Origin of the sequence: Bradyrhizobium sp. Ash2021 (assembly GCF_031202265.1) — a bacterium.
Classification (GTDB): Bacteria; Pseudomonadota; Alphaproteobacteria; order Rhizobiales; family Xanthobacteraceae; genus Bradyrhizobium.
In genome coordinates this window covers 5,463,029-5,916,397 of record NZ_CP100604.1, presented here as the reverse complement: position 1 = coordinate 5,916,397, position 453,369 = coordinate 5,463,029, and the positions used below count along the sequence as shown (strand labels likewise).

At 62.2% G+C, this 453,369-nt stretch carries 440 protein-coding genes, 7 tRNA genes and 17 pseudogenes (1 of these 464 running past the window's edge); 286 read left to right on the top strand and 178 right to left on the bottom strand.

Translation table 11 applies throughout. The annotated features are described in order from the left end of the window. Positions 1-113 precede the first annotated feature (113 nt). Positions 114-1,850 (top strand): ubiquinone-dependent pyruvate dehydrogenase, encoded by a 1,737-nt coding sequence (gene poxB / locus NL528_RS28625; protein ID WP_309177754.1) that lies wholly within the window; start codon positions 114-116, stop codon positions 1,848-1,850. A 21-nt stretch (positions 1,851-1,871) separates the two neighbouring features. Here poxB and NL528_RS28620 read toward each other — a convergent pair whose 3' ends face one another. Beyond that, the gene (locus NL528_RS28620; RefSeq protein ID WP_309177753.1) at positions 1,872-2,426 is read right to left on the bottom strand and encodes a PAS domain-containing protein; all 555 of its coding nucleotides are present in this window, start codon (positions 2,424-2,426) and stop codon (positions 1,872-1,874) included. Positions 2,427-2,879: 453 nt separating this feature from the next. On the opposite strand from NL528_RS28620, the gene NL528_RS28615 reads away from it, so the two are divergent. Together NL528_RS28615 and NL528_RS28610 are read left to right on the top strand one after the other, a co-directional pair. Beyond that, a complete protein-coding gene (locus NL528_RS28615) occupies positions 2,880-3,674 on the top strand; it encodes a rhomboid family intramembrane serine protease (RefSeq protein ID WP_309177752.1) in 795 nt (264 codons plus the stop codon). A 220-nt stretch (positions 3,675-3,894) separates the two neighbouring features. Then, positions 3,895-4,323, top strand: coding sequence for a CBS domain-containing protein (locus NL528_RS28610; protein ID WP_309177751.1), 429 nt, complete (start codon positions 3,895-3,897; stop codon positions 4,321-4,323). Here NL528_RS28610 and NL528_RS28605 read toward each other — a convergent pair whose 3' ends face one another. Further along, on the bottom strand, positions 4,324-5,355 hold the full coding sequence (locus NL528_RS28605) for a patatin-like phospholipase family protein (protein WP_309177750.1): 1,032 nt from the start codon (positions 5,353-5,355) through the stop codon (positions 4,324-4,326). A gap of 231 nt (positions 5,356-5,586) precedes the next feature. Between NL528_RS28605 and NL528_RS28600 the strand changes: the two genes are divergently transcribed. The 4 genes from NL528_RS28600 (at position 5,587) to NL528_RS28585 (ending at position 12,561) form a co-directional block, all read left to right on the top strand. Next, the gene (locus NL528_RS28600; protein WP_309185052.1) at positions 5,587-6,651 is read left to right on the top strand and encodes a hypothetical protein; all 1,065 of its coding nucleotides are present in this window, start codon (positions 5,587-5,589) and stop codon (positions 6,649-6,651) included. A gap of 121 nt (positions 6,652-6,772) precedes the next feature. Beyond that, on the top strand, positions 6,773-9,208 hold the full coding sequence (locus NL528_RS28595) for a DUF4238 domain-containing protein (RefSeq protein WP_309177749.1): 2,436 nt from the start codon (positions 6,773-6,775) through the stop codon (positions 9,206-9,208). A 63-nt stretch (positions 9,209-9,271) separates the two neighbouring features. Continuing rightward, entirely contained in the window at positions 9,272-9,721 is a 450-nt protein-coding gene (locus NL528_RS28590; protein WP_309177748.1) for a hypothetical protein, read from the top strand. A 365-nt stretch (positions 9,722-10,086) separates the two neighbouring features. Beyond that, a complete protein-coding gene (locus NL528_RS28585; RefSeq protein ID WP_309177747.1) occupies positions 10,087-12,561 on the top strand; it encodes an EAL domain-containing protein in 2,475 nt (824 codons plus the stop codon). Between the two features lie 9 nt (positions 12,562-12,570). On the opposite strand, the gene NL528_RS28580 is transcribed toward NL528_RS28585, so the two are convergent. From NL528_RS28580 to thrS, 3 genes are all read right to left on the bottom strand, one after another. Beyond that, positions 12,571-13,134: a nitroreductase gene (locus tag NL528_RS28580; RefSeq protein ID WP_309177746.1), complete on the bottom strand. Its 564-nt coding sequence runs from the start codon at positions 13,132-13,134 to the stop codon at positions 12,571-12,573. 160 nt (positions 13,135-13,294) lie between these two features. Then, on the bottom strand, positions 13,295-13,501 hold the full coding sequence (locus tag NL528_RS28575) for a hypothetical protein (protein ID WP_309177745.1): 207 nt from the start codon (positions 13,499-13,501) through the stop codon (positions 13,295-13,297). Further along, positions 13,501-15,549, bottom strand: coding sequence for a threonine--tRNA ligase (gene thrS / locus NL528_RS28570; protein WP_309177744.1), 2,049 nt, complete (start codon positions 15,547-15,549; stop codon positions 13,501-13,503). Before thrS ends, NL528_RS28575 begins: the two co-directional genes overlap by 1 nt. 346 nt (positions 15,550-15,895) lie before the next feature. Here thrS and NL528_RS28565 point away from each other — a divergent pair, with 346 nt between their 5' ends. After that, entirely contained in the window at positions 15,896-17,239 is a 1,344-nt protein-coding gene (locus tag NL528_RS28565; protein ID WP_309177743.1) for a hypothetical protein, read from the top strand. A gap of 97 nt (positions 17,240-17,336) precedes the next feature. Here NL528_RS28565 and NL528_RS28560 read toward each other — a convergent pair whose 3' ends face one another. Together NL528_RS28560 and NL528_RS28555 are read right to left on the bottom strand one after the other, a co-directional pair. Further along, positions 17,337-17,576: a hypothetical protein gene (locus tag NL528_RS28560; RefSeq protein WP_309177742.1), complete on the bottom strand. Its 240-nt coding sequence runs from the start codon at positions 17,574-17,576 to the stop codon at positions 17,337-17,339. A gap of 43 nt (positions 17,577-17,619) precedes the next feature. Beyond that, on the bottom strand, positions 17,620-19,194 hold the full coding sequence (locus tag NL528_RS28555; RefSeq protein ID WP_309177741.1) for a S8 family serine peptidase: 1,575 nt from the start codon (positions 19,192-19,194) through the stop codon (positions 17,620-17,622). 151 nt (positions 19,195-19,345) lie between these two features. Here NL528_RS28555 and NL528_RS28550 point away from each other — a divergent pair, with 151 nt between their 5' ends. Continuing rightward, positions 19,346-20,515 carry an MFS transporter gene (locus NL528_RS28550; RefSeq protein WP_309177740.1) on the top strand — a complete coding sequence of 390 codons (1,170 nt, stop codon included), beginning with the start codon at positions 19,346-19,348 and terminating at the stop codon, positions 20,513-20,515. Here the strand turns inward: NL528_RS28550 and NL528_RS28545 are convergent. Both NL528_RS28545 and NL528_RS28540 read right to left on the bottom strand, forming a co-directional pair. Further along, complete coding sequence (locus NL528_RS28545) at positions 20,512-20,838, bottom strand: GrlR family regulatory protein (RefSeq protein ID WP_309177739.1); 327 nt, start codon at positions 20,836-20,838, stop codon at positions 20,512-20,514. The genes NL528_RS28550 and NL528_RS28545 overlap by 4 nt on opposite strands. A gap of 164 nt (positions 20,839-21,002) precedes the next feature. Further along, the gene (locus NL528_RS28540) at positions 21,003-22,280 is read right to left on the bottom strand and encodes an alpha/beta hydrolase (protein WP_309177738.1); all 1,278 of its coding nucleotides are present in this window, start codon (positions 22,278-22,280) and stop codon (positions 21,003-21,005) included. Between the two features lie 310 nt (positions 22,281-22,590). Between NL528_RS28540 and NL528_RS28535 the strand changes: the two genes are divergently transcribed. Then, entirely contained in the window at positions 22,591-23,961 is a 1,371-nt protein-coding gene (locus tag NL528_RS28535) for an amino acid permease (RefSeq protein ID WP_309177737.1), read from the top strand. Positions 23,962-24,002: 41 nt separating this feature from the next. Further along, complete coding sequence (locus NL528_RS28530; protein ID WP_309177736.1) at positions 24,003-25,190, top strand: hypothetical protein; 1,188 nt, start codon at positions 24,003-24,005, stop codon at positions 25,188-25,190. Positions 25,191-25,212: 22 nt separating this feature from the next. On the opposite strand, the gene NL528_RS28525 is transcribed toward NL528_RS28530, so the two are convergent. Continuing rightward, positions 25,213-25,380, bottom strand: a complete 168-nt coding sequence (locus NL528_RS28525; protein ID WP_309177735.1) for a hypothetical protein — start codon at positions 25,378-25,380, stop codon at positions 25,213-25,215. Positions 25,381-25,483: 103 nt separating this feature from the next. Then, entirely contained in the window at positions 25,484-25,828 is a 345-nt protein-coding gene (yidD, locus tag NL528_RS28520) for a membrane protein insertion efficiency factor YidD (RefSeq protein ID WP_309177734.1), read from the bottom strand. Positions 25,829-26,076: 248 nt separating this feature from the next. Between yidD and NL528_RS28515 the strand changes: the two genes are divergently transcribed. After that, positions 26,077-26,994, top strand: a complete 918-nt coding sequence (locus tag NL528_RS28515) for a hypothetical protein (RefSeq protein WP_309177733.1) — start codon at positions 26,077-26,079, stop codon at positions 26,992-26,994. Between the two features lie 125 nt (positions 26,995-27,119). Here NL528_RS28515 and NL528_RS28510 read toward each other — a convergent pair whose 3' ends face one another. Continuing rightward, entirely contained in the window at positions 27,120-27,575 is a 456-nt protein-coding gene (locus NL528_RS28510; RefSeq protein ID WP_309177732.1) for an iron-sulfur cluster assembly scaffold protein, read from the bottom strand. A gap of 233 nt (positions 27,576-27,808) precedes the next feature. On the opposite strand from NL528_RS28510, the gene folE reads away from it, so the two are divergent. From folE to NL528_RS28460, 10 genes are all read left to right on the top strand, one after another. Further along, on the top strand, positions 27,809-28,504 hold the full coding sequence (gene folE, locus NL528_RS28505; protein WP_309177731.1) for a GTP cyclohydrolase I FolE: 696 nt from the start codon (positions 27,809-27,811) through the stop codon (positions 28,502-28,504). A gap of 28 nt (positions 28,505-28,532) precedes the next feature. Continuing rightward, positions 28,533-28,955, top strand: a complete 423-nt coding sequence (gene hisI, locus NL528_RS28500; protein WP_309177730.1) for a phosphoribosyl-AMP cyclohydrolase — start codon at positions 28,533-28,535, stop codon at positions 28,953-28,955. A 207-nt stretch (positions 28,956-29,162) separates the two neighbouring features. Then, positions 29,163-29,774, top strand: coding sequence for a c-type cytochrome (locus NL528_RS28495; protein WP_375144079.1), 612 nt, complete (start codon positions 29,163-29,165; stop codon positions 29,772-29,774). Positions 29,775-29,788: 14 nt separating this feature from the next. After that, on the top strand, positions 29,789-31,042 hold the full coding sequence (locus tag NL528_RS28490; protein ID WP_309177728.1) for a cytochrome c: 1,254 nt from the start codon (positions 29,789-29,791) through the stop codon (positions 31,040-31,042). 10 nt (positions 31,043-31,052) lie between these two features. After that, positions 31,053-31,229, top strand: a complete 177-nt coding sequence (locus NL528_RS28485) for a hypothetical protein (RefSeq protein ID WP_171985795.1) — start codon at positions 31,053-31,055, stop codon at positions 31,227-31,229. 2 nt (positions 31,230-31,231) lie between these two features. Continuing rightward, on the top strand, positions 31,232-31,795 hold the full coding sequence (locus NL528_RS28480; RefSeq protein WP_309177727.1) for a cytochrome C oxidase subunit II: 564 nt from the start codon (positions 31,232-31,234) through the stop codon (positions 31,793-31,795). After that, entirely contained in the window at positions 31,785-33,410 is a 1,626-nt protein-coding gene (locus NL528_RS28475) for a b(o/a)3-type cytochrome-c oxidase subunit 1 (protein ID WP_309177726.1), read from the top strand. The genes NL528_RS28480 and NL528_RS28475 overlap by 11 nt, the downstream gene beginning before the upstream one ends. Next, a complete protein-coding gene (locus NL528_RS28470; protein ID WP_309177725.1) occupies positions 33,407-34,198 on the top strand; it encodes a c-type cytochrome in 792 nt (263 codons plus the stop codon). The genes NL528_RS28475 and NL528_RS28470 overlap by 4 nt, the downstream gene beginning before the upstream one ends. A gap of 130 nt (positions 34,199-34,328) precedes the next feature. Further along, positions 34,329-35,363, top strand: coding sequence for a transglycosylase SLT domain-containing protein (locus NL528_RS28465; protein WP_309177724.1), 1,035 nt, complete (start codon positions 34,329-34,331; stop codon positions 35,361-35,363). A 314-nt stretch (positions 35,364-35,677) separates the two neighbouring features. Next, positions 35,678-36,853, top strand: a complete 1,176-nt coding sequence (locus tag NL528_RS28460; RefSeq protein ID WP_309177723.1) for a DUF2336 domain-containing protein — start codon at positions 35,678-35,680, stop codon at positions 36,851-36,853. A gap of 168 nt (positions 36,854-37,021) precedes the next feature. Here the strand turns inward: NL528_RS28460 and NL528_RS28455 are convergent, their stop codons facing one another. From NL528_RS28455 to NL528_RS28445, 3 genes are all read right to left on the bottom strand, one after another. After that, positions 37,022-37,600 carry an Hpt domain-containing protein gene (locus tag NL528_RS28455; protein WP_309177722.1) on the bottom strand — a complete coding sequence of 193 codons (579 nt, stop codon included), beginning with the start codon at positions 37,598-37,600 and terminating at the stop codon, positions 37,022-37,024. A gap of 27 nt (positions 37,601-37,627) precedes the next feature. Further along, the gene (locus NL528_RS28450) at positions 37,628-38,173 is read right to left on the bottom strand and encodes a response regulator (RefSeq protein WP_074275389.1); all 546 of its coding nucleotides are present in this window, start codon (positions 38,171-38,173) and stop codon (positions 37,628-37,630) included. A 116-nt stretch (positions 38,174-38,289) separates the two neighbouring features. Beyond that, the gene (locus NL528_RS28445; protein ID WP_074275390.1) at positions 38,290-39,069 is read right to left on the bottom strand and encodes an NAD kinase; all 780 of its coding nucleotides are present in this window, start codon (positions 39,067-39,069) and stop codon (positions 38,290-38,292) included. Positions 39,070-39,253: 184 nt separating this feature from the next. On the opposite strand from NL528_RS28445, the gene NL528_RS28440 reads away from it, so the two are divergent. Continuing rightward, positions 39,254-40,819 carry a peptidase S10 gene (locus NL528_RS28440; protein WP_309177721.1) on the top strand — a complete coding sequence of 522 codons (1,566 nt, stop codon included), beginning with the start codon at positions 39,254-39,256 and terminating at the stop codon, positions 40,817-40,819. Positions 40,820-41,015: 196 nt separating this feature from the next. On the opposite strand, the gene NL528_RS28435 is transcribed toward NL528_RS28440, so the two are convergent. Further along, the gene (locus tag NL528_RS28435; protein WP_309177720.1) at positions 41,016-41,813 is read right to left on the bottom strand and encodes a substrate-binding domain-containing protein; all 798 of its coding nucleotides are present in this window, start codon (positions 41,811-41,813) and stop codon (positions 41,016-41,018) included. 147 nt (positions 41,814-41,960) lie between these two features. On the opposite strand from NL528_RS28435, the gene NL528_RS28430 reads away from it, so the two are divergent. Next, a complete protein-coding gene (locus NL528_RS28430) occupies positions 41,961-42,710 on the top strand; it encodes a hypothetical protein (RefSeq protein ID WP_309177719.1) in 750 nt (249 codons plus the stop codon). Between the two features lie 108 nt (positions 42,711-42,818). Here the strand turns inward: NL528_RS28430 and NL528_RS28425 are convergent, their stop codons facing one another. Further along, positions 42,819-44,162, bottom strand: coding sequence for an IS5 family transposase (locus NL528_RS28425; protein ID WP_309177718.1), 1,344 nt, complete (start codon positions 44,160-44,162; stop codon positions 42,819-42,821). A gap of 153 nt (positions 44,163-44,315) precedes the next feature. Beyond that, complete coding sequence (locus NL528_RS28420) at positions 44,316-45,194, bottom strand: LysR family transcriptional regulator (RefSeq protein ID WP_309177717.1); 879 nt, start codon at positions 45,192-45,194, stop codon at positions 44,316-44,318. Positions 45,195-45,454: 260 nt separating this feature from the next. Here NL528_RS28420 and NL528_RS28415 point away from each other — a divergent pair, with 260 nt between their 5' ends. The 5 genes from NL528_RS28415 to NL528_RS28395 all read left to right on the top strand — a co-directional run bounded on the left by NL528_RS28415 (position 45,455) and on the right by NL528_RS28395 (position 51,421). Beyond that, positions 45,455-48,637 carry an efflux RND transporter permease subunit gene (locus NL528_RS28415; RefSeq protein ID WP_309177716.1) on the top strand — a complete coding sequence of 1,061 codons (3,183 nt, stop codon included), beginning with the start codon at positions 45,455-45,457 and terminating at the stop codon, positions 48,635-48,637. Positions 48,638-48,651: 14 nt separating this feature from the next. Then, on the top strand, positions 48,652-49,848 hold the full coding sequence (locus NL528_RS28410) for an efflux RND transporter periplasmic adaptor subunit (RefSeq protein WP_309177715.1): 1,197 nt from the start codon (positions 48,652-48,654) through the stop codon (positions 49,846-49,848). Between the two features lie 75 nt (positions 49,849-49,923). Then, a complete protein-coding gene (opgC, locus tag NL528_RS28405) occupies positions 49,924-50,469 on the top strand; it encodes an OpgC domain-containing protein (RefSeq protein ID WP_309177714.1) in 546 nt (181 codons plus the stop codon). Next, the gene (locus NL528_RS28400) at positions 50,466-51,218 is read left to right on the top strand and encodes a hypothetical protein (protein ID WP_309177713.1); all 753 of its coding nucleotides are present in this window, start codon (positions 50,466-50,468) and stop codon (positions 51,216-51,218) included. Before opgC ends, NL528_RS28400 begins: the two co-directional genes overlap by 4 nt. After that, complete coding sequence (locus tag NL528_RS28395; protein ID WP_309177712.1) at positions 51,215-51,421, top strand: hypothetical protein; 207 nt, start codon at positions 51,215-51,217, stop codon at positions 51,419-51,421. The genes NL528_RS28400 and NL528_RS28395 overlap by 4 nt, the downstream gene beginning before the upstream one ends. A gap of 201 nt (positions 51,422-51,622) precedes the next feature. Here the strand turns inward: NL528_RS28395 and NL528_RS28390 are convergent, their stop codons facing one another. After that, complete coding sequence (locus tag NL528_RS28390; RefSeq protein WP_309177711.1) at positions 51,623-52,171, bottom strand: tetratricopeptide repeat protein; 549 nt, start codon at positions 52,169-52,171, stop codon at positions 51,623-51,625. Positions 52,172-52,193: 22 nt separating this feature from the next. After that, positions 52,194-52,736, bottom strand: coding sequence for a tetratricopeptide repeat protein (locus NL528_RS28385; RefSeq protein WP_309177710.1), 543 nt, complete (start codon positions 52,734-52,736; stop codon positions 52,194-52,196). Positions 52,737-53,021: 285 nt separating this feature from the next. Between NL528_RS28385 and NL528_RS28380 the strand changes: the two genes are divergently transcribed. The 4 genes from NL528_RS28380 (at position 53,022) to NL528_RS28365 (ending at position 55,386) form a co-directional block, all read left to right on the top strand. Further along, the gene (locus NL528_RS28380; RefSeq protein ID WP_309177709.1) at positions 53,022-53,339 is read left to right on the top strand and encodes a His-rich protein BRANT; all 318 of its coding nucleotides are present in this window, start codon (positions 53,022-53,024) and stop codon (positions 53,337-53,339) included. A gap of 206 nt (positions 53,340-53,545) precedes the next feature. Continuing rightward, the gene (locus NL528_RS28375; RefSeq protein ID WP_309177708.1) at positions 53,546-53,968 is read left to right on the top strand and encodes a hypothetical protein; all 423 of its coding nucleotides are present in this window, start codon (positions 53,546-53,548) and stop codon (positions 53,966-53,968) included. 265 nt (positions 53,969-54,233) lie between these two features. Then, the gene (locus NL528_RS28370; RefSeq protein ID WP_309177707.1) at positions 54,234-54,950 is read left to right on the top strand and encodes a porin family protein; all 717 of its coding nucleotides are present in this window, start codon (positions 54,234-54,236) and stop codon (positions 54,948-54,950) included. Positions 54,951-55,146: 196 nt separating this feature from the next. Next, positions 55,147-55,386, top strand: coding sequence for a DUF6719 family protein (locus tag NL528_RS28365; protein ID WP_309177706.1), 240 nt, complete (start codon positions 55,147-55,149; stop codon positions 55,384-55,386). Between the two features lie 20 nt (positions 55,387-55,406). On the opposite strand, the gene NL528_RS28360 is transcribed toward NL528_RS28365, so the two are convergent. Beyond that, positions 55,407-55,661 carry a hypothetical protein gene (locus tag NL528_RS28360; protein WP_309177705.1) on the bottom strand — a complete coding sequence of 85 codons (255 nt, stop codon included), beginning with the start codon at positions 55,659-55,661 and terminating at the stop codon, positions 55,407-55,409. 203 nt (positions 55,662-55,864) lie between these two features. Here NL528_RS28360 and NL528_RS28355 point away from each other — a divergent pair, with 203 nt between their 5' ends. The 3 genes from NL528_RS28355 (at position 55,865) to NL528_RS28345 (ending at position 57,305) form a co-directional block, all read left to right on the top strand. Continuing rightward, positions 55,865-55,978, top strand: coding sequence for a glucose transporter (locus tag NL528_RS28355; RefSeq protein WP_309177704.1), 114 nt, complete (start codon positions 55,865-55,867; stop codon positions 55,976-55,978). Between the two features lie 113 nt (positions 55,979-56,091). Next, positions 56,092-56,460: a hypothetical protein gene (locus NL528_RS28350; RefSeq protein ID WP_309177703.1), complete on the top strand. Its 369-nt coding sequence runs from the start codon at positions 56,092-56,094 to the stop codon at positions 56,458-56,460. Next, the gene (locus NL528_RS28345) at positions 56,457-57,305 is read left to right on the top strand and encodes an alpha/beta hydrolase (protein WP_309177702.1); all 849 of its coding nucleotides are present in this window, start codon (positions 56,457-56,459) and stop codon (positions 57,303-57,305) included. Before NL528_RS28350 ends, NL528_RS28345 begins: the two co-directional genes overlap by 4 nt. Positions 57,306-57,332: 27 nt before the next feature. Here NL528_RS28345 and NL528_RS28340 read toward each other — a convergent pair whose 3' ends face one another. The 5 genes from NL528_RS28340 to NL528_RS28320 form a co-directional block, all read right to left on the bottom strand. Beyond that, a complete protein-coding gene (locus NL528_RS28340; RefSeq protein WP_309177701.1) occupies positions 57,333-57,749 on the bottom strand; it encodes a hypothetical protein in 417 nt (138 codons plus the stop codon). A gap of 180 nt (positions 57,750-57,929) precedes the next feature. After that, the gene (locus tag NL528_RS28335; RefSeq protein ID WP_309177700.1) at positions 57,930-59,441 is read right to left on the bottom strand and encodes a diguanylate cyclase; all 1,512 of its coding nucleotides are present in this window, start codon (positions 59,439-59,441) and stop codon (positions 57,930-57,932) included. A 289-nt stretch (positions 59,442-59,730) separates the two neighbouring features. Then, positions 59,731-59,805 (bottom strand) — tRNA-Thr (locus tag NL528_RS28330). A gap of 149 nt (positions 59,806-59,954) precedes the next feature. Further along, positions 59,955-61,144 (bottom strand): IS3 family transposase gene (locus tag NL528_RS28325; RefSeq protein ID WP_375143898.1). Its coding sequence is split into 2 segments (ribosomal slippage): positions 59,955-60,895 and positions 60,895-61,144, totalling 1,191 coding nucleotides; the frame shifts between segments, so codons are not numbered across the junction. Between the two features lie 70 nt (positions 61,145-61,214). After that, the gene (locus NL528_RS28320) at positions 61,215-61,637 is read right to left on the bottom strand and encodes a hypothetical protein (RefSeq protein WP_309177698.1); all 423 of its coding nucleotides are present in this window, start codon (positions 61,635-61,637) and stop codon (positions 61,215-61,217) included. A 120-nt stretch (positions 61,638-61,757) separates the two neighbouring features. Between NL528_RS28320 and NL528_RS28315 the strand changes: the two genes are divergently transcribed. From NL528_RS28315 to NL528_RS28300, 4 genes are all read left to right on the top strand, one after another. Then, the gene (locus NL528_RS28315) at positions 61,758-62,483 is read left to right on the top strand and encodes a dienelactone hydrolase family protein (RefSeq protein WP_309177697.1); all 726 of its coding nucleotides are present in this window, start codon (positions 61,758-61,760) and stop codon (positions 62,481-62,483) included. Between the two features lie 51 nt (positions 62,484-62,534). Continuing rightward, a complete protein-coding gene (locus NL528_RS28310) occupies positions 62,535-63,230 on the top strand; it encodes an urease accessory protein (RefSeq protein WP_309177696.1) in 696 nt (231 codons plus the stop codon). A 173-nt stretch (positions 63,231-63,403) separates the two neighbouring features. Further along, a complete protein-coding gene (locus NL528_RS28305) occupies positions 63,404-63,877 on the top strand; it encodes a hypothetical protein (protein WP_309177695.1) in 474 nt (157 codons plus the stop codon). 75 nt (positions 63,878-63,952) lie between these two features. After that, positions 63,953-64,366 (top strand): hypothetical protein, encoded by a 414-nt coding sequence (locus NL528_RS28300; RefSeq protein ID WP_309177694.1) that lies wholly within the window; start codon positions 63,953-63,955, stop codon positions 64,364-64,366. 76 nt (positions 64,367-64,442) lie between these two features. Here NL528_RS28300 and rlmB read toward each other — a convergent pair whose 3' ends face one another. Beyond that, entirely contained in the window at positions 64,443-65,270 is an 828-nt protein-coding gene (rlmB, locus tag NL528_RS28295) for a 23S rRNA (guanosine(2251)-2'-O)-methyltransferase RlmB (protein WP_074275413.1), read from the bottom strand. Positions 65,271-65,472: 202 nt separating this feature from the next. Between rlmB and NL528_RS28290 the strand changes: the two genes are divergently transcribed. Together NL528_RS28290 and NL528_RS28285 are read left to right on the top strand one after the other, a co-directional pair. Next, positions 65,473-65,558 (top strand) — tRNA-Tyr (locus NL528_RS28290). A gap of 188 nt (positions 65,559-65,746) precedes the next feature. Next, entirely contained in the window at positions 65,747-66,622 is an 876-nt protein-coding gene (locus NL528_RS28285) for a hypothetical protein (protein WP_309177693.1), read from the top strand. Between the two features lie 28 nt (positions 66,623-66,650). Here the strand turns inward: NL528_RS28285 and NL528_RS28280 are convergent, their stop codons facing one another. After that, positions 66,651-67,052 carry a YciI family protein gene (locus NL528_RS28280; RefSeq protein ID WP_309177692.1) on the bottom strand — a complete coding sequence of 134 codons (402 nt, stop codon included), beginning with the start codon at positions 67,050-67,052 and terminating at the stop codon, positions 66,651-66,653. Positions 67,053-67,389: 337 nt separating this feature from the next. On the opposite strand from NL528_RS28280, the gene NL528_RS28275 reads away from it, so the two are divergent. From NL528_RS28275 to NL528_RS28260, 4 genes are all read left to right on the top strand, one after another. Beyond that, positions 67,390-67,578, top strand: coding sequence for a hypothetical protein (locus tag NL528_RS28275; protein ID WP_143205499.1), 189 nt, complete (start codon positions 67,390-67,392; stop codon positions 67,576-67,578). 29 nt (positions 67,579-67,607) lie between these two features. Then, positions 67,608-67,829, top strand: a complete 222-nt coding sequence (locus NL528_RS28270; protein WP_309177691.1) for a hypothetical protein — start codon at positions 67,608-67,610, stop codon at positions 67,827-67,829. Between the two features lie 416 nt (positions 67,830-68,245). Next, positions 68,246-68,319 (top strand) — tRNA-Gly (locus NL528_RS28265). Between the two features lie 194 nt (positions 68,320-68,513). Next, complete coding sequence (locus NL528_RS28260; RefSeq protein ID WP_309177690.1) at positions 68,514-69,185, top strand: hypothetical protein; 672 nt, start codon at positions 68,514-68,516, stop codon at positions 69,183-69,185. Here the strand turns inward: NL528_RS28260 and NL528_RS28255 are convergent. Together NL528_RS28255 and NL528_RS28250 are read right to left on the bottom strand one after the other, a co-directional pair. Then, a pseudogene (locus NL528_RS28255) lies at positions 69,174-70,304 on the bottom strand (flavin-containing monooxygenase); the annotation flags it as partial. The gene NL528_RS28260 and the pseudogene NL528_RS28255 overlap by 12 nt on opposite strands. A 214-nt stretch (positions 70,305-70,518) precedes the next feature. Further along, on the bottom strand, positions 70,519-70,962 hold the full coding sequence (locus NL528_RS28250; protein WP_309177689.1) for a DUF2147 domain-containing protein: 444 nt from the start codon (positions 70,960-70,962) through the stop codon (positions 70,519-70,521). Positions 70,963-71,081: 119 nt separating this feature from the next. Between NL528_RS28250 and NL528_RS28245 the strand changes: the two genes are divergently transcribed. Beyond that, complete coding sequence (locus NL528_RS28245; RefSeq protein ID WP_309177688.1) at positions 71,082-71,699, top strand: TetR/AcrR family transcriptional regulator; 618 nt, start codon at positions 71,082-71,084, stop codon at positions 71,697-71,699. Between the two features lie 101 nt (positions 71,700-71,800). On the opposite strand, the gene NL528_RS28240 is transcribed toward NL528_RS28245, so the two are convergent. After that, positions 71,801-72,697, bottom strand: coding sequence for a DUF2189 domain-containing protein (locus tag NL528_RS28240; protein WP_309177687.1), 897 nt, complete (start codon positions 72,695-72,697; stop codon positions 71,801-71,803). Between the two features lie 556 nt (positions 72,698-73,253). Between NL528_RS28240 and coxB the strand changes: the two genes are divergently transcribed. The 8 genes and pseudogenes from coxB (at position 73,254) to NL528_RS28200 (ending at position 80,146) form a co-directional block, all read left to right on the top strand. Continuing rightward, a complete protein-coding gene (coxB, locus tag NL528_RS28235; protein ID WP_309177686.1) occupies positions 73,254-74,087 on the top strand; it encodes a cytochrome c oxidase subunit II in 834 nt (277 codons plus the stop codon). Between the two features lie 74 nt (positions 74,088-74,161). Beyond that, on the top strand, positions 74,162-75,937 hold the full coding sequence (locus NL528_RS28230; protein ID WP_309177685.1) for a cbb3-type cytochrome c oxidase subunit I: 1,776 nt from the start codon (positions 74,162-74,164) through the stop codon (positions 75,935-75,937). Next, positions 75,934-76,638 carry a cytochrome c oxidase subunit 3 gene (locus tag NL528_RS28225; protein ID WP_309177684.1) on the top strand — a complete coding sequence of 235 codons (705 nt, stop codon included), beginning with the start codon at positions 75,934-75,936 and terminating at the stop codon, positions 76,636-76,638. The genes NL528_RS28230 and NL528_RS28225 overlap by 4 nt, the downstream gene beginning before the upstream one ends. 16 nt (positions 76,639-76,654) lie before the next feature. After that, on the top strand, positions 76,655-77,377 hold the full coding sequence (locus NL528_RS28220; RefSeq protein ID WP_309177683.1) for a heme-copper oxidase subunit III family protein: 723 nt from the start codon (positions 76,655-76,657) through the stop codon (positions 77,375-77,377). A gap of 9 nt (positions 77,378-77,386) precedes the next feature. Beyond that, positions 77,387-77,788 (top strand): cytochrome C oxidase subunit IV family protein, encoded by a 402-nt coding sequence (locus NL528_RS28215; protein ID WP_309177682.1) that lies wholly within the window; start codon positions 77,387-77,389, stop codon positions 77,786-77,788. 33 nt (positions 77,789-77,821) lie between these two features. Next, a complete protein-coding gene (locus tag NL528_RS28210) occupies positions 77,822-78,115 on the top strand; it encodes a GYD domain-containing protein (RefSeq protein ID WP_309177681.1) in 294 nt (97 codons plus the stop codon). A 314-nt stretch (positions 78,116-78,429) separates the two neighbouring features. Then, complete coding sequence (locus tag NL528_RS28205) at positions 78,430-79,656, top strand: CaiB/BaiF CoA-transferase family protein (RefSeq protein ID WP_309177680.1); 1,227 nt, start codon at positions 78,430-78,432, stop codon at positions 79,654-79,656. A 94-nt stretch (positions 79,657-79,750) separates the two neighbouring features. After that, positions 79,751-80,146, top strand: a pseudogene (locus NL528_RS28200) (RidA family protein). Here the strand turns inward: NL528_RS28200 and NL528_RS28195 are convergent. After that, positions 80,145-80,237: pseudogene (locus tag NL528_RS28195) on the bottom strand (transposase); the annotation flags it as partial. The pseudogenes NL528_RS28200 and NL528_RS28195 overlap by 2 nt on opposite strands. Positions 80,238-81,413: 1,176 nt before the next feature. On the opposite strand from NL528_RS28195, the gene NL528_RS28190 reads away from it, so the two are divergent. Next, positions 81,414-82,022, top strand: a complete 609-nt coding sequence (locus NL528_RS28190; protein WP_309177679.1) for a tetratricopeptide repeat protein — start codon at positions 81,414-81,416, stop codon at positions 82,020-82,022. Between the two features lie 214 nt (positions 82,023-82,236). Further along, a complete protein-coding gene (locus tag NL528_RS28185; protein ID WP_309177678.1) occupies positions 82,237-82,629 on the top strand; it encodes a DoxX family protein in 393 nt (130 codons plus the stop codon). Between the two features lie 591 nt (positions 82,630-83,220). Here the strand turns inward: NL528_RS28185 and NL528_RS28180 are convergent. After that, positions 83,221-83,910, bottom strand: a complete 690-nt coding sequence (locus NL528_RS28180) for a TetR/AcrR family transcriptional regulator (protein ID WP_309177677.1) — start codon at positions 83,908-83,910, stop codon at positions 83,221-83,223. Between the two features lie 203 nt (positions 83,911-84,113). Between NL528_RS28180 and NL528_RS28175 the strand changes: the two genes are divergently transcribed. Together NL528_RS28175 and NL528_RS28170 are read left to right on the top strand one after the other, a co-directional pair. Beyond that, positions 84,114-85,346, top strand: a complete 1,233-nt coding sequence (locus NL528_RS28175) for an acyl-CoA dehydrogenase family protein (protein ID WP_074275862.1) — start codon at positions 84,114-84,116, stop codon at positions 85,344-85,346. A 165-nt stretch (positions 85,347-85,511) separates the two neighbouring features. Next, positions 85,512-86,570, top strand: coding sequence for a phosphotransferase family protein (locus NL528_RS28170; RefSeq protein ID WP_309177676.1), 1,059 nt, complete (start codon positions 85,512-85,514; stop codon positions 86,568-86,570). 59 nt (positions 86,571-86,629) lie between these two features. On the opposite strand, the gene NL528_RS28165 is transcribed toward NL528_RS28170, so the two are convergent. The 3 genes and pseudogenes from NL528_RS28165 to NL528_RS28155 all read right to left on the bottom strand — a co-directional run bounded on the left by NL528_RS28165 (position 86,630) and on the right by NL528_RS28155 (position 89,308). Further along, the gene (locus NL528_RS28165) at positions 86,630-87,886 is read right to left on the bottom strand and encodes a hypothetical protein (RefSeq protein ID WP_309177675.1); all 1,257 of its coding nucleotides are present in this window, start codon (positions 87,884-87,886) and stop codon (positions 86,630-86,632) included. 310 nt (positions 87,887-88,196) lie between these two features. After that, a pseudogene (locus tag NL528_RS28160) lies at positions 88,197-88,327 on the bottom strand (oxidoreductase); the annotation flags it as partial. A gap of 42 nt (positions 88,328-88,369) precedes the next feature. Beyond that, the gene (locus NL528_RS28155) at positions 88,370-89,308 is read right to left on the bottom strand and encodes a LysR substrate-binding domain-containing protein (RefSeq protein ID WP_309177674.1); all 939 of its coding nucleotides are present in this window, start codon (positions 89,306-89,308) and stop codon (positions 88,370-88,372) included. Positions 89,309-89,420: 112 nt separating this feature from the next. Between NL528_RS28155 and katG the strand changes: the two genes are divergently transcribed. The 5 genes from katG to NL528_RS28130 all read left to right on the top strand — a co-directional run bounded on the left by katG (position 89,421) and on the right by NL528_RS28130 (position 95,482). Beyond that, positions 89,421-91,598, top strand: coding sequence for a catalase/peroxidase HPI (katG, locus tag NL528_RS28150; RefSeq protein WP_309177673.1), 2,178 nt, complete (start codon positions 89,421-89,423; stop codon positions 91,596-91,598). A gap of 270 nt (positions 91,599-91,868) precedes the next feature. After that, complete coding sequence (locus tag NL528_RS28145) at positions 91,869-92,084, top strand: hypothetical protein (protein ID WP_309177672.1); 216 nt, start codon at positions 91,869-91,871, stop codon at positions 92,082-92,084. Between the two features lie 162 nt (positions 92,085-92,246). Then, a complete protein-coding gene (locus NL528_RS28140) occupies positions 92,247-93,722 on the top strand; it encodes an amidase (RefSeq protein ID WP_309177671.1) in 1,476 nt (491 codons plus the stop codon). A 69-nt stretch (positions 93,723-93,791) separates the two neighbouring features. Beyond that, on the top strand, positions 93,792-94,706 hold the full coding sequence (locus NL528_RS28135) for a PaaI family thioesterase (protein ID WP_309177670.1): 915 nt from the start codon (positions 93,792-93,794) through the stop codon (positions 94,704-94,706). Positions 94,707-94,708: 2 nt separating this feature from the next. Then, a complete protein-coding gene (locus tag NL528_RS28130) occupies positions 94,709-95,482 on the top strand; it encodes a hypothetical protein (protein WP_309177669.1) in 774 nt (257 codons plus the stop codon). Between the two features lie 958 nt (positions 95,483-96,440). Here the strand turns inward: NL528_RS28130 and NL528_RS28125 are convergent. The 5 genes from NL528_RS28125 to NL528_RS28105 all read right to left on the bottom strand — a co-directional run bounded on the left by NL528_RS28125 (position 96,441) and on the right by NL528_RS28105 (position 99,123). Further along, on the bottom strand, positions 96,441-96,788 hold the full coding sequence (locus NL528_RS28125) for a hypothetical protein (protein WP_309177668.1): 348 nt from the start codon (positions 96,786-96,788) through the stop codon (positions 96,441-96,443). A 44-nt stretch (positions 96,789-96,832) separates the two neighbouring features. Continuing rightward, complete coding sequence (locus tag NL528_RS28120; protein ID WP_309177667.1) at positions 96,833-97,204, bottom strand: hypothetical protein; 372 nt, start codon at positions 97,202-97,204, stop codon at positions 96,833-96,835. Positions 97,205-97,528: 324 nt separating this feature from the next. Next, positions 97,529-98,428, bottom strand: coding sequence for a DUF5677 domain-containing protein (locus NL528_RS28115; RefSeq protein WP_309177666.1), 900 nt, complete (start codon positions 98,426-98,428; stop codon positions 97,529-97,531). A 15-nt stretch (positions 98,429-98,443) separates the two neighbouring features. Then, on the bottom strand, positions 98,444-98,755 hold the full coding sequence (locus NL528_RS28110) for a hypothetical protein (protein WP_309177665.1): 312 nt from the start codon (positions 98,753-98,755) through the stop codon (positions 98,444-98,446). A gap of 41 nt (positions 98,756-98,796) precedes the next feature. Next, positions 98,797-99,123: a hypothetical protein gene (locus NL528_RS28105; protein WP_309177664.1), complete on the bottom strand. Its 327-nt coding sequence runs from the start codon at positions 99,121-99,123 to the stop codon at positions 98,797-98,799. A 275-nt stretch (positions 99,124-99,398) separates the two neighbouring features. Here NL528_RS28105 and NL528_RS28100 point away from each other — a divergent pair. The 4 genes and pseudogenes from NL528_RS28100 to NL528_RS28085 all read left to right on the top strand — a co-directional run. After that, positions 99,399-99,715, top strand: a pseudogene (locus tag NL528_RS28100) (hypothetical protein). Positions 99,716-99,787: 72 nt separating this feature from the next. Next, positions 99,788-100,627 carry a hypothetical protein gene (locus tag NL528_RS28095; RefSeq protein ID WP_309177663.1) on the top strand — a complete coding sequence of 280 codons (840 nt, stop codon included), beginning with the start codon at positions 99,788-99,790 and terminating at the stop codon, positions 100,625-100,627. A gap of 125 nt (positions 100,628-100,752) precedes the next feature. Further along, positions 100,753-101,193: a hypothetical protein gene (locus NL528_RS28090; protein WP_309177662.1), complete on the top strand. Its 441-nt coding sequence runs from the start codon at positions 100,753-100,755 to the stop codon at positions 101,191-101,193. A gap of 5 nt (positions 101,194-101,198) precedes the next feature. Further along, positions 101,199-101,642: pseudogene (locus tag NL528_RS28085) on the top strand (SOS response-associated peptidase family protein); the annotation flags it as partial. Between the two features lie 46 nt (positions 101,643-101,688). Here the strand turns inward: NL528_RS28085 and NL528_RS28080 are convergent. Then, complete coding sequence (locus NL528_RS28080) at positions 101,689-101,886, bottom strand: hypothetical protein (protein WP_309177661.1); 198 nt, start codon at positions 101,884-101,886, stop codon at positions 101,689-101,691. 40 nt (positions 101,887-101,926) lie between these two features. Then, positions 101,927-102,175, bottom strand: coding sequence for a hypothetical protein (locus tag NL528_RS28075; RefSeq protein ID WP_309177660.1), 249 nt, complete (start codon positions 102,173-102,175; stop codon positions 101,927-101,929). A 193-nt stretch (positions 102,176-102,368) separates the two neighbouring features. Between NL528_RS28075 and NL528_RS28070 the strand changes: the two genes are divergently transcribed. From NL528_RS28070 to NL528_RS28055, 4 genes and pseudogenes are all read left to right on the top strand, one after another. After that, complete coding sequence (locus tag NL528_RS28070; protein WP_375143897.1) at positions 102,369-102,548, top strand: hypothetical protein; 180 nt, start codon at positions 102,369-102,371, stop codon at positions 102,546-102,548. Between the two features lie 60 nt (positions 102,549-102,608). Further along, positions 102,609-102,953 (top strand): hypothetical protein, encoded by a 345-nt coding sequence (locus NL528_RS28065; protein ID WP_309177659.1) that lies wholly within the window; start codon positions 102,609-102,611, stop codon positions 102,951-102,953. Further along, complete coding sequence (locus NL528_RS28060; protein WP_309177658.1) at positions 102,922-103,278, top strand: hypothetical protein; 357 nt, start codon at positions 102,922-102,924, stop codon at positions 103,276-103,278. Before NL528_RS28065 ends, NL528_RS28060 begins: the two co-directional genes overlap by 32 nt. A 35-nt stretch (positions 103,279-103,313) precedes the next feature. Then, a pseudogene (locus tag NL528_RS28055) lies at positions 103,314-103,418 on the top strand (SOS response-associated peptidase); the annotation flags it as partial. A gap of 165 nt (positions 103,419-103,583) precedes the next feature. Here NL528_RS28055 and NL528_RS28050 read toward each other — a convergent pair. From NL528_RS28050 to NL528_RS28035, 4 genes are all read right to left on the bottom strand, one after another. Beyond that, entirely contained in the window at positions 103,584-104,447 is an 864-nt protein-coding gene (locus NL528_RS28050; RefSeq protein ID WP_309177657.1) for an alpha/beta hydrolase, read from the bottom strand. Positions 104,448-105,090: 643 nt separating this feature from the next. Then, positions 105,091-105,897 carry a hypothetical protein gene (locus NL528_RS28045; protein WP_309177656.1) on the bottom strand — a complete coding sequence of 269 codons (807 nt, stop codon included), beginning with the start codon at positions 105,895-105,897 and terminating at the stop codon, positions 105,091-105,093. Continuing rightward, positions 105,890-106,105 carry a hypothetical protein gene (locus NL528_RS28040; protein WP_309177655.1) on the bottom strand — a complete coding sequence of 72 codons (216 nt, stop codon included), beginning with the start codon at positions 106,103-106,105 and terminating at the stop codon, positions 105,890-105,892. Before NL528_RS28040 ends, NL528_RS28045 begins: the two co-directional genes overlap by 8 nt. Continuing rightward, positions 106,102-107,031: a hypothetical protein gene (locus NL528_RS28035; RefSeq protein ID WP_309177654.1), complete on the bottom strand. Its 930-nt coding sequence runs from the start codon at positions 107,029-107,031 to the stop codon at positions 106,102-106,104. Before NL528_RS28035 ends, NL528_RS28040 begins: the two co-directional genes overlap by 4 nt. 386 nt (positions 107,032-107,417) lie before the next feature. Between NL528_RS28035 and NL528_RS28030 the strand changes: the two genes are divergently transcribed. Continuing rightward, positions 107,418-107,942 (top strand): hypothetical protein, encoded by a 525-nt coding sequence (locus NL528_RS28030; protein ID WP_309177653.1) that lies wholly within the window; start codon positions 107,418-107,420, stop codon positions 107,940-107,942. An 87-nt stretch (positions 107,943-108,029) separates the two neighbouring features. Here NL528_RS28030 and NL528_RS28025 read toward each other — a convergent pair whose 3' ends face one another. From NL528_RS28025 to NL528_RS27990, 8 genes are all read right to left on the bottom strand, one after another. Next, complete coding sequence (locus NL528_RS28025) at positions 108,030-108,491, bottom strand: hypothetical protein (protein WP_309177652.1); 462 nt, start codon at positions 108,489-108,491, stop codon at positions 108,030-108,032. A 301-nt stretch (positions 108,492-108,792) separates the two neighbouring features. Then, positions 108,793-110,148 carry a phage/plasmid primase, P4 family gene (locus NL528_RS28020; protein WP_309177651.1) on the bottom strand — a complete coding sequence of 452 codons (1,356 nt, stop codon included), beginning with the start codon at positions 110,146-110,148 and terminating at the stop codon, positions 108,793-108,795. Then, positions 110,145-110,972 (bottom strand): toprim domain-containing protein, encoded by an 828-nt coding sequence (locus NL528_RS28015; RefSeq protein ID WP_309177650.1) that lies wholly within the window; start codon positions 110,970-110,972, stop codon positions 110,145-110,147. The genes NL528_RS28020 and NL528_RS28015 overlap by 4 nt, the downstream gene beginning before the upstream one ends. Positions 110,973-111,010: 38 nt before the next feature. Next, on the bottom strand, positions 111,011-111,700 hold the full coding sequence (locus NL528_RS28010; RefSeq protein WP_309177649.1) for an MT-A70 family methyltransferase: 690 nt from the start codon (positions 111,698-111,700) through the stop codon (positions 111,011-111,013). Between the two features lie 66 nt (positions 111,701-111,766). Next, positions 111,767-112,003, bottom strand: coding sequence for a hypothetical protein (locus NL528_RS28005; RefSeq protein ID WP_309177648.1), 237 nt, complete (start codon positions 112,001-112,003; stop codon positions 111,767-111,769). A gap of 207 nt (positions 112,004-112,210) precedes the next feature. Then, the gene (locus NL528_RS28000; RefSeq protein ID WP_309177647.1) at positions 112,211-112,816 is read right to left on the bottom strand and encodes a hypothetical protein; all 606 of its coding nucleotides are present in this window, start codon (positions 112,814-112,816) and stop codon (positions 112,211-112,213) included. A gap of 125 nt (positions 112,817-112,941) precedes the next feature. Next, complete coding sequence (locus NL528_RS27995) at positions 112,942-114,198, bottom strand: tyrosine-type recombinase/integrase (protein ID WP_309177646.1); 1,257 nt, start codon at positions 114,196-114,198, stop codon at positions 112,942-112,944. A 445-nt stretch (positions 114,199-114,643) separates the two neighbouring features. Continuing rightward, a complete protein-coding gene (locus NL528_RS27990; protein WP_309177645.1) occupies positions 114,644-115,429 on the bottom strand; it encodes an SDR family oxidoreductase in 786 nt (261 codons plus the stop codon). Positions 115,430-115,586: 157 nt separating this feature from the next. Between NL528_RS27990 and NL528_RS27985 the strand changes: the two genes are divergently transcribed. From NL528_RS27985 to NL528_RS27975, 3 genes are all read left to right on the top strand, one after another. Then, the gene (locus NL528_RS27985) at positions 115,587-116,294 is read left to right on the top strand and encodes a histidine phosphatase family protein (RefSeq protein ID WP_309177644.1); all 708 of its coding nucleotides are present in this window, start codon (positions 115,587-115,589) and stop codon (positions 116,292-116,294) included. Between the two features lie 76 nt (positions 116,295-116,370). Beyond that, positions 116,371-117,138: an SDR family oxidoreductase gene (locus NL528_RS27980; protein WP_309177643.1), complete on the top strand. Its 768-nt coding sequence runs from the start codon at positions 116,371-116,373 to the stop codon at positions 117,136-117,138. A gap of 356 nt (positions 117,139-117,494) precedes the next feature. After that, complete coding sequence (locus tag NL528_RS27975; protein WP_309177642.1) at positions 117,495-119,720, top strand: fused MFS/spermidine synthase; 2,226 nt, start codon at positions 117,495-117,497, stop codon at positions 119,718-119,720. A 70-nt stretch (positions 119,721-119,790) separates the two neighbouring features. Here NL528_RS27975 and NL528_RS27970 read toward each other — a convergent pair whose 3' ends face one another. Then, complete coding sequence (locus NL528_RS27970) at positions 119,791-121,014, bottom strand: serine hydrolase domain-containing protein (RefSeq protein ID WP_309177641.1); 1,224 nt, start codon at positions 121,012-121,014, stop codon at positions 119,791-119,793. A gap of 277 nt (positions 121,015-121,291) precedes the next feature. Here NL528_RS27970 and NL528_RS27965 point away from each other — a divergent pair. Beyond that, positions 121,292-121,367, top strand: a tRNA-Trp gene (locus NL528_RS27965). A gap of 44 nt (positions 121,368-121,411) precedes the next feature. Here the strand turns inward: NL528_RS27965 and NL528_RS27960 are convergent. Then, positions 121,412-121,597, bottom strand: a complete 186-nt coding sequence (locus NL528_RS27960; protein WP_309177640.1) for a hypothetical protein — start codon at positions 121,595-121,597, stop codon at positions 121,412-121,414. An 870-nt stretch (positions 121,598-122,467) separates the two neighbouring features. On the opposite strand from NL528_RS27960, the gene secE reads away from it, so the two are divergent. From secE to rplA, 4 genes are all read left to right on the top strand, one after another. Continuing rightward, entirely contained in the window at positions 122,468-122,659 is a 192-nt protein-coding gene (secE, locus tag NL528_RS27955) for a preprotein translocase subunit SecE (RefSeq protein ID WP_074276023.1), read from the top strand. 20 nt (positions 122,660-122,679) lie between these two features. Further along, a complete protein-coding gene (nusG, locus tag NL528_RS27950) occupies positions 122,680-123,210 on the top strand; it encodes a transcription termination/antitermination protein NusG (RefSeq protein ID WP_074278525.1) in 531 nt (176 codons plus the stop codon). Between the two features lie 130 nt (positions 123,211-123,340). After that, entirely contained in the window at positions 123,341-123,769 is a 429-nt protein-coding gene (rplK, locus tag NL528_RS27945; protein WP_007602986.1) for a 50S ribosomal protein L11, read from the top strand. Positions 123,770-123,775: 6 nt separating this feature from the next. Then, complete coding sequence (rplA, locus tag NL528_RS27940) at positions 123,776-124,468, top strand: 50S ribosomal protein L1 (protein ID WP_309177639.1); 693 nt, start codon at positions 123,776-123,778, stop codon at positions 124,466-124,468. 80 nt (positions 124,469-124,548) lie between these two features. Here the strand turns inward: rplA and NL528_RS27935 are convergent, their stop codons facing one another. Then, on the bottom strand, positions 124,549-125,367 hold the full coding sequence (locus tag NL528_RS27935; protein ID WP_309177638.1) for an intradiol ring-cleavage dioxygenase: 819 nt from the start codon (positions 125,365-125,367) through the stop codon (positions 124,549-124,551). A 144-nt stretch (positions 125,368-125,511) separates the two neighbouring features. On the opposite strand from NL528_RS27935, the gene NL528_RS27930 reads away from it, so the two are divergent. The 7 genes from NL528_RS27930 to NL528_RS27900 all read left to right on the top strand — a co-directional run bounded on the left by NL528_RS27930 (position 125,512) and on the right by NL528_RS27900 (position 141,774). After that, positions 125,512-126,465, top strand: a complete 954-nt coding sequence (locus NL528_RS27930) for a 2-hydroxyacid dehydrogenase (RefSeq protein WP_309177637.1) — start codon at positions 125,512-125,514, stop codon at positions 126,463-126,465. Between the two features lie 1,032 nt (positions 126,466-127,497). Further along, entirely contained in the window at positions 127,498-128,016 is a 519-nt protein-coding gene (gene rplJ / locus NL528_RS27925) for a 50S ribosomal protein L10 (RefSeq protein ID WP_309177636.1), read from the top strand. A 52-nt stretch (positions 128,017-128,068) separates the two neighbouring features. Continuing rightward, positions 128,069-128,440, top strand: a complete 372-nt coding sequence (gene rplL / locus NL528_RS27920; RefSeq protein WP_309177635.1) for a 50S ribosomal protein L7/L12 — start codon at positions 128,069-128,071, stop codon at positions 128,438-128,440. Positions 128,441-128,893: 453 nt separating this feature from the next. Beyond that, positions 128,894-133,012, top strand: a complete 4,119-nt coding sequence (rpoB, locus tag NL528_RS27915) for a DNA-directed RNA polymerase subunit beta (protein WP_309177634.1) — start codon at positions 128,894-128,896, stop codon at positions 133,010-133,012. Between the two features lie 152 nt (positions 133,013-133,164). Continuing rightward, complete coding sequence (gene rpoC, locus NL528_RS27910; protein ID WP_309177633.1) at positions 133,165-137,364, top strand: DNA-directed RNA polymerase subunit beta'; 4,200 nt, start codon at positions 133,165-133,167, stop codon at positions 137,362-137,364. A 184-nt stretch (positions 137,365-137,548) separates the two neighbouring features. Continuing rightward, complete coding sequence (locus NL528_RS27905; RefSeq protein ID WP_309177632.1) at positions 137,549-139,603, top strand: FAD-dependent oxidoreductase; 2,055 nt, start codon at positions 137,549-137,551, stop codon at positions 139,601-139,603. Between the two features lie 128 nt (positions 139,604-139,731). Continuing rightward, positions 139,732-141,774, top strand: coding sequence for an ABC transporter ATP-binding protein (locus NL528_RS27900; RefSeq protein ID WP_309177631.1), 2,043 nt, complete (start codon positions 139,732-139,734; stop codon positions 141,772-141,774). Positions 141,775-141,991: 217 nt separating this feature from the next. Here NL528_RS27900 and NL528_RS27895 read toward each other — a convergent pair whose 3' ends face one another. Then, positions 141,992-143,203, bottom strand: coding sequence for an NAD(P)/FAD-dependent oxidoreductase (locus NL528_RS27895; RefSeq protein WP_309177630.1), 1,212 nt, complete (start codon positions 143,201-143,203; stop codon positions 141,992-141,994). A 250-nt stretch (positions 143,204-143,453) separates the two neighbouring features. On the opposite strand from NL528_RS27895, the gene NL528_RS27890 reads away from it, so the two are divergent. From NL528_RS27890 to NL528_RS27720, 35 genes and pseudogenes are all read left to right on the top strand, one after another. Next, a complete protein-coding gene (locus NL528_RS27890) occupies positions 143,454-144,506 on the top strand; it encodes a GNAT family N-acetyltransferase (protein WP_309177629.1) in 1,053 nt (350 codons plus the stop codon). A gap of 659 nt (positions 144,507-145,165) precedes the next feature. Further along, the gene (gene rpsL, locus NL528_RS27885) at positions 145,166-145,537 is read left to right on the top strand and encodes a 30S ribosomal protein S12 (RefSeq protein WP_057849132.1); all 372 of its coding nucleotides are present in this window, start codon (positions 145,166-145,168) and stop codon (positions 145,535-145,537) included. Between the two features lie 15 nt (positions 145,538-145,552). Beyond that, positions 145,553-146,023, top strand: coding sequence for a 30S ribosomal protein S7 (rpsG, locus tag NL528_RS27880; protein ID WP_074276034.1), 471 nt, complete (start codon positions 145,553-145,555; stop codon positions 146,021-146,023). Between the two features lie 31 nt (positions 146,024-146,054). Continuing rightward, positions 146,055-148,127, top strand: coding sequence for an elongation factor G (fusA, locus tag NL528_RS27875; RefSeq protein ID WP_309177628.1), 2,073 nt, complete (start codon positions 146,055-146,057; stop codon positions 148,125-148,127). A 40-nt stretch (positions 148,128-148,167) separates the two neighbouring features. After that, positions 148,168-149,358 carry an elongation factor Tu gene (gene tuf / locus NL528_RS27870; RefSeq protein WP_309177627.1) on the top strand — a complete coding sequence of 397 codons (1,191 nt, stop codon included), beginning with the start codon at positions 148,168-148,170 and terminating at the stop codon, positions 149,356-149,358. An 89-nt stretch (positions 149,359-149,447) separates the two neighbouring features. Next, entirely contained in the window at positions 149,448-149,756 is a 309-nt protein-coding gene (gene rpsJ / locus NL528_RS27865) for a 30S ribosomal protein S10 (RefSeq protein WP_002712302.1), read from the top strand. 52 nt (positions 149,757-149,808) lie between these two features. Further along, on the top strand, positions 149,809-150,531 hold the full coding sequence (rplC, locus tag NL528_RS27860; protein ID WP_074276037.1) for a 50S ribosomal protein L3: 723 nt from the start codon (positions 149,809-149,811) through the stop codon (positions 150,529-150,531). Between the two features lies 1 nt (position 150,532). Next, complete coding sequence (rplD, locus tag NL528_RS27855) at positions 150,533-151,153, top strand: 50S ribosomal protein L4 (RefSeq protein ID WP_309177626.1); 621 nt, start codon at positions 150,533-150,535, stop codon at positions 151,151-151,153. After that, entirely contained in the window at positions 151,150-151,449 is a 300-nt protein-coding gene (locus NL528_RS27850) for a 50S ribosomal protein L23 (RefSeq protein WP_074276039.1), read from the top strand. The genes rplD and NL528_RS27850 overlap by 4 nt, the downstream gene beginning before the upstream one ends. Before the next feature lie 12 nt (positions 151,450-151,461). Further along, entirely contained in the window at positions 151,462-152,295 is an 834-nt protein-coding gene (gene rplB / locus NL528_RS27845; protein ID WP_074276040.1) for a 50S ribosomal protein L2, read from the top strand. Positions 152,296-152,307: 12 nt separating this feature from the next. After that, complete coding sequence (rpsS, locus tag NL528_RS27840; RefSeq protein WP_027536815.1) at positions 152,308-152,586, top strand: 30S ribosomal protein S19; 279 nt, start codon at positions 152,308-152,310, stop codon at positions 152,584-152,586. 10 nt (positions 152,587-152,596) lie between these two features. After that, positions 152,597-152,983 carry a 50S ribosomal protein L22 gene (gene rplV, locus NL528_RS27835; protein WP_074276041.1) on the top strand — a complete coding sequence of 129 codons (387 nt, stop codon included), beginning with the start codon at positions 152,597-152,599 and terminating at the stop codon, positions 152,981-152,983. 17 nt (positions 152,984-153,000) lie between these two features. Then, positions 153,001-153,699, top strand: coding sequence for a 30S ribosomal protein S3 (gene rpsC, locus NL528_RS27830; RefSeq protein ID WP_074828492.1), 699 nt, complete (start codon positions 153,001-153,003; stop codon positions 153,697-153,699). A 30-nt stretch (positions 153,700-153,729) separates the two neighbouring features. After that, positions 153,730-154,143, top strand: a complete 414-nt coding sequence (gene rplP / locus NL528_RS27825; protein ID WP_074276043.1) for a 50S ribosomal protein L16 — start codon at positions 153,730-153,732, stop codon at positions 154,141-154,143. A 5-nt stretch (positions 154,144-154,148) separates the two neighbouring features. Further along, entirely contained in the window at positions 154,149-154,355 is a 207-nt protein-coding gene (rpmC, locus tag NL528_RS27820; protein ID WP_074276044.1) for a 50S ribosomal protein L29, read from the top strand. 10 nt (positions 154,356-154,365) lie between these two features. Beyond that, positions 154,366-154,614 carry a 30S ribosomal protein S17 gene (gene rpsQ / locus NL528_RS27815; protein WP_009797129.1) on the top strand — a complete coding sequence of 83 codons (249 nt, stop codon included), beginning with the start codon at positions 154,366-154,368 and terminating at the stop codon, positions 154,612-154,614. Positions 154,615-154,698: 84 nt separating this feature from the next. Continuing rightward, positions 154,699-155,067, top strand: coding sequence for a 50S ribosomal protein L14 (gene rplN / locus NL528_RS27810; RefSeq protein ID WP_011473865.1), 369 nt, complete (start codon positions 154,699-154,701; stop codon positions 155,065-155,067). After that, complete coding sequence (rplX, locus tag NL528_RS27805) at positions 155,067-155,381, top strand: 50S ribosomal protein L24 (protein WP_309177625.1); 315 nt, start codon at positions 155,067-155,069, stop codon at positions 155,379-155,381. The genes rplN and rplX overlap by 1 nt, the downstream gene beginning before the upstream one ends. Continuing rightward, positions 155,374-155,931 (top strand): 50S ribosomal protein L5, encoded by a 558-nt coding sequence (rplE, locus tag NL528_RS27800; protein ID WP_309177624.1) that lies wholly within the window; start codon positions 155,374-155,376, stop codon positions 155,929-155,931. Before rplX ends, rplE begins: the two co-directional genes overlap by 8 nt. A 44-nt stretch (positions 155,932-155,975) precedes the next feature. Next, on the top strand, positions 155,976-156,281 hold the full coding sequence (gene rpsN / locus NL528_RS27795) for a 30S ribosomal protein S14 (RefSeq protein WP_074276047.1): 306 nt from the start codon (positions 155,976-155,978) through the stop codon (positions 156,279-156,281). 13 nt (positions 156,282-156,294) lie between these two features. After that, on the top strand, positions 156,295-156,693 hold the full coding sequence (gene rpsH, locus NL528_RS27790) for a 30S ribosomal protein S8 (protein ID WP_074276048.1): 399 nt from the start codon (positions 156,295-156,297) through the stop codon (positions 156,691-156,693). A 13-nt stretch (positions 156,694-156,706) separates the two neighbouring features. Then, entirely contained in the window at positions 156,707-157,240 is a 534-nt protein-coding gene (gene rplF, locus NL528_RS27785; protein WP_309177623.1) for a 50S ribosomal protein L6, read from the top strand. Positions 157,241-157,251: 11 nt separating this feature from the next. Continuing rightward, positions 157,252-157,611 (top strand): 50S ribosomal protein L18, encoded by a 360-nt coding sequence (gene rplR, locus NL528_RS27780; protein ID WP_074276050.1) that lies wholly within the window; start codon positions 157,252-157,254, stop codon positions 157,609-157,611. Between the two features lie 78 nt (positions 157,612-157,689). After that, positions 157,690-158,265, top strand: coding sequence for a 30S ribosomal protein S5 (gene rpsE / locus NL528_RS27775; RefSeq protein ID WP_057902127.1), 576 nt, complete (start codon positions 157,690-157,692; stop codon positions 158,263-158,265). Between the two features lie 38 nt (positions 158,266-158,303). Further along, entirely contained in the window at positions 158,304-158,495 is a 192-nt protein-coding gene (rpmD, locus tag NL528_RS27770; RefSeq protein WP_309177622.1) for a 50S ribosomal protein L30, read from the top strand. 24 nt (positions 158,496-158,519) lie between these two features. Continuing rightward, complete coding sequence (gene rplO, locus NL528_RS27765) at positions 158,520-159,008, top strand: 50S ribosomal protein L15 (protein ID WP_309177621.1); 489 nt, start codon at positions 158,520-158,522, stop codon at positions 159,006-159,008. A gap of 143 nt (positions 159,009-159,151) precedes the next feature. Then, complete coding sequence (gene secY / locus NL528_RS27760) at positions 159,152-160,483, top strand: preprotein translocase subunit SecY (protein WP_074276053.1); 1,332 nt, start codon at positions 159,152-159,154, stop codon at positions 160,481-160,483. A 66-nt stretch (positions 160,484-160,549) separates the two neighbouring features. Further along, positions 160,550-161,389, top strand: a complete 840-nt coding sequence (locus NL528_RS27755; RefSeq protein ID WP_309177620.1) for an adenylate kinase — start codon at positions 160,550-160,552, stop codon at positions 161,387-161,389. A gap of 187 nt (positions 161,390-161,576) precedes the next feature. After that, positions 161,577-161,945: a 30S ribosomal protein S13 gene (gene rpsM / locus NL528_RS27750; protein ID WP_027536799.1), complete on the top strand. Its 369-nt coding sequence runs from the start codon at positions 161,577-161,579 to the stop codon at positions 161,943-161,945. Between the two features lie 130 nt (positions 161,946-162,075). Next, entirely contained in the window at positions 162,076-162,465 is a 390-nt protein-coding gene (gene rpsK / locus NL528_RS27745; RefSeq protein ID WP_006021048.1) for a 30S ribosomal protein S11, read from the top strand. Between the two features lie 116 nt (positions 162,466-162,581). Next, positions 162,582-163,613, top strand: a complete 1,032-nt coding sequence (locus NL528_RS27740) for a DNA-directed RNA polymerase subunit alpha (protein WP_309177619.1) — start codon at positions 162,582-162,584, stop codon at positions 163,611-163,613. 115 nt (positions 163,614-163,728) lie between these two features. Next, entirely contained in the window at positions 163,729-164,145 is a 417-nt protein-coding gene (gene rplQ, locus NL528_RS27735; RefSeq protein ID WP_074276056.1) for a 50S ribosomal protein L17, read from the top strand. Between the two features lie 151 nt (positions 164,146-164,296). Then, positions 164,297-165,091 (top strand): SDR family oxidoreductase, encoded by a 795-nt coding sequence (locus NL528_RS27730; protein ID WP_309177618.1) that lies wholly within the window; start codon positions 164,297-164,299, stop codon positions 165,089-165,091. A gap of 9 nt (positions 165,092-165,100) precedes the next feature. Beyond that, positions 165,101-165,436: a DUF1330 domain-containing protein gene (locus NL528_RS27725; protein WP_309177617.1), complete on the top strand. Its 336-nt coding sequence runs from the start codon at positions 165,101-165,103 to the stop codon at positions 165,434-165,436. A gap of 188 nt (positions 165,437-165,624) precedes the next feature. Continuing rightward, a pseudogene (locus NL528_RS27720) lies at positions 165,625-166,740 on the top strand (integrase core domain-containing protein); the annotation flags it as partial. Between the two features lie 174 nt (positions 166,741-166,914). Here the strand turns inward: NL528_RS27720 and NL528_RS27715 are convergent. Further along, positions 166,915-167,928, bottom strand: coding sequence for a zinc-binding alcohol dehydrogenase family protein (locus tag NL528_RS27715; protein ID WP_309177615.1), 1,014 nt, complete (start codon positions 167,926-167,928; stop codon positions 166,915-166,917). A 134-nt stretch (positions 167,929-168,062) separates the two neighbouring features. Between NL528_RS27715 and NL528_RS27710 the strand changes: the two genes are divergently transcribed. The 3 genes from NL528_RS27710 (at position 168,063) to NL528_RS27700 (ending at position 171,304) form a co-directional block, all read left to right on the top strand. Beyond that, a complete protein-coding gene (locus tag NL528_RS27710) occupies positions 168,063-168,440 on the top strand; it encodes a helix-turn-helix domain-containing protein (RefSeq protein ID WP_309177614.1) in 378 nt (125 codons plus the stop codon). 141 nt (positions 168,441-168,581) lie between these two features. Beyond that, on the top strand, positions 168,582-169,973 hold the full coding sequence (locus tag NL528_RS27705; protein WP_309177613.1) for a DegQ family serine endoprotease: 1,392 nt from the start codon (positions 168,582-168,584) through the stop codon (positions 169,971-169,973). Continuing rightward, positions 169,970-171,304 carry a replication-associated recombination protein A gene (locus NL528_RS27700; RefSeq protein WP_309177612.1) on the top strand — a complete coding sequence of 445 codons (1,335 nt, stop codon included), beginning with the start codon at positions 169,970-169,972 and terminating at the stop codon, positions 171,302-171,304. Before NL528_RS27705 ends, NL528_RS27700 begins: the two co-directional genes overlap by 4 nt. Before the next feature lie 173 nt (positions 171,305-171,477). Here NL528_RS27700 and NL528_RS27695 read toward each other — a convergent pair whose 3' ends face one another. Continuing rightward, a complete protein-coding gene (locus NL528_RS27695) occupies positions 171,478-175,491 on the bottom strand; it encodes a BTAD domain-containing putative transcriptional regulator (RefSeq protein ID WP_309177611.1) in 4,014 nt (1,337 codons plus the stop codon). Between the two features lie 178 nt (positions 175,492-175,669). Between NL528_RS27695 and NL528_RS27690 the strand changes: the two genes are divergently transcribed. The 4 genes from NL528_RS27690 to NL528_RS27675 all read left to right on the top strand — a co-directional run bounded on the left by NL528_RS27690 (position 175,670) and on the right by NL528_RS27675 (position 180,600). Further along, positions 175,670-175,894, top strand: coding sequence for a hypothetical protein (locus NL528_RS27690; protein ID WP_309177610.1), 225 nt, complete (start codon positions 175,670-175,672; stop codon positions 175,892-175,894). A gap of 1,021 nt (positions 175,895-176,915) precedes the next feature. Next, a complete protein-coding gene (locus NL528_RS27685) occupies positions 176,916-177,794 on the top strand; it encodes a sulfite exporter TauE/SafE family protein (protein ID WP_309177609.1) in 879 nt (292 codons plus the stop codon). 227 nt (positions 177,795-178,021) lie between these two features. Beyond that, on the top strand, positions 178,022-179,221 hold the full coding sequence (locus tag NL528_RS27680; RefSeq protein WP_309177608.1) for an RluA family pseudouridine synthase: 1,200 nt from the start codon (positions 178,022-178,024) through the stop codon (positions 179,219-179,221). Between the two features lie 158 nt (positions 179,222-179,379). Further along, a complete protein-coding gene (locus NL528_RS27675) occupies positions 179,380-180,600 on the top strand; it encodes an amidohydrolase family protein (RefSeq protein WP_309177607.1) in 1,221 nt (406 codons plus the stop codon). 20 nt (positions 180,601-180,620) lie between these two features. Here NL528_RS27675 and NL528_RS27670 read toward each other — a convergent pair whose 3' ends face one another. Then, on the bottom strand, positions 180,621-181,064 hold the full coding sequence (locus tag NL528_RS27670; RefSeq protein ID WP_309185051.1) for a hypothetical protein: 444 nt from the start codon (positions 181,062-181,064) through the stop codon (positions 180,621-180,623). Positions 181,065-181,166: 102 nt separating this feature from the next. Between NL528_RS27670 and NL528_RS27665 the strand changes: the two genes are divergently transcribed. The 5 genes from NL528_RS27665 (at position 181,167) to NL528_RS27645 (ending at position 185,880) form a co-directional block, all read left to right on the top strand. After that, complete coding sequence (locus NL528_RS27665) at positions 181,167-181,943, top strand: ATP12 family protein (protein ID WP_309177606.1); 777 nt, start codon at positions 181,167-181,169, stop codon at positions 181,941-181,943. 149 nt (positions 181,944-182,092) lie between these two features. Further along, entirely contained in the window at positions 182,093-183,718 is a 1,626-nt protein-coding gene (locus tag NL528_RS27660; RefSeq protein ID WP_309177605.1) for a flagellar hook-length control protein FliK, read from the top strand. After that, on the top strand, positions 183,715-183,981 hold the full coding sequence (locus NL528_RS27655) for an EscU/YscU/HrcU family type III secretion system export apparatus switch protein (RefSeq protein ID WP_309177604.1): 267 nt from the start codon (positions 183,715-183,717) through the stop codon (positions 183,979-183,981). The genes NL528_RS27660 and NL528_RS27655 overlap by 4 nt, the downstream gene beginning before the upstream one ends. A 241-nt stretch (positions 183,982-184,222) precedes the next feature. Beyond that, entirely contained in the window at positions 184,223-185,041 is an 819-nt protein-coding gene (gene blaOXA / locus NL528_RS27650; protein ID WP_309177603.1) for a class D beta-lactamase, read from the top strand. Between the two features lie 182 nt (positions 185,042-185,223). After that, positions 185,224-185,880: a carboxymuconolactone decarboxylase family protein gene (locus NL528_RS27645; RefSeq protein ID WP_309177602.1), complete on the top strand. Its 657-nt coding sequence runs from the start codon at positions 185,224-185,226 to the stop codon at positions 185,878-185,880. A 191-nt stretch (positions 185,881-186,071) separates the two neighbouring features. On the opposite strand, the gene NL528_RS27640 is transcribed toward NL528_RS27645, so the two are convergent. Together NL528_RS27640 and NL528_RS27635 are read right to left on the bottom strand one after the other, a co-directional pair. Next, positions 186,072-187,073 carry a dienelactone hydrolase family protein gene (locus tag NL528_RS27640; protein WP_375143896.1) on the bottom strand — a complete coding sequence of 334 codons (1,002 nt, stop codon included), beginning with the start codon at positions 187,071-187,073 and terminating at the stop codon, positions 186,072-186,074. A 70-nt stretch (positions 187,074-187,143) separates the two neighbouring features. Then, positions 187,144-187,551 carry a DUF4260 domain-containing protein gene (locus NL528_RS27635; protein ID WP_309177601.1) on the bottom strand — a complete coding sequence of 136 codons (408 nt, stop codon included), beginning with the start codon at positions 187,549-187,551 and terminating at the stop codon, positions 187,144-187,146. A gap of 257 nt (positions 187,552-187,808) precedes the next feature. Between NL528_RS27635 and NL528_RS27630 the strand changes: the two genes are divergently transcribed. Next, on the top strand, positions 187,809-189,341 hold the full coding sequence (locus NL528_RS27630; RefSeq protein ID WP_309185049.1) for an acyl-CoA carboxylase subunit beta: 1,533 nt from the start codon (positions 187,809-187,811) through the stop codon (positions 189,339-189,341). Between the two features lie 891 nt (positions 189,342-190,232). On the opposite strand, the gene NL528_RS27625 is transcribed toward NL528_RS27630, so the two are convergent. The 3 genes from NL528_RS27625 to NL528_RS27615 all read right to left on the bottom strand — a co-directional run bounded on the left by NL528_RS27625 (position 190,233) and on the right by NL528_RS27615 (position 191,539). Further along, on the bottom strand, positions 190,233-190,694 hold the full coding sequence (locus tag NL528_RS27625; protein ID WP_309177600.1) for a VOC family protein: 462 nt from the start codon (positions 190,692-190,694) through the stop codon (positions 190,233-190,235). Positions 190,695-190,832: 138 nt separating this feature from the next. After that, complete coding sequence (locus tag NL528_RS27620) at positions 190,833-191,234, bottom strand: cupin domain-containing protein (protein ID WP_309177599.1); 402 nt, start codon at positions 191,232-191,234, stop codon at positions 190,833-190,835. 95 nt (positions 191,235-191,329) lie between these two features. Then, positions 191,330-191,539, bottom strand: coding sequence for a hypothetical protein (locus NL528_RS27615; protein WP_309177598.1), 210 nt, complete (start codon positions 191,537-191,539; stop codon positions 191,330-191,332). Between the two features lie 518 nt (positions 191,540-192,057). Here NL528_RS27615 and NL528_RS27610 point away from each other — a divergent pair. Both NL528_RS27610 and NL528_RS27605 read left to right on the top strand, forming a co-directional pair. Then, positions 192,058-192,504, top strand: a complete 447-nt coding sequence (locus NL528_RS27610) for a DUF2214 family protein (protein WP_309177597.1) — start codon at positions 192,058-192,060, stop codon at positions 192,502-192,504. A gap of 150 nt (positions 192,505-192,654) precedes the next feature. Beyond that, complete coding sequence (locus tag NL528_RS27605) at positions 192,655-192,972, top strand: hypothetical protein (protein WP_309177596.1); 318 nt, start codon at positions 192,655-192,657, stop codon at positions 192,970-192,972. A gap of 79 nt (positions 192,973-193,051) precedes the next feature. On the opposite strand, the gene NL528_RS27600 is transcribed toward NL528_RS27605, so the two are convergent. Continuing rightward, positions 193,052-194,299, bottom strand: a complete 1,248-nt coding sequence (locus NL528_RS27600) for a glycerophosphodiester phosphodiesterase family protein (protein ID WP_309177595.1) — start codon at positions 194,297-194,299, stop codon at positions 193,052-193,054. 185 nt (positions 194,300-194,484) lie between these two features. Here NL528_RS27600 and NL528_RS27595 point away from each other — a divergent pair, with 185 nt between their 5' ends. Continuing rightward, positions 194,485-194,805: a twin-arginine translocation (Tat) gene (locus NL528_RS27595; protein WP_309177594.1), complete on the top strand. Its 321-nt coding sequence runs from the start codon at positions 194,485-194,487 to the stop codon at positions 194,803-194,805. Between the two features lie 302 nt (positions 194,806-195,107). Here NL528_RS27595 and NL528_RS27590 read toward each other — a convergent pair whose 3' ends face one another. Together NL528_RS27590 and NL528_RS27585 are read right to left on the bottom strand one after the other, a co-directional pair. Beyond that, a complete protein-coding gene (locus NL528_RS27590) occupies positions 195,108-196,112 on the bottom strand; it encodes an alpha/beta hydrolase (RefSeq protein ID WP_309177593.1) in 1,005 nt (334 codons plus the stop codon). Positions 196,113-196,275: 163 nt separating this feature from the next. Continuing rightward, the gene (locus NL528_RS27585) at positions 196,276-196,971 is read right to left on the bottom strand and encodes a metalloregulator ArsR/SmtB family transcription factor (protein WP_309177592.1); all 696 of its coding nucleotides are present in this window, start codon (positions 196,969-196,971) and stop codon (positions 196,276-196,278) included. A gap of 220 nt (positions 196,972-197,191) precedes the next feature. Between NL528_RS27585 and NL528_RS27580 the strand changes: the two genes are divergently transcribed. Genes NL528_RS27580 through NL528_RS27570 form a run of 3 tightly spaced genes read left to right on the top strand, consistent with a single transcriptional unit; the run spans position 197,192 to position 198,749 of the window. Beyond that, entirely contained in the window at positions 197,192-197,500 is a 309-nt protein-coding gene (locus tag NL528_RS27580; protein WP_309177591.1) for an NIPSNAP family protein, read from the top strand. 28 nt (positions 197,501-197,528) lie between these two features. Then, a complete protein-coding gene (locus NL528_RS27575; RefSeq protein ID WP_309177590.1) occupies positions 197,529-197,879 on the top strand; it encodes an antibiotic biosynthesis monooxygenase in 351 nt (116 codons plus the stop codon). A 54-nt stretch (positions 197,880-197,933) separates the two neighbouring features. Next, positions 197,934-198,749, top strand: coding sequence for an isocitrate lyase/phosphoenolpyruvate mutase family protein (locus NL528_RS27570; RefSeq protein WP_309177589.1), 816 nt, complete (start codon positions 197,934-197,936; stop codon positions 198,747-198,749). Between the two features lie 67 nt (positions 198,750-198,816). Here NL528_RS27570 and NL528_RS27565 read toward each other — a convergent pair whose 3' ends face one another. Beyond that, a complete protein-coding gene (locus NL528_RS27565; protein ID WP_309177588.1) occupies positions 198,817-199,245 on the bottom strand; it encodes a hypothetical protein in 429 nt (142 codons plus the stop codon). A 144-nt stretch (positions 199,246-199,389) separates the two neighbouring features. Between NL528_RS27565 and NL528_RS27560 the strand changes: the two genes are divergently transcribed. Continuing rightward, a complete protein-coding gene (locus NL528_RS27560) occupies positions 199,390-200,037 on the top strand; it encodes a trimeric intracellular cation channel family protein (RefSeq protein WP_309177587.1) in 648 nt (215 codons plus the stop codon). Between the two features lie 3 nt (positions 200,038-200,040). Here NL528_RS27560 and NL528_RS27555 read toward each other — a convergent pair whose 3' ends face one another. Next, on the bottom strand, positions 200,041-201,249 hold the full coding sequence (locus NL528_RS27555; RefSeq protein ID WP_309185048.1) for a cytochrome c: 1,209 nt from the start codon (positions 201,247-201,249) through the stop codon (positions 200,041-200,043). Between the two features lie 288 nt (positions 201,250-201,537). Between NL528_RS27555 and NL528_RS27550 the strand changes: the two genes are divergently transcribed. From NL528_RS27550 to NL528_RS27500, 11 genes are all read left to right on the top strand, one after another. After that, a complete protein-coding gene (locus NL528_RS27550; RefSeq protein ID WP_309177586.1) occupies positions 201,538-205,029 on the top strand; it encodes an indolepyruvate ferredoxin oxidoreductase family protein in 3,492 nt (1,163 codons plus the stop codon). 386 nt (positions 205,030-205,415) lie between these two features. After that, positions 205,416-207,860, top strand: coding sequence for an ATP-binding protein (locus NL528_RS27545; protein ID WP_309177585.1), 2,445 nt, complete (start codon positions 205,416-205,418; stop codon positions 207,858-207,860). A gap of 532 nt (positions 207,861-208,392) precedes the next feature. After that, a complete protein-coding gene (locus tag NL528_RS27540; RefSeq protein WP_309177584.1) occupies positions 208,393-208,605 on the top strand; it encodes a DUF2945 domain-containing protein in 213 nt (70 codons plus the stop codon). Continuing rightward, on the top strand, positions 208,605-209,192 hold the full coding sequence (locus tag NL528_RS27535) for a DUF488 domain-containing protein (protein ID WP_309177583.1): 588 nt from the start codon (positions 208,605-208,607) through the stop codon (positions 209,190-209,192). The genes NL528_RS27540 and NL528_RS27535 overlap by 1 nt, the downstream gene beginning before the upstream one ends. 1,045 nt (positions 209,193-210,237) lie before the next feature. Next, on the top strand, positions 210,238-211,386 hold the full coding sequence (locus NL528_RS27530; protein ID WP_309177582.1) for a thiolase domain-containing protein: 1,149 nt from the start codon (positions 210,238-210,240) through the stop codon (positions 211,384-211,386). Further along, positions 211,386-211,775, top strand: coding sequence for an OB-fold domain-containing protein (locus tag NL528_RS27525; protein WP_309185047.1), 390 nt, complete (start codon positions 211,386-211,388; stop codon positions 211,773-211,775). Before NL528_RS27530 ends, NL528_RS27525 begins: the two co-directional genes overlap by 1 nt. Positions 211,776-212,160: 385 nt before the next feature. Then, complete coding sequence (locus NL528_RS27520; protein WP_309177581.1) at positions 212,161-213,021, top strand: MaoC/PaaZ C-terminal domain-containing protein; 861 nt, start codon at positions 212,161-212,163, stop codon at positions 213,019-213,021. Between the two features lie 110 nt (positions 213,022-213,131). Beyond that, on the top strand, positions 213,132-214,010 hold the full coding sequence (locus tag NL528_RS27515) for an SDR family oxidoreductase (protein WP_309177580.1): 879 nt from the start codon (positions 213,132-213,134) through the stop codon (positions 214,008-214,010). Positions 214,011-214,118: 108 nt separating this feature from the next. Beyond that, complete coding sequence (locus NL528_RS27510) at positions 214,119-215,072, top strand: dihydrodipicolinate synthase family protein (protein ID WP_309177579.1); 954 nt, start codon at positions 214,119-214,121, stop codon at positions 215,070-215,072. A 123-nt stretch (positions 215,073-215,195) separates the two neighbouring features. Next, positions 215,196-215,996 carry an NUDIX hydrolase gene (locus NL528_RS27505; RefSeq protein ID WP_309177578.1) on the top strand — a complete coding sequence of 267 codons (801 nt, stop codon included), beginning with the start codon at positions 215,196-215,198 and terminating at the stop codon, positions 215,994-215,996. Positions 215,997-216,078: 82 nt separating this feature from the next. Continuing rightward, positions 216,079-217,002, top strand: coding sequence for an EamA family transporter (locus NL528_RS27500; RefSeq protein ID WP_309177577.1), 924 nt, complete (start codon positions 216,079-216,081; stop codon positions 217,000-217,002). Here the strand turns inward: NL528_RS27500 and NL528_RS27495 are convergent. After that, entirely contained in the window at positions 216,994-217,086 is a 93-nt protein-coding gene (locus NL528_RS27495) for a cytochrome c peroxidase (RefSeq protein ID WP_309185046.1), read from the bottom strand. The two genes, NL528_RS27500 and NL528_RS27495, sit on opposite strands and share 9 nt — an antisense overlap. A gap of 307 nt (positions 217,087-217,393) precedes the next feature. Here NL528_RS27495 and NL528_RS27490 point away from each other — a divergent pair, with 307 nt between their 5' ends. Beyond that, positions 217,394-220,075, top strand: coding sequence for a PAS domain S-box protein (locus NL528_RS27490; RefSeq protein ID WP_309177576.1), 2,682 nt, complete (start codon positions 217,394-217,396; stop codon positions 220,073-220,075). Positions 220,076-220,121: 46 nt separating this feature from the next. Here the strand turns inward: NL528_RS27490 and NL528_RS27485 are convergent. Together NL528_RS27485 and NL528_RS27480 are read right to left on the bottom strand one after the other, a co-directional pair. Beyond that, a protein-coding gene (locus NL528_RS27485) for an IS630 family transposase (RefSeq protein ID WP_309177575.1) occupies positions 220,122-221,061 on the bottom strand; the annotation gives its coding sequence in 2 pieces (ribosomal slippage) (positions 220,122-220,721 and positions 220,723-221,061; 939 coding nt in all). Between the two features lie 265 nt (positions 221,062-221,326). Continuing rightward, on the bottom strand, positions 221,327-221,674 hold the full coding sequence (locus NL528_RS27480; protein WP_309177574.1) for a GrlR family regulatory protein: 348 nt from the start codon (positions 221,672-221,674) through the stop codon (positions 221,327-221,329). 341 nt (positions 221,675-222,015) lie between these two features. On the opposite strand from NL528_RS27480, the gene NL528_RS27475 reads away from it, so the two are divergent. Further along, positions 222,016-222,396 (top strand): hypothetical protein, encoded by a 381-nt coding sequence (locus tag NL528_RS27475; protein ID WP_375144078.1) that lies wholly within the window; start codon positions 222,016-222,018, stop codon positions 222,394-222,396. A 147-nt stretch (positions 222,397-222,543) separates the two neighbouring features. Here NL528_RS27475 and NL528_RS27470 read toward each other — a convergent pair whose 3' ends face one another. Then, a complete protein-coding gene (locus NL528_RS27470; protein WP_309177572.1) occupies positions 222,544-222,921 on the bottom strand; it encodes a VOC family protein in 378 nt (125 codons plus the stop codon). A gap of 296 nt (positions 222,922-223,217) precedes the next feature. Between NL528_RS27470 and NL528_RS27465 the strand changes: the two genes are divergently transcribed. Together NL528_RS27465 and NL528_RS27460 are read left to right on the top strand one after the other, a co-directional pair. Beyond that, positions 223,218-223,823, top strand: coding sequence for a hypothetical protein (locus NL528_RS27465; protein WP_309177571.1), 606 nt, complete (start codon positions 223,218-223,220; stop codon positions 223,821-223,823). Positions 223,824-223,941: 118 nt separating this feature from the next. After that, positions 223,942-224,400 carry a hypothetical protein gene (locus NL528_RS27460; protein WP_309177570.1) on the top strand — a complete coding sequence of 153 codons (459 nt, stop codon included), beginning with the start codon at positions 223,942-223,944 and terminating at the stop codon, positions 224,398-224,400. Between the two features lie 95 nt (positions 224,401-224,495). On the opposite strand, the gene NL528_RS27455 is transcribed toward NL528_RS27460, so the two are convergent. Beyond that, positions 224,496-224,885 carry a hypothetical protein gene (locus NL528_RS27455; protein ID WP_309177569.1) on the bottom strand — a complete coding sequence of 130 codons (390 nt, stop codon included), beginning with the start codon at positions 224,883-224,885 and terminating at the stop codon, positions 224,496-224,498. Positions 224,886-225,498: 613 nt separating this feature from the next. On the opposite strand from NL528_RS27455, the gene NL528_RS27450 reads away from it, so the two are divergent. From NL528_RS27450 to NL528_RS27430, 5 genes are all read left to right on the top strand, one after another. Continuing rightward, complete coding sequence (locus NL528_RS27450) at positions 225,499-226,506, top strand: aminotransferase class I/II-fold pyridoxal phosphate-dependent enzyme (RefSeq protein ID WP_309177568.1); 1,008 nt, start codon at positions 225,499-225,501, stop codon at positions 226,504-226,506. A 241-nt stretch (positions 226,507-226,747) separates the two neighbouring features. Continuing rightward, positions 226,748-227,734, top strand: coding sequence for an alpha/beta fold hydrolase (locus NL528_RS27445; RefSeq protein WP_309185045.1), 987 nt, complete (start codon positions 226,748-226,750; stop codon positions 227,732-227,734). Between the two features lie 352 nt (positions 227,735-228,086). Further along, entirely contained in the window at positions 228,087-228,467 is a 381-nt protein-coding gene (locus tag NL528_RS27440; protein WP_309177567.1) for a hypothetical protein, read from the top strand. A 391-nt stretch (positions 228,468-228,858) separates the two neighbouring features. Then, a complete protein-coding gene (locus NL528_RS27435) occupies positions 228,859-230,079 on the top strand; it encodes an IS701 family transposase (RefSeq protein ID WP_309176641.1) in 1,221 nt (406 codons plus the stop codon). Between the two features lie 1,584 nt (positions 230,080-231,663). Continuing rightward, positions 231,664-233,007: an IS5 family transposase gene (locus tag NL528_RS27430; RefSeq protein WP_309176729.1), complete on the top strand. Its 1,344-nt coding sequence runs from the start codon at positions 231,664-231,666 to the stop codon at positions 233,005-233,007. A 1,305-nt stretch (positions 233,008-234,312) separates the two neighbouring features. On the opposite strand, the gene NL528_RS27425 is transcribed toward NL528_RS27430, so the two are convergent. After that, positions 234,313-234,468 (bottom strand): hypothetical protein, encoded by a 156-nt coding sequence (locus NL528_RS27425; protein WP_309177566.1) that lies wholly within the window; start codon positions 234,466-234,468, stop codon positions 234,313-234,315. Between the two features lie 593 nt (positions 234,469-235,061). On the opposite strand from NL528_RS27425, the gene NL528_RS27420 reads away from it, so the two are divergent. After that, a protein-coding gene (locus tag NL528_RS27420) for an IS3 family transposase (RefSeq protein WP_143206051.1) occupies positions 235,062-236,194 on the top strand; the annotation gives its coding sequence in 2 pieces (ribosomal slippage) (positions 235,062-235,317 and positions 235,317-236,194; 1,134 coding nt in all). Positions 236,195-236,858: 664 nt separating this feature from the next. After that, a protein-coding gene (locus tag NL528_RS27415) for an IS3 family transposase (RefSeq protein WP_143206051.1) occupies positions 236,859-237,991 on the top strand; the annotation gives its coding sequence in 2 pieces (ribosomal slippage) (positions 236,859-237,114 and positions 237,114-237,991; 1,134 coding nt in all). A gap of 334 nt (positions 237,992-238,325) precedes the next feature. Here the strand turns inward: NL528_RS27415 and NL528_RS27410 are convergent. From NL528_RS27410 to NL528_RS27385, 6 genes are all read right to left on the bottom strand, one after another. Next, on the bottom strand, positions 238,326-238,952 hold the full coding sequence (locus NL528_RS27410; RefSeq protein ID WP_309177565.1) for a hypothetical protein: 627 nt from the start codon (positions 238,950-238,952) through the stop codon (positions 238,326-238,328). Between the two features lie 137 nt (positions 238,953-239,089). Further along, on the bottom strand, positions 239,090-239,413 hold the full coding sequence (gene bamE / locus NL528_RS27405) for an outer membrane protein assembly factor BamE (protein WP_309177564.1): 324 nt from the start codon (positions 239,411-239,413) through the stop codon (positions 239,090-239,092). Between the two features lie 207 nt (positions 239,414-239,620). Beyond that, positions 239,621-240,139: a hypothetical protein gene (locus NL528_RS27400; RefSeq protein WP_309177563.1), complete on the bottom strand. Its 519-nt coding sequence runs from the start codon at positions 240,137-240,139 to the stop codon at positions 239,621-239,623. Further along, positions 240,132-240,208, bottom strand: a tRNA-Arg gene (locus NL528_RS27395). Before NL528_RS27395 ends, NL528_RS27400 begins: the two co-directional genes overlap by 8 nt. 114 nt (positions 240,209-240,322) lie before the next feature. Continuing rightward, the gene (locus NL528_RS27390; protein ID WP_171985845.1) at positions 240,323-240,475 is read right to left on the bottom strand and encodes a hypothetical protein; all 153 of its coding nucleotides are present in this window, start codon (positions 240,473-240,475) and stop codon (positions 240,323-240,325) included. Between the two features lie 287 nt (positions 240,476-240,762). Further along, positions 240,763-241,023, bottom strand: coding sequence for a hypothetical protein (locus tag NL528_RS27385; RefSeq protein ID WP_309177562.1), 261 nt, complete (start codon positions 241,021-241,023; stop codon positions 240,763-240,765). A 232-nt stretch (positions 241,024-241,255) separates the two neighbouring features. Here NL528_RS27385 and NL528_RS27380 point away from each other — a divergent pair, with 232 nt between their 5' ends. The 3 genes from NL528_RS27380 to NL528_RS27370 all read left to right on the top strand — a co-directional run bounded on the left by NL528_RS27380 (position 241,256) and on the right by NL528_RS27370 (position 244,298). Next, entirely contained in the window at positions 241,256-241,699 is a 444-nt protein-coding gene (locus tag NL528_RS27380) for a hypothetical protein (RefSeq protein ID WP_074276099.1), read from the top strand. Between the two features lie 852 nt (positions 241,700-242,551). Beyond that, positions 242,552-243,424 carry a DMT family transporter gene (locus NL528_RS27375; protein ID WP_309185044.1) on the top strand — a complete coding sequence of 291 codons (873 nt, stop codon included), beginning with the start codon at positions 242,552-242,554 and terminating at the stop codon, positions 243,422-243,424. 109 nt (positions 243,425-243,533) lie between these two features. Continuing rightward, complete coding sequence (locus tag NL528_RS27370) at positions 243,534-244,298, top strand: hypothetical protein (RefSeq protein WP_309177561.1); 765 nt, start codon at positions 243,534-243,536, stop codon at positions 244,296-244,298. A 135-nt stretch (positions 244,299-244,433) separates the two neighbouring features. Here the strand turns inward: NL528_RS27370 and NL528_RS27365 are convergent, their stop codons facing one another. Beyond that, entirely contained in the window at positions 244,434-244,715 is a 282-nt protein-coding gene (locus NL528_RS27365; RefSeq protein WP_309177560.1) for a hypothetical protein, read from the bottom strand. A gap of 54 nt (positions 244,716-244,769) precedes the next feature. Continuing rightward, positions 244,770-245,534, bottom strand: a pseudogene (locus NL528_RS27360) (FAD-binding domain-containing protein). Here NL528_RS27360 and NL528_RS27355 point away from each other — a divergent pair. Continuing rightward, positions 245,484-245,696 (top strand): hypothetical protein, encoded by a 213-nt coding sequence (locus NL528_RS27355; protein ID WP_309185335.1) that lies wholly within the window; start codon positions 245,484-245,486, stop codon positions 245,694-245,696. The pseudogene NL528_RS27360 and the gene NL528_RS27355 overlap by 51 nt on opposite strands. A 7-nt stretch (positions 245,697-245,703) precedes the next feature. On the opposite strand, the gene NL528_RS27350 is transcribed toward NL528_RS27355, so the two are convergent. Continuing rightward, positions 245,704-246,363, bottom strand: a complete 660-nt coding sequence (locus tag NL528_RS27350) for a peroxiredoxin (protein WP_074276104.1) — start codon at positions 246,361-246,363, stop codon at positions 245,704-245,706. 394 nt (positions 246,364-246,757) lie between these two features. Here NL528_RS27350 and NL528_RS27345 point away from each other — a divergent pair, with 394 nt between their 5' ends. Together NL528_RS27345 and NL528_RS27340 are read left to right on the top strand one after the other, a co-directional pair. Continuing rightward, positions 246,758-247,333 (top strand): hypothetical protein, encoded by a 576-nt coding sequence (locus NL528_RS27345; protein WP_309177559.1) that lies wholly within the window; start codon positions 246,758-246,760, stop codon positions 247,331-247,333. A 251-nt stretch (positions 247,334-247,584) separates the two neighbouring features. Continuing rightward, positions 247,585-247,770, top strand: coding sequence for a hypothetical protein (locus NL528_RS27340; protein WP_309177558.1), 186 nt, complete (start codon positions 247,585-247,587; stop codon positions 247,768-247,770). 175 nt (positions 247,771-247,945) lie between these two features. Here NL528_RS27340 and NL528_RS27335 read toward each other — a convergent pair whose 3' ends face one another. Continuing rightward, positions 247,946-249,784 carry an alkaline phosphatase family protein gene (locus tag NL528_RS27335; protein WP_309177557.1) on the bottom strand — a complete coding sequence of 613 codons (1,839 nt, stop codon included), beginning with the start codon at positions 249,782-249,784 and terminating at the stop codon, positions 247,946-247,948. A 137-nt stretch (positions 249,785-249,921) separates the two neighbouring features. After that, entirely contained in the window at positions 249,922-250,137 is a 216-nt protein-coding gene (locus tag NL528_RS27330; RefSeq protein WP_309177556.1) for a hypothetical protein, read from the bottom strand. A gap of 168 nt (positions 250,138-250,305) precedes the next feature. Between NL528_RS27330 and NL528_RS27325 the strand changes: the two genes are divergently transcribed. Then, entirely contained in the window at positions 250,306-251,130 is an 825-nt protein-coding gene (locus tag NL528_RS27325) for a substrate-binding domain-containing protein (protein WP_309177555.1), read from the top strand. On the opposite strand, the gene NL528_RS27320 is transcribed toward NL528_RS27325, so the two are convergent. After that, positions 251,104-251,802 (bottom strand): ABC transporter permease, encoded by a 699-nt coding sequence (locus NL528_RS27320; protein ID WP_309177554.1) that lies wholly within the window; start codon positions 251,800-251,802, stop codon positions 251,104-251,106. The two genes, NL528_RS27325 and NL528_RS27320, sit on opposite strands and share 27 nt — an antisense overlap. A gap of 292 nt (positions 251,803-252,094) precedes the next feature. Here NL528_RS27320 and NL528_RS27315 point away from each other — a divergent pair, with 292 nt between their 5' ends. The 3 genes from NL528_RS27315 to NL528_RS27305 all read left to right on the top strand — a co-directional run bounded on the left by NL528_RS27315 (position 252,095) and on the right by NL528_RS27305 (position 255,837). Next, positions 252,095-252,622 carry a hypothetical protein gene (locus NL528_RS27315; protein ID WP_309177553.1) on the top strand — a complete coding sequence of 176 codons (528 nt, stop codon included), beginning with the start codon at positions 252,095-252,097 and terminating at the stop codon, positions 252,620-252,622. Positions 252,623-252,714: 92 nt separating this feature from the next. Beyond that, positions 252,715-255,435 (top strand): EAL domain-containing protein, encoded by a 2,721-nt coding sequence (locus NL528_RS27310; RefSeq protein ID WP_309177552.1) that lies wholly within the window; start codon positions 252,715-252,717, stop codon positions 255,433-255,435. A 105-nt stretch (positions 255,436-255,540) separates the two neighbouring features. Further along, positions 255,541-255,837 carry a septal ring lytic transglycosylase RlpA family protein gene (locus NL528_RS27305; RefSeq protein WP_309177551.1) on the top strand — a complete coding sequence of 99 codons (297 nt, stop codon included), beginning with the start codon at positions 255,541-255,543 and terminating at the stop codon, positions 255,835-255,837. An 18-nt stretch (positions 255,838-255,855) separates the two neighbouring features. Here NL528_RS27305 and NL528_RS27300 read toward each other — a convergent pair whose 3' ends face one another. After that, positions 255,856-258,324, bottom strand: a complete 2,469-nt coding sequence (locus NL528_RS27300) for a PAS domain-containing protein (RefSeq protein WP_309177550.1) — start codon at positions 258,322-258,324, stop codon at positions 255,856-255,858. Positions 258,325-258,381: 57 nt separating this feature from the next. Further along, on the bottom strand, positions 258,382-259,146 hold the full coding sequence (locus NL528_RS27295) for a thermonuclease family protein (RefSeq protein WP_309177549.1): 765 nt from the start codon (positions 259,144-259,146) through the stop codon (positions 258,382-258,384). Between the two features lie 439 nt (positions 259,147-259,585). Here NL528_RS27295 and NL528_RS27290 point away from each other — a divergent pair, with 439 nt between their 5' ends. The 5 genes from NL528_RS27290 to NL528_RS27270 all read left to right on the top strand — a co-directional run bounded on the left by NL528_RS27290 (position 259,586) and on the right by NL528_RS27270 (position 264,016). Next, on the top strand, positions 259,586-259,795 hold the full coding sequence (locus NL528_RS27290) for a hypothetical protein (protein WP_309177548.1): 210 nt from the start codon (positions 259,586-259,588) through the stop codon (positions 259,793-259,795). A 146-nt stretch (positions 259,796-259,941) separates the two neighbouring features. After that, the gene (locus NL528_RS27285; RefSeq protein WP_309177547.1) at positions 259,942-261,999 is read left to right on the top strand and encodes an acetyl/propionyl/methylcrotonyl-CoA carboxylase subunit alpha; all 2,058 of its coding nucleotides are present in this window, start codon (positions 259,942-259,944) and stop codon (positions 261,997-261,999) included. A gap of 128 nt (positions 262,000-262,127) precedes the next feature. Then, positions 262,128-262,994, top strand: a complete 867-nt coding sequence (locus tag NL528_RS27280; protein ID WP_309177546.1) for an isocitrate lyase/PEP mutase family protein — start codon at positions 262,128-262,130, stop codon at positions 262,992-262,994. Next, entirely contained in the window at positions 262,995-263,294 is a 300-nt protein-coding gene (locus tag NL528_RS27275) for an acylphosphatase (RefSeq protein ID WP_309177545.1), read from the top strand. It begins immediately after the preceding gene. A 218-nt stretch (positions 263,295-263,512) separates the two neighbouring features. After that, on the top strand, positions 263,513-264,016 hold the full coding sequence (locus NL528_RS27270; protein ID WP_309177544.1) for a DUF892 family protein: 504 nt from the start codon (positions 263,513-263,515) through the stop codon (positions 264,014-264,016). A 61-nt stretch (positions 264,017-264,077) separates the two neighbouring features. On the opposite strand, the gene NL528_RS27265 is transcribed toward NL528_RS27270, so the two are convergent. Beyond that, complete coding sequence (locus tag NL528_RS27265) at positions 264,078-264,527, bottom strand: cupin domain-containing protein (protein WP_309177543.1); 450 nt, start codon at positions 264,525-264,527, stop codon at positions 264,078-264,080. A gap of 32 nt (positions 264,528-264,559) precedes the next feature. Then, on the bottom strand, positions 264,560-265,105 hold the full coding sequence (locus NL528_RS27260; protein WP_309177542.1) for a DUF2380 domain-containing protein: 546 nt from the start codon (positions 265,103-265,105) through the stop codon (positions 264,560-264,562). Between the two features lie 126 nt (positions 265,106-265,231). Between NL528_RS27260 and NL528_RS27255 the strand changes: the two genes are divergently transcribed. From NL528_RS27255 to NL528_RS27245, 3 genes are read left to right on the top strand one after another with little or no spacing between them, the layout of a single operon-like run. Beyond that, positions 265,232-265,789, top strand: coding sequence for a MarR family transcriptional regulator (locus NL528_RS27255; protein WP_309177541.1), 558 nt, complete (start codon positions 265,232-265,234; stop codon positions 265,787-265,789). A gap of 24 nt (positions 265,790-265,813) precedes the next feature. Beyond that, positions 265,814-266,479: a DUF4166 domain-containing protein gene (locus tag NL528_RS27250; protein ID WP_309177540.1), complete on the top strand. Its 666-nt coding sequence runs from the start codon at positions 265,814-265,816 to the stop codon at positions 266,477-266,479. Next, the gene (locus tag NL528_RS27245; protein ID WP_309177539.1) at positions 266,476-267,909 is read left to right on the top strand and encodes a TIGR01777 family oxidoreductase; all 1,434 of its coding nucleotides are present in this window, start codon (positions 266,476-266,478) and stop codon (positions 267,907-267,909) included. The genes NL528_RS27250 and NL528_RS27245 overlap by 4 nt, the downstream gene beginning before the upstream one ends. A gap of 34 nt (positions 267,910-267,943) precedes the next feature. On the opposite strand, the gene NL528_RS27240 is transcribed toward NL528_RS27245, so the two are convergent. Then, on the bottom strand, positions 267,944-269,467 hold the full coding sequence (locus NL528_RS27240) for an ATP-binding protein (RefSeq protein WP_309177538.1): 1,524 nt from the start codon (positions 269,465-269,467) through the stop codon (positions 267,944-267,946). Between the two features lie 95 nt (positions 269,468-269,562). On the opposite strand from NL528_RS27240, the gene NL528_RS27235 reads away from it, so the two are divergent. Further along, a complete protein-coding gene (locus NL528_RS27235; protein ID WP_309177537.1) occupies positions 269,563-269,964 on the top strand; it encodes a class II aldolase/adducin family protein in 402 nt (133 codons plus the stop codon). A gap of 19 nt (positions 269,965-269,983) precedes the next feature. Here NL528_RS27235 and NL528_RS27230 read toward each other — a convergent pair whose 3' ends face one another. After that, positions 269,984-270,838 (bottom strand): LysR family transcriptional regulator, encoded by an 855-nt coding sequence (locus tag NL528_RS27230; RefSeq protein ID WP_309177536.1) that lies wholly within the window; start codon positions 270,836-270,838, stop codon positions 269,984-269,986. Between the two features lie 117 nt (positions 270,839-270,955). On the opposite strand from NL528_RS27230, the gene NL528_RS27225 reads away from it, so the two are divergent. Both NL528_RS27225 and NL528_RS27220 read left to right on the top strand, forming a co-directional pair. After that, complete coding sequence (locus NL528_RS27225; protein WP_309177535.1) at positions 270,956-271,384, top strand: 4-oxalocrotonate tautomerase family protein; 429 nt, start codon at positions 270,956-270,958, stop codon at positions 271,382-271,384. Between the two features lie 152 nt (positions 271,385-271,536). Further along, a complete protein-coding gene (locus NL528_RS27220) occupies positions 271,537-271,890 on the top strand; it encodes a GFA family protein (protein WP_309177534.1) in 354 nt (117 codons plus the stop codon). Here NL528_RS27220 and NL528_RS27215 read toward each other — a convergent pair. Next, a pseudogene (locus tag NL528_RS27215) lies at positions 271,887-272,094 on the bottom strand (transposase); the annotation flags it as partial. The gene NL528_RS27220 and the pseudogene NL528_RS27215 sit on opposite strands and share 4 nt — an antisense overlap. Beyond that, positions 272,092-272,190 (bottom strand): annotated as a pseudogene (locus NL528_RS47230) (IS5/IS1182 family transposase); the annotation flags it as partial. The pseudogenes NL528_RS27215 and NL528_RS47230, both read right to left, overlap by 3 nt. A gap of 230 nt (positions 272,191-272,420) precedes the next feature. On the opposite strand from NL528_RS47230, the gene dapD reads away from it, so the two are divergent. After that, a complete protein-coding gene (dapD, locus tag NL528_RS27210; protein ID WP_309177533.1) occupies positions 272,421-273,392 on the top strand; it encodes a 2,3,4,5-tetrahydropyridine-2,6-dicarboxylate N-succinyltransferase in 972 nt (323 codons plus the stop codon). Positions 273,393-273,838: 446 nt separating this feature from the next. Here dapD and NL528_RS27205 read toward each other — a convergent pair whose 3' ends face one another. Beyond that, positions 273,839-274,264, bottom strand: coding sequence for a hypothetical protein (locus NL528_RS27205; protein ID WP_309177532.1), 426 nt, complete (start codon positions 274,262-274,264; stop codon positions 273,839-273,841). A gap of 132 nt (positions 274,265-274,396) precedes the next feature. Between NL528_RS27205 and NL528_RS27200 the strand changes: the two genes are divergently transcribed. Both NL528_RS27200 and NL528_RS27195 read left to right on the top strand, forming a co-directional pair. Continuing rightward, positions 274,397-275,359 carry a GlxA family transcriptional regulator gene (locus NL528_RS27200; protein WP_309177531.1) on the top strand — a complete coding sequence of 321 codons (963 nt, stop codon included), beginning with the start codon at positions 274,397-274,399 and terminating at the stop codon, positions 275,357-275,359. Between the two features lie 172 nt (positions 275,360-275,531). Continuing rightward, a complete protein-coding gene (locus NL528_RS27195) occupies positions 275,532-276,479 on the top strand; it encodes an IS481 family transposase (protein ID WP_309177530.1) in 948 nt (315 codons plus the stop codon). Here the strand turns inward: NL528_RS27195 and lipB are convergent. Continuing rightward, positions 276,476-277,201: a lipoyl(octanoyl) transferase LipB gene (gene lipB, locus NL528_RS27190; protein WP_309177529.1), complete on the bottom strand. Its 726-nt coding sequence runs from the start codon at positions 277,199-277,201 to the stop codon at positions 276,476-276,478. The two genes, NL528_RS27195 and lipB, sit on opposite strands and share 4 nt — an antisense overlap. A 70-nt stretch (positions 277,202-277,271) precedes the next feature. Between lipB and NL528_RS27185 the strand changes: the two genes are divergently transcribed. From NL528_RS27185 to NL528_RS27175, 3 genes are all read left to right on the top strand, one after another. After that, the gene (locus NL528_RS27185) at positions 277,272-277,514 is read left to right on the top strand and encodes a FliM/FliN family flagellar motor switch protein (protein WP_074276133.1); all 243 of its coding nucleotides are present in this window, start codon (positions 277,272-277,274) and stop codon (positions 277,512-277,514) included. 97 nt (positions 277,515-277,611) lie between these two features. After that, a tRNA-Leu gene (locus NL528_RS27180) sits at positions 277,612-277,696 on the top strand. A gap of 208 nt (positions 277,697-277,904) precedes the next feature. Further along, on the top strand, positions 277,905-278,279 hold the full coding sequence (locus tag NL528_RS27175; protein ID WP_309177528.1) for a hypothetical protein: 375 nt from the start codon (positions 277,905-277,907) through the stop codon (positions 278,277-278,279). A 1-nt stretch (position 278,280) separates the two neighbouring features. Here the strand turns inward: NL528_RS27175 and NL528_RS27170 are convergent, their stop codons facing one another. Then, positions 278,281-279,558: a polysaccharide deacetylase family protein gene (locus NL528_RS27170; protein WP_375143895.1), complete on the bottom strand. Its 1,278-nt coding sequence runs from the start codon at positions 279,556-279,558 to the stop codon at positions 278,281-278,283. A gap of 172 nt (positions 279,559-279,730) precedes the next feature. Continuing rightward, entirely contained in the window at positions 279,731-280,510 is a 780-nt protein-coding gene (locus tag NL528_RS27165) for a polysaccharide deacetylase family protein (protein WP_309177526.1), read from the bottom strand. A 131-nt stretch (positions 280,511-280,641) separates the two neighbouring features. On the opposite strand from NL528_RS27165, the gene mgtE reads away from it, so the two are divergent. The 4 genes from mgtE to NL528_RS27145 all read left to right on the top strand — a co-directional run bounded on the left by mgtE (position 280,642) and on the right by NL528_RS27145 (position 284,600). Beyond that, positions 280,642-282,078, top strand: a complete 1,437-nt coding sequence (mgtE, locus tag NL528_RS27160; protein ID WP_309177525.1) for a magnesium transporter — start codon at positions 280,642-280,644, stop codon at positions 282,076-282,078. 290 nt (positions 282,079-282,368) lie between these two features. Continuing rightward, a complete protein-coding gene (locus NL528_RS27155) occupies positions 282,369-282,683 on the top strand; it encodes a helix-turn-helix domain-containing protein (RefSeq protein ID WP_309177524.1) in 315 nt (104 codons plus the stop codon). Between the two features lie 164 nt (positions 282,684-282,847). Further along, positions 282,848-283,666, top strand: a complete 819-nt coding sequence (locus tag NL528_RS27150; protein ID WP_309177523.1) for an aldo/keto reductase — start codon at positions 282,848-282,850, stop codon at positions 283,664-283,666. Between the two features lie 64 nt (positions 283,667-283,730). Further along, positions 283,731-284,600, top strand: coding sequence for a hypothetical protein (locus tag NL528_RS27145; RefSeq protein ID WP_309177522.1), 870 nt, complete (start codon positions 283,731-283,733; stop codon positions 284,598-284,600). Positions 284,601-284,636: 36 nt separating this feature from the next. Here NL528_RS27145 and NL528_RS27140 read toward each other — a convergent pair whose 3' ends face one another. The 3 genes from NL528_RS27140 to NL528_RS27130 all read right to left on the bottom strand — a co-directional run bounded on the left by NL528_RS27140 (position 284,637) and on the right by NL528_RS27130 (position 285,474). Beyond that, entirely contained in the window at positions 284,637-284,942 is a 306-nt protein-coding gene (locus tag NL528_RS27140) for a hypothetical protein (protein WP_309177521.1), read from the bottom strand. Between the two features lie 72 nt (positions 284,943-285,014). Then, positions 285,015-285,209 carry a hypothetical protein gene (locus NL528_RS27135; protein ID WP_309177520.1) on the bottom strand — a complete coding sequence of 65 codons (195 nt, stop codon included), beginning with the start codon at positions 285,207-285,209 and terminating at the stop codon, positions 285,015-285,017. A 70-nt stretch (positions 285,210-285,279) separates the two neighbouring features. Beyond that, a complete protein-coding gene (locus NL528_RS27130) occupies positions 285,280-285,474 on the bottom strand; it encodes a hypothetical protein (protein ID WP_309177519.1) in 195 nt (64 codons plus the stop codon). 236 nt (positions 285,475-285,710) lie between these two features. Between NL528_RS27130 and NL528_RS27125 the strand changes: the two genes are divergently transcribed. After that, on the top strand, positions 285,711-286,835 hold the full coding sequence (locus NL528_RS27125; protein ID WP_309177518.1) for an OpgC domain-containing protein: 1,125 nt from the start codon (positions 285,711-285,713) through the stop codon (positions 286,833-286,835). Then, positions 286,832-289,630: an adenylate/guanylate cyclase domain-containing protein gene (locus NL528_RS27120; protein ID WP_309177517.1), complete on the top strand. Its 2,799-nt coding sequence runs from the start codon at positions 286,832-286,834 to the stop codon at positions 289,628-289,630. The genes NL528_RS27125 and NL528_RS27120 overlap by 4 nt, the downstream gene beginning before the upstream one ends. 633 nt (positions 289,631-290,263) lie before the next feature. On the opposite strand, the gene NL528_RS27115 is transcribed toward NL528_RS27120, so the two are convergent. Further along, positions 290,264-290,797, bottom strand: a complete 534-nt coding sequence (locus NL528_RS27115) for a hypothetical protein (protein ID WP_309177516.1) — start codon at positions 290,795-290,797, stop codon at positions 290,264-290,266. A 186-nt stretch (positions 290,798-290,983) separates the two neighbouring features. On the opposite strand from NL528_RS27115, the gene NL528_RS27110 reads away from it, so the two are divergent. Further along, positions 290,984-292,402 (top strand): LanC-like protein, encoded by a 1,419-nt coding sequence (locus tag NL528_RS27110; protein ID WP_309177515.1) that lies wholly within the window; start codon positions 290,984-290,986, stop codon positions 292,400-292,402. A 150-nt stretch (positions 292,403-292,552) separates the two neighbouring features. On the opposite strand, the gene NL528_RS27105 is transcribed toward NL528_RS27110, so the two are convergent. Then, positions 292,553-293,221, bottom strand: coding sequence for a hypothetical protein (locus NL528_RS27105; protein ID WP_309177514.1), 669 nt, complete (start codon positions 293,219-293,221; stop codon positions 292,553-292,555). Positions 293,222-293,435: 214 nt separating this feature from the next. On the opposite strand from NL528_RS27105, the gene NL528_RS27100 reads away from it, so the two are divergent. Together NL528_RS27100 and NL528_RS27095 are read left to right on the top strand one after the other, a co-directional pair. Continuing rightward, positions 293,436-293,561 carry a hypothetical protein gene (locus NL528_RS27100; protein WP_309177513.1) on the top strand — a complete coding sequence of 42 codons (126 nt, stop codon included), beginning with the start codon at positions 293,436-293,438 and terminating at the stop codon, positions 293,559-293,561. A 505-nt stretch (positions 293,562-294,066) separates the two neighbouring features. Next, the gene (locus NL528_RS27095) at positions 294,067-294,492 is read left to right on the top strand and encodes a hypothetical protein (RefSeq protein ID WP_309177512.1); all 426 of its coding nucleotides are present in this window, start codon (positions 294,067-294,069) and stop codon (positions 294,490-294,492) included. Between the two features lie 281 nt (positions 294,493-294,773). Here NL528_RS27095 and NL528_RS27090 read toward each other — a convergent pair whose 3' ends face one another. Continuing rightward, positions 294,774-294,956 (bottom strand): hypothetical protein, encoded by a 183-nt coding sequence (locus tag NL528_RS27090; RefSeq protein ID WP_309177511.1) that lies wholly within the window; start codon positions 294,954-294,956, stop codon positions 294,774-294,776. A 666-nt stretch (positions 294,957-295,622) separates the two neighbouring features. Between NL528_RS27090 and NL528_RS27085 the strand changes: the two genes are divergently transcribed. The 4 genes from NL528_RS27085 to NL528_RS27070 all read left to right on the top strand — a co-directional run bounded on the left by NL528_RS27085 (position 295,623) and on the right by NL528_RS27070 (position 300,257). Next, on the top strand, positions 295,623-296,195 hold the full coding sequence (locus tag NL528_RS27085) for a DUF2147 domain-containing protein (RefSeq protein WP_309177510.1): 573 nt from the start codon (positions 295,623-295,625) through the stop codon (positions 296,193-296,195). 339 nt (positions 296,196-296,534) lie between these two features. Continuing rightward, the gene (locus tag NL528_RS27080) at positions 296,535-297,818 is read left to right on the top strand and encodes an IS256 family transposase (protein WP_309176722.1); all 1,284 of its coding nucleotides are present in this window, start codon (positions 296,535-296,537) and stop codon (positions 297,816-297,818) included. A gap of 894 nt (positions 297,819-298,712) precedes the next feature. Then, a complete protein-coding gene (locus NL528_RS27075) occupies positions 298,713-299,309 on the top strand; it encodes a VIT1/CCC1 transporter family protein (RefSeq protein WP_309177509.1) in 597 nt (198 codons plus the stop codon). 87 nt (positions 299,310-299,396) lie between these two features. After that, on the top strand, positions 299,397-300,257 hold the full coding sequence (locus NL528_RS27070) for a TorF family putative porin (RefSeq protein WP_309177508.1): 861 nt from the start codon (positions 299,397-299,399) through the stop codon (positions 300,255-300,257). Positions 300,258-300,393: 136 nt separating this feature from the next. Here the strand turns inward: NL528_RS27070 and NL528_RS27065 are convergent, their stop codons facing one another. After that, complete coding sequence (locus tag NL528_RS27065; protein WP_309177507.1) at positions 300,394-301,812, bottom strand: DUF2252 domain-containing protein; 1,419 nt, start codon at positions 301,810-301,812, stop codon at positions 300,394-300,396. A 136-nt stretch (positions 301,813-301,948) separates the two neighbouring features. Here NL528_RS27065 and NL528_RS27060 point away from each other — a divergent pair, with 136 nt between their 5' ends. Next, positions 301,949-303,667, top strand: a complete 1,719-nt coding sequence (locus NL528_RS27060) for a SulP family inorganic anion transporter (protein ID WP_309177506.1) — start codon at positions 301,949-301,951, stop codon at positions 303,665-303,667. A gap of 24 nt (positions 303,668-303,691) precedes the next feature. Then, the gene (locus tag NL528_RS27055; protein ID WP_309177505.1) at positions 303,692-304,549 is read left to right on the top strand and encodes a carbonic anhydrase; all 858 of its coding nucleotides are present in this window, start codon (positions 303,692-303,694) and stop codon (positions 304,547-304,549) included. 101 nt (positions 304,550-304,650) lie between these two features. Here NL528_RS27055 and NL528_RS27050 read toward each other — a convergent pair whose 3' ends face one another. After that, a complete protein-coding gene (locus NL528_RS27050; protein ID WP_309177504.1) occupies positions 304,651-304,983 on the bottom strand; it encodes a hypothetical protein in 333 nt (110 codons plus the stop codon). A 1,146-nt stretch (positions 304,984-306,129) separates the two neighbouring features. On the opposite strand from NL528_RS27050, the gene NL528_RS27045 reads away from it, so the two are divergent. After that, positions 306,130-307,911 (top strand): adenylate/guanylate cyclase domain-containing protein, encoded by a 1,782-nt coding sequence (locus NL528_RS27045; RefSeq protein ID WP_309177503.1) that lies wholly within the window; start codon positions 306,130-306,132, stop codon positions 307,909-307,911. A gap of 215 nt (positions 307,912-308,126) precedes the next feature. On the opposite strand, the gene NL528_RS27040 is transcribed toward NL528_RS27045, so the two are convergent. The 12 genes and pseudogenes from NL528_RS27040 to NL528_RS26990 all read right to left on the bottom strand — a co-directional run. Further along, complete coding sequence (locus tag NL528_RS27040) at positions 308,127-308,729, bottom strand: glutathione S-transferase N-terminal domain-containing protein (protein ID WP_309177502.1); 603 nt, start codon at positions 308,727-308,729, stop codon at positions 308,127-308,129. Between the two features lie 207 nt (positions 308,730-308,936). Continuing rightward, positions 308,937-309,641 carry a DUF1214 domain-containing protein gene (locus tag NL528_RS27035; protein ID WP_309177501.1) on the bottom strand — a complete coding sequence of 235 codons (705 nt, stop codon included), beginning with the start codon at positions 309,639-309,641 and terminating at the stop codon, positions 308,937-308,939. After that, complete coding sequence (locus NL528_RS27030) at positions 309,605-310,339, bottom strand: DUF1254 domain-containing protein (protein WP_309177500.1); 735 nt, start codon at positions 310,337-310,339, stop codon at positions 309,605-309,607. Before NL528_RS27030 ends, NL528_RS27035 begins: the two co-directional genes overlap by 37 nt. 242 nt (positions 310,340-310,581) lie before the next feature. Continuing rightward, a complete protein-coding gene (locus NL528_RS27025) occupies positions 310,582-311,472 on the bottom strand; it encodes an ABC transporter substrate-binding protein (RefSeq protein WP_309177499.1) in 891 nt (296 codons plus the stop codon). 416 nt (positions 311,473-311,888) lie between these two features. After that, positions 311,889-312,266 (bottom strand): hypothetical protein, encoded by a 378-nt coding sequence (locus NL528_RS27020; RefSeq protein WP_309177498.1) that lies wholly within the window; start codon positions 312,264-312,266, stop codon positions 311,889-311,891. A gap of 52 nt (positions 312,267-312,318) precedes the next feature. Further along, positions 312,319-313,119 (bottom strand): phytochelatin synthase family protein, encoded by an 801-nt coding sequence (locus NL528_RS27015; RefSeq protein WP_309177497.1) that lies wholly within the window; start codon positions 313,117-313,119, stop codon positions 312,319-312,321. A gap of 474 nt (positions 313,120-313,593) precedes the next feature. Continuing rightward, positions 313,594-313,737, bottom strand: coding sequence for a hypothetical protein (locus NL528_RS27010; RefSeq protein WP_309177496.1), 144 nt, complete (start codon positions 313,735-313,737; stop codon positions 313,594-313,596). A 248-nt stretch (positions 313,738-313,985) separates the two neighbouring features. Next, positions 313,986-317,150, bottom strand: a complete 3,165-nt coding sequence (locus tag NL528_RS27005) for an efflux RND transporter permease subunit (protein ID WP_309177495.1) — start codon at positions 317,148-317,150, stop codon at positions 313,986-313,988. Between the two features lie 215 nt (positions 317,151-317,365). Beyond that, the gene (locus NL528_RS27000; RefSeq protein WP_309176837.1) at positions 317,366-318,649 is read right to left on the bottom strand and encodes an IS256 family transposase; all 1,284 of its coding nucleotides are present in this window, start codon (positions 318,647-318,649) and stop codon (positions 317,366-317,368) included. After that, positions 318,622-319,791, bottom strand: a complete 1,170-nt coding sequence (locus NL528_RS26995) for an efflux RND transporter periplasmic adaptor subunit (RefSeq protein ID WP_309177494.1) — start codon at positions 319,789-319,791, stop codon at positions 318,622-318,624. The genes NL528_RS27000 and NL528_RS26995 overlap by 28 nt, the downstream gene beginning before the upstream one ends. 308 nt (positions 319,792-320,099) lie before the next feature. After that, positions 320,100-320,279: pseudogene (locus tag NL528_RS47225) on the bottom strand (hypothetical protein); the annotation flags it as partial. 90 nt (positions 320,280-320,369) lie between these two features. Continuing rightward, positions 320,370-320,704, bottom strand: a pseudogene (locus NL528_RS26990) (transposase); the annotation flags it as partial. A 215-nt stretch (positions 320,705-320,919) separates the two neighbouring features. Here NL528_RS26990 and NL528_RS26985 point away from each other — a divergent pair. Next, positions 320,920-321,291 carry a hypothetical protein gene (locus NL528_RS26985; protein WP_309177493.1) on the top strand — a complete coding sequence of 124 codons (372 nt, stop codon included), beginning with the start codon at positions 320,920-320,922 and terminating at the stop codon, positions 321,289-321,291. 875 nt (positions 321,292-322,166) lie between these two features. On the opposite strand, the gene NL528_RS26980 is transcribed toward NL528_RS26985, so the two are convergent. Then, complete coding sequence (locus tag NL528_RS26980) at positions 322,167-322,844, bottom strand: DUF599 domain-containing protein (RefSeq protein ID WP_309177492.1); 678 nt, start codon at positions 322,842-322,844, stop codon at positions 322,167-322,169. Between the two features lie 131 nt (positions 322,845-322,975). Here NL528_RS26980 and NL528_RS26975 point away from each other — a divergent pair, with 131 nt between their 5' ends. The 5 genes from NL528_RS26975 to NL528_RS26955 all read left to right on the top strand — a co-directional run bounded on the left by NL528_RS26975 (position 322,976) and on the right by NL528_RS26955 (position 326,168). Further along, positions 322,976-323,632, top strand: a complete 657-nt coding sequence (locus tag NL528_RS26975; protein WP_309177491.1) for a glutathione S-transferase family protein — start codon at positions 322,976-322,978, stop codon at positions 323,630-323,632. A 122-nt stretch (positions 323,633-323,754) separates the two neighbouring features. After that, the gene (locus NL528_RS26970) at positions 323,755-324,123 is read left to right on the top strand and encodes a YidB family protein (protein WP_309185043.1); all 369 of its coding nucleotides are present in this window, start codon (positions 323,755-323,757) and stop codon (positions 324,121-324,123) included. A 224-nt stretch (positions 324,124-324,347) separates the two neighbouring features. Then, positions 324,348-324,551 carry a hypothetical protein gene (locus NL528_RS26965; RefSeq protein WP_309177490.1) on the top strand — a complete coding sequence of 68 codons (204 nt, stop codon included), beginning with the start codon at positions 324,348-324,350 and terminating at the stop codon, positions 324,549-324,551. A gap of 152 nt (positions 324,552-324,703) precedes the next feature. Next, positions 324,704-325,687: a hypothetical protein gene (locus NL528_RS26960; RefSeq protein WP_309177489.1), complete on the top strand. Its 984-nt coding sequence runs from the start codon at positions 324,704-324,706 to the stop codon at positions 325,685-325,687. Between the two features lie 40 nt (positions 325,688-325,727). Beyond that, the gene (locus tag NL528_RS26955; protein WP_074276151.1) at positions 325,728-326,168 is read left to right on the top strand and encodes a DUF1489 family protein; all 441 of its coding nucleotides are present in this window, start codon (positions 325,728-325,730) and stop codon (positions 326,166-326,168) included. Between the two features lie 5 nt (positions 326,169-326,173). Here NL528_RS26955 and NL528_RS26950 read toward each other — a convergent pair whose 3' ends face one another. Next, complete coding sequence (locus NL528_RS26950) at positions 326,174-326,938, bottom strand: hypothetical protein (RefSeq protein WP_309177488.1); 765 nt, start codon at positions 326,936-326,938, stop codon at positions 326,174-326,176. A 122-nt stretch (positions 326,939-327,060) separates the two neighbouring features. Continuing rightward, complete coding sequence (gene panC, locus NL528_RS26945; RefSeq protein WP_309177487.1) at positions 327,061-327,912, bottom strand: pantoate--beta-alanine ligase; 852 nt, start codon at positions 327,910-327,912, stop codon at positions 327,061-327,063. 291 nt (positions 327,913-328,203) lie between these two features. On the opposite strand from panC, the gene NL528_RS26940 reads away from it, so the two are divergent. The 3 genes from NL528_RS26940 (at position 328,204) to NL528_RS26930 (ending at position 331,464) form a co-directional block, all read left to right on the top strand. Continuing rightward, positions 328,204-329,127: a division plane positioning ATPase MipZ gene (locus tag NL528_RS26940; protein WP_309177486.1), complete on the top strand. Its 924-nt coding sequence runs from the start codon at positions 328,204-328,206 to the stop codon at positions 329,125-329,127. A gap of 598 nt (positions 329,128-329,725) precedes the next feature. Beyond that, positions 329,726-330,580, top strand: a complete 855-nt coding sequence (locus NL528_RS26935; protein WP_309177485.1) for an alpha/beta fold hydrolase — start codon at positions 329,726-329,728, stop codon at positions 330,578-330,580. Positions 330,581-330,696: 116 nt separating this feature from the next. Then, positions 330,697-331,464 (top strand): VWA domain-containing protein, encoded by a 768-nt coding sequence (locus NL528_RS26930; protein ID WP_309177484.1) that lies wholly within the window; start codon positions 330,697-330,699, stop codon positions 331,462-331,464. Between the two features lie 31 nt (positions 331,465-331,495). Here NL528_RS26930 and NL528_RS26925 read toward each other — a convergent pair whose 3' ends face one another. Next, entirely contained in the window at positions 331,496-331,900 is a 405-nt protein-coding gene (locus NL528_RS26925) for a DUF302 domain-containing protein (RefSeq protein WP_309177483.1), read from the bottom strand. A gap of 199 nt (positions 331,901-332,099) precedes the next feature. Here NL528_RS26925 and NL528_RS26920 point away from each other — a divergent pair, with 199 nt between their 5' ends. Continuing rightward, entirely contained in the window at positions 332,100-332,828 is a 729-nt protein-coding gene (locus tag NL528_RS26920; RefSeq protein WP_309177482.1) for a DnaJ domain-containing protein, read from the top strand. A 264-nt stretch (positions 332,829-333,092) separates the two neighbouring features. On the opposite strand, the gene NL528_RS26915 is transcribed toward NL528_RS26920, so the two are convergent. Continuing rightward, the gene (locus NL528_RS26915) at positions 333,093-334,964 is read right to left on the bottom strand and encodes a serine hydrolase (RefSeq protein WP_309177481.1); all 1,872 of its coding nucleotides are present in this window, start codon (positions 334,962-334,964) and stop codon (positions 333,093-333,095) included. Between the two features lie 413 nt (positions 334,965-335,377). Here NL528_RS26915 and NL528_RS26910 point away from each other — a divergent pair, with 413 nt between their 5' ends. The 3 genes from NL528_RS26910 to clpA all read left to right on the top strand — a co-directional run bounded on the left by NL528_RS26910 (position 335,378) and on the right by clpA (position 339,284). Then, entirely contained in the window at positions 335,378-335,719 is a 342-nt protein-coding gene (locus NL528_RS26910) for a phasin family protein (RefSeq protein ID WP_309177480.1), read from the top strand. A 554-nt stretch (positions 335,720-336,273) separates the two neighbouring features. Next, a complete protein-coding gene (gene clpS, locus NL528_RS26905) occupies positions 336,274-336,606 on the top strand; it encodes an ATP-dependent Clp protease adapter ClpS (protein ID WP_074278547.1) in 333 nt (110 codons plus the stop codon). Positions 336,607-336,863: 257 nt separating this feature from the next. Then, positions 336,864-339,284 carry an ATP-dependent Clp protease ATP-binding subunit ClpA gene (clpA, locus tag NL528_RS26900; RefSeq protein ID WP_309177479.1) on the top strand — a complete coding sequence of 807 codons (2,421 nt, stop codon included), beginning with the start codon at positions 336,864-336,866 and terminating at the stop codon, positions 339,282-339,284. A 91-nt stretch (positions 339,285-339,375) separates the two neighbouring features. Here clpA and NL528_RS26895 read toward each other — a convergent pair whose 3' ends face one another. Further along, a complete protein-coding gene (locus tag NL528_RS26895; RefSeq protein WP_309177478.1) occupies positions 339,376-339,747 on the bottom strand; it encodes a PilZ domain-containing protein in 372 nt (123 codons plus the stop codon). A gap of 413 nt (positions 339,748-340,160) precedes the next feature. On the opposite strand from NL528_RS26895, the gene NL528_RS26890 reads away from it, so the two are divergent. From NL528_RS26890 to tsaA, 5 genes are all read left to right on the top strand, one after another. After that, positions 340,161-341,093: a lytic transglycosylase domain-containing protein gene (locus tag NL528_RS26890; protein WP_375144077.1), complete on the top strand. Its 933-nt coding sequence runs from the start codon at positions 340,161-340,163 to the stop codon at positions 341,091-341,093. Positions 341,094-341,410: 317 nt separating this feature from the next. Continuing rightward, positions 341,411-342,148 (top strand): AzlC family ABC transporter permease, encoded by a 738-nt coding sequence (locus tag NL528_RS26885; protein ID WP_309177476.1) that lies wholly within the window; start codon positions 341,411-341,413, stop codon positions 342,146-342,148. Beyond that, positions 342,145-342,489: an AzlD domain-containing protein gene (locus tag NL528_RS26880; RefSeq protein WP_309177475.1), complete on the top strand. Its 345-nt coding sequence runs from the start codon at positions 342,145-342,147 to the stop codon at positions 342,487-342,489. The genes NL528_RS26885 and NL528_RS26880 overlap by 4 nt, the downstream gene beginning before the upstream one ends. A gap of 59 nt (positions 342,490-342,548) precedes the next feature. After that, on the top strand, positions 342,549-343,520 hold the full coding sequence (locus NL528_RS26875) for a tripartite tricarboxylate transporter substrate binding protein (RefSeq protein WP_309177473.1): 972 nt from the start codon (positions 342,549-342,551) through the stop codon (positions 343,518-343,520). A gap of 4 nt (positions 343,521-343,524) precedes the next feature. Beyond that, complete coding sequence (gene tsaA / locus NL528_RS26870) at positions 343,525-344,016, top strand: tRNA (N6-threonylcarbamoyladenosine(37)-N6)-methyltransferase TrmO (RefSeq protein ID WP_309177472.1); 492 nt, start codon at positions 343,525-343,527, stop codon at positions 344,014-344,016. Between the two features lie 25 nt (positions 344,017-344,041). Here tsaA and NL528_RS26865 read toward each other — a convergent pair whose 3' ends face one another. The 5 genes from NL528_RS26865 to NL528_RS26845 form a co-directional block, all read right to left on the bottom strand. Further along, entirely contained in the window at positions 344,042-346,819 is a 2,778-nt protein-coding gene (locus NL528_RS26865; RefSeq protein ID WP_309177471.1) for a DUF2235 domain-containing protein, read from the bottom strand. A 266-nt stretch (positions 346,820-347,085) separates the two neighbouring features. Then, a complete protein-coding gene (locus NL528_RS26860; RefSeq protein ID WP_309177470.1) occupies positions 347,086-347,508 on the bottom strand; it encodes an HIT family protein in 423 nt (140 codons plus the stop codon). A 152-nt stretch (positions 347,509-347,660) separates the two neighbouring features. Next, positions 347,661-348,908, bottom strand: a complete 1,248-nt coding sequence (locus tag NL528_RS26855; RefSeq protein WP_309177469.1) for a GNAT family N-acetyltransferase — start codon at positions 348,906-348,908, stop codon at positions 347,661-347,663. A gap of 106 nt (positions 348,909-349,014) precedes the next feature. Beyond that, on the bottom strand, positions 349,015-349,767 hold the full coding sequence (locus NL528_RS26850) for a glycerophosphodiester phosphodiesterase (protein WP_309177468.1): 753 nt from the start codon (positions 349,765-349,767) through the stop codon (positions 349,015-349,017). A gap of 11 nt (positions 349,768-349,778) precedes the next feature. Further along, the gene (locus NL528_RS26845) at positions 349,779-350,246 is read right to left on the bottom strand and encodes a RidA family protein (protein ID WP_074276168.1); all 468 of its coding nucleotides are present in this window, start codon (positions 350,244-350,246) and stop codon (positions 349,779-349,781) included. Between the two features lie 251 nt (positions 350,247-350,497). On the opposite strand from NL528_RS26845, the gene NL528_RS26840 reads away from it, so the two are divergent. Continuing rightward, positions 350,498-351,367: a cell envelope integrity EipB family protein gene (locus NL528_RS26840; protein WP_375143894.1), complete on the top strand. Its 870-nt coding sequence runs from the start codon at positions 350,498-350,500 to the stop codon at positions 351,365-351,367. 156 nt (positions 351,368-351,523) lie between these two features. Here the strand turns inward: NL528_RS26840 and NL528_RS26835 are convergent, their stop codons facing one another. Both NL528_RS26835 and NL528_RS26830 read right to left on the bottom strand, forming a co-directional pair. Continuing rightward, positions 351,524-352,843: a DNA polymerase IV gene (locus tag NL528_RS26835; RefSeq protein WP_309177467.1), complete on the bottom strand. Its 1,320-nt coding sequence runs from the start codon at positions 352,841-352,843 to the stop codon at positions 351,524-351,526. Then, a complete protein-coding gene (locus NL528_RS26830; RefSeq protein ID WP_309185040.1) occupies positions 352,822-353,121 on the bottom strand; it encodes a DUF3572 domain-containing protein in 300 nt (99 codons plus the stop codon). Before NL528_RS26830 ends, NL528_RS26835 begins: the two co-directional genes overlap by 22 nt. Positions 353,122-353,353: 232 nt before the next feature. Between NL528_RS26830 and NL528_RS26825 the strand changes: the two genes are divergently transcribed. Both NL528_RS26825 and NL528_RS26820 read left to right on the top strand, forming a co-directional pair. Further along, entirely contained in the window at positions 353,354-353,719 is a 366-nt protein-coding gene (locus NL528_RS26825) for a response regulator (RefSeq protein WP_057845669.1), read from the top strand. A 14-nt stretch (positions 353,720-353,733) separates the two neighbouring features. Further along, entirely contained in the window at positions 353,734-355,107 is a 1,374-nt protein-coding gene (locus tag NL528_RS26820; RefSeq protein ID WP_309177466.1) for a PleD family two-component system response regulator, read from the top strand. A gap of 9 nt (positions 355,108-355,116) precedes the next feature. Here the strand turns inward: NL528_RS26820 and NL528_RS26815 are convergent, their stop codons facing one another. After that, entirely contained in the window at positions 355,117-355,761 is a 645-nt protein-coding gene (locus NL528_RS26815; protein WP_309177465.1) for a TetR/AcrR family transcriptional regulator, read from the bottom strand. Between the two features lie 133 nt (positions 355,762-355,894). On the opposite strand from NL528_RS26815, the gene NL528_RS26810 reads away from it, so the two are divergent. After that, the gene (locus tag NL528_RS26810; protein WP_309177464.1) at positions 355,895-357,127 is read left to right on the top strand and encodes an MFS transporter; all 1,233 of its coding nucleotides are present in this window, start codon (positions 355,895-355,897) and stop codon (positions 357,125-357,127) included. Positions 357,128-357,210: 83 nt separating this feature from the next. Here NL528_RS26810 and rpmG read toward each other — a convergent pair whose 3' ends face one another. From rpmG to topA, 6 genes are all read right to left on the bottom strand, one after another. Next, positions 357,211-357,378, bottom strand: a complete 168-nt coding sequence (gene rpmG / locus NL528_RS26805) for a 50S ribosomal protein L33 (RefSeq protein WP_027537094.1) — start codon at positions 357,376-357,378, stop codon at positions 357,211-357,213. A gap of 136 nt (positions 357,379-357,514) precedes the next feature. Then, entirely contained in the window at positions 357,515-358,840 is a 1,326-nt protein-coding gene (locus NL528_RS26800) for an LLM class flavin-dependent oxidoreductase (RefSeq protein WP_309177463.1), read from the bottom strand. A 223-nt stretch (positions 358,841-359,063) separates the two neighbouring features. Continuing rightward, entirely contained in the window at positions 359,064-359,801 is a 738-nt protein-coding gene (locus tag NL528_RS26795; RefSeq protein WP_309177462.1) for an NUDIX domain-containing protein, read from the bottom strand. A gap of 44 nt (positions 359,802-359,845) precedes the next feature. After that, positions 359,846-360,286 (bottom strand): DUF983 domain-containing protein, encoded by a 441-nt coding sequence (locus NL528_RS26790; RefSeq protein ID WP_309177461.1) that lies wholly within the window; start codon positions 360,284-360,286, stop codon positions 359,846-359,848. Continuing rightward, positions 360,274-362,613 carry a ribonuclease R gene (rnr, locus tag NL528_RS26785; RefSeq protein WP_309177460.1) on the bottom strand — a complete coding sequence of 780 codons (2,340 nt, stop codon included), beginning with the start codon at positions 362,611-362,613 and terminating at the stop codon, positions 360,274-360,276. The genes NL528_RS26790 and rnr overlap by 13 nt, the downstream gene beginning before the upstream one ends. Beyond that, the gene (topA, locus tag NL528_RS26780; protein WP_309177459.1) at positions 362,614-365,373 is read right to left on the bottom strand and encodes a type I DNA topoisomerase; all 2,760 of its coding nucleotides are present in this window, start codon (positions 365,371-365,373) and stop codon (positions 362,614-362,616) included. It abuts the gene before it with no gap. A 327-nt stretch (positions 365,374-365,700) separates the two neighbouring features. Between topA and NL528_RS26775 the strand changes: the two genes are divergently transcribed. Continuing rightward, positions 365,701-365,844 carry a hypothetical protein gene (locus NL528_RS26775; protein WP_309177458.1) on the top strand — a complete coding sequence of 48 codons (144 nt, stop codon included), beginning with the start codon at positions 365,701-365,703 and terminating at the stop codon, positions 365,842-365,844. Between the two features lie 685 nt (positions 365,845-366,529). On the opposite strand, the gene NL528_RS26770 is transcribed toward NL528_RS26775, so the two are convergent. After that, positions 366,530-367,003 carry a helix-turn-helix domain-containing protein gene (locus NL528_RS26770; protein WP_309177457.1) on the bottom strand — a complete coding sequence of 158 codons (474 nt, stop codon included), beginning with the start codon at positions 367,001-367,003 and terminating at the stop codon, positions 366,530-366,532. A gap of 117 nt (positions 367,004-367,120) precedes the next feature. Between NL528_RS26770 and NL528_RS26765 the strand changes: the two genes are divergently transcribed. Then, positions 367,121-367,894 (top strand): SDR family oxidoreductase, encoded by a 774-nt coding sequence (locus NL528_RS26765; protein WP_309177456.1) that lies wholly within the window; start codon positions 367,121-367,123, stop codon positions 367,892-367,894. An 89-nt stretch (positions 367,895-367,983) separates the two neighbouring features. On the opposite strand, the gene NL528_RS26760 is transcribed toward NL528_RS26765, so the two are convergent. Next, on the bottom strand, positions 367,984-368,592 hold the full coding sequence (locus NL528_RS26760) for an NAD(P)H-dependent oxidoreductase (RefSeq protein ID WP_309177455.1): 609 nt from the start codon (positions 368,590-368,592) through the stop codon (positions 367,984-367,986). Positions 368,593-368,711: 119 nt separating this feature from the next. On the opposite strand from NL528_RS26760, the gene NL528_RS26755 reads away from it, so the two are divergent. Then, a complete protein-coding gene (locus NL528_RS26755) occupies positions 368,712-369,110 on the top strand; it encodes a helix-turn-helix domain-containing protein (protein WP_309177454.1) in 399 nt (132 codons plus the stop codon). A gap of 4 nt (positions 369,111-369,114) precedes the next feature. On the opposite strand, the gene NL528_RS26750 is transcribed toward NL528_RS26755, so the two are convergent. Both NL528_RS26750 and NL528_RS26745 read right to left on the bottom strand, forming a co-directional pair. Continuing rightward, positions 369,115-369,336 (bottom strand): hypothetical protein, encoded by a 222-nt coding sequence (locus NL528_RS26750; RefSeq protein ID WP_309185039.1) that lies wholly within the window; start codon positions 369,334-369,336, stop codon positions 369,115-369,117. A gap of 111 nt (positions 369,337-369,447) precedes the next feature. Further along, a pseudogene (locus NL528_RS26745) lies at positions 369,448-370,232 on the bottom strand (DNA-processing protein DprA); the annotation flags it as partial. A gap of 131 nt (positions 370,233-370,363) precedes the next feature. Here NL528_RS26745 and NL528_RS26740 point away from each other — a divergent pair. Continuing rightward, the gene (locus tag NL528_RS26740; protein WP_309177453.1) at positions 370,364-371,605 is read left to right on the top strand and encodes an amidase; all 1,242 of its coding nucleotides are present in this window, start codon (positions 370,364-370,366) and stop codon (positions 371,603-371,605) included. Between the two features lie 112 nt (positions 371,606-371,717). Here the strand turns inward: NL528_RS26740 and plsY are convergent, their stop codons facing one another. The 3 genes from plsY to NL528_RS26725 form a co-directional block, all read right to left on the bottom strand. Then, entirely contained in the window at positions 371,718-372,311 is a 594-nt protein-coding gene (gene plsY / locus NL528_RS26735; RefSeq protein ID WP_309185038.1) for a glycerol-3-phosphate 1-O-acyltransferase PlsY, read from the bottom strand. A gap of 104 nt (positions 372,312-372,415) precedes the next feature. Beyond that, the gene (locus NL528_RS26730) at positions 372,416-373,717 is read right to left on the bottom strand and encodes a dihydroorotase (RefSeq protein WP_309177452.1); all 1,302 of its coding nucleotides are present in this window, start codon (positions 373,715-373,717) and stop codon (positions 372,416-372,418) included. A gap of 1 nt (position 373,718) precedes the next feature. Beyond that, positions 373,719-374,672, bottom strand: coding sequence for an aspartate carbamoyltransferase catalytic subunit (locus NL528_RS26725; RefSeq protein ID WP_309177451.1), 954 nt, complete (start codon positions 374,670-374,672; stop codon positions 373,719-373,721). Between the two features lie 139 nt (positions 374,673-374,811). Between NL528_RS26725 and NL528_RS26720 the strand changes: the two genes are divergently transcribed. The 3 genes from NL528_RS26720 (at position 374,812) to NL528_RS26710 (ending at position 378,194) form a co-directional block, all read left to right on the top strand. Further along, positions 374,812-375,579, top strand: coding sequence for a M15 family metallopeptidase (locus NL528_RS26720; RefSeq protein ID WP_309177450.1), 768 nt, complete (start codon positions 374,812-374,814; stop codon positions 375,577-375,579). A 22-nt stretch (positions 375,580-375,601) separates the two neighbouring features. After that, positions 375,602-377,245, top strand: coding sequence for an acyl-CoA dehydrogenase family protein (locus tag NL528_RS26715; protein ID WP_309177449.1), 1,644 nt, complete (start codon positions 375,602-375,604; stop codon positions 377,243-377,245). A 172-nt stretch (positions 377,246-377,417) separates the two neighbouring features. Then, positions 377,418-378,194: a type II CAAX endopeptidase family protein gene (locus tag NL528_RS26710; RefSeq protein WP_309177448.1), complete on the top strand. Its 777-nt coding sequence runs from the start codon at positions 377,418-377,420 to the stop codon at positions 378,192-378,194. Positions 378,195-378,350: 156 nt separating this feature from the next. On the opposite strand, the gene NL528_RS26705 is transcribed toward NL528_RS26710, so the two are convergent. Genes NL528_RS26705 through NL528_RS26690 form a run of 4 tightly spaced genes read right to left on the bottom strand, consistent with a single transcriptional unit; the run spans position 378,351 to position 381,306 of the window. Continuing rightward, a complete protein-coding gene (locus NL528_RS26705) occupies positions 378,351-379,274 on the bottom strand; it encodes an AEC family transporter (RefSeq protein ID WP_309177446.1) in 924 nt (307 codons plus the stop codon). 2 nt (positions 379,275-379,276) lie between these two features. Continuing rightward, positions 379,277-379,759, bottom strand: coding sequence for a Holliday junction resolvase RuvX (gene ruvX / locus NL528_RS26700; protein WP_309177444.1), 483 nt, complete (start codon positions 379,757-379,759; stop codon positions 379,277-379,279). 58 nt (positions 379,760-379,817) lie between these two features. Beyond that, positions 379,818-380,369 (bottom strand): GNAT family N-acetyltransferase, encoded by a 552-nt coding sequence (locus NL528_RS26695; RefSeq protein ID WP_309177443.1) that lies wholly within the window; start codon positions 380,367-380,369, stop codon positions 379,818-379,820. Positions 380,370-380,415: 46 nt separating this feature from the next. Then, the gene (locus NL528_RS26690) at positions 380,416-381,306 is read right to left on the bottom strand and encodes a LysR substrate-binding domain-containing protein (protein ID WP_309177442.1); all 891 of its coding nucleotides are present in this window, start codon (positions 381,304-381,306) and stop codon (positions 380,416-380,418) included. Between the two features lie 105 nt (positions 381,307-381,411). On the opposite strand from NL528_RS26690, the gene NL528_RS26685 reads away from it, so the two are divergent. The 10 genes from NL528_RS26685 (at position 381,412) to NL528_RS26640 (ending at position 391,286) form a co-directional block, all read left to right on the top strand. Then, positions 381,412-382,392, top strand: coding sequence for a nitronate monooxygenase (locus NL528_RS26685; protein ID WP_309177441.1), 981 nt, complete (start codon positions 381,412-381,414; stop codon positions 382,390-382,392). A gap of 18 nt (positions 382,393-382,410) precedes the next feature. Beyond that, the gene (locus tag NL528_RS26680; protein WP_309177440.1) at positions 382,411-383,487 is read left to right on the top strand and encodes a nitronate monooxygenase family protein; all 1,077 of its coding nucleotides are present in this window, start codon (positions 382,411-382,413) and stop codon (positions 383,485-383,487) included. Between the two features lie 164 nt (positions 383,488-383,651). Further along, positions 383,652-384,584, top strand: coding sequence for an ABC transporter substrate-binding protein (locus tag NL528_RS26675; RefSeq protein WP_309177439.1), 933 nt, complete (start codon positions 383,652-383,654; stop codon positions 384,582-384,584). A gap of 172 nt (positions 384,585-384,756) precedes the next feature. Continuing rightward, a complete protein-coding gene (gatC, locus tag NL528_RS26670) occupies positions 384,757-385,044 on the top strand; it encodes an Asp-tRNA(Asn)/Glu-tRNA(Gln) amidotransferase subunit GatC (RefSeq protein ID WP_309177438.1) in 288 nt (95 codons plus the stop codon). 72 nt (positions 385,045-385,116) lie between these two features. Beyond that, on the top strand, positions 385,117-385,323 hold the full coding sequence (locus NL528_RS26665) for a hypothetical protein (protein ID WP_309177437.1): 207 nt from the start codon (positions 385,117-385,119) through the stop codon (positions 385,321-385,323). Beyond that, positions 385,320-386,792 carry an Asp-tRNA(Asn)/Glu-tRNA(Gln) amidotransferase subunit GatA gene (gatA, locus tag NL528_RS26660; protein ID WP_309177436.1) on the top strand — a complete coding sequence of 491 codons (1,473 nt, stop codon included), beginning with the start codon at positions 385,320-385,322 and terminating at the stop codon, positions 386,790-386,792. Before NL528_RS26665 ends, gatA begins: the two co-directional genes overlap by 4 nt. Beyond that, positions 386,783-387,088 carry a hypothetical protein gene (locus NL528_RS26655; RefSeq protein WP_309177435.1) on the top strand — a complete coding sequence of 102 codons (306 nt, stop codon included), beginning with the start codon at positions 386,783-386,785 and terminating at the stop codon, positions 387,086-387,088. The genes gatA and NL528_RS26655 overlap by 10 nt, the downstream gene beginning before the upstream one ends. Beyond that, the gene (gene gatB / locus NL528_RS26650; RefSeq protein ID WP_309177434.1) at positions 387,085-388,563 is read left to right on the top strand and encodes an Asp-tRNA(Asn)/Glu-tRNA(Gln) amidotransferase subunit GatB; all 1,479 of its coding nucleotides are present in this window, start codon (positions 387,085-387,087) and stop codon (positions 388,561-388,563) included. Before NL528_RS26655 ends, gatB begins: the two co-directional genes overlap by 4 nt. A 1,611-nt stretch (positions 388,564-390,174) precedes the next feature. Continuing rightward, on the top strand, positions 390,175-390,444 hold the full coding sequence (locus NL528_RS26645) for a hypothetical protein (protein ID WP_074276196.1): 270 nt from the start codon (positions 390,175-390,177) through the stop codon (positions 390,442-390,444). 239 nt (positions 390,445-390,683) lie between these two features. Continuing rightward, positions 390,684-391,286 (top strand): hypothetical protein, encoded by a 603-nt coding sequence (locus NL528_RS26640; protein ID WP_309177433.1) that lies wholly within the window; start codon positions 390,684-390,686, stop codon positions 391,284-391,286. 36 nt (positions 391,287-391,322) lie between these two features. On the opposite strand, the pseudogene NL528_RS47220 reads toward NL528_RS26640, so the two are convergent. The 4 genes and pseudogenes from NL528_RS47220 to NL528_RS26625 form a co-directional block, all read right to left on the bottom strand. Beyond that, positions 391,323-391,436, bottom strand: a pseudogene (locus tag NL528_RS47220) (SEC-C metal-binding domain-containing protein); the annotation flags it as partial. A gap of 141 nt (positions 391,437-391,577) precedes the next feature. Beyond that, positions 391,578-392,294: pseudogene (locus tag NL528_RS26635) on the bottom strand (DUF1186 domain-containing protein); the annotation flags it as partial. Between the two features lie 169 nt (positions 392,295-392,463). Next, positions 392,464-392,557, bottom strand: a tRNA-Ser gene (locus tag NL528_RS26630). Then, complete coding sequence (locus tag NL528_RS26625; protein ID WP_309177431.1) at positions 392,519-392,794, bottom strand: hypothetical protein; 276 nt, start codon at positions 392,792-392,794, stop codon at positions 392,519-392,521. The genes NL528_RS26630 and NL528_RS26625 overlap by 39 nt, the downstream gene beginning before the upstream one ends. 677 nt (positions 392,795-393,471) lie before the next feature. Between NL528_RS26625 and NL528_RS26620 the strand changes: the two genes are divergently transcribed. Together NL528_RS26620 and NL528_RS26615 are read left to right on the top strand one after the other, a co-directional pair. Next, positions 393,472-395,055, top strand: coding sequence for a porin (locus tag NL528_RS26620; protein ID WP_309177430.1), 1,584 nt, complete (start codon positions 393,472-393,474; stop codon positions 395,053-395,055). 235 nt (positions 395,056-395,290) lie between these two features. Further along, positions 395,291-395,833: a recombinase family protein gene (locus NL528_RS26615; protein ID WP_309177429.1), complete on the top strand. Its 543-nt coding sequence runs from the start codon at positions 395,291-395,293 to the stop codon at positions 395,831-395,833. 553 nt (positions 395,834-396,386) lie between these two features. Here NL528_RS26615 and NL528_RS26610 read toward each other — a convergent pair. Then, positions 396,387-397,799, bottom strand: a complete 1,413-nt coding sequence (locus tag NL528_RS26610; protein WP_309177428.1) for a hypothetical protein — start codon at positions 397,797-397,799, stop codon at positions 396,387-396,389. A 100-nt stretch (positions 397,800-397,899) separates the two neighbouring features. Then, a complete protein-coding gene (locus tag NL528_RS26605; protein WP_309177427.1) occupies positions 397,900-398,043 on the bottom strand; it encodes a hypothetical protein in 144 nt (47 codons plus the stop codon). 137 nt (positions 398,044-398,180) lie between these two features. Between NL528_RS26605 and NL528_RS26600 the strand changes: the two genes are divergently transcribed. Together NL528_RS26600 and NL528_RS26595 are read left to right on the top strand one after the other, a co-directional pair. Beyond that, entirely contained in the window at positions 398,181-399,464 is a 1,284-nt protein-coding gene (locus tag NL528_RS26600) for an IS256 family transposase (RefSeq protein ID WP_309176722.1), read from the top strand. Between the two features lie 822 nt (positions 399,465-400,286). Next, positions 400,287-401,801: an arylsulfatase gene (locus NL528_RS26595; protein WP_309177425.1), complete on the top strand. Its 1,515-nt coding sequence runs from the start codon at positions 400,287-400,289 to the stop codon at positions 401,799-401,801. A gap of 209 nt (positions 401,802-402,010) precedes the next feature. On the opposite strand, the gene NL528_RS26590 is transcribed toward NL528_RS26595, so the two are convergent. Next, positions 402,011-404,218 carry a lytic transglycosylase domain-containing protein gene (locus NL528_RS26590; protein ID WP_309177424.1) on the bottom strand — a complete coding sequence of 736 codons (2,208 nt, stop codon included), beginning with the start codon at positions 404,216-404,218 and terminating at the stop codon, positions 402,011-402,013. A gap of 281 nt (positions 404,219-404,499) precedes the next feature. Here NL528_RS26590 and dapA point away from each other — a divergent pair, with 281 nt between their 5' ends. The 4 genes from dapA to NL528_RS26570 all read left to right on the top strand — a co-directional run bounded on the left by dapA (position 404,500) and on the right by NL528_RS26570 (position 407,031). Further along, positions 404,500-405,390 carry a 4-hydroxy-tetrahydrodipicolinate synthase gene (dapA, locus tag NL528_RS26585; protein ID WP_309177423.1) on the top strand — a complete coding sequence of 297 codons (891 nt, stop codon included), beginning with the start codon at positions 404,500-404,502 and terminating at the stop codon, positions 405,388-405,390. Between the two features lie 67 nt (positions 405,391-405,457). After that, positions 405,458-405,865: a large conductance mechanosensitive channel protein MscL gene (gene mscL, locus NL528_RS26580; protein ID WP_309177422.1), complete on the top strand. Its 408-nt coding sequence runs from the start codon at positions 405,458-405,460 to the stop codon at positions 405,863-405,865. A gap of 1 nt (position 405,866) precedes the next feature. Then, complete coding sequence (gene smpB, locus NL528_RS26575) at positions 405,867-406,343, top strand: SsrA-binding protein SmpB (protein ID WP_309177421.1); 477 nt, start codon at positions 405,867-405,869, stop codon at positions 406,341-406,343. 106 nt (positions 406,344-406,449) lie between these two features. After that, positions 406,450-407,031, top strand: a complete 582-nt coding sequence (locus NL528_RS26570) for a peroxiredoxin (RefSeq protein WP_309177420.1) — start codon at positions 406,450-406,452, stop codon at positions 407,029-407,031. On the opposite strand, the gene NL528_RS26565 is transcribed toward NL528_RS26570, so the two are convergent. Further along, positions 407,028-407,723 carry a uracil-DNA glycosylase gene (locus NL528_RS26565; protein ID WP_309177419.1) on the bottom strand — a complete coding sequence of 232 codons (696 nt, stop codon included), beginning with the start codon at positions 407,721-407,723 and terminating at the stop codon, positions 407,028-407,030. The genes NL528_RS26570 and NL528_RS26565 overlap by 4 nt on opposite strands. Continuing rightward, positions 407,701-408,330: an NYN domain-containing protein gene (locus NL528_RS26560; RefSeq protein WP_309177418.1), complete on the bottom strand. Its 630-nt coding sequence runs from the start codon at positions 408,328-408,330 to the stop codon at positions 407,701-407,703. Before NL528_RS26560 ends, NL528_RS26565 begins: the two co-directional genes overlap by 23 nt. Before the next feature lie 352 nt (positions 408,331-408,682). Between NL528_RS26560 and rpoZ the strand changes: the two genes are divergently transcribed. The 10 genes from rpoZ to parC all read left to right on the top strand — a co-directional run bounded on the left by rpoZ (position 408,683) and on the right by parC (position 419,296). Continuing rightward, positions 408,683-409,075 carry a DNA-directed RNA polymerase subunit omega gene (gene rpoZ, locus NL528_RS26555; protein WP_074276225.1) on the top strand — a complete coding sequence of 131 codons (393 nt, stop codon included), beginning with the start codon at positions 408,683-408,685 and terminating at the stop codon, positions 409,073-409,075. Between the two features lie 226 nt (positions 409,076-409,301). Further along, positions 409,302-411,599 carry a bifunctional (p)ppGpp synthetase/guanosine-3',5'-bis(diphosphate) 3'-pyrophosphohydrolase gene (locus NL528_RS26550; protein WP_309185037.1) on the top strand — a complete coding sequence of 766 codons (2,298 nt, stop codon included), beginning with the start codon at positions 409,302-409,304 and terminating at the stop codon, positions 411,597-411,599. A 144-nt stretch (positions 411,600-411,743) separates the two neighbouring features. Beyond that, entirely contained in the window at positions 411,744-412,511 is a 768-nt protein-coding gene (locus NL528_RS26545) for a pyridoxine 5'-phosphate synthase (protein WP_309177417.1), read from the top strand. Beyond that, complete coding sequence (acpS, locus tag NL528_RS26540; RefSeq protein WP_074276228.1) at positions 412,508-412,927, top strand: holo-ACP synthase; 420 nt, start codon at positions 412,508-412,510, stop codon at positions 412,925-412,927. Before NL528_RS26545 ends, acpS begins: the two co-directional genes overlap by 4 nt. Before the next feature lie 279 nt (positions 412,928-413,206). Then, complete coding sequence (gene lepB, locus NL528_RS26535) at positions 413,207-413,965, top strand: signal peptidase I (RefSeq protein WP_074276229.1); 759 nt, start codon at positions 413,207-413,209, stop codon at positions 413,963-413,965. After that, positions 413,962-414,780 carry a ribonuclease III gene (gene rnc / locus NL528_RS26530; RefSeq protein ID WP_309177415.1) on the top strand — a complete coding sequence of 273 codons (819 nt, stop codon included), beginning with the start codon at positions 413,962-413,964 and terminating at the stop codon, positions 414,778-414,780. Before lepB ends, rnc begins: the two co-directional genes overlap by 4 nt. Beyond that, positions 414,780-415,703, top strand: a complete 924-nt coding sequence (gene era, locus NL528_RS26525; RefSeq protein ID WP_309177412.1) for a GTPase Era — start codon at positions 414,780-414,782, stop codon at positions 415,701-415,703. Before rnc ends, era begins: the two co-directional genes overlap by 1 nt. Before the next feature lie 32 nt (positions 415,704-415,735). Continuing rightward, positions 415,736-416,116 (top strand): hypothetical protein, encoded by a 381-nt coding sequence (locus NL528_RS26520; RefSeq protein ID WP_309177411.1) that lies wholly within the window; start codon positions 415,736-415,738, stop codon positions 416,114-416,116. Between the two features lie 102 nt (positions 416,117-416,218). Continuing rightward, positions 416,219-416,968: a DNA repair protein RecO gene (recO, locus tag NL528_RS26515; protein WP_309185036.1), complete on the top strand. Its 750-nt coding sequence runs from the start codon at positions 416,219-416,221 to the stop codon at positions 416,966-416,968. Positions 416,969-417,040: 72 nt separating this feature from the next. After that, on the top strand, positions 417,041-419,296 hold the full coding sequence (gene parC, locus NL528_RS26510) for a DNA topoisomerase IV subunit A (RefSeq protein ID WP_309177409.1): 2,256 nt from the start codon (positions 417,041-417,043) through the stop codon (positions 419,294-419,296). 34 nt (positions 419,297-419,330) lie between these two features. Here parC and NL528_RS26505 read toward each other — a convergent pair whose 3' ends face one another. Both NL528_RS26505 and NL528_RS26500 read right to left on the bottom strand, forming a co-directional pair. Further along, on the bottom strand, positions 419,331-420,230 hold the full coding sequence (locus tag NL528_RS26505) for a slipin family protein (RefSeq protein ID WP_309177407.1): 900 nt from the start codon (positions 420,228-420,230) through the stop codon (positions 419,331-419,333). 5 nt (positions 420,231-420,235) lie between these two features. After that, positions 420,236-420,628: a GntR family transcriptional regulator gene (locus NL528_RS26500; RefSeq protein ID WP_309177405.1), complete on the bottom strand. Its 393-nt coding sequence runs from the start codon at positions 420,626-420,628 to the stop codon at positions 420,236-420,238. A gap of 105 nt (positions 420,629-420,733) precedes the next feature. Between NL528_RS26500 and NL528_RS26495 the strand changes: the two genes are divergently transcribed. Then, a complete protein-coding gene (locus tag NL528_RS26495; RefSeq protein ID WP_309177404.1) occupies positions 420,734-422,734 on the top strand; it encodes a PQQ-binding-like beta-propeller repeat protein in 2,001 nt (666 codons plus the stop codon). 96 nt (positions 422,735-422,830) lie between these two features. Continuing rightward, positions 422,831-423,797 (top strand): annotated as a pseudogene (locus tag NL528_RS26490) (cation diffusion facilitator family transporter). Between the two features lie 56 nt (positions 423,798-423,853). Here the strand turns inward: NL528_RS26490 and NL528_RS26485 are convergent. From NL528_RS26485 to NL528_RS26475, 3 genes are all read right to left on the bottom strand, one after another. Then, the gene (locus NL528_RS26485; RefSeq protein WP_309177403.1) at positions 423,854-424,477 is read right to left on the bottom strand and encodes a hypothetical protein; all 624 of its coding nucleotides are present in this window, start codon (positions 424,475-424,477) and stop codon (positions 423,854-423,856) included. Positions 424,478-424,763: 286 nt separating this feature from the next. Then, positions 424,764-426,155, bottom strand: a complete 1,392-nt coding sequence (gene chrA / locus NL528_RS26480) for a chromate efflux transporter (protein ID WP_309177402.1) — start codon at positions 426,153-426,155, stop codon at positions 424,764-424,766. Continuing rightward, a complete protein-coding gene (locus tag NL528_RS26475) occupies positions 426,155-426,973 on the bottom strand; it encodes a chromate resistance protein ChrB domain-containing protein (RefSeq protein ID WP_309177401.1) in 819 nt (272 codons plus the stop codon). Before NL528_RS26475 ends, chrA begins: the two co-directional genes overlap by 1 nt. Positions 426,974-427,345: 372 nt before the next feature. Between NL528_RS26475 and NL528_RS26470 the strand changes: the two genes are divergently transcribed. Next, positions 427,346-427,918: a hypothetical protein gene (locus tag NL528_RS26470; protein WP_309177400.1), complete on the top strand. Its 573-nt coding sequence runs from the start codon at positions 427,346-427,348 to the stop codon at positions 427,916-427,918. A 41-nt stretch (positions 427,919-427,959) separates the two neighbouring features. After that, complete coding sequence (locus NL528_RS26465; RefSeq protein WP_309177399.1) at positions 427,960-429,186, top strand: MFS transporter; 1,227 nt, start codon at positions 427,960-427,962, stop codon at positions 429,184-429,186. Positions 429,187-429,201: 15 nt separating this feature from the next. Here the strand turns inward: NL528_RS26465 and NL528_RS26460 are convergent, their stop codons facing one another. Together NL528_RS26460 and NL528_RS26455 are read right to left on the bottom strand one after the other, a co-directional pair. Then, entirely contained in the window at positions 429,202-430,092 is an 891-nt protein-coding gene (locus tag NL528_RS26460; RefSeq protein ID WP_309177398.1) for a DUF1259 domain-containing protein, read from the bottom strand. 306 nt (positions 430,093-430,398) lie between these two features. Continuing rightward, positions 430,399-431,130, bottom strand: coding sequence for a sulfite exporter TauE/SafE family protein (locus tag NL528_RS26455; RefSeq protein ID WP_309177397.1), 732 nt, complete (start codon positions 431,128-431,130; stop codon positions 430,399-430,401). Positions 431,131-431,306: 176 nt separating this feature from the next. Here NL528_RS26455 and NL528_RS26450 point away from each other — a divergent pair, with 176 nt between their 5' ends. Then, positions 431,307-431,756 (top strand): hypothetical protein, encoded by a 450-nt coding sequence (locus tag NL528_RS26450; RefSeq protein WP_309177396.1) that lies wholly within the window; start codon positions 431,307-431,309, stop codon positions 431,754-431,756. On the opposite strand, the gene NL528_RS26445 is transcribed toward NL528_RS26450, so the two are convergent. After that, positions 431,704-432,555, bottom strand: a complete 852-nt coding sequence (locus NL528_RS26445) for a helix-turn-helix domain-containing protein (protein WP_309177395.1) — start codon at positions 432,553-432,555, stop codon at positions 431,704-431,706. The genes NL528_RS26450 and NL528_RS26445 overlap by 53 nt on opposite strands. A gap of 81 nt (positions 432,556-432,636) precedes the next feature. Between NL528_RS26445 and NL528_RS26440 the strand changes: the two genes are divergently transcribed. Both NL528_RS26440 and NL528_RS26435 read left to right on the top strand, forming a co-directional pair. Next, on the top strand, positions 432,637-433,509 hold the full coding sequence (locus NL528_RS26440; RefSeq protein WP_309177394.1) for a DMT family transporter: 873 nt from the start codon (positions 432,637-432,639) through the stop codon (positions 433,507-433,509). Positions 433,510-433,600: 91 nt separating this feature from the next. Further along, on the top strand, positions 433,601-434,428 hold the full coding sequence (locus NL528_RS26435; protein WP_309185034.1) for an N-acyl homoserine lactonase family protein: 828 nt from the start codon (positions 433,601-433,603) through the stop codon (positions 434,426-434,428). Positions 434,429-434,537: 109 nt separating this feature from the next. On the opposite strand, the gene NL528_RS26430 is transcribed toward NL528_RS26435, so the two are convergent. The 3 genes from NL528_RS26430 to NL528_RS26420 form a co-directional block, all read right to left on the bottom strand. Continuing rightward, positions 434,538-434,720: a hypothetical protein gene (locus NL528_RS26430; RefSeq protein ID WP_309177393.1), complete on the bottom strand. Its 183-nt coding sequence runs from the start codon at positions 434,718-434,720 to the stop codon at positions 434,538-434,540. 93 nt (positions 434,721-434,813) lie between these two features. Next, complete coding sequence (locus tag NL528_RS26425; RefSeq protein WP_309177392.1) at positions 434,814-434,999, bottom strand: hypothetical protein; 186 nt, start codon at positions 434,997-434,999, stop codon at positions 434,814-434,816. A 43-nt stretch (positions 435,000-435,042) separates the two neighbouring features. Continuing rightward, positions 435,043-436,212: an MFS transporter gene (locus NL528_RS26420; RefSeq protein WP_309177391.1), complete on the bottom strand. Its 1,170-nt coding sequence runs from the start codon at positions 436,210-436,212 to the stop codon at positions 435,043-435,045. 77 nt (positions 436,213-436,289) lie between these two features. On the opposite strand from NL528_RS26420, the gene NL528_RS26415 reads away from it, so the two are divergent. The 5 genes from NL528_RS26415 to NL528_RS26395 are packed head-to-tail and all read left to right on the top strand — an operon-like array spanning position 436,290 to position 439,528. Further along, on the top strand, positions 436,290-436,643 hold the full coding sequence (locus tag NL528_RS26415) for a metalloregulator ArsR/SmtB family transcription factor (protein WP_309177390.1): 354 nt from the start codon (positions 436,290-436,292) through the stop codon (positions 436,641-436,643). A gap of 12 nt (positions 436,644-436,655) precedes the next feature. Then, complete coding sequence (locus NL528_RS26410) at positions 436,656-437,117, top strand: ArsI/CadI family heavy metal resistance metalloenzyme (RefSeq protein WP_309177389.1); 462 nt, start codon at positions 436,656-436,658, stop codon at positions 437,115-437,117. Beyond that, positions 437,117-437,815, top strand: a complete 699-nt coding sequence (locus NL528_RS26405; protein ID WP_309177388.1) for an MIP/aquaporin family protein — start codon at positions 437,117-437,119, stop codon at positions 437,813-437,815. Before NL528_RS26410 ends, NL528_RS26405 begins: the two co-directional genes overlap by 1 nt. Continuing rightward, positions 437,812-438,219 (top strand): arsenate reductase (glutaredoxin), encoded by a 408-nt coding sequence (gene arsC, locus NL528_RS26400; protein ID WP_309177387.1) that lies wholly within the window; start codon positions 437,812-437,814, stop codon positions 438,217-438,219. The genes NL528_RS26405 and arsC overlap by 4 nt, the downstream gene beginning before the upstream one ends. Positions 438,220-438,268: 49 nt before the next feature. Then, positions 438,269-439,528: an adenylate/guanylate cyclase domain-containing protein gene (locus NL528_RS26395; RefSeq protein WP_309177386.1), complete on the top strand. Its 1,260-nt coding sequence runs from the start codon at positions 438,269-438,271 to the stop codon at positions 439,526-439,528. Here the strand turns inward: NL528_RS26395 and NL528_RS26390 are convergent. Further along, positions 439,525-440,742, bottom strand: coding sequence for a multidrug effflux MFS transporter (locus tag NL528_RS26390; protein WP_309177385.1), 1,218 nt, complete (start codon positions 440,740-440,742; stop codon positions 439,525-439,527). The two genes, NL528_RS26395 and NL528_RS26390, sit on opposite strands and share 4 nt — an antisense overlap. 191 nt (positions 440,743-440,933) lie before the next feature. After that, positions 440,934-442,178 carry an MFS transporter gene (locus NL528_RS26385; RefSeq protein ID WP_309177384.1) on the bottom strand — a complete coding sequence of 415 codons (1,245 nt, stop codon included), beginning with the start codon at positions 442,176-442,178 and terminating at the stop codon, positions 440,934-440,936. Between the two features lie 163 nt (positions 442,179-442,341). Between NL528_RS26385 and NL528_RS26380 the strand changes: the two genes are divergently transcribed. Continuing rightward, positions 442,342-443,724, top strand: a complete 1,383-nt coding sequence (locus NL528_RS26380) for an Nramp family divalent metal transporter (RefSeq protein WP_309185033.1) — start codon at positions 442,342-442,344, stop codon at positions 443,722-443,724. A 118-nt stretch (positions 443,725-443,842) separates the two neighbouring features. Here the strand turns inward: NL528_RS26380 and NL528_RS26375 are convergent, their stop codons facing one another. The 3 genes from NL528_RS26375 to hemB form a co-directional block, all read right to left on the bottom strand. Beyond that, positions 443,843-444,619: an arginyltransferase gene (locus NL528_RS26375; protein ID WP_309177383.1), complete on the bottom strand. Its 777-nt coding sequence runs from the start codon at positions 444,617-444,619 to the stop codon at positions 443,843-443,845. A gap of 77 nt (positions 444,620-444,696) precedes the next feature. After that, positions 444,697-445,248 carry an RDD family protein gene (locus tag NL528_RS26370; RefSeq protein WP_309177382.1) on the bottom strand — a complete coding sequence of 184 codons (552 nt, stop codon included), beginning with the start codon at positions 445,246-445,248 and terminating at the stop codon, positions 444,697-444,699. Between the two features lie 274 nt (positions 445,249-445,522). Then, a complete protein-coding gene (gene hemB, locus NL528_RS26365; protein WP_309177381.1) occupies positions 445,523-446,584 on the bottom strand; it encodes a porphobilinogen synthase in 1,062 nt (353 codons plus the stop codon). A gap of 197 nt (positions 446,585-446,781) precedes the next feature. On the opposite strand from hemB, the gene NL528_RS26360 reads away from it, so the two are divergent. The 8 genes from NL528_RS26360 to ribD all read left to right on the top strand — a co-directional run. After that, positions 446,782-447,243, top strand: a complete 462-nt coding sequence (locus tag NL528_RS26360; protein ID WP_309177380.1) for a DUF6163 family protein — start codon at positions 446,782-446,784, stop codon at positions 447,241-447,243. 538 nt (positions 447,244-447,781) lie between these two features. After that, complete coding sequence (gene ldtR, locus NL528_RS26355) at positions 447,782-448,297, top strand: transcriptional regulator LdtR (RefSeq protein ID WP_074276258.1); 516 nt, start codon at positions 447,782-447,784, stop codon at positions 448,295-448,297. Between the two features lie 234 nt (positions 448,298-448,531). After that, positions 448,532-448,759 carry a hypothetical protein gene (locus tag NL528_RS26350; RefSeq protein ID WP_309177378.1) on the top strand — a complete coding sequence of 76 codons (228 nt, stop codon included), beginning with the start codon at positions 448,532-448,534 and terminating at the stop codon, positions 448,757-448,759. 18 nt (positions 448,760-448,777) lie between these two features. Beyond that, positions 448,778-448,999 carry a hypothetical protein gene (locus tag NL528_RS26345; RefSeq protein ID WP_309177377.1) on the top strand — a complete coding sequence of 74 codons (222 nt, stop codon included), beginning with the start codon at positions 448,778-448,780 and terminating at the stop codon, positions 448,997-448,999. A 526-nt stretch (positions 449,000-449,525) separates the two neighbouring features. Continuing rightward, the gene (locus tag NL528_RS26340) at positions 449,526-450,152 is read left to right on the top strand and encodes a glutathione S-transferase (protein WP_309177376.1); all 627 of its coding nucleotides are present in this window, start codon (positions 449,526-449,528) and stop codon (positions 450,150-450,152) included. 307 nt (positions 450,153-450,459) lie between these two features. Further along, positions 450,460-451,770, top strand: coding sequence for a serine hydroxymethyltransferase (gene glyA, locus NL528_RS26335; protein ID WP_309177375.1), 1,311 nt, complete (start codon positions 450,460-450,462; stop codon positions 451,768-451,770). A 12-nt stretch (positions 451,771-451,782) separates the two neighbouring features. Then, complete coding sequence (gene nrdR, locus NL528_RS26330) at positions 451,783-452,265, top strand: transcriptional regulator NrdR (protein WP_309177374.1); 483 nt, start codon at positions 451,783-451,785, stop codon at positions 452,263-452,265. Then, positions 452,262-453,369, top strand: the 5' portion of a protein-coding gene (gene ribD / locus NL528_RS26325) for a bifunctional diaminohydroxyphosphoribosylaminopyrimidine deaminase/5-amino-6-(5-phosphoribosylamino)uracil reductase RibD (protein WP_309177373.1). Its footprint extends 44 nt past the window's final position; 1,108 of the gene's 1,152 nt are visible here — the first part of the coding sequence; its start codon is at positions 452,262-452,264; its stop codon lies off the right edge, out of view. Before nrdR ends, ribD begins: the two co-directional genes overlap by 4 nt.

Here is a 453,369-nt window from a genome sequence, read left to right as displayed (position 1 = left end):
CTGTGATCGGGCTACGGACTTGCGCGATTGTATCGCGCCGCACATCATGGACCGTCCTGGCCAATCGGTTCAGTCGCGTTATCCCTGACGCGCGGAAAAATGGATGGGCAATCATGCGGATCGAAAATGTCGCCGACCTCATTGCGGAAACGCTGGTCCAGGCAGGGGTCAAACGCGTCTTTGGCGTGGTCGGTGACAGTCTGAACGGTCTGACCGACGCGTTGCGCAAACGGAAAACGATCGACTGGATCCACGTCCGCCATGAAGAGGTGGCCGCCTTCGCAGCCGCCGGCGAAGCCCAGATCACGGGCCAACTCGCGGTATGTGCGGGCTCGTGCGGTCCGGGTAATCTTCACCTCATCAACGGACTGTTCGACGCTCACCGCAGCCGCACCCCGGTGCTGGCGATCGCCGCGCAGATTCCTTCCGGTGAAATCGGGGGCGGCTACTTCCAGGAGACCCATCCGCAGGAATTGTTTCGGGAATGCAGTCACTACTGCGAACTGGTCTCCGATGCGGCGCAGCTCCCATACGTTCTGGAGAACGCTATTCGTGCCGCTGTCGGGCGGCGTGGCGTCGCGGTTCTCGTCATCCCCGGCGACGTCGCACTGCGGCCGGCGCCCAGGCGTAGCATTTCACCAAATGCCGGACTGCTGCCGGTCGCGCCCGTCGTTCGGCCTGCCGAACCGGAATTGACCGCGTTGGCCGAACTCTTGAACAGTACCAGGCGTATCACACTGTTCTGCGGCCGCGGCTGTGCCGGCGCCCATGACCGCCTGATGCGGCTTGCCGAGACGCTCAAGAGCCCGATGGTGCATGCGCTTGGCGGCAAGGAGCACGTCGAGTTCGATAACCCCTACGATGTCGGCATGACCGGGTTTATCGGCTTCTCGTCCGGCTATGCAGCGATGCACGCCTGCGACGTGTTGCTCATGCTGGGGACGGACTTTCCCTACAAGCAGTTTCTGCCGGCCGACGCGAAAATTGCCCAGATTGATATCCGGCCCGAGAATCTGGGCCGCCGGTGCAGGCTCGATCTCGGCATTGTGGGTGACGTTGGCGCCTCGATCGACGCGCTGCTGCCGAGATTGTCGGCAAAGACCGACACCAAACATCTCGACGACAGCCTCGGCCACTACAAGAAGGCCCGCGCAGGACTGGACGAACTTGCCCGCGGCACGCCCGGCCAAAAGCCGATCCACCCGCAATATCTGGCGCGCCTGTTGAGTGAGCTAGCGTCCGAAGACGCGGTCTTCACCGCCGACGTCGGCACGCCAACCATCTGGGCGGCGCGTTATCTTGTCATGAATGGGCGGCGTCGCCTGGTCGGATCATGGGTTCACGGTTCGATGGCCAACGCCATGGCCCATTCGATCGGCATTCAGGCCTCGCAGCCGGGGCGGCAGGTCATTTCGATGTCGGGCGATGGCGGATTCGCCATGTTAATGGGCGACCTGATCACGCTGACGCAGATGAAGTTGCCCGTGAAGGTCGTGATCTTCAACAATGGCGTCCTGGGTTTTGTGGCGCTGGAGATGAAAGCCGCGGGATTTATCGAGTCCGGTGTTGAATTGCAAAATCCCGATTTCGCGGCCATGGCCCGCGCAATGGGTATTCACGCCGTGCGGGTCGACGATCCAGGAGACCTGCCATCTGCGATCCGCGACGTATTCTCCCACGACGGCCCTGCCGTCCTCGACGTCGTCACAGCGACGCAGGAACTGTCCATGCCGCCGACGATCACCGTGGAACAGATCAAGGGCTTCAGCCTGTGGGTGCTCAAAGCCGTGATGAGTGGCCGCGGCGACGAGGTTTTGGACCTGGCAAAGACCAATCTGTTGTCGCGTTGACGTGGACCGGCGCTCGCGGCGCTAGCTCAGCCCTTCATACACCATGAAGCCGCGGGCGATCGCGAGCTTGCGCAGGGCACGGGGAACCAGTTTTTCCGGCCGGTGCAGATAGCGCCACGAAGTCAGCCTGAAATCCCGCAATTTACCCAGATCGCCTTCGAACGGCGCCAGCGATCCGGTCAGGCTGATCGGCGCATGCGCGCGGTTGTTGAACGGCAGCAGCAGCAATTCCAGATGGGCTGGCCGACCGTCTTCGGAGGTGGCGGTGATGCCGGCGACGGCGGCCAGCATTTCTTCGGCAACGCAGGTGATGATGTCTTCGATCTCGCGCCGGCCGTCTTCCGCAAACAGGCCGGAGAAGCTTCGATCCTTCAGATCGCGGCCGAGCAGGGCGCAGACGCGGGTTCCGGCCACCCGAAAGGGATAGCCGGCGTCGTTATCGTATGAGAGCACGAAGATATCGCCGAGCAGGTCGCGTACCGCGCCGGGCTCGATCTCGCTGCGGTCCGGTGCGCGCGCATTGCTGCGTTTCGCGTCCCAATAGGCAAAGAACTCGCGGCTTGACGGATGTTTCATCGTAATCCTTGCTCCGCGCCTGCCTCGGTGGGACACATCTGTCCCGCTTTCGCGCACGCGCCTTGCCTTGGTTGTTGTGCAGGACAGGCTTTGCAGCGTCCATGCCGCAGCCGCGTTTTGGGGCGACTTTGCGTTGTTAACGTTAAGTTAACTATGAGCTTGGCGATCGCCGTCCGGCGTGAGTAGGGTGGAACGCATCGGGTCGCGCCGGCTTATCTCCAGGTTACCGGCGCGGTTGGTACACAGGTGGCGTCAAACAGTTTGGTCATCGCGCGGGGAGGGGTGGGGATGTGTCCCCGTTCCCTTGGGGCGCGCGAGAAGATCGGCACATCAGGGAGGGCTTTCTCAGAGCCCTCCCTTTTTCTTTGCGATTTGTGCACTTGCACAGTGCGGGCAAAGCCGCCTATCTCAGTCCATTGCTCACCGAGCTACCCGTCTGAGGTCCTGGACCCCTTGGAATCCCAATTCGAATCTCCGCCAGAATTGCCGCCGGACGCCCCGCGCGAGCCGATCCTGACCCTGCCGGGTGCGCTGACCGCCTATGTCGCGCTGCTCGCGGTCGTTCACTTGCGGGTGTTGCTGCCGCCGGAACTCGAGAACTGGACCATCGACGTCTTCGGTTTCATCCCAAAGCGCTACGATTCGACGCTGCTCGACATCACTTTTCCCGGCGGCGCCGGCGCCAAGGTCTGGACCTTCGTCACCTATTCGCTGCTGCACGCCAATCTCACCCATATCGGGTTCAACGTGTTGTGGTTGTTGCCGTTCGGCAGCGCGCTGGCGCGCCGGTTCGGCGCTGTCAGGTTCTTCCTGTTCATGGCGGTGACGGCCGCGGCCGGCGCGCTGGCGCATTTGCTCACCCATGAACATGCGATCGCACCGATGATCGGCGCCTCGGCATCGGTGTCCGGCGCCATGGCGGCCGCCATTCGCTTTGCCTTCGTGCGGGGAAGCTTCCTCTCGTTCAGTCGGGGCGATGCCGACGCCGCGGCAAAAGTACCCGCGCTCTCGCTGGCGCGCGCGTTGCGCAATGGGCGCGTGCTAGGGTTTCTGGCGGTCTGGTTCGGCGTCAACATCATCTTCGGGATCGGATCGATCGCGATCGGCGCCGACGGCGCCAGCGTCGCCTGGCAGGCGCATATCGGCGGATTCCTCGCCGGGCTGATGCTGTTTTCGCTGTTCGATCCGGTGCCGCGCGCAGCAGCGCATGCTGCACATGCGTCGCGGGACGGATCGGGCCGAGTCTGATTGGCAAGTCTGACTGCTGCGTCTGATCGCCGCTTGCGGCGAAAGGCGATTTCATTCATCATCTTCGAAATGTTGTGACGAACACAAAGCCTGCTGCCATGCATGACAGCCGTGCTTGCCTATCGCGCCCCGAAACGAAACCGGCGCGGCGCTGTTGATTGAAGACTCGCGAACAAAGTCGAGCCCTTGAAAGGGCACGAACGGATTCAGGGAGACGACAATGACGGTACGTTCAATTCTCGATACCAAAGGCCATCAGATCCTGAGCGTCGAGCCGGACGTCAAACTCTCGGCTGCCATCAAGACGCTGGGCGAGCGCAAGATCGGCGCGGTACTGGTGATGAGCCAGGGCGGCGTCGAAGGCATCCTGTCGGAGCGCGACATCGTGCGCGTGCTCGGCGAGCGCGGTGCAGCTGTGCTCGAAGAGCCCGTCAGCGCCGTCATGACGCGCAAGGTCGTCAGCTGCCGTCAGTCGGACACGGTTGCCGCGATCATGGAGATGATGACGCTGGGCAAGTTCAGGCATTTGCCGGTCATCGAAGATGGCAGGGTGGTTGGCCTGATTTCGATCGGCGACATCGTCAAATGGCGGGTCAGGGAATTCGAACTCGAGCAGGAAGCGCTGCGCGATTACATCAAGACGGCCTGATTATTCCTTGGTCTTTTCGGCGTCGCGCGGCGACGGCGGCGCCAGGATGTGGATCGCCTCCTGAATCGAATCGATGGCGCGCTCGGCTGCCCGCACGCCGTGGGCGATCAGGTCGTCGGCGCGGTGAAAATCGAACCAGCCGATCTCGCCGACCCGCGGCGAGATCAACAGGTCGGGCGGGTCTCCGGCGAGCCGCGCGCGGGTGATGCGGTCCTGCATGATGTTGAAGGCATCGACCATCACGCTGGAGATGCCGGGCCGGCCGCCGCTGCCGAAGAACTCGCGCTTCATGGTGCGTTCGGCGGAGAAGAATTTTCCAAGGCCGCGTTTCGGCGGCTCGGGTTCGGGCTCCGGTACGACGGAGACGTCGGCCGACGGGCCGTGCGAATAGATCGTCGTGCCATGGGCGAAGATGTCGCTGGAGAGATTGGCGGCAATGACGATTTCCGCGCCAAAGGCGCGCGCCGCCGACACCGGCACCGGATTGACCAATGCGCCGTCGACCAGCCAGCGGTCGCCGACCAGCACCGGCGAGAAGATACCGGGCAACGCATAGGAGGCGCGCAGGCCATCGACGATGCGGCCATGGGTCAGCCAGATCTCGTGGCCGGTGCGCACTTCGGTGGCCACGGCGGCGAATTTCACTGGCAGGTCCTCGATCAGGGCCTGTCCCATCGCCGCCTCGAGCTGGGCGGCCAGCTTAGCGCCGCCGATCAGGCCGGAGCCGTTGAGGCGGATGTCGAGATAGCCGAGGATGTTTCGCGGCTGCAGGCTGCGCGCCCATTGCTCCAGCGTGTCGAGATGCCCGGTGGCATAGGTCCCGCCGACCACGGCGCCGATCGATGTTCCGACCACGATGTCGGGAATGATGCCGTGGGCTACCAAGGTGCGGACGATGCCGATATGGGCGAGCCCGCGCGCGGCGCCGCCGCCCAGCGCCAGCCCGATCACCGGCCGGCGGATACTGCCGAGCCCTACCTTGTCGCGGCCGTCGGAGCCCTTTTGGCCGCGGCCCATCCAGTTATCCAACACCAAAACTCTCCTGCGGCCGACGATACGCGCCGCGACGCGACCCCGCCAGATTCGCCCCCAGGCATTTCCGTATGCATGGTTTATGCCCGGCGAAAGCTGGCCTAGGCAGGGAATGTGACTGGACCACGACGGCTGACTAACATTTGGGCCTTCACGCCGGTTCCAAGGCGGACCTGCCTTAGTCCGGTCTGGAGGCTTGAATTTGCCGCGTTTTCGGTGAAAAGCATGGCCATGACTTCGCGGGGTAACGGTATCGGTGGATACGGGCGGGCCGGACGGCTTTTTCCGGCGCTGGTGCTTGCGACCGCGCTGCTGATTCCGGCTGCCGGCTCAGCCCAGATGTTCAGCGACCGCCCGCCGCCGGTGCCGCCGGCTTCGGTTCCGGATGCGCCGTCGGGTGCGGCGATGAACCTGGCGCCGCCCTCCGGGCCGGCATCGATCCCGAGCCTGCCCGCGCCGTTGACGCAACCGACTATCGTGCAGCCGTCGATCGCCACCGTCCCGCCGGTGGTGCCGCCGCCGGGCGCGCCCACCGCGGGCCAGGCGGTGCTGTCGCTGACGGCGCGTTACGGCAAGGATCTGCCGGTCATCAACAGCGGGCTGGTGTGGCGGGTATTCGCCGACAAGCCCGATGACACCGGCACCTTCAAGTTGATCCGCGAGGAGCGCGGCGCGACGCCGAACATCGTGCTGCCGCCGGGCAACTATGTCGTTCACGTCGCGCTTGGCCTCGTCAGCGCGGTGCGCACCGTGAGCCTGAAGTCGGAGACCGACCGCGAATCCTTCGTGCTGCCGGCCGGCGGACTGCGCATCGAGGGCCGGGTCGGCACGTCGAAGATCCCGCAGAACCAGATTTCGTTCGCGATCTTCAAGGGCAGCCAGTTCGAAACCTCCGAGCGCGGTGCGCTGGTGCCCAACGTCGCGGCCGGCGACGTCGCGCTGCTGCCGGAGGGGACCTACTACATCGTCTCCAACTACGGCGACGCCAATTCCGTGGTGCGTTCGGATATCCGCGTTCAGGCCGGCAAGCTCACCGACGTGATCGTCACCCATCGCGCCGCGGTGATTACGCTGAAACTGGTCAGCGACAAGGGCGGCGAGGCGCTGGCGAACACCGCCTGGTCGGTGATTACGCCGGGCGGCGACGTCATCAAGGAATCGATCGGCGCGTTTCCGCGCGTGGTGTTGTCGGAAGGCGAATACCGCGCCATCGCCAAGAACGAGGGCAAGGTGTTCGAGCGGCCCTTCAACGTCGTCAACGGCGTCGACGGCGAAGTCGAGGTCGTCGCTCGCTGATCGTTTACCTGTGTATCTCGGGCGTTTTGTGTCGCTGCCTTCGCGTTTGGGTAGCAAAACCGGGTATGCATGCGTCGAACATTAGAATTGCGCACGCAGACGCGGGCATTGCACGGCAGCCATGATGTCGAAGACGCGAAACAATCACTATGTCCCGCAATGGTACCAAGAAGGGTTTTTCGAGGTAGGCCAAAATACGCTTGCGTATCTCAACATGAAGCCGCCTCAAAGGGTCCTCAGTGACGGTCGAGTAATTACCGAGAGAGCGTTATTCGAAGCCCCGACGTCGCGCGCTTTTTGTCAACTCGATCTGTATTCAACGTTTTTCGGAACATCCATCAACGATGAGATCGAACGCCATCTATTTGGCAATATCGATGCCAAGGGAGCAAATGCAATCAGGGCATACGCAGGCTCTGATGTCGGCGAGTGGCATCGTCATTTTCAGACGTTGTTTGAGTACATCGATATTCAGAAGACACGCACTCCAAAGGGGGTCGATTGGCTAAAGGCCCAGTATCCCACGCTCACCCAGAATGACTTGATGGCTGAGATGCAGGGTATTCGTATGCTTCACTGCAAGATTTGGGCTGAGGGGGTGCGGGAGATCGTGTCCGCTGAAGATGCCGATGTGAAATTTATAACCAGCGACCATCCCGTCACGATCTACAATCACGCCGCCGGGCCTGATAGTCAGGACTGTGCCTACCCAAATGATCCCGCGATCGCCTTGAAGGCATCTCAGACTATTTTCCCACTGGATCGAAATTTCTGCCTGATTCTAACAAACCTTGAGTACGCACGCGATCCGGCCACCAAGCCCCTCGATAAGCGCACGTTCGCGCGCAACTACAGACAGTCGATGGTTCGGACCGATGCATTTATCCGAACCCGAAAGCTTTCGAGCCAAGAAGTAAATCGGGTCAATTACGTTATAAAACGACGCGCGCGTCGCTTCATTGCAGGCGGTCGCAAAGAATGGCTCTCCCCCGAAAAATATGTTGTTGAGCCTTGGAATGAGTTCCGGACGACTCTGCTCCCGCCCAACGATGGTCTTTGGCACTTCGGCGGCGAGATGTATGCAAAGTTCGAGGACGGGCGTGTCCACTATCAGGACGAGTTTGGCAGAACCGAAAAGGAGCGTGATTTCCTAAAGAAACGCCTGCCTACCGAGCCGTTGAAACCTGGTGATCTCTGCGGTTGCGGATATGGACGGACCTTCGAGGCCTGCTGCATGCTGAAACCCGTTCCACTGCGGCCCGCCTGGAGCGAGCGCAGTATTCGCGAACGAAATATGATGTTGCAGAATGGTATCGTCAATGTACTGGGGCTCGACGGGGATAAAGATTGGACTCAGGTTCGACGTGACCTGACCGACGAACAGATCAGCAAGATTTATCGTTTGTACGAAGGACTGTGGCCACTCGAAACCGACCTGCTCGCATTGCTGCCAAAACCTGACGGGATGGCGCGTGCAATCTACACCGGCTCAATCCATCCCACGACGATCACCGATTTTGCACTCGGAGCGTCACTGTATTTCGGCGAAGTAATAATCGAGCACCCGTTCGTTCATGCCGGGACGCTCGCAGACAAATTCAATCCAGTCAAAAATCCGAGAGCATACCGTGGGGAGTTCTTAAAGGCAGTCGTATTCTTCTTCACCGTCATGCCCTTGGTGGAACTTGGTCTGGTCAACCTGATTCCCGATCCTTGCAGCTTCGATGCCCACTTGCGCGATCAAATGCTTCACATGGCCAAATCTCGAACAGCTGGAACTCGGATCGATCACCGCAACGAGCCCCGCATCGAACGGCTCATGAAGGAGGACACTCAACGCAACATCCTGTCGTTCCCGCGCGAGGTCCTGCGTTCGCAGATATCCCGGGCTATGCCAAATATAGACACAGCGAGGCAGGAAGAGACACTCAACTACATAGAGCAACTGAAGGAAAGCGACCCGTTGGCCGTTCTGCAGAAGGACTCTTTGGCCGGCGGCGAAGGCGGGCAGCTAAGTATGATGAAGCTTGCTCCAAATTTCGAGATTACGATGTATTTGGCTCAGGCAACAGGTGCATCCATCGTCACCGACAGTCCATTTCGTTGGAACGAAATAAGGGGTGCCATCCGTCAGCGAGTGGGAGGGCCTTCACTCGGTCTAGCCGACCTCGCGCGTAGCATCGAACGTTCAGATTTTGCTTTTCCGCAGAGCGTTGCGGATATCGCGTCGTTTGCCCTCGACCAAACCGTCGCCCCTAATCAGGCTTTGATGCGAGACATATTCAAGTATCTGTCAAATCTCGCCAGTCGCGCTCAAAAACCAAACTGGGAGGCGCAACTAGCTGGACGCTTCGCGAGGGCGCACGCGCCGATTCAGGCGGCTATTAGAAAGGCGCGCATTTCGGCAAAGGCGGTTCGAGTTTCTGGTGTTTTTCCGCTTGCGGGCATTCAGGACAACGCCATCAACCGACTTCTGCTGATGTCGAGTTCGGAAAGTCATCTACCCAGTGTGCCCGTGGCATTTTTTCTTAGAGAGAGCAGCGACGCTCGCACCTAAGACTTCAACCATTGCTTGCCTGCGCGGTTAACCTTCGCTGCAGTTTTCCGATCGAGAACTTCGTTGACAGTGCACTTCATTCGCGGCGGCTCAGCCCAAAATACCACCTCAATTTTCTTAAGGCCGAGTTGCAATCGCCAATTGCGTCGGCTCGCACGCAAGCACAATCTCGCGACACGCGTGCGGCAAATCAACCCGACGGGCAAATCACTTCGGATTTTCCGAAACTGTGTCAAGCCCAAGAATCAAAAATATTCCGCTTCCGCCGTCGGGCAAATCAGCGGCATGAATCCGCTCGTCTCACCCGATAAGAGGGGCGGATCGCGAGTCGTCACGAACGCGCGGTGGGATGCGGTGGACGCGAAGCTTGCGGAAGACGAACGCAGGCTGCGCGAACGGCGAAGACGTGTGGTTCTGGCGCCCGAAGCTGGCGTCAAGTTCACGGGAATTTTCTCGCGGGCGACGGTGGCAACAGAGCACGGCTCACCGGGGAGAGCGCGTTATAAGCCGTAAAGCCATTGCGCGGGGGATGCCGGAGTGTTTCCGCTGAACCTGTATGCTCGTGTGCGCCTTTTCGCACAATTTTGCACACGAGACCGCGGGTGCAGCGCGCACCCGGCATTCCCTGCGCCCTCTCGTTCTCGGGAGGGTATCGACGCAAAGCTCGGGCGCATCGCGCCGCGAGATCGCGAAATTGTATCTGAATTTGCTGACTGCCTGTTTGCAGAACCGTCATAGTCTCTAACGCGGACTAACCATCGCGCGACTTTAAACTGTCATAATCGCCGGACCTGCGTACCGCGCCGGCAATCTTCACATACCCTTAAGCCCGACAGATTTGGATGCGGCGCGTTATGCGTTTGCGTTGCGGGGAAGTCATGATAGCGGCGAAGAAATCGTCCGGAAAATTCAATACCGAGATGTTCAGCGATGTCCCGGTTCTGCAACGCAAATGGCAAGCCGCGTTACGCCCGGGCGAGAACCTGCCGCGGTATGAGGACGTGATGCTCGGCAGCCTCGGCCGGCTGGCGGATCATATCGTGCTGCTCAGGGATTATAACGGTGCGCTCGGCGTCTCGCACACCGGCCGTTACGTTCAGCAATGGCTCAACGACGATCGCTGGGACATTCCCCTGAGCGCGCTGCCGCCGGATTGCGCGACCGCGCTCGGCGAAGCCGCGTCAAGCGCGCTTGCCAACGGCCGTCCCTATCTCGCCGCCGCCCATTGCGTGCGCGACGGGCTGGTCAAGACCTACGACGTGCTGGCGATGCCGACGTCTTCGCGCTGGGGCGGCACGCTGATCGGCGCTTACGTCAACGAGCGCGACACGCAGTACAATCTGTTGGATACGATCTTCTCGGCAACCGACGAAGGGGTGTTGTCGCTGGCGGCGCTTCGCGATGCAAGCGGACAGCCGTTCGATTTCCAGATCGTCCATCTCAACCAGGGCGCGTCGCGGCTGCTCAAGCAGCCCTCGACCGAGCTGTTGTGGCGCCGGCTCGGCAGCGGCGGAAACCTGCTGGGATCGCCGGAGGTGATCGAACGGCTGCGCGACATCATCGGCAATGGCTGTGGCGGGCAATTCGAAATCGACAGCGATGATCGCTGTCTGAAATTGGGCGCAACCGCCTTCGGCGACATGCTGTCGCTGACGGTATCCGATGTCACGGCGATCAAGCGGCGCGAAGTCTCGTTCCGGCTGCTGTTCGACAACAACCCGATGCCGATGTGGGTGTTCGATGCCGAGACCACGAAATTCCTCAGCGTCAACGACGCGGCGGTGCAACATTACGGCTATCGCCGCGAGACATTCCTCGGCATGAAGCTGCAGCAGATCTGGCCGGAAGATGAATGGGCATCCCACAGCGAGGCGCTGCGGGAGATCGGCGACGTCTATCATTCCCCCCGCGACTGGCGGCATATCCGGGCGGATGGCAGCGAGGTCCATGTGCTGACCTTCGGACGGCGGGTGGTGTTCGACGGCCGCGACGGCTATCTGGTGGCCGCGGTCGATATCACCGAGCGCCGCAAGGCCGAGGCGCGGATCGCCCATATGGCCCATCATGACGGCCTGACCAATCTGCCGAACCGCGATTTCTATCAGGATCGCCTGCGCCAGGCGCTGGAGCGCAGCCAGCCCGGCAACAAGCGCGTGGCGGTGCTGTGCGTCGATCTCGACCTGTTCAAGAACGTCAACGACAGTTTTGGCCATCCGATCGGCGACCGCCTGCTGAAGCAGGTCGCCGAGCGGCTGAGGTCCGAGGTTCGCGGCGATAATCTGGCGGCCCGGTTGGGCGGCGACGAGTTCGCGATCGTGCTGGCGTCCGACGTCTCGCCGAACGAGGCCAGCGATTTTGCCGACCGGCTGATCGCCGTGCTGAGCGCCAGCTATGACATCGACGGCATCGAGGTCGTCGTCGGCGCCAGCATCGGCATCGCATTGTCGCCGGGCGACGGCGCGACGTCGGAGGAGTTGATGCGCAACGCCGACATGGCGCTGTACCGGGCGAAGTCGGACGGCGGTGGCGTCCATCGCTTCTTCGAGCGCGAGATGGACCGGCAGGCGCAGACGCGCCGCGACATGGAGCGCGATCTGCGCCGGGCCTTTGCCAATGGCGAGTTCGAACTTCACTATCAGCCGCTGGTCGATATCGCAGCCGACCGGATCAGCGGGTTTGAATCGCTGTTGCGCTGGCGCCATCCGGACAACGGCATGGTCTCGCCGGCGGAGTTCATCCCGGTCGCCGAGGACATCGGACTGATCATCCCGCTCGGCGAGTGGGTGCTGCGGCAGGCCTGCTCCGAAGCGATCAAATGGCCTGCCGACGTCAAGGTCGCCGTCAACCTGTCGCCGGTGCAGTTTCGCGGCCGCAATCTGGTTCAGGCGGTGATTTCGGCGTTGGCGCATTCCGGCTTGTCGCCGCGGCGGCTGGAACTGGAAATCACCGAATCGGTATTCCTCGCCGAGACCGAGGCCAACCTCGCGATCCTGCATCAGCTGCGCGAACTCGGCGTCAGCATCTCGATGGACGATTTCGGCACCGGCTATTCCAGCCTGAGCTATCTGCGCAGCTTCCCGTTCGACAAGATCAAGATCGATCGCTCGTTCGTCAAGGATCTGGCGCAGCGCTCCGATTGCGTCGCCATTGTCAGGGCGATTTCCGGCCTTGGCCGCAGCCTGAACATCACCACCCTCGCCGAGGGCGTCGAGACCGTCGATCAGCTGGACTGGCTGCGGGCCGAAGGCTGCAACGAGGTGCAGGGCTTTCTGTTCAGCGCGGCACGGCCGGCGGGCGAGATCGCAGCGTTGCTGGCCGGATTTGGTACGCGGGCGTCGAAGGCGGCCGCGTAAGGCGCTGAATCAAAACCGCGTCACGATATCCGACAGCGCCGGGCGCGGACGGTCTTCGCTCGGCTTGGTCGGCGTGCCGATGTGAATCAGGCCGGCGAGCTTTTCGTCCGCCTTCAATCCGAGCCCGTCGAGCACGTCGCGATCGAACACGAACCAGCCGGTCAGCCAGCATGCGCCGTAGCCGAGCGCGGTCGCCGCTGTAACGATGTTCATCGCGCTGGCGCCCGCCGACAGTTCCTGTTCCCACGGCGGCACTTTTGGATGCGGTTTGGTAAAGCTGACCACGCCGACCACCAGCGGAGCGTCGGTGAGCCGGCGTTTCTCGACCTCGATATCGGCGGCCGGCGCGCCCGGATTTTTTCTGGCGAACACCCTTGCGATGACATCGCCGGCACGGCCACGGGCGTCGCCTTCGAACACGATGAAGCGCCACGGCGTCAGCTTGCCATGATCGGGCACCCGGGCACCGATGGTGAGGATGGTATCGAGTTCGGCAGGCGAGGGACCGGGCGCCGTCATCTCGCGCGGTTTCATCGAGCGGCGGGTTTTGAGAAGTTCGATGGCGTCGGGCATGGGTCTTCCTTGATCGGGCGTCGCAAGGCGGCGCCCCCCGGTATATCGGGTGGAAGGACGACATTGGCAAGCGAGGGAGTCCAGCAGGCTCCTCACGGGGCCGCCGCTGCCGAGTGAGATTGCTCCGGCTGGGCGAATGCGATTGCAGAACTGACGGCGGCTAGGTTTGATGCTGTTTGAATGGCATCCTTGCCGCTCGCTCCAAAAGATCCCTGCCGAGATCCTCCAGAATCTCCCGCGTGGCCAAAAACAGGCTATGGCCCTGATCCGTTTCGATGGCCAGCGCAACCACGGTCGGCTGATTGGGATCGGGGATCAACTGGTAAGCCCTGATCGGATAGGCCGGCAGTTCCTGTTCGTCGGCCATCAGGTCTCCAACCGAACCCGCTTCACGTCCGGCGGCGTCGCTTCCTCGACTAAAGCGGCGATCGCCTCGTCGGTCGGCATCACCTTCTGGCCCTCGCTGCCGAGACGGCGGATGGAAACCGAGTGGCTTTCGGCCTCCTTCTTGCCGACCACCAGCAGCGCCGGGATCTTTGCCAGCGAATGCTCGCGGACCTTGTAGTTGATCTTCTCGTTGCGCAGGTCGATCTCGACGCGCAGCCCGGCGCGTCGCGCGGCGGCGGCAACCACCTTGGCGTATTCGTCGCCTTCGGAGGTGATCGTCGTGACCACGGCCTGCACGGGCGCCAGCCAGAGCGGGAAGTTGCCGGCAAAATGCTCGATCAAAATGCCGATGAAACGCTCCATCGAGCCGCAGATCGCCCGATGCACCATGACCGGGGCTTTCTTCGAGCCGTCGGCGTCGATGTAGAACGCGCCGAACCGTTCCGGCAGGTTGAAGTCGACCTGGGTCGTGCCGCACTGCCAGTCGCGGCCGATGGCGTCACGCAGTACATATTCGAACTTCGGCCCGTAGAACGCGCCTTCGCCGGGATTGATCGCGGTCTTGATGCTTTGATTGTGGCTCTTCGCCGCGATCTCCGAGAGCACGGTGGCCATCACGCGCTCGGCATGGTCCCACATCTCGTCGGTGCCGACGCGCTTCTCCGGCCGGGTCGACAATTTCACCGTGAGTTCGCCCTCGAAGCCGAAATCGGCGTAGGTCGACAGGATCAGATCGTTGATCTTCAGGCACTCGTCGGCGAGTTGCGCCTCGGTGCAGAACACATGCGCGTCGTCTTGGGTAAACCCGCGCACGCGCATCAGCCCGTGCATCGCGCCCGACGGCTCATAGCGATGCACCACGCCGAATTCCGCCAAGCGCAAGGGCAGGTCGCGGTAGCTCTTCAGGCCGTGCTTGAAGATCTGCACATGGCCGGGGCAGTTCATCGGCTTCAACGCAAACCAGCGCTTGTCCTCGGCCTCGTCGCCGGCGGATTGCGCGGCGAACATGTTCTCGCGATACCATTCCCAATGGCCTGAGGTTTCCCACAGCGCCTTGTCGAGAATCTGCGGCGCGTTGACCTCGCTGTAGTCGCCGGTCAGCCGCCGACGCATATAGGCGATCAGCGCCTGGAAGATGGTCCAGCCCTTGGCGTGCCAGAACACCACGCCCGGGCCTTCTTCCTGGAAATGGAACAGGTCGAGCTCGCGGCCGAGCTTTCGGTGGTCGCGCTTCTCGGCTTCCTCGATCTGCTTGAGGTAAAGGTCGAGATCTTCCTGCTTCGCAAACGCGGTGCCGTAGATGCGCGTCAGCATCGGATTGTTGCTGTCGCCGCGCCAATAGGCGCCCGCCACCTTCATCAGCTTGAAGGCGTTGCCGACCTTGCCGGTCGACGTCATGTGCGGGCCGCGGCAGAGATCGAACCAGTCGCCCTGGAAGTAGATCTTGATCGGCTCGTTGCCGGGAATGGCGTCGACCAGTTCGACCTTGAAGGCCTCGCCCTTGTCGCGGAACACCTGCTTTGTCTTTTCGCGATCCCAAACCTCCTTGGTGAAGGGTTTGTCGCGCGCGACGATCTCGCGCATCTTCTTTTCGATCGCAGCAAAATCTTCCGGCGTGAACGGCTCGTTGCGGAAGAAGTCGTAGTAAAAACCGTTCTCGATCACGGGGCCGATGGTGACCTGCGTGCCCGGCCACAAGGATTGCACGGCTTCGGCCAGCACATGCGCCGCGTCATGCCGGATCAGTTCCAGCGCGCGCGCATCGTCGCGGTTGATGAATTCGATTTTGGCATCGTGCGCGATCGGATCGTTGAGATCGGCGACCGCGCCGTTGAGCGCCATCGCCACCGTTCGCTTGGCCAGCGACGGCGAGATGCCCTTGGCGATATCGAAGCCGGTGGTGCCTAACGGGAATTCGCGGGTCGCGCCGTCGGGGAAGGTGATCGCGACTTTCATCTGGGGTTCGGCCGGTTTCAAATTCGCAAGGCCATATTGGAATCCAGATGCGGGGGAACTGCTGTCAGGCATTTTCGTCTCCTTTAGCTCACTCCTGCGAACGAGCGCAGGTAAGCGGGAAGCAGCGGTATAGCAGGGGATTCGGCTCCTGCAATCCGGCAATATCAAGAAAATGGGCGGCCAACGGCGTTGGGTCGAACGCGCCGGCTGCCCCACGCAACCAACGCGGAGATGATACAAAAGGCCGGCACGGCGCTGACATCGGAAATCCCGATGGCGGATCAGACATACGCGACATGCTGTGGCCACGATGCCTCGATGCAACAAATTTCATGCAGCCACTGGTTGCCGTTGCATGGACTTGGTAGCGTCGGCTTGTTAGCCTTTTCGAACCTATTCGATTTCCCCCGGAATTATATTGAACGCGCCATCCTTCATGACCTTCCGCATTTTTCCGGCCGCAGTTCTTTTCCTCGCTTGCGGACCTGCACTGGCTGTTCCCACCGCACAACCGGCGTCCGCCACGGCGCGGCCCGCGCCCACCGCGCGGCCGGCGCCCCGCGTCGCGCCGACGGCGCCGATGACCTTCTATGTCGCCGAGGGCGCGCCGGATGCGTGCGGCCGCGGCTGCGACAGCTGGATCGCGGTCGAGGGACAGGTCGATTCAGGCGCGGCGGCGCGCTTCCGGAAATTCTTCCAGAAAGTCAGGGGCCGCAACCTGCCGATCTATTTCTCCTCGCCCGGCGGCAATCTGGACCAGGCGCTGGCGATGGGCGGCATGCTGCGTGAAAAGCCCGTCACCGCCCGGGTCGCGCGCACGGTGGTGAGGGAGTGCGGCTTCGAGGCGCAGGACAGCGACGTCTGCCTCAAGCTGAAGCAATCCGGCCGCGAACTCCACGGCGAACTCTGGACCCACGGTGCGATGTGCAACTCGGCGTGCCCCTATCTGATATTGGGCGCGACCACGCGCGAGATTGCCCCCGATGCGGTGCTGGCGGTCCATTCGCCGAAAGTGGTGGTGCATTTCAGCGGCCTCGCTGCGCCGACCCGGGAGATGCGCGCCGCCGCGACTGAACGCGGGCACGAGCGCGCCGACCGCATGGTTGCGAGCTATATTGTCAGGATGGGCGTCGATATCGGATTGCTCAGCCTCACAAGCACCGTGAAGTTCGAGGACATTCATGCCCTGACCCGCGAGGAGATCATCCGCTTCGGCATCGACCGGCGCGAACGGGTGGAAACGCCATGGATCTTTGAAAACATCGGCCGCAGCACGGTGCGCAAGGTTGCCACCCAGAAGGACGACGGCGATAAATCCTATCGCCTGTCGCAATGGCGGCTGTTCTGTGTCAGCACCGACCAGTTCGAACTCGATTTCCAGCGTCCGGCAGCCACTTCGACGGCTTTTCCAACGGTCCTGATTTCCAACGGCGGTGCGACCTCGCTGTACTTCAAATCGCCCCCTCTCAAGGTGCAGGGCTTTGAAATCTGGGGCGTGCGCCTGAACAGGGCTTCGCTTCAATCGCTGGCTGATGTGCCGCAATTCGATTTCACCGAAACGTCGCAGACGCCGGACGGGCACCGGCTCGCGCATAGCGCGACATTCTCCAGCGAAGGACTGGCCGGCGCGGTGGAAAGTCTGCTGGCGACCTGTCCGCCGGCAAAGCCCACGGCTCCTTTCACGGCGGTTCCTTTCACGGCAGCTCCCTTCACAGCAACTCCCTTGCAGACCATCGGGGCGCGCGACGCTGCTGCGAAATAGCCTGGAGCTTGATCGGTTCTGATTGAACTAGAACCGAAGCTCCAGATTCTTGTATTGACGCGTTTTCTTTCCGATTTCCACTTCGCTCGAAAACGCTCTATTCGGATGGCGGCTTCAGGACTTTTTCGCGCGTGCTCGGGGGAGGGGTCTTGGTCTCGGCCGTCAGCCTCCACCCCTCCGCGAGCGCTTTGCTGATCGTTTGCTTGGCGCCGGTGACCAGCAGCATATTCGGCTGCTCTTCCACGATCTCGACGCCTTCCGCCCGCAGCCGCGAGGCAACCTTATCCGACGACTCCGAATTGGGGTCGGCGCGGAAGACGACAGTGCGTTCAGCCATGGACAGCGATCCTGTTCTGCCCGCGGACATTCGGGGTCAACTGCTAGGGTGTCGGGAGTCCGAACCCTTCATAGTCACGGCCGAAATTCTCAGGCTTGCAAGCCGCATATAAGACGTCCTTCAGTGCCCGGGAACGGGCGGCCCCGACTTTTTGTTTCAAAGTTGGATCCTTGGCGAGCAAATAGGCCGCAAATCCCGCCACCGCCGGCGACGCCATCGATGTTCCGCTCATCGAACCGTGACCGGTTCCAGGTAGCGTCGATACGATCTCGACCCCGGGGCCCGTGGTGTCGATTTCGGATCCGAAATTGCTGAAATCGGCAATAAAGTCCTTGATTGACGGATTTCCCTTCGGTGGGGCGATACTGCCGGTTCCGATCGCGTTTTTGGGGAACGACCCGACCCGCCCCATGGCGGATACCGCAACGCATTCCGGAAACGCCGCGGGGAAGGACACAGGCTTTCGGTTGTCGTTCCCGGCCGCCACGACGACGACGACACCGGCGTTGAGCGCGCGGTCAATCGCCAAAAGTGTAAGGTCGTCCTTCGGACCGCCGCCGAGGCTCATATTGATGATGTCGCATTTGTCTGCAACGGCCGTATCGATCGCCTTGGCGATGTCGAAATTACTTGCGCCGCCACCGGCATCTGGGAATACACGGTAACTTCGCAAGGTGACGCCAGGCGCTACCCCGCGGAAACCGCTCGTCGATCCTTTGCCGCCGACGATGCCTGCAACATGAGTACCGTGCTCGCCTTCGCTCAGCGCAGGCCGCCAATTCTGGGCCGCCGCGGGATTGCCGCGGGTTTCGTCACCGACGCAATTGAGCCCGCCCGACACATTCTTCAGGTCGGGATGCGTACCATCGACACCGCTATCGACAATCCCGACGGTGACGCCATCACCGGCATTCGCAGGCAATGAACCGTAAAGTTGGGTCAGCAGCAGCGAGGGATCGGTGACGACAATTTTCGCCAGCTTGATTTTCGATATCTGCGCGCCTGTGGTGCCGGTCGTGAAATACCCCCACGAGCCTGCCGGCGCGTAAACATAAACGCGTTCGAGTTTTCGGCTTGGCGAGAGGCCGTTCAGGATTGCGCTTCCGTTTGCGCCCGTCATAGCACTCGCGCCCTGGCGCGACGCGAAATCCGTGAACGCAACGATCTGAGCGCCTTTTATCGCGGCGCCGCTGGAAGCGTCGGTCACCGAGACGGTAAAACTCGCAGAGGCAACGGCCGCTTTCGCTACCTTCATCGCGCGGCCACCGGCCTTTTTCACGGCCTTCTTGGCCTTCTTGGCCGCGGGCTTTGAGGGGCGCTGGTGGATTTTGAAACGTTCCCACTGGCGATGGTAAAATACCTCGGGCACGATTTTCAGTCCGGGGACGCTAAGACGCAGACTTAGTTCGCCTTCCGGCGGCATTTCAACGAGCTTCGGCCCGTTTTCGTGCAGCGAGTCGAGCACCCGCATCTGCGGAGCCGTCACGGCCTCCGGTCGGGGGGCAACCGCGACCATGTTTGCGCTCGGTTTGAAGTTGTCGGCGGTGAGTGACGCGCCCAAATAGCCTTCACTGCTCATAATAATGTAGCGGCGGAGAGTTTGCTTTTTCTGTGGCATCGCGAAGCTCCCAAATTTATACAACCTGAAATAGATTTATTATGCGCCGATAATTTGCGGGACAGCAATAGAAATCGGTTTGCGGCGAATCGTAGCATCGCAGCAGGTTTCGCGCCTTTCATTTCCATGCGCACGACCTACATGCACATGCATGAAGAAACCGCCCGATTTTTTCGCCCGCCGCTTCGCTCCCACCGCTTTGATGCTTGGAAATATCGTCACCGGCTGCTCCGTGCTGGCGCCGGCGGGCATGCTCGTCGAGTTGTCCGGCGATCTAGACGTCAGCATCCGCACCGCGGGTCTGCTTATCACCTTTGGCGCGATCATGCTGTGCGTCGGCTCGCCGGTGACGGCGTGGCTGACCAGCCGGATCGAGCGCCGCAGCCTGCTGACGGCGACGCTTGCGGTGCTCGCGCTCACCAATGCGGCTTCCGCTTTCGCACCCGACTACACGAGCCTGCTGATCATCCGTTTGATCATGCTGGCGGTCGGCGCGCTCTATACGCCGCAGGCGGCCGGGACCGCGGCCCTGATCGTGCCGGTGGAAAGGCGCGGCAGCACCATCGCCTACATCTTTTTTCTCGGCTGGTCGCTGGCAGCCGCGATCGGTCTGCCGCTGATTACGTTGGTCGCCAGCCGCTACGGCTGGCGCACCGTCTATGGCGGCATTGGCGTGATGGGCTGCGTGAGTTTCCTGCTGCTGATCTGGCGTTTGCCGCGCGGTCTGGTCGGCGCACCCGTCGATCTCGAGACCTGGACCGATGTCGGGCGCAACCGGATGATCATGCTCTTGCTGTCGATCACGACGCTGCAGATGTCCGGCCAGTTCGTGGTGTTCACCTTCATGGGACCGCTGCTGGCGAAGCTGACGGGGGCGGGGCCCGACGCCATCGGGCTGGTGTTTGCCTGCTACGGAATCTTCGGCTTCATCGGCATTGCGATCGCAACCCGCATCGTCGATTCCTGGGGAGCCTGGAAGACCTCGGTGCTGTTCACGGTGCTGATGCTGCTGGGCGTGACCGGTTGGGCGCTCAGCGCCGGCATTTATCCGCTGATGGCAGCATCGGTGGCGATCTGGGGGCTGGGCTTTGCGTCCACCAATTCGATGCAGCAGGTGCGGCTGGTCGGCGCCGCGCCCTCACTCGCGTCCGCTTCGGTGTCGCTCAATACGTCGGTGCTCTATGTCGGACAGGCCGTCGGTTCCGCGGTCGGCGGTTTGCTGTACGCACGCGATCTTCTGCATGCCGCGGGTTATGTCGCGGCGGTCTTTGTTGCACTGGCGCTGACGATGGTGATCCTGACCAGGCCGAAACGGGTCTAATCCGAAATCCGCGTCAGCACCGCCTTGAAGGTGACGCCGGGCAATTGCAGCGCGGTGCCTTCGAAGTCGACCATGTCGCCATTGGCGGTTCCCTTCAGCGTCAGCGTGATCATGTCGGTTCCGAACAGCGGCTTGAATGCAGGATCGGGATTGTGGCGTTGCGTCGATATCTTGACGTGAATGCCGTCGCTCTTGTCGGCGTAATTGCCGATGAAGGCGAACGCAGAATTGCCACCCCGAAGCTTGCCGTTGACGGCATAAATCACGCCGCTGCCGGTCCCATGAACAGTATGAAATTCAACCTTGTATAAGCCTTCCTGCAATTTCCGTCCCCAGAAGCTGTCAACTCATGCAATGCAAGCACCGTATGGCGCGGATAGGTGTCGAACAATGCGCGCGGGGCGAAATCGCGCGGCCATCAACATTACATTTTCGATGAGTGGTATGATGAGAAGGCGGGCGCCATATGACGGCGCTGAGCCGCCTTCTATTGGCCCGCAGGCGAGGGCGCGCTTGCGATTCTGGTCAGTGCCGGCGCCATCTTGACCAGCACTTCCTTGACCGGGTTCTCGGTCCAGGCCTGGGTGACGTAATCGCGATGGGTGACGCCATCGCGCGTCTGCACGAACACGACGCTGCCCGGCCGCAACGGGGCATCCATGTTTTCGGTGACGGTGATGCCCTTGTTGCGCAGCATCTCCATCAATTCGCGGTCATGCCGCTTGGTGTAACGGGTGTAGGAACTGACGAAGAAACCGGACCGGTTGTTCTCGATCCAGGAAGCGAACTTGTCCAATTCGCCGTAGACGGCATCGAGCAGGAACACGCCGCGGACGCGGCCCGTGACGCCGCCGACTTCGAGGCTCCAGGCGGTCGGCAGGAACCCGCCGCTATAGCCGACGATGACGATCGGCATGCTGGCGAACGCCTTGGCCGAGGCGGGATCGCCGGTGAGGCGGGCGAGTTGGCCGGCGGATTCATCCATGAAGCGTTTGAAGCCGCCCGGCTGCCAGAACTTGCCGGCGCTGGAATCGGGGGCATCGACTGCGAACTGGGGCGCCAGCAGCACGGCATTGACGCCGGAGTCCGAGATCTGCTGCGGCACCATTTGCCGGTCGCGCACGTCACGCTCCAGCGTCGCGCCATTGCCGTGGAAGAACACCACGATCACGCCGGGCTTGCGGACGTCGAACGTCTCGGGGACGTGCACCAGCACGCGGTTATCGTTGTAGGTCTCGTCCTGCCAGTAGACCCGGCCATTATAGGCGCGGTGGCCGCGGCGATCGCCCTTGCTGATGTTGAGGAACGGCGCCTCGGAGCGCGGATTGTTGCCGAAATAGGGGAATGCGGAGGACTTCATGCTGACCAGCGTGGTCAGCTCCTCACGTTCGGACGGCTTTGGAAGAGTGATCGTCGGCGTCAGCGACGCAACCCTGACCGGTTCGGTTCGTACCGTGCGCTGCGGCGGGGCGAGGGCGACTTGCCGCTGCACCAGGCTTTCGCTGGCGGTCGGGAAGCGATCATTGAACTGCGGCGTCGGGAAGCGGTCGACGAAGCTATCGCCCGACGAAGCCGGCGTGTTGGCGGCCAAGAGGCCGGCGCTGGGCGCCTTGCCGCATTGAACCAGGACGAGCGATAGCGGGACAAAGACAGAGGCAATCGCGACCCAGCGCCATCGCGGGGGCCGGACATGCGACCGCGCGCCCGGTGATGTCACCCGGTTCGCGCGGTCACGTATTTGGAATTTCGGTTTTGCCCCGACCATCCACCCACTGCCCCAAGATCCACCGGCGACCGGCGTATGTCCGCTAGTGTTTAGGCGACGTTAAGCTTCCGGAATAAACTCCCCATCCGGAACCCCCAAAAGAGACCACGCAATCGTGTCGCGATTGTGGGGCTGCCATCGCGTTTTCGCAAACGCCGTAGTGCCACGGTGAACCCCGATATTGTTTTAGGTATTTAGATACCAAAAAACATCTATCGATTTAAATCATTGTTAACGCTGCTTGAATTGAGGGACGCCAGCCTGCACCATGCGCAGGTTCAGGCGTGCGGCGCTGAAGGTACGGTGCGACATGGCGGCATCAGAAACGGGAGGCGCGGCATGGCCCCGCCCGTTGCCCGGCGGCGGCCCGACCGTTTCGGTGCTGGTAGCGGCGGCTATCGTCGTGGCCGACATGGTCGGCGTCGGTGTCTTCACCAGCCTCGGCTTTCAGGTCAAGGACATCCCCTCCGGCTTTTCGATCCTGTTGCTGTGGACCGTCGGCGGCGTGGTCGCGCTGTGCGGGGTGTTTTCCTACGGCGAGCTCGGCGCGATGTTTCCGCGCTCGAGCGGCGAGTATAATTTTCTGAGCCGGGCCTACCATCCGGCGTTCGGCTTCCTGGCGGGCTGGGTGTCGGCGACGGTCGGTTTCGCGGCACCCGTCGCGCTCGCCGCGATGGCCTTCGGGGAATACGGCAAATCGGTCTTTCCCGATGCCCCGCCGCTGGCGCTCGCCATCGGCGTGGTCTGGCTGGTGTCGCTGGTCCAGCTCACCGGCGTCAGGCACTCCAGCACATTTCAGTTGATCGCGACCATCCTCAAGGTGCTGCTGATCGTTGCCTTCCTGGTGGCCGGATTTGTGATCGGCACCCCGCAGCCGGTGTCGTTTGCGCCGTCGTCCGCGTCGCTCTCCCAGATCGTCAGCGCGCCGTTCGCCATCAGCCTGGTGTTCGTGATGTATTCGTTCTCGGGCTGGAATGCTGCGACCTACATCATCGGCGAGATGCAACTGCCGGAGCGAAACCTGCCGCGCGCGATGCTGGCGGGGACGCTGATCGTGCTGATCCTGTACGTCGCGCTCAACGCGGTGTTCCTGCACACCGCGCCGATCGACAAACTGGCCGGCCAGCTCGACGTCGCCCGGATTTCCGGCAGCTACATCTTCGGCGACATCGGCGGCCGCATCGTCAGCGCGATGATCTGCATTGGGTTGATCTCCTCGATCAGCGCGATGATGTGGATCGGGCCGCGGGTCATGATGACCATGGGCGAGGATATTCCGGCGCTGCGTATGTTCGCGCGGCGATCGACGGGCGGCGCGCCGGCCTATGCCATCCTGTTCCAGCTCACGGTTGCGAGCCTGATGCTGTTCACGCGCAGTTTCGAGAAGGTGCTCGATTTCATCCAGTTCGCGCTGCTGTTTTGTTCATTCTTCACGGTGCTTGGCGTGATCAAGCTGCGCATCACGCATCCCGGCCTGAAGCGACCGTACCGCGCCTGGGGATACCCGTTCACCCCTGTGGTTTTCCTGCTCGTGACCGGCTTCATGATGTACTATCTTTTGACGGATCGCCCGCTGCAGTCGGCGCTTGGTATTTTGATCATGATTTCAGGCCTGTTGATTTACGCTATTTTCCGCAAGCGGGAAGCTCTCCCTGCGGCCGCAGTGCCGGGTCGCGAATGAACAGGCTTTGGTCTCGAAGAGGTTTGGCGCTGGCTGCTGCGATGTTGTTCGCGGCAGCCTTGCCCGCGCGCGCTGCCGATACCGTAACCGCCGACGATACCGCGAAATTTCTTGCGGGCATGCAGCCTTCCGCCGACTCGCCGCTGACGCCGTTGACCCGGGATCCTTCCTGGCAGCGGCACGCCAAATTCTTCGATGCGGCTTTCGCGCAGCTCGAACAGCGCCAGCTGTCGAAAATCCGCGCCTGGGCCGATGCCAATCTGGCAGCGCCGAAGCCGACCATGTTCTACATGTTCTCAGGGCCGGACTTCCTCTACGCCGACGCGTTCTATTCCAAGGCGACGACCTATGTGCTGAGCGCGCTCGAGCCGCCGGGCTCGGTGCCCGATCTGACCAGACTGCCGCGCGGCGGCGTTGGTGCTGCGCTCTACAATGTTGAGCGTTCGCTCGGCTCGATCCTGAGCTTTTCCTTCTTCATCACCAAGCAGATGAAGGTCGATCTGCACGCCGGCCAGATCAGCGGCACCCTGCCGATCCTCTATGTGTTCCTGGCGCGCTCGGGCAAGACCATCCGCAGCGTCAGTCCGGTCGCGCTGGACGACAAGGGCATGGCGTATTTCGGCAACGAAAATCCGGGAGCGAATGCGGTGCGTGGTGCGCGCATCATCTTCGCCGGCAGCGATGGCGTGGAACGGACGCTGTATTACTTCTCGACCGACCTTTCCAATACCGGCGTCAGGGCTTCGGGCTTCCTGAAATTCTGCTCGACGCTGGCGCCCGGCAACAGCCTGCTCAAGAGCGCGTCGTATCTTTTGCACTCCGGCAACTTCAGCACCGTGCGCAACTACATCCTCGCCAACAGCGCCACGATCATCCAGGACGATTCCGGAATTCCGCTCGCCTATTACAGCCCGAAGAAATGGCGGTTCTTCCCGTTCGGCCGCTATGCCGGCCCGATCGCCGAATTCGCGGGCAGGTATCAGGAATCCTATGCCGAACTGTTCGAGCGAGCACAGCCGATGGATTTCGGCATCGGCTATCGCTGGCGCTCGCATGAATCGAACCTGTTATTGTCGATCAGATTGCCTGACGACGGTACCGCCGGCCCGGAAGCGACGTCATCGACCGATGAGCCTCCGCCGCCGCGCGCGCCGCGCCCACGAGTGCCTCGTCCGCCGGCGCCGGTCCAGCCGCAGCCCAGAGGCGGCTTCTTCTGGTTCGGGCGTTAAAAGCCTCTCGCGCACAGCGGGTTCACCATCGCACGCTCTGGCTGGGCTCGATGAAGGCCGTTGGGCTCGACGGTTCGGCGTGGCCGCCGAAATAGTGGTAGGCGGCGACGATGATGATCAGGAGCGCGAGCACGGCCAGGAGATCGATCTGTCTGGGGTCATGACCGTGGTGGCTGATTTTCCAGCGCATTGTTGGTGTCCTCCCTGCGGAAGCATCAAATCAATGCGATTGTGGAACCAAAGTTCCCGTGTGGCTGCAATGCGCGCGACGCTTGGAAGCGCCGCAGTAGATTCTACGCCGCGTTGACGCCGCGCCAGCGTCCGTATTTCCACGGCAGGTACCAACGCGCGCCCGGCGGCCGCGCCAGCGGCACGTTGTCGATGCCGGAGGTGCCCCAGGGCTGACAGCGCAATAGCCGCGCCAGTGTCATCCATCCGCCGCCCCACAATCCGAACCGTTCGATCGCCTCGTCGCCGTAGACCGAGCAGGTCGGCAAATGCCGGCAGTTGTATCCGACCAGTGGCGACAGCGTGTGCCGGTAAACCCAGATCAGCGCGCGGCCGGCATTGCGCGGCAGACGCCGAACCGTACCGGCACATTCTATGCATGAAGATGAATGTGAGAACGAATGCTTCATGGGGGTACCCGGTCGGAACCATCTCCGTAACTCTGCGGGGTTCCAACGCTGGGAACCGAACGTTTCGCAGATATTTACGCCACAGTTCAAAATTATCCAAAGGTTTGGGGGCGATGCAGCAAAGGTACTATGGACGGCACAGGTCAGCACGATTACCGTTTCGATAACGCTTCAATGACAGAATCATGTGGCGTTGAAATGGGGCCATTGCCACTGCTCACACTCGAGCCTTGGGGGAAGGAACCAAATTGAGGTTTGTGACGTCGCTTCGCTTTCGCGGCCTGACGCTCCTCGGAGCCGCTGCCCTTTGTATCGCATTGCCCGGCTCCGTCGCGACGCTGGGCAATTCGGCGCAGGCCGGCGTCACCCTCGAAGAACGCAAACTACCGATGCACTTCAAATGGGTCGCGTGCCAGCCGAACTGCAAGGGCTGGGTCTCGGCCGTTGGCATCGTCACCGCGGACAGTCCCAAGGATTTCGAGGATTTCGCGCGCGGCCGCCAGCTTGGCGGCGCCACCATCGTGCTCGATTCCTCAGGCGGTTCGGTCAACGATTCCATTACGCTCGGCCGCAGGTTCCGCGGTCTCGGTGCATCGACGACGGTCGGCGTCAGCGTCGTGAACCAGACGCCGCAGGGCGACCGCCCAAGCGTGGTACCGGAGGCCTATTGCGAGTCGATGTGCGTGTTCCTGCTGTTGTCGGGCAAGACCCGCTACGTGCCTGAAGATGCGCATGTCCGCGTGCACCAGATCTGGATGGGCGACCGCGCCGACGACGCCAAGGCAGCAAGCTATACCGCGCAAGATATGATGATCGTGGAGCGCGATATCGGCCGTCTCGCCAAATACACGTTTGAGATGGGTGGTGCCGGTGACTTGCTGTCGCTCGCGCTGAGCGTGCCGCCCTGGGAAGATTTGCACGAATTGTCGCCGACCGAATTGCGGCTGACCAATATCGTGACCACCGATGCGGTGGCTGACGTGCTGCCGCGGGACACTGCGTCGGTGCCGGTTGCCGAACTGAAATCCAAACCCACGCAGGATCGTTTTGTCAGCAACACGGTCGAAGGCAACGCTTTGCCGCAAGCGACGAAGTCGACCAAGACCGCTGAAGCGACGGTGCCGACCGGCGGTGTGGCCGCGGCCGCGCCGGTCCCGGCCAAGTAACGGAAATTTATCAACGTTGTCATACCGGGATGCGCCTCTTGGCGCAGGCCCGGAATCCATAACCACGATCGTGAGTATGGATTCCGGGCTCGCGCTGTGCGCGCCCCGGAATGACGGCCTGAGTTTTAGCCGTGCGCCGAAGCCGGCTGCTTCGCCTTGGCCTCGATCTGGCCGATCGCATCGACCACGGCGTCGAAGGTCAGCATGGTCGAGGCGTGGCGCGCCTTGTAATCGCGGACCGGCTCGAGCAGGGCGATGTCGGCCCACTTGCCTTGCGGCGGCTTGCCGTTTTCCTTCAGCATCTTGCGCACGGTCTCGCGCAATTCGCGCAGCTCATCCGCCGATGACCCCACGACGTGGCTTGCCATGATCGAGCAGGAAGCCTGTCCCAGCGCGCAGGCCTTCACATCATGGGCGAAGTCGGTGACCACCGGCCCGTCCATCTTGAGGTCGATCTTGACGGTCGAGCCGCACAATTTGGAGTGGGCGGTGGCGCTGGCGTCGGGGTCGGGAAGCCGGCCCAAACGGGGGATATTGCCGGCCAGCTCGATGATGCGCTTGTTGTAAATGTCGTTCAGCATAGATCGGGGTCTCGGGGTCGCGGGCGGAGGCGCCCTTGGCTGCCGGGTTTCACCGTCCTATATATGGACGGCAATGGCGGAAATACAGTCCGGCCATGTCGCCACTGCGGCCTAATTGGAAGCCAATTCCGCTGGTGTGATGCTAGGATAAGGGGATTCAGGCGTTCGGCGGCAAAGCTGCCCCGTCTGCCCGGTGACACTCCGGTCTGAACGACCGGTCGAACGGAGAAGACATGGACGCCTTGATCAAATCTATCCGCCCCAACAAATCTACAGACACCAAAGCGCCGGAAACCCGCCCGGCGGAACTCGATCCTGCCGAATTCCTGGCGGCTGCCGTCCGCGCCGATCAGCCGCGCCCCTCGCGGGCCGAAGCCGAGCAGGCGGTGCAGACGCTGCTTGGCTATATCGGCGAGAACCCCGCGCGCGAGGGTCTGTTGGATACGCCACGGCGCGTGGTCGAGGCCTTCGACGAACTCTATCAGGGCTACCACCAGTGTCCGGCCGAGGTGCTCGACCGCACCTTTGGCGAGACCGCGGGCTATGACGATTTCGTCCTGATCCGCGACATCGAATTCACCTCGCAATGCGAACATCACATGATGCCGTTCTATGGCAGGGCGCATATCGCCTATACGCCGGTCGAGCGGGTGGTGGGATTGTCGAAGCTGGCGCGGCTCACCGATATCTTTGCGCGCCGCCTGCAGACCCAGGAGCACCTGACCGCCCAGATCGCCGCCGCGATCGACGAAGTTCTCAAACCGCGCGGCGTTGCGGTCATGATCGAGGCGGAGCATACCTGCATGTCGGTGCGCGGCGTCGCCAAGCATGGCGCGATGACGTTCACCAGCCGCTTTACCGGCATGTTCCGCGACAATCCGGCGGAGCAGGCGCGTTTCCTGTCCATGGTGCGAGGACCGAACCGGTAACCTCGCCTGAGAATTTGCGAGGCTACCCGTGTCCACATCCGCACATTCCCATGATCGCGAGGAAGGGTTGGAATTCCAGCCCAAATTCGATGCGTCGGGTCTGGTGACCTGCGTGGCCACCGATGCTGCGAGCGGCGACGTGCTGATGGTTGCGCATATGAACGACGAAGCCCTGCGCAAGACGATCGCGAGCGGCGAGGCCTGGTATTTCAGCCGGTCGCGCAAGGGGTTGTGGAGAAAAGGTGAGACTTCAGGTCACACCCAGCGCGTGATCGAGATGCGGATGGATTGCGATCAGGACGCGGTCTGGATTCGTGTCGAGCAGACCGGCGCTGCCTGTCACACCGGACGGCGGTCGTGTTTCTATCGCAAGGTCAACGGCGACGACACACGATTGTCATTTGTCGACGCCGAGCGGCTGTTCGACCCGGAAAAAGTCTATCGCAAATAGAGATAATTGATCTAGATCAATTACGCCACTTCGAACGTGCGCTTCGTTGCCTCCGTCGGCCTGATTTGAGAAAAGTTTAGCCTCGTCATTGAGCTGGGGCGAAAGACGGTGACGCATCGCTTTCTGCCAATTGTGACTTTTCTCACCTTGATCGGGCTTGCCTGGGGGCCTGCGCAATCGCAGACCGCTGAACGCGCGCCTGACACCATGGCGGCACGGGTTCTCGCCTGCGCGTCGTGTCACGGCGCCGCAGGCGAGGGCACCAGCGACGTGTATTTCCCGCGGCTTGCGGGCAAGCCTGCCGGCTACCTCTACAATCAACTGGTGGCGTTCAGGGACGGGCGCCGCAAATACCCGCCGATGAATTATCTGCTGGAGTTTCTGCCCGACGCCTATCTGAAGCAGATCGCCGAACATTTTGCCTCGTTGCGGCCGCCATTTCCGGCGCCCGCGATCCCCACCGTCAGCAACGACATTCTGGCGCGCGGCGAAGCGATTGCCACCCATGGCGATCCGCAGCGCGGCGTTCCGGCCTGCGCCGGTTGCCACGCTCCGACCTTCGGCGGCATGGAGCCGGCGATCCCCGGCTTGCTGGGCTTGCGCGCGAGCTACATCAGCGCGCAGCTCGGCGGCTGGCGCTACGGCACGCGAACCGCCACCGCTCCCGATTGCATGCAGATCGTTGCCGGCCTTCTGACCGAAGACGATGTCAAGGCGGTTGCGGCCTGGCTGTCGTCGCGGCCGGCACCATCGGATCCGTCATTTGCCAAGCGCGGCAGCCTGCCGATGCCGCTGTCGTGCGGCAGCGAGCCGAACTGAGGGAGATCGCGCAGATGCCGAAAACCCTGAAAGCTCTGCTCCCGGTTCTGGCCGCAACCTCCTGGCTATTGTTCGGCGCCGTGCCGGCGACGGCGCAGCAGGATACCGCGCTGATCGCCAAAGGCGAATATCTCGCCCGCGCCGGCGACTGCATCGCCTGTCACACCGCGCGCGAAGGAAAGACCTTTGCCGGCGGCCTGCCGATGAAGACGCCGTTCGGCACGCTTTACACCTCGAACATTACGCCGGATCCGCAGACCGGCATCGGGACGTGGTCGTCCGATCAGTTCTTTCAGATGATGCACAACGGACGTTTTCCGGATGGCGGGCTGGTCTATCCGGCGATGCCGTTCGCCTCCTATACCAAGGTGACGCGCGAAGACAGCGATGCGATCTATGCCTATTTACGCTCGATTACGCCGGTGAAGCAGCCGAACCGGCCGCACGAACTGACGTTTCCGTTCAACAACCGCTCGCTGATCATCGGATGGCGCACGCTGTTCTTCACGGAGGGCGAGTTCAAGCCTGATCCGACCAAATCGGCGGAGTGGAACCGGGGGGCTTACTTGGTCGAAGGCCTCGGCCATTGTGGGATGTGCCATACCGCGATCAACGCGCTCGGCGGCAGTTCGGAGTCGCAGGCGTTTGAGGGCGGTCTGATCCCGATGCAGAACTGGTACGCGCCGTCGCTGACCCAAAACAAGGAAGCCGGCCTCGGCGATTGGACCATCGAGGAGATCACGGACTATCTCCGCAAGGGCGTATCGACCCGCGGCGCGGTGTACGGGCCGATGGCGGAGGTTGTCTACAACAGCACGCAATATCTCAATGACGACGACATCCGCGCGATGGCGGTCTACCTGAAGGGGCTAGCGGAGGGCACCTCGCCGGAGAAGCCGGCGAAGTCGTTGCCGTCGGCCGAAAGCAGCCTGTTGCTCAGCTTGGGCAAGCAAATCTACGACCGCGAATGCGCCAGCTGCCACGGCGCGGTGGGGCTGGGCATGCCGCCGCACTATCCGCCGCTCGCCGGCAACCAGTCGATCCAGATGGTATCCGCAGTCAACGCGATCCGGATGGTGCTCAATGGCGGCTATCCGCCGGGCACGGCGGGCAATCCGATGCCCTACGGCATGCCGCCGTTTGCGCACCGGCTGTCCGACGACGAGGTCGCGGCGGTCGTGACCTATATCAGGACGTCCTGGGGTAATCGCGGCGAGCCCGTTTCGGCGCGGCAGGCCAACGAACTGCGCGCGGCAACCCTGAACTAAAAGGCGTGTCATGATCAATTCATCCTCGACGCAGGCGGCTACACCCGGCTCCGAAGACGAAGCGGTCGAGACCATCGTCCGTGCCGGTCCGGGCGGTGCAGTGGCGGTGGCCGGTGTGGCGACTGCCGTTGTGGTCGCGCTGTGGTTTGCGTTTTATTTGCTGGTCTTCCTGCCGCGGAGCGTCTGACAATGGCTGTTGAGACCGATCACGGCATCGGCGAAGCGGTTGCGGCCCGCATCGAGCGGCGATGGGCGACGCTGTCGATCGTGATCGTCGGTATTCTCGTCGGCATGGCGACCTTCATCGGCATCCATCAGGCGACGATGCCGCAGGGCCGTGTCGAGACTGCCGATCCCAGGACGCTGCATCTGTCCGGCGAATTCATCGAAAGCAATCTCGGCAGCGCGGTCGAGGCCGACGGGTCGGTCACGGTGCGCGCGATCGGGCAGCAATATTCCTTCACGCCGCAATGCGTCGTCGTGCCTGCGGAAACCCCGATCAATCTTCGCGCCACCAGCGCCGATGTGGTTCATGGCTTGCTGATCGAGGGCACCAATATCAACACTATGCTGGTCCCGGGCTATGTTTCGGTGCTGCCGATCCGCTTCAAGGCTGTGGGCGAGCACGTCATGCCGTGCCAGGAATTTTGCGGGATCGGACATCAGGGCATGTGGGGCAAGGTCAAGGTCATGGACAAGACAGAATTTCTCAACATGACGGCGGCGAAGCGGAGGCTGACCTGTGTTGACTAACAAGCGGCTGATTCTTTCGCATTTCTGGCTCGCCTTCATCGTGTTCGGCGTCGCCTTGGTGCTCGGCGCGTGGCAGATGTTCGAGCGCAGCCCCCTCAATGCCTGGCACTTCAATCCGGAGTTTTACTATCGCTCGGTCACCGCGCATGGCTCGGCGATGGGCTACGTGTTTCCGACCCTGATCGCGATGGGATTCGGTTACGCCATCACCGAGGCTTCGCTGGAGAAGCCGCTGGTCGGTCGCCGCTGGGCGTGGGCGGGCTTCTTTCTGGTCGCCGTCGGCGCCGTCGTGGCGATGATCCCGGTTTCGCTGGGCCTCGCGTCCGTGTTGTACACCTTCTATCCGCCGATGGTCGGCAATCCCTTCTACTACATCGGCGTGGTCATGGTCGTGGTCGGCTCATGGATCTGGGTCGCGCTGATGCCGATCAATATGGCGGTCTGGAAGCGAGAGAACCCCGACAAACCGGTGCCGCTGGCGATGTTCGCCAATGTCGCGGGCTCCTATCTCTGGGGCTGGACCGCCGTTGGCGCGGCGCTGGAAATCATCTTCCAGATCTTGCCGGTGGCGCTCGGCCTCAAATCCACCATCGACGCCGGTTTGGCGCGGGTGTTCTTCTCCTGGACGCTGCACGCCATCGTCTATTTCTGGCTGATCCCGACCTACATCGCCTATTACACGATCCTCCCGCGCGCGATCGGCGGAAGGCTTTACAGCGACGCCATGGCGCGGATTTCCTTTATCCTGTTCGTGGTGGTGGCGATGCCGATCGGCGTGCATCATCTGTTTGCCGACCCGCAGGTCGGCGCCGGCTTTAAATTCATGCATTCGGTGTTCACGGGGCTTGTGGCACTGCCGACCTTGCTGACGGTGTTCACCATCTGCGCGTCCGCGGAGATCGCGAGCCGCCTCCGCGGCGGCCGCGGGGCTTTTGGATGGATGAGGGCGCTGCCCTGGCAAAACCCGATCCTGCTGGCGACCGCGCTGTCGCTGGTGATGCTCGGTTTCGGCGGCGCCGGCGGGCTGATCAATATGAGCTATCAACTCGACGCCAGCGTACATAACACCCAATGGATCACCGGGCACTTCCACCTGATCTTCGGTGGCGCCATCGTCATCATGTATTTCGCGATCGCCTACGATCTGTGGCCGCATCTGACCGGCCGCGCGCTGGAAAGTTTTGGCCTGATGCGAACCCAGCTTTGGCTGTGGTTCGCCGGCATGATCGTCACCACGTTCCCGTGGCATTACGTCGGGATTCTCGGCATGCCGCGCCGCATGGCATTCTATGACTATGCCAATCCCGCGATCTCGCCGCAGGCGTTCTCGGTGTCGATGTCGGCGGTCGGCGGATTAATGCTGCTGACGTCAGGCGTCCTGTTTTTGATCGTGTTGATCCGCGGCCAGAGGGCGGCGGCGAGCGACGCGGGCGCCTATCGCTTCAGCGTGCCCTTGCACATGCCGGCGCGGATTCCGGTTGCGCTCAATTCCTTTGGGCTTTGGCTCGCCTTGATGATCGGCCTCACCGTTGTGAACTACGGCTATCCGATCGCGCAATTGATGGTGCTGAACGAAACCAACGTGCCCGCGGTCTATGTCGGAGCCAGCCGATGAGCGAGCAAAAGCTGTTCTCGTTTCGCAATCCCTGGTTCGGGTTCAGCGTCGGCGTCACGGCCGCCATCGCGGTGCTTGCCGCGCTGGCCGGCCTGATCTGGCTGCCGCTGGCGCAGCCCGACCTCAAGCTCAGCGGCATCTGGGACGCGATCTGCAGTGCCGCCGGCGTGCCGCGCGCGTCCTCGCAAGGCAATCCCATCCAACCCGATTTCAAGACCTCCAATGTCGTGATGACGTCGGAGATGCTGACAAGGTCAAATCAGGTCTCAATCGGCCGCGGTGCGACACTGGCGCAACGCTGCGCGATCTGCCACGGGCCGCAGGGCGTCAGCGACGCCAATTCGCCGAACCTCGCGGGGCAGTTTGCCGCGGTGACCTACAAGGAACTGAACGATTTCAAGACCGGCGCACGGGTCAACGTGGTCATGAGTCCTTTCGCTGTGAACATGAGCAACCAGGACATGCTGGATATCGCGGCCTATTACGCCTATTTGCCGCGGGTGCCGTCGAACCAGCTGGATGCAGAGCTTGCGGCGCCGCCGATCGTGGTCACGGGGGCGCCGATGCGTAATATCCCGCCCTGCGGCTCCTGTCATGGCGACATCGACAACAAGGCCGGCAGCCCGTGGCTCGGCGGCCAGTCCGCGGTCTACATCAAGGCGCAGTTGCACGCGTTTGCGTCCGGCACCCGCCGCAACGACATCAGCCAGCAGATGCGCAACATCGCCCGCCAGATGACGGCCGAAGAGATCGACCAGGTGGCCCGCTATTACGAAGCCCAGCCGTAAGGTACCGGGGGAGGCGCGTTCGTTAACCCGCCATTAACCATAATTGTCCCAGGGTGGCGCGGTATTAGGCGCTGATTGCCAGTGCGCACAGGCCGCGCGGTCGTTTCGCGAGGAGCGGGGCACCAAGGACATGTCGGTCGACACAACAAACGCCACGGCTGCGGCAGGTGTCAACCCAACACGTCTCAAGATTGCGGGCTCCATCAAGCAGGCCGCCTCCAGCACCGGTGCCAGCTTCGAATATCTGCTCACCACCGCCAAGATGGAATCCAACTTCAATCCGAAGGCCGGCGCCTCGACCTCGTCGGCGCACGGGCTCTTTCAATTCATCGACCAGACCTGGCTCGGTACGGTCAAGGAAGCCGGCAGCCAGCTTGGCTACGGCAAATATGCCGACGCCATCAGCAAGAACGGCGACGGCAGCTATTCGGTCAGCGATCCCATCGCGCGATCCGCGATCATGAAGCTGCGCGACGATCCCGACGCCGCGTCCTCGATGGCGGGGGTGCTGAGCCAGTCCAACAGTTTTAAGCTGACCGGCAAGATCGGCCGCCGCCCGACCGACGCTGAATTGTATATGGCGCATTTCATGGGCGTCGGCGGCGCCGCAAAACTGATCTCGAACGCCGAGGACAATCCGCAAGCCTCTGCGGCGCGGATGTTTCCCAACGCCGCCGCGGCGAACCGCTCGATCTTCTATGATCGATCAGGGCAGGCGCGCAGCGTCTCGCAAGTCTATTCGGTGCTGAGTTCGCGCTACGCCGGTGCGGCCAATTCCAGGGACACGCGCACGGCGTTTGCCGCGCTCGGCGGCGATCCGCAAAAGGGGATTGCGCTCGCGAGCGCCGTGCCGACGCCCGCGCTGTCGATCGACAGCGCCGCTTATCTTTCGAGCTTTCCGGATTCGCGTGCCGTAACGCCGGTCTCCGCGACATCGCAGACCGCTTCGGCGCAGCCCGATCCGATCTTCCGCTCGCTGTTCCAGGCCGGCGATCGCACCCAGCCGATTTCGCCGGCGGTGCAGGAATTGTGGGGCAACTCGTCGTCACTGACCTCGGTCGCATCGGCGACGCCTGCGTCGTCGCTGTCCGGACAGACGCCCGAGGTTCGCCCGCCGGGCCGGCTCGATCTGTTCAGCGACCGCAGCGGCACGTTCAGCAGTTGATCCCTCATGGTGAGGAGGCGCATCTTCGCGCCGTCTCCGGACGATGCTTCGCATCGCCGAGAGAACCATGAGGCCCCGGTAGCGCCCGCGGCCATCCTTCGAGACGCCGCGCGAGATGCGCGGCTCCTCAGGATGAGGTTCGAGCCAAGTGGCAAGCGCTTCCGCGAGAGGCCGCGGGCTCCCTCCCACCCTTAACAAAACGTCAATAAAACCAGCCGTTTATGGTGAACCCTTTGTTAAGCGTCATGGTTTATTTTGTATGACAGTGGCATCGCGTCACGGTGTCGTTTCGGGTTGCGTAGGCCGGCAGGACCATGATCGTTCGGCAGTTCATCAGTTGGATTCGTACCGCTCCGGCGGGCGAGCGGGCCGAGGCGACGCGGTCGCTGGCGCGGGCCTGGTTGATTTCAGATCTTTCCGAAGACGATCGCGGCGCCGCCGAGGGCGCGCTTCTGATGCTGCTCGACGATCCGTCGCCGCTCGTGCGTCAGGCCATGGCGGAAGTGTTTGCGCGCAACGCCGAGGCGCCGGCCGCCATCGTGCAGGCGCTGTCGCTCGACCAGCCCTCGATTGCGCTGCCAGTGCTCGAATATTCGCCGCTTTTGATCGACGCCGACCTCGTCGACATCGTAGCTACCGGCAATAGCGAGACGCAATGCGCGATCGCCCGCCGCATCAATCTGCCGACATCCGTCAGTGCAGCGATCGCCGAAGTCGGCTCACCGGCCGCAGCACTCGAACTGATCGAAAATGCCTATGCGGAGCTGGCGCCATTCTCCTGGGACCGCATCGTCGAGCGTCACGGCCATCTCGCTGCGATCCGGGAATCGATGCTGGTGCTCGAAGGCCTGCCGGCCGCGACGCGGCTGGCGCTGGTGGCAAAGCTCTCCGACACGCTGGCGCAATTCGTCGTCGCCCGCAACTGGCTGAGCGCCGATCGGGCGGAGCGGGTTGCCGGCGAGGCGCGCGAGCGCTCGACCGTCAACATCGCGGCGCGCTCGCGCGGCGAGGACATGCAGGGCCTGGTGCGGCACCTGCGCGCCTCAGGGCAGTTGACTGCCGGATTGATCCTGCGCGCGCTGTTGTCGGGCAATCTCGAACTGTTCGATGCTTCACTCGCCGAATTATCAGGTCTGCCGCACGCCCGCGTCACCGCACTGCTGCATGACCGCGGCGGCGCCAGCCTGCAGGCGCTGCTGATCCGCGCCGGTTTCCCGGAGTCGACTTTCGCGGCGTTCAGGGTGGCGCTCGAGGTCAGCCACGAAACCGGCTACGTCGACACTGTTGGAGGCGCGGCGCGGTTGCGCCGCCGCATGGTCGAGCGCGTGCTGACCCATTGCGAAACCGACCGGCAGGCCGCCGAGCCGCTATTGATCCTGCTGCGCCGCTTTGCGACGGAATCGGCGAGGGAAGAAGCCCGCATGTTCTGCGACGAGCTGATCGCCGAAGAGGCGATAGCGCCGCCAGAGCACGATCTGATCGCGGCGTAGGCGAAACTCCAGCAACATATCAGCCGTCGTCCCTGCGAAAGCAGGGACCCATAACCACCGCCGCTAATTGCTGGATAAGGTAACCACCACATCGCTTCACGGATAGGCCGCGGCGTATGGGTCCCTGCTTTCGCAGGGACGACGACGTGAAGGAGCGTGAACGCTATCTCACTCCGCCGGAACGATGCTCGGCGCGAGGATGGCTTCGAGGTGCTCGGGACGGTCGCGATTGGCGTGGGTGAGGAATACGTCCGCGATGCCGCGGAGCTGCTTGCTCAGCGCACTCGCCGTCACGGCGGTGTCGAGCTTGGTGCGCTCGCGCACGATGGCCTGAATGGCGTTGATGTGATGCGCGATCAGGTTCGCCGGCACGGCAGCGAGATCGGGAGCATGCTCGATGATGCGGCACAGGCTCTCGGCGGCGGCGCCCGCAGAAGGGAAGCCGAACGTAGCGGCGTCGCCCTTGATGTCGTGGGCGGCGCGAAACAGCTCTTCGCGGGCCTCGTCGGTGAAGCCGTCGCGCAGCACGGCGGCGTGGGCCGCGGAGAGCCGGTCGGCTTCGATCGCCATCCAGTTCTTGAATTCGCCGGACAGGCCGGCCAACGCCTTCTCGGCGCGTCCGACGGGATCGTCGAGATCGCTTTCGGGGACGCGGAGCAATACCTTGCGCAGCGGATTTGGTTGCGTGATCACATGATGATCGGCGAAGCTTTTGACCTGTAGCTTGCCTGGCTGTTCTTTTGCCATGGTGATCTCCTTAACGAAGCTCGCGCGCTAAACGCCGGATCGCGCCTTGTCCAGCAACGACGGCTGCTGCATGACTTCCACCTCGCCACCGATGCGGCGCTCGGGACCGATATAGGCGTTGTTGGTATTGCGCCGGCGGTCCGGACCGAAATAGGTCTTGGTCTTGATGAAGGGCCGCGGATTGGCGACGACGTTGAGGATACGCTGATAAAGCCCCTTGGCCGAGATCGGCTTGGCCAAAAACTCTGTGACGCCGGCGTCGCGCGCCACGGTCACGCGCCGCTTTTCCGAATGCCCGGTCAGCATGATGATCGGCGCGTAGGGGTTACCCTTGGATTCCGGCTGCCGGATCATCTGCGCAAGCTCAAGCCCGTCGAAGATCGGCATCGACCAGTCGGTGATGACGATATCGGGCACGTAATGGCTGTACATTTCGAGCGCGGTGGCGCCGTCCTCGGCCTCATAGGCCTCGCGCGCGCCGAACGAATGCAGCAGCGTCCGCAGGATGCGGCGCATATGCGGATTGTCGTCGCAAATCAGAAATCGCAGCTTGTTGAAGTCGATGCGATACATGGTCCGGCCCCGAAGGGCATACCCGGCCAAACGGTATACCCGGCGTTAACCATATCGCGGCGCGGGTTAACGAATGGTTGCCAAAGGGCTGCCAATAGGGGCCGCGGACGACCAGACTAGTGCCCGAACTGCTCGCGCAAAATGCGTTCTTCGAGGCTGTGGCCGGGGTCGAACAGCATCCGCATCGAGATCGTCTTGTCGGACAGCACCTCGACGCGGCGGACGTCGCGCACCTCGTCATGGTCGGCGACCGCCGCGACCGGGCGCTTCTCCCCCTCGAGCACCTCGATCACCACGAAAGCGGTATTCGGGAGCAGGGCGCCACGCCAGCGCCGCGGCCGGAACGCGCTGATCGGGGTCAAGGCCAGCAGCGCCGCGTTGATCGGCAGGATCGGTCCCTGCGCCGAAAGATTATAGGCGGTCGAGCCGGCCGGCGTCGCCACCAGGATGCCGTCGGCGATCAATTCCGCCATCCGTTCGTGCTCGTCGATCAGGATGCGCAGGCGCGCGGCCTGATAGGTCTGGCGAAACAGCGCGACTTCGTTGATGGCATGATGCAGATGCACCGCGCCATGGGCGTCGGTGGCGCGCATCAACAGCGGGTGGATCAGGGATTCGCGCGCGGCAGCCAGCCTGGTGTGCAGGTCGTGCGTAGTGAATTCGTTCATCAGGAAGCCGACGGTGCCGCGATGCATGCCATAGATCGGCTTGCCCGAGCGCATGTGGGCGTGCAGCGTCTGCAGCATCAGGCCGTCGCCGCCGAGCGCCACCACGACGTCGGAATCGTCGGCGTGGTGATTGCCGTAGAGGCTGGTCAGCTGCGCCAGCGCCGCCTGCGCCTCGGTGCCAGCGCTCGCTACGAAGGCGATCCGGTCATATCGCTTGGGGCGGGTCATGGGGCGGCGTACTCATCTCGCGCGCGGGTACTGGGCGCGCCGCGCTCGTCTATACAGCTTGACCGGGCTTGTCGAGATGGTCCGTGGCCCTTGCGGACGCCGCCAAGCTGTCGCAGTTTTGGGCTACAACCCGCGGCCGGAGCCATCGGCGCCGCCTGATCGCGGGACCCAGGGAGTGAAGTACATGGCTATCGGTTTTGCGGCGCGCATCGGCGTCGCGCTGCTGGCGCTGTCCCTCGCCGCCGGCGCGCGGGCCGACGATGAGCAGGAGACGCCCCAGCCGCAACCCGCGGCGACGCCCACGCCAGCGCCTTCAGGTCAAAAGGGCGGCGCAGGGCGCGGCAATGCCGCCACGCCGCCGCCGGCCGCCGAGCAACATCGCCTGCCGCCGGATTCGACGACAAAACAGACGCTCGCGCTGCCCGGGCGCACGCTGGCCTTCACGGCGACCGCGGGCTCGATCCGCCTGTTCGACGACAAGGGCGAGCCGCAGGCCGATATCGCCTATACGGCCTACCAGCTTGACGGCACCGAGAAGGCCAACCGGCCGGTCACGTTCCTGTTCAATGGCGGGCCCGGCGCGTCCTCGGCCTGGCTGCAGCTCGGCGACGCCGGGCCATGGCGGCTGCCGATCGGCGGCGATGGCGCGGTTGCTTCCGCCTCGCCGGATCTGTTGCCCAACGCCGAGACCTGGCTCGACTTCACCGATCTCGTCTTCATCGATCCCGTGGGCACCGGCTACAGCCGCTTCGTCGCGTCGGGCGAGGATGTGCGCAAGCGGTTCTTCTCCGTCGATGGCGATGTGAACTCGATCGCGCTGGTGATCCGGCGCTGGCTGGAAAAATACGACCGTTTGCGGTCGCCGAAATTCGTCGCCGGCGAAAGCTATGGCGGCATCCGCGGACCCAAAGTGATTCACAACCTGCAGACCCAGCAGGGCGTCGGCGTGCGAGGGCTGATCCTGGTGTCGCCGCTGCTCGACTTCCGCGAATATCAGGGATCGAGCATGCTGCAATATATGACGAGCCTTCCCACCATGGCGGCGGTGGCGCGCGAAGCCAAGGGGCCCGTGACGCGGAACGATCTCGCCGACGTCGAACGCTACGCGCAGGGCGAATTTCTGGTCGACCTCGTCAAGGGACTGGCGGACACCGAGGCCACGACGCGGCTGGCCGACAAGGTGGCGGCCTTGACCGGCATCGACCAGGCGGTGAGCCGCAGGCTTGCCGGGCGTTTCGAGGTCGGCGAATTCCGCCGCGAGTTCGACCGGCGGAACGGCAAGGTGACCGGTCGTTACGATGCGTCGGTCGAAGGCTTCGATCCCTATCCGGATTCGAGCTACTCTCATTTCGGCGATCCCTCGGGCGATCCGCTGCTGGCGCCCCTGACCAGCGCGGCCGTCGATCTCACCACGCGCAAGCTCAACTGGCGGCCGGATGGGTCCTACCAACTGCTCAGCGACACCGTGAACAAGGCCTGGGATTTCGGCCGCGGGCAAAATCCGGCCGAGTCGGTTTCCCAGCTGCGGCAGATTCTGGCGCTCGACCCGAAGATGAAATTGCTGGTCGGGCACGGGCTGTTCGACCTCGCCACACCTTACTTCGCCTCAAAAATCATCCTCGACCAGCTGCCGGCCTTTGCCGGCCCCGTCAGGGCGAAACTCGCTGTCTATCCCGGCGGCCATATGTTCTACTCGCGCGACGGGGCGCGGCAGGCATTTCGGAGCGAGGTCGAGGGGCTGATGAAGTGAAGGGAGGGGACGCGCGTCCTCGTCAGTTCAGCAAAAATGGAACATAATATCTCTGATGATTTCTGCATCGGCTTGGCTGAAAAGCAGACGCGCCTTCACGGTTTGATCCAACATAGGAGTCAATCAAATACTTAAGATGCAAGCGCAATTCATCGATGGTCATCTGGCAACACCGTAACTCGAATCCGATTGCGCATTAGCGTGCCGAGGGCGGCATCAGCCCGGCCTTCGAGATCACGGGCGCGGCCTCGGGCGAGGCGAGGAAGCGGAGCAGGGCGCTGGCCGCCTCGGGCTCCCGGACCGTACTGGTGAGCACGCCGGCGAAAGAAAACATCGGCTGGAGTTCGGCCGGGATCGCCCCGACATAGGTAACTCCAGCGACATGGATCAGCTCGGCGACCTGTTGGAATCCAATCTCCGCCTCGCCACGCGCGACAACGTTTGCCACCGGCTCGCCGGACGGCGGTCCGCGCACCTTTCGGCTCTTGCCCGCGATCTGGTCGGCGATGCCGAGCTTTGGAAACAATGTCGTCGACAGATAGGTGCCGCTGCCGCTGTCCGAATACGCGATCGACTTTGTCGCCAGCAGCGTATTGCGGAAGGCCTCGACCGTGGCGATGTCAGGCTTGGCAGCCCCTTGGCGCACGACCATGCCGACCAGCGAGCGCGCGAGTTCGATCTTGCTGTCGGGGCGCACCGATCCGCGTCGGCCGAGCTCATCCGCAGCGCCGCCATCCAGTATGACGACGTCGGCGGCCTCGCCTCGTGCGAGCCGGGCGGGAATCGCCTCCGGCGAGTCGCCCATCGACGGACCACGCGTCGTGACCAGATGGTGACCGCTGGCGCGCTCGAAAGCCGGGCCGAGCTCCGAATAGGCACCGTGAAAGCCGGCCGAGATCATCACGTGCACCTCGGCGGCAGAGGCTGCCCCGACCGTCAACAGGGCGGCCGCACCGATCAGGGCCAGCAAACGAAAAAGCGAGCTCGGTTTCATTCGGCTCCTCCTGCCACGGTCACGCGCAGGCGTGGACGAATCCAGTGCACTGTCGCCGCAATTGTGATGAAGAGAGGTAGCCGAACGCGGCAACTCGCGCCACAGTCATTGCAAGGCGCGACCTGTCCGCCGCAGCAAAGAGGCGTCATGATCGAGACCGTTGAAGCTGAAGACAGTGGCTACCGTTTCATGCCGGGCGTCAGCCAGTACTCCTGCGGCATCGCAGCACTTGCCGGCTTTACCATCGAGCGGGTGCGCTTCGCCGATCCAGTGCCGCTGAAGGCGGGTTTTGAGCGGATCGCGAAAATCCTCAAAGCGGCCGGGCGTCCGCTGACCTCCTTTGGCGCCTGCGAGTTGCGCTCGCCGGCGCCGTTCACCGAAGAAGGTTTTCGAGCCTTCAACGAGATCTACATCAAGACGCTGATCGAATGGGGTGTCATGAAGGATGGCGTCAATCCGGTGGCGCGCAGCAATGTCTGCCCGAAAATCGATCCACCCGCCGAGCCCTGCTTCCACGCGTTCGCCTACACCGCGCCGGCAGCGGACGCGCCGCAATCCTTCGTCATTGCCGGGAGCGGCGAGTCCGTCGAAGGCAAGGCGAACTACCGCGACCACATCGTCAGCCCCGGCGACACCAGTCCCGCCGGCATGCTGGCAAAAGCAAAATGGGTGCTCGACGAAATGGAGCGCCGCATGGGCGCGTTCGGCGGCACCTGGAAACAGACGACCAGCGTGCAGCTCTATACCGTGCAGGACGTCTATTCGATTCTAGAGAGCGAACTCGGCCGCCGCGGCGTGTTGAGGTGCGGCCTGACCTGGCATTTCAACCAGCCGCCGGTGGTCGGGCTCGACTACGAGATGGACTGCCGCTGCGTTCACATCGAGCGGGTGGTCTAGCGTCTGCGTTCGGTGCAAGGCGGACATTTGGCAATTTGCCCGCTTGTTCAGGTGGTTTTTGTCGGATTGCTGGAGGATTTAAGTAGTCGTCCGTGAAGAACCCTAATTTCAGGCTGGATTGGTCGACGGCGCGGCGAAGAGAGCGGCCAGGATTTGGCGCAACAAAATCCTGAGCCAGCGGATCAGGCGGCGGAAGTTGTAGCCGACGGCGGCGAGGACGGCGTTGTTGGCGTCGCCGCGCCGGAACCAGAGATAGTTGCGGCCCATGCGGTGCTCGGCTTTGAGATGGCCGATGACGGGCTCGACGGCGGACCTGCGGCGGAGTTCGCGCTTGATCTGCGGCGTCACCCCTCGCTTTTGCCCCGAGATGAAGACCCTGAACTTGTAATCGGGCGGCGCATTGTGGCCGCGGTAGCCCTTGTCGGCGAGGATGCGCGCGATGGTGTTGCCGACGAGCGCTTCCATGTCCGGGATCACGGTTTCCAAGGTGTGGCCATCATATGGATTGCCGGGCAGCGCCTTCACATGGGTGACGAACTGGCCGCCCTTGCAGTGCTTGAGGGTGGTGGCAACGCTGACCTTGACGCCGAACTCGTAAGGCCGATGGGCCTTGCCCTTGCCGATGCATTCGACTTCCGGCGCATGCAGGGAATAGACCTTCGGTCCGCGTTGACGTTGCTGCTGCTCGCGCACGCGCCGCGCCAGCAATAGCAGCTGTGCGAACGTCCCTTCGAGCCCGCTGTTGCCCTCGATCTTGCGGCCGATGTCGCGGATGACGCGGCCGAGATAGGTGCGCAGCTTCTTGAGCATCCGGTTGGCACGCTTGAACTGCTTGGCGTGGGCATAGCGCTGATGCTGGATCAGGGCGAACTTGCCCAGGCGCGCATAGGACTGGCGCAAATCTACCCCGTGGCGCTGCGCCAGCCGCACCAGTTTCTCGCGCGCCCGGTTCAGAAGCTTCGCGTCGGTGGGGAACGTCACGTTCTTGGGCTGCACGGTGGTATCGACGATCACCCGTGACAACTCGGACGGCTTGATCGCCTTGGTTCTGGTGGCCACCGACAGGCTCTCCTGCAGCAATGCCTGCAGCCGCTCCTCGCCCATCCGGTTGCGCCAGCGCGTCAGCGACGAGCGATCGAACACCAGCCGGTGCTGGAAGAACTCCTCGCCGCAGAAGAACTGGTAATAGGGGTTCTCGACCCAGCGCTCGCACAGCACCTCGTCGGACAGGTCGTAGGTGTGCTTGAGGATCGCCAGCCCCGCCATCAATCGCGTCGGCAGTGGCGGGCGGCCGGGATCATCCGTGTAGACCGCCCCGAACTCCCGTTCCAGGAACTCCCAATCCACCGTGCGCCCCAGCGCCACCAGCGGATGCTTCAGGTCGATGATCTGATCGAGCCGGGAGCGAAACAGATCCTGCTCTCCCGTCTCCCGCCGTTCCGGTGGTCGCATCTGGTCCCCCGCCAAAACATCCAAAGGCGAGTGAATCACAAATCAAATTTGCAAGGAATCCCCTTCCGCACACCCGATTCCCGGCAAACTCGGTTGCCCCAGCCTGCCATTTCCAGATTCTAAATCAACGACTTGGGAATTCTTCACGGACGACTAAGTAGCACGGAAGTCGTTGGCGACACGGTCGATAACTTCCCGCAGCCACGCATGCGCAGGCTGGTTGTCTAGCCGGCGCAGCCAAATCGTGGCGGCTTCGACCGGTTTGGGCGGGCGCGATAGTTGACGGAAAGCAAGCTGGTGAGACTTTACTAAGCTTTTGGCGACGTTGAGCGGAAGCACCGATACCAGATCCGATGACGCCAGTATCTGCGCCGCTGACAGGAACGGCGCGCGCATGGCTGGCTTCAGGGCAGGCTTTGATTTTCCGAAGCCCGCGCCAATAAAATCAGGTCCAAATTGAGCAGACGAAATTTCCAGTTGGGCGAGAGTTGCCAGCTTCTCCGTCGAGAATTCCGGTTCTCTCGCCGCCGGATGACCCTTGCGATGCACAACGACGAATCGATCCTGCAGCAAGCGCCTGAGAGAAAATCGCTCGCCCTGGACGCCGGGCGGACCGATCGCCAAATGCAGTTCGCTTCGATCGAGCTGTTCGAGAACGTCCAACGTGCCACTGGGCCGGAAATCCAGCCTCACTCCAGGAGCAGTCCTGGCGACATGTGCCGCGATCGGCGCCACCAGAACGATGGCCGCATAATTATCGACAGCAATGCGGAATGTTGCCGTCGCCTTTGACGCATCGAACTGCATCGGTTCCAGCGATTGTTGCAATCCGTCGAGGGCGACCCGGATCGGCGTGGCGAGCTCCTCGGCCCGCGGGGTCGGCGCCATTCCGTTCGGGCTCCGGACGAACAATTCGTCCTTCAACATGTGACGCAGTCGGGTGAGCGCATGGCTCATCGCGGGCTGACTGAGCCCCAGTCGCTGCCCCGCCCGGGTCACCGATCGGTCCCGCATGATGGCGTCGAACACCACCAGCAGATTCAGATCGATCGCGGCCAGCTTGGGCATCGTCTTGGTCAAGCGACTGGAACTCCACCACAATTCAAAACACGCATGTGATGATGAAGAGAATGCATTTTACGAATGCGAAACTCAACCCTAGATTCCGACTTGTCGATTGGAAGATTGCACCTCGCGAGGCCGCGAGAGGGCAGGTGGGTTGCGGGCGCTAAGGCGGTCCTAAGAATCGGCGGCTACCGCGGACAACGCATCGTTTCACCTGGGAGAACGTTATGATCGGAATCGTTCGGCTCGCCTTGCGGCGGCCGTATACATTCGTTGTCATGGCGGTGCTGATCCTGATCTTCGGCACGGCGTCGGCGCTGCGGACGCCGACCGACATCTTCCCGAACATCAACATCCCCGTCATAAGCGTGGTGTTCAGCTACACCGGTCTGCCGGCCGACGATATGGCCGGCCGCATCGTCACGTTCTACGAGCGGTCGCTGCCCAACAGCGTCAACGATATCGAGCATATCGAATCCCAGTCGATCGTGAACTACGGGATCATCAAGATCTTTTTTCAGCCGACCGTGAACATCAATGCCGCGCTGGCGCAGGTCAACGGCATGTCGCAGACCGTGCTGAAGCAGATGCCGCCGGGCATCACGCCGCCGCTGATCCTGAGCTTCAATGCCTCGAGCGTTCCTATTCTGCAACTGGCGCTTTCCAGCGACCAGATGTCCGAGACCCAGATTTTCGACTCGGCGCTGAATTTCATCCGCCCGGCGCTGGCTCCGGTTCCCGGTGCCGCGCTGCCGCTCCCGTTCGGCGGCAAGGTGCGCCAGGTGCAGGCCGACCTCAACCAGCAGGCGCTGCATCAATATGGCGTTTCGGCGAACGACGTCATCAACGCGCTTTCGCTGCAGAACCTGATCACGCCGGTTGGAACACAGAAAATCGGCTCATACGAATACACCGTCAACCTGAACGACTCGCCAAAGGCGGTCGAAGCCTTCAACGACCTCCCGATCAAGACCGTCAATGGCACCGTCATCTATATGCGCGACGTGGCCTATGTGCATGACGGCAGTCCGCCGCAGACCAACGCCGTTCACGTCAACGGCGCCAGCGCCGTGCTGCTGACCATCATGAAGGCCGGCACAAGTTCGACGCTCGACATCATCAATGGCGTCAAGAACCTGCTGCCCTCGGTGTCCAAGACGCTTCCCAGCAGCCTGAAGCTGACGGCAGTCGGCGATCAATCGGTTTTCGTGACCGATGCAGTATCCAGCGTCGTCAGGGAAGGCGTGATCGCGGCGGTGCTGACGGGGATGATGATCCTGCTGTTCCTCGGCAGCTGGCGCTCGACGCTCATCATCACGCTCTCGATTCCGCTGGCGATCCTGGCCGCGCTGACCGGCCTTTCGCTGCTGGGCGAGACCATCAACGTCATGACGCTCGGCGGTCTGGCGCTCGCGGTCGGTATCCTGGTCGACGATGCCACCGTCACCATCGAAAACATCAACTGGCATCTTGAGCAGGGCAAGGAGATCGGGCCCGCGATTCTCGATGGCGCGCACCAGATCGTGGTGCCGGCGACCGTGTCGCTGCTCTGCATTTGCATCGCCTTCGTGCCGATGTTCGGGCTTGGCGGCGTCGCCGGTTACCTGTTCCGGCCGCTTGCCGAGGCGGTGATGCTGGCACTTGCCGCTTCCTATGTGCTGTCGCGCACGCTGGTGCCGACGCTGGCAAACTATCTCCTGCGCAATCAACACGTCCACGGCTCGACTGACGAGGCTGGTCACGCCAACAACCGCAATCCGCTGGCCCGCTTCCAGCGCGGCTTCGAACATGTGTTCGAAAACATCCGCAACGGTTATCAGGGCCTGCTGCAGCTGTGTCTCCGGAACCGGGTCAAGGTGATCGCCGGTTTCCTGGTCTTCAGCGTATTGTCGTTCGGCCTTGCGCCCTATCTCGGCCAGGACTTCTTCCCGACCGTGGACGGCGGCCAGATAAAACTTCATATCCGCGCCCCGACGGGAACGCGGATCGAGGAAACAACGAGCCTGACCGACCGGGTCGGGACCGCGATTCACGGCATCATTCCATCAAACGAGCTCGACGGCATCGTGAGCAATATCGGGCTCACGGTGTCTGGCATCAATATGGCCTACAACAACTCCGGCACCATCGGCGTCGGCGACGCGGACATCCTGATCAGCCTCAAGCCCAATCACGCGCCGACCGACGACTACATCAAGACCATGCGCGAGAAACTGCCGCAGCAGTTTCCGGGTACGAGCTTTGCCTTCCTGCCGGCCGATATCGTCAGCCAGGTGCTGAATTTTGGTGTCCCGGCGCCCATCGATCTCCAGGTCGCCGGCAGGGATCTCGTGGCAAATCGCAAATATGCCAATGCACTGCTGACGAAGGTCAAAGCGATCCCGGGCATCGCCGATGCGCGCATCCAGCAGGCGTTTCAGCAGCCGACCCTCGACGTCAATGTCGACCGTTCGCTGACCTCGCTTGCCGGCCTTACCGAAAAGGACGTCGCCACCGCCATGCTGACGACGCTGTCGGGAAGCTCGCAGTCGGCCCCAACCTATTGGCTGAACCCGGCCAACGGTGTTTCCTACGCGGTCTCGGTTCAGACGCCGCAGCGCGACATCAACACCATGACCGGCCTGCAAAACATCCCGGTGACGTCCGCCACCGCCGCCAACACCCAGCTCCTTGGCGGCCTGGCGCAAGTCCAACGCACCAACAGCAACGCCGTCGTGTCGCACTACAACGTTCAGCCAGTGATCGACATTTTTGCGACCCCGCAGGGACGCGATCTCGGTGCGCTCGCGTCCGACATTCAAAAGGCGATCCACGACACGGCAAAGGATCTGCCCCAGGGCGCGAGCGTCGCGCTGCGGGGCCAGGTGAGCACGATGACTAGCGCCTATCAGCAGCTGTTCGTCGGTCTCGCGGCAGCGATCGTGCTGATCTATTTGCTGATCGTCATCAACTTTCAGTCCTGGGTCGATCCCTTCGTCATCGTGATGGCGCTGCCGACTGCATTGGCCGGCATCGTCTGGATTCTGTTCGGGACCGGAACGACGCTTTCGGTTCCCGCACTCACCGGCGCGATCATGTGCATGGGGGTGGCGACCGCCAACAGCATTCTGGTGATCAGCTTTGCCCGCGATCGGATGGCGGCGGGCGCGAACGCCATGGCGGCGGCATTCGAGGCGGGCGGCTCGCGGTTTCGTCCGGTCCTGATGACGGCGCTCGCGATGGTCATCGGCATGCTGCCGATGGCGATCGAGCCCGGGCAGAACCAGCCACTGGGGCGCGCCGTGATCGGCGGACTGATCTTTGCCACCTGCGCCACGCTGTTCCTGGTGCCCACAATCTTCAGCCTGGTGCACGGCCGGAAGTCTCACGCCGTAAATCAGGCGAACGCTGCAACCTCATCATCGCATTAAGCGGAGAACAAGAAATGTCCTCGGAAGACGTCAAAGCCCCAAGTCGGCGCAGCCTCCTGACGGCCGCCACGGCAGGGGTTCTCCTTGCCAGCGTCGTGGTCGGCTACGGCTTCGTCAACCGTGCGCAGAGCAAGCAGGAAGTGGTCAACTGGACCAACGCGCAGAGTATCCCGACCGTTGCCCTTGCCCAACCGATCCCCGGCAGCTCGCAACAGACGCTGACGCTGCCCGGCAATATCCAGCCCTTCAACCGGGCGGCGATCTTCGCGCGGGTGAACGGCTATGTGAAGAGCTGGGATCACGACATCGGAACGGCGGTAAAGGCCGGGCAGGTCCTGGCCACCATCGACGCTCCGGATCTCGATCAGCAGCTCAGTCAGGCCAAAGCGACATTGGCGAGCGTCAGGGCCAATCATCAAATTGCTTCGCTCACCGCCAACCGGAACAACATCCTGTTGCAAAAGCAGATCGTGGCCCAGCAGCTTGCGGACCAGACCACCGCCGACGAGAAGGCGAAGGAGGCCGTCGTCGACGCCAACCAAGCCAACGTCCGGCAGCTCGAGGCGATGCAGTCGTTCAAGACGCTTTCCGCGCCCTTTGATGGCGTCGTGACCGCCCGAAATGTCGAACTCGGAATGCTGATCAATTCGGGAGGAGGTTCCGGTCAGGCGCTGTTCGAGGTGTCGGACCTGCATCACGTCCGCATTTACGTGCAGGTGCCGCAATCGTTTTCCGCCGGGTTGACCGTGGGAATGAAGGCGACATTCGAAATGCCGCAATATCCGGGCGCGCAATTCGACGCGACACTCTCTCACATCTCCAAGGCCATAAATCCCAGTTCGCACAGCATGCAGGTCGAGCTTCAGGCCGACAATGCAGCCGGAAAATTCTTCGGCGGCAGTTACTGCAATGTGCATTTCGAAATTCCGACGGACGCGAATTTGGTAACAATTCCATCTACGGCGCTTGTGACCGGGAATCAGGGCACACAGGTCGCAACCCTCGACAGCAACAATAAGGTCGTCCTCAGGAGTGTGCAGTTGGGCCGCGATCTCGGTGACAGTGTGGAGGTCACTGCGGGCCTGTCCCGGTCCGATCGGATCGTCAACAATCCTCCGGAGACATTAACGGCAGGAGATACGGTTCACGTGGCCGCTGCTGCGCCGCAGGCCGGCGTAGCCGTATCGTCTTCGAAAACGGTAAGGCAATAAGAGGCACGTTCCATGCGGCTTTGTGCAGATCCTCCTCCCGCAGCACGAGACGTCAGGCTTGACCTGTTTCGCGGCTTGGCGAATTGGGCGATCTTTCTGGATCACATCCCGCACGAGGTGCTGAGCTGGACCACAATCAAGCATTATGGATTCAGCGACGCCGCCGTGTTCTGGCTGGCCATCGCCACCCTTGTCTTCTCTTTCGTCGTGACGATGGCAATTCGCACACCGGATCTCGGTGGTCTTGTTCCGCATTGGATCCTGCAGCCATTCCATCCCAACGATAAGACCTATCTCGCGCCCCACCGTATCGTTCACTTCATTGCTCTCGCTGTCGTCGTCACGCGCTTCCTGCCGGTGGATTCGCCCATTCTGCAATGGCGCTCGCTGGCGCCGCTGATCAAATGCGGCCGGAACTCGCTTCAGGTCTTTTGCACCGGCATCGTGCTGTCGTTTTGCGCTCATGCCGCGATCGAACTAAGCTTGAACTCCCTCTGGGTTCAGATTCTCGTCGGTGCGACAGGAATATTGCTCATGACTGCGATCGCATATTGCTGGACGTGGCCCAAACGGCGGAATCGTATGCTTCCTTCGCATGCGCGACTCGGAGGCATCGCGTGACAAGTAATTTGGCGCTCGTTTGGCCGGCGGTGACGGCCGCGTTCCTGGCCTCGCTGGTCGAGGCGGTCGAGGCTCTGACGATCGTGTTGGCGGTCGCCATCGTTCGCGGCTGGCGGCCGGCCGGACTTGGCGCCCTCGCTGGCCTGCTGTTGCTGGCGCTCATCGTCGTGGCGCTCGGGCCGTTGCTCGATCAGGTGCCACTGCACCTGTTGCAGCTCGCCATTGGCATTCTGCTTCTGCTGTTCGGCATGCGGTGGCTGCGTAAGGCGATTTTGCGCGCGGCCGGCGTCATCCCGCTGCATGATGAAGCGGCGGCGTTCGCGACCGAAACGGCGGAACTGCGCGAGCAGGCGCGCCGCAACGAGGTGCGGCTTGATTGGATCGGGGGACTCACGACCTTCAAGGCGGTCCTTCTCGAAGGGCTTGAAGTCGTTTTTATCGTGATTGCGCTCGGCGCTGGTCGAGGAATGCTCGTTCCCGCAAGCGTCGGCGCCGTGGCCGCATGTCTGGCGGTTGCAGCCGTCGGCTTGATCGTGCATCGGCCGTTGGCGCGGGTTCCGGAAAACACGCTCAAATTCGCGGTCGGCATCATGCTTTCGGCGTTTGGCGTGTTCTGGACCGGCGAAGGTCTCGGCGTGGCCTGGCCGGGCGCGGATTTCGCGATCGTCATATTCGCGGCGATATTTTTGGCTGTCAGCGTCGCGGCCGTTGCACTGGCGCGCCGCCCCAAGGCGGAGGCTCTGTCATGACGGTCCTGACCAACGCGTTGCGCGAACTGGCCGGACTGTTCGTCGATGACGGCGCGCTGGCGCTCGTGATCATAGCCGTCGTCGTCCTCGCCGGCATGGTGGCGACGCTGATCCCGGACGCTCCGTTGGCGGCGGGCGCCATCCTGTTGTTTGGCTGTCTCGCTGCGCTGCTTGCGAGCGTGGCTAGAGCCGCGCGGCGTTGACATCATCGCGCGTGGCGATTGTATCAGAAACCGCAGCCGAGGCGCGGTGCAGGGCTGCGCGCGTATCATCAACGTCATTGCGCGGAGCGTAAGCGACGAAGCAATCCAGTCTGCCTTCGCAGCTCTGGATTGCTTCGCGGAGCCTGTCATCGGGCGCGCATTCGCGCGACCCGTTGGCCCGCAATGACGCCTGGGGTGCAATCAGTAAACCAGCCCGGTGCCCGGCGGCTTCTCCAGCGCGGCGGCGAGCGAGCGATACTCCTCGCTGCTGGTGCCGGCGAGCGCTGCGATCCGGCTTAAGTGATATTGCGCCTGATCGCGGTTGCCCTGCTCGACCTGCCAAAGCCCGTAATACTGCCAGGTCTTGACGTGGTTCGGATCGGCCTTGAGCGCGCGCTCGTACCAGATCTGCGAGACCTTGTAGTCGCCGAGCTTGCGATAGGAGTAGCCGATCAGATTGGCAACGGCGGCGCTGTCGTCATGCCCGAGCGCCTTCAACTGCTCGATTGCGGTGGCGTAGTCGTTGCGATCGTAGATCGTGGCGTAGGCGGTGCGATAGCCCTTCGCGAACGCGGTCTCTTCGATGCCCGGGCGAATTTCGGATCTCTTCGCTTTCTTGCCCTTGGTTGGGGGCGGCGTCGGCGGCGGATCGTTGTCGGGCGCGGCATAGACCGCGGTGACCACGGGGGCTGCCGCCAGCGTCAGCGACAAGATGGCAAGCGTCAAAAGCCTGATCGCGAACTTTTTCATGCGTCTCTCCTGTTGACGTCGTTCAGTAAACCAGACCGGTACCCGGCGGCTTTTCGAGCGCGGCTGCGAGCGAACGATATTCCTCGCTGCCGGTGCCGGCGAGTGCTGCGAGCCGGTTCAGATGATATTGCGCCTGGTCGCGGTTGCCCCGTTCGAGCTGCCACAGGCCGTAATACTGCCACGTCTTGACGTGGTTCGGGTCGGCCTTGAGCGCGCGCTCGTACCAGATCTGCGAGACCTTGTAGTCGCCGAGCTTGCGATAGGAGTAGCCGATCAGATTGGCGACGTCGGCGCGGTCGTCATGTCCCAGCGCCTTCAACTGCTTGATCGCGGCGGCATAATCGTTGCGATCATAGATCGTGGTGTAGGCTGTGCGATAACCGGCCAGGAATTTGGGGTCGTCGATGCCAGAACTCTTGTCGCCCTTCTTCTTCTCTTTCTTGGTGTCGGAGGCCGGCGGCGCCGGATTGTCGCTACCTGCGGCGTAGGCCGAGAGCAGGGGCACGGCGACCAGCGCCACCGTGAACATCGCCAACGTCAAAAGCCTGACCGCAAGCTTGCGCATTCATCTCTCCTGGTTTCTGCGACCGTCGGCGATCCTACACCGAAGCCTGCTTCCTTGAACACCCGGCGGTCCGGAACATTCCCGGCCGCTAGCCGCAATTCAGGTATTTTGCGCGGGGGCAGGTGCTGCCTGTGGAACATGACGAACTTGTCATCGAGATGAACGAAGTCCGTCAACGCGCTTCAGGGTGGGTTCAGCGCGCGCTCACTAAGGTCGTCTGCATGATCAGCGAGCCCGGCCACCCGACCGGCCACCCTCGCGATCCCCTGCAAAGAGGAGACAACCATGTTCAAGACCATTTCCGCAGCGCTGCTCGCCGTTTCCGTTATCGCGGCTCCCGCGCTTGCCGCTACGGCAGACAAGACAACTCCTGCGCCGGTCACGAAAACGACCCAAGCGCCGGTCGCCAAGACCACGACCGCGCCGGTCATCAAGGCCGACCAGTCGAAATCGAAGCTGCTGAACGCGAATGCCAGGATGGGCCGCCATCATCACAAGCACTATGCCCATCATCGCCACCACAAGCACATGGCTGCGTACAAGACCCACGCGTCGCCGAAGGTTGTGACCAAGCACGTTACGTCCCCCGCCAAGCGCGGCTGACACTGTTCCGCTGGCGTGGTTCGATCCACGTTGCCCCGCCGCGCCAGCGGATATCAGGCCCGGCCCGTCCGTCACTGCTTCCCCAGTGACGGCGGGCCGGTACGGCTTTTGCCCCGCTCGAACCTCCCGCCAATAACCCAGAAGCGAATTCCAATTCGGCTCGGGGCGGTTTAAGACAATCCCGGGGGCAGGTGGAAGAATTGCGCTTGGGGACATCAACAAAAATTGCGGCGATTCTGTTGCTGCCGATCGCGCTTGCGGCCTGCGCGGACAGCGAGAGCAGCAGAAGCATCACCTATACCGACGACCGCGGCGTCGCCAACCAGCCTTATCCGAACAACTATAAGCTTGAGATCGTGTCGTTCATGAAGACCTACCTCAACAACCCCGTCGGCGTGCATGAGGCTGCGATGGCCGATCCGGTTCAGCGCGTCGTCGGCGGTCGGCTACGCTATGTCAGTTGCCTGCGCTTCACCCCGCGCGAATCCGACGGCAGCTACCATGAACCGCGCGAGCGCGCCGTGCTCTATGTCGACGGCCGGCTCGACCGCATCATCGAGAACGCTAGCGAGCCCTGCGCCGGCGCGGTCTACGCGCCATTCCCGGCATTGGAACAGATGACGCGGTAGGGGCCGCCCTGGTGTTCGAATCCTTAACCGGCTCCGATCACTTTTCGGCGAGCTTTGAACCTCACCTTCGCCATCTTTGACACACGCTCGGCCGCAAACCGTCTGCTTAACGGGCAAAAAAACCTTCTGTGTCAGGGAACAAACACGCTTTGTTGCCGCGCCGTCACAGCTGGGAACGATCACGGCTCCGGCATTGCCCCAAAGCAACCTAATTGAGGTCACGTTGTTTGGATTGATAGCGCAACGTTGGTAATGGGGAATAGACATGAAGAAGATTTTGCTCGGCGCCGTCGCGCTGGCCGCATTCGCGGGACCGGCTTTTGCGGCTGACATGCCGGCACGCACCTATTCGAAGGCGCCGCCGCCTTATACGGCGCCCGCCGTGATCTATAACTGGACCGGCTTCTACATCGGCGGCCATGTCGGTGGCGCCTTCGCCGGCGACAATACCTTCCAGAGCAGCGACGCGCGCTTCCTCGGCGGCGTGCAGGGCGGCTTCGACTATCAGTTCGCGCCGAACTGGGTGGTGGGCGCCGAAGCGCAATATAGCTGGCTGACCGGCAGCAACAATAACGGGGTGCTCTTCCCCGGCGGTACGCTGGTGACCTCGAAGAACGACCAGCTCGGTTCGGTGACCGGCCGGCTCGGCTACACCTGGGGTCCGGCGCTGGTCTACGCCAAGGGTGGTTACGCCTGGCGCGACAACAGCAATATCGGGGCATCGGTTGCCGGCACGCCTGCGGCCTTCACCACCGATGGCAACCACAAGGACGGCTATACCGTCGGCGCCGGCCTCGAATACATGTTCGCGCCGAACTGGTCGGCCAAGGCCGAGTACCAGTATTACAATTTCGGCAAGACCACCTTCACCTCAGGGCCGGCCGATATTGTCGGCGTCAGCTCCCGGAACGACGAGCACACCGTCAAGGTCGGTGTGAACTACCGGTTCGGCTGGGGTGGCCCGGTTGCCGCCAAATATTGATACCGGTTGGAATCGAGACCAGAAAAGGCCGGCTCAAGCCGGCCTTTTTTGCGTCGATGGTGTCGGGCAAAGCCTTGGGCGTTGAGCAAAGCCTTGCGGCTTTCGCTTCCCAGGCATGCCAAAAATAATTTCTGCAGTGCACGCAACTATTGTCATGATCAGCTATTATGGTCGCGCCGGCTGGTGGACAACGAACATGCGTGCATTTGCGTTAGGACTGATCTTTTCCGCGGTGTCTTTGCCGTGCTTTGCCCAGACCGTGCTGAAATCCGAGCCCCTTATCCTTGCCCCCTATGAGATCGCCTTCGTTCAGGACGCCTCCTGTCCGGTGGGGAAGGTGCTCAAGGTGACCGGCGCGATCAGGGGACTGCACCGGCGCAAGGCCTGCGTTTCGCTGGCGTCGGAACAGGCCTCGCTGGCGACGGCAACGCCGTAAGATTGGCGATCCAAAAAGTCTCACAAACCCCACTGCGGCTCCAGTTGCGCCTCGCGCTCGGCGTCGGCCTTGTTCCTGGCGGGATCCTCATGCGGGTCAGGCCGGCACGACCTGATCTCATAGTCGTTGTCCAGCACCGGCCGGGGTGACGGCTTTTCCTCGTCGGTGGCCACGTCGACCACGAGGCCGCACTTCCTGGCCTGCTTCCAAACATCCGCCTCGGTCGGATACGCCTTGCTCAGCTTGGCGTCGTGACAGAACAGCGCGTAGGGCATGGTTTGCTCCGCTAAAAATCGTCAACGCCGCCGATGCGTGGAGGTTTCGCCCCGGGGCCGCATTGGTAGCCCTTCGCGGGGAATGGGGAGATTTAGTCCGTTTCGGCCCTTTTCCCGGAGTCCCTGAGTCCTTAACGAGTCCTGAATCCAGCGAAAAAGAATCCCCGAGACTCCTGGCCTAGAATCGCCGGATGTTTCCGGCCATGAGAACGATCCCGATCCTCCAGACCTCCTGCGAGCGTGTCCAGCTCACGCTGACCGTCGCGCTGCTGGCGGCCTGCGCGGCTAACGTCGCGCTGGTATGCGCCTGGCTCTAGGGCCGGCCCGGGGCCCGTGTGATTGACCCCACCGCCTATCCACACCCATCATGGGACGTAACGGACGCGATCTGCGAATTGCGGCCGGCTGAAACCAAAGGGGCGGGGACGGGATGATCGAGGTGCTGCAGCAGCGGGTCAACGGCGACGAAGGGCTGGTCCGGCGTGGACGGTATCTGACGACCACATTCCTTCTGGAAGTCGGCCCGACCGCGTGGCTGATCTCGATCTTCGAGGGCCGCGTGGTGTCGGTAACGCGGGGACCGTTCGTGATGCCGTCGTCGGCCTTCACGCTCAGGGCACCCGAAGAGGAATGGGCGAAATTCTGGAGCCGGAGGCCGCCGCTAGGCTCGAATGATCTGATGGCGCTGATCAAGCGGCGCGTGCTCAAGGCCGAAGGCAATCTCCAGATCTTCATGGCCAATCTGCGCTACTTCAAGGAGGCGCTCGCCAAGCTGCGCAGCGAAGGAGCCGCGGCATGAGCGCGACATTCGAGCCGATCACCGGCCGCTACATGCATCTGGACTTGTTCGGCCGGCCGCACCGCATCTATGTCGAGCAGGCCGGCGAGGGCACGCCGCTATTGTGCCTGCACACCGCCGGCAGCGACGGGCGGCAATATCGCGCGCTGATGAACGATGCGCGCATCACGCGCAACCATCGCGTCATCGCCTTCGACATGCCCTGGCATGGCAAATCGTCGCCGCCCGCCGGCTGGCACGACGAGGAGTATCAGCTCACCTCGGCGCAATACACGACCATGATCCTCGAGATCGCGGCCGCGCTCGATCTCGACAAGCCGATCGTGATCGGCTGCTCGATCGGCGGCCGCATCGCGCTGCATCTGGCGCTCGAACATCCCGAACGCTTTCGCGCCATCATCGGCCTGCAGGCCGGCGCGCATGTCGATCCGTATTACGACCTGAATTTCCTGCACCGGCCGGACGTACACGGCGGCGAAGTCGCCGCCGCCATCGTCTCGGGGCTGGTTGGCCCCGATGCGCCCGACAAGGAGCGCTGGGAGACGTTGTGGCATTACATGCAAAGCGGGCCCGGCGTTTTCAAAGGCGATCTCTATTTCTACAAGATCGACGGCGACATCCGCGGCCGGGTCGCGGAGATCGACACCAAACGCTGCCCGCTGTTTCTGCTGTCGGGCGAATACGATTATTCCTGCACGCCGGAAGAAACGCTTGCGGTTGCGCGCAGCATCGCCGGCAGCGAGGTCACCATCATGAAGGGCCTCGGCCACTTCCCGATGAGCGAAAATCCGGAAATGTTTCTAAAACATCTGCTGCCGGTGCTGGAGAAGATCGGCCGAAACTGATGTTGCGCAGCAGTGCCGCAGCCGGCGTTACTTGCCGAGCCGCGGGGTCTCGGAATGCTCGCCGAGGGCGGCGCGGACCTTGGCCATGGTGGCGCTGCAATAGGCCTCGCGCTCGCGGTTGAACTTCTCCTGATGGGCGCGGAAGTTGGCGACCCGCGTCCGTATCTCGGACTGGAAGTCGTCCCGCAGCTCCAGTCGCGCCATCGGGACCGGCCTTGGCAGCTCGGCAACGGGCGCTATCTCGGCAAGGCTCGGCTTGAAATCAGAGGTCGGCGCGGCCGCAAAACTGGGCGCTGGCGCGTCAGAGGGCATGCGGACGTCGACCGGCCCGAAAGCGCCGCGTGTCGCAACAGGCTTGTCGGTAGCCGGCGTCTTGCCGGTCACCGATTGCACGAATGCCATCGTCTGGGCGATCAGGAGATCGCGTTCACGCATCCATTTCATGACGCACCTCAAACCCAACCAGCATTTCAGCAAAGCGCCCTTGGGGAATCAAGCGTATGCCGTGACGTTGCGCGGCTTTGGCATCAATTTTTGCGCGCGAGGTGACAAAAGGGTGACACCGCGCGCCTCCGAAGCGGTTTTGTCCTGCCGACTACCGTCTTCGGATGATGCCCGATCCAGTCATGCCGCCCATTTATTTCGCAACGGCAGGATGGGCGGCGCCGCGATACTGCGGTCGCGTCCGGCGTGCTTGGCTTCATAGAGGGCCAGATCGGCCGATCGTATCAGGTCGTGTGGCGCCAGGCCGGCCTGCGGGGTCATCGCAGCCACGCCCACGCTGACGGTCGGAGACACATCGAGACGTCCTTGCTGTTGCGCACGCAACGACAACACGCTTGCCCGAATCTCCTCGGCAATCCGGAAAGCGCCCTCGACGGTTTCACCGGGCAACAGGACCGCGAATTCCTCGCCGCCATAGCGCGCGCAGAGATCCGACGCGCGCCTGGCGCTGCCCGCGATGCAGGCGGCGATCGAGCCAAGTGCGGTGTCGCCCGCCTGATGGCCATGAGCGTCGTTATAAGCCTTGAAATTATCTGCATCGATCATCAGCAGCGCGATCGCGGTTCTCGCGCGTTGCGCGCGGAGCCACTCGCGGGCAAACACGTCGTCGAACCGCCGGCGATTGCTGAGCCCGGTCAAGCTGTCGGTGCTGGCGAGCAGGGCGAGCTGGCTTTCCGCCGCGGAGCGCCGTTTCAGGGCCGCGACCAGAACCAGGGTCAGCGCGATCACGATCGCGCACAACGCGGCCATCAGCGACCCGATCAGCGACACCTCCTGCCACCAATCCGCATAGATGGTTTCAAGCGAGACGCCCTCGATGATCAACAATGGATGGCTGCCGACCTGCTGAAAGACAAACAGCCGCTCGACGTGGTCGAGAATGGAAACGGTCTTGTAGGAGCCGGCCGGCGAAGTGGGAAACTGCTTGAAAACGGTGGATTTTCGTAAGCTCTGACCGATGGTGTCGATGTCGAACGGCGCCCGCATCAAGATGGTGCCGTCCGCGCTCAGAAGGTTCATCGAATCGTTTTCACCGAGGCGGAGCTTCTTGAACAGGCTGTGAAAGTAGCTGAGGCGCATGCTGCCCGCGACGACCCCGCCAAACGATCCGTCCGCGTTGGAGATGCGCCTGGAGAAGCTGATCAGATATTGCCCGTCATCTGCAACCCAGGGCCGGCTGATGAACAATCCGGAATCAGTGCGATGCGCGTGAACCTGAAAGAAATCGCTGCCCGCAAAATTCTTTTTGGCCGGCACCAGCGAACGGGAGTCCAGCGTAACCGTGCCGCCGGCATCCAATACCAGGATGGAGCCCATATCCTTTGCGGTGGCGGCGCGATCGAACAGAACGACCTGGCGCAATTCCGGCGCGATCTTGTTGATCTCCGGCAGCTTGATTCCATCGACTACCGCCCGCAGCGAAAGATCGTATAGCTCGATGTTTCGATCGATCTCGCTGGCGATGCTCGCAACCAGATTGGCCGCTGCCGTCCGGTTATGCTCGAAATCCCGTTCGCCCATGGTCCAGAGCACGCCGCCGCAGATGGCGGAAAAGCCCAGCGTCACCGCAAGGCCGAGCGCCAGAAGCCGTTTTGTCGGCGCGGATTTTGGTTTTGGAATGCCCCAGCTCATGCGCAGTCTCGAAAATCCCGCGGCGCCCCCGCGCTTTCCTCCGGTCCTATAGATGCCGTCTTGAAGAAGCCGCCGCAGTTTGCGGACAATGCGCGATCGATTGTTATCCGCCTGGTAACCATCGCGCGCGGCGTGGGATGGGTCTGCGCCAGAGCTAGGTGATGTTAAGCCGGGCCTCGAAAAATCGAACAATGCGCCCGACAGTGTCCGCGGTCATCGGATAGCTGTCTGATAAGTCGAAGCCCTGCGCCCGGTCCGGATCCATCGAGGTACCGATGAGGGCAATGGTTGGTGCCGGTTGAGAGGATTGAACTCCCGACCTTCGGTTTACAAAACCGCTGCTCTACCGCTGAGCTAAACCGGCGAATTGAGGGGATCGGCGGCCCGAATATCAGACTTGCCCGCAAAGAGCCAGAACCTCGAAGCCCGCTTCCACCATGCCCGCGCACAAAAAAAGCGGCCCTCGGCCGCCTTTTTCGCCTCAAAGCGCGAAAGTGACCTTGCCCCCAAGTTTTATCCAATCCCGAGTTCGCTCGTGGCGTTTGGGTTGCCCGGTTGGACGGTGGTAGCGACGGGAGCTGGCGCGGAGCCATCGGCATAGCGCAGCGCCAGATCCCGGCGCGGATTGCAGGTGAAGGCGTACTCGGAAGGTGTCTTCCATCCGAGCTGAGAATGGGGGCGTGAGCCGTTGTAGTCGGCGCGCCAGCATCCAAGGGCAACGCGAGCCTGCGCCAGCGAAGAGAACAGCGTTTCGTTTAACAATTCATCCCGTAGCCGGCCGTTAAAGCTCTCGATGAAGGCGTTCTGCATGGGTTTGCCCGGCGCGATGTAATGCCATTCGACGCGGGCTTGGTCCGCCCATGTGAGGATGGCGTTACTGGTAAGCTCGCTGCCATTGTCGCTGACGATCATCTTCGGCTTGCCGCGCTCGATCATCAGCCGATCCAGTTCCCGCGCCACGCGGACCCCGGAGAGCGAGGTGTCGGCCACCAGCGCCAGGCTTTCTCGGGTGCAGTCATCGACGATGGTCAGGATGCGGAAGCGGCGGCAGTCGGTGAGTTGATCCGACACGAAGTCGAGCGACCAGCGTTCGTTGGGCGCCATCGGAACCAGCATCGGCGCCCTGGTTCCGATGGCCCGCTTGCGGCCGCCACGGCGGCGCACCGCCAGCTTCTCCTCACGATAGAGCCGGAACAGCCTCTTGTGGTTGATCACGTAGCCCTCCCGCTTGAGCAGAACATGCAGGCGTCGGTAGCCGAAACGGCGGCGTTCCTGGGCGATCGCCTTCATGCGCTGACGAATGCCGGCATCATCCGCCCGGGTCGTCTGATATCTCATGGTCATGCGGCAGCAGCCGATGGCTTTACACGCCCGCCGTTCGCTCATCCCGTGGGCTTCCACCAGATGAGCGACAGCTTTCCGCTTCCCCGCGGGCGTCACCATTTCTTTCCCAGGAGATCCTTCAGCGCCACATTATCCAGCATGGCGTCAGCCAGAAGCCGCTTCAGCTTCGCGTTCTCGTCCTCCAGCGACCGCAGCCGCTTGGCCTCAGAGACGTCCAGCCCTCCGAATTTGGCCTTCCATTTGTAGATGCTGGCGTCGCTGACGCCATGCTTGCGGCAGAGATCGGCGACCGGGACCCCGGCCTCGTGCTCCTTCAAAATCCCGATGATCTGTTCTTCTGTAAATCGATTGCGCTTCATGCTCTGGTCCTCGTCTTGGGCCAGAGCGAACTTCAAACTGGATTAAGCCCGAGGGGCAAGGTCAAAAGTCCTACTGGCAGAGGTGCCGGCGGCCGTCTTCGCCGCGGAAGTAGGTACCGGGGGTGCAGACAAAACCGTTCTGCCGGGCATAGGCGTCGCTGGCGAGCGGTGCGGTGGCGATGGCTGCCGCGGTGCCGACCGCCCCGCCGACGACGCCGGCTGCGACATCGTCCGGCCAGAAGCCGGTATCTCGTTCGCTCCAGCGGTCGCCATTCCAGCGATTGTAGCTGTCGTTCCAGGTGCCGTTGTGCCGGTAGACACGCCGCTGATAGGCGCCTCGGTAGGGATTGCCCGGTCCGTAATTCTGGCAATTGGCGTTCGGATAGTACTGCGCGCATTTGCCGGGGCTGGTGACCACCTCCTGCGCCATGGCAGGGCTTGCCAGGGCGGAGGTGAGGATCGCGGCGGCGCCGAGAATTCGAAATTTCGTCATGCGGTTTCTCCGGAGTGGGAAGGGTGAGAAGAACGGATGGCGCCGGCCGATGTTCCGATTTCGGGTTGTGTACGCTTCAAACCGGTGTGAAGTTCCGGTTACCGTCGATTTCAAGGACCAATGGATTTCATGCAGACGCGCGACGTCGATTACCGCTGCGAACAAGCCAATTTGCGCGGCTATCTCGCCTGGAATGATAGCGCTGAGCCGCAACCGGGCATCCTGGTGTTTCACGAGGGGCTGGGATTGGGCGATTTCGCCATGGAACGCGCGCGCCGGCTCGCTGGCCTCGGCTATGTCGCGCTCGCCGCCGACATGTTCGGCGAGCGGCGGCAGGCGCGGAACCTGCAGGAAGTCACCACCCTGGTCGGCGGCCTCCGCGCCGAGCCGGAAAAACTCCGCGCCCGCGGCCGTGCGGCGCTGGAAACGCTGGCGGCGTTGCCGCAAGTCGACGCGCGAAGGCTGGGGGCCATCGGATTTTGCTTCGGCGGTTCGGTGGTACTCGAACTCGCGCGCGCGGGCGCCGATCTCAGGGCCGTCGTCAGTTTCCATGGCGTGCTGGCAACGAAAATGCCGGCGGTATCGGGTAAGGTGAGGGCGAGCGTGCTGGTCTTAACCGGCGCGGACGACCCCCTGGCGCCGCCCGATCAGGTCGCCGATTTCGAGAACGAGATGCGCGCAGCCGCCGTGCGGGACTGGCAGGTCATCAGCTACGGCAATACGCTGCATGGTTTCACCAATCCCGCCGCGGACGGATCGATGCTGCGCAGCGCGCTCTACAATGCGCAGGCCGACCGCCGTTCATGGGCGACGATGCAAAGCCTGTTCGATGAAGTGTTGACCTGACAAGTGCTGCGACCTGGTGTTTGATGCGACCTCATAGCGGGCAGGGGGCATATGTTCGGAATTCTTGGGCTTGGGTTTTTGCTGGGCATGCAGCATGCGCTCGAGGCCGATCATATCGCCGCCGTATCCAGCATTGCCGCGCGCCGCACCGACGTCGGTGATATCGTCAAGCACGGGCTGACCTGGGGGCTCGGCCATACGCTGACGCTGTTTGCTTTCACCGGCGCCGCCATCCTGCTCGCTCAGGCAATCCCCGAGGCGATGGCGCGCCCGATGGAGACCGCCGTCGGGGTCATGCTGGTCGGTCTCGGTGCGCATGTGCTGTGGCGGCTCTGGCGCGACCGCGTGCATTTTCACCGGCACGGCCACGGCGACGGCACGGTCCATTTCCACGCCCACAGCCACGCCGGCGAAGCCGCAGCCCATGCGCGCGGCGCTCACACGCATGAGCATGGTTTTCGCTGGCGCACGCTGCTGGTCGGGTTGATGCACGGCATGGCCGGCTCTGCCGCGCTGCTGGTGTTGGCGGTATCGCAGGCCTCCAGTCCCGCGATCGGACTTGGCTACGTCGCGCTGTTCGGGATCGGCTCGATGATCGGCATGGGCGCGCTGTCGACGCTGATCGCGGTGCCGATTGCAGCCTCCGCGCGCTGGCTCACGTTTGCCAATCGAGGCCTGCAAGGCGCGGTCGGCCTTGTCACCATTGCGATCGGCGTCACGACGATCGTCGAAACGGTGTTTACGTAAGCGGATACGCTCGAACGGCCCGGCCGCGTTAACAATTACTGATTGCAATCTCTCGCAATTGAACAGACGCGAATGCTTACGCGTTAGGCTTACCGGCAGTTTGGTCGGACGCTTTAACCCTTGGGTCCGCGCATTGGATTAGGTTGCGGCCAGAGAGGTCGGGACTCCAAGCAATGCGCATTTGCGTGACACTGGCAATTTTGTTGGCGACGACGTCGGCGGCTTTCGCCGGCGGCGGCTTCGACATCGTGATTCCAGGCCGCGCCGGTGTGCCCGTCATCATTAACGGCGTCGATGCATCCTATGCGGTGGTCGAAGGCGAATGGGGCCTTGGCCAAAACTGGCAAGTGCAGCCGACCGTCTACGGTGGCCGCATCATCGATCCGGTTCCGAATGTCGGCCACTATTATCCCAGCGCGGGCCATTTGCCGGGTTACGGCCGTCTGGAGATCGAACCGCCGCCGGGCCGCAGGCTGCCGCAGCCGGCCGAGAGCTATCATCAATCCTGGTCGGCACAATCAGCGCCATTGCCGGCGCAGTCCGATGTGCCGGTCAATCCGCCCGCGATCATCTACGCGCCGCAGGGCGACGGTCTCCTTGGCGCGCCACCGAATGTTCATCCCCGCAAACATCGGGGTATGCCGTAGTAACTTCCCAGGAAGAATTTGAAGAAAGCTTTGAAGAAACCCACGCCGACAAGAAAACACTTACAGGAGAGAGTAATGCGTCAGATGATTTCAGGATTGGTTGCGGCAGCCGCCGTGATGGTTGCTGCGCCCGCAATGGCGTGCGGCTTGAGCCCCTGCGGGCTGCCGGAGGTCTATGTTTCCCCGGCGCCGGCCTACAGCTATTCGGGCTGCAACCCCTGCGGCTGGGCCCATGAGCGGCTCGCCGATCCCGTGTACCAATATTACTACGTCAACCAGGGCCCGACCTATACCGGTCCCGGCAACTGGGCTCCGCAGCCGACCTATCAGGAGAGCGCGATCCCCGGTTACTACCACCCGCATCACCACTATCGTCGGTGGCATCACACCGGCTATTACCACGCGCCGCGCTATCACTACGGCTACGCGCCGCATCACGCCTACGCGCCCTATCACTACGGCCATCACGTGCTGCGCCGCTACTACTGAGCGCTTCGACTGGTCGATAGCGTAGACTAAAATTCTCAGCGCCCGTTCGCGTCACGCGAGCGGGCGTTTCTTTTGTTCAGCCCATCAGGCCGAGCCGGCTGGCGCCGATATAGAGCGCCAGGACGGCCGCGTTCGAGACATTCAGGCTCTTGATTTCGCCGGGCATGTCGAGCCGCGCCACCACGCTGCAGGTTTCGCGCGTCAATTGCCGCAGGCCCTTGCCCTCGGCGCCGAGCACCAGCGCCAGCGGTTGTCGCAGGGCGACGGCGCCCAGATCGTCGCTGCCTTCGCTGTCGAGCCCGACCGTGAGGAATCCGCGGTCGTTCAATTCGTTCAGCGCGCGGGCAAGATTTTGCACCGTGACCAGCGGCACCAGCTCCAGCGCGCCGGACGCGGATTTCGCCAGCACGCCGGTGGCCTCCGGGCTGTGCCGTGCCGTGGTGACGATGGCCTTGACTGCGAACGCCGCGGCCGAGCGCATGATCGCACCGACATTGTGCGGATCGGTGATCTGGTCGAGCACCAGCACGATGCCTTCCTGCGTCAGCTCATCGATGTCGGGCGAGGGCAGGGGATCGGCTTCGGCCAACAGCCCCTGATGCACGGCATCCGGACCGAGCCGCTGGTCGATGGCGTTGGGCCGGACGATTTCCGGCGGCACGCGGGTATCGATATTCTCGTCGGCGAGGCGGCGGGCGGCATTTTCGGTCAGCAGGAGCTTGCGGATCTCGCGCTGCGGATTGGCCAGAGCTGCCACCACCGTGTGCCAGCCATAGAGAATCACCGGCCCGTCCGAACCCCCGCCCCGGTCGCGCCAGGCCGGCCGGCCGGCCGATTTTCGGCCCTTTTCGAAGGGTTTGCCGCCGCCACGGCGGAACGGCGGTTTTCGGTCGCGATCGCTCATGGGTGAGCTTGTGTCACGGGTTCCGGATTATGGCAATTTGGGCATTTGTAGGGGCTATTTAGCATGCGTCATTGGTTGACTTTGCCATGGCCCTTCCCCCATAAACCGGCCGACCGGGAGCCCGCCATCGGCTCACGGTATTAACGTCATCCATGGCCTCATCCGCCGCCAATCGAGCGGTTGGGTTTGCGATGCTGTTAACGGGGGAGTGTCCCGAGTGGCAAAGGGAGCTGACTGTAAATCAGCCGTCTTATGACTTCGAAGGTTCGAGTCCTTCTTCCCCCACCAGCCTACGCTCGCGTGCGAGCGTGGCTGCCGCGCCGGAGCCCACAGGGCGAAGGCGGGCTTTGCTGCGGCGAGCTACGGCTCGGCGAGCCACTGGAAACGTAGCTTGAGCGCAGCGAGAGCGAAGACGGACTGGTGCGGCAACCGCCCGCTTCCAAGCACAAGCAATATCCCTTCATGATCGCGTGCAGATGATCCCGCGCCGTGCCGGAAAATTCCGGGCATCCCTGATCGTTGTATTGCTGCTGCTGCTGGCCTGCATCGTTCCGGTGCTGCTGAACTGCTCGCTACTCTACCAACGCGTTTACGACGACAGGCGCTTTCCGGCGCTGAGCAGATACGCGCTCGAGCCGACGCCCGAGGTGGCGCTGGTCGGCAGTTCGATGATCTCCAGGGTGTACGAGGGATATTTCCAGACCCGATTGCGCAATGTCGCGATCGGGGGCGGTTCTCCCATCACGGGACTTGCGATCATCGCGAGCTATCCGGCGCTGCCGCGGATCATCGTGGTCGAGACCAATATCCTTTCCCGGCCGCTCGATCCCGCGCTGGTCGAAAAGTTCGGCAACAACGACACCGCGCCATTTCGCTGGTTCAGGCCGTATCGCGTCGCCATTTCCTACATTTATCATTGGCTGAAATATAAGTCCGAGAGCGACAATGTTGCGCGGCTGCCGCGACAACCTCCGTCGAGCTACGACATCAAGACCTCGCTCGACGCGACCGAGGTCGAATACGACAGCCACGGCCTCGACCAGCAGATGGCTGCCAACACCGAGGCGCTGCGCGGCCTGGTCGCAAAGCTCGAAAGCAGGGGATGCCGGATCTACTTTGTGGAATTGCCCTATCCGGGGAATCTGAACGATTCGCATTTTGCGCAAACGGCGCGGTCGTTGGCGCACAAGGCGTTTCCCGATCGCGAAAAATGGCCCGAGATCGATTACCATTTGCCTGAACTGCGATGGGTGGACGCCTCGCACATGGACGAGCGGTCCGCGATTATCGTCGCCCGGGAAATCGACGGTTTTCTCGGCCGCCTGACAAAGCCAATGACGAAACCAAATTAAGGGCTGGATGAACCGCCGAGGCCTCCGGTCAGCCCGGATCAGGTTCGGCGGCGGCTTCGGTGACCGGGAAGGGCACGCCGGGAAGATAAAGGAGGAGCGGGCGGATTTCGTAGACCGCTGACGGATTGACGCGGCGCAGGTCGCGGGCGGCCCGGACGGCGGCCTCCTCACCGGCGCAGTCGATGACGTAAAATCCCAGCAACTGCTCCTTTGTCTCGGCAAACGGGCCATCGATCACCGTTCCGGCGCCCGGACCCCGCAGGGTGCGGGCCTTCCCGGTTGTCCCCAGGCGTGCCGCCGGCCCGAGCCGGCCGTCCTGATTGAGCCGGTCATGGACCCCTTGCAGATCGGTCATGAGCGCCGCATCCGCCTCTGGTGTCCAGGACATGACTTCGGCTTCCACGTGATAGGCCAGGATGGCATAGAGCATCGGTACCTCGTTTGGTTCGACCGAAAGCCTGCCCCGCATTTGAAGCGGGGTGGATACCGGTTCGCATGGAGAAAACGCGTCAGAACAACAGCCTGGATGATCGGTTCTGAACCGATCACCTGGCGGGCTTGGTCCAAGGACGTTTGGCGCGGTCAATTCCCGACAGGCCATATTGGAAGATGATTCGGCCGCCGGGCGATCCGGCCGGCGTCCCGGTTGCATGCTGCCACGAAACAATCCGGAAACACGATATATCCGCACGCCCTTGAACGCGCCGCGGGAACTCCACGACTGATGAGCAGAACGCGGGAACTGCGCAGCATTCATGGAGAGGGTCATGCAACGTAAGCCAGCCACGATCATCAGCGATGCCGCCCGGTCGCCCGCTTCGACGCAGGCCGGCGACTGGCATGATACGAGCGGTCATCACCGCTACTACGGTAGCTCCGCCACCAATGGCGGCGAGCAGATCGTCGAAAGCCGGCGCGGCCCGCGCCCGCGATCGGTCAATCTCTGCGGCTTCTGATCGCGCATTCGAAAAACGAGATTTCGGACATGACCGCCGCGACTGCAGGCACGCTCCTGGTTCTGTTCCTGCCGTTTCTGCTTTCGCTGGCCGGGCAAGGCGGGATGGCGAAGATGCTCTGTCTGATGACGAGCGTTCTCGCCTTGCTTCTCAGCGTCAAGGAATACGCTGCCGTCCTGCCCTGGAGCATCGGCATGCTGATCGCAACCGTTTCAGTCTGGGAAAGAATCAGGCAGCGGCGGATGGTGTAGCGAACCGTGCATCGTCATTCCCGGATGGTCCGAAGGATCAGACCTCAGGTGTGCAATTGCACATCGTTGTTCGCGCTTCGCGCGCCCCGGGATGACATCAAACAAAAAAGGCGCGGCAGGATGGCCCGCCGCGCCCCAACTTTTGAACTCGCTGGTCCAGGGCTGAGAGCGCCCCGATGCCAAGCCTCAAATGAGCTTAGCGGGCGATCCCAGCGAGGTGACAGCGCTTGGTAAGAGACACTGGATCACCTCCTTTCGTTGGTTGTGAAGACCTTAGTATAGGCAGCGAATCTGCCGGTGTTAAGGTCCGGAATGGCCGATAATGCTGACGGAACAAGGCCGTTTTGCCATAAGAGCCGGCCCGACCGCAGGGTGGTTGAGGCCGCCCGCATGGCATGTTAGGTGATCCCTCAAGCGCGGGTGTAGCTCAATGGTAGAGCAGCAGCCTTCCAAGCTGAATACGAGGGTTCGATTCCCTTCACCCGCTCCAGCCCTACAACGCGAATATCAATTACGATTCAACGTGTTGCATCGAGCGCGGACTCCGTCAAGAGTCCGAAAAAGCTTTGCGCTCTTTTTTCTCGGGCGCACATAGGGCGCAACTTTTTTCGCAAGTCGTTGAAGTTTCGATAGAGCATCAGATTAAGCGGACGAAATCGCGAAGCATCGCGGCAGGGCTGTGTGATGGGGGCGATTACACTTTTCGATAAGTCATTCATCGAGATGCTCAACATTGATGAAGCGGCAATTTTCGACTGCCTCTACAGTTCTGTTATATGTCCGATATTTTATACGGAGGTTTTGGCTGACCTATCGAAGGAGCCACCTGGCCAGCGTTCGGCCGAACGGATAGTCGGCGACGTCGCGAAGAAGACGCCGATAATGCACGCAACGCCGAATGTGCTTCACACCACGATATGTATGGAAGAGTTGGCCGGCAACACCGTTGAAATGCACCACGTCCCAGTGAGATCCGGTGGGAAGCCAGTCCGAAGGCCAGACGGAACGGTCGGCGTCATCTATGACCAAGCACCAGAAGCAAGGGCGTTTGACCGTTGGCAGCGCGGCCAGTTCAGAGAAATCGAACGCGACTTCGCATTTGGTTGGAGAAAAAAGCTTCTCGAAGCGGATGGCGAACTTGCAGCGAAATTGACCCGCCAGATTCTTGCGATCACGCAAGAGCCGAAGAATCTGACGGAGGCATTGGCAATCGCTAGACAAGTTCTGCAAGGTGAAGGTCAGCGGTTCTTGCTTCTCAAGACGGCATATCTTCTTCTTGGGCTTGATCCGAGGCATTTTCATCGCGTCCAGGCGCGATGGGTTATGGCTGGACGTCCGCCTCTAGCCGAACGTTGAAGCGAAGTTCGGCACGTCCGACAACATCATGCCCTTGTAGCTCAAGGCCGTGCCCGGATTGACGACCCTGCCGTCCACCACAAGCTCCATCCCACCCAACAGCTTCATGACGAGCCCGGTCGCGGTGACGATGATGTCGGCCGCAAGCTCGTCTCCCGAGCGCAGCTTCAGGCCGGTCTCGCTAAAGGTCTCGATCTCATCGGTGACGACAGAGGCTTTGCCTTCCCGGATCGCCCTAAAAAGATCGCCGTCGGGCACAAGGCAGAGCCGCTGATCCCAGGGATCGTAGCGGGGCGTAAAGTGCCGAACGTCGATCCCGGGGCCGAGCTCGGCTTGTGCAAGCTCGATGATGCGTTTCTTCGCGGCTTCCGGCTTCTTGCGCGCGATGTTGTAGAAATACATCTGCAGCAGGATGCTCTTCCAGCGCGCGAGCGTATGCGCGACGCTCTCGGGCAGTTTCGCGTAGAGCCAGTTGGCGATCGCATCCTTTGCCGGGCGCGTCACGATATAGGTCGGCGAGCGCTGCAGCATCGTGACGTGCGCGGCCCTGTCGGCCATCGCCGGCACCAACGTGACGGCGGTGGCGCCGCTGCCGATCACGACGATACGCTTGCCGGCGTAGTCGAGATCCTCCGGCCATTTCTGCGGATGCACGATCTCGCCATTGAAGCACTCCATGCCCGCCCATCCGGGCATGTAGCCGGCGTCGTAGTCGTAATAGCCGCTGCACGTTTGCAGGAAGTTGCAGGTGTAGGTCAGCGTTTTGCCGCCGGGACCCTGGACCTCGAGCGTCCAGCGCGCCTCCGTCGACGACCACGACGCGTGCTTGACCTTGTGGTGATAACGGATCTTGCGGTCGATGCCGTATTCCCGGGCGGTGTCGTTGAGATAATCGAGAATCGAGGGGCCGTCAGCGATAGCCTTCTCGCCGCGCCATGGCCTGAAGCGATAGCCAAGCGTGTGCATGTCGGAATCGGAGCGGACGCCCGGATAGCGGAACAGGTCCCAGGTGCCGCCGATCGCGCCGCGCGCCTCCAGAATGATGAAGGATTTGCGCGGGCAGTCCCGCTGCAGGTGGTAGGCGACCCCGATTCCGGACAAGCCCGCGCCCACGATGATGACGTCGAAGTCGGTTTGGTCGGCCTCGGTTTGGCCGGCCCTCGGCTTGAACGTCGCGACGTTCGATTGCGCGCCGGAAGCGGCTGAATTGGCCGCCGTACGCACGGCCGACAATTCGGCGCCGAAGCTGTTCTCTCGTGCCTGCTCGGGCATTCCTAATATCTCCTTGGTCCGACGGTTATCCGTTGCGCATTCAGGTCTGCTTTGCTCCCGACTAGGGCGCTCTCGTCCAATCCATCGACCTGCAGATCAGTCCACCGGCAATGCAGCCCGAAGTGCTGAGGTTGGAGCCTTGGACGGACAGTTTGCCGGAATAGACAGAGCCGCTATCGGGGCCGATGGCTTTTCCGATCCAGGAGTTCGCGCCGGCAGGCTTCATGTCATAGAACACGCGCTGACCGATCTTGGCCTTTGAAGCGATACCCGGCTTCAGCCATATGATCGTTCCGCACATGGCGTCCCCACAGGAATCAAACCTCACCCGCGCTTCGCCGGTGTCGCGCAGCCAGGTGCCGGACAGCTCGTTTGCGAAACCGGGACTCGCAGCCGATAGGAAGACCGCCGCGAAATAGCTGAGGCGCTTGAGTTTCGTCACATTCCCCAGGGTCGCTGCGCCGCCGCCCGGTGCGAAGAATTGCTCTCGTGTCTGCGCAGGCATCCCTGCAATCTCCCTTGGTCCGACGATCATCCGGTGCATGTGTGGGTCTGTTCTCTTCTTCTGACATGCGCTATTGTCGGAATTAAATCATCTGACAATGCGGCTTGTCAAGTAGGGGAATGGGCAAGATCATGGCGACGGCACGGCAGTACGGAGGGCATTCCGCCGAGGAGCGGCGGTTGGCACGGCGGGAGCGGCTGATCGAAGCGGCGATCCGCGTTTATGGCGCGGTCGGCTATCGCAACGCGACCGTGAAGGCGGTGTGCGAGGCAGCGGAACTCACCGAGCGTTACTTCTACGAGTCGTTCGAAAGCAGCGAAGCGCTGCTGATTGCCGCCTTCGAGACTGTTTCGCATCGCCTGATCGATTGTCTCGACCGAATTCGGGCGGAACACACCGGGGTTGCTGACGAGCGTTGCCACGCGGTGCTGCGGACCTATTTTCAGGTCCTGAAGGACGACCCTGCGGGCGCCCGGCTGTTCGTGCTGGAGATCTCCCGGGTAGGACCGGCCGTCGATGAGGTCGGAGCGGCGTTGCTTCGCGAGTTCGGCGAGTTGTTGTCGCGAACGCTTGCGCCCAACGCAGGCGCGAGGCTGAAGAGGGGGGAGCTGGTCCGCGCCGGCGTGGTCGGTGCGGTGCTGCAGATCGCGAAAGTGTGGATTCGCAGCGGCTATGCGAAGAGCGTGGATGCGGTCGCAAGCGACGCACTGAAGATCTGCTGCGTGCTGGCGCAGTAAAATCAGGAACTCTCCTGATCACGAGCAAGGGGACCGAAGCATGGCACCCCGACGAGAATCATCGGTCGCGCGATCCCGGTCTTCCCATTTCACCGCCCCAGCTAGCGCTCGCGGCTCCACGGGAAAAGGGAGGCCGGGAAATCTGCCGCATAGCGGTGACCTATCGGCGGGCGGGGTTGTTCTTCCGGGGGATTCGGGTCGGGTTCCACCAGCTTCCGATAGAGATGCCAGGTGGCATGACCGAGCACGGGAAGAACGACAGCGAGACCGACGAAGGCCGGTATCGAACCGATCGCCAGCAGCACCGCAACAATCAGGCCCCATACGGCCATCGGAAATGGATTCTCCCTCACGGCCCGCAGCGACGTCCGGATTGCGTCGATTGCGGTCGCATGCCGGTCGAGCATCAACGGAAACGACACGACACTGACGCACAGGGCCACGACGGCGAACAGGAAGCCGACGCCGCAGCCGACGATGATGAGCGACCATCCCTCCGGCGTGGTCAATACACGCGTTGCGAAGTCAGGGATGGTTGCAGCCGGAGCGTGGCCGAAGGTTGCAATGTAGATCGCGTCCGCGGCGGCGATCCAGGTCCCGAACAGAACCAGCAGGAGTATGCCGAGTTCGAGCATGGCGCCGAAAGACGGTGCGCGCAGCACCTGCATCGCATCCCACGCAGCGGGTTCCTCGCCACGCTCGCGGCGGCGGCTGAGCTCGTAGAGGCCGAGCGCGGCAAAAGGACCGATCAGCGTGAAACCGGCGGCCAGCGGAAACAGCAGCGGCAGCACCGAATAACCAACAACCAGTCTGAACAGAACAAGACCGAGAACGGGATAAATCACGCACAGGACAACGGCGTGAGTTGGTATGGCCTTGAAGTCTTCCCAGCCCAGGCGCAGCGCGTCCCTCAAGTCGGAAAGGCCGATTTTGCGAACGACAAAGGCGGTGGAGACGCCGAACACCTGCAGTTTGGGTCTTGCGAATACTGTGGTCATGGCTCCGGTCTCCTTGCTTGTGATCGCAGGGGAACGGAGCGCCCTCAAAACGCGCGCATCCGCCTCGTGCGCGAAAATCGCGATCGAGCCCGGCAAATCAGGTTCAACGAGAAAGAGCTTTGCCGGACGACACTGTCGCGACCGGTACACTGAAGTTAGCGCGATATGCGATAGAAGCAAGATAGCGCTCGCGGTTGGGTGAATTGTGCATCTGCACAAATCGATTTGCTGCATTGCGTCATCGAATGGTGGTGCCGACGGGTGTTCTCCGGCTTGCGTTGCATTCGGGCCAACACACACCGGACAAAGGCGAGGCATACTCCTCTATTGACGCCGGGCTCGACGGGTACCATGTTAAAAACACTGAACGCCCCCAGCTCCGACGAGATGAGCGGTCGTGACGCCGTGTTCTGTGTCATCTTTTGACGTCGCGACCGGTTGAATGGGCGAGGCAAGAGGCACGGCGACGGCAAACCTGAAATCCGCCATCGCGACAGACGTGAGCTTCGCCCTTTGATTCGTATCCGCAGCCTTTAGTGGCAAGGATGAATGAGGGATGGCTGTAGCGATCATACTGCTGCTGGTTGCGGTCGCCTCGGTGCTGTTTCACATTTTCAGCCCATGGTGGTGGACACCGCTTGCCTCGAACTGGGGCTACATCGACGACACCATCACCCTGACCTTCTGGATCACCGGGGCCGTTTTCTCCGCGGTCGTCGTGTTCATGGCCTATTGTGTCTTCCGCTTTCGTCACACGGAGGGAAGGCGGGCAGCCTACAACCCCGAAAACAAGAAGCTCGAATGGTGGCTCAGCATCGGGACTGCGATCGGCGTCGCAGCCATGCTGGCACCCGGGCTGGTTGTCTGGCACCAGTTCGTCACCGTTCCGGCCGATGCGACCGAGGTCGAGGTCATGGGACAGCAGTGGATGTGGAGCTATCGGCTTCCCGGAAAGGACGGCCGGCTCGGGACTTCCGATGCCCGCAATGTCAGTTCCGACAATCCCATGGGGTTGAATCCCGACGATCCCGCCGGAAAAGACGACGTCGTCATTCAAAACGACGATTTGCACCTGCCGATTGGAAAACCGGTGAAGGTGTTGCTCCGCTCAATTGATGTCCTGCATGATTTCTATGTGCCCGAGTTTCGGGCCAAGATGGACATGATACCGGGCTCAGTCACGTATTACTGGTTCACGCCCACCCGCACCGGAACATTCGATGTTCTCTGCGCGGAACTCTGCGGCGCCGCGCATGCGCAGATGCGAAGCAAGGTCGTCGTCGAGGAAGAGAAGGAATATCACGCCTGGCTGGAGAAGCAGCACACGTTCGCCGAACTTTCGGGACAGCGCGACGTCGCGAAAGCGGCCTACAGGACAGGCAGTGAATGAAAATACCGACGAGGAGGCGCCGTCCATCGTGAGGCGAACTCGTCGTTGAACAGAAGACCAGGGAGGGTATTCCAATGGTCGATGTCCCGTTTGACACCGTTGCAGGCGTCCCGCCGGCTGAAGTGGGTGAGGTCGAGCTCTATCATCCGAGAAGCTGGTGGACGAGGTACGTCTTTTCGCAGGACGCCAAGGTTATCGCCATCCAGTATTCGATCACGGCGATGTCCATTGGAATGGTCGCGCTGGTGCTGTCATGGCTGATGCGGCTGCAACTGGGATTTCCCGGCACCTTTTCCTTCATTGATGCCAACCAATACCTGCAGTTCATCACCATGCACGGCATGATCATGGTGATCTACCTGCTCACGGCGTTGTTCCTCGGCGGCTTCGGCAACTACCTCATCCCGCTGATGGTCGGCGCCCGGGACATGGTGTTCCCCTATGTGAACATGCTGAGCTACTGGGTCTACCTGCTTGCGGTCGTGGTGCTGGCCGCGACCTTCTTCGTGCCCGGCGGGCCCACCGGCGCCGGCTGGACGCTGTACCCGCCCCAGGCGATTCTCTCCGGCACCCCCGGGCAGGATTGGGGCATCATCTTCATGCTGGCTTCCCTGATCCTGTTCATCATCGGTTTTACGATGGGCGGGCTCAATTATGTGGTGACGGTGCTGCAGGCGCGCACGCGCGGCATGACGTTGATGCGCTTGCCGTTGACGGTGTGGGGTATTTTCACGGCCACCGTCATGGCGCTGCTGGCCTTCCCGGCGCTGTTCGTCGCCTCGGTGATGCTGCTGCTCGACCGCCTCCTGGGAACCAGCTTCTTCATGCCCACGCTGGTCGAGATGGGCACGCTGACGAAATATGGCGGCGGCAGTCCGATCCTGTTCCAGCACCTGTTCTGGTTCTTCGGCCATCCCGAAGTCTACATCGTCGCGTTGCCGGCCTTCGGCATCATTTCCGATCTGATCAGCGTCCACGCGCGAAAGAACATCTTCGGCTATCGCATGATGGTCTGGGCCATCGTGGCAATCGGCGCGCTCAGCTTCGTCGTATGGGCGCACCACATGTATGTGAGCGGCATGCATCCGTATTTCGGATTCTTCTTCGCCACCACGACGCTGATCATCGCCATCCCGACCGCCATCAAGGTTTACAACTGGGTGCTGACCCTGTGGCGCGGCGACATTCATCTCACCGTCCCGATGCTGTTCGCGCTGGCGTTCATCATCACCTTCGTCAACGGTGGCCTGACCGGGCTGTTTCTCGGCAACGTGGTCGTGGACGTTCCGTTGTCCGACACGATGTTCGTTGTCGCCCACTTCCATATGGTGATGGGTATTGCGCCGATCATGGCCGTGTTCGGCGGAATCTATCATTGGTATCCGAAAGTCACCGGACGGATGCTCAATGAGGCGCTTGGACGATTCCACTTCTGGGTCTCCTTCCTCGGGGCCTATGCGGTCTTCTTCCCCATGCACTATCTCGGTCTGTTGGGCATGCCCCGCCGCTATCACGACATTGGCGAAACGTCCTTCATCCCGGCATCCGCCCATGACCTCAACGCGTTCATGAGCGTGGCGGCCTTGATTGTCGGCTTCGCCCAGCTCGTGTTCCTGTTCAATCTGATCTGGAGCCTGTTCAAGGGAAAAGAGGCCGGCGGCAATCCCTGGGGAGCGGCGTCGCTGGAATGGCAAACTCCGCAGACCCCGCCGGGGCATGGCAACTGGGGCAAGGAGCTCCCGATCGTCTATCGCTGGGCCTACGATTACAGCGTGCCCGGCGTCGCCAGGGATTTCGTGCCGCAAAATGAACCGCCGGCCGGATTGTCGGCGCAGGGGTCCCATCCATGAGCGCCATCATCCTGTTCTTGGCTGGAATAGCGGCGATTGCGGGATGGTGGCTCTCACAGCAACGGCTGACAGCCAAGCCCTGGCTGGAGGAAGGACTGATCGTCGATCTTCGTGAGGAGAGCACGTCGTTCCTGCCGCCGGCGAAAATCGGATTGGGCGTGTTTCTCGCGGTCGTCGGCTCGTTGTTCGCGCTGTTCATCAGCGCTTACTCCATGCGCATGAACATGGTGGACTGGCGGGCGCTGCCGATGCCGCGGCTGCTGTGGTTCAACACGGCCGTCCTGGTCCTGAGCAGTGTGGCGCTGCAAGCGGCACACATGGCCGCGCGCCGGCGCGACATCGACGGCGTCATCGTCGGCCTGTGCGCAGGCGGAGCCTCTGCCGTTACATTCCTGATCGGGCAGCTCCTGGCGTGGCGCGAACTCAGTGCTGCGGGGTATTTCCTCGCGTCCAATCCAGCCAATTCGTTCTTCTACCTGATCACGGCGGTGCACGGCTTGCATCTGATGGGCGGTCTCGTGGCCCTCGGAAGAACGACTGCCAAGGTGTGGCACGGCGTGGCGGTAACCCAGGTGCGCCTGAGCGTGGAACTCTGCGCCATCTACTGGCATTTCCTGCTGTTGGTCTGGCTGGTACTGCTCGGCCTGCTGACGGGCTGGACCGACAATTTCGTCGACATCTGTCGCCAGTTGCTGAGCTAGGGAGGGCTGAGACCCAATGGCAGAGACCGCGCTGACAAACACCGGAACATCGATCACCCGGCCTGAGGGCTGGCGAGGCATCGCCGCCGACTGGTCCTCGGATCAGCGCGCCTTCAAGAATGTTTCCTGGGGGAAGGCCATGATGTGGATCTTCCTCCTCAGCGACACCTTCATCTTCAGCTGTTTTTTGCTGTCGTACATGACGGCGCGTATGTCCACGACCGTGCCGTGGCCCAATCCCAGCGAGGTCTTCGCCCTCACGATCGGGGATAAGAAAATCCCGCTCATCCTGATCGCCATCATGACCTTCATCCTGATCAGCAGCAGCGGGACGATGGCGATGGCCGTCAATTTCGGTTACCGCCGTGATCGCGCCAAGACTGCAGCCTTGATGCTGGCGACGGCGGCATTCGGCGCGACGTTCGTCGGGATGCAGGCGTTCGAATGGACCAAGCTGATCATGGAGGGCGTCCGGCCCTGGGGCAATCCCTGGGGTGCGGCGCAGTTTGGATCAAGCTTTTTCATGATCACCGGCTTCCATGGCACCCACGTGACGATCGGCGTGATTTTCCTGATCGCCATTGCGCGAAAGGTTTTGCGGGGAGACTTCGATGTCGAAAGGCGCGGTTTTTTCACAAGCCGGAAAGGGCATTACGAGATCGTCGAAATCACCGGCCTGTACTGGCACTTCGTCGATCTCGTGTGGGTGTTCATCTTTGCGCTTTTTTATCTCTGGTGAGGTCGCAGCATGACAAACGTCGCGGTACATCTGGAAGCGCAGCAACACTCGCTGCAGGCTCACGCGCATGACGCACTCGCATCAGGAACCACGCACGCAAAGGGCCAGCAGCATCCGATCAAGCTTTATCTCGTGGTCTGGGGATGGTTGTTCGTGCTCAGCACCTGCTCCTATCTCGTCGACTATTTTGGCCTCCATGGCTATCTCCGATGGTCGCTGATCCTGCTGTTCATGGTGTTGAAGGCCGGTCTGATCGTCGCCGTCTTCATGCACATGGCCTGGGAGCGGCTGGCCCTGGCCTACGCGATCCTGCTGCCGCCGGTATTGGTGTTGGTGTTTGTGGCGATCATGGTGTTCGAATCCGACTACACGCATCTCCTCCGGGTCGTATTCTTCGCGCCAACGGCCTAGCCACCATTGCCTCGTACCAGAAGGAGAACGGCCATGACCACCTACGTCATGCTTGCAAATTGGACCGAGCAAGGCATCCTGAAGGCGAAGGACTCGCCACGTCGCCTGGACGCTGCGAAGAAAGCTCTCAAGGATATGAGCGGCGAGTTCAAATCGTTCTACCTGACCATGGGCGACTATGACATGGTCGCGATCTACGAAGCTCCGGACGATGCCGTGGCGGCACGTTTCAACCTGCAACTGGGCATGCTGGGAAACATCCGGACGCGCACGCTGAAGGCGTTTCCCGAAGCGGCTTACCGGGAAATCATCAACTCGCTGGGCTAGTCTGCTCGCTACACGATTGCAGCGAGGATTTGGTCGGGAGGAGGCGTCGCCAGACTAGAGATTGACCGGCGGATATCGGACGCCGGGTAGCTGAGGGGGCCTTGGCTGGCGCCGCGCCGAGTTCCCTTTACGCCCCGTTCATCCTTCCAACCGATGGCAGCCCTTCGGCTCAGTGCGCCCGCAAGCCGCGAGACGGATAGCTGTATGCCGCCAATGCAGGGCTCGGCACCGGAAAATAGTGTATCCGCTGGCATCGAAAAGCGCCGGGTGGTTGATCCCGGACGACTTGGCCAAGAATTCCGGAGGAACGTTTCATGTCGGCTCTGCCACTCCAAGGCATCAAAATTCTCGATCTGACGCGCGTGCTGGCGGGCCCGCTGTCGGCGCAGATGCTGGGGGATCTCGGCGCCGAGGTGATCAAGATCGAACGGCCGGGCGGCGGCGACGATGCGCGCGCCTTCGGCCCGCCTTATCTGGTCGACCCCGAGGGCAAGGAGAAGAACAACAACTCGTTCTATCTGTGCGCCAACCGCAACAAGAAGTCGGTCACCGTCAATATCGCGACGGAAGAAGGCCAGGCGATCATCCGCGAGCTCGCAAAATCCTGCGACGTGATGATGGAGAATTACAAGGTCGGCGATCTCAAGCGCTACAAGCTCGACTACGACACGATCAAGGCCATCAATCCCGGCATCATCTATTGCTCGGTGACCGGCTTCGGCCAGACCGGGCCCTATGCGCCGCGCGCCGGCTACGACGCGATTCTGCAGGCGATGGGCGGGCTGATGAGCGTCACCGGCCATCTCGACGGCGAGCCGGGCGCAGGTCCCATGAAGGTCGGCCCCTCCATCGTCGACTACATGACCGGCATGAACTCTTCGATCGGGATTCTCTCCGCGCTGTATCATCGCGACGCCAATGGCGGCGAGGGGCAACATGTCGACGTCTGCCTGTTCGACACCGTGATCGCCTCGCTGTCGCATTGGGCGCAAATCTATCTCGTCAACGGCAAGACGCCGCCGCGGCGCGGCACCTGGGGCAATGGCGGCATGCCCGCGGGCGTTTTCCGCTGCACCGACGGCGAATTGATGCTGGTCGTCGGTAACGACGGCCAGTACGCGCGCACCTGCGCGGTGCTCGGCAGCCCGGAACTTGCGACTGATCCGCGGTTCGTCAAGAACAACGATCGCGTCGTTCACGGCAAGGAGATCATGGCGCTGTTCGCCGGCCTGTTCCTGAAAAAGCCCGTGGCTTACTGGCTGGACGAACTGGAGAAGGCCGGCGTTCCCTGCGGACCGATCAACGATTTCGCGCAGGTGTTCGCCGACCCGCACGTCCGCGCGCGCGGCATGGAGATCAAGGTCGACCATCCCTTCGAACATGCGCTGTCGCTGATCCGCAATCCCCTGACATTCTCCGGCACCCCGGTGAAGGACTACCGCGCGCCGCCGCTGCTCGGCGCCAACACGAAGGATGTGCTGGCGACGATCGGGTATGACGATGCGAAGGTCGATGCGCTGAAGAAGCAGGGGATCGTCTGACCGCGACCGGAACACTTCGACTACCTTCGAAGCATGATCGAGGCAAATGACATTAGTCTTGCGCCGTCGATCCGCCAACCGAAGGTGCCCCGCGATGAAACGAGAAGCGCTCCGCGTCGAACCGATCTCCTCTTATCTCGACCGGTGAGGGCGGCCGCCGGGATCGCCGGTGACGCGTGCCGGCAACATGATCTTCGTCTCCGGCCTGCCGCCGTTTGATCCCGAGACCGGCGACATCCTGCCGGCGCCGATCGAACGCCAGACCGAACTCGTTCTCGAACAGATGAAGCTTTGCCTCGCTGCCGCCGGCGCGTCGCTCGACAATGTGATGAAGTGCAACGTGTTCAGCACCTCCGCAAAGCACTTCGCCGCCGTCAATGCGGTCTACCGGCGCTATTTCCCGGAAAATCCGCCGGCGCGCATCTTCGTCTGCATCCCGGAATGGACCGGGCCGTTCGACATCGAGATCGATTGCATCGCGATGATCTGATCTGGTCCCAGATCCCAGCCTTCCGCCAGCGCACGAACCGATTGTAGCAGGTCGTGTGGGGTCCATAGTTCTCCGGAAGGTCACGCCAGGGAATTTACTTCCGCTTTCGGCGGCACAGCGGACATGGCCGGGCTTGGTCGCTGCCCGGCCCCGTCGCGAACGACCCACAACGAACTCTAGTCGCCTGCCGAGAAACTACGTGGGCAAACCCTCTTGACCTCTTCCGGGGGAAGCTCTCGATGCTTCAAAGCCCGCCGGTTCACGCTGGCGGGCTTTCGCCAAATCGTTAACCGTCGCACATGAATTTAGCGCATTCGATACGCGTCGAACGCGTGAGCCAGGAAAACGCCGATGCTGAAAAAGATGCAGATTGCGGTAACCGCCTCGGTCATCGCTTTGCCCCCTGGCTTGAGATGCCGGAAAGGGCGGCTCGAAGGAACTGGCGATAAATCGCGTTGAGAATGAGGACCAACATGATCGCATCCCGTTGTTGGATCTGGGATCATGAGAGCACCTGTTCGTTTCTGGGTATCTTCACCGAGCTGGGAAAATGGCTTCGTTGGCTTCGCGCCATGTTTCGTCGCGGGGCCCTTCACGAAGCGGCTTCACGGGATTGCGAGTTCCGCCAGGGGCATTTTCTCTCCACCCGTTCCCATAGGCGCCTGTTCGAACTGCGGCCTGACGTCGGCGCCGCGGCGCCCGCAAGCCTGACAGGTAAACTTAGGTTCCAGATCAGACAGCCGGATATCGTCGGACCAGCGATCGGAGTCGATAGCGACAGAATGGGCGCAACGACAGTCGGCGCAATAATATAATAGTGTAATTTGGGTAGGGGGCGATTCATCGTCGGCACCAGAGGCTAGGCAGCCGGCGGCGCCGGTGACCGGAGCGGGGATGGGAAACGGGGCGTTGGCTACTGGCCCCAAGCTACCGCGCCCATCCTCGCCTCTACCAAAGGGGGGCCTAAATGCGGAGTTTTGATTTTCGGATTGGGAAAATTCTCTGAACTCCAGTGGAGCAAGAGGCGGCTGCGCCAAGCAATTACCTGCTATCCAAGAAAAGGACAGTGTAACTGTCACACCCACCATCATGAGATACTCGGGTTTCACCACGCGCTCCAACGCGGTTTGGGCTGCAACCGCGTTATAGGGATTCCATTTCGAGATTTTGCTGAAACAAGAATCTTCCGAGGGGAATGTTTCAAGCCAAGGGGAGTTAATATGTGCAGCTGGAGGTATCGCCGGAATAAGAGAGCCGGAGGCACGAAATGATCAAATCAGTAATCAGGTTGACGACGTTGGCAACGTTTCTGATGGCGCTAAATGCTCCAGCCTCGTTCACCCCAGCTTTTGGGGCTGGAGGAGGAGGTGGTGGTGGAGGCGGTCCTGACCCGAAGGACCAAGGCTCGTCTTATTACCCCCGTTCGTCTTACCCGCAGCCGTCGGGCACCAAAGCCACCCATAAGGTCAAGAAGACCAGCAAGCAATCTGCCTTCGAAGACCCCGTTTTTGCCAAGGGTTACCGCGAAGCCTATGTGACGATCTATGACCGCAACGACTATGCCGCGGCCATCGAGCAGCTAAAGGCGCTCGGCCATGACGACCATCCGAATGTGGCCAATCTGATCGGCTATTCCTACCGCAAGCTCGGCGACTACAAGCTCGCGCAAGTCTGGTACGAGCGCGCACTGAAATCGGATCCGAACCATGTGCTGACCTGGCAGTATTACGGCCTGTGGCAGATCGAACAGGGTAACCGCGATCAGGCGCAGTACCATCTAAGCCGTATCGCCGCGATTTGCGGCACCGATTGCGCGGAGTATCGGTCGTTGGCGGAGGCACTGGAAAAACCGCCCGGCACTGGTCTCGTTTATTGAGTATAGCTGCAACACCATTCGGTGAGCACGTCGGCCGCTAAGGGCAATGTCTGAGTTTGGCACTTTCCGCTATTCCGACCGTGCTTGAGTATGTCGGTTATTGATAGCAAAGCGAAAGTGCAAAAGACGCGGGTCGAAGGACAACACCTTTACCCGGTGCTGGTTTGAGCCAATACGATGCCCGTTCCGGACGAGAAGTTGGGAGCGACGAGCCATGCACGGCATGAAAGCCTACTTGCCTCCGCTTGCGCGCTTGTTGATGTCTAGCCTATTCATCTGGGACGGCATCTTCCAGCTGCGCGATCCGAGCGGAACGGCAAAGTATTTTGCGAACGTCCACGTACCAATTCCCGATGTGGCGGTTTGGATTTCTATCGTTTTCCATCTTCTCGCTGGATTGGGCATCCTAGTTGGTTTCAAGATTCGGTGGGTGGCTGCAGCGCTCGTCGTTTTTTGCCTAGGCACCGGCTTTGGCGTCCACCTGGCGGCCGGGGACTTCAACAACATGATCCACTTCTATAAGAACTTAGTGATGGCAGGCGGCTTCCTTTACGTGATGACCTACGGCGCGGGTGCCATGAGCATCAACGGTGTGGACGAAGCGTAGTTAGGGCGCTGCTGATAAGCCTCCAAAGCAGGTCAGTGAAGTTAAGCCGTGCCGCTCAGACGGGCTGGATCCACTCCTGAGAAAGCTGAACTTGTCGTCCCCGTGCGATTCGTGACGTCATTTCAACGATCCGGCGCCGTTGCGATTAATGATCGCCCTCTGCGCAATTCATTCTGGCCCCCGCGTCTCGCGGCTGATTCGCCGTTAATGGTTGGTTTAGTTCCCGGCATGATCATTGGGGACCACAAGGGGTCCGATCATGCAATTGCACCAGGCGAATACCTTGGAAGAGATCCGGCCGGCTTCGCCTGCAATTCGTGGCACCGGTATTAAGCGGCGCCGGGCGCTGCGCCGCGGGGAGAGCGAGGTGGCGGCAATCTGCGGTCGCTTGCGCGGACAAGAATGTAACGAGAGGGCAGGCCGCCGACGTCGTTGTATGATTTTTGGGTGACCATCCGGAGGTGAGGAATAGGAGCGCTTCCTCTTTAGCCTTCTGCGCTGAAAGAAGCTTTTCCATGCTCCAAGCCGGGGCAAAGCGGACATTGGTCAAGCCCGCACCAATCAAGTTCGAGTATGAGTACGTGCCCTAGGTTACAGGTCTTGCCGGGTGAGGCGTCCATGCGGCGCCAACGGCTTGGCCGACGCCTTGCTCGTCGCTCCGCCCCCCGTCAGCGCCATCACCGACACCGCGACCACGCGGTCCACGATCGCCTGGACGTCGTTGAGGTCGCACTGGCCTTCCGACAATTTCGTCAGCCGCTCTTTTTCGCGGATGGTGTGGTGCGACATCGCCAGCGCGAAGTGCAGGCCCCAATAGAGTTCGGTGTCGTCGCGGCCCGGCATCGCGCGGCGCATCGCGGCGATGAATTTCCGCAAATGATCGACCTCGCGATTCTTGATGCGGCGGATCGGCGGCACCGATTCGATCGAGGCCCGGATCATGAAGCGTGCCGCGGTCGAGCCTTCGCGGTCGGGCCCGAGGCAGCCGCGCAGGGTCGGCCCGACCAGCGCGTGCATGATGGCGTCGATGCCGGCGCGGCCGCCGCCTTTTTCCTCCGCCGCCTTCAATTCATTGAGCCGCTCGCGGTTGGTGGCGAGGCTGCGGGTGACGAACAGCTCGGCGATCAGTTCGTCCTTGGAGCCGAAATGATAGTTCACCGCGGCGAGGTTGACGTTCGCCTCGGCCACGATGTCGCGCAGCGTCACGTCGCCAAAGCCGCGATCGGCATAGAGCCGTTCGGCGGCGGCAAGAATGGCATTGCGGGTATGATCACTCGCCATGGGTTACCCCCTCGCAGGGAGTTGCAATTCAAACAGTTGTATGAAACTATCGTTTGAAGAGCCGGAAATGTCAATCGCGTTCGTGCGGCGCCGTCATTTTGGCTCACCCGGCTACCGGCCGCCGCAGACGACTATGATCTTGCGGCGGCGGGGTGGCGGGCAGACAGTGCCGCCCAAAGATTTCAAAGGTGAGGGAGCGTCCCATGGACTTCAATATGTCAGACCGCCAGAAAGATTGGCTCAACCGCGTGCAGTCGTTCATGACCAAGCACGTCCGCCCCGCGGTGCCGATCTACAAGCAGCAGGACGAGGAAGGTCCGCGCTGGAAGGTGATCCCGGTTCTGGAAGATCTGAAGAAGAAGGCGAAGGCCGAAGGCCTCTGGAACATGTTCATGCCGCCGTCGGCGCATGAGGACGACGAATTCCGCGGCGCGGGATTGAGCAATCTCGAATACGCGCCGCTGGCCGAGGAAATGGGCCACATCAGCTGGGCATCGGAAGTGTTCAACTGTTCCGCCCCCGATACCGGCAACATGGAAGTGTTCATGCGCTATGCCTCCAAGGAGCAGAAGCGCAAATGGCTGCGCCCGCTGATGGATGGCGAGATCCGTTCCGCCTTCCTGATGACGGAACCCGCGGTTGCTTCCTCGGACGCCACCAATATCGAGACCCGGATCGAGAAAGACGGCGATCATTACGTCATCAACGGCCGCAAATGGTGGTCGTCCGGTGTCGGCGATCCCCGCTGCAAGATCGCGATCCTGATGGGCAAGACCGATCCGAAGGCCGCACGCCACCAGCAGCAGTCGCAGATCCTGGTGCCGCTCGACACTCCCGGCATCAAGGTGGAAAAAATGCTGCCGGTGTTCGGCTACGACGATGCGCCGCATGGCCACGCCCAGGTGCTGCTCGAGAACGTCCGCGTTCCCGCCGAAAACATCCTGCTCGGCGAGGGCAGGGGCTTTGAGATCGCGCAGGGCCGGCTCGGCCCGGGCCGCATCCATCATTGCATGCGTACGATCGGCAAGGCCGAAGAGGCGCTGGAGAAGATGGTGAAGCGGTTGTCGTCGCGCTCGGCGTTCGGCAGGAAGATCGTCGAATATTCGATCTGGGAACAGCGCATTGCCGAAGCCCGCACCGATATCGAGATGAATCGCCTGCTATGCCTCAAGGCCGCCGACATGATGGACAAGGTCGGCAACAAGACCGCGCAGCTCGAGATCGCCATGATCAAGGTCGCCGCACCGAACATGGCGCTGAAGATCATCGACCAGGCAATCCAGGCCTATGGCGGCGCCGGCGTTTCCGACGATGCGGGCCTCGCGCGCGATTATGCCTCCATGCGCACGATGCGGCTGGCGGATGGTCCGGACGAAGTCCATAACCGCGCCATTGCCAGACTTGAACTTCGGAAGTATGCAAACACGTCGCACTAACGCATGATCCGGAAAAGTGGATACCGGTTTTCCGAAAAGATCATGCGCAAACAAAAACGATAGGGCAGGATGACCTTTCGGAGAAAGGTCATCCTGATCTAGCGGGAACGCTTGAGATGGCGCTCCGCAAAGTTAGCCAAGAAGAAATCGCAAGGGAGCGTCATCGTGGCGGACGGCGTCAGGAAAGACGAAGAGTTTTCGGGCACAAGGCCGGTCGAGGAGCGGCATCGCATCGATGAGATGCGCCTCGACGGCTGGCTGAAGGAAAACGTCGAAGGCTATCAGGGTCCATTGACCGTCCTGCAGTTCAAGGGCGGCCAGTCCAACCCGACCTACCGGCTCGATACGCCTGATAGGTCCTACGTGATGCGGCGCCGGCCGTTCGGCAAACTGCTGCCGTCGGCGCACGCGGTCGATCGCGAATTTCGTGTCATCGCCGCCTTGAGCAAGCAGGGCTTTCCGGTCGCCAAGGCCTATGCGCTATGCACCGACGACGGCGTGATCGGTTCCGCCTTCTACATCATGTCGATGGAAGAGGGCCGGGTGTTCTGGGATCCCACGCTGCCGAGCCAGACGCCGGATGATCGTCGAAAGATATTCACCAGCAAGATCGAGACACTCGCGCACCTGCACGTGTTCGATCCGCAGGCGATCGGGCTCGGCGATTTCGGCAAGCCCGGCAATTATTTTGCGCGGCAGGTCGATCGCTGGACCAAGCAGTACCGCGCCTCCGAAACCCAGCACATTCCGGAATTCGAGAAGCTTGCCGAGTGGCTGCCGAAAACCGTGCCGCCGCAGCAACGCGTGTCGATCGTCCATGGCGACTACCGCCTCGACAACATGATTTTCCATGCCAGGGAACCGCGGGTTCAGGCGGTGCTGGACTGGGAATTGTCGACGCTCGGCGATCCCATGGCCGACTTCACCTATCTGTTGATGCAATGGACCATGCCGGGTCTCGCCAATGCCGACCTCAAGGCGCTGAACATTCCGAGCATGGAAGAGGCCGCACAGATCTATTGCAATGTGACCGGCACGGCGGTGCCCGATCTGAACTGGTATTTTTCCTACAATCTGTTCCGCCTTGCCGGAATCACCCAGGGTATCGCGGGCCGGATTCGCGACGGCACCGCCGCCAACGCCAAGGCGCTGGAGTCGGCCAAGCGCACCGTGCCGCTGTCGCAGGCTTCCTGGGAATACGCGCAAAAGGCGGGGGCGAAGTGAGACAACGGCGGTGCGATCCATTCGGGTCGCACCGGGCGTGGGGCTTTGTAGCTGTTCCGTCACGCCGCCTTTGGCCGCTCTCCCGGCGGTGGCCGTTCGGACGAAGCTTTGCGGGAAATGTCGTCCGTTTCGCTGTCTTGATGAAAGCGGTCGTCCAGGCGGCTATTGATGACATCCCAGATCTGACGCAGGCGTCTGACGTGAAGATCGTCTCGAATGTAGGAAACGACTGCGCCAAGCAGGTCCTGCTGGTCCAGTATGCATTCAGTTCCTTTCGCTCCATCCTGCGGTGGCCATTTGGCAGCCGCCACGGCTGCTTGGGGATCTGTACCCAGAAGAATGCGCACAAGCCGTTCGCGTAACCACGCATTCTCTAGGCAGCGCTCCAGATCGAAGATTGTGCGGACATTTATCTCTCGCAAGGCGATGGTTCGAGCAGATCCGACCGCCAGAATAAGTTGAGCCTGCGCGACCCAGTCGATAACCTCATAGAGTCCATACGGTGTTTCCACGAAGATCTGGATAGGGTTTATCGTCGCCAGGTTTTGCACGTCCTCTATTTCGAATTCGCCAAGGCGAAGCTTCATGAAGGGATCGATTCCCAAAATCATGTCGAGAGGCAGTTCCTCTTGAAGTACCTTGCTCGCCGGACTTACGCGTCGCAGGCGAATCCAGGGAAATTTGGCGATCAGTGCGCTCAAGAACATGTCGGGGACAAAGCCGATGACGAAGGCGGCGCCGATCTCCAATTGTGAACCGAGTTGAGCCAGAATGCCGCTCTGCGCAGCGGCGGCGCTCACGAACAGCGCGAGCGTTACGTGCAGAAACGAGACAAAAAATGAAATCGGGGATAGGTCGAAGTTTGCTATTCGCCGAACAAGATATTGTATTGTCCAGACATAGCTGCTCAGGAATGCGTAGGTTACCACACCCTGCCAGCCCTCGGGCCGCGCGTAATAGCTGAGCTTGTCAGCTCCGCGCGGTGAAAATGCGAACTCAAAGCACAAGAACGTCAGTAGGACGTAGACCGCCACGGGAAAGACGTAATACCGGATGGAGTTGGCACTGATCCCGACATCGGCTCGATCTGGATTTGAAGCTGGGTCGTATTTGTATTTTACGAGTTCGAACGATGGCAGAATGATCGGATGGCCGTCGTGCTTCGCAAACTGGAACAACCTTTCAAGATCGACCACTATCTCGTGACGAGCGGCGCGCACATTTAAGCGGCCGACGTACACACCGATTGGGACGAGTAGGCTGAACATGGCTATGGCGAGCCCGCGAAGAATGTCGTCATTGAGAAAATGGGTCATGAGTATTCGCCTTGCTATCGGGACGTCATCGACGTCCTCTCTGCCTTCCCGACGCTCAAAGGTAGGCGTCCGCGGCGTGCAGCTGCGATCTACTCGTAAGCAGCAATCGTGCTTTGATGATTAAACGATTGGTGCCTACACCTCGTGACTGCACACCCATCGTGGGCCGAAGAGCGTCCCGGGCACAATTCCCGGCAAAAAGTCTAGAATTGCAATTCCAGAAATATGTTATCCGATTAGTCAACCACAGATGGACGGAGTACGCAAGCGCCTAACGCCTAAACCGGTTCCCCCGCATACGGCGTCAACGCAGTCCGTGCGGCTGGCCGGGACGCTTCAGCGGATTGAGCCGGCCGATCGTGTCCTGCGTACCGCGCTCCTTGGGCGCGGTCGAACACCGGCTTGGTCATGCCGGCTTTCGATCAGGCCCGGGCACACCGCGGCGCGGGGCTGGTTAGAGAACATCCTCCACCTGATTGCCGCTCACGTCCGCCGATTGCGCGACGACGCTCCCGGGTTGTGCTGCTTGCGCAATGTTTCGGCCGAGAGACGAACCACTTCGGAAATTTCCATGAGCTGTCGGGCCAGCGGACTGGTCTTGCGCCAGATCATGCCGATGGTTCGCGACGGCTGCGGTTTTTTGAAGCGCGTGACCGACACCGACGCCGAGCGGGTCTCCACCGCCACGGCCATTTCCGGGATCAAGGTGACGCCGATGCCGGCGCCGACCATTTGAACGAGGGTGAACAGCGAGCTTGCGTCCAGCACCTCGCGCGGCGGCGTCGACTGCATATTGCAGAACGACAGCGCCTGATCGCGAAAACAGTGTCCCTCTTCGAGCAGAAGCAGCCGCATTTCGCGCAGGCTTTCGCTTGAGGGCGCCGGCGTTCCCTCATCCTCGCCCGGCCGCACCAGCAGAAAGTTTTCCGCAAACAGGGCGACCTCGGTAAACGAAGGTTCGGAAACCGGCAGCGCGACGATGGCGGTGTCCAGCCGGCCCTCCGCGAGTTCCTGTATCAGCTTCGGCGTCACCGTCTCGCGGATGTGAATGTCGAGTTCGGGATGCATCCGGGTCAGGTTCCCGATCATCGTCGGCAGCAGATAGGGGGCAATGGTCGGGATCATGCCGATGCGCAGCCGGCCGTCGAGCCGGTCCCGCGACGCCCGCGCGAAGTCGCCGAGTTCATCGACCGAGCGCAGGATGTCGCGGGCGCGCTGGGCGACCTCTTCGCCGAACTTCGTCAGCCGGACCTGCCGCGCGCCCCGCTCGAGCAGCACGCCGCCGAGCGCTTCCTCGAGTTCCTTGATCTGCATCGACAAGGCCGGCTGCGAGATCGCGGATGCTTCGGCGGCGCGTCCGAAGTGGCAATGACGTGCCAGTACGTCAAAATAACGCAGCTGTTTGAGCGTAATGTGACTCATCAAAATATCTTATTGCAGCGATCATAAGAGTCAACTTTACCTGATCGCTTGCGTTGCGTAGAAACAGGGGAGAGGGTGGAAAGCATCAAGACCACCACCGAAGGAGGCGAATATGGATGACAAGACCAAGTGCCCGTTTCCAGGCGGGCAACCCGCACCGAGCAACCGTGACTGGTGGCCGAAACAACTGGATCTGGGAATCCTCCACCAGCAGTCCAACCTGTCCGATCCGATGGGCGAGGGATTCGACTACGCGAAGGAATTCAAGAGCCTCGACCTCAATGCGGTGATCAAGGACCTGCATGCCCTGATGACGGACTCGCAGGAATGGTGGCCGGCCGATTTCGGCCATTACGGGCCGCTGTTCATCCGCATGGCGTGGCACAGTGCAGGCACCTATCGCATCGGCGACGGCCGCGGCGGCGCCGGAGCCGGCCAGCAGCGTTTTGCGCCGCTCAACAGCTGGCCTGACAACGCCAACCTCGACAAGGCGCGCCGGCTGTTGTGGCCGGTCAAGCAGAAATACGGCAAGAAACTCTCCTGGGCCGACCTCATGATTCTCGCCGGCAACGTCGCGCTGGAATCGATGGGCTTCAAGACCTTCGGTTTCGCCGGTGGCCGCGCCGACGTCTGGGAGCCCGAGCAGGACGTCAACTGGGGTCCCGAAGCCAAGTGGCTGGACGACAAGCGCTATGCCGGCGACCGCGAGCTGCAGGGGCCGCTCGGCGCCGTGCAGATGGGCCTGATCTACGTCAATCCGGAAGGGCCGAACGGCAAGCCGGATCCGCTCGCGGCAGCCCGCGATATCCGCGAGACGTTCGCGCGCATGGCGATGAACGACGAGGAAACCGTCGCGCTGATCGCCGGCGGCCACACCTTCGGCAAAACCCACGGCGCCGGCGATGCGACGCTGGTGGGCCCGGAGCCGGAAGCCGGTGAAATCGAGCAGCAGGGCCTCGGTTGGGCCAGCAAATATGGCTCGGGCAAAGCGGGTGACGCGATCACCTCGGGTATCGAGGTGATCTGGAGCAAGACGCCGACGAAGTGGAGCAACAACTTCTTCGACAATTTGTTCAACTACGAATGGGAACTGACCAAGAGCCCGGCCGGTGCTCATCAGTGGACGCCGAAAAACAGCGCCGGCGCAGGGACCGTGCCGGATGCGCACGACAAGTCGAAGCGTCACGCGCCGTCGATGCTGACCACCGACCTCTCGCTGCGGATCGACCCGGCCTATGAGAAGATCTCGCGGCGCTTCCACGCGCATCCGGATCAGCTCGCCGACGCGTTTGCCCGCGCCTGGTTCAAGCTGACCCACCGCGACATGGGTCCGATCGTGCGTTATCTCGGCCCGCTGGTTCCGAAGGAGGAACTGATCTGGCAGGACCCGATTCCCGCGGTCAACCACGAACTGGTTGGCGAGCAGGACATTGCGGCGCTGAAGGCGAAGATACTGGCATCCGGTCTCTCCGTTTCGGAGCTGGTCTCGACCGCCTGGGCGTCGGCATCGACGTTCCGCGGCTCCGACAAGCGCGGTGGCGCGAACGGCGCACGCATTCGTCTCAGTCCCCAGAAGGACTGGGACGTCAACCAGCCGGCTGAACTTGCGAAGGTGCTTTCGAAGCTCGAAGGCATCCAGAAGGAGTTCAACGCTGGGCAGAAAGGCGACAAAAAAGTCTCGCTCGCCGACCTGATCGTTCTCGGCGGCTGCGCCGCGGTCGAGAAGGCGGCAAAGGACGCAGGATCCGACGTGAAGGTGCCCTTCACGCCGGGCCGCATGGACGCCTCGCAGGAACAGACCGATGCCCATTCGTTTGCTCCGCTCGAGCCGACCGCCGACGGCTTCCGCAATTATTTCCGCGGCAAGCACCCGATGTCGCCGGAAGAGCTGCTGGTGGACCGCGCGCAATTGCTGACGCTGACCGCGCCCGAGATGACGGTTCTCGTCGGCGGTCTGCGTGTGCTCGGCGCCAATACCGGCAAGTCCAAGCACGGCGTCTTCACTACGAAGCCGGGCACGCTGACCAACGACTTCTTTGCCAACCTGCTCGACATGCGCACGCAGTGGCATCCGTCCGCGGGTTCCGAAGGCGTCTACGAGGCCCGCGACCGCAAGACTAACGCGGTCAAGTGGACCGGCACCCGCGCCGACCTGATCTTCGGCTCGCACTCGCAGCTGCGGGCGCTGGCGGAAGTCTATGCCTGCGCGGACTCGAAGGAGAAGTTTGCCAAGGACTTCGTGGCGGCGTGGACCAAGGTGATGAACCTCGATCGCTTCGATCGTGCCTGATTCCGCCGAAACGATCTTCGCGGGCTGCTAGGCCAGCAACAGGAAATCAGGGCGGCGCTTCAAAGCAATTTGAACGCCGCCCTGACGTTATGCCGAAACGGATTATTGCGTGATCCCGTAGACCAGCACGCGTTTCGATGCTGCCAAATGATTTCATGGCCGCCCCTTTCAGCGTGAATATTCAAGTAAGGTTATGTTGAAGCGCGCTTTTCGGAGCGCCGGGCGGTGCGCGTGCTATCGTGGCGGCGCAACGGGAATGGCGGCGGTAGGATGAACGGAAAACTAATTGCGGTCTTCGCGGGTGTGTTCATCGTGGCCGCGTCATGGGTGCCGCTATTGATTGTCGAAGCGTATGATCGCTATGCGATGCCGGTCGGGCTCGGCCTGTTTGCTCTTGCCGGCAGCTTTGTCGGCGGCGTGATCGCCCTGGTCGGGGCAATCAGGCTTGTGATCCACGCCTCACGCGCTTCAAGGACGCGATCCTGATTTGCTCAAATACATTCGCCGTCCCTGCGTGCTGTCGTCGACGAGGTGATTGAGCAGGGCAGCCACTTCCGCTCTTGGCATCAACCGAGAGTGCATGCGCGATTGATTGACTTGCCACGGCACGAAACTAGGGTTGGCGCCGTAGCGAAGGGAATGAATCGCATGAATTTGCCGATGAGCTGGAACGAATGGGCGCAGCACGACGGCGTGGCGCTGGCCGCGCGCGTCAGGAAAGGCGACCTGACGGCAACCGAATTGGCAAGTCAGGCGGACGCAGCGATCGCAAAACTCAATCCGGCGCTGTCGGGAGTGGTCGAAATCTTCGAGGACGCGATCGCCGATCCCGGCGGGGCCGGCGCCAATCTCGCGGGGCCCTTTGCAGGCCTGCCGTTCCTGATGAAGGATCTGGGCCCGACGATGAAGGGGCGTTTGCAGGAAATGGGCTCGCTGCTGACGCGCGGCAATCGCGCCACCGCCGACACTTTCCTGACGGCGAAGATGCGCGAGGCGGGGCTCAACCTGATCGGACGGACCACCACACCGGAGTTCGGCGTTTGCAGTTCGGCGGACAATCCCGCCGTCTACGTGACACGCAACCCGTGGAACACGGACTACACGACATGCGGATCGTCGGCCGGCAGCGCCGCCATGGTCGCGGCCGGCGTCGTACCGATCGCGCATGCCACCGATGGCGGCGGTTCGATCCGCATTCCGGCCGGGGTCAACGGCAACATCGGGCTGAAGGTTTCGCGGGGCGTGTTCTCGCTCGCGCCGCAGCTTTCGGATTTATCGGGGCTGGTATCGATCCAGGGCTGCCAGTCGCGTTCGGTTCGCGATACGGCGGCCTTCGTGGATGCGTGCCGGGGCCCTGCGCCCGGCGAATTCATGCCGTTCTGGACCTCACCGGAGCCTTACCAGGATATGATCAAGCGCGATCCGCGACCGCTCAAGATCGCGCTCTCGCACCAATGGGGCGACTATCGGGCGACACCGCAGATCGCTGCCGAGCTCGAACGGGTAGGGCGGTTCCTCGAAGGGCTTGGCCACCGCGTGGATTACGCGTTGCCGGCGGTCGACTATCCCGCCGCCTTTGACGCCCAGACCACCTGCTACATCAGCAATTTTGCGGTCGTGATCGGCAACATGCTGGCGGCACGCGGGCTGGACAGCCCGCCGGCGCATCTTGTTGAGCCTGTCAACATACGGATATGGGAAGCCGGCCGGCACATTTCGTTTGCCGAGCGGGCGCGCATGCAGGCGGTCTTCAACACCACATCCCGCGGCTTCGGGGCCTTTTTCGAGCAGTGGGACATCATCCTGACGCCGATCACCGCGCTGCCGACGCCGAAGGTCGGCACGACAGAATATTTGACGATCTCGGACAATCCATCGGTGCTGGATTGGTTCGGCAATCTATGGCGCAATTTCGCCTTCACGCCGCTCGCCAATCTGTGCGGGATTCCCGCGATCTCGCTGCCGATGGCGCAACATGAGAACGGCCTGCCGCTTGGCATCCAGGCCCAGGCAAAGCAGGCCAATGACGGGCTGCTGCTGCAGCTCGCGGCGCAGATTGAACGCGCGATCGGCGGCCAATGGAACGCCGGACGGAGGCCCGGGATGCACGTGACGAATGGCTGAATGGCCGTCGCGCCCGATCGCGGGCGCGCCATCTTTTGCTCGCCTCGCAATATGGTCTAGAACGTCGGCATGTCCAAAGCTCCAATATTGAACACGCCGCTGCCGTTTGACGAACTGGCCGAAGCCATTACGCGCCGCCGCTCCGTCTACGGTTACATCAGCGGACTGCGGCTCGACCGCGCCGCTCCGGGAGAGGCCTGGTCGAGCCTGCCGTACCGCCCCGTCTTCGTCGGCGACACCGCGACGGGCGTTCTTCACGGCGGCGTCGTCACCGCCATGCTCGACGAGAGCTGCGGCATGGCCGTCCAGATCGCGCTCGACGGCACGCGCGCGATCGCCACGCTCGACCTGCGCATCGATTACCAGAAGCCGGCAACGCCCGGCCTCGACATCAAGGCGCATTCGGTTTGCTCCCGCGTCACCCGCTCGATCGCCTTCGTGCGCTCGACGGCCTACCAGGAATCCGAGGACGATCCGGTCGCCACCGCAACCGCCTGCTTCATGATCGGCGCCAACCGGACCAACATGCTGACGGACGAGCGGTTGAACGACGGCGCGCCGCCGGCGCTTGAAGCGCCGGCGGATCCGGCCGGCCCGTTCGCCAACAGCCCGTTCGCACGTTGCCTCGGCATCCGCATCGGCGACGATGACACGCTGGTGATGCCGTTCTCGCCAAAGATCATCGGCAACCCGATGCTGCCCGCCATCCACGGCGGCATGACCGGCGCCTTCCTCGAAACCACCGCGATCGTCGGCGTGACGCGCGAACTCGGGGTGGCGCCGCCCAAGCCGATCGGCCTGACGATCAATTATTTGCGCTCCGGCCGGGCGCTTGACAGCTACGCCAGCGTGTCGATCGTCAAGCAGGGCCGGCGCGTCGTCGCTTTCGAGGCGCAGGCCTGGCAGGACGACCGGACCAAGCCGATCGCCTCGGCGTTCGGTCATTTCATGCTGAGACAGATGCCGGGCGCGGATGAGGAATAGGCGTGTTCACGCGCGCGCTCGCCACGGCAAACTTTACGCGATTTTGCGAGCCAATTTTTACCTTCGTGCGCGATGAAGTTGGACCTTCTCCCAAGCCGGCGTCCTGCATGCAACTTCGATCATTCATTTTATCTGTATTGTTCATGATCGCCTTCGGGTTGCCTGCGATCGCACAGTCCGAACGTGCGGCGCTCGTCGATTTCAACAATGGCGACAAGCGTTCAGATGGCACGGTCGCGTGGCGCACCGAACAGGTGAAGACCTCCGATGGCCGTGACGATCTCGCGATCCGCGCAGATGTCGATATCCCCGGCCGCAATTTGAAGCTGACGATGACGCTGCGCCGCAATCTCGATCCGTCCGTACCGGCGAGCCACTTGATCGAGCTGACCTTTACTGTGCCACCGGATTTCATCGATGGCGGCATGGGCGACGCCTTCTTCATGTTCCTGGGGCCGAAAGAAATGTCGGTCGCGGGGGGTGGGCTGTTGGGAAGCTCGTTCAAAACGCGGGTGGACGGGCAGTACGTGGAAGCGTTGTCCGACAAGCCGGACGATATCTGTCGCAACCTGGCTGCCCTGAACGAGAACGCCTGGTTAGCCGTCTATATCAATGGTGCGAAACGCAAACCGGGTGTTTTTCGCCCCGCCGTGTCCGATCAGAGCCTCTGGTTCAGCAAGGGAGAGGCTGGGCAGCGGGTATTTGATGCCGCATTTGCCGCGTGGGAAAAGACATCTGAGGCGGGGGCTAGAAGCACGGTTTGCCATCCAAGCTGATCGCATCGCGGACTTTCGTGCTGGGCGAAATCGGTGAATCCGCCGCCCTTGCAGGACTGCAAATGACGGCGTGACTGCCCGACGGGCTTGTCCGGCAATCGATCGGCCTGCGGCGCAGGAATTTTCGCCGAAAAATCACTTGCGCGTAGAAACTAATTTATCGAACCGGATCAACGTGATTTGCGCTGTCCAGACCTCCCCAGAAAAATTTTCCGCTTGTGCCGTCGGGCAAATCAGTGATTTGACTCCGCCCGTCTCACCCGACAAGAGGGGCGGCTCGCGATCGTCACGAAACGCGCGGTGGGATGCGGTGGACGCGAAAGCTGCGACTGACGAGCGTGGCCGATGCGGACGGCGAAGTCGTGTGGTCCTGACGCCCCGACGCCGGCGTCAAGTCGTGCGGAAGTATCCGCATGGCGACGGTGGCAAGAAAGCCCGGTCGCCGGGGAGAGCGCGAAGTAAGCCGTAAAACCATTGCGCAGGGAATGTTCAGGCACAAAAACTATAGATAAATCAACGCGATGAGGCGGGTGTGTTCACCGTTGTGTCGCGATCTGGTGAAGCGATTGATGTTGCAAAAATATTTTTTCAGCGAGGCCGCTGATGCGTTTCGCGGCCGTGCCGGGTGTCTGGTGCCGGGGACCTCGACCGAACGCATGGGCGCGGCCTAAGGGCGGACTAAACAAGCGTCTGCTTCAATTCCGCAGGCACGTTTACGGCAAACGCTCCCCGCATCGAGGTGGTCAGGCAATCCTGCTTCTCGACTGCCAAAAGATCGTTCGATGGGCAGAGGTGGCGGACGACGCGGGAGCTGAACATAGGCTTCTTGAGATATTCAAGCAGCTGGCCGGACGGTATCCGTTTGGCAACCGCATGCGCTCCGCCAAGAGCCGCCGTTGATGCGTCGGCGCGCTCGCCGCTGATTGGTGCGGCGACGCGCGTCCCCGTGGAGGTGCATCTACTTCGCACACGGAAACTGATCCTGCAAAGCGAAGAGCAATACTGCGCCCGGAGCAAAGTTGCCGACGTTGGGTGTTTTCTTTAGGAAGCTGTCGAGAATGGCAACATACTGAGCATCGACTAGCCCCAGCGTATTAGGCGGACAGAATAGCGGCTGGTGACTGCTGCTGGCGAGGCTGGCATTAGAAACCGAGAACCCATCAGTGATACCTTTTATGTAAACTCGGAGCAGCAGGATATCTCCGCCTTGCTGATATCTCGTAACCATATCCTGCGCGCTTTTGAACTCGTTCGCCTCCGCGTGCGCCCACGTTGGGGCTGCCAAGAGCAGCGCCACTGCTGCCATCAACGTTTTCCTCGTGCACCCGGTCATGGTCAGCCGGCAGTGTCTCAGTTTGAGTTTTTGCATGGGAATACCCGCATATTGACCACTAGTATTCCATAGCCGAACGGAGCTTCTGCTAATTTTGGCGAATCCTCTATCTCGCGTCGTAGCGTTTCGATTATTTGATTGCCCGTCAGCACAAACTTATCGGGAACACAATAAAGGCGCGCTTCGTGGCGCGAGGTGTCTAAATAAGTATTGGCCCACGAAAAGCCGTTCTCGGTCTGAGAAATAAGCATTTCAATGAACCGTCGATTATCAGCAGTGCCATCGTCATAGTCTTTCAAGAGTTGTTTGACCGTCATTTCAGCTTTCGCAATGTTTGGATTGAGCGCTATTGCGATCGCGGTAGCCAAAGCAAACATCCAACGCCCCATATTCGCTCCCTCGTTTTTGGTTTGCAGCTATGGCATGCCTAGCGCCAACCACGCCGTACAAAAAGTGTGTTGTGGAAATGCCCCGCGAAATTCAATCTGAGACACTACCGCTCAGCCCCCATGCTTGACGCTGGGGCATTGAGGGCCTTCTCGGGCACTTGGCAACCGACGGGTGCCGTTATCCCCGGAATTTCCGACGTCGATCAGGCCCTCGCGCTTGCGGAGGCCGCTGGTGCGTCGGCGCGGTCGCCGCTGTGTTGGTCGGCCGACGTCGATCGCGCGCATGGGCGGGGCGGGCTGCGAAGGCTCAATATGCGGCACAGCTTAGATCGCGGGCCACGTCTTGCCTGATAGGTAGGCTTCGTGGGCTTGGTTCACCGAATCGATGCGAGCACCGAGGTCGCGAAGTTGTTCGCGCAGCTGGTCCATCGCAGTCTCACCTCCGATGAACGTCAGAAAATCCCGCACAGCGTAGAGCGCGAGATGACCGAGCGCGAACAAAGGTTGCGGACGCGGACGGCCCCAGTCAAGGTTCGGTGTGAATCCGCCGTTCTCGTCGGCCTCCAGATGGAATTGATACAGGTCATGCCATGAACCGTGCACGTTGTGGGACATGCCGCCAAACATCGCCCGATACGCCTCGCCGAAACCGATGGCTTCCGCCTTCTGACGCAGGTTCTTCCCGCCCCATGGGGTTCTGTCCTTCAGGTCAACATCGTCGAGCGTGAGACCAGCGATCCGCGCCGCTCGCTCGATCGACTTGAGCATGCGTTGCTCAATGTGAAGGATGTCTCCGCCACGGTCTTGGATATTCGCTTGGATTTTGTCGCGCAGGCCGCGCTCGTGCCGTAGAGAGTGGCGGACGAACGAATCGACCAGCTCGGGGGCAAAGTTCGCGATCAGATAGCGAGCATTGACAATGGTCTCAAACGCGAGGCGGCTGAGGATCGTGCTGGTCTCGTAACGCTTTTGTACAATCTGATCGAGGTACGAGGAGAGTAATTTTGACAGCCGGACCATGTTGCCGCCGACGGCGGCCTGATCACGAGTCCATGCTGGTGCCGACCCGAGTGTGCATGCCGCCACGCAGACATAGGACGTCACTTCGCGCAGCAGCTCAGACGCGAGGATCATGAAGTCCCACTCGCGCGTGTAGGCGGCAATCGCGGCTGGGTTCACGGCCACTCGCTCGATGACCGGAAATGGCCCTTCCGATGCGGTCATGAAGTCTATTTCTTTTCAGTCAAGCAGCCAAAAAATCAGGGGAAGCCACAGCAGTGCCGGAAAGACCAGCACGCCAACGACCGTTGCAACGTCCACCGCCTTGTCCAGTTTAGGATTGGCGAGCCACCATAACGATTTTTGCGCAGCCGGCGGCTCTGTAGGATTTTTCACCGAAATCGGAGGCAATAGGTTCGCACGCCAAACAGCAATGCGAAAGCTCATCACATGCCACACTGCCTTCGTGCTGAGATAGGTCCAGTACGCAGCGAACGCACCCAGTGGGACTGTCAGCCACGGACTAGTGCCGCGCGTCACCAGAATCGTCACGAGGGCCACGATTGCGGCACAATAGGCAATCCGCGACCACCTCATAAGGCATGCTGCTTCGTCGTCACGAGAAGTGCTGTGACCATCCCCACCACGATCCAGTACGGGCCGGGGATCAGAACCCCATCCAGCGAGAGGCTAAAGCCGGACCAAAGCATGAGGCCGAACGCGGCGATCACAAGAACCAGAGCAATTGCGCCAATGCCGGCCAGATCAAGCGCCCTATATTTCTTTTCCCGCCGAGCTAGCCACGACCCAAAGAAGGTTGCTGTTCCGAAGAAGCCCAACGCTGACGCCGCCAGCGCGCTAACACCAACCGACAAAGATGACCTGAACATCACCTGCCCAGCGGTCAGGATCGAGATCAAGCAATATACCAGCGTCAATAGCCCCCGCATCGTCGGCCCCCAGTTGCGGCGATGGCTTGCAGAATGGTCGAAGATTGCGTCGGGCGCAACCTTAGAGAGCTGGGGCTATCCCCACATTTCGGAAGCATGGCCCATTTAGGGCCTTGATCGCGCGGCGATGGCCGTGCGGTGACGGTGCTCGACGCATTTGCGTCGCCTCCGTTGTGCCCGGCACGCCATCCACCGCAATCTGTAGCGGCTTGCCTGTCCCGCGCGGCCCGGCGCATCTTCTCGCTATGGGGAGCAAATCACGCGAGACCATTTACGGCGCATCGGTCCGGGCGGCGGCAGAGCGGGCGGCGGAAGCCCGCAAGGATGCCGACCGGCTCGCCGTCGCGGCTTGGAACAAGCGCATGCTCGGCTTCCAGGGACCGGCCCAGCCGTCGCCGACCCTGGGCGACGCGCTCAATGCCGGTTACGGCTATCTCGAAGTCCGCTGCCTGGGCTGCGACACGCACCAGACCGTTGCCCTCGACACACCGGTCAGCGCAGCCATCTGGTCGCGCTGCGACCGACGAAGATTTCAGCCGACGATCCGCCGTCAACCTGGTGACACAAACCAAACCCAACATCTACAGCACCACGGACCAAGAGGCCATTCATCGTGACAACTGGGCCGACACACTTGAACGACGCGCTTCATGGCGAGGCGGAGCGTCTACTGACTGTCGCGAAAATTTGGAAGCTGGGCAACTTCGGATGGCTGAATGCATACGATGCCGACCCCGATCTCATCGGACATGCGCAATGGCAAACAGACCCGCCAATCGACAATCCAATGGTCTTCAATGCGCGTGGGACACACAAAGCCGCGCAACCCGAGCCGCCGGAATGGCTGAGGACCATTGCTATTGCTGGCGCAGACTTCGAAGGATTGATGGAAGCCGCGCGAATGTCGATGGGGCTTTTGTTACTGTCAATCGATGCAGCGAGAGGGAAGGATTTTGTCAACGACGCGTTTTTTGATCTTCACCGCATGAGTGCGCTGATATATCTCGCGACCGCAACGGAACGTCTTCGCGAATTGTTCATTGCCGCCGCGTTCAGGCAGGGACAGGAAGACTATAATAGATCCAAGGACAAGGTTCATGGGGAGCCTCGCAGGAAGTTTTCATCACCCTTCATTGAGGCCGCCGACAAATTCACAAACTGCGGATGTCTGTCTAAACTGATTGCTCTCGCTCCTGACATCGTCAAGATGCGCGACGAAAGGAACATTTTGGTACATGAGATCGCTACTGAGATCGCGCAACGTGAGCGCCAATCCCATGCGCAACAAAGTGGACCACCTCCGCCGACCGTCGAAAACTTCCAAGCGCTTCAATCGATGCGCGCCGCTCTTCGTGAGAGGTTCGCTAGAGAACGCGAAACCGCAATCCAAAATCTGTCCGACCGCTATTCACTCTTGGTGCGTGTCAGCAACGAAATCTTCGAGTTCGAAAACTACGTTCGTCGCCGACCATGAAACGTGCGCCGCCGATCCGGGGGATCGCGAAGCTGGCGCGGTTCGCGGTGCGCGTTGAACCGGAGCAAGATCAATCGAGATGCTGTTCTCCATCGTCAATCGCTTCGACCGGTAGGAAGTCTCTGATGGAAACGACCCGTAAGGTGACGCAAGCTCAAATCGATTTTGGGCGACGGCTTGGTCTTGAGCTTTCGGAAAAATCGATTGGGGTCGCGCATGCACTGATACAGGATGCAATACAGCGGAGCTTCTTTGGCAAAAACGACTTGGGTAGTCCGACCTCAAAGCAAATCGAGCTAGCCATGAAGTTCGGCTTCGATATCCGCCACGAAACGAGGGGCGTTGGCGACGCCGTCATCGCAGACATTATGGACGGTTTGAATTGCCGTGGGATAGTTGAGCAGAGACTAGCGGTGGGTGTTCGAGTTCGAAACAAGCACGATACCCTAAATCGCGAATGGGTCATTTCGTCAATTTCTGCCGATGGTACGGTTTACTTTAAAGGTGGGAATGGTGCTCGCGCATGGGCACGTAGCTTAGTTCGAATAACGACGGGTGAGCAGTAGTTGAAATGTGCAATCTCTATTCGATCACCACAAACCAAGAGGCCATCCGCGCCCTATTCCGCGTGATCAATCGCTACGTCGGCAATCTCGGGCCAATGCCGGGCGTGTTTCCAGACTATCCGGCTCCGGTGATCCGCAACACCGACACCGGCACCGAGATGGTGACGATGCGTTGGGGCATGCCGCCGCCACCCAGGACCGGCGGCCCGCCTGTCACCAACATCCGCAACACCTCGTCGCCGCACTGGCGCGGCTGGCTCAGGCCCGAGAACCGCTGCCTTGTGCCGTTCAACAGCTTCGCCGAATACGCACCGGAGCCCAACCCGGAGACCAAGAAGAAGGACGTGGTGTGGTTCGCGCTCAACGATGAAAGGCCGCTGTTCGCCTTCGCTGGCATCTGGGCCGAATTCAAGGGCGACCGTGGCACAAAGTCGAGGCGGTCCGAAGGCCGGGAGCGGCCTGCGTTCGGGACGCAGGGGTCGAACCGGGGCCGCCTCAGCGGCCCTTGGGAACGTCGATAATAACCCCCGACCCACAATTAACCCCGACGGACAGCATTGGCATTTTGAATGCGCCGTAATCAACTATGATGACACTAGCGCCGCCATCACAAATCAGGCCCCCGCTCACGCGATTGAGTTCATCCTCAGTCAGGGCACGGACTTCCATCGATGTATTGATCGTCGTGGTCATGATCGTACTTCTCCAATTCGGGTTTTGACGGCGACAGCCACTACAGCGAGGGCGGCCCCACCTTACAATCAACAGCGCTGGCCAGGATCGGGATTTTGAATCCGTTGATATTGAGTATGCAGACGCTATAGCCGACCTGACAATCCATACCCCCGCTCACGCGATTGAGTTCATCCGTAGTCAACTCTCGGACTTCAACTGGCATCGATGTGTTGATCGTCGTGGTCATGATCGTACTTCTCCGGTTCGGTTTTGCTTTGCTTTGCTTGGGGGCGATGACATCGCTCATCCCAGGCGCATCAATTTTGCTCTAACGGCCGATTTCGTACTGTGACGGCGATCACATTAGCTGCGGCCCTTCGAGGCGATTGGCGAGTCGGCCGCGCCGAGGCTTCCATAGCCGATGATCGACCGCGAAAAATTCCCGCGACCTGCCGGGACCGCATCTGGTCTACGGCTTTCTCACGACATCGCCGAATGCGGTGGTCGAGCCGATCCATCCGAAGGCGATGCCGGTGATCCTGACCACCGACGAAGAGCGGGACGTTTGGATGCGCGCACCGTGGGACGAGGCGAAGGCGTTGCAGCGGCCGTTGGCGGATGATGGGCTAATGATGGTTAGGCGCGGTCCCGATAAGGAAGACACCGCGCTACTGGCTTAAGGCGGGTAGATTTTCCGGTCAAAACCTTGGTAAGGTTAGGGCTCGGCTGGGGGCCATAAAATGAAAACTCTGAGATCGTTGATTGTCGTCGTGCTATTGCCGAGTGCTGCATTGGCAGCGTTGACGAATACGGAAAGAAAATCTCAGTTTGAGAAGGCAATGGCATCCATCATTGCTGCGACCGCGCCGACCGTGTTCGGTTTTGTTCGAGAAACGCTGATTAAGGACTACATCGCCTGTAAGTCCAACAAGGCGCAAGCGGTCGAGCTTGTGCACGCTTCCTATTTCCGCTCCTGCGAGCATGAAGACGCCTCGGTTGCCGGGGGAACGCGCCCAGGAAGCCTGCCAACTGCGGTACGGCAAGCCGTGTGCCTTGCTCGCGGTGAACGAAGAAATAGCGGCTGAAGGCGAACTGACTTCGAAGGACATGCCACGCTTACATTATGCGGGCAGGTATGACGTTTCGCAAATCCCAATAATCCGTGCGATTACAAGGCGGCGTCCCGATGTGCAAAGCTATGACTTGGCGATGGAGCCGAAGGCGATGGCGATACACCCATGGGGCAAGCTGTTCATATCGGCGGGCGATCCGACTCTAAAGGATGCGCAAGCATCCGCACTGGCGAAATGCAACAGCGATCCCGCTCGAAGCGGGAGGGATGGCGGTTGCTATATTTACGCCGCCAACAATGACGTGGTGATCGGCGAGCGCCGAATGTCGCCGAAATGATTAGTCTTCAAACCATCAATAGCCCAATTTCGTTTCGCGCGCCCTTGGATGAGGCCAAGGCGTTGCAGCGGCCATTGCCGGATGATGCATTGAAGATCGTCATGCGCGGGACTGACAAGGAAGATCGGGCGGCGGCGTGACGCATCGAGAGCCAGCAATGGGGGCGAGCCGACGTCTGGTTTCAGGGGCAAAGCGGAAGTGCCCCGAACCGACGGCGACTTCCGGTTTTGACCCATACCGGAAGTCATAGCCATCTCGTCGAGTGGCCTAAGGGAGAACGCAAGACGCGAGCAGCTATCGCAGAATTATTGAGTTGACCCTTGTGGCAGCGTCATCGAACGGCCACGCTCGGCTGTACGGGCCGCTCTGGGGAACTGTTCAGCGGTGAGCGGCGCGGCGCGGCCCAACAGGTGCTCTAATATGAGTGCGTTCACCTCGGCCGCGCGGTTAATTGGCGACATGTGGTCGGCATAGGGAATCGTGCGGTGCCGAGCAAGAGGAATTGCTTCGGCAAGAAGCCGAGTTATTAGGCGCGACGGCGCGGGCGAGTGCGTGCCGCACAAAATGAGTGTGGGGACGTCGATGTCTGCATAAGCTGTCAGCGGCGTGTTATTATCTTCAATAAGACTCCAGAAGTGATGTGCAACGTGGACGGCGACCTGCGCAAACTGAGCTTTCTTTTCGTCGGACAGGATGTCCCAACTATTGACGCCGCCCCAGTAGGTTATGAAGGTTTTCATGGCCGTTAGGTAATCGCCGCAGATGACTTCGCGGCTGACGGCCTCCGCTACTGCTCGGATCTCATCGATGTATTGGGCGTCCAGTCCCTTCAGAAGGTGAAAGCAGCTCGGCTCGATAAGCGTGAGGGAATGCAAGCGTTCAGGGTGGCTCAATGCAAACTGGAGCGCGACAGCACCACCATAGGAATGGCCGACGAGATGGAAGGGGGCACCATCGGGGCAAACGTCCTGAATGGCTCTCGCTTGCTCCGAAAGGCGCAGCGGACCGGAGCCATGCCAGCGGTGCTGGTTGCCATGACCCCAAAGATCGATCGGCAGGGGTTGGAAGCCGACGAGCTGCTCCGAGAGCGATCTCCATTGCCGCGCGGAGCTTGCCGAGCAGTGAACCAAGACAACGCGCTCACCGCTAGCCGGCTTTTCCATCAGCATCGTGTCCTCCTCTTTGGTTTGGTTGGTTTGGCAGGCGACGATGATGGGCCGAGTGCGCTACAGAAGAATTTCGGTCATCGGGAATAGCGTTACATGTGTAACGAAGTAGCGCGCTGCACGGCCGCAACGCCCTTGATCGACTAGTGGTCGACGCGACTGTCGCGGTCCTGACCGAGCCCTCGAGGCGGGGAAGGACTCATGCTTTGACGGGGCCGTTCGCCCTCACCTGGCCGGAAGTCGCCGCTCGCCAGACCCACGTACTCCAGCGACCGATTCACTACGAAGCAGTATCGATCGAGGAACGGCGCGCACGGCTTGAGGCGGCCGGTCTCGCTCCATGGCGCGTCGAACTTCTTCTTGGACTCGATGATGTCAACCGATCGAATCTCTATGCGACGCCGACGGATACCGTTCGACAACTGACCGGCCACCCGCCGTTAGCATCGAAGAGTGCATCGACCGCAACCGCACAACGTTTTCTTGAGCTCACCGGCCCTCCGATCCGGCCTTCGTAAGGGCGATGGGCGCGCCTACGAGGTCAGGTATCGGCACTTTGCGGACATGCCGACCGCCGCGACGAATGTCGGCTTTCGGAGGCAAAGCGGACTTCGGGCCATTGGCGGGAGGGAAGCTGGCAAACAGCTTATGCGCGCTCGCAATCAGCGGCCCGGAAAGTGGCGGCGTTCTCGATGACGCGCTGCCACTGCCTACGGCGGGCACGCTCAACGGCGACTGACTTGCGCGCCTGCACATCCGAGATGATCTCATCGATCTCCGGCCCCTCCAGCGTGCGCTTCATACGCAACACAATAGACAGCACCATCACGACATCGCCGTAGGGCATCAACAGATCACGTGCGGCGGCACCGCAGAACGCGAGAAACGCCGCAATCGCTTCTTCGCTGTTGCAGATCAACAGGGCCAGTGCGCGAGCCTGCCGGAGATCGTCGGCGGGCGCGGCTGGCTCACCGTCGAGCACCATGCGTTCCGCCGCCTGACCGGCGAGCAACTCAATACATTTGTCATAGACGCTGCCGAAGACATCGGCCACGGGACGACGATCTTCGCCCGCTTGCGGCATCATCGGACGAAGCACGTCCCGAACGTCTGACGCGTCCCCGCGACCTTCGGCGAACGCCTCCGTGTGGCCGATTCCCCAACACAGGCCCTCATATCCACGGGCAGTGTCCGGGTTCACGGTCATGCCGCCGACCTCTTGTCCGAGTAACCGGGACGCGAGAGCATGCCCAGCCTCGTGGGTGGCGATACGTACATCCTGGTCGAACGAGCGGCCGATTGAGGCGAGGAGTTCGTCGTATTCATCGACCTCCACGTCGAGGCCGCTGCCGTTGTCGGTCGTGCCCAGTCCGACGCAGGCAGCGGCCTCCATCCCGGCGCGAGAGGTCGCAGGCTGGGCGTTGCCTTTCTCAGCCGGATTTCCTTTAGACATTACCAAGTACCTTCTTATGGCGGCGGTACATGCGCGCACGGATAGCGGCGACGGCGCTGTCGCCAGGCTGCGGCATGGCGCGGGCGATCATCTCGGCCACGGCGGCCGGGATGCGGTCTTCATGTTTGGGGTCAATGATGACCCAACCATCCACGCGATGTGTGATGCGGTGAGGCTCCCAGCCCGGCGGTGCGGCTTTCCTGCTCACAGGCGCGGCTCCTCAATCGTGAGCATCCGCGCCTCTGCGCTGCGGTCGAGCACGGTGAAGTTGGCTTCGCGCAACACCGGGTCGGGCTCCATGTGCGGCGCACCGGTCGGCTCCTCGGTGGCGTCGAGGTCGATGACATCAGGCGCGTTGGGATTGAAGTCGCTGCCGCGCGCGCCACGAAGCTGGGCGCGGCGCGGATCAGCAACGGACACGGCAACGCCATGGCGCAATGCACGCTGTGCCGTGGTCACCGGCATGACGGCATCTTCGTATTGGCCTACGAACCGCGCACGGCCATCATGGTCGCGATATTTCGCGCTGCGCAACATGAACACGGCCTGCGTCGGCGGCACCGGCTCGACCATCGCAACAGGCGCGGGCTCCGGCTTCGGCGCTGGGATCGGAGCGGCCCCATCGCGGATCGCGGTGACCGTGCCACGCAGCTCCTGCAGAGCGAAAGCGCCAGCGACCTCGACCTGCGATGAAGTGTTGCCAACAAAGCGAGCCATCTCGCCGGCCTCGTAATGATGGTGGACGTGCTCAAGGGCGACGACAAGGCGGCGAGCAGACTCCAGGTAAGGCGACAAAGCCAGCTCGACGGCGTCGAGATCGCGCGCGAGCTGCTCGCTCGCCGTCTTGCGCTCGATAGCGGCGCGCTCGGCGGCGATCCGCTGCGCGGCGTCGGCGATCTGCCCCTGCACCTCGCCGAGGGCATCGGCGTAACCGTCGCGCGTCATAGCGCAGGCGGCGACCGCCGCCTCCAACTTCGCGCGAGCCTTGTCGTCGGCATCGAGATCGGCTTCGAGGTGGTGACGCTGGAGCTTTGCTTTGGCGTCACCGAACGCCGCGTCCGCTGCCGCATGGCGGCTGCTCAAGGTCTCGGCGCGTGCGCGCAACGCCGCGAGTTCGGTTTCGAGTTTTTCCATAGGAGTTTTTTTTCGGAAAAATGGTGCCATGGCACAACGTTACTGACTGCAAAGTGATTTGCGAAGGCTCGACCTGTGGCGTGCGCCAACAGCACGAGCGATTGTTGTGGCGCGCGCCAAAAACGAGGTAGGTCCATGGAGGTAATATGCTGCCCGCTTCTGATGAAATTCTCACCACGCTCTTCTTCCGGCATCGTTTCTGTAGGTGTATCGTTCAGCCGCTTGTTGGAAGCCGCCAGAGGGGACGTGCCGAGGTCCCGGTTGTTTAGCGGCAGCGTCAGAGCCAGCGGCGGGCACTGAGCCTCAAGGAACCAGATTACTTTTGGCGGTTCCTACTGCACTCGATGGATCGTGTGCGCTGGCACACGCGTTTAGAGGAGGTTTCTATGGACAAGCGTTTTATGGTTGCGGTTGCGTGTTCCACGCTCAGCTTGGTCAGCGCAAGCGGATTTGCGCTTGCGGAAACGGTCGGGCGGTATGAATGCAGTGTTATCGGCGCGCCAAGCCAGGAGCCCATCGGCGACCGTGATGGGCATCGGCTCACCAATGTCCAATATTCTTGCCTTGGCGTGGAGGGCCTGCTGAAAGGCGCAGTGTTCACGGGGTCTTCGATCAGTGAGTGGGATGGTTCTCAAGGAACGTATTTGACTGCTGGCGGAATTCACCGGGCCTCGGGGGGATTAGCGGTCAGCCAACTCACCGAGGGTAAAGGGTCCGTTGTTATGAAAGATGGCAAGCCTGCCGGTAACGAGGTCTCCGGAAAAGGGGTGTTCAAGTTCGCTTCCGGCACACTTGCCGCACTCTCAGAGAAGGCCATCAAATTCGAAAGCAAGCCGATAGGCGTTGGTCGATTTAGCCTCGAATATACCGCTGACAGTGAGTCGGGTGCTGTCGGCATGGGCCGGAAATAGCGTCCGCGCGGCGCGGTGATGGCCTCGTCGACCAGCGGATGCTCCCGTGAGGGTTGCGAACCCCTGATCTCAAGACAGGGCACCGCGTTAAGCGGCATCGGGTGGTGCTTCGGAGCAATGGCGGTCCGCACGCTCCGCCAGCTTAAGCGGCTCCTGTGGCCGCGCCCACCCTTCATATTTTCGCGCCCGCTCCTCGGCGCGCTGCCGCACAAGCGGACCGCGACGCTTGTCGATCTTGCCCTGCTCAAGATCGTCGATCAGTTCCGATTTGCCCACCATCCAACGGCCCGCGAACTTGATCCCAAGCGGGCGCTTCGTTCCGGCGGTCAGCTCGCACTGCTTCCGGATTTTTTCGTCGCTGCACTCGGCGATGTCGGCCGCTTGCTCCAAGTTCAACAAATCGCCACGGAGAATGCGAGCGACCACACCGCCTTCGCTTTCACGCTGGCGCACTCGGATGGCTAGATCAGCAGCGTCGGCGGCGAGCCTCGCATGCTCGGCGGCAAGCCGGTCGAGTTCGGCAGCGAGCGATTTCTGATCGTCGGTCATTTGGCCTTCTGTTTGCGGCAATTTTGTTTCATAAATATCAATCCCCTTGAAATATTCTGTCGCTAGTCACCCCAAGGGCGCGAGCGCGACCCGCATATGGCCGACCCGCTGGAAGAACCTTTTCGATTGCCAAGGCGCACTGCCAAGCGGCCAGTCCCCCGCGACCGGCATTCTGGCCGGAGAAACCCTGACGCCACTGACGCCGCTGACGCCATTTTCGGTTTGACGCCACACGCGCGCGCGTAAGCGACTAAACCGGAAAACGCGTCAGCGCCGTCAGTGCCGTCAGCCATCCATCTCCTCATGGATAGCCACCATCGAACGCCGGTTTCGGGCGCAGGCTGATCCCAAAGAACTCCCGAGCTTTCTCACCACGGTAGAACTTGAACCCGGCCGCCGTCAGGTTGTCCTTGAAGGTCGAGTTGGTGCCGGGCTTGTGCCCCGCCGCCTTGGCGTAGTCAGACCATGACTTGAACAGGATGCTGCTGGCTTCTGACCTGTCCATGTTACCGGGCTCGCAGATGCACTCCTCTTGCATCCAATGACGGAAAAGGTCCTGATCGCCGAAATATTCCGCTGTAGCGTCGATCACGCTGGTCGGGCGAATCAGCCCGTTCCGCTGCCAGTCGAGACAGCCATCGATCATCCACTGGAGGATACCCGGTGCTTCCTGCATGAGCGTCTGCTCAAGCTCGCGATCCGGCGCTGCAGGCTTGAGGATGAAGGGCACGATGTTGAACCGGCGTCGAGCGGCTTCATCGACGTTATGTAGGACCGGCTTGTGATTGCCGATCACGATCAGCTTGAACTTCGGCAGATAGGTGAAGAAGTCGCGCCGCATGAAGCGTGCGGTGATGGGATCGCCGCCGGTCAGCGCCTTGATGCGGGCTTCGGCCCATGCCCGACCCTCTTCGGTCTCGCTAGCGGTGACAAGCCGGGCTCCGGCCAGCATCGCCAGATCGGTCGGGTGCTTGTCGCCGGTCGAGGCGGTGAACGTCTCCATCGCCGACGTGACGGAGTAGTCCTTCAAGATCGCGGTGACGGTGTTGAGGAAGACAGACTTGCCGTTGCCACCAGGGCCGTAGACGAAGACCAGAGCGTGCTCGCGCGTGATTCCAGTCAGGCAATAACCGCACCACTGCTGCAAAAACCGAATCAACTCGCCGTCGTTTCCGGTCGTCTCGACCAGAAACCGAAGCCAGCGCGGGCAACCGCTGCTGTCCGGCCTTACCGCAGTAACCTTGGTGATGCCGTCATCGAGCGAGGCAGGACGCAACTCGCCGGAACGCAGATCGACCGTCCCGCCCGGCGTACCGAGCAGCCACGGATCGCGATCCCAATATTCCATGGTGACGGCAACGCGGGGATCGCACTTTGCGAAGCGTTCAACGCCGCCAGCGAAACTGGTAGCTTCGATCTTGTAGCGCTTGCTATCCTTCTGATTCTCCGCGAGCTGCCGGGCCAATTCGCGCGCCCAGTGAAAGGCAAGGTTGGTGTTGTTAATCTCCCAATGGAATCCATTCCAGCGGAACCACTTGCCGTGGGAATGGCAATGCCGGAGCTTGTCCCCATGCAGCTCGATGAACTGCTGGGCGGCGCTGTCCTCGGTGACGATGTCGTTCGGCATCAAACGATGCACCGCGAAGGGTTTATTCATCCGCACGCCTTCCAGCAGTCGTTGAAGTCGTTGCCGATTTTGGGTTCGACGATGTTCACCGGACGCCGCACGTCAAGATACCGGCGCGCGCAGCTCTTGACGTCCCGGCGGCTGGTCGGGTCGTTCTCCTGCAGAATCGTCAGCTCGCGCAGATTCTGCAGCACCGGAAAGCACCGCACGGCACCGCTCGATCCCAACGCCCATGCCGGTGTGAAACCGGCCGCGCGCGCCGCCAGCACCGTCTCTACGCCTTCACCAATCGTCAGCGTCGTTGACGGTTCGGCGTCGAGCTTGATGGCCGCGCCCTTGGCGATGCCAAGCATTTTGCGGTCGATCTTCTCGCCGGTGTAACGGTCGAGGAAGGTGCGATGAATCCCGCACGGCTCGTTGGTCTTGATGTCGCGCAGCAGGCACACCATCGCCGGAAGATATTTTCCGGCCTCATAGCGCAGCCCGGCATGAAAGCGGATCACCGAGTAGGCGGCGCTGTCGGGCAACTGCAGCCCGCGATGCTCGTTCAGATAGCGGGCCGCAAGCGTTCCGCGCGGATCAACGGAATCCGCCCAGATTTTCAGGGCGAACTTCTTCCGGCGCTCCACATCGTCGCCGGTCATATCCGGTGACGGCGCTTTGTCGGAGCGCCAGTCGTCGCTCAGGCCAAGTTTGCTACGCACGTACTCGCGGCAATCCTTCCAGTCGTCGTTAGCGAAGCTATGAACTACGAATCCGCTGGGCGTGATGCGGATAGCCAGCGAGCGATCCTTGGGTGAATGCCCGGGGCCGGGCACGTTGCAGGAATCGCGGCCGGTGACATCGCCGCCCATGATGGCGGCGACCTGGCGAATGCTGAACAGGCGTGCGTTCATGACTGCACTCCCGTCTGCTCACGGCCAGGCATCAGGATCGTGTTCCGCTCGGTGCCGCTGCCGGGCGACGAGAATCGTCCAACCTCGTCACCCCAAGCATCCCAGCCTTCACGCTTTTCGCGAGCGAACACGTCGGCACGCCGCAGGTCCGGCGTCCGCTCCGTGATCATGCGGTAGAACTCATCAGGCTTGCGGCTGTGCTCGCGCGCGACGCCATCAAACAGCGACGGCAGGGTGATCTTGGGCGGCTTACCGACCGTGCCAAGCAGAATCGGCTCGTGCATGGTGCGCGCCCAGAATCCGCAACCCATGCGCACCTTGCCGTTACGCGTCACCTTCCGCCACGCAAGTTCGGTCTTGTAGGTGATTCCCCACGCCTGCATGACCGCGACCGCCTGATCAAGCATCGCGCCGGTCGCCCAAAGCAGAACAACCGCGTGGTCTTTCAACAAGTCGCGGACCGGCAACGCCATGATTTCGGCAAGCGTCATCACGCGATACTGCGCCGACGGCGACTTGCCTTGCCCCGCCGGACTCCACGTCTTGAACGGCCAGGGCGGATCGATCACCACCAGATCGTAACTGTACGCCGCCAGCGGATTGAAGAACCGCGCGGCGGTTTCCGGCTGAGGAAAATTCTCGCCGGGTTGCACGCCCGTGAGCGCGCTAGTATTGCTGACAAACATCTAATGAGATTCCTTGAATGAGATCGGAGAAGGCGGCTGGCGGGCCGCCTTTTCTTTTCCGCGCGGCTAGGCCACGCGCTGAGCGGCCTGCTCGCGCTCGCGACGCCACGCGGCGGCCGCTTCCTTGGAAATCAACACGCGGGTCCCGATGTTGAACGTGCGGGGCATCTGCTTACGGTTCTTGTAGAACAGCGGCACGGAGATGCGGTGGCGCGTGCAAAACTCGCTGATCGTAAAGGCATCAGCGTTGTCCGCTACGTCAGGCAATGCAATTTTGCGGCCGGTGACTTCGGGGCGGGCCATAATTTATCTGCTCCTACTGCTGTGATTGCGGGTAGAAGCCAGTAGAGCGTGGTCGAACTGCTTCGTAGAGTTCTACGATCAGTCTTCTGTCGAACAGTGATAAGGGAAGTGGCCAAATCTCGGCGCGATTTCAGGCTCTTGCGCCAACGCTGAGTCACCTGGGTAGCGGCCTCATGGCGGGATTGATCCGCACGCCCCGCAACCGACTCAAGCGAATCGCCCGCCGCGCCGCCTGCGTATGCCCCGCGCGTTTGCGATTTCCGGTCGGTGGCGGTCGATCATCTTCGCGATGTTGGATGGCCGATATGTCCTGCCGAGGATGGCCTTGAGCGTGAGCGTGAGAAAGTCAATCAACGGTCCATAGGGGGTGCCGGGATCGTCCTTCTTTCTCGAATAGCTCAGCTCCCCGCCTGCCTCGACCCATATCGACATTAACGTCCATTCGAGTCGGTTCTGCATGAAGTCTCTCTGCCCGGCAAATGGCGTAACCCAAGTATCATAGTTGTAAAGCCACTGCTCAGCTCGCTGCTGCCGCAACTTGAGGCCGGGATCGGGAAGGTCGGTATCGTCGAGATTGCTATCCGCCCACGCCTTCTGCTGCTCGCGTGTTTTTAGTAGCGCGTGTTCGACTCTGTCCTTCTCATTTGCCGGCTTCTCCCGAAACGTCTTGAGCCACGCCTCCCTCTCGCCCCGAGCCTCCGAAAATTGTCGCCCAACCTGCTCGATCTCGCCGCGCCAATCGGTGCCGTCAGGCCAGTCGTGGGTCGAACGAATGCCCTGCCATTGCGATTCGGAGAAAGCAGTAAATGTCACGGCACTTGCCACGCGAGCGGAATGGGCCGGCGGAGCGGTGGACGTGCTGTTGCTTGGTCTGTGCTTGGGCATTGCGGGTACCACGAGTGTCGAATCGCCGGCTCACTGGTTATCGATGAGGCCGATCAGCTCGCCAAGGCAATGACGTTATCGGCGACGGCGACCTCCGGCTCCTTATGTTCCAGCAGCGCCTTGCGAGAGATGTCGTCGCTGTGTTCGGTGATGTATTTCGAGTAGGTCCGTTCGATCATCGCAACGCTCGTGTTATGAAGAGATGCAACCAGCCGGATCGGCACGTTTTGCAGCAGCATGCGGACGATGCTGGAATGTCTCAGGCAGTACATCGTCGCGGCTGGATCGGCACCGATGGCGGAGACGACCGTGTCCACTTCGCGATGATAGTTCTGGCCCGGGTTTTTGTCCCACGGGTTGCCGTCGCTTTGCAGCAGCAGCGGCGCATTGTCGGCGCGGCCCTTGGCGGCTGCCTTCAGCCGTGCCGCCAGCTGCACGGTGATCGGCACGCTGTAGCGCTCTTGCTTTTTCACGCTGCGATTCCGGCCGCCGCCTTTACCGCTTCGCGGCATCATCAGCTTCGGCCGCACCGGATGGTCGTGCAGGTCCTCGACACGCAGCCGGACGGCTTGGCTCGGCCTTGTGCCGGTGATCGCCAAGGTATCGCTGAGCAGCCCGAATCCGTCGTCGAGCCCGTAAGCGGTGGCGACGAACGCACGCACCTTGTCGTCGCTCAAGATCACGTTCCGCGCCTCCTGCGCGTCCGGCAAATTCGCGAGTCCGATTTCCCATGCGTCACGATTCTTGATGCGCTGATCGTGCAGCGCGGCCTGCTCCAGTGCGGCGCATAGACAGCGGCCGAGCCGGTTGATCGTGGACGATGCCATGGTGCCGAGCAGGCTGTCGCGGAATTTCTTCAGCTCGGTCGCCGTGAGCACGGCCACCGGCTTCGACAGCAGGGCGCTGGTGAGGTGGACGCGCGGATGGTCGGCATTGTAGGGGTTTGCGTTGCGCGCGATCAGGTCGGCCCTGTAGTCCTTTAGCGCACCATCGACGGTGACCGGCGCGGTGCCGGTGCCGCCATCGTCACCGCGCGCCAGCTGCTTGGCGATGTCCTGCGCTTCGTGGAACGTCAGCACGTTCTTGCCGTCCGAGTCCTCGAAGTCGTCGGCGACCGCGAAGGCTTTGGTCCAATAACCGGAGCTGCCATCGCTGGCCTTGAGCACCCAGCTGCCGTTGGTCACGTTGCGGCGGTACATCAGCGCGATGCCGCGTGCGAGTGACGGGCCGCTGTAGGGCCTGCGGCGAATCCCCATTTTCAGCCGTGCGCTGCGGCTCTCCAGTTTGCTGTCGCGAATCTTGCGTGCCATGAGCTGTCCCCGTTCTCGCGATGTGTCGCAATGCTGTGTGTGGAATGCCGAAGAAGGCTCTGGCATCATATGGACACAATACATGGCGGATCAACGGGTTAGGCGTTCCATACGCTTCTCTAAGATTCTATACGCGTAATTATTTTCCCTTGCGCAGGGAAGGCCGGATGTTCTCCGCTGAACCTGTATGCTCGTGTGCGTGTTCTCTGTGCACATTGCACGCGAGACCGCGGGTGCAGCGCGCACCCGGCTTTCCCTGCGCCCTCTTTCTTTATGGGCGAAACGATTTGCAAAGCCCGGGCGAAACGCGTCGCGGGAATGCGAACGCGTACCTTAAGATTGGAGCGCCGTCATTGCGAGGAGCGAAGCGACGAAGCAATCCATTCTTTCTTTGCGCGGTAGCATGGATTGCTTCGCTTCGCTCGCAATGACGGCCCCCGACCAATTAAACCGGTTTGCCTGCATACGGCATCGACGCCGTGAGCCCGCCGTCGACCGGGATCGCCTGGCCGTTGACGTAGGACGCCTCGTCGCTGGCGAGGAACAATCCCATCGCCGCCAGTTCATGCGGCTGGCCCGCGCGCTTCAGGGGATTGAGCTGGCCGATCTTGTCCTGGGTGCCGCGTTCCTTGGCGCGATCGAACACCGGTTTGGTCATGCCGGTTTCGATCAAGCCCGGGCACACCGCATTGATGCGAATGCCGGTGCCGGACAGCGAATAGGCCGTGGTCTGCACCAGGCTGATGACGCCGGCCTTGCTGGCGCCGTAAGGGTGCCCGCTGGCGCCGGCCTTCAGCCCCGCGACGGACGCGGTGCAGATGATCGAGCCAAACCCCTGTTTGGTCATATGTGGGATCGAATGTTTGATCGCGAGGAAAGGACCGATCAAATTGATACGCAGCACTTCCTGCCAGTGCTCGACGGTTTGTTCGGGGATGGGCACCAGCCCGCCGCTGACGCCGGCATTGGCCCAGATCGCATCGAGCTTGCCATATTTCGACACCGCTTTGTCGATGAAGGCCTTTACGTCGCTTTCCGAACCCGCGTCCGCCATCACTGCTTCCACGATGCCGCCGGCATCGCTGACCAGCTTTGCGGTTTCCTTCACGCTCTCGCTGCGGTCGACCGCAATCAGTTTTGCGCCTTCCTTGGTGAACAACAGCGAAGCGGCGCGCCCGATGCCGCTTCCAGCGCCGGTGATGATGACGGATTTGCCTTCGAGGCGGCCCATGAGGTTCTCCCTTGTAACTTATGCGTGTCGGCGCTTGCCGCTCCACGGAATTTCAAACAAGATTTCAAACGCCCAAGCCACTTGCAACGACAAGTCACTTGAGACGATGTGTGCACTGACGTACAGCCATGGCGAACAGTATGGAAGGGTATTCCCGATGTCCAATCCAGCCAAACCAACCGTCGTCACAACACGGTGGTGGTGGGTGCGCCATGCACCGGTGCGCAACGATGGCGGCAACATCTACGGCCAGTCGGACATCGCCTGCGACACCAGCGATCGCGAGGTGTTCGAGGCGGTCGCGAAGATTCTGCCGCGTAGCGCGGTCTGGTATGCGAGCAACCTGATGCGGACGCATCAGACGGCGGAGGCGATCTGGGCGGCGGGATTTCCAAAGCCTTCGGCGATGCCGCACGTGGCCGCCTTTGCCGAACAGCATCTCGGTGAATGGCAGGGAATGAACCGCGCCGCCTTCATCGCCAGCCGGCCGGTCGGCAGCCATTGGTTCGCTGATATCGACGAACCTGCACCGGGCGGTGAAAGTTTCATGGATCTCTATCATCGCACGCGTGGTGCGATCGAGCGGATCACCATCGAGGAGGCTGGCAAGGACGTGATCGCGGTTGCCCATGGCGGCACCATCAAGGCCGCCGTCGGCCTGGCTCTGGGTGGTCAAGCGGAAAAAGGCCTCGCCTTTGACATCGACAATTGTTCGGTGACGCGGCTCGATCACTTCTCAAGCACTGGCCACAGCAACTGGCGGCTGCCCATGGTGAACCAGCAGCCGTGGATCGCGGATGCCAGGCACGCCGCGATGCATCAGCCGGCCGGGCCGGAAGTCGTGCCGGAGACCAAGCTCGCGTGAGGCGCGCGGTTGTCGAAGGCCATGAACGCTGCGTAAGCTTAAGAGACGAAAATCAAAACCTAATTGGGAGAGAAACATGACCTTGTTCGATATGAAGGGAAAAGTCGCCGTCATCACCGGCTCGACGCGCGGCATCGGCCGCGCCATTGCCGAGCGCATGGCCGAGCACGGCGCCAAGGTTGTGATCTCCTCGCGCAAGCAGGATGTCTGCGATCTCGTGACCAAGGAGATCAACGACAAGTTTGGCAAAGGGACGGCGGTGGCGATCGCCGCGAATATTTCCAGCAAGGAAAACCTGCAAAACCTGGTCAACGAATCCAACCGCGCCTTCGGCAAGATCGACGTGCTGGTCTGCAACGCGGCGTCCAATCCATATTACGGTCCGCTCGGCGGCATTTCCGACGACCAGTTCCGCAAGATTCTCGACAACAATATCGTCGCCAACAACTGGCTGATCTCGATGGTGGTGCCGCAGATGATCGAGCGCAAGGACGGCTCGATCGTCATCGTCTCCTCGATCGGCGGCCTGAAGGGTTCCACGGTGCTCGGCGCCTACGCGATCTCGAAGGCGGCCGACATGCAGCTCGCGCGCAACCTCGCCTGCGAATACGGCAAGCACAATATCCGCGTGAACTGCATCGCGCCCGGCCTGATCAAGACCGATTTTGCCAAGGCGCTGTGGGACAATCCGGAAACCCTCAAAGCCTCCACCGCACGCTCGCCGCTGCTGCGGATCGGCATCCCCGACGAGATCGCAGGGGCTGCGGTATTCATGGGATCGGCGGCCGGCGACTTCATGACCGGCCAGACCATCGTCATCGACGGCGGTGCCACGATCAGTTGACGCGATGGTTGGCCATTCCGGGGCCTATCGAACCCTGCGCGGGACGAAGCGCCCCGGAATCCGCCCAAGTGTCGATTTTCGTTAAGACTAACGGAATGCGGGCTGAACCGCTTCGCCGGCGACACGGCCAGCGCTGGCGCCTGCAACCTTTGATTTCACACGGCGGAGCTTGATTCACCCGTTTTGCGGATGATTGGAATTCGAAAACAGCTTCGCGAAAGGGAAACTGTGGCGCCGCCGAGTCGGTGCTGTTCCGTCAATTGATAAAGATCCTTCCCGGAACATTGTCATTGCCGCGGCAAGTATTGATTCATGAATGCTCTCTAAGGTTGTGGGACGTTTTCCCGGAGTTCCCCATGACAACGCTCGATCTACCCGTCGCCAATGACGGGGCGCGCCTTTCGACATGGGCCAAAATTCTCGGCGCTCTTTTCTTCTTCTCCGGCTTTCCGGCCTTGATCTACCAGCTTACCTGGCAACGCGAGTTGTTTCGCATTTTCGGCGTCAATTCGGAATCGGTGACCATCGTCATCACGGCCTTCATGCTTGGATTGGGACTCGGCAGTCTTGCCGGCGGCTGGGTTTCAAAACGGCGCGGGATCAGTCTGCTGCCCTTGTTGGCGGCGATCGAGATAATGACCGCCGCCTTCGGCATCGTGTCGCTCAGCGTGTTCGAGCAGGTCGGTGCGCTCATCGTCAATTGGCCGCTGCCGGCCATGGCCGCCGTCAACCTGTTGCTCGTCATCGTGCCGACGCTGCTGATGGGCGCGACCTTGCCGATCCTGGTTTCGCACCTGGTTCGTCGCTCCGGGCAAGTCGGCAACGCCGTCGGCCTGCTCTATTACGTCAATACGCTCGGCGCGGCGGCGGCCTGCGTCGTCTGCTGCATCGTGCTGTTCCCGTTCCTTGGCATGCATGGGGCGGTTTTTACCGCCGTCGGCGTCAACGTTGCCGTCGCCATCGGCGCAATGGCGGCGCACGCGCTGCATCCCGATGAACCTCGCGCTGTACCCTCGATGGCAGAAAATGGCGCGCGCGAGGCGATCGTTGCCATGCGACCCGTGTTGCTGCTGGCGGCGCTCGGCGGGTTCATTTCCTTGTCGTATGAAATATTTCTGTTCCGAACCGTCTCCTATGCCTCCGGATCGAGTGCAACGGCATTTGGCCTGACGCTGGCGTGCTTTCTCGCTGGCATCGCAGGCGGGGCACGGAGCGCGGGCAAGGTATGTGAGACGCTCCCGCAGGCCGACGCGATGCGCAAAGCAGCCGACGAACTTGTTTTCGCAAATCTCCTCGGCCTGCTGTTTCTGCCGGCCATGGCGCATTTCGCCTGGCTCGGCAGCGGTGTTTTCGTCATTGCGATGGTGATGGTCTATTTGATCGCCCGCCGATGGGGATCACTGCTGCCGTATCTCGCCCAATTCGGCGTCCGGGCCGACGATCGCGCCGGAATGCAAACGGGGCTGCTTTATTTCGCCAATATCCTCGGCTCCGCGGCCGGCGCTATCCTGACCGGCTTTGTTTTGACGAACTGTCTCACTCTGGTGCAGATCGCCGTGCTGCTGGTGATTGCGGGCACGGCCTGCGCGCTGGCCGTGATCGCGATGCTCGATGTCGCGCGCACGGAGCGGCTGAAGCGCGCGGCGGTCGCTGTCGGCGTGTCGGTTGTTGCCGTGGTCGTGACACCGTTGCTGTCGGAGCGCGTGCTCGAAAACCTGCTGTTCAAGGGCACCGTCGATCACGCCTTTGGCCATGTGGTCGAGAATCGCGGCGGCATCATCACCGTCGACACCGATGGCACCGTATTCGGCAACGGGATGTATGACGGACGCTTCAACACGCGATTACAGGACGATCGAAACGGCATCATCCGGCCCTACGCGTTGAGTTTGTTTCACGCATCTCCGCGCGACGTTCTGATGATCGGGCTGGCGTCGGGTTCGTGGGCGCAGGTGATCGCCAACAATCCCGCGGTGAACTCGCTTACGGTGGTCGAGATCAACCCGGGCTATGTTGACTTGATCGCACAGCAGCCGGAGGTCGCTTCCGTGCTCGGCAACCCGAAAGTCACCATCATCAAGGACGATGGCAGACGCTGGTTGAGCCACCATCCCGAACGGCGCTTCGACGCGATCGTATCGAACACGACCTGGAATTTTCGCGCCAATGCCGCAAACCTGCTATCGACCGAATTTCTCAAGCTCGGGCAGCAGCACCTCAATCCGCACGGAATCATGTTCTACAATACGACCGACTCCGCTCGCGTGCAGCGAACCGCCTGCCTGGCATTTCCTTACGGGGCACGGTTCACCAACCACATGGTCGTTTCGGAAACTCCAATCGACTGGAATTTTAGCCGCTGGCGCCAGACGCTGGAGTCTTACGTCATTGATGGGCACAACGAGTTCGACAGCCAAAGCGCAAGCGACCGCGTACTGCTGGATTCACTGGCAACGGTCGATCAAAGTTCGCAGCACATGATCGAGGGCTGTCCGGAAGTGCTCGCCCGCACGGCGGGTAGCCAATCTATCACGGACGACAACATGGGAACCGAGTGGCGCCACTACCTTGGAATGGAATGAAGGGCGTCTGACGGCAAAGGCGGGCGCATCCCGGGACAGCCCCGCAGGGCCGTCCCGGGAACGATGTCCGTCATTCCACCGCCGCGTACACCAGATCGCGCAGCAGCGAGCGGGTATATTGCCGCTGACCCGGGCCCTGCATCATGAACACCGCGAACAGGTCCTCCTTCGGATCGATCCAGAAGAACGTGCCGGCCATGCCGCTCCAGAAGAATTGACCGAGCGAACCCGGGAACGGCGCAATTCCGGCATGGGTGCGGACCGCAAAACCGAGCCCAAAACCGTGGCCGGGCGGCATCAAGGGAGAGTCAACTTTGACCTCGGGGCCGAGATGATCCGACGCCATCAGCTCCAGCGTCTTGCGGCCAACGATCCTGACGCCGTCGAGGCTGCCGCCATTGAGCAGCATCTGGCTGAACCGCGCATAGTCCATCGTGGTGGAGACCAGTCCGCCACCGCCGGATTCCATCACCGGCTTTTCCAGCATGTTGAAGAGCTGCACCTTATCGCCGGTCCAGGGATCGGTCGGGAACGGCTCGGCGAGACGGCCGGCATTGGCTTCGGCGGTGTGGAACGCGGTCTCCGCCATTTGCAGCGGTGCCAAGATGCGTTCGGCGAGGAACGCACTGAGCGACTTGCCGCTGACGACTTCGATGATGCGGCCGAGGATGTCGGTGGAGCGGCTGTAGTTCCACTCCGCGCCGGGCTGGCACATCAAAGGCAGGCTGGCCACGAAGCTGGCGTGTTCCGCGTTGGTGATCTTGCGGCTGCGCAGCCGCGACTCCTGATACAGCCGCTGCACCAGGCCGTTGCCGGTGTGGTCGTAGGTGATGCCCGAAGTGTGCCGCAGCAGATCCTGAACCGTCATCTGCCGCTTCAGCGGGACGAGTTCGAGTTCGCCGTTGTGTTCGACGCCGACTTTCTGGTTGGCAAATTCCGGGATGAATTTTGCGACCGCGTCGCTGAGCAGAAAATGGCCGTCCTCGATCAGCATCATGATGCCGATCGAGACGATCGGCTTGGTCATCGAGAAGATGCGGAAGATGCTGTCCTTCGCCATCGGCGCTGCGGCCAACGGGCTCTGCTTGCCGATGGCGTCGAACCAGCCGATCTGGCCGCGGCGCGCCACCAGCACGGTCGCGCCGGGCAGGGTGCCCTTGTCGACCTCGCGTTTGAACGCGTCGGAGAGCCGCTGCAAGCGAACGGGGGAGAGCCCGAGCTGCTCCGGCTTGGCGTGCGGCAGCGATGGGGTCTGCGGGGCGGAAGTCTGCCTGGCGGCGGTTTGGGCGTTCATGGTCTCTCCCATTTGCTCTTGTTGTTTGTGGTGAGGATGAAGTTTGGCGCAGAAGTTTTGAATTGAACAGCGTGATTACTGCCGGCGGACCGGCAACCCGGCCGGAATTTGCCGCGCGGCGGCGTTGCATTTCAGTGTCGCCCGCTATGGCGAAAACTATCGCAACTGGCTGTGGTGCAGCCGGTGGTTTGTCGGCGTTCGACCGCTTCGCCCTTGCAATCGGGGTGTGGCTTATGCTTGAAACGGCACGAACCGGCGGCGACGCACGGTTCCCTGCAGGAGTGTAGCTCAATTGGTAGAGCACCGGTCTCCAAAACCGGGGGTCGCAGGTTCGAGCCCTGCCACTCCTGCCAGCAAAATCAAAGACTTGGACGAACTTCCTGCTGCGGGGCCGCAGCTAGCCAAAAAACGCGGCGACGACCGCCATGTCCGATGTTGCGGGGGCGTCGCCGCGCAGATTCGCATCGATCACGCGCCGGCAGGCGTCGACCGTGACGGCGTCGCCAAGGTCGTTCGCGGCGTCAAGAACCGTCCAGGCGGGGTCGACTGGCGGCTTTTCCTGGTCTTCGCCAAGCAGTGCCATGGTTATCTCATTGCCGGTTGATGGGACGAACACGATGCGCGGCAATTTTTAAGAAGCCGATCGCGGTCTTGTTCGGATTTGAGATGCGGCGTTAGCGGCGATTAACCACTCGGGTTCCGGCGGGTCGGAACAGCGCGAAATAACGCTGCTAATCCTCGTCCTCTTGTGGAGGTGGCGGCTGCGGCTTTTGGCGTTTCCGCGGGGCGATCGGCCGCGGCGGCGGATCGTCCTGCGGTGGAAAGAAAACTTCAAAGCAAGCCGGGCTCAGGCGCGGACCGCTGGCCCTCAGACACGCGGCCACGCCGTCGGGGTCCGGCATATAGGCGCCGCAAAGTCGAAAGGCGTCCGGGGTACAGGCTTCGCGCTGTTGCGGGGTACCCTGGGCGAAGACAAAGGCTGGAAGCAAAAGAAGAAACGCGGCAGCTGCGATCCCGCAGCAAATTCGATACGACGCCATTCCGATTTCCCGCTCCTTTGCTGGATCAGCGATGGCGGATGAGGGGATAAATATGCGTCAATAAATGGGCGCAGGTGCGAGGCGCCGGGCCGTGATCGCGATGACTTGATGCCTGCGAATTAGGCTGCAAGGAAAGCGTGCATAAGGCTGCCGACCCGCTTCTGACGCCTGGGGCCGGGGAGGGGGATTATGGCTCGGCGGTCTCCCATACCTTGACCTTTTGCCCAACTGGCAGTAGATAGCCGCCACCTGCTGCCGGCCCGCTCTGCGGATATCCGGCGCGGCTTTAAATTCCCCCGAACAATCGAGCCCGCTTGGCGGCTCATCCTTCGAGAGAGGGCTGGGCCTAATTCGGCTGTTCGAATTTTCTTGAAATCAGACAATCGTCTCACGAAGGACGCGGATACCCAACGATGGCTTTCAGCCCGTTCAAATTCCTGCAGGAAGTGCGCTCGGAGACCAACAAGGTCACCTGGCCGACGCGCCGCGAGACGACGATCACCACGATCATGGTGTTCGTGATGGTTGCGCTGGCTTCGATTTTCTTCTTCGCCTCGGATCAGATCATCCGTTACCTCGTCACCTTCTTGCTGGGTGTCCACTAATGAGCACCGGAACTCAAACGATGGATAAGCGCTGGTATATCGTCCACGCCTATTCGAACTTCGAAAAGAAGGTCGCGGAATCGATCCGCGAGCAGTCGAAGCAGCGCGGGCTTGAGGAACTGTTCGAGCTGGTGCTGGTGCCGACCGAAAAGGTCACCGAAGTGCGCCGCGGCCGCAAGATCGATGCCGAGCGAAAATTCTTCCCGGGCTATGTGCTGGTGAAGATGAAGCTGACCGACGAGGCGTTTCATCTGATCAAGAACACCCCGAAGGTGACCGGTTTCCTCGGCGCCGAAAACAAGCCGATGCCGATCTCGGAAGCCGAGGCGATGCGGATCCTGCACCAGGTGCAGGAAGGCGTCGAGCGTCCGAAGGCGTCGGTGTCGTTCGAGATTGGCGAGAATGTCCGCGTGGCCGATGGGCCGTTCGCGTCGTTCTCCGGGGTGGTCGAGGAAATCGACGAGGCGCGTTCGCGCGTCAAGGTCGCGGTGTCGATCTTCGGTCGCGCCACGCCGGTCGAACTGGAATTCGGTCAGGTCGAGAAGGTCTGATCGTTTTCAAGCGGCAACGCCGCTTGAGGAGTGCCGTGGGAGGAGATGGACGATCGCCAGTCGTCCGTCGAACCGTACCACGGTCCTGTGAAGCTTCCGGAATCCTCCGGAGCAACATGAGGAGTGACGTATGGCAAAGAAAGTGACCGGATACCTGAAATTGCAGGTGCCGGCCGGTGCGGCGAATCCTTCGCCCCCGATCGGTCCCGCGCTTGGTCAGCGCGGTCTCAACATCATGGAATTCTGCAAGGCGTTCAACGCCCAGACGCAGAAGGAAGAAAAGAACACCCCGATTCCGGTGGTGATCACGATCTACGCCGATCGTTCGTTCACCTTCGAGATGAAGACCCCCCCGATGTCCTTCTTCCTCAAGCAGGCCGCCAAAATCCAGTCCGGCTCGAAAGCCCCGGGCCGCGACAAGGCCGGCGCGGTGACCAAGGCGCAGGTGCGCGAGATCGCCGAGAAGAAGATGAAGGATCTCAATTGTGACTCCATCGAGTCGGCCATGAAGATGGTCGAGGGCTCCGCCCGTTCGATGGGTCTTGAAGTTGCGGGGTAACGGGTCATGGCAATCGGAAAACGTTTGAAGAAGGCCCGTGAGGGCGTCGACCGCGAAAAGCTCTATCCGCTCGCGGATGCCATCAAGATGGTCAAGGAGCGCGCCAAGTCGAAGTTCGACGAGACCATCGAGATCGCGATCAATCTCGGCGTCGATCCGCGTCACGCCGACCAGATGGTTCGCGGCGTGGTGACGCTGCCGAACGGCACCGGCCGCACCTTGCGCGTCGGCGTGTTCGCGCGTGGCGCCAAGGCGGATGAAGCCAGGGCCGCAGGTGCCGACGTCGTCGGCGCCGAAGACCTGGTCGAGAAGGTGCAGGGCGGCGCGATCGACTTCGATCGTTGTATCGCCACCCCCGACATGATGCCGCTGGTCGGCCGCCTCGGTAAGGTGCTCGGCCCGCGCGGCATGATGCCGAACCCGAAGATCGGCACCGTGACGATGGACGTCGCCACCGCCGTGAAGGGCGCCAAGGGCGGCTCGGTCGAATTCCGCGTCGAGAAGGCCGGCATCGTGCAGGCCGGTATCGGCAAGGCGTCGTTCACCGAAGAAAAGCTGGTGCAGAACGTCAAGGCGCTCGCGGATGCGGTCGCCAAGGCGAAGCCTGCCGGCGCCAAGGGCACCTACATCCAGCGCGTGGCGGTTTCCTCCACCATGGGCCCGGGCGTGAAGGTCGAGCCGGGCACGCTGCTCGGTTAAGCTTCCAGCGGTAGATTTGACGAATTGGCGGCGAAACAGCGAAAGCTGCTTCGCCGTTTTTCGTTGGCGCGGCTGCGTGTTCAGCTGTTCCTCTGCTTTGCGGGTGCGATGCCCGGCACGATCGCGCGGGGTAGGGCAGGCGTCGGCTTTTCGTCCAGCGCGGTTGCCACGGTCCGGCTGACGCCGACGATCAGCGTCGCCAGATAGTGGTCGGCCTGTTCGCGGATATCGCAAAACCCGCCATGGGTCGTGTCCGACAGCGCGAACTCATCGTTGGTGTTGAAGGTGTTGCGAACCGCCTTGCGGCTGTAGGCGCCGACATTGGCGAAAATGTACTGGCTCAGCGCATCCGGGAAATACATCTGGCCGGTGAGCATGTTCTTGTCGTCGATGAAGATCTTGAAGTGCACATGCACGGTGCGGCCGCCGTACCAGCCGGGATAGACGCTGCGGAAGGCGGCTTCGCCGCGGGCGTCCGCGATCTGGGTGCCGCGCATGAAAGTGCCGCCGGAGGTATCGACATTGTGCCTGTCGCCCTGACCGGGATAGCCGGAGTAATAGCCATCCGCCCGTGTGTGCCAGATATCGACGCGCGCGCCGGAGACCGGTGTGCAATTGGCTGCGTCGAGCACGACAAAGCGCAACCGCAGCGGTACGCCGGGATGGCCTTCGGTGATATCGGCGCGCTGCAGTTTTGGATCGAAGTAGAACGGGCCCGGTATTGCCGCCGGCGTCAGGATGCATGCCGGCGTCAGCGCTGCGGCCGGTGCTGACGGAGTTTGCGCGAACGCCCCGGGGACGGATGCGGCCACTGCGGGCGCGGAGGCGAGCGCTGTGAGCGCCGCACGGCGGCTAAGGGGCGATTTTTCAAACCAGGACGATTTTTCGAAGGAAGACATGGCTGAGCTTCCGGAACTGCATGAGCTCTCGTCGAGGCATGATACACGGACCCGGCACATTGCAGTAAGTTACAAATATTCGCGCGGCACATGCGCCGTTTCGAAGCTCAGGACGCCTCGTCCGCACAGTCTGCAGGAATTGAAATGCCCGAAAAAGTCCTGGTCTATTCGCGTTTCCCCAAGGCGCTGATGCTGCGCATCGGCGAACGCTATGAACTGCTGGATGCCGCCGGCAAACCACCGGCCCAGGTGTTTGGCGCAGATCAGCTCGCGGATATTCGCGCCATGATCACCGCAGGCGGCACGCCGCTCGGCGCTGACATGATGGACATGATGCCGAAACTCGGCGCCATCGTCTGTTACGGCACCGGCTATGACGGCGTCGATCTCGCCGCGGCGGCAAAGCGCAAAATCACGCTCGGCCACAGCCCGGGTGCGAACGCCTCGTCGGTCGCCGATATCGCGGTGACGCTGATGCTGGCGGCGATCCGCCGCTTGCCGGTCGCCGACAATTACGTCAGGAGCGGCGACTGGGCCGCCGCAAAACCGTCGCCGATGATGCGCCCGCAGGCCGGCATGCGCGGCCGCAAGGTCGGCGTCTACGGCATGGGCGAGATCGGCCGCAAGATCGCCGCGCGCGTCGCCTCGTTCGAGACCGAGGTCGGCTATTTCAGCCGCAGCCGGCACGACGTGCCGTATCAGTATTTTCCGAGTCTGGAGGCGCTGACCGAATGGTGCAGCGTGTTGATGATTGCCGTGCGTGCCGGCGGCGACACCCACCACATCGTCAATGCCGATATATTGCGAAAGCTCGGCAAGGACGGCTATGTCGTCAACATCGCGCGCGGCTCCGTGATCGACCAGCCGGCGCTGATCGCGGCGCTGTCGGAGCAGACCATCGCCGGCGCCGGGCTCGACGTCTACGCGAAAGAGCCGCACGCGCCGGACGCGCTGAGCGCGTTTCCGAACGTGGTGCTGTCCCCGCATATCGGCGGCCATACGCTGGAATCGCATGTGGCGATGCAGGACTGCGTGATGGCCAATCTCGCGGCGTATTTTGCCGGGAAGGCGCTTCCCTATGAGGTCCGAGGCGCCTGAATCGCAGCTCTCACAGGTGGCCACCGGGGCTACCGAGCTTGGACAATCCATCCAACAATCCGCCGGAATTTCCGGCCCTAAACAACCCACCCAGGAGCCCGCCGGCGCTCCGGTTGCCCAGCCAGTGTCGGGCGCGAAGATTATCGCAGACGTCAAGGCCGCCAACGACGGTAGGTGTAGCGTGATCGATTTCCCATCCGTACGCGGTGGTCTTGCCGTACTCTGCCCAGCAGATAACCCGACCGTCACAATCGATACGGTCTGAACTATCCTCGAGTGAGCGGGCGGTGTTCCAGGCGACTATTTTGCGTCGCTCGTCCTCTGTTTTGCCAGCCAAGGCAAGCAGCGTTGGGCCAAGAAGGGGGACGTCGTTAGGACCAGTCATTTGTACTCCCGAGCTGAAACAGGATGCTTCCGGTAGTCTGATTCTATGTTCATGGTATGTTCTTTTCGACGCATAGTCCATCGGCCAGTTCGAGCCCGCCACCGGATCGAATTCGGTTTTCCAAACTGGTCTGAATTTTGCTCTTGGCAAACAGGGCGAGACTCGTTAAAGAGCCGCTTCCGGGCGTGCTGGCGGTTGCTGGCAGGTCCGTGCTCGCAATCCGAAAACCCGATACGGTAGGAGATCATTCCTTTCAGGACATCCGCATGGATTGCTCGAAAGGAAGGGAACCCGTCGCTTTGGTGGAATGCAGGCAGGGGTCATCGGCTTAGCCGTTTGGCCTCGATCCTGTCCGAGACTGCAGGCGCCCGCGATTAACCATCGGTTTTTCAACGGCTTAATTCAATGCCTGCATAGACGGGTGAAGACCGGATTTCGCTTTACGTCGCCTTTGGCGGCGGATGGCTTGTTTGGTTCGAACCTCGACACCCCGCGCCATCTGGTTCGGGAGGGCAGGCTTTTCAATGTCGTCGTGCCCGGCGTGTCTTGAGGCTGTTGTCTTGAGGTCAGGTTTTGGGCGGGACGATGGGTGCAACCCGGCGGTCTCGCTCTAAAGCGCGAAGGCCGCCAACCGGAGAGAGCTTGCTGTGGAAAGAGCGGCAAAAAAGGACGCGGTTGAAGCGCTGAACGGGGTCTTCAAGGCCACGAGCGTTGCAGTCGTCGCCCACTATTCCGGCCTCACCGTGGCCCAGATGCAGAAGCTGCGCATGCAGATGAAGCAGGCGGGCGCGACGGTGAAGGTCTCGAAGAACCGTCTCGCCAAAATTGCTCTTGAAGGCACAGACGTCGTTGCCATCGGTTCCCTGCTGAAGGGGCCGACCGTGATCGCGACTTCAAACGATCCGGTAGCGGCGCCGAAGGTTGCCATCGAATTCGCCAAGGCGAACGAACAGTTCGTCATTCTCGGCGGATCGATGGGTAAAACCGTCCTGGATGTTAACGGCGTCAAGGCGCTTGCCGCCCTGCCGTCACTCGATGAACTGCGCGGAAAGATTGTCGGCCTGCTTGTGGCGCCGGCGACCAAGATCGCTCAGCTCTCGACTGCGCCCGCGGCCAAGCTCGCGCGCGTCATCCAGGCCTATGCCTCAAAGAGCGAAGCGGCCTGACCCTTCGCAATTCAAACCTGGTTCGAACCAATACGTTTAAGGAAACTGATCAATGGCTGACCTACAGAAAATCGTCGACGACCTCTCGAGCCTCACCGTGCTCGAAGCTGCCGAGCTCGCAAAGCTCCTGGAAGAAAAGTGGGGCGTGTCCGCCGCTGCTGCCGTGGCCGTTGCCGGTCCCGCTGCCGCCGCTGCTGCTCCGGCTGAAGAAAAGACCGAGTTCACGGTCATGCTCGTCGCCGCCGGCGACAAGAAGATCGAAGTCATCAAGGAAGTCCGCGCCATCACCGGCCTCGGCCTCAAGGAAGCCAAGGACCTCGTCGAAGGCGCGCCCAAGGCTGTCAAAGAGGGCGTGAACAAGGACGAGTCCGAGAAGATCAAGGCCCAGCTCGAAAAGGCTGGCGCCAAGGTTGAGCTGAAGTAACGTAAGTTACTGCAGCGAAATCCCGGGCAAGCGTAGCGAGACCCGGGATCGGCAGAATCGCGTATGAAGGGGTAACCCTGAGTGCGTTAGTACACAAAAATGTGTGGGGATTCGTGGGGTTAACCCTCGAATCTCCACTATTGTCACCCCATATCGGGACGGCAGCAGGAAAACACGGTAGGCGGCGGGGACGGCAGGGTTCCCGGCGTAAGCCGTTGGGAGACAGTCAAATTTCGGGCTTTTTCAGTCCGTGAAGCGAAGAGTTGTGACGGGCGGGTGCAGTCATGCGCCCGCGCGTCGTTTTGCGTTTTGAAGGCGTGGAGAACGGGTTTGGGACTTAATTCCTGAATTTGGGCTTTGTTCCAGCGAAGCGATTCGAAATTCAACCCGGGGGCGATGGCAGTCGCGCTTCGGAAGGTTCGCCCATCAGGGGCGACGAAATGAGAGGCCACGATGGCGCAGCAGACATTCACCGGTCGCAAACGCGTTCGCAAGTTCTTCGGACACATCAAGGAAGTCGCCGAGATGCCGAACCTCATCGAGGTTCAGAAGGCGTCCTATGACCAGTTCCTGATGGTGGACGAGCCGGTCGGCGGGCGGCTGGACGAGGGCCTGCAGGCGGTGTTCCGTTCGGTATTTCCGATCTCGGATTTCTCCGGCACCTCGATGCTGGAATTCGTCCGCTACGAATTCGAGCCGCCGAAATACGACGTCGACGAGTGCCGCCAGCGCGGCATGACCTATGCTGCGCCGCTGAAGGTGACGCTGCGCCTGATCGTGTTCGATATCGATGAGGAAACCGGCGCCAAGTCGGTGAAGGACATCAAGGAGCAGGACGTCTACATGGGCGATATCCCGCTCATGACCATGAACGGCACCTTCGTCGTCAACGGCACCGAGCGCGTCATCGTCTCGCAGATGCACCGTTCGCCCGGCGTGTTCTTCGACCACGACAAGGGCAAGACCCATTCGTCCGGCAAGCTGCTGTTCGCCGCGCGGGTGATTCCGTATCGCGGTTCCTGGCTCGATATCGAATTCGACGCCAAGGACATCGTGTTCGCGCGCATCGATCGCCGCCGCAAGATTCCCGTGACCTCGCTGATGTACGCGCTCGGTCTCGACGGCGAGACGATCCTGTCGACCTTCTACAAGAAGATCAATTACAAGCGGGGCAAGGAAGGCTGGCGCGTGCCGTTCGACGCCACCCGTTTCCGCGGCTACTCGACCATCAACGACCTGATCGACGCCGACACCGGCAAGGTGGTGCTCGAGGCCGGCAAGAAGCTCACGGTGCGCGCAGCGCGCCAGCTGCAGGAAAAGGGCCTCAAGGCGCTGCGTCTGTCGGACGAAGAGCTGGTCGGAAACTACCTCGCCGAAGACCTCGTCAATTCGAAGACCGGTGAAATTTACGCCGAAGCCGGCGAGGAGATCACCGAGAAGTCGCTGAAGGCGCTGAACGAGCAGGGCTACAAGGAACTGCCGCTGCTTGACATCGACCACGTCAATGTCGGCGCCTACATCCGCAACACGCTGCACGCCGACAAGAACATGACGCGTGAAGACGCGCTGTTCGACATCTATCGCGTGATGCGTCCCGGCGAGCCGCCGACCATCGACTCGGCCCAGACCATGTTCCAGTCGCTGTTCTTCGACTCTGAGCGCTACGACCTGTCCGCGGTCGGCCGCGTCAAGATGAACATGCGCCTCGAACTCGATGCGCCCGATACCCACCGCACGCTGCGCAAGGAAGACATCCTCGCGGTCATCAAGACGCTGGTCGATCTGCGCGACGGCAAGGGCGAGATCGACGACATCGACCATCTCGGCAACCGCCGCGTCCGCTCGGTCGGTGAATTGATGGAGAACCAGTACCGCATCGGTCTGTTGCGCATGGAGCGCGCGATCAAGGAGCGCATGTCCAGTGTCGATATCGACACCGTGATGCCGCAGGATTTGATCAACGCCAAGCCGGCGGCAGCCGCGGTGCGCGAATTCTTCGGCTCGTCGCAGCTGTCGCAGTTCATGGACCAGACCAACCCGCTGTCGGAGATTACCCACAAGCGCCGTCTCTCGGCGCTTGGACCGGGCGGTCTGACCCGCGAGCGCGCCGGCTTCGAAGTGCGCGACGTGCATCCGACCCATTACGGCCGTATCTGCCCGATCGAGACGCCGGAAGGCCCGAACATCGGTCTGATCAACTCGCTCGCGACCTTTGCGCGCGTCAACAAATATGGCTTCGTCGAGACGCCCTATCGCAAGGTGAAGGACGGCCGCGTCACCGACGAGGTGGTGTATCTCTCGGCGATGGAAGAGGGCCGTTATCGCGTGGCGCAGGCCAACGTGCCGCTCGACGCCAAGGGCCGCTTCACCGAGGACCTGATCGTCTGCCGTCACGCCGGCGAAGTGCTGCCGATCACGCCCGACAAGGTCGACTACATGGACGTGTCGCCGAAGCAGCTGGTTTCGGTCGCCGCGGCCCTGATCCCGTTCCTCGAGAACGACGACGCCAACCGCGCGCTGATGGGCTCGAACATGCAGCGCCAGGCGGTGCCGCTGGTTCGTGCCGAGGCGCCGTTCGTCGGTACCGGCATGGAAGGCGTGGTTGCCCGCGACTCCGGCGCTGCGATCGCCGCCCGCCGTTCCGGCGTGATCGACCAGATCGACGCCACCCGCGTCGTGATCCGCGCCACCGAAGATCTCGACCCGACCAAGTCGGGCGTCGATATCTACCGGCTGATGAAGTACCAGCGCTCCAACCAGTCGACCTGCATCAACCAGCGTCCGCTGGTGAAGGTCGGCGACATCGTCAAGAAGGGCGACATCATCGCCGACGGTCCGTCGACCGATCTTGGCGAGCTCGCGCTCGGCCGCAACGTGCTGGTCGCGTTCATGCCGTGGAATGGCTACAACTTCGAAGACTCGATCCTGCTCTCGGAAAGAATCGTGAAGGACGACGTCTTCACCTCGATCCACATCGAGGAGTTCGAGGTGATGGCGCGCGATACCAAGCTCGGGCCTGAGGAAATCACCCGCGACATTCCGAACGTTTCGGAAGAAGCGCTGAAGAACCTCGACGAAGCCGGCATTGTCTATATCGGCGCGGAAGTGCGCGCCGGCGACATCCTGGTCGGCAAGATCACGCCGAAGGGCGAAAGCCCGATGACGCCGGAAGAAAAGCTCCTGCGCGCCATCTTCGGCGAAAAGGCCTCCGACGTCCGCGATACCTCGCTGCGCGTGCCTCCGGGCGTGCAGGGCACCATCGTGGAAGTCCGCGTCTTCAACCGGCACGGCGTCGACAAGGACGAGCGCGCGCTGGCGATCGAGCGGGAAGAGATCGAGCGTCTGGCCAAGGACCGCGACGACGAACAGGCGATCCTCGACCGTAACGTCTACGGCCGTCTGGCGGAACTCCTGGAAAACCGCCAGGGCATCGCCGGTCCGAAGGGCTTCAAGAAGGACACCAAGATCACGCGCGCGGTGCTCGACGAGCATCCGCGGTCGCAGTGGTGGATGTTTGCTTCGCCCAACGACAAGCTGATGGCTGAAATCGAGGCGATGCGAAAGCAGTACGACGAATCGAAGAAGGGCCTTGAACAGCGCTTCCTCGACAAGGTCGAGAAGCTGCAGCGTGGCGACGAATTGCCGCCCGGCGTGATGAAGATGGTCAAGGTCTTCGTCGCGGTGAAGCGCAAGATCCAGCCCGGCGACAAGATGGCCGGCCGTCACGGCAACAAGGGCGTGGTGTCCAAAATCGTTCCGATCGAGGACATGCCGTTCCTCGAGGACGGCACCCATGCCGACATCGTGCTCAATCCGCTCGGCGTGCCCTCGCGCATGAACGTCGGCCAGATTCTGGAGACGCATCTTGGCTGGGCCTGCGCGGGCCTCGGCAAGCGCATCGGCCAGACCATCGACGCCTATTATCACAAGCAGGATCTCAAGCCGCTGCGCGAGACCCTGAAGAAGATCTATGGCGACGATGAAACCATCAAATCGCTCAACGACAACGAGTTGGTGGAGCTCGGCCGCAACCTCAGCCACGGCGTGCCGATCGCAACGCCGGTGTTCGACGGCGCCAAGGAAGCCGACATCGAGGAGATGCTGAAGCTCGCGGGCTTCGACGCCTCGGGTCAGTCGACTGTCTATGACGGCCGGACCGGCGACGCCTTCGACCGCAAGGTGACGGTGGGCTACATCTACATGCTCAAGCTGCACCATCTCGTGGACGACAAGATCCACGCGCGTTCGATCGGACCGTACTCGCTCGTTACCCAGCAGCCGCTGGGTGGCAAGGCGCAGTTCGGCGGCCAGCGCTTCGGCGAAATGGAGGTGTGGGCGCTCGAAGCGTACGGCGCCGCCTACACGCTGCAGGAAATGCTGACCGTGAAGTCGGACGACGTCGCCGGCCGTACCAAGGTGTACGAGGCGATCGTGCGCGGCGACGACACGTTCGAGGCGGGTATCCCGGAATCGTTCAACGTGCTGGTCAAGGAAATGCGCTCGCTCGGCCTCAACGTCGATCTGCACAATTCCAAGATAGCGCCGGGGACCACGTCCGAGGCGGCAGAGTAACGCGAAGATTTTGTGCCCGGCTCAAAAGCGCGAAGCCCGTCTTCGCTCAAATGTGCCGGGCATTCGCGCCTTGCTCGGACGTTGAGCGGGGCGCGGTCCAGAAAGAATTTCGAATTTGCTGCCGGTGACGATCGGCACGCGAGGAGAAGACCATGAATCAAGAAATTATGAATCTCTTCAATCCGACGACACCGGCGCAGGTCTTCGACCAGATCCGGATTTCGATCGCGTCTCCGGAGAAGATTCTGTCCTGGTCCTACGGCGAGATCAAGAAGCCGGAGACCATCAATTACCGCACCTTCAAGCCGGAGCGTGACGGCCTGTTCTGCGCGCGCATCTTCGGGCCGATCAAGGACTACGAGTGCCTGTGCGGCAAGTACAAGCGGATGAAGTACAAGGGCATCATCTGCGAAAAGTGCTCGGTCGAAGTGACGCTGTCGCGGGTCCGGCGCGAGCGCATGGGCCATATCGAACTGGCGGCGCCGGTTGCGCACATCTGGTTCCTGAAGTCGCTGCCGTCGCGCATCGGCCTGCTGCTCGACATGACGCTGAAGGATCTCGAGCGGATTCTGTATTTTGAATATTACGTCGTTCTCGAGCCCGGTTTGACCGCGCTCAAGGACCGTCAGCTGTTGTCGGAAGACGAGTACCTGAAGGCGCAGGACGAATACGGCCAGGATTCGTTCACCGCCATGATCGGCGCCGAGGCGATCCGCGAGCTGTTGAAGGGTCTGGAGCTCGAAAAGCTCGAGGTCTCGCTCCGTGCCGAAATGCACGAGACCGAATCCGACATCAAGCACAAGAAGCTCGCCAAGCGCCTGAAGATCGTCGAGGCCTTCCGCTATTCCGGCAACAAGCCGGAGTGGATGATCCTGACCGTGGTGCCGGTGATTCCGCCGGACCTGCGTCCGCTGGTGCCGCTCGACGGCGGCCGCTTTGCGACCTCCGACCTCAACGACCTCTACCGCCGCGTCATCAACCGCAACAACCGCCTGAAGCGGCTGATGGAGCTGCGCGCGCCCGACATCATCATCCGCAACGAAAAGCGCATGCTGCAGGAGGCCGTCGACGCGTTGTTCGACAACGGCCGCCGCGGCCGCGTCATCACCGGCGCCAACAAGCGTCCGCTGAAGTCGCTGGCCGACATGCTCAAGGGCAAGCAGGGCCGCTTCCGGCAGAACCTGCTCGGCAAGCGCGTCGACTATTCCGGCCGTTCGGTGATCGTGGTCGGTCCCGAGCTGCGGCTGCATCAGTGCGGCCTGCCGAAGAAGATGGCGCTCGAACTGTTCAAGCCGTTCATCTATTCGCGGCTCGACGCCAAGGGTCTGTCCACCACGGTGAAGCAGGCCAAGAAGCTGGTCGAAAAAGAGCGTCCAGAGGTCTGGGACATCCTCGACGAGGTGATCCGCGAGCATCCGGTGCTGCTGAACCGCGCGCCGACCCTGCATCGCCTCGGCATTCAGGCGTTCGAGCCGGTGCTGATCGAAGGCAAGGCGATCCAGCTGCATCCGCTGGTTTGCGCGGCGTTCAACGCCGACTTCGACGGCGACCAGATGGCCGTGCACGTTCCGCTGTCGCTGGAAGCGCAGCTGGAAGCGCGCGTGCTGATGATGTCGACCAACAACATTCTGCATCCGGCGAACGGCCAGCCGATCATCGTGCCGTCGCAGGACATCGTGCTCGGCCTGTATTACCTGTCGATCATGCGCGAAGGCCTGCCCGGCGAGGGCAAGATCTTCGGCGACATGGCCGAGCTCGAGCATGCCCTGCATTCGAAGGTCATCCACCTCCACACCAAGATCAAGTTCCGGTGGGAAGGCTCGGACGAGAACGGCAAGCAGGCCAGGCGCTGGATTGAGACCACCGCGGGCCGCGTCATGCTCGGCAACGTGCTGCCGAAATCGTCCAAGATTTCGTACGAAATCATCAACAAGCTGATGACCAAGCGCGAAATCTCCGGCGTGATCGACCAGGTCTATCGGCACTGCGGCCAGAAGGAGACCGTGATCTTCTGCGATCGCATCATGGCGCTCGGCTTCTACAACGCGTTCAAGGCCGGCATCTCGTTCGGCAAGGACGACATGGTCGTGCCGCACAGCAAGTGGAAGATCGTCGATACGACGCGTGCGCTGGCGAAGGATTTCGAGCAGCAGTACAATGACGGTCTGATCACCCATGGCGAGAAGTACAACAAGGTGGTCGACGCCTGGTCGAAGGCGACCGAAGAAATCGCCAAGGAGATGATGAAGGAAATCTCCTCGACCAAGAAGACGCCGAAGGGCGCCGACGCCGACATCAACTCGATCTACATGATGGCGCATTCGGGCGCGCGCGGTTCGCCGGCGCAGATGCGTCAGCTCGCCGGTATGCGCGGCCTGATGGCGAAGCCGTCGGGTGAGATCATCGAAACGCCGATCATTTCCAACTTCAAGGAAGGTCTGTCGGTGCTCGAATACTTCAACTCGACCCACGGCGCCCGCAAGGGCCTCGCGGACACCGCGTTGAAGACCGCGAACTCGGGCTATCTGACCCGTCGTCTGGTCGACGTCGCGCAGGACTGCATCATCACGCAGGACGATTGCGGCACCAAGCTCGGCATCAAGATGCGCGCCATCATCGATGCCGGCACCGTGGTTGCGTCGCTGGCGTCCCGCATTCTCGGCCGCACCGCGGGCGAGGATCTGCGCGATCCCGCGACCAACAAGGTCGTGGTCAAGCGCGGCACGCTGATGGAAGAAATGCATGTCGACGCCATCCAGCAGGCCGGCATCCAGGAAGTGAAGATTCGCTCGGCGCTGACCTGCGAACTCGTCAACGGCATCTGCGGCAAGTGCTACGGCCGCGATCTGGCCCGCGGCACGCCGGTCAACCATGGCGAGGCGGTCGGCGTCATCGCGGCGCAATCGATCGGCGAGCCCGGTACGCAGTTGACGATGCGCACGTTCCACATCGGCGGCGCGGCGCAGATCAACGAACAGTCGTTCGTGGAGTCGAACTTCGACGGCAAGGTGACCATCAAGAACAAGGCCATCGCAAGGAACAGCGAAGGCCACCTGGTCGCGATGGTCCGCAACATGGTGTTTGCGATCACCGATGCCGACGGCACCGAGCGTGCGACCCACCGCATTCAGTACGGCGCGCGCGTGCACGTCGATGAAGGCGATATGGTCAAGCGCGGCCAGCGCATCGCGGAATGGGACCCGTACTCACGGCCGGTTCTCACCGAAGTCGAGGGCACCATCGGGTTCGAGGATCTGGTCGAAGGCCAGTCGATCTCGGAAACGCTCGACGAATCCACCGGTATCGCCAAGCGCGTCGTCATTGACTGGCGTGCGTCGCGGGGCGGGGCGGATCTGCGTCCGGCCATCGTGGTCAAGGGCAAGGACGGCAAGGTGCTGAAGCTCGCACGTGGCGGCGATGCCCGCTACATGCTGTCGGTCGACGCCATTCTGTCGGTCGACGTCGGCGCCAAGGTCAAGTCCGGCGACATCCTGGCGCGTATCTCGACCGAGAGCGCCAAGACCCGCGACATCACCGGCGGTCTGCCGCGGGTGGCCGAACTGTTCGAGGCCCGCAAGCCAAAGGACGCGGCGATCATCGCGGAAATCGCGGGCACCATCCGCTTTGGCCGCGACTACAAGAACAAGCGCCGCATCTCGATTGAGCCGATGGACAAGACCGAGGAGACCCGCGAGTACCTGATCCCGAAAGGCAAGCACATCCATCTGCAGGACGGCGACATCGTCGAAAAGGGCGATTTCATCGTCGAAGGCAATCCGGCGCCGCACGACATCCTGGCGATCAAGGGCATCGAGGAACTCGCAGCCTATCTGGTCAACGAAATCCAGGAGGTCTACCGGCTGCAGGGCGTGCTCATCAACGACAAGCACATCGAAGTGATTGTCCGTCAGATGCTGCAGAAGGTTGAGGTCACCGACCAGGGCGACACCGACATGATCTCGGGCGAGCAGGTCGACAAGATCGAGTTCGACGTGCTGAACGCCAAGGCCAAGGAAGAGGGCAAGAAGATCGCCACGGGAACGCCGGTTCTGCTCGGCATCACCAAGGCGAGCCTGCAGACCCGCTCATTCTTCTCGGCGGCCTCGTTCCAGGAGACCACCCGCGTGCTCACCGAAGCCGCCGTCAACGGCAAGGTGGACCCGCTGGAAGGCCTCAAGGAGAACGTCATTGTCGGCCGGCTGATCCCGGCGGGCACCGGCGCTTCGATGGCCAAGATTCGCGAAGTCGCGGTCAAGCGCGACAAGCTGATTCTAGACGAGCGCGAGAAGCAGGCCGCGATCGTGCCGGCTGCTCCCGAAGTGGAACCGCTGGCGCTGCCGCCGGCGGAATAAGCTGCTCCGGAAGAATACGGTGAATACGAAAAGGCCGGCTTATCGCCGGCCTTTTTGCTGCTTTCTTTCATTGCTGCGATGCAGGAACCTGCTTTGTTCATCTTTCCTTCAGAGTGAAAAGCGCTTTTGCTAGGACGACTTAGACCGGACGCTTCGCAGCGGGGCCGGAGACGACGGAACACACATGCTTGATCTTGCAATCGTAGGCGGCGGCCCCGGGGGGCTGATGAGCGCCTGGTATTTGAAAAAGAAGCTCGGCGACCTCTGCCGTATCACGATCTACGAGGCGTCCGACCGCGTCGGCGGCAAGATCGTCACGCGCAAATTCGATTCCGCGCCCGCGATGTACGAGGCCGGCGTTGCCGAGATCTACGATTACTCGATGACCGGTCCTGATCCGCTGCGCGAACTGATCCAGCATTTCGGTCTGCAGACGATTCCGATGGATGCCGAGCAGGTCCAGTTCGACGGCGAACTCCTGAACGACGTGCCGGGCATGCGCCGCAAATATGGCGCCAGGACCGCGGACGCGATCGAGGCGTTCCGCAAGCGCTGCGCCAACATGGTGTCGCCGATCGAATATTATGAGGGCGTCGGCGCCCACGACAACGAGCATCCCTGGGCCTACATGACCTGCGAGCAATTGCTCGACAAGGAAGTCGACGATCCCATCGCCAAGCGCTTCTTCAAGGTGATGGCGCGTTCCGATCTCGCGACCGAAAGCCACAACACCAACGGGCTGAATGCGCTGAAGAATTTTGTGATGGACGTCGACGGCTATATCGGCCTGTACTCGATCCAGAACGGCAACGAACAGCTGATCGATTGCCTGAAGTCCGAGGTCGAGGCGGACATCCAGCTCAACCACCGGGTTCTCAAGGTCGGCAAGACCGAAGGCGGCCGCTACCAGCTCAACATGATGAACGGCAAGGGGCCGGAGACGCGGGATTTCGATCTCGTCGTGATGTGCCTGCCGCATTCCTGGCTCGCCACCATGCGCTGGGACGGCGAAGAGCTGCGCAAGTCGATGGTCAAGCATGTTGCTTACTTCGACCGGCCGGCGCATTACCTGCGCGTCTCGATCCTGTTCGACGAGCCGTTCTGGGGCGAGAAGATCCCGGGCGCCTGGTTCATGTCGGAAGCGTTCGGCGGCTGCTGCGTCTACAACGAAGGCGCGCGCCACGATGTCGGCAAGCACGGGGTGTTGAACTGGCTGATCGCCGGCTCCGACGCGCTGGCGTTCGCCAATCTGAGTGACCAGGAACTGATCGACGCCGCGCTGAAATCGCTGCCGGCTTCGCTCGGCGATGCCCGTGAGCATTTCGTCGAGGGCAAGACCCATCGCTGGCTGTCGTCGGTGAATGCGCTGCCAGGCGGGTTGCCGGCGCGCGATATCATGACCAATCACCGCCCCGAGCCGAAAGCGCATCCGGGGCTGGTCGTGGTCGGTGACTATCTGTTCGACTCGACGCTGAACGGACTGCTCGACTCCTCCGATGCCGCCACCGACATCATCGTCACCGAGATGATGCGGCTGCGTCGCGCCCGCTCACAGGACGGCAAGCTGCTGTCGGACAAGATCGACCGCGGCTATTTCGAGAATTATCGCGGGCTCGGTCCCTACAGCGAAGTCTGGAGCCAGTTTACCGATCCCGCTTACCTGACGGATTTGATCAAGATCGTCTGGAACCGGGCCAAGGGCTACAAGCTGCTGGTCGCGGGCTCCGCCAGCGGCGAACTGGTCGGGGCGCTGCGTGAACGCGGCATCGATGCATGGGGCATCGAAAACAACCGCGCGATCCACGCCAGGACGCCGAAGGCTTTGAAGAAATTCAACAAGCTCGGCTCGATCGTGGATCTGCCGTTCAAGGACGGCGAATTCGATTTCGTGTTTGAGACCAGCCTGTGCCATGTCGCGGAAAAGCAAGTCGTCCGCGCGGTGCGCGAACTGAACCGCGTGATGAAGACCGGCCTGGTGTTCGGATCGGTGACCTCGGATATGGCGCCGGGGCTGATCGATCGCTACGACCTGTTGCGCGGGGTGAAGAAGCTCGGCACCTGGTGGGAGTGGTCGGAGTTGTTCTTCGGTAACGGATTCGACCTCTCGATGCATCGCCGCGACACCACCGACGCGTTGTGGGCGGCGACGCTCGCCGCCAACAAGGGGCCGGGGCACTGGTACGCGGACTCCGACAGCCTGCGCTATTCGTTCTTTGACAAGGTCGAATCGGACGAGTAATCGACAGCGCTGGCTACGCCAATTGTTTTGCCGAATTCATCCTGATCGCATAGGATCGGCGCGGTAGCGTCATCAGCTACAGCGTTCGATTTTGCGGTCAAGCCGGCCGTGCAGCATCGGTTGGTTTTATGGCGCCAAAGCCTCCTTCTTCGGATGATCGGGATCCTGCTGTCGCGGGTGATCCCGAGCTTGCGAAGAAGTTTGCGACCGGCACCGATTCCGCCGGCGCGGCACCGCCCGGCAAGGCGGCCGCGTCGTCGCCGCCCGATGACGATGACGACGAGGATGACGAAGACGACGAACCGGAGCTCGACGACGATGATGATGACGAGGATCTCGTCGTCTTCACCGCCAAGGAAGCCGCCGGCGCGCTGGCTACGACCTACGGCTTCGTCAAGCCGTTCCTGATCAATTACAAGAAGCTGTTGGCATTCGTCGGTTTCGGCGTCCTGGTCGAGACGCTGTTCAACGTCTTCATGCCGCTGAGCCTGAAATTCCTGATCGACGACGCGCTCGGCGAAGAGGATTTTCAGGCTCTCTACATAATCCTCGGCGTGCTCGCGGTCGCGGGCATCGTCACCTCGATCGTCGCGGTCTGGTACGAGCGGAGGGATGCGCGGCTGGCGGCGTGCGTCATTTCCGACGTGCGAAACCGGCTGTTCGAGCACGTCCAGAATTTGCCGTCGGCCTATTTTGCACGCACCAAGCGCGGCGAGATTCTCTCGCGTTTCTCGATCGACCTCTCGGCCTTCGAGGGCTCGATCAAAAGCTTTGCCAACAGTGCGGCCCTGCCGTTTTTCGAACTGATCGCCGGCATCCTCCTGCTGCTTTTCTTGAACTGGCAGCTCGCGGTGGTGTCGCTGCTGGTGTTTCCGATCACGCTGATCGGCCCGCGGATCCTGACGCCGAAGGCGGTGCAGGCCAATTACGAGCAGAAGCTCAACGAATCCGCGCTGCTCGGCATGGTGCAGGAAAACGTTGCGGCGCAGGCGGTGGTGAAGGCGTTCAGCCTCCAGCGCCGCACGCTCGGCTGGTTCACCATGCGCAACCGGGAGGTGCGCCTGAAAACCACCTCTGCCGGGTTCCTGTCGACCATGGTGGAACGCACCGTCACGATCTCGGTGCTGTTGCTGCACCTCGTGGTGCTGGCGATCGGCGCCTATCTCGCCACCAAGGGCCAGATCACCATCGGTACCTTCGTCACCTTCGAGAGCGCGTTCTGGGAGGTGTCCTACAACATTGCCCACATCATGCATTTCATTCCGGTGTCGATCCAGTCGGCGGCGGCGGTGCGCCACATCCAGGAATTGCTCGACGAGCCGACGCGAGGCGCCGATCGTCCGGGGGCGCCCGATCTGCCGCGCATCACCAACGACATCACCTTCGATCACGTCACCTTCCAGTATGACGGCAGCCAGACGCCGGTGCTCGACAATCTCAGCCTCAAGCTCAATGTCGGAAAAAGCATCGCGATCGTCGGCCCCAGCGGCTCCGGCAAGAGCACGCTGCTCAATCTGATCCTGCGCCTCTACGTGGCGGATGAAGGGCGCGTCAGCATCGACGGCGTCGATATCCGCCGCGTAACCCGCGAATCGCTGCGGCGGAGCATGGCGGTGGTGTTCCAGGAGAACATGCTGTTCAACATGTCGATCCGCGAGAACATCCGGCTCGGCAAGGAAGGCGCCAGCGACGAAGAGGTGGTGGAGGCGGCGCGAAAAGCCGAGATCCATCGCTACATCATGAGCCTGCCGCAGAAATACGACACGCCGGTCGGCGAGCGCGGCGACACGCTGTCGGGCGGCCAGCGCCAGCGCATCGCGATTGCGCGCGCGATCATCCGCAATCCGTCCGTGCTGCTGCTCGATGAAGCAACCTCCGCGCTGGACCAGACCACGGAAGCCGCGATCAATCGCACGCTGTTGAAGGTGGCGAAGGGACGCACCATGATCTGGTCGACCCATCGCCTGACCTCGGTGGTCGATATGGACGAGATCATCGTGATCTCCGGCGGCAAGGCGATCGAGCGCGGCTCGCACGCAAAATTGCTCGCCGCCAACGGCGTCTATCGCAAATTATGGGACGACCAGGGCCATGCGCCGCACAACGCCGCCGGTCAGGCGGACGATGACAGCGACGATGATGACGACGAAGATGATGACGACGAGGAATGAGCGCGGCGCGTCGATGCCGCGCTGAGGCGGCCGTGGGCGCGTCGCACGGCGCCCTTGCTCAGCCAGGCCAGGAAGCGCGCCCAGCGCTGTGCCCGCAAGGCCGCCGCCGATAATCGCAATGTCGGTGTATCTCATGGGAGATCCCGGCCTGGAACCGCCATTGTTGCGCCGCGAAAGGCAAATGAAGCATTACCGTCGCGACGCTCGCGAGACGGGCTCAGGCGAGCTTCCCGTGCTGCGGTTGCCCGGCCGATCCGGCGCTTCGTTGCGGGCCATTCGACCTGGCCAACAGCCGCTTGCGGATGGCGTGTCGTGTTCCCTGGGCCAGCCGAACCATAAAACGGGCCCAGCGTTGCGCGCGCCACGGCAGCCCGTGGTCGGTTGATAGCGAGCGCAGGTGATAGGCTTTGGCGCGGCACCGCGCCTCGCAATCCACCTTTTCGGGATCATCGTAGAACTGTGAAATCTTTTGTGCGTCCATGCCGTCGGTCGAGAGCCAGGCCGGGATGTAGACGTTGCACAGGCGCCCGACGTCGGTGAACACTTTTGTAGTGCCGGTTCCGGCTGCAGGGCAGGAGGTGGCGAAGGCATCGCCGACCAGCACGATGCCGGGCTGCAGATGGCCCTCGGTGACGCAGAGATCGGCCGGCCTGATCTTGACCGGTCCACTCACCTTGAATCCGCCCGTCATGCGCGCAAGGCCGGGCATCATGGCGCGCAGGGTCGCTTCCGGCGCCTGCTTGAATTGCTGGAACCAGGGATCTGTCATGTCGCGATAGACCATGAGATTGGCGCGCATCTTTCCGCCGATCGGAAACAGCGAAAGATAGGCCATCCGCGCGCGCGCCGATTTCGGCCAATAGGTCAGCGCCGGGAATGCGAAAGCTGAACGGCCGGCCGGCTCGACGTCGAAGCCGAGCGTGACCGAATGGCATTGGCTGATGACCTGGCGCTGGATGCCGAGCGTATGGCGAAGGCCGATGTTGAGTCCGTTCGCCAGCACCACCAGCCGCGCCGAGAGTGCGTCGCCGTTCGCGAACTCAATTTTCTGCCGCTCGCCGCTGCTGGCGATGGCGGAGGCCTTGGCGAAAATGGTTTCCACGCTGGGCGGGATTTGCGCACGCACGGTGTTGACGAGCGTGTCGTACATGATGCCGTGCTGGTCGCTGGGTTTCTTGGCAACGACGTAGCCGAAACGTGCTTCCCACACTTCGCCGTCAAGTGTGGTCGCTCGCAAGGTCGGCTCGGCAAGACCGGTCTTGCGCAACAGATCGAGTTGCTCGCCGCCGATCTTCTCGCAGCGCAGTTCGGGCGGGTAGACCGGGTGCGGATCGATCAGGACGGCCGGGATCCCGGCGCGTCCCAGCATCGCTGCCGCCGTTGAGCCGGCGAGACCGCCGCCGATGATTGCGACATCCGTGTAACGCATGCCCGGGCCTTTGATCGATGGCCCTATCTCTGCGCCGCAAGATGCAAACAAAGCTTGAAAGAGATGCCAGGAATAACGCCAAAACCCCGGCGATTTAACCGAAAAGCAATCTCGGAAGAACACGATCCGCCGCGATCGCACGGCGTAGCAGGGCACTCATTCGATGGTTTTGGTAACGATCGATTCACCAAACCTGGCCATCGCCCCGTATTGGGACGATCTGGTCCGGCGCGCGTCGTCGAACGTTTTCATGAATCCGGCCGCTCTGATGGCGGCGTGCGAGACGGGTTTCGCCGACATTCAGATGATGCTGGCCTGGGAGAAGGGCGCCGAGCCGCGCAGGCTGGTCGGCGTCTGGGCGCTTCAGGTGCGCAAGGTCGCGCCGTTCTGGCCGGCGCTTCTGGAGGCGCTGCCGTACAATTACGCCTTCCTGTCCAGTCCCGTGATCGATCCGGCGTTTGTCGAGGAGGTGATCCCGGCGTTCTTCGCGGCGATCAAACAGAATCCGTCGCTGCCGAGGGTGCTCAGCATAAGGTCCTTCGATGCCGAATGTCCGAGCTACCCCGCTATCCTCAAATTGCTGGCCGAGCGCGGCATCGTGCCATTGGTGCTTGCGGAACATGCGCGGCCGTTCGTAACACGGGAGTTCGGTATCAAGCGCTCCGGCTCGACGCGCAAGAAGCTGCGGCAGGACTGGAATCGCCTGACTGCGCTCGGTGCGGTCGAAGTGCTCAACCAGCGAACGCCCGAAGGGGCGGTGGAGGCTTTCGAAACCTTTCTCGCGCTTGAAAAAGCAAGCTGGAAGGGCGCTCAGGGGACGGCGCTGTTGTCCGACCCGGCGGATGCTGCCTTTGTCAGGAACTTGCTGCAGCATCTCGCCGCCCGACAGAACGCGTCGGTGGCGCTGTTGCGCGTCAACGGCGAGGCGGTTGCCGCGCAGGTGCTGATGTATTGCGGCGCCACGGCCTACACCTGGAAGACGGCCTTCGACGCCAACTATGCCAAATATTCACCGGGCGCGCTGCTGATCGATCGCGTGACCGACCAGTTGTTCGCCGGCTCCGATGTTCATGCGATCAACTCCTGTGCCGCGGAAACGAGTTTCATGGCACAGCTTTGGGCTGGACGACGCAACATGGTCGACCTGCTGTTCAACATTGGGCCGGCGAAATCCCTGCATTACCGGATGGAAGTCGCGCGCCACCTTGGATACGAACGCCTGCGGGGCTTGCGTGATCGGTTGCGGGGCCGAATTGGGGCGTCGGGTCCAAAAAAGCCGGACACCGCCACGCGCCAAGCTTAATAATACCCGGGTAATATTAGCGGTTTCGGGATTGATCCAGCCTTTATTGCCGACCACCGCGGTGGCCGGGCCGGTGCCCCTTCGGCCAGGCCGGCCGGCGCGGTCTGACCTGGCGTCGGGGGATTCGCGCCCTACTTGGGAAATGCCGGATATAGCTGCCGATCGAATTTTTGAGGCGTGCTGAATCCCGCTGCGGCAGAGGCCTTTCTGTTATTGTCGTTTCGCCTTGACTTGGCTTCCCGCCGCTTATAAAAGGCCGCTACTTCACGACAGGCGGTGAGCAACGCCAGCGTCGGAACGGAACACCCTTCGGATCCTTCGGGATCAGGACGGGCACCAACCTCGACGAATGCCGCTCAAACGCTGTCGATCATATAGCTAGGCAATGCCAGGGCGATATTAGTTCTCTTGAGCACGTTCTCTTGAGAGTGAACTCGGATGCATGACCTCGATGACGGGCCGAACAGCGAACGCTGACCGGTCCCGGATCGCGGTCCTCTGTGGTGTCGAAGCGCTTTCCGCTCAGTGATGAGTGGTTGGCGCGATTTCGTTTTGCGTGGATGTTTCCGCGCGAGACGGCCGAACGGGACGGCTAGTCCCGAGAAGAATTTGCGAAAACCGTCTTTGGGTTTCGCACGAATTAAAGGGTGAAGGCTGACATGCCGACGATCAACCAGCTGATCGCAAAACCGCGTACGGTTCAGAAGTCGCGCAAGAAGGTGCCGGCGCTGCAGCAGTCGCCGCAGAAGCGCGGTGTTTGCACGCGCGTCTACACCACGACCCCGAAGAAGCCGAACTCGGCGCTTCGTAAGGTCGCCAAGGTGCGCCTGACCAACGGCTTCGAGGTGATCGGCTACATCCCCGGTGAAGGCCATAACCTTCAGGAGCACTCGGTGGTCATGATCCGCGGCGGCCGCGTCAAGGATTTGCCCGGCGTGCGCTACCACATTCTCCGCGGCGTCCTCGATACCCAGGGCGTCAAGAACCGTAAGCAGCGCCGTTCGAAGTACGGCGCGAAGCGTCCGAAGTAATCGGGAACAGACCAGATGTCTCGTCGCCATTCTGCTGAAAAGCGTGAAGTGAACCCGGACCCGAAGTTCGGGAACATCATCATCACGAAGTTCATGAACTCGATCATGTATGACGGCAAGAAGTCTGCCGCCGAAGGCATCGTCTATGGCGCGCTCGCCATGATTGAGGCCAAGACCAAGCAGGGCCCGCTGCCGGTGTTCGAGCAGGCGCTGGAAAACGTGATGCCGACCATCGAGGTGCGTTCGCGCCGCGTCGGCGGCGCCACCTACCAGGTGCCGGTCGAAGTGCGCTCCGTGCGCCGTCAGGCGCTGGGCATTCGCTGGATCATTACGGCTGCGCGCGAGCGCAACGAGAAGACCATGACGGAGCGGCTCTCGGCGGAGTTGCTCGACGCGTCGAACAACCGGGGCAACGCCGTCAAGAAGCGTGAAGACGTGCACCGGATGGCGGAAGCCAACCGCGCCTTCTCGCACTATCGCTGGTAACGGCGAAACTTAGGATTTTAAGGAACAGCCCATGCCCCGCGTTCATGCCATAGAGAACTACCGAAATTTCGGTATCATGGCGCATATCGATGCCGGCAAGACCACGACCACCGAGCGCATCCTCTATTACACCGGCAAGAGCCACAAGATCGGCGAAGTGCACGAAGGTGCCGCGACGATGGACTGGATGGAGCAGGAGCAGGAGCGCGGCATCACCATCACGTCGGCCGCGACCACCGCATTCTGGAGCGGCAAGCGCCTCAACATCATCGACACACCCGGCCACGTCGACTTCACCATCGAAGTCGAGCGTTCGCTGCGCGTGCTCGACGGCGCGGTGTGCGTGCTCGATTCCAACCAGGGTGTTGAGCCGCAGACCGAGACCGTCTGGCGTCAGGGCGACAAGTACCGCGTTCCGCGCATCGTCTTCGCCAACAAGATGGATAAGACCGGCGCCGACTTCTACAAATGCATGCAGGATATTGTCGATCGCCTTGGCGCCAAGCCGATTGCGATCCAGCTTCCGATCGGCTCTGAGAACAACTTCAAGGGCCTGGTCGATCTCGTTCGCATGAAGGGCGTGGTCTGGGAAGAAGAGAAGCTCGACGCCAAGTTCGTAGACATCGATATTCCCGCGGACATGGTCGAGAAGGCCAAGGAATATCGCGAGAAGCTGCTGGAAGCTGCCGTCGAACTCGACGACGAGGTTCTCGCCGCTTACCTCGACGGCAAGGAGCCCGATGAGGCGACCTTGAAACGCATGATTCGCAAGGCCGTGCTGACAGGCGCGTTCTTCCCGGTGCTGTGCGGCTCGGCGTTCAAGAACAAGGGCGTGCAGCCTTTGCTGGACGCGGTCGTGGACTACCTGCCGTCGCCGGTCGACGTGCCCGCCATCAAGGGCCTCGATGAAGACGGTAACGAAGTCGTTCGCCTGCCGAACGACAAGGAGCCGCTGGCTCTGCTGGCGTTCAAGATCATGGACGACCCGTTCGTCGGCACCATCACTTTCTGCCGCATCTATTCCGGCACGCTGATGTCGGGTACCGGCGTCATCAATTCGACGCGCGACCGCAAGGAGCGTATCGGCCGCATGCTGCTGATGCATGCCAACAACCGCGAAGACATCAAGGAAGCCTATGCCGGCGACATCGTCGCTTTGGCAGGCCTGAAGGAAGCCCGCACCGGTGACACGCTGTGCGACCCCGACAAGCCGGTGATCCTCGAAAAGATGGAATTCCCGGAGCCGGTGATCGAAATCGCGATCGAGCCGAAGTCGAAGGCCGACCAGGAAAAGCTCGGCGTCGCCCTGGCGAAGCTCGCTGCGGAAGATCCGTCGTTCCGGGTGTCGACCGATGTGGAGTCCGGCCAGACCATTCTCAAGGGCATGGGCGAACTCCATCTCGACATCAAGGTCGACATCCTGCGCCGTACCTACAAGGTCGACGCCAATATCGGCGCGCCGCAGGTGGCGTTCCGCGAGCGCGTCACCAAGCGCGCCGAGGTCAAGTACACGCACAAGAAGCAGACCGGCGGTACCGGTCAGTTCGCGGAAGTGTCGATCATCGTTGAGCCGAACGAGCCCGGCAAGGGCTATGAATTCGAGTCCAAGGTCGTCGGCGGCGCGGTGCCGAAGGAATACATCCCCGGCGTCGAAAAGGGCCTCAACAGCGTGATGGGTTCGGGCGTCGTTGCCGGCTTCCCGGTGGTGGACGTCAAGGTCCAGCTGGTCGACGGCAAGTATCACGACGTCGACTCCTCGGCGCTGGCCTTCGAAATCGCAGCGCGCGCGGCGTTCCGCGAAGCGCTGACGAAGGGCAAGTCCGTTCTGCTCGAGCCGATCATGAAGGTCGAGGTGGTGACCCCGGAAGACTATACCGGATCGGTCATCGGCGACCTGAATTCGCGGCGCGGCCAGATCCAGGGTCAAGACATGCGCGGCAATGCCAACGTCATCAACGCGATGGTGCCGCTCATGAACATGTTCGGGTACGTGAATAACCTGCGCTCGATGAGCCAGGGACGCGCGACCTTCACCATGCAATTCGATCACTACGCGGAAGCACCCGCGAACGTGTCGGCAGAAGTCCAGAAGAAGTTTGCCTGATTGTCGTTGGTTCAAAGCTAACGACTGAACGGAGAGTCAAATGGCCAAAGCAAAGTTTGAACGTAATAAACCGCACTGCAACATCGGAACCATCGGTCACGTCGACCATGGCAAGACCTCGCTGACCGCAGCGATCACCAAGGTGCTGGCGGAAACCGGCGGTGCGACGTTCACGGCGTACGACCAGATCGACAAGGCGCCGGAAGAAAAGGCGCGCGGCATCACGATCTCGACCGCCCACGTCGAATACGAAACCACGAACCGGCACTACGCCCACGTCGATTGCCCGGGCCACGCCGACTACGTCAAGAACATGATCACCGGTGCGGCGCAGATGGACGGCGCGATCCTGGTGGTGTCGGCCGCCGACGGCCCGATGCCGCAGACCCGCGAGCACATCCTGCTCGCCCGTCAGGTCGGCGTTCCCGCGCTGGTCGTGTTCCTGAACAAGTGCGACATGGTCGACGATCCGGAATTGCTCGAGCTCGTCGAACTCGAGGTTCGCGAACTGCTGTCGAAGTACGAATTCCCCGGCGACACCATTCCGATCGTCAAGGGCTCGGCACTGGCCGCGCTCGAAGACAAGGACAAGGCGCTCGGCCACGACGCGATCCTCGAGTTGATGAAGGCGGTGGACAGCTACATTCCGCAGCCGGAGCGTCCGATCGACCAGCCGTTCCTGATGCCGGTGGAAGACGTGTTCTCGATCTCCGGCCGTGGTACGGTCGTGACCGGTCGTGTCGAGCGCGGCGTCGTCAAGGTCGGCGAGGAAATCGAGATCGTCGGTCTGCGCGCGACGCAGAAGACCATCGTCACCGGCGTCGAAATGTTCCGCAAGCTGCTCGATCAGGGCCAGGCCGGCGACAACATCGGTGCGCTGCTGCGCGGTACCAAGCGTGAGGAAGTCGAGCGCGGCCAGGTGCTGTGCAAGCCGGGTTCGGTCAAGCCGCACACCAAGTTCAAGGCCGAGGCTTACATCCTCACCAAGGAAGAGGGCGGTCGTCACACCCCGTTCTTCACCAACTACCGGCCGCAGTTCTACTTCCGCACCACCGACGTGACCGGCGTCGTGCATCTGCCCGAAGGCACCGAGATGGTGATGCCGGGCGACAACATCGCGATGGAAGTGCACCTGATCGTGCCGATCGCGATGGAAGAAAAGCTCCGTTTCGCGATCCGTGAAGGTGGCCGCACTGTCGGCGCCGGCGTCGTCGCAAGCATCATCGAGTAAGAGTGGACGACAGCGGTAGCGGACAGGATCTTCTGTTCGCTACCACCGCTCGCTATTCGCAATAAGCGACGAAGAAAGAGACAACGGCAATGAACGGCCAAAATATTCGCATCCGGCTCAAGGCGTTCGACCATCGAATTCTCGATACGTCGACCCGCGAGATCGTGAATACGGCGAAACGCACCGGTGCCCAGGTTCGCGGACCCATTCCGCTGCCGACCCGCATCGAGAAGTTCACCGTCAACCGTTCGCCGCACGTCGACAAGAAGAGCCGCGAGCAGTTCGAGATGCGCACTCACAAGCGTCTTCTCGATATTGTCGATCCGACCCCGCAGACCGTCGATGCTTTGATGAAGCTCGATCTGGCCGCAGGTGTCGACGTCGAGATCAAGCTCTAAGATTTTTTGGATCGTCCGAAGTTAGCGGACAGAAAGAACAGGAAGCACGCCGATGCGCTCCGGAGTGATCGCACAAAAGGTCGGGATGACGCGGGTCTTTACGGAGACCGGCGAACATATCCCTGTGACCGTGCTGAAGCTGGGCAATTGCCAGGTGCTGGGACATCGCACGACCGAGAAGAACGGTTACGTCGCGCTGCAGCTCGGTTCCGGTGCCCGCAAGACCGTCTATCTGCCGAAGGCAGAGCGCGGCCAGTTTGCGGTGTCGAAGGTCGAGCCCAAGCGGAAGGTTACCGAGTTTCGCGTGTCGGAAGACGCGCTGATCCCGGTGGGCGCCGAAATTCAGGCGGACCATTTCGTGGTCGGCCAGTTCGTCGACGTCACCGGCACCTCGGTCGGTAAGGGTTTTGCCGGCGGCATGAAGCGCTGGAATTTCGGCGGTCTGCGCGCCACCCACGGCGTCTCGGTGTCGCATCGTTCGATCGGTTCGACCGGCGGACGTCAGGATCCCGGCAAGACCTTCAAGAACAAGAAGATGCCCGGTCACATGGGTGTCGATCGCATCACCACGCTCAATCTGCGTGTGGTGCAGACCGACGTCGAGCGCGGCCTGATCCTCGTCGAAGGCGCCGTTCCCGGCTCCAAGGGCGGATGGATCTCGGTGCGCGACGCCGTCAAGAAGCCGTTGCCGAAGGACGCGCCGAAGCCCGGCAAGTTCAAGGTCGCCGGCGGCGAGCAGGCAGCGCAAGCGCCGGCCGAGCAGGAGGGCGCGTGAGATGGAACTGAAAGTCACGACCCTTGAAGGCAAAGAGGCTGGCTCGGTCCAGCTTTCCGACGAGATTTTCGGCCTGGAGCCGCGCAAGGATATCATCCAGCGCTGCGTCAACTGGCAGCTCGCCAAGCGCCAGGCCGGCACCCACAAGGCGCAGGGTCGCGCCGATGTGTGGCGTACCGGCAAGAAGATGTACAAGCAGAAGGGCACCGGCGGTGCTCGTCACGGTTCGGCCCGCGTGCCGCAGTTCCGTGGCGGTGGCCGTGCGTTCGGTCCCGTCGTGCGCTCGCATGCCTTTGCCCTGCCGAAGAAGGTTCGGGCGCTGGCGCTTCGCCATGCCCTGTCCGCCAAGGCCAAGGACGGCGGCCTGATCGTGATTGAATCGGCGACGCTCGAGGCGGCCAAGACCAAGACCCTGATCGGGCACTTCTCGGGTCTCGGCCTGACCAATGCGCTGATCATCGACGGCGCCGAGCTGCACAACGGCTTCGCCGTTGCGGCGCGCAACATTCCGAACATCGACGTACTGCCGATCCAGGGCATCAACGTCTATGACATTCTGCGTCGCCATAAACTGGTGCTGACCAAGTCGGCGGTGGATGCGTTGGAGGCGCGCTTCAAATGAAGAATATCGATCCGCGCCATTACGACATCATCGTTGCCCCGGTCGTGACTGAAAAGGCAACGGTTGCGTCCGAGCACAACAAGGTCGTGTTCAAGGTCGCCGGCAAGGCGACCAAGCCGCAAATCAAGGAAGCCGTCGAGAAGCTGTTCGACGTCAAGGTGAAGAGCGTGAACACGCTGGTGCGCAAGGGCAAGACCAAGGTGTTCCGCGGCAATTTCGGTTCGCAGTCGGACGTGAAGCGGGCGATCGTGACCCTCGAAGAGGGCCACCGCATCGACGTCACGACCGGACTATAAGGCGATACAGCGATGGCATTGAAAACTTACAATCCTACGACGCCGGGCCAGCGCCAGCTGGTGATGGTCGATCGTTCGGCGCTCTACAAGGGCAAGCCCGTCAAGGCGTTGACCGAGGGCAAGATCAGCAATGGCGGCCGGAACAACACCGGACGCATCACGGTCCGCTTCCGCGGCGGTGGCCACAAGAAGGCCTACCGGATGGTCGATTTCAAGCGCAACAAGGTCGACGTTCCCGCGACCGTTGAGCGGCTGGAATACGATCCGAACCGCACCGCGTTCCTCGCGCTGATCAAGTATTCGGACGGCGAGCAGGCCTATATCCTGGCGCCGCAGCGGCTGGCCGCGGGCGATGTCGTGGTCGCCGGCAACTATGTCGACGTCAAGCCCGGCAATGTGATGCCGCTCGGAAACATGCCGGTCGGCACCATCATTCACAATATCGAGATGAAGATCGGTAAGGGTGGCCAGATCGCGCGTTCCGCCGGCACCTATGCGCAGATCGTCGGCCGCGACCAGGACTACGTCATTCTGCGCCTGAACTCGGGCGAGCAGCGCCTGGTGCACGGCCGTTGCCGCGGCACCATCGGCGCCGTCTCCAACCCCGATCACATGAATATCTCGATCGGCAAGGCCGGCCGCACCCGCTGGCTGGGCTGGCGTCCGCATAACCGCGGCGTCGTCATGAACCCGATCGATCACCCGCACGGCGGCGGCGAAGGCCGCACCTCGGGCGGCCGCCACCCGGTTACGCCGTGGGGCAAGCCGACCAAGGGCAAGAAGACCCGTTCGAATAAGTCGACTAACAGATTCATTCTCTTAAGCCGCCACAAGCGGAAGAAGTAAGGAACGCCGGACATGGTTCGTTCAGTCTGGAAAGGCCCGTTCGTCGAAGGCTCTCTGCTCAAGAAGGCAGATGCCGCGCGTGCGTCCGGCCGTCACGACGTCATCAAGATCTGGAGCCGCCGCTCGACCATCCTGCCGCAGTTCGTCGGCCTGGTCTTCGGCGTCTACAACGGCCAGAAGCATGTGCCGGTATCGGTCAACGAGGAAATGGTGGGTCACAAGTTCGGCGAGTTCTCGCCGACCCGTACCTTCCATGGCCATTCTGGCGACAAGAAAGCCAAGAAGGCTTGAGGAATAAGCGATGAGCAAACCAAAGCGCGAACGTGTCCTCGCGGACAACGAGGCCAAGGCGGTAGCCCGGATGCTACGCGTCAGCCCGCAGAAGCTCAATCTTGTCGCGCAGTTGATTCGCGGCCGGAAGGCTTCGGCGGCGCTCGCCGACCTGCAGTTCTCGCGCAAGCGGATCGCGGTCGACGTCAAGAAGTGCCTGGAATCGGCGATCGCCAACGCCGAAAACAACCACGACCTCGAGGTCGACGATCTGGTCGTCGCCGAGGCCCATGTCGGCAACGGCATCGTGATGAAGCGTTTTGCACCGCGCGGCCGTGGCCGCTCGGGCCGTGTGTTCAAACCGTTCTCGCACCTGACCATCGTGGTTCGTCAGGTCGAGGCCGAGGCTGGCGCTTAAGGGCGCGGGAGAAGACGATGGGTCAAAAGATCAATCCAATCGGACTGCGTCTCGGTATCAACCGGACATGGGATTCCCGTTGGTTCGCCGGCAAGAACGAATACGGCAAGTTGCTGCATGAGGACGTCAAGATCCGCGAGATCCTGCACAAGGAGCTCAAGCAGGCGGCCGTCGCCCGCATCGTGATCGAGCGTCCGCACAAGAAGTGCCGCGTGACGATCCATTCGGCGCGTCCCGGCGTCGTGATCGGCAAGAAGGGCGCCGACATCGACAAGCTGCGCAAGCGGGTTGCCGATATCACCGCTTCCGACGTCGTCATCAACATCGTCGAGATCCGCAAGCCGGAACTGGACGCCACCCTGGTCGCCGAATCGATCGCGCAGCAGCTCGAGCGCCGCGTCGCGTTCCGCCGCGCCATGAAGCGGGCGGTGCAGTCGGCGATGCGTCTTGGTGCCGAAGGCATTCGTATCAACTGCTCGGGCCGTCTCGGCGGCGCCGAAATCGCGCGCATGGAATGGTATCGCGAAGGCCGCGTGCCGCTGCACACGCTGCGCGCCGACATCGATTACGGCGTCGCGACCGCGTTCACCACGTTCGGCACCTGCGGCGTCAAGGTCTGGATCTTCAAGGGCGAAATCCTCGAGCACGATCCGATGGCCCAGGACAAGAAGATGGCTGAAGGCGACAATACCCGGCCGCGCCGCGACGCTGCGTGAGACAATAGAGAAGGTTTGAGGGCGTAAGCCATGATGCAACCAAAGAAAACGAAGTTCCGGAAGGCGCATAAGGGCCGTATCCACGGCGTCGCGACTTCGGGCGCAACGTTGTCGTTCGGTCAGTTCGGCCTGAAGGCGATGGCGCCCGAGCGCCTCACCGCCCGTCAGATCGAAGCCGCGCGCCGCGCGCTGACCCGTCACATGAAGCGCGCCGGCCGCGTCTGGATCCGCATCTTCCCAGACCTGCCGGTGTCGAAGAAGCCCGCCGAAGTCCGCATGGGCTCCGGCAAGGGTACGCCGGAATTGTGGGTGGCGCGGGTCAAGCCGGGCCGTGTGATCTTCGAGATCGACGGCGTGAACGTGCAGACCGCGAAGGAAGCGCTGTCGCTGGCAGCTGCGAAACTGCCGATCAAGACGCGCTTCGTCGCGCGCATCGCGGAGTGATTGATATGGCCGAGATGAAAACCGCCGATATCCGCGCCATGAGCGAGGATCAGAGAGAGGACGCCGTCCTCAACCTGAAGAAGGAACGCTTCAACCTGCGTTTCCAGCGCGCCACCGGGCAGCTGGAGAACACCTCGCGGCTGCGTGAAGCCCGCCGCGATATCGCCCGCATCAAGACCATCGCCGCGCAAGCGCGCGCGAAGAAGAAGTAAGAGGCCGGATATGCCGAAACGTACCCTTCAAGGCGTGGTCGTCAGCGACAAGCAAGCCAAGACGGTGGTGGTGCGCGTCGATCGCCGCTTCACCCATCCGATCTACAAGAAGACGATCCGTCGCTCGAAAAACTATCACGCGCACGACGAGAACAACGAGTTCAAGCCGGGCGACATGGTGTGGATCGAGGAAAGCAAGCCGATCTCGAAGCTGAAGCGCTGGACCGTGGTCCGGGGCGAACAGAAGAAAACGGCCTGACGCTCGTTCGGCCTGGCCGGACGAACTCGGGAAAATTTTTAAGGCGCTAATTCGAGCGCATCAGAAAGAGGACTAGGTGCATCAATGATTCAGATGCAGACCAACCTCGACGTGGCCGACAATTCAGGCGCACGCCGTGTCATGTGCATCAAGGTGCTTGGGGGCTCCAAGCGCCGCTATGCCACCGTGGGTGACGTCATTGTCGTGTCGATCAAGGAAGCGATTCCGCGCGGCAAGGTGAAGAAGGGCGACGTGATGAAGGCCGTCGTGGTGCGAGTCCGCAAGGACATCCGCCGCGCCGACGGCTCGGTCATCCGTTTCGACCGCAACGCCGCCGTGCTGATCAACAACCAGTCGGAGCCGGTCGGCACCCGTATCTTCGGGCCCGTGCCGCGCGAGCTGCGCGCCAAGAACCACATGAAGATCATCTCGCTTGCGCCGGAGGTGCTGTGATGGCTGCCAAGATCCGGAAGGGTGACAAGGTCATCGTGCTGAGCGGCCGCGACAAGGGCCGCACCGGCGAAGTATTCGAGGTGCGTCCCACCGAGAACAAGGCGCTGGTGCGCGGCGTCAACATGGTGAAGCGTCACCAGAAGCAGACCCAGGCCCAGGAAGGCGGCATCGTCTCCAAGGAGGCGCCCATCCACCTGTCCAACGTCGCGTATGTCGGCAAGGACGGCAAACCGACCCGCGTGGGCTTCAAGATTCAGGCTGATGGCAAGAAGGTACGGATTGCCAAGAGCTCGGGAGCAGAGATCGATGGCTGAGACCGCTTATGTGCCGCGCTTGCGCGCGCAGTTCGACAAGGAAATCCGCGGCAAGCTGACCGAACAGTTCGGCTATGCCAATGTCATGCAGGTGCCGCGCCTCGACAAGGTCGTCCTCAACATGGGCGTCGGCGAGGCCGTCAATGACCGCAAAAAGGCCGAGACCGCCGCCGCCGATCTGGCGCTGATCGCCGGCCAGAAGGCGATCGTGACCTATTCGCGCGTCGCGATCGCGACCTTCAAGCTGCGTGAAAACCAGCCGATCGGCTGCAAGGTTACGCTGCGCAAGGCCAGGATGTACGAGTTCATCGACCGCCTGATCAACGTGGCGCTGCCGCGCGTGCGCGACTTCCGCGGCCTCAACCCGAAGAGCTTCGACGGCCGCGGCAACTATTCGCTCGGCATCAAGGAGCACATCATTTTCCCCGAAATCGATTTCGACAAGGCCGGGGAAACATGGGGCATGGACATCACGGTCTGCACCACGGCAGCCACCGACGACGAGGCGCGTGCCTTGTTGACCGCTTTCAATTTCCCGTTCCGGCAGTGAGACGCAGGTAAAGCCTCTCAAACGCGGAAACCCAGGAGCCAAGCATGGCAAAGAAGAGTTCGATCGAGAAGAACAACCGGCGCAAGCGGATGACCAAGAATGCCGCCCCCCAGCGCGCGAAGTTGAAGGCGATCATCGCCGACAAGACCAAGCCGATGGAAGAGCGGTTCGCCGCGACGCTGAAGCTTGCCGAGATGCCGCGCAATTCGTCCGCGACCCGGATCCGCAACCGTTGCGAACTGACCGGCCGTCCGCGCTCGATCTATCGCAAGAACAAGCTTTCCCGCATCGCGCTGCGTGAACTAGGCTCCAAGGGCCTGGTTCCCGGGCTCGTGAAGTCGAGCTGGTAAGGGGGGTCGTCAGATGTCAACGCACGATCCGATCAGCGATCTCATCACCCGCATCCGCAATGCGCAGATGCGTTCCAAGTCCAAGGTCTCGACCCCGGGGTCGAAGATGCGCGCCAGCGTGCTCGAAGTGCTGAAGTCGGAGGGTTATATCCGCGGCTATGCCAGCGTCGAACATTCGTCCGGCCGCAGCGAGCTCGAGATCGAGCTGAAATATTTCGACGGCGAGCCTGTGATTCGCGAGATCGAGCGGGTTTCGAAGCCGGGACGGCGGGTTTACGCCTCGGTGAAGAACCTGCCGCGCGTCAACAACGGTCTCGGCATTTCGGTGTTGTCGACGCCGAAGGGAATCATGGCTGACCACGAAGCGCGCGACGCGAACGTGGGCGGCGAAATTCTCTTCACGGTGTTCTGAGGAAGGATTAGCCATGTCACGAGTTGGCAAACGGCCCGTAACGATCCCGTCCGGTGTGACGGCGACCGTTGAGGGGCAGACGGTGAAGATGAAGGGCCCGAAGGGCCAGCTTCAGTTCGTCGTGCATGACGATGTCGAAGTGAAGTTCGAGAACGGCGCGGTCAAGGTTGCGCCGCGGCTCGAGACCAACCGCGCGCAGGCGATGTACGGCACCGCGCGCGCCCAGGTCGCGAACCTGGTCGAGGGCGTCACCAAGGGTTTTGAGAAGAAGCTCGAAATCACCGGCGTCGGTTACCGCGCCGCCCTGCAGGGCAAGAACCTGCAGCTCGCGCTCGGCTACAGCCACGATGTCGTCTACGCGATCCCGGAAGGCATCACCATCGTGGTGCCGAAGCCGACCGAGATCACCGTCACCGGCAACGATTCCCAGCGCGTCGGCCAGGTTGCGGCCGAGATCCGCGCCTATCGCCCGCCGGAGCCCTACAAGGGCAAGGGCGTGAAGTACGCCAACGAATTCATCTTCCGCAAGGAAGGCAAGAAGAAGTAACGGAGCCGGTCATGTCACTCAAGGTTACAAATGCCCGGCGCAAGCAACGCGTGAGGCTGTCGTTGCGCCGGTCCGCCAATGGACGTCCGCGTCTGTCGGTATTCCGCTCGTCCAAGCACATCTACGCCCAGGTCATCGACGACCTGAAGGGCGAGACGCTGGCTTCGGCGTCGTCGCTGGAGAAGGCGATGCGCGAGAGCGGCAACACGGGCGCCAACATCGATGCGGCCAAGGCCGTCGGCAAGCTGCTGGCGGAACGCGCCGTGAAGAACGGCGTCACCGAAGTGGTGTTCGATCGCGGCGGCTATCTCTATCACGGGCGCGTCAAGGCGCTCGCGGATGCCGCCCGCGAAAGCGGACTGAGCTTCTAAGGCTCGGCTTCTAAAAGAATTTGGTTTTGAACGGACACGAGGAAAGAGGCGTCAGCCTCTCAGAGATTGGAAAACACCATGGCAGGTGAACGCGAACGCGGCGGACGCGAACGTAGCAGGGATCGCGACGAGCGTGACAGCGAGTTCGTCGACAAGCTCGTCCACATCAATCGCGTGGCGAAGGTCGTCAAGGGCGGCAAGCGCTTCGGCTTTGCAGCACTGGTCGTGATCGGCGACCAGAAGGGCCGGGTCGGATTCGGCCACGGCAAGGCGCGCGAAGTTCCCGAGGCGATCCGCAAGGCGACCGAGTCGGCCAAGCGCAATCTGACGCGCGTCGCATTGCGCGAAGGCCGCACGCTGCATCACGATATCGCCGGCCGCCACGGGGCGGGCCGCGTCTATCTGCGCGCAGCACCGGCCGGTACCGGCATCATCGCCGGCGGTCCGATGCGCGCGGTGTTCGAAACGCTCGGCATCCAGGACGTGGTGGCGAAGTCGATCGGCTCGTCGAATCCCTACAACATGGTTCGCGCCACCTTCGACGCGCTGAAGCATCAGGATTCGCCGCGTTCGGTGGCGGCACGCCGCAACATCAAGGTGTCCACGCTGCAGTCGCGCCGCGTCGGCGGCGACGCCGAAGTGGTGGCTGAATAAACAACAGGCGCGTCGCAGCGCTTTTCGGAGTTATAACGATGGCCAATGCCGCAAAGATGATCAAGGTCGAGCAGACCCACAGCGCAATCCGCCGCCACCACTCGCAGCGTGCGACGCTGATCGGCCTCAAGCTCAACAAGATCGGCCGCGTCACCGAATTGCAGGACACGCCTGCGGTTCGCGGCATGATCGCCAAGGTTCAACATCTCGTCCGCGTCGTCGGCGAGTAGTCGTAGAAACAAGGAGACAGGGCGATGAAGCTCAGCGATATCGCCGACAACGCCGGCTCGCGCAAGAAGCGCATGCGCGTCGGCCGTGGCATCGGTTCAGGCAAGGGCAAGCAGGCCGGCCGCGGCGGCAAGGGCCAGACCGCGCGTTCGGGCGTGCGCATCAAGGGGTTCGAAGGTGGCCAGATGCCGCTGCATCGGCGTCTGCCGAAGCGCGGCTTCACCAACATCTTTAAGCTCGATTTTGCCGAGATCAATCTCGACCGGCTGCAGGAGGCGATCGACGCCAAACTGCTCGATGCCGGTTCCACCATCAATGCCGAATCGCTGGTGAAGTCGGGCGCGCTGCGCCGCGCCAAGGATGGCGTGCGGCTGCTCGGCCGGGGTGAACTCAAGGCCAAGCTGACCATCGAGGTTCACGGCGCTTCGAAATCTGCCATTGCCGCGGTCGAAAAGGCCGGCGGCACGGTGAAGATCCTGGCTCCGGCCAAGAAGGACGAAGGCGAGGCTGCGTAACATCTGCGTCATCGCCCGCTGGCCGCGGCTAATCCGCGTACAGAACGATGGACTTATCGTAGCCGAGCACCAAATAATGTCCGGCGTCTGCCGATAGCCCCATCAGGGGCGTCGGCGCGAGGGCGGCGGGAGAAAGCCAAGACATGGTCTCAGCAGCAGAACAACTTGCGGCAAACCTCAATTTCGGCGCTCTGGCCAAAGCCGACGAACTGAAGAAGCGCATCTGGTTCACACTGGGTGCGCTGCTTGTTTATCGGCTCGGCACCTATATCCCGTTGCCCGGGATCGACCCCAATATCTGGGAGCAGGTGTTCAAGTCGCAGGCCGGCGGCATCCTCGGCATGTTCAACATGTTCGCCGGCGGCGGCATCCACCGCATGGCGATCTTCGCCTTGAACATCATGCCGTATATCTCGGCTTCCATCATCATCCAGCTTTTGACCACGGTTTCGCCGCAGCTCGAGGCCCTGAAGAAGGAAGGCGAGGCCGGCCGCAAGACGCTGAACCAGTACACCCGCTATCTGACGGTGATCCTCGCCGCATTCCAGTCATACGGCATCGCCGTCGGCCTCGAGGGCGCCGGTAATGTGGTCAGCGATCCCGGCCTGTTCTTCCGTCTCTCGACCGCGATCACGCTGACCGGCGGCACCATGTTCCTGATGTGGCTCGGCGAGCAGATCACCTCGCGCGGCATCGGCAACGGTATTTCGCTGATCATCCTCTCCGGAATCGTCGCCGAGCTGCCGTCGGCGCTCGCCAACATGCTGGAACTCGGCCGCCAGGGCGCGCTGTCGACCGGGCTGATCCTGGTCGTGATCGTGATGGCGGTCGCCGTGATCGCCTTCATCGTGTTCATGGAGCGCGCGCAGCGCCGGCTTCTGATCCAGTATCCGAAGCGCCAGGTCGGCAACAAGATGTTCGAGGGCCAGTCCTCGCATCTGCCGCTCAAGCTCAACACTTCGGGCGTGATCCCGCCGATCTTCGCGTCCTCGCTGCTGCTGCTGCCAACCACGGTGGCGAATTTCAACGCCGGCAAGGGCCCGGAATGGTTCCAGTGGATCACCACCCAGCTCGGCCACGGCCGTCCGCTGTTCCTGATTCTCTATCTGGCGCTGATCGTGTTCTTTGCGTTCTTCTACACCGCGATCGTGTTCAACCCGACCGAGACCGCGGACAATCTGAAGAAACATGGCGGCTTCATCCCCGGCATCCGTCCGGGCGAACGCACCGCCGAATATATCGACTACGTGCTGTCGCGCATCACGGTGCTCGGCGCGATCTACCTCGCGATCGTCTGTCTGATTCCCGAAATTCTGATTTCCTACGCTTCGGTGCCGTTCTACTTTGGTGGTACCTCGCTGTTGATCGTCGTCAGCGTGACGATGGATACGGTGGCGCAGGTGCAGGGCTATCTGCTCGCCCATCAGTATGAGGGGCTGATCAGGAAATCCAAGCTCAGGGGCCGCCGCCGCTGAACGGCGGCCTGAAACTCAAAACACGGGTGTGCGGTATTCGCTCACCAAGCCGGGGGGCGAGTAGTCATGAGATTGATCCTGTTGGGACCGCCTGGCTCGGGCAAGGGGACCCAGGCGCAGCGCCTTGTCCACAAGCACGGCATCATCCAGCTCTCGACCGGCGAAATGCTGCGCGCCGCGGTTGCCGCGGGTACGCCCGTCGGCTTGCAGGCCAAGGAAATCATGTCCAGCGGCGGGCTGGTGCCCGACGAGGTCGTGGTCGGGATCATTTCCGACCGGCTCGACCTGCCTGACGCCAAGAGGGGGTTCATCCTCGACGGCTTTCCGCGCACGGTGCCGCAGGCAGCCGCGCTCGACGAACTCCTGAAGAAAAAGCATCTCAAACTCGATGCGGTGGTCGAGCTTCGCGTCAACGAAAGCGCGCTGCTGGAGCGGGTCGAAACCCGGGCCGCGGAGACGCGCGCGCGGGGCGAGGAAGTGCGAATCGATGACACCCCGGAGGTGCTGACCACGCGCCTCGCCCAATACCGCGCCCTGACCGAGCCGCTGATTCACTACTATTCCGAAAAGCGGAAGCTGTTGACCGTCGATGGTATGATGACCATCGAACACGTGACCCGGGAAATTAACCGAATCCTCGCTGCGATCGGCGCTGTGGAACCCAAGCCGGTGGCCGCGGCGCCGGCCAAGCGGGCCGCTGGCGCCGCCAAGACTGGGGGCGGAGCAACCGCCAGGAAAGCCGCAAAGACCGCCAAAAAGGCCCGGAAGGCCGGGAAACCGGCCTCCAAGGGGGCTAAAAAGCCCTCCAAGGTCGCCAAGCCTGCCAAGAAGACGGTGAAGAAGGCGGCCAAAAAGGCGGCAAAGAAACCGGCTAAAAAGGTCACGAAAAGGCGAGCTAAGCGATAGCAGCGGTTGACGAAACCGAGTTGAATCCTTTAATAAGCCCCGCATCCAAGTCGGATAGTTTCAGACGATGCCGGGCCCCAAGGAATCTGAGGGGACGGGCGTCGTGTTCGCGTTTGCGGACACCTGCCCGAGAACAGCAAGAACTTAAAGCCCGGTCCGCGAGGGACCGGCGACAGGAGAGAAGTCCGTGGCCCGTATTGCCGGCGTGAATATCCCAACCAACAAGCGCGTCCTGATCGCGCTCCAGTACATCCATGGCATCGGCCAGAAGAACGCGGCCGAGATCATCGAGAAGGTGAAGATCCCCGAGGATCGCCGCGTCAGCCAGCTCAGCGACCAGGAAGTGCTGCAGATCCGCGAAGTGATCGACCGCGACTATCTGGTCGAGGGCGATCTTCGTCGTGAGGTCGGCATCAACATCAAGCGTCTGATGGACCTCGGCTGCTATCGCGGCCTGCGCCATCGCCGCGGCTTGCCGGTGCGCGGTCAGCGCACCCACACCAATGCGCGCACGCGCAAGGGTCCGGCCAAGTCGATCGCCGGCAAGAAGAAGTAATTTTGCGAATAGCGAGTAGGGAGTGGCGAATAGTTCTATTCGCTATTCGCTACTCGCCATTCGCTACTCGCGTTTTAGGTGTAGCCGCTGGCATTACGGCGGCGTTTGAGATCACAGGAAAGGTTTTGGAATGGGCAAGGAAGCCACCCGCGTACGCCGCCGCGAACGCAAGAACATCGCCTCCGGCATCGCGCACGTGAATTCGTCGTTCAACAACACGACCATCACCATCACCGACGCGCAGGGCAACACCATTGCCTGGTCGTCGGCCGGCACGATGGGCTTCAAGGGTTCGCGCAAGTCGACCCCGTATGCGGCCCAGGTCGCAGCCGAAGACGTTTCCAAGAAGGCGCAGGAACACGGCATGCGCACGCTGGAAGTGGAAGTTGCCGGCCCCGGTTCGGGCCGTGAATCGGCGCTTCGCGCGCTGCAGGCGGCGGGCTTCACCGTCACATCGATCCGCGACGTGACCACGATCCCGCACAATGGCTGCCGTCCGCGCAAGCGCCGGCGGGTTTGATATTCGATCGCGGGCGATTTTTCGCCTGCGATTGTTTTTGGAATTTGTAAAGCGCGGACTGATCCGCGATCTCCAACGCCAGTGGCGGGCCATCGAGCGGCCCAAATGACTGGCCCATGGGTGACACAGTGACGATCCAGAAAAATTGGCAAGAACTTATTCGACCGAACAAGTTGCAGATCACGCCTGGCACCGACGCGACCCGGTTCGCGACCGTTGTCGCCGAGCCGCTCGAGCGCGGCTTCGGCCAGACGCTCGGTAACGCGCTGCGCCGCATACTGTTGTCCTCGCTGCAGGGCGCTGCGGTGCAGTCGGTGCACATCGACGGCGTGCTGCACGAGTTCTCCTCGATCGCGGGCGTTCGCGAGGACGTCACCGACATCGTGCTCAACATCAAGGACATCGCGATCAAGATGCAGGGCGAAGGCCCCAAGCGCATGGTCGTGAAGAAGCAGGGCCCGGGCGCCGTCACCGCCGGCGACATCCAGACCGTCGGCGATGTCGTGGTGCTCAATCCCGACCTACAGATCTGCACCCTCGACGAGGGCGCGGAAATCCGCATGGAATTCACCGTCGCTTCCGGCAAGGGCTATGTCGCCGCCGAGCGTAACCGTCCCGAGGACGCGCCGATCGGCCTGATCCCGGTCGACAGCCTGTTCTCCCCGGTCCGCAAGGTCTCCTACAAGGTCGAGAACACCCGCGAGGGCCAGATCCTCGACTACGACAAGCTGACCATGACGATCGAGACCAACGGCGCGATCACGCCGGAAGACGCGGTGGCCTACGCCGCCCGCATCCTGCAGGATCAGCTCAACGTGTTCGTGAACTTCGAAGAGCCGCGCAAGGAAGTGGCGCAGGAGATCATCCCCGATCTCGCGTTCAACCCGGCGTTCCTCAAGAAGGTCGACGAACTCGAACTGTCGGTGCGTTCGGCAAACTGCCTGAAGAACGACAACATCGTCTATATCGGCGACCTCGTGCAGAAGTCGGAAGCGGAAATGCTCCGTACCCCGAACTTCGGCCGCAAGTCGCTGAACGAGATCAAGGAAGTGCTGGCCCAGATGGGTCTGCATCTCGGCATGGAAGTGCCGGGCTGGCCGCCGGAGAATATCGACGAGTTGGCCAAGCGTTTCGAAGATCATTATTGATCGAAGGATAGATGTGGTGGCCATCCCGGCCACTGCCCTGGGCGAACGCAGGCGGCCCACCTGAGCAGATTGTCCGACGAACCGTCGCGACGAAACGAGTATTGAGGAATACAAAATGCGTCACGGCAAGGTTCATCGGAAGCTCAACCGCACCGCCGAGCATCGGCGTGCGATGTTCGCCAACATGTGCGCGGCGCTGATCAAGCACGAGCAGATCGTCACCACGCTGCCGAAGGCCAAGGAATTGCGCCCGATCGTGGAAAAGCTGGTCACGCTCGGCAAGAAGGGCGGCCTCTCGATGCGCCGCCAGGCGATCTCCGAGATGCGCGACAAGGATCAGGTCCGCAAGCTGTTCGACGTACTGGCGACCCGCTACAAGGACCGCCAGGGCGGCTATACCCGCATCATCAAGGCCGGCTTCCGCTACGGCGACAACGCCCCGATGGCCGTGATCGAATTCGTCGACCGCGACGTCGATGCCAAGGGTCTCGACTCCGGTCCGGTGCAGGAAAAGTCCGCCGAAGCGGCGTAAGCCTTTCTCGGATTGGTTTTCAAAAGCGGCGCCTCCGGCGCCGCTTTTTTGTTTCGGGACGACGTTGGAATTGTGCCAGCTATGCCGGCTGGGCAATTGCGGCCGCGTGTGGCGCTTCCGATATCTCCGTCATCACAGATGGAGACGGCACATGAATATCGACCTTTCGGGAAAAACCGCGCTGGTGACGGGCTCGACCTCCGGCATCGGTCACGCGATTGCAAAAGGCCTTGCGGCGACCGGCGCCAGCGTGGTGGTCAACGGACGGACCCAAGCGAAGGTCGATGCCGCGGCGGCGGGACTTGCAAAGGCGGTAGCCGGAGCCAAGGTCCGCGGCATCGCCGCCGATGTTTCGACCGCAGCCGGATGCGCGGCCTTGGTGGCAGCGCTGCCGCAGGTTGACATCCTCATCAACAATGCCGGGATTTTCGAGCCGAAGGGTTTTCTCGACATCCCCGACGAGGACTGGAGCCGCTTCTTCGATGTCAATGTAATGTCCGGCGTGCGGCTGGCGCGCGCCTATCTGCCTCAAATGCTCAAGCGCAATTGGGGCCGCATCGTTTTCATCTCCTCCGAATCCGCGCTGAACATCCCGCAGGAAATGATCCACTACGGCATGACCAAGACCGCGCAACTCGCGGTCTCGCGCGGGCTCGCGGAAATGACCCGCGGCACCGCGGTCACGGTCAATTCGGTATTGCCCGGACCGACGATGTCGGAAGGCGTTGAAACCTTCGTCAAGGATCTGGCAAAGCAAAACGGCCAATCGGTGGAAGAGGCGGCGTCGCAGTTCGTAAAGCAGTTCCGGCTGACCTCGCTGCTGCAGCGCTTTGCCGGCGTGGAAGAGATCGCCAACATGGTGGTCTACATCTCCTCGAAGCAAGCCTCAGCCACCAACGGCGCCGCGCTCCGCGCCGAAGGCGGTATCGTCCAGACCATCGGGTGAGGTTAAGCGATGTCGGCCTATGTGATTTCCGAAGTCGACGTAAAGGACGCCGCGGGCTTTGAGGCCTATCGCACCATCGCCGCCAAATCGATCGCGCAATATGGCGGCCGCTATCTGGTCCGCGGCGGCGCCGCGAACGCGGCCGAAGGTGGCCCGCCGCCGAAGAACATCATCGTCGTCGAATTTCCCTCGATGGAACGCCTGCACGAATGGTACGCCTCGCCGGAATACGCCGAGGCGCTGAAGCACCGGCGAACTGCGCTGGAGCGGCGTTTGATTTTTGTCGAGGGCGTGGCGGCGGCGAACTTCTCCCTCTCCCCGCTTGCGGGGAGAGGGTTGGGGTGAGGGGGACTCACCGCGAATGCTGATGCTAATTGATAGACCTGTACCCCCTCACCCGGATCGCAAGTGCGATCCGACCTCTCCCCGCAAGCGGGGAGAGGTAAAAGCTGGTCCAAACCGGCTACATAGGTAACACAATAGACCGGCGACATGGGTAACAGGTCAAGTGATCGGCAGGGAGGGCCTTGCCGATGGTTTGGATGGAGACCTGTGCGGTGGACGAGCGGATGCGCTTTGTGATTGCGGCGGAGGAGCACGAGGAGTCGTTTGCGGCGGTATGCCGGCGGTTCGGCGTGAGCCGAAGGGTCGGATACAAGTGGCTTGAGCGTTATCAGGAAGCCGGTGTTGAGGGTCTGTGGGACCGCCCACGTGCGCCGCTGCATCATCCCCAGGCGATTGGCGAGGAGATCGCCGAACGCTGCCTTGCGGTGCGGCGGGCGCATCCGAGTTGGGGACCCCGGAAGGTTCTGGCTTTTCTGGAACGTCGGGCGCCGGCGCTCGAATGGCCTGCGGCGAGCACGATCGGAGCCTTGTTCGACCGCCAGGGATTGACGGTAAAGCGGAAGCTGCGCCGCCGCAGCCCGCCCTCGAGCGCACCGTTTGCGGAATGCACGGCAGCCAACGAGGTGTGGTGCATCGACTTCAAGGGCTGGTTCATGACGGGGGACGGCAAATGCTGCGAACCGCTGACGCTGACCGATGCCCATAGCCGGTATCTGCTGCGCTGCCAGGCGATGACGCGTACCGATACCGCGCACGTCTGGCCGGTCGTGGAGGCCGCCTTCCGCGAGTTCGGCCTGCCGCATCGGCTGCGTTCCGACAACGGTCCGCCCTTTGCGTCGCGCGGTGCCGGCGGGCTTTCGCAACTGTCGGTCAAGGTGATCAAGGCGGGCGTGCTGCCGGAGCGGATTGCGCCCGGCAAACCGCAGCAGAATGGCCGCCACGAGCGGATGCATCTGACGCTGTTGCAGGACACCGCCAGTCCACCGGCGCACAGCCTGCGCGAGCAGCTCAAGCGCTTGCGGAACTTCCAGCGCATCTACAACGAACAGCGTCCGCACGAGTCGCTCGACGATGACACGCCGGCCGATCACTATACCTCCTCGCCGCGCCGCTTCGACGGCGTCTTGCGCGAGCCGGAATACGGTGACTGCGAAGTGCGGCGGGTGCGTCATAACGGCGAGATCAAATGGCAGGGCCAAACGATCTACATCAGCGGGGCCTTGATCGGCGAGCCGGTCGGCCTCTGCGAACACGATGCCGCTGGATGGACGGTCTGCTACGGCCCGATCGTGCTCGGCACGATCGCCCACCGCGACGACCGCCTGCGAAAACCCAAACAGGCCTGTGGACTTGTGGACGATGCAAGAGCATCGCCCACAGGGTCCACAGCCACAAAAACAGCAGACCTGAACGAAACGAGAATTGTGTTACCTATGTCGTCGGGCTGAACTGTTACCTATGTCGTCGGTTGCAGAAGCTCACCACCCCTCCAGCACGATTTTGCCGCGCGATTTTCCCGACTCCAGCAGCGCATGCGCGCGCTTGAGGTTCGCCGCGTTGATCGTGCCAAACGTCTGATCCAGCGTGGTGCGCAGCACGCCCTTGTCGATGAGGTCGGCGACGTCGTTCAGCAGCATGTGCTGGCCGATCATGTCTGCGGTCTGGAACGAGGAGCGCGTGAACATGGATTCCCAGTGGATCGAGACCGCCTTGCCCTTGAAGGCGCTGACATTGAATTCCGGGGGATCGTCGATAAGACCGAACTTGCCCTGCGGCGCGATGAAGTCGGCGATTCCCTTATAGTGCTGGTCGGTGTAGGTGAGGCTGGCGACCAGGCCGACCGGCGGCAGTTTCAGTTTTTCGATTTGCTCCTTCATTGGCTTCGCGTGATCGATCACGGCATGGGCGCCGAGATCGAGGCACCATTTTTGCGATTCCGGACGTGTCGCGGTGGCGACCACGGTTAGCCCTGTGAGGCGGCGCGCGAGCTGGATCAGGATCGAGCCGACGCCGCCGGCGCCGCCGGTGATCAAAAGCGTGCGCGGGTCCACGCTCTTGCCCGGCACGGCGCCGAGGCGGTCGAACAGCAATTCCCAGGCGGTGATCGAGGTCAGCGGCAATGCTGCCGCCTGCGCAAACGACAGCGATTTCGGCTTCTTGCCGACGATGCGCTCGTCGACCAGATGAAACTCCGAATTGGTGCCCTGGCGCTGGATCGATCCGGCATAAAACACTTCGTCGCCCGGCTTGAAGAGGCTGACGTCGGGGCCGACGGCATCGACGATCCCGGCGGCGTCATAGCCCAAAATCTTGGTCTCGCCCTCCGGCGGTGCTGCGCGCTTGCGGACCTTGTAGTCGACCGGGTTGGCCGAGATCGCTTTCACGGCGACGCGGATGTCGCGGCCCTTCGGCTCCGGTTTGGCGGTCTCGAAATCGATCAGTGCATCCGCTGCATCGATCGGCAGCGATTTTTTGTATCCGACGGCCTTCATGCCCTGTCTCCATCTGCTGGCGCCTGAAAAGCGCTCTCCGGCTAATTGTCGCGCTGGCGTCAAAATGGCAAGTACTGTAAATTCAGGGATATAGTCCCTATTTGGATACTATTGGAAAACACCCGGAAAATCGCATGAAACGGCGGAATTTTGCCCATCGGCCCGGCTGCGCGGTGGAAGCAACGCTCGACCTGATCGATGGCAAGTGGATGGGCGTCATCCTGTTCCACCTGCAGGCCGGCACCCAGCGCTTTGGGGAGTTGCGGCGGCGGATGCCCGGTATTACCCAGCGCATGCTGACAAAGCAGCTCCGCGCGCTGGAGGACGACGATCTCGTGATCCGCAAGGTCTATGCCGAGGTACCGCCGCGGGTCGAATATACCCTGTCCGAGATCGGCGAGAGCCTGCGGCCGGTGATCGATACGTTGAAGGCCTGGGGCGAAGGCCATCAGGAAAGGCTATCCTGTGCGCCGGTGCCGGCAACCATCAAAGCGCCCGATCGCGCGGCGTAGAGCATGATCCGGAAAAGTGGGCACCGGTTTTCCGAAAAGATCATGCTCAAACAAAGGTAACGGTTTCGCGTCCCGGTTTCTCTTCTCTCGCTGTTGGCTGGCACCTATATCAAAGGCCACGAATTTCAGGATTTTCGCAAGATGTTGATACGCTCTTTGGCTGTGCTGCTGGTTTCCGCCGTGGTCGCAACCCCGGCGCTGGCGCAGGATCGCCGTGTGCCGTCCTCGCCCGCGGAACTGCGAATGTCCTACGCGCCGATCGTGCAGCGCGTGCAGCCCGCGGTGGTCAACGTCTATGCCGCCAAGACCGTGCAGAACCGCAACCCGCTGCTGGACGATCCGATCTTCCGCCGCTTCTTCGGCGTACCCGGCCAGCAGCCGGAACAGATGCAGCGTTCGCTGGGTTCGGGCGTGATGGTCGACGCGTCCGGTCTGGTCGTCACCAACAACCACGTCATTGAAGGCGCGGACCAGGTCAAGGTCTCGCTCGCCGACAAGCGGGAATACGAGGCCGAGATCGTGCTCAAGGACAGCCGCACTGATTTGGCGGTGCTGCGCCTGAAGGACACCAAGGAGAAGTTTCCGACCCTCGACTTCGCCAACTCGGATGAATTGCTGGTCGGCGACGTCGTGCTCGCAATCGGCAATCCCTTCGGTGTCGGCCAGACCGTGACGCACGGCATCATCTCGGCGCTGGCGCGCACCCAGGTCGGCATCACCGACTATCAGTTCTTCATCCAGACCGATGCTGCGATCAATCCCGGCAATTCCGGCGGCGCGCTGGTCGACATGACCGGCAAGCTCGCCGGCATCAACACCGCGATCTATTCGCGCTCCGGCGGCTCGCAGGGCATCGGCTTTGCGATCCCCGCCAACATGGTGCGCGTGGTCGTGGCGTCCGCCAAGAGCGGCGGCAAGGCGGTGAAGCGCCCGTGGCTTGGCGCGCGGCTGCAGGCGGTGACGCCTGAAATCGCCGAGACCCTGGGGCTGAAGCTGCCGAATGGCGCGCTGGTCGCCAATGTCGCGCCGAACAGCCCGGCGTCGCGGGCCGGGCTGAAATTGTCGGATCTGATTGTCGCGATCGACGGCCAGGCGATCGACGATCCCAACGCATTCGACTATCGCTTCGCCACCCGGCCGCTCGGCGGCTCGGCACAGATCGACGTGCAGCGCGGCAGCAAGACCGTCAAGCTGACGGTGGCGCTGGAGACCGCGCCCGACACCAACCGCGATGAAATCGTGCTGACCGCGCGTTCGCCGTTCCAGGGGGCCAAGGTCGCCAACATCTCGCCTGCGGTGGCCGACGAACTGCATCTGGATGGGTCGACCGAAGGCGTCGTGGTGACCGATCTCGCCGACGATGGAACGGCCGCCAATGTCGGCTTCCAGAAGGGCGACATTATCCTGGCGGTGAACAATGAGAAGATCGCCAAAACCAGCGACCTCGACAAGGCTTCGAAGACGTCAGCGAGAGTCTGGCGCATCGTCCTGGTGCGCGGCGGGCAGCAGATCAACGTGACGCTGGGCGGATGAGCCCGAAGCAACCGCGCGAGGCTACCAACCTCTTTGCCGCGGCAGGGATGGAGCAGGACGCCCCGCGTCCGCTGCCCGACCGGTTGCGCCCGCAGGCGCTGGCCGATGTCGTCGGCCAGGATCACATCCTCGGTCCCGACGGCGCGCTGACGCGGATGCTGGAAACGCGCACGCTGGGCTCATTGGTGTTCTGGGGACCGCCCGGCACCGGCAAAACCACGGTGGCGCGGTTGTTGGCGGACGCGACGGAACTACATTTCGAGCAGATTTCGGCGGTGTTTTCCGGCGTGGCCGACCTGAAAAAGGTGTTCGACGCTGCGCGCGCGCGCCGCGAGATGGGCAGGGGCACGCTGCTGTTCGTCGACGAGGTGCACAGATTCAACCGCGCGCAGCAGGATTCTTTTTTGCCTGTGATGGAAGACGGCACCGTGGTGCTGGTCGGCGCCACCACCGAAAATCCGTCGTTCGAGCTCAACGCGGCGTTGTTGTCGCGGGCGCGCGTGCTGGTGTTTCATTCGCTCGATCCCGCCGCGGTCGAAAAACTTTACGCCCATGCCGAGAAGGTCGAGGCACGGAAACTGCCGCTCGATGCCGAGGCGCGCGCCGTGCTGGTGCGGATGGCCGATGGCGACGGCCGTGCTGCGCTAACGCTTGCCGAAGAAGTCTGGCGCGCCGCGCGCAAGGACGAGGTCTTCAACGCCGAACAGTTGCAGGACATCCTGCAGCGCCGCGCGCCGATCTACGACAAATCGGCCGATGGCCATTACAACCTGATCTCGGCGCTGCATAAATCCGTGCGCGGCTCCGATCCGGATGCGGCGCTGTATTATCTGGCGCGCATGATGGATGCCGGCGAGGATCCGCTGTTCCTGGCGCGGCGCGTGGTGCGGATGGCGGTCGAGGATATCGGCCTCGCCGATCCGCAGGCGCTGGTGATCTGCAACGCCGCCAAGGACGCCTATGATTTTCTGGGCCACCCGGAAGGCGAACTCGCGATCGCGCAGGCCGTGATCTATCTCGCCACCGCGCCGAAATCGAACGCCGCCTACATGGCATTCGGTGCCGCGATGCGCGCGGCGAAGGAGGGCGGTTCGCTGCTGCCGCCAAAGCATATCCTCAATTCGCCGACCAAGCTGATGAAGTCGGAAGGCTATGGCGGCGGCTACGAATACGACCACGACGCGCCGGACGCGTTTTCCGGCCAGGAGTATTTCCCGGACGCGCTGGGCCATCAGACCTTCTACGACCCGCCCGACCGCGGCTTTGAGCGCGAGATCCGCCGGCGGCTGGATTACTGGGCGAAGCTGCGGCGGGAGCGGGGGCCGAAATAGCGGCCCAACGGTCCTCCATCGCAGCGGCGCTTGCGACACCAGGGCGGGGACTCGTGGACACGCAGCCAGTGGCGGACTGATGCGAGCCTGATGAAGGCCGGAGTGCCGGCCGCGAGTTTTGTCATATTGGTTCGTGACAAGGGTGAGCTGCTTCAAAAGCCGCGTTGCGACGACTACAGCCGATGAAGCTCCGCCTCTGCCTGCTCCAGCCAGAACGGCATGTCGATGTCGCGGTACATCGTCGTCGCGGTGGCGAGGTGGTCGCGGGCCTGATCCCGTTTGCTCGTGCGCAGGTAGATCTTGCCGAGACCGAGGTGGCAGTAGGCGATGAGGGGGCGCATCCCGAGCCCCTCGGCGACGGCCAGCGCCTGGCGAAAATGAGTCTCGCCGCGCTCGGCATCGAACTGATCGGGGTGGGCAGCGATATCGCCGAGCAGGTGCAACGCATGGGCCGCGAAGCCTGGTTGAGACGAACAGAATTCGAGCGCGCGGTCGCCGAGACGTCTCGCCTCGTCGCGCCGGCCGAGCCGCAGACAAGCGCGCCCCAGCGCGCAATAGAACCAGGCGATATTCGCGATGATACGGCCCGCCGCCAGACGCTCGAGCAGCGGCTCGCTTTCCGTGAGCCGGTTCAGCGCCTCGCTGGTCTCGCCGAGTTCCGCCAGAGGCCAGGCCGAGGAGGCAATCCCCCAGGGAAGGTGGAAAAGGAAGTTTCCGGTGCGGGCCAGCGCGACCCAGCGCTCGATCCGTGAGCGCGCCTGGGCCCAGTCGCCCTTGAGGAGATGGAGCGCGCTCGCGGCGAACAGCGCCATGCTGATGGTAAATGCATGCTGGGTCGGTTCGGCGATGCTGATCGCCTCGGCTTCGTACTTGGCCGCTTCGGCGAATCGGCCCATCTCGGCGAGGCTCATGATCAGACAACCCCGATCCCAGACCGATGGAGGTCCGCCAAGTCCGAAAGTTTCGTGCACCCAATCAGCAGGCAACGCGGCGAGGTTGCCGGTGGCCAGTTCAATCACCCGCTCATACTCACCCCGGGCGTAATGTACCTGCACCAGAAGGCTCGTGGTGACGATGCGAAGTCGCAAGTCATTGAGACGCCCGGCCGCCTCCAACGCGCGGGTACCGGCCGCGAGTGCCTCGCTCAACTCGCCGCGTAACGAGTGGGCGACCGTCGTGAATGCATAGACCCGGCCGCGCCGGCGGTCGTCATTCAGCCGCTCGGCCAGCGCCTCGGCCTCGCGCAGGCACTCCAACAGCCGCGGGCCTCTACCGAGTTCGAGCAGCACCGGACGCAGCTCGAGACGGAGATCGAAGCCTTGCTCCAGCGTGGACTGACTCTCCGGCTGCGTCTCGAGCAGATGCAGCGCCTGCTCGAAGAAGGTGACAGCCTCGCGGCCGGCCGACCGCGCGCTTGCAAGCTGACCCGCCTTGCGCCAATAGCCGATCGCCTCGCTCGCAAGCTTGGCCTCGGTGAAATGGTGCGCGACGAGTTCGGGCAGGCGTTCGACCGTCGCCGGGAACCGCCCGACCAGCACGTTGGCGATGCCCGCATGCAACTGCCGCCGCCGGCTCTTGAGCATCGTTGCGTAGGCGGCATCCTGAACCAGCGCGTGCTTGAACGCGTAGGTCGCCTCCGGCGGCGCTCCCCGCCGGGAGATGAGGCCGGAGGCCGTCAGCCGCTCAAGCGCTGCGTCGAGGTCGGCCGGGGCGGAGGGCGACACCGCGCCAATCAGCTCATGGGAGAACTCCCGTCCGATCGCGGCGCCGATCTGCGCCACATCCTTCACCGAGGCAAGCCGGTCGAGGCGCGCCACCAGCGAGGCCTGCAGCGACGTCGGAATGGCGAGCGGCGGCAGCGGTCCGTCGAGCACGTAGCTGTCCGTCGTCTCACGCAACAGCCCGCTCTCGAGCAGCGTACTGGTCAGCTCCTCGATGAACAGCGGCACGCCATCTGTGTGCGCAAGGACCTGATCGACGACTGCGTCTGGCAGCGCCTTGTCCCTGGTGATGCCGGCAATGATGGCGGCGCTGTCGCGACGGCCGAGGCGGCTCAAGGGCAGCATCGTCACATGCGGCTGGCCGACCCACGTTGGCTGGAGCTCCGGCCGGACCGTCACGACCAGCAGCACCAGCAGGCTCGCGGCGCGAGCAACCATTCGATCGAGCAAATCCTGTGACGTCGGATCAATCCAATGGACGACCTCGAACACGATCAGGACCGGGCTCTGCGCCGCCACACCCTCGAGCTGGTCGAGAATTGCCGTGAGCGTCATCTCTCGCTTCTGCTGGGGGCTGACCGCCAGCGCCGGGTATCGCCCGTTCGTGGGTACCGCCAATAGCTCGGCGATGAGCGCCACGTCGCATGGTAGATTTTTCGCCGTCGGCCCGAGCAGGGCTTCCAGTCTGTCGAGCTTCGCTCCGGCGCTGCTCTCCGGTTCGAATCCCGCGGCCTGCTCGAGCTGCGCAATGAACGGGTAGAGCGGACTGCGCGTATGGTGCGGAGAGCAAGAATAGCGAAGACAAGCTCGCTGCTCGTCCCTGAGCTTGGCCAGCAGGCTTTCAGCGATGCGCGACTTGCCGATGCCGGGCTCGCCGGAGAGCAGCACGACCCGCCCCTCGCCGAGCTTGGCCTGATCCCAACGGCGGAGCAGCAGCTCGATCTCCTCGCGCCGACCAACGAGTGCTGAATGCGCGCTCGCGCGACGCGCCTCGAAGCGGCTGACGCCAGCCGTCTCGCCAAGCACCTGCCACGCTTCGACCGGCTGCGAGAGTCCCTTCACCTCGATGGCACTGAGTGCGCGGCAGTCGAACATCCGCCCTACCAGCCGCTGCGTGCCGCTCGCAATAACGACCTCGCCTGGCAGTGCCACGGCCTGAAGCCGCGCCGCCAGGTTTGGCGTTCCGCCGATTGCAACGCGCTGCCCGGTATCGCTCGCCCCCAACTGCTCGCCAACGACAACCAGCCCCGTGGCGATGCCGACGCTCGCCTGAAGAGGCGTGCTGGAAGGTGCTTCCAGCGTTCGGACCGCATCGAGAATGGCAAGGCCGGCGCGCACAGCCTGTTCTGTGTCATGCTCATCAGCCGTCGGGTAGCCAAAATAGACGAGCACGCCGTCGCCCAGATACTGGGCGACAAATCCATCGAATCGCGACGCCACATCTTCGATCATCTTGTGGAAAGAGGTGATCAGATCACGCATATGTTCGGGGTCAAGACGGGTCGAAAGAGCCATCGAATCGACGATGTTACAGGCCATGATCGTGAGCTGTCGTCGCTCAGAACCGACCGCCGCAGACGCTGTTGCATCGCTCCGCGCTGCGGGGGTCTGGGTGTTTGCCTCGCCCCTCATATTGGCAATGGGTAGCACCGCAACCGACCCTCGGTCGGGTTGTGGCAGCGCGAGCTTGACAGCGGGCGATCCACTCGGCGGCTGCGTGGTGCGAAGCTTGGCGGCGAGTGACCTGGTTGCCGCATCGGGCTCCGTGTTCAGCTCGCGCTTGAGCAGCACAGCGAGGCCCTGGTAGTGCTTGAGCGCTTCGGCCTTGCGTCCGGTGGCGGCCAGCGCCTGTACGATCAAGCGATGGGCGTCCTCGCGCAGGTTGTTGAGCGCGACGGCACGCTGGCCGGCTTTCAGCGCGTGTTCGGCGCGGCCGGCGGCCAACTCCTGCTCACCGAGCCCCACCATGGCGCCGAGAGCGAGCTCAAACAACCTCTCGCGTTCACCCGTGACCCATTCGTTCCAGCTCTCTTCGCTGACGGTAACGTCGTCGATCAGTCGGCCCCGGTAGAGGTCCGTTGCTGCACTCAACGCATCGCGAGTGCCCTCACGGACCAGGGCCTCGAACCGGCTGACATCGCATAGAACGGCCGCCGCATTGAGCGATACAACCTCGCCGTCGCTCTCCAGAGCGTCCTCGCCGAGCACTTTGCGCAGCCGGAACAGGGCCTGGCGCAGGTTCTGCTTGGCCTGGGCGTCGAAGTGGGAGCCCCACAACAGCGCCGACAACCTTTCACGCGGCTGCGGCTGCGGCGCGGTGCAGGCGAGATAGGCCAGCAAGCCCGCAAGCTTTTTGCTCGGCAGGTCGACAACGCCATCCGGCCCGGTCAGCTCGAAGCCTCCCAGCAACGACAGACCAAACTTCGGGGACGGCGCGCCGTCCATTGGCGCGCGCGGGATTTGCAAGATGAAGCCCTTCCTGGAAACTCATTCGAACGACCTAATATGCCTTATCACGACGCTCCGAGCAAAAGTAACGCTTCTGTAACGCCTGACTGACGCCGGCGACGACTTCGACAGGCTCCAATTGGTGTCACGCAACGATGTGCCGGGACATCCCGGTCGCAAAAATCGGAGTACCACCATGCGCGCCTGTACACAGCTTGAATCAGGCGACGATCATCTGCGCCTCGGTGCGATCTTCAGCCTGCCTGCCACGTGGTGGCAGCGAGCCTGTTTCAGGGCAGAGTTGCGCGCGGATCTCGAAGACAAGCCCGATTTTCTCCGCGATATCGGCATCGGCTTGCACGAAGCGAAAGCCGAAGCGTCGCGGTTTTTCTGGCAACCTTTGCTACTGAAGCACCCATAGTCCAAGATCGCAATCCGATTGCTGCGGCGGACGTGGGCTCGACCAAGAGCGTGAGTATCGATGTCTCCGAGATGCACCATAAGATCAAAAATCTTCCGGTGGAGCATTTCCACGACATTTTGCTTGCCAGATTCGCACGGTGCCAACCTTCCAAAAAGCCAATCCTGCATTTTTTCCGAGCCTTGCCAGCAAAATTGACGGTCGTGTGACGCCCGACTAACGCCGGCAAAGACGGTGGCAGGCTTCAGTTGCTGTCACGCGAGCGACGTGCCGGGTGCCAGTCGGGCTTCGGTCCATTGCCATCGCGCACTACCAATCCTGGAGGTTACATGCGAGCCCCTGCAACTGCCGCCATCGCAAGCGTCTTCGCCCGCGTATTTCCTGCATCATCACGTCAAACAGAGGTCCTCAAGCAGTTTGCGCTGCTTTGCGCGGCGGGCCTGTTGGTATCAGTGCTGTGGATGACTTATGGGCTGGATCTCAGTGCCGGGTTCTTCTGAGCCGATCAGCCCCTAGAGGCCGTCTATTACAAATTTTCTGCTGACAACAGCATCGAATTATCAATTTTGCATTGGTGTTCCGAAAATGAGAAACGCTTCGTGCCCTTCGGCTGGACTGACGCCTCTCGCTTCCGATTTTCACGTCGAAAAGCAAGGGCGAAACATTTTCACACTTATCGCATCGGCGCTGCACGCCTCGCGACACCGACAGGCGCGTCGAATCCTGCGCCAATATGGTCATTTGATCGCGGACGCCCAAGTGCGCATCAGTCACGAATTGAGCCAGAACTCCGGAGATCGGAAACCGCCGGTTACTGGCAGGTCGGATCAAGATAAGAGGGCTGTCAGGCCTTCCTCAAGTGAGATGCGTTGGCTTGTTGCCGTGGCAGTCGCATTTCTTCTGATTCACATCGCCGCGGGAATCTGGCTGCGTCCTTCCGCGAACGAGGCCACAACCTCCCCACGTGAGGCAATATCCTCATCCTCGTTGTACGACTAGCAAACCACGAAAATCCAACCGCTTGCGCAATGGCGCGCGCCATTGCGTTTCATCAATTCGATTTCACCACCAGTCCAGTTCATCCGTTGCAGTTCATTGCGCTGCGATTGAATCCAAATTCAAGCGGGCAGAAAACCTCATGCTATGGGATGTTCTTCATACTTCTCCAGGGCCGATTCTGGCCCTCCTGGCCCTATTCCTGGTGGTCGCAGGTCTGATGAAAGGCATCATCGGCGTCGGGATGCCGATCGTAGCCCTTCCACTGCTCGCAATGCTGATCGACGTGCGTGCAGCTGTCATGCTTTTGTCTGTGCCGCTGATCCTGAGCAACATACCTCAGGCCCTTGAGGGCGGAGAAACGGTTGAATGTTTCATGCGCCTTATTCCCGTTCTGCTTGGAATGATGCCAGGCATTCTTGTCGGCGTGATTGTCCTTATGGACGGCGATCCCGCGGTCACAAAAATGATCGCTGGGTCTGTGATCGTCCTGGGGGCGGGGCTTGCGTTGGTTGCACCAAGATTTCGGTTGCGAGAAAGTCTTAAAACTCCTGTTGGTGTAGCCGCAGGTTTTGCAGGCGGCGCGCTTGGCGGTATGGCCGCAATGCCCGGGCCGCTGGTATTTACGTATCTGGTGGCGAAGGGCTTGCGTGGCAAGGAGTTCACCAAGGAAGCGTCGCTCTTCCTTGTCCTTTCGTCCGCGCTGCTGGCGATATTCCTGTCGTCGAGCCGCAGGTTCAGTTGGATCGACTTGGTGATTTCAACTAGCGCCTTGATCCCCGTGGGAATCGGAATGTATCTTGGACAAGGGCTTCGCGATGTGATCCCGGCGGATTTCTTCAAGAGAGCCGTTTTGGTCGTAGTGTTGTTGTCTGGCCTTGGGCTAGCACTCCTCTCAAATTGAACCATGAGCGGGAGACCGCCTTAGGCTCTGCTGCGCCGATGCCGAACCCGCCATCGAACGCCGCCGGCGCGGTCCAGGCCAATTTCGCCGGTGCGATCCGGAATCCCGCATTTTTCTCGGCTTTTGGCCCAACATGGCCGATCCCGAGGCGAATTTGCCCTGATTTCACCGTGACGATTCGCGGCATTTGCGCTACCCAACGGCTTAACTCCGGAGCCAGCGCCATCATGAGCCGTCGCGTCAAAAAGCCTCTCCGCCCGGCGGGCGATCGCCCCAAGGGCGCGCGGCCCTATCGGGGCTCGCAGGCCGAGCGGGCGCCGGCGCATCGCGCGGGCGGCAAGCCACCGGCGCGCTTTGCGGCCTCCGCGCCGCGTGCGCCGAAACCCTTCGTGCCCGAGCCTGAAAAAGTCGTCGCCGAGGCGCCGCCGCTGCCGACCAAGGTGCAGACCGTTGTGGTGACAGCGGACGAGACCAACATGCGCGTCGACCGCTTTCTCGAGGCGCGTTTCCCCGGCCTGTCGTTTTCCCACATCCAGCGTATTGTTCGCAAAGGCGAGCTGCGCGTCAACGGCAAGCGCGCCGACAGCAAGGACCGGCTGGAGGAGGGGCAGAGTGTTCGGATTCCGCCGCTGAAGCTCGATGCGCCGAAGGCCGCGCCCGGCAGCCTGTCCGAAGCCGCGCAAAAAACGCTGCAGGCGCTCAAAGACATGATCCTGTTCGAGGACGCCGATGTCATGGTGCTGAACAAGCCGCAGGGGCTGGCGGTGCAAGGCGGCTCCGGCATCACGCGCAATATCGACGACATGCTGGAAGTAATGCGCGACGCCAAGGGCCAGAAGCCGCGGCTGGTGCACCGGCTCGACAAGGAAACCGCGGGCTGCCTCTTGATCGCGAAAACGCGGTTTGCCGCGACCGCGTTGACCGGCTCGTTCCGTCATCGCTCCGCGCGAAAAATCTACTGGGCGCTGGTCGCGGGGGTGCCGAAGCCGAAGCAAGGCCGCATCTCGACCTATCTCGCCAAGGAAGAGAGCGAGGACGACACCATCATGCGGATCGCCAAGCATGGCGACGAGGGCGCGAGCCACGCCGTGACCTATTACGCGGTCGTCGAGACATCGGCGACCAAGCTCGCCTGGGTGTCGCTGAAGCCGGTCACCGGACGGACCCATCAATTGCGCGCGCATATGGCGCATATCGATCACGCCATCGTCGGCGATCCCAAATATTTCAACAAGGAAAACTGGCAACTGCCGGGCGGCATTTCGAACCGCCTGCATCTCTTGGCGCGCCGGATCGTGATCCCGCATCCGCGCGGCGGCGTGATCGATGCCAGCGCGCCACTGCCGCCGCATATGCTGCAGTCCTGGAACCTGCTCGGACTCGAGGCCGAACGGTTCGATCCGATCGAGAACGCGCCGGAGGAATGACGGTGCATCACGGCGTCAACGCGCCGTGATCCGATATCGTTCGAGACGGAGCAAGAACTGTCAAGGCGAGGCCGCTCCAATCGGCTATCGTTCGGTCCGAACTGCTCCTTTCCTCAATGCTTCGAGCGAGCATCATGCAACATTCAGGGATTTCAGGCTTGATCGGGAATCTGCGCCATGCCGCGCGGTTCCTTTTCCTCCTCGGTGCGGCGGCTTCTTTTGGTGTCGCGGCAAACGCGCAGAACCTCGTTCTCGCGGGCGGCAGCGTCTATAACTCGCCGGATGCTGCCCCGCTCGCGGATGCCGTCGTGGTGACGTCCAACGGCGTCATCACCGCGATCGGCAGCCGCAGTGAGGTGGAAATCCCGAAAGACGCGCAGACCATCGATTGCACGGGAAAGACCGTCGTCGCCGGCTTCTGGAACAGCCACGTCCATTTCACACAGGCCGCATGGCGAAACGCGGCCAGCGCGCCGGTGGCGCCGCTGGAAGAGCACATGCGGGAGATGCTGACCAAATGGGGGTTCACCACCGTGTGGGACCTTGGCTCCGACCCGGACGATTCCCTGCCGCTGCGCCGCCGCATCAACGCGGGTGAAGTCGCGGGTCCCAACATCCGTTTTGCCGGCAACATCTTCCCCAAGGGCGGCCATCCCGTCTATCTGCCTGCCGAAATCCGGCTCCCCGAAGCCGCGACACCCGAGGAAGCCACGCAGATGGCGCGCGGCTTCATGGCAATGGGGATGGACGGTGTGAAGCTGTTCACCGGCGTCTATATGGGCGACAAGCCCGTGGTGAACATGGATGTCGCGATCGCCAGGGCGGCGGTCGATATGGCGCATGCACAAGGCAAGCCGGTGTTCGCCCATCCGCAAAACCGAACCGGACTGGAGACGGTGATTGCAGCAGACGTCGATGTGCTCGCCCACATCGTGCCCGGTGAACGCTACAGCCCCGAGCAACTTGCCCGGTTCAAATCGCAGGGCACCGCGTTGATTCCGACGCTGTCGCTGTTTTCCAGAACGCTCGGCGGTCCGTCGGTGGCTGCCCGGCTGGTCGGGTCCGGCGTCGACCAGCTCAAGGCATTTTCCGACAATGGCGGCGCCGTTCTGTTCGGAACCGACGTCGGCTTCACCGAAATGTATGACACCTCGCTCGAATATGAACTGATGCACCGCGCGCTCTCGGAAAGTCAGGTGCTTGCGTCGCTGACGACGAACCCGGCGCGCTACTTCAAGGCCGCGAACAAGGGCAAGGTCGAGCAGGGATTTGACGCCGATCTCGTGGTGCTCGATGGCGATCCCATCGCCGATGTCGGCAATCTCGCCAAGGTCGCCTACACCATCCGCGCGGGCCATATCATCTATCAGAAGCCGTGAAGCGGAATTGGCCGATCGCTCTACTGCCTGAACTGCGCGAGAAACATCCGCAACGAATCATGCGGGCTCTCGACGTCTGCAATCACCCAGCCGTCGGGGCCGTTGACGACGATGAAGTTCAGCGTGACGGCGCGGCCGTGATTGTCGAAGGCGACGGCAACATAAGTCTTGTCGAATTGCCGGCGCAGGATTGAAATCGAGATCGGGCCGAGTTGCCAGGTCGGGCTCTGCACCAGGAAATCGTAAGGCGCGTCCCGCGGCGCGCTCCACGCGGCGCGCAAGCCCTGGTCGAAGAACTGCCGCGCCGTTTCCGCGTCGCGCGGCAATCCCTTTGAAAGCTCGGATGCGCCATTGCCGTAATAGGCATAGACATTCCGGATCAGGGATTCCGGCGAGCGGAACCCGGCCTGCGCCGGCGCGAGGCCAGCCAGCAGAACCGTGATTGCAGCGAAAATCCGCGCCATTCCGATCAGCTTTATTTGCATCCCGCCCAAACCTATCTATTTCAAGCCTATCTTCTTTACGCCAACCGCTGTCCACCTCGCTCAAAAACGCTATAAGGCCCCATGCGCGAATTATTCGATGAAGTGGCGGGAAAATCCCCGCTCGATCCGCAGGAGGCTGTGCGCCGCACGACGCGTGGGCCGCAGCGCAAGCGCGTTTATACCTCGGCCGGCGTGGCCGAGGCTGATGGCGGCTTTGCGGTCACGCTCGATGGCAAGCCGATCCGCACGCCGTCCGGCCGCCAGGTGGTGGCGCCCACGCGCGAGATTGCGGAGGCGATCGCAGCCGAATGGAATGCGCAAGGCGAGATGATCAATCCCTTGACCATGCCGCTGACGCGCTTTGCCAACAGCGTCGTCGAGGCGGTAGCCGATCGGGTCGACGCGGTTGCGGACGATGTTGCAAAATATCTCGGCACCGATCTGCTGTTCTATCGCGCCGGCCATCCCGAGGCGCTGGTCGCCAAGGAAGCCGCGCATTGGGACCCGATCCTGTTTTGGGCGGCCGATACGCTGGGCGCGCATTTCATCCTCGCCGAAGGCATCGTGCATGTCGCCCAGCCGGAGACGGCGGTGGCGGCGGCGCGGGGGGCTTTCCCTGACGACCCCTGGTCGATCTCGGCGCTGCATGTGGTGACCACCCTGACCGGCTCGGCGCTGCTGGCGCTGGCGCTGGCGCATGGCGTGCGCGACGCCGAACAGGTCTGGGCCGCCGCCCATGTCGATGAGGACTGGAACATCGAGAAATGGGGCATGGACGAGGAGGTGGCGGCCCGCCGGGCCGCCCGTCTGGTCGATTTTCAGGCCGCGGTCCGCATCCTGACTGCCCTGAAGCCCTGAACCCCGGGCGCAAGAACATGCGCCTGTTTCATGATTTGAGTGCGATCGGACGCAAAACCGGTTGCCAGTTTTGCCGATCGCGCGCTGTCGGTTAACGAGAGGTTTACGACGCTGGGGTAGCGTTCCGCCTTCGGGCCGAGACCTCCGCCATGGCGATATCCATCAATCCAGTGCTTCCGGTTATTGCCGTCCAGGAGGTCAGCGCGACCGCGCCCGATCTCGCGCTGCAGGCCGGCAGCGTGGTCAACGCGCAGGTCTTGAAGGTGCTCTCCGCCGATCTGGTGCGGATCGCGATCGCGAGCCTGTCGATCGACGTGCTCACGGAAGTCCCGCTGCAGGAGGGCCAGACCCTGCAGCTCGCGGTATCGCACACCCAGGATGGCGTCCGGCTCGCGGTGGTCGGGCAGGGCGCCGATGCGGCTGGCCTTGCGGGCGACGCGATATCACTTTCGCCTGAGGCGCTGGTCGATGCCGCCGGCAATCCGCCGACGATCACGGCGCCACAAAGGAACGTGCTGACGCCGCTGGAGCGCGCGGTGGTCTCGGCGGCGGCGCAGGGTGCGGCGACCGCGCAGGAAAGCCTGGCGCCGCTGTTTGCAAATCTCGGCGTGGTGACGTCGTCGGGCGGCCTGCCGCCGAAATTGCAGCAGGCGATTGCGCAGGTGCTGGCGCAGCAGACCAGCCTCGATCAAAATCTCGCCGGCAGCGATATCAAGGCGGCGTTTCAGAAGTCCGGACTCTTTCTTGAAGCCTCGCTCGCATCGGGCTCGGTCCCGTCCACCGCCACTGGCGTTCCCGATCTCAAAGCCGCGTTGATCGTGCTGCGGCAAACGCTGCAGGCGGTGCTCGGCACGACGGCCAGCGCACCAACGCCGGCAGCGGTGGCGCCGGCGGTGGACGCGGCGGCGCCGTTGCATGCGGCGGCAACACCCAGCCTTGCGCCTGACGTTGCTTCATCACCATCACCAAGCCCGGATATTGAGGAAATACTTCTGCCGCAGGCGCGGCTGCCGATCGCCGAGGATATCTTTCAATCGGGCAGCCTTGGCCGCAGCGCGCTGGCCGCCGCGCTGGATGCCGGCCCCTCGGCGGGCGCGACCTTGAATCTGCTGCAGGAAGCCTTGCAGGAACTCGGCAACCCCGCCCGATCGTTGGCGACGCCGCGCGATATTCTCGGCGCTGACGTGACCGTTCATACCAACACGCCGCCGCCGCCGTTTCGCGGCGCGCTGCCGACCGCCCAGCCGATTGCTTCGCCGTCGATCGCACCCGGCGCGCCGCTGGCTACAGCCGCGCATCATCTGCTCGGCGATACCGATGCGGCGATCGCGCGGCAAACCCTGTTGCAGGTGGCGTCGCTGCCGGACCGCATCGACCTTTCAAACACCAAAATCGACACCAGCACCCCGCGCTGGAATTTCGAGATTCCGTTCGTGACGCCGCAGGGCACGGCGATGGCACAGTTCGAAATTTCCCGCGACGGCGGCGGCGAGACCGTTGAAGCCGGCAAGCGGGTGTGGCGGGCGCGGTTTTCGCTCGACGTCGAGCCGGCCGGTCCGGTCCATGCGCTGGTATCGCTGGTCGGCGACAAGACCTCGGTGCGGATGTGGGCGGAACGGCCCGCCACCGCGGAGCAATTGCGCGCCGGCGCCGGACAGTTGAGCCAGGCGCTGAGCCGCGCCGAGCTTCGGCCCGGCGAAATCACGATCCGCGCCGGCGTCCCGCCGCAGGCCGCACCGGCCCGCGCCGGGCATTTCCTGGATCGCGCGCTATGAGCGTGGATACCAGAAACCAGCTCGCGGTCGCGCTGCATTACGACAAGACCGGCGCGCCGCGCGTCACCGCCAAGGGCAAGGGCGTCATCGGCGCCAAGATCATCGAACTCGCCAAAGCCCACGACATCCCGATCGAGGAGAACGAGGTTTTGGCGGGCGCGCTGTCCAATGTCGAGATCGGCGATGAAATCCCGGCCGAGCTCTATAAGGCGGTGGCGGAAGTGCTGATTTTTGTGCTGCGGCTGTCGGGCCGGGTTCGCTAGCTCATGGAAGCTTTGGGTTGAATCGCTGCCGGCGTTCGGGTCACCTCGCCCCGCTTGCGGGGAGAGGTCGGATTGCGTAGCAATCCGGGTGAGGGGGACTCTCCACGCACCGTGCTCGCGGAGAGTCCCCCTCACCCCTACCCTCTCCCCGCAAGCGGGGAGAGGGGGAAGTAAATGTCATTGTTTTACCACGATGGCATCCACATCGTTGCCGCGCTCCTCAACCAGTTCGGGTACCCCCGTGATCAATCGCCGCCATGCGCTCGGTCTTCTTGCCGCCGCGACCATCTTGCCTTCGCGCAGCTTTGCCAATGTCTCCTATCAGCGCAGCGAGTTTCGCGAGGATCTGGCAAAACGGTTTTTCGACCTCGGCACCGAAGGCACCTTCGTCGGCTACAAGGTCGACGATTATCTGATCATCGCCAGCGACAAGGTCCGATCCGGCCAGGCGAAGTTGCCGGCCTCGACCTTCAAGATCCCGAATTCGCTGATCGCGCTGGAGACCGGCGTGGTCGCGGATCCCGACAAGGACGTCTTCAAATGGGACGGGGTGACGCGCAGCATCGAGGCCTGGAACAAGGATCACACCATGCGCTCGGCGATCGCGGTCTCCGCGGTGCCGGTCTATCAGGAGATCGCGCGCCGCATCGGCCAGGAGCGCATGCAGAAATATGTCGACCTGTTCGACTACGGCAACCGCGACATCGGCGGCGGCATTGATCAGTTCTGGCTGACCGGCAATCTGCACATCGATCCGATCCAGCAGGTCGATTTCGTCGACCGGCTGCGCCGCGGCGTGTTGCCGGTGTCAAAACGCAGCCAGGATCTGGTGCGCGACATCCTGCCGGTGACGAAAGTCGGCGACGCCACCATCCGTGCCAAGAGCGGCTTGCTCGGCGCGGAGCAGGGCAAGCCGTCACTGGGCTGGCTGGTCGGCTGGGCCGAGAAGGGCTCCGAGCAGACCGTGTTCGCGATGAACATGGACTGCAAGGAGCCGAGCCATATCGCGGCACGGATGACGGTGACGCAGCAATGCCTCGCCGATATCGCTGCGATCTGACGGGCTGACCTGCGTCGCGCCATAGCGTTTTCGAGCGAAGTGGATACCGGTTCGCGTGAAGAAAACGCGTCAAAACAAAAGACCAGAGCCTCGGTTCTGATTTAATCAGAACCGAGGCTCTGGCGCGTGAAGCGCGGCCGGACTACCATCTTCGTGCAACAAAAAAATGCACGGAGGAAATCATGCACCAAGCGTCACTCTGGATGTCGTCGCTCGCCATTGCCGCGGCCGGCGGCTGGTTCGCCGCCACGATGTTTGCAGCGCCCGCGACCGGCAAGGAGCCGCGCTTTCCGCAGCTCACCATGGACCAGCTCAGCGAAGCTCAAAAGCCGCTCGGCGAGCAGATCATGAAGGTGTCCAGCGTCGGCCTCGGCGGACCCTATAACCCGATGATCCGCAGCCCGGTGCTGGGCCAGCGGCTGTACGATCTGTTCTATTATCTGCGCTGGCAGACCTCGGTGCCGACCAAACTCAACGAGTTTGCGATCCTGATCATCGGGCGGCAGTGGACCTCGCAGGTCGAATGGTTCGCGCATGCGCCGCTGGCGGCAAAGGCCGGACTGTCGGCCGACATCATCGCCGAATTGAAAGAGGGCAAGCGGCCGTCGAAAATGGCCGAGGACGAGGCCGTCGTCTACGACTTCGTCACGGAATTGACGACGTCGAAGAAGGTCTCCGACGAAACCTATGCGCGGGCCAAGAAAGTATTCAACGACCAGCAGATCGTCGACCTGACCGCGGTCTCCGGCAATTACGTCATGGTCGCGATGCTGCTGGCGATGGCGGAAGAAACCGTGCCTCCGGGCAAGCAGCCGCCGTTCAAGGTGGGGGAGAAGTAGGGGACGTTGTCATTGCGAGGAGCGAAGCGACGAAGCAATCCATACTTCCTGCGCTGAGGCATGGATTGCTTCGCGGAGCCTGTCATCGGGCGCGCATTCGCGCGACCCGTTGGCTCGCAATGACGATTGACGACTTTTGCGTTCCTGCCTCTCATTCGTCATGCCCGGGCTTGACGTGGAGAGAGCGAGGCCTACTCCAGCTTGAACAGCGCCTGCAGAAAGTCGCTCACGGCCTTGCGCGCTTCCATCGCGGTCGCCGGATTGCCGCCGACATGCGGATTGAGTTCGATGCAGGGATCCTTGTAGGTAAACGGCGCCTGCGTATCGGCATTCATCAGCTGGCCGCCTTCGCCCTCTTTGAGGTGGCAGTTGCGCGCGGTCTGCGCGTTGGTTGACACGGCAACGGTGCTCAGCCCGAGCAGGCCGGAGTCAAAGCCGTGCTGCGAGTCCGGATATTCGGTCAGCACCACGTCGCGCTTGGCCTCCTGCAACCGCGCGACATATCGCTTGCAGCTTGCGACCGGATTATAATCGTCGGGCGTGCCGTGAAAGATCCGGATCGGGCGCGCCGCGACCTCGGTGTCGGTGGCGTAGGTCGTGGAGCAATCCGGATAGAACGGAATATAGCCGGCAAACTGCACGCCGGACCTGTTCCAGAGTTTGTTGAAGCGATCGAGGCTGGCGTAGAGCGCGGCCTGTCCGCCGCGCGAAAATCCCATCAGCACGATGCGATTGGGGTCGACGCGCGGATGTTTGGCGAGAATTTCCAGCGAGCGATAGATATCGATGATCAAATTGAGCCGGCCGAGCAGGGCCTGATTTGGGCCGACCGCGGTCAATCCGCGGCCGGAAAAACCGTCGATCACGAAAGTCGAAATCCCCATCGCATTGAACTGGTGCGCCCACGGTTCGATGGAAGGCCCGACGCCGCTCGAACCGTGCATCATGACAACGACCGGAAGCCTGCCGCTGCCTTGCGCGATGCGGAATTCGCCGGCGACGGTGACCGGTTTGCCGTTGGCGTCGCGGGTCAGGAATTGCTGGTCCGAAATGGTCAGCGACGGAATCGCGTAGATCTCGACCCGGGAGGCGATTTCCTTCGACATCGATTGCGCGTTGGTTTCGATGCAGGTCAGCAAAACACCGGTACAAAAAATCGCGGCCATAACCGCGACGCGCCAGTCTGTCAGCATCGGCTTCCCCCCAAATTTTCTTATCGCGCCTTGTCGATTTTGGGGAAGACTACAAGCTGCCGGGAGCCTGTCAAATCCGGGCGTTGCCGATTCGTCCAAGATGGGTGAAGCCGAATCCGGCATAGTATTTCAGGCCGTAGCCGAGCGCGCGGTCGAATCCGATATGGGCCAGCCAGATCATGGCGATCGACAGCACCAGCGGCGAGGACAGCGCAAAGCCCGTCGTCATCAGCGTCATCGGCGCCATGTAGCTGTGCGCGGTGTTGTAGATCACCGCGCCGGCCTTGGGGCCGGCGAGATAGCCGGCAAAGGACAGATCGGGCGCCAGGAACAGGATGGCGTAGACCCACCACGACCCGTCCCAGACCCCGTACAGCAACGTCATGCCGAGAAACAGCGCCAATCCCTCCAGCCGGAGCAGCGTTCGCACGCCGCCGGATGCGGAGCCTGTGGGTTCTGAAATTGCGGTATCGGACATCGGATTCGGCTCCAGAGCATGATCCGGAAAAAGCCTGCCCCGCACTTGATGCGGGGTGGGAGCCGGTTTTCCGGAAAGATCATGCTCAAACAAAAGATGAGATCATAATCCCATCGGGATCATGATCTGGCCCCCGCATATATCGACCGCAGGGCAGGGTTACCAGATGCCCGAAGGCCGTTTCCCGTGCCGAAATTGCCGTGTTAGAACCCCTGAAATCCAAAGCCAAATCGGTACTCAAGGACGGGCAGGCGCAAATGAAGGATATCCTGGACACCCTCGAAGAACGGCGCGCCGGCGCCAAGCTCGGCGGCGGCGAAAAGCGCATCGAGGCGCAGCACGCCCGCGGCAAATTGACCGCGCGTGAGCGCATCGAGTTGCTGCTCGACAAGGGCTCGTTCGAGGAATTCGACATGTTCGTCGAGCACCGCTCGACCGAATTCGGCATGGACAAGTCAAAAGTGCCGGGCGATGGCGTCGTCACCGGCTGGGGCACCGTCAACGGCCGCAAGACGTTTGTGTTCGCCAAGGATTTTACCGTGTTCGGCGGCTCCCTATCCGAAACCCACGCGCAGAAAATCGTCAAGATCCAGGACATGGCCATGAAGGCGCGGGCGCCGATCATCGGGCTTTACGACGCCGGCGGCGCGCGCATCCAGGAAGGCGTAGCTGCCTTGGCGGGCTATTCCTATGTGTTCCGCCGCAACGTCATTGCCTCCGGCGTGATCCCGCAGATCTCCGTCATCATGGGCCCCTGCGCCGGCGGCGACGTCTATTCGCCGGCGATGACCGACTTCATCTTCATGGTGAAGAACACCAGCTACATGTTCGTCACCGGCCCCGACGTCGTGAAGACCGTCACCAACGAAGTCGTGACCGCGGAAGAACTCGGCGGCGCCTCGGTGCACGCCACGCGCTCCTCGATTGCGGACGGCGCGTTCGAGAACGACGTCGAGACGCTGTTGCAGATGCGCCGGCTGATCGATTTTCTGCCATCGAACAACACCGACGGCGTGCCGGAATGGCCGAGCTTTGACGATATCGGCCGGGTCGACATGTCGCTGGACACGCTGATCCCCGACAATCCGAACAAGCCCTACGACATGAAGGAATTGATCCTGAAAGTCGTCGACGAGGGCGACTTCTTCGAGATCTCCGAGACGTTTGCGAAAAACATCGTCACCGGTTTCGGCCGTATCGCCGGACGCACCGTGGGCTTCGTCGCCAACCAGCCGATGGTGCTGGCGGGCGTGCTCGATAGTGACGCGTCACGGAAAGCCGCGCGCTTCGTCCGCTTCTGCGACGCCTTCAACATTCCGATCGTGACCTTCGTCGACGTGCCGGGCTTCCTGCCCGGCACCGCGCAGGAATATGGCGGCCTGATCAAGCACGGCGCCAAGCTCTTGTTCGCCTATTCGCAATGCACGGTGCCGCTGGTCACCGTCATCACCCGAAAAGCCTATGGCGGCGCGTTCGACGTGATGGCGTCGAAGGAAATCGGCGCCGACATGAACTACGCCTGGCCGACCGCGCAGATCGCCGTGATGGGCGCCAAGGGCGCGGTCGAAATCATCTTTCGTAGCGATATCGGCGACGCAGAAGCGATCACCGCCCGCACCAAGGAATACGAAGACCGTTTTCTGTCACCGTTCATTGCCGCCGAACGCGGCTACATCGACGACGTCATCATGCCGCATTCGACCAGGCGACGAATCGCCCGGGCGCTGGCGATGCTGAAGGACAAGCATGTTGAGATACCGATGAAAAAACACGACAATTTGCCGTTGTGACGGATGGAGACGACCGTGGCAACGTGGCGTCGACGATCCAGATCACGGCAGAGCGCCAATGGATCGTGCGACCTGATATTGGGTGTGGTGACCGCAGTACTTGCGATGGACATATCGTGCTTCGCGCAAGACAGCGAGATGACCGTTACCGCCCGGACGTCTGAAGAGACCGTCATCAACGGCTACGCATATGCCGACACCGATCGAGCTTCCCCAGCTCTTGCTCATGAAGCCGCCCAAATATGGCGTTGTTTGTTACCGTATTGAGGATTTCGAGGTGGCGGGCGACTCGGGCAGGGATCGAGCTTGTATCGGGCGCCGGGTCCGCGGCATCAACGTTTTCTATCTGGCTCGACCCGGTTACAGCGGGCCGGATAGTCTCCGATACGAAGCAATCAACCATCGAGGACGGGAACGAGTGTCTGTTCGTGTCAAGGTCTTGCCCGACCGTTCAAACGCTTCCACTGCATCGGCCAGCGTTGACGGTCCATCGCGCGAGTCGGCGATGTTGGCTGGACCTATCCCTCCGTGCGCTGTGCCGGTGTCCTAGACCTTAGTACGTAGGATGGGTAGAGCGCGTAGGGCGGGTTAGCGAAGCGTAACCCGCCATCTTTTTGTTGGGCGAATATGTAGGATGGGTAGAGCGCAGCGAAACCCATCACCTTCGCAAAACCATAACCCATGGGTTTCGCTGCGCTCTACCCATCCTACAATTTCTGACGCTGCGGCACCCGCCGTTCACTCCTCATCGTCCCTTTGGCGTTGTGAAGGCGCCGCGCCATCGCCGCTTGTCTTGGTATCAGTAGACAGGGCGGGCTACGCTTCCGCCTTTGCTTTCCGAGCTTCGACAGACAAGCTGACCCGCCCCGCATTATTCTACCGCGAGGGGCGCTAGGCCGCCTTGTTTTGCTGCTTCATGAATTCCGTCGCGCGTTTCTTGAGTTCAGCGGGCGAAACGTCCTCGACGTGGGTGCCGATGTGCCAGCGATTGCCGGCCGGGTCCGTCACGCCGCCGCTGCGGTCGCCATAGAACATGTCCGCAGGCTCCATCACCGACGTGCCGCCGGCCTTCAGCGCCATCTGGTAAACCGCATCCACATCGGGCACGTAGACGTGCAGCATGGCCGAAGTGGCCTTTGCGCGCTCGGAAGCATCGGAAATCATCACGACGGAATCGCCGATCTTGAGCTCCGCGTGCATGATCTTGCCGTCGGGCCGCATCATCGGCTCGACCACGAATTGTGCGCCGAATGCATTCTTCATGAATTGGACGATCCTTTCCGCGCCGTCGACGACGAGATAAGGCGTGAGGGTGTGATATCCGTCAGGAACCGGCTTTACTTGAGTTGCCATCATTGTCTCCTTTGGTTTGGATGACCCCTGCAGCAGTACGACCCAACATTCCCCCTTAGTCTTCTGGATTTTCGCGCGGTTGTTTGTAGAAAGTGTGACGGTCCCGTTGCCGCGACGGCGGCCCCGCGGGCGCTCGCGCTAACGCGACACTAATGGAACATAGTCGTATTCGCCCACGCCCTGCAGAACCAGGAAGGTGAGCGATGTCGTGCCGCCGTTGGTCACCAGATGCGGCCGCGTGGGCCTGACGACATAGACTTCGCCGGGCTTCAAATTCACTTCCTCTTTCGGATCCTGCAGGAACAGCCTCATGTGGCCTTCCAGAACGTAAAAAGTATCGGAGACATTGGTGTGGGTGTGCCACGGCACCTTCTGGGTTGCAGAGAGCTGCAACTCCGTAATGCGAAAGCCGGGGCGCGCGGCGTGTTGGGCACGACGCTCGACTTCGTAAAGGTGACTGGCGTCCTTGACTGGCTGCTGCTGGTTCATGACGGCCTCCCTCGGATCATCCGCCCCCATCGCGTGGTGATGGCGCGCCATGATAGCCTTCCTCCGCCATTCACGAAACTGTCAGGCGAGGTCCGCAGGGCGGCGTAGCGCCAGCGTGACCCGCCATCCTTGGCGGCCGATGCCGTTCACTCCTCATGGTCCCTTTGGCGTTGCTCGCCTTCGAGAAGGCGCTGCGCAATTGCTGTTCGTCTTGGTATCAGCGCGGCCTCATCCGCGAGCCGCTGCGCAAGATCAGTGTGGTATTGTTGCACGACGTCGAGCACCGCTTTCCTCGCGAGCGTGCGATGGTACTCGGCAAGGAACCTGTGCATGTCTACGAGCTGTTCATCGGTCATGGGCGTCGCGCCTGGCCGTAACGCCGGAGTATACCGCAACCTGTTGATCTGGAGCCAGCTTTCGACGCGCCCAATCCCGGTAGGCTTCACAAACCCAGCCTCAGCAGGGTGCGGCATTTTCGCCTGCCGTGCCAACTTTGCCGGGGACGTTACCCGCGAATCGACGATTTGCGGGTCAAGGCCTCGGAAAATATTCCTAAATCGGGTCAAGAACTCTCGCCATCGCATCCCCCACGACTCGGGCGCATTGCGCCGCGGGGGCGAAAGCGTGTGTCGTGAGAGCGTCATTGCGAGGAGTGAAGCGACGACTTGTCCGCCGTAGCTCAACGAGCGAAGGCGGAAGCAATCCACCCTTTCTTTACGCCGCGAGATGGATTGCTTCGCGGAGCCTGTCATCGGGCGCGCATTCGCGCGACCCGGTGGCTCGCAATGACGGCCGATAGGCAAATCGCACGCCTTGAATCTGCATCCCCCGCGCCTACAATCCGCGAAAACGGAGCCTCGAGGGAATTCTGGCCATGTCCACGCTGTTCGCCTTCCTCCACCATGTCTGTGCGTTCACGCTGGTGTCGGCGGTCGCGATCGAATTCGCGTTGATCCGCGGGGAGCTGACGCTTTCCTCCGCGCGCCGGCTGCAGGTCACCGACATGGCGCTCGGCATCGCCGCCGGCGCGTTGCTCGTGATCGGCTTGCTGCGGGTGTTCTTCTTCGAGAAGGGCGCGGACTATTATTGGCACAGCCACGCCTTCATCACAAAATTCTCGATCTTCATCGTGATCGGGTTGTTGTCGATCATCCCGACCGTCGAATTTCTGTCATGGCGCAAGGCGATTGGGGAAGGGCAGGTGCCCGCGATCAGTGCGAAAAAGCTGCATCTGGTCACCGCCGTCATTCACGGCGAGCTTCTGAGCATCGTCTTCATCCTGCTCTTTGCCGCAATCATGGCGCGGGGCGGCTGGGTCTAGGGTTGGCGTTGCGCAATGCGTTTGCGCTGTCATTCCGGGGCGCGCGCCAGCGCGAACCCGGAATCTGGAGATTGTACGCGCGAGATTCCGGGTTCATCGCTCCGCGATGCCCCGGAATGACGAGCGAGAATGCGTAACTGGAGAACACCAATGCCCTTAGCTTACTTCGTCGTCCGCGCCACCGTCGCCGATCCCGCCAAACGTCCGGCCTTTGACGCCTGGTATTCCCGCGAGCATTTGCCGGACGCCGTCAAATCGTTCGGCGCGGAAAAGGCATGGCGCGCTTGGAGCCTGACCGACCCCTCGCTGCATCAGGCGACGTACCAGTTCGCCGACCAGGCCTCGCTCGATCGCGCCGTCAACAGCGCGGACATGACGCGGCTGGTGGCCGACTTCAATCGCGACTGGCCGGATGTGACGCGGACGCGGGAGTTGCTGGTGCTCGCGGAGGAGTTTGGAGCGGGGTGAGGACATTTGCGTTTGTCGTCCCGGCGAACGCGGGGACGACGAAGGAATTTTTCGGCGTTCACCTAAACCCATTCGTCCGTCACTTCATTCCCATGCAACTCGCATAGAACGTCGTGGTCGCCGGCCAGTCGGAAAACATGGCGCGGACGCCGACCTGCTTTGCAAGCACGTCGAGCACCGTCAGGATGTCGCCGTCGCGGTCGATCGCGGCCTTGACCGACGAGTGATAGAAGCCGCCGCCCTTGTTCAAGGGGCCGTCGCGCTCCAGCGACCAGCCGATCAGGTCGAGGCCGGCGGCTTTCGCGGCCTTGGCGTATTCGGACGGCACGATTTCCTTTTTGTCGTTCAGCGCCAGCATCACCCAGATCGGCGGCGCCAGGATTTTGACGCCTTGCGCTTTCAGCTCCGCCATCGACGGCTTCCAGGTCTCGGACTTGTTGGGATCGAGGCCGCGCTTCTCGTAGCGATCTTCCAGATACACCGCCTGGGCTGCGAACGCGGGCTCGGTCTTGCCCCAGAACAGGATGTCACCGAGGTTAAAGCTCTGGGCGAACACGTCGCTCGCCGGAATGCCCGCCTGCTTGTAGGCCTGCAGCATCTGGCTGGCGTATTTTTCCTGGGTGTAGTCGCCGTCGAACGGCATCGGCACTTCCGGCGCCTTCAGTTCCGGCGTGAATTTGGCGCCGAGGCTCCTGATCAGCGCGATGCTCTCGTCATGCGTCATCACGGTCCCGGAGTTGCTGTAGAGGTCGGTGCGCCAGCGCGGCGTGCCGTTCAGGTAGTCGGCAATTGTCGTCGCGCCCGGATTGAAGCCGTCCATCTTGGCCGTCAGCGTCTTGAATTCGGCCAGCGTAATGTCGCTGGTGCAGCATTTTGCGGACGCCTTCTTTCCGGTGGCGGGATCGGCCGGGCTGAAACCTTGCGCGCATTTCGCTGATAGCGCCGGCACCGACAGGATGTTGGTGGTGGTATGCAGGTCGCATTGCGAATGTCGGCACACCAGTTGCTTGTCTTTGGTGAAGGTGACGTCGCATTCGATCACGCCGGCGCCCATGCGCGCCGCGGCCATGTACGACTCCCGGCTGTGCTCGGGAAACTGCATTGCCGCGCCGCGATGGCCGAAGGAAAAATCGGTCTTGTGGAACGGCCCGGTGCACTGGCTGAGCTGCGTTTTCAGCGGCCCGTCCTTCATCTTGTCGACGAGATAGAACGGACGGGGGCCGATTTGCGCCTCGCGCGGCAGCGGGATGCTTTGCGCCGCGGCGGTGGCCGTCAAGGCGAGCGCCCAGAACGCGGCGAGAGTGGCGGAACGTCGGCGAAAAAGCATGGTCACCTCGATGTCGGGATGCGCGGATGATATCACCATAGCATCGTGACAGCCTGCTGTGGCGGGCGGCAGCAAGGATGCGAAGCGAGATTCGCGTTTCCTGAATAAACAATTCAGCGAGCGTTCATATCGGAGCGGCGAAAATCCGTTCGCATCACCCGCCATCCCAGGAAGAGGAAGATGTCATGGAACGCCGGGACTTTTTGAAGATTGCTTTAGGCGTCGTTGCGGGCGCTGCGGCGGCGGCCGCCGCCGCCCAGGCCGCGCCGCTGGCGCCGCAGCCGCTGGGCACGGACGGACGGTTTTCCGCCCATCAAGATCCCCATCCTGCCGTCACCAATGAAAGCGAAGTCGATCGTCTCCAGCCGCAGCAAGTGCGCTGGGGTCATCACGGGCATGGCCATCATTGGGGCTGGCACCGCCGCCACTGGGGTTGGCACCACCACAGGCATTGGGGCTGGCACCACCGCTGGCATCGCCATCACTGGCACCGCCGCTACTGGTAAAGGGCGTCCCTATGGTGGATGCCGTCCGATGTATAATTGCCCGCCCGGCTAGCATTCCGGCCCGTTCGGCCGCCACTGCTTCCGGAACGGCTGGTGAGTTCTGCAGGGCAGGGGCCGCGTCGCGGCCCCTGTCTCTTTCAGTCAAACAAAAAACCCCGCGTGAGCGGGGTTCTTGCCTTGCGTCGGATGCGGCGCTCAGAGCGGATTCGATGAGCTGTGCCATCCTCGAAACATGGTCAGGCTAACGGCACTGAACTGAATACGGCATGAACGCGTTGGATCCAAATGCCTGTTCGGCTGCGCTAGCGGGCGGCGAGAAAGCCGAGCAGCAGTTCGTTGTATTTCGCGGGCGCTTCGAGAAACACCAGATGGCCGGTATCCGGGATCACCTCGGCGCGGCCGTTGGGCATTTTCGCCGCGAACGCTTTGGCGAGTTCGGCGTTCTGGCCCATCTTCGCGCGCAGCGCTTCCGGTGCATTGGGCCGGCCCGGCGCGTTGTGATCGTCGGCGCCCATGATGAACAGCGTCGGCTGCGTGATGAGCGGGATTTCGTGCGCCACCGGCTCGCGGTAGATCAGTTGCGCGGAGGCGACGAAGGCGCGCAGCCAGCGCGGATATTCGGCGCTGCCCTTGATGTTGAAGCGCGCATCGATGAACGGCGTCACCTGGTCGGGCGGCAGCTTGAGCGCATAGTTGGTCTCGAGCTGCTTGCGATAGCCGTCGGCCGTGAGCTTGTCCTCGTTCTCCAGGATTTTTTCGGTTGGCGTCGGCGGCACGTAGAGCCGGTAATCCTCCAGCCCGATCGGCGCGGTCAGCACGAGATGGTTGACCCGGTCGGGATAGGCGCGGGCGATGCGGACGCCGAGCATGCCGCCGAGCGAATGCGCGACGATGTCGGCTTTGGCGATCTGCAGATGATCGAGCAGCGTGACGGTGTTGCGCGCCAGCGTGTCGAAATGCAGGTCGCCCATCGGCTTGGAGGATTTGCCGAAACCGATCTGGTCCGGCACCACCACGCGGTAGCCGGCGTCGGTCAGCGTCTTGATCACGGGCGCCCAATAGCTCGACGGGAAATTGCGGCCGTGCAGCAGCACCACGGTGCGCCCGTTCGGCTGCGCCGGTGCTACATCCATATACGCCATCCGCACCTGGTCGCCGTCATTTACCAGCGGCAGCATGCTGACGGGGTAGGGATAGGCGAAGCCTTCGAGCCCGATGCCGTAGGGCTCGCGCTCGGCGGCGCAGGCGGGGGTGAAGGAATAGGCGAGCAGGGCGCCGAACAGCGCTGTGGCGAACAGATATTTCATCGAAAGCTCCGGAAGACAGTTTTTCCGTCATGGCCGGGCTTGTCCCGGCCATCCACGTCTTTGCTTGCCGACATACCGAAAGATGTGGATGCCCGGCACATCTGGCGCGAAGACGCGCTTCGCGCTTTTGGCCGGGCATGGCGACGATCAGGAGTGGCTAACTCTATTCGCCGTTTCCGAACAGCGCTGCAAACCGCTTTTCGCCAGTTCGCGAAAAGTTGACGACGCGGCTGCCCTGTGCGGAGTCGCGCTCGGCCCATTTGAGTTCCGTGAATCGCGACATCATCGCTGCGCCCAGCGTGCCGGCCAGATGATGCCGCCGCTCGCTCCAGTCGAGGCAGGCCTTGCACACCGGACGGCGCGGGTGGGCCAGCGTGTCGGCGTCGATCTGCAAGGCGGTTGCCATGAACCGCTTGCCCTCGCTGGTGAGCTCGATCGCCTGCTTGGTTTCGCGCACCAGCCGCTGCTTCTTCAGGCTGTCGAGCATCTGCACGCCGAGATCGCCGGCCAGATGATCGTAGCAAATCCGCGCCCGCCGCAGCGCCGGATCCTTTGGCCCGGTGCGCACGCGCATATGGCCGGCGCGGGTGGCAAGGCCGGCGAGGCCTTCGAGCACGCCGGCGACGTCGGGGCCGGTGAGGCGGTAATAGCGGTGGCGGCCCTGTTTCTCAGGCTCGATCAGGCCGCCGGCCTCGAGCTTCGCAAGATGCGAGCTTGCGGTCTGCGGCGTGATGCCGGCTTCCTGCGCGAGCTCGCTCGCGGTCAGCGCGCGGCCGGTCATCAGCGCGGTCAGCATGTTGGAACGCGCGGGGTCGCCGACCAGGGAAGCGACCATGGCGATATCGGGGCCAGCTTTCATAGTTCGATGATAGCCGAAGCATTGACGTCAATCAAGCGGATATTCTCGGACTCGAAGCTTGGCTCCGTCATCAGCTTGGCTCCGTCATTGCGAGGAGCGAAGCGACGAAGCAATCCATTCTTTCTTTCCTCGGAACAATGGATTGCTTCGCGGAGCCTGTCATCGGGCGCGCATTCGCGCGACCCGGTGGCTCGCAATGACGGCAAACAAGGAGATTCCCGTGACCATCACCGTTTTCATCCGTTACCAGCTCGATCCGTTCAAGCGCGCGCTGTTCGAGGAATATTCGAAGCGCTGGCTCACCATCATTCCGAAATGCGGCGGCGACCTCCTGGGCTACTGGATGCCGCATGAGGGCACCAACAACATTGCGTTCGCGCTGATCTCGTTCGAGAGTCTGGCGGCGTACGAGGCCTATCGCGCGCGACTGCGCGCCGATAAGGAGGGCATGGCCAATTTCAATTTCGCCGAGGAGAACAAGTTCATCCTCGCCGAAGAGCGAACCTTTTTGCGGCAGGTTGCGCTATAAGGGTCGGAATCACGTCAGGGAGAGTTGAATGATTGCGGTGATCTTCGAAGTCTGGCCGAAGCCGGAACACAAACAGCAATATCTGGATCTCGCAGCCGAGCTGCGGCCGATTCTCGAGACGATCGACGGTTTCATCTCGATCGAACGGTTCGAGAGCCTGACCGAGAAGGGCAAGATCCTGTCGCTGTCGTTCTTCCGCGATGAAGCCGCGGTGGAGGCATGGCGCAACATTCCGCAGCATCGCAAGACGCAAGGCATGGGCCGCGCAAAAATCTTCCAAGACTACCGGCTGCGCATTGCCGGCGTGATCCGCGACTACGGCATGACCGATCGTGCGCAGGCGCCAACAGACAGCCGCGCCGTTCACGAGGCGCACTAGCGCCGCCAGGCGGGCACATCTATCTTTGCCAGCCAGATATCAGGGAGAGAAACCATGCCGGTTACGACCGCGGACAAGCGCGCCACGTTCAAGAAGATGCACGAGAGCGGATGCTTCATCATTCCCAATCCATTCGACGCCGGCAGCGCCCGCGCGCTGCAGCATCTCGGCTTCAAGGCGCTTGCCTCCACCAGCGCGGGCTTTGCCTGGACCATCGCCAAGGCCGACAACCGCGTCACCGTCGATGAGGTCTGCGAGCATCTCGCCGCGCTCTGCGCGGCGGTCGATCTGCCCGTGAATGCGGATTTCGAAGGCGGCTTTGCCGTCGAGCCGGAAAAGGTCGGCGCCAACGTCGCGCGCGGCGTGAAGACCGGCGTTGCCGGGCTGTCGATCGAGGATTCCACCGGCGATGCCGCAAATCCGCTCTATGAATCCAGGCTGGCGGTCGAGCGCATCAAGGCCGCGCGCAGGGCGATCGATGCCGACCACAGCGGCGTGCTGCTGACCGGCCGCTGCGAAGGTTTTCTGTGGGGCGTAACCGATCTGAACCTGGTGATCGACCGACTCAAGGCCTACTCGGACGCGGGCGCCGATTGCCTTTATGCGCCGGGCATCAAGACACGGGAGCAGATCGCAGCCGTGGTGAAAGCGGTGCATCCGAAGCCGGTCAATCTCCTGATCGGCGCGTCCGGTCTGTCGCTGAAAGAGGCCGCCGATCTCGGCGTGCGCCGCATCAGCGTCGGCGGGTCGCTGGCGCGCTCGGCCTGGGGCGGCTTCATGAAGGCCGCGCGCGAGATGGCGGAGCAGGGCACGTTTGGCGAGCTTGCCAACGGTTATCCCGGCAGCGAATTGAACAAGATGTTCAAGTAACGAAAAAAGCAAAACGCCGCGGGCAGATCAATGCCCGCGGCGTGGTGTCGGATTGATGCGCCAGGCGTTACTTGCTGGCCGGTGCGTTATCCGCCGGCGGATTGGCGGTCTTGTTCATATCCGTGCTGGCCGGCGGCGTTGCCGGACGTGCCGGAGCCGCACCGGTGGTCATGCCGGACTGGTTGTTGGCACGGGGTGTCACGTCACGCATGCCGGGAGGGGCTGCGGGGGGATTGGCAGGCTGGGTCTGCGCGGTCTGGGTAGCCGGCGTGGTGCCGGCCTGGTTGATGCTGCTGTTGTTCAGCCCATAGAACACGGCGCCCAGCACCACGGCGATGGCGAGCGCGAACAACGCGACCTTGGCGCTGCCGGCCGGACCTTCGGAGAGTTCCGGATCGGGCTGGATCTCATTGTCGAGACTGTTGAGACGCGCCTGACGGCGGATTTCGTCATCGGTCAAACCGGTGCGGTAGGGATCGTTCGGTTGGTAGGCCATGGATAGGTTCCTCCGTTAGCGCCCCAAAACTAATCGCGGGAGACAATGGCTGGCGCGGACGGAGGTTCCGGGTAATCTTGCAACCTGTGCCGGATGGAACCCGGAATCACTTCCAAGTTCCAACCCGTTCCAAGAGGTTTCTCGATGTGGACCCTGCCGCCGACCGATTCGGTTCTGCAAATCCTGTCGTTCGTGGCGGTCGCAGCCCAGGCGATGACGGCGGCATTGGCCGCCGGCAAGCGCAGCATGGACTGGGCGGGCGTCTGCATGCTCGGCTGCATTACCGCGCTCGGCGGCGGCACCATCCGCGACGTCCTGCTCGGGCATTATCCGCTGGTCTGGGTGCAGCACCCGTCGTTCCTGCTGCTGGCGGCGGGGGCGGCGCTGGCGACCATCCTGATCGCCCGTCTGGTGCATCGGCTGTACGCGGCGTTCCTCGTGCTCGACGCCATCGGTCTGGTGATCTTCACCATGGCCGGTTGCGACGTGGCCTGGCAGGTCGACGCCTCCTTGCCGCTGGTGATCGTGGTGGTGGCGGGGATGATCACCGGCTGCGCCGGCGGCGTGCTGCGCGACATCCTCTGCAACGACGTGCCGCTGCTGTTCCGCTCCGAACTCTACGCCAGCGTCTCCGTCGTCACCGGGCTGTTCTACGCCACCGCGTTCGGGCTGAAGCTGAATGACCAGGTCTGGACCGTGCTGACCTTCGTGCTCGGCCTGACGTTTCGTCTGCTGGCGATCCGCTACAAATGGGAGATGCCGAAATTCGTCTTCCGCGGGGACCAGCGCTAACGGTCATTTTGCCTTGCGCGCTTTCGCGACCTGATCCGGTGTCACCGCCGGCGCCGCGTTGCCCCAGGAATTGCGGATGTATGTGGTGACATCGGCGATCTCCTGGTCCGACCATTTCGCGGCATAGGCCGGCATCGATCCGGTGTTCGGCGCACGCGGCGTCGTGATGCTTTGTGCGCCATCGAGGATGACGCGCAACGTGCTCAAGGGATCGGCCGACTGCAGATTGGCGTTGCCCGGCAGCGGCGGATAGATCCGCGGCGCGCTGGACCCATCGAGCTCATGGCAGGCGACGCAGGCGCCCCGGTAGAGCTTCTCGCCGTCAGCCATTTGCGCCGGCGGGGGCGGCGACACGGCAGGCTCCGGCGGCCCTGCGGGCAAATCCTTGAGGTAAACGGCGATCGCCCTGACATCCGCATCGCTCATCCTGGAGGTTGAATTGAGTACGACCTCCGACATCAATTCGCCGGCATGGCTGCGGCCGTTGCGGCCGCTCTGCAGATATTCGGCAATATCGTCGGCGCTCCACGATTTCAGGCCGCTGCGTTCGGCGCCGTCGAGCCGCGGCGCGAACATGCCGCCGACCTGTCCACCGGCGAATGGCTGGCCGCGTTTGTCGGCTCCCAGCATGTTCTTCGGCGTATGGCAGGCGCCGCAATGGCCCGCGCCCTCGACGAGATAACGACCGCGATTCCACGCCGCGCTCTTCGACTGGTCCGGCATCAATATTCCGGGCTTGAAGAACAGCAGATCCCAGCCGCGCATCACGATCCGGTAGTTCAGCGGCCAGCGCAGTTCTGACGGCTTCGGCGTATTGCGAACCGGCGTCAGCGTCGCGAGATAGGCGCGGATCGCCAAAATGTCGTCGCGGATCAGCTTGCTGAAGTTGGGATAGGGAAAGGCGGGGTAGTAGCGCGAGCCGTCGCGGGCGACGCCGTAGCGCAGCGCGCGATAGAACTCCTCGTCACTCCAGGCCCCGATGCCGGTATCGCGGTCCGGGGTCAGGTTGGGCGAATAGATCCCGCCAAACGGCGTATCGATCCGTTTTCCGCCGGCGAACGGTTTTGCGGGATCGGCGGTATGGCAGCTCGCGCAATCGCCGGCGACCGTCAGCGCCTTGCCGCGGGCAATGACCTCGGCCGAGGGCTCGGCGCGGCCTTCGCCGGAGACGAACGCAGTGCACAAGAGGAAACAAACGAGAATCGCCCGCATGATCTGCTGTCGTCCCTGCACCGATTGACCTTCCAAGGCGTTATAGCGTGAAAGCGAGCGTGATGCCCACGCCACGCCATTTCGCGCCGGGGCTCCCGGACGACACAAACCGAAAAAGGCGGCGGTTATTCCCAACACGAAATTGCGAACTTAGAAAGCGGGGCTCGTTTGCCCAGAATTGTAGTGCGCGAGAGGAAAAATCCGACATAGACTGGTTCTAACAAGTTCAGATGACTAGCTAAAAACAGTCGTTGCGACCAAGGCTTACACGCACTTTAAGAGGGCGGAATGGGAATCAACCAGGGTCTGATCAGTCTCGACCAGAAATACACCCAAGGGACCGGCCACATCTTCCTGACCGGCATTCAGGCGCTGGTCCGCCTGCCGATGGCGCAAATCCGCCGCGACCGGGCCGCCGGGCTCAATACCGCGGGCTTCATTTCCGGCTATCGCGGCTCCCCGCTCGGCGGCTACGACCAGCAGCTGTTCGCCGCCCGAAAGCACCTCGAGCAATACAACATCAAGTTTCAGCCCGGCGTGAACGAGGATCTCGCGGCCACCGCGATCTGGGGCTCGCAGCAGCTCAATCTGTCGCCCGGCGCCAAACATGATGGCGTGGTCGGCATCTGGTACGGCAAGGGCCCCGGCGTCGACCGCTGCGGCGACGTCTTCCGCCACGGCAACGCGGCGGGATCAGCGAAAAACGGCGGCGTGCTGTGTCTGGCCGGCGACGACCACGGCGCCAAATCCTCCACCGTCCCGCATCAGTCGGACCACGCCTTCATCTCCGCGCTGATGCCCTATCTCTATCCCTCCAGCATCCATGAAATGATCGAGATGGGCCTGCTGGGGATTGCGATGTCGCGTTACTCAGGTTGCTGGGTCGGCATGAAGGTGATTACCGAGACGGTGGAGACCACCGCCGAGATCGACCTCACCGACGAGATGACGCCCTTCATCATCCCGACCGATTTCGAGATGCCGCCGGATGGACTTAACCTGCGCTGGCCGGACGACCGCTATGCCCAGGACCGGCGCTTACAGGACTACAAGGGCTTTGCCGCAATCGCCTTTGCCCGCGCCAACAAGGTCAACCGCGTCACCATGGATTCGCCGAATGCCCGCTTCGGCATCATGGCATCCGGCAAGAGCTATGAGGATATCCGTCAGGCGCTGCGCGAACTCGGCGTGACGCCGGAAATCGCCGCCAAGATCGGGCTTCGGCTGTACAAGATCGGCATGCCCTGGCCGCTGGAGCCGGAAGGGGTCAGGCAATTCGCGGTCGGGCTCGAGGAAATCTTCATCATCGAAGAGCGCCGCGAGATCGTCGAAAACCAGGTCAAGCAGGAACTGTTCAACTGGCGCGACGATGTCCGTCCCCGCATCATCGGCAAGATGGACGATCACGACGAGCGCTTCCTGCCGTTCGCGGAAGAGCTCAGCGTCGCATCATTGGCAAGCTCGCTGACCGAGCGCCTGCTTCGACTTAATCTCAACCCCGAAATCGCAGCCATGCTGCGCGCCAAGGCCGACTGGTTCAACGGCCGCCAGGCCAGCCAGATGCAGGCCGTCGCCCCGATCACCCGCACGCCGTATTTCTGCTCGGGCTGCCCGCACAACACGTCGACAAAGGTCCCGGAAGGCAGCCGCGCCTTTGCCGGCATCGGCTGCCACTTCATGGCGCTGTGGATGGACCGCTCGACCGAGACCTTTACCCATATGGGCGGCGAGGGCGTGCCGTGGGTCGGCGTCGCACCCTTCACAAAGGAAGAGCACGTATTCGCCAATCTCGGCGACGGCACTTACTTTCACTCCGGCAGCCTTGCGATCCGTCAGGCGATCGCCTCCGGCGCCAACATCACCTACAAGATCCTCTATAACGACGCCACCGCGATGACCGGCGGCCAGCATGTCGACGGCGAATTGTCGCCGCAGCAGATCACCTTCCAGCTTCACTCGGAAGGCATCCGCGACATCTATCTGGTTTCGGAAAATCCCGACGCCTATCCCGCGAACGAGATCGCGCCCGGCGTCAAGACCGCGCATCGCGACGAACTCGACACGGTTCAGAAAACACTGCGCAAGGTGAAGGGCGCGTCCGCGATCGTGTTCGTGCAGACCTGTGCCGCCGAAAAGCGCCGCCGCCGCAAACGCGGCACGATGGAGGATCCGGCGCGCCGCGTCCTGATCAATCCCGCGGTGTGCGAAGGCTGCGGCGACTGCTCGGTGCAATCGAACTGCATTTCGGTCGAGCCGCTGGAAACCGAGATGGGACGCAAGCGCGCCATCAACCAGTCGACCTGCAACAAGGACTATTCCTGCCTGAAGGGCTTTTGCCCGTCCTTCGTCACGGTCGATGGCGGCAAGCTGCGCCGCCGCGTGCCGGCCGGGGTCGGCGATATCGGCGATCTGCCCGAACCCGCTTCGAGGCCCACGCTGGAGCGGCCCTATAACGTCGCCGTCGGCGGCGTCGGCGGCACCGGTGTGCTCACGATCGGCGCGCTGCTCGGCATGGCCGCGCATATCGAGGGCAAGGCCAGCATGATCCTGGACATGTCCGGCCTCGCGCAGAAGGGCGGCGCGGTGCTGAGCCACGTCCGGCTGTCCGAACACACTGCCGACGTCACCTGTTCGCGCATCGTCACCGGTACCGCCGATCTCGTGCTTGCCGCCGACGAAGTGGTGGCGGCCGCCAAGGAAACCATCACGCTCTGCGAATCCAGCCGCACCACCGGCGTCATCAATACCCACCTCATCCCGATCGCCGACTTCATCCTCAACCGCGATTTCAATTTTATGGCACGCCAGGTCAACAGCGTGCTGGAAACCGCGTTGCGCAAGGACTCGTCGTTCTTCGATTTCACCAAACCCGCCGAAGTCCTGCTCGGCGATTCCATCGCCACCAACATGATGATGATGGGTTTTGCCTATCAAAAAGGCCTGCTGCCGCTGTCGGCCGCGGCGATCGAGCAGGCGATCGAGGTCAATGGCGTCGCGATCAAGTTGAACATCCAGGCGTTCCAACTCGGGCGTCTGGCCGCGGCTGATCCGGCGCGCCTGATCGCGATGATGAAGGACCAGGACGAGACGGTGGCGCCGAAGACGCTGGATGCGATGTCGCTGGACGAGATCATCGCCCATCGCAGCGCGTTGCTGACGGATTACCAGAACGCGGGGCTTGCCGAGCGTTACCGCAAGCTGGTGACGCAGGTGCGCGACGCCGCAACGAGCGGCGGCTATGGCGAGGCATTGCCGCGCGCGGTGGCGATCAACTACGCAAAACTGCTCGCCTACAAGGACGAATACGAAGTGGCGCGGCTCTACACCGACGGCCGTTTCGAAAAACAGCTTCGCGACCAGTTCGAGGGCGACTTCAAGTTCAGCTTCAACCTCGCGCCGCCGTTCCTGTCGCGCGGCGTCGACGCCCTGGGGCGTCCGGGCAAGCGCGCCTTCGGTCCGTGGATGATGTCGGCATTCAGAATACTGGCGAAGATGCGTGGCCTGCGCGGCACGGCGTTCGATATCTTCGGCCAGACCGCCGACCGCAAGCTCGAGCGCGATCTGATCACGGGTTACGAAAAGGATGTCGCCACCGTACTCGGCCTGTTGTCGCCGCTGACGCAGGATACCGCGATCGAAATCCTGTCGCTGCCCGACCGCATCAGAGGCTACGGGCCGGTGAAGGAGAAGGCAGTGCAGGACGCCAAGGCGCGCTACGCGCAACTCGCCGCCGACCTCGTCAACCCGCCGCCCGCGCCGCGGCAGATCGCGGCGGAGTAGGGAGCGCCGCTGTAGGGTTGGCAAAGGCGCGTTTGCGCCGTGCCCACCATCTCTCGACGGCCGTTATCTTGATGGTGGGCACGCTTCCGCCTTCGCTCGTTGAGCTACGGCGGACAAGTCGCTTTGCCCTCCCTACAATGCCCTGAGCCCATGAGTGCGCCGATCAGGTTGGCTGCGCGAGTCTGCTTTGCGCCCGATAGCCAACGAATCGTTGCATCGCAGCGAGAAGTCGCGATGTGCCACACGGAGACTAATGCATCGCAACATGGTGGCTTGAGCGGAAATGCGGGCCTATAGTCGCTAGAGCTGCCGCATCAGCGATGTTCGCGGCGATGGTGCAAGGCTTTGTGCGTCGGGGATTTTGGCCCAGACGAGCGGAGGCGACGTTGGGCACTGCCGCAAAACAGACGGTCGTTTTGGGTCGCCACCCGCTCGCAAGCGGGGTAAACGTTATTTCGACCGTCGGAGTGGCACTGGCGTATTTTTTTGCTGCGCGGCTGAGCCTTGCATTGCTGGCGCCGGTCGATGGTGTTGCCGTATTCTGGCCCGCTGCGGGAGTGGCTTCAGGGATTTTGATCGCCCTTGGTTCTGCGGCGCGGTGGCCTGTCGTCGTCGGGGTGGTAGCTGCAACGATCGCGGCCAATTCGCTGGGCGATCGCAATATCTGGAACTCGGTGTTCTCTGCCGTCGCGAACGCGGGTGAGGCCGTCATCGTCGCAGGCCTGATCCACCGCTTTTGTGGCTCTCCATTCGAGTTGAACGAACTGCGAAGGGTGCTGGCACTATTTGCCGCGACCGTTGTTGGAACGAGCCTCTCCGGCATTGCGGGTACGGCAGGCTTTGTACTGTTTCAGGGGTCGGCCGCGTCCCCGCTGGTGATCTGGCTGCACTGGTTCTCATCTGACGGGCTCGGGACCATTGTGGTGGCGCCGCTCGCGATTGGGCTGGCGTCGTTGACGCGCAACCTCCCGCCGCGGCGCGAGATCGCGGAAGGTGTCTTGGCGCTTGCTGTGGTGTCCCTTGTATGTGCGTTGCTGGTTTTCTTGCCCAATGAGCCCTGGACCGCAGAGCTGGCGATTGGCGCGCTCTGCCCCCTTCTGCTCTGGATCGCATCTCGACTTCGTTCAGCGTTCACCGCGGTTGCCACGTTCATCATTGCGATCACGATTGTCTGGACGACAATCTTCGCAATCGGCGTTTTCGGGGATTTGCAGCTGTCGATCGAAGAGCGTGTGCTGGGGGCCCAAGCTACCATCCTGGCGATCTCACTAGGCGCCCTGGTTCTTGCGGCCTTGTTTAGCGAGCGGAGGCTTCACGAAAGCGCCCTTCTGGAGAGGGAGGCCCGATTACAGGAGGCGCTGCGGGCCGGCAGCGTTATAACCTTCGATTGGGACGTGTCTGCCGACGAAGTACGGTTCAGCCAAAATGCAACTGAGATCCTCGGTCTGAACTCGCAACAGGTTCTCCGCGGGACTGAATGGCTAAAACATATACATCCTGAAGACCAGCCGCGGGTGGCATCCTGCCTCGACGATGCTCGTCCGGACCGGCCCTCGCATTCGATCGCATTCCGCTGCCGTCGGCCGGATGGTGGTGAAGTCTGGCTGGAACAGATTGCGATCGTCCAGTTCGATTCTGCCGGAAAGCCTACGCGCATCAGTGGGCTCACTACGGATGTTACCGAGCGCAAACGCTTCGATGACGAGCTTTTGCTCGCGTGGAAAACAGCAGAAATGGCCGATCGCGCCAAATCGAGCTTTCTGGCCGCCGCAAGCCATGACTTGCGACAGCCATTGCAGACCCTGAAATTCCTGCAGGCAGCGCTTGAGCCGCACCACCCAAGCGGCGAGGCACGCAAACTTGTCGCAGGAATCGGGCAGTCGCTGGACACTATGACCAGCATCCTATCGAGCCTGCTCGACGTGAACAGGCTGGAATCCGGAGACCTGCGTCCATCCGTGAGCGAGTTTTCGCTGAACGAGATCTTCGAGCCGCTCGCTGGAGACTTCGTCGTCCTTGTGCAGGAAAGAGGGCTCCGACTGTGCATCGTCCGTTCCGAGCTCATCATCCGCAGCGACAGGCGCATGCTCGCGGAAATGATCCGCAACCTGTTGTCGAATGCGGTCCGATACACTGACAGAGGACGAATTCTGCTTGGATGCCGGCGAGCCGGCGACAATGTTCGCATTGAAGTCTGGGACAGTGGCGTCGGTATCACCGAAGACCAGCTCCCACAAATATTCGATGAGTACTATCAGGGGAGCGGCAGCGCGGAACGGGGCGGCGTTGGGTTGGGCCTTGCGATCGTGAAGCGGCTCGGAGAAGTTCTGGATCACAGGGTCGAGGTGCGCTCAACCTCTGGCAAGGGTACACGGTTTTTCGTTGAGGTTCCGCGCGGTCGATCCGGTGTCAAGGTGCCGGAAACAGCGCCGCCGGTGCATCCTCACAATGATGCCTTCCTGGGCAGCGTTCTCGCGATCGAGGACGAGGCGTCCGTGCGCTCGGCGCTCGGGAGACTGTTGAAGATGAGAGGGGTTAAGGCCACCATTGTTGCAACGGCGACGGAAGCTTTGAAACTGGTCAGAGAGCAGGGCCTGCGCCCGGATGTGCTGCTGTGTGACTACAACCTACGTGGCTCACCGGATGGTATCGAGACCATTGGGCACCTGCGCGCCGCCCTTGGCCGGAACGTACCGGCCGCCGTGATGACCGGCGACACCAGATCGCAAACGGTGGACTCGATTTCTGCGCAAGGTGTCTCTGTCCTGATCAAGCCCTTCTTGGCCGAAGAACTTCTGGAAGCCTTGAAAGGCCAGGAGAAGCGCGAGTAACCACCGTGAACGCCTCATCCCATTGAATTGCCAGGCTACCGCAGTGCCAATGATACCCAGAATTCTCGCCGCGTGTCCTACCCTCGAAAGGTATCGCTCGCTCTCACACAACACGCTCGAAGAGCTTGGATTGCCGCGATGTCCGGCACGGGCCATTCGCGTCGGTTTTGTGATGTCCGGGATATGTGCGGTTAGAGTGGGGCTAGTTTCGGAAATACTGTTGTCCGGGTTTTGTTATTGAAGACATCGACCTTGCTCGCGTCTGCCGTCGAACGATTGCCCGACGCGCAAATCAGCGAGTGTTTTGGCCCGCAACCGCGCGGCCGTGCGTCCGAAAACCTCGCAAAATGCCATGCGCGCAGAGACGAATTTCACCAGCCGATTCAACTTGATTTGGGTCGTCCAGATGCGCCGCGAAAAATAATCCGCTTTTCCTTTTCCGAAATTGGTATCCTCTTCGCATCATCCCGCCTCATACAGACGCGCGCTTGGCATCGCGCGTAGACTTTCCATAAGGGACCAGGACCCGGCCATGGCCAAAACGTTCAAGGTTGGCGATCACGTGAGCTGGAATTCGGAAGCCGGACGTGTGCGCGGAAGGATCGTCAAAGTGCACAAACGGGCCGTCAATTATAAAGGCCACATCCACCGTGCTACGCCGGATGATCCGCAGTATGAAATCAAGAGCGACAAGACCGATCACGTCGCCTTGCACAAGGCCGGCGTGTTGAGGCGGCTCGGCTGATGGCCCGGCGTGAATTCGAAAGCACGGCGGCCGGCGCGAAGTTTCCGTTTTTCACCATTGGCCATTCCACGCGCCCGATCGGCGAATTTATCGACTTGCTCACTGCCTCGGAGATCGGCATCGTCGTCGATGTGCGCACTGTTCCGCGCTCGCGGACAAATCCGCAATACAATGGCGAAAAACTTCCCGAGTCATTGTCGGCATTTCAGATCGCATATGAGCATGTCGCCGAACTCGGAGGCCTCCGCGCACGCGCAAAGGATGTTGCGCCTGAGGTCAATGCCTTCTGGCAGAATCAGAGTTTTCACAACTACGCCGACTATGCGCTGAGCGGCACTTTTCGCTCCGGCCTCGCCCGGCTCCGCGATCTCGGCCGCGTGCAGCGCTGCGCCATGATGTGCGCGGAGACGGTGTGGTGGCGGTGCCATCGTCGGATCATCGCGGACTATCTGCTCGTTGGTGGCGAGCAGGTGTTTCATATTCTTGGACCGGGCAAGGTCGCAATAGCGAGCCTGACGCCGGGGGCCCGGCCCGGGCCGGGAGACACCGTGACCTATCCGCCGCTGGTGGCGGGAGCGAGTCCATGAATCATTCAGTGTTGCGGGCTTAACAGTTCAGACGAAACGCCTGCAGTCCACTTGCCGGAGTAACGTCTGCCGCGACCGTTTTGCCCGACGGGCAAATCAGAGAGCGTTTTGGCTCGCGACTGCGCGGTAGTGCGTCCAAAACACCCTCAAAATGCCATGCGCGCAGAAACGAATTTCACCAACCGATTCAACGTGATTTGGGTCGTCCAGACCTGCCGCAAAAAATAATCCGCTTTTCCTTTTCCGAAAATGATGTCCTCTTCGCGCCATCCCGCCTCATCGAAGAGGGGCGTACGCGTCGTCACGATACGTGGAGTGCGGGCTGCGGTGGACGCGATGGCGTTGCGCGCGAGAGAGATCGCAGGGCGGCCTTAAGCTTTGTCTTGGGGCTGTGAGCGATCGATCCGCGCCGGACGAGCGACGTTGTTGCGTACGGCAAAACCGTGTGGTCCTGGCACCCGTTGCTGGTGTCAAGTCGGCGGAGGTTTTTCGAGCCCAACCGGGCGCGTACGAAACCTTCAATCCGCCGACGACGGTGACAAGACGAATTCGTCGCCGGGGAGAGCGCGGCATAAGCCGTAAAGCCATTGCGCAGGGAATGTCGGATTGCCTCCGCTGCCCTGTATGCTCGTGTGCGCACCTTCTTGTGCACATTGCACACGAGACCGCGGGTGCAGCGTGCATCCGGCATTCCCTGCGCCCTCTCTTTTCGAGAGGTGCGAAAATGACTTGCAAACCTCGGGCGCGTCGCGCCGCGCCGCGAGAATGGGAAGCTGTGTTTACCGTCATTGCGAGAAGCTCTTGCGACGAAGCAATCCATTCTTTCTTGACGCGGAGAAATGGATTGCTTCGCTCCGCTCGCAATGACGGCCTCTACGATCGCGCCATACCGTCCACGTCATCGCCCGGCTCGACCAGGGCTTGACCGGGGAGGGTGGTAGCGATCTGCGACCGTCTCGCCAGACGGAATATTTCCTTACTTGCCAAGCCAGCCCTTACAGGCCAGAAAAACTGCGGGAGACAAGAAACGCCAGCGGAGAACGATTTGACCATCAAGGGCAAGGCCTACATTGCCGGGATCTATGAGCATCCGACCCGGCACGCACCCGATAAATCCACCGCACAGCTACATGCCGAAGTCGCCAAGGGCGCGATCGAAGATGCCGGGCTGACCAAGGCCGACATCGACGGCTATTTCTGCGCCGGCGACGCCGCGGGCGGCGTGATGAACATGGTCGATTATCTCGGCCTCAAAGTCCGTCACCTCGATTCCACCGATACCGGCGGCTGTTCCTATCTGATCCATCTCGGCCATGCTGCGGAAGCGATCGCCGCCGGTAAATGCTCGATCGCGCTGATTACGCTGGCGGGCAAGCCGCGCACCGGACCGATGCCGCCGCGCGCGGCCGGCGCCGAGGCCGATTTCGAGACGGCCTATGGCGCAACCACCCACAATGCCTACGGCATGTGTGCCATGCGCCATATGCACGACTACGGCACCACCAGCGAGCAGCTCGCCTGGATCAAGGTCGCGGCGTCGCATCACGCGCAATACAATCCGCACGCGATGCTCAAGGACGTCGTCACCGTCGAGGACGTGCTGAACTCGCCGATGATCTCCGATCCCTTGCACCGGATGGATTGCTGCGTCGTCACCGACGGCGGCGGCGCGCTGATCGTGACCACGCCCGAGATCGCCAGGAGCTTGAAGAAGCCGCTGGTGCGCCTGATCGGGCACGGCGAGTCGACCAAAGGACCGCGCGGCGGCAAGGATCTCGATCTGACGCACTCCGCCGGCCTCTGGTCGGGACCCCGCGCGTTCGAAGAAGCCGGCGTGACGCCGAAGGATATCAAATACGCATCGATCTATGACAGCTTTACCATCACGGTGCTGATGCAGATCGAGGATCTCGGCTTCTGCAAGAAAGGCGAGGGCGGAAAATTCGTCGCCGACGGCAATCTGATTTCCGGCGTCGGCAAATTGCCGTTCAATACCGATGGCGGCGGTCTCTGCAGCAACCATCCGGTCAACCGCGGCGGCATGACGAAAATCATCGAGGCGGTGCGGCAGCTGCGCGGCGAAGCGCATCCGAAGGTGCAGGTGAAAAACTGCGATCTTGCGATCGCGCACGGCACCGGCGGACTTTTGGGCGTGCGCCACGCCGCCTCAACCTGCATTCTGGAGCGTGCATGATGGCTGAAGCAAAGAAATATCCGGCGCCGGTGACCAACCCCGAAACCGCGGCGTTCTGGGAAGCGGCCAAGCAGGGCAAGTTCATGATCAAGCGCTGCACCGCCTGCGGCGAGCCGCATTACTTTCCGCGTTCGATCTGCCCGTTCTGTTTTTCCGACAAGACGGTGTGGGAGGAGGCTTCCGGCGAGGCCACGATCTATACGTTCAGCCTGATGCGCAAATCCGCCACCGGGCCGTACGCGATCGCCTACGTCACGTTGAAGGAAGGCCCGTCGCTGCAGACCAACATCGTCGACTGCGACATAGACAAGCTCGAGATCGGCCAGAAGGTGAAAGTGGTGTTCAAGCCGACCGACGGCGCGCCGCTGCCGTTCTTCACGCCGGTGTAATTCTTCCCTTCTCCCCTTGTGGGAGAAGGTGGCGCGAAGCGCCGGATGAGGGGTCTCTCTCCGCGGAAAGACGGTGTCCGCTGAGCCAACCCCTCACCCAGGCGGGTTTGTTGCGGGCGCCGGTGCTGCCCTCTCCCACAAGGGGAGAGGGCGTTGCGACTGGCGCCGGTGTGGAAAAGGAGTTCGAGAGTTTCCCTTCTCCCCTTGTGGGAGAAGGTGGCGCGAAGCGCCGGATGAGGGGTCTCTATCGGCGCATACATATGCTGAGCCAACCCCTCACCCTGCAGAGTTTTTTTCGGGCGCCGGTGCTGCCCTCTCCCACAAGGGGAGAGGGCGTTGCGACTGGCGCCGGTGAAGAAAAAGAAATTCGGGAGGATGTGCAAACATGCCGATCAAGTACGACGAGCTGATGGCCCTGAAAAATCTCGGCCAGAAATACGCCTATACCGACCGCGAAGTCATGCTCTACGCCTACGGGATCGGCATGGGCGCGGACCCGATGAATGAGAAGGAGCTGGCGTTCGTCAACGAGGCCGTGGCCACCGCGCGTCCGTTGAAGGTGGTGCCGACCTTTGCCTCCGTCGCGGCCTGGGGCGCGGGTCCCGGCGAAATGAATCTCAACCGCGTGATGGTGGTGGACGGTGAGCGCGACATCACCTTCCACAAGCCGTTTGCCACGTCAGCCCACATCACCGCCGACTCCACGGTCCTCGACGTCTTCGACAAGGGCAAGGACAAGGGCGCGGTGATCCGGCACCAGACGGTGCTCAGGGACGAGAAGGGCGAGAAGCTCGCGACCCTGGTCGCATCGCGCTTCGCGCGCGGCGATGGCGGCTTTGGCGGGCCTTCGGAAGGCCAGCCCGAACCGCACAAGGTGCCGACCCGCGGGCCCGACAAGACCGTCGATATTTCGACGCGTCCGGATCAGGCCCTGGTCTACCGTCTCTGCGGCGACCGCAATCCGCTGCACAGCGATCCCGAATTTGCCAAGAAGGCCGGCTTCCCAAAGCCGATCCTGCACGGCATGTGCACCTATGGCATCACCTGCCGCGGGATCTTGCAGACCTATGCCGATTACGATCCGCACGCCTTCAAACAGCATTCCGCGCGGTTCTCCTCGCCGGTCTATCCCGGCGAGACCGTGACCATGGAATTGTGGAAGGACGGCAACGTGATTTCGTTCGAAGCCAAGGTGAAGTCGCGGGGTGTCACCGTCATCAAGAGCGGCAGGACGGTGCTGGGCTGATTCATCCGTCGTTCCGGGGCGCGCGTGAGCGCGAACCCGGAACCTCGAGATTCCGGGTCTGGTCCTTCGGACCATCCCGGAATGACGGCAACTAACAAGGGAGAAACACCATGGGATTACTCGACGGCAAGGTTGCGATCATCACGGGGGCGGGTGGCGGGCTGGGTGAGGCCTACGCCAAATTGTTCGCAAGCGAGGGTGCTGCGGTCGTGGTCAACGACCTCGGCGGGCCGCGCGACGGCTCCGGCGCCGATGTCTCGATGGCGCAGAAGGTGGTCAATGCGATCAAGGCCGACGGTGGCCGCGCGGTCGCCAATGGCGCCGATATCTCGACCATCGCGGGCGGACAGTCGGTGTTCGATGACGCCATCAAGAATTTCGGCCGCGCCGACATCCTCGTCAACAATGCCGGCATCCTGCTCGACGAGACCTTTGCCAAGGCGAAAGAGGCCAACTGGGATAAGGTGATCCGGGTGCATCTGAAAGGCACCTTCTGCTGCACCCAGCCGGTGTTCAAATGGATGCGCGAGAACGGCGGCGGCGTCATCGTCAATACGTCCTCGACCTCGGGCCTGATCGGCAATTTCGGCCAGACCAATTACGGCGCCGCCAAGGGCGGTATCTGGGGGCTGTCGAACGTGCTGGCGATCGAGGGCCGCAAATACAACATCCGGATCTGGACGCTGGCCCCGGGCGCGCTGACCCGCATGACCGCGGACCTGCCGCGCTACAAGGAAAACCCCGGTTTGGCTCTGGGCCCGGACGGCATCGCTCCGGCCGTGCTATACATGGTCAGCGATTTGTCGGGCGACCAGACCGGCAAGGTGCTCGGCGTCTCCGGCCCCCGCGGCGTCCGCGAGATGCGGATGATGGAAATGGACGGCTGGAAGCCGCCGCACACCGGCTGGAAGGCCCAGGACGTCGTCGACCACGCCAAGGAGATCTTCTTCTCCGAGGAACAGATCAAGATGGGCGCGCGGCGGTTCTAATGTTACGTGTCGTTCCGGGGCGCGCGCAGCGCGAACCCGGAACCTCGAGATTCCGGGTCTGGTCCTTCGGACCATCCCGGAATGACGAAAGAGGATAGAGGAACCACCATGAAACTCACCGCCCAGGCCGCCGGCACCTTCGCGATCGCGCCGACCCCGTTCCACGACGACGGCCGCATCGACGACAAATCCATCGACCGGCTGACCGCCTTCTACGCCGAAGTCGGCTGCGACGGCGTCACCGTGCTCGGCATTCTCGGCGAGGCGCCGAAGCTCGATGCCGCCGAGGCCGAGCAGGTCGCGGTCCGCTTCGTCAAGCGCGCCAAGACCATGCAGATCATCGTCGGCGTCTCGGCGCCGGGCTTTGCCACCATGCGCTCGCTGGCGCAAAAATCGATGGATGCGGGCGCTGCCGGCGTCATGATCGCGCCGCCGCCGCATCTGCGCACCGACGATCAGATCACCGGTTACTTCAAGCAGGCGCAGGAAGCGATTGGAGACGACATTCCCTGGGTGCTGCAGGATTATCCGCTGACCCTCAACGTGGTGTTCACGCCCGCGGTGATCCGCAAGATCGTGATGGACTCACCGTCCTGCGTGATGCTCAAGCATGAGGACTGGCCGGGGCTGGAAAAGATCTCCACGCTGCGCGGCTTCCAGAAGGACGGCTCGCTGAAACCGATGTCCATTCTGGTCGGCAATGGCGGGCTGTTTCTCGATTTCGAAATGGAGCGCGGCGCCGACGGCGCCATGACCGGCTACGCCTTCCCGGAATTGCTGATCGATGTCGTAAAACTGTCGAAGGCGGGAAAACGCGATGCCGCGCACGATCTGTTCGACGCGCATCTGCCGCTGATCCGCTACGAGCAGCAGCCCGGCGCGGGGCTTGCGGTGCGCAAATACGTGCTGCAGAAGCGCGGCATCATCGCCTCCAGCGCGCAGCGCAAGCCCGGCGCGACCATCACGGCCGCGGCCAAGGCCGAGGTGGATTATTTGCTGTCGCGGGTCGCGCGGGTCGACCGCCGCGCCAATCTGCAACCGCAATCCAGCGCAGCGGGCTAGAAATTCCTCATGGTGAGGAGGCGCGCAGCGCCGTCTCGAACCATGAGGCCCCGATGCCACCACTCATCCTTCGAGACCCGGCCAAGGCCGCTCCTCAGGATGAGGTCCTGAGGAGTGAGCCTGATGGCCGAGATCGTCGCCCCGCGTCCCGCATCCACCATCCTGCTGCTGCGCGACAGCGCGGCGCAAGGCGAAATCGAAGTCTTCATGATGGTCCGCCATTACGAGATCGACTTCAATTCCGGCGCGCTGGTGTTTCCCGGCGGCAGCGTCGACAAGGGCGACAAGGAGATCATCGCCGACCCCGCGCTCTATTCGGGCGGCGAGGGGCTCGACGAGGCCAGCTTGAGTTTCCGCATCGCCGCGATCCGCGAGACCTTTGAGGAAAGTGGCATCCTGCTGGCCCGGCCGAAGGGATCGAAGGCGCTGGTCGATGCCAAGCGTGCGGGCGAGATCGAGACGGCGCATCGCGCCGATTTGTGCGACGGCAAGATCAGCTTCCTGAAAGTGCTCACCGACAACGGCATGCTGCTGGCGCTCGACGAACTCGTGCCCTACGCGCACTGGATCACGCCCGAGGGCATGCCAAAGCGCTTCGACACCTGGTTCTTCCTCGCGGCAGCACCGCCGGAACAGGCCGGCGCCCATGACGGCAAGGAATCCACCGACTCGATCTGGGTGTCGCCGCGCGAGGCGCTGGAAGGCGGCGAAACCGGCCGCTTCAAGCTGCCATTCCCGACCACCCGCAACCTGATCAAGCTCGGCAAACAGGCCAGCGTGAAGGCCGCGCTGGACGACAGCCGCGGCAAGCCGGTCGTGACCGTGACGCCGGTGATGACGAAATTGAACGGCGGCCGTCAGCTCCGGATTCCGCGCGAGGCCGGCTATGACGGCGAGGTGTTCGAAGTCGGCGCGCTGGGTTAGCACACTTCGGCGCGCAACGAAGTATTCCGTTGCCTTCACCATGTAGATTCCGCTTCGATCAATCGAGAGCCGGAAAACCGACATGGAAGAATCCCACCCGCGCCACCCCAACATGGCGGTCGAGCTCGCGCTGCTGCTGCTGCTCGCGACGCTGTGGGGCGCATCCTATACATTCATCAAGCTTGGCGTCGCGACCATTCCGCCGATCACGCTGATCGCGGCGCGCACCGCGATTGCGGGCGTGCTGCTGCTGGCGATCATGCAATGGCGCGGCGTGAGGATGCCGCGCGACGCTGCGACCTGGCGGCGCTTTATGTTTCAGGCCTGCCTCAACAGCGTGATCCCCTGGACCATGATCGCCTGGGGCGAGCGCTCGCTGGACGCTGGGCTGGCGACCATTCTCAATTCCACGTCGCCGATCTTCACCTTTTTCCTGACGCTGTCCGTCGCGCGGCATGAGGTGCTGACGTCGCGAAAACTACTCGGCGTCGTCGCCGGCATGGCCGGTATCTGCCTGATCGTCGGCGTGCAGGCGCTGGCCGGGTTGGGCGAGCAGTTGACCGCGCAAATCGTCACCGTGCTTGCCGCGATCTGCTACGCGGGTGCTGCGATCTTCAGCCGAGGCTTTAAAGACCTCGACCCGATGACGCCGGCGGCAGGTTCGCTGCTGTGTGGCGCGGCCATCCTGATCCCGGCGAGCCTGGTGGTGGACCGGCCCTGGACGCAGGCGCCATCGGCGAGTTCGTTGCTGGCGCTATCGGGCCTTGCGGTATTCTCGACCGCGTTCGCCTTCGTCATTTACTTCCACCTGATCCAGACCCTGGGATCGGTCGGCACCACGGCGCAGGCCTATCTGCGCGTACCTATCGGTGTCGCGCTGGGCGTGGTGTTCCTTGGCGAGAGTTTGACCCCGACCGCGTGGATCGGGCTGGCTTTCGTGGTCGTCGGCGTAGCCGCGATGACGATCCCGGCAAGGAAGGTGGCACCGATTGGCGCCTCATCCTAAGCCGTCATTACGCCGCAGGACGTCGCCCCAGGCCAGCCTGGGGTGATGGCAGGTGGCGCAGGAAATGGTGCCGGAGGCCGACATCAGGGGGTCGAAGAACAGTTTTCGCCCGAGTTCGGCATTCGGGCGAGCAGGGGTTTTCTGCCCGAAACGGCACACCGGCGGGCCGCGTGAATTTCGCCATCCGGGCACTCCGCTCGGCCGCTGCCGCCGCGGAATCCCGGATTGGTGCAGCGAGAATCGCAAATGTGACACCCAACGCGATGTACAAGGCTATCTACTGGGCGAGCGATCCGGCGAATCAGGCCGGTTTCTCCGTCATTTTCAGCAAGTTCCCCATCGCCCGAAATACATCGTATATTACGACCGTTTGGAGCCCGGCCTCAATAACATGACCTCTGAATTGCCGCCGAATTCGCCAATGACGCGATCGTTCTCGCTTTCGATCGGTCAGCTGACGTTCGGCAGCTTCCTGCTGGTGCTCGCGGTGATCATCATCACTTCGACCGCCAGCGTCATCGCCATCCGCCATCTCGACGCGACCTTTGGCGAGCTGCAGCGGCTGCAGAGCGTCGGCGACCTCGCCGAGGACATCGACCGGCGCATGAACGAATTGCGGCTGGCGGCGCGCGATTTCGTCACTGACCCCGGCACCCAATCGGTCCAGGTGGGCGAGGCCGCGACCTCGCTGAGCGAGGTCCTGAAGAAGACCCGGCTGGAGCTTGCCCCCGAACAGCAGGACATGATCGATGGCGTCACCGAGCGGCTGGCGACCTACCGCAGCGGCATCGAGCGGATCTCGGCGCTGATCAACCGCCGCGCGGAAATGATCGTCGGGCTGCCGCCGCTGCGCGAGAAATTCGACGAGGCCGTCGCCGACAGTCCCGATCCCAACATCTCCTCGACACTGTCCCAGACCCAAAGCCGCATCGCCTCGGCGCTGCTGGCGCACAATCCGTCGGCCGCGGAACAGGCGGCGCAAACCATGCGCTCGATGTCGATCCCGGATCCAAAACTCCGCATGGCCGTCGACAATTACGCCGAAGCGATCGTCGGCATATCGATCCGCGAACGCCAGATATCCGATATCGACAAGGAGGTGCTCGGCGCCGAGGGCCGCCTGATCCAGCGCGTCACCGAATTGTTGCGCGAGGTCAGCGCACGCCAGGGCCATGTTCTGTCCCGCGATTTCGCCCGGACGCTGACGGAAGCCAGATGGCAAAGCATCGTGCTCGGCACCGCCGGCGTCCTGATCGGACTGTTCGCAGCACTGCTGGTGGTGCGCCGTACTGTGCGCCCGCTGGCATCGATTGCGACCTCGATCCGCGCGGTGGCGGGCGGCGAGAAAAGCGCCTCGATCCCGCAGACCGACGTCGACAACGAGATCGGCGATATCGCCCGCGCCGCCGAAGTATTCCGCCAGACCCTGGTCGATGCCGACGCCGCGCGGGAAGCGGCGGTGCGCGCTCTGGCCGAACAGCGCCTTGCCGAGGAGAGCTATCGCAAACTGTTCGAGGCGTCGGTCGACGGCATTTACGTCACGACACCGGGCGGCGCGCTGCTCAACGCCAATCCGGCGCTGGCGCGGATGATGGGTTACGCGACGCCGTACGCCCTGATTAACGGCATCGGCGACATCGCCGATACCGTCTATGTCGATCGGGCGGCGCGGACGCAATTTCAGAAGCTGATGGAACGCGACGGCATGGTCCGCGAGTTCGAATACCAGGTCCGCGCCCGCGACGGCGCGGTGCTCTGGCTCTCGGACAGCGCCAGCGCGGTGCGCAACGAGGCTGGCGAGGTGGTCCGCTACGAAGGGACGGTGCGCGACATCACCGACCAGAAGCGCGCCGAAGATGCGATCGCCGAAGGCCGCCGTTTGCTGCAGATGGTGATCGACACCGTGCCCGCGGTAATCAACGTCAAGGACAAGAAGCTGCGTTATGTGCTGATGAACCGTTACATGGCCGGCATTTTCGGCATCGAGCCGCAGGACGCGATCGGCCAGACCACGCAGGACCTGATGTCGCGCTACGGCGCTGCAAAGACCGACGAGAACGACAAGCGGGTGCTGGCGGGCGGCCGGGAACTCGGCTTTTACGAAGAGGAATACAAGGATTCCGCCGGCAATATGCGGCAATGGCTGGTCAACAAGCTGCCTATCCTGGACACCGCGGGCGAGATCGAAAACATCGTCACCGTCGCGCTCGACATCGGCGAGCGCAAGCGCGTCGAGTTCGAGATGCGCAAGGCCAAGGACGCCGCCGAAGCGGCATTGCGCAATCTGCGGGAGACGCAGAACTCGCTGATCGAGGCCGAAAAGCTCGCCGCGCTCGGACGCCTCGTGGCGGGCGTCGCCCACGAGGTCAACAATCCCGTCGGCATCAGCCTCACGGTCGCCTCCGCGCTGGAGCGCAAGACCGCGATGTTCGCGGCCGAAGTCGCGCGCGGCGAACTGCGGCGCTCCAGCCTGAATGATTATCTCGACACCAGCCGCGATGCGTCGTCGCAACTGGTCGCGAATCTCAATCGCGCCGCCGAACTCATCACCTCGTTCAAGCAGGTCGCGGCCGATCGCAATTATTCGGACCAGCGCAATTTCGACCTCGGCGATCTCACCGAACAGGTGGTGATGAGTCTGCGGCCGGGCCTGCGCAAGCACAATCTGACGCTCAACGTCGATTGCCAGCCCAACCTCATCATGAACAGCTATCCCGGCCCGTACGGGCAGGTGCTGACCAATCTGTTCCTGAATTCGGTGGCGCACGCGTTCCCGGACGGCAAGCCCGGCACGGTCGATATCCAGGTGCGGGAGTCCGGCAAGGACAATGTCGAGGTGTTGTTTTCCGACAACGGCTGCGGCATGAGCCTCGACGTCCGCCGCCGCGCATTCGATCCGTTCTTCACGACGCGGCGCGATCAGGGCGGCACGGGCTTAGGCCTGCACATCGTCTACAGCATCGTGACCAACCGCCTCGGCGGCCGGCTCGACCTCGATTCCGAACCCGGCGGCGGCACGCGGATCCAGATGATCCTGCCGCGCACAGCGCCGCTGGAGCAGGCCGCGGAATAGCTGTTTCATGTAAGCGGCTAGAGCGGTTTCCACTTGATGTGGGTCACTACGCGTATCCGGCATGTCGAAAGTAGTTCGCGCATTGCTCGGGTGCAAATGTCTTGATGAGCTTGCCGATCAGCTTCATCAGCGTTGTTACGGTGCGAGCGGCACCCTTGCGCAGCGCCGTCTTCAGCTTCGAGAATGCCATTTCGATCGGATTGAGATCCGGCGAGTAGGCCGGCAAATAGCGCACTTTGGCGCCGACCGCTTCGACCGCATGGCGAACGCCGTCGATCTTGTGGGTGCGCAGGTTATCCATGAAGACGATATCGCCTTTGCGCAGCGTCGGCGCGAGGATCTGCTCAACGTAAGCGAGGAACGATGGCCCATCCATGGCGCCGTCAATGACATAAGGCGCCGTCAGGCCATTGATGCGTAGCGCGGCAATGAGCGTCAGCGTCTTCCAGTGGCCGTGCGGCACGCTCGCAACGAGACGCTCACCACGTGGTGAGCGGCCGCGGTGCCGGACCATCTTGGTCGTAACCGCCGTCTCGTCGATGAAGACGAGGCGCGGCGCGTCAAGCTTGGATTGCTCGAGCTTCAGCTCGGCACGCGCTGCAGCGACATCAGGACGATCCTGTTCGGCGGCGTGCAGAGTTTTTTTTGAACGTGATGTCATGGCGTTCGTAGAAACGCCAGACCGAGGTCGTACCGGTTTTCAGCCGCCTCTCGGACTTGAGCCGAGCGCGAATCTCTTCGAGCGTCAAGTCCGGCTCCGCTGCGACCAGATCAAGCAGCCATTGGCGATGCGCCTCGAGCGGCGAGCGACTGTGGCCCGTGCCGGGCAATGCCGCTACACTGCCCGTTGTCGCCCAGCGCTCGATCCAGCGGATTGCGGTCGAGGCGCCGAGACCGAGCACCCGCGCCGCCTCCCGTCTGCTCTCGCCGTCTTCGACAAGCGCGACCGCCCGCGACCTGAGGTCCTTCGAGTATCCCTTCGCCATCGCGCGACCTCACTGTTGCTGTCAAAGCAACCCGAATCTGATTTGCGCGCCTTTGGGAACCCCCTTACTGTTCCGATTCACATCAACCGAAAACCGCTCTAGTTCGGATCACGTCGCCGCGCTTGCGGGGAGAGGTCGGATTGCGCGCAAGCGCAATCCGGGTGAGGGGACTCTCTGCGAGTCGAATGCGTGGAAGCAGCCCCTCACCCCAACCCTACCCCAACCCTCTCCCCGCAAGAGCGGGGCGAGGGAGAAAGATGACGCCCTAATTCGTGTCCGCCAGCCTGCGCAGCGTCGCGCCGAAAATCTGGCTGGCTTTTCCGACCAGCGCCGTCCCGTTCATGGTGGCGCGGGTGTCGGTGAAGGTGCCGGTGACGCCGATGCCGACCGGGTTCGGTCCGCCGAACAGCGGATTGGCATCGGGGCTGGAAGTGTGACGCTGCACCAGCACCTCGCCCTTGAAGGTATCGCCCCTGACCGTGTAGCTGCCGGTGTAAAACAGATAGGCGTCCCCGCCGAGGATCTGACCATCGCGGAACAGAATCACGCCGCTGCCTTTGCCGACGCGCCCGTCCAGCAAAGTGACGTGAATCGAATACAGGCCGTTCTTCATGACGTACCGCTGCCGGCGCGCCCGTTGTCCCCGGTGCCGGTAGTCTTTTATGCCAAAGCGCAGCACCCCGCGCAACGCGACAGCTTGACCGGATCGGTCGGTGGGGGCGGGTCAGACCCTCGGTTCCTGCCAGCCGGATTATGTGACAGCGGGATGACGGCTGGGACAACTCGAATCAAACTGGCCCGCGAAATGCATGGTTGATTTCGGCACCGGCCGGCGGGTGCTGGAGCAAGAGACAGGTGACCCACTGGAACAATTCCGGCGGCCACATGGCGCGCCGATGCACCGAGAGTGACGACCGTAGTATTGCGGACCGCCATCCGCCTTCGCTGACGCTGATGCTTCGGCGGACACGTCGGCGTATAAGGATGCCGCTGAGCATAGCACTGGTGGCGTTGTTGGCGGCAGCGGCCGCGTATCCGGCGCATGCGCGCGATCCGGACGGCCGTTACGCCAACTCGCCGCTCAAGCAATGGTTCGACAGCCTGAAAAGCGGCAAGGGGCCGTGTTGCTCCGACGCCGACGGCACCGCGGTCAGCGACGTCGATTGGGAATCCAGCAACGGACATTACCGCGTGCGGATCGAAGGCGAATGGGTCGAGGTGCCCGATGACGCCGTCATCACCGAACCCAATCGCGTCGGCCGAACCATGGTGTGGCCGATCCGCGGCTATGGCGGACTGACCATCCGCTGCTTCATGCCGGGATCGATGACATGACCTGTCTGGTGCAAGAGCCCGTCCGCCGACATGTCCGCCGAAGCGTTAGCGAAGGCGGAAGCGTCGGCGAAGGCGGAAGCTTCAGCGCAGGCGGACGCCGGGCAGCATGACGCAGCGGTCTTTGGTGCGTCGGACGGCGCGCCGTGATCACGCGTATTTCTTGTCGCGCTCCAGGAGTTCGACCGAGATGCCCTGCGGCCCGCGGATGAAACAGATGCGCACGCCCGGCCGGATCGTGGTCGGCTCTCGCGTGAACTCGACGCCCTTGGCCTTGATCTCGGCGGCGACCGCGTCGATGTCTTTCACCGTCAGGCCGATATGATCGAGACCCTGATAGGGCGTCACCGGCGGCGCGTTGTCGCCGGCCTTGACCGGCGCAATGAACACATTGGCGCCGCCGAGCTTGACGTCGATCCGCCCGGGTCCGCGGATGATCTCGCCGCCGAGGATATCGTGCAGCCAGGCCGCAGTCGCTTCGGGATCGGGACTGCGCAAATGGACGTGGTCCCAGGTTACGGTAGGCATCTTGGGTCTCCCTGCATTTTTGTGATTGCGGCGCCGTGGCTGGCTATCCGGGTGTGGCGGCCGTGCAATCCTAGCGGCCGGGCATCCGCCATGCCAAGGGCCGCTTACGCAAACAAGGGCTGCCGCCGCAAAATTGTCACGCCGGCATGAAACCATTTCGTTCCAGCGCTATTGATGAATGGAACGCGGCGGAACCGTACAGCGGCAGTCGTGACAAAGGCCGTATGGTGTCAGCCCGTACGGCTTTTTTCATGCGCGGCGGGGCACTTGGCTCGCCGCCGGTTGAGGGCGAGGCTATGAGGATCGGCTATTGGTCGTCCGTACACGACAAGGCAAGGCTTGTCGTTTTGCCTGTCGTCGCCGTCGCCGGATTTGCAGCCTGGATCATGCTTCCGGACCCAAGCGACGCGGAGGACCAATCCGCACCGGTGCCCGCCGTGATTGCAGGGCCTGCGCAAAATGCGGCACCGGTTGATCCGGCGACCGCGCCGACCCAGTCGACCCCGGAGCATCCCGCCGAGGCAACGGCGCCCGCCGACGCGGCCGCGCCTGCCGCGGTTGTCACGGCTCCGGAAATCGCAGCTCCCGAAACCACGGCGCCGGCCAAATCGCCGCTCGACGGCCTGAAGATTTCCGCGCAGTCCTGGCGCCGGGCCGGGCTAGGCTCGAAGGCCCTGGTCACGCTCACGCTGCGCAACCGCAACGACTTCGCGGTCAAGGATATCGAGATCGACTGCGCCTTTGCGCGCCGCGATGGCAGCCATTTGACGGATCGCAAACGCGTGATCAGCGACGTCATCAGCATGAAGAGCCGGAAGACCTATTCCGGTATGCTGGTGGGGTTCGTCAATATTAACGCGAATAAGGCGAAATGCTCGCTGGTGACGGCCAGTCGGATTTAATCCCGGAACCCGAAAAAGTGACCGCCGCTGTTTGAACCTTCAATGCGGCGTCAGGAACTAATCACTACATCACCCGTTAGGCGATGAACCGCGCGATCGCGCGGGGGGAGCGATACCAATGCCCGTGGCGCGTTATTTCCTGTATGTCAGCGGAGTACTCCTCGCGCTGCTGTTTTTGGTCGACGCCTTCATGCCGCAGGACCTCGCGGTCGCCAACCACAGCGCCCCCGGACTCGACAAAACGGCCGTGCGAATTCACTCCGTCCAGAAATTGCCGGAGCGGGTGGTGTACGACACCAGCCTGCCCACCATCGTGCCGCCCGCGGCCAGGACCGTCGTCGCCGCTGCCGCACCGCCGGCGCCCGCGGGCGACGCCTCGGCCCAGACTCGTGTGCGCAACACCTTCGCGCAGTTCGTCCCGGCCGAAGCCAAGAAGCTCGAGCCGCCGCAGGCGCCAAAGAAACGCAGGATCGCCAAGGTCCGCACGTACCCGCCTGCGAACCCGCAGATGCGCTTTGCGCAGCAGCAACCGCATTTCGGCTTCTTCGGCGGCCCGATCTGGAACAGCACCTGGTAACGCACGCCGCGTGAGGTGACACTCCACGTTCACGGGCAGCGACGTGACCGCCGTAGCGCAATGAGCGAAGGCGGACGGCCAGGTCGGCTTTCTGCTTACTTCGGCAGTTTCGGGATCTTGTCGGCAAAGCCGTTGTAGCAGGTCAGCCGCTCGTCTTCCTCTTTCAGGAAGCGGCAATCATTGACGCCCTTGGCCGCCGGGGGTTTTGGCTTCGGCGTGGGCTTGAAGATCGCATCGTAGCAGTTCAGCCGGTCCTTGGTCGCGTCGTCGATGTCCTGACACGCCTGCAGCTTCTGGGCGATGGATTGGGGCTTGGCGGGCGCCTCTGACTTCTTGCCGGCCGCCTTTGGCTTCTTCGAGTCGACCTGCACGAGCGGCTTGTCGCCGACCGTCGGTGGGTTGGCCGGGGCGGCCGGGGGTGGGGTGGTCTGGGCGAACACGGCGGCGGGACACAGGAGCGCCAGCGCCAGGATGATCTGTCTCATGTCATTCGCTTTCATTCTCTCGCTCGCAACGGGAATCTTCCACGCCGCCAGGGCGGCCGGAGCTCCATCCCCAAGCAACTCGCCGATTTAGCTGATCTGTTGCGGTGGCGGCAACCCTCCATGACCGGGGGTATGCCAAATGGGGTGCCCCCTTCGCCTCGGTTTTGGCGGCCTGGAGCGAGGTTTTATTAGGCCCTTGATCCTACCGGCGGCTCGAATTGCCGGCGCGCGGGCGAAGAAGTACTCCCGGTACTGCTCGATGTCTTCGCGCGGCGATTTGGTGTCTGGATTTCACGCGGGCGGCGCATAGGGCGGATAGTCAGCCAGAGCCTGCGCCACCTGACGCTGTTGCTCCGTCGGAGGCGGGGGAGCGCGCTTTAGCCAGCCAAACATCCGGTATCCATTGCCGGGGAGGTGATAGGGCGACTTTACCCGACAGAGCCGACGGGCGACGATAATGCCGCTATAAACGACACCTGCAGCGGGCCCGAGGCATGCCCACATGACCCGCGCATCCCCGACGACAGGCATTCCCGCATGACTTACGAACGCGCCCATCTCAAGGCCATGCAGGGCTACACGCCGGGAGCAGCCGGACACGCCGGCCATCAAGTTGAACACCAACGAAAATCCCTATCCGCCCGGCCCCGCAATTGCGCACCTCCTGAGTTCGTTTCCGCTCGACAGCTTGCGGCGCTATCCGGATCCGCTTGCAGGTAGCTTTCGCGCCAGCGTCGCTCGCCTGCACGGCCTCGCGCCTGCAAACGTCATCGCGACGAACGGCGGTGATGAGCTGCTCCGACTGGCGTTGACGACATTCCTCGATCCCGGAAAGCCGCTCGGACTGTTGACGCCGAGCTATACCCTTTATTCCGTTCTGGCGACCGTCCATGGCAGTCCACTCGCTGGCGTACCGCTTGGCAATGATTGGTCGGTTCCCGATGACACCGCCGAACGATGGAATGCGGCGGGAGCTCCGCTCGCGATCATCACGAATCCGCACGCGCCATCAGGCACGCTTGTCTCGGCAGCCGACCTTCATAAACTCGCGCAGACCTTCCGCGGCGTGCTGCTCATCGACGAAGCCTATGTCGACTTTGTCGATCCCGAGATCGGCCATGAGACGTCCACCTTGGTCGCCGCCTGTCCCAATGTGCTGCTGCTGCGAACCCTGAGCAAAGGCTACTCGCTCGCGGGGCTGCGGCTTGCCTACGGCCTCGGCGCGGCCGAACTCGTCGCTCCCATGCTGTCGAAGACGAAGGATTCCTACAACGTCGACGCCATCGCACAAGCCGTTGGGACAGCCGCACTCGAAGATATCCGATCGGCGGCCGGAAGCTGGGAGGCGGTGCGCCATGAGCGGAGCGCGCTTAAGCTCGCCCTGACCGCGATTGGTTTGCCATGCGCGTCGTCGCAGGCGAATTTTCTCCTCGCGAGCGTTCCCGACGGCGGACGATGGCACAGCGCGGAGAAAGTCTATCGGTCTCTCATGGCCCAACGCATCTTTGTGCGATGGTTCAACGAGGAGGGACTGCGGGATAAACTGCGGATCAGCATCGGCACGCCCGAGGAAAACCGGCACCTTGTGGAAGCGCTCCGGCTGCTTGGTGGATCGAAGTAGATTTCAAAGCGATCTGAACCGCTCGTCCGCCGCTTCAAGCGCACAGGCGGCGGTCTTGGCGTGACCGGTACAATCGGTAAATCTGCGATGGCCCGAGATTTTGCATGACGTCCGTAGGGCCGCCCGCCCATTTCTCGCCGCCATTGTCGTTCAGGAAGCTTAGTGGGGCTGGTCCAATAGCGGGCAGTGTTCCTGAAGGTTCCGTGTGATCGTCCCATATTTGCTGCACCAAGACGTTGTTGTGTCTCGCCGCGCGCTGCTGGCCGGGCTTTCGTCCCTAACCGGCGCGCTTGCGCTCGGCGGATGCGCTGGCTTGGGCGCGACTGGCGCGAGCTTCGACGCTTCCTCGCTCTCAACAGACCCTACATTGCTCGTCACAACCACGCGCAAGCGGGTGAATGGCGGGCGCGCGAAGCCCTGGTTCGGGCCGGAACGCGCTTCTGCGATGACGGTCGCACGGGCGAAGCTGGTGCCGCCGGACGACGGCCGCCTCTCGCTCGCCTCAGTTGGACTTGCCGACTGGCGTCTTGATCAGGTCGAGCCGCTGTCGGGCGAGGTCGGCGAGCTTCTTGCGCAAGCCAGCGGCGGACCAGACGTCCTGATCTACGTGCACGGCTTCAAGCAGACGTTCGAGACGGCGGCGCTCGATGCCGCGCACCTTTCCGATGGAATCAAGTTCCGCGGCCGGACGATGCTATTCTCCTGGCCTTCGAAGGCGGGACTGTTCGACTACGCCTATGACCGCGACAGCGCAATGTGGTCGCGCGACGACTTCGAGCGCGTACTCACTTCCATCGTGTCGGCCCCGGGCGGCGGCCGCGTCCACATTGTCGCGCACAGCATGGGAACCATGCTGGCGCTGGAAAGCCTGCGTCAGCTCTATGCGCGATACGGTGACACCGTTGCGGGCAGGATCGGCGCGGTGGTGTTTGCCGCGCCGGACATCGATATGGACGTGTTCTCGTCAGCGATCCACCGCATCGGTCCGCTCGCTGGCAAGATCACCGTGATCGCCGCGACGAACGATCGCGCGTTGGCGCTGTCGGGACAAATCGCTGGCGGCATGACACGGGTCGGCGCCGCCGAGAAGGCAGTCATCGAACGGCTGGGGGTGCGCGTGATCGACGCTTCCGATAGCGGCTGGGGCATCATCAACCACGATTTGTTTCTATCGAATGCGGAAGTGCAGCGGGTGATACGCCGCTCGATTGACACCACGGCCGCATGAACTCGGCTTTGAGGAAACGATTGCGCGGGAAGGCTGCTTGCCGGCCGCGATGTCGCGTTTGGCGCGTCGCTTCGGGTGCTTCCATGCCCTGGACCTGCTCCCGATTCCTTGGCCTCCCGGCCGGTTCCCGGGAACACATCGTTGGCGTCCGAATTGATACGACGGAGGGGACATGGCTCGCGTATGGAACACACCGATTTTCGGGATCGCGCTCGTCTATTTTATCGTCGACGGCGTCTTTTCCTATGTCACGCGACCGATCACAGAATGGATTGCAAGACAGAGGCTGTTTGAGCGCGTGCGGCTCTGGATCACTTCGTTGCGGCCGTATCCTTCGCTTGCGCTTTTTGCGGTGCCGGTGATCATCCTCGAGCCGGCGAAACCTTTGAGCGGCTATTTGATCGGGACCGGGCATTTCTTCGCGGGAGCGGTCATTTTTATTACAGCCGAAGTCTTGAAGCTCACCGTCGTGGAACGGCTGTTTCAGTTGAACAAGGATAAGCTGTTGTCGATCCCGGCGTTTGCGTGGGGATACCGGTATTGGCGAACAATGATGGAGATCGTCGAATCTCTCGAAGTCTGGAAGGCGGCAAGAAGGGTGGCTGTTCGGGTCGGAAACGTGTGGCGTGCGGTTTTTCACCGATCCAGAGGCGCGCGAAGCGAACCGCGCGCGCACGGCACGCGGATTGTTCGCTCGAGTTTAGCTGACCGATATCAAGGACGCGCTTCGTAGATCGCCTATTGGGCTGCTTAGCGGTTTAGTACGTAGTAGATGCTGGCGACGGAGAACTTCTAACTGTACCGATAACCCATTGAAAGTTAGATATTTTCTCTGCGCGATTTTGCACGGCGTACAAAACGAGAGACAAAACACAAGCTGGCGCTCTCCCGACCCGTTACTTCCCGCCCTTCCGCTCATACCGCGCAAGCGCCTCGGCGCTGCGCCGATGTCGGCCTCGGTGAGCCCGGTCCGGATGCCCGCCCATAAGTGCGCGCCATGTTCCCGAATCGGTCCCAAGATCACGATGCGTTCCTATGGGTCGGGGGGTGCTGGCCTGTTTCGACCCCTAGTGGCCTAGCATTACAGTTGCTTTTTTTGCGGGCTTCTGAATCCATGGGCAACCATGATTCGAATGTCGTGGGCGCGGGCCGCGTCGGTTGAGGAGACGCTTGCGTTGTGGGCGGCGTCGCTTCGAGAGATCAAGCAACGGATACGTCCGTTGTTCACGCAAGAGCGTGTTGCGACGAATGCAGGTCTATTCCTGGAAGGTCTGCTCGGAGATGAGCAGCGCAAGACCGGTTGGATGCGCGCGGAGGCGGCTGGCGATCCCGGCCCATGGCGGCAGCAGGCGATTCTGGGTCGTGGAGACTGGGACGCCGATGCCCTGCGCGATATCGTGCGCGACTACGTCATCGAGCATTTGGCGGATGACGATGCGGTGCTGGTGATCGACGAGACCGGTTTTCTCAAACAGGGCAAAGCGTCATGCGGAGTGGCGCGGCAATACACTGGTTCGGCAGGGAAGATCACGAACTGCCAGATCGGCGTCTTCGCTGCCTACGTTTCGCGTCATGGCCATGCGTTCATCGATCGCGCGTTGTATCTCCCGAAGGAATGGACCGACGATCCGGATCGTCTGGAAGCCGCATATGTGCCTGCCGATGTCGGCTTTGCGACCAAACCAAGGCTTGCGACGAGAATGATCGCACGCGCGATAGCCGCGTCTGTACCATTCAGGTGGGTTGCCGGCGATACCGTCTACGGTGTTGGCAACATCGAACAGCAGCTACGTCGGGCAGGCAAAGGCTACGTGCTTGGGGTCAGCAGCGCTCATGTGTTTCGATCCTGGGGCAAGCGACCGCCGGTCGCCGGTACGGCTGCAGACCTCGCCCGGACGCGGCACTCATCCGACTGGAAGCGCCTGTCGGCGGGAGCCGGAACCAAAGGACCGCGGCTGCACGATTGGTGTTATCTCGAATTGGCCGATCTCGAGGCCGAGCAGTTCAACAGTGCAAATGACGGTTTGTGGACACGCGGTCTACTGATCCGTCGTCGCATCGCCGATGATGACCTCGCCTTCTTCACCACCTGGTGCCCAGCGGGAACAGCCCTTGAAACGCTGGTCGCGGTCGAAGGCCATCGATGGGCGATCGAGGACGGCTTTGAAACCGCGAAAAACGAGTTCGGGCTCGATCACAACGAGAGCAGATCCTGGCATGGCTGGCACCGTCATGTGTCCTTGGTGATGCTCGCCTTCGCCATGATGGCCGCGATCCGACATCGCGCCAATCCGCCACCGCCCAAAAAAACGAAACGGCGCCCCCCGGCAAAAGCCAAAGCATAACCACCCCACCACTGATCCGTTGGTCAATCCAGGAAATCCGCCGCATTGCCATCAGACTTGCGCGAAAGCGGATTCAACCCGCACACATCATCGCATGGTCTTTTTGGCACAGAGCTCACCAGGCTGCCGCTCAACGCGCCCACTTCAAATCAAAAAAGCAACTGTAATGCTAGTTTGATTTTTGCAGTGGCCGCTTTTGGCTAAATCTGGCCAGTGTCGGGAACCGAACATAAGCCCGCGTCGTTGGCGTGTATCACCGAGAACGCAACGGAGCGCTCCCGCCCTTCCTCAGGAATGGAGCAGCCCCGATGAAGCGACGCCACTTCAAACAGACGACGACTCTTGACCAACGCCTTACCCAAGAAGCGAAGCGCCTACGGCAAGAAGCCAAAGGCATCCCGCCCGGCATTGAACGCGAGATGCTGCGTCCACATACAGGAATGGCTTGCGGTCCCCCGGATTGAAATCTCCGACCTGACGGTAGTGGTTCTAAGGCGGCTCAGTAGGAACTAACTCGAGTTGAGTTGGTTGCTCGCTTAGCCACTGGAATACATAATGTGTGCGAAGTGCATCGAACTTGATGAAAAAATCGCCCACCATAAGGCCCTCGCGATCCGGATAACAGATCAACTGACGCTGGATGGCATCGCCCTCCTAGTCGAGCAATACGAAGCTCAGAAGCGCGAACTACACCCAGCACTGCATGAGTAAGGCCGCCTCAGTTGGCGGCCTCTTCACTCTGTTAGCCGCAATCGTGTTGATCATTGGCAGGTGAACGTCGCGCTAACCGTCATAAAAGCGTCATCAAAGTCTCCTGTATTCCGTGGAACTACGGGATGGGAGCCTGCTCATGATCAAATCCGACGTCACCTGTCCCGCATGCAACGGCGGCTATCGACGGATCGAGCTAACCTCGCGACCTGGGCCGAAGGGCGAATTTCGCTGTTTGGTCTGCGACCAGGTGCTTGAGGTTTTCGACGGCACAAAGGACGTCGCGCTTAGGCTTACGGTACAGCCGGTAAAGCGGGGACAATCCATTTCCAGACTCGCATCATTGCGGCATACTTTCCACAGCTAGTCGTGATCATACGCCACGTCTGTAACGACTGGTGAGGCCCGGCGCTCGACTGACGGGGGACGCGGCCGGGCCGCCATTGTTATCGTAGCTTCATTAACCTGCGACACAGTTAGATCGCTGGGATTTAAAGACCCAGCCGGGGAAATGCCGACGCCGCGCCGAGCGAATATATTCCGCTCCGGCCGGCGTTGTTTTTGGGTCGCCTCAGTTGGCAGCGGCCCCAGCAGCAGGGGGGCTGGGGGTTGAGCTGGGGCCGCCCATTCCAACCGCTGGCAACGCGGAAACAAGCGGCCAACGGTGAACCAAATTACCGCAACTCGGCCGATCGTTCCGAACTAGTTTGGAGTACCTCGTCGTCCGTGAAGAATTCCCAAGTCGTTGATTTAGAATCTGGAAACGGCAGGCTGGGGCAACCGAGTTTGCCGGGAATCGGGTGTGCGGAAGGGGATTCCTTGCAAATTTGATTTGTGATTCACTCGCCTTTGGATGTTTTGGCGGGGGACCAGATGCGACCACCGGAACGGCGGGAGACAGGAGAGCAGGATCTGTTCCGCTCTCGGCTCGACCAGATCATCGACCTGAAGCATCCGCTGGTGGCGCTGGGGCGCACGGTGGATTGGGAGTTCCTGGAACGGGAGTTCGGGGCGGTCTACACGGATGATCCCGGCCGCCCGCCACTGCCGACGCGATTGATGGCGGGGCTGGCGATCCTCAAGCACACCTACGACCTGTCCGACGAGGTGCTGTGCGAGCGCTGGGTCGAGAACCCCTATTACCAGTTCTTCTGCGGCGAGGAGTTCTTCCAGCACCGGCTGGTGTTCGATCGCTCGTCGCTGACGCGCTGGCGCAACCGGATGGGCGAGGAGCGGCTGCAGGCATTGCTGCAGGAGAGCCTGTCGGTGGCCACCAGAACCAAGGCGATCAAGCCGTCCGAGTTGTCACGGGTGATCGTCGATACCACCGTGCAGCCCAAGAACGTGACGTTCCCCACCGACGCGAAGCTTCTGAACCGGGCGCGCGAGAAACTGGTGCGGCTGGCGCAGCGCCACGGGGTAGATTTGCGCCAGTCCTATGCGCGCCTGGGCAAGTTCGCCCTGATCCAGCATCAGCGCTATGCCCACGCCAAGCAGTTCAAGCGTGCCAACCGGATGCTCAAGAAGCTGCGCACCTATCTCGGCCGCGTCATCCGCGACATCGGCCGCAAGATCGAGGGCAACAGCGGGCTCGAAGGGACGTTCGCACAGCTGCTATTGCTGGCGCGGCGCGTGCGCGAGCAGCAGCAACGTCAACGCGGACCGAAGGTCTATTCCCTGCATGCGCCGGAAGTCGAATGCATCGGCAAGGGCAAGGCCCATCGGCCTTACGAGTTCGGCGTCAAGGTCAGCGTTGCCACCACCCTCAAGCACTGCAAGGGCGGCCAGTTCGTCACCCATGTGAAGGCGCTGCCCGGCAATCCATATGATGGCCACACCTTGGAAACCGTGATCCCGGACATGGAAGCGCTCGTCGGCAACACCATCGCGCGCATCCTCGCCGACAAGGGCTACCGCGGCCACAATGCGCCGCCCGATTACAAGTTCAGGGTCTTCATCTCGGGGCAAAAGCGAGGGGTGACGCCGCAGATCAAGCGCGAACTCCGCCGCAGGTCCGCCGTCGAGCCCGTCATCGGCCATCTCAAAGCCGAGCACCGCATGGGCCGCAACTATCTCTGGTTCCGGCGCGGCGACGCCAACAACGCCGTCCTCGCCGCCGTCGGCTACAACTTCCGCCGCCTGATCCGCTGGCTCAGGATTTTGTTGCGCCAAATCCTGGCCGCTCTCTTCGCCGCGCCGTCGACCAATCCAGTCTGAAATCAGGGTTCTTCACGGACGACTACCTCAGTTGGCGGCCTCTTTCATTCCCCAGCCAGATCACCTGACAGTTGTTCGGGCAGCGCTCGCCAGCGATCACGGTCGCACGGGGTGTCAGGGTTTCGTCGTCGGCCATCAAATCCCGGTTTCACGCAGTGGGCTCTTAAAGTGATTCGTGAGGATCGGTCGAAAGGCTTCCACCTATCGTCGAATTCGCGCGACCAAGGCAAAGAAACACCTCCGACTTTGGCATGCTTCGTGCTTAGTTTAAATCTGCCGGGAATTTAAGCACCCGACTGCGGAAATATTGCATACCCGAGCGAACATACTCAGCTTGGGGCGGCGCTATCCGTCAGGGCCGCTCATTTGATGAAGTATACAGCCGCTCGGGTAACCCCATGGGAGTTACTGAGGTTATGGACAGCACCCAACATTGCCGAGACCAGGCGGCGGAATGTCTTCGCTTGATGAAATCAGTACAGAATGAAGCTGAGGCCGCGGTTCTGAGAAATCTATCCCAGAGCTGGTCGAGACTTGCCGGCCAAATCGATCGATACAATGCGCTCGTGCGTGACAAAGACCGCGCGGCCAGGATAAGGGCCGTCTCGACCAATAATCCAGGCCAAACTGCATCCGTGACGAATATTGGCAGTTAGTTGAAGCGCGCCGCGCGTGCTTAGGGACTTGAGACCGCCCGATACTCCATGCCGCCGGCCGGTCCTCTGGCGTCCAATTCAAGTTCGGTCGGACATCGGCGCCTCTCTTGCCACACGCCTTGCATGCGAAGCGCGCTTCCAGATCGGACAGCCGGACCTCGTCTGGCCATCGGTCTGCGCTGATTGCGATTCGAATGGCTGCAGTAGACCTGCAGCCGGCGGAGGGCCGGGCCGGCGTATGTCGTCCGGCAACGTCGTGCGTCGGGCCTCTCTTTTATTGCTTGATCGTGACCCGGGCTGGTTTAGTCGAATGATGCTGTGGCGGGCCTATCGTTCCCCACACCACCGCGGCAACTGCCAGTGCCGCCAAAACTGTCGCCATGACCCGCTTTTCGCTTCTCATGGTCGCGACTGTCAGTTCTTAAGTTCCAACTGCCGTATCTCAACCAGACGTGCGAGGCAATATTCGCGATACAAAACGTTGATGAGGTCCCACATGGCCGAATCCCCTTTGGTCCACTGAGGAAATGCTAGGCCGCGTTTGTTTCCGGCCGGCTTCGCGGACTCGAAAAATGGTTTCGTGGCCTTATCAGCCCGCCGGTTCACGCCCGGCGGGGTTTCTGTTTGGAATTTTGCGGTCGGCGCGGCTTTATGAGCGATGGCGCTGCGGCTCGTCGTTCTTTTCTGCTTCTTCTTTGGGAACGATTTCGGCCGACTTGCCGGACTGGTTGCCCGGATTGTAATGGTGCTTTCCTTCCGACTTTTCGCCGGGCTGCTTCTCGTTCGGGTTCTTGGTATCGGACATCTGGTGCTCCTTTGAGCACAACAACCTTATCGGAAGACGTAAGTTCCTCGGGCGGCGCCCTCTCGAAACCACTCACATTCCAGATGATCGTAACAGCTGCGCAGACTTGACGACGTTGTAGGCCTTCGTGGCCCTGCGTCGTGGTGCTGGTGGCGCAGTCGATCAGTGTCAGAGTTGCGGTCTGCCAGTGCGGGAGATCCGTGAGCAAACTCCGGCCGTCGGGCAGCGCGATCGGATCGTCAAAGCTGCGTTTGCCAGCCGCGCGATTTGTGCAACGCTATCGCTCTGTGACTTGGTTGCTGGGGCCGGCGAGGGCCGCCGTCCGATCGCATCCCACCGGGCGTGATTTTCCTTGATCGCACCATTCCACGATACCCGAGAACAGAACGTGAAGCGCGATGTTGCGTCCGTGTTGCCTGGAATGATTGGCTATGCTTCGCAAGCCGTTGATTTCGCTAGTATGAGATTGAGACTAACACTTTGCAGGCCTCGCTTTCCCCAACGATCTGAGAGCCGGTCGCGGAAATCTGGACAGAACGATAAGTGGAATTTCTGCCTGACAGCGGCGATAATTGCCGTGAACAGGAGAGACCATGAGCAGACGACCCCGGCGGAACCACTCACCGGCCTTCAAGGCGAAGGTGGCTCTGGCCGCCATCAAGGGCGATCGGACGATAGCCCAGCTGGCGGAGCATTTCGACGTTCACCCCAATCAGATTACGGCCTGGAAATCACAGCTTGAGGGCGGCGCCTCTGATATTTTCGGATCGGGGGGCGGGACGCCGGCCACGCCCGCGGTCGATGTGAAGTCGCTGCATGCCAAGATCGGGGAGCTGACGCTGGAGAACGATTTTTTAGAAGGCGCGCTCACCAAGGCGGGATTGCTGAGCGCAAAGCGATGATCGACCGTAAGCACGATCTGTCGATCACCAAGCAGGCAGAGATTTTGAAGGTCAGTCGCGGCAGCGTGTACTATCTGCCGCGTCCAGTCTCTTCAGCCGACCTCGAGATCATGCAGCGTCTCGATCGGCTGCACCTGGAGTATCCCTTCGCCGGTTCGCGTATGTTGCGAGGCCTGCTGGCTTTGCAGGGGTGCAAGATCGGCCGCCGGCATGTGAAGACGCTCATGCGGCGGATGGGGATAGAGGCGCTCTATCGCCGTCCGCGCACCACCAAGCCCGAGCCCGGCCACAAGATCTATCCGTATCTGCTGCGCGGCATCGAGATCCGGCGGCCGAACCAGGTCTGGGCCATGGACATCACGTACATTCCGATGGCGCACGGCTTCGTCTATCTCGCCGTGGTGCTGGACTGGGCGACACGTCGTGTTCTGTCGTGGCGGCTGTCGATCACGATGGAGGCGGCCTTCTGCGTCGAGACCCTGGAAGATGCCTTGGCTCGCCACGGCAAGCCGGACATCTTCAACACCGATCAGGGCTCTCAGTTCACCGGCGCGGCGTTCACCGGCCTGCTCGCCAGCAATGGCATCGCCATCAGCATGGATGGCAAAGGGGCCTGGCGGGACAATGTGTTCGTCGAACGGCTGTGGCGCAGCGTCAAATACGAGGAGGTCTATCTGCGAGCCTACGAAACCGTCGGCGAGGCGCGACATTCGATCGGCCGGTATCTCGACTTTTACAACGGCCGACGTCCTCATTCGAGTCTTGACGACATGACCCCGGATCAAGCCTACTTCGATCTTCCGCCGCTCCGCGCGGCGGCCTAACCTCGGCAGAGGCTCCACTTATCGACGCGGAATTTTTGTTCAGACAACCGGGGCCAGCTCACTGTGCGCCCTTACCATCATGGTTCTTGAGGCTGTGCTGAAACTTCGGCTAAGCTAGAGATATCTGAGCCGGGGGGCAGCAATGGAATTATTTAGGGCTGAGAGGCTCGGATATTTTGAGAGCAGTTCAACTCGAAAGTGCCGCCTTTGCGGCGACAATCTGGAATTGCTCAGGTCGATCTACTATCCGGAGACCAAGGCAACCATCCGCGTTTTTGAGTGCAAATGCGGCGAGCGCACTTGGGACGAATAAGGGCGCCTCAGTTGGCGCGACTATTCCGGGAGCTCGCTTTGTTCCGCTCGAAAGCCGAAACCACTTGATCTTGGAAGATGAACCGGCGTTCGATCGCTTCCTTGACGAACGGAAAGCTTTTTTAAAGCCGGTTGTTTCCGCTCCGAAATTCATGCTGTCATGCCATCTGGTGCCCGCTTCCGGTGCGTCGAGGAGCGCGGCCCGACCGGTTTGCACGGTCATCGTGCGGCAGCGTAGGAGATCGCAGAACGGCTATATTCGGCGGTCAGAGCCGGTCGCGGAAATCTGGACAGAACGATAAGTGGAATTTCTGCCTGACAGCGGCGATAATTGCCGTGAACAGGAGAGACCATGAGCAGACGACCCCGGCGGAACCACTCACCGGCCTTCAAGGCGAAGGTGGCTCTGGCCGCCATCAAGGGCGATCGGACGATAGCCCAGCTGGCGGAGCATTTCGACGTTCACCCCAATCAGATTACGGCCTGGAAATCACAGCTTGAGGGCGGCGCCTCTGATATTTTCGGATCGGGGGGCGGGACGCCGGCCACGCCCGCGGTCGATGTGAAGTCGCTGCATGCCAAGATCGGGGAGCTGACGCTGGAGAACGATTTTTTAGAAGGCGCGCTCACCAAGGCGGGATTGCTGAGCGCAAAGCGATGATCGACCGTAAGCACGATCTGTCGATCACCAAGCAGGCAGAGATTTTGAAGGTCAGTCGCGGCAGCGTGTACTATCTGCCGCGTCCAGTCTCTTCAGCCGACCTCGAGATCATGCAGCGTCTCGATCGGCTGCACCTGGAGTATCCCTTCGCCGGTTCGCGTATGTTGCGAGGCCTGCTGGCTTTGCAGGGGTGCAAGATCGGCCGCCGGCATGTGAAGACGCTCATGCGGCGGATGGGGATAGAGGCGCTCTATCGCCGTCCGCGCACCACCAAGCCCGAGCCCGGCCACAAGATCTATCCGTATCTGCTGCGCGGCATCGAGATCCGGCGGCCGAACCAGGTCTGGGCCATGGACATCACGTACATTCCGATGGCGCACGGCTTCGTCTATCTCGCCGTGGTGCTGGACTGGGCGACACGTCGTGTTCTGTCGTGGCGGCTGTCGATCACGATGGAGGCGGCCTTCTGCGTCGAGACCCTGGAAGATGCCTTGGCTCGCCACGGCAAGCCGGACATCTTCAACACCGATCAGGGCTCTCAGTTCACCGGCGCGGCGTTCACCGGCCTGCTCGCCAGCAATGGCATCGCCATCAGCATGGATGGCAAAGGGGCCTGGCGGGACAATGTGTTCGTCGAACGGCTGTGGCGCAGCGTCAAATACGAGGAGGTCTATCTGCGAGCCTACGAAACCGTCGGCGAGGCGCGACATTCGATCGGCCGGTATCTCGACTTTTACAACGGCCGACGTCCTCATTCGAGTCTTGACGACATGACCCCGGATCAAGCCTACTTCGATCTTCCGCCGCTCCGCGCGGCGGCCTAACCTCGGCAGAGGCTCCACTTATCGACGCGGAATTTTTGTTCAGACAACCGGGGCCAGCTCAGTCTGGCGCACTCGGAGTGCGCCAAACGGCTAACATCGGCTGAAATTAATGAATGAAATCAACGGTGTTTTGGATCGCCTTTTCGCGATGTTAGCCGTTTTGTTAGCCGTTTTCGGGGTGCAGGTTTGGGGAAATTCCAACTCCCGACCCTCGGACGGGGGACAGTACAAGAGCACGTGGTGCAATTAAATTTCACGCGAAGATGCACGAAAGCAAGGGAGGGACATGCAGGACTCGAAACAGTAACTTCGGGCTGTACCAGTGTCCGGGATTTCACTCCGCAAACGTGAGTTCCGAGAATTTCCATTCATCGAAATTGGCTGCAGGCAATTTATATGGCTGGCACTCAGTGATTGCTCGCATCGCATTCTCCTGAAATGCGCGCAGATAAGGCGTTCTGGGCACCTCATCCGCATAAATGATACCGTCAAGAGTGCCGTCGCGCTTCAGCCTCACTATGATTGTGGCTTTGGATGAGAGGGGGGTATCTCCAGCAGGTTTTTTCCAGCATCGCTGAATTTGAGCATTGATCATCTCTCGCCAGCTCCCAGCGTTATTAGCGCCAGGGTTGACGGGATAAATCGGATACAACTGGTCAGCGGCAGCCCAAACTTTTCGATACTCTCCGTCTTGAAGCTGTACGGCGAGATAATAAAAATCGCCACCTTCGAGTAATACAACGGCCTGCCAGCTTGCCTTGGGAAGAACCGCACAGTCCCCGGGCGGACTTAGCCGCCCGCGAGTCTCTTTCGCAATTTTCGCGCTATCCAGGCCTTGACAGATGACCGTGTCCGACTGGGAATTTCCCACAGACGCTGCGTTGCAAGAGGACGCGTCAAAGAAAGGGTACATACATATCGCAAAACCAATAACGACGCGCACATTTCGGAAATAGACCACACGTAGCTCCACTGAACTTTTGCGGCGACCATCTATCTCGTTGGCGGCCTGGCAGAAATATTAGTCGCCGCAGCCGCAGGCCCCAAAGTTCCGTTCCCAGTGGACGAGATGGCTCAGATGGCGGCCTGACGTTGCCGTTATTCGAACGCTGATAAATTTGGTACCAACGTCACAAGGCCGTTTCTCAGGCCATAGCTTACTGATTTGTTTTGGAAACCTTGCGACATCCACAGCCACTTCTCATCACCATTCTTGAGCGTTGCCACAGATCGCGGTTGGCCAAGAATGGCGATGACCTCGGCTTGGGTCATTCCTACCTTCACCCTCTTAGCGTCCGCCCATTCAAAGGCTGATGCACCATGAACGAAGAGTAGCAATGCGAAAGCAGCGATCACTAAGCGCGTCAGCGTTGATCGGCTGCTCTTCTCAATCGGACCAGTAACTATTGATATCAGTTTCATACTTTCACTTTTCGCACCCTGTCTCCGCCCATGCCTCGGCTCCAACAAGGACCCTGCGGTAGCGTTGCAATGTCACAGGCGGATTAGCACAAGGAGCCACGATCTTGAGCGTTTTACAAGGCGGATAACCGAGGTGATCCCACGTGTTGCAGGACAACGAATTCAGCACCCTGCCGCGTTATCGCTGAAAAGCTCCCCACCCCTGATTTAACGACTAAGCATCGCATCCGAGGCGTGGCGCGTCTGTTGTCTAATTTTCCACGATGTAGTGCCCCGCCTGGGGCGCGCTCGTTGTAGGACCAGCACGTAGCAACATACGAAGTCCAACATAGCTCGGCGATGATAACCGAGCATGTGCTTTGCGAGGGTAATGGTTACGAGACCATTTTCCACCTTGTACGACTTGGGACGCTTCACTTCGAACCAACGTTCTTTGTTGGCCGTTTCTGGTGTTGCGGGAGTGATGATCGTCCGCGTTGATTTGATGACCTTGGTACCCTTGGGCAAGGTCACAGTGATGTACTTGATCTGGTCAGCTTGCACGGTGTTGCTGATGTCTGTCAGCACTTGATCGATTGCAGTAGCGCACGGCGATTGTTCTTCCGCGCACGGAGCAGGTGTTAGCCGTTTTGTTAGCCGTTTTGTTGGATGTACATGATGTAAATAGCCAGCAATTTCAAATACTTGATTGTAATCATTAGATTTTTCGGCTGTGATTTGGCGCACTCGGAGAGATTCGAACTCCCGACCCTCGGAATCGAAATCCGATGCTCTATCCAGCTGAGCTACGAGTGCGTGTGGTTTTTCAATGGGTTAGCCGAGGTGCCAATTTTTTTAGGCACAGGCACCTCTACCGCCCCACCAAAAATAATTTCGTCGGGTTCGAATACCAGACTTGCACGGCTGGAGCTAGGCGGCCTTGCGAAGGCTTTGAAGCTGAAACTCCAGGTCCTCGACCAGCTGGGCCAGCTGCTCGCGGGTATGCGGATCTGTGGGCTCCAGCGCCAATCGGAGGGCCTGGGCCAGCTTGCGTTCGAGTTCTGCGCGGTGTCTGCGGTACATTCGATTGCTCCTGCCACATTGACGGCGGAAACCCCTAAAATGTTCACGGACATCTTCATACTTCGTTAATTCCCCTCCGTTTGGCATGCGAACCACGTATCTGGCCGCGTTTTGTTTCGTTGTGCCAGTGACGCCGAAACTCAGGAAACGCGAGTGCCGCAAGGGTTTTTCGTGCGCTACGTGGCGGTACGTAGCGCGATAGATTTTGTATCGAAATCCGATGCTCTATCTGAGCTACGAGTGCCTGCTGGCCTGATCAGACTTGGCCGGGCAGGGCCAGATGCGGATCAGAAGCAGGGATGCCGCTGGCGGTCCTGGCCGAGATAGGCGGCGGAGCCCTGGTAGCAGTGATTGTTCGCGGGGCCATCATAATAAGCGAAGCTGCCAGGGGTGGGGCCAGGTCCGTAATTGTGCAGATAGCTGATCTGGTAGGGCAGCGGCCAGTAATAGTGGTGATGGTGACGGTAGTGGCGCGCTTCGGCCAGGGTCGGCGCGATCGCCGCCGCCAACAGCAGGGCGGCGAAAGAGAAAAACTTCAGTTTGGTCATCTCGATTCTCCCAGGATTCCGCTGAAAGTAGACCATTTTGGCCGATCCGGGTCCCATTTTACGCGAAATCGGGCGAAAAACTGCGGGAAATCCGCCACACCGCGGCAATTTTTGGCCTCTTGGGGATGCTTAACGATATCCCAACACAGTCCCGCCAGAGTTCTGGGGCTTGGTCCACCGGACGGACCGGCTTTCCCGCGTCCTGACAAGGTTATTGGTTCCTGGTCGATCCATGCGCATCACGCCCCTTGCCCTGCTGTTTCTCGTTTTTGTCGCACAACCTGCGCGCGCCGATCTGCACATCACGCGCGACCACGGCGGGTATGTCGAGGAATACAAGGCCAAGTACAAGCGCATCGCCGACCGCAAGGAACGTGTGATCATCGACGGCATCTGCAATTCCGCCTGCACGCTGGTGTTCGGTATCGTCCCGATGAACAAGATCTGCGTGACGCCGAAGGCCAGCCTCGGCTTCCATCAGGCCTATTACGACAAGGCCTTCACCTTCGGCATCAAGGTCACGAGCTCGGAAGGGACGTCGGATCTGATGTCGTATTATCCGGTCACCGTGAAGGACTGGATCCGCCGCAACGGCGGGCTGACCACCGAAATGAAGAAGATCAAGAACGGCGAAGATCTCTGGAAGATCGTCGATCCCTGCCCGGAAGAGTGGTAGGGCGAATTCTTTCCCCCGGGGCGCGCTGGATCTCTGGCTTAGCCCGACGGGCAAATCAGTGAATTTGCTGTCAAGCCCGACTTGAGAAAATTTTCCTCTTGCCGCGTCGGGCAAATCACCGGTACCTGCTCGCCCGTCTCACCCGACAAGAGGGGCGGCTCGCGATCGTCACGAAACGCGCGGTGGGATGCGGTGGACGCTGATGTCACGAGGACGAACGTGGCTGACGCGGACGGCGAAGTCGTGTGGTCCTGGCGCCCGACGCTGGCGCCAAGCTTGGCGGAGTTGATCTGCGAAGTGACGGTGGCAAAAGAGCCCGACTCACCGAGGAGAGCACGAAGTAAGCCGTAAAACCATTGCGCAGGGAAGGCCGGATGTTCTCCGCTGAACCTGTATGCTCGTGTGCGTTTTTGCTGTGTGCATTTAGCACGCGAGACCGCGGGTGCAGCGCGCACCCGGCTTTCCCTGCGCCCTCTGTTTGAAGAGGGCGAAAGATTCATGCAGGACTCGGGCACATCGTGTTGCGGGAATGCGAGGTCATGTTTGCCGTCATTGCGAGGAGCGAAGCGACGAAGCAATCCATACTTTCTTTGCGCGGCAAGATGGATTGCTTCGCGGAGCCTGTCATCGGGCGCGCGTTCGCGCGACCCGGTGGCTCGCAATGACGGCTCTACGATCTTGACATACCCCCGCTGTCATCGCCCGGCTTGACCGGGCGATCCAGTATTCCAGAGACGTCAGCGATAGAACCGAGAAGGCGCGGCGTACTGGATGCCCCGCCTTCGCGGGGCATGACAACTCTCACTATTTCAGGATTGCCCGATGGCCCATGATCAGGCAATCAGGGCGGCAATGAACAAAAACTTCGAGGAAACTGCCGCGCGCGCGGCGCCGGCGATTTTCGTCGTGCTCTGGAGTACCGGCTTTATCGGCACCAAATATGTGCTGCACAATGCCGAGCCGTTTACCTATCTCGCCATTCGGATGGCGTGCGTGGTCGGATTGATGGCGATCATCGTTGCGGTTGCGCGGCCGCGATGGCCCGACCGGGCCGGCATCGGCCACAGCATCGTCGCGGGGCTTTTGGTGCACGGGATCTATCTCGGCGGTACTGCGGTTGCGATCTCGCATTCGATTCCGGCCGGCCTCTCGGCGCTGATACCCGGCCTGCAACCGATCCTGACCTCGACAATTGCAAACCGCTGGCTCGGCGAACGCGTGACACCGCTGCAATGGACGGGCTTAATGGTCGGGCTCCTCGGCGTCGTGCTGATCCTGCACGACCGGCCGATGAGCGGCGAGGCGGGCTGGGGCTGGCTGGCGTCAGGCGTATCGCTGATCAGCATCACGCTGGGGACACTCTATCAGCGGCGTTACTGCAACCAGATCGACTGGCGCGCCGGCAATCTCGTGCAGTACATCGCGGTCACGGTGTTTTTCGGCATCGGCGCCTGGCTGTTCGAGACCAATGTGGTGCACTGGACCACCGAGTTCATGCTGGCGCTGGCGTGGCTGGCGGTGGTGCTGTCGATCGGGTCGATCGGGCTGTTGTACTGGCTGATCCGACGTTCGGCCGCGACCTCGGTCGCAAGCCTGTTCTATCTGGTGCCGGCGGTGACCGCTGTCATGGCCTATGTCCTGTTCGGCGAGCGGCTGGACGCGGTGGCTGTCGTCGGGATGGTTGCCTGCGCCGCGGCGGTGTTTCTGGTCAACCGGAAGTCTTGACTCAGGGTGAAAGCAATCCGCCTCCGATCCAACAACAGCCTTAACGTGTTGTTTGATTCCGTGCTATCTTGAGGGCGCGATATTTTGTGCGATAGCAAAGGAGGTTTTCATGAAAGTTATTCGCGCGGCCCAGGCAGGACAAGGCGGTGCCGTCAACGTCGCCTGCATCAACAAGGCGACGGTCGATCTCGGCGTACCCTTCGACAAGCTCACCGCCGCATTGCAAAAATGCTACGACCAGTACTTTCTGCCGGTCTGGGGCTACCCGCTGAGATTGTATAATACAAAGACAGCGAAACGGTCCGACTGGCAATTCGTCTATTTCGACAATGCCGACGCCGCCGGTGCGCTCGGCTATCACGACCTGACCAAGGACGGGCAGCCGGTGTCGAAAATCTTCGTCAAGACGACCCTCGCGGCCAACGAGCTCGTCAGCGTTACGGCTTGCCATGAGTTGTTTGAGATGGCGATCGATCCGATCGCAAACCTGTGGGCGGAGGCCGCTGACGGCACCGAATACGCCTATGAGATGTGCGACGCCGTGGAAGAGGATACCTTCGTGGTGGACGGGATAAAGATGTCAAACTTCCTGCATCCCGCCTGGTTCGAACCGTTCAAGCACCCGCCCAAGACAAAATTCGATCATCTCGGCCTGCTCAAGAAGCCGTTCAGCATGACCAAGGGCGGCTATGTGATCGTCAAGCAAAACGGCAAGGTGAAAGAGGTTTTCGCGTCCAAGGCGAAAGAAAAGCGGTTCGCGAAAGAGAGCCGGCTCGGACACCGCAGCGAGCATCGCAAACCTACGAGTAAAGGTCTGCTAATTCCCAAAGGGAAAAAAGTCCGAACAGCAAGCGGGTCGAGGCTCGCAGCCTAGCGGCGACCGCAAGCCCGTGCGTTCGGCACGCCATCAACAAAAACAAAAGCCTCCAGGTTCACCCGGAGGCTTTTGCGGGCCACGCCGACCATTGCGCAAACCGTTCGCAAGACTGGTTCGGCGTTATGCGCCGGATCAGCGCTTGGATTTCTTCGCCTTCTTTTTCTTCTTGGCTACCTTCTTGACGGCCTTCTTTGCGGTTTTCTTGGCCGCCTTCTTGGACTTCTTCGCCGCTTTCTTTGCCGCTTTCTTTGCCGATTTCTTGGCGGCCTTTTTGGCTTTCTTCTTCGGCGCCGCCTTCTTCACGGCTTTCTTGGCCGCCTTTTTGGCCTTCTTGACCACCGGCATCGCGGCCGGTTCGGCGGCGGTGCTTGCGATTTCAGTCGGCTGTTCAGTCACGGGTGTATCGTCGTTCATGTCATCCCCCAGTAATTTACTGCGGTCACAACGATAGCGAGATTTATGAAAGCGTCAAACGGATGTCATCGACGCGTTGCGGATCCCGGTGTAGGCGGCCAACGCGCGTTCACGAGCCGTCTTGTGATCGACGATCGGGTAGGGATAGGTGTTGCCGAGTTCGACCCCGGCGGCGGCAAGTTCGAGCGGCGTCGCCGTCCAGGGCTGATGGATCGGGCCGGCCGGCAGCCGCGTAAGCTCCGGCACCCAGCGCCTGACATAGGCGCCATCGGGATCGAATTTCTGGCCCTGCAGGATCGGGTTGAATACCCGGAAATAAGGCGCCGCATCGGCGCCGGAGCCCGCGACCCGCTCAACTTCCTCGGTGCGGGAAGCGGTTTTGGCGGATCGCCAAGCATTTGCACCCGCCGCCAGAACGGCGTGAACATGCGCAGGCCGCGGCCCTCCTTGTTGCGGATATTGACGGGCGCTGTGAGGAGGTCGCCGGGAAATTTTTGCGAGCTAATACCGTCCCTTGCAAGCACGGCTTCAACTTCTCCGACAACGGCTTGATGTGGCGCCTGCGTAATCTCGTTCCAAAACACAGCGCGGGCATCGGCCTCGCGCGCGAACTTGCCGATAACGCTGGCGGCCGGCCCTTTGCGCAGCATGAGCGGCGCGCCGATGACGCCCAGACTGGCTTGCAGGCTACGCAACGACTGCGCAAGCCACCGCGCGGCGCCGCCGGGGCCGGGCGTTCGGCGGCTTCAGCGCGCGGCTCTCCTCGTCGTGGACGTACAGACAAATCACCGGCGTGCCGGCGTTCGCCGCGGCGTGCAGGGCAGGGTGGTCGGACAGGCGCAGATCATCGCGAAACCAGACGATGATGGGCGGGGCGCTCGTCATGCGATCGTCGTCGACATCTCCTGGGGCGCCTGCGTGACGGCGGTCTCCTCGACCGCCGCCCTTGCTGTCGCGAACTGGCTCGCGCCGAAAATCTGACGCGTCGTCACTTCGGCTGCGGCACGATCCGGATGTACGGCTTCGGCGCCTTCCAGCCCTGCGGATAGATCGTCTTGGCCTCGTCGTCGGAGACGGAGCCCGCGATGATGACGTCTTCGCCCTGTTTCCAGTCGGCCGGCGTCGCGACCCGATGCTTTGCGGTCATCTGCAGGGAATCGATCACGCGCAATATTTCCTGGAAATTGCGGCCGGTGGTCATCGGATAGACCAGCACCAGCTTGATCTTCTTGTCGGGCCCGATAACGAAGACGTTGCGGACGGTCTGGTTGTCCGCGGGCGTGCGCGTTAGCGGATCGCCCGAGGTCGACGCCGGCAGCATGTCGTAGAGTTTTGAGACGTTGTAATCGGTGTCGCCGATCATCGGATAGTTCGGTGCGGCACCTTGCGTCTCCTTGATGTCCTCGGACCATTTGGCGTGCCGGTCGACGGGATCCACGCTCAGGCCCATCAGCTTGATGCCGCGCTTGTCGAATTCCGGCTTCAACTTTGCGAGCGCGCCGAGTTCGGTGGTGCAAACCGGCGTGAAATCCTTGGGATGCGAGAACAGCAGGGCCCAGCTGTTGCCGATCCAGTCGTGGAATTTGATTTTACCTTCGGTGGTCTGGGCTTCGAAGTCGGGGGCGACAGCGCCAATCTGGAGTGCCATGATGTTACCTCATATTATTGAAGTTACTGAAGAATTCCTGTTCAAGCCATCGCGGAGAGTATAGGGGATGGAGGGGCCTAAGGGAACCCGGCGGCCAAAAAGGTGAAATCCTTCTCCGCAAGGCGGAACTCCTAGCATCTTCTATCGATCCGCGCCCCTGCGGCGAAAAGACCCGACGCGGTCCAAAAGGCCGGAATTGCCCCGATATTGCCTTTTATGACCCGCAAGACGCCCGGCCCGATGGCTTTAGCCTCGAACCGTGACAGCGCTCACAGCGACTAATCGGCAACCATCTAAAAATCTCTGAATGCAAGTTTCGAATCATTAACCACTCGTTTACGCCCGCATGGAAATGCTGGACCTTGACCAAAAAAAGAAACCGAGAAGTGCAACTATGTCTGCCCCTAGTACCAAGGCCAATGAGCTGTTCGCCGCCCTCCAACCGTCCTGCCGCAAGACCGCGGCGCATGCGCTGACCATTGTGCGCGACGGCGTGATCACCGGCGAAGGCCCGACCACCAAGGGCCGCATCCATTTTTCCCGCACGCTGGACGCCGATGACGCCACCCTGTGCGCGCGCATCCTGACCGCGAGCGCGGTCGAACATCAGCCGGTCAGCCGCGCCGAAGCCGAGGCGCTGTTCGAGATCAACGACGCCGCCGCCGAGCGCAGCGACAACGGCCGGTTCGATGATTTGCTGGCCAAGGCCGTCGCACATCACGCGGCCTCCGAATCCGGGCTGCCGGTGCCGCCGCGCACGGTGGCGCTGTCGCCGGACACCGATATCGCAAGTTGGGCGCCGGCGCATGCGCGGCAAATCGACACCCAGATGCTGGATTGGATCGCCGGCCAGATGCGCGGCAAGCGCCGCCGTAACCACACGCTGGCAGCGATGGTCGCGACCTTCGTCGGCGCGGCCGCCCTGCCGCTGTCGCAGTTGCCGAACGTGTTCGACATCGGGATGATGTAGGTTGATTCCAAACGATTGGATTTTAAGGGCGGCGGGGGATGTCCCCGCCGTTTTTGTTTGGCGAAAAACCGGATCGTTCGACGAAACTCTCCCGTTTTTCCCAGGGAATGGGCGTCAATCGACCTGACGCAGCGGCGGACAAGGGACCCCTGCGCGATAAGGATTCGGCGCCCGTCAAGAATTGACGGAATCGCGGGGTGGTGCATGCTCGCGGCATGTTGGGATTGTTCAGGGGTTGTCGCCTGGCTCGCATGAGCAGCGGGCGCTATTGCGTGGTGCGGGATCTCGGCCTGGTCAAGGGCGGGAAGGGCATGCGGCACCACGAGGTGGTGCTGCCGCTGAGCCTGCGTGAGCTGATGAAGCGGTTACGCCAGCCGTCGGCCAAACGTCCTGAGCCCGAGGCAAGCGCGGACCTGCTTCAAAAGATAAATTCGTAGTGCAGCATTCCGCTGGACCATGGCGCCTTGCGCGCTAAGCCGCGCGTCACCCGGATGAGCCAACGGGTCGACGCGTAACGCCGCCCGATGAGAGGCTTGGCGATATCCGGGACGTTCTCTTCCGCGCGGCGCTCATGCGGGCTACCGGCTGCGATGGATACGACGCGGCGGGGGGTTACTTCCCCGCCGTTTTCTGCTTGCCGCCTTCCGCGTCCAGCCCGAGCGTGCGGCCCGGGAATCCCGCGACGTCGAAATAGCGCGTCGACAGCACGCGCTGGAATTTCAACACCGTCTGCAGGCCATTCGCGGCCGGCTTGGAGGTGACGGTGCCGTCGGCGGTCTTCGGAACGATGCCATTGGGGAGCGCCTCGGATATGACGCGGCCCATCAAGCCGCCGTTGCCGGTGCCACGCAAATGCAGAAGCTGCGCAATGGTCATGCCGACGTCGGCGTTGCTGACCGGGAGCGGATCGACATAGCCGGATTTGAAGTCGGGGCCGATCGCCGCCATGAAATTCAGGGTGTCGCCGCGGCTGAAGCTGCCGTGCATGCCCTGGCCCTGCCGCAGCACCGTGTCGGCGATCTGGACCGAGCAGTTGGTCGGCTCCTCGCAGCCGCTCGACCAGGAGCGGAAATTGACCACGATCGACGGGTTCGGCGTCACCGCATTGCCCTTGAGGTTGAGTTGCGACATCGGCAGCGTGCCCGGGAAACGTCCGAGCTTGTCGTCCACGAACAGCCCGCTGACGTAATCCTGCTCCAGCAGCGCCTTGATGGTGCGGTCGGCCAGCTTCTTGTCCTTGTTCGGCAGGTAGATCAAATCCGATCCACCGTTGGTCGCAACCACCAGATCGGGCTTTGCGGGATCCTGTCCGAGCACGCCATTGCCGGCCTTGGGATGGGCATTGTCGGCGACCCGCGTATTCTTGTCGTTGGGATCGAACAGCGGCAGGTTCAGCGCTTTCGAAAGATCGATGGCGAGGAAGCCCATGGGCAGGAAATCCTTCGGCGTGTCGTCGTAGGAAATCTTCGCCGAGGGGCTGGTCTTGCTCTCCTTCGAAATCGTCGAGAAGCCGTGGTCGGCGGAGACGATGATGTTGGTGTTGGCGGCGAGGCCGAGATCGTCGAGCGCCTTGCGCAATTGCGCCAGGTTGTTGTCGGCGTTCTTGATGCCGGCCATCGAGGTCGGCCCGTTGATGCCGGGGGTGATGGTGTTGAGGCTGTCGCCGGTATTGTGCTGGCTGCCGTCGGGATCGCGCGACCAGAACACCAGCACGAACGGCTTGTTGCGCGCCTTGAACATCGGCAGCACCACCTTGCTGGCGACGTCGGCCATGTAGGCCTGTTGCGCGACGTTGGCGACCGTGGTGCCGGGCGTCTTGGCGTCGCCGGCATTGGCGTTATCGCCGCGCGAGGGGGTCGTCAGCGGCAAATTGGCTTTGGTCAGCGCGTCCTTGATTTCGTCCGACAGGGGAACGCCGGTCTTGCCGCCGGTGGAGTCGTCGATCACGATCGTGTTCTTGCCACGGTCGGTGTGGTCAAAGATCAAGGTCGGGCCGAGCTTGCCGATGGCGGCGGTGCTGAAACCCTGCGCGCGCGCCATCTTGAGGATGGTTTCCTCGTTGAGATAGTCGCCGTTGAAGTGCTCGTCGACATCGCCGAGCACGGCGTCGTTTTCGAGGAAGGGGACCACGGTGTCGCCGGCCGGGACTGAACTATAGCCGGTATAGATCGTGTTGCTGAAGTCACCGGTATCGCCGAGATAATGGCCGGTCGCCATCGCTGAGGCGTTCGCGGTCGTGAAGGTCGGAAACAGCGAATGCGAGTTCCTGAAGTTGACGCCCTTGTCGCGGATATCGGCCATTGCGGGTGCGGTCTGCGGCGTCACGATGCGCGCGCGCAGGCCGTCCGGCACGAACAGAATCAGGTTGCGCGGCGTGGCGTTTTGCGCCGAAGCAGCGGTTGCAGTCAGCGTGATCAGGCTTGCGGACAGCAACACCATTGTGCGGCGCATCAGGTTCTCCCCGTCAGAAACGATTCCGGCTGGCAGCCGTTGCATCCGTTTAGTTTCGCTACATGACAGAATTGTTACAGGGAATCCGGTTACGTCAACCGGCTTTGTTCTCGGCCGGTGGTCGGCGTCCACGCCGGCTACGCCCGCCGGCCGAGCCAGCGACGCAGGGCCACGACCGACCAGATCGCTTCGACCAGACCGAACGGCCAGGCGCCTTGAAGAAATCCGTAAATCGAACCCAGCGCGCAGGCGGCGGCAAACGCCAAAACGAACCAGGGGCTTCGGTCCTCCGCCGCGTAGCAAACGAGCATCAGCGTCACCGCGAACAGTCCGAAGGCAGTCAGCGTGTCCATCAACTTCGGTCCATGTTCTTCTTCGCGATGCCGTGAAAAACCTTGGGCTTTATCGGCGGCCACGAAGCTGCGGAATAGCCGCATGGTGAAACAAGCGCAGAGCATTGTCTTGCATCGCAGGAATTGGCAAGCTTTCTACCGCTCGCTTCATCATTGGTAGTTTAAGTCATGAAACGCCTTCTCGTCCTTGTTGCCAGCCTCGCATTCTCAAGCCTCGCATTTTTCGGCAGCGCATTGGCGCAGCAGCGCACGATCACGGTGGCCTCGACAACCTCGACGGAACAGTCGGGGCTGTTCGGCTATCTGCTGCCGAGCTTCACCTCGGCAACCGGAATCGGCGTCAAGGTAGTGGCCGTCGGCACCGGGCAGGCGCTCGACATCGGACGGCGCGGCGATGCCGACGTGGTGTTCGTGCACGACAAGGTAGCAGAGCAGAAGTTCCTCGCCGAAGGTTTTGGCGTGAAGCGCCATGACGTCATGTACAATGATTTCGTGGTGATCGGGCCGAAGGCCGATCCGGCGCATATTGCCGGCGGCAAGGACGTTGCCGTCGCGCTGCGGAAGATCGCCGAGAGCAGGGCGACCTTCGTCTCGCGCGGCGATCGTTCCGGTACCCATGAAGCCGAACTGCGGCTTTGGAAGGAAGCGGGAATCGACCTCGCCGCGGCCAAAGGCGATTGGTACCGCGAGATCGGGCAGGGCATGGGTGCGGCACTCAACATGGCTTCGTCGGCCAATGCCTATCTGCTGTCGGACCGCGGCACCTGGCTTTCGTTCAAAAACCGTGGCGAGCTTGCGGTTTTGACCGAAGGCGATCGCCGCCTGTTCAACCAATACGGCGTGATGCTGGTCAATCCGGCCAGGCATCCCGGCGTGAAAGCCGCAGATGGCCAGGCTTTCATCGACTGGCTGGTCTCGCCGCAGGGGCAAAAGACGATTGCCGATTATAAGGTCGGCGGCGAGCAGTTATTTTTCCCCAACGCGTCCGACTAGCAGGAACGCCACGGTGCTGATGGTCACGCTGAGCGACAGCAGGATCAGTCCGAGCCCGAGCGCCAGCGACAATTCGCCCTTGCTGGTTTCCAGCACGATGGCGGTGGTCATGGTGCGCGTGTAGCCGCGAATGTTGCCGCCGACGATGATGATGGCGCCGACTTCGGCGATGGCGCGCCCGAAGGCGGCGAGGAAGGCGGTGAGCAGCGAGGCGCGGCCGAGCGAAATCAGCAAGGCCACGCTGCGAAGATGGGAGAGACCATCGGTGCGGGCGAGATCGGCATATTCGGCCCAGAGAACGGAGACCGGGCGATGCACCAGCGCGACCACGATCGGCGTGGTGAGCATCACCTGAGCAACGACCATGGCCGTCGGCGTGAACAGCAGCCCGGCGAAGCCGAGCGGGCCCGATCGCGAGAGCAGCAGATAAAGCATGAGGCCCGCCACGACCGGCGGCAGGCCGAGCAGGGCGTTGGCCAGCACGACCAGAACCTGCCGCCCGCGAAACCGGCTGATCGCAAGCCACACGCCCAGGGGCGTGCCGATCAGCAACGCGATGAGGCTCGCCGACAGGCTGACGCGCAGCGACAGCCAGACGATGCCGATCAGCTCGGAATCGAAGCTGCCGATCAGCGCAAGCGCCGCCGCGACAGATTGCCTGAAATCATTCATCCGGGGACAGTGACAGAAAAATCCAGCCTCGCATCTATAAAAGCCCACCCTATCAAACGCCGTTGCCGGTCGAAACCGCAGCATGTTGCGCACGCCACCGGCCACGCTGTCGCGCGATCGCGAGATCGCCGCACCACCGGCGGGGAAGCGGTATCGCGGACCAGCGCCCGTCCAGGTAGCGAAATCGAGCCGTCCGCACAATGATGTCCGGCGTCCGCGCGCCGTAAGTAAGTCTTTAGCGGCTCGGTATAAAATGTCCGTGATAATTTCCTGCTTTAACCACCGGTTAATCATGCGCCTGCTGCCGATGAAAGACCCGGACAAGGCCTGGCGTTCGATCAAGGCTCAATGGAAGAAGGACGCTGAAGGCGTCGGCGAGGATTTTTCTACCTTCGCGTCGGGAAGCTGCGCGGCCTTCGATAGCCTGATCAAGGATACCAGCAATCCAGGTCTGTATTGCCTTTCCGACGGCGAGCGGATTCATGCGGTGTGTCAGGTCAGCCGCATGCTGATGAGCAAATATTCTTCGCCGCTCCTGCGCGTGCGCTTCGTCAGCGTGTCTCCGGTCTACGAACTGGGGCTGGCCGGCGCCGGCGAATATGCCCAGATGATGGTGGCGCTGTTTTCCGGCATCGTCTGGCTGTCGCGGGACTCGCTGTCGGCGGGCCACATCCGGTTCTTCCTCAAGAGCCCCGGTGATTCGCAATTCTTCGCGGCGCTGCAGGTCTCGACGCCGCTGTCGCCCTTTTCAAAGTTCACGATCGAGGGCGCCTTGATCGAGTGCAGTTTGAAGGAAGCGGAATTGGCGGAAACGCCCTGATTCGGATAGGTTTTTAACTTTGCGATAACTCATTTTGCTAACGCCCTCTTGGGTTGTGCCCCTTACAACAAGCGCCTGTGGGGGCAAGCAAAATGTTGGATCAGTCATCTGACAAATTCATCGCGGGAGACCTGCGGCAGTCGATCATCGACGCGCTGGGGCGGACACGACTGGGCGCGATCCAGTGGCTCATCCTGTGCGCCGCCGGGCTCGTCCTCGCGATCACGCTCGGCACCGCCTACTTCGCCGAGCAATTCCGCGCCCGCGCGCTCGAGGTCGCCGAGCGCGAACTCAACAACACGGCGCTGCTGCTGTCGCGTCATTTCGACCAGCAGCTCGGCGATCTCCAGCATGTTCACGACGACGTCGTCAGCTATATGCAGGCGGGCCGGGTTGATAGCGCAGACGAATTCGAACAGAAAATGTCGACGTTCGGCGCGCATGAGATGCTGCGCGCCAAGCTCGCGGCGCTTCCCCATGTCGGGAGTTTGAACCTGTTCAATGCCAAGGGCAGGCTGATCAATTCTTCCGAGATATGGCCGACACCGGACATCAGCATCGCGGACCGGCGATACTTCATGGAGTTTACCTCGGGAAAGCCGACCCCCGACGTGATCGTCGCGCCGGCGATGAGCAAGGTAACGGGAGTCTGGACCACGATCTTCGCGCGCAAGATCGTCGGCCGTCGCGGCGAAATCGTCGGTTTTGCCACCCGCGGCGTCGAGCCGAGCCATTTCGAGGATTTCGTCGCATCGTTGGCGCTGGACAGCGACACCGCGATTTCGATGATTCACCGCGACGGCACTATCATCGCCAGCTATCCGCGCAACGATGCGCTGGTCGGTCGTAACGTTGCCGGTTTGCCGGCGTTTCAGAGGGCCCTGGCCCTGAACGGCAATGTCGCAGGACGTTTCACGAGCACGGTCCAGTCGGAGGACAGGGTCGGCGCGGTCAGGTCGCTGACGAATTTTCCGATCCTGATCGTGGCGGCCACCAAGACGTCGACCGCGCTCGCCGATTGGCGGGCGCAGACCAAGCTGCAGTTCTTTGCCGCGGTGCTTGCGGTCATCGTCGTCATCTGCACGATCTTCCCGATCGTGCGCCAGTTGCGGCGCCAGCACGCCGCCGCGCAACGCAAGCTGTCGGAGAAGACCCAGCAGCTCGACACCGCGATCAACAACATGACCCAGGGCCTGCTGCTGTTCGACGCTTCGGGCCGCCTCGTGATCTGCAATGAGCGTTACATCGAGATGTTCGGCGTCTCGCCCGACGTCGCCAAGCCCGGCTGTCATCTGCGCGATCTCATCCTGCATCGCCAGCAGATCGGCTCGTTCGAGGGCGACGTCGATGCCTACTGCGCGAGATTCCTCAATCCCGAGCATAACGAGGTGCGCGACACCGTGATTTCGATGCCCGACGGGCGCATGATCCGGCTGGTCTACAAGCGATCGCCGGACGGCGGCTGGGCCACGACGCTGGAAGACGTGACTGAGGTTCGCCGGGTCCAGGCCAGGATTGAGCATCTTGCCCATTATGACGCGCTGACCAGCCTGCCGAACCGGACGCTGTTCCAGCGCCATGCGGAGGGCTTGCTGCTGGAGACCGCCGGCGTCGAGTTCGCGATCCTCTACATCGACATCGACGAGTTCAAGAGCATCAACGATTCACTGGGGCATCTGATCGGCGACGAATTCCTCAAACGGATCGCCGAGCGCCTGCGTCAGTCGGTGGGATCTGAGGACTTCATCGCCCGCCTCGGCGGCGACGAATTCGCCATCCTGCAACGCGCGGTGACAAGCGACGATGAAGTCAGCGCGCTGGTCGCGCGGATCTATCAGGCGCTGCGAACGCCGTTCGATTGCCACGGCCATCGCCTCTGCGGCGATGCCAGTATTGGCATCGCGATCGCCCCGCGTCACGGCTCCGATCTGTTCGGGCTGCTGAAAAGCGCCGATCTGGCAATGTATGCCGCCAAGGCGGCCGGCCGCCGCACCCATCGTTTCTTCGATCCGGCGATGGAACGGCAGGCCAATCTCCGCCGCGAACTCGAGAGCGATTTGCGAACGGCGCTGCTCGAGGGCGGCTTCGAAATTCATTACCAGCCGCTGGTCGACCTCAACAGCGATGAAGTCACCGGCTGCGAAGCGCTGTTGCGCTGGCGGCATCCGGTGCGCGGCATGATTTCGCCCGCCGACTTTATTCCGGTTGCCGAGGAAACCGGCCTGATCGAGGAGATCGGGCAGTGGGTGTTGCGGACCGCCTGCGCGGAAGCTGCGACATGGCCGGCGCATGTGCGCGTCGCCGTCAACGTCTCTCCGATCCAGTTCAAGTCGCAGACGCTGTCGCTGAAGGTCGCGGCGGCGCTGGCCGAGACCGGGCTCGATCCGCGGCGGCTGGAGCTGGAAATCACCGAAGCCGTGCTGATCGCCGATGACGACGCCGCCCTCGTTGCGTTGAACGGGCTGCGCGCGCTCGGGGTTCACATCGCGCTGGACGATTTCGGCACCGGCTATTCCTCGCTGCAATATCTGCAGCGGTTCCCGTTCGACAAGATCAAGATCGACCGCAGCTTCGTCAAGGAAGTGACCCGCAATTCCTCATCGTCATCGATCATCCGGGCGGTGGTGAGCATCGCGGCCGACCGCAACATGGTCACGACCGCGGAAGGCGTCGAGACCGAGCAGCAGCGCGACACCGTGCAGGCGCTGGGATGCACGCAGATGCAGGGCTATCTGTTCAGCGCGGCGCGCCCGGCGCATGAAATCCGCGCGCTGCTGGCACTGCGCCCGGCCGAGGTCGAAGACGCGGCCTGAGGGGGCCCGGCGGGCAGCCCTCACATCATCGCCGGCAGGCAAGTTTTTTGGAACTCTCTCGATCGCGACGCGTTCTTCAACGGGGCCAACCGATGTTGGCAAGTAATGAGAGTTGCGAAGGTTTGCGCCACCGCGCTGCTGCTTGGCAGCTCGGTGGCAAATGCCGAGAGCGGCATGGCCTCCTATTATCGCGGTGTCGGCACGAGCGGTGAAATGACCTGCGCCCACCGCAGCCGGGCGTTCGGCAGCCTGGTCAGGGTTTCCTATCGCGGCCATTCGATCCAGTGTCGCGTCAATGATCGCGGGCCGTTCGTTCGCGGCCGGATCATCGATGTCTCGACCAGTGCGGCGCGCGCGCTCGGGATCGTGCGGGCCGGCGTCGTCATGGTCTCGATCGATTGAGGCGGACGACCGACGGATTTACGGCTTCGCTCCCATGGGGCTCCGCTCGGAAATTGCCTTCCGCAGAATCCGCGACAGCGATTCGACCGAATAGGGCTTCTGAATGAGTTCGAAGCCGCGATCGGCATTCTCCGCCAGAACGTTGCTGTAGCCGCTGGTCAGCACCACCGGGAGGCCGGGATAGCGCTCGCGGATGACGCCCGCCAGTTCGACGCCGTTCATGCCGGGCATGATGACGTCGGAGAATACCAGGTCGGCGGAAAATTCGTCCTCGGCCAGAATGGCCAGCGCCGCATCGGCGTTGACGACGCGGCGGACCGCGTATCCCAGATCCTCCAGCAACTCGGTAGAGAACTGCCCGACGTCGTCATTGTCTTCAACCACGAGCACGCGGTAGCCGCGACCGATGGTCGACGGTTCGCTGCCGATGGCGGCGGCCTCCGCCGTATCGGCGGGCGTTGCCGCCTTCGGCAGATAGATGGTGAAGGTCGCGCCCTGTCCGAGCGTGCTGGTGACATCGATGTCGCCGTCGGATTGCTTGGCGAAGCCGAACGCCTGGCTGAGGCCGAGCCCGGTTCCCTTGCCGACTTCCTTGGTGGTGAAGAACGGCTCGAAGATCGCCTCGATATGGTCCGGCGCGATGCCGGTGCCGGTATCCGTCAACGAGATCGCGACGAAGTCGCCGCTGCGGGCGGACTGGGCGCGCAGGGCAGGGATGGTCTGAACCTTTCTGACGCCGATCGTAAGCTGGCCTTCGCCGCTCATGGCGTCGCGGCCGTTCACCGCGAGATTGATCAGGGCGGTCTCGAATTGGGCAATGTCGGCGATCGCGAAACAATTGGGGTCGTCGATGCAGACCTCGATCCTGATCCGGCCGCCGACCAGCGGGCGGATCAACTGCGCCACGCTTTCGACCTGCGCGCCGACATTGAAGACCTGGGGTTTAAGCGGTTGCCGGCGGGCGAACGCCAGCAATTGGGCAGTCAGCGTGGAGGCCCGTTCCACCGTCTCCGAAATCGCGTCGATGTAACGGCGGCGGCGCTCTTCCGGCAGGTCGCGGCGGCGCAGGAAGTCGGATGCGGAGCGGATGATGGTCAGGAGATTGTTGAAATCATGCGCCACGCCGCCGGTCAATTGCCCCACGGCTTCCATTTTCTGCGACTGGCGCAGCGCTTCCTCGCCCCGGCGCCGCTCGGTGATGTCGACGGCTTCCGGCACCGCGCCGATCACCGTGCCATGCTGATCGTGCAGCGGACGCATCTCGAAGTCGAATAAGCGGTCACCGATCGGAAGATGCAACAGCATCTCGGTCTGCACTTCCTGGCCGCTCATGACGGCGATGAAGGCGTCACGGACGGCGTCGCGCATGCCTTTCGTGCCGCTGAACCACGGTGTCTCCCAGAACGGCCTGCCGATGACGTCGGCGGCATTGGCGCGAATGCCGGCCAGCGCCGTCTTGTTGGCATACAGCACGTCGCCGTGAAGATTGAGCAGGCCCTGATATTGGTGGCTGGTCTCGAAGATCGCGCGCATCTGCGCTTCGTTGGATTCAAGCTGCGCCGTGCGTTCGGAGATGCGCAGCTCGAGGGTTTCGTTCAGCCGCCGCAAATCGTTCTCGGCCTGCTTGGCAGCGGTGATGTCGTGGGCGACGCCGATGAATCCGATATGCTTGCCGGTCGGGTCCCAGCGCGGTTGCGATTCCGAGCGCAGCCAGCGCCATTCGCCGGCCGCGTTCCGGTAGCGCGCCTCCAGCACGAATGGCTTGAGCGAGGATTCGCCGGCGACCTGCTCCTGCAGGATGCGCGGCAGGTCGTCCGGATGCAGCGCCTTGCGCCAGTCGAACACGATGGCCTGTTCGAAGGGAAGGCCAAGGAAATCGAGATAGGCCTGGTTGGCGAAAGAGCGGGTGCGGTCGAGTTTGGTCACCCAGATCGGCACCGGCGCGCTGTCGGCGATCAGCCGAAAGCGCTGCTCGCTTTCCCGCAAGGTAGCCTGCGCCAGCATTTGATCGGTGACGTCGAGATCGGCGCCGACCAGGCGCTGTGCCCGGCCGTCGCGGCCGCGCTCGATCTTGGCAACGACGCGGATCCATCGGATCTCGCCGTCACCGGGCCGGATGATGCGGTATTCGGCCGAATAGTCCTCGCCCGCGCCCCTCAGCACGCCGAACAGATGTTTGACCGTCCGCTCACGATCTTCGGGGTGGATTCGACTGACCCAATCCCCGTAGGTCTCGTTGACGGCCTCCGCCGGCAGCCCGTGAACGAGCAGATATTCAGGGGACCGGCGGTTCTTGACGCCGTCGCGGAAATCGATTTCGAGGCCGCCGACACGGGCGATGCGCTGGATTCTGGCCAGCTCCGCCTCGCGTTCCTGCAGCGCGCGGTGGGCCCTATCGCGCTCGCGCGCGATCTCCTCAAGATTTTGCCGCAGCCGCTCGGCCGCGGCTGCCTCGGGGAGAACGTTGGTGGGGTTCGGAGGGGTCATGGGGCCGGGAATCTCTCGCGCTTAATTTCACACGACAAGAGGCGGCTTTGCCAGCGGTCATTTGGTCTTGGTGCCGGCGCGGCAGTTATAGGCCCTGCGGAAGCCGGCGGCCTGCGCGTCTTCCTCGGAACAAAACCAGCGGTCCGGTTCGGTGAGCGCGGGGTAACTGCGGCAGGCCTGCAGATGGTAGATGCCGACATTGCCGGTGACGCGGGCGCGGACCGCGAACTTGCCTTTGATGTTGCAGCCCGACGGCATCGCGAGAGCTTCCGGGAATAGCGCTTCGCGAATCTCCTTGTCGCGGTCGGCCGGGCACGATCCGCCGAGCAGGGCGCCGTCCTTCTTGCCGGTGCGAAACTCTTGCGGTGCAACGAAGCAGCCCTTCCACAGCCCCTGGCGTTCCTCCTTGGCGCGCGCCTCCTCGGTCTCGAAGCGTCCGGTTGCAGAGGATTCGACATTCAATGCGAAACCCTGGCGGACCAGCAATTCGCTGAGACTGGTGGTGTCGCCCTCGATCCTGCAGGCGCCGAGATGCCGCTTCTTGTAGCTGGGGTCTGCGCCGAGATCGTCACAGCGAATCTCGCGGCCGCCGATCAGTTTTGTCAATTGATCGCGCGCCTCGATACCGCAGGTCCAGGCGTCCGCGTGTTCGTCGATGCACAATTGGTCGATCGCCGGCGCATCGATGCCGTCGAGCCGGTACGTCACGCTACCGATCTGCAGCGTGCTGCCGTCCTTGATGGTCGCATTGGCGGCCCAGCTGCGGCCGGTGGACAGCGACGTCAACAGCAGCGTCGCAACAAGTAAGGCTCGTGGCTTCATCGGTCACACATCAAATGGAGTTCACATCGGCGCCAGATTTCTAGCATAGGTTCGCGCCATACAACCAAGACAAGAGCGTTTTCAAGCGAAGTGGATACCGGTTCGCGTCAACAAAACGCGTTAAAGCAAGAATCTGCAGCAAGATCGGTTCTGATCCAATCAGGACCGATCTTGCTCCAGGGGAGGCGTGCGGGAGATCACATCGAAAGAACGGCATCGGACCTGGAAGGAGCGTACCCGTTGCGCCATCGAAGGGGAGCAAGACCATGTTCGGGTTCGTCCTCAACCTCGTCTTCGGTCTCATCATCGACTGGTTTCTCTTCTTCCGCCGCAAGAAAAAGGTGCCGGAGTAGGCGCGGTCATCATCCAAACGACGCATTGACTTTGCGAGAACAAAATAGGAACATATCCCGGCGTCGCCCCATCATGGAACACCATCATGTCCTCTTCTTCGAGAGCCAATACCGAGGACCATGACGGGCTGGAAGCCGCCGTGGATCAAGCCATCTCGGCCTGCGGCGGCGATCTGCGCTCGACCATTCGCGCGTTGATCGTGGCCAACGAATATCTGGAGACCGAGGTCGGCGAACTGATGAAAGCGGTCTCGCACGCCTATGCGCGCGGCCGTTTTCAGAGTTATTCCGGCTGAAAGGCGCCGGCGGCCACGCCCGGCGCCACCAGCCGATACGAGACCGTTGCCTCTGCCGATTTTTGCTGTACGACGGGTTTGTTACCCGCGTCCCCGCATGCCACATTGCGGGTGAGGACCCTGCCCAAAGCTCAAGCAAGAAGAACATGTTCAAACGAATTCTGATCGCAAATCGCGGCGAGATCGCCTGCCGGGTCATCAAGACTGCGCGCCGTATGGGAATCGAGACGGTCGCGGTTTATTCCGAGGCCGACCGCGATGCGCTGCATGTCGAAATGGCCGATGACGCGGTGCTGATCGGCCCGCCGGCCGCGGCCGAAAGCTATCTGTTGATCGACAAGATCGTCGAAGCCTGCCGCAAGACCGGCGCGCAAGCGGTGCATCCCGGCTACGGCTTCCTGTCCGAGCGCGAATCCTTTCCGCGCGCGCTGGCTGTGGCCGGCATCGTCTTCATCGGTCCCAACCCCGGCGCCATCGCCGCGATGGGCGACAAGATCGAATCCAAGAAGGCCGCCGCCAAGGCCAACGTCTCGACGGTGCCGGGACACCTTGGCGTCATCGAAGACGAAAAACATGCGGTCAAGATCGCCGACGAGATCGGCTATCCCGTGATGATCAAGGCTTCCGCCGGCGGCGGCGGCAAGGGCATGCGGATCGCCCATTCGACCTCGGAGGTCGCCGAAGGGTTCGGTCTCGCCAAGGCCGAAGCCAAATCCTCGTTCGGCGACGACCGCGTCTTCATCGAGAAATTCATCGTCGATCCCCGCCACATCGAAATCCAGGTGCTCGGCGACAAGCATGGCAATGTGATCCATCTCGGCGAGCGCGAATGTTCGATCCAGCGCCGCAACCAGAAGGTCATCGAGGAGGCGCCGTCGCCGCTGCTCGACGAGACCACCCGCCGCAAGATGGGCGAGCAGGCGGTCGCGCTCGCAAAGGCCGTGAATTACGATTCCGCCGGCACGGTCGAATTCGTCGCAGGGCAAGACAAGAGTTTCTACTTCCTGGAGATGAACACGCGCCTGCAGGTCGAGCATCCCGTCACCGAACTGGTCACCGGCATCGATCTGGTCGAGCAAATGATCCGCGTTGCGTCAGGCGAAAAGCTGGCGCTGGCGCAAAAAGACGTCACGCTGACCGGATGGGCGGTGGAGTCGCGCGTCTATGCGGAAGATCCGTTCCGCAATTTCCTGCCGTCGATCGGGCGGCTGGTCAAATATCGCCCGCCCGCGGAAGCGAGCCGTGACGGCATCACCATTCGCAACGACACCGGCGTGCAGGAGGGCGGCGAGATCTCGATCCATTACGATCCGATGATCGCAAAACTCGTGACCCACGCGCCGTCGCGCGCAGCGGCGATCGAGGCGCAGTCAGCTGCACTCGATGCCTTCTATATCGACGGCATCCGCCACAACATTCCGTTCCTGTCGGCGCTGATGAACCACCCGCGCTGGCGTGCCGGCCAGCTCTCTACCGGTTTCATCGCCGAGGAGTTCAGGGATGGGTTTAAACCGATTGCCCCGGAGGGCGAACGGGCCAGGGTGATCGCGGCTGCGGCAACGGCGATCGATCATCGGCTCGGCGCCCGCAAGCGCAAGATTTCCGGGCAGTTGACCGGACGGCCAGTGACGCGGGCGACTGTGCGCAGCGTCTGGCTCAACGGACAAGAATACATTCTGGATGTGACGGCCGGTGCGGTGAGGTTCGGTGACGGCGTCGAAGGCGCGCGACCAGCTTCCGAGGACTGCGTGCGAGTCCGCTTTCGCGAGGGGGCAGGGGCCGTGGGCGAGGTTGAGGTAGTTTCGTCCTGGAAGCCAGGCGATCCGGTGTGGCACGGCAGCGTCGGTGGACGCCGTGTCGCCGTACAGGTGCGTTGCTTGCCTAACGGCTTCGATCTGACGTGGCAGGGAGCCCAGGCGCGGGCCTATGTTTACACCGAAAGCGAGGCGGCCGCGGCGCGGCTGATGCCCGTAATGTCGTCGGCCGACACCGGCAAGAAGCTGCTGTGCCCGATGCCCGGGCTCGTGGTCTCGATCGCGGTGAACGAGGGGCAGGAGGTCAAGGTCGGCGAAACCCTTGCCGTGATCGAGGCGATGAAGATGCAGAACGTGCTGCGCGCCGAACGCGACGGCACCGTGAAGAAGATCCACGCCGCCGCCGGCGCTACGCTGGCGGTAGACGCGCTGATCCTCGAGTTTGCGTAACTGGCACAAAACAGCACCGTCATTGCGAGCGCAGCGAAGCAATCCATCTCACGGCAAAAAGAAAGAATGGATTGCTTCGTCGCTTCGCTCCTCGCAATGACCCAAAATAAAGAGCCGAGGAATTCAAGATGGCCTTCCGCAAGCGCCGCGAAGCGTTGCGTTCGATCCTGAAGGGATCGGCCTGCGTTCGGCCGGGTTCGGTTTATGACGCCACCTCGATCCGGATCGCCGAAGACCTCGGCTTCGAGGTCGGCATGTTCGGAGGCTCGGTGGCTTCGCTCGCCGTGCTCGGCGATCCCGATATCGCGCTGATCACACTGACCGAACTCGCCGAGCAGATGCGGCGGATGTCGCGTGCGGCTGGTTTGCCGGTGCTGGTCGATGCCGATCATGGCTATGGCAACGCGCTCAATGTCCGCCGCACCGTGCAGGAGCTTGAGGCTGCCGGCGCCGCGGGGCTCACGATCGAGGATACGCTGCTGCCGCAGGCGTTCGGACAGGCCAAGACGCAGTTGATTTCGCTCGACGAGGGCGTCGGCAAGATGAAGGCCGCACTCGACGGCCGCAGCGATCCTACACTGGTCGTCATGGGCCGCAGCGGTGCGATGTCGATCACCGGTCTCGACGACGCGATCGCGCGCGTCAAGGCCTATGAAGCCACCGGCGTCGATGCGCTGTTCTTGACCGGCATCAAGAACCGTGCGGAGCTGGAAGCGATCTCCGCGGCCACGACACTGCCGATCGTGCTCGGCGGCGCGCCCGAGGAGATGACCGCGCTGGATTATCTCAGCGGTCAACGCGTGCGGATCGCGCTGCAGGGCCACGCGCCGTTCGCCGCCGCCACGCAGGCGGTCTACGCGACGCTGAAAGCCTTGCGGGAGGGAACCTCGCCCAGGGATCTGAAGGGCCTCGCGTCATCGGAGCTGAGCGGCCGCGCCATGCGCGAAGTGGATGTGAAAATCCGCAGCGGCGATTTTCTGGGGCTCAAGAAATAAATGAGCGGCGCGATCCGCCAGGTAATGATCACCGGCCGGGTACAGGGCGTCGGCTATCGCGCTTGGGTCGAGTATGAGGCGAGCAGGCGCGATCTCGAAGGCTGGGTGCGCAACCGGCGCGACGGCAGCGTCGAGGCGCTGTTTGCGGGAGCCGAGGGGGTCGTCTCCGCCATGATCGAATCATGCCGGCGAGGGCCGTCATCGGCGCGGGTCGAGGCGGTAAGGGAAGAGGCCGCGACATCCGACGCGCTGAAGCTGCGGCGGGCAGGGGAGCGGTTTTCGGTGCTGCCGACGATTTAGCGCGAGCGGATCACCTCTGCATCACCGTCATCCCGCGTCAACGCAAATGCGCTCATCGCTGACGCTGCGCGCGCTGCCGCGTTGTGCCTTGCCCGCGACGATTAGGAACCTAACACGTGTGAGACGGTTGCCTGAGGCCGAGCGGGACATCATGGACACCCTCATTCCGATGTCCGCCGGCCCCGCGAGCGTGGGGCTTTGTTTTATGGAGAATTCGAATGGCTAAAAAACCCAAGCTGCTTGCCGACCTCTTTCACGAGACGCTGAAGGATGTCTACTTTGCTGAAAACAAGATCCTCAAGGCCTTGCCCAAGATGGCCAAGGCCGCGCAGTCGAAGGACCTGAAGGCGGCCTTCGTCAAGCATGAGAAGGAGACGCGCGGTCAGGTCAAGCGGCTCGAGGGCGTCTTCAAGATTCTCGGCAAGCGTCCCGTGGCAAAGAAGTGCGATGCCATCATGGGCATCACCAAGGAAGGCGACGAGATCATGTCGGACTTCAAGGGAATGCCGGCGCTGGACGCCGGGCTTCTCGCCGCCGCCCAGGCGGTCGAGCATTACGAGATGTCGCGTTACGGCACGCTCAAATGTTGGGCTGATGAACTGGGAATGCCGGACGCCGTGTCCTTGCTGGATGCGACGTTGAAGGAAGAGAGGGCGACCGATTCCGCGCTGACGACACTGGCAAAATCGGTCGTGAATATCGAAGCCGAAGCACACATCTAGGGATTGAAGGCCCGGCTTCGGCCGGGCCTTTTCATGTGAGGATGCCTCAAGCCTTGACGCCTTAGGTCTTGCGCGTATGGCCCCAGGCCTCGTCCCAATCCTCGCCGGCGGCATCGATGACGCGGCCGTCGGATTCGAAGAATTTGTTGGGGACCTGGAAGATCGCGAGCATCAGCCCGCCCTCGGGGCACCAGGCGACGTGGCGGCTGCCTTGCTCGCGCCAGATGAATTCGCCGGCCTTGCATTCGATGCCCTGCGCCGGGCCTTCCTTGTCGACCAGGCTGCCCTCGAGCACATAGGTCTGCTCGATATTGACGTGCTCATGGTCGGGCAGCACGGCGCCTGGCGCAAACCGCATCAGCGCGGTCATCAGGCCGGTGGTGCGATCGAACAGCAGCGTCTTGGCCTCGCAGCCGGGAAAGCGGGTCTTCTGCCATTCCATGCTGGCTGGGCGAACGAGGTGGGAATGCGTGTCCGCGGTCTGTGCGCTCTTTGGGGTCACGGCGTCCATGGTGCTGCTCCGTTCGATCGGGCGTTGATCGGCTAATTCTGGGTGTCCGATATCAGGTCTCTCACAATGAAGCGCTCGGCACGCTGCCACGACTCTTCCGTGTCGCCGCGGAACGTGATCAGCCGATCGAACCTGAGTTTGTTTTCCGCGATGTCGACGACCTGAACTTTGGCGTTTTGAATGAGCGTGCTCATCTTTTGAATGCCGCCATAGAGCAGCCGGTTCGCGCCGGCGCTTCGCGCCTTTTCGAGCAGTTCCGCGGGCGGCAACTCGGCCGCGGCGCAACGGGTTCGCGGACAGGAGAGGGTGACAACCCGGTAACGCCCGTCACGCGCGAGGTCGGCGCAAATGGCGTCGGCGAAGGCCTGCAGCCGCGCCTGATGCTCGGCCTGCTGGTTGGTCGGTTCGCCGGAAGTGTCGAAATAGTCGAAATCGGCGACCGCGATCGAAATCGGCGGCGCTTTCACGTCTTCGCCTCGTGCGGACGACAGAGTGAGGAACACGCCAAGGCCGAGCACGAAACCCGCGGATCTGCACAGCGCTACGGTTCGGCAAGCAGCCGGCTCGTCGCGGGACATTGGTTCCTCCCAATTATTGCGAGGAGGCTATCCCAGGTCCGCACCGCGCGAAAGCCGTCCGCCGGCTCCCGCGAAATTTCCCGGACGGCCCTTGACATCCCGCCTCATTCGTCAGATATTTCTGTCATGACAGAAACGACCGCCAAGAAGAAACTCCCCGCCGCCATCGAACGGTTCATCCTGCACTGGGGCGACATGGGGGACGAGTGGGGCGTCAACCGCTCGGTCAGCCAGATCCACGGCCTGCTTTATCTCGCCGAGGCGCCGATGACCGCCGACGACATCGCTGAGACGCTCGGCATGGCGCGCTCCAACGTCTCCAATTCGATCAAGGAATTGCTGTCCTGGAATTTGATCCGGCGGGTGCCGATCCTGGGCGACCGCCGCGATCATTTCGAGGCGGAAACCGACATCTGGGAAGTGGCGGCGCGGATCGCGGCCGGCCGCAAGGAGCGCGAGATCGACCCCGCCGTCGATGCGCTGCGCGCCTGCGTCTCCGATGCCGCCGACGATCCGACCATCAGCCCGGTCGCGAGCAAGCGCCTGAAGGAAATGCTGGCGTTCACCGAACTGGTCGACCGCTGGTACATGCAGATGCTCAATGTACCGCGGTCGCGGCTGGTGGCGCTGATCAAGCTTGGCGAGAAGATCGTCAGCTTCCTGCCGGTGGGAAAAGCCAAATAGGGGCAAAAGGTGCGGGAGCGTGCGATGGCGTCAGCAAGGATATCCAGATTTCCAGCCGAGCCCGCTTCCAACGAAAAATTGCTCGACGATTTTCGCTTCCATGCGCTCTTGCCCGATGAAGAGTGGGGACGCCTGCCGCTGGCGACCTGGCGGCGATTCTCCAAACGCCTCGCCGATGGCAAGACCGTGGTCTATGTCGGCGAGATCGACGAGGCCTGTTTCAGCCGGATCGGCTGGTGGCTGGCGCAAGTCGCGCGCGTGATCGGCGGACCGTTGCCGACGGTTGCCGAAACCCAGGTCCCGATGATCGTGGCGGTGACTGAAGACGCGGCGAGCCGCGGCCAGATCTGGACCCGTGTCTACGCGCGCCGGCATGGCTTTCCGCAGGTCATTCATTCCTCGAAACGTTTCGCCGGCCCGACCGGTCTCGAGGAATATGTCGGTTACGGCGTCAGCATGGCGTTGCGCATCTCTGTCGAGCACGAAGCGCTGCTGTTTCGCAGCGTCGGCTATGCCGTGCAGATCGGACGCCTGCGGCTGCCACTGCCGGAATGGCTGACGCCGGGCGATCTGACCGTGACCCACGCTGACCTTGGCGGCGGCGCGTTTCGCTTCTCGCTCGAGATCGTCCATCCCCGTTTTGGCCCGCTCATTCGTCAATCCGCCGTGTTTCGGGAGGCCGCATCATGACGTCGATGCTCTGGATCCTGATCGCCGTTCAAGTCGCGATGGGCGTTTTCGACACGTTTTATCACCATGAACTGACCGAACGGCTGGCATGGCGTCCCTCGCAACGCTACGAGCTCAGGCTCCACGGCCTGCGCAACATGCTCTACGCCTTCCTGTTCCTGGTGCTCGGCTGGCTGGAAGTCCACGGCATTTTCGTGGTCATCGTGATCGCGGTGCTGGTGGCCGAAATCGTCATCACGCTGATGGATTTCGTCGAAGAAGACATGAGCCGGAAATTGCCGGCGACCGAGCGCATCAATCACACGCTGCTGGCGATCAATTACGGCGCCATTCTGGTGCTGCTGCTGCCGGTCCTGCTGGCGTGGGCGTTCGAGCCGGCCGCGATCACATCGGCCTATGGCGGTCCCCTCAGCATCGTTGCTGCGGCCGCCGCGGTCGGCGCCGGGCTCTGCGGGTTGCGGGATTTTGCCGCCTCGAGGCGCCTGACGCGCATGACCAGCGCGCCCGCGCGCGGGCTTGTCGAGAAATTGCCTGAATGGCAGACGGTGCTGGTCACCGGCGCCACCGGTTTCATCGGCAGCCGATTGGTCGCGGGCCTGACCGGCGCGGGCCATCAGGTCATTGCGCTGGTCCGCAATCCTGCCAAGGCCGAGTTGCCACCGCCGATCACACTGATCACCAGCCTCGATCAGTTGCCGGCGGACACCAAGATCGATGCCATCGTCAATCTGGCGGGGGAGCCGATCGGCAACGGGCTGTGGACCGAAGCAAAACGCCGCACGATTCTGGATTCACGGATTGCAATGACGGGCGATGTCATCAAGCTGATCGCGCGGCTCGAACGCAAACCTGCCGTGCTGGTCTCCGGCTCCGCGATCGGCTGGTATGGCCTCTGGCAGGATCAGGTGTTGACCGAGTCAGCCAAATCGCACGCCTGCTTCAGCCACGAATTGTGTGAGGCCTGGGAGAATGCCGCGCGTCCGGCGGCCGAACATGGCGTCCGGGTTGTTTATCTGCGGATCGGCCTTGTGATCGGAACCGAGGGCGGCTTCATTACGCGGATGCTGACGCCGTTCGAATTCGGCCTCGGCGGACCGCTCGGATCGGGCAAGCAGTGGATGTCCTGGATCGAGCGCGACGATCTGGTTCGCCTGATCGCTCACGTGATCGCAAAACCCGACATCTCCGGACCGGTCAACGCAACCGCGCCGATCCCGGTTACCAACCTGAAATTCACTGAAGAACTCGGCCGGCGGCTGCATCGGCCTGCGGTGTTCCGTATTCCCGCCGCCCTGCTGCGCCGGGTCGGCGGCGATTTTGCCAACGAACTTCTGCTGGGTGGTCAGCGTGTGCTACCGAACAAGGCGTTGAGCAACGGATTTGTGTTCCGGCACGAGACCTTGCGCAGCGCGTTCGAGGCAATTTTGTGAGAAGTGCCTTTGACGTCGGACCGTTCGTGGAGCGTCACCGCGTTAATTTCGCGATCGCGTCGCTCAACTGATGGATTTCGTAGGGCTTGCGAAGAATGGGGAAATGGCCGCGAACGTTCACCGCGGCATCGCTATAGCCGGTCGCCAGCAATATCGGCACTTCGGGACGGATTTCCTTCAAGCGACGCGCAAGGCCCAGGCCATCCATCTTGCCGGGCATGATAATGTCGGAGAAGACGAGATCGATGCCGTCGCGCTCGATTTCGCGCAAGGCGGCGTCGGCATCCGCGACCTTGCGGACGGTATAGCCAAGCTGTTCCAGCAAAGCGGTGCTGACCGAAGCGACCTCCGGATTGTCTTCGACCAACAGGACCGTGCCGCTTTGGCCGGTTTCGATGGCGTTGATGACGTCAGATTGCGGGCTGGCGTGCTCGCGCGGCAACAGAATCGTCACCGTCGTACCCTTGCCAATTTCGCTGGTCACCCTGACCGTTCCGCCGGCCTGGTGCGCGAAACCGTGAACCTGCGAAAGACCAAGCCCGGTGCCCTTGCCGATCGGCTTCGTCGTGAAGAACGGGTCGAATATCTTGCCGAGGACGTCGGGGGCGATGCCGGTGCCGGAATCCTGCACGGAGACCGCGACGTATTCCCCGGCATTCGGTTCTTCGTTGAGCACATCGTTACGTGCGGCAATCCTTATTGTGCCGCCGCCGGGCATCGCATCACGTGCGTTGATGACGAGATTGATCAATGCGGTCTCGAATTCGGCGATATCGACGGTGACCGGCCATGTGCTTTTATCGACATCGAACTCCAGTCTTACGGCGCTGCCGACGCCGGTGTCCAGGACATCGCGCACCGCGCTGATCCGTTCTGCCAGATTGATGGCTTGCGGATTCACGCTCTGTCGCCGTGCAAAGGTCAGCAATTGGCTGGTCAGCGCGGCGCCGCGCTTGGTCGCCGCCTCGATGGCCGCCACTGCACGCAGCAACTTGGCGTCGTTCCCCAAGCCTTTCTTCAGCGCATGGACGCTGCCGCTGACGATCATCAGGAGATTGTTGAAATCGTGCGCCACGCCGCCGGTCAATTGGCCGAGCGCATCGAGCTTTTGGGACTCCGCGAGCTGTTTTTGCATTTTCTCGAGCTTGAGCTGGGTCTCGCGGCGCTCGGTAATGTCGCGGGTGATCTTGGCAAAGCCGACGAGTTCGTCGTTCTCCCTGATCGGATCGATCACGACACTCGCCCAGAAGAAGGTGCCATCCTTGCGGACGCGCCAGCCCTCTTCTTCATACCGGCCTTGTTCTTTGGCAATCTTGAGGGCGCGAAGCGGCTTACCGTTGGCGCGGTCGGCTTCGGTGTAGAAGCGGGAAAAATGCTGGCCGACGATCTCCTCCGGCGAATAGCCCTTGATCCGTTGCCCGCCGACGTTCCAGCTCGTGACAATGCCGGTCGGGTCGAGCATGTAAAGCGCGTAGTCAGCCACACCCTCGACCAGCAGCCGGAAACTGCGTTCGCTCTCGAACAGAACCCGTTGTCGCTGCTTGTCTTTTTTCAACATCTAATACTCTGCCTCGACTGGCCAAAACGCACAGCAGTGGGTTTTGTTCCTTGGGGGTCGGGAGCCTTCCTGGGCAAGGCGGGGCACGCCCGTCCGTGAGCCAGGTGCCGTTGCGGCCGATGTATCACAATGCTGCGTTCCTCGCCGCAGGCGCGCCGGTGTGGGACATCAGAAAGAGCTTTGGCGAAACCGACATGCTGGTCCGCGATGGCGCGCGCGGCAAATCGCTGGCCGAGACGCTCGGCGACAAATCGGTGGTGTTGATGCGCGGCCACGGCGACGTGACGGTCGGGCCTTCCGTCCCGTTAGCGGTGTTTCGGGCCTATTATACCGACATCGATGCAAAACTGCAGTCGCAGGCGATCGCGCTGGGTGGCGGCGACATCAACTATCTGACGCCGGAGGAGGGCGCGAAAGCCGACACGGTCAATCTGGCCGTGCTCGACCGCGTCTGGAACTTGTGGAAGCTGCGTGTCGCTCCGACGCTTGCGAAATAGTTCGTAGAGGAAAAGTCGCTCACGCCGCCGCCACCACGCTGCGGAACGTTGCCGCCAGCGTGCGCAACGCCGCCAGTTTGGTGGGGTCGCTGACCTTCGAGTGCAGCATCACCTTTGAGGCGCCAAGCGACGGCAGGCCGTGCGCTGGTCCGATGTCGATCAATCCCGCCGGCGCGATCCGCCTTGCCAGCGGTGCGATCGCAAGTCCCGCGAGCGCCGCCGCGGCCACGGCGGTGACGCCGCCACCGACGAACGTTTCGCTCCAGCCGATGCCGGCCTTGTCGAGCGCGCGGACCGCGATCGCGCGCACGCCACAGGGCGGCGCCAGCGTCGCGAGCGGCAGGCTCTTGCCGCGATGCCAGGCGAACCGTTTGGTGGCGAACCATCCGAATTCATCTACCGTCAATTTCTCGCCGCCGCGACGGCTGCCCTCCTGGCGCACGATCACGGCGTCGAGTTTGCCGGCATCGTAGGCGTCCTGCAACTCGCGGGAAAAGCCGATGGTGACGGCAAGCGCCAATTGCGACGACATCGCCTGCCACCGCTCGAGTAGCGGCACCAGTTCCGGCCCCGCCGCGTGATCGCTGATCCCGAGCGACAATTGCTGTGGAGCCTGGCGCTCGCCCGACAGCGCGCGGTCATGCGCCGTCATCAGGGCGCGGGCGTGGGGCAGGAACGCCGCGCCGTCGGCGATCAGGGTCACCGCGCGCGGCGAGCGTTCGACCAACCGTTTGCCGACCACAGCCTCCAGCCGCTGCAGTTTCATGCTGACAGCGGCCTGCGTCGTACCCAGCGCCTCGGCCGCGCGGGTAAAGCTCTGCAGTTCGGCGACCAGCAGGAAAGCCTGCACCGTATCGATATCCAGCGTGCTCATGTCATCATCAAGAATGGTTATCACTGTTATGAACGGAGATAAGCTACCAAAATGATGCCGGCAGGTCTAGTTGGAAGGGGCGCGATCGATCGCGCACCGTCTCAAGGGAGAACGACCATGCCGCTCATCACCGTCACCTATGCCAGCGTCCGCAAGGCGCCGACGCTGAAGGCTGAAATCGCCAGCGCCGTCAGCGAACTCACCGCCCGGATCCTGCGCAAGGATCCCAGGGTCACCGCCGTCATCGTCAGGGCGGTCGACGCCGCGGACTGGTTCGCCGGCGGCAAATCGCTGGCGGAACAGAGCCTCGCCAGCTTCTGGCTCGACGTCCACGTCAGCGAGGGCACCAACACCAAGGACGAGAAGGCCGCCTATCTCGCCGCAATGTTCAAGCGCATGGGCGAGCTTTTGGGGCCGCTGCACAACGAAAGCTACGCCCATGTCGATGAGGTGAAGGGCGATGCGTACGGTTTTGGCGGCCTGACGCAGGAGCGCCGCTATATCGCCGGCCAGCTCGAGGTCGCGCCGGAGAAGGCCGCCGCTTGAACAGGCGCCGTTGCAGGTATCGATCAAAATTTCTTGCTCACGCGACCAGAGGCCGTATTGTTTCCGGTCGTGACGGCAGCGGGAGGCTAGGGACGCGTATCGCGACCTGCCATTGTGGGCAGCTCAGCATAACGGTCGAAGGCGAACCCGCCATGGTCACGGCCTGCAACTGCACGCGATGCCAGAAGCGTTCGGGAAGTGCATTCTCGCTCTCGTCCCGATGGACCACCGAACAGGTCACCAACCGCACGGGCGATAGCCTGACCTACACCCGCAAAGGCGCGTCAGGCGGGGATGTTCACTGCGTGTTTTGCCCACAATGCGGCTCGACCGTGAGCACGAGCCTCGAACTTTTTCCCGGCCTCATCGGCATCCCCGTTGGTTGCTTCGCCGACCCGTCTTTCCCGGCGCCGCAGGTCGCTGCCTGGTGCGAGACCAAGCTTGCGTGGGTGCGCTTTCCGGAAGGGCTTCACATGCTGCGGGACCAGAGCCGGCCGATGGATTAGGACGCGGACTCATTAAGCCGCAGCCATAGCCTAATTGACGCGAGTTGAACGAAGGCAAGGTAGTTGTCGGCAAGCCTGTCGTAGCGCGTCGCCACCCGACGACATTGTTTGATCCTGTTTGAAGAACCTCTCGACCCGGTTGCGGGCGCGGTAGAGATAAGGGCTGAAGCAGATCGGATCGTTGCGATTTCTTTTCGGCGGGATGACACGACGGTCGTTCACCCGAGGAACGCCACGCGGCTTGTTCGGCAGCATCGGCTTGATGGCAATCCATTCATAATCGGCGAGTTCGTAGCGCATGATTCGAGCCCACGGTTTGAAAGTTTGAATCACAAGGGTTCGCCAACCGCAACGCTCCTGGCCCGCCCTGGTGCGGCGCTTATGGGCAGGGCGGACATCAACCTGCTGATACCCCCGCTGAATCCGTCGAAAATGAACCCAAAGCGGACGTGTTTGAGAATGCAGAAGTTGCTAATTCTAGGAGACCTCGGGTATGCCCTATGTGTAGGGTCGTAGTGTGAGCAATTCAAATGGCGATGGAGCTGAGGGGTGCGAGAGGCGAGGGATTTGCGACGATTACTGCTGACGGTCGCGTGTTAGATTCCTGGTTCCTTCAGCTGCGCCTGGTCGTGGAGGCCGACAAGGCGGCAACGGTACGGCTGACGAGCGACGAGATCAACAGATCGTTGGGTGAGTCGGCAGACGGATATGCGCGACACGACGACATCCGCAATGTCGACATCGTTTCCATTCATACGGAAATTGACTCCCTTGCATCTACGCCGACTGATGTGCACGACGCATATCTTCGACTCCATCTACTGAGCCACCGGCTCGTCCAGCCTAATTGCCTGAACCTTGAAGGAATTTTCAGTCTGTTACCTAACGTTGCCTGGACGACCCTCGGTCCCTGTGAATGCTCTCGTGTACCGGAAGCACGAATCGTAGCACGAAAGCGTGCCCTTGCGTTTGAAGTGACAGGCGTGGATAAGTTTCCGCGCATGACTGACTATGTGACGCCTGCGGACGTGAGAATTGCAGATGCGGATCGCGTAAGGCTCGGAGCCTACTTGGCGCCGGGCACGACCGTCATGCATGAAGGCTTTTGCAATTTTAATGCAGGTACGCTCGGTCCCTGCATGGTCGAAGGCCGGATAAGCGCCGGTGTGGTTGTGGGAAGCGGCAGCGACGTTGGTGGCGGAGCGTCGATCATGGGCACCCTGTCCGGAGGAGGCAAAGAGAGGATTACAGTTGGTGAGTGCTGCCTGATCGGAGCCAACGCCGGTATCGGCATTTCATTGGGTGACGATTGTATCGTCGAAGCGGGCTGTTATGTCACGGCAGGCGCGCGCATCCTTTTGGAGGATGGCCGAGTACTGAAAGCCAAAGAACTCTCAGGCCAGAAGGGCCTTCTTTTTCGTCGTAATTCCCAGAGCGGCGCTCTTGAGGCAACCAGACGTTCACCAAATTGGAACGGCCTCAACTCGCAACTTCACAGCTAGGCAGCTCACTCGAAGAAGTCGTTGGCGACATGTGGCGCGTCAGCGATGTCGCCTTCTGGCCCCTCGCGTCATTTTGCTGCGGCTGCACAAAAGCGGCCGTTATCAGAGCGAAGCGGACATCATGAGAACTTATGAGTACGCGCCCTAGGTTTGCGCGAGCTGCGGCTACGTATCACTCCCGTAGCGAAGCGGCGCTTCTGCCGATCGAACATGCCGTTGATCAGCATTCATGACATCGCCCCTCGAACTGGATGATTAATTTCAATTTGCGAAGCGCCTGCGTCGGCCAATGAAAAAATATCTGGCCGGGTGGAGCAATCCTTAAATTTATACCTTCTGAAAGGCGCATTGCGCCCGATAGGGCTAGGGCGAACCAATTCGCCGCGCCAATGATGGCGGGTGAGGCGCGCGACAGGCGTACCACCCGCCTAATCAAGGGCGTCACTCTATCCACGCTTCTCAGCCTTATCTTTGCGCCAGCTCAGGAATGTCAGTGCCCCGCCAACTGTTACAACCAGATTGACCGCAAGCAACGCCGGATCGCCATACAGCGAGTAAAGCACGAACAACGCCGCGATGATGAAGCCGCGCACAAACAGAGTCACCAGATAAACGCTAGACGCTTTATTGATGATCATCCCAGACGCGATAATCCCTAGCGAAAAAAGAAGTACCCCGAACATACGAAGGCCGAGGTCATCGTAGGCATGGTTGGTGAGCAACAAATTCATCGTCGTTTGCGGAACGAACATCAGCGCCACGCCAACCGGAAGCGTGTAGCCGACGAGGTAATACAAACTGAGCCGCGTCCTGGGTAATTCATGGCTTTTGGCGGACGTGTCGTCCCCAATTGTGGTGGATATTGCATTCATGGCCTTTCTCCTTTGGCTTAATCACGCGGGCTGCCCCGCTGGCGGGAGATGTAGGTGGGAAGGCCAATGTCTCAAATGTCATTGTTGCAACTTTTTAGGACGCCGCTATCTTTGGGTGCAAGGAGACGTTCCATGCACAAAGTCGCTTTCGTCGTATTTCCGGGCTTTCAAGTCGTGAGCCTTGCGGTCATCACCGTTTTCGAAGTGGCCAATCTCATTATGGGTAAGCCGTCCTATAGCGTGCGAGTCATAGCCGAGGGCGGCGGACTTGTGCCGTGTTCGGCAGGTTTCAATGTCGAGGCCGAACCTCTCGGCCATTCGCGCTTTGACACGGTGATGATTGCGGCCGGGCTCGAGATTGTATGGCCAAGTGTGGGTTTAGTTCGATTTGTGCGCCGATCATTGAAGACGTCACGTCGGCTCGCCGCTCCATGCACAGGGGCCTTCATATTGGCCGAAGCGGGCGTGTTGAACGGGCGGCGCGCGACGACGCATTGGGCCTTCGCCCGCGAATTAAAGACCCGCTTTCCCGAGGTCTACGTGGAGGAAGACCGCATCTTCATGGTCGACGGATCAGTCTGGACATCGGCCGGAATGACGGCGGCAAACGATCTTGCCTTGGCGATGGTCGAACGCGACCATGGCGCCGATCTGGCGCGCTCCGTTGCGCGCAAGATGGTCGTCGATCAACGCCGCGCGGGTGGCCAGTCGCAGTTCTCGGCCCTTCTCGACTTGGAACCGAAGACCGACCGTATCCAGAAAGCCGTTACCTATGCCCGGGTAAATTTAAAGAAGGACCTTTCCGTCAAGGCGCTCGCTGGCATCGCGGGGCTTAGTCCGCGTCAGTTCAGCCGCGCGTTCCATGAAGAAACGTCGCAATCCCCGGCCAAAGCCATTGAGCAGCTTCGCATCGAAGCAGCGCGATTAATGCTGGAAGAGGGGCGGCTGCCGATCGAGGTCATCGCGGACGAGGTTGGATTTGGGGACCGAGAGAGGATGCGGCGTTCCTTCATTCGTAACATGGGGCGTCCGCCGACATCGGTACGACGAGATGCCTCGCAGAAACGGGCCATCAAGCCACGATATGTCCGCTAAGGGCTGCTATGCAGCAACACGTCGGCTATCAGGGCAGAGCCGACTCTGACGCGGCCTCAATCCAGCAAATTATGAGTTCACGGCCTAGATGTGGGCTTTCAGGAGGTTGTCCATCTGGTCCGAACCGAGGAAGCTGAGGTTGCGAAGCTTCAGTGTTCCACGGAGAGACCAGATGAACAGCCATAAGAATGCTCGCCTGACGCCGAAAGGTCGAGAGGCCATGGTGCGGAGTGTGGCAGCGGGACTGAGCAAAGCGGCCGCCGCGCGCCAGTTCAACACCACGCCAAAGACCGTCGCCAAATGGGTCGAACGGTTCCGCGCAGGCGGTGTCGATGGTTTGCGCGACCGCTCCTCCAGGCCTCTTTCATTGCCAAGCCAAACGGCGCCCGCCACATGCGCCGTGGTTGAGGCCTTGCGCCGCCAGCGCTACACCGGCAAGCAGATCGCGGTCGAGGTCGGCGTGTCTCCGGCGACCGTCAGCCGCATCCTGCAGCGGCTCGGCATCAACAAGCTCTCGGCACTGGAGCCGGCCGAACCGGTGCGCCGGTACGAGCGCGAACACCCCGGCGAGATCATCCACATCGATATCAAAAAGCTGGGCCGTTTCGAGCAAGTCGGCCACCGCATCACCGGCGATCGCCAAAGCAAGAGCCGCAGGGTCGGTTGGGAATATCTGCACCTGGCAATCGACGACCATTCCCGCGTCGCCTATTCGGAAATCTTGCCCGATGAAAAACGTCGATCCTGCCTGAGCTTTCTCTTTAACGCGTTGCGCTTCTTCAGGGCCCATGGCGTCAAAGTCTATCGTGTCATGACCGACAACGGCACTAGCTTCCGATCCCGTCGTTACCCTAAGGCATTGCGCCTGCTCAAAATCAAGCACCTGCGCACTAAGCCCTATACGCCGAAAACCAACGGCAAGGCCGAGCGCTTCGTCCAAACCTCGTTGCGCGAATGGGCCTATGCCCAAGCCTATCTCACATCCGATCATCGGGCTCAGCACCTGCCGATCTGGCTGCATCGATATAACTGGCATCGACCACACAGCAGTCTAAAGTCCAAACCACCCATCAGCCGCCTCGGCTTGACCGAGGACAACCTGTTGAGGCTCCACACCTAGATCGCTTCCGGCAGGCGCGCCTTGACCGGACCGAACACCTCCTCAAAAGCCCGCCTCAGCGCGACATCAACGTCTTCCAGCGTCACGGGAAGGCCGAGATCGACCAGCGAGGTGACGCCATAGCGGGGGTCGGCGACGCCGCAGGGCACGATCGCGGAAAAATGCTTAAGTTCCGGCTCGACATTGATGGCGATGCCGTGGAACGAGACCCAGCGCCGCAACCGCACCCCGATCGCGGCAATCTTGTCTTCGTAACCAGCACCCTTGTCCGGCCGTTTGACCCAGACCCCGACGCGGTCCTCGCGGCGCTCGCCGCGCACGTTGAAGGCGGCCAGCGTCCGGATGATCCATTCCTCCAGACCCGCGACGTAGGCGCGCACGTCCGGCCGCCGCTGCTTCAGGTCCAGCATCACATAGGCGACCCGCTGGCCGGGGCCGTGATAGGTGAGCTGGCCGCCGCGGCCGGTCTCGAACAGGGGAAAGCGGGGGTCGAGCAGATCGCCGGCCTTGCCGCTGGTGCCGGACGTGAAGAGCGGCGGGTGCTCCAATAGCCACACCAGTTCGCTCGCCCTTTGGGCCGCGATGTCGGCCACCCGCGCTTCCATCGCCGCCACGGAATCGGGGTAGGGCACCGGCTCGGCCGAAATTCGCCATTCGACGTCGCCGCCGCCAAGCGGGCGCGCGAAGGTCGTCAAATCAAGGCTTTGGCGGTCATTAACCATTGGCTAACCATAACGTGGTCAGGTGAAGTGAAATCCTTAAGCAATCTAGTCCCGGTTTGGCGGTTCAGAAGTGGCCACCCTCGATAAAGTCAGCGTCGATCTCATGGTGGTGCTCGGCACCACCACCATGCCTATCCACCAGGTTATGCGGCTTTCCCGCGGTGCCATCATCGAACTGGACGCCACCGAGGCCGACGAGGTCAAGATCCTCGCCAACAACCTGCCCGTCGCCAGCGGCGTGGTCCTGGTCGATCGCAACCGGATCGCGGTCGAAGTCAAGCAAATGCTGCCGAAATTGCCGGGCGTTAGGTAGTTAATTCGGTCGCAAATCCGCCTTGTCCCTCCACCCCTGATTTGTTACATCGGCGCCGTCGATCCGGCAGCCCGATGGGTTTCAGCCGGTATCCCAAGCGCTCGTGGCGGAATTGGTAGACGCGCTGCCTTGAGGTGGCAGTGAGTAAAATCGTGGGGGTTCGAGTCCCTCCGAGCGCACCATAAAATCGTTGGGTTTGAGTTCGCCCCGACCGGTTCGGGGAACGAAATGTGCTGGTCCGCTATGGCGGGGGCGATTTTTGGGCAACGGACGAGGTCGATGCCTTGCTGTAACACCGTTCGGGTAAACCGACAGATGTAGGACTTACCGGCCGGCGGTTCCGGTCTTGCGGCCGCCGTTCGGCATTCCAGAATCACCCGGAGCACATGCATGACGTTCCTGAGCTACGCCTATCGATTCGCCTCCAACTTCGTGTTCCTGGCGCTGGTTTATTTCAGCCTGAACTTCCTGGAAAAATACGAGCAGCGCGTGGTGGTCTCGATCCTCGTGCTGATCTATGCCGCGATGCACGCCGCATCGGCCCTGCGGTCGTTTTATTTCTTCCAGCGCATCGAGCGGCTCGAGATCGAGGCGCGGCGTCTGGCGTTGGCGGCAGCGGAAGGACCTAATGCGGCGGCCGCGCGCAGGCAGATCGTCACCGACGTCAGCGCGCTGCGCCATGCCGGGGAAATCAAGTCATATATCGACCTGCTGTTCCTTGCCCTCGTTATCCTGCTGTGCATCGCCAAGATCGTGACGAATTGATCTAGCGCTTCTTCAGGCTGGCAACACGAACCGAGCGTCCGTTCTTCTTTACTTGCGCGGCGTGTTTGGGCGCGGCGTGGCCCGCGTGCGGGGCCTGGTGCGCGGCATGTTTGGAACGCGCGGCCTGCCGGGATGCTGCGGCCCGCGACCGGGCAGAAACGGGCTTGGCGAGTTCTTCCGTCTCGCGCGGAGTTGAAGCCGCCTGTTCCACGCGATGTGCCGGCGCAGCGGCCAGCATCGTCACACGAGTCGTTTCCGGAATTTTGAAGACGCTCGCGGCCGGAATGGGCAGCGTGATCGCGGCACTGGCTTGCGCGAGCTGCGATGGACGCGGCCATAGCGCTTCCTGCGGCAACGGCACGGCGCGCATCAGCCGCGTGCGATAGGCGAGGTCGGTGTCGCGCCAATCCAGATTGGACAGCGCGGGCGCGGGAAGCATGTCGGTCCCTGCAAACACGAAAGTGGGAATTTTCGGCCAGCGCGAAATTGCCACCGTCTCCGCGGCCGGATGCAACTGCCATTGCTGCGGTTCGGTCGGCGTCGCCGGCCGTTCCGGTGTCGCCGGGACCACTTGAACGATGCGATAGCCGCGGGCTTTCAGTTCATGCAGGATCCGGGGGAGTGCGGTGACCGTCCGCGGTTGAATGTCGTGCAGCAGCAGAATGCCTTTTCCCTTGGCCTTCAGCCGCTGGATCGCGAGATCATAGACGCGCTGCGGCGAGACATGCCGCCAGTCGTCCGCCAGGAAATCGGCGCTCCAGAGCTGGATGCCCTTCGATGCCACATATTCCTCGATCGCCGCGTTGCGGGCGAGACCCGGGATACGAAAGAACGGCGCGGGCGCGGTTCCGTCGGCAAGTGCCGCCGTGACTGAGGCGATGCCGTCGTCGATCTCCTTACTGGCGCGGTCGATCGGCAGCCGATGCATGTTGGAGGGATGGTTCTGGGTGTGGGTGGCGACGGTGTGGCCGGCATCGCGGACCTTGCGCACGCCTCCCGGACTGGCATTGGCCTGACTTCCAATCGTGAAGAAGGTCGCCTTCACGCATTGATCGGCGAGAATTTGCAGGATCTGGTTGCTGTACTTCGGCAGCGGACCGTCGTCGAAGGTCAGCACCACCTCATGATCTTCCAGCGGCAGCGTCTCGGCGTATTGCATGGTGCCGATCCTGGGATGTTCCCTTGGATCGACCACCAGCGTGCGCGACGTTCCGAGCGCGTCGGGATGGCCGGGACAGTCGGCGGCCGAGGCGGTCTGGGCCGTGACGCAGGCGACCATGCCAAGGAATGTGCTGAGGCACGTGCCAAGGCACAAAGCGGCCCATGGCCGCTTCCGGACTCCCGCACATACGCTGGTGATCATCGAACCCCGGCTTCTTACCAATTAATTCGGCACTCAAATCATTAGCTACGACGCCATGAATGCCGCCTTAATGGTCCAAATTCCACACTTATTTCGCGATTTCCGCGCCGGCGGCGACGGCCTTAGCGGTGGCCGGAACCAGCTGGACCACGCGATAGTGATTTTCGTGCAAATAACGCAGAAAAGCCGGCAGCATGGCCGCGGTTTGCGCCTTGGGGTCGTGCAGCAGGATAATGCCCCTGCCGGCGGTTTTGAGCCGCTCGGTCATCAGCTTCAGTTCCGCTTTCGGCGTCATTGGATTCCAGTCGCTGGCCCAGAGGTCGGCGCCGAAGACCACGATGCCGCGCTTTTGCAGGAAGTCGAGGGTTGCCGGCGTGCTCTCGAAGCCGGGAAACCGGAAGAACGGCGTGCTCGGGGTCGTGGTTGCGACCCCATGGAGCGCCATTTCGACCGCGGAAATGCCGTGGTCGATTTCCCCCTCCGTCTCGCCCGGCTTGATCTGCTTCAGGCTGCGGTGCGTCCAGGTATGGTGCCCGATGGTGTGGCCTCCGGCCGCAATCTTTCGCACCAATTCCGGGTGCTCCGAGGCGGGCTTGCCGATCAGGAAGAATGTGGCAAGCACGCATTCACGCGCCAGCGCCGCCAGCACTTTGGGCGTCGTGGCGGGCCACGGCCCATCATCGAAGGTCAGCACCACCTCGTGATCCCCGAGCGGCAGGGTCTGCGGAAAGCTCTTCAGGCCGACGCGCGGATAGGTAGCGGCATCGACGGCGAGAACGCGTGAGGTGCCGAGCGCATCCTTGCGCGGGCATTCGGTTGCCTGCGCCGCCGCGATCCAGGTCGTCGAAGCAACAAGGGTCGCGAGCAACGCCTTCGTGAAACTCCCGATCGTCAGCGGTTGGCCATATTTAGCATTGCGCTCGGCGTTGCCGATTGGGTAATGCGTGCAGCGATAGCTCAGACGAGTTCTCCAATTCTGTCAAACCGGTGATGCACGGCATGGCCGAGGATATCGACGTTGCCCAGCCCTCCGCTCCCCGACCTGCGGAGCCTTCCGTGCTCGACAGTTTCCCGATGCGGGACGATGAGGGGCAGATCCGTCACGAATTTGCCGAAGAGATTACACGCGCCATCGAGGCGACCGACAAGCCACTGTTGCGTGAAGTCGTGGCGGAACTTCACGAGGCCGACCTCGGTGACCTGATCGCGGCCCTCGAACCCGAGGACCGCGTCAAACTCGTGGAATTGACCGGTACGCATTTCGACTTCTCGGCGCTGAACGAGGTCGACGACAGCGTCCGCGAGGAAATCCTCGAGGAACTCGAGCCGGAGACGGTCGCGGAGGGCGTTCGCGAACTGGAATCCGACGACGCCGTCGAGCTGCTGGAAGGTCTCGACGAGGAGGACCAGGAGGAGATCCTCGAAAAGCTGCCGCCGTCCGAGCGCGACGCGCTGGAACGCAGCCTGCTTTATCCGGAAAACTCCGCCGGCCGGCGCATGCAGTCCGAGTTCATCGCCGTGCCGCCGGACTGGACCGTGGGGCAGGCGATCGACTACATGCGCGACACCCCCGACCTGCCGGCCCGGTTCTATGAAATCTACGCCGTGGATGCCGACAAGCATTGGCATGGCGCGGTCTCGCTGGACGCGCTGCTGCGCGCGCACCGGCCGGTGCCGCTCGCCGAACTGGTCGATGAAGACCGCCGCCGCGTCTCGGTGCTGGACGACCAGGAAGAAGTCGCGCGGATGTTCGGCAAATATAATCTGGTCGCCGCCCCCGTCGTCGATACCACCAACCGGCTGGTCGGTGTCATCACCATCGACGACGTCGTCGACGTCATCGAGGAAGAGGCCGACGAGGATTTGAAGGCGCTGGGCGGCGTCACCAGCGACGAAGAATTGTCCGACAGCGTCTGGACCATCGCGCGCGGCCGTTTCAACTGGCTGCTGGTCAATCTCGCGACTGCGTTTCTGGCATCCTCGGTTCTCGGCCTGTTCGAAGGGCAACTGGAGAAGATGGTGGCGCTGGCGGTGCTGGCGCCGATCGTCGCGAGCCAGGGCGGCAACGCCGCGACCCAGACCATGACGGTGGCGGTGCGGGCACTGGCCACCCGCGAACTCGGATCGAACAATGCCTATCGCGTGGTGATGCGCGAGGCCATGGTCGGCCTCGTCAATGGTCTCGCCTTCGCCGTCATCACCGGCATAGCGGCAGTCGCCTGGTTCAGGATCCCGGGCCTCGGCGTCGTGATTGGCATGGCGATCGTTTGCAACCTGGTTGCCGGTGCGCTCGGCGGCATTCTGATCCCGATGGTACTGGAGCGGGTACGCGCTGACCCTGCGGTGGCGTCGGGCACCTTCGTCACCACGATCACCGATGTGGTCGGCTTCTTCTCGTTTCTCGGCATTGCAACGCTGTGGTTCGGGCTGAGATAGGCGAAGGAGACATTAGATCGGGGCGGAGCGCTCGTCATCCTGAGGTGCGCGCTCTTGCGCGCCTCGAAGGATGAGTACGGCCCGTGGCCCATCCTTCGAGGCTCGCCCAGCGGTGCAAGTGCACCGCAGGGCTCGCACCTCCAGCGATAACGGCGAAGCCGTTACGCAGGGATGACGGGTGCGCTGATTCAACATAAAGCCATCCCGCTCTAGGCGAGGGGACGGGCGAGGCTCGTATCATTAATCGGACCTTAAGGCGCATCGCCGATGATTCCCGCCGGGGATTGATCATGCAGCGCCTGCGGTTGAAAGCGGATGGACGGATCGTCGAATTGCGCGACGGGCAGGAGTTTCCGCTCGCCCCGACGATGTCGCCCGCGCCTGCCGAAGCCGCGCCGCTGCCGGCAGTTCGCGACCTCCGCCGCCGCGCGCGCCTGACCCAGCTTGAATTTGCCGCCCGCCTCGGTGTGCCCGTGGAGACGATCCGGAACTGGGAGCAGGGCAAGCGTGCGCCGCGCGGACCGGCACGGGCCTTGCTCGCCGTGATCGCGCATTCGCCCGACACTGTGTTCGCCGCGCTGGCCACGGAACCAACGCCGGCTTGATTATCTGACGCATTTGCTCGCCGGTTTTCTCGCCGGTTTTCCTGGCGCGAACCGGGATCCACCCGCTATCCAGGCGCGGGGCAGGCTTTCGCTCGAAAACGCTACGAGTTGGCAGCCCAGTCGCTGCAGTCCATAATGGGTATCGACCTCACGAGTACCCGTGCATGCAATTCGTCGAAGCCAACGGCGCAAAAATCCCGGCGATCGGGCTGGGCACCTGGGAGCTGCGCGAGCGAACCTGCGCGCGCATCGTCGAGCAGGCGCTGCGACTGGGCTATCGCCACATCGATACCGCACAAGTCTATGAGAATGAACGCGAGGTCGGCGAGGGGCTGCGCGCATCCGGCGTGAAGCGCGGCGACCTCTTCGTCACGACCAAGGTCTGGACCACCCATTTCAGGCCCAACGATCTCGAGCGATCCGCCAAGGAGAGCCTGGCGCGGCTGCGCCTGACCGAGGTCGATCTGTTGCTGCTGCACTGGCCAAATCCGCAGGTGCCGCTGCCGGAGACGCTGGGAGCGCTGGCACGGGTCAAGCAGCTCGGGCTGGCGCGGCATATCGGCGTTTCGAACTTCACCGTGGCATTGATCGAGGAGGCGGTCGCGGCCTGTCCGGAGCCCCTGGTGTGCGACCAGGTCGAATATCACCCCTATCTCGACCAGACCAGGGTGAGGGAGGCCTGCGCGCGTCACGGCATGGCGCTGGTCGCCTATAGCCCGATCGCGAAGGGCCGCATCAAAGGCGACCGGTCGCTGGCGCGGATCGGCGACCGCTACCGCAAGACGGCGGCCCAGATAAGCCTGCGCTGGCTGGTGCAGCAAAATGTTGCTGCGATACCGCGGACATCGAAGCTCGAACGGCTCTCGGAGAACATCGACATCTTCGATTTCGAATTGTCGGATCAGGACATGCGCGAAATATCCGGGATGGGAAGCGCCGGCGGCCGGCTCACCGATTACGGCTTCGCGCCAAAATGGGATTGAGGGAGCATAGCGCCCGGCGCTATGCTCAAGTCCGGGGGAGACATCGAAAAATTGCGGCGTGACGATGGATCTGCGGCGAATCATACATACGGACATCACGGCATCGGCGGTTGCCCATCTGTCGCTGCTCGCTCTGCTGTTGCTGTTTTCCGAGGTGCATCCGTTCGGCGAGGTGACGGCCGAGACGGTCGCGGTCGATATCGTGACGCCGCAGGAGATTGCCGAAAAAGCCGCAGCCGAGAACAAGCCCGAACCCGCGCCGACGCCAACACCAGCGCCGCAACTGGATTTCTCGCTGCCTGATAAGGCTGCAGCGGCCAGCGCTCCCGCGCCGGCAGCTCAACCATCGGCTCCCGTGCAGCCGCAAAAGCAGGCCGCTTTAGCCGCTTCGCGCCCGGCTCCGCCGGCGCCAAGCCCGCCGCAGGCGCCAAGCCCGCCGCAAGCCGCATCGGCGTCGTCGGCGCCGGCCTACGCACCGCCCGAGCCCGATCTATCGATCAAATATCACGTGTTGCTTGGCTTGCCGCAGGATCTCTCGCCGACGCTGCCGCCGGCGTCGCGATCCGGCGCCAAGGCAGGCGATAAGGCTGGCGATGATTTCGACGCGCCTGCGAATGAGTCCGCCGACATCGCCTCCAGCCTGGTCACGGAATTTCGTCGTCATCTCAGGACATGCTCAAAACTTCCCGCTGACCTTAAGGCCTCCGACGACGTCAAGGTCAAGCTGCGGGTATTGATGACGCAGGACGGCAGGCTCGCCGCCGATCCCATCCTGATCGAAGCCAGCGCCTCCATGAAGGGACCGTTGCTGATGCAGGGCGCCATCCGCGCGCTGCAGGCGTGCCAGCCCTACGCGATGCTGCCGGTGGACCGCTACGGCGAATGGAAGGTACTCGACTTGAGCTTTACGCCGAAGGATTTCTCCGGATCCTGATCGGCGAGACCAAATTTGCCGAAAGCAACCCCTCGTTCACAGGTCTTCACGCAGGCTCCGGAAGAACGGGTGCCGGACCTTACCTTGTGGGTTCATGCTGACGATGAGCGGGAGCTTTTTGACTTCCGGTCTTGGGCCAGAAGCGGACATACTGCCCGCGACCGTCGATGTCCGCTGAGTGCCAATAAGCGACATTGGCTCGCCTATTTGCTCCCGCGACCGGGCCCTGATGAATCCGATCACCGACATTGCCAGCTGCTGCGCGCGCGCCGAGAGCAGCCACGCTGCCGCCCCACCGCCGAGTAGGGTGATGAACTGGCGTCGATGTGGTTGATCGAACATCCGACCCTCAACGCAACCAATCATCGAGCCGCACCGAGATCAAGGCTGGCGAGCTGTTGCACGAGCCTTCGCCTATTCGTCTTCGTCGGGTTCTCTGACGATCGGCGGCTGGCGCTCGTCGTCCGGTTCGGTGTCGTTGTCTTCGTCCTCGTCATCATCATCGTCATCGTCATCGTTGGGGTCTCGCGGCGGCGGCATCGTGCTGCCCATGATGGTGACGAGTCTCCACTCGGCCGCGGAAAAGTTCTCAGGGGTGCGCTGGGTCATGGTCGGCTCCTTGCTGGATGTCGCGACATTCATGCGCGGATGTTATGGCGCCGGGCCAGAGCCCCAGCCCCTAGTTACGGAGCTTCGGGCCCCTCGTGAGCATTGTGCGTGGAAAAAGCAATCCGGTCTCGCCCCGATTCGGATGGCCACCAAGCACAACGTCTGACAATTCCTCGCGGCGGATGACACCAACGATGTCCTGAACGTGCGTGTCGAAATCGATCGCGCGGTTCATCAGATGAGCGCGCTCGTCGAGGCCGGTCAAGGTCGGCGTATCCTCGTGCCCGGCTTAACAGCCGACTTAGGAGAGACCTCGTCAAGCGTCGAAGACGGGCGGCCGTAATCGCGTGGCTGAACTGATCACGTGCGAAGCCGGCAACGCTCAACGCTGGCGCGCAGATTGGTCTCAAATGACAGCGCAAAAATAAGTCTTTGAAGGTGAACCAGTTCACACCAGGAGCTCAAACGGCAGGTCCATTTTGCTGGCATGGGGTAACCAAGATGCACGATCGAATCGCCACCCCAAAGCTATTCGTCGGCGAGCTACCGGAGCTGAAAGGCCAGGGCCGCGACCTGCGAATAGATGCCTGCCGAGGCATCGCGCTGTGGTGCATCTTCCTTGACCATGTCCCCAACAGCATCGGAAGTTGGCTGACGCTGCGGAACTACGGCTTCAGCGATGCCGCGGAAGTATTCATGTTCGTCTCGGGCCTAACCTGCGCGCTGGCCTACGGCAAGGCACGATGCTGCGAGGGATGGACCGGAGTGATCAGCCGGACGCTGCGGCGAAGCTGGGACATTTATGTCGCATTTCTGCTGCTCACGCTCGCCTGCGCCATCTTGGTTCACCTCGCAGGCGGCGGCCGTCTTGCTGACGAGAGCAATACGCGCATTCTGTTGGACTATCCGGGCGCGACGCTCGCGCACGCGGCGATCTTGCAATACCGTCCGGTCAATACCGACGTGTTGCCGATCTTCGTACTGCTTCATCTCTTGTTCGCGCCACTGCTGTGGCTGCTGCTGCGAGTGCCGAACGTGACCCTTGGCGCCTCGCTGGCGCTTTATGCGCTGGTGCATGTCTTTGGCTGGACCGTCCCGGCATGGCCAAACAGCCACTGGGCCTTCAATCCGCTGGCCTGGCAGCTACTGGTCGTGCTTGGCGCGTGGTGGATGATCGAGGACAAGAAAGTCCGGCCGTGGGTGACGTCGCGCACGGCGCTTGTGCTTGCCGTCCTGTATCTGCTCTTCAGCTTGGTAATCGCATTGAGCTGGCGCATCAAACCGCTGGAAGCACTGATCCCGGAGGCGCTGGCGAACCTGCTTTACCCATTGGACAAATCGAATCTCGATCCATTGCGACTGCTGCATTTTTTGGCCATAGCGGTTTTGGCGGCGTGGTTCGTGCCACGCAATTGGCCATGGCTGACGACGCCGGTGATGCGCGGCGCGATCCGCTGTGGCCAGAACTCGCTGCCAATCTATTGCCTCGGCGTTCTGTTGGCGCTCGCCAGCCACATAGCGCTGGTCGACATCTCGGATGGGCTTGTGATGCAAATCGCGCTCAGTCTCGCTGGCATCCTGGTGATGATCGCGGCCGCAACGCTGCTGAGGAGTACCCATCAATGACCGGGACCGAATCGTTGGAATCGTCGGCGGACAGCCGGGAAAGGACGATTCTCACAACCGATGTGGTTGGCAGCACCGCTCTCCTGCGCCGCTATCCCAACGACATGATGGGCGCCATGGATCTGCACGACCAGATCCTTCACGCGGCCATCCGCCACCATTCCGGCGACCCCTTTAGAAGCACTGGCGACGGTGTGCTGGCGATTTTCGACCGGCCGCTGGACGCCGTGATGGCCGCGATCGAAGCGCAGCGTGAGATGCGCCGCATTGCCTGGGGCCCCACTGGACGGCTTCAGATACGATATGGCATCCATACGGGCCTGACGCGCGCGCGGGGGGACCACGACTTCTTTGGCCCTGCTTTGCCAACGGCCACGCGATTGCAGAGCGCGGCCAATGCCGATCAAATCCTGCTCTCGGGTGTCACAGTGCAGCGGCTGACGACGGACCTCCTGAAGACACCATTCCAACTGTCCGACCTCGGCGAACACCATTTCAAGGGCATCGAACCGATCCGCGTCCACCAGGTGAGTGCGTCGGATCTGCCGAATGCGTTCCCGCCGATCGGGGGAAAGCGGGAAACGGCCAGCGGCAATCTGCCTGCAAATCTGAGCTCGTTCCTTGGCCGCGAGCGGGAGCTGGACGAACTTGCCGAAATGGCGCTTGAATCGAGGTTGCTGACCCTTGTCGGTCCCGGCGGAATCGGCAAAACGAGGCTAGCGATAGAATTTACCCGATCCATAGAAGCCACCTTCCCCGATGGCGCGTGGCTTGTTGATCTCTCAGCACTAGAGCGGGACAGCGAGGTTTGGCCGGCCATCGCTGAGGCCCTGCTGATTCTGCCCGTGCCCGGCGCCGAGCCACGAATCCAGGTGCTCGAACGTCTGCACCACGCTCGAGCGATCCTGCTCATGGACAACTGTGAGCACGTGCTCGATCCGATTGCGGACGCAGTCACCGAACTCGGTTCGACCTGTGGCGAGTTGTTCCTGATCAATACCAGCCGGCGCGCGCTTGGGGTGGAGGGCGAGGCCGTCTACGAGGTCTCCTCGCTGGATTCCCGTTCGCATGATGGGTCTGGGCATCCCGCGGCAGTTTGTCTGCTCGTAGAACGGGCCCGACTGGCCAATCGACGGTTTCAACCAACATCGGATCAGCTCGCCGTCATCGACAGGATTTGTACCAATCTCGATTGCATTCCGCTCGCCATCGAGATTGCAGCTGCCCAGCTGCGCCGACATACGCTAGAGAGTATTGAAAGCGGGGTGACAAAACCGCTCGATCTGCAATCCAGCATTTTCCGGCGCCGGGCGGGCCGCCATCAAACGCTGCGGCAGGCGCTGGAATGGTCATACGACCTTCTCGATCCGAACAGCCGCCAGGTTCTGCAGCGGCTATCTGTATTCTCCGGCTCCTTCCACGAAGAACAGGCCCTCGCTGTCTGTGCCGGGGACGTACCCAACGAATCCGACGTGCTCAGGGGGATCGACGAATTGGTCGAAACCTCGCTTCTGTCCCGGGACATCGGCGGCCGTCACCTCCTAAGAATGCTGCACACAGTCCAGGCCTTTGCACGCGAAATGCTCGACCAAACCAGTTTGCTGCAGACGGTGGAAACCCGGCATAGTGAAGTCTATGCGGCCCGATGCGGGCAGCTCGGCCAACAGTTCGCGGGCGTCAACGAAGCCAAGGCGGCTAATGCGATTTACGATGAGCTGTCCAATCTCCGTACAGCCTTCGAGCGCGCGATCACGCGCGATCTGAAACTGGCGGCGGACCTGGCGGCTCCTCTGTTCCTGTTCAACTACTCACATCGAGGGGCAGAGACGGGCAATTGGTACGAACGGATCATGGCAAGGCCGGGAGCTGATGAGCTCGAACATGCACCTATGTTCTTCGCCGGGGCCGCCGGCCACGCCTTCCACGATGAAGGTGATCAGCAGAAAGCTGCCGCTTTCATGGAACGGGGTTTTAGGGCTGAAGCCGCCGGCTCCCAATCGAGCCAAGGCTGGCTTTCCCACGTCGCCGGCCAGATGGCCCAATGGTTCGGAGACACGGCCGCGTGCATCGAGCATCACGCGACGGCGGTGAAGCAAGGACGCAGCGCAGGAAATAGCCACTGCGAGGTGATGTCCCTGTGCATGGCCGCCTTCGTCAAGGCGCGGATGGGAGATCTGGATGGCGCCCGAGAACTGGTCGAGGAAGCCACCCAGACCGGGCAGAAGGCCATGCAGCCCACTTTGATGGGGTACATTCATTACGCACGCGGTGGTGTAGCCCAGAACTCCAACCAAGCGATCGATGAGTACCAAACATCAGTCGAATGGGCGAATATGGCAGGCAACCACTTAGGGGCCCTTCGGGTCAAACAACTGATCGCTGATCTGCAAGCCGCGCAGGCTGCGCCGATCGAAGCTCTGGCTATTCATGTACGCACGCTGATTGATCTTCCGAGCCACGGGGCAGCATTCTACAACTGGCTTACGATACGCTCCCTGATTTTGCCGCTCGTTCAGCTCGAAGCCGATGAACACCTTGCTGTGCTGGCCGGGGCGCTCAGGGTTTCGCCGCTAAGGCTTGATAAAGTGGCTCGGTACGCTGTCGAGAAAAGCAGGGCCAGGCTGGGTGACAGTGTATTCGAGTTGGCGGCAGCCCGCGGGTCGCGGTTTAACCTCGCGGAGGCCCGCAGGTACATCATCGACGCTTGGCGAGGCATGGGTGAGCAAGACGGACACGGCATCTCCCCTTTGGCAAGCGCCACCAAGCCGTTGAACACGCCGCGATCGTGGCGATAAAGTCGCGGATGTATTTCGTGAAATCGCCGTCGTAGACGGAGAACATACAAATATACATACAAATATATTGTCGTCGACGATCACGAAGCGCGCAAAGTGCACCGTGCCGACGTTGTCCAATCCGGCATATATTTCATCCTTGTTTTGCGCGAATCACCAGAGCTGCGACTTCCGCCTTGGGTCAAAAGCTGAAAACTCAATGCGAGTATATGTTTTCCGCTCTGCCCCCAACAACGGACATCTTCACAGTCGGTCGGCATGTCTCAAAAGTGCCAGAAGCCGACCTTCGCTACTCGGTAGCGCCGCAAATGCGACGCTGAGCGTGACTATGAATTCGCGCCGTCCGACGTGAATTGCCATATGACCCTCCCGTGGGGGTCAGCCGATGCAACGGAGGGACGTTACCACGCTATAGTTGGGCAGTCTGCGGCGACTTCACGTTTGGCAACGGCCATAACCTCGTGAATTCGCTTGCCAGCACAGGCGGCCTTAGTGACCGCTTAGGGCCAAAATCGGAAGTGATAGGGCTCGCGCGGCACGTCCGTTCTACCCTCAACAGCAGACATCGTCAGGCCGGCCCGGCACGTCCGAAAAGTGCCAGCTGCGGATATGCAGTGGTGCGCGCTCTGGCCATTAGCGCGCCGCGCGACGAAACAGAAGAGCAATGACAAGGTAGAAGATAAAGCCAAACGGGATGATGATCCACGAGTCTTCGCTAGACGTCCCGGAAAACAGAACGGTTGGTACCGCCATCAGGAAAAACACTACGATTCCGAAGAAGAAATAGAAAAGCCCTTTGAAAATGCGCTTGCGCGTGGACACGGCCGGCTGGGTGAGAAAGAACCGAGCCAAAAGCGACTGAGGCGCGGCCACCTCCATCTCTGTACTGCGTGGGATGGACATGTGCGGCTGACGCAGAAACGCCTCGCAATGTTCGATCTCCGTGTCCAGGAACGGCCTGATCGGACCTTCCGGGAGTTGCGTGCGGAGCTTGTTCAGCCGCTCGAGGAAATCGAGCCGTTTGTTAAGATAGTCGATCGTTGCCAATTCCTTGGAAATCCTCGATCGGCCAAGGGCCCACGCCAAAATCGGCGAAAGGATCACGGGAAGCGCCGCAACAAGGAGCGGAATGTAGACGGGGACTGCGGTGGGCTCCGCGGCGGCCATCGGCGATTCCCTTTACGAGATCCTACCGGTCAAACGACCGTGCGGTTTGCCGAAACCGGCAGTATTATAAATGGACAACAGACGAGGGTCTAGAGATCGATCTTCGCAGGATGGTTGGAGCGAGCAGGACCCTTCATCCGTATGTCGCTTCCAGGCCAAAAACGGAAGTCGCGGCCTTGCGCCGGGATGTCTGCTTTACCCCGAACAACGGACATCATCAGATCGACCGGGCTGGTCCGTTTCGTGCCAGAGGCGGACATTGATGCCTCATTGCTGCGCCGCGTTGAACCATTTCAGATGGTGCAGTTGGTTTGCCGCGCGGCACGCTTTTGGATAGCCTTCATTCAATCGTGCGATCCTTACTTGCCTCATCTGAAGTACAGATTGACAGCGCTCAGGAGCCCCTACGCCATGATTACCCCCGGACGTCATCGCCCGCTTGTACAGGACGCCTGGAATGAATCGGCTGTTCGGGTCGCGATCGAAGAAATTGCGGCCGATGCGATTGCCCATTTCCATCCCGACACCTTCTGGCCGGCTCACCCGAGTGACGACGGGGTGGGAGATGGCGACCCCAGCTTCTACAAGGGCGCGGCAGGTGTCATTTGGGCACTAGATTACTTACATCGCATAGGGGCTACCCGTGTCGCCGAAGACTTTCGCTCTGTGCTGCCAAAGCTGATGGAGCGGACAGTCATCGACCACGAAGCCAGTTCGCCGACCGATTACGAGAAGCATGGCTCGCTGCTTCGCGGCGACATGGGTGCGGCACTTCTGGCAATGCGCCTTGAGCCGACATCGAGCCTCGCCGACCTGGTTTATAGGCGCGCCGAAGCAAATAATGGACTGCCAATCCGAGAACTCATGTGGGGTATGCCGGGGTCGATGGTCGCGGCAGTCCACATGGGCGAGATAACGGAGGAAGAGCGATGGCGCGGCCTCTTCGAAGTGCAGGCAGCGCGACTGTTGGCCGAACTGGAGGACACGCCGCAAGGTCCGCTTTGGGCCCAGGATCTTTACGGTGCCAAAGACCGCTTTCTCGGGCCCGTTCACGGCTTCGCCGGCAACGTCATCCCATTATTGCTCGGATGGGATTGGTTGACGGCGGCACAGCAAGCGCACGTAGCCGAATTTGTGCCGATGACGCTTGAAGCGAATGCGTGGCGGTACGAAGTTGGAACAACATGGGGCCCAAGAAGCAAGCGCGAGAAGCGGCTTTTCATTTGTCAGCACTGTCACGGTGCGCCGGGGATGGTGACGACCTTTGCTGACGCGCCCTTCGCTACGCCAGAATTCGACGCGCTTCTGTTGAATGGCGGGCGCTTTGCCTGGGCCGCCGGACCGCTAACAAAGGGGTCGAACCTTTGCCACGGCACGGGTGGAAATGGCTACGCATTCCTCAAGCTCTACCGACGCACGAATGATCCGATTTGGCTCGACCGCGCGCGCCAGTTCGCCATGACTGGCATCTTCCAGTGTCGCGGCGCTCAGATGGTTGCTGGTCGCGGTCGGTATTCGCTTTGGACCGGTGACATCGGTCTTGCAATCTACCTTTGGGATTGCATCACAGGGGACGCTCGGTTCCCGACTATCGATGTGTTCTGACTCTAGCGAACTGGGACCGCTTTGGGTCAAAAGCTGAAAAGCTCAATGGGAGCACATGTTTTCCGCTCTGCCCCCAACAACGGACAAAAAGCGACAACGGCGGCATGTCCGAGTTGTGCCAAATCCAGGCATGGTCAACGTGGCGCACACTCAGTGACCGAAGATCGGCTTACTGTAAAAGTCGGGAAAGATCGCGGGAAGATACAGGTGGGCCTGTATGCGCGCACCGATGTCGCGGCCGGAATGGGCATCGATCGGGATGATCGCCTCCGCCGCGACCTGGAGATAGCGGTTGACCCAGATGACGCCGGGATCGACCGTGCCGGTCGTCCTCCCCGCGAGCGGCCCATTGAGGGGCGTCGCCGTTGTGAATTCAACCAGCGGAACCCATCCCTCCGGGTAGCGGGTCCCGGTACGGTTGGGACCGGTATACTGGTTGGTGACCAGGCTGTATTCGAGGGCAAAGCCCAACTGCAGGATCTTCGGGTTGATCGCCTCGGCGAGCGTGGTCGGGCCGGTGGGCAGCGGCGTCAGGCTCGTAAACGCGCCTGTGTCTGTGCGTGGGATATTGATCGTACCCAATGAAGTCAGAGTGGACGATTCGGTTGGCACCGCGACGGCGGCCGTGGCGCTGATCGTGAGCGGCCGCAACCACGCCACCGAATCCGGCAGATCACCGAAGCCCTTGCCGATATAGACGGTCGGCGTCAGCGTGGAGAATGATGAGGCGATTCCTGGCGCTCCGGTGCCACCGATCGCCGCCGTGCCGCCCATCAGCTGCTGGTCGAAGCGGCAAAACCGTAGCGCAAAACCGTCCACTTCCTACCGCCGACCGAGTGCCATATATGTTTTTGCGGCCCAATATTTTTGCGACTTGGCAGCGACCGTTCGTCAAAAGGCGCGACTTCCGGTATGGGTCAAAGGCGGACTTCGAGGCAGATAGCCGGTATGTCCAATTTGCCCTCGACACCCGACATAGGTTAGCTCCAATCGCCAGCGGGTCGCGCAGGCAGCGCGGCTGTCGGTTGACTTCGTGAAGGCGCTTCTGAACCATAACGACAAGGGCGTGACGAGTATGTATGCGCGCTGGCACATGTTCGAAGAGAAGCGCGAAGCCGTCATGGCGATTGAGGCGGCGGTGTTGCCCTTGATAGCCTAGACAGCGGGCCTTTTCATTGCGGACACTCTTTACTCGTTAGCCGCCGATTGAGACGGCCTATAGTGTGAGGGCTACAAACGCGAATAGCCCGATAAGCGAGCCGAGGGCTACGACGGTGATAGCGAGGAAAAACTTGCTCATGCGGGGCGCCGCTAAGCTATCCGGGGCCTTTCTTTTAAGGATAGGAGTTCGCATCGTCCGAACAGTCTCCTAGTCGAAAAGGCACTTATCAGCCCGAGCGCCTGCTACGTGCTGGCACAATAGAGACATCTACTTCGCAGGAAATCGGCACCACTAAGGTTTCAGTCTCCCAACATTTCGGGCAGTCGAAAGTGTGCAAATCGAACCCCGGTCTTTCAGGTTCGATGAGCCGCAATGCCATCGTCTCCCCGCATTTTGAGCAACGAGGACTCTTGATAACGTCCATGGACACGGCGTTTATCCCCAATAGGCAAATGCACCATTGGACGCGCTTTGCGCAAATCCTATGTTCTGAAGGTGACGGATGTTTGGAAAAGTGACGGTGCCCGCGCAGCAATCACGAACGCGTTTTTGGAATATTAAATTGCGCAATGTTTGCCACGCGCCGGAACAGAATCGCATGCCCGAGGTTTGGGTTCACCCTAACCAACTTGGGAGTCTTCTGATGCGATCCAAACTTGCAATCTCTGCTCTTGTCGTAGCTTCGCTCTTCGGCTCGACGCTTATTGCGTCTGCTCAGAGCCAACCCGCGCCCGGCGCGTCGAGTGAAGGAAACGTCGGTCTCGGCGCTACCTCTGGCAAGAAAACGAAACACGAAAAAGGCATGACCACAGGGTCGAGCACGCGCAGCGGTGCCAAGAAAGGCGACGCGGCGAATCCATCGGACCAAGACGACGCTCGTTCCGGGTCCGGTACCATGGCTGCTCCGCCAAGCGGTAGCAAATATTGACATTCTTTCGAGGGATGGATGTACCCTCGATAACAACGGCCCCGGAGCAATCCGGGGCCCTACTGTTTAAGGATGCGAGTTCGCATCGTCCGAATAGGCACCCGGCTTCTTCCGGCCTTGCTTGATGCAAGCGCGAAACAGCGAACTCCCAACGTGCCGCCACATGTTCGAAGAGAGGCGCGAAGCCGTCATGGCGATTGAAGGTGATGCCGCTCTTGCGAGTGGTGCTCGCAGCCTAAGAGGCTAGCCGCTCTTCGCAATTGACGCCGTCGCGTGCGCGCCTACTCGTTTTCCATCCGACGAGATTTGACGTTTTTCTCGCCGGTTTTCTGTTTCGGCGTTGTTGGCGTTTCCGATGAGAATTCGCTGTCCAACGGGCTCGGCTGGTGACCTGTCGCTGCGTCGATCATTGACTTGGCCTGCGCATTTGGGTCCAAAACCGGATGTGGGTAAGTCATGCTCATTGACCGACCTCCGTCTTCAACGCCCCCAAGCAGTATCCTAGCTCATTAGCTCCGGTTTAGATACCGGGACCGCTCTCAGTGCGGCCGTTGAGAACCGGGTCCGACCCTTACGGCGATAACCGGGCAACGACGGCGCGCCTGTTCGGCTGCATATCGTATTGTTCACAGCCGTTCGCTTGATCAACGAGTTCGGCGTGCTACTACGCGGCCTTACATTCACTCTGGAGAGCATGAAGTGCAGCGCGGATCATCCGTCGCTGTGCAGGCACACTGGCCCAACGCTCCCGCCGCTACTGTGACCCTAGTCACATGTCGCTGTTGTCGTCGTCGGTCGTGATGACGCGATGAGCGCGAAGGGCTCGCGGATGTCTGCATCACGCTCAGAAGCGGACATTTGGGCTGGCCTTCAGCACGTCTGCTTTGTGCCAGGAGCGGACGTAAGGTCAAGATCGGGAAATGACAGCAGCCCCCAAACCCGGTATCTTAAGCAGATTGTTAGCTCTCTTCGAGGTTCCCAGGCGAATTATGCCAACGCACTGCAGGAGTCGCGACCAACCACTATCCGGGCCGCGACCGCAGCGTTCCACGACCTGCTCGCAAAATGGCCGTAGTCTGCAGCAATTGAAGGCAGTCACTGAATTCGACGGATTGGTCGAGGTGACAACGATGCGGAATTCGTCTTTCGGACTTCGGCGATTGCTGTCGCTTATCGCGGGCCTTACCCTCTGGGCCGCCGCCGCTTGGGCGGCTGCGGCGGAGCCCTCCGCGGCGGGCCTGTGGCAGAAGATCGAGAACGGCGAGCCCCGGCTTTACGTGTTGGTCGTCGATCACAACGGCGTCTTCGAAGGCGTGATGGCGAAACTTTTCCCCAAGCCGGGCAGTACAGGCCCGCGGATCTGTTCGGAGTGTACCGACGACCGCAAGAACGCGCCCTGGCTCGGTATCTCCTTCGTCCGTGACATGAAGCGCAACGGTCTGAACTATGAGAACGGCAACGTGCTCGATCCCCGCGACGGCAAGATCTACAGCGCCATGATGACCTTGAGCCCGGATGGGCAGAACCTGACCCTGCGCGGCTATATCGGCATTTCGCTGCTCGGCCGGGACGAGACATGGACCCGCCTGCCTGACAGCACCATCGCCCAGATCGATCCCGCCATCGTGGCAAAATATCTCCCAGCGCATGCCGCCGCGATGAAGCCGCCCGCCATACAGAGGAAGATGGCGCCAGCGCATTAGCCGTAGCGGCGGGTGTGGCCTTTAGAGCAAATAGTGAAATCGAACGGATGAACTTTCCACAATCGTGGTTGGCCTTTGGAAGCATCCAAAGCGTTATAGTCCCGCTGCCCGTGACCGCCATTAGTTCTTAGACTCTAGAAGGCTAGGCCGCATCGGCGCAGATGCCTGTATCCCTCTCGCGTTTTACCTCGAGCAACGCGAGCGCTTTTTTTGCCAGCATGCGATTAGCGGGGTACCGGAGGAGCTATGGCCCAAAGTTGGTGACGGCGTGAATCGGGAAGGCGGCATATCGTGGGGGTGTTCAACGCCTCCACTTCTCCACCAAAGGAGCGATATGCCGTGTCTAAGGATACCGTCGTAAAACTGATTCAGCCAGGAACTTTCAGCGACCAACTCACCGACATTTTGCGCGATGGGGCGCGTGCCCTTCTCGCCCAGGCGGTGGAGGCCGAGGTCGCCGGGTTTCTTTCCAAGCATGCCGATTTGAAGACCGAGGATGGCCACCAACGCGTGGTGCGCCACGGTCATCTGCCCGAGCGCGAGGTGATGACGGGCATCGGCGCGGTCCCGGTGCGCCAGCCCCGCGTGCGCGATCGCGAGGCCGCAGCCGGCGATCCCCGCCGCATCCGCTTCTCGCCATCGATCTTGCCGCCCTATATGCGCCGCTCGAAGTCGATCGAGACGCTGCTACCGATCCTCTACCTGAAGGGCATCTCGACCGGCGATTTCTCGGACGCTCTGGCGGCCTTGCTCGGCAAGGATGCGCCCGGCCTCTCGGCCAGCGCCATCGGCCGCCTGAAGGACGGCTGGCAGGATGATCATGCCCAGTGGCGCAAGCGTGATTTGTCGGGCAAGCGCTACGTGTACGTCTGGGCGGACGGCATCCACCTCGAGGCGCGGCTGGAAGATGAAAAGCAGTGCATCCTGGTGCTGATCGGCGCGACGCCCGAGGGCAAGAAAGAGCTCGTCGGGTTCACCGATGGCGCTCGGGAAAGTGCGCAGGATTGGCGCGATCTGCTGCTGGATCTGAAGCGATGCGGGCTCGATGCCCGGCCCGAGCTGATGATCGCCGACGGCGCGCTCGGCTTCTGGAAAGCGGCCGGCGAGGTCTGGCCGAAAGCACGCGAGCAGCGCTGTTGGGTGCACAAGACGGCGAACGTGCTGGGCAAATTACCCAAGAGTGTGCAACCAAAGGCCAAGCGGGCGCTGCAGGAAATCTGGATGGCCGAGACCAAGGCCAATGCCGAAGTCGCCTTCGACGCCTTCATCGAAAGCTACACGCCGAAATACCAGAAGGCCGTCGATTGTCTGACGAAGGATCGCGACCTGCTGCTCGCCTTCTACGACTTCCCGGCCGAGCATTGGAAGCACCTGCGCACCACCAACCCGATTGAAAGCACTTTCGCGACCGTCCGCCACCGCACGATCCGATCGAAAGGCTGCCTCTCAAACAAGACCGCTCTCGCCATGGTATTCAAGCTGGTCGAAGGGGCGCAACGATCCTGGCGACGGCTCGACGGACATGCACACTTGCCAAAGATCATTCTCGGTGTGAAATTCACCGACGGGATCGAGGTCACCGCCAAGCTGGCCGCCCCTCAGCCCGCAACCGCCGCCGCCTGACTGATCAGGCCGTCACCAAAAATTGGCGATAGCTCGTACCGGAGCGGTAACGGCCGCTATGGGTCATTTGCAGATATCCACACTTGTCGCCGCGAAGACAGACGCAATACGTGGCGAAGGACCTGGAGATTGGGCAACCTATCAACTCCAAAGAGTGTTCAGAAACTGCAGACGGCCTTGCACGCGAAAGCGAAGGCGCGAAGTCTTGTCCGAGAGCCGGATGCGGGAGATCTGCCTGTCCGGTTCGATGAGCGGGATTTGGAAACGGAGCCATGGTAGAACCACTAAGGCACCGCCAGACGAAAGGGGCGGCAACAGATATGTTCTGCCTAACGCCACCGCGCCACATCTCGACTCTACCGTCAGAAGCTGACTTCGGCCGAAAACGCCGGTAGGTCCGCTAAGGGTCCAAACTGAGACCTTGAGCCGCGTCCGGGATTCGTCCGTTCATCCCCTGACAGCGGACATGCCGGACTAACGCCGGCAGGTCCGTTTGGTGCCAATAACCGACATAGCGACCCGAAGTTCGCCAACGCGAACCCCCGAAAGAAAGTCCACCCAAAGGGGCCCTCTCAATTTCAAACCTGACGATCGCAGATCACGCGGCAATCAATGGTTTTGACTTCCGGCGATAACCTACGCATCATCAGGACTCACGGGGCGGCGCGCATTGCGAGCCGATGGCGTCGAAGATAAAGTCGGAGGGTTCGATCGTACTGCGACGCTCGATGCTGTGCTCCGCGCCTACATTGTGTAGAAAGGTCTACTCCGCCGGCTAAAATAGTCAGCAAATCCCCCTGAAGAGTGAGCCAATGGGCATTTGATTTGATGTCAGAGGTTTCAGATATACCTTTCAGGCGCGTCTTGGATCCGATGGAACGAATCTCGGAGACCTTGTTCGGCCTGATCATGGCTCTCACCTTCATCTGCTCCCTCGGTGTCGCAACGGCAGGCAATATCAAGATTCAAACGATGCTGATCGGTGCGCTAGGCTGCAACCTGGCCTGGGGTATCGTTGACGGCGGTCTCTATCTGTTGGCTCGCATCAACGAGCGGGGAGGCAAGATCCTGACACTGCGCGCAGTACGGCTGGCACCGGATCCCGAAAGCGCGCGGCGCGTCATCGCCGACGCACTACCGCCGGAATTAGCGGCGATCTTACCTCCGGAGCAATTGGAATTGATGCGGCAAAATTTGCGACAGTTGCCCGAGCCGCCCCCCGGTCCAGGGCTGACGAAGCGCGACTGGACCGGAGCGCTGAACCTTTGTTTGTTGAGCTTCCTTTCAACCTTTCCGGTGGTAATCCCGTTCCTGTTCCTGAGCGACGCCAGATTAGCGCTGCGCGTCTCCTACGCCGTTGCTATCGTGATGCTGTTCTGCTGCGGTTATGTGTTCGGAATTCATAGCGGGCTGAGGCCTTGGGCGGCGGGTCTTTCGATGGTGGCCTTTGGTAGTGCGCTGGTTGGCGTCGCGGTAGCTCTTGGAGGATAATCGACTGTGCGGCAGCGAGGTGTTGCATCGGTTCGGCCTGTAAGCGGCGCATCGATCGCTGCGTTGGCTGGGTTGTGGCTTGCACCAATGACCGGCGGTCTGGCGCAGGCCGAAAACCCCGGTCCCGCCGGCGCGATCGGCCTTGGCAATCGCGGATGGTCGGCGGCCGACACCAACCATTCTGCGTCTGCGAACGAGCTCGAATTCAGTGCCCGCGCGGGGGTCGCATCCGATTACATTTATCGCGGGACCACGCTGTCCGATCATGGGCCCGCGGCCGGCGCCGCCTTCGAAACAAGATTTGAATCGCTGTACGCCGGCACCACGGTCGCCACCGTCAAGCTGCCGACCCAGCCAGCTGCCGAATTCACTTTTGCCGGCGGTATCCGCCCGAAGGTTGCAACGATCGATTTTGATCTTGGCGTGACCTATTTCGCGTATCCCGGTGAAAGGCTGCCCGGCGAGACCAACGGCATCAATTATTGGGAGGCGGTCATCCGCGGCGATCGGCGCATCGGCGAACAGGTCCGCATCGCCGGCGGCTACGCCTATTCCCCCAACGTCTCGAACACCGGCGCCTGGGATCAATATGTCGCGGCCGGGGTTGGCTATGATGTGCCGGGCCGGCTGCTTCCGCAGAACCTAGCCATATCGTTCACGGCTGCTGCCGGCTATTCCTGGTTCGGAAATCAGGCCGCGCAACTCGGCGGCTTCTCGCTACCTGCTTATCTTAATTGGCAGGCGGGCGTGACCTTTACCCACAAGGCCTTCAACCTCGATCTGCGCTACTACGACACCAATCTGTCGAAGGAAAACTGCTTTGTCTTTACAGGCGATCCAAATGCGCGGCCAGGTGGCCGCGTCAATCGCATCACGAACCCGGATGGCCTAGTTTCGAACTGGTGCGGCGCGACGTTCGTTGCTAAGGCCTGGTTTGCGTTTAACTAGGGCGCGGACCCATTAACGCGCAACCATAACCTGATTGACGCAAGCAAAAGTTGGCTCGCGCTAGTCGGTCGCCGCTCGACACCAATGGTCATCCTTCACTCTCCCCGGGATAAGCTGTTGCAGCGCAGCACTGTTGCTAGGATTCCAGATAAACGTTGATGTCGCCGTTCTTCACAGCAGCTTTCAGGGTGGCATGGTCGCGCTCGGCCTGATCGGCGTAGGCAACCGCAAAGCGGCCCATGGCCCGGTCGAATTCATCACTGGATGAACCGAGATAGCCGCTGATCGTCGCCGATATCTCGCTGACCTTGGCATGGGCGCGCGCGAGCACCCAGCCGCACGCACCCGCATAGACTTCCAGAACGTCCGCGTCGAACGTTTCGATCAGGGGTTTTATCTTGGCGTCGCGCAGCTGCCGCACGTAGAACTGACGGTCGTGGGGGCCCGTGAGCCAGCCGAGGAAAATATCCGACGCAGGCTGCATCAGGCGCTGGCCCATCACCACGCGCTGTCCGTGATGACGATAGGCGCTCTTTCCCGCATAGGGCTCCAGAACGGATTGCGCCGCCTCCTTCACCTGCAGAAACAGCGGGCCGTTGGCCTCGGACATCATGAGGACGATCCAGCATCGCCGGCCCACACTTCCAACACCGACCACCTTGATGGCGGCGTCGACCAGCCGGTAACGGTCGAACAGCTGACGCCGGTCATCGGCCAGCGAATCCCGGTAGGTGCGCAAGATCCCTTCGAGCGTCGAAAGAAAATCAGGAGCGCGAGCCGCATCCGGATGAAAAATGAGCGGAGGTTGTTCCGTGATACGGATTTGGCCACCAACGCTGCCGGCAAGCTTGGGAAAATCCAACTCCGAGCCCCTGTCTGTGGCCGCCTGGTCGATCCGCCGTTGCAGGCGTTTCCGGGCACTCTTTGGCGCGTTCGTCATCAGATCCTCGGCTGCAATGGCCGCGTACCATACAGCGAGTGGGTCCATCCTGGAGAATTCGCGCATGTGTTCGCGATAGCCGCGCGCAGCAGCCGTGGCGCAATCGCGGCCCGTGGCGTCGGACAATCCGATCGATCGGGCGGCAAGCATGACCGAGGCAGAGAGGCGCTTGACGTCCCATTCCCACGATGCCGGCGATGTCTCATCGAAATCGTTGATATCAAAAATGATATGGCGCTCGGGGGTCGCAAAGCCTCCGAAATTCGCGAGGTGGCAGTCGCCACAGGCCTGCACGTACAGCCCGGTGCTCGGCGTCCGCGCCAGGTCCGCAGCCATCACGCCTGCAGTGCCACGAAAGAATGCGAACGGCGATTGCAGCATCCGGCCATAGCGGATCGGCACCAGCTCCTTCACCCGGCCGGCGTCCGATCTGTGCAGGATGTCGATCGGGTTCGGCCGGTCTTTGGATGGTTTCCAGCGGCCATGATCCTCGCGCGCAAGCTTGTCGCGAAGGGCCTTGCCGGCGGCAGCGCGATCGTCCGGGGAAACGATGTGAGGTGTTGCACCGGCGGCCGGCTTCGTCCTGGCCTCTGATTTGCTGCTGGCACGATCCATCATAAACTCCGGCTTTTGAACCACCGCTTACCGTTCATGTTTCGGTCCGGAATCCCGAGAGCGTTGACTTAGATCAAGCGATCGGCAGATCAGCCAGGTCAACGTTGCCGTCCAATCAGCCGAAAGGCTTGGCACCATGGCCGACGCGACAGAACGAACGGACAGGGTTGAACGGCAAACTTCGTGGCTATCGTGGCTGCCACCAACCCGGTGGCTCGCGGATTATTCTGCGGCCTGGCTTCCTTCCGACATCATCGCCGGAATCACGCTCGCAGCCTACGCAATCCCGGTCTCCCTTGCCTACGCCGGACTGGCCGGGCTGCCCCCGCAGGTCGGGATCTACGGTTACCTGCTAGGAGGAGTCGGCTACGCGCTGTTCGGCTCTTCACGGCAGCTTGCGATCGGGCCGACCTCCGCCATCTCGCTCATGATCGCCGGCACGGTGGGCGCGATGGCTGCTGGCGACACACTCCGTTACGCACAGATTGCCAGCCTCGCAGCCTTCACTGTCGCCGTGCTCAGCCTCTTCGCCTGGCTATTGCGGTTGAGCGCGCTGGTCAAATTGATCAGTGACAGCATTCTCGTTGGATTCAAGGCTGGTGCCGGCCTCACCATCGCGATGACCCAGTTGCCGAGCCTGTTCGGCGTCGCAGGTGGCGGTCACAACTTCTTCGAACGAGTATATCTGTTTGCTGGACAGCTCGGTCAAACCCAGCCGCTGGTCCTTGTTGTCGGGCTGGTAGCCCTCGTTCTGCTCGTCGCCGGTGAACGTCTGCTGCCCGGACGACCCGTCGCGCTCGGCGTCGTCGTGCTGGCCATCGCTGCCGCGACCCTGTTCGGTCTGCCGGCGCTCGGTGTTCCCGTGACGGGCAAAATCCCGTCGGGTCTGCCGAACCTCGCCGCGCCGGCTCTGCGGATCCGAGACGTCGAAGGCATCCTCCCGCTCGCAGGGGGCTGCCTGTTGCTGGCCTACATCGAGGGCGTGTCGGCCGCTCGAACCCTTGCGGCGAAGCACGGCTACGCGATCGACGCACGCCAGGAGCTTCTCGGCATCGGCGCCGCCAATCTCGCCGCAGCGATTGGACAAGGTTACCCGGTTGCCGGTGGACTGTCGCAGTCGGCCGTCAACGACAAGGCCGGCGCGCGCTCCGCTTTGGCGCTCATCTTCGCCTCGGCCACACTGGCCTTGTGCCTACTTTTTCTCACGGGGCTACTGGAGAACCTTCCGAAGGCTGTTCTCGCTGCGGTCGTCCTCACCGCGGTGTATGGACTATTGGATTTCCCGGCGATGCTCCGCATGTGGCAGGTCAGCCGGCTGGACTTCCTGGCAGCGGCGATCGCGCTCCTGGCCGTGCTCTGGCTGGGAATCCTTCACGGCATCCTGCTCGCGGCCATGGCTTCCATTCTGCTGCTGCTCGCGCGTGCATCGCAGCCTCACGTCGCCTTCCTGGGGCGGATTCCGGGGACCGAACAGTATTCCGATATGGAGCGTCATCCTGACAACGAGCCGGTGCCTGGCGTGATCGTGTTTCGGCCGGAGGCCTCGCTGATCTACACCAATGCCGATGCCGTGATGGAAGCGGTTCTGACCCGCGTTCAATCCACCTCTGGCCCGATCCGTCTGGTGGTCTGCGATCTGTCTGCATCACCCTTTATCGATCTCGCCGGCTCGCGGATGTTGCGTGACCTGGAGGCCGAGCTCTCCGGCCGCGGTATCGCGCTGCGGATCGTCGGCGCCCACGGAAGAGTGCGCGATCTTTTGCGCGCCGATGGCCTCGAAGACAAAGTCGGAGGCATCGATCGCACCGCAACGGTCGAGAAGGTGCTTTTGGTGTCGTTGAGACAAACAGGCTAACCTTACCCGCAAAAGGAAGCCGATGTGAAAACGGTCGACGTCATCTACCGATATCAGGCAGATGCGCCTGCGAGACACCGACCATCCGATAGCGACGAAGCGCGACTTCGTCTCGATGAAGGCAACCGGACCTTCGCCACGCTACTCGAGCAGGTCAAAGACGAGCACGGGCGGACAGAGAGAGTTGTGCCCGTCGATGCACGTGATTTAGGCCTGATCTCTGACGAAATCGGAACACCCATCCAACATCCCTTCGCCGCAGTTCTTGGCTGCTCGGATGCCAGGGTACCGATCGAACTCATTTTTAGCGAAGGTCCGAATGACCTCTTTGTCGTCAGGGTCGCAGGCAACGTGCTGGGCACGGACGTCCTGGGCAGCTTGAAGTTTGCTGTGGAGCACCTTGGCGGCAGTTTGAAGCTCATCGTTGTCTTGGGACATAGCGGATGTGGCGCCGTAACCAGCGCTGTCGATGTGTTCCTGGATCCCAGCGACTACTTGTCGCTCGCAACGAAGCATTCGCTGCGCAACATTCTGGATCGTTTGCTGGTTGTGATTCAGACTTGCGCAAGGAAGTTGACCACGACGTTCGGTCCGGAGATTGTGCACCGCCCGGGATATCGACAGGCCCTCATTGAAGCATCGATCGTGACCAATGCCGCGCTCGCAGCTTATTCAATACAGGAGGGGGTCCGGACGAACGACGCGGGTGAACTGCGAGCGGTCTATGGTGTCTACCTTCTTGAGACCCGAGAGGTGTGGGCACCGCGTCCAGGCGACACGAAAACCGTCGGACTGGCGGCAGCCCCGAACGACCTTGCCGGATTTGTCGATCTTGGCGCCGCCATTGTTCGGTCGGAGCGAATTGCTCGTCTTCTCAGATAGCGGAACATGTTTGCGTACAACCACAAGTAACGACGTACGACGCGCGCTTGCCTCTGATGCTGGTCGCCGAGACGCAAGGAGCACCAACGGCGTCGCGCGGCTCAGTAGTTCGGGCAAACCCAGTTGCCGTAGGCGTCGTAGCCGCAGCCGCTGCGGTAGTAGGCCCCCGTCGCAGCTGCGCCGACCGCGGCCGCGCCCACTGCCGCCGCACCGACACCGTAGCCGCGATAGCCGTAGCGCCCGCCGCGCACAGCGACAGCACCGCCCCGGTATCCCCGAACTGCGACCGCGCCTCCGTGGTATCCCCGAGCTGCGACCGCGCCGCCGCGGTAGCCTCCAGCGCGCGCGCCGCCGCGGGCGAATGCGTCATCGGGGAAGGTGGTGACCAGCAGCATGACTGCGGCTGCCAAAGCGGTGAGAACTGGACGCAACATTCGCGTACTCCTTCTTCGAGAGAGGAAAGCCGCGGACACCTGCACATCGCGCCGAACCGCGGGCCTGTCCGAAGCCTCGCGCGCTGGAGCTTCGCGCCCTTGACCTAGATCAAACCTCGCGGTTCCATCTGCGTGAACGAACTGTCACCCGCTCCAACGCGGCATGCTTCCGGATCTTTTTGAGCGGACTGTGGAATTTCGCAAGGGGGCCTTGGTCCGCTCCGGGTGTGCGCCGTGAAAAGGCGGCGCTTTCCAGTGGGTGCAAGCCCCACCCGGCAACCGCTCCAGCCGGAAGCAATCGGAGCAGTCATGGAGGTAACGAAGTGGCTGAAGCCTTCGATTAGCGTGTCACGAATTGGTGACAGCGCGAGTGTGCAGGCCGTAACGCGAGTGAACGCCGAGCAAGCCTCGAAAAGGACAATGCGCAGGCCGACCCGACAACCCTATCGGGGAAGACTGATACGTCTGGATGAAATGAGCGAAGCGATACGTTCAGACGCTGCGCCGGGGTAGTGGCGGCGGCATGTACACAAGGAAAGCGTACGAAACACGGGAAGCCCCAAAGCGTGGTCAGCGAGGACCAACCGGAAGCCCGTGAGGGACAGGCCGGGCGCCTTGGGGTGGCGGAGAGGTTCGTAGTACCGCTAAAGCCGGGTAACTCCGGTGGAGGGAAGGGACCTCAGTTCAAGACAGACGCAATACGTGGCGAAGGACCTGGAGATTGGGCAACCTATCAACTCCGAGGAGTGTTCAGAAACTGCAGACGGCGTTGCACGCGAAAGCGAAGGCGTGAAGTCTTGTCCGAGAGCCGGATGCGGGAGATCTGCCTGTCCGGTTCGATGAGCGGGATGTGGAAACGGAGTCACGGCTGAACCACTAAGGCACCGCCAGACGAAAGAGGCGGCAACAGATATGTTCTACCTAAAGCCACCGCGCCACATCTCGACTCTACCAAAACCGGAAAAGCTCAATGGGAGCATATGTTTTCAGCTTTGCCCTGAGAGCGGACATCGTGCACCGCAGTCGGCAGGTCCGTTTCGTGCCATAACCGGTCGTGAGCCGGCCCGCCGCCAGGCGCCGACGAGTGCGTTGGCGTGGCAGTCGGATTTATCATATAAGGTGTGCGGTACGAAAGGTTTGCGTGCCATGGTGCAAGAGCGACCAAGGCCGGTCGAGCGCAGGTTAACCGCAATAATTGCTGCCGACGTGGCTGGCTATTCGCGGCTCATGCACAATGACGAAGAGGCTACGCACGCCAAGCTGAGCGCGCTCCTAACGGACGCTGTCCAGCCCGCAATCGCCGAACACGGCGGTCGCATTGTGAAGAGTACCGGCGATGGGTTCTTGGCGGAGTTCCCTAGCGCGGTCGAAGCAGTTCGAGCTGCTATGCAGTTCCAGAAGCGCATCAAGGAACTTACAATCGGCGCAATAGAAGAATGCCGTATTGCTTTTCGTGTGGGCATCAATATCGGCGACGTGATCGTCGAGCCCCATGACATCTTTGGGGACGGCGTTAACATTGCGGCTCGGCTTGAGAGCATCGCAGAGCCGGGCGGCATCTGCATCTCATCTGCTGTCTACGATCAAATACGAGCCAAGGTCTGGGTTGAATTCGCCGACCTGGGCGAGCAAAACCTCAAAAACATCGCCCTTCCGGTCCGAGCCTATGCGGTAGTCCGGGATAGGTCTAGCCCGCCGACACAGGCTGAGCCGGGCGCACTTTCACTGCCTCATCTTTCCATCGTTGTGCTGCCTTTCGCTAACCTCAGCGGTGATCCGGAGCAAGACTACTTCGTCGATGGGGTAATCGAGAACCTGACCACCGACCTCTCGCGCATCTCTGGTTCGCTCGTGATCGCGCGCAATACCGCCTTCACCTACAAGGGCAAGGCCTTAGATGTGAAGCAGATCGGCCGCGAATTGAGGGTGCGCTATGTGCTGGAGGGAAGCGTTCAGCGCGGCGGCAATCGGATGCGCGTGAATGTCCAGCTCATCGATGCGCAGAGCGGCAATCACCTTTGGGCCGAGCGGTTCGATAAGCCCTTGGCCGACCTCTTCGATATGCAGGACGAAATCGTCGCGCGCCTTGCCGGGACGCTCAACGCGCAGCTCGTCGCCGCAGAGGCGCGCCGCGCAGAAAGGGCATCGCAACCCGATTCGATGGACCTTTATTTTCAAGGTAGGGCTTGGTTAAACAAGGGATCGACTGCCGAGACTAGAGCGCAAGCGCGGGGATTTTTCGAGCGCGCCTTGGCGCTCGACCCCGGCAATATCGACGCGCGGGTCGGCGCCGCGTGGGTCGACGTGAGGACCGGCAACAGCTATACGACCGACGATCGGGCCGCTTGCTTCGCGGCGGCCGAAGCGGCGCTGACCAATACGCTGTCCCTGGCTCCCGAGCACGCCATGGCCCATCAAGTGTTGGGCCTAATCCTAATCTCTACCAACCGGGCGGCCCAAGGCATTGCCGAGTGCGAGCGGGCATTGGCGTTGGATCGAAATTTGGCCCTGGCTCACGGAGCTATTGGTCTCGCCAAGTATAGTATGGGTCTCGGCGAGGAAACCGAGTGCCATGTCCAGGAGGCGCTTCGCCTCAGTCCTCGCGATGCGAGCGCCTATCGCTGGATGATGTACGCCGGCTTCGCCAAACTACTGCTTGGCGCGGACCAGGAGGCAGTCGCGCGATTGCGTCGCTCCGTCGAGATGAACCGAAATTTTCCGCTCGCGCATTTTTATCTCGCCGCCGCCTTGGCGCATCTTGGCCGGCTCGATGAGGCGCGGTCCGCGGTTCAGGCCGGGCTTGCCCTCGATCCCACTTTCACCATCTCCCGCTTCCGCGAGCGCGCGTCGAGCGACAATCCGACCTATCTGACTCAGCGCGAGCGCATCCGCGACGGGATGCGCAAGGCCGGGCTGCCGGAGGGATGAGCGCGGCCCATCGGCTCGCCGCGATCCCTCGCCGTAAGAGGATAGCGTTTTCCAGGCGTGCCAGCCTCTAACACAAGCGCGGCCTTGAGCATTCGGCCATACGCCCGATTACCCGCCGGGCCACCTATATCCGACGCGCGTCATGCAACTGGCGTAGACGTCGAGGGATATCCGCTTTGCTCCTGGCCAGCGGATTCAAACGAGACTCGGGCGCATCACGGCGGCGCCGTCCTTTGCATTGAAGCCAGCTCGGATATGCCGCGCATCCAAGCTGCTAGATGGGGGCGGCCGGTCGTGAGATCACCGAAACCGCGCTTCGCCGCGACATCGAGAGCCACTGCGAGGCTCAAGTGCGCCATAGTTGGCGCGCTCTGCATCAGCGGATCAGTTACACGACCCTCAAATACATCGGCCACGCGCTGTGCACGCGTTACCTCATGCGCCAAAACAGTAGCCGAACGCTCGCCTGCGGGCCGAGCCATCTCGCGCACCCATACGCAGATGCCCTCGCACATGTTGCGCGCCGAGAACTCTAACTGCTGGTAAGCCCAATCAGTTTGATGTTTAGGGTCGTGGAAACGAGGCTTACCATCTAGGTGGTCGAGATAAGCGCAGACGAGTTGGCTATCCTCCATGCCAACACCTGAATCATCGATGAGGTACGGCACGCGCCCAGATGGGTTAATCCGATAGTAAGGGCTATCTGCAGTACGCGTTTTCGCCGCGATAATCTCCACGCGATCCTCAAGCGTCTTTTCAATTACCAGGATGCGCGCCAAGCGCGCGTAGGGTGAAGTGAACGTGACATACAGCTTCATATTCGGTGGGCCATCCATACTTCGCAAAGAATGCAATTACATCAAGTATTCGCGGTCGGCGAAATGGGTTTCACGGCTCAGCATGTCTCAAATGGGTCAAAACCGGAAAAGCTCAATGCGAGCATATGTTTTCCGCTCTGCCCCCATCAACAGACATAGAGCGACCACGGCGGCATGTCCGAGTTGTGCCAACAGCAGACATCCCGATCATTGCGCCAAAACCCGCTCGATGTCCGGCAGCTTCCACGTCCTGTCGAATAGCGGTTTGTCGGGATCGTAAAAGCGCATCGCGGGGAAAAACGCATTTCCCGACGCGGTATATATCCAGTTTGCCTCCTTGCCCGCTGGTGCCTTGGGGCCGAAGTAGATATCTACGGAGCCATCGGCGTTCCGCTGCATGGCCTGATTGTAGCTATCGAGTGTGACCACCGGAGCTTCACGAATGAGCGCGGCGGTATCCACCGCGTATACGATCATTGACCAGTATTGCTTTGCCGGAACGTTTGCCGGGACGCGTACCGTGTAGGTCATCTCGCCGCTCAACCGCTCCCCCCGGCTATCGCGAAACGTGAAGAGATACACCAAGCTGGTCCCGGTCTTCTTCGGCAAGGCAAAAGCTGCGAAGTTGGCATAACCGCGAGCGTCAATGTCCAACGCGTCCCCGATCTGGTAGGTAAACCCGGTTTTGACGCCTTTGGGGTCAGGTGGGGACCAGTTTCGATCCGGCCACCACGGTTGGCTGTAAGAGGTCAGCGCTTCAATGAAGTGCGCCTGTGCTTCCTGCGCTGCAGACTTCAGTATGTTCTGCGTAGCCGCGTCTGGCTTGAAGTCTTTTCCCTTCTCAATGCCCACGCTCTTAAGCATGCCCATTATGGTCACGTCGCGCGGTAGCACCGGCTCTTCCTGAACCATGCGGTTGAGGTTCTCAAAGAAACGCTCGTCGAAGTTGGCGATGCCATCGAACGTCTTGCCGTAAATGTCGATGAAGCGTTGTTCTGGGGGGTGGCGGCTTGCGCGAACGGATAGACGCGCAACTTCTTCACCAACGCCAACGCAGCCGCGGTATCGGCATCGGTTGTTCCGTTCCTGATCGCCCTATACAACGCATAACCGTTGTAGGTGGGGTACCTAATCGGGAAGAAGCCTGCCGGGGTATCACCTTTGAAGTCGGGTGGGAGCAGCAAGTACTTGCCGCCCTTGCCTTGGTCCTCGCCCGCAGGACCGATGTCGGTCATTGGCTCATCCCAAGCATCAACCATGGAGCCGAGCAGCCCGGCGTTAACGGCTGCCGGCATTTCGACAACGACTGGCCCGTCTTTCAAATTGTAGTTGAAATAGATGTAGTTCGTCGAAGCATTAGGCGTCGTGACTTGGAACTTCCAGTCCTGTGGTTTTGAGAAGTAGCAGATGTCGTTGTACTTTGCGCCGACATCGCGAAAGTACGCCTGCCGCATCGCGTCAGTGTTGACTAGCGGCATACCCCAGATCGCCGCCTCTACCGCGCGCCGCTCGATAGTGCGCCGGGCAAGGTCTTGCGCAGAGAAGGTTTGCGCTTGCGCCGAGATTGCGGTGACGATTAGTGCGAGCGTAGCCCAAACCGTTTTCGTCATGGCTTTCCTCCCTCGGAAACCCAACCGGAACCTTGCGCTGATCTTAGGCGGTGTGAATGTCAAATTCCAGTTGAACAGAGTGTCGCACGTAACCATCACCATGTCCGACGTGGGTCAAAAGCTGAAAAGCTCAACGGGAGCATATGTTTTCCGCTCTGCCCCCAACAACGGACATAGAGCGACCACGGCGGCATGTCCGAGTTGCGCCAATAGGCGACATATGCAGCGCAGCAAACTGCAGTTTATTCGATCACCTCATTGGCGCGGGCGAGCAGCGCTGCTGGTACTTCAAGCCCGAGCGCTTTCGCGGTCTTCAGGTTGATCACTAGTTCGTATTTTGTCGGCACCTGCACGGGCAGGTCGGCCGGCTTCTCGCCCTTGAGGATGCGATCGACGTAGCCAGCCGCTCGCCGGAACTGGTCAGTCGGGTCGGGTCCGTATGAGAGCAGCCCGCCGCTGGCGACGAAGTAGCGGTAGGGGTAGACCGCGGGCAAAAGGAGCCGAGCGGCCAGCGCGATGATTTGGTGGCGATGGACTGAGGTCGACGGACTCCCCGTCACAATCAGGCCACCGTTCGACCCGCGTGAGAATGCAATGATCGCGCGCTCGATCTCGCCCGCATCGCGCACGCCGATGGGGAACAGCTCCACCCCGAGAGACGGCGCCACCGACTGGATGGCACCCCACTGGCCAGTGCCGCTTATGGCGGGCTCTCGAACGACCGCCGCTCGCGTCACTCGAGGCGCGATCTCTTTGAGCAGCTCGATCCATTTTCCGCTCATGCTGTATTCGTAGACCGTGAACCCGGTCGCGTTGCCGCCCGGGCGTGCCAAACTCTCGACCAAGCCTGCACCGACAGGGTCGGCGACCCCCACAAACACGATTGGAACGCTGGCAGTCACCTGTTGCAATGCGACCACGAGCGGGGTGCCGCTGGCAGCCAAGACGACGTCCGGTGCAAGCGCGACCAGTTCCGCCGCGCATTTGCGAAAGCGGTCTGGATCGCCAGCGGCCCAGCGGTAGTCGATCTGCAGGTTGCGGCCGACGGCCCAACCCAATTCCCGCATACCCTGCTCGAACGCGATGATGCGAGGCTGTCCTTCCGGATCGTCCGCGGCAAGATGCATCAGCATGCCGACGCGGCGCACGCGCTCGTTCGGCTGCCCGCGCGCCGCGAGCGGCCACGCAGCCGCCGCGCTGCCGAGCAGTGATATGAATTCTCGCCGTCGAATGTGGATTGCCATGAGACACTCCCGTGGGGTCGCCTCATGCGATAGAGGGCACAATATCACGCTTAGCAAAAAGACGAACAATGCTTTTGCACTGCAGAAGCCTTGAGTCGCTCATGTCTCAGATGGGTCAAAAGCTGAAAAGCTCAATGGGAGCATATGTTTTCCGCTCTGCCCCCAACAACGGACATAGAGCGACCAGGGCGGCATGTCCGAGTTGTGCCACAAGCAGACATCAGTTCGATTTTGACGGTGAGGACTCTAGGACGTTGTAAGCCTGTCGCGTAAAGCTTGACCGAGGCGGCTGTGCCGGACGCCATTTAGTTCGTGCGGTGCGGAGGCTTCTTCTTTCGGTTCTGTGTCGGCTGCGTTGCCTTTGGAGGCTGCGGAGGTTGCGGCCAGTAGGCACAGCCGAAGCTACAGCCGCAGCCGGCACCGCATCCGGCGGCCAGCCTTAGTTTTTGGAAGAGCGGTGGTGGTCCAGCATTTTCCTTGTCGAAGACATAGAACGTCGCCAAACTGACGTCGGAGATTTCCTCCTCACCAAGAAAGATTTCGTGCTTCTGCGAGGGCGGTGATGTATTCGCTTCGCTAGTTGAGGCGCACGCACCGCTTGCCATCGAGAGAGACATGCCGGCAAACCCTAAGGCGGGTAAGGCTTTGCTCCGACGCTTGCCTATGGAGGAGCGCTTCGGCATGGCACAATTCTCCCCACTGTTTCCATTTCATCGACGCGAAGTGAAGAACGCCTCAAGGGGTCTCAACAAGAATATACCCCCGATTCTCAGCCGTATCGAAAGTGCGCATACCCTTAACGAGGGTCGCAGTTGGCATCCACACCCAGCCAGCGCTCGCAGGATTGACGTCAAGGACAAGGAACGAGTCGGATTCAGCGTCGTATGCGCCAAGCGGCGAGATATGTCCGGGGCCCTGTTGGCCTACAGCCTTGCGTTGGTAGGCGACGATCACATAGTCACCCCGACGCTTGAGGTTTTCAACCAAATCAGTCCGAATATCCTGCTCGGGCTTGCTGTCATCAACGATGACAAGCCGGGTCGTAAGACCATTTGCCCTCAGCATCTCATCGAGCTGACGGACCTGATAGCCGAAGTCCTGGATCTGTTTTCCATTGATCGTCACCGGTTCGCCGAGAACTTGCGCGCGGGTCTTCTGGCCTTTGGTGATCACGTTGTCCTGTGTGAAGCGAGGGATCGTGGGATCGTAGGCGCTCGGAATGTATTTAAGGTCTTCTGAATGTAATCGGCTCCGGTCGCGCGGCAGATCAGGGCTCCGACCTCGAACGGCGTTGAGCACAATTGCGGCAGACGCGGGTCCACAGAACGCGCCGTTCGACTCCGCTTCGAACTGATTGGCAAGGGCGGGAAAGTCCACCTTGGCAGCTGAGCGGGCCAGCCGCGCAAGCCCCTCATCCGACGAGAATGGCACAAGCTCCTGAGAAATGGTCGCTGGTGCATTGTCTAGCGCAAATGCTGCCGGAAGTTGCACCGTCGCCAGCAAGAGCGCGAGTGCAATTCGCGCGAGACGTGACATGGTTAGCTCCTATTTCTTGGAAGCCCCACGGAATCTAATCTAACGAGCCCGAAGGCCGGTTACAAAAGGAATGTTGCCGCGTTTTCGCGATTCAGGCTCCTGACGCCTATGGGTCATTTGCAGACATCTACACTTGGCGCCGCGCCTTCCGTTCTCCGCCCAATAACGGACATTGCTGTGGGGGACTAGATATATCCACTTTGCCTATCAGAAGTGAACGGGCTTAAGTGCTCGACTTGAGTTTTACGCCGAAGGATTTTTCCGGATACTGATCGGCGAGACCAAATTTGCCGCAAAGCAACCCCTCGTTCACGGGTCTTCACGCAGGCTCCGGAAGAACGGGTGCCGGACCTTACCTTGTGGGTTCATGCTGACGATGAGCGGGAGCTTTTTGACTTCCGGTCTTGGGCCAGAAGCGGACATACTGCCCGCGACCGTCGATGTCCGCTAAGTGCCAATAGCGGAAGTGTCTTGCTACGCTTGGTCAGGCTCGCTGACCCACAGATGGACGAAGTGCAAACTGCCCTGGCCACCCTCGCAAAGGCGATACGACAGACCGGCAAGGCGGCCTGCTTCGATATCGTCGATCGCATGCATGGTGGCGGCCACGCGATTCATGTCCGCGTCAACAGGTTCGGCTTCCGACACACGTAGAGCCAATTGGCCGTCGGTGTCGCGTGCCTGGGTGCCCCACCCGCGGCAGGACCTCAGCAGAGGGCCCATAATGCGGCCCAGTCGCTCTATCGCTGTCACCAGCTGGGCCCGTGGTTTGCCCATTGGTGAACGGAACTCCTGCGAACGACAAGAGAAGATTGGAACGTTCTTCGAACGTCATTCTGCTTTTCTGTCGTATTGCTTGCAGCAAGCTATTCTGCAGGCGACGCCGTGACAGCGGAAACCGCAGATTTTTTGCCTCGCCGGCGTTCCTCAAGGCGCTGCATGACAACGAAGAATGAGGGAACGAACAGCACGGCAAGGCAGGTGGAAGCGACCATGCCGCTGAAGGTAGAAATACCGAGCGATCGACGGGCATTGGCGCCGGCGCCCGTAGCTGTCACCAGCGGCAAGACGCCAAGCAGGAATGCAAACGACGTCATGAGGATTGGACGGAAACGCGTCCGTGCAGCTTCGACGGCGGCTTCAAGAAGTTCCTGCCCCGCGGCTCGCCGCTCGCGCGCGACCTCGACGATCAGGATCGCGTTCTTGGCCGATAGCGCGATCAGCAGCATGAGACCGATTTGGACATATAGATTGTTCGCAACACCAAGCGCCGTGAGCGCGCCAACAGGACCGAGCAGCGAGAGTGGCACGGCCAGCAAAACGGCCAATGGCGACAGCCAGCTCTCGTACTGTCCGGCGAGACAGAGATAGACCAGCAGCAGTGAGAGCGCGAAGGCCATGTAAAGCTGGTTGCCGACCGCATGCTCCTGATAGGACATGCCGCTCCACGCGAAATCGGTACGGGGCGGCAGGACGCGGCTTGCGACTTCCTCCATCACGTCCATTGCCTGTCCTGAGCTGAACCCCGGTGCTTCGCGCGCGGAAATCGTCGCCGTCAGATAGAGATTGAACAGGCTGATGAGCGAGGGGCCGACCGCTGGACGGACCTGCGCGAGCGATCCGATCGGTACGGTGCTGCCATCGGCAGTCTTGACATTGAGCTTCAGAGGATCATCCGGACGGAGGCGGTGAGGCGAATCTGCTTGTACGTAGACCTGCAGGGTCCGACCAAACTTGTTGAACTGGTTGACGTAGGTCGAGCCAAGGTACGATGACAATGCGGCAAAGACGCTGCCGACGGATACGCCAAGCGTTTCCGCCTTTGTGCGATCGATGACGACTTGAAGCTGTGGCGAGTCCGTTCGGAAGGATGTCACGGCTCGCTCAATCGCCGATTGCGATTCGGCGGCGTCTATCACGGCATTCGCCGAGGAGAGCATCTTCTTGTAGTCGAATGTGCCGTCGCGCTGGAGCAACTGCATCGTGACGCCGCCGGCGTTGCCTACGCCCTGAATTGGCGGTGGCACCAGCACAAAGCCTCTGCCATCCGTAAGTTCAGAAAGTCGGTCCTGGATTCCGCGCATGATCGATCTGAGATCCTGGTCTTTGGCGCGGCCGCGCTCACTCCATGGCTTGAAGGTCGCGTAGGCAATGCCCGCGTTCGCCAGAGTGGCGTTATTGTCGAGAACGGAGAGGCCGGAAATGGCGATCACGTCCGCGACGCCTGGCTGCTGCCTGGCGATCTCCGCAGCCTGCGTCAGAGCTGCCTGCGTGCGTTCCGACGAAGCGCCATCAGGAAGCTGAACCACGACCAACCCGTAACCCTGGTCTTCGTTCGGAATAAACGCGGTCGGCAATTGCGTCAGGCCGAAAATTCCCCCGGCTATCAGTCCGAGTGCCACGACCACCATAAGGCCACTCAGGCGCACCATTCTGCCGACCAACCACGTGTAGCCCCTTTCCAACCGCTCATAGACAAAGTTGAAGCCACGGAAGAAAGAATTTCGCTGATCTGGGGGTACCGGCTCTCGCAGCAGCAATGCACATTGTGTCGGGCTCAGCGTCGTCGCCAGGATCGCGCTCAGCAGGGCGGTGGCCGCGATCACGAGCGCGAATTGGGCGAACATGCGTCCGGTGAGTCCGGGCAGCAGCGACGCCGGAATGAACACTGACATCAGCACGAGGGTGATGCCGACAATGGGACCAAACAACTCGGTCATCGCCTTGATGGCGGCATCTCGCGGGGGCAAGCCCACCTCGATCTCGCGCGATACGCTCTCGACGACGACGATCGCATCGTCGACCACGATACCGATCGCGAGAACGATGCCGAACAAGGTAGAAAGGTTGATGGTAAAGCCCAATGCCGCCATCGCCGCAAAAGCTCCGATGATGGTGACCGGAATCGTCGTGGCGGGCACGAGCGAAGCGCGCCAATCCTGTAGAAACAGCAAGATGACGATCAGCACCAATACGCCAGCTTCACCGAGCGTCTTGTAGACTTCATTGATTGACGTCTCGACAAACGCAGTTGTGTTGAAGGGGATCGCGTAAGACAAGCCTGCCGGGAAGTCGTGCGACAGGGTCTCCATCTTGTTCCTGACGAGTTTCGCGACCTCCAGCGCATTTGCGGAGGGCGTAAGGTAGATGGCAATGCCGATGCCTTGCTTTCCGTTCAGGCGGAAGCTCTGGGAATAAGTCTGTGCCCCAAGCTCGACGCGGGCCACGTCCTTGAGGCGCACGACGTGTCCGCCGTCCGCGGTGGCGGCGCGCACGACCACATTTTCGAATTGGGCGGGATCCGAAAGCCGGCCCTGGATGTTGACGGTGTATTGAAAGTCCTGTGTAGGAGGCGTTGGCGGTATCCCGATTTGCCCCGCCGTTGCCTGCTGGCTTTGTTGGCTGACGACGCTGATGATGTCCTGAGGGACGAGGCCGAGCGCGTACATCTTTTGCGGATGCATCCAGATCCGCATCGCATATTCGCCCGTGCCGAAAACGTTGACGTTGCCGACGCCCGGCAGCCGCGCCAATTCGTTCACCAGATTGATCGTGGCGTAATTGCTCATGAAGAGGCTGTCGAAACGCCCGTCCGGTGAGCTCAACGTGACGATTTCGAGAATCGCGGTGGACTTCTTCTGCACAGTCACGCCTTGCGCCTGCACCTGAGTTGGAAGCGAGGCCAGCGCGGCGGAGACGCGATTTTGAACCAACACCTGCGCAAAATTCAGATCGGTGCCGATCGCGAAAGTGACAATCAAGTTGTAGGTGCCGTCGCTTGCGCTAGTGGACTGCATGTACAGCGCATCCTCGACACCGTTCACCTGGTTTTCGATTGGCAGCGAAACGCTATCGATAACAGTCTGGGCGCTCGCGCCCGGATAGCGGGTGGTGACCTGTACCGTCGGCGGCACAATGTCGGGATATTGCGCGACCGGAAGCTTGAACACCGAGACCGCGCCGATCAAAACCAGCAAGATTGCCACGACGTTTGCGAGCACCGGCCGCTCGATGAAAAGCTTTGAAAACATGGCTTCCCCCCTCTGGGTGCCGCGCGTCTACTTGGACGTGTCAGTGCCGTCTGCGGCGCTCGCGATCGAAATCGACCGGGTTGTGACCTTCCGGCCAGGGATCGCACGGTCCAATCCGGTGATTATGACCTTGTCGTCCGGCTTGAGTCCTGCGGTTATGACACGCAGCCGGCCGTCGAGGAGCTATCGCCAATTTTTGGTGACGGCCGGGCCGGTCAGGCGGCGGCGGTTATGGGCTGACGGTCAGCGGGTTTAGCGATGACCTCGATCCCGTTGTTGAATGTCACACCGAGAACGAGTTTTGGCAACTGGTTGTGGCCATCGAGACGACGCCAGCTTTTCTGCGCGGCCTCGAGCAGCTTGAAGACCATCGCGAGCGCCGTCCTGTTGGACAGGCATCCCTTCGATCGGATCGTGCGGTGGCGCACGGTAGCGAAGGTGCTTTCAATGGGATTGGTCGTTCGCAGGTGTTTCCAGTGCTCGGCCGGGAAGTCGTAGAACGCCAGTAGCGTGTCCCGATCCTTGCCCAGGCAGTCGGCCGCCTTCTCGTATTTGGGCGTGTAGCTCGCGATGAAGGCGTCGAACGCCAGCTCGGCGGCGGCCTTGGTTTCGGCCATCCAGATCTCCTGCAACGCGCGTTTGGCCTTCGGCTGCTGGCTCTTCGGCAACTTGGCGAGTACGTTCGCGGTCTTGTGCACCCAGCAGCGCTGCTCGCGCGTTTTCGGCCAGACCTCACCGGCGGCCTTCCAGAACCCGAGCGCGCCATCGGCGATGGTAAGCCGCGGCGGCACGTCGAGCCCGCGCCGCTTCAGATCGAGCAGCAGATCGCGCCAGTCCTGCGCGCTCTCGCGGGCGCCATCGGTGAAGCCGACCAGTTCCTTGCGGCCTTCCGGCGTCGCGCCGATCAGCACCAGGATGCACTGCTTTTCGTCTTCGAGGCGTGCCTGGAGATGGATGCCATCGGCCCAGATGTAGACGTAACGTTTCGCCGACAGATCGCGCCTCTGCCACGCGGTGTGTTCGTCAAGCCAGCCGTCCTTCAGGCGGCCGATGGCGGATGCCGACAATCCGGCAGCATCCTTGCCGAGCAGTGCTGCCAGCGCCTCGGAGAAGTCGCCGGTCGAGATACCCTTCAGGTAAAGGATCGGCAGCAGCGTCTCGATCGATTTAGAGCGGCGCATATAGGGCGGCAGGATCGAGGGCGAGAACCGGATGCGGTCGGGGTCGGTAGCGTCCGCCTCGCGATCGCGCACACGCGGCTGGCGGACGGCGACCGGACCGATACCGGTCATCACCTCGCGCTCCGGCAGGTGACCGTGGCGCACGACCCGCTGGTGGCCGTCTGCGGTCTTCAAATCGGCATGCTTGCCGAGAAAGTCCGCGACCTCGGCCTCGACCGCCTGGGCCAACAGAACACGTGCCCCAGTACGCAAGATTTCCGTGAGTTGATCGTCGACGTTTGCTGGCTGAATCAGCTTGATGATGTTATCGTTGGACACGGCATATCGCTCCTTCGGTGGAGAAGTGGAGGCGTCAAGCACCCCCACGATATGCCGCCTTTCCGATTCCCGCCGTCACCAACTTTCAGCGATAGCTCGCCGTCGAGTTCGCCAAGCTGCACGTCGCGCTGCTCCACCTCGTCATTGGCACCCACCACGAGCAGGTAGCGGCCTTCCTGGTTCTGTTGCAGGATTCTGTTGGGGACCAGCAAGGCATCTGCCTTAGGAGGGCCGATCGGCACGCGGAGCCGAACGTACAGGCCGGGGAGCAGCGCGTGGTTCTTGTTCTCAAACACGCCACGCACGAGAATTGTCGCTGTCTGCGGGTCAATATCCGGGGATACGTAGTCGATCTTGCCTCGATGGGGGAAACCTTCTTCATCCATAAAGCCAGCTTCGATCGGAATCTGCTGAAGCTCAGCCAGTGTGAGACGGCCGCCCTCGTTCTTGCGAAACCTCAGCACATTTTGATCGCTGACATTGAAGGTCACGTAGATCGGATCAAGCTGCACGATACTGGCCAGGTTGGTATTCCCCGCGGTTCCCACGAGTTCACCGAGCGACGCCAGATGGCGCGTGACGATCCCATCGAATGGCGCCTCAACTCGCGTGTAAGAAAGGTTGATTTGCGCGGTTTGCAGATTGGCATCGGCCGCGTCGACATTTGCCTTGTCGGAATCCCTGTTCGCACGAGCCTTGTCTAAATTTGCCTGTGTGTTGACTCCCTCTTGGGACAGAGTGTTCTGACGCTCAAACTCTGCCTGTGTCTGGACGAGCCCTGCCTTTGCGCCGGCGAGGGCTGCTTGGGCCTGCTTGAGTTGCGCTTGGTAGGGCGCCGGTTCTATCTCGAACAACAGCTCGCCGGTTTTCGCGGTTGCGCCGTCGATATAGTTGATGGACTTCAGGTAGCCATTCACGCGCGCTACCAGATTGACCGAAGCGAACGCCGTCATGGTTCCTGTGTGCTCAAGATAGGGCGTTACTGCCCTTTGCACCGGCGCAGCCACGCCGACATTTGCCGGCGGCGGCAGAACCAACTTGTTCTTCGCCTCGTTGCATCCGGCAAGCAGGCCGAGCGCAAGCGTCAGCACGGCTGCGGGGTGCCAAGTCGGGTGGTTCATGTGCACCGGTTTCTGGATCATCGCCGCACTCCCTGCGCTGCTGAACTAGAAACGCCAACCATCGGTCGAAGAAAACTCTCTACTCAGCACACACCGGGATCCGAGGTTGTTGTTGATCTGAATCAAGCCGATGGCTGAATTTCGAACGCAAAAAATAACTCACCGCACGTCCGATCCCGGCCGCGCGGTCATTGGAAGTCGGCGCTAAATGACAGACTTTTGGTTCGCCGACTGGATCTGGGGCACGCCTCTCGTTGTGCTTACGGTCTCGGTTCATGCTTTCGCGTGCTGTTTGGGATGCACTGGATCGTCGGCATCTTGGCCCGTTACTACGACCCCAAAGCGTTCAAGCTTCCTTTTGTTGCGGTTGACGGCCTGGCCGGTCTGGCGGCGGCTGTTATGGGCTGACGGTCAGTCGGGTTGGCGATGACCTCGATCCCGTTGTTGAATGTGACACCGAGAACGAGTTTTCGCAACTGGTTGTGGCCATCGAGACGACTCCAGCTTTTACCAAAATTTGGCGATAGCTCCCGCGCCGAGCATGAGATAGACTTCGGGCCGTACCGTGGCGTCAATAGCATGAAGGAGCGTCACCAGCAGCACCTCAAGCAGTTTGAAGACCATCACGAGCGCCATCCTGTTGGATAGGCAACCCTTCGATCGGATCGTGGCGGTGGCGCACGGTAGCGAAGGTGCTTTCAACGGGATTGGTCGTCGGCGGGTGTTTCCAGTGCTCGGCCCGGGAAGTCGCAGAACGCCAGTAGCGCGTCCCGATCCTTGCTCAGGCAGTCGTGGCCGCCTTCTCGTATTTGGGCGTGTAGCTCTTGATGAAGGCGTCGAACGCCAGCTCGGCGGCGGCCTTGGTCTCGGCCATCCAGATCTCCTGCAACGCGCGTTTGGCCTTCGGCTGCTGGCTCTTCGGCAATTTGGCATTTCGGTGAGTTGATCGTCGACGTTTTCTGGTTGAATCAGCTTGATGATGCTATCCTTGCACACGGCATCGCTCCTTCGGTGGAGAAGTGGAGGCGTCAAGCACCCCCACGATATGCCGCCTCTCCGATTCACGCCGTCACCAACTTTCAGCGATAGCTCCGGCGCATCGGAGGAAAACAGTAGCTGCGCAGTAATTTGGAATGGGAGAAACTTGAGATGATGGTAGCATTTCTCTCGTTGACTCTTCTAAGTCAGCCGCTCGCCATACCCGTTTCCGATCGCATTCCCAGTTTGAACGTAGAGCCGTTGTGCAGGGCCACGACAGACGACGACAATTCAATGGGACTTACCAAGGCTCAAAGCTTCGAGGATTGCATGCGCGACGAAATGACTGCCAAGCAGCAATTGTCCACGATTTGGCAGAAAACGACCGACTCAGCGCGCACTGAATGCGAGGGAGAAAGTGTCATCGGCACACAGAGCTATGTAGACCTTCTCACCTGTGTTCAGATGACTGACTTTGCCAGTGCGTTGACAACCGGTCCGCGTTTGAGGGGCGCGAGCAAGAACCGGAATAGCAACCAGTAGGGCGCTGATCAGACGATGCACCGCTCAGGATCACTTGGCGATGAATTCGAGCTTGCCGTTTCGTCAGCTTAGAATAGGGGCATGTTGTTTTTGGGAGTGAGCATTCGTCAAGCCAATCAGTCGATTTCTGCTAAGGGTCATTTGCAGACATCTACACTTGCCGCCGCGCCTTCCGTTCTCCGCCAAATAACGGACATTGCTGCGGGAATTAGATATATCGACTTTGCCTATCAGAAGTGAACGGGCTTATTCGATCAGATCGCCGGCTTGGGGCGAGCAGCGCCGTCGGGAAGTCGAGACGAAATGCCCAACACAAACTGCGTCGTCTCCTATGCAAGCGTATTCTTGCGACCTAGCTGCGACAAAACAACACGACGGGCAAATCACCCAAAACCTGTCCAGCCCCCTCGCGAGAAATATTTCTGTTTTTCCGAAATGCAAATCAGGCTATTGATTTGGCCGTCTCACCCGGCAAGAGGGGCGTTGCGCACGTCACGAACGCGCGGTGGGATGCGGTGGACGTAGATGCTGCGACTGACGAGCGTGGCGGACGCGGACGGCGAAAGCGTGTGGTCCCGGCGCCCGACGCTGGCGTCAAGTTCGTGAGAAGCAGGCTTCTCGCGGGCGATGGTGGCAAAAGAGCCCGGCTCACCAAGGAGAGCGCGCCATAAGCCGTAAAACCATTGCGCAGGGAAGGCCGGATGCTCTCCGCTTCACCTGTATGCTCGTGTGCGCACTTCCTTGTGCACATTGCACACGAGACCGCGGGTGCAGCGCGCACCCGGTCTTCCCTGCGCCCTCTGTTTCGAGGGCGAAAGATTTTGACAAGCCCGGGCCTAACGCGCCGCGGGAACGCGGAGCCGCGTTTGCGTATTTCAGCTTCCCATCGCCTGCCAGGCGTTCGATGCGAATTGCCGGCGCCAGGTCACGATGACGACCGCGGCCGTCGTTGCGAACAGCACCCACGGACTGACGAACCAGCCGAGATAGCCGAGCGCGAAAAAGAACGCGCGCTGGCCGCGGTTGAAGTGCCGGCCGGCGGCTTCGAACAATCGCGTGGTGCGCTGGACGTGGGCTTCGGCTTCCGGCGTGTCGCGCTGGCCGGCCGGCGGCATGGCGCCGAACAGGATCGCAACGTAGTTGAACAGCCGGTACGCCCAGGCGAATTTGAAGAACGTATAGATGAAGATCAGGATCAGCCCGACGCATTTGATTTCCCAGAGTGCCGGCGAGGGGCTGAGATCGATCGGCAACGCACCAAGCACCGCCAGCGCATCATTGGTCGAGCGCAGCAGCGCCAGCGCGCCGCCGATCGCAATCAGGCTGGTGGAGGCAAAAAACGCCGTACCGTTTTGCAAGGAGGCCATGATCTGCATGTCGACCATGCGGGCCTCGCGATTGAGCAAATTCCGGACCCAGACCTCGCGGTAAATGTGCATGCGGGCGGACAGGCTGTCGCGTCCGTATGCGGTATGCTCCAGCGTGATGGCATACACCGTCCATTCGAGGGCGAAGAAGGCGACCGCTGCGATATCGGCCCAATATGAACGCATGTTGCACCCTTCGTGGCCGCGACATGCCGTCAGGCAAGAAAGGTCGCGGCAAGCGGCATCAAGGTGATGTACAGGTTGAACGGGCGCAACGCACTATGGCAAGATGGCGATCCCAACAGGATTTCCCTTAAATGTTGAAACTGGTGATTGGCAACAAGAACTATTCGTCATGGTCGATGCGGCCGTGGCTGGCGCTGCGCGCCAACAACATCGCCTTCGACGAGGTGTTGATCCCGCTCTATACCGACGACAAGGCCGACAAGGATCGCATCCTGAGTTTCAGCCGTGCGGGCAAGGTGCCGGCCTTGATCGACGGCGATGTCACGATCTGGGATTCGCTTGCGATCATCGAATATATCGCCGAAAAATTCCCGGAAATTCGGCTGTGGCCGGAAGACCGCGCTGCCCGCGCGCATGCGCGCTCGATTTCGGCGGAGATGCATTCGGGCTTCATGGCGCTCCGCAACGAATGCGGCATGAACCTGCACCGCCCGGTCGGCGCGATCGCGCTCTCCGACGACGCGCGCGCCAATGTCGCGCGGATTCAACAAATCTGGGCCGAGTGCCACGCGCGCTACGGCAAGCAGGGGCCATTTCTGTTCGGCGCGTTCTCCGGCGCGGACGCGATGTTTGCACCCGTCGTGCATCGCTTCCGCACCTATGCGATCCCGGTCGCGCCCGAGGCGCAGCCTTATGTCGATGCGATGCTGTCGCTTCCGGCGTTTCAGCAATGGACCCGCGAGGGCCTCGCCGAAACATTGGTCATCGAACGGCTCGAGAAGGTCTGAATCTGAACGGTGTAAGCAGGAATTGTGACAGCAGGGACGATCATCGCCGCTTGACGGAGCGATCGTAAAGCAGTCTGAATTTGCCTGGCGGCGTTGGCCGATCGAACGAAAAGGGCATGACCATGGGAATTCTCGATTCACTGGAAAATTCGCCTGCGTTCAAGGGCGTCCTCGGTCAGCTCGAGGCCGCTGTGGTGCCGGTGGTGCTCAGCGAAGTACTCGGCAATGGCAGCCAAGGCGGATTGTCGGCGATCGTCGCCAAGCTGCAGCAGGCCGGCCTCGGCGATCAGGTCAAATCCTGGATCGGCAATGGCCAGAACCTGCCGATCACGGCCGAGCAACTACAACAGGTGCTGGGCAGCGATACCGTCAGGCAGTTGGCCGCCAAATTCAACATTCCGGTCGACGAGCTCGCCAAGGTACTGGCGCAGCAGCTCCCAACCGCGGTGGACCACGCGAGCCCGGACGGCAAGCTGCCGCATACGGCCTGACCGGCGGAACCGCGGTTTGCGGTTGCGGCCGCGGGGTTTCGCCCTCGGAACCCTCGAATAGCCGTTTATCTGGCCGTTTATCGCACTGAAAAACCTGCAAAATTTGCGCATTTGCCATGCCCTGATGCTGCTGGCTTTTGGGGCCGGTGGTGTGCTATGTTGACGCAGGGTTCTCAAGTCGGCCGACGCTAGCGGGACCGTGAGCTGGCCGACAATCTTGGGTCATGGAGACGGCGTTGAAGCACAAGTACTCCGTTGGAGAGACTGTCTATTTTACTGCGAGCAATGTAGCCCGTCCGGCCGCCACCGGCACCTATGAGGTGATCCGGCTGCTGCCGACTGATGGCGACGACTGTCAGTATCGCATCAAAAGCTCGACTGAGGCTTTCGAACGGGTCGCCAAGGAAAGCCAGCTGGCGATCTCCTGAAAGACGTGCGCGCAAGCTGCCGCTTGACGCGATTCCGTCAAGGCCGCCGTCAAAAGGCCCCGTTCGCAGAACCATTCTGTCGAAAGTTGGATGCAGCGACAGCGCATTCGCTTTCGCCGATCGCGTTTGACGCTGCGTGAGGGACACCGCGCATGAACTGGGCCTGGGCTTCGTCGCTGGATGAGATCTGGCGCTCGCCGACGTTTCCGATGTGGCTGACGCTCGCCGCGGCCGGATTTTTCGGGATCATCGTCCTGATCACGCTGCTGCGCGCGGAGAAATCCGTGGCCAACGGCGCGCTGACGGTCATCACGCTGCTGGCGATCGCGGTCGCGGTGGCCGCGACCATCCGCGGCTTCGGTCCGGACGGCCAGCTGGCGTCGGCTGAAACCCGCTCGGTTCAGCCGGTAAACGCGACGCTGCCGGCACTGGCCTGCATCGACGACCTCGCCGGCGATGCGGTCTTGAACGCGTGCGAGAAGACGCTGTTCGGCTCGCCGGACTCGGCCGCCGCCGCGGTGACCTATGCGGCGGCCCAGATCACCCGCCTGACGGCGTTCGGCGATATCGCCACCGCGGGGAAAAACCCGAGTTCGGAGTTGCAGGCGCTGCGGCGCGCGGTCGAGCGCGACCGCTATGGACTGATGGCGTATGCGCTGATGGCGCGCGACCACTGCTCGCCGGCCTCCTGCGCGGCGTTCGGCTCGCTGGTCGATAACCACCAGATCGTGGCCAACATGAACGAGCGGCTCTACGAGAACCTGATTACGCGATACGCGCCGTCGTGGAACGCGCCGGCGCCCACGCCCGCGGGGTCGGGGCTCATTGCCGGACTGCCGCCGTCAGTGCCCACCGGCAAGCCGACCAATGCCGACTTCCCAAGTGCGGCTTCAACCCCGCCCGTGAACATCATGACGCCCGAACCGACGTCGCCTGCACCCAAGCCGCCGGCTACGGCCACCGCGGCGGCACCGGTGCCGTCGCCACGCCCGGCGCCTGCGGCATCGCCGGCGCTCGCTGCGGCCAAGAAGCCGGCAGCAAAGCGCCCGCCTGCGGCGCCGGTCCAGATCGCGCCTGCCGCCGCGCCCGCGGCACAGCCGCCGCCGGCACAGGCGCCTGCGGCTTCGAACGATTGATGCTTTTCAAAGCCCGCGCAGGTCGCTAAATCCCGCCATCATGCCGCTTCATATCATCAAGCTTGCCGTCGGCTGCGAGTCCGTCAAGGAACTCAAGGCCTGGGTCGCCGAACGCATGGCGACGGCGAAGAAAAAGGGCCTGCCGCTTCGGCATATTCACGTTACGCGGATGACGCCGAAACGCGATGCGGAAGTCCTCGCCGGCGGTTCGCTTTATTGGGTGATCAAGGGTGAAATCGCAGCCCGTGAAAAGATCATCGCGATCGAGCCGTTCCGCGACAAGGACGGTATCGGACGCTGCCGCCTGGTGATGCAGCCCAAGGTGATCGCGGTCTCGCCGCGGCCGATGCGGGCGTTCCAGGGCTGGCGCTATTTCACCGAAGACTCAGCCCCGCCCGACCTGACCAAATCCGCCGCCGCCAGCGTGGCGTCGATGCCGGAGCCGATGCGCAAGGAACTGCGCGATCTCGGGCTGCTTTAAGCGCGTTACAACGACGTCTCGGTGACGATCCGCAGCCGGGTCCACTCGGACGGCGGCAGTTCGGTCTGGCGCTGGGCTTCCGAATTCCGGTCGACGATGTCGAGCAACTCCGTCTCCACGCCCATGTCGTGCAGGTAGATGCGGAACAGTTCGCCAAATCGGGTCGACGCGCCTTCGCGCTCGTCCCTGGAGACATTGGGCGCCAACCGGTTGTGGATGGACATGCCGCTCAGGATCACCCTGGTGCCGGCAGGCAGGCTGCGGTGAACGCCACCCGCCAGGATCAGCACGCAGGCGAGATCGCAAGGAACGGCATCCGGCGCGTTCATCCTGGCCTCGAGCGGCCCGCCCGGACGCTTGAGCGCAAAACATTCCGCCTCGGGTTTGCCGCGGCAGGCTTCGACCCCGGTCGGCCCCGCCATGGTGTCGATGCCGCGGCCGCGCAGAATCCGGCCCAGGCTGGTCGCGACATTGAGATTGGACTCGCCCCAGGAATGGACGACGACGGGAAGCTTGCGCCCGTTTTGCCGGTCGAGAATGTTGATCAGCCGCTTGTGGGTATCCCATTGCACGGTGCCTTCGGCGGCAATCCATTCCGAGCAGCCTTGCCCGCAGGCGCCGGCCGGGCCGTGCGCGACATAAAAGATCATGGCGTCGGGCGGCGAACCGATACCGCCGACCGGCGGCCGCTGCGATGTCTGCGCAAAGCCGGCAGCGACAAAGCTCAGCAGCCCGCCAAAGATGGCGGTGCGTACGGTCCACGTGCCCATGCTGGCCGCTCCCCTCGGCAAAACCTTTCGCGCAAATCCACCACGGCGATATTCCATCCGGCCGTAGTTCTGCGCAAGCTGACGCCGGCTCATCTGCTTTGCATTTCAAGCCGCCGGGCGGCCTAAACCCCGAGATTGTCGATCAGCCGCGTCTTGCCAAGCCGTGCCGCGACCAGGATCCGCACCGGCCCGTCCCTGACGGAGGCGATCGGCGCCAGCGTCTCGGCGTGCCGGGCCTCAAGATAGTCGATGACAAAACCGGCAGCGGCGATCAGTTCACGTCCGCCGGCCATCGCCGCTTCGACATCGTCGCCGGCCTTCAGGCGCTTGGCGCATTCCTTCATGGCGCGGTAGAGCACCGGCGCGGTCTGCCGCTCGTCCGGGGACAGATAGACGTTGCGGGAGGACATCGCGAGGCCGTCACGCTCCCGGACGGTCTTCGACCCGATCACCTTGACGCTGAGATCGAGATCCCGGGCCATCTGGGTCACGACCCGCAATTGCTGAAAATCCTTCTCGCCGAAAATCGCAAAATCCGGCCGGACCTGCGTGAACAGCTTGCCGACCACGGTGGCGACGCCGCCGAAGAAGTGCGGCCGGAAGCGGTCCTCCAGGCCGGCGGTCGCCGGACCTTCCGGCACGATCCGCGTGGCAAAACCGTCCGGGTACATCGCCTTGACGTCGGGATTCCAGATCAGGTCGACCTTCTCGGCGGCGAGTTTTGCGAGGTCGGCCTTCCAGGTCCGCGGGTACGAGCCGAAGTCTTCGGTCGGCGCGAACTGGGTGGGATTAACAAAGATCGAGACGATGACTTTTTGGGCGCGGCGTTTGGCGAGGCGCACCAGCGACACATGGCCGTCATGGAGCGCTCCCATGGTTGGCACCAGCGCGGTTGTGGCCTTTCGCGCCCGCAAGCCATCCACGGCGCGGCGTAATGCGGGAACGGTACGGACGACCATGGGACTTCGCGACATCTGGGCTCGATCTCTTGGAGGGGCGGGTGGGTGAGGGCGCTATGGCCCTCGCCCTGCGGCGGGCACACCGACCTTACCAAGGCCGAGGCGTCGTCGCCAAGACGGCTGGCGGCAAGCGTGTTCATCTGACCGCGACAGCGTGCATCAAACGGCCGGCGTGACCGGCCGGCGCAGCCGCGTGGTGCTGCCGATTCATGATTAAGGCAGACCGACAACGATTTGAGAGATCTGTCATGCATTTCACTTGACCGCAGCCGCGCCGGATTTGAAGATATCAACGGGGGTTGAATCATGCTGCTGCAGGCTAGTCAGGGTCAATCGGGCTCGGCGCATGTCGTTGTGCTGGGCAACGAGAAGGGCGGTTCGGGAAAATCCACCACCGCCCTGCATATCGCTGTCGCGCTGATGAAAGCCGGCCAGCGCGTCGCCACCATCGACCTCGATTGCCGCCAACAGAGTTTCACCCGCTACATCGCCAATCGAAAGGCCTGGGCGCGCCGCACCGGTCTCGATCTCGAACTCCCCGTCCATTTCTGCATCAAGCTCGGCCAGACGATGCAGATCGCCGACAATGAAAATTCCGAATTCCTGCAGTTCATGGAAGCGGTGAGCACGGTCGAGCGCAGCTTCGATTTCATCGTCATCGATACGCCGGGCTCGGACTCCTATCTGATGCGGCTGGCGCATTCGATGGCCGATACGCTGGTGACGCCGATCAACGACAGTTTTCTCGATTTCGACGTGCTCGGCACCGTCGATCCCGCCACCTATTCGGTGACCGGCGAGAGCCATTACGCGGAGATGGTGCGCGACACCAGGCGCAAGCGCCGCCAGCTCGATGGCGCATCGACCGACTGGATCGTGGTCCGCAACCGGTTGTCGATGATCGGCTCGCGCAACAAGCAGCTCGTCGCCGACAGCCTGAAGGATCTGTCGCTGCGGTTGGGTTTTCGCGCCATCGACGGCTTTGCCGAGCGGGTGGTCTACCGCGAGTTTTTTCCGCGCGGCCTCACCGCGCTCGACGACATCGACGAGGCCACGCTCGGGACGCGGCCGAGTCTCGGCCACGTCACCGCGCGCGAGGAGGTGACGAGCCTGCTACGCCAGCTGAAACTGCCGCTCGACGAACGCGGTCGCCGCCGCGCCGCCAATCGCGCCGAATGGTTCACCCAAGTCGACAAGCCGCTCGAAGTCCACGACATCATCGTCGCCTAGCCTCGGAGCCTAGGAGGGCCGCAATACCGTCATCCTGGAACGAGCCGCTGTTGGCGGCGGAAGGTTACCTCGGGCGGATACATCCAAGCGCCTGAATCGTGGTTCAGTTCCGCCTGATCCTCGGAAAGGGCAGTTCCAGCCCCGCGCGGCACGCAATCGATTGCGCCAGGCGGGCTCGCGGGCGGCCGGCCCTAAATCCTTTAGCCTTCCAAGAGGGCAAGTTTAGGCTGAAACTGCCGGCTTCCGGGCCAATGACGATCCGGCGCTGAATCTCGTGATCTACAACCGTGTTTGTACGGGATATCGGCCGCCGCCCAAAGGTTGTAGTTTGGGAACCGATCGCTGGGAGCGACGTTTTCATTAGACTTTTATCGAGACGCCGAACCGAAGCTTGATTGGTTGCGTCGTAAGGCTAGGAAAGGGCCGGTGATCGCCGTCGACTGAGCAATTGCACAATGGATAGGTGCATCGCACAACGATCAGGCGGACATTTCACAACATTTGGACTTCCTGTCACGTCGCCGTGACATATATGCTGAAGAAGGAGGCCAAAGAGTCTCCAGCCAAAATCGCCCAGGGATGGGTGCCGAGGACGAACATGAAACGTGGAATTACCGTTCTGCTTTCACTTTCCGTGCTGGTCACTGTCGCGTATTTCACCGCGAGCAGGTGGGCCATCAGGCACGAGACGCTGTCGTTCCACGATCCGGCGCGCGACGACCGTCTGGTAGCGGTGGATGTCGCGGTCCGCTACGACAAGGAAATGCAGGCCGATGCCGGCATGATCACCTTGCCGGTCGCGGTCCTCAACCATGGCAACACGGTCAAGAACACCGAGTACTCGTTCCTCGCCAACATCTTCGCCGCCCGCGGCTATCTGGTGATCAGCCCCCAGCATGATCTCCCTAGCGATCCGCCGATGGTGACCAAGCCCGGTGAGCTTTATGTCGGCCGCCTGCCGCAAATCCTGCGCGGCGTCGCCAATATCCATTTCGCCGTCAGCGAAATGCGCAAAGTCCAGCCCAATGCCGACTACGACAAGCTCACGATGATCGGACATTCGATGGGCGGCGACATCACGATGTATTTCGCCAAGCAGTATCCCGACGAGATCAAGAAGGTCGTGACACTGGACAATCTGCGGGTTCCGTTCCTGACCGACGGCAAGTTCAAGATCCTGTCCTTCCGCTCCAAGGATCCGCAGTTCAAGACCGACCCGGGCGTCATTCCCGATACGGCGGATTGCGACAAGGCCGGTATTACGGTGGTCAATACCAGCTTCCAGCATAATGATATGCGCGATACCGGCCCCGATCAGGCGAAGTCGTCGATCCAGGACATGCTGGACAAATTCATCGCCGACGACAGCCCGCTCCGGCCGGTCGTGACCAAGAAGCCGCCCGCAATGACCGACGCCGGACCGGTTGCGCCCTATGCGCCGCAGCAGAACTGACCGTCCGGCCCACTCCCGACGCTTCATTCGGCCGTAATGGGATTTGCGCGAAGCCGTCGCATTGACCGGTCTCGGTTGCCGTCCCACATTGAGTTCGCTGCAACTGGCGAGCGACCATGACCGGCGAACCGATCAAACCCAAATCTGCAGGTGAGGTGTCTTCCGCGCCAGCGGCCGGTCAGCGCAAGGCCGGCCCGTTGCCGGAAGCACGGCCATCGGCGGCGGACGACATTGCCGCCTTCGTCGCCAAGGCGAAGGCGATGTCACCGCTCCGTGCGGGCGCCAGGGGCAGGCTGGTGTTCGCGCTCGACGCCACCATGAGCCGGCAGCCGACCTGGGACATGGCCTGCGCGCTGCAGGCCGACATGTTTCGCGAGGCGGCCTCGCTCGGCAGTCTCGACATCCGCCTTGTCTACTACCGCGGCTTCCACGAATGCCGCGCGACGGGATGGATTTCCGACAGCGCGCAACTGGCGAAGTTAATGAGCAAGATCGATTGCCAGGGCGGCAATACCCAGATCGGCAAGGTGCTGTCGGAAGCGCGCCGGGAGGCGGTCGCCTCCGCCGTGCGTGCCGTGGTGTTCGTCGGCGATGCGATGGAAGAGTCGGTCGACGAGCTGTGCGCCAAGGCCGGCGAACTCGGCCTGCTGAAGGTGCCCGTGTTCATGTTTCAGGAAGGCCATGATGCCACGGCCGAGCAGGCGTTCCGCGAGATCGCGCGGCTCACCGGCGGCGCGTATTGCCGGTTCGATCCCGGCGCCGCCGCCCAATTGCGCGATTTGCTGCGCGCCGCCGCCGCCTATGCCGCCGGTGGACGCGAGGCATTGCTGCGGCTGTCGAAAACCGGCAGCGGTGCGGCCAAGCTGATCGGCCAGATGAAGTAAATCGTTAGTCGATCGCAAAGCTCTCCAAGCACTACGACGACGAAATTGCCGCCTTCGTCACCGCCGCGAGGGCCGCCGACAGGTTGCCGATCGCCGTGCTGGTCTCGCCCGCGAGCCCGTGCCGTTGCGCGAGCCAGGCAGGATCATTGTAGGAAAGCCATGTGACGCCGGATGCATCCTGCCAGACCAGTGCCTTCAGCGGCAGGTCGATGCCAATGGTCTGGACCGATTGCATCAGCGGCGTGCCTCCTTTGGCATTGCCAAACACCAAAACCTCGGTCGGCCGCAGCAAAAGTCCGGCGCCCGTCGCGCCGGCGGCATGATCGATGCGGGCAAACACCGTCATGCCGCGTGCCTTCACCTCGGCCTCGAGCCGGTTCATGGTGTCGCCTGGCCCGTAGCTGCTGCGGAGGGTCGTCAGTCCGTCTGCCGCCATTCGCGCTGCTCCCACCGGTCTGCGACCGCTGTCGAAACGAGATTATAAAATCCCTGCGGCAGATGCCACGGCGGTTTTGGTTTCGTCAGGCCTGCTTGAACGGGATGGATGCAAGATCCCGTTGCAACACCCGCTTCAAGGCCTTGGGTAACGCCAGGACCGCCATGTTTTTTGCCGCGGAGACGACTATATTGGCCTCATGCCAACCCTGATTGCCGGCGTCGTCGCCGTTGTCCTGCTTTATTCGCTGCTGCAGATGTTTCGTGCAGCCAATCCGGTCGTGCTCGCGCGCGTCATCAAGATCGGCGGCGGCGTTGTCGCGCTGGCGGTGGCCGCCTTTACCGGCCTGAAAGGCGAACTGGCGGTGGCGATCCCGCTTGGCATCTTCGGCGCCGGGCTGCTCGGCTGGTCGCCGTTCGGGGCATCGGGATTTGGCAATATCGGCGGCATCTTCGGCGGCGGCGCGCAGCGTTCGGCGGGGCAGACTTCGCGGGTGCGCTCGCAATATCTCGACATGAGCCTCGACCACGACAGCGGCGAGCTCAGAGGTCAGATCGTCGACGGGCCGAATGCCGGCCGTTCGCTCGACGAGTTCGACCTGGCGGGGCTGACGGCGATGATACCGGGCTTCGACGCCGAAAGCGTCTCGTTACTTGAAAGCTATCTGGACCGCCGGTTTCCCGCTTGGCGTCAGGACGCGCAGGGAAACGCGACAGGGGGGCAGCGCCGCGCGGCGCCGAGCGGCAAAATGACGGACGAGGAGGCTTATCAGATCCTTGGCCTGCAGCCGGGGGCGGGGCGTGACGACATCAGCCGGGCGCACCGCGCCCTGATGAAGAAACTGCATCCCGACCAGGGGGGGTCGACGTACCTCGCTTCCCGTGTAAACGAGGCCAAGGATACTCTGCTTCGCACGCATCTCAGCTAACTCCGGCTACGCTACCAAACGCTACGAACCGCGAGTTGCTTCTGCATCTTCTCTGACCAACGCCCCGTGTCGCCCGCCGTTGTCCGGCGTGGTCGATCGTTCATTCCGTGAAACTTAACCGTAAATTCTTTCCGAGAAGTTTTTAGCGGGCCGAATAGCCGCACGATCGATCGGCGATCCCAACAGTTCCCGGGAGTGTTCTCCAAAAGCAACAAGGCCGGCGCTTGCGGCGCCGGCCTTGCGACTTGCAAAGCAACCCGTGGATCAGTTGCGAACGGTGATGCAGGAAATGTCGGCGCGCTTCAGCGTCTTGCAGACGGCTTCGGCCTGATCGCGCTCGAGGCCGGCGAACCGGGCGCGGTAAAGCTTTCGGTTGTCCTTGGCGACCACAGGCTCGGTGAACGGGTCGGCCTTGCTGAGCAGGCCGCGGGCCTGGTTGCGCGCGAGGTCGATGCGCTGCTTGGCCTCGCTCTCGCTTTCCAGCGCGCCGACCTGAATGATCCAGCCGGCGTGGGCGATGGCGGCTGCGGGCTTGATGGCGCCGTTCTGTTGAACCATTTGGGGTTGGGCGCGGGGCGCCGGCTCGGCATAGGCCAAGGCCTGCGAGGTAGAGACCTGTGAGGTAAAGGCCTGCGAGGGGGTGGACGGCACGCTCGCGGCGGGCAGTACGCCGAGCACGCCGTTTCCGGTTCCGTGATTGGCCGGCTGCGGCGGCATTTCCGGCTTGGTCGTTTCGGTCTTGGTGATTTCGGCCTTTGCCACCACCGCGCTCGACGTCTCCGCCACTTCAGCGCGGGCCGGCGGGATCGCATTGGTGATGGGAGTGGCCGGCTGGGACGGACCGGCCGCGGCGAGCTTCATCTGCCCGGCCTTGATCTGGACGGTCTTCACCCTGACCGGCTTCATCGGCTCGGCCGAGCCCGGGATCACTGCGATCGGCTGGGTCTGGATCACGCCATTGGTGAACGGTGCGGGCTCGGGCCTGGCCTGCAGCTCGACCCTGGCTTGTTCAGGCTTGGCGGGTGGCGGGGGCAGGGCAGCGGCCGCAGCCGCCATCAGCGAGGGTTTCGCCGGTGCCGCCGGCCGCGTCGCCGGAAGTGCGGCCATCGCGGGCTCCGCGGAAGCGGCCGCGCCGGCGCCGTTGAGCTGAACCATCTCGGTCGGCCGGGTGTCGGCTTCGGCAACGTCAGTGCTGGCATCTGCCGGATTGCGTTCGGTGATCGCGGCGACGGTGCGCTTGGTGGCGCTCTTTTCGAGGTTTTCGGCCAGCAGATTGCGCATGATGGCGTCGCGCGAACCACCGCTGCGACCGCCCAGCACGACGCCGACCAGATGGTGGTTGCCGCGGCGCAGCGAGCTCACGAGGTTGAAGCCGGACGCGCGGGTGTAGCCGGTCTTGATGCCGTCGATGCCTTCGACGCTGCCGAGCAGGTGATTATGGTTGCGGATCGACTGGCCGTGATAGTTGAACACGCTGGTCGAGAAATAGCGGTAATAGCGCGGGAAGCGATCCTGGATGGCGCGGCCCAAGGTCGATTGATCGCGCGCGGTGGTCACCTGATCATCATCGGGAAGGCCTGAGGCGTTGCGATAGACCGTCCTGGTCATGCCGAGCGCGCGCGCCTTGCGCGTCATCAGCTTCGCGAAATCACCCTCATCGCCGGCGATGGCTTCCGCGATCACGACGGCGGCGTCGTTGGCCGAGCGGGTCACCAGTCCCTTGATGGCGTCTTCGACCTTGATGGTCTGGCCGGGCCTGAGGCCGAGCTTGGTCGGGGCCTGTTCGGAGGCGTGCTCGGACACGTCCATTTCCGTGTCCAGCGTCATCTTGCCGGATTCGAGACGCTCGAACAGCAGATAAAGCGTCATGATCTTGGTCAGCGAGGCGGGATGGCGGCTGCCGTCGGGATTGTTGGAGGCCAGCACCGCGCCGGAATTTCCATCGACGATGATCGAAGAGAATTGCGGGCTGTAGCTCGCGCGCGCCTCATGGCTGCTGTGATGGCGGGCGTAGTGGCGATGATAGCGGCGCGCCTCGGCACGGTCGCTCGTGATCAGTATCGCCGCGGTGAAGGTAGCCAGCCCGAGAACGCAGACTCGCAGCGCGCGCGAGGAAGCCAAGGTTGTACGAAGCATTTACTTCCCCGTCCCAATTTCTATCTTGATCACCGGTTCGTGAGGCGAAATTGTGCCCAACGGACCGCTGATGTTTCCCTGCTCGACATGCCGATCCGGGCGAAATTTCCGGCTGGGGCGGTCAATCAGGTCGCTATTCTAGCTAATGTGCTGTTCACAAATGGATTTCAGGCGGTCTGTCGGAAGGCGAACAAGTCCGGGAATCAGGTTAGGCGGAGCGAGTTTCCAAAAGCTTAAGCAAGCGTTGCGCAACTTCCCGGGGTTGTCAGCTAATTCGATATATCTGTATATTTGTGCGTCGCACAAAATTTCTTGACCTATTGTGCGCTGCACTATATAGAGGCGGTGTCAGGGGGCCGGGACCTCCCGGCAAATCACTTCAGCACATTCAGTCTGGGAAGGACTCAGCTACCATGATCAAAGTCGAAGACATTCAGACCTACGGTAAAGAGCACCTCGAAACGGTCGCAGCTTCCGCGAGCAACATGCAGAGCGGCGTCCAGGCAATCGCGACCGCCTATGGCGACTACGCCAAGAAGTCGTTCGAAGACACCAAGTCGTTTGTGGAAAAGCTCTCCGGCGTGAAGTCGCTGGACAAGGCGGTTGAAGCGCAGACCGAATTCGCGCGCTCAGCTTACGAGACCTTCGTTGCCGAAACCCAGAAGATCGCGGGTCTCTACACCGACCTCGCCAAGCAGACTTTCAAGCCCTACGAAGGCCTGGTTTCCAAGTTCGTTCCTGCCGCGACGCACTAACAGCGCAGCCTTTTCGAATACAAAAAGCCCGGCCGTTACGGCCGGGCTTTTTTCTTGCGCCGTTGATTTTGGGAAAATCCTGGCAGCGCGCAGCTTCGCGAGCGGCGTCCCGATCGAGTTGAACACCGCCAGAACCGGCTGGACGTCGTGAGCCGGGCAATACCAAATCGGGATCGGGCGCCAAAAAGCGCCCGCTATCCTCCATGGCCGCCGAGCGGAGCGAGCTTCCTTTGTCAAATCCGGCAGAAACGATTAATCTTACCGGGATTGCCGAACCGCGAATCGGGTGGTGCCTGGGCTGCGTTTATGCGCTTGCAGCGGTGCGATGCCGGACCCATATTCGTATTGCCGATCCAGCCGCTGGGTCGGACCGGGAGCGGCGATCTGGAAAGCGTTGCTGGGAACTCTGCGATGGTTGCCGTTAGCAGCTCGCGGGAGAACCGTCAGGCGCTGTCCGGTTTCCCATTGGAATTTCGAACGCCTGAGCCATGTTGCAGTTGACTGACAAAGCTTATTCGACCGCGCCGGCGACCACGGCCGCTTCTGCTCCCCGGATGAGCAACGACGAAAACCGCAATACGGGGACCGGTGGGCCGGCGACGTCGGTCATCACCAAGGTCAAGCCGAAGACCAAGCGTCCGAACCTTTACCGTGTCCTGATCCTGAACGACGATTACACGCCGATGGAGTTCGTCGTTCACGTGCTTGAGAAGTTTTTCCAGAAGGATGCGGAAGCGGCGACCAAGATCATGCTCCACGTCCATCATCACGGTATCGGGGAGTGCGGCGTGTTCACCTATGAAATTGCCGAGACCAAGGTGACGCAAGTGATGGATTTTGCACGCAAGCATCAGCATCCCCTGCAATGCGTGATGGAAAAGAAATAGCCGCGTAGGCGCGCCGGCCCGGCAAAAAAAGGAACGGGTCTTGCATTGCTTTTCCTGACGGAAGCGGACGGCATCCCCGGTAGTTTTGCGGGGGCGGTTGCGTAGCAGTGGGCAATGCGGATTTGGAGCAAAACCACTGTTGCGGAACCGGTCTTTCGCCACGATCGTACGTAACTATATGACAGGGGATGACGAAGGTTGTTGTTGCCTGATCGGGTAATGGCGATCATGATGACCGGGGGCCATAGAGGACGCGAATGCCAACTTTTTCTCAAAGCCTTGAACAATCCCTGCATCGTGCGCTGGCGATTGCAAACGAGCGTCATCATCAATACGCGACGCTTGAACACCTTCTGCTGTCGCTGATCGATGACTCGGATGCGGCGGCGGTGATGCGGGCCTGCAGCGTCGATCTCGACAAGCTGCGCACCAGTCTCGTCAATTATCTCGAGACCGAATTCGAAAATCTGGTGACTGACGGTGCCGACGACGCCAAGCCGACCGCGGGCTTCCAGCGCGTGATCCAGCGCGCGGTAATCCACGTCCAGTCGTCCGGTCGCGAAGAAGTGACCGGCGCCAATGTGCTGATCGCGATCTTTGCCGAGCGCGAAAGCCATGCCGCCTACTTCCTGCAGGAGCAGGACATGACCCGCTACGACGCGGTCAACTACATCAGCCACGGTATCGCCAAGCGGCCCGGCGTCTCCGAAGCGCGGCCGGTTCGCGGCGTCGACGAAGAGACCGAGACCAAGGGCAACGACGATTCCAAGAAGAAGGGCGAAGCGCTCGAGACCTATTGCGTCAACCTCAACAAGAAGGCGCGCGACGGCAAGATCGACCCCGTCATCGGGCGTAATTCCGAGATCAACCGCGCCATCCAGGTGCTGTGTCGCCGGCAGAAGAACAACCCGCTGTTCGTCGGTGAGGCCGGGGTCGGCAAGACCGCAATCGCGGAAGGTCTGGCAAAACGCATCGTCGACAGCGAAGTGCCGGAAGTTTTGGCGGCGGCCACCGTGTTCTCGCTCGACATGGGCACGCTGCTGGCGGGCACCCGCTACCGCGGCGATTTCGAGGAGCGGTTGAAGCAGGTGCTGAAGGAACTGGAGGCGCATCCGAACGCCATCCTGTTCATCGATGAGATCCACACCGTGATCGGCGCCGGCGCCACCTCCGGCGGCGCGATGGACGCGTCCAATCTGCTCAAGCCCGCGTTGGCGTCGGGCACCATCCGCTGCATGGGCTCGACCACCTACAAGGAATATCGCCAGCATTTTGAAAAGGACCGCGCGCTGGTGCGCCGGTTCCAGAAGATCGACGTCAACGAACCGACGGTCGAGGATGCGATCGCGATCCTCAAGGGGCTGAAACCCTATTTCGAGGATTACCATCGCCTGAAATACACCAACGAGGCGATCGAAGCCGCGGTGCAATTGTCGTCGCGCTATATCCACGACCGCAAGCTGCCGGACAAGGCGATCGATGTGATCGACGAGTCGGGCGCGGCGCAGATGCTGGTGGCGGAGAACAAGCGCAAGAAGACCATCGGCATCAAGGAGATCGAGACCACGATCGCGACCATGGCGCGGATTCCGCCCAAGAGCGTGTCGAAGGACGATGCCGAAGTGCTGAAGCATCTCGAGCAGACCTTGAAGCGCGTGGTGTTCGGTCAGGACAAGGCGATCGAGGCGCTGTCGGCGTCGATCAAGCTGGCGCGCGCCGGCTTGCGCGAGCCGGAAAAGCCGATCGGCTCCTATTTGTTCTCCGGCCCGACCGGCGTCGGCAAGACCGAAGTGGCAAAACAGCTCGCGGCCTCGCTCGGCGTCGAACTGATCCGCTTCGACATGTCCGAATATATGGAGCGGCACACGGTGTCGCGCCTGATCGGCGCGCCTCCGGGCTATGTAGGCTTCGACCAGGGCGGTCTGTTGACCGATGGCGTTGACCAGCATCCGCACTGCGTGGTGCTGCTCGACGAAATCGAGAAGGCGCATCCGGATCTCTACAATGTGCTGCTGCAGATCATGGATCACGGCAGGCTGACCGACCACAACGGCAAGCAGGTCAATTTCCGCAATGTGATCCTGATCATGACCACCAATGCGGGCGCCGCCGACCTCGCGCGCCAGGCCTTCGGCTTCACGCGCAACAAGCGGGAAGGCGACGACCACGAGGCGATCAACCGCCAGTTCGCGCCGGAATTCCGTAACCGGCTGGATGCGATCATCTCGTTCGCGCATCTCAATGCCGACGTGATCGGCATGGTGGTCGAGAAGTTCGTGCTGCAACTCGAGGCCCAGCTTGCCGACCGCGACGTCACCATCGAATTGTCGGAGCCCGCCAAGGCCTGGCTGATCGAACATGGCTACGACGAGCAGATGGGCGCGCGCCCGATGGCCCGCGTGATCCAGGAGCACATCAAGAAGCCGCTGGCGGACGAGGTACTGTTCGGCCAGCTCAAGGGCGGCGGTCACGTCCGCGTCGTGCTGGTCAAGGACGAGGCGAGCGAGGAAGCCAAGGACAAGATCGGCTTCGAGTTCGTCGAAGGCCCGGTGACGCCGAAGCCGGAAAAGCTGCCCGGCACCCGCAAGCGCAGCGCAGCACCACGTAAGCCGAAGCCGGGTGGACCCGGCGGCGGCTCCAAGGGCCCGGCCTCGCGAGGGCCGCTGGTCAAGGTGTGAGAGCGCGTCGATCAAAATACGAAAAGGCCGGCTCGACAGCCGGCCTTTTTTTTTGGCGATGAGGGGCGGGAAAGCGCCGGAACTTTGAGGCTCAGCGTTCGCCCAGCAACTCGTCGATGCGGCGCTGAAGCTGACGCTTCTTGATCTCGCTCTTGCGCAGCCGCTCCTCGATGTCGGAGACGGGCAGTTCGGACGGGGTCTCCGGGCTGAAGGCGACACCGACGAAATTGTCGCGCCACCAGACGACTTTGGCCAGGAACGAACGACCTTTTCGCGCGATCCGCAGCGACATCCGCTCCGACATCCGCTCCTTGGGCAACTGGACGACGTTGCTGAATTCGAGGCTCGCGCCCTTGTCCGAGATATTGCGGACGACGCAGTCCCGCGTCGTGCCGTGCCCGTCGATCTCTGCGACGCCGCCGTAAATCACCTTGTCGCGCGCGCCCTGGCGTCGATCCAGCATCGAAATCTCCCAATAAAGAGGGAGTGTTTTACGCTGCTTTGTCGCGTGCGAAAGGCCGGGTCCGGCAAAATGCGCCGTTAACGTAAATTAACATCGGTTGAGATGGCGTGGATTTTGGGTGGCGGAGGCCTGTTAAGGCCGTTTTGTCTGCTCGCTGGTCCCCGGCGGCCGCCAGTCCTGGAAACCCCTGACCTCGGCGTCGGGATGGGATACGATGGTCATGAACCAGACAACGCTTCCGAGAAGCGAGCAGAAAGTATCCCAATATAGCCACGTCATGATCGCACCATGCGGTGAAGCTGATAGGCCTTACAACGCGCGCCGGTTTCGACAGTTCCTCTCGCGCGTGCGTATCGCGTAATATGTTGACCGCAATGCGAACGGTTCCTCGTGTCGGATTGTGCGTTGCGGCGATGCTGCTGTTGCTTTCGCCGGCGGTTGCTCAGGAGACGGCGCCTGCCGAGACCGGTGTTGCGCGGCCGGGCGTCGAAGAACCGTCGACCCCGGCGCCAAAGCCTCCCGACACCGCGCGCGAGAGCGATACCCGCGAGGCGATGTGCCTGATGATCGAATCCGCGGCGCGGGCGGAAAACCTGCCGCTGGAGTTCTTCGCGCGCGTGATCTGGCAGGAAAGCCGGTTTCAATCCGACGCGGTGGGACCGGTGACCCGCAGCGGCCAGCGCGCGCAGGGCATCGCGCAATTCATGCCGGGGACCGCCAGCGAGCGGCGGCTGCTCGATCCCTTCGATCCCGTGCAGGCGCTGCCGAAATCGGCGGAGTTTTTGAACGAGCTGCGCAACCAGTTCGGCAATCTCGGGCTGGCGGCGGCGGCCTATAATGCCGGACCGAAGCGGGTGCAGGACTGGCTCGCAGGCTCCGGCTACATGCCGCAGGAGACGCGCAACTATGTCGTCGCCATCACCGGCAGCACGGTCGACGAGTGGGCAACCGCAGGGAAGGGTGGAAAAATGCCCGAGCGGGCGCCGACGTCCAGCTGCCGCGAGCTGATGGCGTTGCTGAAGCGCGCGCCCAATCCGTTCGTTACGGAGCTCGAGCAGCACGTCACGCTCGCCGCCGCCAAGCTGTGGGGCGTGCAGCTCGCCGCCGGCTTCAACCGCGACAAGGCGCTCGCGATGTATGCGCGCGCGATGAAACGCTTAAGTGCCGTGATCGGCGATCAGGATCCGAGCTTGCTGAGCTCGGTGATGCGCAGCCGCGGCACGCGCGCGTTCTACCAGGTCCGCATCGGCGCCGACACGCGCCCCGCCGCAGATGATCTCTGCAACCGCATCCGCCGCGCCGGCGGCGCGTGCTTCGTGCTGCGGAATATGGGGGTGCCGGGGTGAGACAGCTGTTCACCTACGTCATTGCGAGGAGCCACCGGGTCCCGCCTCCGGCGGGCCCGATGATAAACTCCGCGACGACTTGTCCGCCGTAGCTCAACGAGCGAAGGCGGAAGCAATCCATTCTTTCTTTGCTGGTTCATGGATTGCTTCGCGGAGCCTGTCATCGGGCGCGCGTTCGCGCGACCCGTTGGCTCGCAATGACGGTGGGAGATCTGCCCGCATCCCTGCATGACTGTGTTGACGCCCGGCTTGCTTGACGCCGCCGCCGTTCGCCAGCCCTATGCCGCCGACGACTCAAAACCACCATCCGGCACCCCGTGGCGCTTCCTCCGCTCGATTCTCCACAGTGGCAAAGTCCCTTCCGCGCATTCGGATGGGGCGCGCGGTCGGTCGGCTCCACTGTGCTCACGCTGGTGCTGTTTGCGACCTATCTCGGCATCGGCGCGCTGGCGCATGACACGCATTTCTCGCTGGCATGGGCACTGGCGAGCACGGCCTTCGTCTGGGCCGGACCGGCGCAGATCATCCTGATCTCGACGCTCGGCTCGGGCGCGACCATCGTGCAGTCGGCGATCGCGGTGACCGTCAGCGCAATCCGGCTGTTTCCGATGGTGGTGTCGGTGTTGCCGATGATGCGCACGCCGCAAACCAGGCGGCGGCACCTGATCCTGGTGGCGCATCTGACCGCGGTGACGCTGTGGGTCGAATGCTTCCGTTTCCTGCCCCATGTGCCGCGGGAGCGGCGGATCGCCTTCATCCACGGGCTCGGTTGTGGGCTGGTTTGCGTCTGCCTGGTCGCGAACACCATTGGCTATACGCTTGCGGCCAACCTGTCGCAGACGCTTGCGGCGGCGATCCTGATGCTGACGCCGCTCGCGTTCCTGTTCTCGACCGCCAGCAACTGCCGGGAATTCGCCGATGTCGTGGCCCTGGTGCTGGGGCTCGTACTGTTTCCGCTCGCAACGCAGCTCAACAGCGGCGTCGATATTCTCATCAGTGGAGTTGTCGCCGGGACCGTCGCCTACGGTGTGCATCGATGGCGGGCGCAGGCATGAGCGACTTTATAGGCGACTGGCACGCATTGGTGATCCTGTTCGTCGCGGGCGTCATTCCCAACCAGATCTGGCGTATGCTCGGATTGTGGTTCGGCGGCGGTATCGACGAAGGCTCGGAGCTCTTGGTGTGGGTGAGGGCCGTAGCGACCGCGATCCTCGCCGGCGTCATCGCGCAAATCCTGGTGCAGCCACCGGGCGCGCTCGCCAGCGTGCCCGGCGGGCTGCGCTACAGTGCGGTGGTCGCAGGCTTTGCGGTTTTCATGCTGTCGCGAAAGTCGATCTTTGCCGGCGTGATCTCAGGCGAAATCGTCATGCTGTCGGGCAAATGGTGGCTCGGCTGATTGCGGCCGGTATACAATCCGCTAGTGTCGAAACGAATTGAAAAAGCAGGGGAAACGGCATGAAGTGGCGCGTTCTATCGGTACTCGCCTTCGGCCTGATCGTCGCCGCGCCGCAGGGCAGGGCCGCCGAATACCCGACGCGTCCGATCAAGCTGGTCATTCCCTATGCCGCAGGTGGGCTGACGGATACTTTTGGCCGGCTCCTGGCCGAATACCTCGGCAAGGACCTCAAGCAAGCGGTGTTCGTTGAGGACAAACCCGGCGCGCAAGGCGCCATCGGCGCCGAAATGGTCGCACGCTCCGATCCCGATGGTTATACGCTGTTCGGTACCTCCGGTTCGGTCATCATCCTCAACCCGTTGCTGTACAAAAAACTGAACTACGATCCGGCCAGGGATTTGCGGATGCTGGCGCTGGTGACCGAAGTGCCGGTGGTGCTTTGCGTCAATCCGTCGATGCCGGTGAAGACGGTCGCCGAATTTGTCGCCTACGCCAAACAGAACCCCGGCAAACTCAATTTCGGCTCCTCCGGAACCGGGAGTTTCACGCATCTCGTGGCCGAGATGTTCAAGCAGGTGGCTGGCATCGAGATGACCCACGTCCCCTACAAGGGCGCAGCGCCGGCGCTGAGCGACGTCATATCCGGCAACATCCAGCTGATGTTTGAATCGGTCAGCACGTCGGTGCCATTGATACAATCCGGAGCGCTGCGGCCACTTGGCATTGGTTCGCCACAACGGCACCCGGCTCTGCCGGATGTGCCGACCATTGCGGAAAGCGGTTACCCCGGATATTTCGTGAGGGTCTGGAATGGACTTGCCGTGCCCGCGGGACTGCCGGACGACGTCACGCGGATTCTGACGGATAGTCTCGATCGGGTGATGAACGACCCAGGCTTCCGGGCAGCGATCGAGAAGGCAGGGTTTTCGGCACTCCGTCCGCGCAGCCCGGCGGCGATCGCGGAATTCATGGAGGCCGAGCGTGTCAGGTGGTCGGGTGTGATCAAATCACAAAACATAACACTGGATTGAAGACATGGTTCGAGAAGCTGAACTCCGCGACGGCGAAGTCGCCGTCGATATGCCCACCCCGCGCGATGCCGGCCTGGTCTTCATTGGCCGCATCCGCACGCCCTGGAAGTCCCGCCTCGACACGCCGCGGCAGGGCCGTCACGACGGTCCGGTCTGTCGGCTGGAAATCTTCGAGCCCTGGGTGCCCGCCATCAAGGGCGTCGATTTTTATTCGAACCTGGAGGTGATCTACTGGCTGCACCAGTCGCGCCGCGACATCGTGCTGCAAAGCCCGAAAAACAACGGCAAGGCCCGCGGCACATTTTCGCTGCGCTCGCCGGTAAGGCCCAATCCGATCGGCACCTCGATCGTCAAGCTGGTCGGCATCGAGGGCAACGTGGTCCTGGTGCGTGGCCTCGACTGCCTCGACGAGACGCCGCTACTGGATCTGAAGCCCGACCGCTGCGAGTTCACCCCACTGGCAGCTCCACAGCCGGGGGACTTCGAGACGGAGTGAGCGGCGAAGCCCCGGTCGCGGACCGCTATTGCAACAGCGTTATCGTGACCTTCGCGGTACCTTTGTTGTTTCTGTAAAAGAATCTTCGGAAGTCACCCCATCCCGGCAGGGCCGCGTCGTTGACATACAGGAACAGTTCCCCGCTGATCTTGGGGATGATGACCTGCTCGATCGTCAGCGCCGGAACGCGGGCCTTGAGTTCGGCGGCGTTGGCCGTGGCGAGCTTGTCGGCCTCGTCCCGGTTGAGCTTTGCGGCCTCAGCCGTGGCGAGCGCACCGGCCTTGGTCGGTCGCAGGTAGGCCTCCCGTTCAGCCGATATCGGCTCTGGAATCAAGAACTCCTCGTCCGATCCGGTCGCGCCAATCCGGGCGACGATACGAAATACGGGCTGCAACAATGCCCGCTTCAGCGGCCATATGACCGTGGCGATCAACTGATCGCGCCAGCTATCCAGGTCCTCGATGTCGTAGCCTCGAAGATTGGCAGGCGTCTCGCCGTCCGTCCATGGCCACGAAGCCTGAGTGACGGTCAATTTGTATTTGCTGCCTTCTTCCAGCCAGACACCGGTTCTGTTGCAGATCGAACTGGTGTCCAGGATTTTATGCTCCTCCTCACATTGAGGCGCACAGGTCGCGGGACCGTAGGTGCACATCGGTATCCGCAGATTTTCCGGCTTGGTGCCGGTGGGCATGCAGGTGGGATCAACGTGATCGCTGCAAATCAGTAGCCTTCCGGGACCGCATGCGGGTTTATTGTCGCTGTCGCAGGTGGCGATGCTGGCGGGTTTGCAGCTTCCCACTCCCATATTTGCCAGGATCGTCGGCCGGTGAAGCGCCGCCGCCCGCGCTTTTGCGTTCACGATGGTATCGCTCTCGTGGCACACCAGTCCGCTGGTTTCCTGCACGACAAACAGCACATGGCAGGCGAACAGGAGGACGACAATGGCGAGGCCGTACGCAAAAAGAAACGGTCCGAATTCAAGTTTCAGGAAAAGGATGGTCTTCCGATAATATTCGTGGGAGCGGAGTTTATAGATCACCCACGGCGGCAGCAGGTAAGTCAGCATCAGAAAAAACAGGACCGCGCAAACCGGGATTGTAAAATATTGTCCGATCCATGAATGCGCCGGTTCGGGGAGGTGCAGAAATGAGAAATGTCGATACAGGAGAACAAGGGGATACAGGAGGACAAAAGCTCCCGGTATGAGCAGCAGCGGGATTTTGAACTTCAGCGATTTCTTGTAAGCGAGGTTCTGGTCGACGGCGCTGTCATGCCGCCAAACGAGCTGCATGGAGCTGCGAATATCGGTACCCAGCCGCGCGCCAAGATAGATCAGCAACGCCACGATGCCGCCGACGAAGACAAAATGGCTGGGATCGCGGGCGTACGCATCGATCCAGGTTGATGCGATACCCGGCAGCACATTTCCGAGCAGGCGGAGAATGCCCGATACCATCGTAAAGCGTGTCGAGTACTCCGCCGAACTGGGCTGGGCGCTGAACAGGGGATATGCGACAAGATAGATCGTGCTGAATACCGTCAGGAAATAGACGATCCGCCGTTGCCAGACGATGTTCCAGACAGCTTCCTGGGCCTTGCAACGGTTCGCCGCTTCCTGCAGGGATTCGAGCCTCGCTTGAGGTTCGATACCCTCGTCGGAGACAAGCAGGTAATTTTCGGGGATGCCGATCGGCGCGTATTCATGCGCGCCGGATTTTGCGCGCGCGATAACGCTTTTGTGGATCTTGACCCGGTCGATGTCGATTTCGACTTCGTCGCCGGGTTTGCTGGAAAACGACATACTGCAGAGGTCGACGAGTTTCCGCGGTCCGTACCGGTAGTAGCCGCCGAGACCGCTTCGGGAATCGTACAGCCTGCCGTCCTTGTCTCGCGACGTCTCGGTACGTTTCAGAACGTCCGGATCGAAACTCACCCCTTCCTTGAACCTGAGCTCGTTCTTCGAGCGTACCTCCTGCATGATCCAGTACAGTGGAATCTGCGCAAGCGAGTCGTCCGGATAGCCGCCGCCGACATTGGAATGGACGCCGGCAAACCAAACCTGGGTCAGCTGGTTTTCCGGAACGCCTTTCTCGTTCCAGAGAACCGGGTGAAAGGTGGTTCGCTCATCGTCGAGCGAGAGGGCGTGGCACGCGCGCAAAATGCGCTCTTTTTCAAACGTGCGATCGGGAAGCTCGAGCGGCCAGATCCATTTGCTGATCCCCCGGGTCAGTTCATCGATCGGGGTTCCGTAGGCCGCAACCGTATCCCAAAGGCCGAGAAACGTGATACGAACGTCCGCCGGCGCCACCGCGATTTCCGGAACGGAACTGCCGCCGAACAAACTCCTGACACACCGGCGAACCCAGCGAAAGAATGTTTCCACCCTCCATCGTGATTTGAATTTTTCCGTTCGGTACGCGCTATACGCCAGCCGTGCATTGCGATGGAGTTCTTCGTCGGTGTCGCCCTTGACGAGGCCTTGACTTAGCGCGAGCCCGGTTACGACCCGTATGGTGTAGGCGCCGCGGCTAAATCCAAATCCGTATATTCGGTCTTTCGGCTGGTAGTTCCGGCAAAGAAATTCGTAGAGCGTCAGGACGTTTCGTCGCAGCCCCCAGCCGAAGGCGCCACCCAAAACGGCCATCGGCTTGAAGGCCGAAGTGCCGACGCCGTCGTCGTAGCAGGCGACCTGCAGATGATCCGAGAGATCGAGACCTTCGAACACGCGCCAGACGTTGGTACGCCAAACCTTGCCCGCCGAATTGCCGGTCCCGTCCGAAAGCAGAATAATGTTTTTGACCATGTTTCCCCGCAGTCAAAATACAGATCGGGCATTGCCCAAAAATAATTTGCGATAGAATTCAGCTATTCAACTCAAATAGATTCGTCGGAATCTTCAAATCATCGCGCAATTTGTGATTGAATGCAATCGACCGTGCCTGATGGCGTTTTGCGCCGCGCCGTCCGCTCGAAATGGCGGCTTTTCTCCCGTCATTTGGGCCCATGTCGCTGGCGCGCCCCGAAATGACGACGGCGGATCGGTGGTCGCGGATTGGGCGTGCGACGAATCTACCCCAGCGCCGCAATCAGCTTCGTCGCATTGTCCTCCAGCACCTTGATGTCTTCCTTGCGGCTGGCCGGCGGCAACAGCGCGATACCGTCATGGCGCGGCATCACGTGCATGTGGAGGTGGAACACGACCTGGCCGCCGGCGGCTTCGTTGAATTGCTGTACGGTGATGCCGTCGGCGTGGAAGGCTTTCATGGCGGCGGCGGCGATCTTGTGGGCGCCGCGCGCGACATGGGCATAACCGTCGGGCGTGACGTCGAGGATGTTGCGGGCAGGGACCTTCGGGATCACCAGGGTGTGGCCGGGCGCGCGCGGCATGATGTCGAGGAATGCCAGCACGTGCTCGTCCTCATAGACCTTGTGGCACGGAAACTCGCCGCGCAGGATTTTTGCAAAAATGTTGTTGGGGTCATAGGCGGGCATGGCGGCGGCTCCTCAAATCACGTCGTAATTTCCTATAGCGTTTTCGAGCGAAGTGGACACCGGTTCGCATAGCAATCGAGTCTACGCAGATTGCGTACACTTATCTGCGGTAGAAAACGCGTCAAAACAGAGTCTAGCTGGTAGCAGAAACCTCAGGCCTCGTCGCCGCTCTTGCGGAACGGCGCGGCCTCGGCGAGTTCGCGGCCGACCTCGGCGACATAGGCGCGTTCACGCTTGAGGTAATCGCCGATTGCCCGGCGCAAATCAGGGTCGGCGATGTAATGCGCCGAATAGGTGGTCTGCGGCAGATATCCGCGCGCCAACTTGTGCTCGCCCTGCGCGCCGGCTTCCACCGTTTTCAGGCCGCGCTGGATCGCAAAGTCGATGGCCTGATAGTAGCAGACCTCGAAATGCAGGAACGGATGATGCTCGACCGCGCCCCAGTTGCGGCCGAACAGCGTGTCCGATCCGACAAAATTGATGGCGCCGGCGATCCAGCGGCCGTTGCGCCTGGCCATCACCAGCAGCACGTCCTTGGCCATGGTCTCGCCGATCAGCGAAAAGAATTTTCGCGTCAGATAGGGCCGGCCCCATTTCCGCGAACCGGTCTCCATGTAGAATTCGAAGAACGCGTCCCACGCATCCTCGGTAATATCAGCTCCGTTCAACGCGTGGATGGTGATGCCGGCCGCGAGTGCCTCGCGCCGCTCGCGCTTGATCGCCTTGCGGTGGCGGGAATTCAGGGTGGCGAGGAAGTCTTCAAAGCTCTTGTAGCCGGCATTGCGCCAGTGAAACTGCTGGTCGTTGCGCTGCAGGAAGCCGTGCTTGCCGAGGAATTTCGCTTCCGCTTCGCGCGCAAAGGTCACGTGCACCGACGAGGCATTGGTCGCGTTGCACAGCGCCATCAGGCCGCTGGCGAGCGCTTCGCCGATCCGGTCGCGATCGACGCCATCGCGGATCAGGAGACGAGGGCCGGTCGCCGGCGTAAAGGGCACCGAGGCCTGCAGCTTCGGATAATAGCGCCCGCCGGCGCGTTCATAGGCATCCGCCCAGCCGCGGTCGAAGACATATTCGCCTTGCGAATGCGATTTCAGGTAGCAGGGCACGATGCCGGCGACCACGCCGTCGAGCCTGGCCAGTAAATGCCGCGGGCCCCAGCCGGTTCGCGCGCAGGCCGATCCGGAGGCTTCGGCGGCGGCGAAAAATGCGTGGGAAACAAAGGGGTTATAGCCGGGTCTTGAATCGGCGCAGGAATCGCCCGCCGTGCCGGATGAGGCCAGCGTGTCGAGATTGTCGAGACTATTCGGATCGGGCCGCGGATTGGCGCAGGCATCCCATTCCGCAGCCTTGATGTCGCTGACGGAGGGGACGGATTCGAGGATAATTTCGGATGACGCCATCGAGAGTTCGGACCGGTCCCAAATTGCGATCAGCCATCGCCCATGGTGACCAACCCTGTGAAAGATCGTGCATTGCAGCAGAGACTTCAAGGCCTCGCTGAGCGCATCAGGTTCCCGGCAGGAAACCCTCGAAAATCATCTGATCGGCGTAGCGCGCGGCCCGCGCGCGCTGCTCCGGCGTGCGCACGGTCCAGGTCAGCAGCGGCAGGCCGAAAATATGACGCGCGATCCAGGGCGCCGCGGCCGGCAATTCGTTGACCCAGAAAGCGACGAAATGCGGCCGGGTGCGGAAGGCGTGACGCAGATGTTCCATGCCCCGGCGCTGGGCGGGCGTCGCCTCGGGCCAGTCAGCTGCGGTGTATTCGCGCTCGGCCACGATGCCGCGCGGCAGCGCCGGCATTGTTTCGCGCAACGCCAGCACCTGGTCCGGGTCGAACGACATGCCGACCACCGGGCCCCGGTAAGATGCCAGGACTTCCGCCATCCGGGCCACCAGTTTACGGTCGCCGTCAAAATGGCTCTTGACCTCGATCACCAGCGGCACGCGGCCAGCGACCAGCGCGCAGAGATCGGCGAGCGTCATCATTCGCTCCGGCGTATCCTTGAATTTAACCGCCTTGAGTTCGGCTGTGGTCTTGCCGAGCAGGGCGCCGCTGCCCTCCGTGAGGCGGCCGAGCGCATCGTCGTGATGCACCATCGCCTCGCCATCCGCCGTGAGCTGGATGTCGCATTCGATGCTGAAATTCCCGGATACCGCGGCCTCGGCCGCGGCCGGCATGTTTTCGATGATGCCGCGCGCGTCGTCGTGCAGGCCGCGATGGGCGACCGGCCGCGCCGTCAGCCAGTCGGGCGCGCGCATGGCGTGTCCCTTCAGGAGACTTCGAACACGCCTTCGACTTCGACGGCGGCATCCGCGGGCAACGAAGCCACGCCGACGGTGGTGCGGGCGTGGCGGCCCTTGTCGCCGAAGGCTGCGACCATCAGGTCGGATGCGCCGTTGAGCACCTTGGGTCCATCGAGGAAGTCTGGCGCGGAATTGACGAAGCCGCCAAGCCGCACCACGCGCACCACCTTGTCGAGGTCGCCGAGCGCGGCCTTGATCTGCGCCAGCAGATTGATCGCGCAACCGCGCGCCGCCGCATTGCCTTGCTCGACAGTGACGCCGGCGCCGAGCTTGCCCTTGGCGATCAGCTTGCCTTCGGCGTTGAAGCAGACCTGGCCCGAGACGAACAGCAGGTTTCCGGTGCGGACGAAGCCGACATAGTTCGCAACGGGAGCGGCGGGGTCATGTAAGGTGATGCCTTGTGCCGCCAGTTTCTGCTCGACCGTACCCGCCATGTTCGTCCCCGTTTGAATTGACTTGCGCCTGATCCGTATCAGGTCCGGACTGTTTCGCGCATCGCGCCTTCACTTGCAAGCGAGGGGTGGGCGGCGGCGGATGCCGCTTCCAACGCGAAATTGCGCGGAATGTTGCCGAAAAACACGGCATTCCGGCCATAAATTCGTACGTTTTCGTGAAGTGGCCCTAGTTGCGACGCAATAAGGCCGTCACTAATGTGACGAATCTTCATCGAGGAAAAGACAGATCCATGGCTTGCTCGTTCCCGATTCCGTTCCGTGCGTTGGTGTTGTCGGTTGCCATGGCCGCGGCCGGATCGGGTTTCGCGGGCACGCCGACACTGGCCGGGGCAAGCGGGCCGTTTCTCTCCCATCAGGCGTTGTACGAGCTCAGCCTGTTGAAATCGCGCGGCTCCAATGCGATCAGCGGCGTGCGCGGTCGCATCGTCTACAATTTCTCGGGCAGCGCCTGCGAGGGCTACACTTCCGAGTTCAGGCAGGTGTCGGAACTCGACAGCGGCGAGGGCAAGTTGACGCTGAACGACCTGCGCTCGACCTCCTGGGAGGACGGCGCGGGCAAGAGTTATCGCTTCAAGATCGACACCCGAATGAACGACGCCGACTCCGCGCCGATCGATGGTGTCGCCGAGCGCACCGGCGACCACATCACGGTCAAGCTGAAGCAGCCGGAGCCAAAGACCTTCAACCTCGAAGGCAGCATCGTGTTCCCGACCGAGCAGATCCGGCACATCATCGCCGCAGCGCGTGAGGGCAAATCGGTGCTGGAACTGACGGTCTATGACGGCTCCGACAATGGCGAGAAGGTCTACAACACACTGTCGGTGATCGGGCGGCCGATTCCAGGCGACCGCACCACCGATTCGCCCGATCCCTCGACCACCAACGACCAGATGAAAACGCTGACGCGCTGGCCGGTTACGGTGAGCTATTACGATCGCGACGCCAGGGCCAAGGACGGTGAGCAGACACCGCTCTACGCGATGACGTTCGAACTGTACGAGAATGGCGTCTCCCGCGCGCTGGTGCTGGATTACAATGATTTTGTGATGGCCGGCGCGATAGGCAAATTCGACGTCAAGGATTCCAAGCCGTGTAAGTGACGGCGAGGGGCCGCGCTCTCTTCGTCATTGCGAGGAGCCAACGGGTCGCGCGAATGCGCGCCCGATGACAGGCTCCGCGACGAAGCAATCCATCGGGCCGCAAAGCAAGTGTGGATTGCTTCGCTTCGCTCGCAATGACGGCTGCGAAACATCTCGCTATTCCTCCTCCTCCTCCTTCTCCGGCCCGTCATACGCGATCCCGCGGATCACCGCGGCGCTGCCGAACTTCTTGCGCAAATCATCCATTGCGCGCTCCGCGTGGGCCGAGCGGCGATCGAGCATGTCGGTGTCGTCGGCCGCAGAGCCCGGGCGCAGCGCGCTGACGCCGGTGCCGATCAGGCGGAAAGCGGTGCCGTCGATCTCCTTCGCCAGCATTTCGCGGGAAACTGCAAATATCTTCGCCGCCAGTTGCGTCGGCGCAGGAAGCGATTGCGAGCGGGTACGCTGGCGAAAATCCGCCGTCTTCAGTTTCAGCGTGATGGTCAATCCGGAAAGGTCGCCACTTTTGAGACGCGACGACACCTTTTCCGATAGCCGCCATAGCGTTCGTTCCAGGGCAGCGAAATCGCGGATGTCGGTCTCGAACGTCGTCTCGTTGGAAATGGTCTTGGCGCCCCGGTCGGGAACCACGCTGCGATCGTCAATGCCGCGCGCCAGCCGCCACAGCCTGCGGCCCTCGGTCGCAAACTGCTTCATCAGTTCGACCTCGTCGGCGCGCTGCAGATCGGCGATGGTGCGGAAGCCGCGCTGCACCAGCTTCTCCTGGGTCGCCGGTCCCACGCCGAAGATGAATCCGACCGGTTTGTCGGCCAGCATCTCGCGCGCCTCGTCCTGGTCGAGCGCGGCAAAGCCGCGCGGCTTGTCGAGATCGGACGCGATCTTGGCGAGGAACTTGTTGCAGGACAGGCCGACCGAAACGGTGATGCCGATGTCGCGTTCGACGTCGCGGGCAAAGCGCGCCAGCACTTTTGCGGGGATCATGCCGTGCACGCGCTGGGTGCCGGAAAGATCCAGAAACGCCTCGTCGATCGACAGCGGCTCGACCAGCGGCGTCAGCGCCTGCATGGCATGGCGCACCTCGCGGCCGACCCGGACATATTTCGCCATGTCGGGCCGCACCACGGCGGCGGAAGGGCAGAGCGCCAGCGCCTTGAACATCGGCATTGCCGAGCGCACCCCATAGGTCCGCGCGATGTAGCACGCCGCCGAAACCACGCCGCGCTTGCCGCCGCCGATGATGACGGGTTTGTCGGCAAGATCGGGATTGTCGCGCTTCTCGACGGTCGCGTAGAACGCGTCGCAATCGATATGCGCCAGCGTCAGCGAGGGCAAGGCGTGGTGCCTGACGAGGCGAGGGGAGCCGCAATGGCTGCATCGCTTCGCCCTCGGTTCGAGATCGCCGAGGCAATCCCGGCAAAAGCAGCGCGGACCGTCAAGTGCGGGCGCTGCCGCGCTCACGGCACGTCGCGCTCCCATTGCGGGTCACCCAGCACCTGATGGGCGGCCGCGATGTTGGTCGGATGAAGTTGCGAAGCGCTGGCGAAAGCCTTCACGGTTGCGTCATCGCGCATCACGAAATCAAGCACCGAGGCCAGGAATCGCGGGTCGGCCGCCGCCGTCCGCAGCGTCTCCGGACCAATTCCGCTCTCGGCCAGGAACAGCCCCAGCCGCTCGGGGTCGCCCGCAATAAAGGACAACGCCTGAACTGCAACGATTTCAGCTACTTCGCGGGGGTTGTGAACAGGCTTTTTCAACTGACCGGTTTGCCTTTCCGTTAACTTATGATCTCTATCTAGGGACCCATCATGCCCGAGTCTGCGGAAACTGTTCAAGCAAGTGGAAACCACTTCTCATAAAGACGGCCCTCGGGCTTAACGGGTTAGAGCGAATCTGGCGCTAGTTTGAATTCACATTTCGACACGCCCGGCGGCGGTGGCTGACGCACCGCATCCGGGCCTGTCTCCTTAAAGGATTGGGAGGGGCGGGATGGCAAAAACCGTCCTGATCGTGGAGGACAACGAGCTCAATATGAAGCTCTTTCGCGACCTGTTGGAAGCGCATGGCTATCAAACTTCGGGCACCAGCAACGGCTTCGAGGCGCTCGATCTCGTCCGCAAGCTGCGTCCCGATCTTATTCTGATGGATATCCAGCTGCCGCAGGTTTCCGGTCTCGAAGTCACGCGCTGGATCAAGGACGATCCGGAACTGCGCACGATACCGGTGGTCGCGGTCACCGCCTTTGCCATGAAGGGCGACGAAGAACGCATCCGCGAAGGCGGCTGCGAGGCATATTTGTCCAAACCTATTTCGGTCGGCAAGTTCATTGAGACGGTAAGGCGTTTTATCGGGTAGGGAGTAGAATTTCGATGTCCGCGCGTATCCTTGTGATCGATGACGTCCCCGCCAACGTCAAACTGTTGGAAGCCCGTCTGTCGGCCGAATATTTCGATGTGCTGACCGCCTCCAACGGCGCCGAGGCGCTGGACGTCTGCTCGCGCTCCGAATGCGACATTATCCTGCTCGACGTGATGATGCCTGACATGGACGGCTTCGAAGTCTGCCGCCGCCTGAAGTCGAATCCAGCCACGCATTTCATTCCGGTCGTGATCGTCACGGCGCTGGACAGCCCGGCCGACCGCGTCCGCGGACTGGAAGCCGGCGCCGACGATTTCCTGACCAAGCCGGTGTCCGACGTCGTGCTGATCGCGCGCGTGCGTTCGCTGACGCGGCTGAAGATGATGACCGATGAGTTGCGCATGCGCGCCATCACCTCGCTCGAGATCGGCATGGAGGCGCCCGAGCGCAGCGCCATCTCCGACAAGGGTATGGGCGGCCGTATCCTTCTTGTCGACGACCGGCCGTCGTCCTACGAGCGGCTGGCGCCGCTGCTCAGCACCGAGCATACCGTCGACGTCGAGACCAATCCGGCGGAAGCCCTGTTTCACGCCGCCGAGGGCAATTACGATCTCCTGATCGTCTCGCTCAGCCTCGAAAATTTCGACGGCCTGCGGCTGTGCAGTCAGGCGCGCTCGCTGGAGCGGACCCGGCAGGTGCCGATCCTTGCGATCTCGGATGCCGACAACAATGCGCGGCTGCTGCGCGGGCTCGAGATCGGCGTCAACGATTATTTGCTGCGCCCGGTCGACAAGAACGAATTGCTGGCGCGGGCGCGCACCCAGATCCGCAAACGGCGCTACACCGACCATCTGCGCGATAACGTGCAGAACTCGATCGAAATGGCGATCACGGATGCGCTGACCGGCCTGCATAACCGCCGCTATATGGAAAGCCATCTTGCCACGCTTACCGAACAGGCCGCGAGCCGCGGCAAGCCGCTGGCGCTGATGATCCTCGACATCGACTTCTTCAAGGCGATCAACGACAATTACGGCCACGACGCCGGCGACGACGTGCTGCGCGAATTCGCGGTGCGGATCCGCAAATCGATCCGCGGCATCGATCTCGCCTGCCGCTATGGCGGCGAGGAATTCGTCATCGTGATGCCGGAGACCGACCTGCATGTCGCGGGCATGGTGGCCGAGCGGCTGCGCCGCTCCATCGCCGGCGAAACCTTTGCCGTCAACAAGGGGACCAAGCGCATCGAGGTCACGATCTCGATCGGCCTGTCGACGCTGGAGCGCAAGGGCGAGGCCATCGCCGACGTGCTGAAGCGCGCCGACACCGCGCTCTACCGCGCCAAGCATGACGGCCGTAACCGCGTGGTGGCGGCCGCAGCGTGATCTTAGCAATCATTCCCCGCTTTCGGGTGATGACAGAGTTCTAGCGGAAGCACGCTTTTTTACGCGTTGCGGCTTGTCAGGCGCATCAGCGCCATCAACATCAACCCCGGCATTCCCAAGCAGCACCCGTGCGGCTTCCTTCGCCGCGCGCGCCATCGACGGATCGTTGCGCACCAGGTCCTGCGCGATCGAGCCGTCGACCAGCAATGTCAGTTGCGTCGCAAGGCCTTCCGCATCGGTGACGCCGAGCTGAAGCAGCAAATCGCGAAACCAGAGACGGCGACTTTCCTTGAACGCGACCGCGATCTTTCGCACCGATTTATCCTCGGCGCCGAGTTCGGCGACCGCGTTGACGAAGGGGCAGCCGCGAAAACCTTTGCTGGCGAAGCCTCGCTCCAGCCGGTCGAATGTGCCGAGAATCTGTTCGGCCGGCGGTTTGTCGGAGGGCTGTGGCTGCACGAAGCGGCGGGCCAGATAGGCTGATATCAGCGCATCCTTGGACGGGAAATGATTGTACAGCGTGCGCTTGCTGATGCCGATTTCGGCCGCGATGGTGTCGACGCCGATGGCGCGGATGCCCTGCAGATAAAACAGGCGATCGGCGGTTTCGAGGATCCGCTCTTTCATGGGCGGTTTGGCGGGCAGGGGTGCCATGCGGGCGCGTAAGTCCTTTTGCCTTGACAGCAGCATCACCTTCTAGACTAATTACACAGGTCTGTGTACCTAAATCTGACGCCAATGGCAGGACGCGGCTTTCGATTCGCGGCCGAGAGGGAGAACAAGAACAATGCCCCTGCTGCAACTCCTGCGTCCCACGCTTCCCATCCTGATCGGCGCGTCGCTGATGCTGACGCTGAGCATGGGCCTGCGGCAGTCGCTCGGCATCTTCATGCAGCCGCTGACGCACGACATCGGCATCTCCGTTTCCGACTTCACGCTCGCGATTGCCGTGCAGAACCTGGCCTGGGGATTCCTGCAGCCGCTCGCCGGTGCGCTGACCGTGCGTTACGGCTTTCGCGCCATCATGGTGATCGGCGCGATGTTTTATATCGCGGGCCTTGCGCTGATGGCGAGCGCGCACGGTTTTCTCGCGGTCATGATCGGCGGCGGCGTGCTGATCGGGATGTCGCTGGCCTGCACCGCGGCGGCGATCGCGATGTCGGTGGCCGCGCGCGCGGTGCCCACCAGCGTGCGCAGCACAGTGCTGGGCATGGTTTCGGGCGCCGGATCGCTCGGCGCCTTGTTGTCGGCGCCGCTCGGGCAGATCCTCAATGAAGGCTACGGCTGGCGGGTCGGGCTCGCCGGTTTCGTGATCCTGTCGCTGGCGCTGATTCCGGCGGCCTGGTTCGCCGGTGGCGTCGACAAGGTCCCGTTGCCAAAGCTGTCGTCGGACGACATCGGCAACACCTCGGCCGGCGTCGCGGTCAAGGTCGCGTTCGGCAACGCCTCGTTCGTGGTGATGACCTGCGCCTATTTCGTCTGCGGCATGCAGCTCGTGTTCCTCACCACGCATCTGCCGTCTTATCTGGCGATCTGCGGGCTCGATCCGATGCTGAGCGCGCAGACGCTCGGCATGATCGGCGGCTTCAACGTACTCGGCAGCCTGTTCTTCGGCTGGGCCGGCGGACGCGGGAACAAGCTGGCGCTGCTCGGCGGCATCTACATATTCCGGTCGATCGCGCTCGCCTGGTACTTCATGCTGCCGCCGACGCCGGCGACCACGCTGCTGTTCGGCGCCATCATGGGTTTTCTGTGGATGGGCGTCGGGCCGCTGGTGGCGGGTGCGGTTGCCGAAATGTTCGGGCTGAAATGGCAGGCGATGATCCAGGGTCTCGCCTTCATGAGCCATCAGCTCGGCAGCTTCCTCGGCGCCTTCGGCGGCGGGGTGCTGTACGACGCGCTCGGCTCCTACACGATGGCCTGGCGGATCGGCGTCGCGCTGGGGCTCGCGGGCGGCATCATTCAGGTGGCGTTCGCGCTGATCCGGCCGAGCGAGCCGCCATTGCTCAAGGCAGCCTAGAATCAAAAACGGCGGAATCAAAAACGGCGGAATCAAAAACGGGGCCGCGAGGCCCCGTTCAAATCGACTCAGCGTGGCTACGCTTACTTGATCTTCGATTCCTTGAACTCGACGTGCTTGCGCGCGACCGGGTCGTACTTCTTCTTGACCAGCTTGTCGGTCATGGTGCGCGAATTCTTCTTGGCGACGTAATAGAAGCCGGTGTCCGCCGTCGAAACGAGCTTGACCTTGATGGTGACCGCTTTGGCCATGTTCAGAACCTCGATGTGCAGGGGTATTTAGGGATATCAGGAGCCGGCCAAATCGGCCCGCATTTGCCGCGCAACCTAGCCTCGATCCGCCCAAAGTCAAGGTTTTGGAGGCAAAAACTGGCATGATTTCCGCGAATTAGGCCTCAAAGAACCGGTTTTTCGGCCGCGGCAGGCCCAGATTCTCCCGCAACGTGCGGCCCTCGTATTCCTTGCGGAAAATCCCGCGTTTCTGCAGTTCCGGCACCACCTTGTCGACGAAATCGTCGAGGCCGGCGGGCAGATACGGGAACATGATGTTGAAACCGTCGCAGCCGTTGGTGGTCAGCCATTCCTCCATCTGGTCGGCGATCGTCACCGGCGTACCGACGAACGACAAGCCGCCATAGCCGCCGACGCGCTGCGCGAGTTGCCGCACCGTGAGCTTGTCGCGGGCGGCGAGGTCGACCATGCGCTGGCGGCCGCTCTTGGAAGCGTTGGTTTCCGGGATCGGCGGCAATTGGCCGTCGGGATCGAAGCCCGAAGCATCGGTGCCCAGGATCACCGACAGCGAGGCGATGGCCGAGTCGTAATGCACCATGCTGTCTAGCTTGGCGCGTTTCTCCTTTGCCTCGTCGGCGCTGTCGCCGACCACCACGAACGCGCCGGGCAGGATCTTCAAATGCTCGGGGTTGCGGACGACTTTCTCCATCCGGCCCTTGATGTCGGCATAGAGTTTTTGCCCGTCGGGAAGGCTGCCGCCGCCGGTGAAGACGGCTTCCGCGGTTTCGGCCGCGAGCTGCCTGCCGTCGTCGGAGGCGCCGGCCTGCACGATCAGCGGCCAGCCCTGCACGGGGCGGGCGATGTTGAGGGGACCGCGCACCGAGAGATATTTTCCCTTGTGATTGAGCACGTGCATCTTGGCGGGATCGAAATACAGTCCCGCGTCGACGTCGCGCACAAAAGCGTCGTCGGCAAAGGAGTCCCACAGACCGGTGACCACGTCGTAGAATTCACGCGCCCGCTTGTAGCGCTCGGCGTGCTCCATGTGATCGTCGAGCCCGAAATTGAGCGCGGCGTCCGGATTTGACGTGGTGACGATATTCCACCCCGCGCGCCCGCCAGAGATGTGGTCGAGCGAGGCGAAGCGCCGCGCGACGTGGTAGGGCTCGTCGAAGGTAGTCGAGCCCGTCGCGATCAGGCCGATATGTTCGGTGGCGCCGGCCAGCGCCGACAGCAGCGTGAACGGCTCGAACGAGGTGACGGTGTGGCTGCGCTTGAGCGCATTGACCGGCATGTTGAGCACGGCCAGGTGGTCGGCCATGAAGAAGGCATCAAATTTGCCGGCTTCCAGCTTCTGGATCAGCTTTTTGATATGCGGGAAATTGAAATTGGCGTCCGGCCAGGCTCCGGGATAGCGCCACGCGCCGGTGTGAATAGAGACCGGCCGCATGAACGCGCCGAGCTTGAGTTGCCGTTTCGCCATTGCCCCATTCCGTCGCAGTTGTTGTTGGGGAAGAGATAGGGATGCGATCAGGCCTGCGCCATCAGGTCAGGCTGAGAAGAATCTTGCGAATTGAATAACGTTCGGAGGATGTTTCCACGTCATTGCGAGCGTAAGCGAAGCAATCCATGGGTCGGCGGAAAGAAAGAATGGATTGCTTCGTCGCTTCGCTCCTCGCAATGACGGAGGATTTGGTGTGAGGCGCTTACGCCCCCAATACGTCCTTCTGCATCTTGCCGCCGTAGAAATGGAAGAACGGCACCGGCGCGTCGTGGCGCAGCGGGCCGGTGGCAAGCCGGCGGTCGAGTTCGGCGAGCACGTTCTTGGTCATGGCATGCGCATCCGCCAGCGGCTTTGAGCCGATCTCGACCCAGACCAGCTCCACCAGTTCGGCGTCGGCATGGATCACGCCCTCGACACGGTGGGCGATGCTCGATGCATCCGCGGTGAAGAAGCGCGTATCAAAACGCCGGACGCGGCCGGGCGGGGTGATCGCACGCGCGATCAGGAACAGGCTGGACGGATCGGGCAGCAGGCCGGCATCGGTGAATGGCTTCCAGGGGCCGTCGAGCGTGGAAGGCTGTTCGACCTTGCGGCCGAGGCAGAGGCCGGTCTCCTCGCAGGCTTCGCGGATCGCGGCGACCGCGAGCGCGCGTGCGCGCGACGGCCCGATCTTCGGGCTGCCCTTGAGCAGGTTGGCTTCGAGCTCCCTGGTGATCGGCGCGGCAACCGGGACACGATTGTCCGACTTGTCGACACGGCCGCCGGGAAAAACATATTTGCCGGGCATGAACACCACGTTGTCGTGGCGCTTGCCGACCAGTACTTTCGGCTTGTCACCGGAGCGATCGATCAGGATCAGTGTCGCCGCGTCCTTGGGCCGGAAATAGGGATGGTGATCGGCTTCCTTTTCTTGCTTTTCGGCAGTCGCAGCTTCGGTCATCCCATCCCCATCGGTTTTTCTTTTTTCGTCAAAACAAAATACGCCTAGACGGGCGGAATGTCGGCAGGAGCATTGTCGTCAAAGCCGTGCATGCGCAGTGCCCATTGGAAGCCGACCACGGCACCTTTCACAGGTTGCAGCAGCGCGAGCGAGGCAAAGAGGGTGAACGGCAGATAGATCGCCAGTTGCAGCCAGACCGGTGGCGAATAATCGGTTTCGATCCACAGCACCGTGGGCACCACGATATGGCCGACGATGACGATCACGAGATAGGCGGGCAGGTCGTCGGCGCGGTGCGGCGTGTAGTCGAGACCGCAGACCGAACAATGGTCATCGACCTTCAGGAAGGCGCGAAACAGCTTGCCTTCTCCGCAGCGGGGACAGCGGCTGCGAAAGCCGCGCTTCATTGCGGTCCAGACGTTGCGCTTTTCGGCGTGCGCGGAATCCCGGGTCCAGACTGTCGTCGAAGGGCTCACCGTTGCCATGACTTGCCTCTCTTCGGTTTGCCGGGTTTTGGTTTGCCCGGCTTGCGATCCTTCTTGCGCGGGCTGCGGCCCGGATGCGGCTTCGACGATTTTGCCGGCGCCTGCGAACCGTCGCGCCCGCCGTCGCGTTTTCTGCCGCGCGGAATGACCTGGGCTTCAGATAGTAGCTCGAACCGGAGCGCGCCAGCTACCGGAGCTGCTTCTACCAGACGCACGTCGACAACGTCCCCCAATCGGTGCATGGCACCGCTGCGTGTTCCGACCAGCGCGTGGCGGGTCTCGTCGTAATTGAAATATTCCGTGCCCAGCGTCCGGATCGGGATCAGCCCGTCGGCGCCGGTATCTGAGAGTTTGACGAACAGTCCGGCGCGGGTGACGCCGGAGATGCGGCCCTGGAACGTGGCGCCGATGCGGTCGGCGAGGAAATGCGCGATCAGCCGGTCGGCGGTTTCACGCTCGGCCTTCATGGCGCGGCGTTCGGTAACGGAAATTTGTGCCGCGACCTCGCTCAGCGTTTCCAGCGTCTCGGTTTCCGGCAGCGCGCCTTCGCCGAGGCCGAGCGCGCGGATCAGCGCGCGATGCACGATCAGATCCGCGTATCGCCTGATCGGCGAGGTGAAATGCGCGTAGCGTCGAAGGTTGAGGCCGAAATGGCCGTAATTTTCCGACGAATATTCCGCCTGGGCCTGCGAGCGCAGCACTACCTCGTTCACCAGCGGCTCGGAATCGTGACCCTTCACCTGGCTAAGCACGCGATTGAACAGAGCGGGGCGCAATGCGCCGGTCTTGGCGAACGGCAGATCGAGCGTCTTCAGGAATTCCTGCAAATTATGAACCTTCTCCTGGGTCGGTTCGTCGTGCACCCGGTAGATCAGCGGCAGCGCCTTCTTTTCCAGCATCTCGGCCGCGGCGACGTTTGCGAGAATCATGAACTCTTCGATCAGCCGGTGCGCGTCGAGGCGCTCGGGCACGATGACGCGATCCACGGTGCCGTCGGGTTTCAGCAGGATCTTGCGCTCGGGCAGATCCAGATCGAGCGGGTCGCGCTCATCGCGCGCGAGTTTCACCAGCGCATAAGCCGTGTAGAGCGGTTTGAGGATCGGCTCGAGCAGGGGCCCCGTGGTATCGTCGGGGCGACCGTCGATCGCGGCTTGCGCCTGCGCGTAATTCAGCTTGGCGGCGGAGCGCATCAGCACCCGATGAAAGCTGTGCGAGCGCTTGCGGCCGTCGCTCCCGATCACCATGCGCACCGCGAGCGCGCCGCGCGGCTCGCCCGGCACCAGCGAACAGAGATCGTTGGAGATGCGCTCGGGCAGCATCGGCACTACGCGATCCGGGAAATATACCGAATTGCCGCGCAACAGCGCGTCGCGATCCAGCGCCGAGCCCGGCCGGACATAGAAGGCGACGTCGGCGATCGCGACATGGACGATATAGCCGCCCTTGTTGTTCGGATCGGGATCGGGCTCGGCATGAACCGCGTCGTCGTGATCCTTGGCGTCGGGCGGATCGATGGTGACGAGCGGCAGCTCGCGCCAGTCCTCGCGGCTTTTCAGCGTCGCCGGCTTTGCCTCCTCGGTTTCGCGCAAGGCGGACGGCGAGAAGGCTTGCGGAATTTCGTGGGCGTGGATCGCGATCAGGCTGACCGCTTTTTCCGTCGCCAGCGACCCAAGCCGTTCCTTCACCTTGCCGGAGGCTAGGCCGTAACCGCGCGTGCGCACGAGATCGACGCTGACGAGATCGCCATCCTCGGCGCCGCCGCTGTCGGCGCTCGCGATGTTCAATTCGCGCCCGACCTGTTTCTTGTCGATGGGAACGAGCCGGCCGCCGCCATTGGGCAGCTTGCGGAAAATTCCAAGCAGCCGGGTCCTGGCGTGATCGATGACCTTGATGACACGGCCGCGATAGGGCGTGCCTTCGCTGTCATCGGTCTTCTCGACCCGCAGCAGCGCGCGGTCGCCGACACCCGCCGCGGTGCCCGGTTGCGGGCGGCGCGGCACATCGATGCGGATTTTCGGCGCGGCGCCGTCTTCCTCTTCATCCCATTCGGTGGGGGTGGCGAGCAGTTCGCCGTCGGTGTCGCGGCCGGTGATGTCGGCCATTACGGTCGGCGGCAGCGCCGCCGGCTCCTGGATTTTCCGGCCGCGTTTGGCGACGGTGCCGTCGTCGGCCAGTTCACGCAGGATGCGTTTCAGCTCGACGCGGTCGGCGTTCTTCAGGCCGAACTCGCGCGCGATCTCGCGGGTGCCGACCTTGCCTGGATTCGAACGGATGAAGGCGACGATGGCGTCCCGGGCCGGAAAGCCATTGTCGGGTTTGCTCTTCACTTATCCCCGGGCCTTGCCCGCGCTTTTCTTCGCAGGCGTTTTTGATGCGGGTGGTGGTTTCGCCGCCGACGTCTTGGCCGCGGACGCGACCGGCGCCCGGGCCTTGCTCACGGCTTCGGATTTCGGCTTTGCAGCGGCCTTCTTCACCGCCGCCTTCTTGGCGGCTTTTGGCGCGTCGGGATCGGCAGCGGTCTTGGCCGTGGCTTTCTTTGGTGCTGCTTTCTTCGCCCCGCGCTTCGGCTTGCCGCCGCCCTTGGCCGCGCGTTCATCGATCAGGGCGATGGCTTCCTCGAGCGTGATGGTCTCCAGCGTCTTGTCGCTCGGGATCGTGGCGTTGACGCCGCCGGCCGTGACATAGGCGCCGTACCGGCCGTTCTTGACCGCGACGCCGCCAAGGCTCGGATGCTCGCCCAGGGGCTTGCCGGGATCGGCGCCGAAGCGCCGGCCGCTCGGGCCCTTTGCGATCTTTTCGGCGATCAGCGTCACCGCGCGGTTGAGGCCGACGTCGAACACCTCATCGCCGGCCTCGAGGCTGGCATAGGTCTTCTCATGGCGCACGAACGGACCGAAACGGCCGATGCCGGCGGTGATCGGCTCACCGGTCTCCGGGTGTTTTCCGATTTCGCGCGGCAGCGACAGCAGTTTGAGCGCCAGCTCCAGTTCCATATCGCCGGGCGACATGTTCTTCGGGATTCCGGCGCGTCGCGGCTTCTCGCCCTCGGCATAATCCTTCTGCTCGCCGAGCTGGATGTAGGGGCCGAAGCGTCCGGCCTTCACCGTCACGTCCAGATCGGCCGCGGGATCCTTGCCCAGGATACGGTCGGCGCTGGCTTCGCCGTCGGCGGCGAGCGGGCGGGTGTAACGGCATTCCGGATAATTCGAGCAACCGACGAAGGCGCCGAACTTGCCGGCTTTCAGATTGAGCTTGCCGGTGCCGCAGGTCGGGCACTGCCTGACATCGCCGCCATCCGCGCGCGGCGGATAGATGTGCGGTCCCAGCATGTCGTCGAGCGCATCGAGCACTTCCGAAACGCGGAGATCCTTGATGTCATTGACCGCGCCGATAAAGCCGGTCCAGAAATTCTTCAGAACCTGCTGCCAGGAAATCTCGTTGTTGGAGATGCGGTCGAGCTGCTCTTCCAGATCGGCGGTGAAATCGTACTCGACATAGCGTGCGAAAAAATTCTCCAGGAACGCGACCACGACGCGGCCCTTGTCCTCGCCATGCAGCCGTTTCTTCTCCAGCTTGACGTAGCCGCGGTCCTTCAGCACCTGCAGGATCGAGGCGTAGGTCGAGGGACGGCCGATGCCGAGCTCTTCCATGCGCTTGACCAGCGACGCTTCGGAGAAGCGCGGCGGCGGTTCGGTGAAGTGTTGCGTGACGGCGAGGTTCTGCCGTTTCAACGCTTCGCCCTCGCTCATGGAGGGGAGGCGGCGGCTATCTTCATCGTCGCCGTCGTCGTCGCGGCCTTCCTGATAGAGCGCCAGAAAGCCGTCGAATTTGATGACCTGGCCACTGGCGCGCAGGTCGAGCACGCGGGAGCCGGCTTTGGCGGCGATGTCGACGGTGGTGCGTTCCAGTTCCGCCGATTCCATTTGGCTGGCGATGGTGCGGATCCAGATCAGCTCATACAGCCGGGCCTGATCGTGATCGAGGCGGCGGCGCATTTCGGCAGGACGGCGCGACAGGTCGGTCGGGCGGATCGCTTCATGCGCTTCCTGGGCGTTCTTGGCCTTGCTCACATACTGGCGCGGCGCGTCCGGCACATAGGCGTTGCCGTAATCCTCGCCGATCACCTTGCGGGCCTGCGTGATCGCCGAGCCGTCGATCTGCACGCCGTCGGTTCGCATATAGGTGATGAGACCGGTGGTCTCGCCGCCGATATCGATGCCTTCATAGAGCCGCTGCGCGATCCGCATCGTATGCGCCGGGGCAAAGCCGAGCTTGCGGCTGGCTTCCTGCTGCAGTGTCGAGGTGGTGAAGGGCGCCTGCGGATTTCTCCGCGCGGGTTTGGCTTCGACGGTCGAGACCGTGAAGTTGGCGGCTTCGATCGCTTTCTTGAGCTCTTCGGCTTCCGCGCCGGTGCCGATGTCGAGCCGCTGGATCTTCTTGCCGTCGGCGCCGACCAGGCGGGCCTCGAAGGCGTCGCCGCGCGGCGTCGTTAGCGTTGCCACCAGCGACCAGTATTCGCGGGCGACGAATTTCTCGATTTCGAGTTCGCGGTCGCAGACCAGCCGCAGCGCGACCGACTGCACGCGGCCGGCCGAGCGCGCGCCCGGCAGCTTGCGCCACAGCACCGGCGAGAGCGTGAAGCCGACCAGATAGTCCAGCGCGCGGCGCGCCATATAGGCGTCGACCAGCGCGCCATCGATCTGGCGCGGCGCTTTCATCGCGTCCGTCACCGCCTGCTTGGTGATGGCGTTGAACACCACGCGCTCGATCTTGTGGTCCTTGATCGCGCGCTTTTCCTTCAGCACTTCCAGCACGTGCCAGGAGATCGCCTCACCCTCCCGATCGGGGTCGGTTGCGAGAATCAGGCGGTCGGCGCCCTTCAGCGCCTTGGCGATGTCGTTGAGCCGGCCGGCCGCCTTGGGGTCGATCTCCCAGATCATCTGAAAATTGGCGTCCGGATCGACCGATCCGTTCTTGGCCGGGAGATCGCGGACATGCCCGAACGAGGCCAGAACCTCGTAGGAAGAGCCCAAATACTTATTGATGGTCTTGGCTTTCGCCGGCGACTCCACGATGACGATATTCATGTCATTCCAATGGCTTATGGGAAAAGATTAAGGCTGGTTCCGCGAGACTCGCGACCGCCGTTTCGGACCGAACATGGGTGGTGAGGCGGCCCCTGTCAAATCGACAGATATTGATGGGGCGCCCATGGAATACGACTTTATATCTAAGGAGTTGCGAAATGCGCCCTAGAGTTGCGGCCATAAAGTGGTTATTTTTGGTCATATTGTGCGGCATTGGATGTAATTTTTTTGAGCAAGGCTGGGGGCGGCCGGAAGCGCAGCGCTTCGGGCAGGGATCGCCGATCGCGCGCAGAGGAGCCCGATGGGGAGGGCGGCCCGGATGAGGCCGTGGCCTTTATCACCGAGACCGTCGCCGATCTGGTCAAACTGGCCAAGCGCCACAAGCTCGAGATCCTCGGGTATCTGCTTGCCATGGTCCAACTCGAAGCGGAAGAGCGCCTGCGGCTGCGCAGCAGGCGCAAGCTGTCGTGAGGAGGGGACGGGCGCCGGCGTCCCGTCATTGCGAGCGAAGCGAAGCAATCCATCTCACCGCACGAAGAAAGAATGGATTGCTTCGTCGCTTCGTTCCTCGCAATGACGACGGCTGACAAAACTCCAACTCCATTTGAAAATAACTAAGGGCCACAAATCCGCGTTCTCGCGGCGCGATCCGCCCGAGCTTTGCGTCGTTTTCCACCCTCGTAAAGCGTAGAGGGCGCAGGGAAGACCGGGTGCGCGCTGCACCCGCGGTCTCGTGTGCAAGGTTGCACAAAGAAATGCGCACACGAGCATACAGGTTCAGCGGAAACACTCCGGCCTTCCCCGCGCAATGGTTTTACGGCTTATAGCGCGCTCTCCCCGGTGACCGGCTTTCTTGCCACCGTCATCCCTGAGAAGCTTGCTTCTCAAAAACTTGACGCCAGCATCGGGGCGCCAGGACCACACGACTTCGCCGTCCGCCTCAGTGCCGTTCGTCAATGGCACATCCGCGTCCACCGCATCCCACCGCGCGTTCGTGACGATCGCGACCCGCCCCTCGTTTGGGTGAGACGGGCGGAGTTATGCCCTTGATTTGCCCGTCGGGGTGAAGCGAAATATTTTTACGGGAGGGGCTGGACAAGCGATTTCGACAATCGGCAAGTGATTTGCCCGTCGGGCAAATCAGGCGAGCGGCCCGCTAGCCAGCAATGCTTCGCGCGCGCTTGGCAGGCGGACGCGGCTTCAGCACGGTGTCGGCGGCGGTGAGCAGGCGTCCGTCCTGCGAATAGAGCGCGAGCTTGCGCACCGGCTTTCCCTTGTCGCGGTCCACCATAATGGTTCCGATTTCCTCCGGCCTCGCATCGAACTCTTCGCTCCACTGCCGCAGCGCGACCAGGATCGGAAAGACGCCGCGGCCCTTCGGCGTCAGGACATATTCCTGATAGGCGCTGCCGTCGGAGGCAGGCGCGGTTTTCAGGATGCCCTGATCCACCAGCGCGCGCAGCCGTACGGTGAGGATGTTTTTCGCCAGTCCGAGACTTTTCTGGAACTCGCCGAAACGGCGGTGCCCCAACGACGCGTCGCGGATGATCAGAAGCGACCACCAGTCGCCGATCACGTCGAGCGATCGCGCGATCGGGCACTGGTCGCCTTCGAAACTCGTTCGCTTCATGGTGGCGGTCTCCGTGGCCGTGATCACATCACGGGCTTGTGTAGTTGCATTATAAAACCAGATGCCCTAGTTAGGCAAAATAGTTTAATAATGCAACCAAAATGGACGGAGGCTACCGTGAGACTTGCGAACAAGACGGCGTTGATTACCGGCGGCAACAGCGGCATCGGGCTGGCGACCGCAAAACTGTTCGTGGCCGAGGGGGCGAAAGTCGTCATCACCGGGCGCAACAAGGAGACCCTGGACGCAGCAGCCAGGGAACTCGGGCCGAATGCGCTGGCGTTCGTCGCCGATGCCACCGACATCGCGGCGGTCGAAGCCGCGGTCGAGCAGGGGGCGGCAAAATTCGGCAAATTCGATATCGTGTTCGCAAACGCCGGTATTCCCGGCCAGACGCCTGTCGGCGGAACCACTCTTGCGGCGTTCGAATCGGTAATCAGGACGAACCTGACCGGGGTATTCTTCACCGTGCAAGCGGTAGTCCCGCATCTGAATGACGGCGCCTCCATCATCCTGAACGGCTCGGTCATCTCGGTGCTCGGCAATCCCGGTTATTCCGCCTATGCGGCGAGCAAGGCCGGCGTGCGCGCGATGGCGCGGACCATGGCATCCGAATTGTCGCCGCGCGGCATCCGCGTCAACGTGGTCGCGCCCGGCGCGATCCGTACGCCGATCTGGGGAGCGGCGATCGCCACGCCGGAAGCGGAGAAGGCGTTCGAAAAGCGCATCGGCGCGACGACGCCGCTCGGACACATCGGCGAGCCCGACCACATCTCGAAGACGGTGTTGTTCCTCGCCTCAGACGATGCCGCGCACGTGCAGGGCCAGGAATTGTTCGTCGATGGCGGCTCGACGGCGTCGCCTGCGGGCGCGCCGATCTATCGGGGGTAAACGGCGCCAGCTGTTTGGCAGACCCTTTCATCACACGACACCCGCCCGCCGCTGCTGACAGCAGCGGCGGGCGGTGTTCACTTTTTTTTCTATGCTGCGTCGAGATTGCTTGCGGCGTGCAGCGCGCCTGCGACCGCCTTCTCGCGATGCTCGGGCCCGACCTGGGTTCCGTCGGCGGAAATGAATTCAAGGTCTTTCACGCCGATAAAGCCGAACACCGAGCGCAAATAGGTTTCCAGATGTTCGCGGGCGGCGGCCGGCGTGCCGGCGCCGTAGAAGCCGCCGCGCGAGATCGCGATGATGACGCGCTTGTTGCCGGCCAGCCCTTCGGCGCCTTGGGCGCTATATTTGAACGTCTTGCCCGCGACCAGGATGCGGTCGATCCAGGCCTTGAGCTGGCTCGGAATGGTAAAATTATACATGGGCGCGCCGAGCACGACGATGTCGGCGGCCAAAAACTCGGACAGCACCGCCTGACCGGCGGCGATGTCCTCGCGCAGCGAGGCCTCTGCCGGGGCGCCCTGGCCGGCGGCGAGGTGGGAGCCGCTCAGATGCGCCAGCGGGGTCAGGGTCAGATCGCGATAGGTGATTTTGAGGCCGGGGGTGGCCTTGCGCAGCCGGTCGACGATGGCGGCGGAGACCTGACGGCTGACGGAGTGGGGGCCGAGGACGCTGGAATCGAGATGGAGGAGTTTCATAGGAGGGTCACCCTTGGTATAAGTTTGTAACTGAGACTATATGAGTGCCTGTCCGCAAACCCCGCAAGAACGCACATTTTTGAAACCCGAGCACATCGTTGAAACCCGAGCACAAAAAAGTGCCTGTCTCTAGAGCCCCAGTCCTGCCGCCCCAGCCGCATCATCTGGACAGCGACTGCCGGGGCGTGGCCTCGATCCTGGCGCGGGTCGGCGACAAATGGAGCGTGTTCGTCATCATGCTGCTAGGCGAGGGTCCGCGCCGCTTCAACGAGATCAAGCGCACGATCGACGGCATCTCGCAGCGCATGCTGACGCTGACCCTGCGCGGGCTCGAACGCGATGGCCTGGTGACGCGAACCGTATTCCCGACCATTCCGCCGCGCGTCGATTATGAGCTCACCGATCTCGGGCGCGGCCTGTCGAAGCCGGTGGAAGCGCTGGGCAAGTCGGCCTTCGAGCACCGGACCGAGATCGAAAGCGCCCGCGCGCGATTCGACGGGCGCAACGAAGATCGTTGACGACCTAAATCAGCGACACCAGCCCGCCGCCGTGGCGCTCCAGCCGTCCGGCGAGTTCGAGTTCGAGCAGCACCGCGCGCACGATGGCGGGCGAGGCGCCGGACATCCGGATCAGATCGTCGAGGCTGACCGGGCTTGGCCCGAGCAAATTGACGATGCGCGCGCGGTCGCTGCTATCGGCTTCGAAATCCAGCGGCTCGCCGTCGTCCTCGCGTGCGCGGAGCATGATCGGCCGCTCCATGATCGGCTCGACCGCGTTGATGACGTCACTGGCTTCGGTGACCAGCGTCGCGCCCTGCTTGATCAAATCGTTGGTGCCGGCGGCGCGCGGATCGAGCGGCGAGCCCGGCACCGCGAACACTTCGCGGCCCTGTTCGGCAGCGATCCTTGCGGTGATCAGCGATCCCGAACGGTGCGCGGCTTCCACCACGACGACGCCGAGCGCGGCGCCCGAGATCAGCCGGTTGCGCCGGGAAAATCGCGCGCCCGCGGCACATGGCCGAGCGGCATTTCGGAAATCGCGCCGCCAGCCTCCAGCAGCGCCGCCAGCAGGTCCTCATGCTCGGGCGGATAGATCCTGTCATGGCCGCCGGCCAGCACCGCGACGGTACCGCTTGCCATGCTGGCGCGATGCGCGGCCTGATCGATGCCGCGGGCGAGGCCGGAGATGACGACAAAACCGGCATCGCCGAGATCGCGCGCGATCGTAGCTGCGAATTTCAGCCCGGCGCCGGAAGCATTGCGGGAGCCGACGATCGCGATCATCGGCCGCATCAGCAGGTCGGGCGCGCTGCGGATGCCGAGCAGCGGCGGCGCGTCGTCGAGCGTGGCGAGGCGCGGCGGATAACCGGCTTCATCGGGCACGACCAGGCTGACGCCGATCTTGCCGGCGGCATCGAGTTCGGCGCGCGCGCTGTCCTCGCTGCAGATCCGGCCCGGCCGCGCCGCGCCGCCGCGTCGCGCCAGATCGGGCAGCCGCTCCAGCGCCGTGCGCGCATCGCCGAAATGCTGGAGCAGGGAGCGGAAGGTGCGCGGGCCGACATTGTCGGACCGGATCAGGCGCAGGCGGTCGAGCCGCTCGGCGTCGGTGAGGCGGGTGGTGCTGGGGGGACGGTCGTGCATGCCGGCCCAGCTTTGCCCAACCGGAGATTGCAATCAACTCGTTTGAGGGCGCGGCAGCCCCGCGCCGTCATGGCTTGCTCGATCCCGGCACGCTCCCTAAAAGCTGTCTCATGCCGCAGGAAACCATGCCCATGATCTCGCTCGCCGAACTCCAGCGCCGCATCGATGCCGGCAATCTCTCCGCGGATGCGGCGATCGGCCGGTCGCTCGAAGCGATCGCCGCGCACGAGAAAACCATCGGCGCCTTTGTCTGCCGTGACGACAAGGCGCGTGCCGCCAAGGCCGGCCCACTGCGCGGCATCGCCGTCGGCATCAAGGACATCATGGATACGGCGGATTTTCCGACCGAGATGGGTTCGCCAATCTACAGGGGTTTTCGGTCGCGCGGGGATGCGGCTGTGGTCGCTGCCCTGAAGCAGGCGGGCGCGACGATTATCGGCAAGACCACGACGACGGCGTTCGCTTCGTCCGATCCGACCGCGACGCTCAATCCGCACAATCACGGCCATACGCCGGGCGGATCGTCGTCGGGTTCGGCGGCGGCGGTCGGGGCCGGGATGATCCCGCTGGCGCTGGGAACGCAGACCGGCGGTTCGGTGATCCGGCCGGCGTCGTTCTGCGGCGTCGCCGCGATCAAGCCGTCCTACCGGCTGCTGCCGACGGTCGGCGTCAAATGCTATTCGTGGACACTCGATACCGTCGGGCTGTTCGCCGCCGGCGTCGAGGACGTGGCACGCGGGCTGGCGGCGATGACCGGCCGGCCCGAATTGCTGCCGGGTTCGGCGGTAACAACACCGCGCATCGGCGTGGTGACGCAGGATTTTGCCGGCGCGCCGGAAGCAGCAAGCGCAGAGGCGCTGCGGATTGCGGTGGCGGCGGCCGAGCGCGCCGGCGCCTCGGTGCGTGCGCTGGCATTACCCGAGATCGTCGCCGAGGCCTGGCGCGCGCAGCCCATCGTGCAGGAATTCGAAGCGCATCAGGCGCTGGCCTGGGAATACCGCGAAAATTACGCCGCGATGGCGCCGCTGCTGCGCGGGCGGCTCGACGAGAGCAAGGGGACGCCACCCGCCGCCTATGACGAGGCGATCAAAATTGCGAGCCGGGCGCGACACGCACTGGGCAAGGTGTTTGAGGACGTCGACGTGTTGCTGACGTTCTCGGCTCCCGGCGCCGCCCCGAAGGGGCTGGCGTCGACCGGCGATGCCCGGCTCAACCGGCTCTGGACGCTGATGGGCGTGCCCTGCGTGAATGTTCCGGCTTATGTCGCCGACGGTAGATTGCCGGTCGGGGTACAGGTAATCGCGCGGTTTGGCGCCGACGCTCAGGCGCTGGCGGCGGCGCGGTTCGTGGAAGCGGCGCTAGCGGGAAGATAAGGCCGTCATTGCGGGATGGTCCGAAGGACCAGACCCGGAATCTCGAGATTCTCAGGTGCGCAATTGCGCACCTAGTTCGATGCTTCGCATCGCCCCGGAATGACGATGTTCGTCACTTCGCCCCGATTTTGCCCTCGGTGCCGGCCTGCAAGCGCTTGATGTTTTCGCGGTGCATGTAGAACAGCAGCATGGTCAGCACGGCGGACAGCGACGCCAGCGCTGGTTGGCCAAACCACCACAGGAATAACGGCGTGATGAAGGCTGCGACCAAGGCGGAGAGTGACGAGTAGCGCGTCGTGAAGGCGGTTGCGAGCCACATCGCGCAGAAGATCAGCGCGGCCGGCCAGAACAGGCCGATCAGCACGCCGATATAGACGGCGACGCCTTTGCCGCCGCGAAATTTGAGCCAGACCGGAAACAGATGGCCGAGAAAGGCGCCAAGTGCGGCCAGCATCGCCGCGTTCGGCCCGCCGTAATAGCCTGATATGACCACCGCCAGCGTGCCCTTCAGCGCATCGCAGATCAGCGTTGCCGCAGCCAGGCCCTTGCGGCCGGTGCGCAGCACATTGGTAGCGCCGATATTGCCGGAGCCGATCGAGCGCAGATCCTGCGTGCCGGCCAATTTGGTCAGCACAAGGCCGAACGGAATCGAGCCGAGCAAATAGCCGAGCAGGAACCCGACGACGAGGAAGGCGTCACCCGACATCGCGGTTGCTCCTGCTGCCCCGGCGAATTTCCCGCGCATAAGAGTCTCTTTTTGACGCGTTTTCTTGACGCGAACCGGTTCCCACTTCGCTCGAAAACGCTCTGCTAAACATGCTCATAGACCGTCCGTCCGCCGACAATAGTACGCACCACGCGGCCCGAGAAGCGGGCTTCGTCGAATGGCGTATTCTTGCACTGCGATTTGAGGTCGGCGGGATCGAGCACCCAGGGGATATCGGCGTCGATCACGATCACGTCAGCGGGCGAGCCGGCGCGCAAGCTACCGCCGGGCAGTCCCATCAGTTCCGCCGGCCGCGTCGACATCGCCCGGATCAGGGTGCGAAAATCCATCTCGCCATTGTGAATCAGCCGCAAGGCGGCCGGCAGCATGGTCTGCAGGCCGACCGCGCCGGAGGCTGCTTCCGCGAATGGCAGCCGCTTCACCTCGACGTCCTGCGGATTGTGATCGGACATCACGACGTCGATCAGGCCGGAGGCAACGGCCGAAACCAGCGCCAGCCGGTCCTCCTCGGTGCGCAGCGGCGGCGACAATTTCAGGAAGGTGCGGTACGGGCCGATGTCGTTTTCGTTCAGGGTCACGTGATTGATCGAGACCGAGGCCGAGACCGATAACCCGGCGTCGCGGGCGCGCTTGAGGATTTCCAGCGACTCGATGCAGCTCAGGGAGGCGGCGTGATAGCGGCCGCCGGTCAGCGCGACGAGGCGCATGTCGCGCTCCAGCATCACCGCCTCGGCGGCGTTGGGGATGCCGATCAGCCCGAGCCGCGCGGCGAATTCGCCTTCGTTCATGACGCCTTCGCCGACCAGATCCGGGTCCTCGGTGTGGTGGACGATCAGGGCGTCGAAATCGCGGGCGTAGGCCAGCGCGCGGCGCATCACCTGCGCGTTGGTGACGCTGCTGGCGCCGTCGGTGAAGGCGACCGCGCCGGCGGCCTTCAACAGCCCGATCTCGGTCATCTCCTGGCCGCGCATGCCTTTTGTGAGCGCCGCCATCGGGTGGATGTTGACGATCGCGGTGTCGCGCGCCCGGCGCAGCACGAAGTCGACCGTCGCCGAATTGTCGATCACGGGCGAGGTGTCGGGCTGGCAGATGATGGTGGTGATGCCGCCGGCGGCCGCGGCCTGGCTCGCGGAGGCAAAGGTCTCGCGGTGGCTGGCGCCGGGCTCGCCGACAAAGGCGCGCATGTCGATCAGTCCGGGGGCGACGATCTTGCCGTCGCAATTGATGATGTCGGTGCCTTCGGGGACGCCGGCGGCGCCGATGCCGCGCTTTGAATCGCGGATCATGCCGTCCGCGATCAGAACGTCGCCGGGGCCGTCGAAATCCCGGGAAGGATCGACGACGCGGGCGTTGGCGAGCAGGATAGGGCGGCGATCGGTCAGCATTTTATGCGTTCGGCAGGTTGCGGGCGAGTGCTTCAAGCACCGCCATCCGCACCGCCACTCCCATTTCGACCTGTTCGCGGATCAGCGATTGCGCGCCGTCGGCGACGATTGAGTCGATCTCCACGCCGCGGTTCATCGGACCCGGATGCATCACCAGTGCGTCGGGCTTGGCGTAAGCGAGCTTCTTCTGGTCGAGGCCGAAGTAATGGAAGTATTCCTGGCTCGACGGCACAAAGGAGCCGTTCATGCGCTCGCGCTGCAGCCGCAGCATCATCACGATGTCGGCGCCATTGAGGCCCTCGCGCATGTCGCGCGCCACCTCGACGCCCATCCGCTCGATGCCGCGCGGCAACAGCGTGGAGGGGGCGACGACACGGACGCGGGCGCCCATGGTGTTGAGCAGCAATATATTGGAACGCGCCACCCGCGAATGCATCACGTCGCCGCAGATCGCGATCACGAGCCCTTCCAGCCGGCCCTTGTTGCGGCGGATGGTGAGCGCGTCGAGCAGCGCTTGCGTTGGATGTTCGTGGGCGCCGTCGCCGGCATTGACGACGGAACCGTCGACCTTGCGCGCCAGCAGTTCCACAGCACCCGAGGCATGGTGCCGCACCACCAGGATATCCGGGTGCATGGCGTTCAGGGTCACCGCGGTGTCCATCAGCGTCTCGCCCTTGCGGATCGAGGACGAGGACACCGACATGTTCATGACGTCGGCGCCGAGCCGTTTTCCCGCCAGCTCGAACGAGGATTGGGTGCGGGTTGAGGCCTCGAAGAACAAATTGACCTGGGTGCGGCCGCGCAGCGAGGTGCGTTTTTTGTCGACCTGGCGGTTGAGCTCGACATATTCCTCGGAAAGGTCGAGCAAGCCGGTAATGTCGGCAGCGGAAAGCCCCTCGATTCCCAGCAGATGCCGGTGACCGAGGACGAAGGTCGATTTCGATACAGGGGTCATTAAAGCGAGAGCTATAGGCAGAGACGGCGCGGGGGGCAAGCGGGAATAGGCGGCTTGCGAGTTATCCCCCGGTCTGTCGCCGCGCGGGGTAAAGGGAGTTGCCGCAATGTCGCCGCGTTCAGCGTGCGGAGAGCACATCATGCAGAAATGCCGGCCGATTTTAGCGATCGCGTTAACCGCGCTAGGCCTGACATATGGCCCTGCAGCGGCGCCTGCCCAGGCCTTGCCAGGCGGCTTCGCGTATCTGCGGGATATCGATCCCACCATCATCCAGGACATCCGCTATGCCAGCGCCAATAATTTCGTCGGCCACCCGCTGGCCGGCTATGAGGCGGGCGAATGCGTGGTGAAGCGGAACGTCGGCCTTGCGCTGAAAAACATCCAGCAGGAACTCGCCAGGCAAAAGCTGTCGCTGAAAATGTTCGATTGCTACCGGCCGCAGCGCGCGGTCGCCGACATGGTGGCGTGGTCGCGCGATGGCAGAGAGATGGCCACCGGCCGGCGCTTTAATCCGGCCTTCCGCAAGGCCGACCTGTTCCGGCTCGGCTATATCGCCACCCATTCCCAGCATTCCACCGGCGGAGCGCTCGATCTGACGCTGGTCGACCTGAGCGCCGACAATTCCGCCGCCTTCGATCCGAACAAGGCCTACGCCGACTGCACCGCACCGGTGGAGGAGCGTGCGCCGGAAGGCAGCGTCGACATGGGCACCGGCTATGATTGCACCGACCTGAAGGCCCATACCGCGGCGAGTTCGATCACGCCGGCCCAGCGGCGCTGGCGCAATGTGCTGGTGGCCGCGATGGCCCGGCAGGGCTTTGTCAACTATTCGAAGGAGTGGTGGCACTTTTCGCTGCCGGGCGCAGGCGCGCAGGCCTATGATTTTCCGATTGCGCGGCACAATTGATTCCCGACCGCCAGGACCGGCCATGACGCAGGCTTCATTCTCAACCCACGAGGTCTTCAACCAGTCACCGCCGTTTTGCGACGTCGATCTGTTCGCGGTGGACCGGCCGCTGGCCGCTGCGGTCGCCGCCAATGGCGGTGCGGCGGCGGAGCAAGAGCTGTCGGAGTTCGGCAAGCATTGGGGTTCGGCCGCGATGGCGGAACGGGGCCGGGTCGCCAACGAGAACACACCGAAGCTGCGGACCTTCGATGCCAAAGGCAACCGCCGCGACGAGGTCGAGTTCCATCCGGCCTATCACGAGTTGATGGCCCACAGCGCGCATGCCGGCGTGCACAATTCGACCTGGAGCGCACAGGGCCAGCCGGCCGGCGGTGCGGCGGAAGTGATACGCGCCGCCAAGTTCTACATGGCTGCGCAAGTGGAGACCGGGCATCTCTGTCCGATCACCATGACGCGCGCTTCGGTCGCGGCATTGGCGGCGCAGCCGGATTTGCTGGCCGCGACGATGCCGGTGATTGCGACCCGCGCGTATGATCCGGCTTTTGCGCCGTGGTGGACCAAACGCGGCATGACGCTCGGCATGGGCATGACCGAGAAGCAGGGCGGCACCGACGTCCGATCCAACATGACGCGCGCGGAACGTGACGGCGACGCCTATCGCATTACCGGCCATAAATGGTTCATGTCGGCACCGATGTGCGACGCGTTTCTGGTGCTGGCGCAGGCCGACGAAGGCCTGAGCTGTTTCTTCATGCCGCGCTTTGCGCCGGATGGTTCGGTCAACGCGATCCGGTTTCAGCGATTGAAGGACAAGCTCGGCAACCGCTCCAACGCCTCGTCGGAAGTGGAATTCGCCGGCGCTCATGCGATGCGGATCGGCGATGAGGGCAAGGGCATCCGCACCATCATCCAGATGGTGCAGTTGACGCGGCAGGATTGCGCGATCGCCTCGGCGGGTTTGATGCGGTCGGGATTGGCGCATGCGCTGCACCACGCGCGCCACCGCAGCGTATTCCAGAAGCATCTCGCCGATCAGCCGCTGATGCAGGCGGTGCTGTCGGACATGGCGCTGCATGTCGAAGCCTCGATCGCGCTGGTGATGCGGCTGTGCCGGTCGTTCGACCGCGCCCCCGATCAGCCCAAGGAGGCCGCCTATATGCGGCTGCTGACGCCGGCGATCAAATACTGGATCTGCAAGAGCGCGCCCGGCTTCCTCTACGAGGCGATGGAGTGCCTCGGCGGCAATGGCTATGTGGAGGAGGGCATTTTGGCGCGGCACTATCGGGAGGCGCCGGTCAACGCGATCTGGGAAGGTTCGGGCAATGTGATGTGCCTCGACGTGCTCCGGGCGTTGTCGCGCGAGGCCGATGCGGCGCTGGCGGTTTTGCACGAACTCACCGGCGAGACGCTGGGCCTGCCGGGCGCCGGCGAGGCGGTCGCGTTTGTCGGCAAATCGTTCCGCCGTCTGGACAGCGAGCGCGTGGCGCGGCTCGCGGTCGAAAAACTGGCGCTGCTGGCTGCCGCCGCCGCGCTCAACGGCGTCTCGCCGCATCAGGCCGAATTGTTCGCGGCCACCCGGCTTGCCGCCAATCACGCCAGCATGTATGGCGCGGTCGATCTGGCGAACAACGATGTCCGTGGTTTGCTGGAGCGGGCGCTGCCGTGAAAACCCACCGACGTCATGGCCGGGCTTGTCCCGGCCATCCACGTTCTTTCTTGATGTACGAACGAAAGACGTGGATGCCCGGGCGCAGGCGAGCGGAAGCGACGCCGTTCTTCGGACGGTTATGCCCGGGCATGACGGAGAGTTAAAGCTCCTTGCCAACTGAAAGTCAGCGATGGATTCCCTTAACCCCGAAAATCCCCCCATCACCGTCACTCCGACCGAACCTGCGCCCCGGATCTGGCAGTTCTGGGGCACGGCGTTATGGGGCCTGTTTGTCTTCGGCGGGATGTTCGTCGGGCAGCTGACCGTCATCGCTTATTTCGTGCTGATGCGGGACGGGCCGATCGATGTCGCCGCGGCCATCCATGTGGTCGGCGGCGGGCGGACGATTTCGCTGTCCGTCGTGATGGGATTGCCTGCGGTGATCCTGGCGTTGTGGATTGCGATCCGTCCGACACGCACGCGGTTTGCCGACTATCTCGCGCTGCGCGGGACGTCGTGGAAGATGTTCATCATTGGTGTCGTGGCGATGGTCGCGCTGGTGATGGGTTGGGACCTGGTGTCGCGTGTGTTGGGGCGGGAAGTCCAGCCCGGGTTCATGGGCGACGTACTGAAATCGGCGCAGGCCGACGGTTCGGTGTGGCTGTTGCTGATCGCGTTTTGCGTCGCCGCGCCGATCTCGGAGGAATTGCTCGCCCGCGGCTTTCTCTACCGCGGCTGGTCGGAGTCGTTCTTGCGGGTCCCCGGCGCGATCCTGCTGTCGTCGCTGGCATGGACGGCGCTGCACATGCAGTACAACTGGTTCTTTTTCGGCGAGATATTTTCGATCGGCGTGTTGCTCGGTTATTTGCGCTATCGCTCGAACTCGCTCTGGCTGACGATCGTTCTGCACGGCCTCAACAATCTCGCCGCGACGGTGCAGAGCATGTGGCTGGTGGGAAGCGGGTAGATAGGCCGGCTGTTATTTCCGTCATTGCGAGCCAACGGGTCGGCGCGAAGCGCCGCCCGATGACAGGCTCCGCGAAGCAATCCATCCTTGCTGCGGAAAGAAAGAGTGGATTGCTTCGTCGCTTCGCTCCTCGCAATGACGGTCGATGACGGATTTTCACGCCGCCAGCGCGATCGCGATCGGCATCGTGATCGCCGCCAGAATCGTCTGCAGCGTGATGATCTGCGCCAGCAGCGGCGCGTCGCCGCCCATTTGCCGGGCCAGCACATAGGCCGAGGAGGAGGCCGGCACCGCCGAGCAGGCGGTGACGATCGCCAGATTCGAACCGGATAGCCCGAACCATAGCGCGAGGGCGACCGCGAGCACCGGCATCAGGATCAGCTTGAGGAATACTGCGACCGAGGCCGCAAGGCTCGGGCGAAACATGCCTTCCAGATGCAGGCCGGCGCCGGTGACGAGCAGACCGATCGCGAGCGAAGAACGGCCGAGCGCGTCGGCGACCTCATGCCAGATTTTTGGCAGCGGGAGGTGCGTGACGTTGAGCACGAGCCCGATCGCGCAAGCCCAGATCAGAGGATTGCGCACCACCGTTATCACGATGGAGCCGATCGACCGCTTTTCCGGCGAAGCATAATGCGCCAACACCGCGACACTGAACACGTTGACGAGCGGGATGATGGCCACCATCGCAACCGACGCCAGCGCCAGCCCGACATCGCCATAGAGACTGCCGGAGACGGCGAGCGCCACATAGGTCTGCCAGCGCGTCGCGCCCTGGAAGATCGAGGTGAAGGCCGGCCCGTCGATGGCGCAGCGTGCGAGCAGGGGACACAGCGCAAGGCACAACAGCGACATCGCGAGCGCCGAGATCAGGAGCGCGCCGCCGACGCTGGCGACCGGTACTTTTGTGAGGTCGGCCTTCACCAGCGTCTGGATCAGCAGCATCGGGAACAGCACGTAATAGGTCAGCCGTTCCAGCCCGTGCCATTGCGTCTCCAGCCGCATCAGGCTGCGCTTCAAGACAAAACCCAGCACGATCAGCAGAAACACCGGCAGCAGCGCCTCGATCACGACGACCATCGTCAGCGATCCCCGCGCAGCGTCGCCAGCCGGTCCAGCGCGCCCTGCAGGATGAAGATCGCGGCGTGCTCGTCGATCACCTCGGCGCGGCGGGCGCGGCTGACGTCCATCCCGATCAGTTCGCGCTCGACGGCGGCGGTGGACAACCGCTCATCCCACAAACCGATGGCGAGATCGGTAAGTTTGGAAAAATTCCGCGCGAAGGCGCGGGTCGATTGCGCGCGCGGTCCCTCGCTGCCGTCCATGTTGATGGGCAGGCCAAGCACGAAGCCGACCGCGTTGCGCTCGCGGGCAAGAGCCAGCAGCCGCGCCGCGTCGGCCTTGAAGGCCGTGCGGCGGATGGTTTCGACGCCGGTCGCAAGCCTGCGATCGGCGTTGGACACCGCAACCCCGATGGTCTTGGTGCCGAGATCGAGGCCGATCAGCGCGCCGCGTTCCGGCCAGTGTGCAGCGGCTTCAATCAGGGGAAGGATGGGGGCGGGCATGGCGTTCGCATAACACGCGCGTTGGCGGTTGCGCAAAGCCGCGGTGGAAGATGGTCGACTAGCGGGATCGTCTGCGCCACTCCTCGCGCGTGATTTCCCAGATTTCACTGGGATGCCGACCCGATACATAATCCAGATCCTCTGTCCGGATCACACGCATGCCGCTGCTCTCTGAGATACGGCGCGATGGCAGGTTGGCGGCGGCCTTTGGAGCGCGAAGAACGGGCCGCTCCAGAGTTTCGAACCAGTAATCGGTCACCGCCGAGGATGCCTCCGTCATCAGCCCTCGGCCTTGCCACCCCGGGTCGAGCCAGAAACCTCTGTTCTCGTCGGGCTTGTCCATCAGGCTGATGACGCCGATTAATTGCCCGGGCTCGGGTTTGGGCCGGATTGACCAGTGCCAAGCGCTACCCGATCGCATCGCTGGAAGCGCGGTGTCGCGAAGGAATGTCAGGGCACCGTCAGCCGGATAGGGCCATGGAATCTGACGGTTCAGGAACTGCACGATCTCCCACCGAGGGAAAATTGCTTGCACGGCATCGGCGTCGGCGAGCTCCAACGGGCGAAGGATCAGGCGCGATGTCGTGATCGTTGGAATTGCGATGGACATCAGTGGCTCGCGCAGCAAATGAAGTCAGTGCCGGTCGTGCGGAGGGTCAGGCCGCGATGACCTCTTCGCTTCTCTCCAGGCAAGTAACAAACCCCTGCAGCGCACTGTATTGGTGCGCGCTGCGGCGCTGGATGAAGAGCGTGTCGACACGTGACTGCGACGCTGCGAGCGCGTGAATGCTGATGTCGCGGTTGACATGGTCGCGCTCGACCACGGCGCGGGGCAGCAGCGTCACGCCCATGTCGGCGGCGACGCAGCCGATCATGCCGTCGAGCGTTCCCAGTTCGAAGCGGGCGGCGGACGGCCAGCCGAATTCCGAAAACACCTGTTCGAGCCGTTGCCGGTAGGTGCAGCCGGTGCGGAACACCAGCGCGGTCGGGCCTGACTCGGGCGTGCCGGCACGCAAGGCGGCAAGGCTGGTCCATCGCCGCGCGGTGACCAGCACGAGTTCTTCCCTGAACGCGGTTACGGCGCTGAGTTCGGCATGCTCGATCGGACCGGCGACGAAGGCGCCATCCAGCGTGCCGTCGAGCATGGCGGCGACCAGATCGGCGGTCGGCGCCGTCCGCAGTGTCAACCGCACCGCCGGATAACGCCGGTGAAATGCAGCGAGCAGCGCGGGCAGTCGCACCGCGGCGGTCGTCTCCATTGAGCCGATCGAGAGCGGTCCCTTCGGCTCGCCATCGTCGCGTGCGGCCAGCACCGCCTCGCGCGACAGCGCGGCCATGCGCTGCGCATAGGGCAACAGGCGCCGGCCGGCGCCGGTCAGCGTCATGCCGCGGCTGTGCCGCTCGAACAGCGCGGTGCCGATCTCGGCTTCCAGCGCCTTCACGCGTTGGGTGACGTTGGATTGCACGGTGTTGAGTTCGTCGGCGGCGCGGGTGATGCCGCCGAGACGCGCGACCGTGGAAAAAGTCATGAGATCGGTCAATTCCACGGGGGTAGCTCCGTTTCAATTGCGAGATGGCAGCGTTCTCTAGTATTCATTTTCAGAGAATAGTAGACTCCCCTAGACTGGCTGTCCAGAACAGGGAGCCATCGCATGGCGATCAGCACCGAATTGACGGCACGGCTGGGTATTCGACACCCGATCCTCTTGGCGCCGATGGACACGATCTCCGGCAGCCGGCTGGTGAGGGCGGTCAGTGACGCCGGTGGCTTCGGTATTTTGGGCGGCGGTTATGGAGACAGAACGCGGCTCGAGGCGGAGACCGCGAAGCTGAAGGGGTTTGCCGGACCGTTCGGCGTCGGCTTCATCACCTGGAGCCTGGCGAAGCAGCCCGAGCTGCTCGACATCACACTCGAAGCGCGACCGCGCGCGATCATGTTGTCGTTCGGCGATCCCGCGCCGTTCGCGCCAAAGATCAAGGCGGCGCGGAGCTTGCTGATCTGCCAGGTGCAGAGCGAGGACATGGCGAGACAGGCACTCGATGCCGGGGCGGATATTTTAATCGCGCAGGGCACCGAAGCCGGCGGGCACGGCGCGTCGCGCACCACGATCGACATCGTGCCCGCGATCGTCGATCTCGCGGCCGGCCGCGTGCCGGTGGTTGCCGCCGGCGGCATCGCGGATGGACGCGGCCTCGCGGCGATGATGATGCTGGGGGCATCGGGCGTGCTGATCGGGACGCGGTTCTATGCCAGCATCGAGGCCGACGGCGCCGAGGAGGCCAAGCAGCGGATACGCGCGGCGAACAGCGGTGAGACCGTGCGCGGCGTCGTGTTCGACTGGTCGCGCAAGCTGATGTGGCCGGCGCCGTTCACCGCGCGCGCGCTTTCCAACGACCATCTCCGGCGCTGGACCGGCCGCGAGATCGAGCTGATGCAGCGCGTGGACGAGGTGACCGTGGAGTATGCGGCGGCGAAGGCCGCGGGCAATTTCGATGTCGCCGCCGTGTTTGCCGGTGAGTCCGTTGGGCTGATCCATGATATTCCACCGGCTGCAGAGATCGTCGGCCGCATTGTCGCCGAAGCCGAGCAAACGTTGCAGGGCCGGCGTAACTCCATCGCCTCTGTCGCCTGAAAGATCGTGAGACAAACCATGTGGCCAGACCGCCGAATTATCGACCTTTTCAAGACCGAGTTTCCGATCGTGCTGGCGCCGATGGCCGGGATCATGGATGCCGAGCTCGTGATCGCGGCGGCGCAGGGCGGGGCGCTGGGCTCGTTGCCGTGCGCGATGCTGTCCGTGGAGAAGGCCCGCGAGCAGATCAACATTATCCGCCAGCGCGTAGCAGCACCCGTCAATATGAACTTCTTCTGCCACACGCCGGTCGATGCCGACCCGGCGCGCGAAGCCGGCTGGAAGGCGCGGCTTGGGCCTTACTACAAGGAGTTGGGCCTCGATCCCGCAGCACCCGTCAATGCCGCCAACCGCGCGCCGTTTGACGAGGCGATGTGCGCGCTGGTGGAGGAGTTGAAGCCGGAAGTCGTCAGCTTCCATTTCGGCTTGCCGGATGCCGCGCTGCTCAAGCGCGTCAAAGCGGCCGGCGCCCTCGTGATGTCGTCGGCGACCATCGTGAGAGAGGCGATCTGGCTCGAGGAGAACGGCGCCGACGTCATCATCGCGCAGGGCGCCGAAGCCGGCGGCCATCGCGGCATGTTCCTGACCGTCAACATCGCCGAACAGCCCGGTACCTTCGCGCTGGTGCCGCAGGTGGTCGATGCGGTGAAGGTGCCGGTGATCGCGGCCGGTGGCATCGCCGACGGTCGCGGTATCGCGGCGGCGTTTGCGCTTGGCGCCTCGGGCGTGCAGATCGGCAGCGCATATCTGCGCTGCCCGGAATCGAAGGTGATTGCCTCGGCGCGGATCGCGCTGGCCCAGGCGCGCGACGATTCCACCGTCATTACCAATGTCATGACCGGGCGGCCCGCGCGCGGCGTCGCCAACCGCGTGATGCGCGAAGTCGGCCCGATCTCGCCGGACGCTCCGGCCTTTCCGCATTCCGCCACCGCGCTCGGACCGCTGAAAGCGGCCGCCGAAAAGCACGGCAAGGTCGATTTCACCAACCTGTGGGCCGGCCAGGCGGTGCGATTGGGGCGCGAAATGCCGGCCGCCGAGCTGACCCGGGCGCTCGCCGGCAGCGCGCTGGCGCGCTTGAGCCAGATGGCGGGCTAGGTTTCCGCTGGCACGCATGTCGGCGCTGTGCTGCTAGCGCCGAGCATCTCGCGTGTTTCATCCGGGATCGAACGTATGATTTCTGGTGCACGCCGTGTCGCGACCTGTTAGCCGTTACGTCGATGCAGCGGCGGAAATTCATAACCATTGCCGGTGGCGCTTTGATGTGGCCACTGGCTGCCTACGGGCAGCGCAAGCCGATGCCGGTTGTCGGCTATCTTCACTTTGCCGCTCCCGGTTATGTGCCGAGTGCCGACCCATTTCTGCAGGGGCTGAAAGAATTCGGTTTTGCCGAGGGGCAGAACGTGGCGGTCGAGTACCGCTGGGCTGAGGGGCGTTATGACCGGCTGCCGGGTCTTGCTGCCGACCTCGTCGGGCTCAAGGTCGATCTGATCGCGGCCTTTGGTCCGCCGCCGGCGAAAGCCGCGAAAAATGCTACATCCAGCATCCCGATCGTTTTTGAGGTTGGGAACGACGCCGTGGAAGCCGGGTTGGTCGCCAGTCTCGCCCGGCCCGGCGGCAATGCCACGGGCGTTAGCGTTCTCTTCACCCAGCTGACCCCAAAGCGGCTTGAGTTGCTTTGCGAACTCATTCCCAACGCCAAAACGATTGCCCTGCTGGTCAATCCGAACAGCCCGACAGCCGAGCCTTCGGTTCGCGGGGCCCCGGAAGCGGCAAGGGCGAAAGGCGTGCAGCTTTCGATCCTCAACGCCAGCAATGTCGATGAGATCGAGGCGGCGTTTGCGGCCATTGTGGCGTCGAAAACAGATGGGCTGATCGTTGCGGCCGACCCGTTCTTCGATAGCCGGCGCGCGCAACTGGTGGCGACGGCGGCGCGCGACAAGGTGCCCACGATCTATTTTGAGAACGAGTTTTCCAATGCCGGTGGGCTCATGAGTTATGGACCGAGCCTTGCCGCCGTCTATCGCCGAATGGGTGCCTATGCAGGACGAATCCTGAAAGGCGAGAGGCCCGACGATCTGCCGGTAGAGCAGCCCACGACGTTTCAAATGGTCTTCAACCTCAAGACCGCGAGAGAGCTCGGAATTACGGTGCCGCCCAACCTGCTGTTCACGGCCGACGAGGTGATCGAGTAACGCGCTTCCGCGGATGACGCGTTTTGGGGCGCCTGAGGCGTGCGGGCACGTGGGCCGGCGGATTCCAGGAATGGCGGGTAACCGGGCGCCTGGACCATGTTCTCATGGTTGCGGTGCAAAAGCAGCCTCTGCTATACGGCGGGCTGATTTTACTGCCCAGAGGCCCTATATTATGTCCGTCGACGCCACGACCGTCCGCCGCATCGCGCATCTTGCGCGGATCGCGGTCACCGAGGCCGAAGTTCCCCATCTGCAGGGCGAACTGAATGCAATGCTGGCCTTTGTGGAGCAGCTTTCGGAAGTGAATGTCGACGGCGTCGAGCCGATGACGTCGGTGACGCCGATGGAAATGAAGAAGCGTCCCGACCTGGTCAATGACGGCGAGATCGCGGACGCTGTCGTGAGGAATGCGCCGGAAACGCAGGACCATTTCTTTCTGGTGCCGAAGGTCGTCGAGTAGTTCATAGCGTTTTCGAGCGAAGTGGCTACCGGTTCGCGTGAAGAAAACGCGTCAAACAATAGAGTTTCAGCGATGTGCATGCTCTGCGACGATGAAAAGGCCTATCAGGCCTATATGAACTACCTCGACGCGATGGAGCGGCAGGGCAAGGCCGCCGATCCCGACAAGGCGATGGATGCTGTGCTCGACCAGCTCGAGGCCGCCGACAAGGCGCGCGCCAACGATCCTGCCAACGACAAGACGCTCTCTCCGTTCTTCTGCAGCCCGATCAATAAATGACCGATTTGATATCGATGACGATCGCCGAGGCCAGGAATGGCCTCGCGAACAAGTCTTTTACCTCGCTTGAACTGACCGACGCGCATCTCGCCGCGATCGAGGCGGCGCGCTCGCTCAATGCGTTCGTGCTGGAAACGCCGGATCAGGCCCGCGCCATGGCGCGCGCGATTGATGCCAGGATCGCAAAGGGTGAGGGCGGGCCGCTCGCGGGCATTCCGCTCGGCATCAAGGATCTGTTCGCGACCAAAGATGTCCGCACCACCGCGTGCTCAAAAATCCTGGTCAATTTCGTACCGCCCTATGAATCCACCGTGACCTCGCAGCTGTGGCGCGACGGTGCGGTCATGCTGGGCAAGCTCAACAATGACGAATTCGCGATGGGCTCGTCGAACGAGACCTCGTGCTTCGGCCCGGTGGTCAATCCGTGGCGGCGCGAGGGCTCCAACACCACGCTGGTGCCGGGCGGCTCGTCCGGCGGATCGGCGTCGGCGGTCGCAGCACTGCTCTGCATGGGCGCCACCGCGACCGATACCGGCGGCTCGATCCGCCAGCCCGCGGCGTTCACCGCGACCGTCGGCGTGAAACCGACCTACGGCCGCTGCTCGCGCTGGGGCATCGTCGCGTTCGCGTCCTCGCTCGACCAGGCAGGTCCGATCGCGCGCACGGTGCGCGATTCCGCGATCCTGATGCGCTCGATGGCGGGCCATGATCCCAAGGACACCACCTCGGTGAACCGCGCGGTGCCGGACTACGAGGCGTCGATCGGAAAATCCGTGAAGGGGATGAAGATCGGAATCCCGAGGGAATATCGCCTCGACGGCATGCCGGCCGAGATCGAAAAGCTCTGGAGCGAGGGTGGGGCCTGGCTGAAGGCCGCCGGCGCCGAACTGGTCGAGGTATCGCTGCCGCACACCAAATACGCGCTGCCCGCCTATTACATCGTGGCGCCCGCGGAAGCTTCGTCGAATCTCGCGCGCTACGACGGCGTCCGCTACGGCCTGCGCGTGCCCGGCCGCAGCATTGGCGAGATGTACGAGAACACCCGCGCCGAGGGTTTTGGCGCCGAAGTCCGCCGCCGCGTCATGATCGGCACCTATGTGCTCTCCGCCGGCTATTACGACGCCTATTATCTGCGTGCACAAAAGGTGCGGACGCTGATCAAGAAAGACTTTGAGGATTGCTTTGCCAAAGGCATCAACGCGATCCTGACGCCGGCGACGCCGTCGGCGGCGTTCGGCGTCGGCGAGAAGGGCGCCGATCCGGTCGAGATGTACCTCAACGACATTTTTACGGTGACCGTGAACATGGCGGGGCTGCCGGGGATCGCCGTTCCCGCCGGCAAGGATGCCCAGGGCCTGCCGCTCGGGCTGCAACTGATCGGTCGCCCCTTCGATGAAGAGACGCTGTTCTCGCTCGGCGAAGTCGTCGAGCAGGCGGCGGGGCGGTTTACGCCGCCGAGGTGGTGGTGAGCGTCGCGGATTTCAGAGCCAGCCTGTCGGGCGCAGCGCCTGCGCCCGGTCTCGTGCCGCCGCTGGCCGCATTGTGGTGGGCCGCCAAGGGCCAATGGGACCAGGCGCACAAGATCGTGATGAACGAAGAGACGGCGGAAGCCGCGTGGGTTCATGCCTATCTGCATCGCGTCGAGGGCGATCTCGGCAATGCCGGATACTGGTACCGGCAGGCCGGTCAGCCGGCCGCGAAGGATTCTCTTGAAACCGAATGGGAGCGGATCGCTTCCGCGCTGCTCGGAGGTGGAAAGACATGAGTACGGCGACGCACAAGCTGATCAAAGGCGCCACCGGCGACTGGGAAATGGTGATCGGGCTGGAAGTCCACGCCCAGGTCACCTCGAAATCAAAACTGTTTTCCGGCGCCTCGACTGAATTCGGCGGCGAGCCGAACACCCATGTGTCGCTGGTCGACGCGGCGATGCCAGGCATGCTGCCCGTGATCAACGAGGAATGCGTCCGCCAGGCGGTCCGCACCGGGCTCGGGCTCAACGCAAAAATCAATCTGCGCTCGGTGTTCGACCGCAAGAACTATTTCTACCCGGACTCGCCGCAGGGCTACCAGATCAGCCAGTACAAGTCGCCTGTTGTCGGCGAGGGCGAGGTCACGGTCGAACTCGACGGCGGCAAGACCGCCACCATCGGCATCGAGCGGTTGCACCTGGAGCAGGACGCCGCCAAGTTGTTGCACGACCAGTCGCCGTCGATGTCGTTTGTCGATCTGAACCGCTCCGGCGTGGCGCTGATGGAGATCGTTTCCAAGCCTGACATCCGCGACGCCGAGCAGGCCAAGGCCTATGTGACAAAGCTGCGTTCGATCCTGCGCTATCTCGGCACCTGCGACGGCGACATGGAGAAGGGGTCCTTGCGGGCCGACGTCAACGTCTCCGTGCGCAAGGTGGGCGGGCCGCTCGGCACCCGCTGCGAGATCAAGAACATGAACTCGATCAACTTCATCGGGCAGGCGATCGAGTATGAGGCGCGGCGTCAGATCGAGATCATCGAGGACGGCGGCACCATCGACCAGGAAACGCGCCTCTACGACCCCAACAAGGGCGAGACGCGCTCGATGCGTTCCAAGGAAGAGGCGCACGACTACCGTTATTTCCCGGATCCCGATTTGCTGCCGCTCGAATTCAGCGAAGCCTATGTCGCCGCGCTGAAGGCGGAGCTGCCGGAATTGCCGGACCAGAAGAAGGCGCGCTTCATCGCGGGCTTCGGACTGTCGCCCTATGACGCCAGCGTGCTGGTGGCCGAACGCGAGAGCGCGGACTTCTACGAAACCGTGCTGGCAAAGCTCGCCGACCAGGCCCGCGACGGCAAACTCGCCGCCAATTGGGTGATCAACGAGCTGTTCGGGCGTCTCAACAAGGAGGGCCGGGACATTACGGGCTCTCCGGTGTCCGCAGTGCAGCTCGCCGCCATCGTCGACCTGATCGGCGACGGCACGATCTCCGGGAAAATCGCAAAAGATTTGTTCGAGATCGTCTGGCAGGAAGGCGGCGACCCGCGCGCGCTGGTCGAGGCGCGCGGCATGAAACAGGTCACCGATCTCGGCGCGATCGAGAAGGTAGTCGACGACATCATCGCTGCCAATCCGGACAAGGTCGAGCAGGCGAAAGCCAAGCCGGCGGCGATCCAATGGTTTGTCGGTCAGGTCATGAAAGCGTCGGGCGGCAAGGTCGATCCGAAGGCCGTCAACGTTCTGCTCAAGACCAAGCTCGGCATCTGAAACGTCCCGTAACGGGACGGCGACATCGCTGCCGCCATCGCGGTCGGCGCACGCGAAGCGCGCGTCGAATGTTCGTCGCGATCTGAAAATTCATCGTCGCGACCAGGAAGCGCCCCGCGAATCGGTCGCGCCGATTCGTCCAAAAATTCGGTTTTGGCGAGCGCCGATGAGACGTTAGCGCCCCGAACACGAAAATTTTTTTATTGCCAAAATTTGCGACTCAGAGTCCGCGCAAGCGGCTTTTGCTCGACCCTGATGAGTCGCAACGACGTCGATCGCGTATCGATCGTCGATGATGTGAATTGCAGAAAGAGCTGCGACACAGTCGCTTCCTGCAATATTGACAAACGGAGATGTCGGTCCTTGCTGCACTTTTCGCATCGCTGAACGAAGGCGTTGTCGTGCCTGACATCAACACGCGGCGTGCGCTCCGGCATCGCCGTGTCAACACTTCCTTAAGCGGGACGCTGTTTTTTTGAGTGTGTTGGTGTATTCGGGATGTAGTGCATCTCGATTCCCGAGTGCACGCAGCGATTAAGCCATCTCACTACATCAGGAGGGCAACATGGCCAAGAAAGCTAAGAAGGCGAAGAAGGCGAAGAGCGCAGTGAAGAAGACTGCGAAGAAGACCCGCAAGGTCGCCAAGAAGAAGAAGTAATCTCGCTTCTTTACGAATTGCCGGCGGCTTGATGCCGGCACGTCACACGAGCCCTAAGACGATCTGCTTCTAAACAAGCAAATCCAAATCGGATGGCTCTGGTCGACGAAAGAGGGTGTCGGCGAGACATCAGGTCAAACGGCTGGATCGAATTTCGGAAGAGCTCGCTCTTTCAAAACCGGTCCGGCAGAAGAAACAGGTTTTCTTCGTTCGGTGCGGACCTCCTCGAGCTCCGCAATTTCACCGGGCCCAGAGCCCCAAAGTGAAATCTGATCCTGACGTGTTCGCCGACGCCCTCGTTCCCCGGAACGCTGCCGTTCCGATTGCCGCGCATTTGGCGCCGGGCGTCTTGATTTCCCCAATCTCTTTCTGACGTGTTTGCAGGCGTCGACCGGTTCGGGTCCGCCTCGCGATTTCCCCGCAGCCCCCGTCATACGCCCCCGCGAATGCCGGAACCCGGCACGCCGCGGCTTCTCGCTTCCATCGAGCGTTTCGGAACACGGGACCATCCGCCGGAGACGGTCATCAGGCTCGCCGCGATCCGATGAGGGATGACGATCATCGGCGTTGTCGCGATGGTTATCGTTCGGCGAAGCGGCAAGGTAAACCGAACTTCGCGATCGCATCCAAACGCCTGCGAGACAGGCACTTCTGCGATTCCGCGTTTTCCGCACGGGCTGCGCGTTTACACCCCGTTCATCGCGATACTTAAACTGCCCTTCAAATTTGATCGGTCATGATCATCCCAACAAGCCGGCAAACGGCGAGCGCATGATCCGCCAAAGTGTAGGCGGTTTGGCGACCAGATCATGCGCTCTTCAATAAACGGCGCGCGATCGGACGCAAAACCGGGTTCCACTTTTGCTGATCGCGCGCTGGAATAACAGGGCGTTCTAACAGTGGACAGGGGCCGCGCTCGGGGGAGAGCGGCAAGCAACAAAAAGGAGACAGGGATGTTTCAGGGGTACATTGATCTGGATACGGCGACGCCGGTCGAGGCAACGGCGATTCCCGACGTGCTGTTCGAGCGCGGTCTGTACTGGGCGAGCGGGCGTTCCGGCGTCGTCAATCTGATCGCAGCCCACAAATGGTTCAATCTTGCAGCCCTGAAGGGACGCACGGACGCGATCTCGCTGCGCCGCGAGGTTGCCGAGATGATGTCGGACGTCGAGATCGCCGCGGCACAGCGCGAGGCGCGGGCCTGGATGACGGCCCAGCACTGATAGAGCCAGCGCGAAAACGCTACTGCGGATCGTGCGCGTCCCTGCGCACGACCGGCAAGCGGGCTCCGCAATTCTACGGAGCGACATGTATACCCGCGGGTAACCCTGAGGCGTGATCCTTGATGGACTGGGGAACACCATCTGCGGACACTGGAAAGCGGCCGACCATTGATCGGTGACGCGCGCCCTTGGCGGATGATGTTCAGGCCGGGCGTTCGTTCTTTCGTGAAGGGGTCGCGATGGGAATCCTCGCCGTCTTGATCGTACTGCTGATCCTGCTCGTGGTTTCGGCCTGCTCTTCGGCGCGGTCCTATTTCGTCAAGGGCCGGCTCGCCGGCATGGAAGAGGCGACGCTCGAAATCATCCGCGGCATCAACTCCCATTATGAAGTGGCGGGCCAGCCGGCGCCCGACCAGGTGACGAAGGCCGTGGAGGCGATCAAATCGTTTGCGCGCGGCTCGTCCTGCGAAAAGAATATCTACCGCTATCAGGCCCGGCTCTGGATCTTCGGCGACGCCGTTGGCGCGGCCTGCTGGCGCAAGGGATATGGCGCCTGCAAACAGCAGATGACCGCAAGAGACGATCGGATTCGCGTCGACTTCGCGATCGGTGAGTTGTTGCACCTCACCGCGCTCGCGCATCTGGGCTTCAAGAAGATGATGCCAAACGATCGCGGTATCGAGATGAAGCGCTTCGGGGGCGAGCAACAGGCGCGTGAGGTTGCGCGCGCGCTCGAGAAACTGGAATGGGCTGTTCCTGAACCGCAACGGCCGGTCGAGCAATCCACCAATCGCCGGGCATTGATCGGTCAGTGGTGGCCACCCGGGCGCAAGATCGCCTGAGCGGTTGACTGCGTTGGCGGCCTGGAATCCTGCCGCCTAGTCCGGACGAGCCAGGCAGCATTTCTTCGCCTTCTTGCCGCTGCCACAGGGGCAGGGGTCGTTGCGCCCGACATGCCGCAAGGGATTTCTGACCGGTTCCACGGGCGAGTAGTTTTCCTTGAAAAGATCCTCGCCGAGCGGATTTTCCTCATCGAAAAGCCCGTTCTGGTCTTCATCTTCGACGTAATCTGTCCATTCCAGCGCCTCGATCGCATCCTCGATATAGCCGAGACCGAGGTCATTGAATCGTTCGATGTCGTCTGACTGCTGCTCAGCTTCCAAGAGATCTTGTTCAAAGTCGCTGCGCGTAAGCATGTCAGGCGGCACGCGGCCTTCGTCCCAGGCGCTGCGCACGAGCGGCGCCAGATCGCGCAAGCCGAGCAGCGCGATGGCCTGCAGCCAGCCTATCCAGACTTCATCCTCGTCGGCCGCAAGTCGCTTCTGGTGAAACTCGACAAGGAAGCGCCGCATCCGTTCGCGCTCGATCAAGCCCTTCCAGGTGAGGAAGGCCGTCGCGCCCAATAGCGCGTCACGGATGAAGTGATCAATGGAGCCGTCCACGATATGGTCGAACAGGGCTTCGGCATCGCCATCGAACACGCCCGCAACAATGCGCGCCAGCCCTTCGGTAACAGCGTCGCCGAGCAGACGGTCAAGTTCTTCCGCCGGACGGCGCAATAGTCGCAGCAGCGGGCGGCACGCTTGGGTGTTTCGCGCAGCGCCCAAAATATGGATGCCTCTAAAGAGCAGCATCTCCCCCTCTTGCGAGAGGGGCTCCCCGTCGGCCGCCCACTCAAGCACCGCCAGCATCGCGGGGGCGGATTCTTCGATCCTGATCGTGCATTGCGCGATTGCGTATCGCGGCAACTGCTGCTCGCTTGCCAGAGCGGCGAGATACTCCTCGATCGGTCCGAGATCGAGATCATTCTGGCCGTCGCCGAGGATCGCTTCGAGCTCTTCCTTCTTCATGCGGCGCTCCTGATGGGGCTCAGGGAGAGACCCTTCGCCCTGCAGTTGGCGGAGCCGGAGAAAGCAAATTCCAACCAGCCCGCCGTCGCTGCTTCGCAGCTTTGGCGCGGCACCCGCCTTCGCTTACGTTCGTCACGGCATGCCGCGCCGAAGCGTAAGCGAAGGCGGGTGGCGGAGCCGGAGGGATTCGAACCCTCGATAGGGCTTTACAACCCTATAACGGTTTAGCAAACCGCCGCCTTCAGCCACTCGGCCACAGCTCCGTAAGGGCCGATATGCCCGACGCGGGGGCCAGCCGCAAGCGGCAGATTCAGGTCGCGCTGCGGCCATTTGGTGGCGTTGCCGCCCCAGGCGCTGCGCGCGAGCGAATCCCGCACGCCACGGCGCTGTTTTTGCAGGCTTTCGCGCAAGGCCGCGCAATACCGGGGTGTCGCGCCGATCGCTCGATGGGGGCGAAGAATCGACGTTGCCGCCAGGGCGATGTTTTTGTAGCGCGACACGCTTTCGCATTTGAGAGTGCGCGATTCGCACCGCCAATTCGGGTTTCCGCGCGCCAAATAAAAGCATTTGGACCCCGAAAAATATGGGCTTTTGCAATTTTCGCGGGCGCACCACCGAACCGCTGAATGGCGGTCACAAGACCGAAACAGCGGGCCGCATCCCGCGAGCCTCTAATATGGGTCGTGATTGGGCCGTCTGGTGATCGCGCCTGCGCGTTGCATTTCGGGCATCGTGTTCTTGATGTGTCTGACATCGCTATGCGGGGAATCGGTGGCTTTGCTCGTTCGATTCGACGCTGAGAGAAGCCTTGGCGGGAAAACGCGAAGCTGGGCGGTAGCTGCAACCTAATCGCGCGTCAAACGGAACTTTCAAAAACATCTTTAGAAAACAATGGTTTGCAGTGAAAGTTCGATCACGACTGCGTGTTATTTGTGCAACACCCGTCGGAAAAGGCGCGGAGTGAGGCGCTTCAGAGCGGTTCCTTTATTGCGTGTGCAGACACTCTCGGTAATTGTGATGGTGCGACGGAGGGGGGCATCCCGAGGTCGTCCCGTTTTTGGTGGTTCGCTTAAGTCCACCGACGCTGCGAGGAGCCGTTGATTTCCTTGTGGTTTTTGACGGCGGTTTATCTGCTTTGTACGACTTTTCGTACGAGGCCACAACTTGGAGGTTTAACATGAAGATGGTTAAGAGCCTTATCCTCGGCTCAGCGGCGGGTCTGCTCGCCATGAGTGGAGCTCAGGCAGCCGATCTTCCCGTCAAGGCCAAAGCGGTCGAGTACGTGAGGATCTGCTCCCTGTACGGAGCTGGTTTCTTCTACATTCCGGGCACCGACACCTGCATCAAGCTGGGTGGTTATCTGCGCGTTGACACCACGTTCAACGGCAGCATCTACGACCAGCCGGCATGGTCGGGCGACCTCGGCCAGGGCAATCGCTACCGCGATTACTTCGCCGCCCGCTCCCGTATGGCGCTGACGGTCGATACCCGCACCGCCACTGAATATGGCGTTGTCCGCACCTTCGGTCAGGCCGACTTCCAGTTCGGTACCCAGGGCAACAACACGGTCAACCCGGCCGTGTTCACTGGTTCCCCGGCCGCCGGCACCAACACCGGCCTGCTGTACCAGCCCGGCGAAGGCTACGTCGCCGTCGAGTACGTGTTCATCCAGTTCGCCGGCTTCACCTTCGGTAAGTCGTCTTCGGCTTACGCGACGCCGTGGAACGGCTATCCGGGCAACAACTCGTCGTTCCTGCTCGGCGGTCATGACACCGTCACCGGCGTGAACAACATCCAGTACCAAGCCCAGTTCGGCAACGGCGTGTCGGGCACCATCGGTCTCGATGATCCGGTCGTGTTCAACCGCACCGCTGTGAACAACCTCTCGACCGGCCTCAATGCCACGTTGAACGGTGCAAACGCCTACGCTGGCGTGCATTCTCCCGACGTCGTCGGCAACATCCGCGTCGATCAGGCTTGGGGTCTGTTCCAGATTTCGGCGGCAGCGCATGAAGTCTCCGGCTCCTACAACATCCTGAACACGCTTGCGGCTGCGCCCGGCGGCGTTAGCGTCGCAGGCGCTTCTCCGAACGCATTTTCGGAAATCTCCGGCCACCCCGAGACCAAGTGGGGCGGTGCGGTGATGGCTGCGTTGCAGATCAAGAACATCCCGACCGGTGCCGGCGACGACTTCAAGATCGACGCGACCTACGCTAAGGGTGACACCAAGCAGGTGATCTCCACCAGCGCCGCCTCGCCCAGCTTCGCGATGTTCGGCAGCACGAACCGCGCAGGTGCTTATCAGAGCATCGGCTTCGGTTCGACGACGGACGCTGTGTACCTGCCGACGCTCTTCGGCGGTGACGGATCGCTCCATCTGACGACTGCCTGGGGTGTCCGTGGTGCGTTCAACCACAACTGGGATCCGTACTGGTCGTCCAGCTTGTTCGGCAGCTATTCGTCGGTTCGTTATGATGGCACTGCCAAGCTCGAGATGTGCGCGGTCTACAGCGTGGGCAAGGTCGTCAGCGGCGACTTCAGCTGCAACCCCGACTTCAACGTCTCGCAGCTCGGCGTGGTCACCCGTTGGACCCCCGTCAAGAACCTGACGTTCTCGGCTGAAGTCATGTGGTTCCACCTTGACCAGAAGTTCACCGGCGCCGCCGTTCTGGCTCCGTCGGCGCCGAAGCCGGCCACCCTGTACGAGTTCAAGGACCAGGACACTGTCAGCTTGAACGTTCGCGTTCAGCGCAACTTCTGATCGTGACGGTCTGAGCAATTTCAAACAGAACCCTCGGCGGGAAACTGCCGGGGGTTTTCTCTTTTGGGCCGACCCCCCGCGAGCCGGGAGGAGCTGTTTTACACTGCCTTGGTAGGGTTTGCCCTGCCGAGACACGACGGCGAGACGCAAATACTGTCTTATTAGGGTTGACTTCTATATTTCGAGACACCATAGTCTCGTGGTCTAGAGCCTAACGAGACAGGAGCGCCCATCAATGACCGTTATCGGCTACGCCCGCGTGAGCACCACGGACCAAAACCTCGAACTGCAAGAGACCGCCTTGCGCGCGGCAGGCTGCGACCTGATCCGTGCGGAGAAGCGCAGCGGCACAACCACGGCAGGACGTGAGGAGCTTCGCACTGTACTCGACTTCCTTCGGGCCGGGGACGTGCTGATGGTGACTCGAATTGACCGGCTGGCTCGCAGCATTGGGGACCTTCAGGACATCGTGCGAACTGTGAAGGCGCGGGGCGCCTCGCTGAAGGCTACGGAGCAGCCCATCGACACCAGCACAGCAGCGGGCAAGTGCTTCCTCGACATGTTGGGAGTATTCGCTGAGTTCGAGACCAACCTGCGCAAGGAACGGCAGCTTGAGGGCATCGCGGGCGCTAAAGCCCGTGGGGTGTACAAGGGGCGCAAGGCGAGCATTTCTCCGGCAGAGGTGAAGGCGCTGAAAGCAAAAGGCATGGGCGCCTCTGCCATCGCCAAGGCGCTCGGGATCGGCCGGGCGTCGGTCTATCGAACTCTTGAGGACTGAGGGACGAGACACCACGCAGCTAAGGGACTCCGGTCGGGCATGGGGCCCCTGGGCGGGGATCGAGGGGGGGCCCTTTCAAAAATCGACGGCTAAAGGGCTTTGGCTTCTGCTCGGCTGAAGTGGGGGGAGTGCTTCATCGGAAGTACCGTACGGGCCCCAATGCACCCGTGGCCAAGGGTGGAACAGGGGCCTCGCACGGCCCTCTCGGCCCCGATAGCCCCTGTGAGCCTCAGCGGAGGCCGCTGGTAGCTGTTACGGCTATCCGCTGGTAAGGACCGGCTTAGCGTCAAACGCGCCCACGGGCTTCCTAGAGCATCTAGGAGCATTGCGGGAATGCCCTGTTCTGCCAAAAGCTGGGAACAGCGGCCCGTGCAGATATATGGCCGTTTCGGCCCTATTTCTAACTAACCTCTTAGCCCCCCCCCCGAAACATTCGTTCCACGATATGGTAGGGTCGTGCGCCGGGGTAACAGGGTAGATATACCATACCTAATAACAGAGACTTATAGCTAGTAATAATAGATACTTAGCTAGTGTATCTATGTTGGCTGCATCAGAAGCCCGGCCTGCTTACATCTAGCTTTGGAACCACCCCGGTATGGGCGCGGAATTGATGTATGAGGGTGTTGACGGCCAAAGCCTCCCTGCCGGCTTGAACGATCAGGCTGTCATGGACCGGCATGCTGGGGACGCCTTGCGCCATCAGCTCTTGCATGGTGGCGATGATGACTTTGCTCTCAACGAACATCAGATCGGCCCATCCTCTGACCCGGCCTCGGATGTCTCCACCCCATCGCTCAAGGAGGGGGTGACGCTGTAGAGCGCGCTCCTTGATTAAGGACATCGGGTACGCCTTAGTGTCGAATGCCTCTGGCGGAATGCCCTTCTTTTTCAACCGCTCGCGGAAATCCTTAGTGAACTCCTTGGACCACCGTGTCAGCAGATTGCCGTTGCCGAATGACGCATTGATCCAGAACTTTGCGACCTGCCGATCAAGATCCGTAGGCCCAAGGATGCCAGCATAGGCATCCGCGTCGGTGTCGAGTTGCTGATCGCACCAAGCATAGAAGATGGTGAGGTACGAGGACGAGATGTCAATCTCGACCACACTTTCGCCGTCGATCCGCATCCCAAGTCGCGTATCCTCACTTTGGTGCTGATAGCACTCGGCATCTTGCGGGTAGGAATACAGGCGACCACCTTTGTTCCACCTGTAGGTCTGAAGATTGTTCGCTTGGTGAAACTTCCTTACCCAACCAAGATGCTTAACCTTAACCTGTGGGTGCGTGAGCGTGTGCTGAGCGAAGAAGGAGTTGAGCTCAGCCACCTGTGCGCGGAGCCGCTGCACTTTCTCTATGTTCGGCGTCTTGTGCGATGGCGAGGTGAGTTGCACCAGCTCTGAGGGCATTACCTCCTCGAATTGGAAACATTGCCGCACGTTTGCCGGCGTAACGCCATGGGCTTCGCACGCGGCGAGGAGCGACGGCGTGGCCCTGTACCTCGTGAGCTTCCCCACCATCGGTCCCGGATTGTCGAACTGATATGAACCCGGATATCCCGGCTTGTGCTCCACCAGCCCAGCCTCAGTGAAGGCTTGGCGCACCGCGTCGAACACACGCCATTTGACGTATTGGCCGGTGTAATCTCCCTTGTTGAGCGAGCACCTCAACCAGCCTTCGCTCCGATCAGTCTGAATCGCGGCCAGCAAATCAGCAATGAACGCTGCCGTAGCGTGGGCATGGGCAACCAAGGTCTTCTTTCGTGCATATGCTTTGCCCTTTGCTGCCTGTGGCCTCGGATAGCGCTTAGCCAAGTCGCTCATGAGTTGGAAAGCTGCGAGACTATCCGGCGTGGCCCGCAGGGTCGCCAAGGGTGCCTTGTCGAGCGCCCCGCGTTCCTCCTTGGGAGTCTTCGGCTCCCACGCTGGGCGTTCGGCCACCTCCAAGTTCTCGGATTTTTCATTCATGTGGCGTTTGACCTTGCGCTGTTTTTGGCCTCGGCGTCTGGCGTCGCCACACGGGGCACCCACCCGCTCTGCTGCTTAATCTGTCCGGGAGCATGACCAGTCAATCAGACTTTTCGTCATCCAATTGGTAGCGCGGGAACTTCTTCATCGCCTCTGCTAAGTCCTCTGGAGTTGGTGTGGTGTAAGCCCTGCCGGCCGTCGCTGGCGCGTGTCCGGTGATTGCATCACTGTAGCGCTCGTCCATTTCAACCCGTGCAGCCTTTGCCTTAAACGTGTGACGCCAGAGCTATGGCCCAAAGTTGGTGACGGCGTGAATCGGGAAGGCGGCATATCGTGGGGGTGTTCAACGCCTCCACTTCTCCACCAAAGGAGCGATATGCCGTGTCTAAGGATACCGTCGTAAAACTGATTCAGCCAGGAACTTTCAGCGACCAACTCACCGACATTTTGCGCGATGGGGCGCGTGCCCTTCTCGCCCAGGCGGTGGAGGCCGAGGTCGCCGGGTTTCTTTCCAAGCATGCCGATTTGAAGACCGAGGATGGCCACCAACGCGTGGTGCGCCACGGTCATCTGCCCGAGCGCGAGGTGATGACGGGCATCGGCGCGGTCCCGGTGCGCCAGCCCCGCGTGCGCGATCGCGAGGCCGCAGCCGGCGATCCCCGCCGCATCCGCTTCTCGCCATCGATCTTGCCGCCCTATATGCGCCGCTCGAAGTCGATCGAGACGCTGCTACCGATCCTCTACCTGAAGGGCATCTCGACCGGCGATTTCTCGGACGCTCTGGCGGCCTTGCTCGGCAAGGATGCGCCCGGCCTCTCGGCCAGCGCCATCGGCCGCCTGAAGGACGGCTGGCAGGATGATCATGCCCAGTGGCGCAAGCGTGATTTGTCGGGCAAGCGCTACGTGTACGTCTGGGCGGACGGCATCCACCTCGAGGCGCGGCTGGAAGATGAAAAGCAGTGCATCCTGGTGCTGATCGGCGCGACGCCCGAGGGCAAGAAAGAGCTCGTCGGGTTCACCGATGGCGCTCGGGAAAGTGCGCAGGATTGGCGCGATCTGCTGCTGGATCTGAAGCGATGCGGGCTCGATGCCCGGCCCGAGCTGATGATCGCCGACGGCGCGCTCGGCTTCTGGAAAGCGGCCGGCGAGGTCTGGCCGAAAGCACGCGAGCAGCGCTGTTGGGTGCACAAGACGGCGAACGTGCTGGGCAAATTACCCAAGAGTGTGCAACCAAAGGCCAAGCGGGCGCTGCAGGAAATCTGGATGGCCGAGACCAAGGCCAATGCCGAAGTCGCCTTCGACGCCTTCATCGAAAGCTACACGCCGAAATACCAGAAGGCCGTCGATTGTCTGACGAAGGATCGCGACCTGCTGCTCGCCTTCTACGACTTCCCGGCCGAGCATTGGAAGCACCTGCGCACCACCAACCCGATTGAAAGCACTTTCGCGACCGTCCGCCACCGCACGATCCGATCGAAAGGCTGCCTCTCAAACAAGACCGCTCTCGCCATGGTATTCAAGCTGGTCGAAGGGGCGCAACGATCCTGGCGACGGCTCGACGGACATGCACACTTGCCAAAGATCATTCTCGGTGTGAAATTCACCGACGGGATCGAGGTCACCGCCAAGCTGGCCGCCCCTCAGCCCGCAACCGCCGCCGCCTGACTGATCAGGCCGTCACCAAAAATTGGCGATAGCTCGTGACGCCAAGCGTGGTTCGGACTCAACTCGGGGTCTGTGATCCCAAGGGATCGTACCCAAGAGCCTAAGCGACCCCTGGTGCGCTCGGCCTGACTCTGCCGAGGGGCTTTCTCGACCGATTTGCCGGCTCTAACTACGTTGTAGAACAGGGGGCCGCCGTGCGCTCGTTGGACAAACTTGAGAAGGCCCTGTGCAATCAGGTGTTCATGCAGAGGAATGGTCCGAGCCTTCCGTGTCTTGATCTTGCCGGCTGACGGTGTGAGACGAAAGAAATAGTCGCTACCTCTTTGCTGCAAGTCTATACCCCGCAGCTGCGTAATCTCGCCTGCGCGCGCGCCGCTATCCGCCGATGCAGCGCGGCGCGAGCTTCAATCTCGACGCTGTCAAAGCGGAAATGGCGAAAAGGATGGAGCAGGCGCAAGCGGCAAGCAAAGGCCCGAGCCAGTAGTCGCGATGGATCGTTCGATACTGATCCAGGAGAACCCCGGCAGGAAACTGCCGGGGATCAAGATGTGACACCAAGTTTTGGCCGCATGCGGCGGAGACGCATACAGATAATATCGTATGCTTGAGGGGGGATAAGAGGTAGGGCGACACGGTTCGCGGTCGTTTCGGTTCTAAAACCAAAGGCAGGCGTCCATCTGAGTTTGACCCAACCGAGAAACTTAGACGAAGATCTGACAGCCAACGCAAATGACTCATTTGATTTGATCCAGATCAATTCGAGCGCATACGAATGCCAGCAAGAAAACGTTTTGCGTTCAGCACCGGCTCCGGGGGGTCGTCATGAGACGACGTGCACTGCGCCTTACCATTAGCGGAGCCATACTTGCACTGACGACATCGGTTGTTGCCCCGACGCTGGCACAAGACCAGAAGCCCAATGTGGTTTTTATTCTTGCCGACAACGTCGGGTACGGGGACCTGGGATCTTATGGTGGCGGCGAACTCCGCGGCGCCCCGACGCCGCGACTCGACCAGCTGGCAAGTGAGGGAATGCGGTTTACCCAGTTCCTGGTTGAGCCGGCTTGCACGCCTTCACGAACGGCATTGATGACCGGGCAATACTCGATCCGAAACGGCCTGTCGCTGATAGCCATCGAAGGTAGCCCCTATACGCTTCCAGCCCGGGCTTTCACCATGGGTGAGTTATTTAAGGGTGTCGGCTACGCCACCGCAATCTTTGGAAAATGGCACTTGGGAAGCGCGCCGCAGAGCCTACCTACCGCGCACGGCTTCGACGAGTTCTATGGCATCCCACCGGACATTAGCTGGGATGCGTCGACGTACCCGCAGACAATTGCCCTCACGCACTCGATTGATGCTCCATACGATGAGTTGCTGAAGACCGGCCCGCAGATCGTCGAGGCGAAGGATGGCGGGCCGTTGCGAACGGTGAAACCGTTCACCGAGGAGGTGCGCGCCAACATCGATCATGAACTGGTGGAAAAATCAGTAGAGTTCATGCGACGACAGAAGACCGCGGGCAAACCCTTCCTCCTCTACCTGCCGTTTTCTATGGGGCATGCTCCGAACCTGCCTTCGCCGCAGTTCAAAGGCAAATCGCGGATCGGTAACTACGGCGACAAGATGATGGAAGGAGACTTCCACGTCGGCCAAATCATGGACACTCTGAAGGAACTGGGTGTTGAAAATGACACCATCATTGTGTTTGCTTCAGACAACGGCCCATACGGTGAGGCCGTACGCGAATTCGGCAATGCCGGTACGCCGGATATGGGAAATTCCGGCCCGTTCCGCGGCGAGTTAGGCGAAGCGACCGAAGGTTCGATACGGACGGCTGCAATTATCCGCTGGCCAGGGCACGTCAAGCCGAACACCACCTCCTACGCCATGTTTTCGATCATGGATTTCTTGCCGACCTTTGCCCACATTGTCGGTGGCCAGATGCCGACTGATCGTCAAATCGACGGTGTGGATCAGATCGATGTCTTGCTCGGCAACAGCGCAACGGGACATCGCGAGAGCCTTTTGAGCTTTATCGGCGGTGAGCTTGTTGCCACTCGCTGGAAGCAGTGGCGTATCTACTTTACCGACATTCATCCGAGCGGCAATGGACCGCAGCGGCAGCCGGGGATTTTCTCGACCAGCGCTTCGTTGGCCGGATACCCCAAGGTCTACAATATCGAGATGGACCCGCATGAGGATCTTGTCGTCGGTGGATTGTTTGGCTGGGTATCCGGACCTGCGCTCAAAACGGTCGAGGAGTACTTGGCCTCGGTCAAGAAATATCCAAATCCGCCAGCGCCAAATATCACACAATTCCGTAGCGCGGACTGACCGACATCCATGAGATGGAGTTGATGGTGGACGGCGATCACGCCCATTGCAACAAGGCAACTGCCCGCGATAGCTTGATCCGAATGGCGTTAACAAGCTGTCTCGCGCGCTGAAGCGACGCCCTTTGGGCACTGTCGGTCGACGGCAACGACAATATCAGCATCCGTCAACGGTGAGGCTGCGTGCGCAGGGACGACCAAGCGCCCCGGCTATTCGACGCTGGCGCCGCGCCGCAAATCGGCTTCGATCTGGAGCCGCGTGCCGCCGCCGAACCGCGCCCGATAGACCTGCAAATTCTCCATGATCCGCTGCACGTAGTTCCGCGTCTCGGAGAATGGAATCAGTTCGACCCAGTCGACCGCGTCGACCTTGGGATCGCGCGGATCGCCATAGCGGTCGACCCATTTCTTGACGCTGCCGCGGCCGGCATTATAGGCGGCGAAGGTCATGATGTAGGAGCCGCGGTAGTCCTCGAGCAGGCCGCCGAGTTCGGCCGCGCCGAGTGCTGCGTTGTAGACCGGATCGGTTTTCATCCGGCTGAGGTCGAAGCTGACGCCGGCCCGCTTGCAGACATAGCGGCCGGCATCCGGCGTCACCTGCATCAGCCCGTAGGCTTGCGCCGGCGAGACCACGGCCGGATTGAACGCGCTCTCCTGGCGGGCGATCGCGTAGACGATGCTTTGCTCGATTTCCGGCCCGAACTGCTTGAACGGCGGGATGCCATTGACGGGATAGGCGTAGAAATCGAACGGCAGGCCGCGATTGAGCGCGGCCTTGCCGACCAGCAGCATGCCGCGGGCATCGTGGTAGCGCGACGTCAGTTCGCCAAGCCCCACCAGGGCGTCGGGGTCGCCGTTCTCGCCCATGTCGGCAAAAATCGGAATCGAGATCTCGCGCTCGTCGAGTTCATAGAGCAATTGCACCGCACGCACGATCTCCAGCCGCTCGGCCGCTCGACCGCGGGGCGCGCTGTTCAATTCGATCTGCGGCAGTCCGAGCTTTGCCCGCGCCAGCTGGCCGTAATAGCTGGTCGATTGCTCGGCGGCGCGGGTGTAGGCGGCGCGGGCTTCCTGGGCGCGGCCGGCCGCTTCCGCCGCACGGCCTTGCCAATAGCCGCCGCGCGCGAGCGCGGTCGGGTTCACGCTGCCGACGCCGATCCGCGCAAAATGCTGCGCCGCCGTCGCCGGATCGTTGAGGAACCGCAGCGCGATCCAGCCTGACGTGAATTCCTGCTCGGTCTTGTAGATGTCGCGCGCGGGAAGGGCGGCGTCCCTGGCAATCAGATAGGCGGTGCGATGTTCGCCGGCGTCGATCATCTTGCGCGCCAGCAGCCGCCGCTCGATCCACCATTCGTCGACATTGTAGAGCCGGGCGGCGTCCTTTGGCGCGCTCATCATCAGTTGCGCGGCCTCCGCAAATTTCTCCTCACGGCGAAGCAACTGGATCTTTGCGAAGATGTAGCCGGTGTCGCCATGCAGCTCGCGCGGCACCGCTTCGAGCAGGGCCCTGCTGTTGGAGGCTTTTCTGTTCGACGCGATGCGCGCCTTGGCCAACGCGACATGGCCGGCGCCCAGCCGTTTTGCGGCCCGCAGGGCTGCGGCCTCCTGCTCGTTGCTGTAGAGCAGCGTATCCATCCGCGCCTTGTGATCGCCCGCCGTCAGCAGCGCGCCGAACAGATCGAGCGCGGTGCTCTCGGTATCCTCCGACATCGGATCGTTGCGCCAGGCCTCGCGCACCAGCCGTTCCGCATTGGCCCGGTCGCCGCGAGCGATCATTACCCGTGCCAGCGCGAACCGGCCCTTGGCCGACACCGGCGATTCGTTTTCGAACCACGACCACACGGTGGCGTCGTCGCGATGATCATCCCACAGGCTTGCTTCGATGCGCCGGCGCAGGAAGGTTTGCGAAGGCCAGCTCGGATTGGCTGACAGGAAAGCGCGGTAGCGTTCGAACGATGCACCATTATCGTCGCTGCGCAGGATCAACCATTCCGCGAGTTTTCTGGCGACCGGATCCGATATTGCGGCTTCCGCCTGCGTCGCATCCGCGGGCTTGTGCTTGCGGACCAGGTCGATGACGTTTTCCAGCGCGTCGGTGTCGGCTTGCGATGTCGACGTCGTCGCGGCCACCGCCGCCGCGGCGACGGGTTTGCGCGCCGGCGGCAAGGCGGCGTGCTGGCGCGTCGCGGGCGCCAATGGCGCAGCGGTTGCCGGGGCGGGCGCGATATTGGTCGCCGCCGTTTTTGCGCCGGGCACGGATTTCGGAACCGCGTTGCGGGCGATCGGCCGTGGTTTTGGCAGTGGAACCTTCGGCTTGGCCCAGGCGTCGCCTGCGATTGCGGTCAAGCCGACCGCCAGCGCCAGACTTGTCGCCAGTGCGGTCGATCGCAATGCGGCTGCACGGGCGAAACGGGTCACGGGTTTCCTTTGCGGCGGCGAATCATTCAATCGCTGAAGCCTTAGGTCTATTTGATTGAATATGTGGACAAAATGCTAAAAACGACGCAACCGGCGATGTTTGCGCCAGCACCACGGCAAAATCGCGGCCGGGGGTGGACCGGCTCGGCCCTTTCGCGGGATCGCCAGACCCGATATGAATTGGCGCTACACAGCGTTTTCCAGCGAGGTTCGCGCCAAGAAAGCGTGTCGAAACCAAGTTTACGGTCCGTGCGGTCAAATCGCGCGTTGGGAGGAAGTCCATGGCAGCCAAGACAAAATTCCGGGGTTCATTCACCGCCTTGGTCACGCCATTCAAGAACGGCTCGCTCGACGAGGCGGCCTTCCGCGGCCTGGTCAATTGGCAAATCTCCGAGGGGACCAACGGTCTGGTTCCGGTCGGCACCACCGGCGAAAGCCCGACCGTCAGTCACGACGAGCACAAGCGCGTGGTCGAGTGGTGCATCGAAGAGGCCAAGGGCCGGGTGCCCGTGATTGCCGGCGCCGGCTCCAATTCGACCAAGGAAGCGATCGAGCTTGCCCAGCACGCCGAGAAGGCGGGGGCGAACGCGGTGCTGGTGGTTACGCCGTATTACAACAAGCCGACCCAGGAAGGCATGTACCAGCACTTCAAGGCGATCAACGACGCCATCGGCATTCCCATCATCATCTACAACATTCCGCCGCGCTCGGTGATCGACATGTCGGTCGATACCATGACGCGGTTGTTCGAACTGAAGAACATCGCCGGCGTCAAGGATGCGACCGCCAGCATGGTGCGGGTGTCGCAGCAGCGCGCGGCGATGGGCGAGGACTTCAACCAGCTCTCGGGCGAGGATGCCACCGTGCTCGGCTACATGGCGCATGGCGGCCATGGCTGCATTTCGGTGACCTCGAACGTGGCACCCCGGCTGTGCGCGGAATTTCACGCCGCCTGGCAAAAGGGCGATGTCGCAACCGCGCTCAAGCTGCATGACAAGCTGATGCCGCTGCACACCAATCTCTTCATCGAATCCAATCCGGCGCCGGTGAAATACGCGCTGTCGCTGCTCGGCAAGATGGACGAGAAGCTGCGGCTGCCGATGGTGCCGGTGACGGAGCCGACCCGCGTGGCCGTTCGCAGCGCCATGGTGCATGCCGGCCTGATCAACTGACGCCGGGACCTTGTGAAGCCAGGAGCCCGCGCGATCTTCGCCTGAACAACGAAGAAGGAAATCGACCATGCTGAAGGAGTTCCGCGACTTCGCGATGAAGGGCAATGTGGTCGACCTCGCCGTCGCCGTCATCATTGGTGCGGCCTTCGGCGCCATCGTGACCTCGCTGGTCGGCGATATCATCATGCCGATCATCGGCGCGATCACCGGCGGTCTCGATTTCTCGAACTATTTCACCGGGCTTTCGAAAGCGGTGACGGCGACCAATCTGGCGGATGCCAAGAAGCAGGGCGCGGTGCTGGCCTGGGGCAGCTTCCTGACGCTGACGATCAATTTCCTGATCATCGCGTTTGTGCTGTTCATGGCCATCAAGGCAATGAACACGCTGAAGCGCAAGGACGCTGACGCGCCGCCGAAGCCGACCCGCCAGGAAGAACTGCTGACCGAGATCCGCGATCTCCTCAAGAAGGCTTGACGTGGCCGAGAAGAAGAACGAGCGCCCAATCAAGGTTGTCGCCGAAAACCGCAAGGCACGGTTCAACTATGCGATCGAGGACACCATCGAGACCGGCATTGCGCTGACCGGCACCGAGGTCAAATCGATCCGCAACGGCAAGACCACGATCGCGGAATCCTATGCCGATACCAAGGACGGCGAGATCTGGCTGATCAACGCCAATATTCCGGAATATCTGCAGGCCAACCGCTTCAACCACGAGCCGAAGCGGCCGCGCAAACTGCTGCTGCACCGAAAGCAGATCAACAAGCTGATGGGCGCGGTCGATCGCGACGGTATGACGCTGATCCCGCTAAAACTCTATTTCAACGAGCGCGGCCGTGCCAAGCTTCTGCTGGCGGTAGCCAAGGGCAAGAAGCTGCACGACAAGCGCGAGACGGAAAAGAAACGCGACTGGGGCCGGGAAAAGGGCCGCCTGATGCGGGCACGGGGATAGTGGTTATCCGTCATTGCGAGCGAAGCGAAGCAATCCATGGTGCCGCAAGGATGGATTGCTTCGTCGCAAGTGCTCCTCGCAATGACGACCGATGGAGAATTGCGAAATGAACCAGAAGAACCTGCTCGAAGTCGACTGGAGCAAGATCCCGGCGCCGACCGACGATGGCACGGCGGCGCATCTTGTCGGCATGACGATCCCGCAGCTTCCCCTGATGGCCACCGACGACTCTTCGGTGACGCTGGCGGCGCTGCCGGGCCGGACGATCGTGTTCGCCTATCCCCGCACCGGCGAGCCCGGCAAGATCAGCCTGGTCGATGATTGGGACATGATCCCGGGCGCACGCGGCTGCACGCCGCAAACCTGCTCGTTCCGCGATCTCTATGCCGAACTCAAGGCCGCCGGCGCGAGCCAGGTGTTCGGCCTGTCGACGCAAAGCAACGCCTACCAGACCGAGATGGCCTCACGGCTGCATCTGCCGTTCCCGGTGTTGTCGGACGAGAAGCTGGCGCTGACCCGCGCGCTGAATTTGCCGACCATGGCGGTGGCGGGCCTGACGCTGATCAAGCGGCTGGCACTGATCGTCGATAACGCGCGCATTACCCATGTGTTCTATCCGGTGTTTCCGCCCGACCGCAACGCCGGCGACGTGCTGGCGTGGCTGAAGGAAAATAAGGTGCGGGCTTAGCTCAAATCCGCTCTTACCTTCGCAAACACGCTCCGAAACATGTCCGGCGTCAGCACCCGCGTGTTGGTGTTGTAACGCGAGCAATGATAGCTGTCGTACAGCTTGATGGTGCCGGCGGGATGGATCGCGCCGTGCCCGAACGGCGCTGCTGAATTGCGCAGGCCCAGCGCCTTGAGCGTCGATTCATGCGCGATGCGGCCGAGCGCCACGATCGCGCGAACCTTTGGCATGGTGGCGATCGTCGCCGACAGGAATTGCCGGCAGGTGTTGATCTCGACCGGCAGCGGCTTGTTCTGCGGCGGCACGCAGCGCACCGCGTTGCTGATCCGGCAATCGACCAGCCTCAAGCCGTCGTCAGGCCGCGCCTGGTAGACGCCCTCGGCAAAGCCATATTCGAGCAGGGTCGCGTAAAGCAGGTCGCCGGCGTAGTCGCCGGTGAAAGGACGTCCCGTGCGATTGGCGCCCTGCAGGCCGGGCGCGAGGCCTACGATCAACAACCGGGCGGCGGGATCGCCGAACGAGGTCACCGGTGAATTGAACCAGCCCGGTTCGCGCGCCCGGGCCTGCTGGCGAAACTCGGCAAGCCGCGGGCAGAGCGGGCAGTTGCGGTCGGGTTCGAGGGGAAGGGGCGCTGCGCCGGAAAGCCGTCCCCGGCGCGCCGGATCGTTCTCAGTCCTCGAATTCGTCGTCATCGGCCCGTGGCGCCATGGTGGTCGCGCGCTGCAGGAATTGCGGCGCGTGATGACGCGGCTCGCGCGGGGCGGGGCGCTCGGAGGGGTCGCGGCCGAGCTTGGACTGCAGCTCGACCAGGTCTGTGAAGACGTCGGCCTGGCGCCGCAACTCGTCGGCGATCATCGGCGGCTGGCTTGAAATCGTGGAGACCACCGTCACCCGGACGCCGCGCCGCTGCACGGCTTCCACCAGCGAGCGGAAATCGCCATCGCCGGAGAACAGCACCATCTGGTCGACATGCTCGGCGAGTTCCATGGCATCGACCGCAAGCTCGATGTCCATATTGCCCTTCACCTTGCGGCGGCCAGAGGCGTCGATGAATTCCTTGGTCGCCTTGGTGACGACGGTGTAGCCGTTGTAGTCGAGCCAGTCGATCAAGGGACGGATCGAGGAATATTCCTGATCCTCGATGATCGCGGTGTAGTAGAACGCGCGCACCAAAGTCCCGCGGCTCTGGAATTCCTTGAGAAGACGCTTGTAGTCGATGTCGAAGCCGAGCGTTTTGGCAGTTGCGTAGAGATTGGCGCCATCGATAAAGAGCGCGATCTTGTTGGAAACAGGTGACATCAAGGGTTTCTCGCGTTGTTGTTAACATTTTTGGCGCAGCGGCAATCAACCGCGCGCACTTTCCAGTCGTGCTGCCTAAAGTTCGGTGAATCTTTCCCCACGACAATCACCACTGCAATTATGGTGAGGCGAGGGCGAAAAACCTAGTCTTTTTGACAATGCAATGAAGAGTTTTGCTTGTCCCGGGCGGTACTTCGCCGCGTCTGGACGCTCCGGCCTTCTGGCCCCGAGGGTGGGTTAGCAGAGCCCTCCGGGAAGGCAAATCACAAGTTTGGTCTTGCGAAACGGCCCTTACCCCTATAACTAGGCCCTATAACCGACATCTTGGCCCCATTTAACGGAGCGACAGTCTATGGCGCGCGTCACCGTGGAAGATTGCATTGATAAGGTCGACAACCGGTTCGATCTGGTCCTGCTGGCAGCGCATCGCGCCCGTATGATCTCGTCCGGGTCGCAACTTACGGTTGATCGGGATAACGACAAGAATCCTGTCGTATCGCTGCGGGAAATCGCCGACTCTTCGATTTCACCGGAAGATCTGCGCGAGGAACTGGTTCATTCCCTGCAGAAATTCGTCGAGGTCGACGAGCCAGAGCCCGACACCGTGCCTTTGATCGGCTCGGCCGGCGCCAGCGTCGACGCTGACGACACCGAAGTGGCGGTCGAGCGCATGACCGAGGAAGAGCTTTTGAAGGGCCTCGAGGGCCTGGCGCCTCCGGAAGAGCAGCCCGAAGAGGACGAGTAAGCCTCGTTCGGAGGGTCTCCAGACTGCCCGATTTGCCAAAGGCCCGGACATTTGTCCGGGCCTTTGCTTTTGTTGACATTTTTGCGGTTACGATGCGTCCTTGACGAACGAAATATGGGTTTTCGAGCGTTTCTGCACCTCACGGGGTGCTGCTTCGCACGAAAACGCACTAGGTTATGTCGTGAAGCGGACCCATCCGGTCCGCGCGGATGAAGGCAGTGATTCGATGGCGTATTGGCGCCGCACCCCCCGGCAGATGCAGGCCGCGACCGAATCGGTCGCCGTGGCGCCCGCGTCGCCTGTGGGGGAGAAGGCCGCCAAACCCCCGCGCTCGCGCATGATGCGGCAATACGATCTGGTGGAGCGCGTCAGGTCGTATAATCCGGACACCAACGAAGACCTGCTGAACCGCGCCTATGTCTACGCCATGAAGGCGCATGGCACGCAGACCCGGGCGTCGGGCGATCCCTATTTCTCCCATCCGCTCGAGGTCGCGGCGATCCTCACCAACCTCAAGCTCGACGATGCCACCATCGTGGCGGCCCTGCTGCACGACACCATCGAGGATACCGAGGCGACGCGCGCCGAGATCGATACCATCTTCGGCCATGAGATCGGCGCGCTGGTCGAGGGGTTGACCAAGTTGAAGCGGCTGGAACTGGTTTCGCGCGAGGCCAAGCAGGCCGAGAATCTGCGCAAGCTCCTGCTCGCGATCGCCCAGGACGTCCGCGTCCTGCTGATCAAGCTCGCCGATCGCCTGCACAATATGCGGACGCTGGAATTCGTGCCGCACGCCTCGCGCCGCCGCATCGCCGAGGAGACCCTCGACATCTACGCCCCGCTCGCCGGCCGCATGGGTATGCAGGAGATGCGCGAAGAGCTCGAGGATCTCTCGTTCCATACGCTCGATCCGGAAGCCTATGCGGTGGTGATGCAACGGCTGGATTCCTTGGCCGAGCGCAATCGCAACCTGATCGGCGAGATCGAAAGCCAGCTCTCCAAGAATCTGCAGAAGAACGGCATCGCCGCCCGCGTCTATGGCCGCCGCAAGCAGCCGTTTTCGATCTGGACCAAGATGGAGCGCAAGTCGGTCGGCTTCGAGCAATTGTCCGACATCTACGGCTTTCGCGTCGTGATCCCCGACGTCGAAGCCTGCTACCGCGCGCTCGGCGTCGTGCATACGACCTGGCCGGTGGTGCCCGGGCGCTTCAAAGACTACATCTCGACGCCGAAGCAGAACGACTATCGTTCGCTCCACACCACTGTGATCGGGCCCGGCAAGCAGCGCGTCGAGCTGCAGATCCGTACCGAGGAAATGAACCAGATCGCGGAATTCGGCATCGCCGCGCACGCTTTCTACAAGGATGGCGTGGGTTCGCCGACCGAGCTGCTTAACCGAGAATCCAACGCCTTTGCCTGGCTGCGGCACACCGTCGGGATCTTGTCGGAAAGCGCCAATCCGGAAGAGTTTCTGGAACACACCAAGCTCGAACTATTCCACGACCAAGTGTTCTGCTTCACGCCGAAGGGAAAACTGATCGCGCTGCCGCGTCAGGCCAATGTGATCGACTTCGCCTATGCCGTGCACACCGACGTCGGCAACTCGGCGGTCGGCTGCAAGATCAACGGCAAATTCGCGCCATTGTCATCGGAATTGCAGAACGGCGACGAGGTCGAGGTGTTGACCTCGCAGGCGCAGTCGGCGCCGCCCTCGGCGTGGGAATCGCTTGCGGTGACCGGCAAGGCGCGGGCGGCGATCCGCCGCGCGACCCGCACCGCGGTACGCGATCAATATGCAGGGCTCGGCCGCCGCATCGTCGACAGGCTGTTTGCCCGTGCCAAGATCGAATATGCCGACGACAAGCTGAAGGGCGCGCTTCCCCGGCTGGCCCGCGCCTCGATCGAAGACGTGATGGCGTCCGTCGGGCGCGGCGAACTCAAGGCCTCCGACGTCGCCCGCGCGATGTATCCGGACTACAAGGAAGAACGGCTGGTGCGGTATGGCGCCAAGAAGAGCCTCGCGGTCAAACTAAAGCTGAAGGCCGATCCCCATCATCCGGCGCGTGCCGCATCGGTGATCCCCGTGCGCGGCATCAATTCCGATCTGCCGGTCAAATTCGCGCCGAACGGCGGCGCGGTGCCGGGCGACCGCATCGTCGGCATCGTGACCCCGGGCGAGGGGATCACGATCTATCCGATCCAGGCGCCGGCGCTGAGGGATTTTGAGGAAGAGCCGGAGCGCTGGCTCGACGTGCGCTGGGATATCGACGAGACCATGCCGCAGCGCTTCCCGGCGCGCATCAAGGTCGACAACGTCAACGAGCCCGGAAGCCTGGCCCAGGTCGCCACCGTGATCGCCGAACATGACGGCAATATCGACAATATCAGCATGTCGCGCCGCTCACCCGATTTCACCGAACTGACCATCGATCTCGAGGTTTATGACCTCAAGCATCTCAGCGCTATTATCGCCCAGCTGCGCGCCAAGGCCGTCGTCGCACGGGTCGAGCGTGTCAATGGATAAAACCGGAGCCCTCATGGTGAGGAGGCGCTCTTGCGCCGTCTCGAAGCATGAGGTCACAATATCTCTCATCGTTCGAGACGCGGCGAAGACGCCGCTCCTCAGGATGAGGAAGCGCCGATAACTCTGAATATCCACGAGCCCGCCATGCCCAAAGGTCCTCCGCTCCGCCTCGGAGTAAATGTCGATCACGTCGCTACGCTCCGCAACGCGCGGGCGGGCGAGCGGCCGGATCCGGTCCGCGCCGCGCTGGCCGCGATCGAGGCCGGCGCCGACGGCATCACCGCGCATCTGCGCGAGGATCGCCGCCACATCCGCGACAACGACATGGCGCGGCTGAAGGCCGAAATCTCGAAACCGCTGAATTTCGAAATGGCCGCGACCGAGGACATGCTGAAAATTTCGCTCGCGACCAAGCCGCATGCGGTGTGCCTGGTTCCCGAGCGCCGCGAGGAACTCACCACCGAGGGCGGGCTCGACGTGGTCGGGCAGCACAACGCGCTGGCGCCCACCATCGCCCGGCTGAACGATGCCGGCATCCGGGTGTCGCTGTTCATCTCCGCCGAACCGCAACAGATCGAGATGGCGGCGAAGCTGCGGGCGCCTGTGATCGAAATCCATACCGGCGGTTGGTGCGACGCCGTGGTCGATGGCCACACGGTGAAGGCCGAAACCGAATGGCAGCGCATTGTCAGTGGCGCGCGGTTGGCGCGCTCCGCCGGGCTGGAGGTCCATGCCGGCCACGGCCTCGACTACAAGACCGCGGAGGCTATCGCCGGCCTGCCCGAAATCGCAGAGTTGAACATCGGTTACTTCATGATCGGGGAGGCGCTGTTTGTCGGCATCGGCGAAACCGTCCGCATGATGCGCGCGGCGATGGATCGCGGCCGCAAGAGCCATATGGGCAAGGCATGATCCTCGGCATCGGCTCCGACCTGATCGACATCACCCGCGTCGCCAAGGTGATCGAGCGCCACGGCGACCGCTTCCTCGACCGCATTTTCACCGATGCCGAGCGCGCCAAGGCCGCGCGCCGCGCCAATAGCGAGAAAATGGTGGTGGCGACCTATGCCAAACGGTTTGCCGCCAAGGAGGCCTGTTCCAAGGCGCTCGGGACCGGTATCCGGCGCGGCGTCTGGTGGCGGGATATGGGGGTGGTGAACCTGCCGGGCGGCCGCCCGACCATGCAACTGACCGGCGGGGCGCTGGCCCGGCTCGAGGCGATGACCCCTCCGGGCTTTGAGGCGCGGATCGACCTTTCGATCACCGACGATTGGCCCCTGGCGCAGGCTTTCGTCATAATTTCGGCGGTCGCGTCCGGCAAATCGTGACGCTCGCGGCCGTTGCCGTCAGCGGATCGAGCCAAAACTAAAAATCGTAGATTTATCAAAGGATTGGCAAGTTTTTACCGGGCGATTGATTGCGCGTCCGCGAACAACCGTCTAAAACGCCGCAGCGACAATATCGAGCCAGGGCGGATTCGGGTTTGCGCCGGAATTTGCCTTCAACATCAGAATCAAGACCATTTTCCTGACGCGAACGGCAAGCGCTTCGCGAGAGGAAAACGTTCTGCCACCATGCGGCGAGAGCGCGCAGGATTTGGGAAAGCAATGAGCGTGACCACAGGGACCAAATCCGAGAGCGGCTTGGGTGAAACCATCCGTGTCGTCATCCATGCCCTGCTGATTGCGTTGGTGATCCGCACCTTCCTGTTCCAGCCCTTCAACATTCCCTCGGGCTCGATGAAGGCGACGCTGCTGGTCGGCGACTATCTGTTCGTGTCGAAATATTCGTACGGCTACAGCCATTATTCGATTCCGTTCTCGCCGCCGCTGTTCTCCGGGCGCATCTTCGGCTCGGAGCCGAACCGGGGCGATATCGTCGTGTTCCGCCTGCCGAAGGATGATTCCACCGACTACATCAAGCGCGTGATCGGCCTGCCGGGCGACCGCATCCAGATGAAGGACGGGCTGCTCTACATCAACGATGTGCCGGTCAAGCGCGAACGCCTGAGCGATTTCATCGGCGAGGACCCCTGCGGTTCGGAGGCCACGGCGCGGGTGAAACGCTGGAAGGAGACACTACCGAACGGCGTCAGCTATGAATCGCTGGATTGCGTCGACAATGGCTTCTACGACAACACCATCGTCTACACCGTGCCGCCCGGCCATTTCTTCATGATGGGCGACAATCGCGACAACTCGCAGGATAGTCGCGTGCTGGCCGCGGTCGGCTATGTGCCGTTCGAGAATATCGTCGGCCGGGCGCAGATGATCTTCTTCTCCATTGCCGAGGGCGAACACGCCTGGATGTTCTGGCGCTGGCCGACCGCGGTGCGCTGGAATCGCATATTCTCAATCGTGCGATGAACGACGAAACGCCCGTCATCCAGGAGCCCCCGACGTCCGGCGAGCCGAGCCCGCTTCCTGATGCCGGCGACACTGCCGTGCCCAAGAAGAAGCGCGGCAAGGCCGGCGCCAAGGCCGGCGCAAAGGCCGCGGCTGCCGCCACCGCGGCGCTCGAGGCGCGCATCGGGCACAAATTCGCCGATCCCTTGCTGCTGGCCACCGCGTTCACCCACGTATCGGCGCTGAAGCCGGCCCGCAGCCGCGGGGAGAGCTATCAGCGCCTGGAATTTCTCGGCGACCACGTGCTCGGGCTGATCGTTTCCGACATGCTCTATCGCGCGTTTCCGAACGCCGACGAAGGCGAGTTGTCGAAGCGGCTGGCCGATCTCGTGCGCAAGGAGAGCTGTGCCGACGTCGCAAAATCGCTCGGCCTGGTCGACGACATCAAGCTCGGCCAGGTCGGCGCCAGCGCGAGTGCAAGGTTGCGCAAATCTGTGCTCGGCGACATCTGCGAAGCCCTGATCGGGGCGATCTTTCTCGACGGCGGCTATCAGGCGGCGGCGCAATTCGTCGAGCGCAACTGGCTCGAACGGATGCGCAAGCCGCGGCGGCCGCTGCGCGATCCCAAGACGGTGCTGCAGGAATGGGCGCAGAGCAAGGGGATGCCGACGCCGGTCTATCGCGAGGTCGAGCGCACCGGACCGCATCATGATCCGCAATTCCGTGTCGCTGTGGAACTGCCGGGACTTGCGCCGGCCGAAGGGCTCGGCGGCAGCAAGCGCGCGGCCGAAAAGGTCGCCGCCTCCGTCATGATCGAACGCGAAGGCGTGAAATAATGAATGAAACTGACGCGAAGGCTGCAGTCGCGACGCGCTGCGGCTTCGTGGCGCTGATCGGCGCCCCCAATGTCGGCAAATCCACCCTGGTCAATGCGCTGGTCGGCTCCAAGGTCACGATCGTCTCGCGCAAGGTGCAGACGACACGGGCGCTGATCCGCGGCATCGTCATCGAGGACAATGCGCAGATCATCCTGGTCGATACGCCCGGCATCTTCTCGCCGAAGCGCCGGCTCGATCGCGCCATGGTGTCGACGGCCTGGAGCGGGGCGCATGACGCCGATCTGGTCTGCGTGCTGCTCGACGCCAAGGCGGGGATCGACGAGGAAGCCGAGGCGATCCTTGCAAAACTCGCGACCGTAAAACATCCAAAGATCCTGGTGCTGAACAAGATCGACCTGATCCCGCGCGAGAAATTGCTGGCGCTGGCGCAGACCGCCAACGACCGCATGACGTTCGAAAACACTTTCATGATCTCGGCGCTGTCGGGCGATGGCGTCGGCGATCTCCGGCAAACGCTGGCCAAAATGGTGCCGCCGGGGCCGTTCCATTATCCCGAAGACCAGATGTCAGACGCGCCGATGCGGCATCTGGCGGCCGAGATCACGCGCGAGAAGATCTACCGGCAATTGCATCAGGAACTGCCGTATCAGTCCACCGTCGAAACCGACAGCTGGACCGAGCGCAAGGACAAGTCGATCCGCATCGAGCAGACGATTTTTGTCGAGCGCGAGAGCCAGCGCAAGATCGTGCTCGGCAAGGGCGGCGCCACCATCAAGTCGATTGGCGCGGATTCGCGCAAGGAAATCGCGGAGATCGTCGGCGTTCCCGTGCACCTGTTCCTGTTCGTCAAAGTGCGCGAGAACTGGGGCGACGACCCCGACCGTTACCGCGAAATGGGACTGGACTTCCCCAAGGAATGATCTGGGATTAATAAGGAAATGACCGGCTCCCGATGAACGTACCCAAGAACGTAGTGTGGTTTGAAGTACTGCTGTATCTGTCGCTGACGCTGGACGCGCTGTCGGTCGCGTTCGACGATCGGACGCCGACCGCTGAAATGACCGAACAGATGATCACGGTGGCAACCGTGATTTACGCGCTCCTGATCCTGCTGCTGGTTTATTTCGTCTGGCTCGCCGCCCAGCGGCGCAAGAACTGGCCGCGCTGGGCGTTGGCCACGGCTCTGGTCCTGTCGGTTATCTCGCTGGTGCAGATGATCGGCGACAAGGGCGTGGAACTCAGCAGCGGCATCGAGGTGGTGTCCTGCGCGCTGACCGCGGCGGGGCTCTATTTCTCCTTCACCGGCGACGCGCAGGGCTGGTTCAACGCGTAGTGGTTGTTCCACCGTCATTCCGGGTTCGCATCTTCGATGCGCCCCGGAATGACAGTGGTGAGACGGCTGCGCCTTCCGCCGGAATCCTGTAAACTCCACCCCATGGAATGGACCGACGAAGGCATCGTGCTCGGGGTGCGGCGGCATGGCGAATCCTCCGCCATTGTCGAACTGCTGACGCGCGCCCACGGCCGTCACCTCGGCCTGGTGCGCGGTGGTTCGAGCAAACGGATGCGGCCGCTGCTGCAGCCCGGCAACAGCGTGACGGCGGTGTGGCGAGCCCGGCTCGACGAGCATCTCGGCTATTACGTGGTCGAGGGCACGCGGCTGCGCGCGGCCACCATGCTGTCGTCGTCGCATGCGACCTATGGCGTGACCCATCTGGCCTCGCTGGCCCGGCTATTGCCGGAGCGCGACCCGCACGAAGACATCTACGAGATGCTCGAGCGCACGCTGGACGATTTCGACGATGTCAGTCAAGCCGCCGCCCATCTCATCAAATTTGAACTGGCGATGTTGGCCGAACTCGGTTTTGGGCTCGACCTGGAAAATTGCGCCGCGACCGGTGAGACCACGGAGCTGATTTACGTGTCGCCAAAGTCCGGCGGGGCGGTGTCGCGGCGGGCCGGCGAGCCGTTCCGCGACCGGTTGTTACGGCTGCCGCCGTTCCTGCGCGAAGGCGAGGGCGGTCCGAACGGCTGGTCGGACCAGGACCTGCAGGATGGCTTTCGGCTGACGGGGCTGTTCCTGCTCCGCCACGTGCTGGAGCCGCGCGGGCAAGGCCATTCCGATGCGCGGAACGGCTTTATCAATGCGGTGACCAAATATCGGGCGCGGGCGGCGGTTCCGTAAGTCCAATTCGCGGCCTAAATTGCCGCTGATTCGCGTCTTGCCCGATTCACCGCGAGGGTTTAACGCCTCCCCATGGGAAAACGACAGCTACCGCCGGAAGACCCGGCCGAAATCCACGATGTTCCGCTGCGCGATGCGCTGGAAGAGCGCTATCTCGCCTATGCGCTCTCGACCATCATGCATCGCGCACTGCCGGACGCCCGCGACGGGCTGAAGCCGGTGCACCGGCGCATCCTCTACGGCATGCGGCTGCTGCGGCTCGACCCCGGCACGCCGTTCAAGAAATCGGCCAAGATCGTCGGCGACGTGATGGGTTCGTTCCATCCGCATGGCGACCAGGCGATTTACGACGCCATGGTGCGTCTCGCGCAGGATTTCTCCTCGCGCTACCCGCTGGTCGACGGCCAGGGCAATTTTGGCAATATCGACGGCGATAACGCCGCCGCCTACCGCTATACCGAAGCGCGCATGACCGAGGTCGCGCGGTTGCTGCTGGAGGGTATCGACGAAGACGGCGTCGAATTCCGCGCCAATTACGACGGCCAGACCAAAGAGCCGATCGTGCTGCCCGGCGGATTTCCGAACCTGCTCGCCAACGGCGCGCAGGGCATCGCGGTCGGCATGGCGACCTCGATCCCGCCGCACAACGCCGCCGAGCTGTGCGACGCCGCCCTGCATCTGATCGAGAAGCCCGACGCGAAGTCGAAGACGCTGTTGAAATGGGTCAAGGGTCCGGATTTTCCGACCGGCGGCATCATCGTCGATTCCAAGGAGGCTATCACCGAGGCCTACATGACCGGGCGCGGCTCGTTCCGCACCCGTGCCCGCTGGACCCAGGAAGAGGGCGCGCGCGGCACCTGGATCGTGGTCATCACCGAAATTCCCTGGCTGGTGCAGAAGTCGCGGCTGGTCGAGAAGATCGCCGAACTGCTCAACGAGAAGAAGCTGCCGCTGGTCGGCGACGTCAGGGATGAGTCCGCCGAAGATATTCGCCTCGTGATCGAGCCGAAATCGCGCGCGGTCGATCCTGAACTGATGATGGAATCGCTGTTCCGGCTGACCGAGCTGGAAAGCAAGATTCCGCTGAACCTCAACGTGCTGGTCAAGGGCCGCATCCCCAAGGTGCTGGGCCTCGCCGAATGCCTGCGCGAATGGCTCGACCATCTGCGCGACGTGCTGCTGCGCCGCTCCAACTACCGCAAGGAGCAGATCGAGCATCGCCTCGAAGTGCTGGGCGGCTATCTGATCGCCTATCTGAACATCGACAGGGTGATCAAGATCATCCGCACCGAGGATGAGCCGAAGCCGGCGCTGATGAAGGCGTTCAAGCTCAGCGAGATCCAGGCCGACGCCATCCTCAACATGCGCCTGCGCAGTTTGCGCAAGCTCGAGGAATTTGAGATCCGCACAGAGGACAAGAACCTCCGCGCCGAGTTGAAGGGCATCAAGGGCATTCTCGCCTCCGAAACCGAGCAATGGTCGAAGGTTAGCGAGCAGGTCCGGAAAGTCCGCGATATTTTTGGTCCGAAGACGCCGCTCGGCAAGCGCCGCACGACCTTCGCCGATGCGCCCGAGCACGATCTCGCCGCGATCGAGGAAGCTTTTGTCGAGCGCGAGCCGTGCACCGTGGTGATCTCGGAAAAGGGCTGGGTGCGCACGCTCAAGGGCCATGTCGAGGATATTTCGGGGCTTGCCTTCAAGACCGACGACAAGCTCGACCATGCCTTTTTCGCCGAGACCACGTCAAAACTTCTGGTGTTCGCCACCAACGGCAAATTCTACTCGCTCGACGTCGCAAAACTGCCGGGCGGCCGCGGTCATGGCGAGGCGATTCGCATGTTCATCGACATGGAACCGGAAACCGCAATCGTCTCGCTGTTCGTCAACAAGGGCGGCCGCAAGTTCCTGATCGCGAGCCTCGAAGGCCAGGGCTTCATCGTCAACGAGGACGATTGCGTCGGCAACACCCGCAAGGGCAAGCAGGTGCTCAACGTCGAGATGCCGAACGAAGCCTGCGCGATCGCGACCGTGTCGGGCGATACCGTTGCCGTGATCGGCACCAATCACAAGATGGTGCTGTTCCCGCTCGACCAGGTGCCGGAAATGGCGCGCGGCCGCGGCGTGCGGCTGCAGAAGTACACCAGCGCAAAACTGTCGGATGTCGCCACCTTCGAATCCAAGGCAGGCTTGACCTGGAAGGACTCCGCCGGGCGTGACCAGAGCATGAGTTCCAGGGAACTGGCCGACTGGCGCGGCAACCGCGCCGATGCCGGCCGCCTCGCACATGGCCTGCCGAAGTCGAACAAGTTCCTGCGCGGCGTGGAGTAAAAGACAGCCGCCCCGGCGAAGGCCGGTGCGTCCGTCAGGCCCCGCTTCGCAACGCGCCCGCGGCGGCAACAAGGCCGACCGCCCCGGCCGGATTCATGCTGTCGACCATGGCCGTCGGGATCAGGATCGTCGCGCCGCGCTCCTTGGTGGTCTCATAGATGATGTTCATGGCACGAAGCTGCAGCGCCGCCGGGCTGCGGGCATAGATATCGGCCGCCTCGACAAATTTCTGCGCGATTTCCTGTTCGGCCTGTCCGAGCAGGACGCGCGCCAGTTTCTCGCGTTCGGCCTGTGCCTGCCGGCTCATCGCGTCCTGCAACGCCGGCGGCACGCCGATATCGCGGATCTCGACCGAGAGTACCGACACTCCCCATTCCGCAGTCTTGCGTCCGATCTCTTCGCGCAATAGCTGATCGCCTTGTTTGCGTTCGGACAGCAGCGTCGACAGCAAGGACGAGCCGACGATCTCGCGAAGGGAGGTTTGTGCGACCTGGGTGATGGCCTGGCGGTAATTTGTGATTTCGAGTGCGGCGCGCTCGGGATCGTGAATCTGCCAGAACACGATCGCGTCGATATTCACCGGCACCGTGTCTTTGCTCAATGCCTTTTCGGCGTTGATTTCGGTCGTCTGAATGCGCTGATCGAGCCAGGAGGCCACATTATCGATGAACGGGACGATCGCGAACATCCCCGGGCCACGGATGGCCGTGAGCTTGCCGAGCCGCAGCACGACCGCGCGTTCCCACTGATCCGCCACCATGATGGTTTGAGGAACGAGGAATGCCAGGATTGCAAGGCACCCCGCCAGCCAATAGAGGCTGCGGGAGGCCGTGTCATAGGCGAGCCATGCGCTGAGCGCCGCGACCGCTGCGACTACGACAGCTAGTACGATCGCGGGTTGGTTAGCACCACTTGCTTTAAAATAGTTGTTCATGACGACTATTCCTTCTGCTTCGCGAGGGCCGTTATTCGGTCAGCTACGGCGATGGGATCGACGCCCATCGTGGCCGCTGTGGCGAGAACCTGTTTTGCCAATCCGTCGATCTGAACCTGGCGCGCGCGCGCGCCCATGAGGGGAGGGGGCTTGGCTACAAAGCTGCCGCGCCCGCGAACCAGCGTGATGGCCCCCATCCGCTCGAGCTCGTCATAAGCGTGCCGCACCGTATTGAGGTCGATCTTCAGGGCGACCGCGACTTCGCGCATGGTCGGCATCTGATCGCCGGCCGCCAGCACGCCGGCGCCGAGCTGGCGCAAGATCTGTTCCCGAAGCTGGACATAGATGGGAACGCCCGAGCTTTCGAGCCGCAAGGTGGCGAGTAGGTCTGTATGCATTAACTAGTACACTAGACATCGCATGCGATTTGGTCAATACTTTTGTTCGACAGGCTGATCCGCGGGTCGACAAGCCGGCGCGGCAGCGCAGGGATGGAGGTGCGTATGGGCAGAGCAGCAAGGCTGGCACACGCAGCGAATATCGGCGTTGTTTTGGCGCTTGGTGGCGCATTGTCTGGCGCGAACGCGCAGGCCATTCCCGGCGCGCTCCCTGAATCCGCAAAAGCCCTCGCGCAGGGCGAATGGCCGGCCTATGCCGGCACCTACGCGGCCTCGCGCTATTCGCCGCTGACCCAGATCGACGCGACCAACGCCACGAAATTGCACATTGCCTGGCGCTGGAAGTCGCCCGACATGGCGATCAAGGAAGCCGACCCGACGGTCGGCCCAAGCACCGCCAATGAGTCGACGCCGCTGATGATCGGCGGCGTGCTCTATACCTCGACCTCGCTGTCGCAGGTCGCCGCGATCGACGCCGCTACCGGTGTGACCAAATGGGTGTTCGATCCCAAGATCTACCAAAACGGTCTCGGCCTTCCGCCCAACCTCGGATGGGTGCACCGGGGCGTCGCGTACTGGCGCAATGGCGACGAAGAACGCATCATGATGTTGACAGCGTTTGGCCAGATGATCGCGATCGATGCCAAAACCGGAAGGCCGGTGCCGAGCTTCGGCAAGGACGGCCGTGTCGATTTGGTGGAAGGGCTGCGCCGCCCGGTCGATCGCGGCTATTACACCATGACCTCGCCGCCGGTGATCGTCCGCGGCGTCATCGTGGTCGGATCTTCCGTGTTCGACTGGTGGGGCAAGCGGCCGTCACCGCCCGGCGATGTCAGGGGTTTCGACATCGCGAGCGGCCGTCTGCTCTGGACCTTCCACACGGTTGCCCAGGGCGAGGAGCCCGGCACTGATACCTGGGAGAAGGATTCCTGGAAGGACGCCGGCAACGCCAATGTCTGGGCGCCGATGAGCGCGGATGAGGAACTCGGTTACATCTATCTGCCGGTCAGCACGCCGACCAACGACTATTATGGCGGCCATCGCCTCGGCGACGGGCTCTACGGCGAGAGCCTCGTCTGCCTCGACGTCGCGACCGGCAAGAAGGTCTGGCACTACCAGCTCGTGCATCACGGCCTCTGGGATTACGACCCGCCGGCGGCGCCGAATCTGATCGACATCAATGTCGGCGGCAAGCGCATCAAGGCGGTCGCGCAGGTAACAAAGCAGGCCTTCGTCTATGTCTTCGATCGCGTCACCGGCCAGCCGGTGTGGCCGATCGAGGAACAGCCGGTGCCGGCCTCCAGCGTGCCCGGCGAGCGCGCGTCGAAGACGCAGCCGGTGCCGACCAGGCCCGCCGCAATCGATCTTCAGGGCGCGCGCGACGAGGATCTGATCGATCTGACGCCGGAGATCCACCAGGAGGCGATCGATATCGCCGCCGCCTATGACCGTGGCGGGCTGTTCACGCCGCCGTCGCAGCGCGGCACGATCGCAGTGCCCGGCAATGCCGGTGGCGCGAGCTGGTCGGGTGCGACGATCGATCCGGAGACCGGCACGCTGTATGTTGGAACGCAACGGCTGCCGACCCTGATCCTCATTAGCAAGCCCGAACCGTGGCAGGGATCCTACGATTTCATCGGCTTGCCCAGCTACGTGCCGGGGCCACGGGGGTTGCCGCTGCTCAAGCCGCCGTTCGGCAGCATGGTCGCGATCGACATGAACAGCGGCGATCACCGCTGGCGGATTCCGGTCGGCCGCAGCACGGCGATGGGGTCGATCCGGAAACTCGGCATCCGCGAGCAGCTCGGGCTGCCGTTCCGCAGTTGGGCGCTGCTGACCAAGACCGTCATGATCGTCGTGCAGATGGGATATTACAGTCCGCCGCGCTTCGTGCCCGGACTCAATTTGCCGATCAGGGACCTCCACAATCTCGATCCGCATCTGTGGGTCTACGACAAGACCAGCGGCGAAATGCTGGCGGAACTCGAATTGCCGGCGAACGCGACCGGTGCGCCGATGACCTATCTGGCCGGCGGCAAGCAATACATCGTGTTTCCGGTCGGCGGCGGCCCGCTGGTGGAAGAACTGATCGCGGTCGCGCTATGAACAATGTAACGCGGCCGCTGTAATAGTATTCGAATTTCCGCGCGCTATAACCGCAGCAGTCGAAACCGATCGATCAGGCAACGGTTATTTTTTGCAATGGCGCACGATCACCATCATCACGATCACTCGCATGCGCACGATCACGGGCACAGGCCCAGGCACGGGCACGATCACGCTGGTCACAGCCACGCGCCGGATAGTTTTGGCGCGGCCTTTGCCGTCGGCGCGTCGCTCAATGCGGCGTTCGTCATCGCGGAACTGGTTTTCGGCTACGCGGCCAACTCGCTCGCCCTGATTTCCGACGCCCTTCATAATTTCTCCGACGTGATCGCGCTGTTGCTGGCCTGGGGCGCCGCATGGCTGGCGCAGAAGCAGCCGACCGATAGCCATACATACGGCTACCGGCGGGCATCGATCCTCGCCGCTCTGTTCAATGCCGGCCTGTTGCTGGTTGCGGTCGGCGGCATCGCCGTCGAGGCCATCAACCGCCTGCGCGAACCCGCGGCGGTGGCGAGCTGGACCGTTGTGTGGGTCGCCGCCCTCGGCATCGCAATCAATGGCGGCACCGCGCTGCTGTTCATGCGCGGCCGCCACGGCGATCTCAATATCCGCGGCGCCATATCTGCATATGGCGGCGGATGCGGCCGTTTCGCTCGGCGTGGTGGTCGCAGCGCTCGTGATCATGGCCACGGGATGGCTGTGGGTCGATCCCGCGATCAGCCTCGTCATATCAGCCGTGGTGCTGGCGAGCGGCTGGGCCCTGATGCGCGACAGCGTCAATCTCGCGCTCGACGCCGTGCCGAGGGGCATCGAACTCGCCGCGGTGCGGGATTATCTCGGCGGGCTGGAAGGCGTCCTGGAAGTCCACGATCTGCACATCTGGGCCATGAGCACCAACGAGACCGCGCTGACCGTGCATCTGGTGCGTCCCGGCGGCCACGACGATGCGTTCCTCCATCACGTCTGCGAGGGGCTGTCGCACCGTTTCAACATCCATCACGCGACGCTGCAGATCGAGGCCAGCAGCGCGACCTGCAAGCTCGCGCCGGCGGAGATGGTGTAATAGCCCTCCAGAAATTGAAGAGCGCTTACAGCTGGCGAAGCAGGTAGAGAGTTGGGCTACTTAGCGCTGCGTCTCTTCTTCCGCTCCAACTTCTTCACTTCTACTTTGAAACGTTCCTGACGTTTCGATAGCCATTGTTCGCGTTCTTCCGCCATTTTTGGGTCTTTGGCCTTTTGTCTTTTCAGAGACGTTTCTATCTTTGCCGCCTCCCTTGCTTTAGCGGAGCAATACGCGTTCTTTCCGATCTGCAGCACTCCCGCGAGCGCCAACGCACAAAAAGGGACAAGTGCACCTGCTACAATGCCGAGATGTACAGCGACCGCAGCGGCGATCGCCGATACAATCGCGGTCTCTGATTTTTTGCTTTGCTTCAACAATAATTTTCTGACGTCTCGATATTGTTCGGAGTCCGTACAGATCACGTAATATATTTCCAATTTGAGATGCTGCCAGTAATCGGGCCACATCTTATATGCTACGTTCCCGTCGATGAAGCGCGGCATTTTGTTGCCTATTTCGTCGATTTGTTTCTCGTCGAATTCCTTGGTGCTAATGACCGAAAGTAATCCGCTCTCGCCTGGCAACCGGCCGCGCTTGTTTCGAAGGTTGCGCTCATCGGTCAGACCCTTCTTTGCAATCGCAAGCAATTTCTTTTCAGAAACTAGATCGTCAATATTCATGGCGGCCCCTCAAGTGCGAATAGGCTACGATAGTTTATCGTTTGCCGCCAATCGAGAAAAATACGACATCAAGTCCGTGACGCGATAGCCGTCAAGCCAGTCGTCACCTTGAGGGTGTGTTCAGGGAGCAGATCGGAAAGGTTTTCGGCCGTGGCTTCAATTGCGATATATCTGCAGACTCACCGGGAAACGTCCCGAAAGCTGCTGATCTACGGCGACACCGTAATGCAGCGAGTAACCCCCGGATTGAGAATGCCGGTTAGCTTTTTATGACTGCTGCGCTTTTTCAGATAATCCCGGCCGCCCGCAGCGCTACGCCCGCCGCGCACGATCCTCCCAGCACCGTCAACATACCCAGGTTGAAGCGGAAGATCGCGGTCGCTGCCGCCACCGCCAACACCAGCGCTGGAAAATCGATGCTCGACAAGACAGGCATGTCGAACGACAGCCCGGCCGAGCGGACCGGCGTCGTCTCGCGGAATACCGTGTGCAGCGCGAACCAGATCGACAGATTGAGGATCACGCCGACCACGGCCGCGGTGATCGCCGTCAGTGCGCCCGCGAGCCCCTTGTTGCCGCGCAGCGTCTCGATGAAGGGCGCGCCCAAGAAAATCCAGAGGAAGCAGGGCGTGAAGGTGACCCAGGTCGCGAGCAGCCCGCCGAGCGTGCCCGCCAGCATCGGCGACAGTTGGCCTGGATCGCGAAAGGCGGCCATGAAGCCCACGAACTGCAGCACCATGATCAGCGGGCCTGGCGTGGTCTCGGCCATGCCGAGGCCGTCCAGCATCTCGCGCGGCTGCACCCAGTGATAATGCTCGACCGCCTGCTGCGCGACATAGGCCAGCACCGCATAGGCGCCGCCGAAGGTCACCAGCGCCATCTTGGAGAAGAACAGCGCGATCTGGCTGAACACATTGGCCTGGCCGAGGCCAATCAGCAGCGCGCCAACCGGCACCAGCCATAGCAGCAGCCACACCGCGCTGACGCGCAGCGCGCGCGGCACGCTGGGGCGGACATGGTCGGGCAGCTCATCGCTGAGCATGCTGTCCACCGCCGCTGCTTTCTTGCCATTGCCGCCGTGGCCGACCGCGGCGAATTCGCTCCGCCCGCTTTTGGCGCCGAGATAGCCGATCACGCCGGCCGAGATGATGATGATCGGGAAGGGTACGTTGAAAAAGAAGATCCCGATGAAGGCGGCTGCCGCCAGCGCGATCATGATCCGGTTGCGCAGCGCGCGTTTTCCCACCCGGACGACGGCCTGAATCACGATCGCAAGCACCGCGGCCTTCAGCCCGAAGAACAGCGCCTCGACGAAGCCGACATTCCCGTAGGCCGCGTAGATGTAGCTCAGCCCCATGATGGCGATAACGCCGGGCAGGATGAACAACCCGCCTGCCATGATGCCGCCGGCGGTCCGGTGCAGCAGCCAGCCGATATAGGTCGCCAGTTGCTGCGCCTCCGGCCCCGGCAGCAGCATGCAATAGTTCAGCGCATGCAAAAACCGGCTTTCGGAAATCCAGTTCTTTTCGTCGACCAGGATGCGGTGCATCACCGCGATCTGGCCCGCGGGCCCGCCGAAGCTGAGCAGCGCGACGCGGAGCCAGACCTGGAAAGCTTCACGGAAGCTGATGCCGTGGCCGGCATCAGCTTCCGCCGTCTTGTTCGTCGTCGCGTCCATTATGCCTTCGCCTTGTTGGTCGGCCAGTTGTGGGTTTCCCCGGTTGCGTCGCGGCACCAGCGATAGAACGCGTCATACAGCAACATGCCGGCCTCGAGTTGTTCGAGATCGTCGTCATACATGCGCGACAGCCCGAGCGAGGCCGCGAGCAATCCCGGCGCTTCCGGCGAGAGATCCAGCCGCGCGGTATCGGCCGCGCGCACCATGGTGGCGAGCCGCAGCAGAGGCGGGGTCGACAACCCGAACTCCTCGATCATCACGTCGAAGGTGCAGAGCTCGCCGCGGTGGCTCCAGAACACGTTTTCAATGTCGAACGGAACCGCATTGAAGCGTTCTCCGACCGCAACGACTTCGGGCGGCGTCACGAAAAGAAACACCGCGTTCGGATCGACGAACCGGCGGATCAGCCAGGGGCAGGCGATGCGGTCGATCTTCGGCCGCGCCCGGGTTACCCAGACCGTGCGCCCCTGGGCGTCGCGCGGTGGCAGTTTCGACGCGTTCACCAGCGGCAATTTGGCCTCTTTCCAGCCTTCAAAACCGCCTTCCAGGGTTTCCGCCGACACGTCGGCGTGGCGCAGCCAGGCCGCCGTGCCTTGCGCCAGTTTCTCGCCGCGCATGCAGACGACGATGGCCGGACGGCCGGCGAATTCGCCGCCCCAGTTGGGGGCGTCTTGATGGCCCCGCCGGACCGCACCGGGAATCAGCCGCGGATCCGCGGCAAAATCCTCGTCGGTCCTGACGTCGATCAAAACGGGGGTCTTCGCCGTCCCGATCAAACGGGAAAGCTTATCTTGGGATATAGAGGTGTGGGATGACATGGTTGCGCCCTCGTAAAACAGAACGGGACGCGATACTTGGGCTTGTCGCCTCGTGGGGAGATCGCTGGGTCCCCATGGCCTGAATTAACTGCCTGCCGCGCGCGCTGTCAACCGTTCTCGCGCGCACCTCGCACGAGCGGCTTGCGAAAACTTGCATTCGGAACTAGTTTGCAGCTGTTCGGGGACAAAGCAGGCTCCCCGTCAGACGGCCCTCCGTCCAAGCTCTGCGCACACTCGACGTGTCGAGGATTGCGCATGGACCGGAACGGGCCGTTATTTTTTTGTTCCCGCAGATCTGTTCTGACCGCTTTTCTCGCCGCGTGTTACCTCGCGGATGTGGAACTGTTCGCGTCCGCGCAAACAGGAGCTGCCATGATTGCCATTGATCAGATGACACAGGGTTCGCCGCCTCCGGGTTTCACTTTTGCGAGGACCGGGCGGGGCGGAGAGGGCGCGTGGACGGTCACCGCCGACACGACGGCCGCGGGCGGCCGCGCGATCGAGCAGACCAGCACCGATCGCACCGACTACCGGTTTCCGCTCGCGATCCATGAAAGCCTGTCGGCCTCCAATCTCAATGCGGAAATCCGCTTCAAAGCGGTCGCCGGCAAGATCGATCAGGCCGGCGGCATCGCCGTGCGGCTGCGGGACGCCGACAATTACTATGTCGCCCGCGCCAACGCGCTGGAGGACAACGTGCGGTTCTATCGTGTCGTCGATGGCCGGCGCGAACAGCTGGGTGGCGCCGACCTGAAAGTCACCCCCGACGAATGGCATACGCTCGGCCTGCGCGCCGAAGGCGAGCGGTTCACCGTCTCCTATGACGGCAAGACGCTGTTCGGCGTCACCGACCGGACGTTCGCGGAAGCCGGCGGCGTCGCGCTCTGGACCAAAGCCGACAGCGTGACTCGCTTCGACCGGCTGACAATCACGACACTGCCATAGCAGATTGATTTTGGGATCAATTTGGTTTCACAAAGGCACCGATGACGAGCATTGCGACTGAATCAAAGGCGTCAACCGGAAACACGCTGATCGCGCTGCTCTATGCCGCGCGGGGCCTGCGCGGATTTGGCGACGGTTTTGCCATCATCATCCTGCCCACCTACCTGACGGCGCTGGGGTATGACGCGGTTGCCGTCGGCCTGGTGGCGACCGCCTCGCTGCTGGGAACGGCGCTGCTGACCTTGATCGTCGGCTGGATCGCGCCGCGCCGCGACTTGCGCGCGCTGATGATCTTCGGTGCGGGCCTGATGGCGGCGACTGGTGTCGCCTTTCCCAATGTCGAGCACTTCGTCCTGATCGCGCTGGTCGCCTTTATCGGCACCATCAACCCGTCCGGCGGCGATCTCGGCGTTCTCGTTCCGCTGGAACATGCGGTGCTGGCGCACAGCGCAACCGATAAGCGGCGTACGCATATCTTTGCGCGCTACAGCCTGATCGGCGCGCTCTGCACGGCGGCAGGCTCGCTGGCTGCGTCCTTGCCCGATTTCCTGGTTTCAGCGGGCAGCACGAGGCTCGGCGCGTTTCACCTGATGTTCTACGCCTACGCCGCGCTCGGCGTTCTCAGTGCGGTGCTTTATCGTCGGGTTCCGCAAGCGCCGGCCGAAGAGAAACCGCCGCAGGCGCCGCTCGGACCATCGCGCGCCACGGTCTACAAGCTCGCCGCGCTGTTTTCCATCGACGCCTTCGCCGGTGGCTTCGTCGCGCAATCCTTGCTGGTGCTCTGGCTGTTCGAACGATTTGATCTGTCGTTGTCGGCGGCGGGATTGTTTTTCTTCTGGTCGAGCACGCTCAGCGCGTTTTCCTATCCGGTCGCGGCCTGGATCGCCAGGCGCGTCGGCCTCGTCAACACCATGGTGTTCACGCATATCCCCTCCAGCCTGTTCCTGATCCTGGCGGCGTTTTCGCCCAACCTTTACGTGGCACTCGGATTGCTGCTGCTGCGCTCGGCGCTGTCGCAAATGGACGTGCCGACCCGCACCTCCTACGTCATGGCCGTGGTGACGCCGGCGGAACGGCCGGCCGCCGCCAGCGTCACCGCTGTACCGCGCAGCCTGGCCTCGGCGATCAGCCCGGCGATCTCGGGCGCGCTGCTGATGACGGCGTTTTCCGGCCTGCCGCTGGTGGTCTGCGGCACGCTGAAAATCGTCTACGACCTCGCATTGCTGGTTTCGTTCCGGCACATCAAGCCTCCAGAGGAGGAGACCTGACGGTTCCGGCGAACATCAGCGCTGCGCAACCGCGGTCTTGTCGAGCGCCGCGCGGACCCCGTGCGCCAGTTTCAGGGCGTCGTCATCAGCCCAAAAATGGATGAAGAACATCCGCGGGTTTTCGTCGAGCATGTGGCTGTGGATCGCGGTCACTTCGATATCGCCGGCGCGCAGCGCCCGGATCAGCGGATTGACCTCATTGCCCGTGACCAGGAAATCGCCGGTGATCGCGGCTTTGCCGTTGCTGGTCGGCTGAAAGTTGATGGCGTTGGCGCCGCCAAGCGCGGCGTTGACCTGCATGGCGCCTTCGGTAGCCGGCTCGCGTCGGGGAATGCCGAACTGGTAGACGCCGCCATTGGCCGTTCCCTTCGCGCCCATGACCGCGTCGATCTTCGCGGTGTCGAGATCGATGGCCGGAGCCGGGCCTGCGGTCGTCGCCGGCGAGTCGAACGGCGTCTTGCTTGCCGATGAAAGCGCCGAACGGATCGACGCTGCCATTTTCTCTGGGTCGCCGTGGCCGGCGACATGCATGTAGAACGTCGCGGGAGCGGCGCGAAGAATGTGATTGTGGATCGCGGTGATATCCAGCCCGCTTTCCAATAGCTTGGTCATGACCGGCGTAATTTCCGTCTCAAGCAGCACGAGGTCGCCCATCAGCATGGCCTCGCCGTGCATCGGCGCGAACGCCACCCATCCGCCCAGCGCCAATGCCGGCTTGATCGAGACGCCGTCCAGCGTGACGTGCAGGTCGGATCGCGGCAGGCCGTAGCGGTGAACTTCGCCGCCGACGGCCGCGGTCTTGCCCAGGGCGGCGTCGACCTTCTTCCAGTCGATGTCGGCGGCGCGGGCGGGCAAGGACAGCAGCAGCGCCACGCCGAGCGCGAGCGGGGTGAGGGGATATTTCATGATTTTTCTCCTTTTTTGCGCCCCAGATATTCGGCCGCTTACAGCGGGAGTCCGGCGATGCTTGATGCTGCGCGGCCGAGTCTTGACTGAATGCTGGATGAGATGGATCAGGACATGCGTCTGCGCCCCTCGCTCAAGCGGGACGCGATACTTGGGCATGTCGCCTCATGGGGAGATCGCTGACCCCCATCGCCACATTACAATCGCACCGGCGCGGACTGTCAACGCGGCCGCCGCTTTGGCGTTGCGCGGACATGGAACTTTCCGCGCGACAATCCAGGTTGGAACCTGCCCGCACGAGCACGCCTAGATCATCAAGACAATTCCCGACGCCAGCAGCAGCACCAGCACCACTTTCCGGAAGCTGGCCTCGTCGAGACGGCCAAACAGTTTGAGGCCGAGCCAGGTGCCGGCGAACAACGCCGGCAGCCCGATCAGGAACAGTTTGATGATATCCGGCGTGATCGCGCCCTTGGCGCCGATCCACAGCGCGCTCATCAGGAAGATCGCCACCGCAACCGGCTGAAACACCGTGCGCTGCACGTCCTTGGGCCAGCCGCGCAGGCCGCACCAGATGGTGACGAGGATTCCGGCCAGCCCGGTGACGCCGCCGAGCACGCCGTTGAGGAAGCCGATGCCGCCATCGGCCGCCGCGCCACCTGTGGTAACCGGTTTGATCGCCGGACGAAACAACGCGTAGAGGCTGTACAGCACCAGAAAGACCCCGACGCCGATCCGCACATGCGCCGGGTTGGCCCAGGTTAGAATGCTGACGCCGACGGGAACGCCGAGGGCCGCGCCCAGCACGAACGGCCAAAGTTTTTTCCAGTCCAGCGCCCCGCGCAGCTTCCAGACCGAGTAGCCCTGCACGATCAGGCCGAAGGCGATGATCAGCGTGGCGGTCTGCAGGGGTGTCAGGATGTAGAGCCATATCGACGCGGCGACGAGGCCGAAGGCAAAGCCGGAGAGGCCCGCAACCAGCGCGCCGGCGAATGTGGCCAGCAGGAAAAGCGAAATCTCAAGGGGAAATCCATCCATGTGCTCGCTCCAAACAAAAGCGAGCAGCGCTTGAATGGGATCGCCATTTCACGGGGAGGCTGCGACGTCCCCGCTGCAGGCTATGCCCGAGAGGGCCGAGCGCGCAAGATATTTGCAAAAGCGTTGACGCGATCTCCCGGCGATGAACTAGGGTGGGCCCAACAGGGGGGATCGCCATGCACACATTCGCCGCCACCGGCGCAGGTTTTCTGCTGGCCGTATTGTGGTTCGATCTGATGTTCGACGTGCAGACGCGCAAAGCGTCGAGCGAGGTGCTGCCGCCGGAAGTGCTGACGTCGATTTCGGCCTATTACCGCCGCGTCACCACCGAGGCCTATCCGATGAACCGCTTGATTGCGCTGGTCATGCTGCTGACACTTGCCGCCATTTGCGCGGAAATCGTGCAGGGCGAATACCAGTGGTGGATCGGCTGGGGCTCGCTGCTCCTGGCGGGCAGCGGTTTCGTGCCTACGATGATGCGCACCGTTCCGAACGCGCGCAGGCTTGGAAGCGCGCAGGATTCGGCGGAGGAACAGTCGCGGCTCGCGCGCGCGGTCTGCCGCGATCACATGTTCAGTTTCGCACGGATGAGCGTGGTGCTGATCCTGCAGCTGATTGCGCGATAGACGCGTCTTCCGCCCAGCCGCGCAGGATGCGGGCGGTCATCTCATCCATCGGGAAGAAACTTTCGATGCGAAGTTCCTGCAGCGTGATGTCCTGGGGAATGCCCAGCGTCGCGATGGTCGTAAACAGCTGCAGGTCGATCTTGTCTTTGCGAAATTGCATGGGCAGCACCGGCGAGATCGCCAGTTCGGCCGGCGGCGCGTCGACCGCCGCCTGGACGCCTTCATAGGCGCGCAGCCTTTTGAGCAGCGCCGCGGTCTCGGGCGTGCCGTCAGCAGCCGCATCCGCTTCCACGCTCCGAATGAAATAGCCGACCACTTCGACCCAGTTCACCAAATGCGGCCGCAGCACGTCCGGCGCGGCCAAGGCGTCGGCCAGGTTGATCGGCGTATCCGGCGCCAATGGCCCGACCAGGAATTCGACCAGGCGCACGGCGCCGGAATTGCTCTGCAGCAGATTCCAGTGCCGATCGACCGCAACGGCAGGAAAGGGCTCTTGCTGGGCCAGCATGAAGTCCAGCGCACTGCGAATTTGGCCAAGCTCGGGCGCGGCGAGGTTGGTCTGCCGCCACACCGGCGCGAAGCCGGCCGAGATGAGCAGCGAATTGTGCTGGCGCAGCGGGACGTCGAGGGTGATGGCAAGCCGTATCACCATGTCCCGGCTCGGCGACGCGCGGCCGAGCTCCAGAAAACTCAGATGCCGCTGCGAGATGTTGGTGCGCCCGGCGAGCTCGAGCTGCGACAGGCCCCTTTTCCGTCGCCACCAGCGGAGGCTGGCTGCGAAATCGTGTTGACGCGACATGAGTACCTGCCAGGTAGTTGCCGAAGCCGTGCTGACCGGCAAGATGCCATAAGCGAATGTGGCAAGACAGGGGAGGCGTGGTTGGGCGAATGGGTAGGCGTTGCGATCGCGCTGGTCTCGAGCAGCCTCGGCGGCACTGCTGCTGCGATCACGCGCTATCTCGCCGGGAATACCGACCCAATCACACTCGCCATTCTCAGATGGGGAATAGGATTTCTGTGCGTGCTGCCGGCGGCAGTCCTGCTCAAGGCGAAGTGGCCGCAGCGCCGGGATTGGCCGGCGGTCGCGGCCCTCGGCTTTTGCTTCTTCGGCGTCTTCTTCGTTCTCTACAACATCGCGATATCGTACACGACCGCGGCCCGCGCCAGTTTGGCGCTGGCGACGCTGCCGCTGCACACCATGGTGGTCGGCGCCTTGCTCGGGATCGAACCGCTGACGGTGCGAAAATCGCTCGGCGTCGGAATCGCCGTGCTCGGCGTCATCGCAGCGCTCGCATCGGGACTTTCCACCGCGCCGCCGGGGGCGTGGCGCGGCGAATTGATCATGACCGGCGCGGTGCTGTGCATGGCCTTCTACAATGTCTGGTCCCGACCGTTCATGCAGCGCTCCAGCGCGCTCGGCTTCCTCACCGTCGGGATGGGGACGGGTGCTGCGGCGTTGATCCTGGTCGGCTCCATGACCGGCAGCGTCGCGGCGCTGAGCCATTTCACGCCGCCGCAATGGATCGCGGGCCTCTATCTCGGCATCGCCGGCGGCGCGCTGGCATTCATCCTCTGGGTCAAGGCGTTGGAGCGGGCGACGCCGACGCGCGTCGCCAACACCATGACCGTCAATCCGGTCGCGGCGGCGCTGCTTGCGACCCAACTCGTCGGCGAGCCGATCACGCCCAATCTTGTGCTTGGATTGGTCGCGGTGTTCGGCGGCATATGGGTCGCGACGTCGGAGATCAAATAAGCGTAACCGGCGACGAATGACGGCGGCAATGAAGTAGTATCTCGCCATCGGCCTGTTCGGGTCCGTCGATGGGAGCAATCAATTGAAACGAATGAGAATAATAAGCCTTGCCGTGCTGCTGCTGTCAGCTGCGCTGACCATCGGTCCCGGCCATGCGCAGCCGGGCAAATCCGGCGTCGAGAAACTCTACGTTCTCAATTGCGGCGAGGGGGTCGCCGGCGACATTTCGCGCTGGTCGCCGGGGATCAACGAAGGCAAGTCGATGGATTTCGTCGACACCTGCTACCTGATCAAGCACGCGCAAGGCTGGTTCCTGTGGGACACGGGGATTTCCGACGCGGTCGCGGCGATGCCGAACGGCCTTGCGCCGGCCGATCCCAAGGCGGTGTTCTGGCGCCGGCCCAAGACGCTCGCCGCGCAACTCGACCAGCTCGGGGTGAAGCCATCGGATATCAAGGCGATGGCGGTCTCGCACACCCATCCCGACCATATCGGCAATGTCGAGATGTTTCCCGACACCATGCTGTATGTGCAGAAAGCCGAATATGACTGGCCCGGCGCCAACAACGCGCCCCGATTCAAGCCCGAGCATCCCGTCACAAAGCTGGAAGGCGACCGTGACGTGTTCGGCGATGGCGGCGTGACCATCCTGTCGACGCCGGGGCATACGCCCGGTCATCAGTCGCTGCTGGTGAAACTGCCGAAGACCGGCGCCATCGTCCTGACCGGCGATGCCGTTCATTTCAAGAGCAACTGGGACAATCGCGGCGTGCCCGTGAACAATTTCAGCAAGGACGAGACGCTGGCCTCGATGCAGAAGATCTCGGACACGCTGACCAGGGAGAAGGCGCAGCTCTGGATCAACCACGACAAGGCCCAGCGCGACGGTTTGAAAATGTCGCCGGAGTTTTACGACTAGAGCGTTTTCAAGCGAAGTGGAGACCGGTTCGCGTCAAGAAAACGCGTCAAGTCAAGAATCTAGAGCCCCGTTTCGATTCAATCGAAACGGAAAAGGCTCTAGTCGAATTTCACGCCGCGGCGATCGCCTCGATCTCGATCATGAAGTCGGGCCCATACAGCTTCGATACCTCGACCAGCGGATTGATGCGGGTAATCGAGAGCGCTGTGTCGTTTGCCGTTCGGGCATCCTCAAAGATCGTCGTCCCGGCCTTGAGCCGTGACCCATAACCACAGGCCGTGGTTTCGGGCACGCGGGGGCGATATCGAATGTAGCGACCAGCGCCTGTGGCTATGGGTCCCTGCTTTCGCAGGGACGACGTTAGAATGGACCACGCAGGTGACGATCAGTTGCGCGGCGCGGACATCGGCGGCGGTCCGATATTGATCGCCTTCTTCGGCTTCAGCGTCCCGACATAGAACGACAATCCGGCCACCAAAAACAGGCAGACCAGATAGACCGCATAGGATTGCGGCGGCGTGACCGCCCATTGCACAAAGCCTTTGGGGGCGGCTGCCGGTTCTTTTTCCATGGCGTGTTTGTGCTTCAAACCCATCGCCAAGGGAAGCGCAAATTCAGCCCGGCGGTTCCGGAGCCGGCGGACCGGCGCGCACCAGGAACAGCGCCGCCAGCGCCGCCAGACTGAGCGCGGAGGAGACGATCAGGATGCGGCTGCCCATGCTGTCGATCAAGAGGCCGAACGCCAGCGGAGCTGCCGCCTGCGCCATCCGCGCCGGCGCGCCGATGATGCCGAGGCGATAGGCGTAGTTATTGGGGCCGAAGATGGCGAGCGGCAGCGTCCCGCGCGCAATGGTCAGCACGCCATTGCCGGCGCCGTGGAAGATCGCGAACACGCTGGCCGCGCCGCCGCCCACCAGCGCCACGATGATCGCGCCGATCGGATGGGTGAGGCAGGCAAGCCGGGTCGAGACCAGCGGATGATAACGGCTGAGCAGGCTGGCCTCGACGATCCGCGCCGCGACCTGCGCCGGACCGATCAGCGCCCCGGCCGCAATCGCCTGCACGGATGTGGCGCCGGCCGCTTCCAGGATGCGCGGGAAATGCGCCGCCATCGCGCCGGTGACGCTCCAGGCCGCGGCAAAGGCGAACGCCAACAGCGCCATGGTGCGATCGATGGGAATGTGAGGCTTGACGGCGTTCGCCACCGCGACCTTGGCGCCGGCCACAGGTGGGAGCATCAGCCAGTTGATCGGCAGCCCGATCAGGATGTGCGCCGCCGCCCACGCAAAGCAGGTGTTGCGCCAGCCGATGCTTTCCAGGCCCCAGGCGGTCAACGGCCATCCGACGGTGGAGGCAAAGCCCGCGATCAGCGTAATGCCGGTGATGGAGCGGCGCGCAGCATCCCCATAGATGCGCCCGAGCGCGCCAAAGGCCGCGTCGTAGAGCCCGGCGCCCATGCCGATGCCGAGCAGCAGCCAGGCCATGATCAGCATCGGTATCGAATGGGTGAAGCCGAGCAGCGCCAGCCCTGCGGCCAGTGTCAAATTGGAAATCGAGAGCACCGACCTGCCGCCGACCAGGTCGATCTGGCGCCCAATGCGCGGACCGAGCAGGGCCGAAATCACCAGCGAGGCGGAGAAGGCTGCAAAGATCCAGTTCGAGGAGACGCTAAGATCGCGCCCGATCGGATCGGCCAGGATGGCGGGTAAATAATAGCTCGACGCCCAGGCCAGCGTCTGCGTGGTGCCGAGTGCCAGGATGATGGGAAGCTGGCGCTGGCTCATGATGGAAACATTTCTTTCAGGTCTTTCTGGCATCGGCGGGATTGACTGCGATCTAACATTTCTATAATTCTGGATATATGGAATCCGAGCAAGCCATTCTTGCGCTCGCAGCTCTCGCCCAATCGACGCGGCTGGGCGTGTTCAGGCTGTTGGTGAAGCATGAGCCTGATGGACTCGCCGCGGGAGAGATCGCGCGGGCGATCGCAGTCCCGCAAAACACCATGTCGGCGCATCTCGCCATCCTTGCGCGCGCTGGCCTCGTGATGAGCGAGCGGAAGAGCCGCTCGATCATTTACCGAGCGGATTTGGCAGCGTTTCAAAACCTGACTTCATTCATGGTTGAAGATTGTTGCGGCGGACACGCAGAGCAATGCGCGCCGATTGCCGCGTGCAAGCCGGCGCGAGGCAGGCGCGCAAAAATTACGGCCTGAGGGAGAAACATCATGAAACGTCTTCACATTCACGTGGCAGTGGAGAATCTCCCGCAATCGATCGGCTTCTATTCGGCACTGTTCGCCGCGCAACCGGCCGTGGTCAAGACCGATTACGCCAAGTGGATGCTCGACGATCCCCGGGTGAACTTTGCAATTTCGACGCGGGGCCGCGAGGCGGGCCTCGATCATCTCGGTATTCAGGTCGAGAACGCCGATGAATTGCAGGAGGTGTATGCACGGCTGCGTCAGGCCGGCGGCAACATCGTCGAACAGGGTCAAACCGCATGCTGCTACGCCAAATCGGAAAAGGCGTGGATTGACGATCCGGCAGGAATTTCCTGGGAAACCTTTCTCACCACGGGCGAGAGCACGACCTATGGCGATGGCACCGGTGAGCGCGTGGCCCGCGTGGCGCACGAAAAGCAAGGCGCCTGCTGCGTTCCGCAAGCTGCGCCGGGCGCTGCGATCTGATGCCCGGCTTTGATCTGCCGCGCCGGCTGATCGCCGAAGCGCTCGGGACCGCGCTATTGGTCGCGACCGTGGTCGGCTCCGGCATCATGGCCGAAAGCCTGACAAAAGATGTCGGGCTGGCGCTGCTCGGCAACACGATTCCGACCGGCGCGATCCTGGTGGTGCTGATCACGATTCTCGGGCCCATCTCGGGCGCGCATTTCAATCCGGCGCTGACCGCGATCTTCGCGCTGAAGGGCGAGCTGACGCCGCGCGAGGCGTTGACGTATGTGGCGGCGCAAATTGCCGGCGGCATCGCCGGCACCGTGATGGCGCACGCGATGTTCGCGCTGCCGCTGCTGGATGCCTCGCTGAAAATGCGGACCGGCGGGGCACAATGGCTGGCCGAAGCCGTGGCGGCGTTCGGCCTGGTGGCGACCATTCTGGCGGGCGTCAAATTCAATCGTCCGGCGATCCCCTGGCTGGTTGGCCTTTACATCACGGCGGCCTATTGGTTCACGTCGTCGACGTCGTTTGCCAATCCGGCCGTCGCCATCGCGCGCTCGCTGACCAACAGCTTTTCCGGAATCCGCCCCGTGGATCTTCCCGGCTTCATCGCCGCCGAATTTGGCGGCGCGCTGATCGCGCTGGCTCTCATGAGCTGGTTGCTGCGCGCCGGAGGCGAGGGCGCCCCACTTGCGAAGGAGGCTCGGTCATGAGCGTGACGATCTATCATAACCCGGCCTGCGGCACCTCGCGCAACACGCTGGCGATGATCCGGCAGAGCGGCGAGGCACCGGAGGTGATCGAATATCTGAAGACTCCGCCCGATCGCGCGCGGCTGCTCGCGCTGATCAAGGCCATGGGAATTTCGGTGCGCGCGCTGTTGCGCGAAAAAGGCACGCCCTATGCGGAGCTTGGGCTCGCCGATCCCAAATGGAGCGACGACCAGCTGATCGATTTCATGCTGGCGCATCCGATTTTGATCAACCGGCCGATCGTGGTGACGGATAAGGGCGTGCGGCTGTGCCGGCCGTCGGAACTGGTGCTCGATTTGCTCGACCATCCCGCCGACAGTTTTGTGAAAGAGGACGGCGAAGTGGTCGCGCGGACGAAATCTTAGGCGCTGGCGCCCATCTTTCGCCGGGCGGGATTGCGCGGCATAATAGCGTATGGAACTTACACCCCGCCTGCGCCTGATGAACTGGCTGGTGAGCCAGGGCCTGACCGGCCTACCCGAAAACGACCTGATCCGCGGCTTCTGCCAGCGCTGCTGCGCCGCAGGCCTGCCGGTGTCGCGCGGACTCGTCTTCATCGACACCCTGCACCCGATCTTCGAGGGCCGCGGCTTTCGCTGGAACGACAGCGAAACCAATGAAAGCGACGTCTTCGAATATGGCTCGACCAGCGGCGGCGACGCTGGCGAGACTTGGCGGCGTTCGACCTTCCATCACATGCTCGAGCATGGCCACGACGAGATGGTGATCGATCTCGCCGATTGCCCCTCGCTCGACTTCTCGATGATCAACGATCTGGCCGACAAGGGCCACAAGCATTTCGTCGCCTTCGTGCATCGCTTCGGCGAAGCTGGCACGATCGGAGAAATGGATTGCTTCTATTCCTACTGGACCACCCGTCGCGACGACGGTTTTGGTGAACAGGATATGGCCGCGTTGCGCGACCTCGTGCCGGTGCTGGGGCTCGCGATCAAGTCCGCCGCGCACGCCGACATCGCACGAACGCTGGGCCGGGTCTATCTCGGCCGCGACGCCTCCGAGCAGGTGCTGAGCGGAAAAATCACGCGCGGCGTCACCGAGAAGATCAAGGCGGTGCTGTGGTTTTCCGACGTGCGCGGCTCGACCGCGATCAGCGAAAGCCTTAGCCCCGATGAGATCATCCCGTTCCTCAACGACTATGCGCAGGCCTCCATCGATGCCATTCATGAGGCGGGCGGCGAGGTGCTGAAACTGATCGGCGACGGCGTGCTGGCGATGTTCACGCATGAGAACGTGGCGGTGGCCAAACGCGCGGCATTGCGCGCCGAGTTCCAGTTCCGCCGCAACTTGAATGTGCTCAATGCGCGCCGCTCCGCCGGGGGGCGGCCGACGACGACGGCCTATGTCGGCCTGCATATCGGCCAGGTCTTCTACGGCAATATCGGTAGCGAGGACCGGCTCGATTTCACTGTGGTGGGGCCGGCCGTCAACGAGGTCAGCCGCATCGCCTCGATGTGCAGCTCGGTCGATCGGGAGTTGCTGATGTCGTCCGCGTTCGGCACCGGCCTTGATGCGACGGGACGAAAATATCTGGTGTCCACCGGCCGCTTTGCGCTGCGTGGCATCGGCCATGCGCAGGATCTCTACACGCTCGATCCGGATATTGCCGCGGACGAGGTCGTGGCCGGAAAATACGAGCGGTATCTGGCGGGTTAGGCGGTTTTCCTGGCGCGCAGCGTGTACAGCCCGGCCGCGATCAGCGAAAACACCGTCAGCACGATGGCGAGCGAAAACATCGCTTCATGCGACACGGTTGCCGTCAGCCACACCCCGATGGCGGCCGTCATCATCTGCCAGAAGCCGACCAGCGCGGAGGCCGCTCCCGCTTTCTCGCCGAAAGGGGACAGCGCCTGTGCCGTGCCTAAGGGGTTCACGATGCCCATGCCGAGCAGAAACACGCTCATCGCCGCCAGGAACGGCAGGAAGGTGGGCGTGAACAGCGACACCAGCAGGATCGCGACGCTGCCGGCTGCGGCGGCAAAGAGTCCGCCCCGGATCGAGCGGTCGAGCCCGTAGCGGGGCGCGAGCTTCGTTGCCAGCATGCCGGCGGCGAATACGATCATCACGGTGCCGGCGAAGAACAGGCCGAGCTCAATCGGGGAGAAATGCAGCGCCTCGATCAGGACGCGGGGGGCGGCCGAGAACATCGAAAACAATCCGCCCATGATCAGGCTGACGGTCGCTGCCGGCACCAGAAAACGGCGGTCGGCGATCAGGCCAAGATAGTTTTTGGCGATCGCCAGCGGATCGAGCGGGGTGCGCGTCGCGTTGTGGGTTTCGCCGAGCACAGTGCCGTAGGCGATGGCGCCAAGTCCGGCGAAGGCTGCGACCAACGCAAATTCGGAGCGCCAGCCGAAATAGTGGTCGAGTGCGCCGCCGAGCAGCGGCGAGAACCCGGGCGCGGCCGCCATCGCGATCATGATCAGCGCCATCGCGCGCGCCAGTGCTGCGCCGGAGAACAAGTCGCGGGCGATGGCGCGCGACAGCACCGAGGTGGCGCAGGCGCCGGCGGCCTGGATCACGCGGCCGGTCAGCAGGCTCGGCAGGTCGGCGGCCAGGCCGCACCAGACGCTGCCGGCGAAGAACACGGCGAACCCGATCAGGACGGGCCAACGCCGGCCAAAACGATCCGAGATCGGCCCGACCACGAGCTGGCCGAGCGCGAACACCGCGAGGAAGATGGTGATCGCGGAAGTGACCGCCCCGCTGCTGACGTTCAGCGAGGCAGCCATCTGCGGCAGCGAGGGCAGCAGGATGTTGGTCGCGAGCGTCCCGGTCGCCGCCAGCGCGGCAAGCACCGCGATCTGCAGCACGGTCGAGGAGGCCTCCGGACGGGAAGCTGCGTCGATCGCTACGGTTTGCTCGGCCATGGGGGCTCTCGGTCTGATATGACATGATATGTATCATATAAACCGGGAGGGGGAAGCGCCGAGGACCACCTGGCGGGGCATTTAGAAGAAAATGAACGCCAAGGCCGTCATTGCGAGCGAAGCGAAGCAATCCATTGCCCCGAGCAAAGAATGGATTGCTTCGTCGCGGTGCTCCTCGCAATGACGTCCGATCAGCATCTCGCGGGTTCGCCGACCATCTCCGGCTGCCGCGCCAGCGAGACCGCGGGCGACGCCAGGATCACCAGCGCCTGGACGCCGAAGATCGCGGTGGCCAGATACAGGCACGCTTCCGCGCCAAAAAATCCGCCGACGATGGCGCCGAGCGCGGAGCCGAGCGGGCGGGCGCCATAGCTCATGATGTTGATCGCGGAGACGCGTCCGAGCAGCGACGGCGGCGTCACCGATTGCCGCAGCGTCGTGGTCGAGATCACCCACAGGATCGGACCAACGCCGAGCAGGAAGAAGCTCAAGGCCGCCAGCAGCGGTGTCGGGATGATTGTCGTCAGCGCCATCACGGCGGCGGCGACGAAGCCGGTCACCGGCCCGAGCCCGATCACGGTACCGAAGGCGAGCCGCCGCATGACCCGCGTCGCCAAGAGCGCGCCGACCACCATGCCGACGCCGTACATCGCCAGCGTGGTGCCGACGCCGGTGGCGGTCAGGCCGAGATGGCGCACCGCATAGGGCACGAACACGGCAAGCAGCAAGAACGAGGCCGTGTTGAAGATGAATTGCGTGATGAACACCGGCCGCAGCAGCGCGTGATGCAGCACGAAGGCCGCACCTTCCTTGATATCCTGCAGCGGGTGGCGCCGCGGCACCGGTTTTCGCGGGGGCTCGTAAATGCCGGACAGCAGCACGACTGCGACCACGGAGAGCGCCGCGGCGAATCCGAACGCGGGCGCCGCACCGACCCAGCCGACCAGCACGCCGCCGAGCGCCGGCCCACTGGCGAACGCCACAGTGCGGGCGAGTTCGATCCGCGCATTGGCCGCGGGCAGCTGTGGCGGCGCCACCAGCGAGGGCACCAGTGCAGGTGCGGCAACGCTGTAGACCACGGTTCCGCAGACGGCGACAAAACCAAGCAGCGCGAGCAGCGGCAGCGTCATCAGCCCGAGCCAGATCAGCAGCAGAATTCCGGCCAGCGCTGCGGCGCGCAAGCCTTCCGCGCCTGCCATCAGCCAGCGCCGCGAGATGCGATCGGCGAGCAAACCGGCGGGAATCGCGAACAGAATGAACGGCAGCGTCAGCGCGGTCTGCAGCAGGCCGGTCTGGCCTTCGCCGACCCCCAGCAGCAGCACGGCGACGATCGGCGCTGCGGCGAGCGCGATCTGCTCGGCCGATTGGGCGGCGAGGTTCGACCAGGCGAGGCGGTTGAAGGTTGAGGGCAGCGGCGGGACCTTGGTAGCGGACATGGCGTGATTCCCTAAAATGTCGATTGGCCGCCATTGTCGGGGGTCGGGGCCCCCAAACCCACCCGGTTCCCGACAGGGCGGGCGGGATTGGCGTCCTAACCACCCATCCACATGCAGTTGCAAATGAGTTGCATTAAGATTGGATATCCCCCATCTTGCCAATATGGATGCGAGATCACCGAGTTTGCCACCGGATTCCCTGCCAAAGCTGGTTTCCAGCACTGGAGGCTGGCGCATTGAGGCAGCGGTAGACACCCGGCCGAGCCTGCCCGAGGTGAACGGGACCGTTGCCGTCCCCACCGGCGGGCACTGGGTGCGCCGGCTGCTGGCCTTTGCCGGTCCCGGCTATCTGGTTTCCGTCGGCTACATGGACCCGGGCAACTGGGCGACCGATCTCGCGGGCGGTTCGAAGTTTGGCTACACCCTGCTGTCGGTCATCCTGCTCTCGAACCTGATGGCGATCCTGCTGCAGGCGCTCGCAGCAAGGCTTGGCATCGTCACCGGTCGCGATCTCGCCCAGGCCTGCCGCGCCAGCTATTCGCGGCCCGTCAACTTCCTGCTTTGGCTGGCCTGCGAGGCGGCGATCATCGCCTGCGATCTGGCTGAAGTGATCGGCACCGCGATCGCGCTGAAATTATTGTTCGGCATTCCCCTGATCGGCGGCGCGCTGCTGGCGGCGCTCGACGCCTTCCTGTTGCTGCTTCTGATGAACAAGGGCTTTCGTTTCCTCGAAGCGTTCGTCATTGCGCTCCTGATCGTCATCGCCGTCTGCTTTACGATCCAGATCGCGGCCGCGGCGCCGCCGGTCGCGGTGATGCTGAGGGGATTTGTGCCGTCGAGCGAGATCGTCACCAACCCCGAGATGCTCTACATCGCCATCGGCATCATCGGCGCCACGGTGATGCCGCATAACCTCTATCTGCACTCCTCGATCGTGCAGACCCGCGCCTATGAACGTTCCGACGCAGGCCGCCGCGACGCGATCAAATGGGCGACGGCGGATTCCACCATCGCGCTGATGTTGGCTTTGTTCATCAACGCCGCGATCCTCGTCGTCGCGGCCGCGACCTTCCACAAGAGCGGGCATGCCGACGTTGCCGAAATCGGCCAGGCCTTCGAATTGTTGTCGCCGCTATTGGGCCTCGGTATCGCGTCGACGCTGTTTGCGGTTGCGCTGCTCGCCTCCGGCCTCAACTCGACCGTGACGGCGACGCTGGCCGGCCAGATCGTGATGGAGGGTTTTCTCGACCTGCGGCTTCCCAGTTGGGCGCGGCGGCTTGTCACCCGGGGTATCGCCATTGTCCCGGTCGTGATCGTCACCGCGTTGTATGGCGAACGCGGCACCGCCGATTTACTCGTCTTCAGTCAGGTCGTGCTGTCGATGCAGCTTCCGTTCGCCGTGATTCCGCTGGTGCGCTTTGTCTCGGACAAGCGAAAGATGGGTGATTTCGCGGTATCGCGTGCCGTCTCCGCCGCGGCGTGGTTCGTAGCTGCGGTTATCGTGATTTTGAACGTGAAGCTGCTGTACGACGCGATGGTGGGATGAGGTGTCGACCCCCGTGGTGAGGAGCGCGCATCGCGCGTCTCGAACCATGAGGCCCCGATGCCGCCCATCCTTCGAGACGCCGCGCTACGCGCGGCTCCTTCAGGATGAGGTCCGTAAATCAATCCTGCGGCTCGGACGGCACTTCGCCGGTCGCGTCGACCCGCAGCCAGCCGGACGGCGCCAGCCGCTGCTGCGGCAGGAAGCGGCCCTTGTAGTCCATCTTCTTGGAGCCTTCGATCCAGTAGCCGAGATAGACGTAAGGCAGCCCCAGCCGTCGCGCGCGCGTGATGTGGTCGAGGATCATGAAGGTGCCGAGCGAGCGGCTGACTTCCGACGGTTCGAAGAACGAATACACCATCGACAGCCCGTCGCTCAGCACATCCGTCAGCGCGACCGCGATCAGCTCCTCGCCGCGGCCGGTGATGCCGGAGTCGATGTTGCGCCGGCGGTATTCGATGATGCGGGTTTCGACGTGGCTGTCCTCCACCATCATGGCGTAGTCGAGCACGGTCATGTCGGCCATGCCGCCATGGCGGTGGCGCTTGTCGAGATAGGCGCGAAAGACCGAATATTGTTCCGAGGTCGGCACCGCGCTGCGCTGCTCGCCGATGATATCGGCGTTGCGCGCCATGACTTTCCGGAAATTGCGCGAGAGCCGGAATTCGTTGGCGATGACGCGCACCGACACGCAGGCGCGGCACTGGTCGCAGGCCGGCCGGTAGGCGATCGACTGGCTGCGCCGGAAGCCGCCATGGGTCAGCAAGTCGTTGAGATCGCCTGCCTTGTCGCCGACCAAATGGGTGAACACCTTGCGCTCGTGCCGGCCCGGCAGATACGGGCAGGGCGACGGCGCCGTCAGGTAGAATTGCGGGGTGTCACGCGAATGCTGGGTCACGTCAGTTCGTCAGGCCTCCGAAGCAGCTGTCACAGCATCGCGCCGCGGAGGCTGACGGTCAATTAATTTAGTCCTGGTCAATAGCTGCGCGCTGCCGGTGCGACCTGGGTCCGCACCGAACTGTTGATAATGACGGTTCCCAGGATGATGTCGTGCAGCAGCCGGCGGCGGCCATTGAACAGCCCGACGAGGAGCACCAGCGGGGTCAGGAACGAGATCGAGACGTAGAACAGCACCGCGTGGGTGGCGCCGAGCACGAAATAACCCGGTGCGCCGTACCAGGTGCGTAATTCCAGATCCATCACGCGCATGCCTACGGTAGCCGAATGCGGGCCGCCCAGCGAGGCGCCGTAATAGACGATGGCCCAGACGATCGAGGCCGGCCACGCCAGCCAGAACAGCGCCCAGCCCAACCCGAGCGTAATCAGGCCGAACACGGCGATGAAGATGTAACCCAGGATCACCGGGATCGACAGCACGACGAGGTCGATCAGGAACGCAAACACCCGTCGCGTCAGTACGCCGCGAAACAATTCCGGCTGCAAATAAGGATCGAAGGCGTGCGGCTGCACCCCGCCGTCGTTGCGCCAGGCACCACCACCCATGTTACCCGAACCGCTATAAGACATGACCCGTCCTCCCGACATGACGTCCGGTGCAGCAGATGGGAACCGGCCCGGGGTGTGCCAAGGCCCGCCAGCATTAACAAGCCGCAATATTCGGGCGATTTGGGGGCTATTCGTCGTCCCGGCCCGCCTGTCACCCCGTCATTGCGAGGAGCGAAGCGACGAAGCAATCCATCCATCCGCGTGCGCCGCGCGATGGATTGCTTCGCAGAGCCTGTCATCGGGCGCGCATTCGCGCGACCCGTTGGCTCGCAATGACGTGGAAGGGCCGGTCGGTTTACCCTTCCGCCTTCAGCTTCTCGGCCGCCTTCGGCGCGAAGTAGGTCAAAATCCCGTCGGCGCCGGCGCGCTTGAAGCCGACCAGGCTTTCCATCATCGCGCGGTCGCCGTCGATCCAGCCATTATTGGCGGCGCCTGCGATCATCGCGTATTCGCCGGACACCTGGTAGACGAAGGTCGGCATCGCAAAGGTGTCCTTCACCCGCCGCACGATGTCGAGATAGGGCATGCCGGGCTTCACCATCACCATGTCGGCGCCTTCGGCGATGTCGAGTTCGACCTCGCGCAGCGCTTCGTCGGAATTGGCGCTGTCCATCTGATAGGTGCGCTTGTCGCCGGTCAGGGTTTTCGCCGAACCGATGGCGTCGCGGAACGGGCCGTAGAAGGCGGAGGCATATTTGGCCGCATAGGCCATGATCTGCACGTCGAGGAAGCCGGCCTGATCCAGCGCCTCGCGGATGGCGCCGACGCGGCCATCCATCATGTCGGAGGGCGCAATGATGTCGCAGCCGGCTTCGGCCTGCACCAGCGCCTGCCGCACCAATACCGCCACCGTCTCATCGTTGAGGATCTTGCCGTCCTCGATCAGCCCGTCGTGGCCGTGGCTGGTGAAGGGATCGAGCGCCACGTCGCAGAGCACGCCGAGATCCGGGAACTCCTTTTTGATCGCGCGCACCGATTGGCAGACCAGATTGTCGGCGTTCAGCGCCTCGGAACCCTCCTCGTCGCGCAGCGCAGGCTCTGTGTAAGGAAACAGCGCGAGGCAGGGGATATTCAGCTTGGCCGCGCGCTCGGCATCCCGGACCGCCTGATCGACGGTAACGCGGTCGACGCCGGGCATCGAGGCGACGGCGGTCCTTTTGTTCTGGCCATCAACGACGAACAGCGGCCAGATCAAATCGTTGGTCGTCAGCACGTTTTCCCGCACCAGCCGCCTTGCCCATTCGGCCTTGCGGTTGCGCCGGGGACGGGTGACCAGGTCGAGCGGGGGCGAGGAGAGGGCGGCCGGCCGCCGGGGCGCGTCGCGCATTTCGATCGGACGCCCGAATTTGATCGCCATGTGATGGTTGCTCCTCGACGGCGGGATAGGTTCGATTTGGTCCAATTCTAGCACCTTGCCGGGGCCCCGTCACCGCACCGTTGATTTACCGCAACGGCAATTGATTTTACCGCCCCGGCAGGCCAAGACTCGGTCTATGAGGACATCTTTCCGGCTCATGAGCTTCGATTCCCAGGTTCAATCTCAGGTCCAATGCGATGTCTGACACCTCGACGCGCGAGCAGTCGCGGGACAACGCCATATCGGTGGCGGCGATCTCGTCCGAACGGATCGAGCCCGACGATAATGCGTGGACGCGGCGACTGGTCTTGTTCCTGCGCATCATGGCGGTGGTCTCGATCGCCAAGGGCCTCTACCACTGGGCGCAGGTGACGGGCTTCATCGGCGGCGAGGAAGAGGCGTTCGAAAACCAGTCGATGGCCTGGCAGACCGCGACGATCTATTTCGCGGTGATCGAACTCGTGGCCGCGGTCGGGCTGTGGCTCGCGACCCCATGGGGCGCGGTGGTGTGGCTCACGACCGTGGTGTCGATGGCGGTGATCGAGCTGATGTTTCCGGGGATCTACGGCGGCAGCCTGACAGTGGTGGGTTTCGAGGCCGTGATGCTGGCGGCTTATCTCGCGCTCGCCTGGATGGCCGCGCGCGAACGCCCGCCATAGGCTCTTCCGCCTCGATAGTAGCTTGCTGCGCATTCCGTGGCTTCATGGTTCGAGACGCGCGGCTTTGCCGCGCTCCTCACCATGAGGGGCCGACCAGGACCAAGACCTCATCCTGAAGAGCGGCGCAAGCCGCGTCTCGAAGGGTGAAGCCACCGAACTTCAATTGGCCTAGCCCACCTGCGTGCAGGAATCGCCACGCGACCGCGTAAGATTTTCCGAAAATTTGCCGGTAACCCTTCGCTCACCGTAAAGGGTTCCCTCACACCTGTTACGCAGGCGTTTCGAATTTGAACGAACCTGTTTCCGAATGCGACAGGGGGCGCAGACGAAGCGTGAACAGGGGCCCGCCACCGTCAATGAAAGGTTGCGAAAAGCCCTTGAGCCATGGGCTTAATCCGTGATTCACTGTCTTAAATTCATGATCTCTTTATTGTCTTATTTAAGCTGATCTTCAAACGCCCCCCTTAAGTTGAAGCTATCAGGCGGGACACAAGTTTCGTCGAAATAAGTCGATAAAAACGACTACAGGGGAAGTGTCATGATCAAAGCCGTTGCAACGGCGGTGGAAACCGCTGAACGCTCTGCCGGTCAAGCTCCGGTGCAGCCGCTCTATCTTGAAGCATTGACTTTGGTAGAGCGGTTGCATCGCCGCCTGCTCGACGTCATCAAGGACGAATTCGATCGCCGCGGCCGCGCCGACATCAATTCGGTGCAGGCGCTGTTGCTCTACAACATCGGCGACAAGGAATTGACCGCGGGCGAACTGCGCACGCGCGGTTACTACCTCGGCTCCAACGTCTCCTATAACCTCAAGAAGCTCGTCGAACTCGGCTTCCTCGATCATCAGCGCAGCCGCGTCGATCGCCGCTCGGTCCGCATCCGCCTGACCGCGCAAGGCCAGGAAATCCGCAAGATCGTCGACGCGCTTTATCAGAAGCACGTCAAGACCGTGGAGCAGGTCGGCGGCATCTCGAACGAAGAGTTTGCGACGCTGAACAAGTCGCTGCACCGGCTCGAACGGTTCTGGACCGACCAGATCCTGTATCGGCTCTGAGACAAGTTTCGAAGCCTCGACGGCCAAGCCGGCGACTCAAGAAGACCGGCAGCCCAATGTTCTAGGGTAGAATTGGGTTTCAAGTAGAATTGCAAGGCAATAAGCCTTCATGGAGCGCATCGGATCCGGTCTTCCGGCCCCGTGCGTTTTGTTTTTCGGCGGTGCGAAGACGAATTTCCGAAAAGGAACTTATGATCGGGTGACGCATTATCCGTTGTAACGGAGACCCGGATCATGCTGGTCGAGCGCGGATTGCAGGTGATGAATGTCGAGGTGGTGGGCGATGCCTACGCCATCGCCTCGAACTATCTGCGCAAGGCCGGCGCCATTCCCGACAGCTTTGCGACCGACGAGCGGCTGCTGGAAATCATCGTCCAGATGTTTCAGCGCGGCGAATTCAACCGGATCAGGCTCGCCAACAAGGCGATCGCCAAATTCGAAGCCGAAACATTCATCGCCTGACCTCTCCCGGAGAAAATCATGGAAGCCGCCGTCGACCGCATCATGCTGACCTATGACCTGCTGCTGAACCGCACCGCGGCGGCCAGCGCCGAGGCGCGCGAGAAGGTGACCGATTATGTGAATACGCTGTTCGAGGCCGGCGAAAAGGATATCCACCGGCTGACCGTGTGCGGGCTGACCTATCTGCGCCAGCTCGACGGCTCCACCGATCCGGTGAAGGCCGGGTTTACCGGGCTGTAGCGGCAAGCCGCGCGGTCGCTCGTCGCGGCTTTGTCAGGCCACGGGGTTAGACAGTAACTGCCAAGCGCCGCGGCCTTACCATTGCTCCGATGCAACCTGGTTGCATCCATAGCAACGGAAAATTCTGGCCGCGGCGAAGCTCTTGGTGTTCGGCAGGTCACCCAAATGCGTCATCTCCTCTCCGCAAACGTCGCATTTGCAGGTCGGTGACTCCTCGGGCGGTTCGGCAACATCGTTCATCGCGGCTTATTGTTTGGGCCTGTCCAGGCCGGACAACGCCGTCAGCATACTCCATCGAATGGGTCGAAATAGTGAAACGCGCCCCCCGTAAAACTACGCTCCTTTTCTCGGCTCATGCGGGCTACTCGTGACGTCGAGACCGCCAGGCCGGAGACGGTAAGCTCGCGCCGGCGCTGATGTTCGATACCGAGGATATCGTCGCGAAGATCGTGAATGCATTGGCTTAAATGGTTGCGCGATGGTGCTATAAGCTCCGCGCACCAACAAGAAGCCCCAGGAAGCGCCGATGCTCACGTTTCACCATCTCAACGACTCCCGCTCGCAGCGCATCCTGTGGCTGCTGGAGGAGCTTGGGCTACCCTATGAGATGAAGCGCTATCAGCGCGATGCGGTGACGCGGCTGGCGCCGCCGGAATTGACTGCAGTGCATCCGCTCGGCAAGTCGCCGGTCATCACCGACGGCGATATCAGGATCGCCGAATCGGGCGCGATCGTCGATTACATCATCCGCCGTTACGGAAAGGGGGCGATGATGCCCGCGCCCGGCGGTGCCGAATATGAGGCCTACAATGAGTGGCTGCATTATTCGGAAGGCTCGGCGATGCTGCCCCTGATGCTGAACCTGTATGTGTCGCGGCTGAAGGAGGCCGGCGCGCCCCTGCATCCGCGCATCGACAGCGAGATGGCCAATCATCTCGGCTATGTCGATGGCGCGCTGAAAGGGCGCGAGTTCTTCGTCGGTCCGGCGCTGACCGGGGCCGACATCCAGATGAGCTTTGTCGGCGAGATGGCAAAGGTGTTCGACAAGCTCGGGCCGTATCCGAACCTTGCGGCGTGGCTGTCGCGGATGCATGCGCGGCCCGCGTTCCAGCGGAGCGTGGAGAAGGGCGGGGCGTATCGGTTTTCGAAATAATTCCGTCGTTCCGGCGAAAGCCGGAACCCATACGCCGCGGCCGGGGAAAGGGGCACCTTGGCGGGGGCCTTCTTCCTTCCCCCAACGGGCTTCTGTGGTTATGGGCCCCGGCTCAAGGCCGGGGCGACCGGTAGAAAGTTCCCTTGTTCCCCGCCATCCCCACCATATCTTGCACAAATATCAGTCTTGTACCGCAAGCGCTTGGCCAATTCCGGGCGATGTGGTATCTCGCAGGCGCTTCTTCGACCGCCACAACTGACCGGCCGCATCCCGCCTAACGGCTTGCGGCGATGGAGATATTTCTTCCATGACCGCTCCGTCCCCCTTCGCCAAGACCGCCTCCGCGCCCGACTCGTTCTTCACCGCCACGCTCGCCGAGGCCGATCCGGAGATCGCCGCCGCCATCCAGGGCGAACTCGGCCGGCAGCGCCATGAGATCGAGCTGATCGCGTCCGAAAACATCGTCAGCCGCGCCGTGCTGGAAGCGCAGGGCTCGGTGATGACCAACAAATACGCCGAAGGCTATCCGGGCGCGCGCTACTATGGCGGTTGCGAATGGGTCGACGTCGCCGAGACGCTGGCGATCGAGCGCGCGAAAAAGCTGTTCGGCGCTGCCTTTGCGAACGTTCAGCCCAACTCAGGCAGCCAGATGAACCAGGCGGTGTTCCTGGCGCTGCTGCAGCCCGGCGACACCTTCATGGGCCTCGATCTCGCCGCCGGCGGCCATCTCACCCACGGCGCGCCGGTCAACATTTCCGGCAAATGGTTCAAGGCGCAGCATTACACCGTGCGCCGCGAGGACCAGATCATCGACATGGACCAGGTCGCGCGCCGAGCCGAGGAAGTGAAGCCGAAGCTGATCATCGCCGGCGGCTCGGCCTACTCGCGTTCGTGGGACTTCAAGCGCTTCCGCGAGATCGCCGACAGCGTCGGCGCCTATTTCATGGTCGACATGGCGCACTTCGCCGGCCTCGTCGCCGGTGGCGTGCACGCTTCGCCGGTGCCGCATGCGCATGTCACGACCACGACGACGCACAAATCGCTGCGCGGCCCGCGCGGCGGCTTGATGCTGTGGAACGACGAGGCGCTGACCAAGAAGTTCAATTCGGCGGTGTTCCCGGGCCTGCAGGGCGGTCCGCTGATGCATGTGATCGCTGCGAAAGCGGTGGCGTTCGCCGAAGCCTTGCGTCCGGACTTCAAGATCTACGCCAAGAACGTTGTCGAGAACGCCAAGGCGCTGGCGGAGAGCCTGCGCGCCAACGGCCTCGACATCGTTTCCGGCGGCACCGACAACCATCTGATGCTGGTTGACCTCAGGCCCAAGGGCCTGAAGGGCAATTTGTCGGAAAAGGCGCTGGTGCGCGCCGCCATCACCTGCAACAAGAACGGCATTCCGTTCGACCCCGAAACGCCGTTCGTCACCTCGGGCCTGCGGCTGGGCACGCCGGCGACGACCACGCGCGGTTTTGGCGTCGCCGAATTCAAGCTGGTCGGCGGCATGATCGCCGAAGTGCTGAACGCGCTAGCGCAGTCGGCGGACGGCAAGGCGCCATTGGTGGAGGCCGCGATCAAGGAACGCGTCAAGGCATTGACCGACCGCTTCCCGATCTATCAGTAAAGGTCCTTTCGGATGCGCTGTCCCAGCTGCAACAGTCTCGATACGCAGGTGAAGGATTCGCGTCCGACCGAGGATTCCGCCGTGATCCGGCGGCGGCGGGTGTGCATCGCCTGCAATTTCCGCTTCACCACCTTCGAGCGGGTGCAGCTCCGCGAACTCACGGTGATCAAGCGCAACGGCCGCCGCGTGCCGTTCGACCGCGACAAGCTGGTACGCTCGCTGCAGATCTCCTTGCGCAAACGGCCGGTCGATCCCGAGCGGGTCGAGAAGATGGTTTCCGCCATCGTGCGCGAACTGGAGAGCGGCGGCGAAGCCGAAGTGTCGTCGGAGGCGATCGGCGAGATCGTGATGGAGCATCTGCGCCAGCTCGACGACGTCGCCTATGTCCGCTTCGCCTCGGTCTATCGCAATTTCCGCGAGGCCAAGGATTTCGAGACCGTGCTCGGCGAACTCTCCGCCGAAGACGACGCGCGGGTCGCCACGTTGCGCAAATGATCTTCCGCATTCTGGAAGACCAGCACGCGCAGAAATACCGGGAAGCGAAGGCGGCGGATGCGCGCTTCATGCAGCTTGCGCTGGCGCTCGGGCGGCGCGGGCAGGGCCGCACCTGGCCCAACCCTGCCGTCGGCGCGGTCGTGGTCAAGGACGGCGTCATCGTCGGCCGCGGCTGGACGCAAGCCGGCGGACGGCCTCACGCCGAGCCGGAGGCGCTCCGGCGCGCCGGTGAGGCTGCGCGCGGCGCCACGCTCTACGTCACACTCGAGCCCTGTTCGCATTTCGGCAAATCGCCGCCTTGCGTCGATGCGGTGATCGCGGCCGGCATTGCGCGGGTGGTGTCGGCGATCGAGGATCCCAATCCGGAAGTGGCCGGGCAGGGCTACGCCAAACTTCGCGCGGCCGGTATCACGGTCGATGTCGGCCTCGGCGCGGCCGAGGCTGCGCGCGATCATGCCGGACATTTCAGGCGTATCCGCGACAAGCGCCCGCATGTGATCCTCAAGCTCGCCGTTTCCGCCGACGACAAGATCGGCGCCGCCGGCCACAAACCGGTTGCCATATCAGGCGAGGCGGCAAAGACACGCGTGCATCTGCTGCGCGCGCAATGCGACGCTATCCTGGTCGGCATCGGCACCGTGCTGGCGGACGATCCGCTCTTGACTTGCCGGCTGCCGGGCATGGAAGCGCGCTCGCCGGTGCGCCTGGTGCTGGATCGGGCGCTGCGTATTCCCGGCACCAGCCGGCTGGTTCATTCCGCGCGCGAGACGCCGCTGTGGGTGATGACCTCAGATCTTTCCGAAGCGCCGGCGGCGATGAAGCTTGGCGCCGCGGGCGCGCAGGTGATCCGTGTCGCCGCAACGACCAGGCCGCCGGGGCTGGATTTGGCGGCCGTGCTGCGCGCGCTGTCCGACAAGGGCATCACGCGGTTGCTGGTCGAGGGCGGTGCGAAGGTGGCGTCATCCTTTGTCGCCGCCGATCTGGTCGATGAAATCTGGCTGCTGCGCGGGCCCGACGCGGTCGGCGCCGATGGCGTCCCCGCGCTGGATGCATTGCCGCTCGCAACAATCACGCAGTCGCCGGGCTTTAAGGTTCGTGCTAGCG

Bases quoted from the DNA above. Each gene is read 5' to 3' on its own strand.
- poxB (WP_309177754.1), top strand. From the start codon at position 114: ATGCGGATCGAAAATGTCGCCGACCTCATTGCGGAAACGCTGGTCCAG.
- NL528_RS28620 (WP_309177753.1), bottom strand. From the start codon at position 2,426: ATGAAACATCCGTCAAGCCGCGAGTTCTTTGCCTATTGGGACGCGAAA.
- NL528_RS28610 (WP_309177751.1), top strand. From the start codon at position 3,895: ATGACGGTACGTTCAATTCTCGATACCAAAGGCCATCAGATCCTGAGC.
- NL528_RS28600 (WP_309185052.1), top strand. From the start codon at position 5,587: ATGACTTCGCGGGGTAACGGTATCGGTGGATACGGGCGGGCCGGACGG.
- NL528_RS28595 (WP_309177749.1), top strand. From the start codon at position 6,773: ATGATGTCGAAGACGCGAAACAATCACTATGTCCCGCAATGGTACCAA.
- NL528_RS28585 (WP_309177747.1), top strand. From the start codon at position 10,087: ATGATAGCGGCGAAGAAATCGTCCGGAAAATTCAATACCGAGATGTTC.
- NL528_RS28580 (WP_309177746.1), bottom strand. From the start codon at position 13,134: ATGCCCGACGCCATCGAACTTCTCAAAACCCGCCGCTCGATGAAACCG.
- NL528_RS28575 (WP_309177745.1), bottom strand. From the start codon at position 13,501: ATGGCCGACGAACAGGAACTGCCGGCCTATCCGATCAGGGCTTACCAG.
- thrS (WP_309177744.1), bottom strand. From the start codon at position 15,549: ATGCCTGACAGCAGTTCCCCCGCATCTGGATTCCAATATGGCCTTGCG.
- NL528_RS28560 (WP_309177742.1), bottom strand. From the start codon at position 17,576: ATGGCTGAACGCACTGTCGTCTTCCGCGCCGACCCCAATTCGGAGTCG.
- NL528_RS28555 (WP_309177741.1), bottom strand. From the start codon at position 19,194: ATGCCACAGAAAAAGCAAACTCTCCGCCGCTACATTATTATGAGCAGT.
- NL528_RS28550 (WP_309177740.1), top strand. From the start codon at position 19,346: ATGAAGAAACCGCCCGATTTTTTCGCCCGCCGCTTCGCTCCCACCGCT.
- NL528_RS28540 (WP_309177738.1), bottom strand. From the start codon at position 22,280: ATGGTCGGGGCAAAACCGAAATTCCAAATACGTGACCGCGCGAACCGG.
- NL528_RS28535 (WP_309177737.1), top strand. From the start codon at position 22,591: ATGGCGGCATCAGAAACGGGAGGCGCGGCATGGCCCCGCCCGTTGCCC.
- NL528_RS28530 (WP_309177736.1), top strand. From the start codon at position 24,003: ATGTTGTTCGCGGCAGCCTTGCCCGCGCGCGCTGCCGATACCGTAACC.
- NL528_RS28525 (WP_309177735.1), bottom strand. From the start codon at position 25,380: ATGCGCTGGAAAATCAGCCACCACGGTCATGACCCCAGACAGATCGAT.
- yidD (WP_309177734.1), bottom strand. From the start codon at position 25,828: ATGAAGCATTCGTTCTCACATTCATCTTCATGCATAGAATGTGCCGGT.
- NL528_RS28510 (WP_309177732.1), bottom strand. From the start codon at position 27,575: ATGCTGAACGACATTTACAACAAGCGCATCATCGAGCTGGCCGGCAAT.
- folE (WP_309177731.1), top strand. From the start codon at position 27,809: ATGGACGCCTTGATCAAATCTATCCGCCCCAACAAATCTACAGACACC.
- NL528_RS28495 (WP_375144079.1), top strand. From the start codon at position 29,163: ATGGCGGCACGGGTTCTCGCCTGCGCGTCGTGTCACGGCGCCGCAGGC.
- NL528_RS28490 (WP_309177728.1), top strand. From the start codon at position 29,789: ATGCCGAAAACCCTGAAAGCTCTGCTCCCGGTTCTGGCCGCAACCTCC.
- NL528_RS28485 (WP_171985795.1), top strand. From the start codon at position 31,053: ATGATCAATTCATCCTCGACGCAGGCGGCTACACCCGGCTCCGAAGAC.
- NL528_RS28480 (WP_309177727.1), top strand. From the start codon at position 31,232: ATGGCTGTTGAGACCGATCACGGCATCGGCGAAGCGGTTGCGGCCCGC.
- NL528_RS28470 (WP_309177725.1), top strand. From the start codon at position 33,407: ATGAGCGAGCAAAAGCTGTTCTCGTTTCGCAATCCCTGGTTCGGGTTC.
- NL528_RS28465 (WP_309177724.1), top strand. From the start codon at position 34,329: ATGTCGGTCGACACAACAAACGCCACGGCTGCGGCAGGTGTCAACCCA.
- NL528_RS28460 (WP_309177723.1), top strand. From the start codon at position 35,678: ATGATCGTTCGGCAGTTCATCAGTTGGATTCGTACCGCTCCGGCGGGC.
- NL528_RS28455 (WP_309177722.1), bottom strand. From the start codon at position 37,600: ATGGCAAAAGAACAGCCAGGCAAGCTACAGGTCAAAAGCTTCGCCGAT.
- NL528_RS28450 (WP_074275389.1), bottom strand. From the start codon at position 38,173: ATGTATCGCATCGACTTCAACAAGCTGCGATTTCTGATTTGCGACGAC.
- NL528_RS28445 (WP_074275390.1), bottom strand. From the start codon at position 39,069: ATGACCCGCCCCAAGCGATATGACCGGATCGCCTTCGTAGCGAGCGCT.
- NL528_RS28440 (WP_309177721.1), top strand. From the start codon at position 39,254: ATGGCTATCGGTTTTGCGGCGCGCATCGGCGTCGCGCTGCTGGCGCTG.
- NL528_RS28435 (WP_309177720.1), bottom strand. From the start codon at position 41,813: ATGAAACCGAGCTCGCTTTTTCGTTTGCTGGCCCTGATCGGTGCGGCC.
- NL528_RS28430 (WP_309177719.1), top strand. From the start codon at position 41,961: ATGATCGAGACCGTTGAAGCTGAAGACAGTGGCTACCGTTTCATGCCG.
- NL528_RS28425 (WP_309177718.1), bottom strand. From the start codon at position 44,162: ATGCGACCACCGGAACGGCGGGAGACGGGAGAGCAGGATCTGTTTCGC.
- NL528_RS28415 (WP_309177716.1), top strand. From the start codon at position 45,455: ATGATCGGAATCGTTCGGCTCGCCTTGCGGCGGCCGTATACATTCGTT.
- NL528_RS28410 (WP_309177715.1), top strand. From the start codon at position 48,652: ATGTCCTCGGAAGACGTCAAAGCCCCAAGTCGGCGCAGCCTCCTGACG.
- NL528_RS28395 (WP_309177712.1), top strand. From the start codon at position 51,215: ATGACGGTCCTGACCAACGCGTTGCGCGAACTGGCCGGACTGTTCGTC.
- NL528_RS28390 (WP_309177711.1), bottom strand. From the start codon at position 52,171: ATGAAAAAGTTCGCGATCAGGCTTTTGACGCTTGCCATCTTGTCGCTG.
- NL528_RS28385 (WP_309177710.1), bottom strand. From the start codon at position 52,736: ATGCGCAAGCTTGCGGTCAGGCTTTTGACGTTGGCGATGTTCACGGTG.
- NL528_RS28380 (WP_309177709.1), top strand. From the start codon at position 53,022: ATGTTCAAGACCATTTCCGCAGCGCTGCTCGCCGTTTCCGTTATCGCG.
- NL528_RS28370 (WP_309177707.1), top strand. From the start codon at position 54,234: ATGAAGAAGATTTTGCTCGGCGCCGTCGCGCTGGCCGCATTCGCGGGA.
- NL528_RS28365 (WP_309177706.1), top strand. From the start codon at position 55,147: ATGCGTGCATTTGCGTTAGGACTGATCTTTTCCGCGGTGTCTTTGCCG.
- NL528_RS28360 (WP_309177705.1), bottom strand. From the start codon at position 55,661: ATGCCCTACGCGCTGTTCTGTCACGACGCCAAGCTGAGCAAGGCGTAT.
- NL528_RS28355 (WP_309177704.1), top strand. From the start codon at position 55,865: ATGAGAACGATCCCGATCCTCCAGACCTCCTGCGAGCGTGTCCAGCTC.
- NL528_RS28350 (WP_309177703.1), top strand. From the start codon at position 56,092: ATGATCGAGGTGCTGCAGCAGCGGGTCAACGGCGACGAAGGGCTGGTC.
- NL528_RS28345 (WP_309177702.1), top strand. From the start codon at position 56,457: ATGAGCGCGACATTCGAGCCGATCACCGGCCGCTACATGCATCTGGAC.
- NL528_RS28340 (WP_309177701.1), bottom strand. From the start codon at position 57,749: ATGAAATGGATGCGTGAACGCGATCTCCTGATCGCCCAGACGATGGCA.
- NL528_RS28335 (WP_309177700.1), bottom strand. From the start codon at position 59,441: ATGAGCTGGGGCATTCCAAAACCAAAATCCGCGCCGACAAAACGGCTT.
- NL528_RS28320 (WP_309177698.1), bottom strand. From the start codon at position 61,637: ATGACGAAATTTCGAATTCTCGGCGCCGCCGCGATCCTCACCTCCGCC.
- NL528_RS28315 (WP_309177697.1), top strand. From the start codon at position 61,758: ATGGATTTCATGCAGACGCGCGACGTCGATTACCGCTGCGAACAAGCC.
- NL528_RS28310 (WP_309177696.1), top strand. From the start codon at position 62,535: ATGTTCGGAATTCTTGGGCTTGGGTTTTTGCTGGGCATGCAGCATGCG.
- NL528_RS28305 (WP_309177695.1), top strand. From the start codon at position 63,404: ATGCGCATTTGCGTGACACTGGCAATTTTGTTGGCGACGACGTCGGCG.
- NL528_RS28300 (WP_309177694.1), top strand. From the start codon at position 63,953: ATGCGTCAGATGATTTCAGGATTGGTTGCGGCAGCCGCCGTGATGGTT.
- rlmB (WP_074275413.1), bottom strand. From the start codon at position 65,270: ATGAGCGATCGCGACCGAAAACCGCCGTTCCGCCGTGGCGGCGGCAAA.
- NL528_RS28285 (WP_309177693.1), top strand. From the start codon at position 65,747: ATGATCCCGCGCCGTGCCGGAAAATTCCGGGCATCCCTGATCGTTGTA.
- NL528_RS28280 (WP_309177692.1), bottom strand. From the start codon at position 67,052: ATGCTCTATGCCATCCTGGCCTATCACGTGGAAGCCGAAGTCATGTCC.
- NL528_RS28275 (WP_143205499.1), top strand. From the start codon at position 67,390: ATGCAACGTAAGCCAGCCACGATCATCAGCGATGCCGCCCGGTCGCCC.
- NL528_RS28270 (WP_309177691.1), top strand. From the start codon at position 67,608: ATGACCGCCGCGACTGCAGGCACGCTCCTGGTTCTGTTCCTGCCGTTT.
- NL528_RS28260 (WP_309177690.1), top strand. From the start codon at position 68,514: ATGGGGGCGATTACACTTTTCGATAAGTCATTCATCGAGATGCTCAAC.
- NL528_RS28250 (WP_309177689.1), bottom strand. From the start codon at position 70,962: ATGCCTGCGCAGACACGAGAGCAATTCTTCGCACCGGGCGGCGGCGCA.
- NL528_RS28245 (WP_309177688.1), top strand. From the start codon at position 71,082: ATGGGCAAGATCATGGCGACGGCACGGCAGTACGGAGGGCATTCCGCC.
- NL528_RS28240 (WP_309177687.1), bottom strand. From the start codon at position 72,697: ATGACCACAGTATTCGCAAGACCCAAACTGCAGGTGTTCGGCGTCTCC.
- coxB (WP_309177686.1), top strand. From the start codon at position 73,254: ATGGCTGTAGCGATCATACTGCTGCTGGTTGCGGTCGCCTCGGTGCTG.
- NL528_RS28230 (WP_309177685.1), top strand. From the start codon at position 74,162: ATGGTCGATGTCCCGTTTGACACCGTTGCAGGCGTCCCGCCGGCTGAA.
- NL528_RS28225 (WP_309177684.1), top strand. From the start codon at position 75,934: ATGAGCGCCATCATCCTGTTCTTGGCTGGAATAGCGGCGATTGCGGGA.
- NL528_RS28220 (WP_309177683.1), top strand. From the start codon at position 76,655: ATGGCAGAGACCGCGCTGACAAACACCGGAACATCGATCACCCGGCCT.
- NL528_RS28215 (WP_309177682.1), top strand. From the start codon at position 77,387: ATGACAAACGTCGCGGTACATCTGGAAGCGCAGCAACACTCGCTGCAG.
- NL528_RS28210 (WP_309177681.1), top strand. From the start codon at position 77,822: ATGACCACCTACGTCATGCTTGCAAATTGGACCGAGCAAGGCATCCTG.
- NL528_RS28205 (WP_309177680.1), top strand. From the start codon at position 78,430: ATGTCGGCTCTGCCACTCCAAGGCATCAAAATTCTCGATCTGACGCGC.
- NL528_RS28190 (WP_309177679.1), top strand. From the start codon at position 81,414: ATGATCAAATCAGTAATCAGGTTGACGACGTTGGCAACGTTTCTGATG.
- NL528_RS28185 (WP_309177678.1), top strand. From the start codon at position 82,237: ATGCACGGCATGAAAGCCTACTTGCCTCCGCTTGCGCGCTTGTTGATG.
- NL528_RS28180 (WP_309177677.1), bottom strand. From the start codon at position 83,910: ATGGCGAGTGATCATACCCGCAATGCCATTCTTGCCGCCGCCGAACGG.
- NL528_RS28175 (WP_074275862.1), top strand. From the start codon at position 84,114: ATGGACTTCAATATGTCAGACCGCCAGAAAGATTGGCTCAACCGCGTG.
- NL528_RS28165 (WP_309177675.1), bottom strand. From the start codon at position 87,886: ATGACCCATTTTCTCAATGACGACATTCTTCGCGGGCTCGCCATAGCC.
- NL528_RS28155 (WP_309177674.1), bottom strand. From the start codon at position 89,308: ATGAGTCACATTACGCTCAAACAGCTGCGTTATTTTGACGTACTGGCA.
- katG (WP_309177673.1), top strand. From the start codon at position 89,421: ATGGATGACAAGACCAAGTGCCCGTTTCCAGGCGGGCAACCCGCACCG.
- NL528_RS28145 (WP_309177672.1), top strand. From the start codon at position 91,869: ATGAACGGAAAACTAATTGCGGTCTTCGCGGGTGTGTTCATCGTGGCC.
- NL528_RS28140 (WP_309177671.1), top strand. From the start codon at position 92,247: ATGAATTTGCCGATGAGCTGGAACGAATGGGCGCAGCACGACGGCGTG.
- NL528_RS28135 (WP_309177670.1), top strand. From the start codon at position 93,792: ATGTCCAAAGCTCCAATATTGAACACGCCGCTGCCGTTTGACGAACTG.
- NL528_RS28125 (WP_309177668.1), bottom strand. From the start codon at position 96,788: ATGGCAGCAGTGGCGCTGCTCTTGGCAGCCCCAACGTGGGCGCACGCG.
- NL528_RS28120 (WP_309177667.1), bottom strand. From the start codon at position 97,204: ATGGGGCGTTGGATGTTTGCTTTGGCTACCGCGATCGCAATAGCGCTC.
- NL528_RS28115 (WP_309177666.1), bottom strand. From the start codon at position 98,428: ATGACCGCATCGGAAGGGCCATTTCCGGTCATCGAGCGAGTGGCCGTG.
- NL528_RS28090 (WP_309177662.1), top strand. From the start codon at position 100,753: ATGGAAACGACCCGTAAGGTGACGCAAGCTCAAATCGATTTTGGGCGA.
- NL528_RS28080 (WP_309177661.1), bottom strand. From the start codon at position 101,886: ATGACCACGACGATCAATACATCGATGGAAGTCCGTGCCCTGACTGAG.
- NL528_RS28075 (WP_309177660.1), bottom strand. From the start codon at position 102,175: ATGAGCGATGTCATCGCCCCCAAGCAAAGCAAAGCAAAACCGAACCGG.
- NL528_RS28065 (WP_309177659.1), top strand. From the start codon at position 102,609: ATGAAAACTCTGAGATCGTTGATTGTCGTCGTGCTATTGCCGAGTGCT.
- NL528_RS28050 (WP_309177657.1), bottom strand. From the start codon at position 104,447: ATGCTGATGGAAAAGCCGGCTAGCGGTGAGCGCGTTGTCTTGGTTCAC.
- NL528_RS28045 (WP_309177656.1), bottom strand. From the start codon at position 105,897: ATGTCTAAAGGAAATCCGGCTGAGAAAGGCAACGCCCAGCCTGCGACC.
- NL528_RS28035 (WP_309177654.1), bottom strand. From the start codon at position 107,031: ATGGAAAAACTCGAAACCGAACTCGCGGCGTTGCGCGCACGCGCCGAG.
- NL528_RS28030 (WP_309177653.1), top strand. From the start codon at position 107,418: ATGGACAAGCGTTTTATGGTTGCGGTTGCGTGTTCCACGCTCAGCTTG.
- NL528_RS28025 (WP_309177652.1), bottom strand. From the start codon at position 108,491: ATGACCGACGATCAGAAATCGCTCGCTGCCGAACTCGACCGGCTTGCC.
- NL528_RS28020 (WP_309177651.1), bottom strand. From the start codon at position 110,148: ATGAATAAACCCTTCGCGGTGCATCGTTTGATGCCGAACGACATCGTC.
- NL528_RS28015 (WP_309177650.1), bottom strand. From the start codon at position 110,972: ATGGGCGGCGATGTCACCGGCCGCGATTCCTGCAACGTGCCCGGCCCC.
- NL528_RS28010 (WP_309177649.1), bottom strand. From the start codon at position 111,700: ATGTTTGTCAGCAATACTAGCGCGCTCACGGGCGTGCAACCCGGCGAG.
- NL528_RS28005 (WP_309177648.1), bottom strand. From the start codon at position 112,003: ATGGCCCGCCCCGAAGTCACCGGCCGCAAAATTGCATTGCCTGACGTA.
- NL528_RS27995 (WP_309177646.1), bottom strand. From the start codon at position 114,198: ATGGCACGCAAGATTCGCGACAGCAAACTGGAGAGCCGCAGCGCACGG.
- NL528_RS27990 (WP_309177645.1), bottom strand. From the start codon at position 115,429: ATGGGCCGCCTCGAAGGCAAATCCGTCATCATCACCGGCGCTGGAAGC.
- NL528_RS27985 (WP_309177644.1), top strand. From the start codon at position 115,587: ATGTCCAATCCAGCCAAACCAACCGTCGTCACAACACGGTGGTGGTGG.
- NL528_RS27980 (WP_309177643.1), top strand. From the start codon at position 116,371: ATGACCTTGTTCGATATGAAGGGAAAAGTCGCCGTCATCACCGGCTCG.
- NL528_RS27975 (WP_309177642.1), top strand. From the start codon at position 117,495: ATGACAACGCTCGATCTACCCGTCGCCAATGACGGGGCGCGCCTTTCG.
- NL528_RS27970 (WP_309177641.1), bottom strand. From the start codon at position 121,014: ATGAACGCCCAAACCGCCGCCAGGCAGACTTCCGCCCCGCAGACCCCA.
- NL528_RS27960 (WP_309177640.1), bottom strand. From the start codon at position 121,597: ATGGCACTGCTTGGCGAAGACCAGGAAAAGCCGCCAGTCGACCCCGCC.
- secE (WP_074276023.1), top strand. From the start codon at position 122,468: ATGGCTTTCAGCCCGTTCAAATTCCTGCAGGAAGTGCGCTCGGAGACC.
- nusG (WP_074278525.1), top strand. From the start codon at position 122,680: ATGGATAAGCGCTGGTATATCGTCCACGCCTATTCGAACTTCGAAAAG.
- rplK (WP_007602986.1), top strand. From the start codon at position 123,341: ATGGCAAAGAAAGTGACCGGATACCTGAAATTGCAGGTGCCGGCCGGT.
- rplA (WP_309177639.1), top strand. From the start codon at position 123,776: ATGGCAATCGGAAAACGTTTGAAGAAGGCCCGTGAGGGCGTCGACCGC.
- NL528_RS27935 (WP_309177638.1), bottom strand. From the start codon at position 125,367: ATGTCTTCCTTCGAAAAATCGTCCTGGTTTGAAAAATCGCCCCTTAGC.
- NL528_RS27930 (WP_309177637.1), top strand. From the start codon at position 125,512: ATGCCCGAAAAAGTCCTGGTCTATTCGCGTTTCCCCAAGGCGCTGATG.
- rplL (WP_309177635.1), top strand. From the start codon at position 128,069: ATGGCTGACCTACAGAAAATCGTCGACGACCTCTCGAGCCTCACCGTG.
- rpoB (WP_309177634.1), top strand. From the start codon at position 128,894: ATGGCGCAGCAGACATTCACCGGTCGCAAACGCGTTCGCAAGTTCTTC.
- rpoC (WP_309177633.1), top strand. From the start codon at position 133,165: ATGAATCAAGAAATTATGAATCTCTTCAATCCGACGACACCGGCGCAG.
- NL528_RS27905 (WP_309177632.1), top strand. From the start codon at position 137,549: ATGCTTGATCTTGCAATCGTAGGCGGCGGCCCCGGGGGGCTGATGAGC.
- NL528_RS27900 (WP_309177631.1), top strand. From the start codon at position 139,732: ATGGCGCCAAAGCCTCCTTCTTCGGATGATCGGGATCCTGCTGTCGCG.
- NL528_RS27895 (WP_309177630.1), bottom strand. From the start codon at position 143,203: ATGCGTTACACGGATGTCGCAATCATCGGCGGCGGTCTCGCCGGCTCA.
- NL528_RS27890 (WP_309177629.1), top strand. From the start codon at position 143,454: ATGAATCCGGCCGCTCTGATGGCGGCGTGCGAGACGGGTTTCGCCGAC.
- rpsL (WP_057849132.1), top strand. From the start codon at position 145,166: ATGCCGACGATCAACCAGCTGATCGCAAAACCGCGTACGGTTCAGAAG.
- rpsG (WP_074276034.1), top strand. From the start codon at position 145,553: ATGTCTCGTCGCCATTCTGCTGAAAAGCGTGAAGTGAACCCGGACCCG.
- fusA (WP_309177628.1), top strand. From the start codon at position 146,055: ATGCCCCGCGTTCATGCCATAGAGAACTACCGAAATTTCGGTATCATG.
- tuf (WP_309177627.1), top strand. From the start codon at position 148,168: ATGGCCAAAGCAAAGTTTGAACGTAATAAACCGCACTGCAACATCGGA.
- rpsJ (WP_002712302.1), top strand. From the start codon at position 149,448: ATGAACGGCCAAAATATTCGCATCCGGCTCAAGGCGTTCGACCATCGA.
- rplC (WP_074276037.1), top strand. From the start codon at position 149,809: ATGCGCTCCGGAGTGATCGCACAAAAGGTCGGGATGACGCGGGTCTTT.
- rplD (WP_309177626.1), top strand. From the start codon at position 150,533: ATGGAACTGAAAGTCACGACCCTTGAAGGCAAAGAGGCTGGCTCGGTC.
- NL528_RS27850 (WP_074276039.1), top strand. From the start codon at position 151,150: ATGAAGAATATCGATCCGCGCCATTACGACATCATCGTTGCCCCGGTC.
- rplB (WP_074276040.1), top strand. From the start codon at position 151,462: ATGGCATTGAAAACTTACAATCCTACGACGCCGGGCCAGCGCCAGCTG.
- rpsS (WP_027536815.1), top strand. From the start codon at position 152,308: ATGGTTCGTTCAGTCTGGAAAGGCCCGTTCGTCGAAGGCTCTCTGCTC.
- rplV (WP_074276041.1), top strand. From the start codon at position 152,597: ATGAGCAAACCAAAGCGCGAACGTGTCCTCGCGGACAACGAGGCCAAG.
- rpsC (WP_074828492.1), top strand. From the start codon at position 153,001: ATGGGTCAAAAGATCAATCCAATCGGACTGCGTCTCGGTATCAACCGG.
- rplP (WP_074276043.1), top strand. From the start codon at position 153,730: ATGATGCAACCAAAGAAAACGAAGTTCCGGAAGGCGCATAAGGGCCGT.
- rpmC (WP_074276044.1), top strand. From the start codon at position 154,149: ATGGCCGAGATGAAAACCGCCGATATCCGCGCCATGAGCGAGGATCAG.
- rpsQ (WP_009797129.1), top strand. From the start codon at position 154,366: ATGCCGAAACGTACCCTTCAAGGCGTGGTCGTCAGCGACAAGCAAGCC.
- rplN (WP_011473865.1), top strand. From the start codon at position 154,699: ATGATTCAGATGCAGACCAACCTCGACGTGGCCGACAATTCAGGCGCA.
- rplX (WP_309177625.1), top strand. From the start codon at position 155,067: ATGGCTGCCAAGATCCGGAAGGGTGACAAGGTCATCGTGCTGAGCGGC.
- rplE (WP_309177624.1), top strand. From the start codon at position 155,374: ATGGCTGAGACCGCTTATGTGCCGCGCTTGCGCGCGCAGTTCGACAAG.
- rpsN (WP_074276047.1), top strand. From the start codon at position 155,976: ATGGCAAAGAAGAGTTCGATCGAGAAGAACAACCGGCGCAAGCGGATG.
- rpsH (WP_074276048.1), top strand. From the start codon at position 156,295: ATGTCAACGCACGATCCGATCAGCGATCTCATCACCCGCATCCGCAAT.
- rplF (WP_309177623.1), top strand. From the start codon at position 156,707: ATGTCACGAGTTGGCAAACGGCCCGTAACGATCCCGTCCGGTGTGACG.
- rplR (WP_074276050.1), top strand. From the start codon at position 157,252: ATGTCACTCAAGGTTACAAATGCCCGGCGCAAGCAACGCGTGAGGCTG.
- rpsE (WP_057902127.1), top strand. From the start codon at position 157,690: ATGGCAGGTGAACGCGAACGCGGCGGACGCGAACGTAGCAGGGATCGC.
- rpmD (WP_309177622.1), top strand. From the start codon at position 158,304: ATGGCCAATGCCGCAAAGATGATCAAGGTCGAGCAGACCCACAGCGCA.
- rplO (WP_309177621.1), top strand. From the start codon at position 158,520: ATGAAGCTCAGCGATATCGCCGACAACGCCGGCTCGCGCAAGAAGCGC.
- secY (WP_074276053.1), top strand. From the start codon at position 159,152: ATGGTCTCAGCAGCAGAACAACTTGCGGCAAACCTCAATTTCGGCGCT.
- NL528_RS27755 (WP_309177620.1), top strand. From the start codon at position 160,550: ATGAGATTGATCCTGTTGGGACCGCCTGGCTCGGGCAAGGGGACCCAG.
- rpsK (WP_006021048.1), top strand. From the start codon at position 162,076: ATGGGCAAGGAAGCCACCCGCGTACGCCGCCGCGAACGCAAGAACATC.
- NL528_RS27740 (WP_309177619.1), top strand. From the start codon at position 162,582: ATGGGTGACACAGTGACGATCCAGAAAAATTGGCAAGAACTTATTCGA.
- rplQ (WP_074276056.1), top strand. From the start codon at position 163,729: ATGCGTCACGGCAAGGTTCATCGGAAGCTCAACCGCACCGCCGAGCAT.
- NL528_RS27730 (WP_309177618.1), top strand. From the start codon at position 164,297: ATGAATATCGACCTTTCGGGAAAAACCGCGCTGGTGACGGGCTCGACC.
- NL528_RS27725 (WP_309177617.1), top strand. From the start codon at position 165,101: ATGTCGGCCTATGTGATTTCCGAAGTCGACGTAAAGGACGCCGCGGGC.
- NL528_RS27715 (WP_309177615.1), bottom strand. From the start codon at position 167,928: ATGAAGGCCGTCGGATACAAAAAATCGCTGCCGATCGATGCAGCGGAT.
- NL528_RS27710 (WP_309177614.1), top strand. From the start codon at position 168,063: ATGAAACGGCGGAATTTTGCCCATCGGCCCGGCTGCGCGGTGGAAGCA.
- NL528_RS27705 (WP_309177613.1), top strand. From the start codon at position 168,582: ATGTTGATACGCTCTTTGGCTGTGCTGCTGGTTTCCGCCGTGGTCGCA.
- NL528_RS27700 (WP_309177612.1), top strand. From the start codon at position 169,970: ATGAGCCCGAAGCAACCGCGCGAGGCTACCAACCTCTTTGCCGCGGCA.
- NL528_RS27690 (WP_309177610.1), top strand. From the start codon at position 175,670: ATGCGCGCCTGTACACAGCTTGAATCAGGCGACGATCATCTGCGCCTC.
- NL528_RS27680 (WP_309177608.1), top strand. From the start codon at position 178,022: ATGAGCCGTCGCGTCAAAAAGCCTCTCCGCCCGGCGGGCGATCGCCCC.
- NL528_RS27670 (WP_309185051.1), bottom strand. From the start codon at position 181,064: ATGGCGCGGATTTTCGCTGCAATCACGGTTCTGCTGGCTGGCCTCGCG.
- NL528_RS27665 (WP_309177606.1), top strand. From the start codon at position 181,167: ATGCGCGAATTATTCGATGAAGTGGCGGGAAAATCCCCGCTCGATCCG.
- NL528_RS27660 (WP_309177605.1), top strand. From the start codon at position 182,093: ATGGCGATATCCATCAATCCAGTGCTTCCGGTTATTGCCGTCCAGGAG.
- NL528_RS27655 (WP_309177604.1), top strand. From the start codon at position 183,715: ATGAGCGTGGATACCAGAAACCAGCTCGCGGTCGCGCTGCATTACGAC.
- NL528_RS27645 (WP_309177602.1), top strand. From the start codon at position 185,224: ATGCACCAAGCGTCACTCTGGATGTCGTCGCTCGCCATTGCCGCGGCC.
- NL528_RS27640 (WP_375143896.1), bottom strand. From the start codon at position 187,073: ATGCTGACAGACTGGCGCGTCGCGGTTATGGCCGCGATTTTTTGTACC.
- NL528_RS27635 (WP_309177601.1), bottom strand. From the start codon at position 187,551: ATGTCCGATACCGCAATTTCAGAACCCACAGGCTCCGCATCCGGCGGC.
- NL528_RS27630 (WP_309185049.1), top strand. From the start codon at position 187,809: ATGAAGGATATCCTGGACACCCTCGAAGAACGGCGCGCCGGCGCCAAG.
- NL528_RS27625 (WP_309177600.1), bottom strand. From the start codon at position 190,694: ATGGCAACTCAAGTAAAGCCGGTTCCTGACGGATATCACACCCTCACG.
- NL528_RS27620 (WP_309177599.1), bottom strand. From the start codon at position 191,234: ATGGCGCGCCATCACCACGCGATGGGGGCGGATGATCCGAGGGAGGCC.
- NL528_RS27615 (WP_309177598.1), bottom strand. From the start codon at position 191,539: ATGACCGATGAACAGCTCGTAGACATGCACAGGTTCCTTGCCGAGTAC.
- NL528_RS27610 (WP_309177597.1), top strand. From the start codon at position 192,058: ATGTCCACGCTGTTCGCCTTCCTCCACCATGTCTGTGCGTTCACGCTG.
- NL528_RS27605 (WP_309177596.1), top strand. From the start codon at position 192,655: ATGCCCTTAGCTTACTTCGTCGTCCGCGCCACCGTCGCCGATCCCGCC.
- NL528_RS27600 (WP_309177595.1), bottom strand. From the start codon at position 194,299: ATGCTTTTTCGCCGACGTTCCGCCACTCTCGCCGCGTTCTGGGCGCTC.
- NL528_RS27595 (WP_309177594.1), top strand. From the start codon at position 194,485: ATGGAACGCCGGGACTTTTTGAAGATTGCTTTAGGCGTCGTTGCGGGC.
- NL528_RS27590 (WP_309177593.1), bottom strand. From the start codon at position 196,112: ATGAAATATCTGTTCGCCACAGCGCTGTTCGGCGCCCTGCTCGCCTAT.
- NL528_RS27585 (WP_309177592.1), bottom strand. From the start codon at position 196,971: ATGAAAGCTGGCCCCGATATCGCCATGGTCGCTTCCCTGGTCGGCGAC.
- NL528_RS27575 (WP_309177590.1), top strand. From the start codon at position 197,529: ATGATTGCGGTGATCTTCGAAGTCTGGCCGAAGCCGGAACACAAACAG.
- NL528_RS27570 (WP_309177589.1), top strand. From the start codon at position 197,934: ATGCCGGTTACGACCGCGGACAAGCGCGCCACGTTCAAGAAGATGCAC.
- NL528_RS27565 (WP_309177588.1), bottom strand. From the start codon at position 199,245: ATGGCCTACCAACCGAACGATCCCTACCGCACCGGTTTGACCGATGAC.
- NL528_RS27560 (WP_309177587.1), top strand. From the start codon at position 199,390: ATGTGGACCCTGCCGCCGACCGATTCGGTTCTGCAAATCCTGTCGTTC.
- NL528_RS27555 (WP_309185048.1), bottom strand. From the start codon at position 201,249: ATGCGGGCGATTCTCGTTTGTTTCCTCTTGTGCACTGCGTTCGTCTCC.
- NL528_RS27550 (WP_309177586.1), top strand. From the start codon at position 201,538: ATGGGAATCAACCAGGGTCTGATCAGTCTCGACCAGAAATACACCCAA.
- NL528_RS27540 (WP_309177584.1), top strand. From the start codon at position 208,393: ATGGCCAAAACGTTCAAGGTTGGCGATCACGTGAGCTGGAATTCGGAA.
- NL528_RS27535 (WP_309177583.1), top strand. From the start codon at position 208,605: ATGGCCCGGCGTGAATTCGAAAGCACGGCGGCCGGCGCGAAGTTTCCG.
- NL528_RS27525 (WP_309185047.1), top strand. From the start codon at position 211,386: ATGGCTGAAGCAAAGAAATATCCGGCGCCGGTGACCAACCCCGAAACC.
- NL528_RS27520 (WP_309177581.1), top strand. From the start codon at position 212,161: ATGCCGATCAAGTACGACGAGCTGATGGCCCTGAAAAATCTCGGCCAG.
- NL528_RS27515 (WP_309177580.1), top strand. From the start codon at position 213,132: ATGGGATTACTCGACGGCAAGGTTGCGATCATCACGGGGGCGGGTGGC.
- NL528_RS27510 (WP_309177579.1), top strand. From the start codon at position 214,119: ATGAAACTCACCGCCCAGGCCGCCGGCACCTTCGCGATCGCGCCGACC.
- NL528_RS27505 (WP_309177578.1), top strand. From the start codon at position 215,196: ATGGCCGAGATCGTCGCCCCGCGTCCCGCATCCACCATCCTGCTGCTG.
- NL528_RS27500 (WP_309177577.1), top strand. From the start codon at position 216,079: ATGGAAGAATCCCACCCGCGCCACCCCAACATGGCGGTCGAGCTCGCG.
- NL528_RS27495 (WP_309185046.1), bottom strand. From the start codon at position 217,086: ATGTCGGCCTCCGGCACCATTTCCTGCGCCACCTGCCATCACCCCAGG.
- NL528_RS27490 (WP_309177576.1), top strand. From the start codon at position 217,394: ATGACCTCTGAATTGCCGCCGAATTCGCCAATGACGCGATCGTTCTCG.
- NL528_RS27480 (WP_309177574.1), bottom strand. From the start codon at position 221,674: ATGAAGAACGGCCTGTATTCGATTCACGTCACTTTGCTGGACGGGCGC.
- NL528_RS27475 (WP_375144078.1), top strand. From the start codon at position 222,016: ATGCTTCGGCGGACACGTCGGCGTATAAGGATGCCGCTGAGCATAGCA.
- NL528_RS27470 (WP_309177572.1), bottom strand. From the start codon at position 222,921: ATGCCTACCGTAACCTGGGACCACGTCCATTTGCGCAGTCCCGATCCC.
- NL528_RS27465 (WP_309177571.1), top strand. From the start codon at position 223,218: ATGAGGATCGGCTATTGGTCGTCCGTACACGACAAGGCAAGGCTTGTC.
- NL528_RS27460 (WP_309177570.1), top strand. From the start codon at position 223,942: ATGCCCGTGGCGCGTTATTTCCTGTATGTCAGCGGAGTACTCCTCGCG.
- NL528_RS27455 (WP_309177569.1), bottom strand. From the start codon at position 224,885: ATGAGACAGATCATCCTGGCGCTGGCGCTCCTGTGTCCCGCCGCCGTG.
- NL528_RS27435 (WP_309176641.1), top strand. From the start codon at position 228,859: ATGATTCGAATGTCGTGGGCGCGGGCCGCGTCGGTTGAGGAGACGCTT.
- NL528_RS27430 (WP_309176729.1), top strand. From the start codon at position 231,664: ATGCGACCACCGGAACGGCGGGAGACAGGAGAGCAGGATCTGTTCCGC.
- NL528_RS27425 (WP_309177566.1), bottom strand. From the start codon at position 234,468: ATGTCCGATACCAAGAACCCGAACGAGAAGCAGCCCGGCGAAAAGTCG.
- bamE (WP_309177564.1), bottom strand. From the start codon at position 239,413: ATGAAACTGATATCAATAGTTACTGGTCCGATTGAGAAGAGCAGCCGA.
- NL528_RS27390 (WP_171985845.1), bottom strand. From the start codon at position 240,475: ATGTACCGCAGACACCGCGCAGAACTCGAACGCAAGCTGGCCCAGGCC.
- NL528_RS27385 (WP_309177562.1), bottom strand. From the start codon at position 241,023: ATGACCAAACTGAAGTTTTTCTCTTTCGCCGCCCTGCTGTTGGCGGCG.
- NL528_RS27380 (WP_074276099.1), top strand. From the start codon at position 241,256: ATGCGCATCACGCCCCTTGCCCTGCTGTTTCTCGTTTTTGTCGCACAA.
- NL528_RS27375 (WP_309185044.1), top strand. From the start codon at position 242,552: ATGAACAAAAACTTCGAGGAAACTGCCGCGCGCGCGGCGCCGGCGATT.
- NL528_RS27370 (WP_309177561.1), top strand. From the start codon at position 243,534: ATGAAAGTTATTCGCGCGGCCCAGGCAGGACAAGGCGGTGCCGTCAAC.
- NL528_RS27365 (WP_309177560.1), bottom strand. From the start codon at position 244,715: ATGAACGACGATACACCCGTGACTGAACAGCCGACTGAAATCGCAAGC.
- NL528_RS27350 (WP_074276104.1), bottom strand. From the start codon at position 246,363: ATGGCACTCCAGATTGGCGCTGTCGCCCCCGACTTCGAAGCCCAGACC.
- NL528_RS27345 (WP_309177559.1), top strand. From the start codon at position 246,758: ATGTCTGCCCCTAGTACCAAGGCCAATGAGCTGTTCGCCGCCCTCCAA.
- NL528_RS27340 (WP_309177558.1), top strand. From the start codon at position 247,585: ATGAGCAGCGGGCGCTATTGCGTGGTGCGGGATCTCGGCCTGGTCAAG.
- NL528_RS27335 (WP_309177557.1), bottom strand. From the start codon at position 249,784: ATGCGCCGCACAATGGTGTTGCTGTCCGCAAGCCTGATCACGCTGACT.
- NL528_RS27330 (WP_309177556.1), bottom strand. From the start codon at position 250,137: ATGGACACGCTGACTGCCTTCGGACTGTTCGCGGTGACGCTGATGCTC.
- NL528_RS27325 (WP_309177555.1), top strand. From the start codon at position 250,306: ATGAAACGCCTTCTCGTCCTTGTTGCCAGCCTCGCATTCTCAAGCCTC.
- NL528_RS27320 (WP_309177554.1), bottom strand. From the start codon at position 251,802: ATGAATGATTTCAGGCAATCTGTCGCGGCGGCGCTTGCGCTGATCGGC.
- NL528_RS27315 (WP_309177553.1), top strand. From the start codon at position 252,095: ATGCGCCTGCTGCCGATGAAAGACCCGGACAAGGCCTGGCGTTCGATC.
- NL528_RS27310 (WP_309177552.1), top strand. From the start codon at position 252,715: ATGTTGGATCAGTCATCTGACAAATTCATCGCGGGAGACCTGCGGCAG.
- NL528_RS27305 (WP_309177551.1), top strand. From the start codon at position 255,541: ATGAGAGTTGCGAAGGTTTGCGCCACCGCGCTGCTGCTTGGCAGCTCG.
- NL528_RS27300 (WP_309177550.1), bottom strand. From the start codon at position 258,324: ATGACCCCTCCGAACCCCACCAACGTTCTCCCCGAGGCAGCCGCGGCC.
- NL528_RS27295 (WP_309177549.1), bottom strand. From the start codon at position 259,146: ATGAAGCCACGAGCCTTACTTGTTGCGACGCTGCTGTTGACGTCGCTG.
- NL528_RS27290 (WP_309177548.1), top strand. From the start codon at position 259,586: ATGTCCTCTTCTTCGAGAGCCAATACCGAGGACCATGACGGGCTGGAA.
- NL528_RS27285 (WP_309177547.1), top strand. From the start codon at position 259,942: ATGTTCAAACGAATTCTGATCGCAAATCGCGGCGAGATCGCCTGCCGG.
- NL528_RS27280 (WP_309177546.1), top strand. From the start codon at position 262,128: ATGGCCTTCCGCAAGCGCCGCGAAGCGTTGCGTTCGATCCTGAAGGGA.
- NL528_RS27275 (WP_309177545.1), top strand. From the start codon at position 262,995: ATGAGCGGCGCGATCCGCCAGGTAATGATCACCGGCCGGGTACAGGGC.
- NL528_RS27270 (WP_309177544.1), top strand. From the start codon at position 263,513: ATGGCTAAAAAACCCAAGCTGCTTGCCGACCTCTTTCACGAGACGCTG.
- NL528_RS27265 (WP_309177543.1), bottom strand. From the start codon at position 264,527: ATGGACGCCGTGACCCCAAAGAGCGCACAGACCGCGGACACGCATTCC.
- NL528_RS27260 (WP_309177542.1), bottom strand. From the start codon at position 265,105: ATGTCCCGCGACGAGCCGGCTGCTTGCCGAACCGTAGCGCTGTGCAGA.
- NL528_RS27255 (WP_309177541.1), top strand. From the start codon at position 265,232: ATGACAGAAACGACCGCCAAGAAGAAACTCCCCGCCGCCATCGAACGG.
- NL528_RS27250 (WP_309177540.1), top strand. From the start codon at position 265,814: ATGGCGTCAGCAAGGATATCCAGATTTCCAGCCGAGCCCGCTTCCAAC.
- NL528_RS27245 (WP_309177539.1), top strand. From the start codon at position 266,476: ATGACGTCGATGCTCTGGATCCTGATCGCCGTTCAAGTCGCGATGGGC.
- NL528_RS27240 (WP_309177538.1), bottom strand. From the start codon at position 269,467: ATGTTGAAAAAAGACAAGCAGCGACAACGGGTTCTGTTCGAGAGCGAA.
- NL528_RS27230 (WP_309177536.1), bottom strand. From the start codon at position 270,838: ATGAGCACGCTGGATATCGATACGGTGCAGGCTTTCCTGCTGGTCGCC.
- NL528_RS27225 (WP_309177535.1), top strand. From the start codon at position 270,956: ATGCCGCTCATCACCGTCACCTATGCCAGCGTCCGCAAGGCGCCGACG.
- NL528_RS27220 (WP_309177534.1), top strand. From the start codon at position 271,537: ATGGTCACGGCCTGCAACTGCACGCGATGCCAGAAGCGTTCGGGAAGT.
- dapD (WP_309177533.1), top strand. From the start codon at position 272,421: ATGGCGATGGAGCTGAGGGGTGCGAGAGGCGAGGGATTTGCGACGATT.
- NL528_RS27205 (WP_309177532.1), bottom strand. From the start codon at position 274,264: ATGAATGCAATATCCACCACAATTGGGGACGACACGTCCGCCAAAAGC.
- NL528_RS27200 (WP_309177531.1), top strand. From the start codon at position 274,397: ATGCACAAAGTCGCTTTCGTCGTATTTCCGGGCTTTCAAGTCGTGAGC.
- NL528_RS27195 (WP_309177530.1), top strand. From the start codon at position 275,532: ATGAACAGCCATAAGAATGCTCGCCTGACGCCGAAAGGTCGAGAGGCC.
- lipB (WP_309177529.1), bottom strand. From the start codon at position 277,201: ATGGTTAATGACCGCCAAAGCCTTGATTTGACGACCTTCGCGCGCCCG.
- NL528_RS27175 (WP_309177528.1), top strand. From the start codon at position 277,905: ATGACGTTCCTGAGCTACGCCTATCGATTCGCCTCCAACTTCGTGTTC.
- NL528_RS27170 (WP_375143895.1), bottom strand. From the start codon at position 279,558: ATGGTCGCCTGCGTCACGGCCCAGACCGCCTCGGCCGCCGACTGTCCC.
- mgtE (WP_309177525.1), top strand. From the start codon at position 280,642: ATGGCCGAGGATATCGACGTTGCCCAGCCCTCCGCTCCCCGACCTGCG.
- NL528_RS27155 (WP_309177524.1), top strand. From the start codon at position 282,369: ATGCAGCGCCTGCGGTTGAAAGCGGATGGACGGATCGTCGAATTGCGC.
- NL528_RS27150 (WP_309177523.1), top strand. From the start codon at position 282,848: ATGCAATTCGTCGAAGCCAACGGCGCAAAAATCCCGGCGATCGGGCTG.
- NL528_RS27145 (WP_309177522.1), top strand. From the start codon at position 283,731: ATGGATCTGCGGCGAATCATACATACGGACATCACGGCATCGGCGGTT.
- NL528_RS27140 (WP_309177521.1), bottom strand. From the start codon at position 284,942: ATGTTCGATCAACCACATCGACGCCAGTTCATCACCCTACTCGGCGGT.
- NL528_RS27135 (WP_309177520.1), bottom strand. From the start codon at position 285,209: ATGACCCAGCGCACCCCTGAGAACTTTTCCGCGGCCGAGTGGAGACTC.
- NL528_RS27125 (WP_309177518.1), top strand. From the start codon at position 285,711: ATGCACGATCGAATCGCCACCCCAAAGCTATTCGTCGGCGAGCTACCG.
- NL528_RS27120 (WP_309177517.1), top strand. From the start codon at position 286,832: ATGACCGGGACCGAATCGTTGGAATCGTCGGCGGACAGCCGGGAAAGG.
- NL528_RS27115 (WP_309177516.1), bottom strand. From the start codon at position 290,797: ATGGCCGCCGCGGAGCCCACCGCAGTCCCCGTCTACATTCCGCTCCTT.
- NL528_RS27110 (WP_309177515.1), top strand. From the start codon at position 290,984: ATGTCTGCTTTACCCCGAACAACGGACATCATCAGATCGACCGGGCTG.
- NL528_RS27095 (WP_309177512.1), top strand. From the start codon at position 294,067: ATGTTTGGAAAAGTGACGGTGCCCGCGCAGCAATCACGAACGCGTTTT.
- NL528_RS27090 (WP_309177511.1), bottom strand. From the start codon at position 294,956: ATGAGCATGACTTACCCACATCCGGTTTTGGACCCAAATGCGCAGGCC.
- NL528_RS27085 (WP_309177510.1), top strand. From the start codon at position 295,623: ATGCGGAATTCGTCTTTCGGACTTCGGCGATTGCTGTCGCTTATCGCG.
- NL528_RS27070 (WP_309177508.1), top strand. From the start codon at position 299,397: ATGACCGGCGGTCTGGCGCAGGCCGAAAACCCCGGTCCCGCCGGCGCG.
- NL528_RS27065 (WP_309177507.1), bottom strand. From the start codon at position 301,812: ATGGATCGTGCCAGCAGCAAATCAGAGGCCAGGACGAAGCCGGCCGCC.
- NL528_RS27060 (WP_309177506.1), top strand. From the start codon at position 301,949: ATGGCCGACGCGACAGAACGAACGGACAGGGTTGAACGGCAAACTTCG.
- NL528_RS27050 (WP_309177504.1), bottom strand. From the start codon at position 304,983: ATGTTGCGTCCAGTTCTCACCGCTTTGGCAGCCGCAGTCATGCTGCTG.
- NL528_RS27045 (WP_309177503.1), top strand. From the start codon at position 306,130: ATGGTGCAAGAGCGACCAAGGCCGGTCGAGCGCAGGTTAACCGCAATA.
- NL528_RS27040 (WP_309177502.1), bottom strand. From the start codon at position 308,729: ATGAAGCTGTATGTCACGTTCACTTCACCCTACGCGCGCTTGGCGCGC.
- NL528_RS27035 (WP_309177501.1), bottom strand. From the start codon at position 309,641: ATGGTTCAGGAAGAGCCGGTGCTACCGCGCGACGTGACCATAATGGGC.
- NL528_RS27030 (WP_309177500.1), bottom strand. From the start codon at position 310,339: ATGACGAAAACGGTTTGGGCTACGCTCGCACTAATCGTCACCGCAATC.
- NL528_RS27025 (WP_309177499.1), bottom strand. From the start codon at position 311,472: ATGCTGATGCATCTTGCCGCGGACGATCCGGAAGGACAGCCTCGCATC.
- NL528_RS27020 (WP_309177498.1), bottom strand. From the start codon at position 312,266: ATGCCGAAGCGCTCCTCCATAGGCAAGCGTCGGAGCAAAGCCTTACCC.
- NL528_RS27015 (WP_309177497.1), bottom strand. From the start codon at position 313,119: ATGTCACGTCTCGCGCGAATTGCACTCGCGCTCTTGCTGGCGACGGTG.
- NL528_RS27010 (WP_309177496.1), bottom strand. From the start codon at position 313,737: ATGAATCGCGTGGCCGCCACCATGCATGCGATCGACGATATCGAAGCA.
- NL528_RS27005 (WP_309177495.1), bottom strand. From the start codon at position 317,150: ATGTTTTCAAAGCTTTTCATCGAGCGGCCGGTGCTCGCAAACGTCGTG.
- NL528_RS26995 (WP_309177494.1), bottom strand. From the start codon at position 319,791: ATGATCCAGAAACCGGTGCACATGAACCACCCGACTTGGCACCCCGCA.
- NL528_RS26985 (WP_309177493.1), top strand. From the start codon at position 320,920: ATGATGGTAGCATTTCTCTCGTTGACTCTTCTAAGTCAGCCGCTCGCC.
- NL528_RS26980 (WP_309177492.1), bottom strand. From the start codon at position 322,844: ATGCGTTCATATTGGGCCGATATCGCAGCGGTCGCCTTCTTCGCCCTC.
- NL528_RS26975 (WP_309177491.1), top strand. From the start codon at position 322,976: ATGTTGAAACTGGTGATTGGCAACAAGAACTATTCGTCATGGTCGATG.
- NL528_RS26970 (WP_309185043.1), top strand. From the start codon at position 323,755: ATGGGAATTCTCGATTCACTGGAAAATTCGCCTGCGTTCAAGGGCGTC.
- NL528_RS26965 (WP_309177490.1), top strand. From the start codon at position 324,348: ATGGAGACGGCGTTGAAGCACAAGTACTCCGTTGGAGAGACTGTCTAT.
- NL528_RS26960 (WP_309177489.1), top strand. From the start codon at position 324,704: ATGAACTGGGCCTGGGCTTCGTCGCTGGATGAGATCTGGCGCTCGCCG.
- NL528_RS26955 (WP_074276151.1), top strand. From the start codon at position 325,728: ATGCCGCTTCATATCATCAAGCTTGCCGTCGGCTGCGAGTCCGTCAAG.
- NL528_RS26950 (WP_309177488.1), bottom strand. From the start codon at position 326,938: ATGGGCACGTGGACCGTACGCACCGCCATCTTTGGCGGGCTGCTGAGC.
- panC (WP_309177487.1), bottom strand. From the start codon at position 327,912: ATGTCGCGAAGTCCCATGGTCGTCCGTACCGTTCCCGCATTACGCCGC.
- NL528_RS26940 (WP_309177486.1), top strand. From the start codon at position 328,204: ATGCTGCTGCAGGCTAGTCAGGGTCAATCGGGCTCGGCGCATGTCGTT.
- NL528_RS26935 (WP_309177485.1), top strand. From the start codon at position 329,726: ATGAAACGTGGAATTACCGTTCTGCTTTCACTTTCCGTGCTGGTCACT.
- NL528_RS26930 (WP_309177484.1), top strand. From the start codon at position 330,697: ATGACCGGCGAACCGATCAAACCCAAATCTGCAGGTGAGGTGTCTTCC.
- NL528_RS26925 (WP_309177483.1), bottom strand. From the start codon at position 331,900: ATGGCGGCAGACGGACTGACGACCCTCCGCAGCAGCTACGGGCCAGGC.
- NL528_RS26920 (WP_309177482.1), top strand. From the start codon at position 332,100: ATGCCAACCCTGATTGCCGGCGTCGTCGCCGTTGTCCTGCTTTATTCG.
- NL528_RS26915 (WP_309177481.1), bottom strand. From the start codon at position 334,964: ATGCTTCGTACAACCTTGGCTTCCTCGCGCGCGCTGCGAGTCTGCGTT.
- NL528_RS26910 (WP_309177480.1), top strand. From the start codon at position 335,378: ATGATCAAAGTCGAAGACATTCAGACCTACGGTAAAGAGCACCTCGAA.
- clpS (WP_074278547.1), top strand. From the start codon at position 336,274: ATGAGCAACGACGAAAACCGCAATACGGGGACCGGTGGGCCGGCGACG.
- clpA (WP_309177479.1), top strand. From the start codon at position 336,864: ATGCCAACTTTTTCTCAAAGCCTTGAACAATCCCTGCATCGTGCGCTG.
- NL528_RS26895 (WP_309177478.1), bottom strand. From the start codon at position 339,747: ATGCTGGATCGACGCCAGGGCGCGCGCGACAAGGTGATTTACGGCGGC.
- NL528_RS26890 (WP_375144077.1), top strand. From the start codon at position 340,161: ATGCTGCTGTTGCTTTCGCCGGCGGTTGCTCAGGAGACGGCGCCTGCC.
- NL528_RS26880 (WP_309177475.1), top strand. From the start codon at position 342,145: ATGAGCGACTTTATAGGCGACTGGCACGCATTGGTGATCCTGTTCGTC.
- NL528_RS26875 (WP_309177473.1), top strand. From the start codon at position 342,549: ATGAAGTGGCGCGTTCTATCGGTACTCGCCTTCGGCCTGATCGTCGCC.
- tsaA (WP_309177472.1), top strand. From the start codon at position 343,525: ATGGTTCGAGAAGCTGAACTCCGCGACGGCGAAGTCGCCGTCGATATG.
- NL528_RS26865 (WP_309177471.1), bottom strand. From the start codon at position 346,819: ATGGTCAAAAACATTATTCTGCTTTCGGACGGGACCGGCAATTCGGCG.
- NL528_RS26860 (WP_309177470.1), bottom strand. From the start codon at position 347,508: ATGCCCGCCTATGACCCCAACAACATTTTTGCAAAAATCCTGCGCGGC.
- NL528_RS26855 (WP_309177469.1), bottom strand. From the start codon at position 348,908: ATGGCGTCATCCGAAATTATCCTCGAATCCGTCCCCTCCGTCAGCGAC.
- NL528_RS26850 (WP_309177468.1), bottom strand. From the start codon at position 349,767: ATGCGCGCGCCCGACTGGCTGACGGCGCGGCCGGTCGCCCATCGCGGC.
- NL528_RS26845 (WP_074276168.1), bottom strand. From the start codon at position 350,246: ATGGCGGGTACGGTCGAGCAGAAACTGGCGGCACAAGGCATCACCTTA.
- NL528_RS26840 (WP_375143894.1), top strand. From the start codon at position 350,498: ATGGCTTGCTCGTTCCCGATTCCGTTCCGTGCGTTGGTGTTGTCGGTT.
- NL528_RS26835 (WP_309177467.1), bottom strand. From the start codon at position 352,843: ATGGGAGCGCGACGTGCCGTGAGCGCGGCAGCGCCCGCACTTGACGGT.
- NL528_RS26825 (WP_057845669.1), top strand. From the start codon at position 353,354: ATGGCAAAAACCGTCCTGATCGTGGAGGACAACGAGCTCAATATGAAG.
- NL528_RS26820 (WP_309177466.1), top strand. From the start codon at position 353,734: ATGTCCGCGCGTATCCTTGTGATCGATGACGTCCCCGCCAACGTCAAA.
- NL528_RS26815 (WP_309177465.1), bottom strand. From the start codon at position 355,761: ATGGCACCCCTGCCCGCCAAACCGCCCATGAAAGAGCGGATCCTCGAA.
- NL528_RS26810 (WP_309177464.1), top strand. From the start codon at position 355,895: ATGCCCCTGCTGCAACTCCTGCGTCCCACGCTTCCCATCCTGATCGGC.
- rpmG (WP_027537094.1), bottom strand. From the start codon at position 357,378: ATGGCCAAAGCGGTCACCATCAAGGTCAAGCTCGTTTCGACGGCGGAC.
- NL528_RS26800 (WP_309177463.1), bottom strand. From the start codon at position 358,840: ATGGCGAAACGGCAACTCAAGCTCGGCGCGTTCATGCGGCCGGTCTCT.
- NL528_RS26795 (WP_309177462.1), bottom strand. From the start codon at position 359,801: ATGACCGAAGCTGCGACTGCCGAAAAGCAAGAAAAGGAAGCCGATCAC.
- NL528_RS26790 (WP_309177461.1), bottom strand. From the start codon at position 360,286: ATGGCAACGGTGAGCCCTTCGACGACAGTCTGGACCCGGGATTCCGCG.
- topA (WP_309177459.1), bottom strand. From the start codon at position 365,373: ATGAATATCGTCATCGTGGAGTCGCCGGCGAAAGCCAAGACCATCAAT.
- NL528_RS26770 (WP_309177457.1), bottom strand. From the start codon at position 367,003: ATGAAGCGAACGAGTTTCGAAGGCGACCAGTGCCCGATCGCGCGATCG.
- NL528_RS26760 (WP_309177455.1), bottom strand. From the start codon at position 368,592: ATGAAACTCCTCCATCTCGATTCCAGCGTCCTCGGCCCCCACTCCGTC.
- NL528_RS26750 (WP_309185039.1), bottom strand. From the start codon at position 369,336: ATGCTCCGCGCACGCGAGGACGACGGCGAGCCGCTGGATTTCGAAGCC.
- NL528_RS26740 (WP_309177453.1), top strand. From the start codon at position 370,364: ATGATCTCGCTCGCCGAACTCCAGCGCCGCATCGATGCCGGCAATCTC.
- plsY (WP_309185038.1), bottom strand. From the start codon at position 372,311: ATGTCGGGTGACGCCTTCCTCGTCGTCGGGTTCCTGCTCGGCTATTTG.
- NL528_RS26730 (WP_309177452.1), bottom strand. From the start codon at position 373,717: ATGCTGACCGATCGCCGCCCTATCCTGCTCGCCAACGCCCGCGTCGTC.
- NL528_RS26725 (WP_309177451.1), bottom strand. From the start codon at position 374,672: ATGACCCCTGTATCGAAATCGACCTTCGTCCTCGGTCACCGGCATCTG.
- NL528_RS26720 (WP_309177450.1), top strand. From the start codon at position 374,812: ATGCAGAAATGCCGGCCGATTTTAGCGATCGCGTTAACCGCGCTAGGC.
- NL528_RS26715 (WP_309177449.1), top strand. From the start codon at position 375,602: ATGACGCAGGCTTCATTCTCAACCCACGAGGTCTTCAACCAGTCACCG.
- NL528_RS26710 (WP_309177448.1), top strand. From the start codon at position 377,418: ATGGATTCCCTTAACCCCGAAAATCCCCCCATCACCGTCACTCCGACC.
- NL528_RS26705 (WP_309177446.1), bottom strand. From the start codon at position 379,274: ATGGTCGTCGTGATCGAGGCGCTGCTGCCGGTGTTTCTGCTGATCGTG.
- ruvX (WP_309177444.1), bottom strand. From the start codon at position 379,759: ATGCCCGCCCCCATCCTTCCCCTGATTGAAGCCGCTGCACACTGGCCG.
- NL528_RS26695 (WP_309177443.1), bottom strand. From the start codon at position 380,369: ATGTCCATCGCAATTCCAACGATCACGACATCGCGCCTGATCCTTCGC.
- NL528_RS26685 (WP_309177441.1), top strand. From the start codon at position 381,412: ATGGCGATCAGCACCGAATTGACGGCACGGCTGGGTATTCGACACCCG.
- NL528_RS26680 (WP_309177440.1), top strand. From the start codon at position 382,411: ATGTGGCCAGACCGCCGAATTATCGACCTTTTCAAGACCGAGTTTCCG.
- NL528_RS26675 (WP_309177439.1), top strand. From the start codon at position 383,652: ATGTGGCCACTGGCTGCCTACGGGCAGCGCAAGCCGATGCCGGTTGTC.
- gatC (WP_309177438.1), top strand. From the start codon at position 384,757: ATGTCCGTCGACGCCACGACCGTCCGCCGCATCGCGCATCTTGCGCGG.
- NL528_RS26665 (WP_309177437.1), top strand. From the start codon at position 385,117: ATGTGCATGCTCTGCGACGATGAAAAGGCCTATCAGGCCTATATGAAC.
- gatA (WP_309177436.1), top strand. From the start codon at position 385,320: ATGACCGATTTGATATCGATGACGATCGCCGAGGCCAGGAATGGCCTC.
- gatB (WP_309177434.1), top strand. From the start codon at position 387,085: ATGAGTACGGCGACGCACAAGCTGATCAAAGGCGCCACCGGCGACTGG.
- NL528_RS26645 (WP_074276196.1), top strand. From the start codon at position 390,175: ATGTTTCAGGGGTACATTGATCTGGATACGGCGACGCCGGTCGAGGCA.
- NL528_RS26640 (WP_309177433.1), top strand. From the start codon at position 390,684: ATGGGAATCCTCGCCGTCTTGATCGTACTGCTGATCCTGCTCGTGGTT.
- NL528_RS26620 (WP_309177430.1), top strand. From the start codon at position 393,472: ATGAAGATGGTTAAGAGCCTTATCCTCGGCTCAGCGGCGGGTCTGCTC.
- NL528_RS26615 (WP_309177429.1), top strand. From the start codon at position 395,291: ATGACCGTTATCGGCTACGCCCGCGTGAGCACCACGGACCAAAACCTC.
- NL528_RS26610 (WP_309177428.1), bottom strand. From the start codon at position 397,799: ATGAATGAAAAATCCGAGAACTTGGAGGTGGCCGAACGCCCAGCGTGG.
- NL528_RS26605 (WP_309177427.1), bottom strand. From the start codon at position 398,043: ATGGACGAGCGCTACAGTGATGCAATCACCGGACACGCGCCAGCGACG.
- NL528_RS26595 (WP_309177425.1), top strand. From the start codon at position 400,287: ATGAGACGACGTGCACTGCGCCTTACCATTAGCGGAGCCATACTTGCA.
- dapA (WP_309177423.1), top strand. From the start codon at position 404,500: ATGGCAGCCAAGACAAAATTCCGGGGTTCATTCACCGCCTTGGTCACG.
- mscL (WP_309177422.1), top strand. From the start codon at position 405,458: ATGCTGAAGGAGTTCCGCGACTTCGCGATGAAGGGCAATGTGGTCGAC.
- NL528_RS26570 (WP_309177420.1), top strand. From the start codon at position 406,450: ATGAACCAGAAGAACCTGCTCGAAGTCGACTGGAGCAAGATCCCGGCG.
- NL528_RS26565 (WP_309177419.1), bottom strand. From the start codon at position 407,723: ATGACGACGAATTCGAGGACTGAGAACGATCCGGCGCGCCGGGGACGG.
- NL528_RS26560 (WP_309177418.1), bottom strand. From the start codon at position 408,330: ATGTCACCTGTTTCCAACAAGATCGCGCTCTTTATCGATGGCGCCAAT.
- rpoZ (WP_074276225.1), top strand. From the start codon at position 408,683: ATGGCGCGCGTCACCGTGGAAGATTGCATTGATAAGGTCGACAACCGG.
- NL528_RS26550 (WP_309185037.1), top strand. From the start codon at position 409,302: ATGGCGTATTGGCGCCGCACCCCCCGGCAGATGCAGGCCGCGACCGAA.
- NL528_RS26545 (WP_309177417.1), top strand. From the start codon at position 411,744: ATGCCCAAAGGTCCTCCGCTCCGCCTCGGAGTAAATGTCGATCACGTC.
- acpS (WP_074276228.1), top strand. From the start codon at position 412,508: ATGATCCTCGGCATCGGCTCCGACCTGATCGACATCACCCGCGTCGCC.
- lepB (WP_074276229.1), top strand. From the start codon at position 413,207: ATGAGCGTGACCACAGGGACCAAATCCGAGAGCGGCTTGGGTGAAACC.
- rnc (WP_309177415.1), top strand. From the start codon at position 413,962: ATGAACGACGAAACGCCCGTCATCCAGGAGCCCCCGACGTCCGGCGAG.
- era (WP_309177412.1), top strand. From the start codon at position 414,780: ATGAATGAAACTGACGCGAAGGCTGCAGTCGCGACGCGCTGCGGCTTC.
- NL528_RS26520 (WP_309177411.1), top strand. From the start codon at position 415,736: ATGAACGTACCCAAGAACGTAGTGTGGTTTGAAGTACTGCTGTATCTG.
- recO (WP_309185036.1), top strand. From the start codon at position 416,219: ATGGAATGGACCGACGAAGGCATCGTGCTCGGGGTGCGGCGGCATGGC.
- parC (WP_309177409.1), top strand. From the start codon at position 417,041: ATGGGAAAACGACAGCTACCGCCGGAAGACCCGGCCGAAATCCACGAT.
- NL528_RS26505 (WP_309177407.1), bottom strand. From the start codon at position 420,230: ATGAACAACTATTTTAAAGCAAGTGGTGCTAACCAACCCGCGATCGTA.
- NL528_RS26500 (WP_309177405.1), bottom strand. From the start codon at position 420,628: ATGCATACAGACCTACTCGCCACCTTGCGGCTCGAAAGCTCGGGCGTT.
- NL528_RS26495 (WP_309177404.1), top strand. From the start codon at position 420,734: ATGGGCAGAGCAGCAAGGCTGGCACACGCAGCGAATATCGGCGTTGTT.
- NL528_RS26485 (WP_309177403.1), bottom strand. From the start codon at position 424,477: ATGAATATTGACGATCTAGTTTCTGAAAAGAAATTGCTTGCGATTGCA.
- chrA (WP_309177402.1), bottom strand. From the start codon at position 426,155: ATGGACGCGACGACGAACAAGACGGCGGAAGCTGATGCCGGCCACGGC.
- NL528_RS26475 (WP_309177401.1), bottom strand. From the start codon at position 426,973: ATGTCATCCCACACCTCTATATCCCAAGATAAGCTTTCCCGTTTGATC.
- NL528_RS26470 (WP_309177400.1), top strand. From the start codon at position 427,346: ATGATTGCCATTGATCAGATGACACAGGGTTCGCCGCCTCCGGGTTTC.
- NL528_RS26465 (WP_309177399.1), top strand. From the start codon at position 427,960: ATGACGAGCATTGCGACTGAATCAAAGGCGTCAACCGGAAACACGCTG.
- NL528_RS26460 (WP_309177398.1), bottom strand. From the start codon at position 430,092: ATGAAATATCCCCTCACCCCGCTCGCGCTCGGCGTGGCGCTGCTGCTG.
- NL528_RS26455 (WP_309177397.1), bottom strand. From the start codon at position 431,130: ATGGATGGATTTCCCCTTGAGATTTCGCTTTTCCTGCTGGCCACATTC.
- NL528_RS26450 (WP_309177396.1), top strand. From the start codon at position 431,307: ATGCACACATTCGCCGCCACCGGCGCAGGTTTTCTGCTGGCCGTATTG.
- NL528_RS26445 (WP_309177395.1), bottom strand. From the start codon at position 432,555: ATGTCGCGTCAACACGATTTCGCAGCCAGCCTCCGCTGGTGGCGACGG.
- NL528_RS26435 (WP_309185034.1), top strand. From the start codon at position 433,601: ATGAGAATAATAAGCCTTGCCGTGCTGCTGCTGTCAGCTGCGCTGACC.
- NL528_RS26425 (WP_309177392.1), bottom strand. From the start codon at position 434,999: ATGGAAAAAGAACCGGCAGCCGCCCCCAAAGGCTTTGTGCAATGGGCG.
- NL528_RS26420 (WP_309177391.1), bottom strand. From the start codon at position 436,212: ATGAGCCAGCGCCAGCTTCCCATCATCCTGGCACTCGGCACCACGCAG.
- NL528_RS26415 (WP_309177390.1), top strand. From the start codon at position 436,290: ATGGAATCCGAGCAAGCCATTCTTGCGCTCGCAGCTCTCGCCCAATCG.
- NL528_RS26410 (WP_309177389.1), top strand. From the start codon at position 436,656: ATGAAACGTCTTCACATTCACGTGGCAGTGGAGAATCTCCCGCAATCG.
- NL528_RS26405 (WP_309177388.1), top strand. From the start codon at position 437,117: ATGCCCGGCTTTGATCTGCCGCGCCGGCTGATCGCCGAAGCGCTCGGG.
- arsC (WP_309177387.1), top strand. From the start codon at position 437,812: ATGAGCGTGACGATCTATCATAACCCGGCCTGCGGCACCTCGCGCAAC.
- NL528_RS26395 (WP_309177386.1), top strand. From the start codon at position 438,269: ATGGAACTTACACCCCGCCTGCGCCTGATGAACTGGCTGGTGAGCCAG.
- NL528_RS26390 (WP_309177385.1), bottom strand. From the start codon at position 440,742: ATGGCCGAGCAAACCGTAGCGATCGACGCAGCTTCCCGTCCGGAGGCC.
- NL528_RS26385 (WP_309177384.1), bottom strand. From the start codon at position 442,178: ATGTCCGCTACCAAGGTCCCGCCGCTGCCCTCAACCTTCAACCGCCTC.
- NL528_RS26380 (WP_309185033.1), top strand. From the start codon at position 442,342: ATGGATGCGAGATCACCGAGTTTGCCACCGGATTCCCTGCCAAAGCTG.
- NL528_RS26370 (WP_309177382.1), bottom strand. From the start codon at position 445,248: ATGTCTTATAGCGGTTCGGGTAACATGGGTGGTGGTGCCTGGCGCAAC.
- hemB (WP_309177381.1), bottom strand. From the start codon at position 446,584: ATGGCGATCAAATTCGGGCGTCCGATCGAAATGCGCGACGCGCCCCGG.
- NL528_RS26360 (WP_309177380.1), top strand. From the start codon at position 446,782: ATGTCTGACACCTCGACGCGCGAGCAGTCGCGGGACAACGCCATATCG.
- ldtR (WP_074276258.1), top strand. From the start codon at position 447,782: ATGATCAAAGCCGTTGCAACGGCGGTGGAAACCGCTGAACGCTCTGCC.
- NL528_RS26350 (WP_309177378.1), top strand. From the start codon at position 448,532: ATGCTGGTCGAGCGCGGATTGCAGGTGATGAATGTCGAGGTGGTGGGC.
- NL528_RS26345 (WP_309177377.1), top strand. From the start codon at position 448,778: ATGGAAGCCGCCGTCGACCGCATCATGCTGACCTATGACCTGCTGCTG.
- NL528_RS26340 (WP_309177376.1), top strand. From the start codon at position 449,526: ATGCTCACGTTTCACCATCTCAACGACTCCCGCTCGCAGCGCATCCTG.
- glyA (WP_309177375.1), top strand. From the start codon at position 450,460: ATGACCGCTCCGTCCCCCTTCGCCAAGACCGCCTCCGCGCCCGACTCG.
- nrdR (WP_309177374.1), top strand. From the start codon at position 451,783: ATGCGCTGTCCCAGCTGCAACAGTCTCGATACGCAGGTGAAGGATTCG.